The following is a 344,857-nucleotide window of genomic DNA, read 5'->3' as shown; positions in this document are numbered from 1 at the left end:
GGTACACGCCCACCCCGTACTGCGGGCCGTGGCCGCAGCCGCAGTGGGGCAACGGACCGTCCAGCCCGCCGCCCACCAGCCCGGCGCCGACCACGGCAGCGCCGACGACGGCCCCGCCGACCACCGCACCCCCACCCCCGAACGCCTCTCCACCTCCCCCGGGAAGAAGGTGTCCGTCCACCATGTCCAGACTCCGTACCGGAATCGTCGCGGTGCTCGCCGCGGTCGGCCTGGTCGTCACCGCGGCCCCCGCCCCACCGGCCCTCGCCGCCGGCGGCCCGAACCTCGCCGCCGGGCGCACCGCCACCGCCAGCAGCGTCAACGGCCCCTACGTCGCGGCCAACCTGACCGACGGCAACCAGGGCAGCTACTGGGAGAGCAGCGGCGCGCTGCCCCAGTGGGCCCAGGTCGACCTCGGCACCAGCCGCGCCGTCGACCAGGTCGTGCTGAAGCTCCCTGCCGCCTGGGAGGCCCGCAACCAGACGCTGTCCGTGCAGGCCAGCGCCGACGGCAGCGGCTTCACCACTGTCGTCGCGTCCGCCGCCCGGACGTTCAGCCCGGCCGCCGCCAACACCGTGACGCTCGGCTTCACCGCCACCGACGCCCGCTACCTGCGGGTCGTGATCACCGCGAACACCGGCTGGGCCGCCGCTCAGCTCGCCGAGCTGGAGGTGTACGGCGCGGCCACCTCCTCGACCAACCTCGCGCTCGGCCGGACCATGACCGAGAGCGGTCACGCCGACGTGTACGGCGCGGGCAACGCCAACGACGGCAACGCGGCCACGTACTGGGAGAGCCCGAACAACGCGTTCCCGCAGTGGATCCAGGCCGACCTGGGCGCCGCCACGAGCGTCAACCGGCTGGTGCTGCGGCTGCCGTCCGGCTGGGGCGCACGCACCCAGACGATAACCGTGCAGGGCAGCACGAACGGCTCCACCTTCGGCACGCTCGTCGGCTCCGCCGCGTACGCGTTCGACCCGGGCGGCGGCAACACCGTGACGGTCACCGTGCCCACCGCCTCGACGCGGTACGTGCGGCTGCTGTTCACCGCGAACAGCGCCTGGCCCGCCGGGCAGCTCGGCGAGCTGGAGGTCTACGGCCCGGTCACCGGCGACACCCAGGCGCCGAGCGCGCCCGGCAACCTCGCGTTCACCGAGCCCGCCACCGACCAGGTGCGGCTGACCTGGACCGCGTCCACCGACAACGTGGGCGTCACCGGCTACGACGTGTACGCCAACGGCGTGCTGCGCACCACCGTCGGCGGCACCACGCTGACGTACACCGACACCCAGCCCGCCGGGACCACCGTCTCCTACTACGTGCGGGCGCGCGACGCGGCCGGAAACGTGTCGGCGAACAGCACCACGGTCACCCGCACCGGCAACACCGGGGACACCGTCGCGCCCACCGCGCCCGGCAACCTGGCCTACACCCAGCCGGCGAGCGGGCAGATCCGGCTGACCTGGACCGCGTCCACGGACAACGTGGGCGTCACCGGCTACGAGGTGTACGCCAACGGCACGCTGCGCACCACGGTCAGCGGATCCACGCTCACCTACACGGACAGCCAGCCGGACAGCGCGACCGTCTCGTACCACGTGCGGGCCCGCGACGCCGCCGGGAACGTGTCGGCGAACAGCAACACCGTCACCCGTACCGGCAGCAGCACCGGCGGCACGAACCTGGCGGTCGGCAAGCCCGCCACCGCGTCGTCGATGGTGCACGTGTTCGCCGCCGCCAACGCCGTCGACAACGACGTCACCACGTACTGGGAGGGCGCGCCCGGCGCGTACCCGAGCACGCTCACCGTCGCGCTCGGCGCCAACGCCGCGATCAGCGCCGTCGTCGTGAAGCTCAACCCGGACCCGGCGTGGGGCGCGCGCACCCAGACGTTCCAGGTGCTCGGGCGGGAGCAGTCCGCGTCCGGGTTCACCAGCCTGGTCGGCTCCGCCACGTACTCCTTCAACCCGAACAGCGCCAACACGGTGACCGTCCCGGTCTCCGCGACCGCAGCCGACGTCCGGCTCCAGTTCACCGCGAACTCCGGCTCCGCCAACGGCCAGGTCGCCGAACTCCAGGTCATCGGCGTCCCGGCGCCGAACCCGGACCTCACCGTCACGGCCGTCACCGCCGCGCCGTCCGCGCCGGTGGAGACCGACGCGATCACGCTGTCCGCCACCGTGCGCAACGCCGGCACCGCGGCCTCCGCCGCCACCGACGTCAACCTCTACCTGGGTACGACGAAGGTCGGCACCGCCGCCGTCGGCGCGCTCGCCGCGGGCGCGTCGAGCACCGTCTCGGCCACCATCGGCGTACGCGACGCCGGCAGCTACCAGCTCACCGCGAAGGTCGACGAGTCGAACGCGGTGATCGAGCAGAACGAGGCGAACAACTCCCACACCAGCCCGACCCCGCTGACCGTCAGCCCGGTCGCCAGCTCCGACCTGGTCGCCTCCGCCGTCACCTGGTCACCCGGCACGCCGAGCGCCGGCGCCACCGTCTCCTTCGCGGTGACGCTGCGCAACCAGGGCACCATCGCGTCGGCGAGCGGCGCGCACGGCATCACGCTGACAGTGCGCGACCAGTCCGGGGCGGTGGTCCGTACGCTCACCGGCTCGTACAGCGGCACGATCGCGGCCGGTGCCACCGCCGGACCGGTGTCGCTCGGCACGTGGACCGCCGCCAACGGCCGGTACACGGTGCGGGTGGTGCTCGCCGACGACGGCAACGAGCTGCCGGTAAAGCGGCAGAACAACACCAGCGACCGGGCGCTGTTCGTCGGCCGCGGGGCGAACCTGCCGTACGACGCGTACGAGGCCGAGGACGGCACGACCGGAGGCGGCGCGCAGGTGATCGGCCCGAACCGCACCATCGGCGACCTCGCCGGGGAGGCGTCCGGCCGCCGCGCGGTCACGCTCAACACCACCGGCGCGTACGTCGAGTGGACCACCCGCTCGGCCGCGAACGCCCTGGTGGCCCGCTACTCCATCCCGGACGCGCCGGGCGGCGGCGGGATCGACTCGACCATCAACGTCTACGTCAACGGTGTGCTGCACAAGCCGATGAGCCTCACCTCGAAGCACATCTGGCTCTACGGCGCCGAGGCCGGTCCCAGCGACTCGCCGAGCGCGGGCGCGCCCCGGCACCTGTACGACGAGGCGAACGTGCTGCTCGACACCACGGTCCCGGCGGGCAGCCGGATCCGGCTCCAGAAGGACCCGGCGAACAGCACCACGTACGCGATCGACTTCGTCAACACCGAACTGGTGGCGCCGCGCGCCAACCCCGACCCGGCCCGCTACAAGGTTCCGACCGGGTTCAGCCACGCCGACGTGCAGAACGCGCTCGACGCGGTACGGATGGACACCACCGGCACGCTGGTCGGCGTCTACCTGCCCGCCGGCACGTACGAGACGGCGCAGAAGTTCCAGGTGTACGGCAAGGCGGTGCAGGTCGTCGGCGCCGGCATGTGGTTCACCCGGTTCCAGACGCCGCGCAACCAGCAGAACACCGACGCCGGTTTCCGGGTCGAGTCCTCGGCCAGCGGCTCGACCTTCGCCCACCTGGCGTTCTTCGGCAACTACACCAACCGGATCGACGGTCCCGGCAAGGTGTGGGGCGAACTGAAGGACGTGGACGACCTGACGCTGGACAGCGTCTGGGTGGAGCACACCGTCTGCGCGTACTGGGGGGTGAGCGTGGACGGGCTGACCATCCGGGACAGCCGGTTCCGCAACACCTTCGCCGACGCCGTGAACATGACCAACGGCAGCACGAACAACCTGGTCACCAACTCGGAGGGCCGGTCCAACGGTGACGACGCGTTCGCGTTGTTCTCCGCCACCGACCAGGGTGGCTCAGGCGGCAACCACGGCAACGTGTTCGAGAACCTGACCGCCACGCTGACCTGGCGGGCAGCCGGGCTGGCGGTGTACGGCGGCTACGACAACGTGTTCCGCAACCTGTACATCGCCGACCAGCTCACGTACTCGGGCATCACGATCAGCTCGCTGGACTTCGGCTACCCGTTCGTCGGGTTCGGTGCCAGCCCACCCACCCGGTTCGAGAACATCTCGCTGATCCGTTCCGGCGGGCACTTCTGGGGCGCGCAGACGTTCCCGGCGATGTGGTTGTTCTCCGCGTCGAAGGAGTTCCGTGGCATCCGGGTGAGCGACGTGGACATCGTCGATCCGACGTACTCGGGGATCATGTTCCAGACCAAGTACAACGGCAGCCAGCCGGAGAACCCGATCACCGACACGGTGCTGACGAACGTGTCGATCTCCGGCGCGCGGCGCAGCGGTGACGCGTTCGACGCGAAGTCCGGCTTCGGCATCTGGGTCAACGAGATGCCCGAGGCAGGTCAGGGCCCTGCTGTCGGCGCGGCGACGTTCACCAACCTCCGCCTGACCGACAACGCCCAGGACATCAAGAACACCACAAGTACGTTCACGATCACCCGCAACTAACCTCGCGGCCTCTCCCACCCCCGCGATCTTGCACTCTCGGCCCCGGTGATGCCGGATTACTCCTGGTATCAGGGGGCGCGAACTGCAAGATCGCGGGGGCTGCGGGGCGGCGCGTCGAGGGCGGCACGGCGATCTTGGAGTTGTGGCGCCTCTGATAGTGGGGCGAAGCCGACAAGCTGTGGCACCACAAGTCCAAGATCGACGGGGGAGGTAGGTCTGCCGGTCAGTGGGAGAGGGCGGTGGAGAGGCGGTGGATTGCCTCGTCCATCTGCTCGGGTGGGGCGGCGGCGTACGTGAGGCGCAGGTGCGGGGCGGGGGGTTCGGCGGCGTACCAGGGGCGGCCGGGGAAGACTGTCACCCCCGCTGCCGCGGCAGCCGTGGTCACCGCTACGTCGTCGGTGTTGTCGGGCAGGCGTACCCACAGGTGCAGGCCGCCGCGCGGGACGTCGCGCGGCGCCAGCTGCGGCAGGTGGCGGTTCAGTGCGGCGAGCAGCGCCTCCCGGCGGGCCCGCAGTTGTCCGCGCAGGCTGCGGCGGTGCCGGTCCCAGGCGGGCGCGGTCAGGAACTCCAGCGCTGCCTGTTGCAGCGGCCCGGCGACGAACAGGTCGTCGAGCAGGCGGGCGGCGCGCAGCCGGGCTCCGGCCGGTCCGCGCGCCCCGAGCGCGGCGATGCGCAGGCCGGGCGCTGCCGGTTTGGTCAGTGAGCGCAGGTAGACGACGTGTCCGTCGGGGTCTTCGGCGGCCAGCGGCGGCGGTGCCTCGCCGTCGATGGTGAGGTCGCGGGCGTAGTCGTCCTCGACCAGGAACGCCCCGGCCTCGCGCACCGCCTCCGCCACCTCGCCACGCCGGGCGGCGGACAGGGTCGCGCCGTGCGGGTTGGCGTACAAGGGCTGGCAGTAGAAGAGGCGGGCGCCGGTACGGGCGAACGCGGCGGCGAGCTGGTCGGGGCGTACCCCGTCGGTGTCGGCGGGCACCGGCACCACCCGCAGTCCGGCGGCGCGCGCGGCGGCGAGCGCGCCCAGGTAGGTGGGGGATTCGACGAGCAGCGTGTCGCCGGGTGTGGTGAGCGCCCGCAGCGTGGTGGAGAGCGCGGCCTGCCCGCCCGGGCAGATCACCACGTCCTCGGCGCGCAGGCCCCCGCCGGCCGCTCGGGCGAACCAGGCGCGCAGGTCGGCGCGTCCCTCGACCGGGCCGCGCTGCCACGCCGCCGGTTGCCGGGCGGCGCGGGCGAGCGCCGCACCGAGCGCGGCGGCCGGCTGGAGGTCCGGGTCCAGGTAGCCGCCGGTCAGCGGGATCGCGCCCGACGGCGGTAGCGCCAGCAGCGCCTGCATCTCCTCCTCGCCGTCGCGCCGCGAGCCCAGCGCGACGGTCTGCCACGACAGGTCCGGCCGTGGTGGGTCGGCGCGCCGGTTCGCCACGTACGCGCCACGTCCCGGCCGTGTCTCGATCAGGCCGTCGGCGACGAGCCGCCGGGTCGCCTCGGCGACGGTGACGGGGGAGACGTGATGGTGGGCGGTCAGCTCCCGTACCGACGGCAGTCGCGTGCCGGGGACGGCGTCCGCCGCCAGCGCACCCAGATGCCGGACGACACGCTCGATAGCGCTACCATCATTCATGACAGCACAGAGTAGCGCTACTGCACCAACGACGGTAACGGTGGGAGCGGGCGGCGGGGTTGCCCTCGGCGCGCTGGGCGTGCTGGCCTTCAGCATGTCGCTGCCGGCCACCCGCGTCGCGGTGCACACACTCGACCCCTGGTTCGTCGCGTTCGGACGGGCGGTCGGCGCGGCGCTGCTCGCGTGGGCCTACCTGCGGTTCACCGGCGCCCCACGCCCCACCCGGGACCAGTGGCGACGGCTGTCGATCGTCGCGCTCGGCGTCGTGGTCGGCTTCCCGCTGTTCACCTCGCTGGCGCTCACCACACAGACATCGGCGCACGGCGCGGTGGTGGTCACCGTGCTGCCCGCCATGACGGCGGTGTTCGCGGTGCTGCGGGCCGGGGAACGGCCGCCGCCGCTGTTCTGGATCGCCAGCATCGCCGGACTGGCGCTGGTGCTCGCGTTCCTCGCCGCCGGCGGCTCGATCCGCGGGGCGCTGGCGCCCGCCGACCTGTACCTGCTCGCCGCCGTGGTGCTCTGCGGACTCGGGTACGCCGAGGGCGGCCGGCTCGCCCGCGAACTCGGCGGCGCCCGCACGATCTGCTGGGCGTTGCTGCTGTCACTCCCGGTCACCGCGCCGGTCACGGCGGTTGCCGCGTTCGTCCACCCGCCGCACGGCGGCATCGCCGCGTGGGCCGGGTTCGGCTACCTCACAGTGGTGTCGATGTTCCTCGGCTTCTTCGCCTGGTACGCCGGGCTGGCCCGGGGCGGCATCGCCAAGGTCGGCCAGATCCAGCTCGTCCAGCCGGTGCTCACGCTGATCTGGTCGGCACTGCTGCTCGGCGAGGCGGTCACGCCCGGCGCGCTCGTGGTGGCGGGCGCGGTGCTCGCCTGCGTCGTGCTCATCCAGCGCACCCGGGGCGGCGCGACACCGTCGCGCGCCCCGGGCCGGTCGCCCTCAGCAGGGCGCGATGGTGCCGGTCACGCTGGAGACGTACGCGTGGCTGACGAAGTGTCCTGACGCGAGGCGGTTCCACTGGGTGGTGGTCCGGTACGGGCCGCTCACCGACTGGCCGCTGACCGAGCACTCGATCGGCACGTCGGCGTACGTGGCGGCCAGCCCGACGACCGGGTTGCTCGTGCTGGGACCGGAGCGGATGTTGAGCGGCCCGCTGCCGATGCGACCGCGCGTGCCGGTGCCGGTCCAGAGGTAGGCGACGTCGACCCAGGCGTTGTCGGTCAGCAGCAGGCCGTCCCAGAACGTGCCGTCGGCGAGGTCGATGCCGGCCGGGCTGCCCACCACCCGTCCGAACTGGTCCCGCCCGCCGTTGTAGCCGCTCTGGTACGCCGCCTGCGCCTCGGGCCGGCCCTGCGGCAGGTCCTTCCACATCTCCCGGGTGCTGCTGGGGTTCCAGTAGTCGTCCTTGGTGTTCCACGGTCCGACGTCCCAGACCGGCGCGTACTCGCAGCGGCTGCGGGTGGTGGTGCAGACCCGCACGGTGTAGTCGCCGGTGTTCTTCGGCGCGAGTCCGCGGAACGAGGGCAGCGCGACGAAGTGGTCCCGGGAGACGATCACGTGCCCGTTGGCGGTGGTGCCGCCGACCAGGCCCTCGCGGGTGGCGTACACCCGGTAGGTGAGGCCGGGCGTGGCGGCCGTGACGGCGGCGACCGAGTCGGCGGTGAGCCGGACCGTGCGCAGGCTGGGCGCGGCGGACGGCCGGTCGGCGGTGAGGACCACCCGGATCTGCACCCGGGTGACCGGCTGGTCGAAGACGGCGGCGCCGGTCACGGCCCGCCATTCGGTCCACGCGCCCGATCGCCAGCCGCGCGCCGCCACCTCGACGGCGCCGTCGCGGGCGGGGACTGCGACGACGTCGGCCCGGACCCGGTTGGCCGGTGCGGCGAGTGAATGCGGCGCGACGAGCAGCGTGCCCTCGGCCGCGATGCCGCGCCGGGCCGCGGGCCGGTACGCCGGGTCGGCGAGGCGCAGTTCCGTGCCGGTCCAGCGGACGTTGACGTCGTCGGAGTCGATTCCGGCCAGGTCGGCGCTCCAGGTGTTGCCGGTGGCCGGTGCCGCCAGGGGCGCGGCGGGGGCCGGGGAGGCGGCCAGGACGGCGGCGACCGCGCCGGCGACGACCGCCGGGGTGCGGGTCCTGCGGGATCGGGACATGGCGCTCCTCGTGGGGGCGGAGTTAGACAGATGTCGATGTGAGGGTGAGGTGCAGGCAACCATCGATCTCGCCGCCCGTCAAGGTGGCGTCCCCGGCGTCCGGCCGCCCTGAGCAGTGCAAAAAACCTGCAAACGCTACCTCTTGCCCTGAGCGAAAGCGCTTTCATACGATCGCGTTACATCGATGTTTCGTTTGCGGCCCGGGCATCGCAGATGAACGACATCCGCCGGCGACGCGCCTGATCGCGTCGCGGCTCCGCACTATTCCCATTCGGTTGCTGCCGCGGCTCGGCGGCAATTCCCGCGTGCTCGAAAAAGGAATGAGGCGACATGAGAAGACCAGTCGCGCTGCGACTCCACGCGGCACTGGCCACGGCGGTCGTCGGTATCGCCGTCGCCGTGGCGCTGCCGTCCCCGCAGGCGTCGGCGGCGGCCGGCAGCGCCACCGGCTACGCCACCCAGAACGGCGGCACGACCGGCGGCGCGGGCGGGCAGACCGTACGCGCCACCACCGGCACCGCCATCCACGCCGCGCTCTGCGGCCGGGCCAGCAGCAGCACCCCGATCATCATCGAGGTGACCGGGACCATCAACCATGGCAACACCAGCAAGGTCTCCGGATCGAGCTGCAACACCGCCGACGGCGCGATCGAGCTGAAGCAGATCAGCAACGTCACGATCATCGGGGTGGGCAGCGGCGCCGTATTCGACCAGCTCGGCATCCACATCCGCGACTCCCGCAACATCATCATCCGCAACGTGACGGTGCGCAACGTCAAGAAGTCCGGCTCGCCCACCTCCAACGGTGGTGACGCGATCGGCATGGAGAGCAGCGTCCGCAACGTCTGGGTCGACCACGTGACGCTGGAGGCGTCCGGCGGGGAGTCGGAGGGCTACGACGGCCTGTTCGACATGAAGGACGACACCCAGTACGTGACGCTGTCGTACAGCATCCTGCGCAACTCCGGCCGCGGTGGCCTCATCGGATCGAGTGAGAGCGACCGCGGCAACGGCTACATCACGTTCGAGCACAACCTGTACGAGAACATCGACTCCCGTACGCCGTTGCTGCGCGGCGGGATCGCCCACATGTTCAACAACCACTACAACGGGCTGCACGAGTCGGGCATCAACTCCCGGGCCGGCGCACGGGCCAAGGTGGACAACAACTACTTCCGCAACTCCAAGGACGTGCTCGGCACGTTCTACACCAGCGAGCGCGGCACCTGGCAGGTCAGTGGCAACATCTTCGACAACGTGACCTGGTCCTCGCCGGGCAGCGACAACTACCCGGCGGGTCCGAACGTGACCTCGACGACCACCGTGAGCGTCCCGTACTCGTACCGGCTCGACGCGGCGAGCTGTGTGCCGGACATCGTGCGGCAGACGGCGGGCGCGAACACCGGCCTGCGGGTGTCCGACGGCAACTGCACGCCGCAGTCCCCGGCGCCGACGACGCCGGGGCCGACCACGCCCGCACCGACCACGCCGCCGCCCGGGACGACCACCCCGCCGCCGTCCGGCGGGACCAACCTGAGCCTCGTCTCCGGCGCCGGCGCGGACGGGTCCAGCAAGGCCGACGGCACCAGCTACGGCAACGTGCGCGACGGCAACCTGAGCACCTACTGGTCGCCGTCGGGGTCGACCGGCACCGTCTCGATCAAGTGGGGCTCGGCCACCACCGTCTCCCGCGTGGTCATCCGCGAGCCGTCCGGCACCTCGGGCTCGATCGGGTCCTGGCAGCTCGTCAACAACGACACCGGCGCGGTGCTGGCCTCCGGCAACGGGGCCGGTCAGATCACCTTCGGCGCGACCTCGCTGAAGAAGATCAACTTCAAGATCAACAGCTCCAACGGTACGCCGAGAGTCGGCGAGTTCGAGACGTACGCCAGCTAGCACGTCACACACGAGCGGGGGCGGCCGATCCGGCCGCCCCCGCCCTTGTTGCGTGTCCCCGGTCAGAGGGTGAGCACGACGGTGGAGATGCTCCGCGCGCCGACGTTCACGGTGACCTGGTTGCCGTTCACGCCGACCGGCTGGCTCGCCGCGCTCGCGTTCTGCGACGTGGCCACGTACTCCGCCCGGCTGACGTTCTGCGGCGCCTGGATGATCGCGTTGTTCACCGCGCTGGTGGACCGGTTGAGGATCACCAGCGTGACCTTCCCGTCGCCGGAATAGGCGGTCACCTCCAGCGGCGACGCCTTGGAACTCTTGGTAAGGGCGACCCGCTGGTAGCCGGGACGCACGTACTTCGCGTACTGCGAGAACGCGTACCCGCGCTTGAGCGGCGCGCCCGCCACGGTGCCGTACGCGGACTCGCCGTCACCGATGAACGAGTAGTAGCGCTTGCCGTACCACCAGACGTACGCGCTCCAGTTCGACTCCATCGACTTGTGCACGGTGCGCATGATGTCGTCGAGCGTCTCGTTCCAGGCCGCGGCGTTGGCCGGGTTGCCCCAGATGTTGGAGCCGCCGCCGTCGGCCTCGTGCAGGTTCCACTCGGTCATCCACACCGGCTTGTTGTACTGCTGCGCCAGCGTGTACGGCTTCAGCCGGCCGGACGCCTCGGTGCCGTAGAGGTGCCCGCCGATGTAGCCGATGTTGTTGCGGGCGGCCGCGTCGTTGAGCGTCGGGTCGGTGTAGCCGTAGTTCAGGTTCACCGCCTCGGCGACCATCAGCTTGGTGTTCTGAACCTTGGCGCCCTGCTCCCGCACGAAGGTCTGGAGTTCGGTGCCGCTCCAGTCCATCGAGTCGTAGTCAGGGTGCCAGTCCGGCTCGTTCTGCACGGACGTGACGTCGATCGTCACACCCTGGTTGCGCATGTACTGGACGTAGCTGTTGAGGTGGTTGGCGTAGTCGTCGTAGTAGTCGGTGCGCAGCTTGCCACCGTTGATCCGGCTGTTGTTCGTCTTCCAGGCCGCCGGGGCGGTCCACGGCGACGCCATGATCTTCACGTTCGACCCGTACGACTTCGCCGTGCGCAGCGCGCTGACCTGGGTGCCCCACTCGCCGGACACCGGCGAGATGCCGGTACGCACGATGGACAGGCCGAGCTGGTTGGGGCCGAGCCCGACGAGCGTCTGCGTCTCGGCCGTCGACCAGGCGCCGCCCCAGATCGACACGGCGGCGCCGAACCCGTCGATCGTCTGGTAGCGGCTGGCGGTGTTGACGGTGATGTCCGCCGCCCCGGTCGGCGGCGGGGTGCTGGGCGAGGTGGTCGGCGAACTCGTCGGTGACGTGGACGGCGAGGTGGACGGCGACGTGGGCGTCGTGCCGCCGGTGCAGGTCACCCCGTTGAGCGCGAAGCTCGTCGGCGCGGGGTTGCTGCTGGTCCAGGCTCCGTTGAACCCGAACGACGTGCTGCCGTTCGTGGGGATGGACCCGTTGTAGTCGACGTTGCGGGCGGTCACCGCCGCTCCGCTCTGGGTAACTGTGGCGTTCCACGCCTGGGTGACGGTCTGGCCGGCGGCGTAGGACCAGGTGAGCGTCCAGCCGTTGACCGGGTCACCGAGGTTGGTGACCGTCACGTTCGCGCCGAAGCCGCCCTGCCACTGCGACGACACGGCGTAGGTGACCGCGCATCCGGCGGCCGCCGCTCCGGCCGGCAGCGCCGCGGCCATCGCGGTGGACGCCAGCAGGACCGCGCCGGCCGACAACACCGCGGTACGGGTCGTTCTGTGCCTTCTCATGCGACCTTTCTTCCTGGACGGTCCGGCTCAGCGCTGGAGGGTGAGCAGTCCGGGGCGGTAGGGCAGGAGGCCGTAGTCGCCGCCGGAGTTGGGGGAGCGGCCCTGGTAGAGCAGTTGGAGGTTGCAGGGGTCGACGGTGAAGGTCTGGTCCGCGGTGGTGCGGATCAGCTCACCGTGGCTGATGTCGTTGGTCCAGGTGGCGCCGCTGTTGGCCTTGCCGGCGAACGGGTTGGACTCGGTGGCGGCCTGCGGGGTCCAGGAGCCGTTCAGGCTGGTGGCGGTGAACGAGCGGAAGTAGCGGCCCTGGGAGCCGATGGCCTCGACGATCATCAGGTAGCGGGTCTGGCCCTGCAGCTTGTAGACCTGCACGGCCTCGAACAGGTTGTTCGTGCTGTCGGACATGATCGTGGTGTAGTTCGAGCCGAAGCTGCCGGGGAAGTTTCCGATCGGCATGCTGGAGCGGTAGATCTTGCCGTTGTCACCGGCGAAGAACAGGTACATGTTCTGGTCGTCGGCGATCAGCGTCTGGTCGATCGGGCCGGTGCCGGAGCCGGAGATGCTGCCGGTGAACAGCGGCTGCGCCGACGACCACCCGTTGGGGTTGGTGGGGTCGTTGGAGGTGCGGTAGGAGAACGCGGTCGGTCCCCACTGGTATGCGAGGACCCAGATGTTGCGCGGCGCGAAGTAGAACAACGTCGGCGCCACGGTCCCCGACGACATCGCGTTCTGGCTGGCCGACGCCATCTGCGACCAGTTCGAGAACAGACCGAAGTTCATCGACCCCCACCTCGTGCCGGTGTCGTGGGTGGTGGCGTAGACCAGGTGCTGCCCGTTGTAGGGCACCACCGTGAAGTCCTTCAACGACACCCAGCCCGACCGCGGCTGCGCCAACGCGCCCGTCGAGGACCACCGGTACGACGACGGGAGACTGCAGGTGTTGCCCGGCGGCGGCGTCGTGGGTGGCGCCGTGGTCGGCGGTGCCGTGGTGGGTGGCGCGGTGGTGGGTGAGCCGGTCGGGCCGCCGGTCGGCGTGGTGCCGCCGGTGCAGGTCACGCCGTTGAGCGCGAAGCTGGTCGGCACCGGGTTGCTGCTGGTCCAGGAGCCGTTGAAGCCGAACGACGTGTTGCCGTTCGTCGGGATCGACCCGTTGTAGTCGACGTTGCGCGCGGTGACCGCGGACCCGCTCTGGGTCAGGCTCGTGTTCCACGACTGGGTCACCGTCTGCCCGGCGCCGAACGACCACGTCAGCGTCCAGCTCGACACCGGGTCGCCGAGGTTCGTGATGGTGACGTTGGCGCCGAAGCCGCCCTGCCACTGCGACGAGATCGCGTAGTTCACGGAGCAGCCCGCGGCGGCGGCCCCGGCGGGCAGCTGCGCCACGGCGACCGACGCCGACGCGAGCAGCGCGGCGCCGGCCGACGCCAATATGGCATTGACTGACCTGGATCTGGACATGAATTGACCTCCTGCGGGGGCGGCGGCTCTGGCATTGGCGGTGGCGATTGTTTTGTGAGCGTTAACAGCCGCGTCAGGGATGTTACGGGAGCGCTCCCATGCGCTCAACAACCCATTTCCGCACCCACCGAATCAGCGCGGCCCCCACCCGCCCGCCCCGGACGCGACGATCATGAAGTTGACCGCGTCCAATGCGGACAAATTCGCGGCCTAACTTCATGATCAACGGGGTGGAAGGGAGGGGAGAGGGGTGGGGGCGTCAGGCGGGGGTGCAGGGGGTGTTGTCGGCGGTGCACGCGACGGGGGCGTCGTGCTGGGGGTCCGGGTCGCGTACGTCGAAGCGGATGGTGGCGGAATCGCCGCCCGGCAACGCGCCCCCGGTGAAGGTGACCACGGTGCCGTCCTGGGTGGCCTCGGCTCCGCTGACACTGCCCACAGTGGCGCCCTCGTGCAGCGTCACGGTGACCGTCCAGCCCGGACGCGGTGACGGGCCGGGATTGCGCAGCACCACCTCGCCCCGGTAGCCGAAGATCCGGTCGTTCACCGTCTCGTAGGTGGCGCTCAGCGGCGTCGCCGCCACCCTCGAGGGCGTCGCGCTCGGCGTACGGCTGGGGGTGGGTGACGGCGTCGGCGAGGGTGACTCGCTGCGGCGGCTGGCGCTGGGCGTGGGCCGCGCGGTCGTGGGGCGCGCGGAGGGCGTCGCGGTGGACGGCATGACGAGTGACGTCGTGGGGGCCGGCGCGGCCGGGGCGGGCGGCTCGTCGCCGGTGGTCCATACCGTTGCTCCGGCTGCCGCAGCCAGCAGCGTGACCGCGCCCGCCGCGAGCAGCGCCCGGCGCCGTCCGGGCCGGCGGGGTTCGTCGCCGAGCAGCCGGACCACAGGCAGTTCGGCGGTCAGTCCGCCCTCGGCCCGGCGCAGGTCCACGTTCTGGAACGCCAGCCAGTCCAGAATGGCCGGCAGCCGTCCGGTGACCGCCTGCTCGTGCTGCTCGGCGCGGGCGTCGGCGTCCCAGTCGCCCTCTTCGAGCACCTCGCGTACGGACAGCCGGGTGCCGTGTGCGGTGGGGGCCAGGTCGCAGGCCAGGCGGGTGGCCCGGTCGGCCTCCCGGCAGCGGACGACCAGCCGGTGCGGCGCGCGCAGCTCGACGGTCTCGACCTCGGTGTCGGTGTCGTAGCCGGGCAGCGCGGCGGTGGCGAGGATCCACCGGTCGGACCCGGGCGCGCTGTCGGTGAACCACTTGGCCAGCAGCGCGCGTTCCGTCAACGCCCGCCAGGTCCGGGCGGGCGGGTGGAACAGGTCGACCTCGGTGACGATCTCGATCACGCGGAGACTCTAGGGCCTGTGTCAAGGTCGGTGCGGGGCGCTGTCGCCGCCGTCGTGCCAGCGGGCCCGCCAGGCGGCCTCGCTCTCCTCGGCGCTCGACTTCTCCTCGTGCATGAGCCGGCGCAACGCGATCCGGGAATCGGCGAAGATCACCAGCTCGGCCGCCACGAGCGCCACGCAGATCGCGGTGAGCAGACCCAGCGCGCCGAGCGCCGGCAGGTGCCGCCCGACCGGCAGCGCCACGGCGAGCAGAACCACGGCGCCGACCCGGGTCCAGGACAGCGTCCGCAGCGCGCGCCACTGGAACGCCATGTTCGCGGCGAAGTAGACGAGCACGCCGCCGAAGAGCAGCGGCACCGCCGGGCCGTGGCCGCGCTCCATCGGGCCGCCGGCCGGGTCGGTGACGATGCGGACCAGTTCCTCGGCGCCGATCGCGAACAGGATCACCCCGGCGATCATGGGCAGGTAGAGGTAGGCGTACGCGTCGCGGGCAAGCGCCACCCGCGCGTGACCCTGGGTGGCGTGCAGCGCGATCCGGGCGGCCGGGCCGATCATGTCGAAGTGCGCCCACCAGAGCGCGGCGGTGAACAGGATGCCGAAGATCGCCGCCGGGATCGCCGGCCAGGTCACCGGCTGGCCGAGCAGGTTGCCGCCCACGCCGACCGAGATGACCGACTCGCCGAGCGCGATGATCAGGATCAGGTCGTACCGCTCGGTCCAGTGCTCGGCCGAGGTGATCTTCCAGCCGTCGGTGCCGGCCAGCAGACCACTGCTGTACTGGATGGCCACCACGGCGATCCACAGTCCGTCGCGCAGCCACGGGCCGACCTCCGGGGACACTCGCGGCGGCAGCAGCGCCGCCACCAGCAGCAGGGTGGCGGTGACCAGCGCCTCGGGCAGGAACAGCCGCAGCTTGTGCCGGGCCGGCGGGTCGTCGCGCGTGGCGTACCAGTACAGCGCGGTGTGCACGGCCCGGATCACCACATAGCTGATCGTGACCAGGATCGGCCCGGCGCTGCCCTGTTGCAGGTCGCCGAACGTCTGCGGCAACGCGAGCGCGAACGTGAACAGCGCGATCATGCCGACCACCATGAGGATCGGCACGAAGCCCTCGCCGAGGCGCAGCCGGGCGGCCACCGCGCTGTGCACCACCCAGCACCACCACAGCACGGCGAGCACCAGCAGCGCGTGCAGCAGTTCCCCGGGGGTCACGTTGGCGGCGGTGGCCCGCGTGATGATGAAGAAGGACACCACGAAGACGAGGTCGAAGAAGATCTCGAACCGGTCGACCCGGGTGGCGGGGGCGACGCCGGTCGCCGGCCCGAGCCCCTTGCGCCACCGGTCGCCACCCACCGGGCGAGTCTGTCAGCCCAGGTCAGGCAGGGTGCCGCTTTCGCCGGCCATTCCACCGGTCCGACCGGGCGGCGGGCGGGGGAGTGCTCAGCCGGCAGCCGGGGCGGCTAGGGCGAGCACGTCGCGCAGCACGTCGCGCAACGGGCGCCCGGGGCGCTCCAGCCACTCGTGGGCGGCGATCCGCAGGGACGCGAGGAACGTCGCGGCGATGATCCGGGCCCGCAACGCCGCGTCCGGTCCGGTCACCCGGCGGGCCAGCTCCGCGGCCATCTCGCGCTCCAGCGCCGCGTACGCGGCGACCTGGTGGGCGGCCAGGCTCGGGTGACCGTGCAGTCGCCGGCGCCGGTTGAGCCAGGGCTCGGCCGGGTCGTCGTAACCGTCCTCGGCCTGGGCCAGGGCGGCCCGGGTCAGCGCGGCCCACGGTGGCAGCTGCGGCGGTTGTTGCGCGACCAGCGCGAGGAGCCGGCGCAGCCGCAGCGTGTCGCCGTGGAAGAGGGCCTCCTCCTTGCCGCTGAAGTAGTTGGAGAACGTGCGCCGGGAGACGTTCGCGGCGTCGGCGATCGCCTCGACGGTGATCCGGTCGGGGCCGTGCTCGACGGCGAGCGACAGCGCCGCCTCGTGCAGCGCCTGCCGCGTGGCCGCCTTCTTCCGCTCGCGCAGCCCGGTGCACTCCTCCATGCGACAAGCCTAGGTGACCCATTTCTCAATGGGCAAAGTTGCCCGACGGGCAAGGTTTAGTGTTGATTGCTTGAGGCAACGAAGCGGCCAACCCGCATCGACACATCTGGAGGACGCGCGCATGAGCGCACCCACCGTGACGGCTGAGGCCGCCCCGATGAGCAAGCGGAAGACGCTGGAGGCGCTCAGCGGTCTGCTGCTCGTGCTCTTCGTGGCCATGCTGAGCAGCACCGTGGTCTCGACGGCCCTGCCGAAGATCATCGGAGCGCTCAACGGCTCGCAGACGCAGTACACCTGGGTGGTCACCGCCACCCTGCTCACCGCCACCGCGACCACCCCGATCTGGGGCAAGCTGGCCGACCTGTTCAACAAGAAGCTGCTGATCCAGATCGCCATCGTGGTGTTCCTGGTCGGGTCGATCGCGGCCGGCTTCGCGCAGAGCGCCGGGCAGCTCATCGCCGCCCGCGCGTTCCAGGGCATCGGCGTCGGCGGTCTCCAGGCGCTGGTCCAGGTCGCCATCGCGGCCATGATCCCGCCGCGTGAGCGGGGCCGCTACAACGGCTACCTGGGCGGCGTCATGGCGCTGGCCACCGTCGGCGGCCCGCTGCTGGGCGGCCTGATCGTGGACACCTCCTGGCTCGGCTGGCGCTGGTGCTTCTTCGTCGGCGTACCGGTCGCGGTGGTCGCGCTGTTCCTGCTCCAGGTCACCCTGAACCTGCCCACCGTGCGCCGGAAGAACGTCAAGATCGACTATCTGGGCGCCACGCTCATCGCCGCCGGCGTCAGCGTGCTGCTGATCTGGATCTCGTTCGTCGACGACTCGTTCGCCTGGGCCTCCTGGCAGACCGGGGCCATGGTCGGCGGCGCGGTGCTGCTGCTCGCGCTCGCGGTCTGGGTGGAGGCGCGAGCCGCCGAGCCGGTGGTGCCGCTGCACATCGTCCGGGAGCGCACCACCGCCCTGGCGATCCTGGGCAGCCTCGCGGTCGGCATGGCGATGTTCGGCGGCGCGGTCTTCCTCGGCCAGTACTTCCAGATCGGCCGCGGCTACAGCCCGACCGAGGCCGGTCTGCTGACCATCCCGATGATGGTCGGCGTGTTGATCTCCTCGATCGTGGCCGGCCGGATGATCACGGCCACCGGGAAGATCAAGCCGTACATCGTGTTCGGCGCGGTCGTGCTGGTCGTCGGGTTCGCCATGCTCGGCACCATCGACCACGAGACCTCGCTGGTCTTCGTCGGCCTCGCCATGTTCATCGTCGGCGTCGGCGTCGGCATGACCATGCAGAACCTGGTGCTCGCGGTGCAGAACACCGTCGCGCTCAAGGACATCGGCGCGGCCAGCGCCAGCGTCGCGTTCTTCCGCTCGCTCGGCGGCACCATCGGCGTGTCGGTGCTCGGCGCGGTGCTGGCCCGCCGGGTCACCGACCGGATCACTCACGACCTCGCCGCGGCCGGCATCCCCGCCTCCGGCGGAGGCGGCGGCAGCACGCTCAACCTCGACGCGCTGCCCGAGCCGGTCCGGCAGATCGTGCGGGCCGCGTACGGGGACGCAACGGGGCACATCTTCCTGATCTCGGCCGCCATCGCGGTGGTGGGTATCGTGGCGGCGCTGCTGCTGCGCCCGGTCACCCTGCGTTCCAGCCTCGACCTGCCGGACACCGGCCGGTCGGTGGCGGTGGGAGCGGACGCCGTCGACGGCGCGCCCGCCTTCGACGAGGTGAGCGTGGACTCGGCCGGGCGGGAGGAACGCGCCCGCCGCTGAGCCCGTACCCCCAGGGCCGTCGCCGACCCCGGCGGCGGCCCTGATCCGTGCCGGGAGGCACCGAAGGAGGAGTCGTGGACATCACGCGGGCCGCGCCGCCGCGCCTGGCCGCATGGCGGCGGGCCGCGCGTGAGCTGGCGCTCGTCGCCGTGCTCTTCCTCGCCTACAAGGCGGGCCGGCAGGTGGTGGCCGACCACGCCGAGGTGGCGCTCGCCAACGGCGAGTGGATCTGGCGGCTGGAGCGGCTGCTGCGCCTGCCCGCCGAGGCGGCGGTGCAGGGGCCGCTGCTGTCGCACGAGATCCTGATGCGGCTGGCGAACAGCTACTACGCCTTCGTCCACTTCCCGGCCACCGTGCTCTGCCTGGTCTGGCTCTGGCTGCGCCGCCCGGCCCACTACCTGCGGCTGCGGCGCGCCCTGGCGGCGCTGACCGCGGTGGCGCTGGTGCTGCACGTGTGCGTCCCGCTCGCGCCGCCCCGGCTGACCGAGCTCACCGGTCTGGTCGACACCGGCACCCGGTTCGGCCCGAGCGTCTACGGACCGCCCGACACCGACCAGCTCAGCAACCAGTACGCGGCCATGCCGTCGCTGCACGTGGGCTGGGCGCTGGCGATCGCGCTGGCGCTGATGGCGGTCACCACCGGACGCCTCCGCTGGCTCTGGCTGCTCCACCCCCTGGCGACAGCGCTCGTGGTGGTGGTCACCGGCAACCACTACTGGCTCGACGGGCTCGTCTCGGTCGCGCTGCTCGTGGCGATCCTGGCCGTGCTGCCCCGGCCCGCGCCGGACCGGCCCGCGCTCGTCGAGGCAGCCGGACCGGTGCGCCCGCACGTGGTGCCGGCGCCGCGCCGCGCCGGCCACCACCGGAACCCGCGGGTCCCGGCGGCGGCCGACGCGCGGCTGCGCCCTCCCGGGCGGGGCTGAGGGCCGGTCAGCGCAGCGTGCAGACCGTCCCGTTGAGGCGGAACGCGCCCGGCGGCACGTTCGGCCCGCTGTACGCGCCGACGAACCCGACGGTCGTGCTCCCGCCGTCGGCGGCGAGCCGCCGGTTGTCGGCGGTGGGCGTCACCCGGACGTTGCGGCCCTGCTGGTCCCAGGTGGCGCTCCACCCGCTGCTCACCTGCTGCCAGTCGGTCGGCCAGGTCCAGGTCAGCGTCCAGCCGTCGATGGCCTTCGCGCCGGTGTTGATCACCTCGACGTTCGCCACGTACCCGTTGCCCCAGTCGTTGTCGTCGTTGAACCGCACCGCGCAGGAGCTCTCGGCGGGGCTGCCGGTGGCGAAGGTCAGCGGCGGGGACGACCAGGAGACCCGCCCGGCGGTGTCCCGGGCGAGCACGTTGACCGTGTAGCGGGCGCCCGGTTCGAGGTTGCCCACCGTCAGCGACGTGCCGGCGGTCTCGCCGAGCTGCTCGCTCACCGCGCCGTACTGCCGGTGCACCTCGTACTTGGCGATCGGGGACGCGCCCGGCGTGGCCGCCGGCCAGGAGATGGTCGCCGCACGGTCGGTCACCGCGCCCGCCGTCGGCCGGCCCGGGGCGCCGGGCCGCCCGGCCGAGCTGCCGGCCGGTCGCAGCACGAGCGTGGTCAGCGAGTACGGCGGCAGCGTGCGCACGGTGGCGCTGCCCGAGCGGCCGGTGCTGATCCCGGTCGCGCCGTTGGCGAGCGTGTGCACTGTCGGCGCCTCGTCGGCCGGGGTGAAACCGGCGTAGTCGAGCGCCACCGGGTGGGCGTTGTCCGGGTCCTTGTTGAGCAGCAGGACCGCGACGCTGCCGTCCGGCCGCCGGACCGCGTGCGCGGCGACCAGCGGCTCGTCGGTCCCGGCGCGGACGAGCTGGTCACCGGGCCGGGCGAACAGGTTCATCATGGACAGCGCGTGGTACGGCGCGAACGGGGTGTTGAACGCCGGCTGACACACCTCACCGTCGCTGGTGCAGTTGCCGCTGGACAGCATCCCGAAGTCGCCGTAGTCGGTCTGCCCGGCCACCTCGGAGACGGTGCCGATGCCGTTGTGCACGTTCCACCACTGCACCGTGAAGACGCCCTGCTCCAGCAGGCCGCTGTAGGCGTCGGCCAGGAACAGCGCGCCGGGCGCGGTGGTGCGGCCGGCGTCCACGTTCAGCTCGGTGAAGCTGATCCCGATCCGGTCCGCGCCGGGACCGGCGTACCTGGCGATCTGCTGGCGCAGCAGCCAGGCCGCGTCGGGCAGGTGGTTGGTCCGGGCCAGCGAGTCGGCGGCGTTGCCGCCCGGGTACCAGTGCACGTCCACGAAGTCGATCTTCGGGCCGGCGAGGGAGAGCACGGTCTGGTTCCACGGGCCCAGGTCGGAGCCGGCGGTGATCCCGTCCGGCCAGTTGCCGGGCATGGTGAGCACCGCGCCGACCTTGATGCTCGGGTCGACCGCCTTCATCGCGTCGGCGTACTCGATCACCAGCCGCGCGTACTGGGCGGCGCTCTTGTCCGGGTGGTCGTCGGCCTCCCAGGCCGAGCCGTAGTGGCCGTTGCCGTAGTTCTCGTTCCCGACGGTCCACCACTTGGCGCCGTAGCCCTTTGTGACGTTGGCGTACCGGACCCAGGCGGCGGCCTCGGCGGGCGTGCCGGTGCCGTAGTTCGCGATGATCATCGGCTGGGCGCCGACGCGGCGGGCGCCGGCCATGAACGTGTCGAAGTCGGTGTTCGGCGCGACGTAGCCGCCGGGCGCGGTGTGCGTCTCCCAGTGGTAGATGTCGGCGTACGAGCCGCCGGGGTAGCGCAGCATCTTCACACCCGCGGCCTTGAGCAGGTCGGACGTCTCGGCGCTGCCGAGCTGCGAGTCCCAGATGGCGTGGTTGACGCCGAGCGCGGTCTCCGGGACCGTGGCCAGCCCGGCGCGGGTGTTCACGGTGACGGTGACCGGGTCGGTGGGGTCGGCGGCGGCGACCGGTCCGCCGACGGTGCTGAGCGCGGTGGCGAGCAGGAGCAGGCTGGCCGCGAACGCGGTGGTTCTCCTCATGCGGGGGTGTCCTCCGGGGAGTGGGACGACGAGGCGATGCCCGGTCTGCGTCGTCCTCCCGGACGCCTGGCGGCGGCGGGATGCCCAGGAACGACGATCGGCTCCGCGCGGCGAGCCATCGACGAGGATCATACGCCCGGCGTCGGGGAGTGCAGGGCTTAATTTATAGACAGGAGTCTTTACTGTTAACAATGTTTAATTTATGTTCGGGGCACCTTCCGTTCCCCCTGAAGGAGTTGCCACCATGCGTCGAAGAATCACCCTCCCGCTGCTTACCGCAGGAGCCGTGACCGGCACGCTGGCGCTCGCCGCGCCCGCGCAGGCCCACGGCTACGTCTCCTCGCCGCCCAGCCGCCAGGCGCTGTGCGCGCAGAACCGGGTGCCCGACTGCGGCCAGATCAAGTACGAGCCGCAGAGCGTCGAGGGCCCCAAGGGCCTGCGCAGCTGCCACGCCGGCATCGCCCAGTTCGCGGTCCTCAACGACGACAGCCGCAACTGGCCGGCCACCTCGGTCGGCAGCACCGTCACGTTCACCTGGGTCAACACCGCCCGCCACGCCACCGCCAACTGGGAGTACTGGATCGGTGGCACCCGGGTCGCCGTGGTCGACGGCGGTGGCCGTCAGCCCGGCGCGACCGTGTCGCACACGGTCAACCTGGGCGGCTTCTCCGGCCGGCAGAAACTGCTCGCCATCTGGAACATCTCCGACACCGCCAACGCCTTCTACTCCTGCGTCGACCTGCAGATCGGCGGCGGTGGCGGCAACCCGACCCCGTCGCCCACGCCGACGGCGGCGCCGACCACCCCCGCGCCCTCGCCCACGCCCACCCGGACCAGCACGCCGGCGCCGGGCGGCACGTGGACGGCCGGACGGGCGTACCAGGTCGGCGACACGGTGACCTACGACGGCCGCACCTACCGCTGCCGCCAGGCGCACACCGCCATCGCCGGCTGGGAGCCGCCGAACGTGCCGGCGCTGTGGCAGCAGATCTGAGCCCGCGTACCCGCGCGGCGGAGCCGGCCGGTCCCCGGCTCCGCCGCGCGTCCGCGGCGCTGCTCGGCGTGATGCTGACCCTGGCCGGTTGCGGCGGCCCGCCCGCGGCCGATCGGTTCCCGCCGGTCCCGTCCGCCACGGACTCGATCCCGGCCGGCGCGGACGCCACGGTGAGCGGGATCGACGCGCTGTTCCTGGCCATGATGGTGGCCCACACCGAGCAGACGCTGGAGATCGTGCGGCTCGGTCTCGACCGCGCCACCGATACGCGGATCCGCACGCTGATCGCCGCCGTGCGGGCCACCGAGACCGACGAACTGGCCACCATGCGCGAATGGCTGCGCGACGCCGGGCCGTCGGCCGCCGCCGCGGCCGCCCGGCACGACCACTCCGGGCACAGCGACGCTGCCGCCGGACTGGCCCGGCTGCGCGCCGCCGCGCCCGCCGACGCCGACCGCGTGCTGGTCGACGTGCTGAGCCGGCACCAGCGCACCGCGGCCGACCTGGCCCGCGCCCAGGTCGCCGCCGGCACCAGCGAGCGGGTACGCGAGCTGGCCCGCCGGATCGAGCGCTCCCGGACCGCGGAGATCGAACTGATGGGCCGGATGGGCTGAAACGGTGCGCCCGCACGCCCCGGAGCTGCCCGGACGCGCCATGACCTTCGTCACGTCGACGTCGCGCCCACCGGCCCGCCGAGGTTCACGAATCGGCGCGCAACCGCCCTTTTCCGTGAGCCGCCGGCCCGCCGTACGGCCGTGCGCAGGCCCGGGACGCCTCGTCCGTCGGCAAAATCCGCCCCGGTCTGTCGCCGGTCGTGGTTAGGCTTCCCGCCGGACGTCGCCCCGCCGCGCGTTCCGCCCGCGCCCGGACGGTGCGTGGCGACCCCCACCGCCTTCGGCAGCCGAACCGGATCCAGGAGACCGTTAGTGACCCAGCAACCCGTCGCGACGTCGACAAAGCTCGACGCCGCGGTGCTCAAGGTGGCCGGCGTCGTCGTGCTCGGCGCGATCATGTCGATCCTCGACGTGACAGTCGTCAGCGTGGCGCTCCCGACGTTCCAGAGCGAGTTCGACGCCTCGTACGCGCGCGTCGCGTGGACCATGACGGGCTACACGCTTGCGCTGGCCACGGTGATCCCGCTCAGCGGCTGGGCCGCCGACCGGTTCGGCACGAAACGCCTCTACATGGTGGCGCTGGCGCTGTTCACCATCGGCTCCGGGCTCTGCGCCACCGCCGACTCGATCGGCGAGCTGATCGCCTGGCGTGTGGTCCAGGGCCTCGGCGGCGGCATGCTCATGCCGCTCGGCATGACCATCATGACCCGGGCCGCCGGCCCGCACCGCATCGGCCGCCTGATGGCAGTGCTCGGCATCCCGATGCTGCTCGGCCCGATCACCGGCCCGATCCTCGGCGGCTGGCTGATCGACGTCGCCAGCTGGCACTGGATCTTCCTGATCAACCTGCCGATCGGCGTGGTCGCGCTGATCTACGCCCAGCTCGCGCTGCCGAAGGACAACGCCGAGCCGTCCCAGGCGTTCGACTTCCTCGGCATGCTGATGCTGTCGCCGGGTCTGGCCCTGTTCCTGTACGGCATCTCCACGCTGCCCGAGACCGGCACGATCGCCGACACCAAGGTCTGGCTGCCGATGCTGGCCGGCGGCGCGCTCGTGGTCGCCTTCGTGGCCTACTCGTTCCGGCCCCGCCATCCGCTGCTCGACCTGCGGCTGTTCCGCAACCGCAACCTCACCATCGCCTCGATCACCATGTTCGTGTTCATCATCGCGTTCATGGGCGCGGGCCTGCTGTTCCCGAGCTACTTCCTGCAGGTGCGGGGTGAGACGACGCTCGCCGCGGGCCTGCTGATCGCGCCGCAGGGCATCGGCGCCATGCTGACCATGCCGATCGCGGGCACGCTCGCCGACCGGGTGCCCGTCGGCCGGACGGTGCCCTTCGCGCTGGTGCTCATCGCGGCCGGTTTCTTCACCTTCACGCAGCTCGGCACCGACACCTCGTACTGGCTGCTCTGCGGCTCGCTGTTCGTGATGGGCCTCGGCATGGGCGGCACGATGATGCCGATCATGACCTCGGCGCTGAAGACGCTCAGCGCCGCCGAGGTGGCGCGCGGCTCCACGCTGGTCAACATCCTCCAGCAGATCGGCGGATCGATCGGCGCCGCGATCATGTCGGTCATCCTCACCAGCGAGCTGAACGGCTCGCGGCCCATCCCCGGCGTGACCGACCCGGGCACCGGCGCCCCGCTGACCGAATCCCAGCTCGCCATCGCCGCACAGCAGCGGCCCGAGCTGATCCAGCAGTTCCCGGTGCCGCCGTCGCTCATCGAGCGAGGGCTCGACTACGCCGCGGGCGCCTTCTCGACCACGTTCTGGGTCGCGTTCGGTCTGGTGCTGCTCACCTTCGTCCCGGCCGCCTTCCTGCCGCGCCGGCGTGAGCCGTCGCACCTGCTCGACGGCGAGACGGGCGAGGACAAGCAGCCGATGGCGCTGCCGATCCACTGACCGCCGCCGTGACCGGGGCCGGACGCCTGAGCGTCCGGCCCCGCGCCACATCGGTGCGGTGCCGCCCGCCGTGCCGGGTGGGCGCGTTGTCGGCCACCCGCCGGTGTCCTCGCGCTGTCGGCCTGCCCGGCCGTGTCGGCGTGGCTTTCGCCGCCGGGACCGTGCCGGCGGGGCCAACCCGCCACCGCGGCCGTGACGAGCGCCTACGATCGGCACAGGGAGCCGGGGAGAGGCGGGCAGCGTGAGCGCGGACGACGCGCAGCGGTCGGCGCGACGGCGTAACCGCATGCTGCTGGCGGGCCTGCTCGCCGTCGTCGGGCTCATCCTGCTGCTGCTCGGGCTCACCGTCGCCAGCGGCACCGTCGCCGGCGTCGAGGTGGTGCTGGCGCTGCTGCTCCTGGTCAGCAGCTACGCGATCCAGCGGCTGGCCCGCCGCGAGACCGTCTACCGCGACGAGCGGCGCTGACCGGCGGAGCGGTCCGGCCGGGCTAGGCTGCCAGTGTGGATCACGAAGACCGGATCGCGCTGTTCCTCGACTACGAGAACCTGGCCCTGGGCGTACGCGACCACCACGGTGGTGGTGCGTTCGACTTCCGGCCGATCGCCGACGCGCTCGCCGAGCGGGGGCGGGTGGTGGTGCGCCGGGCGTACGCGGACTGGTCGTACTTCGACGAGGACCGGCGGATGCTCACCCGGTCGCACGTCGAGCTGATCGAGATCCCGCAGCGCATGGGCGCCTCCCGCAAGAACGCCGCGGACATCAAGATGGCGGTGGACGCGGTCGAGCTGGCGTTCGAGCGCGGCTACATCTCCACGTTCGTGATCTGCACGGGCGACAGCGACTTCACTCCGCTGGTCCACAAGCTGCGCGAACTCAACAAGCGGGTGATCGGTGTGGGGGTGGAGAAGTCCACCTCGGCGTTGCTGCCGCCGGCCTGCGACGAGTTCCTCTACTACGACCGCCTCGAAGGCGTCGACGTGCCGCCGCCGTCCGCCCGCCGGTCGCGTCCGGCCCGGACGGCGCCGCCCGGGCCGGTGGCGGAACCGGTGGCGGAGGTCGCGCCGGAAGCCGCTCCGGCCGAGGAAGGGCGGGCCCGGGACGTCGACACGCTCGCCGTCCAGCTCGTGCAGACGGTGGCCGGCATGCAGGGCAGCTCCAGCGGTGACGTGACCGCGTCCGCGCTCAAGCGCGCGCTGTTGCGCAAGGACCCGACGTTCAGCGAGTCCGACTACGGCTTCCGTACCTTCGGCGAGCTGCTGCGCCACCTCGCCGCGCGCAACGTGGTGGAGCTGGCGGCGGGGCCGGCGAAGGGCGACCCGGAGGTGTCGCTTCCGGAACAGGGTGACCGGGACGTCGCGTTCGGGCTGCTGCGATCAGTGGTGGTGGACCTGGCCGGCGAGGGCGGCGCGGTGGCGCTGTCCGGGCTGAAGGACCAGCTCCGGCGCGCCCGGCCCGACTTCAGCGAGAAGAAGCTCGGATATCGCAGCTTCCTGCAGTTCTGCAAGGCGGCCGCGACGGGCGGCGCGGTGGAGCTGCGCTGGAGCCCAGAAGACGGCGACTACCTCCTGACCCCCCATACCTCCTGACCCCCCCACCCCACCCGCCCCTCGCCCTCCCCGGCCCCTCACCCCCGCGATCTTGCACTTGTGGCCCGCTCAAAGCGGGGCGAAGCCGGCATCTTCGGGGCGTTAAGTGCAAGATCGACGAGGGCGAGGGCGCGATCACCGCGAGGGTGGGCGTGGCGACGCCGAGGGAAGGGCGGCGGGGAAGCGGGAGAGCGGCGAGCGTGGGGCGGGGTCAGGGGAGGGTTGCGTCTTGCTGGGCTGTTGCGTCGGAACTGACGGCCAGGCCGAGGTGCAGGCCAGGTCCAGGATGCTCGGCTCGGCGGATGCGGCGGACGGGCTCGGCTCGGTTGTCGGATCGGGCTCGCCGGTCGGAACCGGATCAGCCGTCGGGCTCACGCTCGGCGCCGGTGTCACCTGGCCTGCGGGTGGGCCGGACGATTCGACGGTCACGGGCGTACGGCCGCTCACGTGCGTCGACGGGGATCCGGCGGCAGGTGGCGCGGTGGTGGGGACCCGATCACCCGAACCGGCGGCCGGAGGCCGCGGCGCGGGCCGGGGCGGCCGGGACGCGGGGGGAGACGACGGGTTGACCGGGGTCGCCACGGGCGGCACTGACGAAACGGCCGGTGGGGGTGCGGTCGCCGGGTGCGTCGCGGTTCGGGCTGCCGGGTCGGTCTGCCCGGCGGTCGCGGTCCAGGTGCCGGCGGAGGTGACGCCCAGCAGTACGGCCATCGCTGCGACGCCCGCCGCGGCCAGCCGCTGGGGGAGCGCCCGTTCGGCGGGGGCGTCCCACGGCCCGAGTGGCCGGGGCGGGCGGGGCCGGGCGGCCCGGTGGGCGGACCACAGCGCGTCGATGTCCTCCACCACAGCGGTGCGCGTACCGGTGGCGTCGGCGTGGGCGAGGGTGAGGTAGAACCGGGCGTTCGCCGCGCCCGGCGCCGGCACGCGCAGGCCCGCCGGTGCGCCGCCGTCCGTACCGTGCAGCAGGGTGACCGGACGGCCGGGGTGGTGCCCGAGTCCGCGCAGAGTCGGCAGGGGCCACTCCCGGCCGACGCCGGGCCCGGTGAAGGCGACCCGCCGGTCGGTCACCACGGCGGCGCCGCTGGCGATCACGCGCAGCCCGGCCGGTAGCGGGCCCTCGGCCGGGTCGAGACATCCGGCGAGCGTGCCGCCCGGCACCGGCAGTCCGGGCAGGTGCCGGGCCGCGGCCTCGACGAGGTCGACGGTGGGCAGGATGCGGTAGACGACCTCTCCGTCGTCCAGTGGCACCGGTAGCGGGGCGCCGGCCAGGACGCACCCGTGGAAGCCGGCCGCCTCGATCCGCAGCCGGTCGAGGTGCTCCGCGCGCCGCCGCCAGGCCCGCGCCGCCGTCTCGTACGCCTGGCGCCGGCGCTCGTTCTCGCGCCGCGCCCAGGCCAGCCGCCGCCGGGGATGAGCCCCGATCGCGTCGGGTCGCCTCGCCGTCACACCTGGTACAACGCCCTGCGTAAGCCGCGGATACGTGAGCGCGGCTATCGTCCGTTTTGGCGGTGGTATGCCCGCGATTACACTTCGGGGCATGCCGCGGATCGTCCAGTTGCTGGCCTCGCCCGTGCACCGGTACGTGGGCCGCCCCGCGGACGGGCCCGCCCCCGCACCGCCCGGTGAACTGGTCGAGCGGGTCGAGGTGCGCGCCGGGCTCGGCATCGTCGGTGACCGCTACTTCGGCCGCCCGGCGCACCGGCAGGCGAGCGTCACGCTGATCGCGCGGGAGTCGCTGCCGCCCGGGGCGGACCTCACCCAGTTGCGACGTAACGTGCTGACCGACGGCATCCCGGTGGACGAGCTGGTCGGCCGGGTGCTCACGCTCGACTCCGGCGACGGTCCGGTCCGCCTGCGGGTGCACCGGGCCGCGCCGCCGTGCGCCTGGCTCGACGTGGTGGTCGCGCCCGGCACCTGGAAGGCACTGCGCCGCCGGGGCGGCGTGCGCTGCGCGCCGCTCACCGACGGCGTCCTGCGGGTCGGGCCGGTCACCGTCTCCGTCGACGACGACTGACCCGGTTCGGGAACTTTTCCCGCCCGCCGGCCGACCAACCGGAGGTCGCCGACAGTCAGGCCCGGTGGCAGGAGGGACGCCAGGGATGAACCGAGCGGGCAGCGGATCCGTACCGTCGGGCATGACGATGTCGGGCCCGCGGGCCGGCCGAGGATGAGCCCGGACGCCGACGACGAGCAGGTGACCGGGTGGGCCCGGAGCGCCGCCCGTGGTGACCGGCTGGCCGCTGCCGCGTTCGTCCGTGCCCTCCAGGCGCCGGTGTGGCGGTTCCTCGCCCACCTGGCCGGGCCGGCCGAGGCCGACGACCTGGCCCAGGAGACGTTCCTGCGCGCGCTGCGCAGCCTGCCCGGCTTCGCGGGCCGGTCGTCGGCGCGTACCTGGGTCTTCACCATCGCCCGCCGGGTCGCGGTGGACCACGTGCGGGCGGCGACCGCGCGGCCCCGCACGGCCGCGCTGGCGGACTGGCAGGCCGCCGCCGAGGCGGCCGGGGCGGTGACCCGCGGCGGGGACGACGGGGTGGTGTTGCGCGGGCTCATCGCGGCGCTCGCCCCGGACCGCCGGGAGGCGTTCGTGGCCACCCAGGTGCTGGGCCTGTCCTACGCCGAGGCCGCCGAGGTGTGCGGCTGCCCGGTCGGCACGATCCGGTCCCGGGTCGCCCGCGCCCGGGAGGACCTGGCCGCCGCCTGGTCCGGCGACGTCCGTGACCGCCGCGCCCGCTGACACCCGCGGGCCCCGGCCGTCCGGCGGTTCAGGCCGCGCGCCGGTTGCGGGCCTGTGCGGGGTACGGGCCCGGCTGCACCAGCCGCAGCGGCGCCGGCGCGGCCGGTTCCTCGGTGCGCAGCGCCCACCGCGATCCGCTCGACCGGCCCCGCCCGGGCGGCGTGTCGCCGGGGCGCCAGCCCGGCCGGGACAGCACCAGCATCACGGCCCAGCCGACCAGCAGGAAGCCGTGGCTGACCAGCCGGGTCATCGCGACCTGACCGGTGATCAGGTCGTTCACCGACAGCAGCACCAGCGTGGCGACGAACGCGCTGAGCATCGGCAGCAGGCCGGACGGCGTGGTCCGGCGTGCCGCCACGTAGAGGAACCCGGCGCCGACTGCTACGTTCCACGCCGCCGACTCGTGCCACAGGTGCTGGCCGGAGGTGTGGGCGTGCGCGACGACCGCCTCCCGGCCGATCTGGGCCAGCCCGAGTACGAGCTGCACCGCGCCGAGCAACCCGAGCGCCCCGCGTAGTCCGAGCGCGATCCGCTGGCGGCGGCTCGGCCGGGGCGGCGGCGCGGCGGCGAGCACCGCGTCGACCAGGTCGGGTACGCGCGGGGCGAGCTGCGTACGGGCCCGCCGGGTGACCGCCGCGGCCGAGTCGAACCAGCCCCGGCAGCCGGCGCAGCCGGTCAGGTGCGCCTCGGCCGCCTCGATCTCCGAGCTGGACGCCTCACCGTCCAGCTGTGCCGACAGGATTTCCCGCCACTGCTCACACGCCATACAGGGATAGTCGTCCGGACCGGCGCGCTGGTTCCCGGCGGGGTGCCGGTCACGCCGCCGCGGCCGCTGACCGTTCCGCCCACGCGTGCAGCGCGTCCCGGTCGCCCGCCGAGTCCAGGTTCAGCGCAGCCTCGATCAGTGCCAGATGGGTGAACGCTTGCGGGAAGTTGCCCAGCGCCGTGCCGTCGGGCGCGCGTTCCTCCGGATGCAGGCCGAGCGGCCCGGCCCGGCCGGCCAGCCGGTCGAAGATGTCCCGCGCCTCGCCGTGCCGGCCGGCCAGTACCAGCGCCGAGACCAGCTCGAAGGAGCAGAGCAGGAACGCCCCCTCGGTGCCGGGCAGCCCGTCGTCGGCCCGGTAGCGCCGGATCAGGTCGGGCGCGACGGCGAGGTCGGCGCGGATCCGTTCGACGGTGGCGACCACCCGGGCGTCTTCGCCGGGCAGGAACCCGACGAGCGGCATCCGCAGCAGCGAGGCGTCCGGCTCGGTCCCGCCGTACGCCATGACGAAACTGCCGGCGCGCTCGTCGTACCCGCGGTCGAGCACCTCGGCGTGCAGCGCGTCACGTTCCCGGCGCCACCGGTCCACCGGCGCGGCGCCGTCGCCGAGCAGCCCGGCGAGGCGGATGCCCCGGTCCAGGCAGACCCAGGTCATCACCTTCGAGTAGACGTAGTGCCGGCACGGGCCGCGGATCTCCCACACCCCGTGGTCCGGTTCCCGCCAGCGCTCCGCCATGGTCTCGACGTGCCGCCGCAGCAGCGCCCACTGCGGGCCGGTCAGCTCGCCGGTGAGCAGCTGGTAGGCAAGCGCCGCGTCGAGGATGTGCCCGTACGTGTCGAACTGGATCTGGTTCGCCGCCTCGTTGCCGACCCGCACCGGCGCCGAGCCGGCGTAGCCGGACAGGTGCGGCAGCTCACGCTCCTCGGTGGCGTGGCCGTGGATGCCGACGAGCGGCGCGAGCGGATGCTGCCGCGCGCAGATGCCGAGCAGGAACCGCAGATAGCGGCGGCCCTCCTCGGCGTGGCCCAGGCGGAACAGCGCGAGCAGCAGCAGCGCCGCGTCCCGGTGCCAGGTGAAGCGGTAGTCCCAGTTGCGGACCCCGCCGATCTCCTCGGGCAGCGATGTGGTCGGGGCGGCCAGCAGCGCGCCGGTCTCGTCGTAGGACAGGCCGCGCAGCACCAGGGCGCTGTGCCGGACCGCGCCGGCCGCGAAGCCCGTGTAGTCGCCGCGCGCCGACCACGCCCGCCAGCTGTCGGCGGTCCGCTCGGTCAGCTCCTCGGCGTCGGCGAGGGCGGGCACCGGGTCGGCGTACCCGAGAAGCAGCGTGGCGTCCTGCCCGGCGCGCAGCTCCGCCTCGGCGACGAGCGTGCCGCCCTCGACGGTGACCGGCAGGTCGGTGCGCAGCCGCAGCGGCGTGCCGTCGGCGTGCCAGCCGGTACCGTCGCGCCGCCAGCGCACCGGGCGTGCCCCGTACCCGGGGCGGGGCGTCAGCTCGGCGCGGACCCGCAGCACACCGTCGGTGACCCGCAGCCGGCGCACCAGCACCCGCTCGGCGTGGATCGGCCGGTCGGCGGCGCCGGGCCGGACCGCGAGCAGGTCCTCGCCGGCCGCCGCGCCGGACGGGGCGGCCCAGTCGTTCTCCAGCACCAGCGTGTCCGGCCGGTAGCGGCGCCGCGGCGCCGGGCAGCCGGCGACGGTGAGCGTGAACCGGCCGCCGGTGTCCCGGTCGAGCAGCCGGGCCGCGACCGCGTCGCCCGCCGCGTCCGGTACGCAGAACCACTCGACCGCCCCGTCCGGTGCGACGAGCGCCGTGGTGTGCGTGTCGGACAGGAACGCGTACGCGTCGATCGGCGGGAACGACAGCGGCGGCTCGGACACGGCGGTGACTACCCGGCGCGGGCACGGGTAAGCGGGCCGGGGAGGGGCCGCTGTGACACGCGAGTTCGTGAACTGGTCCGGCAGTCTCCGCTTTACACCGGCGGACCGGGCCGAGCCGGCCGACGAGGCCGAGGTGTGCGACCTGGTGCGCCGTGCCCGGGCCACGCGCGCGACCGTCCGGCCGGTCGGCTCGGGGCACTCGTCCAGCCCGCTGGTGCGTACCGACGGGATCCTGCTGAGCCTGGACCGGATGGCCGGGGTGATCTCCGACGACGGGCGGGTCGCGACCGCGTGGGCCGGCACGAAGCTGCGGGCGCTGGGCGAAGGGCTCTACGACGCCGGGCTGGCCATGGACAACCTGGGCGACGTCGACTACCAGTCGATCGCTGGGGCGACCGCCACCGGCACCCACGGCACCGGCATCGGATTTGGGAACCTGAGCACCCAGGTCACCGGCGTGCGCCTGGTCACCGGCACCGGCGACGTGCTGGACGTCGACGCGCGGCGCAACCCGGAGCTGCTGCCGGCGGTGCGCCTCTCCCTCGGCGCGCTCGGCGTGGTCACCCAGGTCACGCTCGACGTGCAGCCGACCTACCAACTGCACCGCCGCTCCTGGTGCGCGCACCTGGACTGGACCCTGGACCACCTCGCCGTGCTGCAGCACACCAACCGCAACATGGACTTCTACTGGTACCCGCGCAGCGACCAGACGCAGATCCGGGTGATCAACCGCACCGACACGGACGCCGCGCCGGACCGGGCACAGCCCCGGCTGCCGGACGGCGAGCCGCGGCAGAGCCAGGTCGGGCCCACCCACCGCACCATTCCCCGGCACCGGGAGCTGCGCTTCGAGGAGATCGAGTACATGCTGCCGTCGGAGGCGTTCCCGGCCTGCTTCGCCGAGGTGCGCCGCCGGGTGCGCGACCGGCACCGCCGGGTGGCCGCCTGGCGGGTCCTGGTCCGCACCATCGCCGCCGACGACATCTGGCTCAGCAACGCCTACGGCCGCCCCACCACCACGATCGCCTGCCTGCAGAACACCTCGCTGCCGTACGACGAGTACTTCCGGGACATGGAGGCGGTGTTCCGGCACTACGGCGGACGCCCGCACTGGGGCAAGAAGCACTGGCTCGGCGCGCGGGAGCTGCGTCCCCTCTATCCCCGCTGGGACGACTTCCAGGCGGTGCGCCGCCGGCTCGACCCGGACGGGGTGTTCCTCACCCCGGACCTGGCCCGGCTGCTGGAGGAGTCGTGAGCGCGCCGGTCGGCGCCCGGGTCTGGGTGGTGCCGGGCGGGCACGTGCCGTTCCCCGCGCACGGCCCGGAACCGGCGTTCACCGCCTTCGACCAGCTCTGCGTGCTCAACGCCGCCGACGAGGACGCCGAGCTGGAGCTGGACTTCTACTACCAGGACGTCGAACCGGTCGGACCGTACCGGCTACTGGTCGGCGCCCGCCGGATCCGGCACGTACGGGTGAACGACCTGATCGACCCGGAGGCGGTGCGACTGGACCGCCCGTACGGCTGCGTGCTGCGTTCCCCGGTCCCGGTGGTGGTGCAGTTCCTGCGCCAGGACACCCGGCTGCCCGGCGTGGTGGCGCTGACCGGCACGATGGCGTACCCCGGGTGAGGTTCGGGCGGGCGACCGCGGGTACCCGGCCGCATGCGGGATGCCGTCGACCGGGTACGCGACGCCGGGCGGTCCAGCCGCCGGCGACTGGGCACGTACTTCATCGTGGCGGTCCAGGCCGGCCTCGCGGCCACGCTGGCCTGGACGGTGGCCCGCGAGGTGCTCGGCAACCCCGACCCGACGTTCGCGCCGGCCGCGGCGGTCAGCGTCATCGCCGCCTCGCTCGGCAACCGCACCCGGCGGACCGTGGAGCTGGTGGTCGGGGTGGTCCTCGGCATCGTCGTCGGTGACCTGCTGGTGCATCTGTTCGGCACCGGGCCGTGGCAGACCGGCGTGATCGTGTTCCTGGCGGTCTCCGCGGCGGTGCTCGTACGCGGTACCGGCGCGCTCGTCACCCAGGCCGGCGGTACGGCGGTGCTGGTCGCCACGCTGACCCCGGTGTCGCCCGACCTGGAGCTGCCCCGGACCCTCAACGCGCTCGTCGGCGGCGCCGTCGGCCTGCTCGTGGTGCTGGTGATCGCGCCGCTGAACCCGCTGCGCGCGGTCCGCCGCGTGGCAGACCCGGCGCTCGACACGTTCGCCAGTCAGATGACCGCGTCGGCGGAGGCGCTTGCACACGCCGACGTGCGCGCGGCCGACGAGGTGCTGGCCCGGATGCGCGCCGCCGAGACGGAACTGGACCGGATCGACGAGATGGTCGGCGCCGCCGACGAGGTGGTCCGGTTCTCCCCGGTGCGCTGGCGGCGACGACGCGCCCTGGCCGCGTATCGGCACGGCGCCGAGCACCTGGACCGGGCGTTCCGCAACAGCCGGGGCATGGTGCGCCGCATCGGCACCGCGTTACGGGACCGGGAGCCGGTGCCGCCGCACCTGCCCGCCGCGCTGGAGCACTTCAGCGAGGCGATCCGGCTGCTGCACCGGGCGTTCCTGGCCGCCGAGGAGCCGGCCGCCGCCCGGGAGCGGGTGCTGCGCGCGGTCCGCGACGCGGGCGAGGCGTGCCGGCAGGAGATCGGCTTCTCCGGCACCATCGTGGTCTCGCAGTTGCGGACCGTCGCCAACGACCTGCTGCGTGCCACAGGCGTGCCGGCGGACGAGGCCCGCCGTCAGGTCCGCCGCGCGGCAGCGGCCCGCTGAGAGGGCCGCTCACGCCTCGGTCAGCAGGGTCTTCTGCACCTTGCCCATCGCGTTGCGGGGCAGCGCGCCGACCAGCCGTACCTGCCGGGGGCGCTTGTGCGCGGACAGGTGCCGCGCCACGAAGTCGATCAGCTCGGCCTCGGCCACGCCGTCGCCGACCACGTACGCGGTCACCTGCTGCCCCAGGTCGGGGTGGGGCGTGCCGACCACCGCCGCCTCCCGCACACCCGGGTGGGCCAGCAGCGCGTCCTCCACCTCGCCGGCCCCGATCCGGTACCCGCCGCTTTTGATCAGGTCGGTGGCGGCCCGGCCGACGATGCGGTGGACGCCGTCCGGGTCGACCGTGGCGACGTCGCCGGTGCGGAACCAGCCGTCGGCGGTGCGACCGGCTGCGTCGGCGTCCGGCCGGTTCAGGTAACCGTCGAACAGCGTGCCGCCGCGTACCTGCAGCTCACCCATGGCCGCGCCGTCCGCCGGCAGCGGGTCGCCGTGCTCGTCCCGCACCCGCGTGTGCACGCCGGGCAGCGGCACACCCACGGTGCCGGGCCGCCGGGGACCGTCCGCGCGGGCGCTCACCGTCACGAGCGTCTCGGTCATGCCGTACCGCTCCAGCGGCCGGTGCCCGGTCAGCCCGGCCAGCGCCGCGAAGACCGGATCGGGCAGCGCCGCGCTGCCGGACACGAGCAGCCGGGCGCCGCGCAGCGCCCGCGCCGCCGCGGGTTGCGCCGCGATCCGCGACCAGATCGTGGGTACGCCGGAGTACAGCGAGCCGCCCGCCGCCGCGTACCGTTCGGGGTGGGGACGGCCGACGTGGCGCAGGCGGCTGCCGACGCGCAGCGGGCCGAGCACGCCCAGCACCAGCCCGTGCACGTGGAACAGCGGCAGCCCGTGGACCAGCAGGTCGTCCGGTGTCCAGGCCCAGGCGTCGGCGAGCCCGTCCAGGCAGGCGGCGACCGCGCGGCGGGACAGCATCGCGCCCTTGGGCGCGCCGGTGGTGCCGCTGGTGTAGAGGATCAGCGCGGTCGCCGCCGGGTCGGGCTCGGGATGGCTGGTGTCCGAGCGCCGAGCCAGGTCCAGCGGCACGAGCGGCGGCGAATGGGCTTTCCGTGTGCCCGGCGCCGCCAGCAGCACCTCCGCGCCGGAGTCACGCAGGATGTGGTCGCGTTCCATCGGTCCGGCGTCGGGCGGCACCGGCACCACCGCCGCACCGGCGAGCAGCCCGCCGACCACGCCGACCACCGTCTCCAGGCTCGCCGTCGCGGGCACCGCCACCCGGGCCGCGCCGCGCAGGTCGTCGGCGACCGCGGTGGCCGCCCGGCGCAGCTCCACCCAGGACAGCGAGCGGTCCTGCACCCGGATTGCGCCCGGGCGCTCGTCGGTGGCCTCGGCGAGCCGGCTGAGCAGCGGCACGGGCACCCCTTTCCGGTACGTCCCTGACGTGACCGTAGCCGGACGGCCCACCCCGGCCGGGTGGGCCGTCAGGAATGTGTCATCGTGGTCGGCGGCGAGAGAGGGGTCGGCATGTCGGGTCCGTTGCACGGGGTGCTGGTCGCCGACTTCTCCCGGATCCTCGCCGGGCCGTACGCGACGATGCTCCTGGCGGACCTCGGCGCGGACGTGGTCAAGGTGGAGTCGCCGGGCGGCGACGACACACGTGGCTGGCGGCCCCCGGTCCGTGACGACGTCTCCACCTACTACCTGGCGGTCAACCGCAACAAGCGCTCACTGGTGCTCGACCTGACCGACCCCGGCGACCTGACGCTGGCGCACCGGCTGGCCGACCGGGCCGACGTGCTGATCCAGAACTTCCGTCCGGGCGCGCTGCGCCGCTTCGGCCTCGACCACGACACGGTCACCGCCCGCAACGCCCGCCTGGTGTACGCCTCGATCAGCGGCTTCGGCGCCGCCGGGGGTGCCGACCTGCCCGGGTACGACCTCATGGTGCAGGCCGCCGCCGGGCTGATGAGCCTCACCGGGGACGCCGACGGCCCGCCCTACAAGGCCGGTGTCGCGGTGTTCGACGTGATCGCCGGGCTGCACGCGGCGGTCGGGATCCTGGCCGCGCTGCGGCACCGCGAGGAGACCGGGCGCGGGCAGCACGTCACAGTGGACCTGCTCTCCTCGGCGCTGTCCGGGCTGGTCAACCACACCAGCGCGCACGTGGCCGGGGCCGCGCAGCCGCACCGGATGGGCAACGCGCACCCGAGCATCGTGCCGTACGAGCCGCTGCCCACCGCCGACGACGAACTGGTGGTGATCGCCGGGAACGACGCCCAGTTCCGTACCCTCTGCCGGGTGCTCGGCGTGCCGGAGCTGGCCGGCGACGCGCGGTTCCGGCGCAACGCCGACCGCGTCGCGCACCGCGACGAGCTGCGGCCGCTGCTGGTGGCGGCGCTGTCCCGGCGCGGCAGCGCGGAGTGGTTCGCCGAGCTGCGCGCGGCGGGCGTGCCGTGCAGCCCGATCAACTCTGTGGCCGACGGGGTGGCGCTGGCGCAGGGGCTGGGCCTGGAGCCGGTGGTGACGACCGGCGGGGTGCCGGGGATCCGGAATCCAATCGGCCTGTCCGACACCCCGCCGCGCTACGAGCTGCCGCCCCCGGAGCTGGACGAGCACGGCGACCAGCTGCGCGCCTGGCTCGCCGCCCCCTGAGCCGGGCGCGCGGTCAGAGCGTCTCGACCAGGCGGAAGCGTTCCAGCACGGCCATGGTGTCGTCGTCGACGGTGAACGTGGGGTCGCCGAGCCAGCCGCGGTAGTCCTCGCCGTGCCAGAACCGCTCGTGGCCGGCCCGCCAGGCGGCGACCGACTCGTAGCCCTCGCCCTCGTCCCGCGCGTGGTCGAGATCGACGTCGCCGAGGCGGGCGACGCGGACCTCGACCAGCTCGATCACCGCCACGGGCCGGCCGTCGGAGTCGATCACCGCCGAGCGGGTACCGACGGCCGGCAGTGGCTCGCCGTCGATCTCGTAGTCCTGGACCAGCGCGGTAGTGGTGCTCTTGCTCCCGTCGAGCACCGCGGCGACGAGCCGGTCGCGCAGCGGGCCGGGGAAGGCGAACTCGAACGTGGGCAGCGCGGCATCCATGCCCGGCAGGCTAGCCGTCGGCGGCGGCGCGGCGCGCGGAGAATTGGATCCGGAACCGGCAGCCCGCTCAGCCGGCCGGCGGCAGCAGGCGGTCCAGCCAGCCCAACAGCACCCGCTCGTACTGCGGGCTGACGCTGTCCAGGTCCTCACCCTCGCCGAGCGTGGGCGCGTGGTCGCACCCCGCCAGCCGGGCCACCGTCAGCTCGGCGTCGCGGGCCGCCCGCCGCCACACCTCGAGGCTGTCCTCGATCGGGATCCAGGCGTCCGTCTCGCCCCAGCAGAGCAGCACCGGGCAGGTCAGCCGCGCCAGCACCGGCGCCGGGTCGTAGTCCATGTCGGTCCACGTGCCGGGCGTGGCGGGCAGTTCCTCGGGCAGGGACGCCAGTGGGAACCAGGGGTGGCGCACGGCGACGTCCAGCTCCGCCTGCGCCACCGTGCGTGGCACGTCGCCGCGCAGGTAGTCCTCGGCGAGCGCGCGCAGCCGGGTCAGCTCAACCACGTCGGCCGGCCCGTACCCGTGCCGGCGCAACTGCTCAGCGGTGCCGTAGCGCATCTGCCTCGCGGGGCTCACCCCGCTGCACCCGACCAGGACCAGGAAGTCGACCGGGTGCCGGGTGGCGGTCAGCGCCGCCGCCCACGCGCCCTGGCTGAACCCCCACAACCCGACCGGGACCGCCCCGACGTGCCGGCGCAGCTCGGTGAGCGCGGCGGAGGCGTCGTCGGCCTGGTCGGCCAGCGGCACGTCGTGCCCGTCGACGCGGGGGCGGCGGTCGTAGCGCAGCACCGCGATCCCGGCCCTGGGCAGCAGCCGGGCCAGGTGCGTGTACAGGAAATGGGAACGCTGCCCGGCGTGCGAGCCGTGCAGCACCACCAGGCCTCCCCGTACCGGCGCGGCCGGCAGGTCGAGGACCGCGGGCAGGCCCGCCGTGCCGATCGTCGTCTCCATGCCGGGCAGTGAACCATCAGCCGTCCTGCCCCGTGGTCCCGGCCGCCGCCCGCGACGCCCGCGTGCGTACGCTGACCAGGTACGCAGCCGCGACCGTGGAGAACCGCCATGACCAGCCCCGCATCCCGCACCGTCCGGGTCGCCCGCTCCGGCGACGTGGCCGCCCTCGTCGAACTGATCGAGTCGGCGTACCGGGGTGAGCGCAGCCGGCAGGGCTGGACCCACGAGGCGGACCTGCTGGCCGGGCAGCGCACCGACCCGGACATGGTCGCCTCGGCGGTCACCGCCCCGGACGGCGTGGTGCTGGTCGCCGAGCAGGACGGTGACCTGCTCGCCTGCTGCCAGCTGGAACGCCGCGACGACCACGTCTACTTCGGGATGTTCGCGGTGGCCCCCGGCCGGCAGGGCGGCGGCCTGGGCCGGGAGCTGCTGGCCGAGGCCGAGCGGTACGCGACGCAGCAGTGGCACGCCGGTGAGATGCGGATGACCGTGATCGTCCAGCGCGACGACCTGATCGCCTGGTACGAGCGGCGCGGCTACGTCCGCACCGGCGAGCTGAGCCCGTTCCCGTACGGCGACGAGCGCTTCGGCGTGCCGCTGCGGCCGGACCTGGCGTTCGAGACGCTGCGCAAGAAGCTCGGCTGATTCAGCCGGGCCGGTCGACCAGCGCCACGAGCTTCTTCGGGGCCAGCACGCAGTAGCTCTCGGTGAGCAGCTCGGCGACCTCGGTCCAGTCCGTGTCCGCGTCGAGCCGCAGGCCGACCACGTCGGCGGCCCAGTCCGGCTTGAAGAAGTGCGGCCCGGCCGCGAGCAGCCCGGCGATCTCGTCGCCGGGGGAGCGGAACGTCATCACGCACACCGGCTCGTCGGTCGCCGCCGCCCGCGCGTACGCGGCCTGGTGGCCGGGGTCGACGGTGAGCACGTGGGCGAACGTGCGGCCGCGCACGCGCCACCGCACACCCACCCAGGCCGGCTCCTCGTAGGCGTCGGGCAGGCCGAGGCAGACCGGGCGCAGGCGGTCGAGGTGCTCGGGCGGAACGTCTCCGGGACCGGTCATGCCCGCACGCTAGCCGCAGCCCCCGACATTCCCGCCGTACCGGCGTGGCGCCCGGTCGCCGCGCGTCCGGCGGAGAAATGTCAAGCCTGGGAGTACCACGACGATGAGTTTCGGCGAGGCCCGCGGTCAGTGCAGGGAAGACACCTGGATGGAGGACGAGACATGAGCGGCGCACGGGTACTTGTCGGCACGCGCAAGGGCGCGTTCATTCTGACGTCGGACGGCAAGCGCGACAACTGGACCGTCGACGGACCGCACTTCGGCGGATGGGAGATCTACCACCTCACAGGTTCACCCGTCGAACCGGACCGGCTCTACGCGTCCCAGTCCGGCGGCTGGTTCGGGCAGCTGATCCAGCGTTCGGACGACGGCGGCCGGAACTGGACGACAGTCGGCAACGACTTCGCCTACAGCGGCGAGGTCGGGCAGCACCTCTGGTACGACGGCACCCCGCGCCCGTGGGAGTTCAAGCGGATCTGGCACCTGGAGCCGTCCCGCCACGACCCCGACACCGTGTACGCGGGCGGTGAGGACGCCGCGCTCTACCTGTCCACCGACGGCGGCCAGAAGTGGTCCGAGCTGACCGCGCTGCGGCAGCACCCGACCGGCCCGTCCTGGCAGCCCGGCGCGGGCGGGATGTGCCTGCACACGATCATCCTCGACGCGGCCGACCGGGACCGGATCTACGTCGCGATCTCGGCGGCGGGCGCGTTCCGCAGCGACGACGGCGGCGCGAGCTGGCTGCCGATCAACAAGGGACTGCGCTCGGGCGAGATCCCGGACACCGACTCCGAGGTGGGGCACTGCGTGCACCGTCTCGCCCAGCACCCGTCCCGGCCGGACACGCTGTTCATGCAGAAGCACTGGGACGTCATGCGCACCGACGACGCCGGCGGCAACTGGCGGGAGATCAGCGGCGACCTGCCGACGGACTTCGGCTTCCCGATCGCGGTGCACGCGCACGAGCCGGAGACGGTCTACGTGGTGCCGATCACCAGCGACTCGCTGCACTACCCGCCGGAGGGCAAGCTGCGCGTCTACCGCAGCCGTACCGGCGGTGAGCACTGGGAGCCGCTGACCGAAGGGCTGCCGCAGTCGCACTGCTACGTCAACGTGCTGCGCGACGCGATGGCCGTCGACACGCTCGACCCCTGCGGGATCTACTTCGGCACCACCGGCGGTCAGGTCTATCACTCGGCCGACGGCGGTGACACGTGGGCGCCGATCGTGCGCGACCTGCCGGCCGTGCTCTCGGTCGAGGTCCAGGTGCTGCCGTGATCCGGGTGGTGCTGCCGGCGCACCTGAAGAACCTGGCGCACGTCACCGGCGAGGTACGCGTCGAGGTGGCCGGGCCGCCGACCCAGCGGGAGGTGCTCGACGCGCTGGAGGCCGCGTACCCGATGCTGCTCGGCACGATCCGCGACCGGCACAGCGGGAAGCGCCGGCCGTTCGTCCGCTTCTACGCCTGTGAGCTGGACCTGTCGAACGAGTCGCCGGACGATCCGCTGCCCGAGGAGGTCGTCAAGGGCAAGGAGCCGTTCATCGTGCTCGGCGCGATGGCCGGCGGCTGAGCGCGTTCGGCCGGGAACCGTGCTCGCCGCGGCCACGTCTGACGGCCCATGACCTTTCGCAGATTCCGGACGATCGGATGGACGCTGGCCGCCGCGCTGGCCCTCGGTGGCTGCACCGCGTCACCGTCGGCCGATCCGCCGCCCACCGGCCGGCCCGTTCCGGCCGGTGGGTTGCGGCTCGTCGCGTTCGACTCCTGCGACGAGGCGCTACGGCAGATCCGGGCGGCCGCTCGGGCGGCGGTGGGACCGTGGGGTCTCGGGCCGGGCCGCGACCTGCTCCGGTTCGGCGCGGAGGCCGGGGCCGACAGCGGCGCCCAGAAGGCGGCCGGGCCGGCGTCCACTCCGGACTTCTCCGGGACGAACGTGCACGAGGCCGGCGTGGACGAGCCGGACCTGGTCAAGACCGACGGCCGGCGCATCGTCACGTACGGCCGGGGCGTGCTGACGGTCGTCGACCCGGCGACCCGCCGGCAGACCGGCCGGCTGGCGCTCGATCCGGCCGACGACCGGTTCTCCGGGCAGGAGGGCAGCCTGCTGCTGCACGGGGACCGCGCGCTCGTGCTGCTGCGCGCCGGAAGGGTCCCCGAGTCCACGGTGCCCGGTCGGCGTCCCGCACCCGGCGTGGTCGGGCAGGCCCGGCTGGTCCTGGTCGACCTCGCCGCAGCGCCGCGCGTCGTCGGCGAGTACCGGATCGACGGCCGGATGGTCGACGCACGGCAGGTCGGCGCGACCGCCCGCATCGTGATCAGTTCCGGTCACCGGCTCGAGTTTCCGCAGCAGCCGGGGGAGCGTACCGACGCGCAGCGGATCGCGGCGAACCGCGGGGTCATCGACAAGGCCACGCTCGACGACTGGCTGCCCCGGTACGAGGTCCGCGACGGCGTCCGCACTGTCGGCAGCGGTCGGGTCGGCTGCGACCGGGTGAGTCGGCCGGCCGGCTTCTCCGCCGCCTCGACGCTCACCGTGCTCAGCTTCGACCTGGGCGCGTCCGCGCTCGGCGCCGGTGACCCGGTCACCGTGTTCGCGGACGGCGACACGGTGTACAGCAACGGTCGACGCCTCTACGTCGCCGCCGACCAGCGCTGGCGGACGTGGCGCGCCGCGTCACCGGAGGCGCGCGACGTCAGCACCGAGATCTATCAGTTCGACACCGCCGCGGGCACGCCGCGCTTCGTCGCCGCCGGGTCGGTGCCCGGCTGGCTGATCAACCAGTACGCGCTGTCCGAGTGGGACGGTCACCTGCGGGTCGCCACCACCACCGGCGACACGTGGAGGCGGGAGAGGTCCTCCCAGTCCGGCGTCTACGTGCTGCGCGCCGACGGTCCCACGCTCAAGCGGGTCGGCGCGGTCACCGGCCTCGGCAAGGGCGAGCGGATCTTCGCGGTGCGGTTCGTCGGCGGTACCGGATACGTGGTCACGTTCCGGCAGACCGACCCGCTGTACGGCGTGGACCTGCGCGACCCGGCCGCGCCCCGGGTGACCGGCGAGCTGAAGATCAACGGGTATTCGGCGTACCTGCACCCGGCCGGCGACGGCCGCCTGATCGGCGTCGGCCAGGACGCCACTGACGAGGGGCAGGTGACGGGCACCCAGGTGTCGCTGTTCGACGTCGCCGACCCGGCCCGGCCCACCCGGATCGCCCAGCACCACGTCGCCCGTGGCTGGTCGGAGGCGGAGCACGACCCGCACGCGTTTCTCTACTGGCCGCCGGAGCGGCTGGTGGTGATCCCGGTACAGCAGTCGGGCGTGGTCACCGACGGGGCCGACGGCACGAAGCGCCCGCCGTCCGGCGGCGTGCTGGCGCTGCGGGTCGGCGACAAGGGCTTCACGGTGGCCGGCGCGGTGGACCATCCGGGGAGCCTGGCCGACGGCGGCGAGCGGACGCCGATCCGCCGCTCGCTGATGATCGACGGTGTGCTCTGGACGGTCTCCGACGCCGGTCTCAAGGCGACCGCCCTGGCCGGCATGACCAGCCTGGCCTGGGTGCCGCTGACCTGACATCGGCCGGGCCTCGCCGCGCGGTAGGCGTGCGACGAGGCCCGGCGCGTCACTGTTCCAGCGCCGCCTCGGCCGCCGCGACCTGCGGGCCGACCCGCAGCGCGTAGGCGACGACGCCGCCGAGGAGGAACGTCGTGGCGGTGACCGCGGCGATTCGGTTGCCCGGCTCCTGCGCCATCCACAGCGCCGCCTGCCGCCATTCCGGCCCGCCCGGCGCGGCCATGAAGGACGCCATGGCGGCCCAGGCGGTCGGCGCCTGCCAGGCGGCCCGGGCGCCGGCCAGCGCCGCGCCGAGGCCGACCAGCCCGATCAGCCCGGCCGTGTTGCGGGCCAGCACGTCCAGCGGCCCGAAGTCGGCGCCGAGAACGCGGGCGGCGGCCAGCAGACCGACCACCACCACGCCGTACCCGAGCAGGTGCCCGGCCCGGCGCGGCGCCCACTGCCACGCGGCGGTGCGCTCCAGCGCCGGGTCGTTGCCGGCGAGCGTCGGCCCGAGCGGCGCCACCGCCAGCGCGGTGGTGAGCACGGCGAGGCCGGCGGGCACCTCGGGGCGTTCGGTGAAGCCGGACCAGGCGACGGCCATCACGGCGACGGCGATAGCGGATCCGGCCAGGGCGGCGGGTAGCCGGCGGGACCGCACGTACAGCGGCAGCCAGCGGGTCACGGCGCGGCCCGTCCGGTGAGCGCCGGCATCAGGTCCGGCTCGCAGCGCGCGGCTGCGTCCCGCAGCGCGGTGATGCGCCGCAGCTGCTCCGGCTCGGGCAGCGCGCGCAGTTGCCGCACCCCGTCCCGGATCTCCTCCTGCTTCTCGTCGGCGTACCGGTAGCCGGTCCAGGAGTCCCACAGCCGCACGGTCTCGGCGTCGAGCAGCCAGGCCGCGGCGATCGCCGGGGCGATGTCGTCGCCGCTGCGCCCGCAGCCGTACCACATGGTGCCGCCGCCCAGTGCGATGCGCTCGGCCACGTCGGCGGCCCGGCCGGTGTCCGGGTCGACCTCCAGGAGGAACTGCACGGTGCCGGGTGCCGGCTTGGGCCGGTGCCACTGCTCGCTGTCGTTGCTGCCGACGGTGTCCAGCCGCACTTCCACCGCGCGGGCCGGCGCGTCCGGCAGCTTTGCCAGCGCCTTGAGCCCTCGGCGGGCCTCGGGAGTGATCTCGGGCAGCAGGTGCGCGTTGACGGCGGTGACGCACACCTGCGGCGTGCCGTCGGCGCAGACGAAGCGGCGTGCGTCCGGATCGAGCTGCCAGATCCCGGTCGGGCCGGGCACGCCGATCAGCAGGAGACCCGCCACGCCCCCGGCGAGGCTCGCGAGCGCCCCGGCCCGGACCGGCCACGACCGGCCCGCCGCCAGCAGCAGCCCGGCGAGGACCAGCCCGACGCCCAGCGCGAGGCGGCTGAGCAGCAGCCGGTCGGACAGCGTCTCCCACGGCGTGTCCGGCGGCCAGGAGATCATCAGGGAGGCGTTCGACAGCCGGCTGGTGCTGCCCGGACCGCCGAGCATGGCAGTGCCCTCCTGCGCGACCAGGCCGGCGGCGGCCAGCAGCGGCGGCAGCAGCGGCGAGGACCACAGCCGGCCGACGGCCACCCCCACCCAGGCCGCGCCCACCAGCACCAGCACGTCGGTCAGGGGCCCGGCGAGTCCGCGTACGCCGAGGTAGGCGCCGTCGAAGGTGACCACCGCGCCGGCGCCGGCGAGCACGAGCAGGTGCGCGGCCGCGACGGCGACGCCGAGCGCGGTCATCGCGGGCAGCGCGCGCTGCCAGCGGGGCCGGCCGGTGCTGTTCATCAGCTCGTCGGCGCGGGTACGCCGGTCCCGGCGGCCCAGTACCGCGCCGCCGGCCAGCGACAGGGGCATCAGGAGGAACATGCCGGAGGAGTGGACGTAGCCCAACCGCAGCCACTGTCCCTGCCAGAAGCTGTACATGCTGGCGGCGCCGAGGATCCCGATGATCAGGAGCAGGACCGCCATGGTCGGCGCGTTGGAGCGGCGCAGTTCGACGCGTACCTGTCGGATCATCAGGCGCTCCGGTGCTGCTGGAGAAGGTACGAGTAGCCGCGCTCGGCGGCGCTGTCGCCGACGCCGCCGGTCTCGCCGTGGCGGACCAGGTCGGCGGGCAGGCCCTGGAACACGCGGGTGCCCTGGTCCATCAGGATGACGTCGGAGCAGGCCGCCACCACGTCCTCCACCAGGTGGGTGGAGACCAGCACGCAGGCGTCCGCGCCGAGTTCGCGGATCAGCTCACGGAACTCGACCCGCTGTTCCGGGTCCAGGCCGACTGTCGGTTCGTCGAGCAGCAGCAGGTCCGGTTCGTTCACGATCGCCTGGGCGATGCCGGCCCGGCGCAGCATGCCGCCGGACAGCGACTTGAGCTTGGCGTCGGCCCGGTCGGTGAGGCGTACCCGGTCGATGGCCCGCTGGGTCGCGCCCGGCACCGCCGAGGCCGGCATCTCCCGCAGCCAGGCCACGTACTCGACGTACTCCCGGACGGTGAACCGCGGGTAGTAGCCGAACTGCTGCGGCAGGTAGCCGAGCCGGCGGCGCACCGGCCGCAGCTCGCGGGACGCGGTGGCGTCCGCGCCGAGCAGCCGGAGCACCCCGCCGTGCGGTTTGACCACTGTGGCGAGCGCGCGCATCAGGGTGCTCTTGCCGGCGCCGTTGGGGCCGAGCAGCCCGTGCACACCGGTGCCGAGCGTCAGGCCGAGGTTGTCGACGGCCAGGTGCCGTCCGGCCTTCACCGACAGTCCCACCGCCTCGATCCGCCAGGCGTGCCGGGTCGGCGCCACCTCGTCGGCGCTCACTGCGCGTACCAATGTCGTCTCCTTCTCGGGGCAGGGTCGTCCGCGGCGCCGGCGGGGCGCCGTGGCGTGGTTCCGGGGGGCCGGCGTCAGCCGGCGGGCCGCCGCAGGTGGTCGGCGCGCAGCACGGTCAGCGCGGTGAGCACGGCGGCGGCCGCCGCCCAGGCGGGCATGGTGGTGGGCCGGAGCAGGGCTTCGGTGACGGCGGCGGCGCGGGCCGCGTCGGCGTCGCCGGTGAACGACGCGGCCGCGACCGCGGTGAGCCAGCCGCCGCCGAGGACGGCGGCGGCCAGCGGCACGCCGACGCGGCTGCCGAGCAGCAGCGTCGCCGCGGTGAACGTCAGGCAGGGCAGCAGCCACAGCGCGGGGTTGCGGCCGACCGCCAGCCCGGCCACCGCGAGCACGGGCGCGACCAGGAGCAGAACCGCGAGGGTACGGCGAAGCAGCAGTTCCAGCCCGGCGCGGGCGGTGCCGGCGACCACCTCCCAGTTCGGGTTGGCGCGTCGGGACCAGGCCACCGCGAGCCCGGCCAGCGGCGCGACCGGCGCGAGCAGCAGCACCGTCGAGGGCTGCTCGGGGTAGTTGCGGTCCAGCAGCACCGCGGCGAGGATCGCCGTGCACGTCATCGCCGCCCAGGCCAGCAGCGACCAGTCGGTCCAGCGCAGCCACCACCGTCGCAGCGGTCGCCGGGGCACCGGTCGCGGCCCGGTGCGGGCCTGTGCCAGGATCGCCTCCCGGGCGTCGCCGAGCAGCGCCCGCAGTGGCGGTGCGGCCAGGTCTCCGAGCCGGTCGCGGCACTCGGCGCAGCCCTCCAGGTGCACCTCGATCGTCCAGGCGGCGGCGTCGTCGGGGCTGCCCGCCGCGTACGCGACCAGTGCCTGCGGGGGTACGTGAGCTGTCATGCCAGCGCCTCCCGTAGCGCGTTGCGGGCACGCCGCGCCCGGCTCTTCACGGTGCCCTCCGGCACCCCCAGCAGGACCGAGGTCTCCCGGACGGTCAGCCCGTCCAGGACCATCGCGGCCAGCACCGCCCGCAGTTCCGGGGCCAGCGCGTCCAGCGCGGCTCCTACCTCCGAGCCGAACGACCCGGCGAGCGCCTCGTCCTCGGCGGCCGGCGCGCTGCGTACCGGAAGCACGTCGGTGGGCACCTCCTGGACGCGGGCGCGGCGGCGCAGCGCGTCGACCAGGCGCCGGGCCGCGATGGTCCAGATCCAGCCGGCGGCCGAACCGCCCGGCGCGTCCGATCCACCGGAGCGCCGGATGCCGGAGAACGAGCCGGCGGCCCGCCACACCGTCAGGTACGTGTCCTGGAGGACCTCGGCGACGATGCCGTCGTCCGCGCAGCGCCGCCGCAGCCGGATCGCGAGCCACGGCGACGTACGCCGGTACAGCTCGTCGAACGCGTCGAGGTCGCCGCGTGCGACCCGCCGCAGCAGCCGCTCCTCGTCCTGTTTGCTTCCTCCCACGCCTAGATGGTCGTTCACGGCCCCTCCGACGGATCACGGCGCGGCGTGACCTGGGTCACACCGCGCCGCGGGTGGGTGTCCGTCACTGCGCGGCGGCGAACGGTCCCTTCGGTCCGAACGCCAGCGCGGCGAACCGCTCGCCGATGCGGCGGTCGGCGGCCGGGTCGGGGTGCAGCTCGTCGGGCAGCGGCAGCTCCGCGTAGTCGGCCTCGCCGTACAGCTCCAGCCCGTCGAGGTAGTGCAGGTTCGGGTCCGCGCCGGCCCGGGACGCCACGATCCGGGCCAGCTCGGCGCGGATGACGCGCAGCGTGAGCCGGCCGGATGCCACCTCGGCCGGGTCGCCGGTGGCCCGGAACCGCACCTTCCCGTCGACGAACTCGACAGCGCCCGGGCCGGGCGTGTCCTCCTGGATCGGGCACAGGATCGACGACACGACAAGCAGCGGCGTGTGCGGGTGCCCCTCCCGGATGGTGTCCAGGAAGCCGTGCACGGCCGGGCCGAACGCGCGCAGCCGCATCAGGTCGGCGTTCACCACGTTGATGCCGATCTTGACGCTGATCAGGTCGGCCGGGGTGTCGCGCATCGCGCGGGCGGTGAACGGGTCGAGCAGCGCGCTGCCGCTGAACCCCAGGTTGACCAGCTCCACGCCGGCCAGCGTGGCGGCCACCGCCGGCCAGGTGCCGGTGGGGCTCTCCGCGTCCGAGCCGTGGCTGATCGAGCTGCCGTGGTGCAGCCACACCCGGCGGTCACCCGTGTCGACCGGCTCGACCGGCGCGTCCGTGCGCAGCGCCACCAGCTCGGTGATCTCCCGCTGCGGCAGCCAGATCACCACCTCCTTGTCGGTGGCGGGCAGGTCGGTGAAGCGCACCGTGCCGACCGGCCCGGGCTCGATGCTGGACGTGCCGGTGGCCAGGTCGATGGTGAGCACCTTGCCGCCACCGGCGGTGGCCTGACCGGCGAGGCGGCCGTCCACGACCAGGTCGTAGCGGCCGTCGGGACGTGGCCCGGTGCCCCGGTAGACCATCTTCATCGGCAGCACGTCCAGCTCGACTGTGGTGGCGCGGGTGCGGAACACCAGCCGTACGCCCGAGGGCATCGCCTCCGCCGTCGTCAGCTGCGGGTCGATGTTCTGCGCCCGGGCCCACGCGGGCAGCCGGTGCGGCAGCACCCCGTCGGCGGTCTGTTCCAGGTCGAGCGCGCCGCGCAGCAGGTCGGAGGTGATCGGAGTGGTGAGGTGCGGGGATGCCATGATCCCGATCCTGCCCCCGGATCCGGGGGACCGGCCACCTGATTTATCCGACAGGCCGGACTCGTGACACTGAGTCAGTCGGTGAGCACCAGATCGGTGTACCGGGCGGTCATGGTGGCGAGCACCTGGTCCGGGTCGGTGGCCCACACCTCGGCGTTGAAGATCTCCACCTCGACGTCGCCCGAGTATCCGGCGGCCTCCACCGCGCGGCGCAGCGGCGGGAAGTCGATGTGCCCGTCGCCCATCATGCCGCGCCCCAGCAGCACGTCGGCCGGGAGCGGGGTGAGGAAGTCGCAGATCTGGAAGCTCGCGATCCGCGTCCCGGCGCGGGCGATCTGCCGCCACACGTCCGGATCCCACCAGACGTGGAACGTGTCCACCACGACGCCGACCTGCTCGGCCGGGAACGCCTCGGCCAGATCGAGGGCCTGCCCGAGCGTGGACAGCACGGCCCGGTCGGCGCAGTACATCGGGTGCAGTGGCTCCAGCGCGAGGCGTACCCCGCGCGCAGCCGCGTACGGGGCCAGCTCGGCCAGCGCGTCGGCGACCCGCTGCCGGGCGCCCGCCAGGTCACGGGAGCCGGGCGGCAGCCCGCCGACGACGAGCACCAGGCAGGCGGCGCGCAGCGCGGCGGCCTCGTCGATCGCGCGCCGGTTGTCCGCCAGGGCCGCGGCCCGTCCGGCGTCGTCGGCGGCGGTGAGGAACCCGCCCCGGCACAGCGACGACACCCGCAGCCCGGCGTCGGTGACGAGCCGCGCCGCGGCCGGTACGCCGATCTCGGCCACCGGCTCGCGCCACAGCCCGATCGCCGGGATGCCGGCGCGCACACAGCCGTCGACCGCCTGCGCCACCGACCAGCGTTGCGTGGTGCGCTGGTTGAGCGACAGCCGGGCCAGCCGGGGATCGGCGCTCATCCGGGCACGCCCGCCACGTCCAGGTACGCGCGCATCCGCCGGGCCGCCAGCTCGGGGTCGAGCAGCAGCCCGGCGGCGTCGGCCAGCCGGAACGCCTCGACCAGGTGCGGGACGCCGCGCCCGCCGTGCAGGCCGCCGACCATGGTGAAGCCGGGCTGTCGGCCGTTGAGCCAGGACAGGAACGCGATGCCGGTCTTGTAGTACGGCGTCGGCGGGGCGAACAGGTGCCGGGCCAGCGGCACCGTCGGGTCGAGGATCGCCCGGAACCCGGCCCTGTCGTCCGCGTCGAGCCGGGCCAGCGCGGCCGACGCGGCCGGGGCGATCGCCGCGAACGCGCCGAGCAGCGCGTGGCTGAACCGTTTCCCGTCGCCCTCGATCAGCTCCGGGTAGTGGTAGTCGTCGCCGGTGTAGACCTTCACCGTCGGCGGCAGCAGTTCTCGCAGCCGCACCTCCCGCCCGGCGTCGAGCAGCGACACCTTCACGCCGTCGACCAGGTCGGCGTGGGCGTGCACCAGCGCGGCGAACGTGGCGGTGGCCTCGTCCAGGTCGGTCGAGCCCCAGTAGCCGGACAGCGCCGGGTCGAACATGTCGCCGAGCCAGTGCAGCACAACCGGCGCGCCGGCCTCCCGCAGCACCCGCTCGTAGACGCGCAGGTAGTCCTCCGGGCCGGTGGCGAGCGCGGCGAGGTGCCGGCTGGCCATCAGCACCGGCGTGGCGCCGTACCCCTGCACGACCGCGAGCTGCTCGGCGTACGCGGCGACGACCTCGTCGAGCGTGCGCGGGACGCCGGTGAGCTGGTCGGTGCCCACCCCGGCGACGATCGGCCCGCCGCAGGAGGCGGCCTCGGCGGCGCTGCGCCGGATCAGCTCGCGGGTGGCCGTCCAGTCCAGCCCCATCCCGCGCTGCGCGGTGTCCATCGCCTCGGCCACACCGAGCCCCCACGACCACAGGTCGCGCCGCACCGCGAGCGTCGCGTCCCAGTCCAGGCCCGCCGGGCGGCCGGGGGAGTTGTCGGCGTACGGGTCGGCGACGACGTGCGCGGCCGCGTACGCGATCCGGCTGGCCGGCTGCGCGGACGGCCGCTGCCAGGCGGCCGGTTCCCGCAGCGTGAGCCGCTCGGTGCCGCCGTCCGGCGCCGGCAGCGTGATGCGCGTGCTCACCGCGGGATCTCCTCGATCTGCACCCGCCGCCCCTCGCGGGCCGAGCGCAGCCCGGCCTCGGCCAGTTGCACGCCGCGCGCGCCGGCCAGGAAGTCCCACGGGAACGGCTCGTCGTCGACGACGTGCCGCAGGAACGCCTCCCACTGCACCTTGAACGCGTTGTCGTGCTCGCCGTTGTCCGGCACTGTCTGCCACTGCGCGCGGAACGGCTCGGTGACCGGCAGGTCCGGGTTCCACACCGGCATCGGGGTGGTGCCCCGGTGCTGGATGCGGCAGTCGCGCAGCCCGGCGACAGCGCTGCCGTGCGTGCCGTCGACCTGGAACTCGACCAGCTCGTCGCGGTGCACACGGACCGCCCAGGAGGAGTTGATCTGCGCGACGATGCCGCCGGCGAGTTCGAAGATGCCGTACGCGGCGTCGTCGGCGGTGGCGCGGTAGTGGCCGCCGTTCTCGTCGACGCGCTCGGGGATGTGCGTGGCGGTGACGGCGGTGACGGCGGTGACCGGGGCGATGATCTGCTCCAGCACGTAGTGCCAGTGCGGGAACATGTCCAGCGTGATGCCGCCGCCGTCCTCGGCGCGGTAGTTCCAGCTCGGACGTTGCGCGGCCTGCCAGTCGCCTTCGAACACCCAGTAGCCGAACTCGCCGCGCACCGACAGGATCCGGCCGAAGAAGCCGCCGTCGACCAGCCGCTTGAGCTTGCGCAGGCCGGGCAGGAACAGCTTGTCCTGTACGACACCGTTGCGGACGCCCTTCGCGGCGGCGAGCCGGGCCAGCTCCAGCGAGGCGAGGAAGTCCTCGGCGAGCGGCTTCTCGGTGTAGACGTGCTTGCCGGCCTCGATCGCCGCCCGGATCGCCTTCTCCCGCGCGGCGGTCACCTGGGCGTCGAAGTAGATCTGGTGGGCGTCGTCGGCGAGCGCCGCGTCCAGGTCGGTCGTGTACGCCGACAGCCCGTGCCGCTCGGCGATCTCGGCCAGGCGGCCCGCGTCGCGGCCCACGAGCGTCAGCTCGGGCCAGATCCGGCTGCCGTCGCGCGCGGGCACGCCGCCCTGGTCGCGGATGGCCAGCAGGGACCGGACGAGGTGCTGCCGGTAGCCCATCCGCCCGGTGACGCCGTTGAGGATGATCCCGACGGGTGTGCGCTCCACTGTGCCCCTCCCAGCGGTGAATGCGCTTTCAGTAAGCGCTTTCAGGGTGCTACCGTAGCCACGCCGGAACACCGGGTCAAGACGTTCCGCAGGGAGACTCATCGATGCCGCACGTGACGCTGGAAGACGTGGCCAGAGCGGCCGACGTCTCACTGGCCACCGCCTCCCGGGCGCTCAACGGGCGGCGGGTCACCCCGCACCTGCACGACCGCGTCCTGGCCGCCGCCGCGCGGCTCGCGTACACCCCGAACGCCCACGCCCGCGCGCTGGCCGGCGCGTCGCACCGCAGCGTCGGCGTGATCTGCCACGACGTCACCGACCCCTACTTCGCCGCCGTCGCCGGCGGCGTCATGCGGGTCGCCGCCGACAACGACCTGCTGGTCATGCTCGCCAGCACGTTCCGCGACCCGGAACGCGAAATCGCGTACGTGTCGATGCTGCGCGCCGAACGCGCCCCGGCCATCCTGCTCATCGGCTCCGGCTTCGAGGACCCGCGCTGGGATCGCGCGCTGGCCGCCGAGCTGACGCCCTACCTCGACGGCGGCGGCCGGGTCGCCGTGGTCAGCCGGCACCGCAACCTGAAGGTCGACAGCGTCCTGCCGGAGAACCGGGCCGGGGCCGCCGCGCTGGCCCGCGCGCTGCTCGGCCTCGGGCACCGCCGCTTCGCCGTGCTCTCCGGCCCGTCCGAGCTCACCACCGTCGCCGACCGGTTCGGCGGGTTCCGCGACGAGCTGGCCGCCGCCGGCGTGACGCTGTCCCCGGCGGCGGTGGCCGAGGCGGAGTTCACCCGTGACGGCGGCTACCAGGCGATGACCGAGCTGCTCGGCCGTGGCCTCGACGCCACCTGCGTGTTCGCGCTCACCGACGTGATGGCCGTCGGCGCGTACGCGGCGCTGCGCGACCACGGGCTGTCCGTGCCCGGCGACATCTCGGTGGCCGGCTTCGACGACATCCCGATCGTCCGCGACCTCACCCCACCGCTGACCACAGTGGCGCTGCCGCTGCGCCAGCTCGGCGAGAAGGCGATGGAGCTGGCGCTCACCGAGAACCCGGGCCGCCGCCGGCGGATCACCCGCCTGCCCGCAGAGGTGGTGCTGCGGGCCAGCACCGCGCCGGCCCGCGCCTGAACCCGGCCGGTAGGGTGCCGTCATGATCGAGGACGCCCCGTGCCGCTGACGAACCCCTGGCTGACCGGGCCGGCGCCGACGAGGAAGCTGGACCGGGACCGCCTCGCCGAACGCATCCTCAACCTGCTGTCGTCGCAGAACATGTGCGTGCTCGCCACAGTCGGGCCGGACGGCCCGCTGGCCACGCCGGTGCGCTACTACCCGCTGGGCTTCACGCTGATGTTCACCGCCGCGCCGCGCTCGCCGAAGATGCGCAACATCGCCGCCGACCCGCGCGTGTCGGTAGGCGTCTTCGCGCCGCTGGTCGGCCTGGCCAGCAGCCGCGGCGCGCAGGTGTTCGGCACCGCCCGGGTGCTCGGCCCGGAGCATCCGGACCGGGCCCACCACTGGGCCGCGTTCCGCTGGGAGAGCGAACACGCCGAGCGCGGCCGGTCACTGGCCGAGCCGCCCGAGGACCCGCTCGTCGTGATCGAGGCCGACCGGATCGTCTACACCGAACACTGGCTGCGCCGCGAGGGCTACGCCCCACGTCAGCACTGGCACCGCTGACTCCGCCCGCCGGACCGGTCCCGCTACGGACCGACGGGGGAGCGGGTGGCGCGCAGCAGATTGCCGGCCAGCCGCAGGTCCGCGCCCTCGACCCGGGCCAGCACGTCGATCCGCTCCACCGTGACAGGTGACCACAGTGGCTCCGGGAACGCCGCGCGCAGGGCGTCGGCGTCCAGACCCCAGCCCTGGCCCGCCTCCGGCGACACCGCCAGCACGAACACCGCCCCGCCGGGCGCGGTCAGGCGCGGCAGCAGCGCCAGGTAGTCGCGTACGGCGGCGCCCCGCCGGTCCAGCGAGTGCAGCAGCCCGGAGTCGAACACCGAGTCGTACGGCACCGGCGGCACCGGGATCGCCGTGGCGTCGCACACCTCGAAACGCGCCGGCAGTCCCGCCGCGGCGGCCTTGGACCGGGCCTGGCCGATCGCCACCGGCGAGATGTCGACGCCTGTCACGTCGAGGCCGCGGCGGGCCAGCGCGAGCGCCAACTCCCCGGTGCCGCAGCCGACGTCGAGCACGCGCGGCCCGCGTACCCCGGTGTCGAGGACCGCGGCGAGCGCCGGCTGCGGACCGCCGATCTCCCACGGCGGCCGTTCGGTGTCCCGGTAGAGGCGGTCGTAGTGGACGTCGTCCGGCTCGTCGGTCATCGCGTACCCCCTCGGTCGGCGCGGCCACCCCCGAGCGTGTCACGCCCGGCGGCCGTCCGTGCCCCGCCGGGGGTCAGAACCGCAGGCGGCGCAGGTAGCGGTAGCCGACCTCAGCGGTCCGTTGCGGCGTCACGTCCGGCGTGTCGTTCTCCACGATGTACTCCAGCACCTGGTGCCCACGGAAGATCCGGGCGAAGTCGATCATCCCGGTGCCCAGGTCGGCCATGTCGCCGGTGGCCGGGTCGCGGTCCTTGACGTGGTACTGCAGGACCCGCTGCGGCGCCGAGCGGATCACGTCGAGCGTGAAGCCCTCCGGGTCGGCGACGCCCTCGCCGGAGGTGATGCCGCCGGTGACCGCCCAGTAGATGTCGATCTCCAGGTGCACCAGTCGCGGGTCGAGTTCCTCGGTCAGCACGTCCCACGGCCGCCGGCCGTTGCCGAAGTCGATGGTGAACTCGTGCGCGTGGTTGTGGTAGCCGTACCGCAGGCCCGCCTTGCGCGCCGCGGCGGCCTCGACGTTCATCTGCTCCGCCCAGCGCTTCCAGTCGTCCTCGCGGTCGGAGTTCAGGTACGGCACCACCATGAACCGCTGGCCCAGCGTACGGGCGTTCGCGATCTTCTGGTCCAGCGCGGCGGCGTCGGCGGCGATGCCGTCGTGGCTGGAGCTGGCCTTGATGCCGATGCCGTCCAGGAAGCGGCGCAACTCCCGGGCGGTACGGCCGAAGTAGCCGAGCGCCAGCTCGACCCGGGGGTAGCCGATGCGGGCCAGGTGCGCCAGCGTCGCGTCGTAGCCGGGGGAGCCGTTGAGCGCGTCGCGGACCGTCCAGAGCTGGAGGCTGATCAACTCCTTCGGCACCGGGCGCCGGCCGTGGTGGTGTCCGCCGGCCTGGGCGGCCGTCGCGCCGAGCCCGGTGGCGAGCCCGATCCCGGCGAGCGCCGCCAGGGAGCCGCGCAGCAGGCCACGCCGGTCAAGTGACTGTTGCAGCGCGGCGTGTCCGTCATGTCCGTAGCACATGGTCGCACTCCTTCGTCGCCTGTGCGCTGACGCTACAAAAGCTATGTCGATATGTCTATGGCTTTTGGTGCTCTGAATCGAACTTTCGGTCGATGCTGCAGAAAGTGGGGGGCTGCGTGTCGCCGGTGCCGCGTGGCAGGCTCGGGGAGTGGCCGCATACGACGTCGCCCTCGTCCTGCTCGTCGACCGGACCGGCGCGATCCTCATGCAGCACCGCGACGGCAACGCGCCGGTGTCTCCGTACCAGTGGAGCCTGCCCGGTGGCAGCATCGAACCCGGCGAGACACCGGAGCAGGCCGCCCGGCGCGAGCTACTGGAGGAGACCGGGCTGACCGCCGGGGAGCTGCACCTGCTGTGGAGCGGTCCCCGCCCGCACGAGGACGGCTTTGCCCACACGGTCACCGTGTACGTCTTCCGTGGCACCACCGACGCGCGCCAGGAGGACGTGGTGCTCGGCGAGGGACAGGCGATGGTCTTCGTGCCCCGCGACGAGGTGCTCGACCGCGACCTGGCGGTGAGCGCGGCGAAGGTGCTGCCGCTGCACCTCGCGGAGACCGCCTAACGCCCGGTCAGCGCCCCGGCCAGCACGCCGGCGAACCGGGGGAGCAGCTCGTCGTCCGGCAGATGGTGCGGGTTGATCTCGGTGACCGACAACCCGGCGAACTTCGGGCTCGCCACCAGCTCCGCCAGCGTCGCCGCCGCCTCGCCCAGGCTCAGCCCGGACGGCTCCGGCACGTCCGCCAGCGGCGCGTCCACGAAACGCAGCACGTCCACGTCGAAGTGCACCACGAACGTCTCGGCCGCGCCCTCGGCCACCGCCCGGGCCCGGCGCGCCGCCGCCCGCGCGTCGGCGTGCACCTCGTCGGCGGGCACGTACGCCAGCCCCAGTTCCGCCACCAGATCCCGCTCGTGGTCACCCCGGGGCAGCGAGTCCCCGTACACCACCACCCGCTGCGGGGACAGCAGCGGTGCCACCGGCCCGACGCCCGCCACCTCGGGCAGTGTCCCCGGCAGGCCCAGCATGTGCGCCAGCCCCATCGCATCCAGGTTGCCGTTCGCGCGGGTCTCCGGCGTGTAGAGATCCGGGCCGCCGTCCACGTACACCAGCGCGGGCGACAGCCCGGCCCGCGCGCACCCGGCGACCAGGCCGACAGTCACGGTGCAGTCGCCGCCGAGCACCAGCGGCACGCGGCCCCGGCCCAGCGCGCCCGCGACCCGGTCGGCCACCGCCGACGCGACGGCGGCCACCGCGCCCGCGTTCTGCCCCCTCGGGTACGCCGGATCGGGCCGCCACCGGAAGCCCGGCACGTCACCGCAGTCCTCGACGTCCGCCCCGTCGCGCAGCAGGTCGAGCAGGCCGGCGGCGCGCAGGGCGGCCGGGGCGCGCTCGACACCCGGGGTGTGCGCGCCGGCGCTCGACGGCGCGCCGACGACCGTCCACTGACGATGATCCATCGCTCCACCCTAACCGCGTGTTTCAGCGCAGCACGAGCAGATCGAGGGCGTCGACGACCGGACCGTCGACCGTCCTTGCTGCCTCGCGTAGCCGCTGGATGCCGGCGGCGTACTCCGCATCGGTGATGAGCTGAAGCGGCGTGTGCGCCTCCCGGCGCAGGCCGGCCGCCGCCTCCCGCAGCGAGGGTGCGGTGACCTGCGGGACCGCCTCGACCGCCGCGGTGGCGAAGCCGGCGGCGGCGAAGGCGGCCCCGACGTCGGCGATGCTCGGGTACGTGTCCAGCACGCGGACCGCCTCCGGGAAGTAGTCGAACAGCGTGATCGCCTCGTGCCTACCGGCGAACGCGGACCGGATGAGCACCGGGGCGCCGGGACGCAGCACCCGGCGCAGCTCGCGTGCCGTCGCGGCCAGGTCGGGCACGTGGTGGATGACCGTGGACAGCCAGGCGCCGTCGACACTGCCGCCGGCCAGAGGGAGGTGCCCGGCGTCGCCTGCGACGAGCGGCGCGAACACACAGCGGGCGCGCATCGCCGCCGACGGCTCGACGGCGACCACCTCGACGCCGGGAAACCAGTCGATGAACGCGCGTGCCCAGCTACCCGTCCCGGCACCCAGGTCGAGCAGTCGCATCCCGGAGCGCGGGGTGAGATGCCGGGCGACGGCGGCCCGCCAGGCCGTGAGACCGTCGTCGGTGAGGTGCCGGGTCTCGGCGAACGCCTCGGCGTCAGCGTCGTGGTACGCAATGCGGGCCATACTCGACAGCCAACTCCCCGGCGGGCCGCCGAGGCAAGACACTGTGACGGATCGGGCTCGGCTTCGGAGAGGGGCAGGGGTGCGATATCGGATCCACTTCGAGGCCGAGCTGCCGGCGGACGCCCTCCGCCGGTTCCTGCTGACGGAGTACGGCGTCGCGCCGGAGAGCGTGTACGTCGGTCGGGTCGAGGACCGCGCCGTCGACGACCCGCGCCCGGTGGCGATGCTCACCCCGCCCGACGCGGACGAGCGATTCGGCTGGATCCTCACCGGCGATACCGAACTGGCCGCCGCCACCGGCCACGGCGAGCGTGATCTCGCGGTCACCCTCGCCCGCGAGTTCGGCGTACGGGCGCTCGTCGACGACGGCGGTATCCACCCCGACCGGTGGCTGCTGGTCAGCACCGACGGCAGCAGCGGCCGGGTGCTGACCGACTCCGACGCCGCCGCCGACGGGGACCTGCGGATGGTGCACGCGCTCGAACCGATCAGCGGGGAGCCGCAGCTCGCCGTCGTACCGCCGCCGGACTGGGCCCGCGACTGGTGACCCGGCGGGTCCACCGTCCGGTCGCGTACGCGATGCCACCCGTGCGGCGCCGCCGCCTGGCGCCAGTCCTGGCGACGACCGGCGCGGGCACCGCCGTCCACTGGACGGGCAGGCCGTGGCCGGGTGACGGATCGGGTTGCGGGGGACGGATGGTGCCGTGTTCCTCGGCGAGCCGGACGGCGTTGTCGAGGAGTTGCCCGGCCGAGGTGAGCCGGCCGTAGTGAGCCGCGGCGAGCGCGAGTGTGACCGCGTCGCCGACGCGCCGGCACGGCGGGCAGGCGATGTGGACGACGCACCGGCGAAGCGGAAGCGCGCGCTCGTGCAGGGCAGCGGGGAGCAGGCTCAGGGCGTGGCGGAACTCGTCGGGTCGCATCGTTCCTCCTGGGTGGTCGATGGCGCGGCGGCAGGCAGGGGTGACCGGCCCGGAGGGTGCGCGGTGCGCCGGGCGGTCGGATCCGGAAGCGGTGCCGGTCAGGCGGGTGGGATGGCGACGACCTCGACGTCGACGCCCTCCGTGCGCAGCGTCTTCACCGCCTGGTAGAGCGCGACCTGCGCGAACGTGAACAGCGATTCCGCGGTGACGGTGCGGCCGGCACTCAGGGCGATGGCGTAGACCACGGTGCGCGGGCGGAAGTCCTCGGGCAGGTCCGGCCCGCCCGGCTGCGCGCGCACCAGGTCGCGGAACCGGTTACGCGCCTGGTTGTCGTAGCGCAACGCGTCGAACGACGTGACACCCTGCGCGAAGAGGTGACTGAGCGGCGAGCTGCCCGACGCCCGCTTGACGTGGATCAGCTCACCGTTCGGTCCGAGCAGGTCGCAGGCCTCGATGCCATGCGGGTGCTGCCGGGTGCGGAGGAGCTTCTTGTCCAGCAGCACCAGGCCCGGGTGCTTCTTTGCTGCCTCTCGGTTGTAGCAGTCCTCGTTCGCCAGCTCCTCCGTCCACGGCGGCAACACGACGCTGGACGGCCGATTCAGGATGCGAGCCACCTCCTGGCGCAGGAACTCGCGGTGGCGGTCGCCGATCTCGTACCACTGGCCCTCGTGCAGCAGCATGTGGCTGCCGCCGACGGCGACCTCGGCGGTTATCCACCGGGACACCGGCGTCGATGCCATCTCCTCGGTACCGGCGGCGTCGGCGTAGAGCGTCAGCGTCCCGTTGCGCAGCCCGGGCCACCGGTCACCGTCCAGGGCCCGGGCGGTGTGCGACAGGATGGTCGACAGGTCCAGGTCCGTGGTCAAGGTCGGGCGTTGCCCGGATCGGGGCACGCGAACCCGGTACGAAGCGACGTGCTCGACGTCGGCCACCAGGCTGCCCGGCACCGCGACGCCGAGATCCGGAGGGTCGGGCAGGCCCAGCCGTCGGTCGAGAACCTCGGTCAGCGCCGGGTGCCGCGGATCGTTGGGGCGCAGCGGCCGGATCTGCTCGATGAACTCCAGGTCGGCGAGCGGCGACTCCTGCCGGCACACCCGGTCGATCTCCCGCAGATCGGCGAGCAGCCGCTCGGGGGAGACGCCGAGAGGGATGCGCAGCGCATCGCTGCCCTCGACCTTCACCGCACCGCCTGCCCGCTGGCACGCCGTCAGGTTCGGGTTGTCGACGCGGCCGGACACCTGGCCGACGATCTCCCCCCACTTGTCGATGCCGTACCTCCAGATGGGCTGGCCACCCGGAACCAGGCTCCGGTCCACCCGGCCGCTGGCACCCACCACCCGGCGGCGAACGTGGCGGATGCCGCTGGGGTGCAGCGTTCGCACGGCGAAGGAGACACCGAACGTCGGGTCTGTCTTCTCCAGCTCGATCATGAACCGGCCCAGGGTGCCGAAGGTCAGGGCGTACGCCCGGTCGTCCACCCCAAGCAGCAGGGCGCCGCCACCGCTGCTGTAGCCGATGGTTACGTCCGCCCCGACCAGGCCGGACAGGACGCCGCACCACTCGGCCCGGTCGCGGGGCGCGCTGCCGTGCACCAGCAGCGCCGGTGCGTCGAGGACCCGGTGCGGGGTGGGCTCGAAGCCGTGCCTCCGCAGGTAGTCCACATTGAGCGCGGAACGTATGCCGTCTTCGGTGGCCGGAACGGTGAGCCGGTAGACAGTCGTCGGGTAGATGCCGGACAGCGGCTGCCCGTCGTCGGCCAGGGGTGACTCGTCCGGGTTGTTCGCACTGCGCATGTCGATCTCCTCGCGTAGAGAATCGGGCTGGCGGTGGTGCGGCGGAGTGGCGCCGGGGGGCGGGGTTCGCGGATCCCGCCCCGGCCGGCGCTGGTCAGGTCAGCTCAGGGAGACGGCCACGCCGCCGGAGAACGGCGAGTCGTGCAGCTCGAGCTTGGCGAGCTTGACGTCCTTCGGAATGTCGAAGACGACCACGCCGGTGACCTGGTTGCCGGGGTTGATGTCGTTGAGGAACGTCTCGGCGTTCTTGTTGGCGTAGATGGCGGCCGAGCCGTCGGCGGAGTACTCGGTGCCGTTGGCGGCGTACGCCTTCTGGCTGCTGCCGTCGAACATCTGCGACTCCTTGCCGATGTTCTTCACGTTGAGCGTGACCAGGCAGAACTGGCCCTGGGCCTTGGCGCCGAACGTCGACGAGCCGACCTTGCTGACGCCGCACTTGGCGGACTTGACGGTGAACTCGAACTTGCCGTCGCGGGCCGGCTGGCCGATCTTCGCGGTCTTCGGCTTGTCGTCGCTCTTGCCGGCGTCCGCCTTGCCGCCGTCGGTGTCGCCGGCGGCCGCCTCGGTGCCGGCCTCCGCCTTGCTGCCGGTGGTGTCCTCGGTGGTGCCGGCACCGCAGCCCAGGGCGACGAGGGCGCCGGCGATCAGGGCGAGCGTGGTGGTCTTGCGCATTGTTTTCCTCCTGCTGTGAACGTGGCGGCGTCAATGAGAGCATCATCTGTGAACGCTGTCAACAAGCATCATGCTTGACAGGTGTGACACACTCCGAACGTGCAGGAGACACCGACAATCACCGCAGCGGAGATCGCCCGGCTCGCCGGTGTCGGCCGGGCCGCCGTCAGCAACTGGCGCAAACGGCACGGGGACTTCCCCGAGCCGGTCGGCGGCGGCGCCACCAGTCCCGAGTTCGACCTCGCCCAGGTCGAGCGTTGGCTGCACGCCCAGGGCAAACTCCCGGAACTCACCACCGCCGACCGGCTCTGGCGACACCTCGCCGCAGCCGGCGCCTCACCGGCCGCCGGGCTCGCCGCCGTCGGCGCCCGGCTTCTCACCCGGCAACGCGGCCAACGCCCTGCCCGTCCCGCAGACCCGCAGCTGAAGGCGCTGGCACCGGACATCGACGCGCTCGCCGACGAACTCGGCCCACAAGGCGCTTTCGACGCGCTCTGGCAGCGCTTCTCCGCCCCCGGCCCGGCCCGCCCGCACGCCACCCCCGACGACATCGCCGACCTGATGGCCGGGCTCGCCGCCGTAGCCGGCGGCTCCGTCCTCGACCCCGCCGCCGGCACCGGCGCCACACTGCGCGCCGCCGTCCGCGCCGGCTGCACCTCCGCGTACGGGCAGGAACTCGATCCCGATCTCGCCCGGCTGGCCGGGCTGTGGCTGGCGCTGCGCGATGTGCCGGGCGAGGTGACCACCGGCGACTCGCTGCGCGCCGACGACTACTCCGGACGCACGTTTGACGCGGTCGTCTGCCACCCGCCCTTCGGCGCCAGCAACTGGGGCGACGAGGAGCTCGGCCACGACCCCCGCTGGATCGTCGGCACCACCCCACGTACCGAACCGGAGCTGGCCTGGGTCCAGCACGCGCTGGCCCACCTGCGGCCCGGCGGCCACGCCGTACTCCTGATGCCGCCCGCCGTGGCCGGCCGTCGCCCCGGCCGCCGCATCCGCGCCGAACTGCTGCGTCGCGGCGTGCTGCGCGCCGTCATCGCGCTGCCGCCGGGGGCGGCCGCGCCGCACGGCGTACCCCTGCACCTGTGGGTGCTGCGCCGCCCACCGGCCGACGCGCCCCCACCGGCGCGGACGCTGCTCGTCGATGCCGCCACCGGCGACCACACTCGGATCCTCGACACCTGGCGGTTCTTCGCCAACGACGGCGAGATCGACGAGCCCGGCTACGCCCGCGCCGTCCCGGTCATCGAACTGCTCGACGAGGAGATCGACCTCACCCCCGCGCGTCGCCAGCCCGCCGTCGCGGGCGAGGCGACAGGCGAACATCTGGTACGCACACGCGAGCGCCTCGCCGCCGTCGTCGCCGACCTGCCCACACTGATGCCGCAGGTCACGCCCGTAGCCGACGAGGGTCAGGGAGAGTACCTCACGGTCGGCGAGCTGGTCCGGGCCGGCGCGTTGCAGCTCCTCGGGGCGATCCGGGGTGCTTCCGGCGATGACGGTGAGCTTGCCGGTGACGGTCGGCCGGTGCTGACCGTGTCGGACGTGTTGGGCGGCGGTGAGCCGTCGGGGCGCGACGACGGGCGGCTCGGGCAGGAGATCGCCCTGGCCGTGGGGGATGTGGTGGTGCCGATGATCGCGCGGCACCTCACCGCGCGGGTGGTGACGGCGGAGGGTGCCCTGTTGGGGCGCAACCTGTATCTGCTGCGGCCGAATCCCGCGGCGTTGGATTCGTGGTACCTTGCGGGCCAACTTCGGACGTCGACGAATGAGCGGCAGGCGTCGAGCCTGTCGGGGACGCTGCGGTTCGACGTGCGGCGGGCGCAGGTGCGGCGGGTGTCGCGGGAGGAACAGGAGCGGTACGGGGAGGCGTTCCGGCGGCTGCACGCCTTCGAGTCGGCAATCCGACAGGCCGCCTCGCTGGGCGCGGAACTCGCCCAGTTGACCGCGGACGGACTGGCCCAGGGCGGGCTCGCACCGGCGGCACGACGTCCGTACCAGCGGAAATCGCCGAAGGGGCACTAGCTCCTTGATCGAACAACGATGTACGGTCGTGCGTCCGCCGGGCTCCGACCCGACGGGTGGCAGTTCGGTTGGGTGTCATCGTGAGGGGGCGGGATGACGCTGGGCACCATCGGCGGCTTCGAGTTGGTCAAGCCGCTGGGCTCGGGCGGGATGGGTGAGGTGTTCTTCGCCGTGTCCCCGACCGCCGACCGCGTCGCGCTCAAGGTGATCCGGAAGCACCTGATCGAGGAGCCGACGATCCGGGACCGATTCGCCGCCGAAGTCGACAGCCTCAAGCTGGTGTTCGGCTCGCGGATCGCCCGCCTGGAGAACGCCGACCCCTACGGCGACCCGGCGTGGCTGGCCGTGGAGTACGTGCCCGGAGCGACGTTGCGGCAGCACGTCGACGCCCACGGACCGCTTCCGTTGCCGCTTGCCGCCATGGTCGGCGCGATGCTCGCCGACGGGCTGGGCAAGGTGCACCAGGCCGGCCTGCTCCACCGCGACCTCAAGCCGCAGAACATCATCCTCGGTCCCGACGGCCCGAAGCTCATCGACTTCGGGCTGGCGATCCTGATCGATCGCAGCGACTACCTGACCGAGCCGGGTGCCCTGGTCGGCACGCCCGCCTACATGTCGCCGGAGCAGGTACGCGGTGAGCGGGAGCTGACCGCGGCGGTGGACGTCTACGGGCTGGCGGCGACGCTGGTGTTCGCCCTGACCGGTCACGGCCTCTACCCGCCGACCAACTCGTGGAACCTGCTGCTGCGCATCACAGAGCCCAGCGACCTGCCCGACCTGTCGGGCGTGCCCGCCGAGCTGACGCCGTTGCTCGGCGCGATGCTGGCCCACGACCCCGACGCCCGGCCCGGCCTGGACGACGCCGGCGCCCGCCTGCTTGCCGTCGCCACAGCGAGTAGCGGCAAGACAGCGTCCGGCCTGCGCCAGGAGGTCGCCGGCCTGACCTATGACGGGGACACTGAACTGCTCGTAACAGCGGATCTGCAGGATCCCCAGCGGGACCCGGAGGACACCTCGGTCGAGCCCGAGGACGACACAGTGCCGGTGCCGGACCCGAAGCCCACCGTGGTCGACCCGGAGCGACAGACCGATTCCGGCCCCGACGTCACATGGCTGGTCGAGAGGATCCGCCGCCAGTACGCCCGACGCTCGACCCTGTAGGAAGGCTCCACCGATGACCACCTCCCAGGACGCCACCTTCGCCCCGGGCTCCCGCATCGTCGTCCGGGACGAGGAGTGGCTTGTCCGAGGCGTCAAGACCGGCACCGCCGACGGCACCATGATCAAGGCTGTCGGGGTGTCGGAATTCGTCCAGGACGTCGAGGCGACATTCTTCACCGGCCTCGAGGACATCAGACCGCTGGTTCCCGAACAGACGGAACTCGTCGTGGACACCTCGTCGCGGTTCCGGCAGAGCCGGCTGTTCCTGGAGGCCGTGCTGCGGCGTACGCCACTGCCGCGCACCGAACGCGGCCTCGCCCTCGCCGACCGGTTCCTGCTCGATCCGCTCACCTACCAGCAGCGCCCGGTCGAGCTGGCGCTGTCCGGCCTGCGACCGCGCATCCTGCTCGCCGACGTGGTCGGCCTCGGCAAGACCCTGGAGATCGGGCTGATCCTCGCCGAGTTGATCCGCCGGGGCCGAGGTGACCGGATCCTGGTGGTGTCACCGCAGCAGGTGCTGGAACAGTTCCAACGCGAGCTGTGGACCCGCTTCGCGATTCCCCTGGTGCGACTCGACTCGACCGGAATCCAGCGCATCCAGCAGGAGATTCCGGCCGGGCGGAATCCGTTCACCTACTTCAAGCGCGCCATCATCTCCGTCGACACGCTCAAGGACGCCGGCCAGTTCGGCCACCACCTCGACGCCACCACCTGGGACGTCGTGGTCATCGACGAGTCGCACAACCTGATCAACAAGGGCACCAAGCGCAATGAGCTGGCCCGCCGACTCGCCGCGAAGACCGACGCGCTGCTGCTCGCAAGTGCCACTCCCCACAACGGTGACAAGGAGTCGTTCGCTCAGCTCATCTCGCTGCTCGACCCGGCCGCGATCGCGAACGAGAAGCAGTACGAGGCCAAGGACATCGCCCACCTCTACCTCCGTCGCACGAAGGTCAGCCCGGAGGTGCGGGACCAGATCGGCGACCGCTGGGCCGACCGGGGCCCCTCCCAGGCGGTGTACTGCACGGCCGGCCAGATCGAGGAGCAGGTCTTCGACGAGCTGACCGACGTGTGGCTGGCCGGCAAGTGGAGCGACGAGGCAGTCACCGGGCAGCACCGGCTCTTCCCGTACACGTTGTTGAAGTCTTTCCTCTCCTCGCACCGGGCGCTGCACGAGACGGTGACCAACCGGCGCAAGAAGGCCACCGGCACCGAGCGTATGGCGCTGGACCGGCTCGCGGAGCTGACCTCGGCGATGACCGACCATGACTCCAGCAAGCTCGTAAAGCTTGTCGAGGAGTTGAAGAAGATCGGCGTGGGCAGGGGCAGCGACACCAGGGCGGTGGTGTTCTCCGAGCGCGTTCCCACCATCAAGTGGCTGGCCGAGACGGTCCCGGGCATGCTCGGCCTCAAGCCGAACGCCGTGCGGGTGCTGCACGGCGGCGTCGCCGACCAGGACGAGCAGCGCATCCTCCAGGAGTTCGAGCTGGCCGGCAGCGAGGTGCGGCTGCTGTTCACCGGCGACGTCGCCTCCGAGGGCGTCAACCTGCATCAGCAGTGCCATCACCTGATCCACTACGACATCCCGTGGAGCCTGATCCGGATCGAGCAGCGCAACGGCCGCATCGACAGGTACGGGCAGAAGCACCAGCCGCAGTTCCGGGCGCTCATCCTCACCTCGGAGCGGGACGACGCCAAGGACGACCGGACGGTCTCCGAGAAGCTGCTCGACCGGGAAGCGGTGGCCCATCGCAGCCTGGGCAGCGTCGAAGCCGCAACTGGTCTCTACGACGCCAAGGCCGAGGAGGACCGGCTGGTCCGCGACCTGCTGGCCGGCAAGAGCGTCGACGAGTCCTACGAGGCGGCCCACGCCGAGATCGACGTGATGGCCGACCTCTTCGGAGATGTCGGCACCGCCCCCGTCATGACGGACGTTGCCGTGGCCCGGGTGCCGAAGCTCTTCGACTCCACCGAGGACTTCGTCGACGCGGCACTGCGGGAGATCTACGAGGACCGGCCCGAGGACCACATCGACCTGCGCCGGGAGGACGAGTTGCTCACGTTCCTCGCCCCCGACGACCTGGTGCACCGGCTCACCGACCTGCCCCGCTCCTACCTGCGCGCCCACCGTGAGGGCGAGGACCTTCGGCTGAAGGTCACCTTCGACCGCACACTCGCCCAGCGCAAGCTCGACCAGGCCCGGCAGAGCAAGACCCCGATGTGGCCGGAGATCGCCTTCCTCAGCGACGTCCACCCGATGGTCGACTGGCTTGTCGACAAGGTGCTCATCCGGCTCGGCCGCCAGCAGGCCCCGGTGTTAACCGCCGACGTGACCAAGCCGACCTACCTGATCCAGGGCGTCTACGCCAACCGCCTCGGCCAGCCCACAGTGGTGCAGTGGATGGCCGTCTCCGGCCTGCCCGCCGCGCCAGAGATCCGGCCGATGGACGAGGTGCTGCGCGAGGCCAACGTCGGCCCGGCCATGGTCAACCGCGCGGAGGCCCTGGCGCTCGACCCGTTCCGTCAGCTCCTGCCGCAGGCCGTCGCGGCAGCCCGCCGGCACCTTGAGGCCGAACGCGCCGAGTGGGACGCGGCGAACGCCGAACCGTTGGAGCACTACCGGCGGCGGCTGCAGACCTTCGAGCAGGCCAGCATCTTCGACGAACTGCCCGCCTCGCACCGTGCGAAGCGCCGTGAGCGGGCGCGGAACACCGTCGCCGAGCAGCACGATCTGCTCGACCGTCTGGAAACCGCTGGTGATCCGTTGCTGCGGGTCCTCGCCGTCCTCGTCCCGTCCCCGGAGAGTGCCGCATGAGCTTCGAAGCGCTGACCAACCGCGGCGAGTACCTTTCCGCCCACTACCTCGCCGAGATCCTGCCCACCACCCTGAAGGGTGGCCTGCTCAAGCAGTGGGCCGAGCGGGAGAAGGCGGGCGACCAGACGCCGCGCACCGGGCTGCGGGGCCTGCGCCGCCCCTACTTCGACGCGAAGACGGAGCTGGCCGACGACGACTTCTTCGACCCCGAGCGGCTGCGCAAGCTGCATCAGGAGCTGCTGAAAGCGCTCGGCTTCGAGCCGCAGCCGCAGACCATCACCGTCGAGCGCGCCGGCCAGGAGCATCAGATCACTGTCGCGCACGCGGAACTCACCTCCGCGCACGGCATCGTCGCGCTCGACTGCGGCTGGGCCGTCGACGCCGAGGCCGCGCAAGACCCGGACGACGCCGGCCGCCTGCTCGCCCCGGTCACCCTGAGCGGCACCGAGACGATTGACACCGGTGCGAAGCTCGCGTCGTGGCTCTTCGCCGCCGACGACCCGAAACCCCGGTACGTCCTGATCCTCAGCGGCGGCGTGGTGACCCTCGCCGACCGCACCGCCTGGGGTGAGGGCCGCTACCTGGCCGTCAGCCTGGACACCGCCTACGCCCGCAACGACGACCGGGAGTACGACGTCGTCGCCGCGCTGTTCGGCGCCGACTCGCTGCGCCCGCCCGCCGAGGGCGGCACCGAACCCCTCGCCGACCTGGTCGCCGGCTCCCGCCAGCACGCTGTCGGCGTCTCCGGTGAACTCCGCGAAGGTCTCAAGGTCTCCGTCGAACTCATCGCCAACGAGGTGCTCGACCGCATCCGGCAGGCCGGCTACCAGCCGCAGGACGTGATGGAGCTCGACGAACTGGCCAGGGCACTCGGGCGGGAGGCGTTGCGCTACCTCTACCGGATCCTGTTCCTGCTCTACGCCGAAGCCCGGCCCGAACTGGGCGTCCTGCCGGTCAACGACCGCGAGTACGTCGAGGGCTACAGCCTGGCCCGCATTGGCGACCTCGTCTCCCGCAAGCTCGCCCCCTCGGCCGAGGGCGGCTTCCACCTGTACGAGTCGCTCGACCTGCTGTTCCGTATGGTCAACGACGGCCACCGGCCGCGTGCCGGTGCAGAGGTCGACGACAAGGCCAGCGAGGGCGAGGGCCTGCGCTTCGAGCCGATGAAGTCGGACCTGTTCCTGCGGGAGAAGACCAAGCTCATCGGCCGACTCCTTGCGCCGGACAGCGACGACGAGGACGACCCGGACGCGGCGACCATCGACACGCGGCTACGTAACAAGGTCCTCTACCAGGTGCTGCGTCGGCTGATGCTCACCAAGGGCGCGAAGAGGCGCCGGGGTGGCTTCATCTCGTACGCCCAGCTCGGCATCAACCAGCTCGGTGCCGTGTACGAGGGCCTGATGTCCTACACCGGTTTCGTCGCCACCGAGCAGCTCTACGAGGTCGCCAAGAACGGCGACCCGAAGGACGGCTCGTGGATGATCCCCGCCTCCAAGGCCGACGAGTACGACGACAACGTCTTCGTCTACAAGGAGGACCCGTACACGGGCGTACGGAGCCGGGTCAGCTACGCCCCCGGCGCATTCGTCTACCGTCTCGCCGGCCGGGACCGGCAGACCAGCGCCTCCTACTACACCCCGCAGTCGCTGACCGAGGTCACCGTCCAGCTCGCCCTGAAGTACCGCCTCGACCAGGACGGCACGGTCACGCCGGCGCGGGAGCTGCTGGACTGGACGATCTGCGAGCCGGCGCTCGGCTCCGGCGCGTTCCTCAACGAGGCGATCAACCAGGTCGCCGCCGAATACCTGCGCCGCCGCGCCCGCGAGCTGAAGGTCGACCTGGACCCGGAGCAGTACCACCTCGAACTCCAGCGGGTGAAGGCGTACATCGCGCTGCACAACAGCTACGGCGTCGACCTCAACCGCACCGCCGTCGAGCTGGCCGAAGTCTCACTCTGGCTGAACGTCATGCACGCCGGCCTCCAGGCGCCCTGGTTCGGTCTGCACCTGCAACGCGGCAACTCGCTCATCGGCTGCGGACGCAAGGCCTACGAACCGAAGCAGCTCGCCGACAAGTCCTGGCTCACCACCGCCCCGGCGGAGAAGCCGTTCCGGGACGGACCGATCGACGAGGGCGCCATCCACCACTTCCTGCTCCCCGCCGACGGCTGGGGTGCGGTCGCGGGGGAGAAGGAGGCCCGCGAGCTGGCGCCGGCCGAGACCGCCAAGCTCAAAGCCTGGCGTACGGCGATGAAGCGCGTGCCGTCCGCCAAGGGGAAGAACTCGCAGGTCAAACGCTTGCAGGCGCTGGCCCGGCGGGTCGAGTTCCTGTGGGGGCTGGTGCAGCAGCGGCTCGCCATCTCCGAGCGGGAGATCCGCCGCGACATCGAAATCTGGGGAGCGGACGACCTCCCGCCGGTGACCGAGGCGGTGGCCCGGGACAAGATCCTCGCCGACCTGACCGCGCCGGGCACGCCGTACTGGCGGCTCAAAACGCTGATGGACGCCTGGTGCGCGCTGTGGTTCTGGCCCCTGGACAAGGTCGGCCTGCTCGACGGCTCGGACCCTGCGGCCTACCCGGCCGAGTCCGTCCAGGTGTCGCACGTCAAGGACGTTCCGGAGTACGAGGAACAGGTGGTCTACGAGACGCCGGACATCTTCGGCAACGTGGAGCCGCGGCAGATGACGCTGCCGACCAAGGCGACCGGCACCCGGCGGATGACCGTGGCCGAACAGCTCCGCAAGCAGGTCCCGCTGACCAACCTGGACGACTGGCTGACGTTCGCGGAGGCGCTGGTCGGGCGCAGCGACGTGGACGAGAACACCGAACGCTTCTACGGCCGCAAGCTCGACAGCCTAACCGAGATGAGCGAGCTTGAGCAGAAGCTCGACGGGGTGATCGGTGTCGACTCCCCGTGGATGCTGGCCGACCGATTCCCGTGGCTGCTGGCCGCCGAGCGGATCGCCGAGCAGCAGGGCTTCTTCCACTGGGAGTTGACGTTCGCCCAGGCGTTCGCCAAGGGCGGCTTCGACCTCCAGGTGGGAAACCCCCCTTGGGTCCGACCTATTTGGCAGGAAGACGTCGTACTCGGTGACCGTGACCCGTGGTTCTCGCTCGTGGGCAGGCAAAACACGGAGGAGTGGCAGCTGCGGAAGACCGAGTTGCTTCGCAGCGGTCGGGAACGACGTGACCACTTGCGGGAATTCAGTGCCACCGTTGGACGTGCAGGCACGCTCGGTGCCGCTGCTATTTATCCGCTCCTAACCGGAACGCAGCCGGATCTGTATCGGGCCTTTATGTGTCAGACGTGGCGCAATATCACTCAATCAGGTGTGAGTGGTCTTATACACCCCGATACTCATTTTTCTGGTGCCAGGGAAGGGCGCCTCCGTGCTGCGGCATATGCGCATCTGCGCTTGCATGGTCACTTTTCGAACCGCAGAGGAGTATTTCCTGAGGTTCACGCCAACACCGAGTTCGGGATTCACATCTACGGCCGATCGAGTCCAGTAAATTTCACGCATGTAAGTTGGCTGTTCGATCCTGGAACCCTTTCCGCGTCCTTGGTGCACGATGGAGAAGGTGAGGCGCCCGGCATCAAGCACAATGGTCGGTGGGAGCTCCGTCCTCATCGGCGCCGCCTAGTTCAGGTTACTAAGTGCCTGCTTGATCAATGGCAGCAACTGTCTAGTGCTGAGGTTCCAAGCCTCGAAGCGAGTCTGCTCTATCCGGTCACGCTGGATGAACAAGGTGCTATCTCCGCCCTAGCTAAAGTGAAGCACCGGCTTGGGGAGCGGCGGCTGCAGGTGAGCTCTGGTTACCATGAGGCGAACAGCAAGGCCGACGGCCTAATTCGTTGGCGAACAGGCGAACCCGACACCATTGAGGAAGTTATTCTGCAGGGCCCTCATCTGGGTATTGCAAATCCCTTCAATAAGGAGCCGAATTACCCCTGCAGGACAAATCGAGACTGGTCCTCGCGAAGCCTTTTGTTGCTGCCCGAGTCGGCAATACATCGTACCAACTACGTCCGGTCGTGCGAACGCGATCGGTACTTGCGGTCGCAATCGCAGTGGAATGGGCGACCGTTTAGTGCACGTTATCGGTTAGCGTGGCGTAAGATGATCGCTTTCGATACTGAGAGGAGCCTCTTTGCGGCGCTAATTCCGCCTGGGCCAGCTCATGTTCATGCTGTCTACTCGCTCGCGCTTGAAACGGATCGCGAGACTGCCCTGGCGGCTGGGTTTTTCTCGGCGCTACCACTCGATTACCTGCTGCGTATTACCGGTCGTTCTGATTTGCAGGTTGCGGAGGCGCAGCGAATGCCTGCGGCAGACGTAAGTCACCCCCTCGCGGCGCCTCTTCTCCTCCGAGTGCTTCGCCTGAACTGTCTCACAAGAGCCTACGCTGCTCTCTGGTCGGGACTGTTCGTTGATTCGTGGCAGAAGGAAGCGTGGGCGGTGGGGTGGCAGGGGTTCGCGCCGCTGGGCGATGTCGACGCTAGCTGGCATTGGTCGAGTCCACTTCGTGCCGAGCGGGAGCGACGGGCCGCACTGGTGGAGATAGATGCCCTTGTAGCGGCCTGGCTCGGCATCTCAGCGGATCAGCTCGTTGCGGTCTATCGAGCTCGGTACCCGATCCTGAGAGATTACGAGGAGGCTACGTGGTTTGATGCCCTCGGACGGAAGATCGCGCGTAGCCACAACTCATATGGCTTCGGTCAGACGAAGGAGCACCACGAGCAGTTGATTGCGTACCTCGAGAACCCGGAGCGGAATCCGGTGCCTGAGGGGTACACGGCACCCTTCTACAAAGCGGATCGGGAGAACGAGTACCGGCAGGCGCACGCCGTGTTCAGTAAGCGGCTTCAGGATGCGATCGACGCAGGCTGGCAATCGTCGTAGCCCGACACCTCACCCCCGTAGGAGAACAGATGGCTCCGAGCAACCATCAGAAGCACCAAGCTGGGCGGCACCTCGCAGTGGCCGAAGCCCTGTTGCAGGGCTATTCGGCGAGCCTTGAGGGTCCGCAGACGTTCGTCAAGATCAACGGCAGGCGGGCGGCGGTTCAGGTCGCTGCCCAGGGCGCATGGATGATTGCAGACGTGTACAAGGCTACGGCTGCCTCGATTGACTTCTACGTGCTGGTAGATGTGACCGATGGGCGGCGGAACTTCTACGTCGTGCCCGGAGACGACCTGCGCAGTGGCATCGATGAGCGGCACCAGGAGTTCATGTCGAGAGTCGGCGGCGTACGCCCGCGTAACCCTGACAGTCGCCACACGGCGATCTACCCAGCCCAGGTGGAGGCGTGGCGGAACCGCTGGTCGCTGTTTGACCGGGCGGCCCAGCATGCGGGTGGAGACGCAAGCGCCTGAGCAACAGCGCGACGGGAGCGCCTCCGGCAACTCTGCCAGTTGCGCTCCCGTCTGACAGTGGTTCAGTGCCTGATCTTGGCAGCCCGGACGAAGCTGACCCAGGCGTCAGGCGAGAAGCTGAGGACAGGCCCGGCCGGGTCCTTGCTGTCGCGTACGGCGACGACGCCGGACAGGTTGTCGGCGATCTCGACGCAGTTTCCGTTGTTGTCGCCGCTGCGGGTGCTCTTGCGCCAGTGTGCGCCGAGCAGGTCGTCAGCCATGATGGACCTCTTCCTTGATCTTGCCGATCATCCTTCTTGATTGTTCCTCATCGAGCGAGAGGCTGACGAGGCTTGCCCAGACCTTCTCGTAGACCGCGAACTCTTCCGGCCTGTCGAGGTAGAGCGCACCGGTCACTGACTCGCTGTAGACGACGGACGGATCAGGGACGATTCGGTTGCCGAGTGGGAAGTCGAGCATGACGAAGGCGCCGGCCAGCGCACCATAATGGGCACCCGCCGACAGAGGGAGAACGCGGATCGACACGTTCGGCAGGGTCGTGCGTTCAAGGAGACGGTCGAGTTGCTCGGCCATGACTGCGGGGCTACCGACGCATCGAAGCAGCACCGCTTCCGACAAGACCCACTCAAGCTGCGGTGCCTTTGGGAGTCGCCGAACCAGGATCTCCTGACGCCGTCGGCGGACTTCCAAGACCTCCTCCAGTTCCTCGGGCGGCATGTTTGGGCGGTTCTGGTAGACGCCTCGCGTGTAGCCCGGAGTCTGGAGAAGCCCAGGGACCAGGGTGTCGTCATGTTCGCGGAGGCGGGCGGCGGCGGATTCGAGGCCGACGTACAGCTCGAACCAGTCGGGGATGGCGTCGCCGTACGAGTGCCACCAGCCCTTGGCCTTGGTCTCGTTGGCGAGGGCGACGAGGGCGGTGGTCAGCTCGGGGGTGGCGGCGTACAGCTCGCACATGGCCTTGACGTCGACGGCGCGGGTGGGGCCGAGGCCGGTCTCGATGCGCCACATCTTCTGGCGGCTGCACTGCATGGCCTCGGCCGCGCCGTCGAGGGTCATGCGGGCTTCGGTGCGCAGGTCGCGTAGCGCTCGCCCGAGCTGTCTCCTGGGGACTGTCGAGCCCATGTCGTCGGCCATCGGCCACCCCTTTCCGTGTTGCGTTTTGTTACATCCGTACGCCATCGGTGAAACGTGGAACGATTAGCTGAGAAGTGCTTGTCTTGCGCTTCGTGCTGACGAAGCGACTCACGCGTCTGACCATACAAGACGCCCCCGACAACAGCCATCACCGCGCAATTACCACGGGCGGCTGACTCTTCCGTTGCGCAACACTGCCAGGCCTTCCCGTGGAACGTCTCGCGGCTGCGGAAAAGAAAATCGGCGCAGACCGGGGAAAGTGTGGCCGCAAATGTTGCTCATTCACGGGGAACTGTCCCAGGATGGCCAGTGCGGCGGCCGAGAAACCCCCGGATCGGCCGCCGCACTCTCCAGGCAACCCCTCGCCGGCCAGCCCGGATGCCGTACCCGCTGAGCGAAGCTGCGGCGTTCGGGCGGGGTGGGTCCGCCCGTGCGGGGAGGGCGGGTGGACCCACCCATCCACGACCAGGAAGGCAGGCACCGATGAGCGTCCGCAACCAGAGGCCGTTCCCCGAGGGCGCCGGGACGACGTACCGCTCCCGCGCGTACCCCGGCCTGCTGCCGTGGCAGGTGCGTGAGCGCCGCTTCCCGCCCGCCCGGCTCGGGCGCCGCGGCCTCAACCCTGATGAGGTGTACGCCTTCCTCGACCGGGTCGCCGTCGACATGGCTGCCGTCTACGACGCGCTGGCGCAGAGCCGGCGGGAGACGCTGCGGATCAAGGTCGCGCTGCGTCGGTGGCAGTCCGAGCAGGCCGAGGGTGGTCGGCGGTGAGCGGGCGGTACGTGATCCACCTGCCCGTTGTCGCCGCCGACCTGCCGGCCGCTCAGCGCCTGGCCCGGGTCGTCGGCCGGTGGATCACCGTGCTGCCGATGATGGACCCGGGGGAGATGACCGTCTCGGAGGAGGACGAGCAGTTCCTGCGGCACCGGGTCTTCTGCGATCTGCGGATGCCGGGCGGGCGGCGCTGCGTGCTCCGCGACGGCCACGACGGCGAGTGCTCCCGCCGCCTGCGCCGCTGACCTGCAAAGGTAACGCGACTGTGTCGTGAAAATTGAGCAGCCATGAAGGCACGAGAAGCCAAGCCGCCGCCGCAACGCCTATCCGCTGACATGACTATTCTTCGCAACCGCGACCGCAACACAATTGCGACACCTGACCCTGCAAGACCACGTCGCGCTAGTCGCGCTCGTGCAATTCCCATGCCGGGGCCGTGAAGACGACGTACTTCCGAAAACCGCGAATGCGCACCCGTATATTTTCTGACAGTCATTCCGGCCGGGCGTGGTGATGATTGTCAGATGCCGAAGTGCCGCGCGCGGTGCCAGGACAACACCCTCTGCAAGAACCGTGTACGGATCGCGGGGATTCGTTGCCACAAGCACCCCGGGATGCCGGAGGCGGGCCCACGGCATCCCAAAGAGAGGAAGACTCGGGGTAGTGCCCGCGCGTCACACCCGAGGCGGCGGGTCACCGGCATGAGCGCAGCGCCCCGAGGAGTCGGCGGCGGTGCCAGGCAACGTCGCGAGCAGGAGCGGGTCCAGAAGGCCGCCGACTTCTGCGCCTCCGTCCTCACCGACGGGTGGGTCGAGGTCGTGTCGGACCGCGCCACGGATTACGTGACCGAGGAGACCTGGAAGCGACTCTTCAGCCGCCGACGGCGGAGGCGGTGCAAGCTGCTGGCACGCATGGCCGGGGCGATCCTGGCGGGCAAGAAGAAGCTGCACGACCTGGTCGGAGCGGTCGCCGCTTGGCTCGCCTCACTTCTGGGCGGCGACCGGGTCGTGCAGTCGTTCGCCCGCGAACTCGCGTCCCGCATCCCGCTGCCCCCGGACGCCAAGATGGTCGCTACGGCCCGCGGGCTCCAGGTGGCCGGGGTGCTGTTGTGCGTGGTGAACGGGGACGACCTGACGAGATGCCAGTGCTTCATCGATCTCGCGCTTGAGGAAGCCAAGACTCAGGTCAAGAAGATCCTCGTCGCCGCGCTGGAGGACTGGACCGACCTGGCGCAGTTTCCGGCCAAGCCCTCCGTTGCCGAGCGAGGCGCGTACGGGACGGCCGGTGGCTGACGGCAGCGCGTACCCCCGTTATGGCCACGACGGCGGGGGCGGGCCGAACGCGCGGCGGCTGGCCTTCACCGCGAGGGTGGCCATAGCGGCGTTGGCGCCGCCACCGATCAACGCGCCGATCCCGAACGGCGCCACCCGCCCGAGAACGATGATTCCCTGCTTGGTTCCGTACTTCGTGATGAAGTTCTTGCCCAGGATCTTGTTGATCTGCCGCAACGTCTCCAGCGGCACCTTCGCGACGACCTGGCGGCCCCAGTGTTGCCCGGTGCGCTCCGCAACCTTGGTGATGGTGGCGGAGCCGGATCCACCGAGCATGATGCCCATGACGATGGTGCGGCGGCGTTCGATTTCGTCGATGCCGACTCCATGGACTTCGGCGATCGAGAGCGCGAAGAGGGCGCTCAGTTCGAGGGAGGAGAGCACCTCGCCGGCCGACAGCGCCAGGGCGATGCCCGTTCCGACGCCGGGCGCGGCAGCAGCGCCACCGACCGCGGCGCCCGTACCGGTCAACGCGCTGACGTACATCCGCTCCAGGTTGCGGATCACCTCTTCAGGTGTCGCCTCCGGGTTCCGCTGGCGGGCCCGGGCGATGTTCTTGCGTACCAGCGGGCTCTGGACGGCGATGGCCTTGTCCAACAGGTCGAGGACCCGCTGCCCGGGTACGGCTGCTTCCGAAACCGATCCGTCGGGGGCATCCGAGGTCATGCCGGGAACTCCTTGGGGTCGAGGCGCGTGGGGGTGGGCGGTCTGAGCCACGTCGCGCTCGGCCGCAGTGGGTCAGGCTACGCGGGCGCACGTGGCCGCCGATAGATCAGAAGCGTCCGTCCACTCGGTACGAAAGGCCACTCGGCGACCACGTCATGTTCATCCGCTCCCACCGATGTCACCTTGACCCCATCGGTCGTCGCGCCGGGCCGCTGTATCGGCTCGGCGCAACGGTTCGGCGGCTGATCTGAACGGTTGGCGTTGTCAGGAACAACGGCACGACCCGAGTGGTGAAGGCACGACGCCACACGCAAAGCAGGCGTCGGGGCGCGGAGTCCGCACGGTCCGAAGCGGGGGCGGAACCTGGATCCTTCGGGGTGGTGGCGTGGGCGCGGGTGGGCTCGGGGGGAGAGACTTCCGAACGGCTTTGACCTGCCTTTCGGTGGCCTTCGGCCAGCCAGACGCTCTGACCTCCTGGGTCAACCTCCTGGTGTTTAGGCCAGGGCGGCTCACCAGGACGGCACGGACCACATCTGCCAGGGTGCGTCGCTCGCGACGGCTGGATGTGTCGGTCTTCGCCGGCTTTCGGGTGGCGGTAGGGGGAGAGACCGCATCGATGGTTCCTCGGGCCTTCGTCTTCGGCGGAAAGTTGGTAGGCGGGTGGATCACCGTGACGGTTCCGCCGTCCATCGTTCTCGTCTTCGCCGGCTTCGGGTTCGCGCTCGGCGGGGTGGTCGCCGTCGTGGCCCCACGTGACTGCGAGCTCGGCCGGGCCGGGTGCGCACGCAGCGCCTTGCGTACCTGTTCTTCGGAAACGTCGAGCCAGCCGCGCTGCCGGAGGTGCCGGACGAGCGTCTTGTCCTTGATGCCGGGCATCCGGCGCTGGAGCTCGCGGGCGGCATCCGCCAAACCGCGTTGGGTGGGCACTGTGCCACGAAGGCCGCCCCGCGAGGTGGAGGCGGAACGGCGCGAAGGGCGGACAGCCGCCGGCCGCTCCGACGGCTTCAACCGGTCGAGCCAGGAGTCGGGAGTGCGGTCAGGCCGGTCGTCATTGTCCCAGTCACGCCGGAAGTCGGCCGAATCGCGGCCCTCCGCGTTGGCATACCAGTCGCCGATGGTGCGCCGCATGACCACGGTGGCCTCCGATGTCGTCGGGTGCGTGACCACGTATGTGAGGCTGTCGACACTATGGCGGACGTGCTGCGGCGGGAATTCACCGAACGTTCTGGCCGGCTGACGAACGGCTCCTTCGTTCGTACGGCGATCTGACTGATCCGCGTGATTGGTCGATCACGATCAACGGGCGTCAACCTTTTGCGTACGGTTGTAGGTTGTTCCGCATCTCGGATGCTGGCTTTGCGCGCCGGTGAAGTGGTCTCAACGAGATGTGGGTAGAAGGTGTATGGCATCGGGCGGCCGGGACGGACATCGCGAAATGACCTACCCGCGGTTTAGCACGAAACCGGTTCGTCGGGGGGGCGGCCGCCCTGATCAGTGCCTCTCTGCGCGTCGCACGGCGAGGACCGTGCCATCGCGGCCGACCGACAGCACCCCGCCGTTCAGCGGGGTTCGCGCCCACTGGCGAAAGGTTTGCGGTGCGGCGCGGAAATACGCGCCGAGCTGACCGTCCGCGAGCTGCCGGTAGAGGCTGCTCTCCACACCGCGGAAGACCTCCAGAATCTCGCCGTCCGGCAGGGGTGCTCGGTAGCGGGTGCCCTCCGCTCGCAGACCGTTGGGCAGCCGGAGCGTACGCGCAGTGCTCGACGCCCACGGCAGGTCGATCTTGAACAACGTCTGCTGGCCGAGATCGGGCTGTTCGTCACGCTGACGAGGTGTCGCGTACGCACGCGCGGTGCCGTTGTCCCCGGCAAAGAGGAGTGCCGTCGCCGCTGCGGCGCGGGTCAGGATCTGGGTGAACCAGCCACGCCGGTCAGCGGGAATGTCGAACACGTCGGGGCGACCGGGGGGCAGATCCTCAGCAGGGGAGACGTCCGAAGCCTCGGCCCGGAGATCGGCGTCGGCCGGCACCTCCCAGGTGCGGCCCTCGTCGGGCGGTGCGGGTTGCGGCCTCCAGTCCTGGTCGCCGGGTGCACCACCCAGCAGCTCGTCCAGCTCGTCGTCCGCGCCCGACCACAGCTCGTCGTCCCCCGGCGGGTCAAGCACGTACGAGGTGATCCGTGTCCGGGACAGGTAGGAGGCCACCATGAGTGACGGCTGGCTGCGCCCGCCCACCCGCAGCGCGTTCACCTGGACGGCCGCGCGGGCGAGCTGTCCGTGCGCGAAGCCCGGGGACTGGTGGGTGCCCTTGCACTCCAGCACGACGATCTTCATGCCGTTGCGTCGGCCGGAGCGGTGGTGCCCCAGCAGGATGTAGTCCGGTCGTTTCGTGGTCCTCGGCATGGTGGCGACCTCGCCCACGCCGTCGAGGAAGCCGGCCTTCAACGCGACCTCCGCGTCGACGGCGTGGAAGTCCCAGCGCGGATGCTGCCGTCGCAGCACCTCCTTCGCCACTACCAGGGCCAAGCCGATGCCCAACTGCTCCGACTGGGCCACCTTGTGGTGATGAACGACGTTGCCAGCATGCTGGGACAACGCGAGATGACCATCGCGTACGTCCAGCGTCGCGCAGTAGCGCACATGAGCCCAGTGTCGGGCCACCTGCGCCAGCGGCGACGCGGTCAGGAGCGTGGTGGCCACGCCCAGTTCGTGCAGCACCTGTGCCGGACTGGTGCGAATCGCGGCACCGATGCGGATCGGTATCGGCGGTTTGCCGTAGCGGTAGGCATCGTTGTCCCGGGCGCGTTCCTTGGCGTACGCGAGCACGTCGCTGACGAGTTGCTCGGAGGACTCGGCCGCGAGCGTCGACTCGGCACCGAGAGAGCGCACCAGTGATTCGATCTTCACGCTTACCCCCAGGGTGAGGCACAGCGTTCGTCTCGGACACCCAGGGTTGCCGATCAAGTGCTCACTGTCAATGTGGTCGGCCTGCCGCGCGGAGGGTTCCCGTTGAGTCCGGGCATCCCTGGGCGATGGCAGCCGACGTCAGGAGCAACGGCACGATCCCAGCTGGAAGGGTGCCAAAGCTGCAGGCGAGGCAGGCGTCGGGACGCTACGGAGGGGGAAGCGGCTACCCGTATCGGCGCTCGTGGCGATTTCGGCGACGAGGTCGAACAGCCGATATTCCTACAGTCTCATTGACACCATCCGGAATGGACCGGTAGCAGTACTGGGCACGGCTTCCGCGCCCGCGCGGCTGAGCTGCATCGTCCCCGGGGAGATTACTTGAAGGCGAACGAGACGACCGTCCGAAACCTGCTGCAAGGCGAGAAGCAGTATGTCGTACCGCTCTACCAGCGCCGCTACAGCTGGAAGCGCAAAGATCTCGCACAGGTTTGGGCTGACGTGATGCGGGTGACGGAGGTGAGTGACAACGCCACACACTTCCTCGGTTCGGTGGTCCTCGCGCCGAGTCCGGCTAACACGCCGACCGGCGTGCAGAGCTGGCTCGTCGTGGACGGGCAACAACGGTTGACGACACTGAGTATTCTGCTGTGTGCGATTCGGGATCACGTTCAAGAGTCCGATGCGCAGCTAGCGGCCAAGATCGACGACATGTACCTGTTCAACAAGTATGCGTCGGGGATGGAGCGATACACGCTTCTACCCACGAAGGCCGACCGAGCGGCGTGGTTGGCGCTCGTGGAAAGGGACCCTGGTGCTGGTGGTGAGGATCGGATCGGCGAGGCCTATCGCTTTTTTCGGGCCGCGCTCGTCCAAGCCGACGACCCGGACGATGACCATGATCTGATTCGGATCGAGCAGGCGGTAGCGGCGAGGTTGAGCCTCGTGGAAATCGCCGCGCACCCGGATGACAACGTCCACCGCATCTTCGAGTCACTCAACTACACCGGCCAGCCGCTAACCCAGGCAGACCTGCTGCGAAACTACCTCTTCATGCGCCTGCCCGCTCGGGGTGACCACGTCTACGAACGGCATTGGCTGCCGCTTCAGGAGTTGCTCACGGATAAGCAGCTTGAGGACCTGGTCTGGCTGGACCTGGTGCTCCGTGGGGACGACCGCGCCACCCAGGAGGCGATTTACCAGTCGCAGCAGCTGCGCCTCGGCCAATTGTCCGGTGAGGCTGCGATCGAGGAGTGGATCATCGATCTCCACCACAAAGCGCGCCTGTTCCGCAAGATTCTGAAGCCGGGCGAAGTCGCAGATCCGATCCTGCGGCGGGCGTTGGACCGGCTCGACCGCTGGGGTGCGGCAGTGGTCCACCCCATCGCTCTCTATGTCCTGCTGGCGCACGAGGCGCGCCGCCTCAGCTCGGCCGAAGCCGCTGATGCACTACGGGTCGTCGAGAGCTACCTGGTCCGTCGCATGATCGCGGGCATCGCCAGTGCCAACACCAATCGAATCTTGATGTCGCTGGTCAAGGACCTGGGAGAACAGGTCCCCTCGGCCAAAGCGATCACGCGGGCGCTTTCAGGGGTCCGGAAGAAGTTCCCCACCGACCAGTACATCCGCGAAGCCGTGCTGGTGAACAGCTTCTACTGGCTGGGGCGCGGTCCGCAGCGCAGCTACGTGCTGCGCTGCATTGAGGAGGACTTCGAGCACAAGGAGCCCATCAACTTCGACACCGCGAAGGTCACCATCGAGCACGTGTTGCCGCAGTCCCTGACGGACGAGTGGCGGGAGATGCTGGCTCCCGACCTGGAGGCCGACGAGACGGTCGAGGAACTACACAGCTCTCTGGTGCACACTCTCGGGAATCTCAGCCTGACCGCGTACAACCCCAAGCTGGCCAACGACGGATTCGAGGCCAAGAAGAAGATCCTCCGCGACAGCGGACTCGCGATGAATCGTGAAATCGCTGACTCGCCCCGGTGGGGTCGAACGGAGATCCTCGCGCGTGGCCGAGCCCTCGCTGACCGAGTCCTGCTCATTTGGCCGGGCCCCGACGAATCGGCCGCGGTGACTCCACCCAGCCCACGCTGGTCCCTGATGAACCAGGCGCTTGCCAGCATTCCTGCCGGCCGCTGGACCAGCTACTCGGACATCGCGGAGGTGATCGGCGTATTCCACCGCGCGGTTGCCGGACGCCTCGCCAGTGTCCAGGTTCCGAACGCCCATCGAGTCTTGAAGATCGACGGCGCCATCTCGGCAGACTTCCGCTGGCCCGACCCTCAACGCCGAGACGACCCACGGACCGTGTTGGAGGCCGAGGGTGTGCGCTTCGACCATGCGGGTCGGGCGGCAGCTGACCAGCGGATGACCGCCACCGAACTAGCACGCGAGGTTGGTCTCGACACCAGCGAAGACGGGGAAGGCGAGGAGCCGGCAGCCGCATAACGAGCCTGCCCGCGCGTCGAGGTGATCGATGCTGGCGGGCAGGAATGCGAAGATGCGCTCCCGACTACTGCCTGTCGCGAATCTGACTTGTGCGTGGTTCAGCCCATCCGGCAGGTCAGAGCCCGGTAAGGGGTGAAGTAGCATGCGGCGGTGATCCGCTCATGAGACCGACGATCGCCGCCGACACCCTGCGCCAGACCCTCACCCAGTACCTGACCACGACCTTCGGTCTGACCGAGGACGGCGTACGCCAAGGCCTGGAAGGCTTCCTTTCTCACCAGCAGCAGGGCATCTTCCGCGGGCCGTACCTGCGGATCCGCACCCCCTTCCGCCCGGCGGTGGGTGACTGGCGCGCGTGCCTCGACTGGGCGCCGGCCGACTTCACTCCCTACCTGCACCAGGCGAAGGCCTTCGCCCGGCTCTCGACCCGGGGCAAGGCGGCCGAGCCGACCCTGATCACCACCGGCACCGGCTCGGGAAAGACGGAGTCGTTTCTGATCCCGGTGCTCGACCACTGTCGTCGGCAGCGCCAGCAGGGGCGGGCCGGTGTCAAGGCGATCCTGCTCTACCCGATGAACGCCCTGGCGACCGACCAGACGCAGCGCATCAACGATCTGCTGACCGATCCAGCGCTGGCGGGGATCACGGCCGGCCTCTACATCGGGGACGTCGCGGCCATCGAGTACCGCCACGTGATGACGAGGCGGTCGGAGATGCGGCGGACCCCGCCGGACATTCTGATCACCAACTACAAGATGCTGGACCTGCTGCTCCAGCGCGGTGACGACCTGCCGCTGTGGGAGGGCGCGGAACCGGCATACGTAGTGCTGGACGAGTTCCACACCTACGACGGCGCCCAGGGTACGGACGTGGCGATGCTGCTGCGCCGGCTCGGTGCCGCGCTCGGGCTGGCCGAGGCGGACCGTCCGCTGGGTGGCATCTGCCCGGTTGCCACCTCCGCCACCCTGGGTGAGGGTGGTGGCCGGGACGGCCGTACGGCCATCCGGGAGGTCGCCGAGCAGGTGTTCGGCGTGGCCTTCGACGCCGATTCACTCGTCGGTGAGGACCGCTACGAGCCCGGCGAATTCATGGACCACCAGGACTTCGGGCTGCCCCTGCCCACCCCGGAACAGCTCGCCGCAGTCGACGACCGGAACCCGGGGCTCATGGCCGAGGTCGCCGAGCTGGTGGTCGGCCAGCGCTGCGCCGACGATCCGGCGCGCCTGGGGGAGCTGCTGCGCCGGCATCCGCTCACCAAGGCGGTGCTCGACTCGCTCCAGGCCCGGCCTTGCACGCTCGAAGAGATCATCGACGTGCTGCCCCGGAAGAACGCCACCGGCTGGGGCAGCGCCATGAAGACGCGGCCGGAGGTGACCGCCAAGGCAATCGCCCGGTTCGTGGGCCTGCTGTCGCTCGCTGAGAACCCGGAGGTACCGGGTCGTCCGCTGCTCAACATCGAGACGCACCTGTGGGTGCGGTCCGTCTCGCGGCTGCTGCGCGGCACGTCCCGTCAGCCTGCCTTCGGCTGGTACGGCGAGCCGCCCCGGGAAATCGACCCGTACGTGCCGGACGCCGACGTCGTCATCGCCGACAACCGCTACCCGCGCCTGCCGGCTGTCTACTGCCGGCACTGCGGACGGTCCGGCTGGATGGCGCTGTCGCCGGAGAAGGACCCGCAGGAACTGGAGACCGATCCGGACAAGATTTACCGAGCCAGTGTCGGACGGGACAAGCGCCGGGTCCGCGCGCTGATCGCCGCCACCGACGACGAGATCCAGCAGCGCACCGGAGGGCTGCTGGTGCTGGAGTACGGCCGGCGGGTCCGCCCGTTCGACGAGCAGCGCGACCGGGTGCGGTCCGCCGACGCGCTGGTCGTGCTCGGCGACCTCGGTGCGATCGACGCAGCGGAGAAGGATCGTTGCCCGTCCTGCTCGATGGACCACGGCATCCGCTTCCTCGGCGCCGGGCTGGCCACGCTCGCCTCGGTGGCCATCACCCAGCTGTTCACCGGCGGGGAGCTCGACGAGCACGAGAAGAAGACGCTGCTGTTCAACGACTCGGTGCAGGACGCCGCGCACCGGGCCGGGTTCGTCGCCAACCGGTCGTACGCCTTCTCCCTGCGCTCGCTGCTCGCCAGCCGCCTGCGGCCCGGACAGTCGGTGGGGCTGGACGACCTCTTCGTCGAGATGATCGAGAAGGCCGCCGAACCGGAGATCCTTTCCACTGTCGTACCACCCGACCTGCACGATCGGCCGGACGTCGACAGCCTGCTCGCCGGTGAGCACAACGGCACCCGAGAGACCTGGTCGCTGATCAGCGAGCGGCTCGTCTTCGCCACCGTGATGGAGACCGGTCTGCGTTCCCGTCAGGGCCGCACCCTGGAGCTGACCCGCAGCGTCGCCGTCGAGGTGGCCCTCGACGATCCCGCGAAGGCCACCGGGATCTGTCGCGACGTGCAGAGGACCGCCCCGGGGCAGCTCGGTGGCACGCCTGCGGACGATGCCCGCTACCTCGCCTTCCTCCGCGGCCTGCTGGAGCGGCTGCGCACCCGTGGCGCGATCTACCACGAGTGGCTGGTGCCATACCTCAAGCGGGGCGGCACCCGGTGGCAGGTGTGGGGCGGCCGGCCTGCCGGCATGCCCGCCTTCCCGCGCGGCGTGTCCGCGCCCGCCTTCCTGCTCGCGACGCCGAAGTCGAAGTCCGAGTTCGACGCGATCACCGCTCGGGGCAACTGGTATCAGGACTGGACCTCGCGATGCCTCGGCATGGATCTCGCCGCGGCAGCCGCCTACCTGTCCAGCCTGATGCCGGCGTTGGCCGCCGCCGGCATCGTCGCGGTCGGCGACACCGAGGACGGCAACCAGGTGTACGGCCTGACGCCCGGCCACCTGCGCGTCACCCGGCTTGATGACGACGCCGCCAAACAGGCGGGGGTCGCCTGCGACACCTGCCACTGGCAGCAGACGGAACACCCGGACCGGGTGGCCGGATGGGTCGGCCAGCCCTGCCGGCAGTACCGCTGCCGCGGCCTGCTGCGGGCCGCCCACGACGACACCGCGCCGGACGACTACTACCGGCGGCTCTACCTGGAGAGCTCGGTCTTCCGGGTCGTCACCGGCGAGCACACCGGCATGCTCACCCGCGCCCAGCGGGAGAACGTGGAGAAGCAGTTCCGCGACGGCAGGCGGTACACCGACCCGAACGTCCTGTCCTGCACGCCCACCCTGGAAATGGGCATCGACATCGGGGCCCTGTCCGCGGTGGTGCTCGCGTCGCTCCCGCACGGACCGGCGAACTACGTACAGCGGGCCGGCCGGGCCGGCCGGAAGAGCGGCAACGCTCTCGTGCTCACGCTCGTCGGCCGCAGTGAGCGGGACCGCTACTACCTGACCGAGCCGAGAGACATGATCGCCGGGCAGATCGTGCCGCCCGGCTGCTTCCTGTCCGCCGTGGAGATCCTGCGCCGGCAGTACCTGGCGCACCTGATCGACCTGGCGGCGCGCGGCCGGCTGCCCGGAGTGCTGCCCATGCCACGCCGCGCGCACGTACTCTTCGGCCCGAGCGGTTGGCTCGCCAACCTCGCGGAAGCGGCCCGGCGCGACGGCGTCGACCTGGTTACGGGCTTCCTGGCGCTCTTCGGCAACAAGATCATGACCTCCGCCGTCGAGGAACTGCGGGAGTTCGCCGTCGACGGGATCGTCCACCGGGTCAAGGAGGCGGACGAGACCTGGGAGCTCCGGTTGGCGGACCTGCGACGTCGGCTCCGGGAGATCGCCAAGGCCCGTGCCACGCTCGTACCCAGCGACCCCGATCACGCCCGCGAGATCCGGATGCTGAAGGCGGAGGAAGCCGCTGTCCGCCGTCGGCTGCGCGATGTGAGCGCCGCTGCCGCCCACGGCACGCTGGTCGAGTTCGGGCTGCTCCCGAACTACGCGCTCATCGACAGCCGTACCGATCTCGAAGCGACATTGACCTGGGAGGAGCAGGTCGACGGTGACCGCCGGTTCCACAGCGAGCTGCGCGAGTACGCACGCCCGGCCCGTCCGGCCCTCGTCGAGATCGCCCCCGGCAACAGCTACTACGTCCGGGGCTACAAGCACGAGATCTCCGGGCTCGACGTCGGCCCGCCCGACCGGCCGACATACGAACAGTGGCGGATCTGCGCGCAGTGCGGGTACGTGCGTACCCACCTGGCCAAGGAGGACACCAGCGCATGCCCGCGCTGCGCGGACCGGGGCATCGCCGATCACGGCCGGTTGTTCCACGTGCTGCAGCCGAAACGGGTCTACAGCCGGGACAAGCGCGACGACGCCCGCATCCGGGACGACAGCGACGACCGGGACCGCCGCTTCTACGCCACCACCGTCGCCGTCGACATCGACCCGGCCAAGGTGGGATCGTCCTGGCGGCACGCGCACGACACCTTCGGCGTCGACTACAGCCGCCACGCGGTGATCCGCCACTTCAACCTCGGGGCCCAGCGCTACGACCGGGCTGCCGAACTATTCGCCGGCGAGGAGGTGCGGATCAACAGGTTCCACACCTGCACGTCCTGTGGCGGCACCACCGTTGACGGAGCTCCGGTGACCGGCCAGCAGCTCGCCGCGCAGGCCTCAGGTGCCACGGTCATCCAAGGGGCTGAACACCACCGACCCTGGTGCCCGTACCGGCGGTCCGCCGCCGGGCCGGACACGCACGTCGACCTGGTCCTGGCGCACGAACTGGAGACCGAGGCGCTGCGCATCCTGATCCCGGCAGCGACCGCGATGGTGCAGGAGCGGTTGCTGTCCTTCGCGGCGGCGGTCCGGCTCGGCATCGCGGCCCAGTACGGCGGCGAGCCCGCCCACCTGCAGACCGTCTCTGCCACTATGCCGGACGGCCAGAGCGACGGCACCCGCAACTTCGTTGTCGTCTACGACACCCAGCCGCAGGGCACCGGCTACCTGCACCGCCTTGCCGAGCCCGAAGAGTTCCGGGCCGTCCTGCGTCTGGCCCGCCGGCAGATCGCCGACTGCGAGTGCCGCAACGAGGCGAAGCCGGTATGTCACAGGTGCCTGCTGCGCTACGCCCGCAACGAGCACTTCGCGCTGATGAGCCGCGACGAGGCGCTCGGTATGCTCGACAAGCTGCTCGACAGCTGGGGTGTCGAGGAGGGCACCCGCACCGACGAGATCTCGCTGATCCATCAGGTGGAGAGCGAGCTGGAGTTGCAGTTCCTCACCAAGCTGCTGGCCCTCGGCGAGACACCGGGCTCGGGGTTGCGCATCGACCGGCGGCGGGATCACGACGGCGCCCGGATCGCCGACCTGCGATTCGTCAGTGACGGCGGGCAGAGCGTCACACACTGGCAGATGAAGCTGCAGAACACCGTCCGCGGCACCCGGCCGGACGTGCACTTCACGCGCCTGGACGCGCCGTCCCCAGAAGTGGCGGTCTACCTCGACGGGTTCAAGTACCACGCCTCGCCGCAGTACAACAGACTGGCCGACGACGCTGACAAGCGCGCGCGCCTGCGTGCCCACGGCTATCTCGTCTTCGCCGCCACCTGGGACGACGTCAAGACGTGGGGAAGCGGTGACGGGTCGGGCCGGTGGACGCCGTACGGCGGCGTCTCCAAGCAGACCGCCCGCGAGCGGTACCGGCAGTTCCTGCCCGGGGCCGACCCGGACGAGTTGGAACAGACCATCTGGACCAATCCGATCGAACAGCTGATGCGGTTCCTCGCCGAGCCTGACCTCATCCGGTGGCAGCGGCGCGCGGAAGCTGTTCTGACGGGCCTGTTGAAGCAGGCTCGGGACAAGTCCACCACCGACTCCAGTGGTGTCGCGCAACGAGTGGTCGCTTCCCTCCGGGACGAGCCCCTGCCCGCTGCCGCTGCGGCACGGCACATCATGGTGGCCCGTGCGCAGGACAGCGCCGGCTGCCCGATGACCGTGGTGATGGATGCCCGCACCAAGCCGCTGCCTACGTGGTCAGCGCTCGCCCTGGTGAACGATCTACCGGGCGCGATAACCGACGGCGCACACAAGGCCCGCTGGGCCGCATGGCTCACCTGGGGCAACGTCATCCAGTTCCTCACGCCCGCCGGGGGTGACGCGGGACAGCTCGCGGTCTCCGCGCTCGATTCGTTCGACCCGATGTCGCTGGCCGTTACCGAGGGCACCGGGCTTGTGTCGGCGCAGCGGGCTCTGCCACTGGACGACGAGACCGCCACCTGGTTGGGTACCGCGCCGCAGCCGCCGAGCACCGTGACGGAACCGGTCGAGGACGAGTCGCCGTGGCAGGACGTCCTGCGCTACATGGACCGCGAGGAGAGCACGCTGGAATTGCTGGTGCAGCAGTTGGCGCGGCAGAACCTGCCCGTCCCGGTCGTCGGCTACGAGCTGGGTGATCAGGCATGGCCGGCCGAGCTGGCCTGGCCGGAGCGGCGGATCGCCGTCGTACTGACCGGCGCGCCCGACGACCCGGAGACGGAGGACCGCGACCGGGCGTACACGGAAGCGGGCTGGCATGCGCGTACCGCGCGGGAATGGTCGGCCGAGGAACTGGCGGCGCAGCTCGCGGCGACGAGTGGGGGAGAGGTCTGATGAGCACCGGAGCGATGCTGCGCATCCTGGACCGCGCGGACAAGGAGGTCATGAAGTTGACCCGCGCCGACATCGGCGCGGTGTACGAGTTCATGCACAAGTTCCGCAACAACCCGGACAATCCCGGGCTGAAGCTGAAGTCGCTCAACGGTGACTCGCGACTGATGTCCGCCCGGGTCAACCGTGACTACCGGGCGCTCCTGCTGCACATCGCCGACCGGGACTATCTGCTCGTCGCGGTCAAGCACCGGGGCGAGGTGTACGACGACCTGTCGCGCTACGCGTACCGGATCAACCGGGTGACCGGTGGCATCGAAGTCGTCGACCTGGCACCGGTGGGAGACAGCATCGTCGGCCGGGTCGTCCCGCCGGAAGCCGAACCGACGCCGACGCAGAAGCCGCTCTTCGACGCCTACAGCGACGCCCAGCTCCTGGAACTGGGCGTGTCCGAGCCGCTGCTGCCGCAGATCCGGGAACTCACCACCGAGGCCGAGTTGCTCGAACTGCTCGATCGTGCGCCGCAGCTCACGACAGATGTCCTCTTCGCGCTCTTCGACGGCAAGCCCTACGAGGAGGTGCTCCAGCAGGTCACCGAGCCGGTACGCGCGGACGAGCCGGTGGACCTGGAGGACTTCGCGGCGGCCGTGCAGCGCCCCGCGACGCAGGTGACGTCAGACGACGAGGCCCTGCAAGCGATCATCGGGGAGGCATTCGAGCGCTGGCAGATCTTCCTGCACCCGACGCAGCGGAAGCTTGTCGAACGCAGGTACAACGGCCCGGCCCGCGTCGGTGGGGGCCCGGGCACCGGCAAGACCATCGTCGCGCTGCACCGGGTGGCCCATCTTGCCCGGCACTTGCCGCCGGGGACCGACAAACCGATCCTGCTGACCACCTTCAACCGCAACCTCGCCGCCGATCTCAGGACCCGTCTTCTGGCACTCGGCGGTCAGGAACTGGTGGCCCGGGTGGACATCACCAACATCGACCGGCTGGCCAGCCGCGTCGTTACCGAGGCCAAGGCGGGCGCGAACCGTAACGTCGTCAGCGACAATCAGGTGCCCGACCTCTGGGGTGAGTTCCTGCTTGAGACCAGCGCCTCCGGCTGGGACGCGGACTTTCTCGCCGCCGAGTGGACACAGGTGATCCTCGGGCAGGTGCTGAATTCGCGCGCGGAGTACTTCAAAGCGCGCCGGCCCAACCGGGGCCGCAGCCTCACCCGGATGGAACGGGATCAGATCTGGCAGCTGACTGAGCGGTTCACCTCCTGGTTGGAGGCCCGCGGTGTCTGGACCTGGCGCCAGGTGGCTCAGCGGGCAGCGCGTCTGGAGATGGACCGGGCGGCGGAGTCCGGCGAGTCGTCCGGTGGGTTCCGGCGCCCTCGCTACCGCCATGTCGTGGTGGACGAGGCTCAGGACCTCAGCGCGGCGCACTGGAAGATGCTGCGAGCCATGGTGCCCCCTGGCCCCGATGACCTCTTCCTCACGGGTGACACCCATCAGCGCATCTATGACAACCACGTCACGCTCGGCAGCCTCGGCATCAACATCCGCGGCCGGTCGTCCCGTCTCACGCTGAGCTATCGCACCACCAGGCAGATCCTCGCCGACGCGCTCCAGATCATGACCGGGGAGGTATACGACGACTTGGACGGAGGCGAGGAGGACCTGGCGGGCTACCGTTCCCTTCTGCGGGGTGCCCGGCCGGTGTTCCACGGTGCCGCGACCTGGACGCAGGAGCAGGACTTGATCGTCACGCACCTGCGATCCTGGGGCAACCCGGTCGACGGATCGCTGGCCATCTGCGTCCCCACCCGGGAACTGGCGGCCGACGTGCTGAGCCGGGTGGAAGCCGAAGGCCTGCCCGCTGTCGAGATCGGCCCGGATGGCCCGAAGCAGCCGGACGGCATCCACGTCGGCACCATGCACAGGTTCAAGGGACTCGAATACCAGCGCATGATCATCGCCGGGGTCAGTGACGGTCTGGTGCCCCGGCAGGTGATCAGCCGGTACCGGGACAGCGATCCGAAGCGGTACCAGCGGGAACGCCAGCGCGACCGGTCCCTTCTCTTCGTCGCCGCTACCCGACCCCGCGACGAGTTGGCGGTGTTCTGGCACGGCACTCCGAGCCCGTTCCTCACCTCTCGTCTCGTGCAACGAGAGGCGACGTGACAGTCTGCCGGTGGTGAGGCCGGGGCCGACGTACGACTAGAGAGAGGCGGCACGTGCAGGCGGGGGACCGTATCGCTGATCGCTACGAGCTGACGTATCCGATCGGTCGTGGGGGAATGGGCCAGGTCTGGGCCGGCTACGACGAGCGTCTCGACCGGCCGGTCGCGGTCAAGTTCCTTCGGACGAGCGAAGTGCCCGAGGACGAGCGCGAGGTCGCGGTCAAGCGGTTCAGGCGGGAGGCACGGGTGACCGCCCGTCTCGACCATCCAGGCGTGCCGGTCATCCATGACCTCGGCCGACACCACGACGACCTTTACATCGCCATGCAGCTCGTCCGTGGTTACCAGCTGGCGGATCTCGTGGCGGAGCGCGACCGGCTGCCGGTGGCAGAGGCCGCATCGATCGCCGCGCAGGTCACCTCTGTGCTGGAGACCGCTCATGCCGCGTCACTCGTACACCGCGACCTGAAGCCGCAGAATCTAATGATCACGCCCTCGGGGGTGGTCAAGGTCCTGGACTTCGGGGTCGCCGCGCTACTCGGGCCGGCCGAGCAGTCCCGGTTGACCGCCACCGGTCAAACCCTCGGCACTCCCGCCTACATCGCACCTGAGCAGGCCGCGGGTGCGCCGGTGGGCCCGGCAGCAGACCTCTACGCGCTCGGGTGCATCCTGTTCGAGATGCTCACCGGTGTGCCGCCGTTCGAGGCCGGCAGCTCGTTGGAGATGCTGCACAGGCACATGCGATCGCCGATCCCGATCGTCACCGAGTACCGGGCGGACGTCCCGGACGACCTGGCTCATCTCCTGTTCTGCCTCCTGGCCAAGGACCCGTCCGACCGGCCGGCCTCTGCCGGGGAAGTCGGGCAGCTTCTTGTTCCCTTCGCAGGCGAGGGCCGAGTCGCTTTGCTGGACGCCTGCGGCATCGAGCCGGTCGCCGCTGCTTCCGCGGGATCCGTGGTGGCGCAGCCATCCACGAGGACGCTCGCGGATGTGCGGTCGCAGATCGGGGAGCTGGCCGAGCAGGAGCGGTTCGTGCAGGCGGCAGAACTCATCAAGGGGGTTCTCGCCGCCGGAACGGCGGTTGAGGAGCAGGTTCCATTGCGGTACGACCTCGCCAACCTGCACCTGCTGGCCGGCGACTACCGGCAGGCGCGGCAGGCATTCGAGGATCTCGCGGAGGATCTGAACCGCGTGGGCGGGTACCCCGACCTACTTGAGGACTGCCGGAACAACGCGGCCGTATGCCGGGCTGAGCTGGGCGAATCCACCACGTCCTGACGATACCCACGGTGAGCACACGCTGATGATGCTTACGTAGGGCGTGGCAGCGACAGCCTCAAGCGGCCGCCGCTCGTCGCATCACGGGCCGATCTGCGCGGTGCCGTTGCGACGCCCGGCAACGCCACCGCGCTCGGACGTCCGGTCACACGGACGTCTACAGTCTCAGCCGTGGAACAGCCGGAATTGGTGATGGTGCGTGAGCCCGACCGGCCTGACGAGCCGGTCCGGATCGGTACGGTTCTGTCGAAGGAGGGCAGCCTCTTTCGCGTTCGCTGGGACGACGGGTCCGAGGAAAGCGTCCGGCTTGGTGGCCGGATCGCCGGGGCACCCCAAGGCTCACTCCGCCTTGCGTTCCTCCGCGACCGAGCGTCGGCGGTCGCCGCGTTCGAGGCAAACCCGTTCGACGCGGTGACGCGGCTGCTGCAGGAGAACGAGAAGGGACTCACCCGCAAGCAGATCAGGGAAAAGCTGACCGATCTGGGCCTCGACATCGGCAGCGGCAGCCCGCGCTGGAGGCGCATCGAGCAGGCGCTCACGAGTAGCGACGAGATCTCGGTGAGCGGCAAGGGCGTAGCCGCCATATTCCAGTCGAAGCTAAAGGCTGAAAGGGCGAGATCCAGGTCAGGACTGACCAGAATCCTGCCCGAAGCTGATCAGCACGCACCGGTACCGGCAGCCGAAGCGATCGGGGGAACGGCGAAGCCGGAAGCATCATCTACTTCCTCCGTACCGGCGGAAGCGATCGATGGCAGCACGACGGCATCCAGCACAGCACCGGCATCGCTGGCGGCGAGGCTTGCACAGATGATGGGCGAGGACGAGTCCCAACCTTTGCGGCACTACCTGTCGAAGCCGCTAGCAGTCGGTGCACGCTTGCAGAAGCTGACCGGCGAGGAGCTCGAAGCCCTGCTCGAATCGCTCACTCGCGAAGACGCTGCTGCTCTTGAACTGTTACTGCTCGTAACGTCCCGATCTTCGTCCGCCGCCGATCGTTCCCTCGATGGCGGCAGGATGACAGATCTGCTGGCGGCAGCTGCTGCTGAGGTCGGAGCGCAGGCAGTGCTGGATCCCGACCTCTCCGTGACCGCAGAAGCCCTGCTGCGGCGTGCCTCTGACGGCGTCGATCTGCCGACCGCCGCGATTCCCTCGCTAGCCACTATCGGGCATGCCGTCGCGCTCGGGCGCGGGTCCGAAGCACGGCAGGTGCTCGAAGCGGTAGCACTGGTTCTGAGCCAACTCTTGAGGAGCCTGTCCCGTGACGAGCGAGTCAGCATTGACCTCGAAGGTCTAGCACCGCTCGTGGCGCCGCTTCCATTCACCCGCGATGGAGGCCGCGCCGCGCTTATTGCCACCGTGAGTAAGGTGCACAGCAAGAGTGTGCTGAGTGACGCGTGGTGGAGCGGCGCCAGCCTCGACGAACTCGTCGCCTGTGCGAGCGGGCCACTCGGCGCCGTCACCTCACGACCGGAGGTATGCGCTGAATTCCTGTGGCCGCTGATGCTGCGAGAACTGTCTCTAGTCGAGTCGCGCGGGCGGCTTGCGTTCCTGATGGGCGTGCCCAGCGAGTTCTTGGCTGGCGTTTCCGGCGAGGTGCTGGCCGCCGCGCTCCGCCGGGTCGCGGCGATCGACCGCATCGTTGCCGGTTGGGCTGCGGCGCTGACGCAGGAGCAGCGGATACAGGCCCTGCGCCACGACGTCGAGCAGGCACAGGCAGCCGCCCAAGCGGCGGAAGAGCGGGCCCGAGCGGCCGAAAACCGTACTACTGCCCTCGCCGACCGATGCGCCCAACTGGAGGAGACACTCCGAGCGGAGCACCGCGAGAGCGCCTCCCTACGAACTGCACAGGACCGGCAGATTCAGATCGATGTTGTTCGTTCGTTGGCGACCCTGGCAGCCGAGGTCGAGGAGTTGGCCGCAGGGGAAACCGAGCCAGGAGTTCTTGTCGAACGTGTGCGCGCCCTGGCAATGGCGCAAGCGCTAGAGCCGATCGGGCAGGTCGGTTTCGAAGTGTCCTTTGATCCGACTGCGCATGACCCCATCGTCGGTGTTCCCCAGGATGGAACCGAGGTTAAGGTCATCCGGCCCGGCTACCGCTGGCGGCCGCTGGGTGAAGACGTGCTTATCGACAAGGCGCTGGTGACGACTTAGGAGTGCGCATGGGGGGAGCCCACGGCCACGCCGTCGGGGTGGATTTCGGCACGTCTACTTCGCTGGTGGCGACGCGAGCCGGCCGTCGGCCGGTTCAGATCGCACCGTTGGGCCACAGCACAAGATGGTTCCCCTCGGTCGCCGGCTATCGCGGCGACACGCTGGTAGTGGGTGAGGATGCCGATGCACTGCCCAGCGACCAGGTAATCCGATCCATCAAACGGGCCATCACTCGAAACGAGGACAGGGTGGCCGTTTTCGGGCCGGCCGGAACCCTGGAGATCTCGGCAGACGAGGTCATGATCGCCCTCCTCGCGGAGATCGGTGTCCGTGCGGCCCGTGCCGGCGAGCCGCTGGATCAGGATCGCGAATTCCGGCTGGGCTGCCCCGCCATGTGGGACGGGGCGCAACGGAATCGGCTGCTGGAACTGGCGGAGAAGGCTGGGCTGCCGACAGACGGTTCGGTCTTGGTCGACGAGCCTATCGCCGCGGGCATCGCCTGGGTCAGCCATCGTTACCTCGCCTATGGCGAGCAGCCGGAGGGCCGGTTACTCGTGTTCGACATGGGTGGCGGCACGTTGGACATTGCTGTCCTTGACGTCGTGGGCGGTCCTCACCCCGAGATCTCCGTACTGACCGCACTCGGCGCGGAGTACGCCGGCGACATGCTGGACCATGCGATCGCGCGAGATCTGTACGAAGATCTCACTGCCAAGGGGTACGACCTCACGGCGAGTCGGCATCCCGAGCTGCTCGACGCTTTGGTGATGCGCGCAGCCCGCGAAGCAAAGGTGAACTTGTCCCGACTGGCAGAGCACCGTGTCGTTCTGCCGTCCCGTCAGCTTGGCGCTGTTCCCGTCCTGACCTACACGCGAGAGCAGCTCGAAGAGGCCTTTCGTCCACAGATGGACGAGGCCGAACGCCTCGTGTGGGCAGCCCTGCGCGCCGCACGGCTGACCGAACGTGAAATTGGCTCTCCCGATCAGTTACGCGCATTGGGCCCGGCAGAACTGATCCGCGACGTCGACTACGTACTGCTCGCGGGAGGTATGAGCCGGATTCCTTACGTGGAGCGTCGGGTCGGCGCACTTTTCCCCCACGCGCAGGTCTTCGACGAGGCGGGCGTCCAAGCCGATGAGGCGATCGTTGCCGGTCTGGCCGACACTTCTGGGTACGACCGGCTCAATCTGCACCGCCCTGGATTCGACTTCATCGTGGAGTGGGACGAGAACGGCCAGACCTGCCAGGAAACCCTGTACGCCGCTCACACACCTTTCTATGAGGCTTGGCAGGTGCTGTCTGGCCAGGCCAACCTCGGCTACGAGCGACACGACCGTGCCTTCCCCGGCCCGAAGCACGGCAGAGGCCGGCTACGCGTGCGTGCAACGACCGGCGAGTCACTCGGGCTGAAGTTCGACGACCAGGTTATGGACGGCATCGGCCTGACATTCGGGCGCAGTATGAGCTTCAAGCTCTACTGTGATGGCCGGATCCTGCTCCGGGACGGTTCGGGTAAGCGACTCGACATGAAAGTCGACCGGTGGCCCGTGATGCGTGGCCGCGACCACGCTCAGCTTATCCTGCGGAGCGCACAGCGGAACTCCCCGACTCCCCCCACGCCTTGGTACATGGAAAAGGAGTGGGCACCGCCTACTCGATGAGTACGACGGCCACCGCCGAGAGTGAAACGGCGAGTTCCCGGTGAGCCGCCAACTCGTGACGGATCTCGTCCTTGCGTGTCCTGAGCTTGCGTAGTCGGCCTTCATGCAGCCGGATGATGCTCGCGCCGCGACCGTCGCGACGCAGTCCCGCTACCAGTTCCTCGGTCTTGCTGATCGCGAGGTCCACTGATCCCTGTTGCGCTCGGATGCGGCCCTGCACCAGAGCTGTATTCTCCTGCCTTCGGATGCTTTCCACCTCTCGGTGCCGCAGCGCCAGGTGCTGTTGCGCCTGCTCCCAGAGCCTTTGGAGGTTGGGCGGCGGTGCGGCCGTTGCATCCTCCAGACGGCCCTCAGCAAGCGCGGTCAGCAGCAGGTTGCCGACCTCGTCACGTAGCTCGCCGGTGTCGACATCGATCGCGGTGGCCCACAACTCCACCTGCTTGTGGAGGCCGGTTGTCTCGGCCAAGTCCAGCGTGACGAGGTACCGGCGGCCCTTCGGGATGTCCGGTACCCGGACCGCGCCGAAGCGGGGGAGTGCCAGGGTCTCTCCGCTGAGGATCTCCTGGGCCAGTTTCACCAGCGGATGCCGTGCCGACAGGAGTTCCGCGTCGGACTTGCTGGCGACGTCGGGCCGTAATGTGCAGGGCAGCGGCGTTCCGTTCTGCAGCAGTGCTGCCAGTCCGTGACGCGTGTGCTTACCGCCGTCCTCACTGACCCTGCTGGACCGCAATCGCTCGGCGAGCCGAGCTGTACCGATGACCTTGAAGACCCCGTTCTTGTCTGGCTTGGTGCGGCGGCCACCCGTGCGCTTGAAGAGCTCATCCAGCATGCGCTGGATTTCCGCCGCGCCAATGAACCGGCCGTTGTCTGGGCCATCCTCGGTCAGGCCCTCGACCAGCAGGCCGTCCAGACCGGCCAAGTGCGCCTGCGCGGCGCGTAGATCGTCGGTGTCCTGCGCGCGTAGGCGCAGTGCGACACCAACACGCTCCGCCTCCCGTTGCCGCTGCTCCGCGCTCAACCGCGGATCCAGGAGCCGTTTGGTGATGCCACCCAGCTCGTCGCGAAGGATGGGCTCGAGCTCGCCGATGGATCGTTCGAAGACACCGATCCGGTCGTAGAGCCGCTGAAAGATGTCCGTCTCGATCGTGCCGGGAACGTTCATGTTGAAGATGAAGATCTTCTCGTGCTCTTGGCCGAAGCGGTCGAGTCGCCCGATGCGCTGTTCAACGCGCATCGGGTTCCACGGCAGGTCGTAGTTGACCAGCACGTTGCAGAACTCGAAGTCGAGACCCTCGGAACCCACCTCGCTCAGTAGCAGGATCTCGAACTTCCCCCGTCGAAACTCATCCATGATCCGCTCCCGGTCGGCCATCGCGACGCCGCCGTGCATGACGCGAACGGTGAAGTGCTCGCTCAGGCGCCGCGCGAGATACGCGAGCGTCCGCCGGAAGAAGGAGAAGATCATGACCTGCTGCAGGCCCGCTTCACGAACGTCCAGCAGCCTTGCCTGGAGTTCGTCGTACTTGGTGTCGACCCGCACCGGTATCGCCAGCGTTGGAAGCTGGAGGAGGTCGGCGACGTCCGCTGCGACATCCTCGTCGGCGTCGTCGATCTCCTGGCTGAACAAGTTTGGATTCCGCTCCCGCATCAACTCCTGCGAGGCGGGGATGCAGCTTGCCGCTTGGCGCAATGGCATCTGCATGGCGAAGCCTGGAGGTGTGTTCATCTGCAAGGCCCGGGCCATGTACCAGGCGTAGACGGACTCGTAGTACCTGCGTTCTTGATCTGTCCAGCTCACATTGATGGCTTGCGGCACGCGGATCGCCTTCCGGTCCGGGATATCCGCCTTGCGGGTGCGGGTGAGTACGCGCCCCAACATATTTAGATCAGCGAGCAGCCGACGTGCACGGGCGATCTCTGCGTGACTGAGCGGCCGTTCGACATCGAGCAGTTGCCGCAGGAACCCATAGTCGGGCCGATCGGTGACGGATGAGCCGAACTCCATCGCATCTAGGGTGTTCAGCTGGCTCAGCAGCTTCCGCGGTTCCCGCCGCCCATCATCCAACAGGGAGCGCGCGACCGCGTTGAGGACCTGGTTTGGTTCGAGCTGGCGCTCGAAGGTAGCTGGGTCAGCGAAGTTGACTTCGTCGAGGAGATTTATCAGGTTGAAGAGATCGTTGTTGCCCAGGTTCAGAGGCGTGGCGGACAAGAAGATCAGATAGTCCGACCAGTCGGCCAGGAGCCGGCCCAGCGCGTGCGACTTGCTTCCGCTGTTGCGGAGGTAGTGTGCTTCATCGACGATGACGAGGTCGAAGCGCGGATGCAGCTCGGTGAGTCGTTCCAGTAGATCGCTTGCCGCCCGCAGGGATTCCAGGGAGATGATGCCGCGTAATGGTGGATCCTCACCTCCGGCCAGCCGCTCGGCGAAGTCACTCAGATCCCGCGGCTGCACGATGTCGAGCGACCTGTCGAATCGCCGACGCAACTCGGACTTCCACTTGAGCGTGAGCACGGCGGGTGCGACGATGAGGACGCGGTCGAGCCGTGACCGTTGCTCCAACTCATTCCAGACCAAACCGGCCTCGATCGTCTTGCCCAGTCCAACTTCGTCGGCGATCAGTAGCCGGCCGGAAGACGTGGAGACCACTTTGAGGACCGGCTTGAACTGATACGCCCGGAAAATAGTCTTGCTCGACGCGAACGAATACAGGGTGTCGGTCAGAGGATGTCGTAGCTTCGTCCAGGTCAGCGTCAGCGCCAGTCCCTCTGCACCGGCTGGCGTCTGTGCCAGCCAGAAGCTGGGCTCGCGCGGATCGCCCTCCTCCAGGACGAGAGCTTCTTCGCTGAACCGTTTGATGTCGCCCCGTATGTCGATCTGGTACTGGTAGCTGCCGGCTACCGGGGTGATGCCCTTGACCCGTCCCAAGACTCCCGCTGCGCCCTCGGCCCGCACTATGTCGCCTACCTGGAACAGTGCGCGCCCGGCAAATGCGCCCGCGCCCGGCCAGAGCGCCGTGTACAGAAAGGTCGCTGCGAGAAGATGGCAGTCATCCTCAAGGTAGCGACGCCTTCCACTCGCGGGGGCGGTTGGTCCTTTGCCGCTGCCCACCACTACCGCGTGCCAGGTGCCGGCGCGTTGGAAGGCGTAGGTGCCACGGTGGACGAGTTGATCAAACTGGCCGGAGCCGATGGCACGCGTCTCCGGCGCCAAGCCGAGAATGTCGTCCCGGACATCGTCCGCCACATTCCCGACCACCAAGCATGAGGCCGGGCCGATTGCGGTCAGCCAGTCAAAGCGCTGCTCCGGCGGCTCGTAGCGAAGGTCGTCCAGCATGCCTGCCCCCTGTGCTGTCCACGTCGACCCGTCCGATCTTGTCCCTTGACGCCGTTTCCGTATAGGCCCTATTCGTTTCGACAGGACCGGCTGCAGGTACGCCAGCGGCAACCCGGCCGGATGAGCTGCCTTGACTTGGTGGAGAGCAGGCGTGCCGAATGGCGTCTGACGCGCTGCTCAGGTGACCAGGCCGGTGCGGTACGCGTACACCACCGCCTGCACCCGGTCCCGCAGATCCAGCTTCGTCAGGATCCGCGACACGTACGTCTTCACCGTCTCCTGACTGATCACCAGCCGCGCCGCAATCTCACCGTTCGACAGCCCGTCGGCGATCAGCCGCAGCACCTCCAGCTCACGCGGCGTCAGCCCCACGTCCGCCGGCGCGCCCTCGGCCGGGCGGATCCGCGCCGCGTACCGGCCGACGAGCTGCCGCGTCACCTCCGGCGCCAGCAGCGCGGCGCCGGAGGCGACGGTGCGGATGCCGTGCAGCAGTTGCGCCGGTGGGGCGTCCTTGAGCAGGAATCCGCTCGCGCCGGCGCGCAGCGCCTCGTAGACGTACTCGTCGAGGTTGAACGTCGTCACCACCAGCACCTTGACCGGCTGGGCGATGCCCGCGCCGGCCAGCAGGCGGGTGGCCTTGATGCCGTCGAGCACCGGCATGCGTACGTCCATCACCACCACGTCGGGCCGCAGGCGGCCGGCGAGGTCGACCGCGGCGCGGCCGTCGCCGCACTCGCCCACCGCGGCCATGTCCGGCTGCGCGTCGATGATGGTGGTGAATCCGGTACGGATCAGCGCCTGGTCGTCGCAGACCAGCACCCGGATCGGCCCGGTCACGACGCGCTCCCGGTGGGGATGCGCGCCCGGACGACGAAGCCGTTGCCCGCCCGTCGCCCCGCGTCGAACTCGCCGCCGAGCATCGAGACGCGCTCGCGCAGCCCGGCCAGGCCGCGTCCGCTTCCGCCCGGACCCGCGGCGCGCGGGCCCGGGCCGTCCGTGCTGATCTCCACCGTGATCTCCCGGTCTCCATGGTGTACGTGCACAGCGGTGGGGCGGCCGTGCGCGTGTTTGAGGGCATTGGTGAGCGCCTCCTGCACCACCCGGTACGCGGCCATCTCCGCGCCGCCGGTCACCTCCGCCGGGGTGCCCTGCTGCGTGAACTCCACCGGCTGCCCGGCCTGCCGGGTCTGCTCCACCAGGGCGTGCAGCTCGCCGACCGACGGGGCGCGTGGCTCCGTACCGTGGTCGGGGTTGAGCACGTCGAGCAGCAGCCGCAGGTCGCCGATGGCACGGCGACCGGTGTCGGTGATGGCGGTCAGGGTGGTGTCGAGGCGGTCGGGCGCGGCGGTCAGGTAGCGGGCCGCCTCGGCCTGCACCACCATCGCCGTCACATGGTGGGTGACCACGTCGTGGAGTTCACCGGCGATGCGGGCGCGTTCGGAGGCGCGGGCGGTTTCCGCGACGTGCCGGCGGCGTTCGGCCTCGGCGAGGCGGTCCTGCCGCAGCCACGACCCGGTGCCCCAGGCGAGCGCCAGCAGCAGGTAGAACGTGGTGAACCCGACCACGCCCTCGGTCGACCCCTGTCGATCCAGCACGACCGCCAGACCGATGTACGCGAGGGAGCCGGCGAGCACCGTGGTGCGGCGGCCTCGGTCCAGGTGGGCGCCCGCGCTCACCAGCGCGATGGCGAGCGCGGTGCCCGCGAAGGTGTGGTAGGCGCGTACCTGATCGAGCGCGAAGCCGAGTGACACCAGGGCGAGGGACAGCGCCGGGCGGCTGCGGCGCAGCGCCAGCGGAAGGCACTCCAGCGCGATCACCACCACGGTCAGCGCGTCGAACGGCCGCGCGGGCAGGTCGCCGAGCTGCGTACCGATGCCGCGCAGCGGTGGGGTCACTGCTGCGAGCGCGATCACCAGCGCGAGCGGGAGATCCCGGACCGTGACGGGCCAGCGCCGCCACGAGTCGGGGAACATCCGTCGGGTGATCATCAGGAGACCGTAACGCTCTCCGCCGGGACCTCGGCCGTGCGGTGGCGCCGAGTCACGATGTGGCCGCGGCGGTGCGCCAGCCAGAGGAAGACCACAGTCAGCGCCGCCCCGGCGGCCACCGTGTAGAGGCTGCCTTCCGGTCCGAAGTCGCCGCCGCTGAGCAGTGTCGAACCCGACGTGGTGGCATCGAGCAGCCCCGCCGACTCGCCGTTGCCGGACACGACGACGCCGAAGATGCCGCCGGCCGCGAAGTTCCAGCCGAAGTGCAGGCCGATCGGCACCCACAGGTTGCGGGTCGCGGCGTAGCAGGCCGCGAGCATGAACCCGGCCTCGATCGCGATGGCGGTGGCACCCCAGAGGCTGGCGTCCGGGTTCAGCAGGTGCATCAGGCCGAACAGTACGCCGGTCAGCAGCAGCGAGAGCCACGTGCCGAGCCGTTCCTCGGCCAGGCGGAACAGCAGGCCGCGGAACATCAGTTCCTCGGTCACCGCCGCGGCGGCCATGAACCCGACCATGCCCACCGCGCCGGACACCGAGCCGATGCCGTGTACGTGGTAGCCGCCCATGAGGGCGATGTTGCCGATGACCGCCGCGAACATGGCGAACCCGATCAGCACCCCGCGGTTGAGCCGGGCGGCCGCGCCGTTCCGGGCCAGTTCGGTGACCTCGCGGCGTTCGGTGCGGCGCACCACCCACCCGTACACCACGATCGCGGCCGCGGTGGTCGCGACGCCGAGGATCAGGCTGAGCCCGGCGTTGTCCTGTGCCGCGACGAGCGCCAGGCTGCCGACGACACTGACCGCGACGACGGCCAGGAACTGCTTCACCACACGCATGACGATTCCTTCGAGAGGTCCGCGGCCGGAGCGCCGCGGTTCACCTGGAACGCTATGGATTCGCAGGCTCGGAATCGTCACCGTGCGGTGGACACTTGCGGGTAGCTCGCACGGGGGACAAGCACTTCGGGGGCGTGCCCTCAGCAGAACGGCTGGCCTCGGGGCTGGCGCGGCGGGCAGGCTGCCGGCATGGCGACGGGCTTCGGCGGTGAGGTGGCGACCTACTACGCGCGGCATCGGCGCGGCTATCCGCCCCCAGTGCTCGACGCCGTGGCGGCAGCCTTCCAGCTCGGCGCCGACGACACGGTGGTCGACCTCGGCTGCGGTACCGGTCAGTTGAGCCTCCCGCTCGCCGACCGGGTGGGCGCGGTCATCGGCGTGGACCCGGAGCCGGACATGCTGGCGATAGCCCGGCGTACCGCCCTCGACCAGGGCACGACCAACGCCACGTGGGTGCTCGGCGGTGACGGCGACGTGCCCGCGTTGTCCCGGCTGCTCGGCGAGGGAAGTGTCGGTGCGCTGACCGTCGCCGTCGCCATCCACTTCATGGACCGCGACGCCCTCTTCGAGGCGGCGCGGCCGTTGTTGCGCTCCGGCGGTGGAATCGCCGTCGTCACTAACGGCGAACCCCTGTGGATGCAGGACACCGAGTGGTCGATCGCGCTGCGGGGATGCCTGGAGCGGATGGTCGGCCACCCGGTCACCGGAAGATGTCAGACCGACGAGGATGGGCGTCGCCGCAACCGGGAGGCGCTCGTGGGGGCCGGATATCGGTACGAGGAGACGTCGGTGCGGTACGACGCCCCGCTCACTGTCGACGACATGGTCGGCGGTGTCTTCTCCGCCATGTCCGCGGAACGGCTGCCTACTTTGCATCAACGCGCGGAGTTCGCCGCCGACGTACGCGACGCTCTCGGCGGGGTGGATGTGGTGACCGAGCGGGTCATCGTCAGGTTGCAGTACGGGATCCTCGGCTCGTAGCCGATTCCCGACGGGATTCAGCTATGTCACGAGGCGGTAGTTGGGGATGCCCCTGGTGCGGTCCTCGATCGGCGCGGCAGTGGACAGGGCCGTCACTCCGGCGGGAACCGGAGCCCGGGAGACGTGGATGCCCTCCAGGCAGGTGTCACACCAGAAGGAGGCGTAGCCGTAGCCGGCCCCTGGGGGCCCGGTGAACACCATCCGGAGGGTTCGGTGACCGCAGTTCGGGCACTGGTGGTCGGACTCGGCGGGCAGGGCGCGGTAGACGACCTCGTAGACGTCCAGCCACTCGTCGAATGAAGCCACTAGGGGGTTCCTCCGGTCTGAGTGGTTGGTTTCTCAGCTAGCTCGCGACGAGCATGCGTTCCGGGAAGTCGCCCCGGTCGCGCCAGGCATTGACGATCTTGGCGGTGATGGCGCTGGCAGCGGCGTTGAAGTCGTCGTCCTCGACTCGTGCCTGCAACGTCTGCGGGTCGATGACGAGGATGCGATCGAACCTGTCCTCAAAACCAAACGCATACCGCACCTCGTCCGCCGGAGCCTCGATCCGACGGGCGGCCACCATCATTCCCATGTCGCCCTTTCCGACCATCCTTACTCCGCGGGCAAGCTGTGAGTCGCGGCGACGAGTTCTCGGAGATGTGCCACCACAACAGATTTCTGGGCTGTCTCCGGCAGATGCTGTTCACCCGCCACGACCAGACCCTCGCGCAAATGGGCGACGACCTCGCGCTGGGCTTCCGGCGACAGGTCATCCAACCGGAATGAACCGAGGTTGTTGTCGACGATCTCTTGAAGATGCGCTGCGGCGTCTCTGTCAGTGAGCCGAGCGATCAGGAACTCCACGGTCCAGTCGAATAACCCTCCGGTCGCTGTCCAGTCGACCCCGGGCCGCAGAACGACGAGGCCGGCCACTACTGTGCTGCCGACTGTCCGTCGCCACCCGTGGTGTCGACCTTCTGGATCTTGTCCGGCGTCAGGGCCAGAGCACTGAGGGGCCGGCCGTCCTGATCGGCGAACTCCACCTCATAGGCGAGGTCGGGGCGGTGGAACACGTGCACGATGGCACCGACCGCTCCGGCGGGGAGATTCTCCTCAGGCACGGCATCCCTGAGTTCTACCAGCTCGTACGGGTCCACGATCAGTGGCGGAGACGGGCGAGATACTCCTGCCAGGCGTCCCGATCGACCGCGTCCGGTGACGTCCCCGAGGGAAACCAGGTGGACCCGAGATCCGGATCCCAGGCGGCGATCAGCGTGTCGAGACCCGCCACCAGCACAGCCGGCCACAGCCGCGCCGCGGAGAGCTGCTCGAAGACGCGGCGGGCTTCACGCAGTTGGACATCCCGGTCTCTGCCCGTGTACCCGAAATCCCAGAGGATCTCATAGGCGTCCAGGAGCGACTGCTCGTCCGGAACGTCGGAGGGATAGGCGAGATAGTTGCGGGCTACCTCGCCGCCGACCTCCCCGCCTGGGCCGCACTGCGCGGGACGGCTCAAATAAATGCCTCCCTCAGGACCGATCGAAGCTCGCAACCCGATCGCCGAGGCAATCCTGTCGGCCACCGCTTTCGGCTCCTCCGCAGCGTGGAGAAAAATGTGTTCCAAAGTCGACATGTGCGACACCAGACTAGTCGGGAAGCGTGATTATTCGGTTGTCGCCGAGGATGATGCGGACCTGGCCGGGCATGGCGCTGCCGTGCTGTCTGTGCTGACCCAGCGCTCGCGCGAAACCCCGCCGGGCCTCCTCCTCGCTCAGGTTTACCGGGCGTCCGTCGATGACCGCGTTGCCGCCGCCGGTCTGGTCGACCTGCTTACCGGCGGCCATGATGTTACGGCGTACGGCTTCGCTGCTGGAGCGGTCGAGGGTCTTGAATTCGGTCACCACGCCGGGATCGTCTGGACCAGACCGCACCATCGAGTCCGGATTCTTGAGCTTGTACAGGCTGTCGTCACGTTCCCGTGGATGGACCATGTCCCCTTCCTCGGCGAGGCGGTCACCGACCGCTCTTTCCTTGTCGTCGAACAAGCCGCGAGGGTCATTCACCTCGGGCCGGAAGTCGGCGCCGAGGGGACCATGCTGCTTGCCCGGGTCGAACTCCGGGGGCCTCGTCGGGTGACCGTTATGGCGCCCGGGGCCACCGCTGCCAGGGGTCTTCTCCGGTCCGGCGGACGAGAGGCGGCTCAGCGCCTCCTTCAGCTTGCCGATCAGCTCACCCAGCCGCCGCATCTCCGGCATCAGCCGCCGCAGACTCGCCAGCAACCCCCGCAGCAACCGCCCGATCCGCGCCGCCCACGACGCCACTGTCGTCGTCACCTGCTCCACCACCAGCGGCGTCGCCAGCCCCGCCGTGGCGACCAGTTCGGCCGCGTACACGATCAGGCGGGACACGCAGGCGGCGATCGCGTCGCGGACCAGCAGCCGCACTGCAGCGACCAGGCCGGCGGCGCCTTCGGTGATCGCGGCCATCGCCTCGGCGCCCTGCGCGAGCCCGGTGATGGCCTGCTGCTGTTCGCCCGCCCAGCGGCGGTAGCCGGTGGCGGCGGCGCCGGTCCAGCCGGCGACCTCGGTGCGTACGGCGTGGGCCAGATCGGCGGCGTCCTCGCGCAGGGACGCGGCGACGTTACGCCAGGTCTGCGCGTGCGCGGTGATCTCGGCGGGGTCGCCGGCGAGCCAGTCGAGGGCTTCGCTGAGCGGCTTGACGTGTTCGATGAGCCAGGCGATGCCGTACTGGAGGAGCGCTCCGGCCGGGTCGGACACGAGCGCGAGCGCGTCGAGGCCGGCGCTGACCACGCCGAGGCTGCCGTCGATCCAGCTGCCGGTGCGGACGCCCTGGGCGATGAGTTCGATGTCCTCGCAGATCCACACGCCGGCCCAGGGACTCGGACCGGAGTCCGCCGCGGCGGCGACCAGTGGGTTCGTGGTCACCGCCGCTGCCGTATCCGGTCGAGCAGGTCGGCGGCGTGCGCGTCGGAGGCGCGGTAGCGCTCGGCGCTCGACCGCAGCTTCCCGGCGGTGTCCCGGACCGACGTGGCGGCGATGCCGATGCCGTCGGTGAGCGTCCGCTGGAGACCGTCGAGCAGGACCGGCATGATCGCGCAGAGCTGCCCGTACGCGTCGGCGCCCAGCCTGACGTGCTGGCCGGCCTGCCGGGCGGTGTCGATGCTGTCGGCGCGGCGGCCGAGGTGTGCGGCGTGTGCGGTCAGGTCGTCCGGGTCGACCTGGAGGCCGTCACCGGGCGGCATCCGGCGTGCCCGGGTCGGGGCCGAGCCGCCGCTGGTGGGACTCGACGATCGCCTGCCCGGCCGGGTCGTCCGCGCCGAGTGCCGCGGTGGTGGCCTCGGTGAGCCGTCGCAGCAGGTCGGCGCGGGCGTCCCGGGTGACCGCAAGGATCTGCCGGGCGGTGTGTGCGGCGGAGTGCTGCCGGACGCGTTCGTCCAGCCGCAGGTCGGCGAGCAGCCCGGACGAGTCGACGGTGACCTCGACCAGACCGTCGGCGCTGCGCGCGATGCCGGTCAGCGTCTGGGCGCGGGCGGACAGGTCGCGGGCCCGTGCCGCCCGGTCGGCCAGGGACGACTCCCATTCGTCGAGCCGGCGTGCCGCCGCATCCAGCGCGGCCTCGTCCGCCCACATGTCGACCCTCCTCAGAGGACAGTATGAGCGTCACGCTACCAACCGATCGCGCTGCGTGTGTGCCCCGCTGAGGCATGTGAAGCGGTTCGGCCAGGCAACTGCCGCCGCGGCCGGTAACCGTCCTCAGTGAACCATGTCGCCGCCGTCCCGGTGGGCCACCCGGATGAGGGCCGCCACCGACCGGTCCACGTCCGCCTCCGTCGTGGTCGCGTTCGACACCGAGATCCGCATCAGCCGCCGCCCCCGCCACGTCGTCCCGCCCACCCAGCACGTCCCGTCGACCTGCGCGGCGGCCACCACCCGGTCGGTGCGCGCGTCGTCGCCGAACCCGACGAGCACCTGGTTGAGCACCACGTCGTTCACCACCTCGAACCCGGCTCCGGCGAGCCCGTCGGCGAACCGGCGCGCCAGCGCGCAGCACCGCTCGACCAGCGCGCCGACGCCGTCGCGGCCCAGCTCCCGCAGGCCCGCCCAGACCGCGAAACCCCGGGCGCGGCGGGAGGACTCCGCGGTCAGGTCCGCGCCCGCGGGCACACCACCGGAACCCACGAGGTACGCGGCCGCGAGCGACATGGCCGCCGCGTGCGCGTCGGGCCGGGCGCAGAACACGAACGCGCTGTCGTACGGCAGGTTCAGCCACTTGTGGCCGTCGCAGGCCCACGAGTCGGCGTTCTCCAGTCCGTCGACCAGGTGCCGGGTCGACGGGCTGGCAGCCGCCCACAGCCCGAAGGCGCCGTCCACGTGCGCCCAGCCGCCGTACCGGTGGACCAGGTCGCAGGCCCGGCGCAGGTCGTCGCACGCGCCGGTGTTCACGTTGCCCGCTTGGAGGCAGACGATGGTCGGGCCGGGACCGGCGTCGCGCAGCGCGGCTTCCAGGGCGTCCGGGTCGACTGCGCCCTGCGGGCCGGTCGGCACCGCGTGCAGCGCGTCGGTGCCGAGGCCGAGCAGGCGCAGCGACCTGTCGATGGTGGCGTGCCGTTCGGCCCCGGCGAACACGCGTACCGCAGGTGCGCCGGACAGGCCGCGCCGCTCCACGTCCCAGCCGGTGTCGGCGAGCACCTGGTGGCGGGCGGCGGCGAGGCCGGCGGTGTTCGCCGCCTGCGCGCCGGTGACGAAGCCGACGGACGCGGTCGCCGGGATGCCCAGCAGGTCCTTCAGCCAGCCGCCGGCGGCCGTCTCGGCGGCCACGGCGGCGGGGGAGGTGACCGCGTTGAACGCGATCTGGTCCCAGCCGGCGGCCAGCATGTCGGCGGCGGTGGCGGCGGGCGAGGCGCCGCCGACGACGAAGCCGAAGTAGCGGGGGCCGGCGGTGGCGACCAGGCCGGGTTCGGCCGCGGCCACCAGGTCGGCGAGGACCTGCCCGGGCGGGGTGGGCGCGTCCGGCAACGGACCGGCGAACGCCTCGGTCAGCGCGGCCTGGTCCACGGGTACGCCGACCGGCCGGTCCGGCAGCGACAGCCGGTAGTCAGCCGCATGGTCGGCGGCGCGCCGCAACAGGTGCCTCAGCTCGTCCATCGCCGCACCCTAGCCCCGGTCGCCGCTCCCTTCGAGGGCGGCGTCGAGGCGGTCCAGGTGTGCGGCCACCGGCCCGACGGTGAGCAGACCGCTGCCCGCCCCGGCCACCTCGCCCGCCGCCGGGACGAGCGCGTCGCGCGCCCGGAGCGTCGCGTCCCGGTCCCCGAGCGCCACAGCGGCGCGGCCGGTGAGGCACCACAGCGCCTCCTGCAGCAGTTCACGCGGCGGCGCCGGGGTGCGGCGCAACGCCCTGGCTGCCTCGTCGCGCCGGTCGGCGGCGAGCAGCAGCAGCGGGCGCGTCCAGGGCGCGTACGGGCCCCAGTCGGTGTCGGCCGGGAAGTCGGCGGGCCGGTCGTGCCACACCCGCAGGCACAGCAGCGCCAGCGGCAGCAGCCCGCGTTCCACGCCGGGCATCCCGCAGCCGGCCAGCCCGGTCGCCCACGACCGGTACGCCGCCTCCGCATCCGGGTACGCGGCGCCGGTGGCGGCGGTCCGCATGGCCCGGTAGCCACCGGTGAACACACCGACGAGGGGGCTCTCGTGCCGGGCGGCGAGCCGGTCCGCCGCGTCGGCGTGCGCGTCGGCGGTGGTGAAGTCGGCGAGCGCGCTGCGCGCCTGCACGCGGATCAGGTGCCCGAGGATCTCCACTGTGGCCAGGCCGTGCCGGGCGGCGAGCGCGACCAGTTCGACGCCGACCGCGTCCCGCTGCGGGGCGAGCCCGGCCCGCTGGAACGTCTGCATGTAGACGCCGTTGAGCGCCTGGGCCAGCAGCGCCGGGTCGGCCACCCGCCGGGCGATCGCCTCCGCTTCCCGCGCGGACTGCGCCGGGCCGGGTGACGCCGTACCTCGGGACTCGATCGCGACGGTGGCCAGCAGCCGGGCGCGGGTCGCCTCCGGCGCGTCCGGGCCCAGCCCGGCGAGCGCCCGCTGTGCCGCCGCGACGACCCGGGCCGCCTGCGCCGGGTCGTCCGAGCGGGTCCAGATCGCGGGTACGTCGTACCCGCCGATGACCCGCGCCGTGAACTCCGGGTCGCCCAGTTGCTCGGCGGCGCTGATAGCCGCTTCGCGGTGGTCCCGGGCGGCCTCCAGTCCGCCCGGCCCGGTCACCGCGAGGCTGCGCAGCAGCCCGACAGTGGACTCCAGCCGGGCCCGCGCGCCGGGCACCACACTGCGCTCGTACGCCGCGGCGGTCTCGGCCCAGACGCGCGCCGCGCCGGTCGGTTCGGGTTCGGTCTGGCGCAGCAGGTCGGTCTCCAGCCGCCGCAGCCGGGGTCCGGGGTCCAGCCCGAGCTGGTCGCGCAGCAGCTCCCGGGCGCGGCGCAGCACGGCGAGCGCGTCGGCCTGCCGTCCGGCCCGGTAGAGCGCCGACGCCAGCAGCGCCCACCCGTCCTCCCGCCACGGGTACGCGGCGACGTGCGCGTCGAGATCGGGTACGGCGTCGGCGGCCCGGTCCAGCGCCAGCAGCGCCTCGGCCCGCCGCTCCACGGCGGTGAGCCGGATCTGGTCGAGCCGGGACCGTTCGGCGTGAGCCCACGGCTGGTCGAAGTCGGCGTACGCGGGTCCGCGCCACCAGCCCAGCGCCGCGTCGAGCCGGTCGAGCGCGGCCCGGGGCAGCGCGTCGGCCGCCGCGGTCACGGTGTCCTCGAACCGCCAGGCGTCGACGGCGCCCGGGTCGGCGCGCAGCGCGTACCCCGGTCCCTCGGTGACCAGCAGCCGGGCCGGCTCGCGTGGCGGACGGCGCGGCTCGAGGCGGCGGCGCAGCGCCGCGACGAATGTGCGGACCGCGCCCACCGCGCCGGCCGGCGGGTCGTCCCACAGGTCGTTGACGATCTGCCCGACCGGCACCACCCGGCCCCGGGCGGCGACCAGCCGGGCCAGCACGGCCCGGTGCCGGGGCCCCTTCAGGTCGACCGGCTCACCCGCGTCGTCCCAGGCCGTGACCGGACCGAGCACACCGAAACCGACAGGCACCGACCCCTCCTCGACCCGGGCCACCGTATCGCGCTCATCGGTTGCTCATCGGGCGCCGCCACGCTGGTCGGGTACGACGAGACGAAAGAAGGATCGAGATGAGCACCACCATCGCGGGATTCGACTACCAGCGCGTTCCGGTCGCCGAGGGCGTGACGCTGAACGTGGCGGTCGGCGGCTCCGGCAGCCCGGTCGTGCTGCTGCACGGCTTCCCGCAGACCCACCTGATGTGGCGGCACGTCGCCGCCGACCTGGCCGGCGAGCACACGGTGATCTGCCCGGACCTGCGCGGCTACGGCGCCAGCGACAAGCCGGCCGCTGCCAGCGAGGACACGTACAGCAAGCGGACCATGGCCGCCGACGTGGTGGCGGCGGCCCGCGCGCTCGGACACGAGCGGTTCGCGCTCGCCGGGCACGACCGGGGCGCCCTGGTGGCGGTCCGGGCCGGCCTGGACCACCCGGACGCGGTCACCCACCTGGCGTCGCTTGACGTGCTGCCGACACTCGACATGTGGGACGTGCTGCACGGCGCGTCCGCCTCGGTGGCGTTCCACCTCTACCTGATGGCGCAGCCGCCCGGCCTGCCCGAGCAGATGATCGCGGGCAGCGCGGACGCGTTCTTCGGGCACTTCCTGGACGCCTGGGCCGGTGACCCGGCGGCCATGCCGGCGCAGGTGCGCGCCGAGTACCTGCGGGCCTCCCGCGAGGCGGTCGACTCGATCGTGGCCGACTACCGGGCCTCGGCCGGGATCGACGTGACGCACGACCGGGCGGACCGGGACGCCGGGCGGCGGCTGACCATGCCGGTCACCGTCATCCAGCAGGACTGGGGCGCCGCGCTCGGTTACGACGCGGCGGCGGTGTGGCGGGCCTGGGCGCCGGACCTGGAGCATCGCACCACCACGGCCGGGCATTTCATGGCCGAGGAGGCGCCGGGCGAGATCGCCGAGGCGCTGCGCGCGCTGCTCAAGCGCTAGGTACGGCGGTCCGGGCGCGCGCCACGCGCCCGGACCGTCCGCCCCCGTCCGCTCAGCCGGCCCGTCTCCGGACGTGCCACAGGCCGAGCGCCGCCAGCAGACCGGCCGCGCCGAGGTGCAGCGCCAGCTCGATCCACTGGAACGTCCAGAACCGGTGGTTCGGCTGGTAGGCCAGGTCCACGTGCAGGTCGAGCTTGCCGAGACAGGCCGCGGTGTCGCCGAACGTGCCGGTGGCGCCGGTACGCGGCGGGTCGCGGAAACAGGTGCCGAACACGGAGTCGGAGAGCTGCCGTCCGTCGGCGGTACGCAGCGGGCTGATGTCGGTGACCCAGGCGCCCGGCACGTCCAGTCCGCCGACGACCGGCGAGCCGGTGATGCTGCCGAGGTTGCGGGCCCGGTTGACAGTGTCGGCGGTCATCGGCACGGTGACCCGCTCCGGCGGCAAGTAGTGCGGGCGCAGCAGGTTCGGCACCGCGAGCTGCGCCAGCACCACGGCCAGGAACACCACTGCCATGGCTGGGAGGGTGCGGCGCAGCAGCAGCCCGGCGACGACGCCGAGGACGAGGCCGAACACGGCGTACCCGACCGGTGCGACGCCGCGCGCGCCGAACAGCACGGTGCTGAACCGGTCGCCCGCGACCCGGTCGACGGGCGAGGCCGCCCAGGTCAGCAGCGCGCCGAGCAGCCCGGCGACGAGCGCGGCGGCGGCCGACAGCACGGCGAGCTTGACCGCCAGCCAGCGGCGGCGCGGCACGCTCTGGTTCCACACCAGCCGGTGCGTGCCCTGCTCCAGTTCCCGTGCGACCAGCGGCGCGCCCCAGAACGCGCCGATCAGTGCGGGCAGCAGCGCGAACCCACCGGCGAGGAACAGCATGGTCTGCGCGTACCGGTCGGGCAGCCGGGCCGGGTCGGGCACGGCCCGGATGTCCGCGCCGAGGCGCAGCAGGTAGGCCCCGGCCAGCACCAGCAGGACCGCGCCGGCGAGCGCCGGGAGGCGGAACTGCCGCAGCGTCATCCGGATCATCCGGTCACCACCGGGTGGGCGGCGGCCCGGGACAGGTACGCCAGCACCAGCTCCTCCAGCGTGACCGGCGCGTCGTCGCGTACCGCCGGGCCCCGGACCACGACGCGGCCGGGCTCGGCCCAGACCACCTCGGCCCCGACGGGCGCGGCGGCGGTCCGGTGGTGGGTGGCGAGCAGGTCCGTGACCGGCCCGGCCACCTGGACCCGGGCGGCGCAGAGCACGACCAGGTGGTCGCAGACCTGCGCCACGTCGCCGAGCAGGTGCGAGGAGAGCACCGCGCCGGCGCCGAGTTCCCGCACGAAGCCGGCCAGGCCGTGCATGAACTCGCGGCGGGCCAGCGGGTCCAGCGCGGCGGCCGGCTCGTCGAGAATGAGCAGGTCGGGGCGCTTCGCGGCGGCCAGCGCCAACGCCAGTTGCGCCCGCTGGCCGCCGGAGAGCCGGCCCGCCTTCTGCGCCGGATCGAGGCCGACCTCGTCGATCCGCCGCCGGGCCAGCGCCGCGTCCCAGGACGGGTTGAGCCACGCGCCCATCCGCAGGTGCTCGGCGACGGTGAGGGAGGCGTAGACCGGTGTGTCCTGGGCGACGAATCCGACCCGGGCCAGGTGCGCGGCGTCGGCGGCCGGTAGTGCGCCGAGCACCGTCAACGTGCCGGAGGTGGGCGCGATCAGCCCGCAGGCGAGTTGCAGCAGTGTGGACTTGCCGGCGCCGTTGGGGCCGACCAGGCCGACCACGTGGCCGCGCGGCACGCTCAGGTCGCAGTCGGCAAGCGCGGTGCGGCGGCCGTACCGTTTGGTCAGCCGCTCGGCGTGCAGGGCGAGTGGTGGATGCATGCGGCTCATCCTGGGCACGGCGGGACCGGCGGGCATCGGTCCGGAGCACGGTCCGGCGCGCGGCCGACCCTACTTTCGGCCGGTTCGCGGCGGCCCGCGATCTCCTAGCGTGCTGGGCATGGCTGGTGAACGGATCACCCGGGTGGCGGCGACGGCGGGACTCGCCGTGGTGCTGCTCGCCGCGATCGGCGTCCAGGCGGTCGCGATCGCCGCGAGCTGGGGCCTGCGGTACTGGCTCGTGGGCGGCGCGGCCGCCGTCGTGGTCGGCGTGCTGGCTCTGGTACGCGACAGGCAGCGCGTCGTCACGGCCACTGCCGGGCTCGTCGTCGCGGCGTCGGCCGTTGCCGCCGCCCGGCTGTTCGACCTGCCCACCGAGCCGGGGCCCACGCTGGCGCTGGCGTCGGCGGTCCTGGTCGGATCGGCGGTACGCGCGTTGCCGCCGCTGCCCGCCGGCCTGATCGCCGCCGGTGGTCTCGTGGTGGCGGCCGGGGCGTGGGCGGTGGCCCGACCGGGCGCGGGCGGGTCCGGGGTGGTGGCGCTCAGCTGCCTGTGCTGGCTCGGCGGGGTCGCCACCGGGCTGAGCCTGCGGCTGCTCGACGAGCGGGCCCGCGCCACCGCCGAGCGGGTACGCCGCGACGAGCGACTGGAGCTGGCCCGGGAGCTGCACGACGTGGTGGCCCACCACGTCACCGGCATCGTGGTGCAGGCGCAGGCCGCCCACCTGGTCGGACGGCGGGATCCGGCGCGCGTCACGGAGTCGCTGGCCGGGATCGAGGAGGCCGGCGGCGAGGCGCTGCGGGCCATGCGCCGCGTGGTGGGGGTGCTGCGCGACACCGATGACGCGCCGCCGGCCTCGGCCGGTACCGAGCAGATCGAGGAGCTGGTCGAGCGGTTCCGCCGGCAGGGCCCGCCGGTGCGGCTGCGCCTACCGGGGGAGACGGCCTGGCCGCCGGAGGTCACCAGCACCGTGCACCGGATCGTCCGGGAGGCCCTGACGAACGTGGCCCGTCACGCCCCGCACGCCGGGCAGGTCACTGTGGACGTGGCGCGGGAGCCGGACGCGGTGGTGGTCGAGGTGACCGACGACGCGCCCGGCGGGCCCGCCGAACACCGGGGCGGATACGGCCTGGTCGGCCTGCGTGAGCGCGTCGAGGCCCTCGGCGGGACGCTGCGCGCCGGTCCCCGCCCCGACGGCGGATGGTCGGTGCGGGCCTCCGTGCCGTGCGGGAGGCCGTGATGGCGATCCGGGTGCTGCTCGCCGACGACCAGGCGATGGTCCGCGGCGGGTTGCGGCTCATCCTGGAGGACCAGCCCGACATCACAGTGGTCGCCGAGGCGTCTGACGGCGTCGACGCGGTCGCCCAGGCCCGCCGGCTGCGCCCGGACGTCTGCCTGGTGGACATCCGGATGCCGCGGCTCGACGGCCTCCAGGTGACCCGGGCGCTCGCCGGGCCCGAGGTGGCCGATCCGCTGCGGGTCGTCGTGGTCACCACGTTCGACCTGGACGAGTACGTCTACGGCGCGCTGCGCGGGGGAGCGGCCGGGTTCCTGCTCAAGGACGCCGGTCCGGCGCTGCTGGTGGAGGCGGTGCGGGCGGCGCACCAGGGCGACGCGCTCGTGTCCCCGTCGGTGACGGTTCGGCTGCTGCGGCACCTGGCCCCGCCCGCCCCGCCCCGCGACGAGCGCCGCCCAGCGCTGTCCGAGCGGGAGATCGAGGTGGTACGCGAGATCGCCCGGGGCCGTACGAACCTGGAGATCGGCGCGGAGCTGTTCATCTCGCTGAGCACCGTAAAGAGCCACGTCTCGGCCGTGCAGACCAAGCTCGGCCTGCGCAACCGTACCGAGATCGCGGTCTGGGCGTGGGAGCACCGCGTGGTCGACTGAATCCGTTGGCGGACGGATTACCGTACGTTGTACGGTAGTGGCCGTCGTCAACGGAGGGGGACAGACGTGGAACACGCGATCCTCGCGGAGGGCCTGCGCAAGCGGTACGGGGGCAACGTTGCGCTGGACGGATTCGACCTGCGCGTGCCACCGGGCACCGTGTGCGGGCTGCTCGGCCCGAACGGCGCGGGCAAGACCACAGCCGTACGCATCCTGGCCACGCTGCTGCGCCTCGACGCCGGGCGGGCCGAGGTCGCCGGCTACGACGTGGCCGGGCAGGCCGACCGGGTACGCCACCGCATCGGCCTGGTCGGCCAGCATCCGGCGGTGGACGAGGCGCTGAGCGGCCGGGAGAACCTGGTCATCTTCGGCCGCCTGTTCCACCTGGGCCGGGCCGGGGCGCGGCGGCGGGCGATCGAACTGCTCGACCGGTTCGGGCTCGCCGACGCCGCCGATCGGCCGGTACGCACGTACTCCGGTGGCATGCGCCGCCGCCTCGACCTGGCCGCCGGCATGATCCTCGCGCCGTCGGTGCTGTTCCTCGACGAGCCGACCACGGCGCTGGACCCGCGCGGGCGCAACGAGGTGTGGGAGGCGGTACGGGACCTGGTGCGCGGCGGCACCACGGTGCTGCTGACCACGCAGTACCTGGACGAGGCCGACCAGCTCGCCGACCGCGTCTGCGTGCTCGACGCCGGCCGGGTGATCGCCGAGGGCACCCCCGACGCGCTCAAGTCCCGGCTCGGCGGCGACCGGATCGAACTGGTCGTCCGCGACGCCGCCGACCTCGCCACCGCCGCGCGCCGGCTGCGCGCGGTGGCCCGCTCCGAACCGGCTGTCGACCCGGACCGGCGGGCGGTCAGCGCCCAGGTCGGCGAGCGGGCCGGTGCGCTGACCGAGGTGCTGCGCGCACTCGACGCCGACGGCGTGGGCGTGGCCGACGTGGCGCTGCGGCGGCCCACACTGGACGAGGTGTTCCTCCAGCTCACCGCCACGTCCTCCGCCGCCCGCACCGGCGTGGAGGTGACCGCGTGACCGCGACGGTGAACCCCGCCCGCCGTGCGTCGCTGGCCGGTGACGGCCTGACGTTGACCGGGCGCGCGCTGGCGCACTGGCGGCGCGAGCCCGGCCCGCTGATCGGCTCGCTGGGCTTCGACATCCTGATGGTGCTGATGTTCGCGTACCTGTTCGGCGGCGCGCTCCAGGTGCCAGGTGGCGGCAGCTACCGCGAGTTCCTGATGCCCGGGATGTTCGCCATGACCATGGTCTTCGGCATCAGCATGACCACCATGGCGGTCGCGGCGGACCTGGAGCGCGGTGTCACCGACCGGCTGCGGTCCATGCCGGTGTCGCGGCTGGCGCCGCTGCTCGGCCGCGCTGTCGCCGACCTGATGTTCGCCGTGGTGACGCTCGCCGTCATGCTGCTCGTCGGCCTGGCCGTCGGGTGGCGGGCACGCGGCGACCTCGGCGACACGCTCACCGCGTTCGGGCTGATCCTGCTGCTGCGGTTCGCGCTGGTCTGGGTGGGCGTCTTCCTCGGCCTGACCGTGCAGGGACAGAGCGCGGTCACGGCCGTGCAGACGCTGGAGTTCCCGCTCGGTTTCCTGTCCAGCGCGTTCGTGGCGCCGTCCACCATGCCCGCCTGGCTGGGCGCGGTCGCCGAGTGGAACCCGCTGTCCGCCACCGTCGGCGCCACCCGGGAGCTGTTCGGCAACCCCGGCTGGGGCGGCGACTCGTGGGTGGCCGCGTATCACCCGCTGCTGGCGGTGCTCTGGCCGCTGGCGCTGATCGCCGTGTTCCTGCCGCTGTCGCTGCGCCGCTACCGGGCGCTCAGCCGCTGAGCCGGCCCCGGGGGCGCCACGCGCCGCCCCCGGGGCACGGGTCACGGCCCAGTGAGCACGACCAGCTCGCCGGTGGCCCGGGTCATCGCGACGTACCGGTCCACCGCGCCGGAGATCCCGTCGCCGAACGACTCCGGGTCGACCAGCACCACCAGGTCGAACTCCAGCCCCTTCGCCAGCTCCGGCGTCAGCGACCGGACCCGGTCGGTCGCCGGGAACCCGGGATCGCCGATGACGCACGCGACGCCCTCGGGATGGGCGGCGAGCCAGCCGTCCACCACCGCGCGCAGCTCGGCGCGGTCGCCGTACCGCACGGGGGCGCCGTCGCGGATGGACGTGGGCACGTTGGCGTCCGGGAGCACGGCCCGGATCACGGGCTCGGCCGCCGCCATCACCTGCGCCGGGGTGCGGTAGTTGACGGTCAGCGTCGCCACCTCGACCCGGTCGAACCCGGCCCGCGCCAGCCGCTGCGGCCACGACTCGGTGAACCCGTGCCGCGCCTGCGCCCGGTCGCCGACCACTGTGAAGCTGCGCGACGGGCAGCGCGCCAGCAGCATCTGCCACTGCGCGTCGGTCAGCTCCTGCGCCTCGTCCACCACCACGTGCGCGAACGGCCCGGCCAGCAGGTCCGGATCGGCCACGCTCAACGCGCTGGAGTCGACCAGGCTGGTGCGCATGTCCTCGCCGTACAGCATGGTCATCAGACCTTCGCCGTCGTCGTAGGCGTGCGACGCGATCAGCGCGTCGACCACCGTGTCCATCTCGGCGCGCTGCGCCGCCAGCACCGCTTCGTCGCGGCGCCGCCGCAGCGACGCCTCCGGGTCGCCGACCCGCCGCCGGGCCGCGTCCAGCCACGGCAGGTCCGCGGCCGTCCAGGCCCGAGCGTCGGCCCGCCGCAGCGTACGGATCTCCTCGACGCTCAGCCAGGGCGCGCACCGGCGCAGGTAGGCCGGCACCGACCACAGGTCGGCCACCACGTCGAGCGGGTCGAGCAGCGGCCACGCCCGGCCGAACGCGGTCACCAGTTCCCGGTCGCGCTCCAGTGCCCGGCGGACCGCCTCCTCCGGCTCGTCCCCGCGGTACTTCTCCACCAGGATCGTGACCAGTTCCTCCCACACGTCGTCGCGGGCCTCGTTGTGCCCGACGCCCGGGCCGGCCGCCTCGAACGCCGTCGCCCAGTCGTCGGCGGTCAGCCGCAGCTCGGCGTCCCCGACACCGACTGTCATCCCGGTCGCGGGCGGCTCCTCGTAGAACCGGACCGCGGCGTCGACAGCCCGCACGACGTCCGCCGATGCCTTCAACCGGGCCACCTCCGGGTCGGTCTCCGGCGCCGCCGCCGCGCCCTCCGGCACCAGGTCGGCCAGGGTGCAGATCTGCACGTCCTCCTCGCCCAGGCTGGGCAGCACGTCGGAGACGTAGTTCAGGTACGGCTGGTGCGGCCCGACGACGAGGACCCCGCCGCGGCGCTCGCCGAGGCGCGGGTCGGCGTGCAGCAGGTACGCGGTGCGGTGCAGCGCCACCACCGTCTTGCCGGTGCCGGGACCGCCGTCGACCACCAGCGCGCCCCGGGAACCGGCCCGGATGATCGCGTCCTGGTCGGCCTGGATGGTGCCGAGCACGTCACGCATCCGCGCCGACCGGGTCGCGCCCAGGCTGGCGATGAACGCCGACTGGTCGTCCAGCGCGGCGTGCCCGGCCAGAGCGTCGGCGGTGAACACCTCGTCCCAGTAGTCGGTGATCCGCCCTCGGCTCCACCGGTACCGGCGGCGGCTGACCAGGCCCATCGGGTCGGCGTGGGTGGCGCCGAAGAACGGCTCGGCGGCGGGGGAGCGCCAGTCCAGCAGCAGTCGGCCGCCCGCGCCGTCGGTCAGGCCGAGCCGGCCCACGTACACCGGTTCGCCGCCGTCCGCGCCGACCATCCGGCCCAGGCACAGGTCCAGGCCGTAACGGCGCAGCGTACGCAGGCGCGCGCTCAGCCGCCGGACCTCCTGGTCCCGGTCGACGGCCTGCCGGCCCCGGCCGCCGGCGGACCGGCGCGTCGCGTCGAGCCGGTCGGTCAACTCGGCGATCGAGCGGCGCAGGCTGTCGGCGATGACGGCGAAGTGCCGCTCGTCGGCGGCGATCAGATCCGGGTCGGCCTTGGCCGACAGACGCTCGGGAAGATCGAAAACGCTGGTGGCAGGCAGATTCAACTCGTCTCCGATCACGGGCACGGCCGAGCCTCCGCTCTTCGCGGCTTTTCGAATGCCTCGGCAATGGGTTACGGCCGGCAATTCTGCGCCACCACCCGGGGCTTGCCGCAAGACCGGGGGTGCGCTATATGTTGGTAGTGGCGGGAGAACCCGCCATTCTTTTTGCCCGAACAATTCTCGTGGCTTTTGCCCGGCGTCCCGCCGACGGGCCGCGACCGGCGTGGCCGGTAGGATGACGGCACCATGTCGAAGGAGCGCCGGCGCAAGGCCGATCCCGCCCGCAGCCTGGCCCTTCTGTGGCGCACCCGGGAGCCGGCCAGCCGTGGCGCCGGTCCCGGTCTCAGCGTCGACCGGATCGTGCGCGCCGCGATCGAGATCGCCGACGCCGAGGGCATCGACGCGCTCACCATGCGCCGGGTCAGCGAGGCGCTCGGCGTGGGCACCATGTCCGTCTACACGTACGTGCCGGGAAAGGCGGAACTGCTCGACGTCATGGTGGACGCCGTTCTCGGTGACCTCCCGCGCCCGGCCGACGTGCCGGGTGGCTGGCGGGGCCGGCTGGAACGGATCGCGCGGGACAATCTGGCGCTCTACCGGTCCCACCCGTGGCTGCTGCGCGCCGAGACGACCCGGCCGGTGCTCGGCCCGAACGTGCTCGCGAAGTACGACTACGAGCTGCGCGCCGTCGCGGACATCGGGCTCGACGACGTGGAGATGGACGCGGTGCTCACGCTCGTGCTGGGGCACGCCAAGAGCGCGGCGCGGGTCGCGCTGGACGTGGCCGAGCTGGAACGTGAGACCGGGATGACCGACGACCAGTGGTGGCAGACGCACGGGCCCTGGCTGGAGAAGTTCATGACCGTCGGCAGTTTCCCGCTCGCCGCGCGGGTCGGCACGGCCGCGGGCATGGCGCACGGCGCGGCGTACGGGCCGGACCACGCCTTCGAGTTCGGTCTGCAGCGGGTGCTCGACGGCATCTCGGTGGTGGTCGCCGAACGTGCCGCGGGTGAGCCGGGGCGCGGGAAGACCTTGTAATCCTACTGGTTAAGTAGGAAACTCTCCGTGGGGTCGATGAGCCCTCGGCTGCCCTCCCTCGCCCGCGCGTACCCGTAGGAGCCCTCCATGAGCAACGCGCCCACGCCACCCGAACCGCCCACCGCAGGCACGTCCCGGCTCGCCTTCAGCGAGGACTGGGCCGCCACTGTCCTCGGCCTCGCGCTGCTGCTCCTGGTGCTGGTCGGCGTCATCCCCGCCGGGCTGGTGCCGTGATGGCCGCCGCACCGGAGCCCGCCGTTCGCAGCACCGCCGCCGGGCCGTCCGCGGCCTCCACCGCGGACACCCCAGCCGCCGCGACCTCAGTGGACCGACCGGACGGTACGCCCGCGGACGCGCCGCCCCCGGCCGACCTGCGCTCCGGCGCGTTCTGGGCCTGGACCGCCGTGGGTCTGCTGGTGGTGCTCGGGCTGGCCGCGCTCACCCGCTACCTGGAACAGAACGTGCCGGTCTGGGCCGAGGGCAGCGCGGTCGAGGAGGTGGCCGCCGCGATCGAGTACCCGGTCTATGCGATCCTGCTCGGCCTGCTCGGCAACCTGGTGGTCACCGTGACCGGCCTGCGCGACCGAATCTCCGCCGCGTTCCGGACCGAGTTCTTCATCAAGACCGGCCTGGTGCTGCTCGGCGCCTCGATCAACCTGGCAGTCATCGCGAGCGCCGCCGGTCCCGCCATCGCCCAGGCGCTGCTGCTGATCAGCGGCGTGTTCCTGTTCACCTGGTGGCTGGCCGGGCGCTTCGGCCTGGACGACAAACTGCGGGCGCTGCTCGCCTCGGCCGTGTCGATCTGCGGCGTCAGCGCCGCGATCGCCGCCGCCGGCGCGGTCCGGGCACGCCGGGAACAGCTCGCGTACACGGCCAGCCTGGTCATCGCGTTCGCGTTGCCGTCGATCTTCCTGCTGCCGTGGCTGGCCGACGTGCTCGGCCTCTCCGACGCGGTCGCCGGCGCCTGGATCGGCGGCAACATCGACACCACCGCCGCCGTCACCGCGGCGGGCGCGCTCGCCGGTGAGGACGCGCTCCAGATCGCCAGCATCGTCAAGGTCACCCAGAACGCGCTGATGGGCGTGGTCGCGGTGGCCCTCACCGCGTACTTCGCGCTGCGCGTGGAGCGCCGTCCGGACACCCCGCGGCCGGGGCTCGGCGAGCTGTGGCGGCGGTTCCCGAAGTTCGTCCTCGGGTTCGTCGCCGCCTCGGTGATCGCCACCTGGTACCTCGACGTCGCCGGGGCGGACGGCAAGGCCACCATGGCGATCGTCACCGACCTGCGGGTCTGGTTCCTCATCCTGGCCTTCGTCAGCATCGGCCTGGAGGTCCGCGTGTCGTCGCTGCGCGAGGCCGGCTGGCGGCCGGTCACCGTGTTCGGCGCGGCCACCGTGTTCAACCTGGTGCTCGCGCTCGGACTGGCGTCGGTGCTGTTCCACGGCTTCACGGTCTGACCGGCTGGACCTGGGCTCGTCGAGCCGGCCGGTGGTGTCCCGGGCCCGGCACGTCGCGGTGCACCTGCTCGGGCACGGCCGGCACGAGGTGGCCCGGAGGTTCGCCGCCAGCGGGATCGACAGGTTCGCCGAGCCGACCCGCTGGCGGCCCGGCCCGGAAGGGGCGCCGGTCCCCGACGACACACTGGCCTGGCTGCTGTGCCGGGTGGTGGACCGGGTCGTCGTCGGGGACCACGCCGTCGTGCTGGCCGAGCCGGAGCTGCTGCGGCACGCCGACGTCGGGTCGCCGCTGCTCTACCACCGGGGCCGGTACGCGGACCTGGCCGACACGACCGACCCCGGCGACCGCCGCTGCGCCGCCTGACCGACCGTCGCTATCGTGGCCGCGTGATCACCTGCGTCGTGCACTACACGATCGACCCCGCACAGATCGAGGCGTTCGAGCGCTTCGCCCGCACCTGGATGCGGCTGGTGGCACGGCACGGCGGCGTGCACCACGGCTACTTCCTGCCCGCCGAGGGCGCCAGCGACCGGGCCGAGGCGCTGTTCAGCTTTGAGAGCCTGGCGGCGTACGAGCAGTACCGGGCCCGGTTCGGAGTGGACCCCGAGTTCGTCGCCGCCGACCGGATCCGCGACGAGTCGGGCTGCGTCCTGCGGTACGAGCGCACGTTCATGCGCCCCCTCCTGCCCACCGACTGACACCCCGGCCGGCCCGGCTACCGAGGCGGGTTCGGGCCCTCCGCTGCTGCGGCGTAGCGGCGGGCCAGGCGGGCGAACGCCTCCCGCAACTCGGGCGGCCCGACCACCTCGATGTCGGCGTCGTAGCGGCCGAGCAGGGCGGCCAGCCCGGCCCACGACCAGCCGCCCTGGGTCAGACGGCAGCGATCGGGCCCCAGCTCCTCGACGATGCCGTCGCGGGTCCACGCGGAGAGCGTCCGGGCGGGCAGGTCGAGGATCACCTCGCCCCGGCAGGGCCAGTCACCCGGCCCGGTGGCGCCCTTGAACCGGCCGGCGATGTACGCCGCGACGTCCCCGCCGGGCAGCTCGCGGGGCGTGAACCGGGGGCCGGTGGGCGTACGCGGGCTGATCCGGTCAACCCGGAACGTGCGCCAGTCGTCGCGGTCCAGGTCCCAGGCCACGAGATACCAGCGCCCGCCCCAGGTGACCAGGTGGTGGGGCTGCGCGCGGCGCGGCGGCGCGTCGGGAGCGGACGCCGACACCGAGTCGTAGTCGAAGCGCAGCTCCTCCCGGGCGTGCACGGCGGCGCTGAGTGTCATCAGCAGTCCCGGCTCCACGCGGGCCGCGGCGGGCGTGCCGGCCCGTTCCACGGCGATCACCCGCAGCGCGTCGACCCGGTGGCGCAGCCGGGGCGGCATCACCTGCCGGACCGTGGTCAGCGCCCGCGCGGCGGCCTCCTCGATGCCGGTCACGCCGGTGGCGGCGGTCTGCAACGCCACGGTCAGCGCGACCGCCTGCTCGTCGTCGAAGAGCAGCGGCGGCAGCGCCGAGCCGGCGCCGAGACGGTAGCCGCCCTCCGGGCCCTTGGTGCTCTCGATCGGATAGCCCAGCTCGCGGAGCCGGTCGACGTCGCGGCGCACGGTACGCGCGCTGACCCGTAACCGTTCGGCGAGCAGCGCGCCCGGCCAGTCCCGGCGGGCCTGAAGCAGGGACAGCAGGGAGAGCAGTCGCGCGGAAGTCGTCGGCACGACATGCATTCTGCCCGCAGAAGAGGACACATCCTGACCGCTATGCCTGCGAGTGTGGGCCCGTACCCGATCAGGACCGGAAGGAACCGATGACGATGACCGGCACCACCACGACCCCCACCACCCTCGACGCCGAGCGGACCGACCTGCTGGCCGAGCTCGCCGAGGCCCGAAACATGCTGACCAACACGGTGCGCGGCCTGACCGACGAGCAGGCCGGGCAGAAGCCGACGGTCAGCGCGCTCTGCCTGGGCGGCCTGATCAAGCATGTCGCGTCCACCGAGGAGGCGTGGCTGCGGTTCGTGGTCGAAGGCCCGTCGGCGATGTCCTTCGCCATGCCCGAGGGCGTCACCTGGGAGAACTTCATGTCCGGGCAGGCCCGCGAGCTGCCGCAGTGGGCGATCGAGCGGGGACGGGACTTCCAGATGCTGCCCGAGGACACGCTGCCGGCCATCCTGGACCGCTACGCCCGCATCGCCGCCCGTACCGAGGAGATCGTCGCCGGCGTCGAGGACCTGTCGGCGACCTGGCCGGTGCCGGACGCGCCGTGGAACGAGCCCGGCTCGGTCCGCAGCATCCGGCGGGTGCTGATCCACGTCATCGCCGAGACCACCCAGCACGCCGGGCACGCGGACATCCTGCGCGAGAGCATCGACGGGCAGACCACCACCTGAGCCGGCCGGGGCACCGGCGCCGCGGGGCGCCGGTGCCGGCCCGGCCGTCAGCCGGTCGCCGCCCGGCCCATCCGGGTCACCGCCTCGGTGAGCACGGCGGGGGAGGTGGCGAAGTTGAGCCGGACGAATCCGGCGCCGCCGGCGCCGAAGACGTGCCCGGAGCTGAGCGCCACCCGGGCCCGGTCGAGGAACATCCGCGCCGGCCCGTCCAGATCGCTGGCCACCCCCGGGCCGTCGCCCGCCTCGGTGGGCACGCCGAGGCCACGGCAGTCCAGCCAGGCCAGGAACGTGCCCTCCGGCGGCTGCCACGACACCGCCGGCAGGTGCTCGGCCAGCAGCGACCCGAGCAGCGCCCGGTTCGCGTCCAGGCCGTCGAGCAGCCGGTCCAGCCACGGCCCGCCGGCCCGGAACGCGGCGGTGTGCGCGAGCACGCCGAAGTGGCTCGGGCCGTGGCTCACCTCCTCCGGCATCCGGGCCAGGTCGTCGGCGGCGTCCGGCCCGGCAACGGCCAGCGCCGCCTTGAGCCCGGCGAGGTTCCACGCCTTCGAGGCCGACAGCAGCGCGAACGCGTTCTGGGCGCCGGGCACCGTCAGGTACGGGGTGAACCGCGCACCGGGTAGCGCCAGCGGCGAGTGGATCTCGTCGGAGACCACCCGGACGCCGTGCCGGGCGGCCAGCTCGGCGACGGTGGCCAGCTCGTCGGGCCGGTGCACCACGCCGGTCGGGTTGTGCGGGTTGCAGAGCAGGAACGCCAGCCGCTCGCCGATCGCACGAGCGCGCCGGAACGCCTCTTCCAGCGCGGCCGGGTCGAGCCGCAGGTCCGCGCCGAGCGGCGCCTCGAGCACCTGCCGGTCGGCGTGCCTGACGAACGCGTAGAACGGCGGGTAGACCGGGGGAGTGACCACCACCGCGTCGCCCGGCCCGGTGACCAGGCGCAGCACCTCGACCGTGCCCATCATGACGTCGGGCACCAGCGTGGTCCGGCCGACCGGGAAGTCGGCCCAGCCCCACCGCTGCGCGGCGAACCCGCCGACCGCCTCGGCGTACCCGGTGCCGTACGCGTAGCCGGTGTCGCCCAGGTCGACCGCCCGGCGCAGCGCCTCGGCCACCGGCGGCGCCAGCGGCACGTCCTGCTCGGCGACCCACAGCGGCAGCACGTCCGGCGGGTACAGCCGCCACTTCACGCTGGTGCGTGCCCGGAGCTGGTCGAGTGTGAGCTGGGTGAGCGGGTTGCCGTCGTCGGCGGAAACGACCATGCGGCCCACCCTAGGCGCGTCCTACCATCGCCCGATGGCCCACCCGGCGTACCCGCTGCGCACGCCCCGGCTGCTGCTGCGCCCGGTGACGCTCGACGACCTCGACGACGTGCACGCCTGGCAGCGCCGCCCGGACGTGGTCCGCTGGATGGCGGGCGCCGCCCCGCGTACCCGGGCGGAGTCCCTGGCGTCGGTGACCGCGATGGCCGGCGAGGACGCGCTGCGCGCGGAGGGCGACTGCCTGACGCTCGCCGTGGTGCGCGACGGGCGGGTGATCGGCGCGGTCGAGCTGGTGGCGCAGCGCCGCGGACCGCACCGCCGAACTGGGGTACGTGTTCCACCCCGACCACGGCGGCCGGGGGCTGGCCACGGAGGCGGCCGGGGCGCTGCTGGACTGGGGTTTCGGCGAGTTCGGGCTGCACCGGGTGGTGGCCCGCTGCCACGCGGACAACGAGCCGTCGGCGCGCCTGATGGCCCGGCTCGGGATGCGGCGGGAGGCGCGGCACGTGCGCAGCTACCGGTTCCGGGGCGGGTGGGCCGACCAGCTCGTCCACGCGATCCTGGCCGACGAGTGGCGTGGCCGCTGAGCGGCCGGATCAGGAGACGGTGACGGGATCGCCGACGCGGATCTCGCCGGTGGTCACCGGTACCAGCCGGATGCCGAACCAGGTCTTGCCGTCGTGGCGCCGGTGCCGGGCCAGCGTGCGGATGGGTTCCTTCCCGCTGGCGAGGGTCTGCGGGTCGATGAGCGTCACCGAACAGCGGTCGCAGCGTTCGGAGACCCGGAAGTCGACGGCGCCGATGCGCACCCGTGTCCAGCCGTCCTCGGCGAACGGCTCGAACGGCCCGTCGAGCACCACAGTGGGCCGGAACCGGGCCATCGCCAGCGGCTCCGGGGCCGGTTCGCCGCGTTCCAGCGCGCCCTCGACGATCCAGTCCCGCAGCCGCCGCAGCGACGGCGCCGTGGCGACCAGCAGCGGTCCGGCGTCGGAGAGGTTCAGCGGGTCACCGGGCCGGCCGCCGTGCTCGGCCGACATCGGGCGGCGGCGCGGGTCGTCCAGCCAGGCCAGCCGCACCGGACGGCCCAGCCGCGCGGAGAGCCAGTCGTGAGCCTCGTCGGCGGCGAGCCGGACCGTGTCCAGCCGGGACACGTCCGTCGGGACGAGCGGCCCGTCCACCGGCTCGGCGACTGTCAGCGACGACCCGTCGCGGGCGGTGAGCGTGAGCGACCCGGGCCCGGGCGCGGCGGTCAGGCCGAGCAGCGCCGGCAGGGCGGTCGAGCCCACCTTGCCGCCGTCGGGGCGCAGCACCACCCAGCGGCGGTCGTGACGCAACCCCCACGGCTCGACCACGGCCCGGTCGACGTCGACGCCGCCGAGGGACTTGACCGGATACAGGTGGGTCGAGACCAGGCGCGTCATCGCCCGCTCAGCCGATCTTCGGGGTGGCGCGGTCGATGATCGCTGCGAGGTCCAGTCCGCCGGGTAGCGTCCCGTACGCTTGGCCGTGGTCGCCGCCGAGCCGGGACGCGCAGAACGCGTCGGCGACCGCGGGGTGGCCGTGGCGTACCAGCAGCGCGCCCTGCAGCACCAGCGCCAGCCGCTCCACCACGCGCCGGGCGCGCAGCTCCAGGTCGGTGTGGTCGGCCAGCTCGTCGCGCACCCGGCGCACCGCGGCGTCCAGTCGCGCGTCCGCGCCGGCCGCGGCGGCCACCTCCGCCTCGTACGCGGCGAGGACCTGCGGTTCCCGGGTGAGCGCGCGCAGCACGTCCAGCGCGGCGACGTTGCCGGAGCCCTCCCAGATCGAGTTCAGCGGCGACTCGCGGAACAGCCGCGGCATGCCGGACTCCTCCACGTAGCCGTTGCCGCCCAGGCATTCCAGCGCCTCGGCGGCGTGCCCCGGCCAGCGTTTGCACACCCAGTACTTGCCGACTGCGAGGGCGAGGCGCTTGAACGCGGTCTCGCCGTCGTCGCCGCGCGCCGACCGGTCGGTCGCCCCGGCCAGCCGGATCATCAGCAGGGTCGCGGCCTCGGACTCCACGGCCAGGTCGGCCAGCACGTTGCGCATCAGCGGCTGGTCGAGCAGGTAGCTGCCGAACGCCCGCCGGTGGGTTGCGTGGTGCACCGCGGTGGTCACGCCGTGACGCATCCCGGCCGCCGCGCCGATCACGCAGTCGAGCCGGGTCAGGTTGACCATGTCGATGATGGTGCGCACGCCCCGGCCCTCGTCGCCGACGCGCCACGCCACCGCGTGCTCGTACTCGACCTCGGCGGAGGCGTTGGAGCGGTTGCCGAGCTTGTCCTTGAGCCGCATCAGCCGCATCGGGTTGCGGGCGCCGTCGGGCAGCACGCGGGGGACCAGGAAGCAGGTGAGGCCGCCGGGTGCCTGGGCGAGCGTGAGGAACAGGTCGCACATGGGCGCGGAGGTGAACCACTTGTGCCCGACGAGCCGGTAGCTGCCGTCCGGCTCAGGGCGGGCGGTGGTGGTGTTGGCGCGTACGTCCGAGCCGCCCTGCTTCTCGGTCATCGACATGCCGGCGAGCAGCCCGCGCTTGGTCTGCGGCGGGCGCAGCCCGAAGTCGTACTCGCGGGTGGTGAGCAGCGGCTCGTAGCGGTCGGCCAGCTCCGGGCTGTGCCGCAGCGCGGGCACCGCCGCGTAGGTCATCGAGATCGGGCAGCCGTGCCCGGCGTCGGGCCGCCACAGGTAGAAGCCGGCCGCGCGGGCCACGTGCGCGCCGGGCCGGTCGTCGGCCCACGGCGCGGCGTGCAGGCCGTGCCCGACGGCGGTACGCATCAGCTCGTGCCAGGACGGGTGGAACTCCACCTCGTCGATCCGGTTGCCGTACCGGTCGTGGGTGCGCAGCACCGGCGGGTGCTCGTTGGCGAGCCGCCCGTGTTCGGCTGCCTCCTCACCACCGGCGAGACGGCCCAGCTCGTGCAGGCCGGGCAGCGCCCATTCGGCGCCCTCCCGGGTCACGCCGTCGCGCAGTGCCGGGTCGTCGGCGGTGTCGTGGCCGACCATCGGGGGGACCTGGTTGACGACCTCGTGTGTGGTCACGGCGGCAACTCCCAGCGCGGTGGCGGATCGGGTCGGGGCCCGGATTGAACCACCGTTCACTCCGCACCGGCAACACCGATCGACCAGTCATTTTGGCTGGATTCGTTTGACATCATCCGGCTCGGAGACAAGACTCGCCGAAACTTTCTTTTGTCCGGGAAGTGGCAAGGGGGGCCTGTGTCCAGGAACAAGCTCGGCGCGTTCGGCGCCGCACTCATCCTCACCGTCGGCGTCCTGTCCGGATGCACCGGCGGCGAGGCGGTCGACGTCGGCGGCGGGGGGAACGCCGGCGGCGAAGGCGGAATCCTCAACGCCGCGATCGGCGGCGAACCCGACCAGCTCGACCCGCACAAGACCTCGGCCTACTACAGCTTCCAGGTGCTGGAGAACGTCTACGACACGCTCGTCGAGCCGGACGCCGACCTGAAGATGGTGCCGTCGCTGGCGACCAAGTGGACCACCAGCGACGACCAGCTCACCTGGACGTTCACGTTGCGTGAGGGCGTGAAGTTCTCCGACGGGTCGCCGCTGACCTCCGAGGACGTCGTCTACTCCTTCGAGCGGATCATCAAGGAGAAGCTGAACAACGCGTACAAGTTCGCCACCGTCAAGTCGGTCACCGGGCCCGACCCCGCGACGGTGGTGGTGACGCTCAGCGCGCCCACGCCGAACCTGCTCGCCAACCTCGGTGGGTTCAAGGGCGTCGCGATCGTGGAGAAGTCCAACGTGGAGTCCGGCAAGGTGAAGACCGCGCCGGTGGGCAGCGGCCCGTTCACGGTGGCCGGCTACACCTCCGGCGACAGCATCAAGCTGGTGCGCAACGACGCCTACTGGGGTGAGAAGCCGAAGCTCGACGGCGTCACGTTCACCTTCGTCAAGGACCCCACCGTGGCGCTGCAGAACCTGCGCAGCGGCCAGGTGCAGTGGACCGACAACCTGCCGCCGCAGCAGGTCAAGTCGCTGCAGGACGGCGACGACCCGGTGGTGAAGTCGGCGGCCTCCACCGACTACTGGTACGTGGCGCTCAACGAGGCCCGCAAGCCGTTCGACAACCCAGAGGTGCGGCGCGCCATCGGGTACGCCCTGGACCGGGAGGCGATCACCAAGGCGGCGAAGTTCGGCCTGGCCACCGTGAACCAGACCGCCATCCCGAAGGACAGCGCGTTCTACTACGACTACGCGCCCTACAGCCACGACCCGGGCAAGGCCAAGCAGATGCTCGGCCAGGCGGGCGTGAGCAACCTGACCATGGACCTGATGGTCACCAGCGAGTACCCGGAGACGGTCAGCGCCGCCCAGGTCATCGCCGCGCAGCTCAAGGATGTCGGCATCACCGTGAAGATCCGTACGCTGGACTTCGCCCAGTGGCTCGACGAGCAGGCCAAGGGCAACTTCGACGGGTTCATGCTGGGCTGGCTCGGCAACATCGACCCGGACGAGTTCTACTACGCCCAGCATCACAGCGGCGGCACGTTCAACTTCCACAAGTACAAGAACCCGGCGGTGGACAAGCTGCTGGACGACGCGCGCACCCAGACCGACCAGGGCGCCCGCAAGCAGGCGTACGAGCAGGCGGCGAAGCAGATCGTCGACGACGCCAGCTACCTCTACCTCTACAACCCGGACGTGGTGCAGGGCTGGTCGAAGAAGGTCTCCGGCTACGAGGTGCGCACCGACCGGGCGATCCGGTTCCGGTCGGTCGCCCTGGCCAAGTGATGGCCCGCTTCGTCCTGCGGCGGGCACTCCAGTCGGCGGTCGTGCTGATCGGCGTGACCCTTGTGGTGTTCCTGCTGCTGCAACTCGTGCCGGGCGACCCGGTCCGGGTGGCGCTCGGCACCCGGTTCGACCAGGAGACGTACGACGCGTTGCGGGAACGGGCCGGCCTCGACCAGCCGCTGCCGGTGCAGTACGCCAGCTACCTCGGGCACGCGCTCACCGGTGACCTGGGGGTCAGCTTCCGCACCGGCCAGCCGGTGAGCCAGATCGTGCTGGAACGGCTGCCCGCCACGCTGTCCCTGGCCGTCACCGCGGTGCTGTTCGCGCTGCTGGTGGCGTTCCCGCTGGGCATCGTCGCGGCGGTACGCAGCGGCTCCGCCGTGGACCACGCCGCCCGCGTGTTCAGCCAGTTCGGCGTCTCGGTGCCGGACTTCTGGATGGGCATCATGGGCATCCTGCTGTTCGCCGGGGTGCTCGGCTGGCTGCCACCGTCGGGTTACGTGGCGCTGACCGAGGACCCCGGCCGGTGGGCCACCCACGTGGCGCTGCCGGCGGTCACCGTCGGCCTGGTCACCGCCTCCATCCTCACCCGGTTCATCCGCTCCTCGGTGCTGGAGGTGCTCTCCGCCGACTACGTGCGGACCGCCGAGGCGAAGGGGCTGCGCAACCGGGTGGTGATCGTGCGGCACGTGCTGCGCAACGCGCTGATCCCGGTGGTGACTGTGGTCGCCGTGCAACTGGCGAGCCTGCTCGGCGGCGTCATCGTCATCGAGGTGCTGTTCGCCTGGCCGGGCATCGGCCGGCTCACCTTCGACGCCGTGCAGGCTCGCGACTATCCCGTCCTGCAGGGCGCGGTGCTGCTGGTGGCCGCCCTGTTCCTGCTGGTCAACCTGCTGGTGGACATCCTCTACGCCCGCCTCGACCCGAGGATCACGGTCAAGTGAGCGCCACGACCGAGAGCACCGGGCGCCGCGTCCTGGACGCGCTGCGCCGCGACCCGCTCGCCGTCGGCGGCACCATCGTGCTCGTGCTGCTCGTCGTGGTCGGTGTGGCCGGCCCGTGGCTGGCCCCGGCCGGCGTCAACGACGTCGACGTGGACCAGATGTTGCGCCCGCCCAGCGGCGCGCACCCGTTCGGCACCGACGAGCTGGGCCGCGACGTGCTCAGCCGGGTGCTCGTCGCCGCCCGCGTGTCACTGCAGGTCGGCGCCGTGAGCGTCGGCATCGCGCTGGTAGCGGGCGTGACGCTCGGGCTGCTCGCCGGTTACTACCGGGGCTGGCTGGACAGCGTCCTCATGCGCTGCATGGACGTGCTGTTCGCGTTCCCGGTGCTGCTGCTGGCGGTGGCCATCGTGGCGGTGCTCGGCCCCGGCCTGCTCACCGCCATGGTCGCCATCGGCGTGGTCTACACGCCCATCTTCGCCCGGATCACCCGCGCCGGCGTGCTGTCCGTACGCGAGCAGGTGTTCGTCCGGGCCGCCGTGTCCATCGGCGCGTCCGATCTGCGCATCATGCGCCGGCACGTGCTGCCGAACATCGCCGCGCCGCTGATTGTGCAGACGTCGCTGTCGCTGGCGTTCGCGATCCTCTCCGAGGCCGCGTTGTCCTTCCTCGGCCTGGGCATCCAGCCGCCCGCGCCGGCCTGGGGCCGGATGCTGTTCGACGGGCGCGGCTTCGTCACCGACGCCTGGTGGCTGGGCGTGTTCCCGGGCGCGGCGATCTTCCTCACCGTGCTGGCGTTCAACCTGGTCGGCGACGCGCTGCGGGACGTGCTCGACCCGCGCCAGCTCACCCTCGCCGAGGCCCGCCGGAGCACCCCATGAGCGAGCGCACCGAACGCATGCCGAGCCAGCGCCAGCGGCCCAGGACCGACTCGACGGTGCTGTCCGTGGACGACCTCACCGTCACCATCGGCACCCGCCGTGGCCCGGCCCGCGCCGTGGCCGGCGTGTCCTGGCAGGTACGGCAGGGGGAGACGTTCGCGCTGGTCGGCGAGTCCGGCAGCGGCAAGAGCATGACCCTGCTCGCGGCCACCGGCCTGGCCCCGCGCGCCGCGACGGTCACCGGCCGGGTGCGGCTGCTCGACCACGAGCTGACCGCGCTGCCCGACGACCGCCGCCGCAGGCTGCGCGGCCGGCACGTCGGGTTCGTCTTCCAGGACCCGATGACCTCGCTCAACCCGGTGCTGCCGGTGGGCCGGCAGGTCACCGAGGCGGCCGAGGAGCACCTCGGGCTGACCCGCCGCGCCGCCCGCGACCGGGCGGTGGAGCTGCTGGAGCTGGTCGGCATCCCGTCGGCCGCGCGGCGCGTCGACGCGTACCCGCACCAGTTCTCCGGCGGCATGCGCCAGCGCGTCGCCATCGCCATGGCGCTGGCGTGCGAGCCGGACCTGCTGATCGCCGACGAGCCGACCACCGCGCTGGACGTCACCACCCAGGCGCAGATCATCGAGCTGGTCGCCGACCTGCAGGCGCGGCTGGGCACCGCAGTCGTCTGGGTCACCCACGACCTGGGCGTGGTCGCCGGCATCGCCGACACCGTCGCGGTCATGTACGGGGGACGCATCGTCGAGCAGGGTCCGGTCGACGCGGTGTTCGACACGCCCACGCACCCGTACACCCGGGCGCTGCTGGCGGCGCGGCCCGACCCGTCCCGGCGCGGCGAGGACCTGGTCGCCATCCCCGGCGCGCCGCCGAGCCCGCTGGACCTGCCGGCCGGCTGCGCGTTCTGGCCGCGCTGCCCGGTTCGCGCGGACCCGCGCTGCGAGCACGAGCTGCCACCGCTGACGCCGGTCGGCGACGGGCACACGGTCCGCACCTTCTACCGTGGAGAGGCCGGATGAGCGACGACACCCCCGACGTGATCGCCGAGCTGGACGACCTCGCGGTGCACTTCCCGACCCCGGCCGGAACGGTCCGCGCCGTCGACGGCGTCACGCTCGCCGTGCACCGGGGCGAGACGCTCGGGCTGGTCGGCGAGTCGGGCAGCGGCAAGTCCACCGCCGGGCTGGCGCTGCTGCGGCTGGTCGACCCGAGTGCCGGGCGGGTCTGGGTGGCGGGCGCGGACGTGACCCGCTGGTCCCGGCGCCGCCTGCGCGCGACGCGCCGCCACGTGGCGATGGTGTTCCAGGACCCGCAGGCGTCGCTGGACCCGCGCCGCACCGTCGGCGACAGCATCGCCGAACCTCTTGTCGTGCACCGGCTCGCCGCGTCCCGCACCGCCCGGCGGGAGCGGGTGGCCGAACTGCTGGACCTGGTCGGCCTGCGCGCCGACACGGCCGGCCGGCATCCGCACGAGCTGTCCGGCGGCCAGCGCCAGCGCGTCGGCGTGGCGCGGGCGCTGGCCGGCGAGCCGGATCTGATCGTCCTGGACGAGCCGATCGCCTCGCTGGACCTGAGCGTCCAGGCGCAGATCATGAACCTGCTGCGGCGCCTGCAACGCGACCTCGGGCTGACCTACCTGTTCATCGCGCACGACCTGGCCGCCGTGGAGCACATGAGCGACCGGATCGCGGTCATGTACCTGGGCCGCATCGTGGAGACCGGCCCACCGGAGCGGATCTACCGACGTCCGGCGCACCCCTACACGGCGGCGTTGCTGTCGGCGGTGCCGGTGGCCGATCCCCGGGTCGAGCGGCAGCGCCGCCGCATCGTGCTCACCGGCGACATCCCCAGCCCGGTGGACCCGCCGAGCGGCTGCCGCTTCCGTACCCGATGCCCCCAGGCCCGCCCCGCGTGCGCCGAGACCGATCCGGCGTTGGCCGAGGTGGGTCCGGGCCACGAGGCCGCGTGCCTGTTCCCGCTAGACGGCGAGCGCGACGGCAGCCCGGGGGAGGAGGGCGGCGCGACGGACCGCGCCGACGTCGCCGGCACGGCGTAGGCTCACCGCCGATGACGTTCACCACCCGGCCGACGTTGCGCGGCACGTTCGGCATGGTCTCGTCCACGCACTGGCTGGCCAGCCAGTCCGCGATGGGCGTGCTGGAGCGCGGCGGCAACGCGTTCGACGCCGCCGTCGCGGCCGGGTTCGTGCTGCACGTCGTGGAGCCGCACCTCAACGGCCCGGCCGGCGAGGTGCCGGCGATCCTCGCCACCGCCGCCGACCCGGCGCCGCGGGTGCTGTGCGGCCAAGGTCCGGCCCCGGCCGCCGCCACCGTCGCGCACTTCCGGTCGCTGGGCCTGGACCTCGTGCCCGGCGCCGGCCCGCTCGCCGCCGTGGTGCCCGGCGCTGTCGACGCGTGGCTGCTGTTGCTGCGCGACCACGGCACCCGCACGCTCGCCGAGGTGCTGGAACCGGCGATCGGCTACGCCGCCGCCGGCCACCCGCTGGTCGGCGCCGCCGGGCAGACAGTCGCGCGGGTCCGGTCGCTGTTCACCGACCACTGGCCGACGTCCGCGCGGCTCTGGCTGCGCGACGGCCGCCCACCCGCGCCGGGGGAGATGATCACCAACCCGGCGTACGCGGACACGCTGCGCCGCCTCGTCCACGCCGGACGGGCCGCCGGTGCGGACCGGGAGGCGCAGATCGAGGCGGCCCGGCGCGCCTGGCGGGAGGGTTTCGTCGCCGAGGCGATCGACCGTTTCAGCCGGCTGCCGTTCCGCGACTCCAGCGGGCGCGCCCACGCCGGGCTGGTCACCGGCGACGACCTGGCCGGGTTCTCGGCCACCTGGGAGGCGCCGGTCACGCTGGACTGGCGCGGGCACACGATCGCCAAGACCGGCTTCTGGGGGCAGGGCCCGGTGCTGCTGCAGACCCTGGCCGTCCTGGACGCGCTCGACGACCCGGCGGTCTACGATCCGTCCAGCTTGGACGGCATCCACGCGCAGGCCGAGGCGCTGAAGCTCGCCTTCGCCGACCGGGAGGCGTGGTACGGCGACACCGACGTGCCGGGTTCCGCGCTGCTGTCGGCCGGCTACGCCCGTTCGCGGGCCGCGCTGATCGGCGACCGCGCCGACACGTCGCTGCGTCCCGGCAGCCCGGCGGGCAGCCCGCCCCGGCTGCCGTCGCACCTGCGGGCCGACGCGGACCGGCGGGCCGTCCCGCAGGACCCGAGCACCGGCGAACCGACGGTACGCGCCGACGGCGTGACCCGCGGCGACACCTGCCACGTCGACGTGGTGGACCGGTGGGGAAACATCATCTCCGCCACGCCCAGCGGCGGCTGGCTGCAGAGTTCACCCACCATTCCGGAGCTGGGTTTCCCGCTGGGCAGCCGGTTGCAGATGTGCTGGCTGGAGGAGGGGCTCGCCTCGACGCTGCGGCCGGGGCGGCGTCCGCGTACCACGCTCAGCCCGACGCTCGTGCTGCGCGACGGCGAGCCGGTGATGGCCTGCGGGACGCCCGGTGGCGACCAGCAGGACCAGTGGCAGCTGCTGTTCCTGCTGCGGCACCTGGCCGGCGGGCAGGACCTGCAGGAGGCGATCGACGCCCCCACCTGGCACACGACGAGCTTCCCGGCGTCGTTCTACCCGCGCGAGGTCGAGCCCGGCGTGCTGGTGCTGGAGGACCGGATCGACCCGGACGTCCTGTCCGGCCTGCGCGAGCGCGGTCACACAGTCCGCCTGTCCGACCCGTGGAGCCTGGGCCGCATGTGCGCCGTGACCCGTGACCCGAGCACCGGAGTCCTCTCCGCGGCGGCGAACCCCCGAGGCGCCCAGGGCTACGCCGCAGGCCGCTGACCCCTCCCGCGCCCCTCCCTTCCTCGTCGATCTTGCACTTGCGGCCCGGGCACAGCGGTCATAACGGGCGCTCCCGGGGCAGCAAGTGCAAGATCAACGGGGTGGAGGGCGGGGCAGCAGGGGTCAGTCGTTGATCCGGGTTATGTTGCGGATCTTGTTGGCGGCGTCCAGGGCGGCCACCTTGTACGCCTCGGCGAGGGTCGGGTAGTTGAACACCGCGTCCAGCAGGTAGTCGACGGTGCCGCCGCAGCCCATCACCGCCTGCCCGATGTGGACGATCTCGGTGGCGCCGGTGCCGAACACGTGCACGCCGAGCAGCCGTCCGTCCTCGGGTGAGACGAGCAGTTTCAGCATCCCGTACGAGTCGCCGACGATCTGTCCCCGGGCCAGTTCCCGGTAGCGGGCGATGCCCACCTCGAACGGGGTGGACGCCTCGGTCAGCTCCTCCTCGGTCTTCCCGACGAAGCTGATCTCCGGAATGGTGTAGATGCCGATCGGCTGCAGGTCGGACATGCCGCGGGCCGGTTCGCCGCAGGCGTGCTGGGCGGCCAGCCGGCCCTGCTCCATCGACGTGGACGCCAGCGCGGGGAAGCCGATCACGTCGCCCACCGCGTAGATGTTCTCGACGGCGGTGCGGTAGTTCGCGTCGACCGCGATCCGGCCGCGGTGATCCGCGGTGAGCCCGGCCGCGTCCAGCGCGAGGTCGTCGGTCTGTCCCTGCCGCCCGGCCGAGTACATCACCGTGTCCGCGACGATCTTCTTGCCGCTGCGCAGGACGCAGAGCGCTGCGGTGCGGTGTTTTTCCACGGCGGCCACCTCCTCGCCGAAGCGGAAGGTCACCGACAGGTCCCGCAGGTGGTACTTCAGCGACTCGACGATCTCCTCGTCGCAGAAGTCGAGCATCCGGGGGCGGCGCTCGACCACCGTCACCTTGGTGCCGAGCGCGGCGAACAGCGAGGCGTACTCCATGCCGATCACCCCGGCGCCGACCACGACCATGCTTCGCGGGACGGCCTGCAGGTTGATCACGCCGTCGGAGTCGACGATGGTCCGGTCGTCGAAGTCGACGCTGTCCGGTCGGGCCGGGCGGGTGCCGGCGGCGACGACCGCCTTGTCGAAGCTGATCCGGGTCTCCCGGCCGGAGCCGGCGTCCACCCAGACGGAGTGGGCGTCGGCGAACCGGCCGGTGCCGGTGATCAGCGCGACCTTGTTGCGGGCCAGCTGGTCGCGGATCACGTCGGTCTGCCGGGTGATCACGTGCTGGGTGCGGGCGGCCAGGTCGGCGACGGTGATGTCCTCCTTGACCCGGTAGCTGCTGCCGTAGAGGTCGCGCTGGCTCAGCCCGGTCAGGTAGAGGACCGCTTCACGCAGCGTCTTCGAGGGCACGGTGCCGGTGTTGATGCACACTCCGCCGAGCATGTCGCGGCGATCGACGATGGCGACGCGGCGGCCCAGCTTGGCAGCGGCGATCGCCGCCTTCTGTCCACTCGGTCCGGAGCCCAGCACCAGCAGGTCGTAGTCATACACGAGCGCCAGCCTCGCAGGGTCTCGCAACCCGCGCCAGCGGCAGGGCTCCGCGCCGGGGGTGGAACGCGGAGCCCCACCGGGTCAGCGGCCCTGCAGGGAGCGGACGTTGTCGCCGAACGTCCAGCCCTTCGATCCGTCCCAGTTCACCGACCAGGTCATCAGGCCCTTCAGCCGGCCCTGGTAGGTGTTCCACGCCTGGGCCACCAGCGCCGGGCTCATGTACCCGCCGCCGGCGCCGACCTGCGCGGGCAGCCCGGGGACCTGCCGGTCCAGCGGTACGCGGATGGTGGTGCCCTGGATGACCAGGCCGGCGTCGAGGCAGTTGGTCTGCGCGACGAAACCGGCGACGGTGCCGGCCGGGTACGAGTCACCGGCGCAGCCGTACATCGAGCCGTTGTAGTACTGCATGTTCAGCCACCAGAGCCGCCCGTTGTCGGCGTACTTCTTGACGATCGGCAGGTACGCGCCCCAGATCGAGCCGTAGGTGACGCTGCCGCCGGTGACGTACGCGGTCTCCGGCGCCATGGTGAGCCCGAACCCGGCCGGCATCTGGGCCAGCACCCCGTCGATGATCCGGATCAGGTTGGCCTGCGAGGGGGAGAGCTGGTTGATGTTCCCGCTGCCGGTGAGGCCGGTCTCGATGTCGATGTCGATGCCGTCGAAGTTGTGCCGCTTGAGGATCGGCACGACGGTGGCGACGAACCGGTCGGCGACGGCGCTGGAGCTGAGGTCGATGCCGGCGGTGGCGCCGCCGATGGACAGCAGCACGGTGAGTCCGGCGGCCTTGGCCTGGCACACCTGGGCCGGGGTGGGCACCTTGACGCCGGCGTCCATGCCGTCCTCCCAGAGCACGGTGCCGTCGGCGCGGATGACCGGGAACGCGGCGGTCACCACGTTGTAGCCGTGTCCGGTGATCCGGGAGTCGGTGATCGGGATCCAGCCGAGGCCGGGGTGTACGCCGTTGGCGGCGCCGTCCCAGTTCTCCCAGTAGCCCTGCAGCACCTTCCCGGACGGCCGGGACCGCAGCGCGCAGGTGTCCCCGCCCGGGGTGGTCGGGCTGGACGACACCGTGGGCGTGGGGGTAGGCGTCCGGGTCGGGGAAGGGGAGGTGGAGGCGGAAGGGGAAGGCGACGGCGGGCGGGTGGTGGGGCTCGGCGACGGCGTGCCGCCGGTGCAGGCGCCGAGGTCGGTCCAGAGCGCCGGTACGGCGGCCGGGTTCCAGCCCGCGCCGGCCGGCGGGGTGTGTGTGACGAGCGCCTGGTACAGCCGGCCGCCGTAGGTCGCCCGGCTGCCGGCGGTCCAGGTGACGCCCTCGGCCCAGGCCGGCGCGTCGCACGCGACGAGCGCGCCGACGGCGCCGGTCGTGGTGGCGGCGGTGGCGGGCAGGGCGGCGGTGGCGGCGAGCAGCGCGACGCCACCGAGCAGTGCGGTCATCCCGCGTCCGAGTCGCATTGACATACCTCCTCATCGATGCGCCGGAGGTTATCAGTTAACTTTGTTAAGTGTAAATGCGCAGTACGCTGTCACCGCTTGGTTCACGGCGTGAACGCAGATGAACGCAGGTCGCCGTGGGCGGCCGGGAAGGGACGGCGGCGGACGTGGACGCCAGACGCACCACGGTGCGCGACATGCGCCGGGCCAACCGGTCGGTGCTGCTGACCCGGATCTGGCTGGACGGCCCGCTCAGCCGGCACGAGCTGGGCCAGTCCACAGCGCTCAGCCTGGCCAGCGTCAGCAACCTGGTCGGCGAAATGATCAACGAGGGCCTGGTCGAGGAGGCCGGCTCGGTCGAGTCCGACGGCGGCCGTCCCCGCGTGCTGCTGCGCGTCGCCCCCGGCTACGGCTACCTGGTCGGCGCCGACGTCGGCGAAACCCGCGTCCAGGTCGAGCTGTTCGACCTGAGCATGACCGCGCTGGCCAAGGCCGAGTACCCGATCGCCGCGACCGGGCCCGACCCCGAGCGGGTCGCCGCCCACCTGCGGCACGGCCTCGCCGCGGTGACCGAACAGGCGGGCGTCGACCCGGCCGCGGTGCTCGGCTTCGGCGTCGCCGTCGCCGGCACGGTCGAGCGCACCGCCGACGCCGTGGTGCACGCCCAGACACTCGGCTGGGACGGCGTCCCGCTCGGCGCGATGCTGCGCGCCGACGTGCCGGTGCACGTGGACAACGGCGCGAAGACGCTCGGCCAGGCCGAGATGTGGTTCGGCGCCGGCCGCGGCGTCCGGCACGCGGTGGTCGCGCTGGTCGGCTCCGGCGTCGGCGCGAGCGTGGTCGCCGACGGCGTCGGCTACCGCGGCGCGCACAGCAGCGCCGGGGAGTGGGGCCACACCACCATCGTGTACGGGGGCCGCCGCTGCCGCTGCGGCAACCTCGGCTGCCTGGAGGCGTACGTCGGCGCGGAGGCGGTGCTGGACCGGTTCCGCCAGGCCAACCGGGGCCGCCCGGCGCCGGGCGCGGACGAGGAGACCGCCTTCGGTGAGCTGCTCCGGTCAACCAGCGGCACCGCCGCGAAGGTGATCGACGAGACGGTCGGCTACCTGGGCGCCGGGGTGGCGAACCTGGTGAACCTGTTCAACCCGGAGCGGGTGGTGCTCGGCGGCTGGGCCGGGCTGGCCCTGGGCGAGCGGCACCTGCCCGCGATCCGCGAGGCCACCGCGCGGCACGCGCTGCGCCAGCCGTACGCGCAGACCTCGATCGAGCTGTGCCGGCTCGGACCGGACGCGGTCGCGATGGGCGCGGCCACCCTGCCGATGACCCGGCTGCTGCGCGACGGCGGCGTGCCCCGCGACCCGGCCGCCCGCCCGTCCCCGGCGTGGGGGCCGGCCCGCCGTCACTGACCGGCCCGGCCCCCACGCCGGCGTCAGCGCCGGCCGCGTACCCGCCGCACGGTGTCCCGGTACCACAGCGCGCTGCGCTTGGGGATGCGGCGCTGCGTGTCGTAGTCGACCCGGACGATGCCGAACCGCTTGTCGTAGCCGTACGCCCACTCGAAGTTGTCCAGCAGCGACCAGGCGAAGTAGCCGCGCACGTCGGCCCCGGCCGCCCGGGCCCGGGCCACCGCCCGCAGGTGCTCGGCGAGGTAGCCGACCCGGTCGTCGTCGGCGACGAACCCGTCTGCGTCCGGCTCGTCGTCGAACGCCGCGCCGTTCTCGGTGATCACCATGGGCGTGCCCGGGTAGTCGCGGTGCAGCCGCACCAGCAGGTCGGTGAAGGACTCCGGCACGATCTCCCAGTCCATCGCGGTACGCGGCAGGTCACGCCGGACCACCCGGCGTACCGGCTTGCCGTCGTCGTCGCGGTCGCGGCCCTGCTCGTCCACGCCGGAGTGCAGCTGCCCGAAGTAGAAGTTCACGCCGAGCACGTCGATCGGGGTGGCGATGACGTCCAGGTCGCCGTCCTCCACCGGAATCCGCACGCCCTCGGCGGCCAGGTCCGCGATCACGTCCTGCGGGTACTCCCCGCGCAGCACCGGGTCCAGGTAGAGCCGGTTGCCCAGCCCGTCGGCGGCCCGCGCCGCGTCCCGGTCGGCGGCGCTGTCGGTCGCCGGGTCGGCGGTGGCCAGGTTCAGCGTGAGGCCCAGCTCGATCGGCGCCGAGGCCGCCTCGCGCAGCCGCCGCGTCGCCAGCCCGTGCCCGAGCAGCAGGTGGTGCGCCGCGGCGATGCCGTCACCCAGGTTCCGCCGGCCGGGGGCATGGTCGCCGTAGGCGTACCCGAGCATCGCCGAGCACCACGGCTCGTTGAGCGTGGTCCAGGTGCGGACCCGGTCGCCGAGCGCGGCGAAGACCAGCTCGGCGTAGTCGGCGAACCGGTACGCGGTGTCCCGGTTCGGCCAGCCGCCCGCGTCCTCCAGCTCCTGCGGCAGGTCCCAGTGGTACAGCGTCACCCACGGCTCGACGTCGCGGCCGAGCAGCTCGTCCACCAGCCGGTCGTAGAAGGCCAGCCCGGCCACGTTCGCCGGGCCGCGCCCGCCCGGCTGCACCCGCGGCCAGGCCACCGAGAACCGGTACGTGTCCAGCCCCAGGTCGGCGATGAGCGCGACGTCCTGCGGCATCCGGTGGTAGTGGTCGCAGGCCACGTCGCCGTTGTCGCCGTTCGCCACCGCGCCCGGCACCCGGCAGAACGTGTCCCAGATGGACGGCGTGCGGCCGTCGGAGGCCACCGCGCCCTCGATCTGGTACGACGACGTCGCCACCCCCCACCGGAAGGTCGGCGGCAGCGTGTCGATCGGATCCGGACCGGCGACTGACGACGGGCGGGTGAGGTCGGTGTCCATGGCTCTCCTCGCGGGTAGCGGGTGGTGGTGTCGGGCGGGTCAGCGGGACAGGGGCGCGACGGCCGGGTGCAGCCGGCACGCGACGGCCCGCGCCGGGTCGTCGACGTACGGCGCGCCGAGCACCGGCACCTGCTCGTCGCACCCGTCGAACGCCTTCGGGCAGCGGGGGTGGAACGCGCAGCCGGACGGCATGGCGCGCAGGTCCGGCGGGGAGCCGGGGATGCCGGTCAGCTCCCGGCGCGGACCGTGCAGCGCCGGGAACGAGTGCAGCAACCCCTCGGTGTACGGGTGCAGCGGCTCGACGTACAGCCGGGCGGCGGGCGCCTCCTCGACGATCCGGCCGCCGTACATGATCGCGATCCGGTCGGAGAACTCGACAAGCAGCGACAGGTCGTGGGTGATGAACAGCACCGCGAAGCCGAGGCGTTCGCGCAGCTCGGCGAGCTGGCCGAGGATCTGCCGCTGCATCACCACGTCCAGCGCGGTGGTCGGCTCGTCCATGATGACCACCTGCGGCTCCAGCGCCAGCGCCATCGCGATCATGACGCGTTGCCGCATGCCGCCGGAGAGCTGGTGCGGGTAGCTGTCCAGCCGGTCGGCGGAGATGCCGACCAGGCGCAGCAGCTCCTTCGCCCGGGCCAGCCGGCTCGCCGCCGTGCTCTTCGGCTCGTGGGCCCGGATCACGTCGAGCAGCTGGGTGGAGACCTTGTGCACCGGGTTCAGCGAGTTCATCGCGCCCTGGAACACGATCGACGTCTCCGCCCAGCGGAACTCGCGCAGCTTCGCCGGGCTGAGCGTGAGCACGTCGACCGGCGGGCCGTCGGCCGGGTGGTAGATGACCTGGCCGCCGCTGACCACGCCGGGCGGGGGCAGCAGCCGAGTCAGCCCGTAGGCCAGGGTGGACTTGCCGCTGCCGCTCTCCCCGGCCAGCCCGAGCACCTCGCCGCGGTGCAGTGTCAGGTCGACGTCGCGGACCGCGCGGACCGCGTCCGCGCCGACGCCGTAGTCGACGCACAGCCCGCGGATCTGGAGCACCTGGTCGCTCATGAGGTCGCGTCCTCTCGGGTGGGGTCCGCCGGCCGCTGCATCGGGACCGGCGCCGGGTTCGGCGCGAGCACCGGGGTGAACCCGACGCGCATCGCGACGGTCCGGCCGTCGGCGGTCCGGATCCGGGTCCGGCCGCCGGTGCGCAGCCGGGGACTGACGAACTCGTCGATCCCGAAGTTGATCAGCGCGAGCGCGGTGCCGAGCAGCGCGATGGCCAGCCCGGCCGGCACGAACCACCACCAGGCGCCCTGCGCGAGGGCCTGCTGTCCCTGCGCCCAGAACAGGATCGTGCCCCAGTTCCACGACGAGACCGACGAGACGCCGATGAACGCCAGGGTGATCTCCGACATGACCGCGAAGATGACGGTGCCGACGAAGCCGGAGGCGATGATCGCGGTCAGATTGGGCAGGATCTCGAAGCCGATGATCCGCCAGGTCCGCTCGCCGGTGGCCCGCGCCGCCTCGACGTAGTCGCGGCGGCGCAACGACAGCGTCTGGGCGCGCAGCACCCGGGCGCCCCAGGCCCACGACGTGAGGCCGATGATGAGCGCCACGAGCGTGTCGCTGGCCTGGTCGACAAGGGACGTGACGATGATGATCAGCGGCAGCGCCGGGATCACCAGGAACACGTTCGACACCGCCGACAGGCCCTCGTCGGCCGCGCCGCCCAGGTAACCGGCGGTCACGCCGATCAGGATGGACAGGATCGTGGCGAGCACGCCGGCGGTCAGGCCCACCACCATCACGCTGCGCGCGCCGACCAGGATCTGGCTGAAGATGTCCTGCCCGAGGTGGGTGGTGCCGAACCAGTGCCGGGCCGAGGGGGCCTGCAGCACGTCGGCGCTGCGCGCGTCCGGGTCGTACGGCGCGATCCACGGTCCGATCACCGCCAGGAGCACGTACACCCCGAGGACGGCCAGGCCGGTCGCGGCCTTGCCGTTGGCGACGAAGCGGAACCGGCGGCGGCGGGCCCGGGCCGAGGGCTGCGCCATCGCGCCCTGGCCGGGGATGACCTGCTCGATGCTGGACGGGGAGAGTGTCATCGCTCAGCTCTTTCGGGTCCGCGGGTCGAGGAGCAGGTACGCCACGTCGGCGAGCAGGTTCGCCACCAGCACCGAGATCGTGATGATCAGGAAGATGCCCTGCATGAGCGGGTAGTCCTTCGACCCGACGGCCTGGAAGAGCTGGAACCCCAGACCCGGGTACGAGAAGACGATCTCCACGAGCAGCGTGCCGCCGACGATGAAACCGAGCGACAACGCGAACCCGGACACGTTCGGCAGCAGCGCGTTGCGGGCGGCGTAGCTGAGCGCCACCCGGCGCTCGGACAGCCCCTTGGCGTGCGCCACGGTGATGTAGTCCTCGCTGGCGACAGTCACCATCATGTTGCGCATGCTGAGGATCCAGCCGCTCATCGACGACACCAGGATGGTCGCCGCGGGCAGGATGCTGTGCTGCAGCGCGCTCGGGATGAAGTACGCGTCGAACGCCGGCACCAGGCCCGGCTCGTAGCCGCCGGAGGACGGGAAGAAGCTGCCCGGCCCGGCGAACAACGCGATCGCGACCAGGCCCAGCCAGAAGTACGGGATCGAGGACAGGAACGTGGTGGCCGGCAGCAGTCCGTCGATCCAGGAGCCGCGCCGCCAGCCCGCGCCGACGCCGAGCGCGGTGCCGAGCAGGAAGCTGACGATCGTGGTGACGCCGACCAGGCCCACCGTCCACGGCAGGCTGCTGCCGATCACCTCCGACACCGGCGCGGGGAAGAACGTGAACGACAGTCCCAGGTCGCCGCGCAGCAGCTGTCCCCAGTAGGCGACGTACTGCTCCCACAGCGAGCGGTCGGAGTCCAGCCCGAACAGCACCCGCAGCGACGCGATCGCGTCGGCGCTGATCCGGCCCTGGTTGCGGGAGATCAGCGACTGGACCGGGTCGCCCGGCACCATCCGCGGGATGAAGAAGTTCAGCGTGATCGCCGCCCAGGCGGTGAACAGGTAGAAGGCCACCCGTTGCAGCAGGAACCTCACCGGGCCGTCTCCGTTCCGGCCTGCTCCGCGTTCTCCGCGTTCTCCGCCTTCTCCGCCGTGACGGTCTCGGCGTCGAACAGCCAGCACGCGGCCCAGTGCCCGGGCGCGTCGTCGACCGGGATCGGCGGCGGCAGGTCGGTGGCGCAGCGCGGCATGGCAGCCGGGCAGCGCGGGTGGAACCGGCAGCCGGCCGGCGGGCGGATCAGGCTCGGCGGCTCGCCGTGGCCCCGCTCGCCCGCCGCCGCGCCGTCGCCGCCCGCGCCGGTGATCCGCTCCGGGTCCGGCGCCGATTCGATCAGCAACCGGGTGTACGGGTGCGCCGGCCGCTGGGTGACCGTCTCGCTGTCGCCGCCCTCGACCATCCGCCCGGCGTACATGACGATCGTCTCGTCGGCGAAGTAGCGGGCCGAGGCGATGTCGTGGGTGATGTAGAGGATCGCCAGGTCGAGCCGGTCCTTGAGGTCCTGCAGCAGGTTGAGCACGCCCAGGCGGATCGACACGTCCAGCATCGACACCGGCTCGTCGGCGAGCAGCACCTCCGGGTCCGCGCCGAGCGCCCGCGCGATCGCGACGCGCTGGCGCTGCCCGCCGGACAGCTCGTGCGGGAACGCGTCGAGGTAGCGCTCCGGCGGGGTCAGGCTGACCCGGGTCAGCAGGTCGGCCAGCGCCTTGTCCAGCCCGTCCGGCCCGGTCCCGGCGTTGCCGTGGATGCGCAGCGACCGGGTCAGGTGGTAGCGGACCGTGTGCACCGGGTTCAGCGAGGCGAACGGGTCCTGCAGGATCAGCTGCACCCGCCGCACGTACGCCCGGAACCGGCGTCCGCCGCGTACCCGGGTCGAGCGGCCGTGCAGCCGGATGTCGCCGCCGGTGCGCGGGTAGAGCTGGGCCAGCAGCCGGGCGACTGTGGACTTGCCGGAGCCGGACTCGCCGACCAGCGCGGTCACCCGGCCACGGCGCAACTCGATCGATACGTCGTCGACGGCGTGCACCACCGCCGGGGTCCGGGAGAGAAGGTCACGCAGCCGCCGGCGGACGGGGAAGTGCTTGGTCAGGCCGACGGCCTCCAGCACCACCTCGTCGGCCGGCGCCGGTGCGCTCTCGGTCAACGTCATGCCGAATTCCTGTCTGGGGTTGCCGGTAGCGAGGGGCGGGCGCCGCCGGCCCGGCCGGGCGATCGGGGCCGGGCCGGCGGCGCCGGGTCAGCCGTTGGCCGGCTTGAGGTGCAGCACCACGTCCACCGCGTTGGGCTGGGTGGGCTGGAGCGCGCCGTACGGGTTCGAGTCGTCCGGCCAGCCGACCCAGTTCTTCGTGCTGTACGCGCCGCCGATGTTGTCCGCGCCGACCGGGATCATCGGCATCTGCTCGACGAAGATCTTCTGCAGCGTGGCCAGCGCGGTGGCGCGGGTGGCGTCGTCGGTGGCGTTGGCGTACGACACCAGCGCGTCGGTGGCCTCCTTGCTGTCGAACCGGCCGAAGTTGCCCGCCGGGGAGGCGGTGCCGATCGGCTTGAGCACGCGGCCGTCCATGATGGTCCGGTAGATGTCGTACGGCGTGGCGCCGCTCTCGGTCCACCGGAACGTGGCCTCGAAGTTGCCCTGCTCGACGTTGCGGAACCAGGCGTCCTGGTTGGCCTTGTCGATGGTCGCCGCGATGCCGATCTTCGCCAGGTTGCCCTTCACGATCTCCAGGCTGGTCTGGTAGTCCGACCAGCCGGCCGGGTCGGTCAGCCGGATCGTGACGGCCTTGCCGCTGCGGTCCTTCAGCGTGTTGCCGTCCAGCTTGTAGCCGGCGCCGGTGAGCAGCGCCTTGGCGCCCTCGACGTCGACCTTGTGCTCCTGGCCCTTGTACTCGGGCGCGATGAACGAGTCACCGGCCGGGCTGGGCAGGCCGGTCACGCTCTTGACCTCGGGGTGGAAGTAGCCGGCCTCGGCGGTGGTGAAGATGTCCGCCCGGTCGATCACCATGTTCATGGCCTTGCGCAGCGTCGGGTCGTCGAACGGCTTCTTCGTGGTGTTCAGGTAGAGACCGTGGATGCCGAGCACCGGGGGCGCCCACATCTTGTGGTTCTTCTGGTCCTTGGCCACGAACACGGTCTGGTAGTTCGGGATGAAGACGAAGCTCCACTCCGCCTCGCCGTTGGCCAGCGCGGTGGTCTGCGCGCTGTTGTCGGTGTACGAGGTGTACCGCAACTCCTTCACCTTCGGCAGGTCCTGCCAGTAGCCGCTCTCGCGTACCGCCAGCGTCATGCTCGCCGGGGTGAACGACTTGAGCGTGTACGGGCCGCTGCCGACCGGCTGCTTCACCGGGTCGCTGGCCGGGTCGGCGATCTTCTCCCACAGGTGCTTGGGCACGATCGGCACCCGCCACAGCACCTTCTGCTGGTTGACGAACTGCGGGCTGGCCATCGAGATGGTGACCTCGTTGCCGCTGGCGACGGCGTCGGTGTACGGCACGCCCTGGTCGTTGATGGCGGGGAACTTCTTCACCAGGTTGTAGGTGAACGCGACGTCCTCGGCGGTGACCTTCTGCCCGTCCGACCAGGTCGCGTTCTCGCGGATGGTCACCTTCACCGACTTGTAGTCCGACGACCACTCGGCCTTGGTGGCCAGCCACGGCTTGAACGGCTCGGCCGGCTTCACCGGGTTCCACATCATCAGCGGCTCGTAGATCTGCCACCGGTAACCAAGCGAGGCGGCGGCCGAGGTGGTGAGGAACGGGTTGTTGTTCTCGGCCTGCGGGCCGTTGGGCATGCCGACGCTCAGCACCGTCGCGGCCTGGCCGCTCTTCTTGTTCGCGTTCGGGCTGTCGCCGCACGCGGCGGCGGTGGTGACCATCGCGCCGGCCAGCGCGAGGGCGAGGAGTTGCCGTCTTCTCATGGAGGTCTCCCTCGGTGGTCCCGCATTCCTCGGGCGGGATGTGGTGGATGGAGGGTGTGCGGTGGAGCCACCGGCGGGCGGGCCCGCCGGCGTGGTCGCCGGGTACGGCGGGGTGGGTCAGGTGACGCCGGTCGAGTCGCGGGTGGTGAAGCCGGTGGGGATGACGGTCGGGCCCTCCGGCAGCGGGGTGCCGGCGAGGTGGGCGATGAGCAGCCGGGCGGCGGCCGTACCCATCTCCCGCAGCGGTTGGCGCACGGAGCTCAGCGGCGGGTGGGTGTGCCCGGCCAGCGGCAGGTCGTCGAAGCCGACCACCGCGACGTCCTGCGGGACGCGCCGCCCGGCGTCGCGCAGCGCCTGCAGCGCGCCGGCGGCCGACAGGTCGTTGTGGGCGAAGACGGCGTCGAAGGGTACGCCGTCGGCGAGCAGCCGCCGCACCGCCGCGCGCCCGCACTCGAACGTGAAGTCACCCTCGACCACCCGGCCCGGGTCGATCGCCAGGCCGGCTTCGGCGTACGCGCCGGCGAACCCGGCGAGCCGTTCCCGGGTGCAGCCGAACCGGCGCAGGCCGGTGACGACGAGCGGCCGCCGCCGTCCGAGCGCCAGCAGGTGCGTCGCGGCGGCCCGCGCCCCCGCTTCGTTCGTGGTGCGCACGGACGGGAAGCCGGGCTGGTGTCCCCGGTCGTCGATGAGGATGACCGGCAGGCCGCGCCGGTGCAGCTCGGTGATGTAGTCGAGCGTCCCCTCGGGTTCGACCACGAGCAGTCCGTCGAACGACTTGGCCGACACCTGGGAGGCGAAGCGGCGCATCGACTCGTCGCCGTGGGTGCAGGTGAACAGCAGCATGCCGTAGCCGGCGGCTTCGACCACGTCGGCCGCGCCCTGGAGCACCTCGCCCATCCAGGGCCAGGTCAGCGCCGGCACCAGCATGCCGACCACCCGGGTACGCCCCCGGGCCAGCCCGACCGCGCGGGCGCTCGGCACGTAGCCGAGGTCGTTGATCACGGCGCGGACCCGGTCGGCGGTGCGCAGGTGCACCTCGCCCTTGCCGTTCAGGACCCGGGACACCGTCGTCTTGCTCACCCCGGCGCGGGCGGCGACGTCGGCGATCGTGATCGGCACGTGGCGCTCCCGGGTCGAAGGGATGAGCGGGATGTTTCGGAACCGGTTGCGGAAGCGGTTCCGTGGCAGTCAACCCAAGTGGCGCGGGTCACGTCAATCACAGATGGGTAACGATGTACAGCTAAGTTCGAGCCGTGAAAAAAGTGCCGGGGCAGCGCCTGCACCGATTCGCGCGATGAGCAGGGTCGATACCTTCCGGCCCGTCCGTCGCCGGTCCGAAGTGGAGGTTCAGGGGCGGGCGTACACGTCGCCGGAGTTGGCCTCGTCCGGCAGCGTCCCCAGGTACGCGGCCACCTCGGCGGCCGGCCGCCAGCCCGGCAGCGCGAACGTCGTCTCGTCGCCGATCGCCGCGGTGAAGCGGGTGAAGCCCAGCGCGGTGAGCCGGTCCAGGCAGCGTGCCGCCGCCACCCGGGCGATGGTGGTGAACTCGAACGACAACGCCGGGACCGGCCGGCTCAGCCCGGCCAGCACGGCGTCCTCGAAACCCTCCACGTCGATCTTCACGAACGCCGGCACGCCGTACGCGGCCATCAGCGCGTCGAGCGTGGTGCCGGGCACCTCGATCTGTGCGTCCCAGGTCTCGCCCGCCCAGCCGGGCGCGCCGTCGGCGGCGCGGACGAACCCGGGGGAGGCGGTGGAGACCGTCGGGTTGGCCGAGTTCACGTGCAGTCGCACCGGCCCGGCGGTACGCCCGCACGCCGCCTCGACCACAGTCACCGCGCCGTCGTCCGCGTACAGCTCGCGCAGCGCCCGCGCGCACAGCGGCTGCGGCTCGACGGCCACCACCGTCGCGCCGAGCCGGCGGAAGCTGCCGAGCCGGTCGCCCACGTGCGCGCCGACGTCGAAGACCAGGTCACCGGCGTGCACGAGCGGGGCGTAGAACCGGTCGAGCGCGGCGTCGCGCGCCGGGTCGCCGTGGTAGAAGTCCAGCGACCGGCGCAGTCCCGACATCGCCGGGTCCGCCTTCAGCGTCTCGATCACCCCGTCCCGCACGCCTTCGACGCTAGCCAGCGAGGCGTTGGTGCGAGCCGCATTCGCATCCTTCCTGCGGCCAGCGCCCGCCAACACCCCATCCTCCTAGGATGCTGTAGGGATGGTGAGGCCGGCCGCTCACCGCGAACGGGGAGCTGGCCGCTGCGGCGCGCCTTCGGCGCTCGCGTTCGTTACCTGCGAGATCTTGGTACGAAACGGCCCTCGGAGGGGCGACTCCGTACCAAGATCTCCAACCCGTCCCTTGGTGCGGGACACCGATCTCGGTTGCCGAGAACGTTGCGGCCGTCCTCGGGTGCGAACGTCAACTCGCCGCGTAACCGTCGCAGAGTGGAACGCCATGGGTGTCAAACAGGGCCGGAGACACCCATGGCGTTCCAGTGGCGGGTGGACCCGCGTGGCGAGGAGGGGTTACGGGTTTTCGACGACCTCCTGGCCGAGCGGCCACAGCGCCGCCGGGACCAGCTTGAAGTTCGCCACGCCGAACGGGATACCGATGATCGTCACGCAGAGCGCGACGCCGGCGAGAATGTGGGACAGGGCGAGCCACCAGCCGGCCAGCACCACCCAGAGCACGTTGGCCAGGCCGGAGGGAAGCCCGGCGCCCGGCTTGCGCACGATCGTGCGCCCGAACGGCCACAGCGAGTACGAGGCGAGGCGCAGTGAGGCGACGCCGAAGGGGATGGTGACGACCAGGACGAAGCAGATCAGGGCGGCGACGCCGTAGCCGAGGGCCAGGACGAAGCCGCCGCCGAAGACGAGCCACAGCAGGTTCAGCAGAAAGCGGATCACCACTCCATGGTCGCTCGTGCCCGCAAGCGCGCGCATATCGGCGCGAGCGGCGGGTAGAGGAGGGCGTGATCGAGCCCGAGCCGTCGTGCCTGTGACCCCTGTCGCTCCGGCGGCGCGCCGGGAGTTCCGGGAGTCGTACGAGCGGCTGCGCCGGTACTTCATCGTGGCGCTGCTGCACCGCGACTTCCTGGCCGGTCGCCTGCCGGACATCGCGCGGGCCCGGGCGCGGGAGGCCGCCGAGCAGGCCGGCCGGGCCCGGGCGGCGGGCCTCGGCTTCGAGCATCAACCGGACTCCCGCGCTGGCCCAAACGACCGTTAAGCTTCGGTTGTGGGAACCGACGATCTGTACCCGGCCGGGCGACTCGCCGAGGCCCAGCGCGCCGCCGCAGCGGCGGGCCTGGATGCGCTGCTGCTCACCCCGGGCTCGGACCTGCGCTACCTGACCGGCTACGACGCCCGCGAGGGGGAGCGGCTGACCTGCCTGGTGCTGCCCGCCGAGGGTGAGCCGACGCTGATCGTGCCGGTGCTGGAGCGGCCGGACGCCGAGGCCGCGCCCGGCACCGGGTACCGGATCGTCGACCACGCCGACGGCACCGACCCGTGGCCGCTGGTGCGCGCGGCGCTCCCCGGCCCGGTCCGTGCCGTCGGGCTGGCCGACCGGATGTGGGCACAGCAGGTCCTCGCGCTGCGCGACGCGCTGCCCGGCGCGGCCCAGCGGCTCGCCTCCGACGTGCTGCGCGAGATGCGGATCCGCAAGTCGCCGGCCGAGGTGGCGGCGCTGGCCGAGGCGGGCGCCGCGATCGACGCGGTGCACCGGCGGATGGCCGAGTGGCTGCGTCCCGGCCGCACCGAGCGGGAGGTCGCCGCCGACCTGGCCGCCGCGATCCGGGCCGCCGGGCACGCCACTGTCGACTTCGTCATCGTCGCCGCCGGCCCGAACGGCGCGAGCCCGCACCACGGTGTCTCGGACCGCCCGATCGGCGTCGGCGAGCCGGTGGTGGTCGACATCGGCGGCACCATGCCGTCGGGCTACCGCTCCGACTGCACCCGCACGTACGTGGCCGGTGGCCCGGCCCCGGCCGAGTTCACCGACTACTACGCGGTGTTGTGGGAGGCGCAGCGCGCCGCCGTGGCCGCCGTCGCGCCGGGCGTGACCGCCGAGGCCCTCGACGCGGTCGCCCGCGACGTCATCACCGCCGCCGGTTTCGGCGACGCCTTCCTGCACCGCACCGGCCACGGCATCGGCCTCGACGGCCACGAGGAGCCGTACGTGGTGACCGGCAACCCCCGGCCCCTCGAGGCCGGCATGGCTTTCTCGGTCGAACCCGGGATCTACCTCGCCGGGCGGCACGGCGCCCGGATCGAGGACATCGTCGTCTGCACGACGGACGGCGGGCAACGGCTCAACACCACCCCCACGGAGCTCATCGCGCTATGAACGTCGACCGGATCCTGCCCACCGACGAGGCCCACGACCTGCTGGACCTCGCCACCGAACTCGCCGACCGGGAGCTGGCCCCGGCCGCCGCCGGTTTCGAGACCCGCGCCGAGTTCCCCCGGGAGGTGCTGCGCACGCTGGGCCGCGCCGGGCTGCTCGGCCTGCCGTACGCCGAGGAGCACGGCGGCGCCGCCCAGCCGTACGAGGTGTACCTGCAGGTGCTGGAGATCCTCGCCAGCCGGTGGCTGGCGGTGGCCGAGGCGGTCAGCGTGCACACGCTGTCCTGCTATCCGGTGGCCCAGTTCGGCACCGACGAGCAGCGCAAACTGCTGCCGGACATGATCGGTGGGGAACTGCTCGGGGCGTACTGTCTCTCCGAGCCGCAGGGTGGTTCGGACGCGGCGGCCCTGACCACGCGGGCGGTGCGCGACGGCGACGAGTACGTGGTCACCGGCACCAAGGCGTGGATCACGCACGCCCGGGTCGCCGACTTCTACAACATCTTCTGCCGCACCGGCGGTCCCGGCCCGAAGGGCATCTCCTGCCTGCTGGCCGACCGGGCCACGCCGGGCATCCACCCACAGGCCGCCGAGCGCACCATGGGTCTGCACGCCTCGCCGATCGCGCAGATCGCGTTCGACGACGCCCGGGTGCCGGCGGAGCGGCTGATCGGCGGCGAGGGCGCCGGGTTCACCATCGCCATGTCGGCGCTGGACTCCGGCCGGCTGGGCATCGCCGCGTGCGCGGTGGGCCTGGCCCAGGGCGCGCTGGACTACGCGGTCGGCTACGCCCGGGAGCGCCGCCAGTTCGGCCGCGCGATCATCGACTTCCAGGGGCTCGGGTTCAACCTGGCCGACGCGGCCACCCAGATCTCCGCCGCGCGGGCGCTCACGCTTGCGGCCGCGCGGCTGCGCGACGCGGGCCGCCCGTACTCGATCGAGGCGGCGAAGGCGAAGCTGTTCGCCACCGACGTGGCGATGCGGGTGACCACCGACGCGGTGCAGGTGCTCGGCGGCGCCGGGTACGTCGCCGACCACCCGGTCGAGCGGTACATGCGTGAGGCGAAGGTGCTGCAGATCGTGGAGGGCACCAACCAGATCCAGCGGCTGGTGATCTCGCGCGCGCTGGCCAAGGGCTAGCCTGTCGCGGTGACCTTCCCCCGGATCACCGCCGACCCCGACGTCATGGGGGGTGCGCCCTGCGTGCGGCAGTCGCGCATCCCCGTGGCCACCCTGCTGGCCATGATGGCCGAGGGCATGTCCGTCACGGACATCCTCACCGACCTGCCGTTCCTGGACGAGGAGGACATGGCGGAGGTGCTGAACTACGCCGCGGACGCGGTGCGCGACCGGACGGCGCGCTGAGCGTCACCACGGCGGGCCGGGTGCGGCGGGAGAGCGTTTTACCGGCTACTGTGCAGCGCGTGGAGGAGATCGACCGCGCCATTGTCGCCGCGCTGACCGGGGACGGTCGGCTGTCGTACACGGACCTGGCCGAGCGGGTGGGCCTGTCGGTGTCGGCCGTGCACCAGCGGGTCCGCCGGCTGGAGCAGCGCGGGGTGATCAAGGGGTACGCCGCGCGGGTGTCGTTCGAGGCGCTGGACCTGCCGCTGACCGCGTTCGTGGCGATCCGGCCGTTCGACCCGTCGCAGCCGGACGACGCGCCGGAGCGGCTGGCGCACCTGCCCGAGATCGACTCGTGCTACTCGGTGGCGGGGGAGGACTTCTATCTCCTGCTGGTGCGGGTGGCCGGCCCGGCCGACCTGGAGCGGGTGCTGCAGGAGATCCGCACCTCGGCGAACGTCACCACGCGCACCACTGTGGTGCTGTCGACGCCGTACGAGAACAGGCCGCCGAAGATCAGTGGCGAGCTGACCGGCCGGGGTCGTCCGCGCCCGTCGGCGGAGCCGGCAGGTTCCACCGCCTGATCACCCGCCGGCCGTGCTCGTGCCCGAGCACGCTGAGCGTGGCGGTGTCCAGCCGCAGCAGTCCGCCGGCCGACGGCGGGAGCCCGATCCAGCGTGCCCCGAGCACCCGCAGGCTGTGGCCGTGCCCGACCAGCGCCACGTCGCCCTGCGCCAGCAGCGGCGCGACCCGGTCCAGCACGCGGTCCAGGCGGGCGCCCACCTGTTCCGGTGACTCCCCGCCGGGGCCGCCGTCGGTCCAGATCGACCAGCCGGGCCGCTCGGTCTGGATGTCCGCGCTGGTGCGTCCCTCGTACTCGCCGTAGTGCCATTCGGTGAGGTCGGGCTCGATCGCGTCGACGGCGAGCCCGGCCAGGGTGGCGGTGCGGGTGGCGCGCTGCCGGGGGCTGGACAGCACGCGGGCGAAGCGCCGGCCGGCGAGCAGGGGAGCCAGCGCGCGGGCCTGCCGCTCGCCGTCGGGGGTCAGCTCCAGGTCGGTGTACGAGGTGTGCCGGTGGGCGGCGCTCCAGGTCGTCTCGCCGTGCCGGATCAGCAGGATCTCGTTCACCGGCCCAGTCAACCACGGTGGGTCGGCGTCGGCCGGGCGTCCAGCCTTCAACCTATTGTCCTAGGACGCATTACGCGACGTGCGCAGCACAACGGCGTTTCACCCGACAGTCACCGGGGACGCGACAAGGGCAACGCTCAGCCGGAACGAGGAGGGCGACATGAGCTTCACCGACAAGGCGAAGAACAAGGCCCAGGAGATGAGCGGAATGGCCAAGGAGCGGATCGGCGACGTGACCGACAACGAGCGGTTGCGGGCCGAGGGCGCCTCCGAGCAGAGCGCGGCCCGGGCCCGGCAGGCCGGGGAGCACGCCAAGCAGGCGGGCCGCGACGTCAAGGACGCCTTCAACAAGTGAGTACGCGGAACGGCGGGCCACCTCATCGCAGAGGTGGCCCGCCGTTCGGGTGTCCGGGGTCAGTCGTCGCGGTGGGCGAGCCACCAGGCCTGGCCGGCCTCGGGCAGCGTGTCGATCGGGTCGTAGTAGGCGTAGCGCTTGTTCAGCGCCTCCAGGTCGGCCGACTCGATCGAGGTGCGGTAGTTCTTCGTCCAGTACGAGATGCCGCGCTCACGGTCGTAGTCGGTGAGCATGTGCACCCACCGCTTGCCGACGAACGGCACGTCGCAGACGATCCGCGGGGTGGCGTAGCCGGGCAGGTAGCCCATGATGTCGTGCTGGAGCTGCTGGGCGTGCCACACCGGGACCCGCCAGTGCTCGGCGTTGGGGATCATGTCGCACATGTAGAAGTAGTACGGCAGGATGCCCGCCTCGCCCTGCAGCGCGAAGCACAGGTCGAGCAGGTCGGCGCTGGTGGCGTTGACGCCGCGCATGAGCACGCCCTGGTTGCGCACGTCGCGTACGCCGACGTCGAGCGCGGTCTGGGCGGCCTTGGCGACCAGCGGGGTCAGCGACTGGGCGTGGTTGACGTGGGTGTGGATGGCCAGGTTGACGCCGCGGCGGGCGGCGGTGCGGGCGACCCGTTCCAGGCCCTCGACCACGTCGGGCTGGAGCCAGTGCTGGGGCAGGCCCATGAGCGCCTTGGTGGCGAGCCGGATGTCGCGGATCGTCTCGATCTCCAGCAGGCGCATCAGGTACGACTCGAGGTTGCGCCACGGCACGTTGGCGACGTCGCCGCCGGAGACGACCACGTCGCGTACCCCGGGGTGGGCCTTGAGGTAGGTGATGTGGGCGTCGTAGCGGTCGACGGGCTTGAGGGTGAGCTTGAGCTTGTCGACGGCGGGGGTGGAGTTGCCGACGAGGTCCATGCGGGTGCAGTGGCCGCAGTACTGCGGGCAGGTGGAGAGCAGTTCGGCGAGGACCTTGGTGGGGTAGCGGTGGGTGAGGCCCTCGGCGACCCACATGTCGTGTTCGTGGAGGCTGTCGCGGCTGGCGTACGGGTGCGACGGCCAGTCGGTGCGGCGGTCGGAGGCGACCGGGATCATGTAGCGGCGGATCGGGTCGGCGAGCAGCGCCTCGGTGCTCATCGGCTCAAACGGCACCATGGTGTTGAGCATCTGCGGCGGCACCAGCATGGACATGGTGGCCAGCGCCTTCTGGTCGGCCTCCAGGTCGGCGTAGAAGGTCTCGTCGACGGTGTCGCCGAGGACGGCGCGCAGCTGCTTGATGTTCTTGACGCAGTTGACCCGCTGCCACTGGGCGCTCTCCCACTGGTCGCGGGTGACGTGGCGCCAGCCGGGGAACCGGGTCCAGTCGGGTTCGACGAGGGGCGCGCGGCGGTATTCGTAGGGCTGTCCGGCGGCCGGGACGGCGACCGGCGCGTGGCGGGGCGTCGGGATGGTCTCCACCGGTTGGGTCTGGGTCACGGCCCCTCCTCGTCAGTGTGCGGGTTGATCAACGGATGCGTAGGCTACTGGAAAATCTGCGGTGAAGAAATTAGTCTGCCGTAAGTTTTCCCGCGATGCGAGTCCTGACCAGGGGTTCGGGCGGCTGGACATAGGGGGTCGGCGTGACGTCACCGGTGGGACTGCACCGAGTCGTGGAACCGGCGGGGGTGCTCCCGCAGGCGGCCTGGCGGCTGGACCCGGACCCGCGGATCGCGGCGAACGAGGTGCGGATCCGGGTCGAGCGGCTGAACCTGGACGCGGCGAGCTTCCGGCAGTTGGCGGAGAAGCACGGCGGCGACGGGGAGAAGGTCCGCGCCGAGGTGCTGGAGATCGTGTCGACCCGGGGGAAGATGCAGAACCCGGTGACCGGTTCCGGCGGGATGCTGATCGGCACCGTCGAGGAGGCGGGCCGCCGGTCGCCGCTGGGGCTGAAGCCGGGCGACCGGGTGGCGACGCTCGTGTCGCTGACGCTGACGCCGCTGACGATCACCGACGGGCTGGCCCGCTGGGACGGGCGCAGCGAGCAGGTGCCGTGCGACGGGTACGCGATCCTGTTCGCGCGGTCGATCGCGGCGGTGCTGCCGGCGGACCTGCACCCCGAGTTGTCCCTCGCCGTGCTGGACGTGTGCGGGGCGCCGGCGCTCACCGCGCGGGTGGTGGCCGAGCAGGTGGCGCGGCGCTCACGTGAGGGTGATCCGCGTCCGGTGTCGGTGGCGGTGATCGGCGGGGCCGGCAAGAGCGGGTCGCTGTCGCTGGCGGCGGCGCGGCGGGCGGGCGCCGCCCGTACCGTCGGGGTGGTTCCGGTGGCCGCGGAGCGGGACGAGCTGACGGCGGCCGGGCTGGCCGACGTGGTGGCGCTGGCCGACGCGCGGGATCCGGTGGGGCTGTCGACGGCGGTGACGACGGCGCTGGGGGTGCCGGCGGACGTGACTGTGGTGTGCGTGGACGTGCCGGGGTGTGAGCACGGCGCGGTGCTGGCCACGGCGGACGGCGGTACGGTGATCTTCTTCTCGATGGCGACGAGCTTCGCGGCGGCGGCGCTTGGTGCGGAGGGCCTGGCGGCGGACGTGACGATGCTGGTGGGCAACGGGTACGTGCCGGGGCACGCGGCGCTGGCGCTGGATTTGTTGCGGACCGAGCCGGGGGTGCGCGGTCTGTTCGAGGCGCGTCTGGCGGCAGACTGAGACCATGACGAACCCCTCGACGCTGTATCGCGGCGGAGTGCTGCACTGTCCGGCCGACCCGAGCGCGACGGCGCTGCTGGTGCGGGACGGGCGGATCGCCTGGTTGGGCACGGACGCGGAGGCGCCGCGGGCGGACCGGGTGGTGGAGCTGGGCGGTGCGCTGGTGACGCCGGCGTTCGTGGACGCGCACGTGCACGCGACTGATACCGGGTTGGCGTTGTCGGGGCTTGATCTGTCGGCGGTGCGGTCGGCGGGTGGGCTGCTGGAGGCGGTGTCGGCGTTCGCGGCGGGTCTGCCGGGTGACGCGGTGGTGCTGGGGCACGGCTGGGACGAGTCGGGCTGGGCGGATCCGGCGTTGCCGGATGCGGCGGCGCTGGACCGTGCTGCGGGTGGGCGGCGGGTGTATCTGTCGCAGGCGTCGATCCATTCGGCGCTGGTGTCGGCGGCGTTGCTGGCGGCGTGCCCGGAGGTGGTGTCGGCGGCCGGGTACGAGGCGTCGGGGTGGTTGCGGCGCGACGCGCACCATGTGGTGCGGGCGGCGGCGTTCGCGTCGGTTTCGCGGGCGCAGCGGGTGGCGGCGCAGCGGCGGGCCCTGGCGCACGCGGCGTCGCTGGGTGTCGCGGCGGTGCACGAGTGCGGTGGACCGGACATTTCCGACGAGGAGGACTTCACCGGGCTGTTGGCGATCTCGGGGGCCGGGGTGCCGGAGGTGTACGGGTACTGGGGTGAGCTGCTGGGTGCGGCGAAGGCCCGGGAGCTGGGCGCGGTGGGCGCGGGTGGTGACCTGTTCGCCGACGGGGCGCTGGGTTCGCGGACGGCGCACGTTTCGGCGGCGTACCTGGACGGTGAGGCGGGGGCGTGCGGGCACGGGTACGTGTCGGCGGAGCAGGTCCGTGATCATCTGCTGGATTGTGCGGCGCACGGGTTGCAGGGCGGGTTCCACGCGATCGGGGACGCGGCGATCGGCACGGTGCTGGAGGGCTTCGGCATGGCGGCGCGGTCGGTGGGTGTGGACCGGTTGCGGGCGGCGCGGCACCGGGTGGAGCACGCCGAGATCATGAGCAAGGCGTTGATCGCCGGGTTCGTGGAGTACGGGATCGTGGCGTCGATGCAGCCGGCGTTCGACAGGTTGTGGGGCGGCGCGGGCCGGATGTACGAGTCGCGGCTGGGGTTGGCGCGGTCGCTGGAGTCGAATCCGATGGGCGCGATGCACGGTGTCGGGGTGGCGTTGGCGTTCGGGTCGGACTCGCCGGTGACGCCGCTGGATCCGTGGGGGTCGGTGCGGGCGGCGGCGGCGCACCACAACCCGGCGCAGCGGATGAGTGTGCGGGCGGCGTTCGCGGCGCACACGCGCGGCGGGTGGCGGGCGGTGCACCTGGACAACGAGGGTGTGCTGGCGTTGGGGGCGCCGGCGACGTTCGCGGTGTGGGACACCCCGGCGGGCGTGGAGCGGGGGCTGCCGGTGGTGCTGGCCGAGGATCCGGAGTTGCGGGGGCCGGAGGATCCGACGCCGCTGCCGGTGTGCCGGGCCACTGTGTTGCGCGGTGACGTGATCTATCAGGAAGGGTCTTCGTGACAGGCAAGCTTGGGCTGGATCCGGCGTTGGTGGCGCGGGCGCGGGAGTTGGCGCGCCGGGCCGGGCAGCCGGTGGTGGATCTGGCGCGTAGCCACACCACGGTGTCGGTGGAGCGGGCGGTGCTGCGGCTGGCCGGGGTGACCGGCGCGGACCCGGACGGCATTCCGTGGGTGAACCGGCTGGTCGACGCGGTGGTCGCGGACGTCGGGCTGGGGCACGGGGTGGCGGCGCCGGTGTTCGACGCGCTGGCGCGTGAGGGCATCGCCGATGTGACGTTGCTGGCGCAGAAGGCGGCGGCCGGGTCGGTGCGGTTCGCGCAGCCGTCGGGGAAGGCGGCGACGGCGGCGCGGCGGGCGTCGCGTAAGGCGGTCGCGGCGGGGATCCGCAGCATCGACCGGCGGCGTGCGGAGCGGGACCGCTTGGTGAAGCGGTTCGGGGATCCGGCGCGTCGGCCGTGGATCTACCTGATCGTGGCCACGGGTGACATCTACGAGGACATTCCGCAGGCGCAGGCGGCGGCGCGGGCCGGCGCCGATGTGATCGCGGTGATCCGGTCGACGGGGCAGTCGCTGCTGGACTACGTGCCGGAGGGGGCGACCCGGGAGGGGTTCGCGGGCACGTACGCGACGCAGGAGAACTTCCGGCTGATGCGGGCGGCGCTGGACGAGACGTCGAAGGAGCTGGGCCGGTACGTGCGGTTGACGAACTACGCGTCGGGTCTGTGCATGCCGGAGATGGCGACGCTGGCCGGGCTGGAGCGGCTGGACATGATGCTCAACGACTCGATGTACGGGATTCTGTTCCGCGACATCAACCCGATCCGCACGTTCGTGGACCAGCGGTTCTCGCGGCAGGTGCACGCGCGGGCGGGGATCATCATCAACACCGGTGAGGACAACTACCTGACCACCGCGGACGCGGTGGACGAGGCGCACACGGTGACGGTGTCGCAGTTGCTGAACGAGTTCTTCGCGCACGAGGCGGGGCTGGCGGACTGGCAGCTGGGGCTGGGGCACGCGTTCGAGATCAACCCGGATGTGCCGGAGTCGTTCCGGTTGGAGTTGGCGCACGCGCTGCTGGCGCGGGAGTTGTTCCCGGACGCGCCGTTGAAGTGGATGCCGCCGACGAAGCACATGACCGGTGACGTGTTCCGGGGCAACCTGCTGGACGGGTTCTTCAACCTGGTGGGCACGATGACCGGGCAGGGGATTCTGCTGGTGGGGATGATGACCGAGGCGGTGGTGACGCCGTGGCTGTCGGACCGGGACATCGCGCTGCAGAACGTGCGGTACGTGCTGGGCGCGGCGGGCGGGTTGCACGAGGACTTCGTGCCGGCGCCGGGCGGGTTCATCCAGGCGCGGGCGCACCGGGTGCTCGGTGAGGCGGTGGATCTGCTGGAGCGCATCGGGGACCAGTCGTTGCTGACGGCGATCGCCGAGGGCACGTTCGGGATCATGAAGCGGCCGGCGGACCGCGGGAAGGGCCTGGACGGCGTGGCCCGGCACGAGGCGGACTACTACAACCCGGCCACGGAGATCCTGGAGCAGCCCCATGAGTGAGAAGACGGTTGTGCGGCCGTACGGGGACACGACCGGTGACGGCATGGTGCAGGTGTCGTTCACGTTGCCGGTGCCGCACGACAAGCGGGCCGAGGGCGCGGCGGTGCAGCTGGCGAACAAGATGGGCATGGACCCGGCGATGCTGGTGCACGCCAAACCGATCGGTGACGGGTTCACGTTCTTCGTGGTGTACGGGCGGGTGAACCACCTGGTGGACCTGGCGAAGGTGCAGGTGGTGGAGCGTGACTATCCGCTGCTGTCGGCCAAGGAGGTCAACGCGGTGGTGAAGCGGCAGTTGCGCCGCAAGCTGTCGGTGGTGGGCGCCTGCATCGGCACGGACGCGCACACCGTGGGCATCGACGCGATCCTCAACGTCAAGGGCATCGCCGGGGAGAAGGGCCTGGAGTACTACCGGGAGTTGAAGGTCACGAACCTGGGCGCGCAGGTGAGCGTGCCGGAGCTGGTCGAGGCGGCCCGGCGGGAGCGCGCCGACGCGGTGCTGGTGTCGCAGGTGGTGACGCAGCGCGACGCGCATCTGCACAACACGCGGGAGATGTCGGCGGCGTTCCGGGAGGCGATGCCGGCCGGGCGCCGGCCGCTGCTGATCGTCGGCGGGCCGCGGTTCGACGAGACGATGACCGGCGAGCTGGGCGTGGACCGGATCTTCGGCCGTGGCACCACTCCGGGCGAGGTGGCCAGTTACCTCGTCCACGCTTTGATCACCTCCAGGAAGGCGAACGTCGCATGAGCGATCCGCGTGTCGGTCTGACAGTCACCCACCGCCGGTACGTGCCGTACTCCCACGCCCACTACGCGGGGAACCTGGTCGACGGGGCGTACGCGCTGGGGTTGTTCGGGGACGTGGCGACCGAGGTGTGCATCCGCACCGACGGTGACGAGGGGTTGTTCGCCTCGTACGCGGATGTGCAGTTCCGGGCGCCGATGAAGGCCGGTGACGTGCTGGAGGTGACGGCGACGGTGACCCGGGTGGGTACCCGCAGCCGCACGATCGACTTCGCCGCGACGGTGGTGTGCCGGGGCCGCCCGGACAAGGGCGAGTCGGCCGCCGAGGTGCTCGACGAGCCGATCGTGGCGGTCACCGCGACCGGCACGGTGGTCGTGCCACAACGGCCGTGAGCGCCGTCGTCTGCGCCGACGTGGGGTCGACGTACACGAAGGCCGCGGTGGTGGACCTCGACGGCGGCCGGCTGGTCGCGGCGGCGTCGGCGCCCACCACTGTGGGCACTGATGTGCTGCACGGCCTGGACGCCGCGGTCGGCGCGGCCACCGCGTCGGCCGGGGTCGCTGAGGCGCCCTGGTACGTGTGTTCGTCGGCCGGGGGTGGGCTGCGCCTGGCGGTGGTGGGTTACGAGCCCCTCGTCACCGCTCAGGCGGGCCGGCGGGTCGGTCTGTCGGCGGGCGCGAACGTGGTGCACGTGGCGGCGGGACGGTTGTCCGGGGCGGACGTGGCGGCGTTGCGGGCGGCCCGCCCGGACGTGGTGCTGCTCGTCGGCGGCACCGACGGCGGCGATGCCGAGACGGTGACGCACAACGCGACGCGGCTGGCGAAGGCGCGCTTGCGGGTGCCGGTGGTCCTGGCGGGCAACGCCGACGTGCGCGACGAGCTGCACGCGCTGCTGGCCGGCGCGGGGGTGCCGGTGACGGTGGCGGACAACGTGCTGCCGCGCATCGGGGTGCTGGAGCCGTCGTCGGCGCGGGCGGCGATCCGGGAGGTGTTCCTGCGGCACGTCATCGGCGGCAAGAAGCTGTCCCGGGGTACGCGGTTCGCGCGGCTGGTCCGCGCCGCCACCCCCGACGCGGTGCTGACCGGCGTGGAGGTCCTCGCCGGGACGCTCGGCGGTGACCTCGCGGTGGTGGACGTGGGTGGCGCGACCACCGACGTGTACTCGGTGCTCACCCCCGACGAGCGGGACAGCGGCCCGAGCCAGGAGGTGGCGGGGACGCTGTGGCGGGCCCGCACCGTGGAGGGTGACCTGGGCATGCGGTGGAGCGCGCCGGGTGTGGTGCGTGCCGCGGTCGAGGAGCGGCTGCTCGACGCGGCCGGCGAGGCGGATCTGGCGGCCGCGGCGGCGGTCCGGGCCGCCGACCCGGGGTTCCTGCCCGCCGGTGACGCCGACCGGGCCGTGGACCGGCGCATCGCGGCCCTCGCGGCGACGGTGGCGCTGCGGCGGCACGCGCGTGGGGCGGCGACGGGGGAGCGGGCCGGGCGGGACCTGCGGGAGGTGAAGCTGCTCGTCGGCTCCGGCGGGGTGCTGCGGCACGCCGACCCGGGTGACGCGGCGGCGGTGCTCGACGCGGTGCTCACCGACCACGCCGGCGGGTGGGCGTTGCCGCGGGCGGCCCGCCCGGTCGTCGACGTGGACTACGTGCTGGCCGCCGCCGGGTTGCTCGCCGACGATCATCCGGGTGCGGCGGCGGCGATGCTGCGGCACCACCTCGGCGCCTGAAGCAGGCTCAGGAATCGAGACGCGCCGACGCGACACGCCGTGTCGCAACACACGACAGGCCCGGGTGGGTTGACAGCGGCGGGGGTCTACGCCGTACCGTCTTTGAGTCCTACCACGGGAAGCGGCTGTTGTTCGCTTCGTCCCTTCGTCCGCTGGCCGAGCGACCGGAAGGTTGCGGCGGCCAGGTCCAGCGGGCGGGGGTCGGCGGGGCGGCGCGAACCGGCCGCGGTTACCGGTGTACGGGCAAGGTGAGAGGCACGGCCAGTAGACAACGGCCAGGCGGGGGCAGCCAGTCCACGTCGGGTCGGTCCGAAGGTCGGCGCTGATCGTCTTCGCCCCACCGGCCGGGAAGGGCCTGGGAGCATCGGGGCGCGGCTTCGGCCGCGCCCCGATTTCATCCCCCCGATGCTCCCCGTGTCAGCGGCCGAGCCGCCGGTAGCGGCGCACCGCCGCCGGCGCGGCCACCGCGATCAGCGCCAGCGGCCAGGCGACCGCCAGTTCCAGCGCGTGCCGGGCCGGCCACGAGTCCCCGCTCAGGCCCGGGTTGCCGAACAGGTCCCGGGCCGCCGCCACCGTCGCCGACAGCGGGTTCCACGCGGCGATCGCGCCCAGCCAGTCCGGCATCAGCTCCGGCGCCACGAACACGTTGGACAGGGCGGTCAGTGGGAACGCCAGCGGGAACACCACCACCGCGACCGTGTCCGGGTTCGGGACGAGCAGCCCGAACAGGATGCCCACCCAGGTCATCGCGACGCGCAGCAGCAGGATCAGCGCCACCGCCGTCAGGGCCGGGCCGACTCCGTCGCGCCACTGCCAGCCCACCAGCAGCCCGCACACCACCAGCGTGGTCATCTCCAGGCACGCGCGTACCAGGTCGGCGCCGGCGCGGCCGGACAGCAGCGCCGAGCGGGCCATCGGCAGTGACCGGAACCGGTCCACCACGCCCCGGCCGGCGTCCGCCGCGATCGCCGACGCGGTCGCGCCGAGCCCGTAGAGCATCGTCATCACGAACACGCCGGGCAGCAGGAACTCCCGGTAGTTGCCGCCGCCCGGCACGGACATGCCGCTGCCGAACACGTAGCCGAACACCAGCACGAACATGATCGGCAGGCTGAAGTAGATGATGATCTCCTCCGGGGCGCGGACCACGTGCCGCATGTTCCGCCCGGCCATCAGCCACCCGTCGGTCAGCGCCCTCACGACGCCACCTCCATCCGCTGCGCGTCGGCCCGGCCGCCGGTCAGGTGCAGGAACGCCTCGTCCAGCGTCGGCCGGCGCACCAGCACGTCCTCCACCGCCACCCCGGCGTCCTCCAGGGTCCGCAGCACTGTCATGAGCACGGCGATCCGGTCGGCCACCGGCGCGTCCACGCGCCGCAGCTCCGCGTCCACCGTCACCGCCGCGCCGGTGGCGCGTTCCACCACCGCCGCCGCCGTGGGCAGGTCCGCCGCGTCGCGGACCATCAGCTCCAGCCGGTCCGCGCCGATGCGGGCCTTCAACCGCTCCGGGGTGCCCTCGGCCACGACCCGGCCGGAGTCGATGACGCACACCCGGTCGGCGAGGTGGTCGGCCTCCTGCAGGTACTGGGTGGTCAACAGCACGGTCGTGCCGTCGGCGACCAGTTCCCGCACCGCCGACCACAGACCGTTGCGGCTGCGCGGGTCCAGGCCGGTGGTCGGCTCGTCGAGGAACAGCACCCGCGGCGGCACCACCAGGCTGGCCGCCAGATCCAGGCGGCGGCGCATCCCACCGGAGTAGCCGCCTGCCGACCGGTCCGCCGCCTCGGTCAACCCGAACCGGTCCAGCAGCTCCTCGGCGCGGTCGCGGGCCCGCCGCGCGGACAGCCGCCGCAGCCGCCCGAACAGCACCAGGTTCTGCCGCCCGCTGAGCACCTCGTCGACCGCCGCGTACTGCCCGGTCAGGCTGATCGCCGCACGCACCCGGTCCGGGTCGGAGGCCACGTCGTACCCGGCCACCCGGGCCCGGCCGGCGTCGAACCGCAGCAGCGTGGTGAGGATCCGCACCGCGGTGGTCTTGCCCGCCCCGTTCGGGCCCAGCACCCCGTACACGGTGCCGGCCGGCACGGCCAGGTCGAAGCCGTCCAGCGCGGTGGTGCGTCCGTACCGTTTTCGTATCCCGTCGGCCAGCACGGCCGTCGTGTCGTCGCTCATGCCGGCAAGCGTCACCGGTGCCGCTGACCGGGCGCGCACCGCGCGCGCACCGGGCCGGTCATCGCCCGTCGACCAGCGCCAGCGCCCGCTGCCGGGGCAGGTCCGCGCCCCGGGCGTACGCGGTGGCGAACGCCGCCTCACCCAGGTGTTTCCGCAGCTCGACGGCGGTGGGTGTGCCGGCCGGGGCGTCGGCCGCGCCGGTGCCCGCGAGCAGCGCCGCCGCCGCGCCCAGCAGGCGGGCCGCCGACTCGGGGTCGCCGTCGCGCAGCAGCGGCCCGGCCAGCCCGTCCGCGGCGGCGGCCACCACCGGCACGTCCCACACACCGACGCCGGCCGTGAGGACCTGCCGGTAGTGGGCGCGGGCCGTAGCCGGGTCGCCGGTGGCGTCGGCGAGCTGCCCGAGCGTCACCAGCGCCGCGAGCCGCACCACATCGGCGCCGAACCAGCCCGACGGGCACTGCGCGACCGCCCGTTCGCACAACGCCCGCGCCCGCCGCGGGTCGCCGTCGCGGCGGGCGATCTCACCGAGCCCCAGGTACGCGGCGGCGACCAGCTCCGGCGCGCCGGCCGGCCCGGCGATGCGCCGCACCCGCCGGAAGTCCTCGGCCGCGCCGGTCAGGTCACCGGCGGCGAGCCGCCCGTCGGCGCGGGTCCGCAGCAGCTCCGCCAGGTCCAGGGTGGAGCCGAGCTGCTCGGCCAGCTCCAGCGCCTCGGCCATCGGCGCGGCCGCCGACGCGACGTCACCGGTGCGGTAGGCCGCCTCGGCGCGGGTGGACAGCGTCACGATCATGCCCCAGCGGTCGTCGAGCGCCCGGAAACCGGCCAGCGCGCCGTCCAGGTCGGCGTGGGCCTGGGCGTGACGGCCGTGCAGCAGACCGACCATCGCGGTGCCCAGGCGGCCCAGCGCCCGGCTCCACGGGTCGGCGCCGAGCAGCCGGTCCCGGACGGCCCGCTCGTGCAGCGCCGCCGCGTCCTCCGGTGACGGCGGGCCGCTGGCCATGCCGGACAGGTAGAGCAGGAACGGATGCCGGGGCGGCCGGGCCATGGTCCACAGGATCCGCGACGCGGCGTCGACCTCGCTGCGTTCGCCGCCGCCGGCGAGCGTGGCGATCAGCAGGGCCAGCGCGTACTCCTCGGCCAGGCCGTCGGGCGGGCCGCCGAGCCGGTCGACAAGCCGCCGGGCCGGCGCCGCGCCCTCCCCGCGCAGGCCCCGCAGCCACCAGTAGAACGCCAGCGCCGCGACCAGCCGCAGGCCGGTCGCGGTGTCCGCGTGGCGCAGCGCCGCGTGCAGGTCGTCGCGGGCGGCGTCGAGGCGGCGCAGCCACCGCTCCTGGCCGCCGCCGCGCAGGCCCGCGTCGCCGGCCTGCGCCAGACCCAGGAAGTACGCGGCGTGCGCGTCGCGGATCCGCCCGGTCTCGCCGTGCTCGGCCAGCCGGGCGGCGGTGAACTCGCGGATCGTCTCCAGCATCCGGTAGCGCCCGCCGGCCGCCTCCACCAGCGACTTGTCCACCAGGCCGGTGAGGGTGTCCAGGACGTCGCCGGCGTCCGGGCCGCACACCGCCTGCACGGCGGCCAGGTCGGCGGCGCCGGCGAACACGCTCATCCGGGCGGCCAGCCGCCGCTCCGGGGCGTCGAGCAGGTCCCAGCTCCACCCCACCACCGCCTCCAGCGTGCGGTGGCGGGGCGCGGCGGCGCGGTCGCCGCGGCGCAGCAGCCGGAACCGGTCGTCCAGCCGGGCCGCGACCTGCGCCACCGGCAGGGCCCGCAGCCGCGCCGCGGCCAGCTCCAGGGCCAGCGGCAGCCCGTCGAGGGTACGGCAGATCCGCAGCACCGCCGGGGTGGTGTCGGCGTCGAGGGTGAACCCGGGCGCCACGTCGGCGGCCCGGTCGGCGAACAGCCGCACCGCCGGGTACGCGGCCGCCGTCTCCGGTGCGCTCGGCGCGTCCGGGACGGCCAGGCCGCCGACCGGGCACAACGCCTCACCGGTGAGGCCCAGCGGCTCCCGGCTGGTGGCCAGCACCCGCAGCCCGGGCGCGGCGGCGAGCAGCCGGGCGGCCAGCCGGGCCGCGTCGTCGATCACGTGCTCGCAGTTGTCCAGCACCAGCAGCAGACGCCGGCCGGCCAGCGCCGCCACCAGCCGGTCGGTGAGGTCCCGGGGCCCGCCCGGGGCCCGCAGCCCGGCGTCGCGCAGGTCCAGCGCGGTCAGCACCGCCGGCGCCACAGGCGAGCCGGGCGCGACAGCGGCCAGCTCCACCAGGCACACCGGCCCGTCGTGCCGGGACGCCGCGGTGGTGGCCAGCCGGGTCTTCCCGGCGCCGCCGGGGCCGTGCAACGTCACCAGCCGCGCCGAGGCCAGCAGCTCCTCGACGCGCCGCAACTCCCGTTCCCGGCCGACGAAGCTGGTCAGCGGGGCGGGCAGCCGCGCCGGCGGCGCGGGGTCGTCGCGCAGCAGCGTGGCGTGCAACGCGACCAGCTCCGCCGACGGGTCGGCGCCCAGCTCCTCGGCCAGCACGCGGCGCGCGTCGGCGTACGCGGCGAGGGCCTCGGCGCGGCTGCCCGCGCCGTGCAGGGCGCGCATCAGCAGCCCGTGCAGCCGCTCCCGCAGCGGATGCGCCGCCACCAGGGCCCGCAGCTCGGCGATCAGCGGCGCCCCGGACGGCGCGAGCGCCAGGTCCGCCTCGACCCGGTCCTCGATCGCCGCCAGGCGCAGCTCGCGCAGCCGGGCCGCCTCGACGTCGGCGAACGGCGCCCCGGCGACATCCGCGAGGGGTTCACCGCGCCACAGGTCCAGCGCGTCGCGCAGCAGCGCCACCGCGCCGCGCGGATCACCGTCGGCCAGCGCCGCCCGTCCCGCCCCGGCCAGCCGGATGAACCGGTGCACATCCACCCGCTGCGGGTCGACGGCCAGCCGGTAACCGGCCGGACCGAACTCGATGCGCGCCCCGGGCAGCAGCCGCCGCAGCCGCGACACCTGCGACTGCAGCGCGTTCGCGGCCTGCTCCGGCGGCCGGTCGCCGTAGACGCCGTCGATGAGCCGCCGCGGCGGCACCGTGCGGTCGGCGTCGAGCAGCAGCAGCACCAGCAGGGCACGCAGCCGCTCCCCGGCGACCGGGAGCGCGCTGCCGTCGGCCGCGTACGCCTGGGTCGCGCCGAGCACACCGAACCGCATGGGCCCGATTGTCGCCTGTCGCCGGTACCGCCCACACTCCCCACCCGCCGGTCACAGGTGACGCCGGCGCCATTCGGACTGCTCCCGCTCGGCGGCGACCTGCTCGTCCAACGCGGTCCGGCGCACCTGACGACGCCACGGGTCACCCGCGCGCAGACCGAACAGCACCAGGAAGACGCTGACCGCCGCCAGGATCGCCAGAGCGGCCACCACCGGCAGCCGGCCCGCCCACGGCAGCCCCACCGCCAGCACGAGCACCACACAGGTGGCGACCGCCGGAATCCGTTGGGTCGCCCGCACCGCCAGCGCCAGCAGTCCCAACATGTAGATGACCACCCCGGCGAACAGCACCCGGCTGTCCAGCTCGGCGGCGTGTTCCCACCAGGGATCGCCGTGCGGGTGGGAGATGACGGTGAGGTAGCGCTTGAGCCCGAGGGCGAACAGGATGATCCCGGTGATCAGCGGCAGGTGCAGGTAGGCGTAGGCGTCGCGGGCGAGCGCCGCCCGTGCCCGGACGTCGCGGGTGCGATGCAGCCGCTGCTCCAGCGCGGGTGCCAGAGTGTCGAAGTACAGCCACCACAGGGACGCGATGATGGTGACGCCGAGCACCGACGCCACGATCACCGGCCACGTGGCCGGCAAGCCGGCGCTCAGCTTCGGTCCCAGCCCGAGCGAAATGATCGACTCGCCGAGCGCGATGAGCAGGATCAGCGCGTATCGCTCGGCCCAGTGGGCGGCGGACACGACTGTCAGCCCGGCGCTGGGGGCGAGGCCCCCGGAGGTGTACTCGATGCAGACCGCGGCCAGCCACAGCGCCAGCGGCAGCCACCTCCCCCAGGGCTGCTGGGGTGACTCGGGCAGTGCCTTGGTGGCGAGGATCAACGCCACGCTGGTCAGCGGTGGGAGACCGAGGCGCAGGGCGGTCCGTCCGCGGCGGCTGCTGCGGGCCAGGAACACCAGCACCTGGGCCGCCCGGATGATGAGGTAGCAGCAGGCGAACAAGACCAGACCGGGCGGACCGGACTGCTGCTGCGCCTGCTCCTCGGCGAACGCCGACGGTGTGCTCAGCGTCAGCACGAACAGCGCGGCCACCGTGACCGAGCCGACAAGCGGCATCACCCCCTGGTCGGTGCGGACGACGTTGCCCAGGGCGGCGAAGGACACCCAGCACCACCACAGCAGCAACAGCAACAGCAGTCCCGCCAGCAACGACCTGCCGCTCAGGGTTTCGGAGAGGACGTTCGTGACGTTCAGGAACGCGAACACGAACACCAGGTCGTAGAACAACTCCACCCGGGTGACGCGCGAGCCGGGCGCGGTCGGCAGGACACGACCCCGTCCCCGCTCAGCGTTCATGCTGCCGAGCATGGCAGCGGGCCCCGCCCACCGAGGCGCAGTTGCCCGATCGGTGGCGCAGGGGCGCGGGCCGACGGCCGGTACGGGCGGGTAGCCTTCGGCCCGTGATCGTGGGGAGAAGCCGGTGACGACGCTGGAGCAGGAGCAGTCGCGCACCGTCGCCGACGGGGCGCGTCCCCTGCCGCTGACGCTGGCCGTGCCGGCCGCCGTGCTGGCCGGGGTGGCGCTGCTGCTGGCGTTCCCGCCGTACGGGATGTGGCCCCTCGCCCCGGTCGGGGTGGCGTTGCTGGCGGCCGCCGCGCACCGGCGGCGGTTGCGGGCCGGCGCCGGGCTGGGCTTCCTCACCGGGGTGGCGCTGTTCGCGCCGCTGCTGGAATGGACGAACCTGCACACCGGCTACCTGCCGTGGGCGCTGCTGTCGCTGCTGCAGGCCGCCTACCTGGCGCTGCTGGGCGCCGCCACCGCCTGGGTGTCGCCGCTGGCCGACCGGCACCGGGCGGCATGGCCGCTGCTCACCGGCGTGCTGTGGGTGGGGCAGGAGGCGCTGCGTGACCGCACCCCGTTCGGCGGGTTCCCGTGGGGGCGGCTGGCGTTCAGCCAGGACACGTCGCCGATGCTGCGGCTGGCCGCGCTCGGCGGCGCGCCGCTGGTCACGTTCGCGGTAGCGGTCGCCGGTGGGATCCTCGTCGCGGTGGCGTGGCGGGACTGGCGTCGCGCGCCCGGTCAGTGGCGGCCGGTGGCCGGGCTCACCGCCGGGCTGGTCGCGCTGCTCGCCGCCGGCCCGGCCGTGCCCGCCGAGGTACGCGGCGCGGACGGCACCGTCACCGTCGCGATCGTGCAGGGCAACGTGCCGCGCCTCGGGCTGGACTTCAACGCGCAGCGGCAGGCGGTGCTCAACAACCACGTCGACGCCACGCTGGAACTGGCCGAACGGGTCACCGAGGGCGGGCAGCCCCGCCCCGACCTGGTGGTGTGGCCGGAGAACTCCAGCGACATCGACCCGCTGCGCAACCCGGCCGCGGGGGAACGGATCGGGCAGGCCGCCGACGCGATCGGCGCGCCGATCCTGGTCGGCGCGGTGCTCGCCGGCCCGGAGGCGGGGCAGGTGCGCAACGTGGGGCTGCTGTGGCGGCCCGGCACGGGCGTCGACCTGGACCAGACGTACGTCAAGCGGCATCCGGTGCCGTTCGCCGAGTACGTGCCGCTGCGATCCCTCGCCCGCATGGTCAGCTCGCAGGTCGACCGGGTCAGCTCCGACTTCGTCCCCGGTGACCGGCCCGGCGTGGTCGACGCCGGCGCGGCGGTCCTCGGCGACGTGATCTGCTTCGAGGTCGCCTACGACGGGATCGTCCGGGACACCGTGACCGGCGGCGCGCAGCTGCTGGTGGTGCAGACCAACAACGCCACGTTCGACGTGGCCGAGGCCCGCCAGCAGCTGGCCATGGTGCGGTTGCGGGCGGTGGAGCACGGCCGGGCCGCGTTGATGGCCTCCACGGTCGGAGTGTCCGGGTTCGTTACCCCCGACGGGCGGGTAGACGGTGCGACCGGGTTCAACACCGCCGCGGTGGTGGTGCGGCAGATGGAACTCGGCAACGGGCGTACCCCGGCGACCACGGCCGGGGTGTGGCCGGAGGTGGCGCTCACGGCGCTGGCGGTCGCGGCCCTGGCCGGCGCGGCCGTGCTGCGCCGGCGCCGGGAGGTCGCTCCCGGCTGAGCCGACGAGCGGGAGGCGGTGCGACGGTGGCGGTGACAGCCGACAGGCGGACGGCCGGCCACCCCGGGGTGGGGCGGGTCCTGGTGGTCATCCCCACCTACAACGAGGCCGACAACGTCGAACGGATCGTCGCCCGGGTACGCGCGGCGGCGCCGGGGGTGGACGTGCTCGTCGCCGACGACAACAGCCCAGACGGCACCGGCGCGATCGCGAACCGGCTCTCCGGGGACGACTCGCGGGTGCACGTGCTGCACCGCGAAGGCAAGGAAGGGCTCGGCGCGGCCTACCTGGCCGGTTTCGCCTGGGCCCGCGCACGCGGCTACGACGCCGTGGTGGAGATGGACGCCGACGGCTCGCACGCGCCGGAGGACCTGCCGGCGCTGCTGGACGCCGCCCGCGACGCCGACGTGGTGATCGGCTCCCGGTGGACGCGCGGCGCGCGGGTGCTGAACTGGCCGTGGCAGCGGCTGCTGCTGTCGCGGGTCGGCAACCTGTACGCGCGGCTCGCGCTGGGCATGCCGGTCAGCGACGCCACCGGCGGCTACCGGGTGTACCGGCGCAGCGCGCTGGACGCCATCGACCTGGACTCGGTGCGCTCCCAGGGGTACGCCTTCCAGGTCGAGCTGTCCCGGCTGGCGCACCGCGCCGGGGTACGCATCGTGGAGGTGCCGATCACGTTCGCCGAGCGGGAACACGGCGACAGCAAGATGAGCCCGCTGATCGTGGCCGAGGCGCTGTGGCGGGTCACCCGGTGGGGAGTGCGGGACCGTTTGGCGACCGCGTCCGCCCGCCCGGACGCGCTCGCCCGCTGGCCTTGAGCCGAGGCGTGTCATGCTTGAGGGGCGTGATGACCCCGGGCGGATGAGGTGAGATGCGCCGAGGACTGAAGTACGTACCCCCGGCCCTGCTGCTGTTGGCGCTGCTGGAGCTGACCGTTTTCGTGCTGGTCGGCCGGGCTGTCGGGTTCGGCGTGGCGGTGCTGCTGGTGTTCGGCGCGTCCCTGCTGGGCCTGGTGCTGCTGCGCCGCGAGGGCATGCGGGCGTGGCGCGGATTCCGCGCGGCGGCGCAGGCCGGCCGCCCACCGGGCCCCGAGGTGACAGACGGGCTGGTCGGGCTGCTGGGTGCGCTGCTGCTGGCGATGCCGGGCCTGGTCAGCGGCGTGGTGGGCCTGCTGTTGCTGCTGCCGCCGATGCGCCGGCTGGCCGGTGGCGGGGTGCGCCGGGCCACCGAGCGGCGGGTGTCGTCGATGGTCGCCGGTGACCTGTTCGGGCCACGGCGGGTACGGGTGTACCGGGGCGCGCCGCAGCCGACCCCGCAGCCCACACCGTCACCGTCGCCGGGTCCCGCGCCGACGCCCCAGCCGGTCACCGACCCGGGCAAGGCCATTGAGGGCGAGATCGTAGACCGCTGACGCGCTGCGCTGCGCCCACGCGGTGCCACGCCATCGGCCTTGATCGACTCCACTTCGCCGGGGTGGTGGCATCAGACCGCGCCCGACCCCGCCACCACCCCGAAGTGGCGGCCGCGCCCCGCCCGGGCAACGGAAACGCCCCCGGGTGATCCCGGGGGCGTTTTCGGTCATGCGGGAGATGCTCAGGCGCGACCGCGACGGGTCCGGACCTCCTGGAGCCGCTCGGCGAGGATGTCCTCCAGCTCGGCGATCGAGCGCCGCTCCAGCAGCATGTCCCAGTGGGTACGCGGCGGCTTGGCCTTCTTCTGCTCCGGCTCGGTGCCGTCGACCAGGCGGGCGACGCTGCCGTCGAACTTGCACTCCCAGGTCGTCGGGACCTCGGCGTCGACGGCGAACGGCACCTCGAACTGGTGGCCCTTGGCGCAGAGGTACTCGCGGGTCTGGCGCGGCGCGAGCTCCGTGTTGCGGTCGGATTCGTAGCTGACCGCGCCCAGCCGGCTACCGCGCAGCATGCGCTCGCCCATGATCGACTTCCCCTCGTCCGTGGTGCTGGTCTTCAGGTGTAACGGCCGGTCACCGTTCGCCCATTCCCCACCCACGTCGGCAGGGCCGTACGCGGGTCGGAAGAACCAAGGGTAACCGGCCATGACAGCTGCCCGGCGGGGTCGTCCCCGGCCGGGCCGAATCGGTGGAGTGTTTCGCCTGTCAATGGGGATGTTACCCACCTGTTTGCGTGCCGGAGGTGACGATGAGCAGTGACGCGCCGGTCGGGGCCCGGCCACCCGCGGGCAAGACCTTCTTCGGTCATCCCCGTGCGCTGTCCACGCTCTTCCTCACCGAGATGTGGGAGCGGTTCAGCTTCTACGGCATGCGGGCGATCCTGGTGCTGTACCTGACCGCCGCGGTCGCCGACGGTGGGCTCGACATCGGTGAGTCCAGCGCCAACGCCGTGTACGGCACCTACAACGCCATGGTCTACCTGATGGCCCTGCCCGGTGGCTGGGTGGCGGACCGGCTGATCGGCGCGCGGCGCAGCGTCCTGTGGGGCGGCGTGGTGATCGCCGCCGGCCACTACGTGATGGCGATCCCGACCGGGTGGAGCGTGTTCGCCGGCATGGCGCTGATCGTGCTCGGCACCGGCCTGCTCAAACCGAACATCTCCACCATGGTCGGTGACCTGTACGAGCGGGACTCGCCGCGCCGCGACGCCGGGTTCTCGATCTTCTACATGGGCATCAACCTGGGCGCGTTCATCGCGCCGCTGATCACCGGCTTCCTCGGCGAGAAGATCAACTGGCACCTGGGGTTCGGCGCGGCAGCGGTCGGCATGACCTTCGGCGTACTCCAGTACGTGCTGGGCCGGCGCAACCTCGGCGACGCCGGTGCCCGCCCGGCGGACCCACTGCTCGGCGCGGACCGGCGACGCGCGCTGACCCGCATCGGCGTGGCCACAGGGATTCTGCTCGCGGTGCTGCTGGTGCTGCTGCTGGCCGGCTGGTTCACCGTCGACACCGTGGTCAACCTGCTCACCGTGGTGACGGTGCTGGTGACAGTCGGCTACTTCGCGCGGATCCTCACCGACCGGGAGATCAGCGGCACCGAACGCAGCCGGATGAAGGCGTACGTGTGGCTGTTCGTGTTCGCCGCCTCCTTCTGGCTCATCTACGACCAGGCCGGATCGGTGCTGAACATCTTCGCCGCCGACCAGACCGACCGCTCGGTGGGCGGGTTCACGTTCCCGGCGTCCTGGCTGCAGTCGGTGAACCCGATCCTGATCATCATCGGCGCGCCACTGGCCGCCGCGCTGTGGCTCAAGCTCGGGCACCGGGTGTCCACGCCCACGAAGTTCGCGGTCGGCCTGGTGCTCAACGGTCTGTCGTTCGTGCTGATGGCCGCCGCCGCGCGGGCCGCCGTCGGCGGCGACCTGGTCTCACCGCTGTGGCTGGTCGCGGTGTACGCGATCCAGGTGGCCGGCGAGCTGTCGCTGAGCCCGGTCGGCCTGTCCGCCACCACCAAACTGGCCCCGGTCAAGTACGCCAGTCAGATGCTGGGCCTGTGGTTCCTCGCCACCGCCGTCGGCGACGCGATCGGCGGCCAGGTGGCCCGGCTGGCCGGCGCCTGGTCGCAGCCGGTGTACTTCCTGACCTTCGGGCTGGCCTCGGTGGTGCTGGGCCTGGCCGCGGTGATGTTCACCCGCCAGATCCGGACCCTGATGGCCGGCATCCACTGACCTGGCTCACACCGACGGAGTGGGCGGCAGTGGCAGCGGCAGGCCGGGCAGCCCGTCGATGCTGGTGGCGACGTGGTCCTTGCCGGCGAAGTACGCGCTCAGCGACGTGTCGTCCTCCCGCGCGAACCGGCGTTCGTGCAGGTCGCGGTCGGCGTCGTAGGTCATGAACGGCACCGCGTAGCCGCACGTGTCGCGGATCAGCTCGGCGTGCGCCACGATGATCGCCCGCAGGCCGTGCGGGCCGGGGTCGATGTCGGGGAAGTGCCGCAGCAGGCCGGGCCAGCGCGGGTCGTCACGGAACACCGGTTCGCCGCGCCCGTGCACCCGCACGATGTTCGGCGGGCCGGCGAACGCGCACCACATCAGCGTGATCCGGCCGTTCTCCCGCAGGTGGGCGATGGTCTCGGCGTTGCTGCCGGCGAAGTCCAGATACGCCACCGTGTGCTCGTCGAGCACCGCGAAGCAGCCGCGCAGCCCTTTCGGGGACAGGTTGACGGTGCCGTCACCGGACAGCGGGGCGGTGGCGACGAAGAACATCGGCTGCGCCTCGATGAAGTCCCGCAGCCGGCCGTCGATGCGCTCGTATGTCTTTCCCATGCCCCGATCCTCGCCGCCGGCACGGGTCCGGCGCTGCCCCCTTCCCAGCCCGTGGCGGTCAGCCGGTGCGGGTGCCGAGCCGCGCCAGCGCCGTCGCCAGGTCACTGACCTGGTCGGCGAGCTGCCCGGCGCGCCGCTGCGCGGCGTCCCGGTCCGCCTCGATCACGGCCGTGCGCGCGGCCAGGTCGGCCGCCCGCGCCTCGGCGGCGCTCGCGGCACGCCGCACGTCGGCCAGCTCCGCGGCGAGCGCGTCCCGCTCGGCGGTACGGGCCGCGGCCTGCTCCACCGCGGCGGCCACGTCGGCACGGAACCGCTCGACGGCAGCGGCAGCCTCGGCGCGGACCGCCTCGATCGCCGCGCTCGCCTCGGCGCGGGCCCGCTCCAGCGCCGCCTCGGCGTCGGCACGTACCGCGTCGGCCCGGTCCCGCTCGGCGCGCGCCCGGTCGGCGTCGGCGCGGGACTGTTCGGCCCGGTCCAGGGCCTCGGCGGCGGACCGGGTGGCCCGCTCGGCGTCGGCGCGGGCGGTGTCCCGTTCGGTGGTCAGCTCGGCGACGCGGCGGCGTTCGGCGTCGCGTTCGGCGCGTACCGTGCGCAGGTCGTGCCGGGCGGCGTCGCGGTCGCGTTCGGCCTGCACCCGCAGCGCCTGCGCCGCGCCCGCCTCGGCGCGGGCCGCGTCGCGGGCGTCCTCTGCGGCGGCGACCCGCTCGGCGGCCGTCGCGGCCGCCGCCTCTGCCCGCTCGGCCCGGTCGGCGGCGGCGTCGCGTTCGGCGTACGCGGCGCGGGCCTGCTGCCGTTCGCGGGCCGCTGCCGCGGTCGCGTCCTCGGTTTCGCGGCGGGCCTCGTCGCGTTCGGCGTGCGCGGCCGCCACCTGCGCGGACGTCTCCGCGCGCAGCTCGGCGAGCTGCCGTTCCACACCCGCCGGGGACAGCTCGGCGTGCAGCGCCTCGGTGAGGGTCTCGACGATCTGGTCGAGCCGGTCCACCGCCTCCCAGGTGCGCGCCACCTGCCCGGGCAGGCCGGGGGAGTTGCGGTGACGCATCCGCGAGTTGCGCGCGGCCCGCTGGCAGGCGCCGTCGTTGTCCCGGCAGTAGCGGAACGGGCGGCCCGCGCCGACGCGCTGCGGCACGTCGCGTCCGCAGTGGGCGCAGGGTCGGGTGTCGGTGGCGGGCTCGGCGTCCATCGGGGGCGAAGTCTATCCGGCGGCGTCGGCGCGGGCCGCGCCGTCGAGGGTGTAGCGGCGCTGCAACAGCACCGCTACCACCATCACGGCGGCGGGCAGCAGCCCGAAGCCGTAGCGCAGCGCGTCCAGCGCGGCCGGGGACTGGGTCACGGTCTGCCCGGCGGTCGAGGCCACGAACCCGCCGGCGGCCAGGCACAGCGCGTACGCGTACGGGCCCAGCGCCGCGCCGGTGGCCTCGGTGGCGGTCCACACCCCGGTGTACGTGCCGGCCCGCTCGGCGCCGCCGCCCGCGCGGATCACGTCGGGCAGCATCGAGAACGGCAGCAACTGCATGCCGGCGAACGCCACCCCGAGCACCGCCACGGCGGCCACCAGCACCGGCAGTCCGGCGGGACGGCCGATCGCCAGCACCAGCGACCCGGCGGCGAACGCGGCCTGCGCGGCGAGCAGGGCGCGTTGCTTGCCGATCCGCCGCGCCAGCGTCAGCCAGACCGGGGTCACCAGCAGCGCGGGCGCGACGAACGCGGCCACGAGCACTGTGGTGAGTCCGGGGCGGCCCAGCTCGTACTCGGCGTAGTAGGGCACGCCGGCCAGCACGAGGTGGGTGGTGGTGGACATGGCCAGGTACGCGCCGACCAGCCAGCGGAACTGCCGGTCCCGCAGGCTCGCGGCCAGCGCCCGCCACCCGCCCGGACCGTGCGGCGGGGCCGTGTCGGCGGCGGTACGGCGCAGCCGGCCGATCCCGGCGACGCCGACCAGCATCGCGGCGAGCATCCCGGCCGCCAGCACCACGCCCATCAGCAGGTAACCGTCGCGGGTGGCGTCGTCGCCGCCGGCCAGCAGCGGCGCGAGCAGCCCGGAGACCAGGATGCCGAGCGTCAGCACCACCATCCGGAACGCCATCAGCCGGGTCCGCTCGTGGTAGCCGATCCGCAGATCGGCAGGGGTGGCCAGGTAGGGCACCTGGTACGCGGCGAACAGCAGGTTGCCGGCGACGAAGAACACCGCCACCCAGCCGGCCGCGGCGGCGCCGGTGAGGCCGCCGGGCACCGCGAACAGCGCGGCGAACGCCAGCGGCAGCGCGCACCCGGCCAGCAGCAGCCGTCGGCGGTGACCCCGGCGGGCCTGCTCGACGTCGCAGAGGTGCCCGATCCACGGGTGCAGCAGCACGTCGGCGATCTTCGGCAGCAGCAGGGTGAGCCCGGCCAGCCACGGGGCGACCGCCAGCACGTCGGTCAGGAAGTAGAGCAGCAGCAGCCCGGGCACTGTCACCCAGACGCCCATGCCGAGTGAGCCGGTGGCGAACCCGGCGAGCGGGCCGCGTGGCAGGGTGAGCGCGTCGGAGCGCTGATCCAGCCCGGTCATCGCGGCCTCCTGTCCTCGGGGCACGCCGCCCCCAATCCAACGGTTGCTGGATTGTAGGGGGAACAATGGCCGGATGACCATGCCTCGCCGCCGGCCCGGTCGGCCCCGCCGCGACGACCAGCGCCCGACCCGTGACCTGGTGCTCGCCGCCGCCACCGCGTTGTTCGCCGAGCGGGGCTTCGACGCGGTCAGCGTCCGCGACGTCGCCGCCGCGGCCGGGGTGGACGCCGCCACCGTGGTGCACCACACCGGCACCAAGGCGCAGCTCTACGACGCCTGCTTCGCCCGGGTGTTCAGCGCCGAGCGGGAGGTCATCGAGGCAGCCGGGGAGCGCGCCCGGGCGGCCCTGTCCGCCGGGCCGCACGACGCGCTGCGCGCGCTGCACGACCTGCTGGACGTGTTCGTCGACTTCCTGGAGGACCGGCCGGAGACCACCGCGTTGTGGCTGCGCCGCTGGCTGGAGCCGCAGCGGCACGGCGAGCTGGACCGCCGCTACGCCGCGCCGCTGTACGGGCTGGTCGAGGAGCTGCTCGTCGCGGCGGCCGAGGCGGGCGCGCTGACCGAGCCGACGCCGCACGTGACGGTGCGTTCCCTGGTCTGGACGGTGCACGGGCACGTGGTGGCCCTGGCCGCCGGGACCGGCTCGGGCGCGCGCGAGCGGCGGGAGTTCCGGGCGTTCGTGCACCGCTTCCTCGACGCGCTGTACGGCGGCGCCCGGCCTTGACGCCGGCCCGCACTCCGGGGATTATCCATCGGTCGTTGGATTAAGGAGGCGGGTATGGCCACACCGAGGGTCGCTGTCGTCGGCGCCGGAGCCGCCGGGCTGGCCACGCTCAAGGCGCTCGCCGACGCCGGCATCCCGGCCGTCGCGTTCGAGGCGGCCGACACGCTCGGCGGCCTCTGGGTGTACGGCGCACCCGGCTCGCCCGCGTACCGGACGCTGCACCTGAACACCAGCAAGGGGCGCACCGAGTTCGCCGACCACCCGATGCCCGCCGACTGGCCCGACTACCCCGACCACACCCGCGTCGCCGGCTACCTCGCCGACTACGCCGACCGGTTCGGGCTGCGCGAGGCGGTACGGCTGCGCCACACCGTCGAGCGGGTCACCCGCAGCGGCGACGGCTGGCGGGTGCGGGCCACCGGCCCGGACGGCCCGGTCGCTGTCGACGTCGAGGCGGTGGTGGTCGCCAACGGGCACAACCGGGTGCCGAAGCGGCCCGAGCCGTACCCCGGCGAGTGCGCCGCCGAGCAGATGCACAGCCACGACTACCGAGGGCCGGAACAGCTCGCCGGCCGACGGGTCCTGGTGGTCGGTGGCGGCAACTCCGCCATGGACATCGCCGTCGACGCCTCGTACGCCGCCGCGCGCACGCTGCTGTCGCTGCGCCGCGGCGTCTGGGTGGTGCCGAAGTACCTGCTCGGCCGCCCGTCGGACACGCTCAACGGCGCGCTGGCCCGCCGGCTGCCGTGGCGGCTGCGGCAGCGCATCAGCCAGACCATGATCACCACTGCGGTCGGCCCGCCCACCCGGTACGGGCTGCCCGCACCGGCGCACGGCTTCCTCCAGGACCACCCGACGCTGTCCGACGCGCTGCTGTCCCGCCTCACCCACGGCGACATCCAGGCCCGGCCCGGTATCGCCCGCTTCGACGGCAACCGGGTCGAGTTCACCGACGGCCGCCACGACGAGATCGACCTGGTCGTCTGGTGCACCGGCTACCGCGTCGAGATGCCGTTCCTCGACCCGGCGCTGCTCGGCGACGGCCCCGACCGGCTTCCGCTGTACCGGCACGTCTTCCACCTGGACGCCCCCGGGCTGGCGTTCGTCGGGCTGATGCAGTCCACCGGCGCCGCGTTCCCCCTGGTCGAGGCGCAGGCCCGGCTGGTAGCCGCGCGCCTGGCCGGCACCTGGACGCCCCCGGACGCGGCCCGGCAGGCCGCCGCCTGCCGCGACGAGCTGCGCGCCGCCACCGCCCGGTGGGGGCAACGCCGCCCGCACATGCGCGTCGACTTCGACGTCTACCTGGCCGAACTGGGCCGCGAACTGGCCGCCGGCCGGCGCCGCGCCGGAGCGGCACGATGAACGCCCCGGGACGGCCCCCGGCCGAGGACGCGCAGCGGACCGGATCCGGCGCGGCAGGCCGAGGCTCGGCCGCCGGATCCGGCACGCCGGGCCGCAGCGCCCTGGCCGGACGACGCGTGCTGGTCACCGGCGCGCGCGGCACGTTCGGGCAGCACCTGGGCGCGGCGCTCACCGCCGCCGGCGCGCACGTGGTCGGGCTGGACCTGCACGCCGACCCCGACGCCACCCCTGCGGTGCTCGGCGTCGACCTGACCGACCCGGCCGCGACGCCACCGGCCGTGGCCGCCGCGATCGACCGGCTCGGCGGACTCGACCTGCTCATCAACAACGCCGGGGTGGGCGGGCCCGCGCCCGCCGAGCTGCCGCCGGACGAGGTGGTACGCCGCCAGATCGAGGTGAACCTGCTCGCCGCCTGGCGTACCACCGCCGCCGCGATGTCCGCCCTGGAGGCCGCACGCGGCCGGGTGATCTTCGTGGCCAGCCGGATGGCCGTGCTGCCGCTGCCCCTCGCAGCCGCGTACGGGGTCAGCAAGCGGGCGCTCGTCGCGTACGCCGACGCGCTGCGCCACGAAGTAGGCACCCACGTCGGCGTCACCGTGGTCTACCCGAGCATGGTCGCCTCCCCGATCCACGACAGCACTGTGGCGGCCGGGCTGTCGCTGAGCGGAGTGTCCCGCCCGGAACCCGTGGAGGGAGTGGTGGCGGCGATCCTGCGCGCCGCGACCGCCCGGCGCGCACCACGGGACGTGGCCACCACCCGGCGCGGCCGGATCGAACTGGCGCTGGCCCGGCACGCCCCGGCCCTCGCGGACCGGATCGTGCGCCGTACCGTCGCCGGAAGGCTGGCCGCCGGTGACCTGGACGGTGCGGCGCTGGCCGAGGGCATGGTCCGGCGGCACCGGCAGGCCGGCGGGTAGCGTGCGCGCATGGCCGTCTCGCCCTACATCGCCCGGCTGCGCCGCCACATCGGCCACGACCTGCTCATGCTGTACGGCGTCAGCGGCGTGGTCACCGACGACGCGGGACGGGTGCTGCTGGCCCGCCGGGGCGACAACGGCCGCTGGTCGATCCCGGCCGGCACCGTCGACCCGGGCGAGCAACCAGCCGACGCGCTGGTGCGCGAGGTCCACGAGGAAACCGGCGTCAAGGTGGCTATCGACCGGCTCGCCGGTGTCGCCACCCACCCGGTGGTCTACCCCAACGGGGACGCCTGCGAATACCTGAACGTCTGGTTCCGCTGCCGGGCGATCGGCGGCGCGCCGACGGCCGACGGCGACGAGTCGCTGGCGGTGGCCTGGTTCGCCCCGGACGCGCTACCCGAACTGGACGACTGGGCGCGGCTGCGGATCGGCACCGCGCTCACCGACGACGCCCCACCCTGGTACGCCGCGCCGGGCGAGAGCCACCCGGCGCTGCGCCAGCCCGACAACCTCTAGCCGAACACCACCTCGCACGGCTGGTCCGGCGCCAGATCCACCGCACGGCGGTCCCCGGGTGCGTGCACCACCACGCGCTGCGCCACCGGCGACACCAGCCGGGCCCGGACTCGGCCCGGCGCCCAGGTCAGCTCCTCGACGGTGACCCGGCCCCGGCAGGTGACGCCGCGCAGCGTCCCGGCGGGCAGATCGGGTAGCGGCGCGGGCAGCAGCCGCAGCACCCCGGGGCGGGACTGCACCAGCGACTCGATCAGCACCGCCGGCAGCGTGTGCGCGGCGTCGGCGTTGTACGTGGTCCGGCCCGGGTTGTGCGCGCTCATCAGCGACCGGAAGAACATGTCCGTGCCGAGGATCTTGCCCAGGTTCGCCGCGACCAGGTCGCCGTCGCGCAGCCGCGCCGCCGCCAGCGCACGGTGCAGGCTGCCGTGCGCGGAACCGTCCTCGTCGCCGCGCAGCGTCAGCGCCCGGTGCGCGGCGGCGGCCAGTTCCGGGGTGTCGTCCGGGTTGATCTCGTCGAGCGGCCACACCGGATACAGGTGGCTGACGTGCCTGTGGTTCTCGTCGCCGGTGCTGCCGGTCCACGCCCACTCGGCGAGCGCGCCGCGCCCGTCCACCAGGTAGCCGGGCGGCCGTACCCCGGCCCACCGGTCCTCGCCGGTCACCTCGGCGGCCAGCCGCAGCGCGTGCCGGGCCGCGGCGACGTCCATGGTGGCGTTGATCGCGACCGGCGCGGTCCGGCCGGTGTCGTCGTACGGGCCGGTCTCCGGCGAGTACGACGGCACCAGCGCCGGCTGCCCGTCCACATCGGTCAGCACGTCGGCGAAGAAGTCCGCCACCTCGGCCAGCCAGCCGGCCACCTCGCCCAGCGGCTCACCGGTGACCAGATGATGCTCGTGCAGCGGGTGCAGCAGCCAGTCCGCGCCGGCGAGCCACGCGGTGAACGGCCAGTCGGGGTGGACGTGGAACAGGTGCCCGTGCTCGCCGTCGGTGCGGCTGGGCGCGAGCAGCCCGCGCGCGCCGTACACGGCTCGGGCGTTGGCGCGCCAGTCGGCCACCTGCGCGGCGACCAGCCGGGCGTGCGCCGCTGTCACCTCCGGCAGCGCGCCCACGTTCGCCCCGGCGAGCTGGAGGTTCAGATTCGCGTCGGTGGTGAAGTCACCGGCCCACGCCGCGTCCCAGGAGCCCAGCCACAGCCCGGTCAGCCGGGGCGGCAGCACCCCGCTGGCGCTGAACAGCAGGTACCGGCCGGAGTGGAACAGCCGCTCCAGCAGCGCCGGGTCCAGCCGGTGCGGCGCGGCGGCCTGCCGGGCCAGCAGCTCACCCACCGGCAGCGCCCGGTCGGCGGCGGGCACGCCGAGGTCCAGGCCGACCCGGGTGTACGGCCCGCGATGGCGCGGCGCGTGCCGGGCCAGCAGCGCGTCGTAGTCCCCGGCCAGCGCGGCGAGCCGCCCCTCCGAGTCCCGGGTACGCCACGGCGGCGCGTCGGGCCGGTCGACGAGCATGGTGAGCAGGGCCGGTCCGCGTACCCGCACCCGGTCGCCGTCGACGCTCACGTCGCCGCGCAGCAGCGTCAACCCCTCGAACCCGTACGCGCCGCCGGCGTGCGGGTAGCGGGCGCGTACCCGCAGGAACACCAGCCCCTCGCGGCGGTACGCGGCCTGCTCGTACACCACGTCGGCGGGCCGGCCGGGCAGCTCACCGGTCGCACCGACCACGCAGTCGCCCTGGTCGAGGTGGAGCACCGCCACGCCGTCGGCGCGGGAGGCGAAGCAGCGCCGCCGCCCGCCCGACCACTCGACTGTCACCTCCCCGGTGGTGAAGTCGGTGTCGCGCCGGTAGCCGCGTACCGGTCCCGGCGGCGCGTCGACGGTGAGCGCGTACCCGGGGTGGAACGACTGGGTCCACTCCAGCTCCCGGCCGCCGGTCAGCAGCCGGGCGGCCTCGGCACGGCGCCCGGCGAGCACCAGCGCGCGGATGTGCGGCATCCGGCCGGCCAGCTCGGGCGCGCGGGCGTCCCGGGTGCCGTTCGGCAGGACGAGCCGGTGGTGGTTCACCACGATCCGCTCCGCGTACGGCTGCCCGTGGACCATGAGTCCCAGCTCGCCGTTGCCGGTGAGGAACGCGTCAGTCCAGTCGGCGGCCGGCGCGGTGTCGTGGACGCGGTGCACGGTCACCGGCGGGCGCTGGTGTCCCGCACGGTGAGGTGCGGTTCCAGCAACGTCACCTCCGGCACTCCCTCGCCGCTCAGCCGCCGCATCAGCAACGCCACCGCCTGCCGGCCCACCTCCTCGGCGGGCACCGGTACGCAGGTGAGCCCGGACTGCTCGGCCAGCTCGTCCGGGCAGATCGCGACCACCGACACGTCGCGCGGCACCCGGCGGCCGAGCAGCGGCAGCGTGGCCAGCACCGGCCCGACCGCCGACTCGTTCTGCACCACCAGGCCGGTGACGTCCGGGTGGTCGGCGAGCAGCGCCTCCAGGTCGCGGCGTACCGCAGCCGGTCCCTCCTCGCAGGGCCGGGTCACCGCGTCGACGCCGAGCCGCCCGGCGGCGGCGCGTACCCCGGCGCGGGTGCGGTGGGCGAACCCGGTGCCCCGGTCGTAGACCGCGGCGGGCGCGCCGAGCAGCGCGATCCGCCGGTGCCCGGCGGCGGCCAGGTGTTCCACGCACAGCTCACCGGCGCGCCGGAAGTCCAGGTCCACGCAGGCCAGCCCGGTGCTGTCGGCGGGGTGCCCGATCAGGACACCCGGCAGCGCCAGTTCCCGCAGCAGCGGCACCCGGGAGTCCTCCAGCTCGACGTCCATCAGCAGCACGCCGTCGACGAGCGCGCTGCCGGCGATGCGGTGCAGCCCGGCCGGGCCCTCGTCGGCGGTGACCAGCAGCACGTCGTGGTCGTAGCGGCGGGCGGTGGTGACCACTGCGGTGGCGAAGCGCATCACCACCGGCACCTGCATGCCGGTACGCAGCGGCAGCACCAGCGCGATCACGTTGGCGCGGCGACTGGCCAGGGCGCGCGCCCCGGCGTGCGGGTGGTAGCCCAGCGCGCGGACGCTGTCGAGGACCCGTCCCCGGGTGGTGGCCGAGATGGTGCGTTTGCCGCTGAGCACGTACGAGACGGTGCTGGCGGCCACTCCGGCGTGCCGGGCCACGTCGGCGATGGTGACCTGCTCGCCGGGGACGCGCCCGCTCACCGGGCGGCTCCACAGCTGCGGTCGGCCGGGGCGACCGTCGTGGCGTCTCCGGTCACGGCGAGCGCGCCGACGAGCCGGATGTCGCGAGCGGACCGGCCCACCAGCACCGAGTGGACGGCGTCCTCCACCACCATCGCCGCGCGGGTCTCGTCCCACCAGGCCAGATCGGCGGTACGCAGGCGTATCGTCACCCGGGCCGCACAGCCCGGATCGAGCGTGACGCGGGCGAAGTCGCGCAGCTGCCGCAGCGGCTGCTTGACCCGGGAACGCCGCTGCCGGGTGTAGAGCTGCACCACTTCGGTGCCCGGGCGGCGGCCCGTGTTGGTGACCTCGACGCTCACCTCCACCTCCTCGCCGGCACGTGCCGTGGCGGTGCTCAACCGTAGGTCAGCGTAGTCGAACTCGGCGTAGCTGAGCCCGTGCCCGAACGGGTACAGCGGCTCACCCCGGTGGTAGAGGTAGGTGCTGTCCGCGCCGATGATGTCGTAGTCGAGCAGGTCGGGCAGTTCGGCCGTGTCGGCGTACCAGGTCTGGGTGAGCCGCCCGCCCGGGTCGGCGGCGCCGAGCAGCACGTCGGCGAGCCCGTTGCCGTGCTCCTGTCCACCGTGGGCGCTCCACAGCACCGCCGGCAGGTGCGCCTGCGCCCAGCCCACCGCGTACGGGTAGCTGCTGGTCAGCGCCAGCACGGTACGCGGGTTCGCGGCGTGCACCGCGCGCAGCAGCTCCTCCTGGCCGGTGGGCAGCGTCAGGTCGGCCCGGTCCTCGGTCTCCCGGCCGTTGACCATCGGGTGGTTGCCGAGCACCACCACCGCCACGTCGGCGGCGGCGGCGAGCGCGGCGGCGTCGGCGGCCCCGTCGGCGCGCAGCGTCACGGTGAACGCGGCCGGGTCGCCGGTGGCCACGCTCAGCCGCCCGTCAGGTGCGACGCCGACGTGCCGTCCGGTGGCGAGGTGACGCAGCAGCGCCGTGCCGTCGGGCCGGTGGTCCAGGCGGAACGTCTCGCGTACCACCCAGCCGCCCGGTCCGTCGCGGTCGGCCACCAGGGCCCCGGCGTCGTCGGCGCCGACGTACCGGCCGGTGTCCACGGCGCGTAGCGCCACCACGTCCCGTCCCCAGTCGACCACCTCGAACTCGGCCGCGGTGTCGCCGAGCGCCAGCGGGCCGTCGCCGTCGAGGCGTACCGCCCGGTCGCCGACGTGCAGCGTGACCCGGTCCGTGCCGGGGTGGGTGGTCACCTCCGGCAGCCGTCCGAGCAGCCCCGCGTACGCGCTGATCGTGTACGGCGGGGTGCCGCTGTACCAGTCGGTGAGCACGGTGTCGGCGAGCGGTCCGAGCACCGCGACGCGGGTGCCGGGGCGCAGCGGCAGCAGGCCGTCGTTGCGCAGCAGCACGACCGACTGGCGGGCGGCCTCGCGGGCGAGTTCCCGGTGGGCGAGGCTGTCGAGCGTGTGGGGCGGCACGTCGTCGTGGGGGTCCGGGTCCAGGTCGCCCAGGCGCGACCGGACGGACAGGATCCGCCGTACCGCCCGGTCCACGTGGGAGGGCTCGATGAGGCCGCGGGCCAGCGCCTCGGTGAGGCGTTCCACCGTGGGGGCGCTGTCCTCGTCGTCCTCGGTGAAGCTGTCGATCCCGGCGCGCAGCGCGGCGGCGAACCCGGCGACGTGGTCGGGCAGGTACTCCTGCACGCCGGCGATGTTGCCGACCGCCCCGGCGTCGCCGACCACCATGATGTCGTCGTCGGCGTAGCCGCGCAGCTCGCCCTCGATGAGCGGGCTCAGGTGCGCCGGTACGCCGTCGACCAGGTTGTACGACGCCATCACCGCGACCGCCGCGCCAGCGGCGAGCGGGGCGCGGAACGCCGGTAGCTCGTATTCGTGCAGCACCCGGGGTGGCAGGTCGCTGGACGTGGTGGCCCGGTCGGTCTCGTTGTTGTAGCCGAGGAAGTGCTTGAGCGTCGGCGCGGTGCGCAGCCGGATCGGGTGGTCGCCGCGCAGCCCCAGCGCGTACGCGGTGGCCAGCTTGCCGGTCAGCCACGGGTCCTCGGACCAGCCCTCCTCGTTGCGTCCCCAGCGGGGGTCGCGCAGCGGGTTGACCACCGGCGCCCACACCTTGAGGCCGACCCGGACCGGGTCGGCGCGGTGCTTGACCCGTACCTCGTCGCCGACGGCGGCCCCGACCGCCCGGATCAGGTCCGGGTTCCAGCTCGCGGCCAGGCCGATCGCCTGCGGGAAGACGGTGGCGGTGCCGAGCCACGCGACGCCGTGCAGCGCCTCGGTGCCGGTGCGGAACGCGCGCAGGCCGAGCCGGGGCACCGGCGCCTGCCACTGGTGCAGCAGGCCGAGCTTCTCCGGCAGCGTGAGCCGGGCCAGCAGGTCGTCGAGACGGTGGGGGACGGGGTCGGTCATGGTGGGCGCCTCCGGTCGGCGTACGGGCCGTCGCCCAGCCGTCGAAGCGCTTCGACGACCGTGCCGGTGACGGGGCGGCGCGTACGCGAAAAAGGGTGGTGGTCGGTATCGGCAGGGTCGGCCCGGAGCGGTGGTGAAGCGCTTCGACAACCGCCGAAAAACACGCCGCTTTCGCAGGTTGCCCGGTCCCGGAACGCGGCGCTACCGAGGTTGACACCTTCCGGCCGGTGCGGTCAAGGGGTCACCCGGCGGGCAGGCGTCCCGCCTCCACTGTGGCCAGCGCCGCGGTGGCCCCGCCCAGCGCGCCGGCCGCGGACCCGAGCGTGCTGGCCTCCAGCCGCACGCCGGGCGGGACCGGTGTACGGGCGGCGAGTTCGGCGTGGGCGGCCGGCAGCAGCCACGGCGAGAGCGCCGCCAGGTGCCCGCCGACCACCACCACGTCCGGGTCGAGCAGCCCGGCCAGCACCGACACCGCCTGGCCGAGCAGCCGGCCGATCTCGGTGAGCCCGGTGCGTACCGGCTCGTCCCCGGCGCGGGCGAGCGCCTGGATCCGTTCGATCTCCGGCAGGTGATCGGTGACCGGGCCGGCGTCCGGCAGCAGCCGGCCGATCACCGCGTCCACGCCGAGCAGCGCGGTCAGGCAGCCGCGCCGCCCGCACGCGCAGGGCGGGCCGTCGGCGGCCAGTGGCAGGTGCCCGATGTCGCCGGCGAAGCCCCTGCCGCCGCGCAGCAGCCGCCCGCCGCTGATCAGGCCCGCGCCGATCACCGGGCCGCCGGTGAGGTGCACCAGGTCGGCCGTGCCGGCGTACGGGCCGTGCCGCTGCTCGGCCAGGACGGCGAGGTTGGCCTCGCTGTCGACGGTGACGGGGAAACCCGGATCACGCAGCGCGCGGCGCAACGCGGCGGCGAGCGGTACGCCGCGCCAGCCGAGCGCCGGTGCGGCCGGCACGTCGCCGTCGGCGTCGACCAGCCCGGGCACGGCCACGGTGAGGCCGAGCACGGTGCGCTCGGCGCCGGTGACGCGGGTGACGGCGCGGCGGGTCAGCGCCGCGAGCGCCTTCACCGTCTCCTCGGGGCCGGCGGTGGCGGCGGGGAACGCGCGCCGCCACGTGAGCACCGGGTCGCCGCCCAGTCCGGCGGCCACCGCGACCAGCTCGTCCGCGCCGACGCGCAGCCCGAGCCCGACGTAGCGGGCGCCGTCGAGGACGAGCATGGTGGCGGGGCGGCCCACCCGGTTCTCGGTCAGCCCGGTCTCGCGCAGCAGCCCGTGTTCGATCAGCTCGCCGACCAGGCTGGAGACGGTGGCCTTGTTCAGTCCGGTGCGTGCGGCGACGTCGGCCCGGGAGCAGGGGGCGTGCCGCCGGACGTGCCGGAGCACAACGGCCCGGTTCGTCACCCGCACGTCGCCGAGGTCGGCCGTCGGCCGGTCGATGCTGATCACGTACTGCCCGCCTCCTGCGCCCGGCCCTGGGTTCGGCTAAAGCTTAAACTAAATAGGCGCGATCCCGGCCGGGTGGGCCCGGCCGGGGAACCACGGCACGAACGGCGTCACCGGGACCGGCTCGCCGTCGAGCACCACCCGGCGCGGCGGGTCCGTGCCGACCACGCTGACCTGCCGCACGTCCAGCGGCCCGTCGACGCGTACCCGCAGCGTGTCGCCGTCGCGCACGGCGGTGACCGTGGTGTCGCCGTCGGGGTCGCGCACCACGCTCACGCCGTCCACGCCGCCCCAGGCCACCACCGTGACGTCCCGGAACGGGCCGGTTCCGACCGTCGTCGCGGGCGCCACCGTGGGAATCAGGGCGCCGTGCCGCACGTACAGCGGCAGGCGGTCCAGCGGCACGCTCACCCGCAGGTGCCGTCCGCCGGTGTGCCGCTGCCCGGTGTACGCGTCCAGCCAGTCGTCGCCGGTCGGCAGGTAGACGGTGCGCTCGCCGGACCTGTCGAGCACCGGCGCCACCAGCAGGTCCGGGCCGAGGCGGTACTGGAGGTCGGCGGTCCAGGCGGCCGGGTCCTCCGGGGTGTCGACGAGCAGCGCGCGCATCATCGGGCTGCCGGTGCGGGCGCTGTCCACTGCCGACGACCAGAGGTACGGCAGCAGCCGGTAGCGCAGGCGCAGCGCGTCCACCGCGTGCCGTTGCGCCTCGGGCGGGAACTCCCACGGCAGCCGGCTGGTGGTGCCGTGCAGCCGTACCAGTGGTGAGAGCGCGCCGAACTGGGTCCAGCGCACGTACAGGTCCGGTTCGGGGGTGCCGTGGAAGCCGCCGGTGTCGTGGCTCCAGAACGGCACCCCGGACAGCCCGTGGGACAGACCGCCGCGCAGCGTGCTGGCCATGCCGGGCCAGGTGGCGTTGACGTCGCCGCTCCACTGGGCGCTGTGCCGCTGGCCGCCCAGGTACGACGAGCGCGCCCACACGGTGCGGTGCCCGGCCACCTCCTCGGTGACGTCGGCGACCGCGTCGTTGAACAGCAGCGCGTACACGTTGTGCAGCTCGACGCCGGTCATGCCGTTGTGGGCGACGGCGTCGGCGGGCACGCCCTCGGCGAAGTCGGTCTTGAACACGGCGACGCCCTGGGCGAGCAGCGGGCGCAGCAGGTCCTGGAACCAGCTCACCGCGGCCGGGTTGGTGAGGTCCACGATCGCGCAGACCGGGTAGCTGCCGTGCCACGTGTCGGCGACGTACGTGCTTCCGTCCGGGCGGCGCAGGAAGTAGCCGGCGGCCTCGGCCTCGGCGTAGAGCGGGCTGCCGGTCATCAGGTACGGGTTCATCCACAGGCACACCCGGAAGCCCTGCTCGGTGAGGTCCTTGAGCATGCCGTCCGGGTCGGGGAAGGCGTCGGTGTCCCAGCGCAGGTCCGACCAGTGTCCGGCGACCTGCCAGTAGCAGTCCAGGTGCAGCACGTCGCAGGGGATGTCGTCCGCGCGGATGCGCCGGGCCCGTTCCAGCACGCGCTGCTGGCTGTCCGGGAAGAAGCCGGAGGAGATCCACGCGCCGAACGCCCACCGCGGCGGCAGGTACGGCCGGCCGGTCAGCGTGTCGAGCCGGTCGAGCACCTGCGCCGGGGTGGGTCCGGCGAGCACGTAGTAGTCGAGCAGGTCGTCCGGGACGAGGATCTGCACGCTGCTGTGCGTGCTGGCGCACATGTCGAACTGCACCGGCAGCCCGCTGTCGACGAGTATGCCGTAGCCGCGGTCGGACAGGTAGAACGGCACGTTCTTGTGCGACCGGTCGGACTCGCCGCCGAAGGCGTCGAAGTTCCACATCAGCGGCCGCTGGCCGCGCTTGTCCAGTGGGGTGAACTTCTCGCCGAAGCCGACGAACCGCTCGTCGCCCGGCGCGACGAAGCTCTCGTGCCAGGCCACCGGCTCCCCGTCGACAGTGGAGCGGCCCAGCGGCAGCGTGCGGCGGCGGCCGCTGATGTCGCGGGTGCCGGCGTCGGAGGCCAGCAGCAGCTGTCCGTCCGGAGTGTGGAACCGCAGCCCCCACGGGTCCAGGCTCAGCTCGGCGACCATGCCACCGGCCGCCACCCGGACCTGCCCGTCGGCGACGGTCACGGTGGCCGGGTGGGGCTGCGGGTGGACCAGTGTCAGCGCCGGTGCGGACCGGCTGCGTACCGAGGGGTCGTCGGCGAGGCGTACCCGGATGATCCCGTCCCCGGCGGCCTCGACGCGCGTGACCAGCGTGCGGCCGGACGCGCAGGTCGCGGTGAGCGTGACCCCGTGCGCGTCGGTCGCGGCGACCTCGGCCTGCAGCACGTCGTCGGCGCCCTCCTCGCCGGGGGCGCGGACCGGCAGGTCGGGCGGGTCGGCCACGAAGGTCTCGTACGGGACCAGCGGCGGGCGGTACGGCATGGGCGTCTCCTCGCGGCGTCCACGGGCGGTCCCGCCAGTTTCTTTGGAAGCCCAACTAACTGTCAATGATCGACGCCATTGACTTTCCGTCTCACCTGTTCCTATTTTGGCCGGGATGACAACTAAAGTGCCGTGGAGCGACGGGCGGCTCTGCTACGGCGGCGACTGGAACCCGGAACAGTGGCCGCCGGAGGTGTGGCGCGAGGACGTCGCCCTGATGCGCGCCGCCGGGGTCGACCTGGTCACCGTCGGCGTGTTCGCCTGGTCCCGGCTGGAACCCGAACCCGGCCGCCACACGTTCGACTGGCTCGACCGCGTCCTGGACCTGCTGCACGCGAACGGCATCCGGGCCGCCCTGGCCACCCCCACCGCGTCGCCGCCGCCGTGGTTCTCGCTGCGGCACCCGGACGCGCTGCCGGTCACCGCCGACGGCGTCCGCCTGACCCACGGCAGCCGCGACACCTACTGCGCCGCCGCGCCCGCGTACCGCGACGCCGCCCGCAGCATCGCCGAGGTGCTGGCCGCCCGGTACGCGCACCACCCGGCGCTCGCGCTGTGGCACGTGCACAACGAGTACGGCACCACCTGCCACTGCCCGCACACCGAGGCGGCGTTCCGCCGCTGGCTCACCGGCCGGTACGGCGACCTCGACGCGCTGAACGACGCCTGGGTGACCAGCTTCTGGAGCCAGCACTACTCCGACTGGGCGCAGGTCGGCACGCCCCGCGCCACGCAATATCTCGCGAACCCCGGCCAGCTGCTCGACTTCCGCCGATTCTGGTCCGACACGCTGCTGTCCGCGTACACCGAGCAGCGTGACCTGCTACGCGCGGCGAACCCTTCTGTGCCGGTCACCACCAATTACGTGCTCGGCGACTGGGTGCCGGTGGACCACGCCCGCTGGGCGCACGAGGTCGACGTGGTCGCGATCGACCACTACCCGTCCGCGGTCGGCGCGGGCGCGCAGGAGCAGACCGCGTTCGCCGCCGACGTGGCCCGCGGCTGGGCCCGCCACGGCACCGGGCGGCCGTGGCTGCTGATGGAGAGCGCCCCCAACCAGATCCACGTCGCCGGGCGGATGCACACCAAGGAGCCCGGCCGGATGACCCGGCACAGCCTCGCCCACGTGGCACGCGGCTCGGCCGGGGTGATGTTCTTCCAGTGGCGCGCCCCGGCCGGCGGCGCGGAACGGTTCCACTCCGCGGTGGTGTCGCACGCCGGGGCGGACACCCGCGTGTTCCGCGAGGCCGCCGACCTGGGCGCCGCGCTGGGCCGGCTCGCCGGGACCGCGCCGGGCCGCGTCGAGGCGGGCGTGGCCATCGCGTACGACGCGGCGAGCGGCTGGGCGCTGCGGCACCCGGGAATGCCCCGCGCCGGACTCGACCACCCCGGCGAGGCGGCTGCCGCGCACCGGGCGCTGTGGCACGCGGGGGTCACCGCCGACGTGGTGCCGCCCGGCGCCCCGCTCGACGATCACCGGCTGCTCGTTCTCCCGGCCCTCTACCTGGCCTCGGACGCCACAGTCGACTGGGTACGCCGGCACGTCGACACCGGCGGGCACCTGCTGGTGACCTGGCTCAGCGGTGTCGCCGACGAGCACGCCCGGGTACGCCTCGGCGGCTACCCGGGCGCGTACCGGGACCTGCTCGGCGTACGGGTGGAGGAGTTCCACCCGCTCGCCGACGACGAACACGTGCCGCTGACCGGCGGCGGGACCGGCCGGATCTGGTCCGAGACGGTGCACCCGGCCGGCGCGGAGACGATCAGCGCGTACGCCGGGGGAGTGCTTGACGGCCGTCCCGCGATCACCCGGCACCGGATCGGTGACGCGTACGCCTGGTACGTCTCCACCCGCCCCGACGACGACACCTATCGGCGGTTGCTCACCGAGGCAGCAGGGCTCGCCGGTGTGACCCCGACCTGTCCCGGAGCGCCCGAGGGTGTCGAGGCGGTACGCCGCCACGACGGCCTGCTCTACCTGCTCAACCACACCGACCGGCCGCAGCGGGTGCCGGTCACCGGGCTCGACCTGCTGACCGGCGCGACGGCCGACGGCTCGTTGACGGTGCCGCCGGGTGGTGTTGCGGTCGTGCGCGAGGAGCCGTCGTGACGTCGCCCCGGCGGCATGCGTTCGTGACGGACGGCTTGGGTGCGCGTACCCCGGTCAGGGGGTGGCGACGGCGGCGCGGGAGCGGTCCGCGGCGATCCGCACCGCGAGCGCGGCAAGCACCGTGCCCATCACCCACCGCTGCAGGCGCGCCCAGCCCGGCCGCCGGGTGAGGAACGCCGACACCGAACCGGCGCTCAGCACGATCAGCGCGTTCACGGTGAGCGCCACGACGATCTGGGTCAGGCCGAGCAGCAGGCTCTGCACCGCCACGTGCCCGCGCGCCGGGTCGACGAACTGCGGCAGCAGCGACACGTACAGGATGGCGATCTTGGGGTTGAGCAGGTTGGTGACCAGGCCCATGGTGAACAGGCGCCGGGGCCGGTCCGGCGGCAACGGCGTCGGGGTGAACGCCGACGTGCCGCCCGGGCGCAGCGTGCGCCAGGCCAGCCACAGCAGGTACGCCGCGCCGGCCAGCTTCACCGCCGTGTACAGCGGCGGGACCAGCACGAACACGGTGGCGATGCCGGCCACCGCGGCGGCCAGGTAGACCAGGAACCCGGCTGCCACCCCGAGCAGCGACACCAGTCCGGCCCGCCGCCCCTGGGTCACCGAGCGGGACACCAGGTAGACCATGTTCGGCCCGGGCGTGAGCACCAGACCGAGCGCCACCAGGGCGATCCCCATCACCGCGCCGACTGTAACCATGTCGCCTCCCCGTTGCCGACCGTGAACCGGACCCTACGCCCACCCGCCGACACCCACCGCCCCGCCGCGCCCTCACCCCTGCTCCCACTCCGGCGATCATGAGGTTGACGGCGACAAATCGGTCACCGACGGCCGCCAACTTCATGATCGCCGGAGTCGGGGGTCAGCGCGGGGCGGGGGCGGTGGGGATACTTGTCGCATGTCGATCGTGCTGTCCGCGCCGGCGACCGCGACCGCGCCCGGTCTGCTGCTGCGCCCGTGGCGCGACGGTGACGCCGACGCGCTGATCGAGGCGTACCGGGATCCGGTGCTGCGCGCCTGGACCAGACATCCGGTGACCGGACCGGCGCAGGCGCGGGTGTTCCTGCGCCGCAGCCACCAGGGCTGGGCCGCCGGGCACCGGTTCATGTTCGCGGTGCTGGAGGAGGAGCAGGTGGCGGCCTGCGTGGTGCTCAAGGACGTCCGCCCGGGCCGCCCGGCCGCCGAGGTCGGCTACTGGACGGCCGCGCCGGCACGGGGCCGGGGCGTCGCGCCACGCGCGGTGGAGGCGGTCACCGGATGGGCGTTCGCCCGGTTCGCCGCCACCGGGCTGACCCACCTGGAGCTGCTGCACCAGGTCGACAACCCGGCGTCCTGCCGCGTGGCGGAAAAGAGCGGGTACGCGTTCGCCGAGGTCCTGCCGGCCCGCGCGCCGTTTCCCCGCGACGGCCACCGCCACGTCCGCCACCTGCCCTGACTGTCCGGCCCGCCGCTGCTCTCATGAGCCGAGCAGGCGCAGCAGCACCGCCCAGCTCCCGACCAGGCAGGCCGTCGCCACAGCGAGGTCGATGAGCCAGTCGCGCACGCCGGCGCCCCCTCACCCCGGGGGCACGCTACGCGGCGGTCCGCGCGGGAACAGCTCGGCCCCGCGCAACGCTGACTCTTGTCGGACGGCGGCGGCTACCGTGGGTACGGGAGGTGACGGCGGTGACGACAGCCTGGGAGGCCGCGGTCGAGGCGCAGATCCGCTCGGCCCAGGAACGCGGCGAGTTCGACAACCTGCCGGGCGCCGGCAAGCCCATCCCGGGGCGCGACACGCCCTACGACGAGGGCTGGTGGATCCGCAGCTTCAAGGAGCGCGAGCAGATCCCGTCCGACCTGCTGCTGCCCACGCCGCTGCAGCTGCGCCGCCGCATCGAACAGCTTCCGGTCGAGCTGCGTGACCTGCCCACCGAGGAAGCCGTCCGGTCGTACGTGGCGGCGCTCAACACCGAGGTGGTGGCCTGGCTGCGTACCCCGACCGGGCCACGTGTGGTGGTCCGCCCGGTGAACGTCGAGGACGCGGTGCGCGGCTGGCGTGCCGATCGGGAACGGGCCGCGCCGGTCGTCACGACGTCGGAGCCACCCCGTGCCGCGTCGGCCCGCCCGCGCCGTCGTTGGCGCTGGTGGCGCCGCTGAGCGTTCAGGGGCGCGCCGCCTGCCAGGTCCACGAGGTGCGTCGTGGCCGGTCGCCGAGCGGCGCGCGGCCGGTCAGCCACAGCAGCACCGGCGCCGGCCTGCCGTCGGGCGCATCCGGGAACAACCGGCTCACCACCCGGGCGCACAGCTCGGCGGGTGGCGACCAGTCCAGGCCGAGCCCTCGGGTCAGGTCGTGTGTGTGCAGCAGGATCTCGGCCACGCCCATCGCGGCGAAGCCGCCCGGATCGCAGGGGCCGAAGTGCCACGCCCGGTCGTTCGGGCTCGCGGCGTCGACAGTGGCGGCCAGGATCCCGGCCGCGGCCGCCGCGACGGTGAGCACCTCGGCGGGCGCGGCGTCCGCGTGTACCCGCAGGTCGTACGGGAGGTAGCCGCCGTCGGGCCGGCCGGACACCTGACCGGCGTACGCGATCAGGTCGTGCGCGATGTGCGCGGCCGTGGTCCAGCAGGACCAGTCCAGGTCTCCCGCGCGTACCGTCCAGTCCCGGTCGGCGGCGGGCCGCAGCACGGCGGTCGTCGCCGCGGCGGCGGCGCGGAGGTCCGCGCCGTTCACAATCGCCGCACGCGCAGCACACAGGTGAGCATCGGCAGCGTGAACTCGCCGTCGGCGGTCTCCGGCCGGCTCGCCAGGTACGCGCGGATACGGTCGAGCGTCTCCGTGCGCTCCCGCTCCGGCATGACCAGCATCCCGGCCCTGGTGGCGAGCGTCGCCACGAGCGAGTCGGCGGTCCGGCGCTGCCCGTGCGGGAACTCCGCCTGCTCGGGCGAGCCGAACCGGGCCTCGCCGGTCTTCGGCAGGTGCATGGTCGCCGTGGCGTCGCGCCAGCTCGCGGGCGTGTCCCGGGGGCCGATGGCGGCGCTTCCGCTGACCGCCGCGAGCCCGGCCACCCAGTCGACCCGGTCGTCCACGGCGTTCCACAGTCCGGCCAGGACACCGCCGGGGGAGAGGACGCGGGCGATCTCCGGCCCGGCCACTGCCATGTCGAACCAGTGCATGGCGTTGCCGGCGACCACGGCGTCGACGGAGGCGTGCGGCAGCGGGATCGCCTCGGCGCTGCCGGACAGCGCCCGTACCCCAGGCAGGGTGCGGCGGAGTTCGGCGAGCATCGCCGGGTCCGGCTCGACGGCCGTGACGTCGTCGCTCACCTCGGCCAGCGTGGCGGTGAGCTTGCCGGTGCCCGCGCCGAGGTCGAGCACCCGCGCACCGGGTGCGGGTTCGAGCGCCCACCGCAGGGAGGCCCGCGCGTAGTCCGGGCGGTGTTCGGCGTACGCGGTGGCCGCTGCGCCGAACGACGAGGAGTGCCGGCGTCGTGCGTCTTCGTCCATCGGGTCACCCTATCGACGGGCGCCTTCGGCTGCGGCCCTCGCGGCGCCGTTCGGACAGCCACCAGCGCGAGAACGGGCGCACTACCATCTGCGCATGGACTCCAGCGGGACGTCTGTCGAGGCCATCTTCTTCGGCACCACGACCGTCTGGCTGTCCGACGGGACGTCCGGCATCCTGATCGACGGCTTCCTGAGCAGGCCCTCGCTGCTCCGCGTCGCGTTCGGTCGCGTCGCTCCCGACCTCGGGCGGATCACCGGCGCTCTCGCCCGGGCCGGGGTGACCCGTCTCGACGCGCTCTTCGTCGCCCACTCCCACTACGACCACGTCATGGATGCCCCCGAGGTCGTCAAGCATCTCGGGGGCAGGCTCTTCGGTTCCGAGTCGACCCTGAACGTGGGGCGTGGCGCGGGCCTCGCCGAGGAGTCGATGACACGCATCGCGGACGGCGACGAGCACACAGTCGGCGCGTTCACCGTGCGCGTACTCGCCGGCGTCCACAGCCCCGGCAACAGGTTCCCGGGCACGATCGACGAACCACTCGTCCCGCCAGTCCGGGCAGGCAGCTACCGCGACGGTGGATGCTTCTCCTTCTTCGTCACCCATCCCGGCGGTTCGCTGCTGATCCACCCGAGCGCCAACTTCGTACCCGGCAAGTTCGACGGACTCGACGTCGACGTCCTCTACCTCGCGACAGGCGCTCTGGGTGTTCAGCCGCGGCGGTTCCAGGACGACTACTGGCGGCACGTAGTGGAAGCGACACGGCCCGGCCTCATCGTGCCGATCCACTGGGACAACTTCTTCGTGTCGCTGGACCGCAGGCTCCGCCCGCTGCCGCCCGTCTTCGACAGGTTCGCCGCGACGAAGGCGTTCCTCGACCGCAGGAGTGCGGAGGCCCGGATCCCCGTACGGTTCCCCGAGCCCTTCGAGGTGACCAGGCCGTTCGCGAGGTAGGGCGTCAGCGGAACCGGTCGACGGTGACGGGAAGCATCCCCTGCTCGCGCATCCGGGTCGTCAGGCCGTGCAGCAGCACACCGACGGCCTCATCGCGGTCGCCGAGAAGGTCGCAGGTCACGTCCAGTCCCCAGGCGGCACCCGCGGCGACGCGGCGCAGATCCCAGCGGAAGGCGTCGCCGCGGACCTGTCGGCGCGCCGATCCCAGGACACGCGTGCCGGGATCCGCCGGGTCGTCGGTGATCGGCATCTGCCACGCCTCGCTGAGTGCCGTGAGATCGTCCGGGCTCAGTTCGCCGGCGAACAGGATCCGGTAGACGCGCGTCTCACGGAACCCCGGCCGGGGTCCGGAGTCGCCCAGCCACAAAGGGGAGGGCGGCTGAGCCGCAGGGGCACCGAAGCACTCCCTGAGGGTGTCCTCGTCCGGCAGGTCCGCGCCGCAGAGATCTCGATAGAGCGCCGCCGCCGCGTCGCGGTCGACGGGCGTCACCCGCTCGCGTAACCCGGCGTCCGCACGTAGCCGCCGGCTGGTGGCCGACGCCTCGTGCCAACGCCCCTCGGACCGGATCCAACCACCGCTCACCAGCCCGGCGGAGGAGTAGTCCGGCGCGAGCAGGAACTCCTCGGCCAACAGTCCTTCCGGCGCGCCGGCGGCGTCGTACAGCACGTAGTAGTGCAGTGCGGGAGGTGAGCCGGCCATCTGGCGCGCGGGGGATGTCGTCGTCACCCGTGGATTGTCGAGCAGGCCGGGAGCCGACGGTGTTCGGCTCGCCGAACACTTTCGGTGCCGCGACTATTATCGGATTACCGGTAACAGTAATCGACCTACCTGGCCGGTCAAATAGGACGAATCGGCGCTACACCATAATGACAGTTATGTGCGGGCGAGTTCAGAGGGCCGCTGTCGGCGTACGATCACGCCACCGCAGCCGATCCCAGGGAGCAGGCGATGGTGTTCGACGCGACGCTGACCCGGATCAACGACGGCGTACAGATGCACCACCAGCACGGCCGACGGGAGGACGCCCGCGACCTGTTCGCCCGGATCTGGGACGAGATCGGCGGGGAACAGGGCGACCCCCTGCACGTCTGCGTCCTCGCCCACGCGATGGCCGACGTGCAGGACGACGTACGCCAGGAACTGGCCTGGGACCGGCGGGCGCTCGCGGCGGCCGACCTGCTCACCGACGAGCGGGTCGCGCAGGCCGGGGTGCCGATGTCGGTCGCCGGGCTGCACCCGTCGCTGCATCTGAACCTGGCGGAGTGCCACCGCAAGCTCGGTGAGTTCGACCAGGCCCGGGACCACCTCCGGCGGGCCCGGGAGGGGATCGGCGCGCTCGGCGACGACGGCTACGGAAAGCTGATAAGGGCTGGGCTCGATCGGCTGTCGCAGGAACTGGCCGCAGGATAGACCGCAGACGACTGGCTAGCCGCTGGTGCGCGCTGACGGGGTGACGGCGGCGACGACCAGGTCGACGATCCCATCGGCGTAGTCGTCGGTCAGCGGGCCGTTGCGCAGCAGCCAGCGGTGGTACAGCGGGCCGAACAGCAGCTCCACCACCAGGTCCAGGGCAGCGTCGGGGCGTACCTGGCCGGCCTCGCGGGCGGCCTCCAGCCGGGCGCGGACCGCGTTCAACTGAGGACGGAGCAGCCGGTCGCGCGCCTGGGCGGCCAGGTCCTCGTCGGCGAGCGTCTCGATGGTGATGGCACGGGTGGTGGCGGACAGCCGGGGATCGGCGAACTCGGCGACTGTGGCCCGGAGAACCGCACGCAGATCAGCCCGCAGGTCACCGGTGTCGGGCAGCGCGATCACCTCCGGCATGTCGTCGGCGAGCGCGTCCAGGATGACCGCGCCCTTGCCGCGCCACCAGCGGTAGATGGTCTGCTTGCCGACCCCGGCGCGGGCGGCGATCGCCTCGACGGTCAGGGCCGAATAGCCGGTCTCGGTCAGCAGCTCCAGGGCGGCGGCGAGGATCGCGCGACGGGACTGCTCATTGCGGCGGCTGGGCTGCGGAGTCACACCGGCAGCCTACCGCGAGACGAGACGTATCGTCTTGACGGAGGTGGTCGTGCCGTGCTCTGCTGGGCAAGCGAGACGGGACGTCTCGTCTCAGCAGAGATCAGGAGAACACTTGCCGCACATCGCCATGGTCAGCATCCCGTTCCACGGCCACGTCAACCCGAGCTTGGAGATCATCCGTACCCTGGTGCGGCGCGGCCACCGGGTCACGTACGCCAACGACCCCGCCTTCACCGAGGTCGTCCGCGCCACCGGCGCCGAGCTGAAGCCGTACACCTCGACGCTGCCCGCCGACGGCGGCGCCGGCATCGACGACCCGATCGCGCAGCTCACGCTCTTCCTCGACGACGCGATCGCCATGCTGCCGCAGCTGCGGGCCGCCTACGCCGACGACCGGCCGGACCTGTTCCTCTACGACATCGCCGGCGCGCCGGCCCGGCTGCTCGGCGAGCAGTGGGGGATTCCGGCCGTTCAACTGTCCTCGACGTTCGTGGCCTGGGACGGCTACGAGCAGGAGATGGCATCCGCTGTGGAGGCGATGCGGGCCGATCCGCGCGGCGCCGACTACTACCGGCGGTTCACCGCATGGCTGACCGCCGAGGGTTCCTCGGTCACCGACAGCATGGCGTTCCAGGGGCGGCCGCCCCGCAGCCTCGTCCTGCCGCCGGAGGCGCTCCAGCCGAACGCCGACCGCGTAGACCGGTCGGTCTACAGCTTCGTCGGCCCGGTGCTGGGCGACCGCGCCGAGCAGGGTTCCTGGGTACGACCGGAGCACGCCGGGAAGGTGCTGCTCGTCTCGCTCGGCTCCGCCTTCACCAGGCAGCCCGAGTTCTACCGCCGCTGCGTCGCCGCGTTCGGCGACCTGCCCGGCTGGCACACCGTCCTGCAGATCGGCGAGCACGTCGACCGGGCCGAACTCGGTCCCGTCCCGGACAGCGTCGAGGTCCACCGGTGGGTGCCGCAGCTGGCCGTCCTGGAGCAGGCGGATGCCTTCGTCACCCACGCCGGCATGGGCGGCAGCAGCGAAGGTCTCTACTGCGGGACGCCGATGATCGCCGTACCGCAGGCGGCCGACCAGTTCGCGAACGCCGAGCAGCTGGCCGCGCTCGGCGTCGCCCGGGTCGTCGACTCGGGCACCGTCACCGCCGCGGAGCTGCGCGAGACGTTGCTCGCCCTCACGTCGGACCCGGCCGTGGTGGCCCGCAGCGCCGAGCTGAAGCGGCAGGCCCGCGCCGCCGGGGGCGCCGACCGGGCCGCCGACCTGATCGAGGCCGAACTCGCCGTCGCGCTCGGCGGGTAGAGCCGTGGTCAGTCCTCCGCCAGCACCGTGAAGGTGAATGCGGTGCTCGTCGGACGGTTCAGCGGGATGTCGCACTTGACCCGGCGCAGCACCTCGGACCGGGTGAGGCCGAACCGGTGGGCGATGAGCCGGTCCGGGCGTACCGGCACCGGGTCGTCGAACGTGACGTTTACCTGCACCGGCCACCCGTCGAGCGGTACGACCGGCGCGTCCAGGCGCCACGCTCCGGTCCAGTCGAGGGTGAAGTGGCAGCGCCGGGCGAACGCCGGGTCCAGCAGTGTGGCCGCCACCAGGTCGGGATCGTTGAGTTGGTGGCCGTGCAGATCGGTGGGATCGAACGAGCTGACCGCCGCCCGCTCACGGACGGTGAGCTTGCTGGTCCGGCCGCAGGACACGCAGTGCACCAGCAGCCAGACGTCCAGCAGCTTGCCGTTGGCGTTGACGCGGAACCGGCCCCGGGCGGCGGTGGCCGTCTCCGCCCGGCAGATGACGCAGCGCAGCGACAGCAGCGGAAGGCGGGTCCGGCGTACGACCCAGGGCAGCACGATATGAGGTTGGGATGACATGGAGACCTGATCTCTGAAGACCTGACGCGAGGCCGATTACGCGCGGCCTCGGACGCTGTGGCCGGGCGCGCGAGGGCAGCCCGGGGAGCCGTCGCGCAGGCGACGGCTACAGGCGTGGGAACGTGTCAGGTTCTAGAGAGCAGGAGGGGTCACGCGGAATCGTCCTTCTTCGCTGCGACAGGAGTGCGGGAACCGTACGGGACGTGCGGAACCGCTCTCAACCCGTTTTCCGGCACCGCTGCGTCACGCATCACTTCACTGACTAAAAGTTTGCAGTCGCTGCAAGATCGCTCGTAGGGTCGTGGCGTGACCACGGATCAGAGCCGCCCCGGCCTGCGCGACCGCAAGAAGCGGCAGACCCGCGCCGCCCTCAGCGCCGCCGCGCTTCGGCTGGTCGCCGAGCGTGGCCTGGACCAGGTGACGGTGGAGGAGATCAGCGAGGCCGCCGACGTGTCGGCCCGCACCTTCTTCAACTACTTCCCCAGCAAGGACGAGGCGCTGCTCGGCGACCAGCCGACCGACCGCGAGGTGCTTGCCGCCCACATCGTCGCCGCGCCGCCGGAGATGTCCGCGTTCGACGCGCTGCGGCTGGCCTTCGGCGACGTCGTCGAAGCCGTCGAGGCCGACCGGGAGGTGTGGCTGCTGCGGCTGCGGGTCATCGCGGCAAACCCGTCGCTTCTTCCGCGTCTGATCAGCGGCAACGCCGAGACCGAACAGGTGATCGTCGCGGCGGTGGCCGCCCGGCTGGGCCTCGACCCGTGCCACGGCCACCCGACGCTCGTCACCGCTGTCGCCGGCGCGGTCTTCCGCACGGCCCTCATGCAGTGGGTCGAGCGACCCGACACGACGACGCTGCGCGAGCTGACCGCCGAGGCGTTCGCCGCCGTCGCCGCCGGCCTGCCCGATCCGTCCTGACCCCTCCCATCCGTACCGGCCGCCGCCGTCGCGCGGCCGCTCGCACGTGCACACCGACAAGGAGTTCGATGACCACCGCCACTGTTCCACCCGCCGAGACGGGTACGCGGATGTCACGCCGGGAGGTTCTCCAGGCGTTGTCCGGCCTGATGGTCGGCATGTTCGTGGCGATCCTCGCCTCGACGGTGGTGGCGAACGCGCTGCCCCGGATCATCGCCGACCTCAACGGCAGCCAGACCGTCTACACCTGGATCGTCACCAGCGAGCTGCTGGCGATGACCGCGACGGTCCCGCTGTGGGGCAAGATGGCCGACCTCTACAGCAAGAAGCTGCTGATCCAGTTGTCCCTCGGCCTTTTCGTGGTCGGCTCGCTGGTCGCCGGATTCACCCCGAACGTCGAGGTGCTGCTGCTCAGCCGGGTCATCCAGGGCATCGGCGCGGGCGGCATGACCGCGCTCGCCACGATCGTCATGGCGGCCATGATCCCGCCGCGTGAGCTGGGCCGGTACGCCGGCATCTTCGGCGCGGTCTTCGGTGTCGGCACCATCGCCGGCCCGCTGATCGGCGGCGTCCTGGTCGACACGTCCTGGCTCGGCTGGCGCTGGTGCTTCCTGATCGGTGTGCCGTTCAGCCTGCTGTCCATCGCGCTGCTGCAGAAGACGCTGCACCTTCCGGTGGTCCGCCGCAGGGTCCGCATCGACTGGCTCGGCGCCCTGCTGATCACCTCGGGTGTGTCCACGCTGCTGATCTGGTCGTCGCTGGCCGGGAACAAGTTCGACTGGGCGTCCGGCTGGACCGCGCTGCTGGTCGGCGGCGGGCTGGCGCTGCTCGCGCTCGCCGTGTTCGTCGAGTCCCGCACCGAGGAACCGATCATCCCGCTCGGCATCTTCCGCAACCGCACCGTCAGCCTCACCACGATCGCGAGCATTCTGGTGGGCGTGGCGATGTTCGGCGGCACCGTGTTCCTGTCGCAGTACTTCCAGACCTCGCTCGGCAAGTCGCCGACGGTGGCCGGCCTGATGAGCCTGCCGATGGTCCTCGGCCTGCTGGTCTCCTCGACCGTGGCGGGTCAGCTGATCACCAAGTACGGCCGGTGGAAGATGTTCCTGGTCGCCGGCGCCGCGGTGATGACCGTCGGCATGCTGCTGCTGAGCACCATCGACGCGAACACGAGCGTGCCGATGCTCTCGGTGTACATGGCGGTGCTGGGCGTCGGTGTGGGCATGCTGCTGCAGAACCTGGTGCTGGCCGCGCAGAACGACGTGCCCGCCGCCGAGCTGGGCGCGGCGACCTCGGTGCTGACGTTCTTCCGCAGCATGGGCGGCGCGGTCGGGGTCAGCGCGCTCGGCGCCGTCCTGGCCAACCGGGTCACGTCGCTGACCACCGAGAAGCTCGGGCCGCTGGCCACCGGCGGCGGATCGGCCGAGGTGCCGGACCTGTCGGCCCTGCCGGAGCCGGTGCTGCGGATCGTGCAGGAGGTCTACGGCACCGCGACGTCGGAGATGTTCCTCATCGGCGCGCCGTTCGCGCTGCTCGCCCTGGTCGTCGTGCTGTTCATCAAGGAGAAGCCGCTGAACACGCTCAGCGGTGACGAGCGCCGGGCCCGTGAGGAGGCGGCGGCCGCCGGGATGCACTGATCCCGCACGGTCGAGCGTGGGGCCGCCCCCGGGAGTCACCGGGGGCGGCCCCTTGTGCGATACCGGTCAGCGCTCCGTACGGTCGTTGATCTCGGTGCCGGACTCGCCGGGCATGGCGCCGATCGACTCCTCGGCGGCCCGGCCGCCGGTGCTCTCGTCGCCCTGCTTCAGCGAACTGCGGGGCAGCCCGGCCAGGTGAGCCGGGTCCTCGATCGGCTGGGGCGGCCACTGGTCCTGCGTACCGTCGGTCACCCCGGCGCGGCGCAGCGCCTCGACCAGTTGGTCCGGCGACAGGCGGTCGACCTCCTGTATCCCGGCCCCGCGCGCAATCGCCTGCAGTGTCTTCAGGTCTTCGCTCACGAATGTCTCGGCCATGCCCGAGCCTTCCCGCCCCTCAAGACAAGGAAACCGGCGGGCCTGCCACCGCCAGGTCGATCATGAAGTTGTACCGGACAAACCGGGCGCCGGACACCGTCAACCTCATGATCGACGCAAAATGGGAGGTTCGGTCAGCGGCGGGCGGGTTTGCGGGCGGGGCGCGGGCGGTCCCGGTCCGGGTCGATCCCCACCTGGACGGCGAACGCCGGGTCCACGGCCAGCAGGGGGCGGGGGCCGAACAGCGCCATTCCGGTGAGCAGCGTGTCGGTGTCGCGGCCCTGCCAGACCGGGCGGCGCTCGGGGTCGAGGTCGGCGTGCTCGCGGCGCAGCCGCCGCAGCAGGCGCCGGGCGGCGGACCCGGTCTCCGGCACCTCGGTCAGCCACCAGCCGCCGAGCGCGGTGGCCAGGCAGCACAGCAGGAGTCCGGCGACCGAGGCGGGACCACCGGCGGAGCGCCCCTCGACGGCGCTGTCCACGAGCCGGGTCAGCCCGACTACGGCGACCGCGAACAGCGGCACCGTGCCCAGCGCGATCCGCCGCCGCTGCGCGCGGGTGAGCAGCCAGCCGTCGCGGACCAGCCGCCCGACCGTACGGCGCAGCGCCCGGCCCACCTCCGGGTCGGCGAGCACCGCGGCCCAGGTCTGCGGGCGGCGCAGCGCGCTGTGCAGGGCGCGCACCAGCGCGGGCGAACCGGCCGGGGGACGCCCCTGCGCGTGCAGGGTGGCCAGCTCGCCGATCTCGACGCCACCGGCGCGGCGCAGCGCGGCCACCCCGAGCTGGCAGGCCAGCAGCGCCCGATCGGTCAGGTACGCCAGCTCGACCCGGTCGGGCGTCGCGCCCCGGGCACGGCGGCCGGTCAGTTCGCGTACCGCGATCGCGATCGCGACGGCCACGGCGACCGCGCCGAGGTAGTCGAGGAGGAAGATCGACCCGCTGACTCCCCAGAGCATGGCGGCAAGTATGTCAGGAGCCGTGCCGTACCTCGGAGTCCCAGATCTGCGACCACTGGCGGCGCAGCCCTCGGGCGACGAAGATCGGCTCGCCGTTCTCGTCGTTGTCGACGTCGACCCGCTGGTCGACCCGGCCGACCTCGGTGACCTCGGTGAACCAGGCGCGCAACCGGTCCGGGCGGGACCAGCCGACGACGATCACCACGTCGGCGTCGTCGGGCGGCCGGCCGAACGTGGCCATGCTGTTGTGCCCCGAGTACGCGCGGGGCAGTCCCCGCTGCGGCCCGTACCGAGCCAGCGCGCCGGCCTCGCCGTAGTTGCCGGTCAGCACCACCGCCCGGTCCCGCTCGGGCGGGGGCAGGGCGCGGTGCACGGCGGCGACCGAGTCGGCGAACTCGGGCCAGCCGATGGTCTCGCCCGCGTCGTAGTTCGCCGCGACCACGAACCCGGGCAGCCGGTCGGCGGGCAGCGTGGGCAGCAGCAGCACCGCGCTGCTCGCGGCCATCAGCACGGCGGCGGTGACCAGCAGCGCCTGCCGGATCCGGGGCGCGCCCCGCCGCGCCCATTCGACGGCCGGCACCACCCCGGCGGCGGTGAGCACCAGCAGCAGCGGCGCGTCATAGTAGCCCTTGCCGCCGGCCACCAGCACGATCGTGACCACCACCAGCCAGGCCCAGGCAAGCGACCGGTACGCCGCCCAGGACGGCCGGCGCAGCAGCGCGGCCAGCCCGGCCACCCACACCGGAACCGCGAACGGGCTGATGATCAGGAACTGGAGCACCACCGCGTCGATCCGGCCGCTGTAGGAGCTGTCGCCGCCTGCGATCGACGCGGCGACGTCGAGCTGCGGGAAGCCGTGCGCGGCCTGCCACGCCGCGTACGGCACGGCGAGCAGCACGGCGACGCCCGTGCCGGCGAGCACCCACCGGTCGCTCAGTAGCCGGCGTGGCCCGGCGATCAGCACCCCGGCGACCAGGCCGACGCCGAGCAGGGCGGGCAGCGGCTTGTTGAGCAGGCCGACGCCGAGCGCGAGCCCGGCGCCGAGCGCCCACCGGGTGTCGCCGGTGCGCAGCATCCGCACCACGCACAGCGCCGCGGCCAGCCACACCAGCAGGTCGACGCTCGTGGTGCTGAGCAGGTGGCCGCCGGCCAGCACGATGCCCGAGGCGGCGGCGAGCACCGCCGCGGCCGTCTGGGTGACGCGGTCGGCGCCGAACTGCCGGGCGATCGCGGCGACCAGCACCACCGCCGCGCCGCCGATGAACGCCGACGGGGTACGCAGCACGACCAGGTTGCCCGGCGCGATCGTGTCGGCCAGCCGCGCCAGCGCCGGCACGAGCGGCCCCTGGTCGACGTAGCCCCAGTCGAGGTGCCGGCCGCACAGCAGGAAGTACAGCTCGTCGCGGTGGTAGCCGTAGCGGCCGGCGAGCGACAGCAGTACGGCGGTGAGGACCGCGCCCACCACCATGGGCGCTGCGGTACGCGGACCGGCGGGCGGCGGGCCACCGGGCGCGGCGGCCTGGCTCCGATCGACGTCGGCGACTGATTCGGCCACCTGCCCATGATGGACCGCACCGGTGGGCCGTCGATGCCCCGTGACCCTCGGCCGGGTGGACGGAAACCGGTGGCCGGACGGCCGGGGCGACGGTTAGCGTGCCCGGCGATGAGGATTCGTGACTACGCCGACGCCGACTGGGACCAGGTCTGGCCGATCTTCGCCGACGTCGTGACCGCCGCCGACACGTTCGCGTACGACCCGGAATGGTCGCCGGGGACGGCGCGCGAGGTGTGGGTGGAGCGGCCGCCGGGGCGTACCTCGGTCGCGGTGGACCACGACGGCGCGGTGCGCGGCACCGCGAAGATGGGCCCGAACCGGCCCGGGCCGGGGTCGCACGTGGCGACCGCGAGCTTCATGGTGGCGGCGCACGCGCGCGGACGGGGCGTGGGCCGTGCGCTGTGCGAGGACGCGTTGGACTGGGCGCGGCGGCAGGGCTTCGCCGCGATGCAGTTCAACGCCGTGGTGGAGACCAACACGGCGGCGGTGGAGCTGTACCGGCGGCTGGGCTTCACGGTGATCGGCACCGTGCCGGAGTCGTTCGCCCACCCGACGCTGGGCCGGGTCGGGCTGCACGTCATGCACCGGCGGCTGTGACATCGGCGGCCGGAAAACGCCTGGCCGGACCGGGTGGGTTGCTGACAGGCTGCCCGTCATGACCGCTCATGCCCTCGCCGGGGCGCTCGCCGACGAGCGCCGCCGGACCGTGTTCGCCGCGATCGTGCTCGGCGCCCGGGACCTGTCTGCCGTGGTGGCCCTCACCGGGCTGCCGGCCCGCGACGCCGCGGTGGCCGTACGCCGTCTCACCGACACCGGTGTGCTCGCCGATGACGGGGGCGGGCTGCGGGTCGACGCCGAGCGGCTGCGCGAGTTCGCCCGGGCCGGGGCGGCGTCTCCGGCGGCCCCGGCGGCGAACCCGCGCGAGACGATCCTGCGCACGTTCCTGCGTGACGGCACGCTGACCCGGCTGCCCGCGCAGCGCGGACGCCGCCGCGTGCTGCTGGAACACATCACCGAACGCACCTTCGAGCCGGGACGTCGTTATCCGGAGCGGGAGGTGGACGACGCGCTGCGCCGGTGGTGCGAGGGCGGCGAGGCCGACCACGTGACGCTGCGCCGCTACCTGATCGACGACATGCTGCTCACCCGTGAGCAGGGCGTCTACTGGCGGACCGGGCCGTGAGCGGCTGGAGCACGCACGTCGCGCGTCCGGAGGAGCCGGACGCGACGCTGGTGCTGCGCGAGTACATGGCGGAGATGGTGCGCCGCTGGTACGGGCGTCCGGAGCGGCCCGGTGAGGTGGACGCCGCGCTGGCCGAGGACCCGAGCGACGACCTGGTCGCGCCGAGCGGGCTGCTGGTGCTGGCCCGCCGCGACGGTCGCCTCGCCGGGTGCGCCGGGCTGCGGTGGCAGCCGGACTGGGCCGAGCTGACCCGGGTGTACGTGCGCACGGAGCACCGTGGCGCCGGTGGTGGAGCGGCGCTGCTCGCCGCGGTCGAGGCGTACGCCGTCGGTGGCGGGGCGACGCGGATCCGGCTGGACACCCGCTCCGACCTGGTCGAGGCGCGGGCCCTGTACGCCCGGCACGGCTACCGGGAGATCCCCGCCTTCACCAGCGGCCCGTACGCGCAGCACTGGTTCGAGAAGTCACTGCCGGCGCGAGTTGACGACGCGGCGCGGGCGCGTTAAAACAGAACCAGGAACTTGAGTCACCAAGACTCAACTTGAGACCTTGGGCCAGGAGAACCGAGGAGGCAAGAGCCATGTTGATGCGTACCGACCCGTTCCGCGAGATCGACCGGATCGCCGAGCAGTTCTTCGGCACCGCCGCCCGGCCCGCCGTGATGCACCTGGACGCCTACCGCGACGGTGACCACTTCTACGCGGCGTTCGACCTGCCCGGCGTCGACCCGGACAGCATCGACTGCACCGTCGAGCGCAACGTGCTGACCGTCCGCGCCGAGCGCCGTCGCCCCAGCGGCGAGAACGTCGAGCTGGTCGCCGCCGAGCGTCCGATGGGCACGTTCACCCGGCAGCTGTTCCTGGGCGACACGCTCGACACCGACCGGCTGGAGGCCGGCTACGAGAACGGCGTGCTGACGCTGCGCATCCCGATCGCCGAGCGCGCCAAGCCGCGCCGGATCACCGTGGCCACGCCCGCCGAGGGCAACGGCCGCCGCCAGCTCACCACCGCCTGACCGTCCACACCGACGCGGGGGAGGCCGGAGCGCCGGCCGACCCCGCGTTGTCGTACCAGCGCGCCTGATCGCCAAACCATCCGCGGGCTGAGAGCCTTTCTCACATGCTTCGCCCCGAGGTGCTGCCGCGCGCCCGCACCGCCGCCCTGCCCGCCGGCCCGGCCGACGTCACCGAGGCGTGGCTGCGCAACCGGCGGCTGTCCGAGCACACCCGTGACGCGTACCGCCGTGACGTCACCGGCTGGCTGACCTGGTGCGCCGAGCGGGGGCTCGACCCGCTGCGGGCCACCTTCCTCGACGTCAACGCCTACGGCCGGGAGTTGGAGTCCACGCCGCGCGGGCGCGACGGCCGGACGCTCACGCCGGCCACCGTGGCGCGCCGGTTGTCCGCGTTGTCGAGCTGGTACGACTTCCTCGCCAAGCTGGGCGCGGTGACCGCCAACCCGGTGTCGGCGGCGGACCGGCCGCGGGTGGACCGGGACCACTCCGCCACCGTCGGCCTGACGCCGGAGGAGGTCGACGCGTTGATCGCCGCCGCCGAGACGGACACCGGCCCGACCGCCGCCCGCAACCGGGCCGCCGTCGCGCTCCTGGCCGACCTGGGGCTGCGGGTGGGGGAACTGGTCGCGCTGGACGTGTCCGACCTGGGCACCGAGCGCGGTCACCGCAGCGTCCGCTTCGTCGGCAAGGGCGGCAAGGTACGCCGGCGCGCGCTCACCCCGGGCACCGCGTACGCCCTCGACGCCTACCTGACCGCGCGGGCCGAGGCGCAGGGCGTGACGGTGCCGGAGCTGACCGGTCCGCTGCTGGTCACCGCGACCGGCGGCCGGCTGGACCGGCATGCCGTGTTCCGGCTGGTGCGCCGCCTCGCGCAGCGCGCCGGGATAGCCGCCTGGGCGAAACTGTCGCCGCACTCGCTGCGCCACGCGTTCGCCACCACGGCCCGCTCGGAGGGAGTGCCGCTGGAGGACGTGCAGGACGCGATGGGGCACGCCGATCCGCGTACCACCCGCCGCTACGACCGGGACCGGCACAACCTGGACCGCGATCCGGCGTACGCGATCTGGGCGGCCCGCGCCCGCCGTCGCGGCTGAGCCGTCGCGCGGACCGGTCAGCCCTGCGGGCGGGGGCAGAGGCAGAACGGCTGCCCGATCGGGCGTACCGGCAGTCTGCCGCCGCCCCCTGACATCTTCGGCCCGTCACGGGCGCGCGGCGCAACCGCCTGCGCGGCGCGTTCCGGTTGCCTACCGTCGACGGTGATGGGCAGGCAGCAGGAGTGGCACCACACGGCCCGGCGGCGCCGGCCGCTACGCGCGGGCGTGCTGATCGCCGGTCTCGGCGTGGGCACCTGCCTGATCGGGGTGGCCGGGCTGGCGGTGTGGAACGCGCAGGTGGTGCTCCAGTCCGACGGGCCGGTCCGGGAGACCGCCGACGGGTTCTTCCGCGACGTCGCCGCCGGGGACACCGACGCGGCGTACGAGCGGCTGTGCGCCGAGGCCCGGGGCAGGTGGAGCAAGGCCGGCTTCGGCAGTTGGGTGCGTACGCCGCCGCAGGTCAGCGGCTACGAGATCGTCGACGTGTCGGTGGCGACCCGCTCCGGCAAGCCGACCGGGACGGTGATCGTGCGGATCAACCGTGACGGCGGCGGCAGCGAGGAACGTGAGTTGCCGATCGTGTCGGAGGGCGGGTCGTGGCGGGTGTGCGGGGACCCGTTCTGAGGCTCAGGCGCGGGGGCCGAGGTCCCCGGAGCGGTAGTGCCGCCGGCACAACACCTGGTAGCGCACGTCGGCGGTGTCCACGGTGTCGCCGATGACGACCTGGGCGCCCTCGCGGACCACCGCGCCCTGCACGACCCGGGCGTTGAGCAGCCCTTCCCGCCCACACCAGCACAGCACCTCGACCTGGATCCGGGCCACCTCGTCGGCAAGTTCGAACAGCCGCTGCGCGGCCGGGAACAGGCAGGAGCGGAAGTCGGTGGCCAGCCCGAAGGCGTAGACGTCGACGTCGAACCGGTCGACCAGTTCGGCCATCTGCTCGACGTGTTCGAGGTTGTAGAACGACGCCTCGTCGCAGATCAGGTAGTCCACCCGTACCCCTTCGGCCCAGGCGTCGCGGACCAGGTCGCGCAGGTCCAGGTCGTCGGTGACCTCGACGGCCTCGTGGGCCAGGCCGATGCGGGTGGTGACCTGCGGGCCCAGCGAGCGGTCGATGCGGGTGGTGACCAGGCCGCGGCGGCCCTGGCGGGCGTGGTTGTGGTTCATCTGCAACGCCATGGTGGACTTGCCGCAGTCCATCGGCCCCCAGAAGAACTTCAGGGCGGCGGCGTGCAGCGGCCGGCCGTCGACGCCGCGGGCGGCGGCGCAGCCGGCGGCTCGGTCGTCGCCCGGCCCCGGCAGGGGACGGGCCAGGCAGGTCGGGGCGGCGTCGTCGGTCACGTCGGGGCAGCCTAGTCCATCGACGCCGCCGGATCCGGTCCGCGATGATCGACCCGTCAGAGCACCCGGGGCGGGGTGTTGCCGGCGGCGATGATGGCCCGGCGCATCGGCACGGCGGCGAGCAGCGCGAAGCCGACCACGAAGAAGATCAACAGCGACACCAGGCCCACCCGGTACGACGAGGTCAGCTGGAACACCAGGCCGAACGCCAGCGGGCCGAGCCAGCTGGTGCCCTTGTCGCTGATCTCGTAGAAGCCGTAGTACTCGCCTTCCTTGCCGGCCGGGATGAGCTGGCTGAACAGCGACCGGCTCAGCGCCTGGCTGCCGCCGAGGACCAGGCCGATGCAGCCGCCGAGGATCATGAACGGCACGGGCGCCTCGGCCGGCAGCCGGAACGCGGCGATGATCACACCGGTCCAGAGCACCAGCGACAGCAGCACCGTCTTCCAGGCGCCGATGCGCTTGGCGAGCGCGCCGAGGGCGAGCGCGCCGCCGAACGCGAGGAACTGCACCAGCAGGATGGTGACGATCAGCGTGCTCTGGTCCAGTCGCAGCTCCTCGGTGCCGTACTGGCTGGCCAGGGTGATGACGGTCTGGATGCCGTCGTTGAAGACCAGGAACGCGAGCAGGAAGAACAGCGTCAGCGGGTACGTCTTGAGTTCGCGCAGGGTGCGCCCGAGCTGCCGGAACCCGTCGGTGAGCACATTGCCGCCCGCCTGCAACGCGGCGGCGGTGGGGTGCTCGCGCAGCCAGCGCAGCGGGACCAGGGTGAACGCCGCCCACCACACGCCGGCGGACACGATCGACCAGCGGGCCAGGTCCAGCGTGCGCTGGGCGTTGCCCTCCTCGCTGAGCATGGTGACGGCGACGAGGTTCAGCGCGAGCAGCAGACCGCCGCCGAGGTAGCCGATGGCCCAGCCGCGGCTGGAGATGCCGTCGCGCTCGTCCGGGCCGCCGAGTTGCGGCAGGAACGAGTTGTAGACGACCACGGCGGCGCCGAAGGAGATGTTCGCGACCAGGAACAGCGCGCCGCCGAGCAGGTAGCGCTCGCCGGTGACGAACGCGAACGCGATGGTCGCGCCGGCGCCGGTGAAGGCCGCCGCGGCGAGCAGCCGTTTCTTGTGCGCCGACCGGTCGGCGATCGCGCCGATCACCGGCAGCACGAACACGGTGAGGAAGACCGACAGCGAGATCAGGTACGGGTAGAACGAGCCGGCGGCGACCTTGACGCCCAGCGGGTACACCGCGCCGTCGCAGCTGTCCGCGCCCAGTTCGCAGCCGGCGGCCAGCTCGGTGACGGTGGTCAGGAACGGCCCGAGGAAGACCGTGATGACCGTGGTCTGGAACGCGGAGTTCGCCCAGTCGTAGAAGTACCAGCCGGTGCGCTCGCGGCGGGTGCTGCCCGGTCCGGCGGGGTCGGCGACGGCGGGGGTGACCGTATCGGCCATCGGGGGTCGTCCTCGGGGGGTCAGGCGGCCCAGTGGCCGCGGCTGCGGTAGACGTCGCGGAGCACGCTGACGTGATCGGTCATGATGCCATCCACACCAAGATCAAGTAAGTGGTGCATCTGGGCGGGTTCGTCGATCGTCCAGACGTGCACGTGCAACCCGATCCGGCGGCAGTACGCGAGGAACCGCCGGTCCACCACCGGCACCCGCCCGAAGGAGACCGGGACCTGCGCGGCGACCACGGACGGGGGCAGCCGCACCGGTCGCCCGTGCAGCGAGGCCAGCCGCAGCCGGGCCACGCCGCGCATGCCGAGGCTGGTGGCGACGCTCGGGCCGGCCAGCGCGCGCAGCCGCGACAGCCGGGCGTCGCTGAACGAGGCGAGCAGCACCCGGTCACCCGCGCCGGCCCGGGTGACGGTGGCGACCGTGGGCGCCACGCCGCCGTCGGACTTGACGTCGATGTTGAACCGCACCTGCGGCCAGGCGTTCAGCACGTCGTCCAGCCGGGGCACCAGGGCGGCCCCGCCGACGCGCACCGAGGTCAGGTCTGCCCAGCGCAGGTCCGCGATGCGACCGGGCTCGCCGGTGACCCGGCGCAGCGTCGGGTCGTGGAAGACCACGGGTACGCCGTCGGCGGTGGCGTGCACGTCGGTCTCCACGTACCGGTAGCCCAGGGCGACGGCACGGGCGAACACGGCGGCGGTGTTCTCGTCGCCGTCGGCCGCGCCGCCGCGGTGGGCGAACGCCAGCGGCGCGGGCGCGTCGAGGTAGCCGTGACGGGGCTGCACGCGGGCAGTATGCCCGGCCCGGGTGGCGCGCACATGGCCGGGCGATGAAATTACCTATCGTTCCCTATCGTGACTAAGATAGGGTGCGATGAGTAACGACATGTATTCGGTTGAGCAGGTCGCTGACCTGCTCGGGCTGCACGTGCGCACCGTGCGCGGCTACATCCGGTCCGGTCGGCTGCGGGCCACCCGGATCGGCAAGCAGTACCGGATCGCGCGTGCGGACCTGGACGCGCTGACCGGCCGGCCGGCCGTCGCGGCCACCGGACCGGCGGCGGAGGTGTCGAGCGTCCTGCGGCTCGACGGCGTCGACCGGACCGCCGCCGACCGGCTCGCGACGCTGGTGCTGGCCGGCGTGAACACCCACCACGACCCGGACCGTCCGCTGCGGGTGCAGACGGTCCACGACGAGGAGCGGCAACGCATGACCATCATGATCCTGGGCGACCTCACCGCCACCGCCGACCTGCTGCGCCTGGTCGACGGGGTGCTGGGCGGCGGCAACGACCTGCTCGGCGGCGGCCGTGACTGACCTGATGCAGGAGCGCGCCGGCGTGGCGGTGCTGGTCTGCGACCCGGACGGCCCGCCGATCGCCACCGAGCGCGACGCGCTGGACCTGATCGGCGCGGCGTTCCTCGGCGCGACTGTGGTGGCGGTGCCGGCCGAGCGGCTCGACCCCGGCTTCTTCACGCTCGGCACCCGCTTCGCGGGCGAGGTGATGCAGAAGTTCGTCAACTACCGGCTGCGCCTGGCGATTGTCGGCGACATCTCCGCGCACCTGGAGCGCAGTGGCGCGCTGCGGGCGCTGGTGGCCGAGTCGAACCGGCACGACCAGGTGTGGTTCGTGCCCGACCTGACCGCCCTCGACGCCCGCCTGCGCGCCACCGGCTGACCTTCGCCCCGCCTCGCTGATCTTGCACTTGCGGCCCTCGTCGGGGGCGATTGGCCCGGTTTGCCGGGGCACCAACCGCAAGATCGGCGGAGCAATGGGGCGCGGGAGTGGCGGGTCAGCTGCCTGCGTCGCGGGTTCCCGGCGGCGGGTAGGGCTGCTCCGCGAGCAGCCGGGCCAGGTGGGCGCTGTTGAGCGCCAGCGCGGCGGTGGTGCGGCCGGTCGTGTCGGGTTTGGGGCGGGCGTCGACGTAGTCGGTCTTGTGCAGCGCCTCGCCGACCCAGTAGGTGGCCCCGGCGGCCGGGCAGGTGAACCCCACCTCGTTGAGGGCCTGCTGCACCTCGGCGATGGTGTGGTGCGCGCCGTCCTCGTTGCCGACCACTGCCACCCCGCCGACTTTGCCGTAGGTTCGCAGGCGGCCCTGGTCGTCGGTCTCGGACAGTTCGGCGTCCAACCGTTCCAGGACCATCTTGGTGACCGACGAGGGCTGACCGAGCCAGATCGGCGTGGCGATGATCAGGATCTGGGCGGCGAGCAGCTTGGCGCGGATGGCGGGCCAGCCGTCGCCGGCACCCTCGTCCACGGAGACCCCGAAGCGCACGTCGTGGTCGACCACGCGGACGATCTCGCCGTCGACACCCTGATCGGCCAGCGCGTCGAGCACCTCCTGACCGAGCACCTGGGAACTGGACGTCGCCGGTGAGCGCTTCAGGGTGCAGTTGAGGACGAGTGCTCGAACAGCGGTCATGGCCGGATCCTCTCCGCCTCGGGATTGCGGGACTTGATACCCGCCTCCGGGGCCGGGATGCGTCAGCCGGGGCGGTGGCGGCGGTGGGCGCGGGCGGTGTCGACCGGCCGGCCCGGGTCGACGTGGCGCGGCAGGTCCGGCTCGTCGGGGCGCAGCGGGACCAGGTCGTCGGTGATCGCGTCGATGATCCGGTCGGTGGCGTGCCGGGCCGCGCCGGGAGAGCCCGACCGCAGGTCGTCGATCGGCACCGGAGCGCCGAAGTGCACCCGGATGGCGGGCCGGCGAACGAGCGCGCGGGCCACCCCACGCAGCATCCCCTTCGGCGCGCGGTACGGCAGTACCTCGTGCGAACCCCACTGCGCCACCGGTACGACGGCGGCGCCGCTGGCGAACGCGAGCCGGGCCGTGCCGGTCTTGCCCCGCTCGGGCCACATGCCCGGGTCGAGCCCGATGCGTCCCTCCGGGTAGACGAGCACCACCGAGCCGCCGGCCACGGCCTGGGCGGCGACCTCCAGCGAGCGGTGCACGGCGGCGGTGCCGCGGTCGACGCGGATGTGCCCGGCGCGGCGCATCAGCGCCCCGATCACCGGGGTGCGGAACAGGCCGCCGGTGGCCATGATCCGTGGCGCGACGTCGCGGACCCGGCAGGCGGCGGCGAGCACGACCGGGTCGAACGGGCTGATGTGGTTGGCGGCCAGGATCAGCGGGCCGCGGCGCAGCGCGTCGGGCACGTCGCCGGTGACCTCCAGCCGGCCGACCAGCCCGACGGCGGCGCGGGCGAGCGTCTGCGCGCCCCGCCACAGCAGCGGCGCGCGCCAGAGGGTGCTGTTCATCAGTGCTGGATGGTCGCACGCGCAGGGGTGGCGGTGGGAGCCGGTGGGGGTCCTCCGGCAAGGGTGATCAGGGTCATTGGTCCCGGGCCGGGTGGGGCCCTGCGGCCCTGCTGCTTTCGCTACGACGCCGAGTAGTATCTACTACGTCTCGTAGTATGCACAGCTGGGGGTTTTCTGGTGGACGCGTTGGACGTCGCCCGCTGGCAGTTCGGTGTCACCACCGTCTACCACTTCTTGTTCGTGCCGTTGACCATCGGCCTGTCCGTGCTGGTGGCGATCCTCCAGACCATGTGGCACCGCACCGGCAACGAGCGGTACCTCAAACTCACCAAGTTCTACGGCAAGCTCTTCCTGATCAACTTTGCGATGGGTGTGGTCACCGGCATCGTGCAGGAGTTCCAGTTCGGCATGAACTGGAGTGACTACTCCCGCTTCGTCGGTGACATCTTCGGCGCGCCGCTGGCCATCGAGGCCCTTGTCGCGTTCTTCCTGGAGTCCACGTTCATCGGCCTGTGGATCTTCGGCTGGGACCGGCTGCCCAAACGCCTGCACCTGGCCGCGATCTGGGCCGCCGCGATCGGCACCAACCTGTCGGCGTACTTCATCCTCGCCGCCAACTCGTTCATGCAGAACCCGGTCGGCTTCCGGATCAACCCGGAGAGCGGCCGCGCCGAGCTGACCGACTTCGTCGCCGTGCTCACCAACAAGGTCGCCCTGGTCACCTTCCCGCACACGCTGGCCGGCTCGTTCCTGGTCGCCGGGTCGCTGATGGTCACCGTCGGCCTGTGGCACGTGATGCGCAACCGCGACAGCGCCGACACCGGCGCGTACCGCTTCGCCACCAAGCTCGGCTCCTGGGTCGTCCTGATCTCCTCGGCGCTGGTGATCCTCACCGGCGACATCCAGGGCAAGATCATGACTGAGGTGCAGCCGATGAAGATGGCCGCCGCGGAGGGCCTCTACACCACCGAGAGCCCCGCCTCGTTCTCCGTGCTCACCGTCGGCAGCCTCGACGGCAGCCGCGAGATCTTCGCTCTCAAGATCCCGTACCTGCTGTCGTTCCTCGGCACCGGCGACCCCAACGGCACCGTGCAGGGCATCAACGACCTCCAGGCCCAGTACGCCAGCCAGTACGGCCCCGGCAACTACGCCCCGATCATCCCGGTCACCTACTGGAGCTTCCGCTTCATGATCGGCTTCGGGCTGGCCGCCGCCGCGATCGCGCTGCTGGTGCTCTGGAGCCAGCGCAAGGGCCGCACCCCCACCAGCAAGTGGCTGCTGCGCGCCGGCCTGGTCATGCCCGTGCTGCCGCTGCTCGCCAACTCCTTCGGCTGGATCTTCACCGAGATGGGCCGCCAGCCGTGGATCGTCTTCGGCGAGATGCTCACCCGTGACGGCGTGTCCCGCAGCGTCTCCCTGACCGAGGTCCTCACCTCCTTCACCGCGTTCACGCTCATCTACGCCGTCCTCGCGGTGGTCGAGTTCAAGCTGCTGGTCCGCTATGCCCGCGCCGGCGTCCCGGACGTCACCCCGCAGACCGACGACGACGACACCGACGACGCCGAGCGCCCGCTGGCGTTCGCCTACTGACACCCCGGAGCCCAACCGTGGAACTGACGACCGTCTGGTTTCTCCTCGTAGCAGTGCTCTTCACCGGCTACTTCATCCTCGAAGGCTTCGACTTCGGCGTCGGGATGCTGCTGCCGGTGCTCGGCCGCGACGACCGGCAGCGCCGCGTCCTGATCAACACCATCGGCCCGGTCTGGGACGGCAACGAGGTGTGGCTGATCACCGCCGGCGGCGCCATGTTCGCCGCCTTCCCCGAGTGGTACGCCACCCTGTTCTCCGGCTTCTACCTGCCGCTGCTGCTCATCCTGCTGGCCCTGATCGCCCGCGGCGTCGCCTTCGAGTACCGCCACAAGCGGCCCGAGGCGTCCTGGAAGCGCCGCTGGGACCAGGCCATCTTCTGGGGCTCGGCGATCCCGGCCGTGCTGTGGGGCGTGGCGTTCGCCAACATCTTCCGCGGCGTGCCGCTGGACGCCGACCACGAGTACGTCGGCGGGCTGCTCGACCTGCTCAACCCGTACGCGCTGCTCGGCGGCCTGACCACGCTGGGGCTGTTCCTCACCCACGGCGCGGTGTTCCTGGCGCTCAAGACCACCGGCGACATCCGCGAGCGCGCCGGCGCCCTCGCCGTCAAGCTCGGCGTCGGCACCGCCGTGGCCGCGGTGGCGTTCCTGAGCTGGTCGCTGACCATCCGCTCCAGCGCCGCCGCCGTCGTGCTCGCCGTCGGCGCCGCCCTCGCCCTGCTCGGCGGTCTGGCCGCGGCCAAGGTACGCCGGGAGGGCTGGGCGTTCACCGGCACCGCCGTGGCGATCGCGCTGGCCGTGGCGACGCTGTTCGCGGCGCTGTTCCCGAACGTGATGCCGTCCACGCTCGACGCGGCCGGCACGCTCACCGCCACAAACGCCGCGTCCACCCCGTACACCCTGAAGATCATGACCTGGGTGGCGGTGATCTTCACGCCGATCGTGCTGGCGTACCAGGGTTGGACGTACTGGGTGTTCCGCCGCCGGATCGGGGTACAGAACATTCCGCAACACTGATCGACCTGTGGGCGCAGGGGCGCGGGGCCGGTGCGAGGGGGTCGCACCGGCCCCGCGGGGCGTTCAGCGCGCCTCGCGCAGCTCCGCCAGCCGCGCCTCGATCTCGGCCAGCTCGGCGCGCAGCTTCTCCGCCTGCTGCTCCGCCTCGGCCCGCTCGGCGGCGAGGATCTGCTCCACCGCCTCCTGCACCCCCGGCACGTCCACCAGCGCCACCATCCGCAGCGCCTCGGCCGGCTTCACCACGTACGGCCGGGCCAGCGCCTTCGTGCCCTGCTGCGCGGCCACCGTCCACTCGCCCTCGGCGTACGCCAGCGTCACCGTCAACCCCGGCGGGGTCTTCGGCTTCGCGGCCTTCACCGCCCGCTTCGCCGGCTTCGGCTCCGCCTGCGGCGCCTCGGTCTTCGGCTCCTCCCGTCGTGGCGCCGGCACCCGCGGCGTGTCCAGCACGAACTCCGGCTCCGGCGCGGCCGGCGGCTGCTCCGGTTCCGGCTTCGCCTCGGCGGCCGGACGCCGCCCGGCGCCCTTCGGCGCGACCGCCACGTCGGCGGGGGAGAACGGCAGCTCGTCGCGGCCGAACCGCACCACCACGAACTCCTCCGACGCCTCCGGGTCGGTCAGCTCCACCACCTGCCCGATCTGCCCGGCGATCTGCCCGGCCGCCTCGGTGAACACCACCCGGGGCTTGCGGCCCGCCGCGAGCGCCTCCCGGATCCCCTGAACCTCGTCAGTGGACAAACCCTGACCCGCCATCACGCCCTCTTCCGTACACCTGTTTGACGCAGCCTTGATACCAGCCGGCTGCGACACCACGATGATCAGCCCCCGAGGGCCCGCAACGCCGCGTCGGCGTGCTCGCTCATGCTCAGCTCGCTGCGCACCACGGCGAGGACCCGCCGGTCCGTGCCGATCACGAACGTCATCCGCCGCGTGCTCAGCGGCCCCAGCGGCAGCCGCCGCCGCACCCCGAACGCGTCCGCCACCGCGCCGTCGACGTCGGAGAGCAGCGGATAGTCGAACCCGTGCCGGCGGGAGAACTCCGCCTGCCGCTGCACCGGATCACGGCTGATCCCCACCCGCTGCGCGCCCACCGCCGCGAACTCCGCCGCCAGATCCCGGAAGTGACAGCTCTCCGCCGTGCAGCCCCGCGTCATCGCCGCCGGATAGAAGAACAACACCACCGGCCCGGCGGCCAGGAACTCCGACAGGCGACGCGGCGTCCCCGTCTCGTCCGGCAGCGTGAAATCCTCGACCAGGTCACCGACACCCAACGCGTTACTCATGACGCGAGGATATGTAGACATCGGCGATCCGGCTCCGTCGTCCCCGGCGAGCGGCGGGGAGGCACCGCCGCACGACGCGAAGGACCGACAGTGAAGTACGTCATCATGATCCACTCCAACCCGGAGCCGTGGGGCCACCCCACCTCCGAGTATCTGGCCTCCTACCAGGAGCTGCCCGCCGAGGTACGGGACCGGCTCAACGCCGACTTCGAGCAGGTGCTGACCGAGCTGCACGCCAACGGTGAGCTCGTCGTCGGTGAGGCGCTCGCCGACCCCGCCACCGCACGGCTGTACCGGTGGAGCGACGGCGCGCCGCTGGTAACCGACGGCCCGTACTCCGAAGCCAAGGAACACCTCGCCGGGTTCTTCCTGATCGACGTGGAGGACCAGGCCCGCGCCGAGGCCGTCGCGGCGAAGTTCGCCGGCCCGGGGGAGACCGTCGAGCTGCGGCCCCTGATGTGGCCGGGCGGCTCCGATCAGTAACGCCACAGCGCTGGCGGACGTGTGGCGCCGGGAGGCGCCGCACGTCCGCGCCGCGCTGCTGCGCCGCTACGGGCACCCCGACGCCTGCGAGGACGCCCTGCAGGACGCGGCGGAGGCGGCCGCCGCCAACTGGCCGCGCACCGGCGTCCCCGACGACCCCCGCGCCTGGCTGATCCGGGTCGCCGCGCGGCGGCTGATCGACCGGATCCGCGCCGACGCGGCCCGTACCCGCCGCGAGCGGCTCGACGCGGCCCGGCAACCCGACGCCGGCCTCGTACCGCCCGTCGACGACACGCCGGTGACCGGCGCCGACGACACGATGCGGCTGCTGTTCCTGTGCTGCCACCCGGCGCTGAGCCGCCCCTCACAGGTCGCGCTGACCCTGCGCGCGGTGGCCGGCCTGCGCGTCGAGCAGATCGCCGCCGCCTACCTGGTGCCGGCCCGGACCATGACGCAGCGGCTGAGCCGGGCCCGCGCGACGCTACGCGAGGCGGGCGCCCGGTTCACCATGCCGCCGCCGCACGCGCTGCCCGCCCGGGTGGCCGCCGTGCTCGACGTGTGCCACCTGGTGTTCAGCGAGGGCTACACCCGCACCTCCGGTGACCAGCTGCTGGACGTCGCACTCGCCGAGGAGGCGATCCGGCTCACCCGCCAGGTCCACACCGCACTGCCCGAGCACCACGAGGTGACCGGCGCGCTGGCGCTGATGCTGCTCACCCACGCCCGGTCGCCCGCCCGCACCGACGCCGCCGGTGACCTCGTGCCGCTCGCCGACCAGGACCGCTCCCGCTGGCGCGGCGACCTGATCGACGAGGGCGTCACGCTGCTCGGCCGGGCCCTGCCCCACGGCCCGGTGGGCCGCTACCAGCTCCAGGCGGCCATCGCCGCCGTCCACGCCGAGGCCCCGACGTTCGACCGCACCGACTGGCTGCAGATCAGCGTCCTCTACGACATGCTGAGCCGGGTCGCCCCCAGCCCGTTCGTCACACTCAACCAGGCCGTCGCCGTTGGCATGGCGCACGGCCCCGACGTCGGGCTGGCGCTGCTCGGCCCGCTGCTGACCGACCCGGCCATGCGCGGCCACCACCGGCTGCACGCCGTCCGCGCCCACCTGCTGGAGCTGCACGGCGACCCGCAGGCCGCCGCCGAGCACTACCGGCTGGCCGCCCGGCTCACCGGCAGCCTGCCCGAACAGCGCTACCTCAACCGGCGGCTGGCGCGCCTGACCAGCGACTCCTGATCGCGGTCACCGCCACACCCCGGCCACCTCGGCGGCCACCGTGTCGGCCTGGGCGAACCCGGCCCGCGCCGACGCGGCCCGCCGCGCCGGATCCAGCACGTTACGGCCGATCGCCGTGCGCGCCGCCCGGTCCGGCGACACCACCGCCACCCGCGCGCCCGCCGCCCGCAGCGCCGTCACCTGCGCCGACAGCCGCGGCATCGGTCCGACCGCCGCACGGGTCGGCGCCAGCACCACCACCCGCTCGCACCCGGCCGCCAGGTCCGCGTTCACCGGCGACCGGACGCCGCCGTCGACGAAACGCCGGTCACCGATCGTCACCGGCGGCCAGACCCCCGGCACCGCGCAACTGGCCCCGACCGCGTCCACCAGCGACGCCCCGCTGTCCGCGTCGAACACCACGAACTCGCCGGAGGCCGCGTCGACGGCGGTGACCAGCAGCCGCGCCGCCGGCCAGTCCGACGACGGCAGCCGCGCCGCGATCACCGCCCGCCGCGACTGCTCCGACGGGGTACGCGCCGACAACGCCATCGCGCCGATACGCGCCCGGGCCCGCGCCGCGTCCCGGCCCCGCCCACCGGCCCACGCCCAGCGCAACAGCACCCCCGTCCCGAGGCGCGCCGGCACCTCCTCGCGGGGCGGCCGCAGCTGCGCCTCGTACAACTGCGTCACCGGCGTACCCGAACGCACCTGCGCCCCGACCACCGACCCGGCCGACGTGCCCACCACCAGCTCCGCCTCGTCCAACCGCAGGCCGTGCCCGGCCAGCCCGGCCAGCAGACCCAGCTCCCAGGCCACCCCGGTGACCCCGCCGCCACCCAGCACCAACGCGCGCCCCATGTGACAGTCCTCTCCACCCCGGATGGTCCCGCCCACGGTAACGTCGCCCCCACCGCAAGGCAGGGGAGAAGTGCATTGACCTCCGTCACCATCGTCACCGGGGGAGGACGCGGCATCGGCGCGGCCACCGCCCGGCGGCTCGCCGCCGAGGGCCACGACCTGGTCATCGGCTACCGCGCCGACCACACCGCCGCCGAATCCGTGGCCGCCGACGTCCGCGCGGCCGGCCGCCGCGCGGTCACCGTCGCCGCCGACACCACCGACCCGGACCAGGTACGCCGCATCTTCGACGCCGCCGACCGGCTCGGCCCGCTCACCGGCCTGGTCAACAACGCCGGCGTCACCAGCCCGATCGGCCCGTTCACCGACCTGCGCGTCGACGACCTGCGCGAGGTCGTCGACGTCAACCTCATCGGGTACGTGCTCTGCGCCCAGCAGGCGGCCCGGCGGCTCACCCGCGGCGGCGCCATCGTCAACGTCTCCTCCGTCGCCGCCACGCTCGGCTCACCCGGCGAATACGTCCACTACGCCGCCGTCAAGGCCGCCACCGACACCCTCACCGTCGGGCTCGCCAAGGAACTCGCGCCGCACGGCATCCGCGTCAACGCCGTCGCCCCCGGCATCATCCGCACCACCATCCACGCCCGCTCCGGCGTGCCCGACCGACCCGACTCCGCCGCCGGGCGGATCCCGATGGGCCGCGCCGGGGAACCCGAGGAGGTCGCCGGCGCGATCGCCCACCTGCTCGGCCCGGACGCCTCGTACACCACGGGCGCGGTCCTGCGCGTCGGCGGCGGGCTCTGACACGACGGCGGCCCGGGGTGTCCGCCCCGGGCCGCCGCCTCGCCTTCTGCGCTACTGGGTGAACAGCTTCGCCGCCGTGATCACCGTCTGCACCACCCCGTAGCCCAGCAGCACCGACACCACCAGCCACGACACCACCAGGCGGGTCCGCTGCCCGCCACCGCTGTGCTCGTTCACGATCCGCTCCTCTCCGTCGGCCCCTGCGCTGTCCCGTCCCGTCCCGACGCCGGCTCGTGGTAGCGCTCCGGCACCGGCCGCACCAGCAGGTTCGCCACCAGGCCGACGGCCAGCACGCCGACCATCGTGAACAGCGCCGGCCGGTACGCCGCCGCGGTCAACGTGCCCGGCTCGCCCTGCGCGTCGAGGAACCCGTTGACGATCAGCGGCCCGGCCACCCCGGCCGCCGACCACGCGGTCAGCAGCCGGCCGTGGATCGCGCCCACCTCGAACGTGCCGAACAGGTCCCGCAGGTACGCCGGAATGGTCGCGAACCCGCCGCCGTAGAACGACAGGATCACGGACGCCAGCAGCACGAACAACGCCGTCGAGGTCTGCCCCACCAGCGCCAGCAGCAGGTACAGCACCATGCCCACACCCAGGTACACCACGTAGATCGGCTTACGGCCGATCACATCCGACGTGGACGACCACACGAACCGGCCCGCCATGTTGAACAGCGACAGCACTCCCACGAACCCGCCGGCCGCCGCCACCGACACCGCCGAGGTCCCGTTGTCGCGGAAGAAGTCCTGGATCATCGGGCTGGCCTGCTCCAGGATGCCGATACCCGCCGTCACGTTGCAGAACAGCACCACCCACAGCAACCAGAACGACCGCGTCTTCAGCGCGTTGGCCGCCGACACGTTCGCCGTGGTCACCAGCGGCTTCTCCGCCACCGTCGACGGGTCGAAACCGGCCGGCCGCCAGTGCGGCGCCGGCACCCGCACGTTGAACACCCCGAACATCATGATCACGAAGTAGCCGATGCCGAGCGTCACGAACAGCCACACCAGCGCCGAGCCCGACGCGGTGGAACCGCTGTCCGACGGGTCGTACCCGGCGTCGTAGAACGACAGCAGCTGCCGGGACAGGGGAGAGGCCACCATCGCCCCGCCACCGAACCCCATGATCGCCAGCCCGGTCGCCAGCCCCGGCCGGTCCGGGAACCACTTGATCAACGTGGAGACGGGGGAGATGTACCCGATCCCCAGACCGATCCCGCCCAGCACCCCGTACCCCAGGTACAGCAGCCACAGCTGCCCGGTCGCGATGCCCAGCGCCCCGACCAGGAAACCCGCCGCCCAGAAACACGCCGACACGAACATGGCCTTACGCGGCCCGTTCGCCTCCACCCACGTACCGGCGACCGCGGCCGACAACCCCAGCATCACGATCGCGATGCTGAAGATCACCCCGATCGCCGTCTGACTTGTGTCGAAATGCGCGATCAGGGAGTTCTTGTACACGCTCGTCGCGTACACCTGCCCGATGCACAGATGGATCGCCAGCGCCGCCGGGGGGATCAGCCAGCGGCTGTACCCCGGCGGCGCGACGGTGTGCCGACGATCGAGTGCGGAAAGCATCGTTGCTTCCTCCGTCCAGAAGGCGAGAACAGCCCGTTCATGCCCCCACCGCACGCTGCGCCCAAACCCGCCCCGCGCCCGGCGGTCGAAACCCTGAGCCGAACGGTCACCGCGGTCCCGGCCCGTCATCACCCCACCACGGGCCGTCAGCCCTCGCCGGGGATGCGACCATGAGCAGGTGAAGATCCTGTCCATCCAGTCGTCGGTCGCCTACGGCCACGTCGGCAACTCCGCCGCCGTGTTCCCGCTGCAACGCCTCCGACACGAGGTCTGGCCGGTCCTGACCGTGCACTTCTCCAACCACACCGGCTACGGCGCCTGGCGCGGCCCCCTGCTCGCCCCCACCGACGTCGCCGACGTCATCGCCGGCATCGCCGACCGCGGGGTGCTCGGCACCGCCGACGCCGTCCTGTCCGGCTACCAGGGCGACCCCGCCGTCGGCGCGGTCATCCTCGACGCCGTCGCCCAGGTCAAAGCGGCGAACCCGGCCGCCCTCTACTGCTGCGACCCGGTCATGGGCGACGTCGGCCGCGGCATGTTCGTCCGCCCCGGCATCCCCGAGTACCTCCGCGACACCGTCGTCCCCCGCGCCGACATCGTCACCCCCAACCAGTTCGAGCTGGAGTTCCTCGCCGGCCGCACCACCGACACCCTCGACGACCTGCTCGCCGCCGTCGACACCGTCCGCGCCACCGGCCCCCGGCACGTCCTGGTCACCAGCGTCCTGCACGGCGACCTGCCCGCCGGGCACCTGGAAGTCGTCGCCGTGTCCGACGAGGGCGCCTGGGCCGTCACCACCCCGCTGCTGCCGATCGCCCCCAACGGCGGCGGCGACGTCACCGCCGCCCTCTACCTGGCGCACCTGGCCACCACCGGCTCACCGCAGACCGCGCTGGAACGCACCACAAACTCGATCTACGCGGTACTCGAGGCGACCCTCGACGCCGGCACCCGGGAACTGCAACTCGTCGCCGCCCAGGACGCCATCGCCGAGCCGCCCACCCGGTTCACCGCCCGCCGGCTGCGCTGACCGCCGCCCGGGTGCACCAGCCGCCCAGGTGCACCCGGGCGGCGACTCGCCGCTCGAACAGGTGGACGACACCACCGCCCAGCAGGCAGGATGCGGACGTGTCACCGCACCAGGGCACCGACGACCCCGCGTTCGCCCAACGGCTGCGCGACCTGACCCGGCTGCGCCGCGTCCGCGACCGCATCGACCGCGAGTACGCCAGCCCCCTCGACGTCGAAGCCCTCGCCCGCGGCGAGCACATGTCCGCCGGCCACCTCAGCCGCCAGTTCCGCCAGACCTACGGCGAGTCCCCGTACTCGTACCTCATGACCCGCCGCATCGAACGCGCGATGGCCCTGCTGCGCCGTGGTGACCTCAGCGTCACCGATGTCTGCTTCGCCGTCGGCTGTCAGTCCCTGGGCACCTTCAGCACCCGGTTCACCGAACTCGTCGGTGAACCGCCCAGCGCCTACCGCGCCCGTCACGCCCCCGACACCGCCGAGCCGCCCCCGTGCCTGACCAAACAGGCGACCCGACCGATCAGGAATCGAGAAGCCCGCACCGGCCGGCCACCGTTAGCGTGACCACCATGACGATCACCATTCACTACACGTTCCTGCCGCACACCGACGCCGACGCCGCCATCGCCTTCTACCGCGACACCCTCGGCTTCGAACTGCGCAACGACGTCGGCCAGGGCGACACCATGCGCTGGCTCACCGTCGGCCCACCGAACCAGCCCGAGACCGGCATCGTCCTGCACCCGCCGGCCGTCGACCCCGGCATCAGCGACGACGAGCGCCGCACCATCCTCGAACTCATCGCCAAGGGCAGCTACGGCGCGCTCACCCTCGCCACCGACGACCTCGACGGCCTGTTCGACCGGCTGGCGGCCAGCGGCGCCGACGTGGTCCAGGAACCCACCGAACAGCCCTACGGCGTGCGCGACTGCGCGTTCCGCGACCCCACCGGCAACCTCATCCGCATCAACGAGCGGCGCTGACGGCGCCCGCGGCGGACGCTGGCTCGACCGGAACACCCGACCCGGACGGAGAGACCATGAGCGAGGCCACCACCGGCCTGCACCGCGCCGACAGCCACGACGTCATCCGCGTCCTCGGCGCCCGCGAGAACAACCTGCGCGACGTCCACGTCGAACTGCCCAAACGCCGCCTCACGGTGTTCACCGGCGTGTCCGGCTCCGGCAAGAGCTCACTGGTCTTCGGCACCATCGCCGCCGAGTCCCAGCGCCTGATCAACGAGACCTACAGCGCCTTCGTCCAGGGGTTCATGCCCACCCTGTCCCGGCCCGAGGTCGACGTCCTGGAGGGCCTCACCACCGCCATCATCGTCGACCAGGAACGCATGGGCGCGGACCCACGCTCCACCGTCGGCACCGCCACCGACGTCAACGCGATGCTGCGCATCCTGTTCAGCCGCCTCGGTGACCCCCACATCGGCCCGCCCAACGCCTACTCGTTCAACGTCCCTTCCGTACGCGCCGCCGGCGCGATCACCGTCGAGCGGGGCCCCGGCAAGACCCAGACCAGGAAGGGCACCTTCAACCGCCTCGGCGGCATGTGCCCCCGCTGCGAGGGCCGCGGCGCGGTCACCGACTTCGACCTGACCGTCCTCTACGACGAGAAGCTGTCCCTCAACGAGGGCGCCATCACCATTCCCGGCTACAGCATGGACGGCTGGTACGGCCGCATCTTCCGCTCCAGCGGCCTGTTCGACCCGGACAAGCCGATCCGCGACTACACCAAGCGGGAACTGAGCGACCTGCTCCACAAGGAACCCACCAAGATCAAGGTCGACGGCATCAACGTCACCTACACCGGCCTGATCCCCGCCATCAGCAAGTCGATGCTCGCCAAGGACGTCGACGCCATGCAGCCGCACATCCGCGCCTTCGTCGAACGCGCCATCACGTTCACCACCTGCCCCGACTGCGACGGCACCCGCCTGGCCCCCGAGGCCCGCTCCTCGAAGATCAACGGCGTCAGCATCGCCGACGTCTGCGCCATGCAGATCAGCGACCTCGCCACCTGGGTACGCGACCTGCGCGAACCCTCCGTCGCCCCGCTGCTCAAGGCGCTGGGGGACACCCTCGACTCGTTCGTCGAGATCGGCCTGGGCTACCTCAGCCTCGACCGGCCCGCCGGCACCCTCTCCGGCGGCGAGGCCCAGCGCACCAAGATGATCCGCCACCTCGGCTCGTCCCTCACCGACGTCACCTACGTCTTCGACGAACCCACCATCGGGCTGCACCCGCACGACATCGCCCGCATGAACAACCTACTGCTGCAACTGCGCGACAAGGGCAACACCGTCCTCGTCGTCGAACACAAACCCGAAACCATCGCCATCGCCGACCACGTCGTCGACCTCGGCCCCGGCGCCGGCACCGCCGGCGGCACCATCTGCTACGAGGGCACCGTCGCCGGCCTGCGCGCCAGCGGCACCACCACCGGCCGCCACCTCGACGACCGCGCAACCCTCAAGGACAAGCCGCGTACGCCCACCGGCGCGCTGCCGATCCGCGGCGCCCGTACCCACAACCTGCGCGACGTCGACGTGGACATCCCCCTCGGTGTCCTGGTCGTGGTCACCGGCGTCGCCGGTTCCGGCAAGAGCAGCCTCATCCACGGCTCCCTGGCCAGACGCGACGACGTCGTCAGCGTCGACCAGACCGCCATCCGCGGCTCCCGCCGCAGCAACCCGGCCACCTACACCGGTCTGCTCGACCCCATCCGCAAGGCGTTCGCCAAGGCCAACGGCGTCAAACCCGCCCTGTTCAGCGCCAACTCCGAAGGCGCCTGCCCGACCTGCAACGGCGCCGGCGTCATCTACACCGACCTCGGCATGATGGCCGGCGTCGCCAGCACCTGCGAGGACTGCGAAGGCAAACGGTTCCAGCCCGCCGTGCTCGACTACCACCTCGGCGGCCGCGACATCAGCCAGGTCCTCGCCATGTCCGTCGACGAGGCCGAGATCTTCTTCAGCGACGGTGAGGCCCGCACCCCGGCCGCCCACACCATCCTCGACCGGCTCGCCGACGTCGGCCTCGGCTACCTCACGCTCGGCCAGCCGCTGACCACGCTGTCCGGCGGGGAACGCCAGCGCCTCAAGCTCGCCACCCGGATGGGGGACAAGGGCGGCGTGTACGTCCTGGACGAACCCACCACCGGCCTGCACCTGGCCGACGTCGCCCAGCTGCTCGGCCTGCTCGACCGGCTCGTCGACGCGGGCAAGTCCGTCATCGTGATCGAGCACCACCAGGCGGTCATGGCGCACGCCGACTGGATCATCGACCTCGGCCCGGGCGCCGGTCACGACGGCGGCCGGATCGTCTTCGAGGGCACCCCGGCGGATCTGGTGGCCGCCCGGTCCACGCTCACCGGCGAACACCTCGCCGACTACGTCGGCGCCTGACCGCCGTTCCCCGCTGAGACCCCCGGCCGCGCCGCGGACCTCAGCGGGACAGACCGGCCATCCGGGCCGGCGGCGCCGTGCCGGGCTCCACCAGGCCGCACTGGTACGCGGCCACCACCGCGTGCGTCCGATCCCGCAGCCCCAGCTTCGTCAGCACCCGGCTGACGTGCGTCTTGACAGTCGCGTCGCCCAGCACCAGATGCTCGGCGATCTCCCGGTTCGACATCCCGTACGCCATCAGCACCAGCACCTCCCGTTCCCGCGGGGTGAGCCGGCGCATCTGCACCGGGGTGGGCAGTCCCGGGTCGGGCCGGGCGGCGAGGTCGTCGAGCAGCCGCCGGGCCACCGCCGGATCCAGCCACGCCTCGCCGTCGGCCACCGCCCGGATCGCCGACACCAGCTCGGCGGGCGCGGCGTCCTTGAGCACGAAACCGGACGCGCCCGCCCGCAACGCGGCGTGCACCGCCTCGTCCACGTGGTACGTGGTCAGCATGATGATCCGTACCGGCTGCTGCGGGTCGTCGATGAGCTGCTCGTCGGCCATCAGCCTGGTCGCGGCCAACCCGTCGGTGCCGGGCATCCGCACGTCCATCAGCACCACGTCCGGGCGCAGCCGCCGACTGACCTCCACGGCCTGCGCCCCGTCGTCGGCCTCGGCGACGACCTCGATGTCAGGTTCGTTGGTGAGCAGCATCGCGAGTCCCGCCCGTACGAGCGGCTGGTCGTCGGCGAGCAGCACCCGGATCATGAAGGCTCCCGTCGTCGGCGGCCGGGACAGTGGCCCCACCACATGATCATCGACGCCGGCGGCGGCGGCCACCCTGATGTCGCACAGCGGACACGCCGTTCACCCGACAGCCGGCGCCCCGCCGTCACCGGAGGCCGCCACCAGGTCGCCGTGCTGCGCGACCGGCAGCGTCGCGCTCACCCGGAACCCGCCCTCGGCACGCGGCCCGGCGACCAGACGACCGCCGACACGCTCCAGCCGCTCGGCGAGGCTGGCCAGCCCGTTACCGGTCGACAGTCCCGCCGCCGCGCCCGCCTCGCGGCCCGAGCCGTCGTCGTCGACGCGCAGCAACAGCACCCGCTCCTGCCACCCGAAATGAACAGTCGCGCAGGCCCGCCGGCCGACGTGCTTGAGCGTGTTCGTCAGGCTCTCCTGCACCGTCCGGTACGCCGCCAGCTCGATACTCGGATCCAGCGGCCGAGGGCTGCCGGACACCGACATCGTCACCGTCAGCCCCGCGCACCGCATCGACGTCAGCAGCACCTCGATGTCGTCCAGCCGCGGCTGCGGACCCGGCTCACCGTCGCCCACCGGCCCCGACTCGGCCCGCATGACCGCCAGCAGCCGCCGCAACTCCGCCATCGCCTGCTGCCCGGCCTGCTGGATGTGCAGCAGCGCCTCCCGGGTCCGCTCCGGATCGGACGCGCTGATCCGCGCCGCGCCGGCGGCCTGCAACACCATCACCGTCACCGAGTGGGACACCACGTCGTGCAGCTCCGCGGCGATCCGGCGACGCTCCAACGCCACCGCCTCCGCCCGCGCCACACGCCGCTCCCGCTCCAACTGGGCCACCCGCCGCCGGTGCCGCCGCACCACCGACCCGGCCGCCCACGCAGCCGCGTAGATGAGCGCGAACATCAACGCGGTCACCACGAACTCCCCGGCCCGCGCGCCCGCACTCGGCTCCACCCGGAACGAGTCGAACGCGCTGAGCAGGCTCCGCGCGCACGCCGCCGCGTACGCCGCCGCCGACACCACCAGCGGCCGCAACGCCGCCACCGTGTACAACGCCACGATCAGGCCCGCCCACGGCCGGTAGTCGTGCAGCAGGAACCACATCGCCACGCCGTGCACGCACTCGAACGCGAACACCGCGACCGGCGCGCGGGCCCGCCACCACAGGGCGCCGACCGACAACACCGCGGCGAGCACCTGCAGCCACTGCCGGGCCGGGCCGACCGGCTCGCTCTGGATCACCACGGACGACGCCGTGAACAGGTCGAGCAGGCCCAGCACCGGCAGCAGCAGAAGATCGTGACGCCACCATCTCGCCGCCCGCGCCGGGGCGGACGGCGCCACCGCACCGGTCACCGACGTCATCGTCGGATCAGGAGTTTTCCGTAGGGCAGCCGATGCCGAACAACCGGCACGTCCAAGACAGCGGCGAGCCGTCGCCGTCACCGCCGCCGTCACCGTCCGGCGACGGCGTGGCCGCGCCCACCCGGTGCGTGGTCACCGGCACCGCCGTCCGGCCCGGCGCACCCGCCCGGCCCGCCCCCACCAGCACGACCGGCGCCACGACGTCGGCCGCCGCGTCCGCGGCCACCCGCCACCGCCCGTCCGCGTCGTCGGCGAGCATCGCCAACACCCGCCGCACCGCCAAGGCATCAGTGCCGTGCCCACCGGGAACCGTCGCACCGGCCAGCGACACCATCACCAGGTCCGCCCCGTCACGGTGCAACACCGACACCTCGGCGACAGCGAGCGACCGCGCGTCCCCGCCGGCCACCCCCACCAGACGCACCGCGTCGCCGGAACGCGCCCGGCCCGCACCCACCGTCCTCAGCAGACACCGCCGTCCGTCCAACGGCACCCCACGCGCGACGGTCACCCACCCCGCCGGCCGCTGCGCCTGCAGGAACACCACCACCGGCGGCGACTGAACCTCGGTCCTCATCACAGACCTCCACAGAAGGAAATGCGGGCGAACAGCCCGCGTACGCGAGAAATTCTGGTCCACACCGGCCCGCCGGACGTCCCCGTACCGGGTGACATCCGGTGTCACCTTCCAGACGGACCCCCGACGCCCACCACCGGGCCGCGACGGACCCCGAACCTCGCCCCACGGCCGGACGCCAGGACCGGCCGGCTACCACCACGATGGAACCAGTCCAGGCGACAACGGCAACACACCGAACCGCCCCGGACACCCAACCCATTCGTCACGGCCGCGAGGTTTGCCATGCCCACGCCCGGAGCGTTCCTGATCGCCGACCCGGTCCACGTCGACTCACCGGCGTACGTCGCCGACACGGCGAGCCGGTTCCCGCTGGCCGACCAGACCCCGCCCGACGGCTGGCGCGTCGCCGAACACGGCGGCTGGATCATGTGGCACCCGCCGCAGGCGCAGCTGCCCCAGCAGGGCTGGAAAGTCCACGTGTCGGTGAACCTCGACGACGCCGCCGACGTCCTCGACCTGGTACGCGAACACTGCGTGACCCACCGGGTCGCCTTCAAGTTCCAACGCAGCCGCCGCCTCGCCCTGGTCAACAACGAGAAGTACGCCCACCGCGCCGGCAGCGGCAAACTCGCCGCCCTCTACCCGGCCGACGACGCCGCCCTGCGCCGCGTCCTCGACGACCTCGGCGCCCGCCTCGCCGGCTACCGCGGCCCCTACGTCCTCAGCGACCTGCGCTGGCACGACGGACCCCTCTACCTGCGCTACGGCGGATTCGCCGAACTCTGGTGCGTCGACGGCGACCAGCCCGTCCCCGCCGTCGCACGCCCCGACGGAACCCTCGTCCCCGACCGCCGCGAACCCGTCTTCACCGTGCCCGACTGGGCCCCCGTGCCCGACTTCGTCGCCGAACACATCGCCGCCGTCGCCGCTGTCGACGCGCAGACGGACGACGAACCGCCCTACCGCATCGAGGAAGCCCTGCACCACTCCAACGCCGGCGGCGTCTACCGCGCCACCGACCTGCGCGACGGCCGCACCGTCGTCCTGCGCGAAGCCCGCCCGCACGCCGGACTCGACGGCGCCGGAACCGACGCGCTCACCCGCCTGCGCCGCGAAGAGACCATGCTGCGGCGCCTCGCCGGCCTCGACTGCGTCCCCCAACTACTCGACTGCCTCACCTGGTGGGAACACCAGTTCCTGGTCGAGGAGCACGTCGACGGCGACACCCTCCAACACCACCTCGCCATGCGGCACCCACTCATCCACCCCGACCCCACCGAGCAGGACCTTACCGACTACACCACCTGGGCACTCGACGTCATCGACCAGGTCCAGGCAGCCCTGGCCCGGATACACGCCAGGGGAGTGGTCTTCGGCGACCTGCACACCGCCAACATCATGATCCGCCCCGACGGCCGGATCGTGCTCGTCGACTTCGAACAGGCGTACCTCGCCGACGAGGACTTCACCCCCTCACTGGGCGACCCCGGCTTCGCCACCCCCCGCATCCGCCGAGGCACCGCCGTCGACACCTACGCCCTCGCCTGCCTGCGCCTCGCCGTCTTCGTACCACTGACACCACTCGCCGCCCTGAGCGACGACAAGTTCGACGACCTCCTCACGATCGCCCGGCGCTTCCCGCTACCACCCGGATACCTCGACCGCATCCGCGACGACCTGCGCACCGCACTGCACCCACCCACGCCCGGCCGCCGCCGCGTCACCCGCCACCAGTGGTCCGCCGACCCGCGCCAGCTGATCGAATCCCTGGCCGCCGGCATCCGCGCCACCGCCACACCACACCGCACCGACCGGCTCTTCCCCGGCGACCCCGGCCAGTTCCCGCACGGCGGCGCCACCCTCGCGCACGGCGCCGCCGGCATCATCTGGGCACTCGTCACCACCGGCGTCGACTACCCCGAACGCGACGAACACCTCGACTGGCTCACCCGCGCCGCCCACCGCCTACCCGCCGCCCACCTCGGCCTCTACGACGGCCTCGCCGGCATCGCCGCCCTCCTCGACCGCACCGGACGCCACGACGACGCCGACGAACTGCTCGACCGATGTCGCACCGGCCTGCACCACCGCTACGGCCCCGGCCTGCACAGCGGCCTCGCCGGCATCGGACTCGCCCTGCTGCGCCCCGGCCGACCCGCCCCCGACGACGCCCTGCACATCGGCGACCGACTCGCCCGCACCCTCACCGGCGACACCACGCAACCCGTACCCGAACCCACCCGCCCCGGCCTGCTCCACGGCTGGTCCGGCCCCGCGACCTTCCTCACCCGCCTGCACGAAGCCACCGGCGACCCCGCCTGGCTCCGCGCCGCCCGCACCGCCCTGCGCCGCGACCTGCAACACACCGTCCGCGACGACAACGGCAACCTCCACGTACGCGACGGCGCACGACGGCTGTTCTACCTCGACGAAGGCAGCGCCGGCATCGCCGTCGCCGCCCACACACTGCTCCGCCACGGCGAACGCCAGTGGCTGCGCGACATCGTCACCACCGTCCGCCGCACCATCGACGTCGAATTCGTCCTGCTGCCCGGCCTCTTCCACGGCCGCGCCGGACTCCTCGCCACCGCCGCCCTGCTCACCGACGACCCACCGCGCCGCGCCACCCCGCACGGCCCCGTCGGACTCGTCCGCGACGACGCGCCCCACCACGTCCCCGCGCACCTGACCCGCCTCGCCTGGCACGCCTACGCCCTCGACGGCCACCTCGCGTTCCCCGGCGACACCCTGCTGCGCATCTCCACCGACCTCGCCGCCGGCGGCGCCGGAATCCTGTCCGCCATGCACGCCGCGCTGCACCGCACCGCCGTGACGCTGCCCTTCCTCGACGCGCCCACACACGTCGCACCCACCGGCCACCTCCTCGCCGCGAGCTGAACCCCGCCCGGCGCCCACAGACCCCGTCGGAACCACCGACGGTCAACCCACCACACCCGAGAAGGAGGTGAACCCCCATGACGAAGCTCCTCAACCTGCAGGCCATGGCCACGCAGAACGGCACCCGCCACGCGGTCCCGCCGCAGTCCAGCAGCATCAGCATCGCCTGCTGCAACGGCTGAGACGGCAGTGGCGAACGGGCCACCAGCCCCAGCCACACCTGATCCGCCTGGCGACCCGGGCGGGCGGCCACCGCCCGCCCGGGTCCGTCGTCAACCCGGCCCGGTGAAGCCGGCATCCCGCCCGCCACCACGCACACGGAGCCCCCATGCCGCCCACCGGCCTACGACACAACCGCGACTTCCTCCTCATCACCGTCGCCCGCACCGCGTCGAAACTCGGCACCCAGGTCACCGCCGTCGCCACGCCGCTGCTCGTCCTGCTGACCACCGGCTCCGCCACCGACGCCGGCCTCGTCGCCTTCGCCGAAGGCATCGCCCTGGTCCTCGTACTCCTGCCCGCCGGCCTGCTCGCCGACCGCCGCGACCGGCGCATCCTCATGCTCTGCTGCGACGCCGGCGCGCTGCTCGCCGTCACCGGCGTCACCGTGCTCGCCCTCGTCGGACACGCGCCAGTCCTGCTCATCGCCGTCCTCGCCGCCGCCACCGCCGGCCTCGGCGCCGCGCTGCAACCCGCCGCCGCGGCCGCCACCCGCGCCGTCGTCCCAGCCCGGGACCTGCGTACCGCCACCGTGTTCAACGAGACCCGCAACGGCGTCGTCCACCTCGCCGGCCCGCCGCTCGGCGGCTTCCTGTTCGGCCTCGCCCCGGCACTGCCGTTCCTCGTCGACGCGCTCTCGTACGCCGTCTCCCTGGTCGCCGTGGCCCTGCTGCGCGGCCCACTCGGCCGGTCGGCGACCACGCCGGGGGAGTCCCTGCCCCGGCAGGCCGTAGCCGGGGTCCGTTTCCTGTGGCGGCAACCGTCGCTGCGGTTCACGCTGCTCTGCGGCGCCGTCCTGAACTTCGCGTTCGCGGGCGTCCTGCTGGCGATCATCGTCGTGCCGGTCCGCAACGGCGCCTCCGGCCTGTCCGCCGGAACCGTCATGGCATGCGTCGGCCTCGGCGCCGTCGCCGGATCACTCGTCGCGTCCTGGCTGACCGCCCGGGTACCCACCCGCTGGCTGGTCCTCGCCGTCGTCTGGGCCTGCGCCGTGCTGACCGCCGCGATGGCCACCACCGACAACGGACTGGTCCTGGGCGCGCTGGCCGGCGCCTGCGTCCTGGTCGTACCGGCCGCCAACATCAGCATGCTGACCCTCCAGACCCTGCTCACCCCCGGCGACCTGCAGGGGAGAGCGAACGCCGCGACCAGCTTCATCGCGCTGATCGTGGCGCCGTTCGGCCCGGCCCTGTCCGGCCTGCTGATCGACCGCGTACCGGCGCCGGTGGTGTTCGGCAGCTTCGCGGCCGTCATGCTGGCGCTCGCCGTCGGCGCGGCCGTCGCGCCCGCCGTACGCGCCATGCCCGACCTGCGGGCCGTCGAGGATGCCCCGGAGCCCGGCGAGGCCGAGCGCCGCGACCCGCAGCCGGTCTGAGCTGATCTTCGTACCGGCAGGCAGGGGAGAGGTGCTGGTCTTTCCGGGGACGTTCGGATGATCACGAGAGCGCCTCGCCCGTGCCACCATGTAGGGCCCCTCCCAGGACAGGCCACAAGGGACGAGGTGCCGGCATGGAGCTGCGTAGGAGCCGAGAGAAGCTGTGGAGGGGCCTCACGGTCTTCGGAGTCGGCGCGCTCCCGCTGCTGTACCACACTTCCGCGTCGACCGGACGATGGATCCTTCTCGGCCTCTGGCTGGTGTCGGCCGGCCTGTTCGTCGCCTACCAGCTCAGGCCGTTCCGGTTCCGCATCGGAGCCGACGGACTGGATCTGCGGGTCGCCGGGCTCAACCGGCTCGTGGCATGGGCCGAGATCGACGCTGTCGTGCTCGACCAGCCGCTACCGTCCCGTGGCCGGAACCAGAGAGCCGCAAAGGTGCTGCTGGTGCCGGCCACCGCAGCGACGATCGACCGTCCGCTCACCAGCCGGAGCCCGCTCACCAGCCGGAGCCCGGTCGACGGGCGGCCGGCCCTGAAGCTGCTCGACCTCGATCAGGTGCGGCAGCCGGCGGACGACGTGGCGGACGCCCTGGCCCGGTTCGGGGCAGGGCGATTCGCAGACGTCCGGCAGCAGGCCCCGGAACTGTCCGACGACGCGGATACGCCGGACACGGAGGCCCTGACGTTGTTGGCCGACCTGACACCGCGAGTCCAGAAGGCGCTCGACTCGGGGCAGGTGTCGCAGCGGCAGGCGGTCAAGGCAGAGGTGGACGCGGCACTCGCGAGACTGCAGGCCGGAGGTCACCAGCCACGGCTGGCCGCGCTTCTGAAGGTCATGTCGGACACCCTCGGCGAAGACGTAAAGCCCTCCTGAGCCGCGATTCGATAATGCACATTATGTCAAGTAGAGCTCCGGCGCGCCTCCCCGGACGTCCTCGCGAGGCGGCTGACCTTCCGGGGCTTGGAGGTCCGGCCGGCTGCCCCGTCGCACCGCACACCTAGGCGCGGCCCGCCGACGCCGCACTCTCAACCCATCCACCGCTCCGGCGATCATGAGGTTGACCGCGAATGCTGTCCCATTTGTCGCCGCCAACCTCATGATCGCCGGAGCAGAGAGGGCGCCGGCCCTCTTTCGCCCGCTCTCCCTGGCGCCGACCGAGTGTCGACGGGCGTCACTGCCGCCACTTCGCCGAGGTGGCAGCATCGGAGCGCCTGGTTGCCGCCACTTCGGCGAAGTGGAGTTGATCATCGACCGATCGACCTCGCTCCCCCCGGGGAAAGCCTCCTGGCGGGAACCTGGCGGGAACGCGAGAATCATGCATAATATCCCTTATGCATGACAAACCGGACGAAACGGTAGGCGCTCTGATCGAGGAGTTCCTGACCGCCCGGGCCACCCGCAAGCCCTCCCCCCACACCCTGGCCGCGTACCGGCGGGATCTGACCGCGGTGGCCGAGCTGATCGCCGCCGACGGCGACGCCACTCCCCTCCCCCTGGACCGGGTCGCGGTCAGCTCCCTCTCCCCCAGGGTGATGCGCGCGGCGTTCGCGCGGTTCGCCGCTCCCCGCGCCGCCGCGTCGGTCCATCGTGCCTGGTCGACGTGGAACAGTTTCTTCACGTTCCTGGTGGCCGAGGGCGTCGTACCGGGCAATCCGATGCCGGCGGTGGGGCGACCCCGTACGCCGCTCCCCCGGCCCAAACCGCTGCGGGGCGAGGACACCCCGGAGGAGCTGCTGGCGGCGGTGGCCCGGGCGGAGGGCCGGCAGCGTGACCCGTGGCCGGAGCGCGACCTGGCGGTGCTGGCGCTGGCGTTGTGCGCCGGGTTGCGCCTGTCGGAACTGCTGGCGCTGCGGGTGTCGTCGGTGGCGGGTCGCGACGGCGAGCGGCGGGTGGACGTGACGGGCAAGGGCGGGCGGCCGCGTACGGTGCCGATCGAGGATGCCGTGGACCGGGTGCTCACGGGTTATCTGGACAGCCGGCGGCTCCGGTTCGGGGCGCGCAGTGTGCGGCTGGACGCTGCGTTCCTGGTGGACCGCCAGGGTGAGGCGTTGCGGCGGGGTGGGCTGCAGTACCTGGTGGAGTCGTGTTACCGGCGGGCGGGCATCGGTGACCGCGTGCCCCGGGGCGCGCGGTTGCACGCGCTGCGGCACACGTTCGCGACGCGGTTGGCGGAGGACGGGGCGAGCGCGGCGGAGATCATGCGGTTGCTGGGGCATGCGTCGTTGGCGTCGTCGCAGACATACATCGAGGTGACGGCGGGTCAGCAGCGGGCGGCGGTGGCGGCGAACCGCACCAATCGGGCGTTGTCGGGGTTGGCGCCGCCGCGGTGAGGGCCGCGCGGCGGTCTGCCGGGCTGGCAGGATCGGGCGGATGCGGGTGGGTGCGGCGCGGGCGGTGGCGGCCGGGTGGGTACGGGAGCGGATGCGCGTCGATCCGGCGATCGAGGGGGCGTTCTTCAGCGGGTCGACTGTGGGGTTGCCGGACGAAGCGTTGTTGCCGCCGTGGTCGGACGTGGACGTGTTGCTGGTGCGCCAGGAGCCCGGTGTGAAGGTGGGCAAGTTCGTGCATCGGGGGGTGCTGCTGGAGGTCAGCACGATCACGTGGGCGGAGTTGGGCGGCCCGGAGGATGTGCTGGGGTCGTGGGTGTTCGCGCCGATGTTGCGTACCGATGGGGTGATCGCGGATCCGTCGGGCCGGTTGGGCGCGGTGCGGGAGCGGGTGGCAGCGGGGTTCGCGGATCCGGTGTGGGTGCGGGCGCGGTGTGCGGGTGTGCGGCGGCGGATCGAGGCCGGGTTGCGGGCGGTCGACGCCGAGCTGCCAACCGCGGAGCAGGTGTTGGCGTGGGTGTTCCCGACGTCGTTGCTGGCGGTGTGGCCGGCGGTGGCGGGGCTGGTGGATCCGACGGTGCGGCGGCGGTACGTGCGGGCGGAGCGGGTGTTGTCGCGGTTCGGGTTCGCCGGTCGGTATCCGGGGTTGCTGGACACGCTCGACGGCGGCGGGGTGGGGTTGGGTCCGGCGCGGGTGCGGGCGCATCTGGCCGGGTTGGCGGTGGTGTTCGAGGAGGTGGCGCGGTTGCCGCGGGAGGGGTTCGCGTTCGGGGCGGATCTGGGTGCGGCGGGGCGTCCGGTGGTGTTCGACGGTGCGGTTGAGCTGATCGAGGCGGGCCAGCATCGGGAGGCGATGTTCTGGGTGCTGGTGACGTACGCGCGGTGTCATGTGGTGTTGGGCACGGTGGCACCGGAGCGGGAGCGGGCGTTGCGGCCGGCGTTCCAGGCGGTGCTGGCGGATCTGGGTGTGGCGTCGGCGGCGGATCGGCGGCGGCGGGCGGACGGTCTGCTGGCGGCGTTGCCGGGGTGGCAGGTGGTGGTGGATGCGGTGGCGGCGGAGGCTGTGGCAGGCTGAGGGGGAACGCGACTGGCGGCACGGGGATGGGTGAACCATCGGGGAGCTCGTCGTGGGGGTCGACCGCCTGGGCCCCTGCGGGCGAGGTGTCGTATGTCTTCTGCGCGGTTGTTGCCGGGTGCTCCGGTGGCGGAGCGGGTGTTGTCGGAGGTCGCCGCGTCGGTGGCCGAGTTGCGTGCGGCGGGGGTGACGCCGGCGCTGGCGACGGTGCTGGTGGGTGACGACGACGCGAGCGCGGGTTATATCCGGATCAAGCAACGCCAGGCGGCGGAGTTGGGTTTCGTGTCGCCGCACGTGCATCTGCCGGCGTCGGCGTCGCAGGCGGATCTGCATGCGGTGCTGGCGGATTTCAACGCGGACGCCACGGTCCACGGGGTGCTGGTGCAGTATCCGATCCCGGGTCATCTGGACTACGACCGGGCGTTGGCGGTGCTGGATCCGGACAAGGACGTGGACGGGATGCATCCGGTGAACATGGGCCGGCTGGCGTTGGGGTTGCCGGGTCCGTTGCCGTGTACCCCGGCGGGGATCGAGGCGTTGCTGGCGTTCCACGGTGTGCCGGTGGCGGGCCGGGAGGTGGTGATCCTGGGCCGGGGTGCGACGTTGGGTCGGCCGCTTGCGATGTTGCTGGCGCAGAAGCGGCCGACGGCGAACGCTGCGGTGACTGTGGTGCACACGGGGGTGGCGGACTGGCCGCGGTACACGCGGCGGGCGGAGATCCTGATCGCGGCGGCGGGGGTGCCGGGGATCGTGCGGCCGGAGCATGTGCGTCCGGGTGCGGTGGTGGTCGGTGGTGGGGTGCGGTACGAGGGGCGGCGGTTGTTGCCGGACGTGGACGAGTCGTGTGCCGAGGTGGCGGGTGCGATCACGCCGCGTGTGGGCGGGGTGGGTCCGACGACTGTGGCGATGTTGTTCCGTAACGCGGTGGACGCGGCGCGGCGGCAGGCCGGGCTGGGTTGAGCGTCAGCCGAGGTCGACGACGAGGGGCCGGTGGTCGGAGATGGTGGCCAGCGGTGTGTGGACGGCGGTGACGGGTGGGAGCCGGTCGAGTGCGTGCCGGTCGGCGAGGATGTGGTCGAGTTGGACGCGGGGTTGCCCGGCCGGGTAGGTGGGGCGGCGGGCGAGGGGTCGCCAGCGGGTGAGCGCGGCGGCGGGTCCGGCGGGCAGGTTGAGGTCGCCGAGCAGGATCCGGGGTGCGGGCAGGGCGCGCAGGGCGCGGATGACGCGGCGTAGTTGCCAGACGTTCCAGCCGGGGACGAAGGACAGGTGGGTGGCGGCGACGGTGAGGGGGCCGTGGGGGGTGTCGAGGACGGCGGCGAGCACGACGCGGGGTTCGTCGCGGAGCAGGATGAGGCCGCCGCCGGGTCCGGGTGCGTAGATGGGTGAGCGGACGGGGGCGGCACGTAGGCGGGTGACCTGCCAGGAGCGGACGGGGTGGCGGCTGATCAGGCCGATGCCGTAGAGGGGTTCGCCGTGGCCGTCGTCGTCGTGGGTGAGGGGGCGGAACTGTTCTCCGGGGGTGCCGACGACGGCGGCGGCGAAGCGGTGGTGGTCGGCGTGCAGGGCGCGGGCGGCCAGGGCGGTGAGGTCGAGTTTGCCGCTGCGGGTCTGGTCGCGGTCGACTTCCTGGAGGGCGAGGACGTCGGCGTCGAGGGCGGTGACGGCGGCGGTGAGCCGGTCGGGGTCGACGAGTCCGTCGGTGAGGGATCGGCCGTGCAGCAGGTTGAAGGTGGCCAGGCGCACCTGGACACCCTACGTCGTCGTGGCAGTCTTGCCGGGTGCTGAGACTGTTGTGCTGTTCGATGCTGGTGTTCGTGGCGGTGGGGTCGGTGGGGGTGTGGTTGCGGCGTCGTCGGGGCCGGTGAGGCTTGCCACAGGTGGCGTTGTCGCTGGTGGCGGGGTGGGCAGAATGCGGCGGTGGATGCCCTGTCGTTGACGACGTTGCTGACCGCTGCCCTTGTCGCGGGGTGGGTGGACGCGGTGGTGGGTGGCGGTGGTCTGTTGTTGTTGCCGGCGTTGCTGGTGGCGGCGCCGGGTGTGCCGGTGGCGACGGCGTTGGGCACGAACAAGCTGGCGGCGATTTTCGGTACGTCGACGGCGGCGGTGACGTATGCGCGGCGGACGAAGCTGGACTGGGGTGTGGCGGGTCCGGCGGCGGGGTTGGCGGTGCTGACGGCGGGGTTGGGTGCGGCGCTTGCGGGTGCGGTGCCGGGTGGCGCGTACCGGCCGGTGGTGCTTGTGGTGCTGGTGGCGGTGGCGGTGTTCGTGATGGCGCGGCCGTCGCTGGGTGTGGTGTCGTCGCCGCGGCGCACGCCGGGGCGGGTGGTGGTGGCGGTGGCGGTGGCCGGGTTGGGCATCGCCCTGTACGACGGGTTGATCGGTCCGGGTACGGGCACGTTTCTGGTGTTGGCGTTCACGGCGATTTTGGGTTCGGATTTCGTGCACGCGTCGGCGATGGCGAAGGTGGTGAACGCGGGTACGAATCTGGGTGCGCTTGTGGTGTTCGGGTTGACGGGGCACGTGTGGTGGGCGTTGGGTGCGGCGATGGCGGTGTGCAACGTGGTGGGGGCGGCGGTGGGCGCGCGGATGGCGTTGCGGCGGGGTGCGGGGTTCGTGCGGGTGGTGCTGCTGGTGGTGGTGCTGGCGTTGGTGGCCCGGTTGGGTTACGACCAGTGGTTGGCGGGCTGATCGCGGTGGCGGTGCGGGCGGAGCACGATCGGGCGGTGCTGGCGGGTCTGCTGGGCCGGGATCCGGTGTTGCAAGTTGGGTGATCTGGACGATTTCTTCTGGCCGTACACGTCGTGGTTCCGGCGTGGCGACCAGGTGGTGTTGCTGTATCACGGGGTGGAGTTGCCGACGTTGCTGGCGTTCGCGGCGCCGGATCGGGTGCCGGAGTTGGCGGGGTTGCTGGCGGAGGCGGCGCCGGTGTTGCCGGCGCGGATGTGGGCGCACCTGTCCCCCGGTCTGGAGGCGGTGGTGGGCCGCTGGTTCGTGGTGTCGGAGGCGGCGGCGCATCACCGGATGGCGTTGACGGATCCGGGTCGGTTGGCGGCGGTGCCGGCGGTGGGTGAGCCGTTGGGGCCGGCGGACGCGGCGGAGCTTTCCGGGTTGTACGCGGTGGCGTATCCGGGGAACTGGTTCGATCCGCGGATGCTGGACACGGGCCAGTACGTGGGTGCGCGGGAGCGGGGCCGGCTGGTGGCGGTGGCGGGGGTGCACGTGTTCTCGCCGCGCTGGCGGGTGGCGGCGCTGGGGAACGTGACGACGCATCCGGACGTGCGGGGTCGGGGTCTGGGCGCGGGGGTGGTGGCGGCGTTGTGCGCGCGGCTGCGCACGTCGGTGGATCACGTGACGCTCAACGTGCGGGCGGACAACGCGGCGGCGGTGCGGCTGTACGAGCGGTTGGGGTTCTCCCGGGTTGCCGGGTTCACCGAGTGCGCGTTGACGTCAGCGGCCGCGGCTGGGTGAGTCGAACCGGCCGGCGCGGATCTCGCGCAGGGCCCGGCGGCGGGTGTCGCCGCGCAGGGTGTCGACGTAGAGGCGTCCGCGCAGGTGGTCGGTCTCGTGTTGCAGGGCGCGGGCGAGGAAGCCGCTGCCGGTGATGGTGAGGGGTTCGCCGTGCTGGTCGTAGCCGTGGGCGGTGGCGTGCAGGGCGCGGGGGGTCGGGAAGTACAGGCCGGGGATGGACAGGCAGCCCTCGTCGTCGTCCTGGAGTTCGTCGGACAGTTCCAACGTGGGGTTGATCATGTGGCCGCGCCGGCCGTCGGCGTCGTAGACGAACACCTGGGCGTTGACGCCGATCTGGGGCGCGGCGACGCCGGCGCGTCCGGGTGCGCCGAGCAGCGTGTCCATCAGGTCGGTGACGAGGGCGCGCAGTTCGGCGTCGAAGCTGGTGACGGGTTCGCTGGGGGTGCGCAGCACGGGGTCGCCGATGATCCGGATCGGGCGCATAGTCATGTCCGGAAGGCTATCCGTTGCTTACCGCGCGGTGGGGGGCACCCGCCGGGGCGGCGACGCTCGTAGGGTGTGCGGACACCGACGCTGGGAGGCCGCCGCATGTATCCGCCGATCGAGCCGTACGCCCACGGGATGCTGGACGTCGGGGACGGGCAGCGCGTGTACTGGGAGACGTGCGGTAATCCGGACGGCCGGCCGGCGCTTGTGGTGCACGGCGGCCCGGGTTCGGGCGCGGGCGCGGGGTGGCGGCGGCTGTTCGACCCGGCCGCATACCGGGTCGTGTTGTTCGACCAGCGTGGCTGTGGGCGCAGCACTCCCCTGGCGTCGGATCCGGCCACGGACCTGTCGGTGAACACCACCGGGCATCTGCTGGCCGACATGGAGGTGCTGCGCGCGCACCTGGGGATCGACAGGTGGCTGCTGTGCGGCGCGTCGTGGGGGTCGTCGCTGGCGCTGGCGTACGCGCAGCGGCACCCGCAGCGGGTCAGCGCGCTGGTGCTGTTCAGCGTGGTCGCCAACACCAGCCGGGAGATCGAGTGGTTGACCCGGGACATGGGCCGGGTGTTCCCACAGGAGTGGGCGCGGTTCCGTGACGGGGTGCCGGAGGCCGACCGGGACGGTGACCTGTCGGCGGCGTACGCGCGGCTGCTCGACGACCCGGACCCGGCGGTGCGGGAGCGGGCGGCGCGGGACTGGTGCGACTGGGAGGACGTGCACGTGTCCCTCGCGGGCGGGTACGCGCCGGATCCGCGGTTCGCCGATCCGGTGTTCCGGTACGGGTTCGCCCGGCTGGTGACGCACTACTTCGCGAACCGGGGTTTCCAGCCGGACGGGCAGGTGCTGCGCGACGCGGGCCGCCTGGCGGGGATTCCGGGGGTGCTGGTGCAGGGCCGGCTGGATGTCAGCGGCCCGCCGGACATCGCCTGGCTGCTGACCCGGGACTGGCCTGATGCGCGGCTGGAGATCGTGGAGTCCGGCGGGCACGGCGGCGGGCACGGCATCAGCGAGCGGGTGGTCGCCGCCCTGGACGCGTTCGCCGCCGGCTGAGCCGCCGCGCACGGCCGCTACCGGCCGGCGAGCAGGGCGCGGATCGGGGCGGCCTTGGCGGCGGCCTCGGCGACCTCGGCGGCCGGGTCGCTGTCCCAGGTGATGCCGCCGCCGGCCCACAGGTGCAGCAGGTCGCCGTCGGCGGCGGCGGTGCGGATGGTCAGGCCCAGGTCGAGGCGGTCGCGTCCGACCCAGCCGAGCGCGCCCATGCTCGCGCCGCGTCCGACCGGCTCCAGCGCGGCGATCTGCGCCAGCGCGGCGCGTTTGGGCGCGCCGGTGACCGAGCCGCCGGGGCAGACCGCGCGCAGCAGGTCGGCCAGGCCGAGGCCGTCGGCGGGCGCCGCGGACACCGTGGACTCCGCCTGCCACAGGTCACACCAGCGGCGTACGGCGAACAGCTCGTCGACGCGCACCGAGCCGGTGCGGGCGACGCGGGCCAGGTCGTTGCGTTCCAGGTCGACGATCATGACGTGTTCGGCGCGTTCCTTGGCGGAGGCGAGCAGCTCGCGGCGGCCGGCGGGGGTGGCCGGGCGGGTGCCCTTGATGGGGCGGGTGACCAGGCGGCCGTGTTCGACGGCGATGAGGGTTTCCGGGGAGGCGCAGCCGAGCGCCCAGCCGGGGCCGTGCAGGGTGCCGCCGTAGCGGGCGCCGGGTAGCGCGGCGAGGCGGGCCAGCGCCGGCCGGGGGTCGCCGGTGTACGGGGCGGCGGCGTGGCCGACGAGGTTGGTCTGGTAGACGTCGCCGCGGGCGATGGCGGCGCGGACCGCGTCGACGGCGGCGGCGTGCGCGGCCGGGGTCCAGCTGTCGCGCCACGGTCCGAGCCGCCACCCGCCGGCGTGGGCCGGTGGCGGGGTCGGCGGGGGCCGATCGGTGTGGTGGTAGACGACCACGACCAGGTCGGGCAGCGTCGGCGCGGGGCTCGGCGCGCCGGGCGACACGCCGAGGGTGTACGCGCCGGCGGCGGCGGACAGGTAGAGCGCCGCGCCGCAGACCGCGTCGTCGGGGTCGTGGCGGCCGGGGCGGGTGAGGTCGTCGCGGGTGACGCCGTGCGCGGCGAGGAAGCGTTGTGCCAGGTCAGCGGGGTCGCCGCCGTCGGTGGCGGACCAGTGCAGGCGGGCCGTCTCGACCAGTCGGCGACGGCATCCGGGCGGGGCGCCGGGGGTATCGACCTCCACCTGTGGGAGCGCTTCCACAACGTCTGGCCCGTTACGGGTCATCCGTTCAGCCCATTCTCGGTGAACAAGACGCATCCTTGCTCGTTGCCGCTCAGTTTTCCTTGGTACTGTGCGTCACTGGTCATGTGAACCATGACACAGTGCCCCCACAGTCCGGAGAACCCGATGTGTCAGCACCAGCCCACCTGCCCCTCCGCCGACGCGACCGACCGCGAGGCCGCCCGCGTCCTCGCCTGCTTCCCTGAGCAGGGCTGGAGCCTGCTCTGCAACGGTGTCATCGTCTTCGAGGACACCGGTGAGCTGCTCCCCGACGGACGCACCATCGCCCCGCACCGGGGTCCGGCCCGTCACGCTCTCGTGGCCTGAGCCATCACGCAGCGTCAGTGAGCGTACGCGCCGGTCATGACCGGCCGGCGCGCCGGCCGGGGCGGCGAGAGCCCACCGCCCCGGCGTTCGCCGCTCAGTCCTCGAACGCCTCCGGCGCGGGACACGAGCAGACCAGGTTCCGGTCGCCGTACGCGCCGTCGACGCGCCGCACCGGAGGCCAGTAGCGGCCCGCCCGGTCCACGCCCGCCGGGTAGGCGCCCACCGACCGCGGGTACGGGTGCGGCCACTCGTCGGCCGACACCATCGCCGCGGTGTGCGGCGCGTTGGACAGCGGGTTGTCCCCCGCCGGCCACTCCCCCGAGCCGACCTTGTCGATCTCCGCCCGGATCGCGATCATCGCGTCGCAGAACCGGTCCAGCTCGGCCAGGTCCTCACTCTCGGTCGGCTCCACCATCAGCGTCCCGGCCACCGGGAACGACATCGTCGGCGCGTGGAAGCCGTAGTCGATCAGCCGCTTCGCCACGTCGTCGACGCTCACCCCGGTGGCCTTGGTCAGCGGACGCAGGTCCAGGATGCACTCGTGCGCGACCAGGCCCTTGTTGCCGGCGTACAGCACCGGGAAGTGGTTACGCAGCCGAGCCGCCACGTAGTTCGCGGCCAGGACGGCCACGCCGGTGGCGCGGGCCAGCCCGTCGGCGCCCATCATCCGCAGGTACGCCCACGGGATCGGCAGGATCCCCGCCGACCCGTGGTTGGCCGCCGAGATCGCCGGCCGCCCGTCGGCGCGGGCGCCGAGGGGGTCGCCGGGCAGGAACGGCGCCAGGTGCGAACGCACCGCCACCGGCCCGACGCCGGGGCCGCCGCCGCCGTGCGGAATGCAGAACGTCTTGTGCAGGTTCAGGTGCGACACGTCCGCGCCGAACCGGCCCGGCTTGGCGAACCCGACCAGCGCGTTGAGGTTCGCGCCGTCGACGTACACCTGACCGCCGGCGTCGTGGACCTTCGCGCACAACTGCGCGATGCCGGTCTCGTACACGCCGTGCGTCGACGGGTACGTCACCATGATCGCGGCGAGCGCGTCCCGGTGCTTGTCGATCTTCGCGTCGAGATCGACCAGGTCGACGTTGCCGTCGGCGTCGCAGCCGACCACCACGACCCGCATGCCGGCCATCACGGCGGACGCGGCGTTGGTGCCGTGCGCCGACGACGGGATCAGGCACACGTCGCGGTGGGCCTCGCCGCGCTCGCGGTGGTAGCCGCAGATCGCCAGCAGCCCGGCCAGCTCACCCTGCGACCCGGCGTTGGGCTGCACGCTGACCGCGTCGTAGCCGGTGACCTCGGCCAGCCAGCCCTCCAGCTGCGCGATCAGCTCCCGGTACCCGGTGGTCTGCGCGTGCGGCGCGAACGGGTGCAGGTGCGCGAACTCCGGCCAGGTGATCGGTTCCATCTCGGTGGTGGCGTTGAGCTTCATCGTGCACGACCCCAGCGGGATCATGCCGCGGTCCAGCGCGTAGTCGAAGTCGGCCAGGCGGCGCAGGTAGCGCAGCATCGCCGTCTCCGAGTGGTGGCTGTGGAACACCGGGTGGGTGAGGAACTCCGACGTGCGGGCCAGCCCGCCGGGCAGGGCCGCGTCCACCTCGCCGTCGAACCCGTCGACGCCGAACGCCGCCCACACCGCCTGCAGGTGCGCGGGCGTGGTGGTCTCGTCGCAGGAGATGCCGACCCGGTCGGCGTCGACCAGCCGCAGGTTCACGTTGCGCGCCGCCGCGGCGGCCACCACGTCGGCGGCCCGGCCCGGCACGGTCGCGGTGACGGTGTCGAAGAACGCGACGTCCGCGACCCGCACGCCGCCGGCGCGCAGCCCGGCCGCGAGCCGCGCCGCCGCCTCGTGGGTACGCCGGGCGATGGCGCGCAGCCCGTCCGGGCCGTGGTAGACGGCGTACATGCCGGCCATCACGGCGAGGAGCACCTGCGCGGTGCAGATGTTGCTGGTCGCCTTCTCCCGCCGGATGTGCTGCTCGCGGGTCTGCAACGCCAGCCGGTACGCCGGGTTGCCGTCGACGTCGCGGGACACCCCGACCAGGCGGCCCGGCAGCATCCGCTCCAGCCCGGAGCGCACCGCCAGGTAGCCGGCGTGCGGCCCGCCGAAGCCCATCGGCACACCGAAGCGCTGGGTGGTGCCGGCGGCGATGTCGGCGCCGATCTCGCCCGGCGGGCGCAGCAGCGTCAACGCCAGCAGATCCGCGGCGACCGTCACCAGCGCGCCCACGCCGTGCGCCGCGTCGACCAGCGCCCGGTCGTCGCGGACCGCGCCGGACGCGCCCGGGTACTGCAGGTGCAGGCCGAAGAACTCCGCCGGCAGCTCGTCGCGCTCCACGTCGATCACCCGCACGTCGATGCCGAGGGGCTCGGCGCGGCTGGTGATCACCGCGACGGTCTGCGGCAGCGCGTCGGCGTCGACCACGTACACCGGGCTCTTGCTCTTGGACGCGCGGCGCGCGAGGGTCATCGCCTCGGCCGCGGCGGTGCCCTCGTCGAGCATCGAGGCGTTCGCGGTGGCCAGACCGGTCAGGTCGGTGACCATGGTCTGGAAGTTCAGCAGCGCCTCCAGCCGGCCCTGGCTGATCTCCGGCTGGTACGGCGTGTACGCGGTGTACCAGGCGGGGTTCTCCAGCACGTTGCGGCGGATCACCGCCGGGGTGTGCGTGCCGTGGTAACCCAGACCGATCATGGACACGGCGACGGTGTTGCGGGACGCGAGGGCGCGCAGCTCGGCGATCGCCTCCCGCTCGCTGGCCGGGGCGGGCAGGTCCAGGGTGCCGTGCCAGCGGATCACCTCGGGGATCGCGGCGTCCATCAGCTCGTCGACGGAGCCGTAACCGACGGCCTCCAGCATCCGGCGCTCGTCGGCCGGGCCGGGGCCGATGTGCCGGTCGGCGAACTGCTCTGCGGTCATGCGCTGCGCTCCTTGGGGGGCGAGGTCGACGGGTCGGCCTCCCCCTGAGTCGCGCTGACGCGCTCCACAGCGCCTGCCCACGTGGTCCTTTTGCCTGAGAGGTTCCGGGGAGAATCTGCCCCTTCGGCGCCGCCGGGATCGGCGGTCTCTCCCACGTGGGTGGTACCGGCACCCCCAACGCTACCAGCGGGCGTGTTTCCGGCTCATGTCCCGGGGTTGTCGATCACACCGGCGCCGGGGCCGCCGCGCACCGGTCCGCCAGCGCGCGCAGGGTGGCGCCCAGCGGCGCGTCCAGGCGCAGCGCCGCGTAGGTGTCGCCGCGGGTGACGCCCTGGTTGACGATCGCCACCGGGATGCCGTGGCGGGCCGCGCGCAGCACGAACCGCCGCCCCGACATCACCGTCAACGACGACCCCAGCACCAGCAGCGCCCGGGCCCCCTCCACCAGGGCGAAACAGTCGGCCACCCGCGACGCGGGCACCGTCTCGCCGAAGAACACCACGTCCGGTTTCAGCATGCCGGTGCCGCACAGCGCGCAGTCGACCGTGCGGAACCCGGCCACCGCCTCGTCCGGCAAGTCCACGTCGCCGTCGGGGTTGACGTGCGCCACCCGCGCGTCGAAACCCGGGTTCGCCTCCGACAGGCGCCGGTGCAGCTCCTCGCGGCCGGTGGCGTTGCCGCAGTCCAGGCACGTCACCTCGTCGAGGCGGCCGTGCAACTCGATCACGCCGGTGGCGCCGGCGGCGGTGTGCAACCCGTCGACGTTCTGCGTGATGATGCCGCCGAGCAGCCCGGCCGCCTGCAGCCGCGCCACCGCCCGGTGCCCCTCGTTCGGCGCCGCCCGCGCGATGGTCTGCCAGCCCAGGTGGCTGCGCGCCCAGTACCGCCGCCGCGCCAGCGGATCCCGGGTGAACTCCTGGTACGTCATCGGGGTGTGCCGGCGGGACGCGCCGCTGGGCCCCCGGTAGTCCGGAATGCCCGACTCGGTGGACAGGCCCGCGCCGCTGAGCACCACCACGTCCCCGGCGGCCACCAGCCGCGCCAACGCCTCGAACGCCTCACTCACCCGTCCATGGTCCCTCGCCGGACCCGCACCTCCCACCCGGACGCCCGGCGGGGCGCGCCCGGCCGGGCTACGTTGATCGCATGCGCGTCGTCATCGCCGGAGGGCACGGCAAAATCGCCAAACTGCTGGAGCGGGAACTGGCCGGACGCGCAGACACCGCGCTCGGGCTCATCCGCAACCCCGACCACGCCGCCGCGCTACGTGCCGCCGGCGCCGAACCGGTCCTCTGCGACCTGGAACACACCGACGTCGACACCCTCGCCGCCCACCTGGCCGGCGCCGACGCCGTCGTGTTCGCCGCCGGCGCCGGACCGGGCAGCGGCGCCGCCCGCAAGGACACCGTCGACCGCGGCGCCGCAGTGCTGCTCGCCGACGCCGCCGCACAAGCCGGCGTACGCCGCTACCTGCTGGTCTCCTCCATGGGCGTGGACGACGCACCCGCCGACGGCACCGACGACGTGTGGGCGGCGTACCTGCGGGCCAAGAAAGCCGCCGAGGACGACATCACCGGCCGGGACCTCGACGTGACGGTGCTGCGGCCCGGCCGGCTCACCGACGACGAACCCGAAGGCCGCATCACGCTGGCCCGGCACGTCACCGGCGGCGCGATCAGCCGCGCCGACGTCGCCCGGGTCCTGCTGGCCCTGCTCTACGCCCCCGGCACCGCCGGGCACACCCTCGAACTGGTCGGCGGCGACACCCCCATCGCCGAAGCGATCACCGCCGTCACCACCTGAGCCGTGCCGCCCGGCCCGCCGCACCGCAGGCCGGGCGGTACGGTCACCGCTGATGCCGGGGCAACGCCGGCTGCGGCGCGCCGCCACCCGCCGCCGGCAACTCCCGGGAGATCCGCTCCATCGTGCGCGCCAACTGCTCACTACCGTCGTCGAGATGCCGCGCCGCCGCCTGCATGTGGGAGATCATCATCTCGCCGAAGATCCGCAACGCCTCCCGCGTCGCCACCGAGTCGTCGAAGCTGCCCCCGGCGGCGCTGCGGTACTCCGCCACCGCCCGCTCGGCCTCCTGCTTCGCCTCCTCCGCCGCCGCCCGCATGTAACTCTCGTACTGGGTACGGGCGTACTCGGCCACCCGGCGCGCGTAGTCGTGCGCCTGCGCGATGATCTGCTCGGCCTCCCGCTGCGCCGCCGACAGCAGGTTGACCTCCTTCGCCGCCGGCGCCGCCGGCGCCTTCTCCGCGCTCGGGATCACCCCGTGCCGGTGCAGCTCCAGATGGTCGTTGAGCCGCTCGTTCTCCGCCCGCAGGTCCCCCACCTGCGCCGCCAGCAGATCCAGCTCGTCGGCCACCTGCAACCGGAACCGGTCCACGTCCGCCGGGTCGTACCCGCGCCGGGTGAACGCCGCCGACCCGAACTCCCACCGACGCACCCGGTCCGCGGTCAGCCGCACCTGCACCGGACCCGACACGTGCTGCGAGTCATAGCTGCTGATCGGGCTCGCGCTCACCGGATCACCTCTGTTCGCGACTGCGGGGCTCGCAACCCCGGCTCACTCCTCGCGCTCACCGGATCACCTCTGCTCCCTCGGAACCGGCCACCGTCCGCCAGGACGGGCCGTACCAGTGCTTGCCGAAACCCTCGTGGTGCAGCTGGCCCGGCTGGTAACCCGCCGCGGTCAGCGCCGCCACCGAATCACCGACCATCTCGTCGGACCCGCACACATACACGTGCCTCGACCGCCAGTCCCCGTCGGCCAGCACCCGGTCGGCCAGCCGCACCATCTCCCCCGGCCGCTGCGGATCCGATCCGGCCACGTACGACACCCGCAACCACGGATGCGTCGCCGCCAACTTGTCGATCGCCTCACTGTCGTAGAACTCCGTACGCGAACGGGCCCCCACATACAGGTCGACCCGCCGCCCGGAACCCTCCGCCGCCACCTGCTCCACCAGCGCCTTCACCGGCGCCCAGCCGGTCCCGGCGGCCAACAGCAGCAGATCCGACGACCCGGCCTGCCACAACGTCAACCGCTCCCCCACCGGCGACGCCAGATGGATCTGATCACCCGCCGCGCACCCGTACACCAGACGCGACGACACCACGCCACCCGGCGCGGCCCGCACGTGCAACTCCACCGTGCCGTCCGAACGCGGCGCGTTCGCCGGCGAGTAGTACCGCCACGACCGCACCGCCGGATGCGACACCCCGATCGACTGCCCCGGCCTGAACGGCAGCAGATACTGCGGGCGCACCGTCAGCACCGCCACGTCGAACGTGCGCTGCTCGTGCGACAGCACCTCCGCCACCCACCACGGCGGCGACTGCGACTCCGCCGCCTGCGCCCCGTCGGTCATCACCTGCGCCACCAGGCCGTACGCCGCGGTCCAGTCGGCCGCCAGCTCGTCGGTCCACGCCTCACCGCAGAAATGCCGCAACGTCGCCAGCAGCGCCTCACCGACCGCCGGATAGTGCTCCGCGCGCACCGCGAACTTCCGGTGATCCGCGCCCAGGTCCCGCAGGAACCCGACCAGCTGATCCACCTGGTCCACGTGGGACACCACATGCCCCAGGGCCGCCACCAGACGATCCCGCTGCCCGGCCATGTTCGTCGGGAACATCTGCCGGGTCTCCGGATGCGCCAGGAACAGCGTCGAATAGAAGTAGAGCGGCACCTGGTCGCCGTGCGCGGCGACCAGGGACCAGCTCTGCTTCAGCCGTGCCGCGTCCACGCTCAGGCATCCCCCGCCGACACGACCTGATCGCGGACCTGCCCGAGCACGACCTGCACGTCGGCGATCACGTCGGCCGGCACGCCCAACTCCACCAGCGTCGCCGTCAGGTGCTCACCGACCTTCGCGTAGTGCTCACCCGGAATGTTCAACGGCTGGTGCGCCTCGGCCAGCCCACGGCCGGCGTACTCGTTCGGCCCACCGAGCACCACCGCCAGCATGAGCGCCAGGTGCCGCCGCTGCTCCACCATGTCCACCCCGGTGAAGTAGCCCGCGAGATCCGCATCGGCCAGCACCTTGTCGTAGAACAACTCCACAGCGGCCTTCACCGCCGCCGCGCCGCCGATGCGCTCGTAATGGGAGATCGGGGTGGTCTCGCTCGTCACCGTCATGCTCGGTCCTTCCACCAGGGGTCCGCGGGCAGCGCCGCGTCAGGGGCTCACCGTCCGGCGCGCGAAGTCACACAGCGTTCCACCGTGACGTCGACGCCGACGATCGGAACGGACGATAGCGCGCCCCCCACCACGCTTCACGCCGCCCCTGTCCCGATCCCGAGAACCGTCAACTACGGACAGTCAACAACAGCCGCGAATACGATGAACACACCGCAGTCAGCCGAGCACCCCCGGTCAACCCACAGCGCGTACCGTCCCTTTCGGACATTGCGCACCGACCAGCCGCGACCTGCGGATACACCGACCGGGCCGCGCCCGACCACCGGACCGGGCCCGCCCGGGCCCCGCACAGCACACCCCGTCACCAAAACACGAATCGCGCCGCACCCTTTTCGGGCGCGGCGCGATCCCGTCAACGAGACGCGACGCAGGTCACCCGGCCCGGCGCCGCGCCCGACGCGCCGCCAGCTCGTCACCCACCGCGTCCGCCTCCGGCTCCACCGCCGGAGCAGCCGGCTCCTGCCCACCCACCGGCTCCGCCGGCAGATGCGACAACGAACCCTGGATCTCCTTGAACGCCCCACCGATCGCGATGCCGAACACGCCCTGGCCGCCCTGCAACAGGTCGACCACCTCCTCCGGCGACCGGCACTCATACACAGTCGTCCCGTCGGAAATCAACGTGATGCCCGCCAGATCATCCACCCCACGCGACCGCAACGCCTCGATCGCCTTCCGAATGTTCTGCAACGACACCCCGGCGTCCAGCAGCCGCTTCACGACCTTCAACACCACCAGGTCGCGGAACGAGTACAACCTCGACGTCCCCGAACCCGAAGCATCACGCACACTCGGCACCACAAGCGCCGTACGCGCCCAGTAGTCCAACTGCCGGTAACTGATGCCCACCGCCGAACACGCGGTCACACCCCGGTAGCCGACCTCACCGTCACCGACCGACTCAGGCCCCACACCCGCCTGCTGCTCCGCACCCGGACCAGGATCCCGCGGCTCGTGCATCCGGACCAACCTCCCCGCGTCCGTGGCGGTGCCGCGCCGACTCCCCGTCACGCGCACCCCTCGACACGGCAACCCTATCGCCGCCGCCCGCACTTCACCCGCAGGAGACACCGCGACACGCCGCGCGACCGCCCGGCACCAACGACACACGGCGGCCAGCCATCACCCACAGTGACAACCACCGCCGCGCCGACCCCGGCCACCCGGCCGGGCACACCTCAACCCGCGAAGTCCTCCGGACGCACCTGATCCAGGAACTCCCGGAACTTCTCCACCTCGTCCTCCTGCTCGTCCGGAATCACGATCCCCGCCTCGCCGAGGACCTGCTCCGCACAACGAATCGGAGCGCCGACCCGCAACGCCAACGCGATCGAGTCACTCGGCCGCGCCGACACCCGCACCCCGTCACCCAGCAGCAGATCCGCGTAAAAAACGTTGTCCTTCAACTCGGTGATCTCCACCGCCCGCAACGGCGCCTGCAACGCCGCCAGCACATCCCGCAGAAGATCATGCGTCAACGGCCGGGCCGGCTTGACCCCCTGCTGCTCGTAAGCGATCGCCGTCGCCTCGACCGCGCCGATCCAGATCGGCAGATAGCGGTCCCCCTCGACCTCCCGCAGCAGGACGATCGGCTGGTTGCTCGGCAACTCCACCCGAACTCCGACCACGCTCAGCTCGCGCACCGCCGCCTCCGTGTCGTCGTCACCTTGCACCGCGCCCCTCCCTGCACGGTACACGGACCAGGACACAGGAGTCCCACACGCTACGTGCACCACGCCTCGCCGGAGGGGCTTACCCCGGCAAGCCTACGACACGCTCCCCCGACCAGATCTTTCCGCGCCACCCCACGACGAAGGGCCGGGCGTCCACGACACCCGGCCCTCCACCGACAACCTCACCGGCCCAACGTCGACCGCAGCCCCACCCGCACCAACGCCGCGTGCAACCGCTGCGACAACGCCACCAGCTCCCGCGCCGTCTCCGCCGCACGAGCCCGCGCCGCCGGATCACTCTGCCGCGCCAACGGCGCCACAAGCTGCGCGAACAAACCAACCTCACGATCCGCCGCCGACCGGTACGCCCGCAGATGCCGAGGCTCCAACCCGTACGCCGCCAGACCCGCCACCGCACTCGCGATGATCAAAGCGTCCGCGTCGTACCACCCCGGCGGATCCGACACCAGCACACCGAGCCGCTCCAACTCCGCAAGCGTCGACTCGTCCACGCCGCTACGCGAGATCAGCCCCGCCCGGTCCAGCCGCACCTCCGACGACTCGACCGAATCCACCGGCTCCCGGCCCGGCACCTCACCACCCGGACCCACAGCCACCAGATTCGGCCGCCCCCGCCCCGGCGACGGACCAGAACCGTCCCACTCGGCCAACTGCTCCCGGATCACCCGCAACGGCAGATACTGATCCCGCTGCGCGGTCAACACGAACCGCAGCCGCGCCACATCGTCCCAGCCGTACTTGCGATAACCCGCCGGCGTCCGCTGCGGCTCCACCAGGCCCTCGGCCTCCAGGAACCGCAACTTCGAGATCGTGACGTCCGGAAACTCCGGCCGCAACTGAGCCAGCACCTCGCCGATACTCATCAGCGCAGGCGCCCGCCCAGCCCCGGACGGCGTCGAAGCCGCAGGCTCGTTCACCCCCGGCCGGCCTCACCCTCCGGGCGCGGACCGGCGATGAACACCACCCGGAACTTACCGATCTGCACCTCGTCACCGTTGCTCAACGTCGCCGCCTCGACCCGCTCACGATTCACGTACGTGCCGTTCAGGCTGCCCACATCCCGCACCGTGAACGTCCCACCGTCCCGGTGGAACTCCGCGTGCCGACGCGACACCGTCACGTCGTCCAGGAAGATGTCACTGTCCGGGTGCCGCCCACTCGTCGTCACGTCGTGGTCCAACAGGAACCGGGCGCCCGCGTTCGGACCCCGGCGAACCACCAGCAACGCCATACCCGGCGGCAAAGAACCGGACATCCGGCTCGGCACCACATCGGTGTCCGGCCCCTCCAGCACTTCGTCGAGCGAACCGAGATTGAGCGTCGAAGTGACGTCGAGCGGGGGGAACTCGTCGTCTGGGCGCGTCATGGGACCACCTCACGGATCTGTTCGGTCGGCGTCAGGAAATGGCGGGTCTGGCCGCCGGGCAACACCACACCCGGCGGCTGGCTCCCCGTGCCCGGGAAGGCGCATTCCGCAACGCTCAAACTATTGGTTCTCGGTCGACTGGGCGAGCCTAGCCAGCGCCGAAATGCAGGGCAACCGGACGCGCGGAACCACGCCGCCGCCCGGAACAGCACGAACTCAGCTCTCGGTGAGCTCGCGGTACGCATCAGCGGTCAACAACCCCTCGACCGCCGCCGGATCATCCGGAGTGATCTCCACCAACCACCCCGCACCGTACGGATCCGTGTTGATCACCTCAGGGGTGTCGGCAAGCGCCTCGTTGCGCGCCGCCACCGTGCCGCTCAACGGCGCGTAGATCTCCGACACGCTCTTCGTCGACTCGATCTCGCCCAGCGACTCGCCCGCCGCCACCACCGAACCGGAATCCGGCAGCTGCACGAACACGATGTCACCCAGAGCGTCCTGCGCGAAGTGCGTGATACCGACGCGGACGACACCACCGTCACCACCGACCACCCACTCGTGCTCGGCGGTGTACCGCAGATCCTCAGGAATCACCAACTGCGTCCTTCGTCATCGGTGCACCGGAAAAACCGGCGCGGCCGCGCCCGGTCAGGAAACCGGCCGCGCGTGGTCCAGCTTGATCGGCGCGTGCAGCTGCGAAACCTCCACAACCTCACGATCCTCGGAGGTCACGTTACCGCCGCCGTCCCGCACCGATGCGACCACCCCGCCAGGAATGTTCAACGCCGTACGCATCGTCGCTGGATCCCCGATCACCATGATCGTAAACGGACCCGTCAACCGCCGCCCGTCCACCACCAGAACACCATCGGCCCCGTCCACGAAATACGTCGACGCGATGATCCGCACCGCCGAACCATCAGCGCCCTGGATCTGCATCGCCTCCGCGCCCGCACCCCGCAGCTCCTGCACCGCGTCCAGGATCCGCGTCGACGACACCGCCTTCGCCGGCCCCGAGAACCGCACCTCCAGCCCCGGACCCACCGCCGGCAACGTACCCGCCAGGATGCCCAGCTCGTCCGCCCGCCGCGTCGCCTCCTCCAGCGCCGCCTGCCGGCCCTGCTCACCCGAGCGCAACTGCCGCTGACTCTCCTCCAGGGCGTCGATGTCCTGACGCAGCCGCCGCTCCCGCGAATCCAGATCCGACGAGATCCGCACCAGATCCTCCTCCCGCGTCGCCGCGAGCGTCGGATCCGTCGACGTCGTCTTCAACTGCACCACGAGCGTGAAACCCAGCAACGCCAGCAGCACCGCGATCATCAGACCCGCCGAGGAGAACCGCCGCGACCGCGACGGCCGCGCCACCGCACCCGGCTCCGGCTCGGACTCCGGCACCGCCTCCCGCTCCGCCGGCTCCGACGACTCATCCGGCGCCGGCTCCACCGGCGCCAACGGGCTCAACTCGTCCGGATCGGGCGCGTCCGGGCGCGGATCCGGCTCACCCGCCGGACCCGACGGCCGCTCCGGCTCCACCGGACGCGGCCACCCCGTCCCCGTCTCCCTGTGTTCCTCACTCATCGCCACAAACCTACGCCCGGAACAGGTGCCGACGGATCGCCGCCACATTTCCGAAGATGCGCACCCCGAGCACGACCACCACACCCGTGGACAACTGACCACCCACGCCCAACTGGTCACCCAGGTACACGATCAGCCCCGCCACCAGCACGTTCGAGATGAACGACACCACGAACTGCTTGTCGTCGAAGATCCGGTCCAGCTTCGCCCGCACCCCACCGAACACCGCGTCCAACGCGGCCACCACCGCGATCGGCAGATACGGCTGCAACGCCGCCGGCACCGTGGGGTCCAGATACACCCCGAGCACCACACCGGCGAGCAACGCCAGCACCGCGATCATCGGCCACCTCCCGAGGGGCTGGAAGAACCACCCGGGCCGGACGACCCGGGACTCGACGAACCGGCGGCCCCCGAACCCGACGGACGCGGACTCGGACTGACCGAAGGCTCGGCGTAGCGTAGCCGCGGCTGCGGCGCCGCCGGCAAGGTGAGGTCGTCGACCCGCTTCACCCCGAACGACAGCCCCGTCGTCCGCGCCACCTCACGCATGAGCGCCGCCGCCCGGCTCTCGTTGAACCGGTCCCGCATCGACCGCGGCCCGATCGCCTGCACCTCGTACGGGCCCGTCACCGGCCGGTAGTCCACCAGGATCGCCTCACCCGCCGACCGGATTGTCGACGTCGCGGTCAACCGCTGGCCGTTCACCGCCACCGCCTCGGCGCCCGCCGCCCACAACGCGTTGGCCACCTTCTGCAGATCCGAGTACAGCACCCGGGACGGGCCCGCGTCCCCGCTGGTCACGCCGTCCTGGTCCGCCGTCGCGTCGGCCAGCCGCACCACCACGCCGTCACCGCGCACCCGAGCCAGACCGGTGCCCGCCTCCAGCGTGCGCAACCGGGACGCCTGCGAACCGCTCAGCGCCGCGTCCCGCTGCCGGCCGACCTCCTCGCGCAACTGCTCGGCCCGCTCGGTCAACCGGTCGGTCGCCGCCTCACGCCCCTTGATCTCGGCGATCAGCCCCGCCCGCGCCGTCGCCCGGCTCGGCTCCTCCGCCATCGTCTCCCGGTACGCCACCGCGAACAGGAACCCGATCACCGCCAGGACGAGCAGGCTCACCGGGCGGCCCAGCACCTGCCGCACCCGCGACATGCCACCCGCCGCCCGGCGCGCCGCCGCGTCCCCGTACCCCGGGTCCAGCGGATTGCGGAACAGCTCGGTCAGGAAGTCCGGCGCGTACACCCGGCTCGACGGGTCGCGCTCCTTCTCCGCGTCGCCGGACGCCGGCCCGGTCACGCCGCCACCTCCGCGCGCCGCGCCCGCATCTGCCGTACGAGACGGCTCGCCTGCACCACGTACATCGCGCCGGCCACCCAGTAGAGGACCAGACCCCACCAGCCCAGGCCCCAGCCGATCGCGCCGGCCGCGGTGCCGATGTCCGGCACGGCGTCGGCCAGCAGCAGGATCGGGAACGCCGCCAGCAGCAGGAAGGTGGCGGTCTTGCCCACGTAGTGCACCGGCGGCGGGCCGTAGCCGTAGCGGCGCAGCACCCCGAGAGAGACCAGCAGCAGCAACTCGCGGGCCAGCAGCGCCCCGGTGAACTGCCAGGGCACCACCTCCCGCGCGGTGAAGGCCAGCAGCGTGGCCAGGATGTAGAGCCGGTCGGCCAGCGGGTCGAGCAGTTCGCCGAGCCGGCTCACCTGCCCCAGCCGGCGGGCGATCCAGCCGTCCACCCAGTCGCTGGTGCCGCCCACGGCGAGCACCACGATGGCCGCGACGTCGGCGCGGACCACGAGGAACAGGTAGAGGAAGATCGGCACGCCGACGAGCCGGACGAAGCTGATCAGGTTGGGCAGCGTGAGGACGCGGTCTCCCACGACCGTGGCGTCCCCGGAATCCGGGTGCTCCGCTGGAGCCGGCCGACGCGACACCGAACCCTCCCTTCGCAGCACGGTCCGGCAGCCGGACGAGCGGCCGCTGGAGGGACGTGCGCGTTGCCGGCCGGTCAGACGCCGGCGCCCTCTGTGATCCCGGGCTGGGACCTCCCCCGACGCGGCCGGTGATCACCGGCCGCTCAGTTGCGCTGCCACTATATCGGGCTCCCCCGCTCCGGCCGGTGGCCGCGCTGCGCCGTTGCTCAGTGTTGTGAGGGTGGGGACCGTCACAACCGCTATGGCATCCTAGGACACTAGCTGACCATCACGGCCGTTGGTCAGGATCAGCGCCGGGGTGGGACTCAGGCGGTGCGGGCGGTGGAGTCGGAGCCCGCCTGCGGCGCGACCGCCGCGGCGGCCTGACTGAACGCCACGAGCGCCAGCAGCAGCTCGTGCTGCGCACGGTTGGGCATCCGGTCGAGCACCGCCTGGACCGCACGGTGCCGGCGCTGCTGCAGGTCGCGCAGCAGCGTGTCCGCCGCCGCGGTCGGGATCAGCCGCACCTCTCGCCTGTCACGCGGGTCGGCCACCCGGCGCAGCAGGCCGACGGCCTCCAGGCGGTCACAGAGCCGGCTCGCCGACGACGGGACCACGTCCAGCAGCTCGGCCAGCCGGTTCACGTTGGTGTCGGGATGGGACACGATCAGCGACAGCACCCGCAGCTGGGTCGGCGAGACGCTGACGGTGTGCCGTGAGGTCGCGGAGTCGAGCACACCGATGAGCGCCTCGGCAGCCGACTCGATGGCCGCGGCAAGATTCGGAGGTCGCTCCACCCGCTGTCCCCTGCGATCGTCCCGCTCGTGTTCGCTCCGCCGCCCCGATCACTGCCCCGTGACGTCGTCGGACCGGCCGGAACCGCGCCAGTCCAGGCAGACGACGACCGCGTCGTCACGGAGATCCGCGTCGGCGTGGTACGCATGCAGTTCGCGCATCACCGTACCAACTGCCTCGGTCGCCGGCTGCAGCCGAGTAGCCCGCATCGCGCGCGCCATGGCCCGGACGCCGTACGGCTCCTGCCCGTCGGGCTCCGCCGCGTACACCCCGTCGCTGACCACGAAGAGACGATCGCCCGGCTCCAGAGTGAACTCCTGCACGTCGTACCGGGTCTCGGCGAACATGCCCAACGGCAGTTGCTGCTCCAACGCGATCGGGGTGACCCGCCTCCCCCGCAGCCGCAGCAGTTGCGGGGAACCGGCGTCCACCGCCCGCACCACGCCCCGGCGGCTGTCCAGCTCCAGCAGCAGCGTGGCCACGTGCCGGCCGCCCCGGTGCTGGTAGTAGATGGTGTCCGAGGCCAGCTCCGCCTGCTCGACCAAGCTGCCGCCGGAACGCCGGGCGTTGCGCATGGCGTTCACCGTCATCGCCGTGAGCAGCGACGCGGCCAGCCCGCTGCCGGTGCCGTTGAGCACGGTGAGGGTGAGCCGCTCACAGTCCACCGACCAGTCGAAGTGGTCACCGCCCACCGTGTACGCCGGTTCGAGCTGCCCGGCCAGCAACGCGTCGCCGTGGCGCACGCTGCGCCCCGGCAACAGGTCCCACTGCATCTCCGCAGCCATGCTCAGCCGTTCCCGCCGCCGGGCGCGGCGGTACCTGTCGGTCTCCCGGTCGGCCGCGCGGATGGCCACGGCCAGCTCGCCGGCGGCGTCCCGCGCCGCCTCCACTGTGGCCGCGTCCGGGTCACCGGGCAGCTCGACCATCAGGACGCCGAGCCGCTCCCCCCACACCGACAGCGGCAGGTAGGCCCGGCAGCGGCCGTCGTCGATGATGTCCAGGACCGGCTCCTGGCTGCTGAAGCAGCGTTGCGCCACGGTGTGTGCCGGCAACGGGCCACCGTCGGGCACGTCCGGGTCGAGCACCGGCCAGAGGCCGCTGGCGCGGTAGTCGGCGACGAACACCTCCGCCCGCGCGGCCCCGAGCGTCTGGCGCAGCACCGCGTCCGCGGTCTCCACCAGCTGGTCGGGTGGCGCCGTGCGCAGGGCACGTGACACCGATCCGGACGCCTCCGGCATGCTCATCCTCCGATGACGACTATTGCTACAGAGCAAACATCATACGAAGGACCCCCGACCGCCGAACGGCCCGCCTCGACCGGCGCGGCTCAGTCCGCCGGCCGCAGCGCCAACGCGCCGTAGAACGCGTCCGGCACCGGCTCCGGCTCACCCTCGGGCCGCCACCGGGCCACCGGCACGACGCCCTCGTCGGTGGGACGCCAGCGGCCCAGCAGCGGCGCGAACCGCTCGGGCGCGCGCATCCGGAACGCCGGGCCCATCATGGCCAGCGCCTGCGGATGCCCGGCCAGCTCCTCGCTGTCGAAGTCGATCGCCAGCCGGCTGCCCGGCGCGACCGCCCGGTACAACTCGTCCAGCGTACGGGCGAGCGTGTCGTCGTCCAGGAACGCGGCCAGCCCGAGGAACACCACTCCGACCGGCCGTCTCCCCCACCCCGGCACGAAACGGTGCAGCTGCGCCCGGTCGACGGTGCCGATGTCGGTGGCGTCGCCGTAGCCGTAACCGGCGCGGTCACTGCCGGCGAGCAGGCGCTGGCCGAGCCGGACCGTCTCCGGGTCGACGTCGGTGTAGAGGACCGTCGCCTCCGGTGCGACCTCGTGCACGTTTCCGCAGGTGGGCACGCCCGCACCGAAGACCAGGAAGCCGTCCACACCGTCGCCGGCCATGGCGCGAACGGTCCGGCCCAGGAAACCGCGCAGCGAGCGGAAGATCGCCGCGCAGGGCCCGTACGCCGCCTCGAACGCGGCGGCCGCGGCGACGTCGACCGGACGGTGGTGCCGGCCGCCGAGCCAGTAGTCGATCATGCGGGCGGTGCTCGGTCCGTCCGGCTGATCCATCGACGGGCCTCCCTCCCTGGGCGCTGTCCGCCAGCGTACCGACCGGGCGACCGGCGCGGTATCGCCCCGGGCCGGTCCCGCCGGCCGCGATACTGGCCGCGGGAGCGCCGGCCACGAGGAGGTACCTGGTGAACTCCGCTGACGGTGCGGCCGTGGTGGTCGGGGTGGACGGCTCCGAGCCGGCGACCCGGGCCGTGCTCCTGGCCGCCCGGGAGGCCACCCGCCGCAACCGGCCGCTGCGGGTGGTCCACGGATTCATCTGGCCGCTGCTGGGCGTACCGGTGGCCGCTCCGGCCGGGGCGCCGCCGCACGCCGGCCTGCGTCACCAGGCCGAGCAACTGGTCGCCGACGCGGTCAACGCGGCCCAGGCGCAGGAGCGCGGGCTGCGCATCACCGGCGAGATCATCGACGGGGAGGCGGCCGCCGTGCTGATCGGCGAGTCCCCCACCGCCGCGCTGATCGTGCTCGGCGACCGGGGTCTCGGCGGGTTCGCCTCGCTGGTGATCGGCTCGGTCGCGCTGCAGGTCACCGCGTACGCCGACTGCCCGGTGCTGGTGGCCCGGGGCGCCGCCCGCGACACCGGCCCGGTGGTGGCCGGGGTGGACGGCTCCGCGCTGTCCCGCGCCGCCGTCGAGTTCGCCGCCGAAACGGCGTCCCACCGCGGCGCCCCGCTGCGTGTGCTGCACGCCCACCCGGGCGGCCGGTCGGCGCAGGCCGACGAGCAGGAGCGGGTCCTGGCCGAGTCGGTCGCCGGCGTCGCCGAGCGCTGGCCGGACGTGCCGATCAACCGGGAGGCGGTGCGGGCCCGCCCGGTCACAGCGCTGACCGAGGCGTCCCGGGACGCCCAACTGGTCGTGGTGGGCCGGCAAGGCCGCGGTGAGCTCAGCGGCTTGCTGCTCGGCTCGGTGAGCCAGGGGATCCTGCACCGCGCCGCGTGCCCGGTCGCTGTCGTCCGCGCCCCGGCCTGAGCGCACGGTTGGCCCCGGCCCGGGCGGGTAGACGGGTTCGTCAGCCGACGGCGACCCGAGGAGGCAGTGATGGCAGGACCCCGTCCGGGCAGCAACGCGTACGACAAGCAACGGGCACGGCTGCGCGACCTCGTCGAGCAGTCCGGGCGCGCCACCGACAAGGAGGCCAACCAGGTCGCCAACCGGATCCTGCAGGACGACCGTGGGCAACGCGGCGTGGTCCGGGGCGAACGGACCTACGGCCCCAAGGGCAACCGGGAACCGGGTGACCCGAAGTGAGAGCGGCATCCGCCGTCGACGGCGCCATCGCGGGCGCCGTCGGCAGCGCCGTGCTCAACGCGGTCTCCTACCTCGACATGGCGCTGCGGGCGCGGCCGGCGAGCAGCACCCCGGAGTCGGTGGCCGGACGGCTGGCCGACGTCACGCACGTCGACCTGGGCCCCGGCGACGAGGCGGCGAACCGCCGTTCCGGTCTGGGGCCACTGCTCGGGTACGCCACAGGCATCGCCGCGGGGGCCGCGTTCGGTCTGCTCGCCGGACAACGGCGGATCCCGTTGCCGCTGGCCACGGTGCTGCTCGGCGGTGGGGTGATGGCCACCTCGGACGGCTCGATGACGGTGCTGGGCGTGACCGACCCGCGTACCTGGCGGCGCGCCGACTGGGTCTCCGACCTGATCCCGCACCTGGCGTACGGGCTGTCGGCCGCAGCCACCTGGCGGCGGCTGCGGCCGGCGTCGGCTCGCGGTTAGCTCTCGTCGTCGGCAACCGGCTCACCGGCCGGACCGTACGGCGACACCTGACCCTTCGGAACGGGCCGTCCCGCGTCGGCGTTCGACGTGCCCCGGCTCCGCGAACGGCCGCCCGCCTGGGTGGCCGTCTTGCGGCTGTCCTGGCTGGTGGCGCCGAGATCGTTCCGGCGCAGTTCCTCCTGCTGCGGCTTGACCACGGCTCTCTCCTTCCCGGTGGGGCGCACGGCCGTCGGCCGCGCACCAGACAGGCGTACCCGTCGCCGCCCGGCGCATTCCGGATCGGCGCGGGGGTCTGGCCGGGGCCGGGACGGGTAAGCCGGATGGATGCCAGACGATCGCAACGTCGCGCGCGCCCTGCTGGACCGGCAGTCCCGCACGTACGCGGAGGAGGCGGGGATCACCCTCGCCGACCGGCCCGGCCCGCTCTACCAGCTGCTGGTGCTCACCACGCTGCTGAGCACCCGGATCCGGGCGTCGGTGGCGGTGGCCGCCGCCCGGGAGCTGTTCGCCGCCGGTTACCGCACCCCGCAGACGATGGAGGCGGCGAGCTGGCAGGACCGGGTCGACGCGCTGGGCCGGGGCCACTACCGGCGCTACGACGAGCGGACCGCGACCATGCTCGGCACCGGCGCCCGGCTCTGCCTGGACCGCTGGCACGGCGACCTGCGCCGGCTGCACCAGGAAGCCGGCGCCGACCGGGCCGCGCTGCGCCGGTTTCTCACCGAGTTCCCCGGCATCGGCCCCACCGGGGCGGACATCTTCCTGCGCGAGGCGCAGTCGGTGTGGCCGGACGTGCGCCCGTACGCCGACCGGCGCACGCTGGCCGGGGCGAAACGGCTGGGCCTGCCGGCGAGCCCCGGCGACCTGGTCGGGCTGGTCGGCGAGGCCGACTTCGGACGGCTGGCGTCGGCGCTGGTGCGGGTGGCGCTGGGCGAGGAGTCGGCCGGCGAGGTGAGCCGCAGCGCCGCCACTGCCCGTTGAGAGTGCTACTTGGCCGGCCCGGGCTTGGTCAGGTTCCAGGCCAGCAGCGAGGCGAGCAGCGCGAGCAGCACCACACCGCCGGAGACGCCGCCCTCCCCGCCGCTGTCGCGGCTGCCCGAGAAGCCGAAGTAGATCACGGCCAGTCCGGCCAGCACGGTGATGAACGTACGCAGTCCCCTGTCCTTCACGCCCGCACCGTACGACCGGCGGCGCCGCCCGGGGCGGGGATCGGGCGGCCGTCCCCCGTCCGGGTGTCAGTCCGTCTCCAGGTCGTCCAGGGAGATCGCGTGGGTCATCAGCCAGCGGGCCAGCGCGGCCATCCCGAACAGCCACAGCGGCGCCGACTCGGTGGGGCCGTTCGTGGCGTAGATGGCGAACCTCAGGTCCGGTGCGCGGTACGCCTCGATCCGCCACTTGTGGTTCTTGTCCCGCCAGACCGCGGAAGGGTCCATGGCGTCACGGTAGGTGACCGGAGCGGGCGGGCGACGCCTGTTGCGTCAGCCCGGCGGGCGGAGCACCTCGCGGGCGTCGTCGGGCAGCCGCCGGGTGGCGCCGCGCCGGTCCAGCAACTCCAGCAGCGGCACCGCCACCCGGCGGGTGGTGCCGAGCGCCTGCCGGGCGGCGCTGAGCGTGAACGGCTGCGGCAGCCCGGCCAGCACGCGTACCGCGTCGTCCGGGGCGCCGGGGAGCAGCACCACGTTCTCGGCGAGCTTCAGCAGCGCGCCGGCCCGGACGGCGGCGCCGATCTCGCGGGGGCCGAGCCCGAGGTCGGCCAGGTGGTGCGCCTCGGGCGCCTGGAACGGTCGGTCGCCGTACTCGGCCCGGACCCGGTCCACCGCCCGCGCCACCGGATCGGGCAGCGTGTGCTGCCCGGCGGCGGTGACCAGGCCGTCGCGCAGCCGCAGCGGCGGGCGCAGCAGCGCCGTCACCAGCGCGCGGTCGGGCAGGTCGAGCCGGTGCCGCAGCACGTCGACCGGTACGCCCGCGGCGAGCGGATGCTCGGCGGTGTACCGGGTCACCTCCTCGGTGAGGCGGCGGCCCAGGTCCCGCCAGTGCTCCGGGTCGGCCAGCCACTGCCCGGCCACCGGCGTCGCGGTCGGCGGCACGCCCATCCGGGTCAGGTCCCCGGCCCGGATCAGCAGCCGCCGGCGCAGCTCCCCGGCCAGGTCCGGGCCCCCGTCCAGCCCGGCGAGCACGGCCGCGCGGGCCGCTGCCGCGCCCCGGCGGCGCAGCGGCGGCGGGTCCACGTCCAGCACCGTGACGCCACCGCAGACGTGGTGCCGGCCGGGGTCGCGCAGCAGCGCCCGGTCCCCGATCAGCAGCGGCAGCGGCCGGGCCAGGCGCAGCCGGACCGTGTCCGGGCCCAGCGGCCGGACCCGGGCGGGCACCGCCGCCGAGCCGGCGTGCAGCATGAGCGTGGCCGGCAGGTCGGCGGCCGGGTCGCCGGACAGGCGCACGTCGAGCAGGTCGGTACGCCCGAACCGGCCGGGTGTGAGCAGCGCGTCGCCGCGCCCGACGCGGTCCCGGGGCAGGCCGCGCAGGTTCACCGCGACCCGGGCCACCGCCTCGACGGCGGTGTGCGCGGCGCCGAGGGAGTGCAGTCCGCGTACCCGCACCGCCTCGCCGGTGCCGGCCAGTTCCAGTTCGTCGCCGACGCGCAGCCGGCCGCCGCCGAGCGTGCCGGTGACCACGGTGCCGCTGCCGCGTACCGTGAACGCCCGGTCCACCCAGAGCCGCACCGGCGCGTCAGCGGCCGGGTCGGGCAGCCGGGCGGTCAGGCGGTCCAGCGCGGCGCGCAGCTCGGGCAGTCCGGCGCCGGTGACCGCGGAGACCGGCACCGCCTCCACCTCGCCCAGCGACGTCGCGGCGATCTCCGTGCGGGCCCGCGCCGTCGCCGGCCCTGGGTCGGCGAGGTCCGCGCGGGTCACCGCGAGCAGCCCGTACGACACACCCAGCGCGTCCAGCGCGGCCAGGTGCTCGGCGGACTGCGGCATCCAGCCCTCGTCGGCGGCCACCACGATCAGCGCGGCCGGGACCGGGCCGACACCGGCGAGCATGTTCGGCACGAACCGCTCGTGCCCGGGTACGTCGACGAAGGCGACGGTGCCGCCGGAGGGCAGCGTGGTCCAGGCGAAGCCGAGGTCGATGGTCATGCCCCGGCGGCGTTCCTCCGCCCACCGGTCCGGTTCCATCCCGGTCAGCGCCCGCACCAGCGTCGACTTGCCGTGGTCGACGTGCCCGGCGGTGGCCACCACCCACATGCCGGTCAGTCCTCCACGCTCAGCACGGCCACGCGGACCCGGTCGTCGGCGCCCTCCGGCACGGCGCGCAGGTCCAGCAGGAGCCGGCCCTGCAGCACCCGTCCGAGGACCGCCGGGTCGCCGGCGCGCAGCGGCTCGGCGTACCGCTCGGGCAGGCTCAGCGCCCACGAGTCCAGCTCCACGCCGGGCGCCCCGCCGCCGCCGACGACTGCCGCGCTGGGCACCACCTCGGCCTTGCAGCCGTCCGCACCGAGCCGGTCACGCAGCCGCTCCACCCGCTCCCGCAGCCGGGCCGGGTCGGCGTGCAGCGCGTCGCGGGTGGGCGTGGTCGGGGCGTACAGGGTGGCGGCGAGCGCGGCGAGGGTGAGCTTGTCGACCCGCAGCGCCCGCGCGAGCGGGTGCCGGCGCAGCCGGTGCACCAGGTCGGCGTCGCCGAGCAGCAGACCGGCCTGCGGGCCGCCGAGCAGCTTGTCGCCGCTGGCGGTGACCAGGTGCGCGCCCGCGCGCAGCGTGGTGGCGGCGTCCGGCTCGTCGGGCAGCAGCGGGTCGGGCGCGAGCAGGCCCGACCCGATGTCGACCACCACCGGTACGCCGAGCGTGGCCAGCTCGGCGACCGGCACCGCCGAGGTGAAGCCGGTGACCACGAAGTTCGACGGGTGCACCTTCAGCACGAACCCGGTGTGCTCGCCGATCGCGGCTTCGTAGTCGGCGCGCGTGGTGCGGTTGGTGGTGCCCACCTCGCGCAGCCGCGCGCCGGTACTGGCCAGGAGGTCGGGCAGGCGGAACCCGTCGCCGATCTCGACCAGCTCACCGCGGCTGACCACGATCTCCCGGCCGGCGGCGAGCGCGGTCGCGGCCAGCGCCAGCGCGGCGGCGCCGTTGTTCACCACGTGCACCGCCCCGGCGTCGGGCACGGCGGCGGCGAGCGCGTCCAGCGCCTCCCGGCCGCGCCGCGCCCGCCGTCCGGTACGCAGGTCCAGCTCCACGTCGGTGTGCCCGGCGGCGGCCACGAGCGCGTCCACGGCGGACGGGGCGAGCGGGGCACGGCCCAGGTTGGTGTGCAGCACGACGCCGGTGGCGTTGAGCACGGCGCGTGGCGTACGGCCGGGCAGGTCGGCGAGCGCCGCGTCGCGTACCTGATCGGGGGTCAGCTCGCCGCGGCGGGCGCGGGCCTGCGCGCTGACGATCGCGGCCTTGACCCGGTCGCGGCCCAGCGTCACGGCGGCGGCGGCCAGCGCGGGATCGGCGAGCAGCGCGTCGGTGCGCGGCACCCGCCGTCGCGGGTCGACCTCACGCATCGCGCACTCCCGGGAACGGTTTGGCGGAGACGGACGGGAATCGAACCCGCCTGGCCCGGGTCCCGGACCACACCGGTTTTGAAGACCGGGAGGGGCACCAGCCGCCTGAACGCCTCCACGCAGCAGTCAACCACAGCGGACGGGAGGCCGCCCGGGGAGGTGTCAGACCTGGTCGGCGGCCCGCCGGTCGGCGCGTTCGCGCTGCGGCACCACCGTGTACCGCGGATCGCGTGCCGAGGCGACGCCGCCGTGGAAGATCCCGAACCGGGTGCACACCGACGCGGCGATCAGCGCGCCGCCGGACAGCGCGGACAGCACCCGGCTGCGGCGACCGACCAGCGCGCCGACCACACCGGCGGCGGTCAGCGCGCGGCCCGCGCGCAGCAGCTTGCCGGGTGTGCCCTGCGTGTAGGGCTCGCTGAGCAGCCCGAGCCGGTTCTCCACCCGGTGCGAACCCCACAGCTCCATCGCCGCGCCCGCGACCGCGAGGCGCCGCGCCGGACCGGCCTGGGCGCAGGGCGCGGCCACCAGCCCGACACCGGCGCCGCTGGCCAGCGCGCTGCCCGCGAAGATGGCCGGCAGTTCCGGGTACGCCTCGTGCCACGACGGCACCGCCGTGTCCGCCAGCAGCACCCCGGTGTACGTGGCCAGCGCGGGCGCGGTGACGGCGGCGACCACACCGGCGGTGTGCCCGGCCGGGGGTAGCAGCCGGCGGCCGAGCCCCAGCACGCCGCGCTCGGGCAGCAGCGGCGCCGCCTCGGCGATCGCGGCGAGCCCGGCGGCCGGGCCGAACACGCTGAGGATCCAGGTGCCCACCGACATCGGCGAGGTCACCTTCGCCACCCGCAGCATGTGGTGGAACCGGGACGGCCGGCCCAGGTCGTGGACCAGGAAGTACGTGCTCGCGCCCACCGCCGCCAGGGCGGTGACCCGGCCGGCGCGGCGCAGCGCCGGGCGGCCGGTGAGCTGCCCGCCCGCGGCCAGCAGCGACGAGCCGGCGGCCAGCCCGCCGGTGAACAGGTACGCGGCGATGTCCCACCGCCACACCGGCGGCTTGAGGACGGGCCGGCCGTAGTAGGAGGTGAACTCGGCCGGCGGCACGTTGAGCTGCTCACCACCACCCTTGCCGCGCCGGCGCGGGGCCGCGTCGCGGGGCGGGTGCGGGGCCAGCCGCGCGTCGCGGGAACCCGCGTCGGTGCGTCCCACGCCGGGACCGGCCGCGGTGGCCCGGCTGCCGTTCTCCCGCTCGGCGGCGCCGCGGTCCTCCGGTCCCGTGGACAGGCGCTCGCGGAAGCGGCGGAACAGGTCACCGACCGGGCGGTCCGGGCTCACGACGATCCTCCGACGAACGCGGCGACGGCAGCCGCCGCCATGGCCAGCGCGGCGAACCCGGCCCGCTTCCACATCTTCGGCAGGTCCCGGGTGGTGACCACCGGGTCCGGCGGCAGCCCGTACACCTCCGGCTCGTCGAGCAGCAGGAAGAACGCGCCGTCGCCGCCCACGCCGTCGGTCGGGTCGTGGCCGTACAGCCGCGCCTCCGGCACGCCCCGCTCGTGCAGCGCGGCGACCCGCGTGGCGGCCCGTTCCCGCAGCTCGTCGAGCGGGCCGTACTGGATCGACTCGGTCGGGCACGCCTGCGCGCAGGCGGGCGTCATGCCCGCGCCGATCCGGTCGTAGCACAGCGTGCACTTCCACGCCCGGCCGTCGCCCTTGCGCTGGTCGATCACGCCGTACGGGCAGGCGGAGATGCAGTAGCCGCAGCCGTTGCAGATGTCCTCCTGCACCACCACCGTGCCGAACTCGGTGCGGAACAGCGACCCGGTCGGGCACACGTCCAGGCAGGCCGCGTGCGTGCAGTGCTTGCACACGTCGGACATCATCAGCCAGCGGAAGTCGGTGCGGGTCTCCGCGCCGCTGTCCCGCCCGGGCGGCTGCGCGCCGGGCATGCCGAGGAACTCCGGACCGGCCGCCATCCGCGCCGCCGCCTCCGGCCGCCCCGGCGGCAGACCGGGATTCGTGCCGGTCTCGGGGGCCGTGCCCGCGCCGACCGCCGCGGACGCGGGGCTGGTCGCCGGGCCGGTCGGGTCACCGGCGAACGCCGGCGTACGGTGCCCGGCCGGCCGGGGCTGCTCGATGAACGCCACGTGCCGCCACGAGTTCGCGGTCAGCGCGCCGGTGTTGTCGTACGACATGCCGAGCAGGTCGAACCCGGAGTCCGGGACGCCGTTCCACTCCTTGCAGGCCACCTCGCACGCCTTGCAGCCGATGCAGACGCTGGTGTCGGTGAAGAAGCCCATCCGGGGCGGCGCTTCGACCCAGCCCGCGTCGGGGGCCGGGTCCAGCGGACCGTACAGGCTGTTGGCGTCAGGCATCCGGCTCCCCGTCCTGGTGCGCGGCGGGCGACTGCTCGTCGGTGCTGCCGGCGGCGTCGTCCCCGCCGGCCGCGTCGGTGGTCACCAGCGGGATCTTCCGGTCCGGCGTCATCCCGGCCCGCCGCTGGTAGTCGCCGACCAGGTCCAGCAGCGGCGGACCGGTGGGACGACGGCCGGGCCGGATGTCGCAGGTGCCGACCTTGCTCTCCTGGATGAGCACGTTCGGGTCCAGCGTGATGCCGAACAGGTCGTTCGCCGAGTCGCCGGTGACCAGACCCTCGGTGCCGAAGTGGTACGGCAGCCACACCTGGTGGATGATCCGCCCGTCCACCCGCAGCGGAGTGAGCCGATCGGTGACCAGCACCCGCGCCTCGATCACCGCGCGGCCGCTGATCAGGTGCGCCCAGCCCAGGTGCGCCAGCCCGACCTCGCCGGCCAGTTCCGGGGACACCTCGACGAACATCTCCGGCTGCAGCTCGGCCAGGCGCGGCACGGTACGGCTCATCCCACCGGCGGTGTGGTGCTCGGTGAGGCGGCTGACCGTGAACACGTACGGGAAGACCTGGCTGTGCGGCTCCGGCGGACTCGGGTTCATCCGGTTGATCGGGTGCTCGTAGATCTTGCGGGTCGGGTTGGCCTGCTGACCGTAGAGCGGGTTGCGCATCGGCGACTCGGCCGGCTCGTAGTGCGTCGGCAGCGGGCCGTCCAGGACGCCGCTCGGCGCGTACAGCCACGCCTTGCCGTCGCCCTGCATGACGAACGGGTCGTCACCGGCGAGCGCGGCCGGCCCGGAGGCGCCCTCCGGCGGCCGGTACGACGGCGGCTTCGTCTTCTCGAAGTCCGGCACGTCGTAGCCGGTCCACTCGCCGGCATCCGGGTCCCACCAGACGTACTTCTTGCGCTCGCTCCACGGCCGGCCCTCGGGGTCGGCGGAGGCGCGGTTGTAGAGCGTGCGGCGGTTCGCCGGCCACGCCCAGCCCCACTCGGCGGCCACCCAGTCCTGCTCGTGGCGGGACCGGCGGCGGGCCGCCTGGTTCACCCCGTCGGCGTAGACGCCGGAGTAGATCCAGCAGCCGATCGCCGTCGAGCCGTCGTCGCGGGCCTCGCCGAACGCGTGCAGCGGGCGGCCGGTCGCCACCTCGTACCCGTTGATCTCCTTGAGCACCGCCTCGGCGCTCGGCTCCGCGTGCGGACCGTGCGTGGGGTAGTCCCAGGCCAGGTCCAGCAGCGCCCGGTCGCGGCGCTCGGTGGAGCCGGCCAGCTTCTCCCGCAGCACGCGGCCGAGGTGGTAGAAGAACCACAGCTCGGAGCGGGCGTCGCCCGGCGGGTCGACGGCCTTCTCCCGCCACTGCAGCAGCCGCTGCGTCTGGGTGAACGTGCCCTCCTTCTCCACGTGCGAGGCCGCCGGCAGGAAGAACACCTCGGTACGGCACTCCTCCGGCACGATCTCACCGGTGGCGACCTCCGGGCCGTTCTTCCAGAACGTGGCGCTCTCGATCATGAACAGGTCGCGGACCACGAGCCAGTCGAGGTTGGCCATGCCGAGGCGCTGGGCGCGGCCGTGCGCCGAGCCGACCGCCGGGTTCTGGCCGAGCAGGAAATAGCCCTTCACCTTGCCGTCGATCATGTTCAGGACCTGCTGGTACGTGCCGTGGTCGCCGGTCATCCGGGGCATGTAGCCGTAGCAGAAGTCGTTCTCCGGCGTCGCCGCGTCACCCCAGTACGCCTTGAGCAGGCTCGCCGCGAACGCCCGCGAGTTGCCCCAGAAGCCCTTCTGGCCCGGGTGCCGGATGCTGTCCACCCACCTGTCGAACGTCGGGTGGTCGGCGTGGTGCGGCATCGGCAGGTAGCCGGGCAGCAGGTTGAACAGCGTCGGGATGTCGGTGGAGCCCTGGATGCTGGCGTGACCGCGCAGCGCCAGGATGCCACCGCCCGGACGGCCCATGTTGCCCAGCAGCGTCTGAATGATCGAGCCGGTGCGGATGTACTGCACGCCCACGCTGTGCTGCGTCCAGCCGACCGAGTAGACGAGCGCGCCGGTGCGCTCGCGCCCCGAGTTCTCCGTCCAGGCACGCGCCAGTTCGAGGAACTTCTCCTCCGGGATGCCGCACACCCGGGCCACCATCTCCGGCGTGTAGCGGGAGAAGTGCCGCTTCAGGATCTGGTAGACGCAGCGCGGATGCTGCAACGTCTCGTCCCGCGGGGCCTGCGCCGGCACCGGCTCGCCGTGCGACTCGTGCTCCAGCCCGGAAGCCGAGTCACGCTCCTTGCCCGTACCCCGGATCTTGGCGTTGTCCTCCTGGCCCTCGTACTGCCAGCTGGCGTGGTCGTAGGAGCCGGTGTCCGGGTTGTAGCCGGAGAACAGGCCGTCCAGGTCCTCGGTGTCGGCGAACCGCTCGCTGACGATGTTGGCCGCGTTGGTGTACGCCAGCACGTACTCCCGGAAGTCCAGCTCGTTGTCCAGGATGTAGCGCACCACGCCGCCGAGCAGCGCGATGTCCGTGCCCGCCCGGATCGGCAGGTACGTGTCGGCGAGCGCGCTGGTGCGCGTGAACCGCGGGTCGACGTGGAAGACCTTCGCGCCGCGCTTCTTCGCCTCCATCACCCACTGGAAACCCACCGGGTGGGCCTCGGCCATGTTCGAGCCCTGGATGATGATGACGTCAGCGTTGGCGAGATCCTGCTGGAAGTCCGTGGCGCCGCCGCGACCGAAGCTGGTCCCCAGACCGGGGACGGTGGCGGAGTGTCAAATACGGGCCTGGTTCTCGATCTGGAGTGCCCCCATCGCGGTGAACAGCTTCTTGATGAGGTAGTTCTCCTCGTTGTCCAGCGTCGCGCCGCCGAGGCTGGAGATGCCGAGCGTCCGGTTCAGCGGACGACCCTCGTCGTCGACGTCCTCCCAGGTCTCCGCGCGGGCGGCGAGGATCCGGTCGGCGATCATGTCGAGCGCGACGTCGAGGTCCAGGTCTTCCCACTCGGTCGCGTACGGCCGACGGTAGCGGACCTTCGTCTGGCGCAGCGGGCTGGTCACCAGGCTCTTGCTGGCCGAGCCCTTCGGGCAGAGCCGCCCGCGCGAGATCGGGCTGTCCGGGTCGCCCTCGATCTGGGTGACCTTGCCGTCGGAGTGGAAGACGCGCTGCCCGCAGCCGACCGCGCAGTACGGGCAGACCGAGCGGGCCATGCCGTCGGCGGTCTCGGTGCGGGCGGTCAGCGCGGCGGAGCGCGCCGACTGGGCGGCGGCACCGCGACCGAGCGGATCGGTGCCGGTGAGTTGCCGGTAGACCGGCCACCCCTGGATGAAGGTCTTCAGACCCACCCGGGCACCCCCTCCGCGTCGAGAACGGCTCTCACCTCTTCCTTCTCACCCTAGGCCAGCCGCCGGAGGCGTGCGAGTCGAGCCCACAGACAGAGCCGCCCCGGCCATTCGGCCGGGGCGGCTCTGGGCGTCGGTGTGCATGTCGCCTCTCGGCGAGTGGCGCGACGCGGCTCCAGCCGAACGGTATTCCGCGAAGGCAATTTAGGTGAGGCCCGGGGACACTGGACACACCGACGCTCTGCACAACGGTACCGGGGTCACGGTTCTTCCGCTCGTTCCTCGTGACCCCGGTCACCGCCGGGTCAGCTGTTCCAGTGCTCGGCGACCAGGTCGGCGGCCTGCTGCTCCCACTGGGCGTAGTGGTCGGGGTACGCGCTGACCTGGACGGTCTGGGCGGCCTTGGTCAGGGGCATGTCGCGCCAGCCGTCGACCTGCTTCAGACCCTTCAGGAACGCCATGGTCGAGTATTCGGGGTCGGTGATCTGCTCGACCGTGCCCCACCCGCTGGAGGGGCGCTGCTGGAACAGGCCCTGCGAGTCGTGGTCGTTGCGGTCACCGAGGTGGCCGAGGTTCTCCAGCTTCGACTCCTGCAGGGCGGTGGCGATGGACACGACGGCGGCGCGTTCGTCCATGCCGGCCTTCTTGGTGGCGGCGATGATGGCCTTGACGTTGGCGGTCTGCTCGTCATTGAGGTCGATGCGGGACTGGGTGCCCTGCACGCCGTGCGGGATCAGCGCGGCGCTGTCGAGCTTCGCGGCCTGCGTGGTGGTGACCGCGGCGTTGCGGGTGGTGGGGGTGCTGGTGTCGTGGTTGAGGGGGCCGGCGGCGAGGCCACCGGCGACGGTCAGACCGGCGATACCGAGGATGCTCTTGCGCAGGATCGTGTTCATGAGGGGGCTCCATTCGGGGGTCGACGCACCCGGGGGCGAGTGCGTGGGCACCGTCAGGCGCTCAAGAAGTCTTCGGGGGGATCCGGCTCGCTGCCCGTGGCTGCCGCCCCGGGATCATTCCGGGGTGCCGGGGGATGCTGCTGCGGTCGTTCACCAGGTATAACGCCCCGGCCCCGCAGGCGATTCCGCCGTGCGGGTGTCCCCGACCACCCCGAAATCAGACACCCGACGCAGACGGACACGCCCTCCCCGACACGCCCCGCTCTCCCCACTCCGGCCGTCGCAGCCCGCCGACCGCTCGGCCCGCGTACGCCAACGCCCGGGCGTCCCTGCCGCGTCGATCATGAGGTTGGCGGCACCTCGTGTCCGTTTTGTCACCGTCAACCTCATGATCAACTGGGAGGTCGGGCCGCCGACGGCAGACCCGGCGGCACAGCGGGGTCCGCGAGAGATCTTGGACGAACGGCCCCCATAAAGATCTCCCGGCAGGGCGGACGTCAACACGTGCACGCGCCACCGTGGGAGATCTTGGAAGGAAATGGCTGCCATAGGTGCCCAAATCTTCCAAGATCTCCGGCCCTGAGCGCTGCCGGCGACAAACCGGACGCCCCACGCCGTCAACTTCATGATCGACGCGGTGTGGGCGAGGAGGGTGGGAAGGGAGAGGCGCGGAAGGGAGGGGGGTGATGGGCCGGGTTGGGGTTACCCTGATGCCATGTCGGCCACCGCGCACGCGTACCTCGCCCGGCCCGGGCGACCCGCCGTGGTGGCGCGCACCCTGGACGAGCTGACCGGCCCCACCACCGGCATCGTCGAACTGCCGGTACGCCTCATGTGGAGCAGCGAGCGCGCGTTCGACCTGGCCGACCCGGACGAACTGCTCTGGATGTACGAGAACGTGCTGCGCGAGACGACCCGGGTGGAGGATCTGCGCGAGCTGATCCACGGGGGCACGTTGCGCCGGTTGTGGCCGCTGTTGAACCTGCCCCGGGGCGTACGCCTGGCCTGGGAGGGCCGGCACCGGAGCCTGCGCCCGGCGTGACCCATCCGCACGACTTCTACCGGGAGGTGGCCCGGGTGGCGCTCGCCGCCGCCGGCCCGCACCGCTTCGTGCTCGGCGGCGGTGTCGCCTGGGCCGCGCACGGCCTGGTCACCCGCCCCACCGAGGACGTCGACCTGTTCGCCGACGTGGAGGGCGCCGCCGCGGCCGCGGCCGACGGGGTACGCGCGGCGCTGGAACGGGCCGGCTACCGGGTGGCCGAGGCGGATCCGGGCGGCCTGGGCGAGGTGTTCGACGGCTTCGACCGGGACCTGCGGGACTTCGTGGTGAGCCGGGACGGCCGGCAGATCCGCCTCAGCCTGGCCCGCCTGGACCGGCACCGCAGCCCGGTGGTGATGGACTTCGGCCCGGTGATGGACGTGCGGGACCTGATCGCCAACAAGACCGCCGCGCTGGTGAACCGGCGGGAGGTACGCGACTACATCGACGTCTCCGCCGCCCTGGACCGGTACAGCGTGGCGGAACTGCTGGAGCTGGCCCGGCAGGTGGACCCGGCGCTGGACGACGAGGACGTGCGCGCCGCCGGCCGCTACCTGGACGGGCTGGCCGACCGGCGGTTCACCCGCTACGGCCTGGACGCGCCGCGCATCGCCGAGGTGCGCCGCCGGATGGCCGTCTGGCCCCGCTGAGCAACGGAACCAGACGACCCCGCCGCGCCGCGCCGGACCGACAGACGCCCGAGTCGCGCCGGACCAGACGACCGAGCCGGGACAAGCCGGACCGGCCGGATGGGCGAGCCGGGACCAGAGACGCAGCCGGACCGGACACTCACTTCGTCGGGCGGCCGCCCGTGACGCCGAGGATCTCGCCGGTGACGTAGCTGGACTCCTGGGAGGCGAAGTAGACGTACGCGGGCGCCAGCTCGGCCGGCTGACCGGGACGGCCCAGCGGCGTGTCGGTGCCGAACTGCTTCACCTTCTCCTCCGGCATGGTGGCCGGGATCAGCGGCGTCCAGATCGGACCGGGCGCGACCGCGTTGACCCGGATGCCCCGCTCGGCGAGGTTCTGCGCGAGCGCCTTGGTGAAGTTCGCGATGGCGGCCTTGGTGGTGGCGTAGTCGAGCAGCTGCGGCGACGGGTCGAACGCCTGGATCGACGACGTGTTGATGATCGTCGAGCCTTCCTTCATGTGCGGCACGGCGAACTTGCAGAGCCAGAACATGGCGTACACGTTGGTCTTGAACACCCGGTCGAACTGCTCGGTGGTGATGTCGAGCAGGCCGTTGTCCTGCGACATCTGGTACGCCGCGTTGTTGACCAGGATGTCGACGCCGCCGAGGTCGCGCATCGCCTGGTCGACGAGGGCACGGCAGTTGGCCTCCTCGCGCAGGTCGCACCGGACCGCGACGCCGGTGCGCCCGGCCTGCTCGATCAGGGCGACCGTCTCCCGGGCGTCCTTCTCCTCCTCGTCGGCGAGGTAGGTGACGAGCACGTCGGCGCCCTCGCGGGCGAAGGCGATCGCCACGGCCCGCCCGATGCCGGAGTCGCCGCCGGTGATGATCGCGCGCTTGCCGGTGAGCCGGTCGCTGCCCCGGTACGACTGCTCGCCGTGGTCGGGCTTCGGCACCATCTGCTGTTCGCTGCCGGGCGGCGTCTGCTGTTGCGACGGCTGTCCCTCACGCTGTCCGTACTGCTCGGCCGGGTGCTGCTGGGTGAACTGGTCCTCGCTCATGTCTGCGCCCCTACCCCGGTGACCGGAGGGGAAACAGCAGCACCGTGACCGTAGGGGAAACAAAACGGGCCGGTGTGGCGCACGCGACATGTGGTGGTTATGGTGCGCAACGGCGCCCACGAGGCGCGTACCCCCATTGGAAAGGCACCTCATGACTTCCTCCTCCGGCGCCTCCCGGCGCCAGGTGCTGGCCGTCGCGGCCGCCGCCGCGACCGCTCCCCTGCTGGCCGGCGCGCCCGCCGAGGCGAAGCCGAAGCAGCCGAAGACCTGGGACCTGACGATCCTCGGCACGTCCGACACCCACGGCAACGTCTACAACTGGGACTACTACAAGGACGCGGAGTTCGACGACAGCAAGCAGAACGACGTCGGCGTCGCGAAGCTCGCCACCCTGGTCAACCAGATCCGCGCCGAGCGCAAGGGCAGAGCGACGCTGGTCCTCGACGCCGGCGACACCATCCAGGGCACGCCGCTTGCCACGTACTACGCCAAGCAGGAGCCGATCACCAGCACCGGTGAGACGCACCCGATGGCCCGAGCCATGAACATCCTCAAGTACGACGCGGTGACGCTCGGCAACCACGAGTTCAACTACGGCCTGCCGCTGCTGGCCACCTGGATCGAGCAGCTCGGCTTCCCGGCCCTGGCCGCGAACGCGCTCAACGCGAAGACCGGCAAGCCGGCGTTCCTCCCGTACGTGATCAAGGAGGTCAAGCTCGGCGGGCACGGCGCGCCGAAGCTGCGCGTGGGCGTCCTCGGCCTGACCAACCCCGGCGTGGCCATCTGGGACAAGGGCAACGTCGAGGGCCGCCTCGTCTTCGCCGACATGGTCGCCACCGCCGCGAAGTGGGTGCCGGAGATGCGCCGCCGCGGCGCCGACCTGGTCGTCATCTCGGCGCACGGCGGCGACAGCGGCACCTCCAGCTACGGCCCGGAGCTGCCGAACGAGAACCCGACCGCGCTGATCGCCGAGCAGGTCCCCGGCATCGACGCGATCCTGTTCGGCCACGCGCACAACGAGGTGCCGGAGAAGTTCGTCACCAACCTCACCACCGGCGAGCGGGTCCTCACCTCGGAGCCGTCGAAGTGGGGCCAGCGGCTGACCCGGATGGACTTCACGCTGACCCGGGAGAAGGGCCGCTGGACGGTCACCGCCAAGTCGGCCACCACGCTCAACACCAACACGGTGGTCGAGGACCCGGCGGTGCTCGCGGCCGTGCGCGGCCAGCACACCAAGACCGTCGAGTACGTCAACCGCGTCGTCGCGCAGTCCAGCGTGGAGCTGTCGGCCGCCGAGTCGCGGTACAAGGACACCCCGATCCTGGACTTCATCAACCACGTCCAGACCGAGGTCGTCACCGAGGCGCTCGCGGGCGGCGAGTACGCGGGCCTGCCGGTGCTGTCCATCGCCGCGCCGTTCAGCCGTACCGCGGTGTTCCCGCAGGGCGACGTGCGCATCCGCGACGTGGCGGGCCTCTACGTGTACGACAACACGCTGGAGGCGGTCGTGCTGACCGGCGCCGAGGTGAAGGCGTACCTGGAGTACTCGGCGAAGTACTTCGTCACGCTGCCGGCGGGCGCGCCGGTGAACCCGGAGACGATCAGCGACCCGGCGGTGCCGGACTACAACTACGACGTGTTCTCCGGCGTCGACTACGACATCGACATCGCCAAGCCGGTCGGCCAGCGGATCACCCGGCTGGTGCTGGCCGGCACCGACACCCCGGTCGCGGCGGACGCCCGGTTCGTGGTGGCGGTGAACAACTACCGGCGCAGCGGCGGCGGCAACTTCCCGGGCATCGTGAAGACCCAGGTCTACAACGCCCAGCAGGAGATCCGTCAGCTGCTCATCGACTGGGCGCAGGCCAAGGGCGTCATCGACCCGGCCGACTTCTTCGTACCCAACTGGAAGCTGGTCCGCGACGGCGTGCCGCTCTTCTGACCGTGCGGCGGCGGGGTCCGGGCCGGTGGCCCGGACCCCGTCAGCCGCCCGCGCGCAGGTGCCACTCCGACTCCCCGCCGACCGGGTCCGGCCGGTCCGGCGGGGTCTCGGTCTCCACGGACCCCGTGAGGTCCTCCGGGCGTACCCGGACCGGCAGTTCGCCGAAGCGGACGTGCCGCAGGAACGCGTACTCCTCGTCGGTGAACGACTCGGCCGGCTCACTCATGACCGCATTGTGCGCCCGCCCGTCCCGCCGGCGCATCAACCACCACGGCAGGGGTATGCCGCCGCGACGACCGTCGGCGACGAGGTGGAGGAGACATGCGCGCAGTACGGATGACCGCACCCGGGGTGCTGGAGCACACGGAGGTGCCCACGCCCGACGCCGGCCCCGGTGAGGTGCTGCTGCGCGTCGGCGCGGTCGGCGCCTGCCACTCCGACCTGCACATCCTCGACGCGCCTGCGGGCGTGTTCCCGATCCCGATGACGCTCGGCCACGAGATCGCCGGCACCGTCGACACGGTCGGCGCGGGGGTGACGGGCTGGTCGCCCGGCGACCGGGCCGCGGTCTACGGGATCATCGGCTGCGGCCGGTGCCGTGCCTGCCTGCGGGGCGAGGAGAACCGGTGCCGCGTCACCCCGGTCGGCGGCGTCGGGCTCAGCCGCGACGGCGGGCTCGCCGAGTACGTCGTGGTTCCCGCGTCCCGGCTGCTGCCGGTCGGCGACATGGACCTGACCCAGGCCGCGCCGCTCACCGACGCCGGGCTGACGCCGTACCACGCGGTGGAGCTGGCCCGGCCCCGGCTGCGGCCCGGCACCACCTGCGTGGTGATCGGCATCGGCGGGCTGGGGCACATGGGGTTGCAGATCCTGCTCGCCACCACAGCGGTACGGATCGTCGCGGTGGACACCAGCGCCGCGGCGCTGGACCTGGCCGGCCGGCTCGGCGCGCACCACGTGGTGCAGGCCGGCCCGGACGCGGTGGAGAAGATCCGTGAGCTGGTCGGGCCGGCCCCGGACGGCGCGGACGTGGTGCTCGACTTCGTCGGCGCGCAGGCGACCCTGGACACCGCCCGGCAGGTCGTCGCCACCGGCGGTCAGCTGCTGCTGGTCGGCCTGGCCGGCGGCACGCTGCCGGTCCGGCCGGTCGCCGACGAGCCGCCGCCCGTGCCGTTCGAGGCCGCTGTGGCGGTGCCGTTCTGGGGCACCCGGGCCGAACTGCACGAGGTGATCGCGCTGGCCCGCGACGGCCGGCTGCACGCCGACGTGCAGACGTTCCCGCTCGCGGAGGCGCCGCAGGCGTACGAGGCGCTGCGCCGGGGCGACGTGCACGGGCGGGCGGTCATCGTCCCCTGACCGGGGGCGTTCAGCCGTGCTGGAAGACCGGGGCGAGCACCTCGGCCAGGCGTGCCTTGACCGCGTCGCGGTGCGGCTGCGGCAGCGCCGGGGCGTCCCGGCTCGGCCCGATGCCGGTGTCCAGCAGCACGTACAGCGCCCGTAGCGTCCGCATGCTGTTCGAGGCGTGCGCGGGTGTGGTGCCTCGGGGCAGCGCGGCGTAGCTCGCCGCGACCGGGTCCAGCCAGGCGAGCGCGTCGGCGCCTGATAGGCCGGGCCGGGCCAGCACCAGCGCGATCGCGCGGGCCAACCGGTCGTCCTCCTGCTGCGCGAAAAGGTGGCCGGTCGGCGCGACGAGGCGGGCCGCGGCCAGGTCGAGCATGCTCGCCGGGTCGACAGACGGGTGGCGGCCGAACGTGGCCAGCAGGTCGGCGCCGTGGGCCACCGCGTGCAGCCAGCCGAGCGTCGCGTCGTACCCGCGCAGGTCGGTCTCGGCCGGGTACCAGGCACTGAACGCGGCCGGCCAGGCCGGGTCGAGGTCACCCCGGCTGACGATCATGTCCAGCACCAGCGGCGCGAACGTGCGGGCCTGGATCTCCGGGTCGGTGAACCGCTCGGCCATGATCGCGCCCAGCTTCGCCCGGCGGCCGGCGTCGATCACGTCCCGGGCGATCCAGGTGCGCAGCACCACGTAGGGCGCGCCGTCCCGGACCGCCGGGTCGGGGTCGCGCAGCGCGGCGGCGAGTTCGGCGACGAGGTCGTCCAGGTCGCGGCCGTCCGGCACCGCGAAGTCGCGTTCGCAGACGAGATCCCAGTCGGTCACCGCGCCAGGTTAACCGGCCACGGCCCGCGCCCTCGCGGGCAGGCGGTCGAGCACCGCGAGCCCGGCGCGTACCGGCCGCCGGTCGAGCATCTCGGCGAAGCTCGCCCGGCCCTGGCAGAACCGGACGAACATCCGCCAGCCGGGCGGGCTGGCGAGCATCGCGTGGAACACGTCGGGCCGCCGCTCGAACGTCTCCAGCAGCCGGTGCCCGGCGCGCATCTCCGGCGTCAGCCGCCGGTCGACCTCCCGGGCGTACGCGCCGAGGTCACCGGCGGCCACCGCTTCCCCGGCCAGCCGGCCGGAGCGCAGCGCGTAGCTGATCCCCTCCCGGCTCCACGGCTCCAGCAGCCCGGCCGCGTCGCCTGCGACCAGCACCCGCCCGTGGCGCAGCGGCGAGTCGTCGGCGCGGCAGCGGGTGAGGTGACCGGAGTCGTGCTCCGGCGTCACCCCGGACAGTCCGAGCCGGTCGGTGAAGTCGCGCAGGTAGGCGCGGGTGCGGTCGCCGTCGCCCCGGGCCGAGATGACGCCCACGGTGAGCCGGTCGCCCTTGGGGAACACCCACGCGTAGGAGCCGGGCAGCGGCCCCCAGTCGAGCAGCACCCGGCCGCGCCAGCGTTCCCGTTCGGCACCGTCCACCGGCAGTTCCAGTTCCAGGCCGAGGTCGACCTGGCGGAAACGGACACCGACGTGGCGTGCCGTGACGCCGGAGGAGCCGTCCGCGCCGATGACGGCACGGGCGCGCACCACCTCGCCGTCGGCCAGACGCAGGCGTACCTCGTCGGGGTCCTGCTCGACCGCGCGGACCGCGACGCCCTCGCGGACCTGAGCCCCGGCGGCGACGGCGGCGGCGCGCAGCCGGTCGTCGAACTCCTCCCGGCGGATCATCGTGACCAGCGGCGACGGGTGCCGGCGGGTGAACGCGCGCCGCCCGTCGCGGGTGAACGTGATCCGGTCGACCCGGTCGTGGGCGGGCACCTCGAGGCGGTCGGCGACCTCGGCCAGCGAGGTGCCGATCAGGCCGCCGCCGCAGGTCTTGTACCGGGGGTGGGTGGCCCGCTCGACCACGAGCGTGCGGACGCCGGAGCGGGCCGCGGCATGCGCGGCGGAGAGTCCGGCGGGCCCACCGCCGACCACGACGAGATCCCAGATGATCACTGGTGCAGCCTAGGGCACCGCCGTGCCGCCCCGCCCGGCACGACAGTCGAACGGGTGAGCATCATCGCGGCCCGTCCGGGTAACCGCCGGTCGCCGGCCGTCCGCGGGTCGGACGGTCCACGCCGAGGAGGGAAGCGATGCCTCAGGTCCAGCTGTCTGCGGTCGAGGAACGGGTGTACCAGGCGGTGTCCGCGCTGGAGGTGCAGGGACACGTCCCCTACCCGGACCTGATCGCCCAGGAGACCGGGATGACCGAGGAGGAACTGCGCGAGCCGCTGCACTCGCTCACCGAGCGAGGGCTGCTGCACCGCGAGGACTCCCCGATGTCCGGCCTGGACTTCGGGCCGCGGTGGTGCGCGCGCCAGGTGGCGTGATCGGATCGTGCCGGACACCGGGTACGACGATCGGCGTCGCTGGCGCGCGCTGAGCGTCGGCCTGATCGCGGCGTTCATGACGCTGCTGGACGTCAGCATCGTCAACGTCGCGGTGCCGTCGATCGACCGGGCGCTGCACGCCACACCGAGCGACCTGCAGTGGGTGCTGTCCGGGTACGCGCTGACGTTCGGCCTGGTGCTGGTGCCGGCCGGGCGGTTCGGCGACGCGCGCGGGCGGCGTACCGCGTTCGTGGTCGGGGTGGGCCTGTTCACGCTGACCAGCGCGCTGGCCGGGCTGGCCCGCTCGCCGGAGTGGCTGGTGGTGGCCCGGCTCGTCCAGGGCGCCGCCGCCGGTGTGGTGAACCCTCAGGTCAGCGGCATGATCCAGGAGCTGTTCCGGGGCGCCGACCGGGGTCGCGCGTTCGGCCTGCTGGGCGCGACGATCGGTATCTCCACCGCCGTGGGGCCGCTGCTCGGCGGCCTGCTCATCCAGTTGGGCGGCGCGGAGCACGGCTGGCGGTGGGTGTTCTTCGTGAACATCCCGGTCGGGATCGTGGCGATGCTGCTCGGCTGGCGGCTGATGCCGACCCGGGCGACGAACCCCGCCGGACGGGGCCGCCTCGACCCGATCGGCGTGCTGCTGCTCGGCGCCGGGGTGACGGTGATCCTGCTGCCGCTGGTGCAGCGGGAGCAGTGGCGGGGCCCGGGCAAGTGGCTGCTGATCCCCGTCGGCCTGCTGCTGCTCGCCGGGTTCGCGCTCTGGGAGCACCGGTACGCCCGGCGCGCCCAGCCGCTGTTCGACCTGCGGCTGTTCACGGTGCGCTCGTACACGCTGGGCGCGCTGATCGGCCTGATCTACTTCGCCGGGTTCACCGCGATCTTCTTCATCTTCACGCTCTACCTGCAGATGGGGCTCGGCTACAGCGCGCTCGTGGCCGGTCTGGCGATCACGCCGTTCGCGCTCGGTTCGGCGCTCGCCTCCGCGCTCGGCGGCCGGGTGGTCACCCGGTACGGCCGTCCGCTCGTCGCGATCGGGCTGCTGGCGGTGGTGGCCGGGCTGATCGCGACCGACCTGGTGCTGGCGGGCGGGCCGCACGACAACGTGCCGCTGCGGACCGCGCTGCCGCTGCTCGTCGCGGGGCTGGGCAGCGGCCTGGTGATCGCGCCGAACCAGACGCTCACGCTGTCCGAGGTGCCGGTGCCGATGGCCGGCAGCGGCGCGGGCATGCTGCAGACCGGGCAGCGCATCGGCTCGGCCGCCGGCATCGCCGCGGTGGGCGCGCTGTTCTTCTCCACGATCGCCGACGACCACGGCGACTGGGGTACGGCGTTCCGCCACTCACTGCTGCTCGCCGCCGGGATCATCGTGCTGGCGCTGGGTGCCGCCGTGGCGGACATCGTGGCCGGTCACCGGCGCTCGGCGGGCCGCTCCTGATCGGCGCCGGGCAGCAGCACGGTGGTGAGCAGCCGCCGGGTGCGGCCGGGCCCGGGGCCGAGCGCGGCGTACTCGGCGAACAGCTCGCGGAACCGGGTGACGAACTCGGCGGTCTCGGCGTCGGTGGCGTGGAACGCGTTCTGCCGGTAGCCGGCCATGTCGCGGGCCAGGTCGGGGTCGCCGCGGTCGAGGTAGCCGTCGAAGTCGGCGAGCAGGCCCGCGACGAAGGTGAGGAATGCCTGGCGGTGCCGTTGCGGGCTCATGGCCCGGGCCTCGTCCGGGTCCACCGACGCGGCGGCCTCGTGGAGCCGGTAGCTGCGCTCGACCGCGCCGCGGGCCCGCCGCTCCCCGACCGTGTGCAGCACGCCGTTCTCGGCGAGCGTGGCGACCTGCCGGTAGAGCGTGGCCGGCGGCACGTCGCTCAGCTCGCTGCGCAGGTCGGCGGTGGTCAGCGTGCGGCCCCCCAGGAACGCCTGGACGATGCGCAGCCGGACCGGGTGCATCAGCAGCTCCACGGTGTCGAGTGCCACAGTCGCTCCCCTTTTTTATCGCATCCGGTAATGTTCTCACCGACGATAACAGAACCGAGGAGCGCGCCGATGGCCACCATCGACATCACCCCCGACCGCATCGACGTCCGGCTCACCACCGCCGAGAAGATCTGGGCCCTGCGCGGCGACCTGTCGTTCCCCCGCTCCGCCGTCGCGGGCGCCGTCGTCGTGCCCGACGGGGCGCGCGCCACCCGCGGCATCCGGGCGCCCGGCCTCGGCGTGCCCCGCACGCGCAACGTCGGCACCTGGCGCGGCAGGGCCGGCAAGGAGTTCGTCAGCGTCCGCGGCGGCCAGCCGGCCGTCCGCATCACCCTCACCGGCCAGGCGTACGACTCCCTGCTCATCGGCGCCGACGACGCCTCCGCCCTGGCCGCGGCGGTGCTGCCGTGACGATCGACCGTCCGCTCCTCGTCGACTCGGGCGAGCAGCGGCTGTCCGGCACGCTCACGCTGCCCGACGGCGCCGGAGGGCACCCGGTGGCGCTGCTGCTGCCCGGCTCCGGGCCGATCAACCGCGACGGCGACCACCGCCGCCTGCCCCTGGGCATCCAGCGGCACCTGGCCGCAGCGCTCGCCGGGGCCGGGATCGCGGTCGCCCGGTACGACCGGCGGGGCGTCGGCGAGAGCACCGGCGAGTTCCTGCGTACCGGCTTCTTCGACAACGTCGACGACGCGGCCGCCGTGTTCGCGGCGCTGCGCGACGACCCGGCCGTGGACGCCGGACGGATGTTCCTGGTCGGGCACAGCGAGGGCGCGCTCACCGCTGTCGCGCTCGCCGCGCGCGGCGTACCGGTGGCCGGCCTGGTCCTGCTGTCCGCGCCCGGGCGCACCGGCGCCGAGGTGCTGCGCTGGCAGGCCGGACGGCTGCTGCCCACGCTGCCCGCGCCGGTACGCCTGGTGCTCCGGCTCACCTGCACCGACCTGGTGGCGAAGGTGGCCCGCAACCACGAGAAGATCCTCGCCACCGACAAGGACGTGGCGTGGGTCGGCGGGCAGCGGCTCAACGCCCGCTGGTTCCGGGAGTTCCTGCGCTACGACCCGCGGCCGGACCTGGCCCGCGTCGATGCCCCGATCCTCGCGCTCACCGGCGACAAGGACCTCCAGACCGACCCGGCCGACCTGCCGGTCATCGCCGCCCACGCGGGCGGGCCCGTGCAGACCGGCGTGCTGCCGGATGTCACCCACGTGCTGCGGCGCCAGCCCGGTCCGCCGTCGCTGCGGGCGTACCGGGACGAGGCGAAGCAGCCGCTGGACCCGTCGGTGGTCGAGCCGGTGCTGTCGTGGCTCGCCGCGCACAGCGGCTGAGGGCACGCGAAAGGCCGGCACCCGGATCGGGTACCGGCCTTTCGTCGGGTCTTACTTGTGCCAGTGCTCGGCGACGATCTCGGCGGCCTGCTTCTCCCACTGCGCGTACGCGTCGGGGTAGGCGCTGACCTGCACGGTCTGCGCGGCCTCGGTCAGCGGCATGTCCTGCCAGCCGTCGACCTGCTTGAGGCCCTTGAGGAACGCCAGCGTCGAGTACTCGGGGTCGGTGATCTGCTCCGGCGTACCCCAGCCGCTGGACGGCCGCTGCTGGAACAGGCCCAGCGAGTCGTGGTCGTTGCGGTCACCCAGGTGACCCAGGTTCTCCAGCTTCGACTCCTGCAGCGCGGTGGCGATCGAGACGACCGCGGCCCGCTCGGGCAGGCCCGCCTTCTTGGTGGCCGCGATGATGGCCTTGGCGTTGGCGATCTGCTCGTCGTTCAGGTCCACGTGCGACTGCTCGCCCTGCGGGCTGACGCCCTGAACCGCTGCCGCGGCCGGCGTGGCGGTCTCCGCCGCGTGGGCGGCGACCGGACCGGCGAACACGCCACCGGTGAAGGCGAGACCGGCGATACCGAGGATGCTCTTGCGCAGGATCGTGTTCATGGTGGGCTCCGTTCGGGGGTCGACGCATCGGGGGGATGCGTGGGCACCGTCAGGCGCTCGAAGTTCTCGGGGGGATCCGGCAGCGCGGGGCGTGCCGGGTGCATCTGCAACGACCGACGCCCCGGGCTTGTTCCCCGGGGGCGCTCGCCGGCGCCACCCCGGTCGCGCACCGGCTTACAACGCCCCCCGCCCCGCCCCCACCCCGCCCCGCCGATCTTGGAGTTGTGGCGCCCAGGATGTCCGGTATCCGAGGTATGCGAGGCACCACAATTCCAAGATCGGCGAGAACGGCCGACCCCGGAGGGCCGGCCGTTCGCTACGGGTGGGTCACCAGACCTGCTGGACGATGTCCGCCGCCTGCTCCTCCCACTGCGCGTACGCGTACGGGTAGGCGGACACCTGGACCGTCTGCGCGGCGGTGGTCAGCGGCAGCTCGTGCCAGCCGCCGACGTTCTTCAGCGCGTTGAAGAACGCCTTGCTGGAGTACTCCGGGTCGGTGATCTGCTCGGACGTGCCCCAACCGGACGACGGGCGCTGCTGGAACAGGCCCTCGGAGTCGTGGTCGTTGTACGCGCCGAGGTGACCCAGGTTGTACAGCTTCGACTCCTGCAGCGAGGTGGCGACGCCGATCACGGCGCCCCGCTCCCCCACGCCGGTCTCCTTGGCCGCCTCGACGATGGCCTTGGCGTTGGCGAGCTGCGCGTCGTCGAGCGGGATGCGCGACTGCGCGCCCTCGACGCCGTGCGGCACGAGCTTCTCCTTGGCCGGCCGGTCGGCCCTGGTCGGCAGCTTGTCCAGGCCGGTGGTCTGGCCGGGCTTGACCGCCTCGGTCGAGGTCTGCTTGCCGGTGGCCAGGTCGATGGCGGCCTTGGCGCCGGCGTGCGGGCCACTGGTCACGGGCGCGGCCACGGCGGTGGGGCCGACGGCCAGCCCGCCCAGGACGGCCACGCCCGCCACGCTCAGCACGGCGCGGCGGTTCTTGGCGACGGCGACGGTCTTCGCGACGGCGGTCTTCGCCACGGCGGTCTTCGCGATGGCGGGGAGCCATCGAGTGAAGTGCTGCTTCACGATGGTTGCCCTTTCGATCGTTACGACGCGCTCCGGGATGAGCGCCCCTCGGGGGACTACCGCCGGGTAGGTGTTTGGGTTCCGACGGTATGGGGGACACAACGAGCCCGCAGTGTCGGTCATTCCGGAAATGCCGGGCAGCGCCGAGGCTGCGGTCCAGGTCACCCGCGATTCCGGGCACCCGGTCCGCATCCTGGGTAAGGGCGAGGAACGGGACGATCAGGGCGAGACGCCGCACCGGACCAGCGCGTGCCGGAGCTGCTTGAGGTGCTGCAGCGTCACCGCGGCCGGTCCCCGGTCCGTCACGTACCACCGACGGACGCGGCGGCGCGGCCGATCACCTCGGCGTGCAGCTGCTGTCCCCGGGCGGGCGAACCCGGCGTGCACTCGAGCGGCGGGATGTCAGGCCCGCGTAACTCGGCGTCCACCGGCAGCACGAAGCCGGGTGGAAGCGCAGCGCCACGCGGCGATCCCCTCCGGGACGCCCACACGGTTTTCCGGATCCGTCCGAAGCGGACGGACATCCGGCGGTGCCCGGGCGCGGACGGGCCGGAAGACGCCGCACGCGGGCCCGGACCGGACTGCTCCGGCCGGACCCGCGCGGGTGTGTGGTCCTCAGTGGCCCCGGGCGATCCACTCGTCCAGGTGCGGCGCCTCGGCCCCGATCGTGGTGTCGTCGCCGTGCCCGGTGTGCACCACCGTCTCCAGCGGCAGCGTGAGCAGACGGGTACGGATCGACTCGACGATGGTGCCGAAGTCGCTGTACGACCGGCCGGTGGCGCCCGGTCCCCCGGAGAACAGGGTGTCGCCGGTGAAGACCGCGCCCAGGTCGGGCGCGTACAGGCTGCACGCGCCGGGGCTGTGGCCGGGGGTGTGCAGCACCCGCAGCGTGGTCCCGCCGACGGTGATGGTCTGCCCGTCGGTCAGCTCGCCGTCCGGGGCGGTGCCCGGGTGCACCATGTCCCACAGCACCCGGTCGGCCGGGTGCAGCAGCACCGGCGCGCCGGTGGCCCGGGCCAGCTCGGGCGCGACCCGGACGTGGTCGTCATGGGCGTGCGTGGCCACGATCGCCACCACCCGCCGGTCGCCGATCACCTGGCGGATGGCCGCGACGTCGTGCGGCGCGTCGAGGACGAGGCACTCGGCGTCGTCACCGATCACCCAGACGTTGTTGTCGACGTCGAACGTCTGGCCGTCCAGGGAGAACGTGCCGGACGTGACGGCGTGGTCGACGCGGGCGGTCACGGGAAGACCACCACCGAGCGCAGCACGTCGCCGTGGTGCATCCGGCTGAACGCCTCCTCGACCTGGTCGAGGGCGATCTCCTCGGTGACGAACGCGTCCAGGTCCAGCCGGCCCTGCCGGTACAGCTCGGTCAGCATCGGGAAGTCGCGGCTGGGCAGGCAGTCGCCGTACCAGCTGGACTTGAGCGCGCCGCCGCGACCGAACACGTCCAGCAGCGGCAGGTCGACAGTCATCTCCGGCGTCGGCACGCCGACCAGCACGACCGTGCCGGCCAGGTCACGGGCGTAGAACGCCTGCTTCCAGGTCTCCGGGCGGCCGACCGCGTCGATCACCACGTCGGCGCCGAAGCCGCCGGTGGCGGCGCGAATGGCTTCCACCGCGTCGTCCTCGGAGGCGTTGACGGTGTGGGTGGCGCCGAACTTGCGCGCCCAGTCGAGCTTGCGGGAGTCGGTGTCCACCGCGATGATCGTGGTCGCGCCGGCCAGGGCCGCGCCGGCCACCGCCGCGTCGCCGACGCCGCCGCAGCCGATCACCGCGACCGAGTCGCCCCGGGTCACGTTGCCGGTGTTCATGGCCGCGCCGAGGCCGGCCATCACGCCGCAGCCGAGCAGGCCGACGGCCGCCGGCCGGGCCGACGGGTCGACCTTGGTGCACTGCCCGGCGTGCACGAGCGTCTTCTCGGCGAACGCGCCGATGCCGAGCGCGGGGGTCAGCTCGGTGCCGTCGGTGAGCGTCATCTTCTGCGTCGCGTTGTGGGTGGCGAAGCAGTACCACGGGCGGCCGCGGCGGCAGGCCCGGCACTGCCCGCAGACCGCGCGCCAGTTCAGCACCACGAAGTCGCCGGGTGCCACGTCGGTGACGCCGTCGCCGACCTGCTCGACGATGCCGGCGGCCTCGTGGCCCAGCAGGAACGGGTAGTCGTCGTTGATGCCGCCCTCACGGTAGTGCAGGTCGGTGTGGCAGACGCCGCACGACTGGATGCGGACCACCGCCTCGCCCGGTCCCGGGTCGGGCACCACGATGGTGGTGACCTCCACGGGCGCGCCCTTGCGCCGCGACACGACTCCCCGGACTTCCTGGCTCACAGTGCCTCCCTTGTTGCGTGCTTCTGCACCCCGAACCTACCGCTGATCATGACCCGCGAACCAATGAAGCCCGCCGGATTGTCCTGGTCATGACCGGGTACCCGGTGTGCCGGTTCTACCAGGTGGGACGGGAGTGATCATGAGGCTGTCGCATGCGCCGCTGCGGGTCGCCATCGGCGCGTACATCTTGAACTCCGGGCTGGGCAAGCGGGGCCTGGAGGGTGAGGCTGCCGCGGGCATGCACGGCATGGCGGCCGGCGCGATGCCGCAGCTGCGGCAGATCCCGCCGGACCGGTTCGCCGTGCTGCTGTCCCGGGGCGAGACGGCGCTCGGCGCGGCGCTGCTCGCCCCGTTCGTGCCGTCGTTGCTGGCCGGGGCCGCGCTCACCGCGTTCGGCGCGGGGCTGGTGCAGCTCTACCTGAAGACGCCCGGCATGCGGGAGGGCAGCAGCCTGCGGCCGAGCCAGGAGGGCATCGGGCTGGCCAAGGACGTGTGGCTGGTCGGCGCCGGGCTGACGCTGATGCTCGACTCGCTGGTGCGACACCGGCGCTGAGCCGCCCGCGCCGAAGCCGCTCCGGGCCGGCCGCGTACTCAGACGGGGGCCGCGGCCGTCGCGGCGGCCCGGTCGGCGGCGATCCGGCGGGCGGCGTTGCGGTAGCGCAGCACCTGCGCCGCGCCGAGCGCCCAGAGCAGGAACTGCACGGCGAACGCCCAGCGGAACGCGGACAGCGGCGGCGCGTCGTGCCCGGCCGGGGTGGCCAGGTCGAGCACCAGGCCGACGGCCAGGATCAGCACGATCGAGGCGGCGAAACCGCCGACGTTGACGATGCCGGTGGCGCTGCCGATGCGGTGCACCGGGTTGAACGAGCGGGCGTAGTCGAATCCGATCATCGAACCGGGACCGTTGACCGCGAGCACCACCACGAGCGCCACCAGCAGCGCGTGCGGCGCCCGGCCCGGCCACGCCAGCACCACCGCCCATATGCCGGCGGTGCCGGCGGTGATGGCGAAGACCAACACCGAGCGGTGGAACGGGAAGCGGGCGCACAGATGCGCGAGCACCGGCCCGCACACGAGCGTCACCATCGTCATCAGGGTGAGCAGCCCGGCCGCCGCCGTGGGCGAGAAGCCCTGGCCCTGCACCAGGAACGGGTACCCCCACAGCAGCGCGAACACCGAGCCGGAGAACTGCGTGACGAAGTGCGTCCACAGGCCCAGCCGGGTGCCCGGCTCGGCCCACGCCTCGGCGAGCTGGCGGCGCACGGTCGCCAGGTCGGGCGCGAGCGCGGTGGCGTGCTCGGCGTGCGGGGTGTCGCGTACCGCGACGAGGATCATCAGCACCACCGTCGCGCCGAGCGCCGCGGCGGTCAGGAACGCCGGGGTCCAGCCCGCGCGGTGCAGCAGCAGCACCAGGGGTACGGCGCCGAGCACCGCGCCGAGCTGGCCGACGGTGCCGGTGAGCTGCACCAGCAGCGGGTTGCGGCGGCCGGGGAACCAGAACGCGACGATGCGCAGCACGCTGATGAAGGTCATGGCGTCACCGAGGCCGACCAGCACCCGCGCGGCGACGGCGGCCGGCACGTCGGTGGCGACCGCGAAGACGATCTGCCCGGCCACCATCAGCGCGCCGCCGGCCAGCAGCAGCCGGCGCGAGCCGTAGCGGTCCAGCAGCACCCCGACCGGGACCTGCATGGCGGCGTAGACGGCGAGCTGGGCCACGGAGAACGTGGCGAGCGCGGAGGCGTTGATGTGGAACCGATCCGCCGCGTCGACCCCGGTGACGCCGAGTGAGCTGCGGTGGAACACGGCGGTCAGGTACGCGGTCAGCGCCACCGCGTACACCAGGGCCGCGGGCCGGCGGGACACGCTCACCGCAGCGTCCCGAGCATCCGCGCGGCGGTGTCGATGTGCCCGGCGACCGCGTCGCGCCACGCCTGCGGGTCGTCGCCGTCGAGCGCGGCGAGCTGGCCGGCGTGCTCGGCCAGGGCGACCTCGGCCCAGCCGGGTGAGAGCCGGAAGCTCGCCTCGCCCATGCGCAGCTGCCGGTCGCGCAGGCGGTGGTACAGCTCGGCCAGGATCTCGTTGCCGGCCGCCTCGACCACGGCGGCGTGGAACGAGCGGTCGGCGCCCATCAGCGCGCTGATGTCACCGGCGGCGTGCGCGCGTCGCATCTCCTCCAGCCGGCGGGCCAGGTCTGCGCGCAACTCGGCGCGGCGGTCCCAGACCCGCTCGGCGGCGTGCAGCTCGACCAGCCGGCGGGCCTCGATGACGTCGGCGATCTCCCGGGCCGACACCGGCCGGATCAGCGCGCCGCGCTTCGGGTAGAGCTTGACCAGACCCTCGGTCTCCAGCCGCAGCAGCGCCTCCCGGACCGGAGTGCGGGACACGCCGGTCGCGTCGGCGATCTCGCCCTCGCTCACGAGCTGGCCGCCCGGGTAGACCTGTTCCAGGATGGCCTGCTTGAGGTGCCGGTACGCCCGCTCGGCGGCGGACGGCGCGGTCCGACTGGGATGCGTCATGTATCTAAGCTTGCTCCGCGGCTGGTCGCGCCGATCCGGCGCGGGTCCGGGCAGTGGCGCAGGCCACCGCGGGTCAGGCCCACAACTCCCGCAGCAGCGCCTCCACCTCGGCGGTCCGCTCGATCTGCGGCATGTGCCCGGTGTCGCGGAACAGATGGCGGCGCGCGTGCGGCAGCCGGCTGCCGGCGTACGCCAGGTGCGTGGCGGGCAGGATCAGGTCACGGTCGCCCCAGACGAGCAGCGTGGGCAGGTCGAGCGCGGCCACCGCGTCGAGCAGTTCGGCGCGCCACCGCGGCTTCACCCCGCGCCAGGTGCCCAGGTCGCGGACCAGCTCCAACATCACCCGGGCGGCGTGCGGCTGCCCGGCGACGGCGAGCGCGGTGGCGATCCGCTCCTCGGTGACGTACGCCGGGTCGAAGAAGATGGCCCGCTCGCTGCGGCGGGCGATCCCCGGATGCGGGCGCAGCAGCAGCGGCGCCAGGGGGCGGATCGCGAGCAGCCGCAGCGCCACCGTCACCTCCCGGCCGAAGCCGGCGCTGTTGAGCAGCGCCAGGCTGGCCGCCCGCTGCGGCGCGTCGACCGCTAGGCGCATCGCCACCGCCCCGCCGAGGGAGCTGCCGACCAGGTGCGCCGGGCCGGTCACCCCGGCCACGTCGAGGAACCCGGCGACCGCGCCGGCCAGGGCGGGCAGCGTGTGCGGCCCGTCCAGCGGCGCGGAACCGCCGTGCCCGGGCAGGTCCACCGCGAGCACCAGGTGGTCGCGGGCCAGCGCGGCGTGCAGGGCGGTGAAGTCGTCGAGGGTACGGCCGATGCCGTGCAGTAGCACCACGGGCGGCCCGTCGCCGCTGATCCGGCAGCGCACGCGCCGGCCGTCGACGGTGCGCTCGTCGGCCGGCGGGAGGGCCACCGTCACGCCGTGCGTCCGGGTTCCCGCGCGGCCTCCTCGCCGGGCGTCTCGGCCCGCGGCGCCGGCGCCCCGGCGACGGCCGCCGCCGGGCGGGACGGGCGCATGCCCAGGGCGAGCACCCGGCCGTACCCGGCGGGGGCCACCCGGGCCAGCAGGTCGGGCAGCTTCGCCGACCAGCCGATCAGCACCCGGCCGCGACGCCGCTTCGCGCCGCGCAGGATCGCCTCGGCGGCCTTCGCCGGGTCGATGGTGAGCAGCTTCTCGAACTGCCTGAGCCCGGTCTCGTACTCAGCCCGGTCAACGCCGCTGCCGACCCGGGCGCTGGCGGCGATCCGGGTGCGGATGCCGCCCGGGTGCACCGACGTGACGCCGACGCCGTCGTCGACGAGTTCGTGCCGCAGCGCCTCGGTGAAGCCACGGACGGCGAACTTGCTCGCCGCGTACGCGGCCTGCCCGGCGGGCGCGATGATGCCGAACAGGCTGGAGACGTTGACCAGGTGCGCGCCGGGTTCGGCCTTGAGCGCGGGCAGCAGCGCGTGGGTCAGGCGCACCACCGCCCGGAAGTTGATCTCGACGACCCAGAGGAACTCCTCCACTGTGACCTGGTCGAAACGCCCGCCCAGCGCCACCCCGGCGTTGTTGATCAGCAGCCGGATGCGGGGATGCGCGCGGTGGATCTCGGCGGCGATCCGCTCGGTGGCCTCGGCGTCGGCGAGGTCGACCACGTGCGTCTCGACCCGGAGGTCCGGGTGCGCCGCCGAGATCGCGGCGGCGACCGAGGTCAGGCCGTCGGCGTCGCGGTCGAGCAGGACCAGGTCGGCGCCGCGCCGGGCCAGGCCGTGGGCCAGCGCCGCGCCGATGCCGCTCGCCGCGCCGGTGAGCACCGCGGTGCCGCCGGGAAAGACGAGGTCACGCATCGGTTCCTCCCGAGGTGGCGGCGGCGGGCACACCGGCGCGGGCGAAGCGTACGCCGTCGGTGAGCGGGCCGTGCCGCATCAGGCGTACGTCGCGGGGGTAGTTCTGGTGCAGCCGCCACGGCGCGCGCGGCCCCTGCTTGGGCAGCTGGTCGACGGCGCGCAGCACGTAGCCGGACTGCAGGTCGATGATCGGCGCCAGGTCGTCGGTGTCCGGGGCGAGCGGTGTGACGATCTGCTGGCCGGTCTCGTCGAGGTGGCGCAGCAGCCGGCAGACGTAGGTGGCGACGAGGTCGGCCTTGAGCGTCCACGAGGCGTTCGTGTAGCCGATCGTCATGGCGAAGTTCGGCACGCCGGACAGCATCATGCCCTTGTAGGCCACCGTCGAGGCGAGGTCGACGTCGGCGCCGTCGACCGCCAGGGTCATGCCGCCGAGCGCGAGCAGGTTCAGGCCGGTGGCGGTGACCACGATGTCGGCGGGCAGCTCCTCGCCGGAGGCGAGCCGGAGCCCGTGCTCGGTGAACGTGTCGATGGTGTCGGTGACCACCGACGCGCGTCCCTCGCGCAGCACGGTGAACAGGTCGCCGTCCGGCACCACGCACAGGCGCTGGTCCCACGGGTCGTACCGGGGCGAGAAGTGCCGCTCGACGTCGTACCCGGCGGGCAGCCGGCCCTTCGCGGCCCGGCGCAGGAACCGCTTCACCACGCCGGGGGCACGCCGGCTGAGCTGGAAGTTTGCCACACCGAGCGCGACGTTCTTCCACCGCGCCACCGTGTACGCGGCCTTCGGGGGCAGCCAGCGCCGCGCGGCGTCGGCGAACGGGTCGCGCGAGGGCAGCGCGATCACGTACGTGGGTGAGCGCTGGAGCATGGTGACGTGGGCGGCCCGCTCGGCCATCGCCGGCACGAGGGTGACGGCTGTGGCGCCGCTGCCGATCACCACGACCCGCTTGCCGGTGTAGTCCAGGTCGTCGGGCCAGTGCTGCGGGTGCACGAGCGTGCCGGCGTACCGCTCGACGCCGGGGAAACGCGGCGTGTAGCCGGAGTCGTAGCGGTAGTAGCCGGAGTTGGTGAACAGGAACCCGCAGGTGATGGTGACGTCCTCGCCGGTGTCGTCGCGGCGGGCGTGGACCGTCCAGCGGGCGGTGGCGCTGTCCCATTCCGCGCGCACGGCCCGGTGGTGGAAGCGGATGTGCTGCTCGACGTCGTACTCGCGGGCGGTCTGGCGCACGTACGCCCGGATGGAGTCGCCGTCGGCGATGGCCTTCGGGTCGGTCCACGGCTTGAACGAGTAGCCGAGGGTGTACATGTCGGAGTCGGAGCGGATGCCCGGGTAGCGGAACAGGTCCCAGGTGCCGCCGATGGCGCCCCGGGCCTCCAGCACCGCGTAGGTCTTGCCGGGGCACTCGCGTCCGAGGTGGACGGCGGCGCCGATGCCGGACAGGCCGGCCCCGACGATGAGGACGTCGACGTGGTCTGCGGCCATCGGTTTCTCCCGTTCGCACCGGCGGTGGACCGGACACTATCCATCGCCGTCGAGCGCAGTCAACACCGTGTCGAGCTTAATCGACAGGGTGTTGAGCGGGTGTAACATCAGCCGACATGACCACCGCCCGTACGCCGGCCGGCGCCGCGCCCAGCCGCGGGCGGCGGACCGGCCGCTCCACCGGCGACGAGCGGGAGACCGCGATCCTGGCAACCGCCGAGCGGCTGCTGCGGCAGCGCGCGTTCGGCGACATCTCCATCGACGACCTGGCGCGCGGCGCGGGCATCTCCCGTCCCACGTTCTACTTCTACTTCCCGTCCAAGGACGCGGTGCTGCTCACGCTGCTGGACCGGGTCACCGAGGAGGCCGACGCGGCGGCCGGCGGCGTGTTCGACCGGCTCGCCGAGGACCCGCGCGCCCACTGGCGGGAGCTGATCGCCCGGTTCCACGCCACGTTCGGCGGGCACCGGGACGTGGTGCTGGCCTGCGCCCAGGTACGCGGCACCAACGCCGAGGTGCGGCGGCTCTGGGCCGAGGTGCTGGAACGCTGGGTCCGCGCGGTGCAGGCCGCGATCGAGACCGAACGCGCACGCGGCGCGGCCCCGGACGGGCTGCCCGCCCGGGACCTCTCGATCGCGCTGAACTCGATGAACGAACGGGTCTGGTACGCCACGTTCGCCGGGGACGGCCCGGCGGTGGCCGAGCGGGACGTGGTCGACGTGCTGCTCGACGTCTGGCTGACCGCGATCTACCGGACCACCACCCCGCCGGTCATGCCGTCCGCCGGAACTCCATGACCCAGTTGGTCTCCCAGGCGTGCCCGCCGTCGGTGGAGAACGCCTGCTCCCAGCGGCAGGAGACCGGGGTGATCGCCGACCAGAGGAACCGGCAGCGCACCGGGCGGCCCTCGTCGGTGTCGTCGGCGTGGAACTCACCGACACCGCCGGTGAACCGGCCCACCACCGGCGGCTGCTCCAGCACGCCCCGCGCGCTGTGCATCCAGTAGATCGACCACAGCCCGGTCGCCGGGTTCAGGACGCGCACGCTGGAGCCGGAGAAGCCCCGGCTGGGGCAGCGCATCTCGTCGAAGCTGCCCGCGCCGTCGAAGAACGAGCGGGCCTCGCTGACCCCGGTGAACTCGTCCCAGTCGTCGCAGCCGACGTGCCGCTGCCGCAGACGCCGGTTGGTCACGTCCCAGGTGCCGACGAGGAAGTCGAAGTCGCCCATCAGAACCCCACCGGCCCCTCGGGCCGGGCGTCGGCCAGGTAGCCGGCCAGGTCCGGCTCGTCCGGCGCGAGCACGTGCCGGATCCAGGCGGCGCGCTCGTGCTCCAGCACACCCAGCTCCCAGACGCAGCCCACCCCGGGACGCTCCAGGTCCACGAAGCGCGCCGGATCGTCGTCCGGGCAGTCGAGGGCGGACTGTCCGGCGATCGCGATGCGGCACTCGACCACGTTGTCGAAGAACCAGGTGTACGCCAGCAGGTACGCGCCGCTGTCCGCGCCCCGGTGCAGCACCACCCAGCTCGCCGGCGGGGTGCCGCCGTCGGGACCGGGCAGCAGCTTGGGAAGGTACGCGTACGCGGCCTCGACCACACGTGGTTCGAGGCGGCGGTCCGGCTGGTCGATGTGGTAGCGCTTGACGTGCCGGCCGGCGACCTCGATCGTCCCCGGCACCGTCAGCTCCTTGTCGTGGAAAGCCATGATCGGGACGGTAGGGGCGGTCCCCTGACAGCTAGTGTCAGCGGAATGCGTGCGAGTCGACTCCTGTCCATCCTGCTGCTCCTGCAGGCGCACGGCCGGCTCACCGCCGCCGACCTGGCCACCCGCCTCCAGGTCTCGGTACGCACCATCTACCGGGACGTCGAGGCGCTGCACACCGCCGGCATCCCGCTGTACGGCGAGGCCGGACACGACGGCGGCTACCGGCTCGTGGAGGGCTGGCGGACCCGGCTGACCGGGCTGACCGCCGAGGAGGTCGACCGGCTGCTCTTCGCCGGGCTGCCCGGACCGGCCGCCGAACTGGGCTACCAGTCGGTCGTCGCCGCCGTACAGCTCAAGCTGCGGGCCGCGCTACCAGCGCCGCTGGCCGACCGGGCCGCCCGGCTGGAACAGCGGTTCCACCTGGACACGCCGGGCTGGTACTCCGACGGCGACCCGTCGCCATACCTCGCCGAGGCGGCCGAGGCGGTGTGGCGGGAGCACCGGATCCGGGTGCGCTACCGGGGCTGGCGCGGCGAGACAACCCGGGTGCTCGAACCGTACGGGCTGGTGCTCAAGGGCGGGCGCTGGTATCTCGTGGCCGCCCGCCCGGACCGCGCCGGACCGGCCACCTACCGGGTCAACCAGATCCTCGACCTGGCCCCGCTGGACGAGACGTTCGAGCGGCCTGAGTTCGACCTGCCGGCCTGGTGGCGCGCCCACGTGGTGGAGTTCCGGGCCGGGCTGCACCGCGACGAGGCGCACATCCGGCTGTCGCCGCGCGGGTTCGCCCGGCTGCGCGAGATCGGCAGCGACGTGGTGGTCGCCGCCGCCGAGGCGAGCGCCGGCCCGCCCGACGACAGCGGCTGGGTGCGCGCGGTCATCCCGATCGAGTCGCTCACCCACGCCCACGGCGACCTGCTGCGGCTCGGCGCCGACGTGGAGGTCCTGTCCCCGGCGACGCTGCGCGCCCGTCTGGCCGAAACCGCCACCGCCCTGGCCGCCCTCTACCCCCCACCTCTCCCTCGTTGATCAAGGAAGGGCGTGGAGGGCATCGGCCACCGTGGACAGGGCGCGGTCGATCTCCGACGGCGGGGTGGCCGCGTACCCGAGGACCAGGCCCGGCGGCTGCGGACGCTGGCCGTGCCAGGACAGCGGGTGGACCTTGACGCCCCGGCGCAGCGCCGCCGCCGCGAGCGCCAGGTCGTCCACGTCGCCGGGCAGCGTGACCGTCAGGTGCAGCCCGGCGGCGGCGCCGTGCACCACCGCCCCCGGCAGGTACGCGCGGACCGCCCGGATCATCGCGTCGCGGCGGCGTACGTGCCGGTGGCGCAGCAGCCGCAGGTGCCGCTCCAGCGCTCCCGACTCCATCAGCTCGGCCAGCACGAGCTGCGGCAGCGCCGCGTTGCCCAGATCCGCCGTCCGCTTCGCGTCCACCACGTCGGCGTGCAGCGACGGCGGCACCAGCGTCCACCCGATCCGCAGGGCCGGGGCGAGCAGCTTGGAGATGCTGCCGGTGTAGCAGACCCGGTCGGGGGCCATGCCGCGCAGCGCCGGCACGGGCGGGCGGTCGTAGCGGTGCTCGGCGTCGTAGTCGTCCTCCAGCACCAGGCCGCCGTCGCGCGCCCACCTCAGCAGCCGGCGACGCCGCTCACCGTCGAGCACCACCCCGGTCGGGAACTGGTGCGCCGGGGTGAGCAGCACGGCCGGCGCGCCGGACCGCTCCAGCTCGTCGACGCGCAGGCCCCTGTCGTCCACCGGCACCGGCGGCGTCGCCATCCCGGCGTACGTGAGGTGCTGCCGCACGCCGAGCGAGCCGGGGTCCTCCACCGCGACGGTGCGCGTACCCCGCTCGTGCAGCACCCGCGCGAGCAGGCCGAGCGCCTGGGACACCCCGGCCACGACCACCACCTCGGCCGGGTCGGCGCGGATGCCCCGGTTGCGGGCCAGCCAGTTCGCGACGGCCCGCCGCAGCGCGGGCGTGCCGGTCGGGTCGCCGTAGCCGAGCGCGGCGGGCGTGGCCCGGTGCAGCACGGCCCGCTCGGCCCGCAGCCAGGCCGCGCGGGGAAATGCCGCCAGATCGGGTACGCCGGGCGTCAGGTCCACCCTCGCGGGGGCGGCGCGCAGCGCTTCGAAGACGTCGAGGCCGGGCCGGCCGGTGAACACCTCCGGTGCTCTCCTCGGCTCGGGTGGCCGGGCGCGCACGGCGGCCGGGGTGGCCACCACGACGGTGCCGGCCCGGCCGCGCCCGGCGACCTGGCCGTCCTCGCCCAGCCGCTGGTACGCCTCGGTCACCACGCCGCGCGAGACGCCCAGCTCGGCGGCGAGCACCCGGCTGGGTGGCAGGCGGCTACCTACTGGCGCGCGGCCGTCGGCGATCGCCGAGCGCAGCCGGGCGGCCAGCCAGTCCGCGCGGCCGCCGGGCGGGGCCTCGCCCACATCGAGCTGGAGGAAGTCCGCGCCGACCGATTTGGACCTGTCGGAAACGACGGCTTTGGCCCTGTCCACCGGACCATTATGGCCAGAGGCTGGACGGGTGACCATCGCCTTCCTGCTGACGGCACTCGTCGTCGCCGTCACTCCGGGCACCGGGGTGACGCACACGCTCGCCACCGCCGTGACCGCCGGACGCCGCGCCGGGCTGGCCGCCGCGGCCGGTGCCACGCTCAGCCTCGTCCCGCACGTGATCGCCGCGGTGACCGGCCTGGCCGCGCTGCTGCGCGCCGGCACCCCGGCATTCCGGGTGGTGACCTGGCTGGGCGTGGCGTACCTGCTCTGGATGGCCTGGTCGGCGTGGCGCGACCGGGGCGCGTTCACCGTCGACGCGGACCGGCCGCCGCGCCCGGCGTCGGCGGTGTTCCGCGACGGAGTGTTGCTGAACCTGCTGAACCCGAAGGTGACGGTGTTCTTCGTGGCGTTCCTGCCGCAGTTCGTACCCCCGGGCACGCCCGCCGCTCCCGTCCGCATGCTCGCCTGCGGCCTGGTGTTCATGCTGGTCACGCTGCTGGTGTTCGCCGGGTACGCGGTGCTCGCCGGCGCGTTGCGCCGCCGCGTGCTGGCCCGGCCCCGGCTGAGGGCGCTGCTGCGGCACGCCGTGGCCGGCAGCTTCCTCGCCCTGGGCCTCGGCCTCGCGTTCACCGCCTAGAAGGAGTTCATCAGTGCGTTTCCGGCACTCCCCCGAGATCTGGTCGTCCTTCCCCGAGCTGACCTGCGGCGTCCTGCACGCCACCGGGATCACGCCCGACGCCGACGTCACGCCGCGCCTCGCCGGTCACCTCGGCGTCGCCCGGGACCGGCTCGCCGCCGCACCGGAGGGCGGCTTCCCGGAGATCCAGGCGTGGCGGCGCGCGTTCACCCGGATGGGCTGCCCGCCGACGCGCTACCGCTGCGCGGCCGAGTCACTGCTGCGCCGGTTGCGCCGCGACGGCGACCTGCCCCGGCTGCACCCGCTGGTGGACCTCGGCAACGCGCTCTCCGTCGGGTACGCGGTCCCGGTCGCCGTGCTCGACCTGGCCGGGATCGACGGCGACCTGACCGTGCGCCCGGCCGACGGCACCGAGTCGTATCTCGGCCTCGGTGGGGAGTCCGAGCAGCCCGCGCCCGGCGAGGTGATCTTCGCCGACGAGGGCGGGCAGGCGCACGCCCGGCGCTGGTGCCACCGGCAGAGCGGCGCCTCGGCGGTACGTGCCGACACCGTCGAGGTCCTCGTGGTCATCGAGGCGATGCACGCCGGGGCGGCGCCGACCGTACGCCGGATGCTGGACGAACTGGCGGCGGCGCTGGCCGAGCAGTGGCGCGTGCCGTCACGGACGGCGTTGCTCACCTCGCAGGCCCCGGAGTTCGCCGTGCCCGTCCGGACCGCCTGACGCCGGCTCGGACGGCTCGCTGTGCAGCTCGCGCAGGGCGTCGGCGAGCCGGTCGTCGGCGGTGCCCCACCACTGCCGGGCCAGCTCGACAGTGCGGCCGAGCGAGTCGTCGCCCGCCCGCTCGGCGTGCAGCTCGGCGCTCATCATGCGCAGGAAGCGAACGGTCACGGCATCGGACTCATCGGCTATCACGTCCGTACCCTAGCCACCGCCTCCGACGAAACCGGCGGCCGAGTCGAGGTCGTCCGCCCGGTTGAGGTCGCGGCGCGCGGGTAGTGCTCGGTCATGCCCCAGCGATACGGGCACTACGACCGGGGTCGCGATCGTCACCGGCGCGGACTCCGGCATCGGCGGCCGGGGGCGACCGTGCCCGGCTCAGGGCAGTCAGGCTTGGTCCCTGCTCCGGGCAGGGTCGTCCCCGACCCCGTCGTGGGTCAGGTGCGTTCGTTGCTGCCGGGTTCGCCGGTCGGCACGCCGACCGGTCCGCTCTCCGGGTAGTGGCAGGCGGTGAGCTGCCCGCCGTCGTCCCGGGTGGTCAGGGCGGGTTCTTCGGTGGCGCAGTGGTCGGTGGCTTTCCAGCAGCGGGTGCGGAAGCGGCAGCCCGATGGCGGGTTCAACGGGGTGGGGACGTCGCCGGTGAGGCGGATCCGTCCGGCGGGCCCGAGCGTGGAGACGTCCGGAATCGCCGACAGCAGGGCCCTGGTGTAGGGGTGCTGGGGCCGGGTGTAGATATCGTCGCGGTCGCCGATCTCGACGATCTTGCCGAGATACATGACGGCGACGCGGTGGCAGAAGTGACGGATGACGGCGAGGTCGTGGGCGATGAACACGAACGCCAGGTCCAGGTCGCGTTGCAGGTCGCGTAGCAGGTTGATGACCTGCGCCTGGATCGACACGTCCAGCGCCGAGACGGGTTCGTCGGCGACGATCAGTTTCGGTTTCAGCGCGAGGGCGCGGGCGATGCCGATGCGCTGGCGTTGCCCGCCGGAGAACTCGTGCGGGTACCTGTTGTAGTGCTCCGGATTCAGCCCGACCAGTTCCAGCAACTCCTGGACCCGTTTCTTCACGCCGCCGGGCGGGTTGATGCCGTTGACCTGCAACGGCATCGCCACGATCCGCCCGACCGTGTGGCGGGGGTTCAGTGAGGCGTACGGGTCCTGGAAGATGATCTGCAGGTCCTGCCGCAGCGCGCGCAGCTCACGGCGTCCGCCGTGGGTGATGTCCCGCCCCGCGAACATGATGCTGCCCGAGGTGGGTTCCAGCAGGCGGACCAGCATCCGCCCGGTCGTGGTCTTCCCACACCCCGACTCCCCCACCAGGCCGAGCGTCTCACCCGGCCGCACATCGAAGTCCAACCCGTCGACCGCCCGCACCGCACCCGTGCTACGCAGGCCCTGCCGGACGGGGAAATGCTTGGTCAGCCCTCGCACCGACAGCAGCGGCTCGCCCGCGAGCCGGCCGGCGTCGCCCGCCACCGCCGCCTGCCCGTTCGTCACACCGTTCATCGAGCCACCCCCACCTGCGCGACCTCGTCCCGGTAGATCCGCTCCCGCGCGGCGACCGGCAGATGACACGCCACCAGATGACCCGGCGCACCAGCAGGGCCCAGCTCCGGGATCTCGGTGCGGGACCGGTCGCCGTTCACGCCAGCCCACCGGCAGCGCGGATGGAACGCACACCCCGACGGCAGATTGATCAGCGACGGCGGGTTACCCGGGATCGGCACCAGGTCCGCATCCGCGTCACCGTGCAACGACGGCACACTCGACAACAACCCCCACGTGTACGGATGCTGCGGCGCCCGCAACACCCGCTCCACACTCCCGTGCTCCACCGCCCGACCCGCATACATCACCAACACGTCATCAGCCACCTGAGACACCACACCCAGGTCATGCGTGATCAGAATGATCGCCGACCGGAACTCCGCCTGCAGATCCGCCAGCAGGTCCAGGATCTGCGCCTGCACCGTCACATCAAGCGCCGTCGTCGGCTCATCCGCGATCAACAGATCCGGATCGTTCACCAGCGCCATCGCGATCATCGCCCGCTGCCGCATCCCACCCGAGAACTCATGCGGAAACTGATCGAACCGCTTCGCCGGCTGCGGAATCCCCACCCGGCCCAGCATGTCCACCGCCCGCGCCCGGGCCTCCCGCCGCCCGGCCCTCGGATGATGCACCCGATACGCCTCCGCGATCTGCCGACCCACCGAGTAGTACGGATGCAACGCCGACAACGGATCCTGAAAGATCATCGCCATGTCCCGGCCCCGCAACCGACGAATCTCCTCCTCACCCAGACCCACCAACTGACGACCACCGACCGAGATCTCCCCCGAGATGGTCGTCCGCTTCACGTTGTGCAGACCCAGGATCGCCAGCGACGTCACGCTCTTACCGGAACCGGACTCCCCCACGATCCCCAACGTCCGACCCCGCTCGACAGCGAACGACACCCCGTCCACGGCCTTGACGACACCGTCCTCGGTGTCGAACCGCACCCGCAGATCCGTGACCCGCAGGTACGGGTCCTCGCCGCGTCGCGGCGTCGGAAGCTCCACCATGTCCGTCTCCTCCTTCCTCAGCCCAGCCGGACCCGTGGGTCGATCACCGCGTACAGCACGTCGACGACGATGTTGGCGACCACGATGAACACGGCCGCCAGCAGCACCGTCGCCATCACCACCGGCAGGTTGAGGAACTGCACCGCCTCCACTGTCGCCTTGCCGAGGCCCTGGAGGCCGAAGATGGTCTCGGTGATGAACGTGCCGCCGAGGCTGGTGCCGATGTCCAGCCCGGCGATGGTGACGATCGGCGTGATCGCCGCGCGCAGCGCGTGCCGGGTGTGCACCTGCCGCGCGGGCAGCCCTTTCGCCCGGGCGGTGCGGATGAAGTCCTCCGACAGGGTCTCCAGCATCTGCGCCCGGGACAGCCGGGCGTACAGCGCCGAGTTGAGGAAACCCAGCGTCATCCAGGGCAGCAGCAGCCCGGCCGCCCACCGGGCCGGGCTCTCGGTCAGCGGCGTGTAGCTGGGGAACGGCAGCAGCCCGGTGGAGTAGACGAGCAGGTAGAGCAGGATCAGACCGAAGAAGTAGACCTGCATGGACGCGCCGGCCAGGGTGACGCCGATGGCGGCGCGGTCGAACGGCGTACCCCGGCGCAGCGCCGACACCATGCCCAGGGAGATGCCGAGGCCGAGCCAGAGCACGGCGCCGCCGAGGACGATGCTGAACGTCACCGGGGCGCGCTGCGCGACGATCTCGGTGACCGGCTGGTTGTTGCGGAACGAGTAACCCAGGCAGGGCGCCGGGCAGTCCTGCCGGAAGTCCCCCTCGCCGTAGGTACGGCCGGCGAAGACGCCCCCGACGAAGTCCGCGTACTGCCGGGGCAGCGGCTGGTCGATGCCGAGGCGGCGCTCGACCTGGGCGATGTCCTCGGCCGTGCAGTTCTTGCCGCACATCACCTTCGCCGGGCTGCTCGGCACCGCGAAGAAGAGACCGAATGTGACGAGGCTGATGACGACCAGGGTCAGGGCGGCGACGAGCAGCCGCCGGACGACGAAACGGAGCAACGGGAGCACCTCCCCCGGGTGGGGCGCGGGGACGGCCGCCGTGGCAGCCGTCCCCGCGCGGCTGTCACTTCTTCACGTAGATGCCGTTGAGCGAGATGATCCCGAACGCGTCGCTGAGGAAGGCGTTGCCGACCTTCGAGCCGTGCAGCTCGTAGGTGGCGTCGTAGTAGCAGGGCACCACCGGCGCGTACTTCTCCATGATCATGCGGTCGAGCGCCATCCAGCCGGCGTCCTGCTCCGCGGCGGGCAGGGCGCGGACCCGGTCGATCTCCGCGCCGACCGACGCCTCGTTGAGGTACGACAGGTTCTGGTTGCCCTCGGCCACGATCTCCCGTCCGTCGTAGACCGGCGGGATGACTGTGGAGCCGGTGGGCCAGTCCGAGCCCCAGCCGGTGAGGTACAGGTCGTAGGGGTTGTCCTTGCGGCCCACCTCGTCGTAGTAGCTGCTGTTGTCGATCGGCTTCATGACGATGTCGAAGCCCATGTCGGTGAGGTTCTTGCGCAGCGCCTCGGCCTGCTGGGTACGCAGTTCCAGGCTGGAGTGGGCGAGCACCAGCTTCGGCCGCTTTCCGGCGAGCAGCTCGGCGGTCTTCGCCTTGTCGCCGGTCACCGGGGCGTTGAACACGTCGTACGGCACGAAGCCGGCGGTGGTGGGTGACATCAGCGTGGTCGCGGGTGTCCCGGCGGCCTGGCCGCCGAGGACCTTGAGCAGGGCGTCCTTGTCGACCGCGTAGTTCAGCGCGCGCCGTACGTTCAGGTCGGTGACCCGCTGGGTGTTGATGCTCAGCACCCAGTTGTACTGCGTCGGGCCGCGGACGACCCGATCGGCGACGCCGGCGCCGGTAGTGCGGGGCAGCACCGACGGCGGCACGTCCGACCAGCTCAGCGCCGCCTGGTCGGCCGGTCCGTCGGCGACCAGCCGCTCGGCGATCTGGGCCTGCTCCAGGCCGAACGTCATCCGGACCGTGTCCGGGTACGCGTTGCGGATCGGGTCGGTCGCCGGATCCCAGTTCGGGTTGCGTTCCAGCTCCAGCGACACGTCGCGCTGGTAGGACTTGACCCGGTACGGGCCGGACGAGAACGGCCGCAGATCGTAGTTGGCGCGGGTGTCCTTGGCGGCGGGCACCGGCGCGCTGGTGGGCAGCGCCGCCGCGTACGGCATGTCGCAGTGCGGCTGCGGGAACGTGAACCGGATGGTCCGGTCGTCGGGGGTGGTGACGCCGTCGGGCACCGGCTTGCCGCCGTCGTACGGTCCCTTGTAGGTGGCGTTGTACGCCCCGCCCGGGTAGAGCCACTGCTGGATGTAGTGCGGGCCCTCGTTGAGGTTCGCCGCGAACGAGCGGGCGATGCCGTGGGCGACGTCCTTGCTGCTCACCGGCGTGCCGTCCTCGTAGCGCACGCCGTCGCGCAGCGTGAACTCCCAGACCTTGCAGTCGCCGTCGACGTCCTTGCCGGGGTTGGTGGCCAGGTCGCCGACGAGCAGCAGCTTGCCGGTGCCGTCCTCCTTGTAGCCGTTGAGCGGGCGGTAGAGCATGCCGCCGGCGACCTGCTGCACGTTGACGTAGTTGCGGGCCGGGTCGAGGTGTTCGAAGTCGGCCGGCTGCATGACGGTGAGGGTGCCGCCCCGGGACGCGCCGTCGACGGGCTTCGCCGGGCCCTGGTTGTCGGCGGCCTCGTACGAGATCGAGCCGCTCTGGGTCTTGGTCTTCTGGTCGTCGCCGCCGCTGTCGTCGGGCGTGGGGTTGCAGCCGGCGGCGGCCAGCGCCGCCGCGGCGAGGACACCTGTCAGTGTCCGGGTTCGTGCGCGCACGGTGTGCTCCCTTCGTGCCCGGCGGCCCCCGCCGGCCGGGCGTGTGATGGCCGTGGGGACTACCGGGTGGAGCGGGGATCCAGCGAGTCGCGCAGCGCGTCGCCGAGCAGGTTGAACGCCAGGACCAGCAGGAAGATCGTCAACCCGGGGAACAGGGTGTACCAGGGGTCGCTCGCGACGTAGCCGATGCTGTTGAAGATCATGCGGCCCAGGTCGGGCGTGGGTTCGGTGACGCCGATGTTGACGAACGCCAGCGCCGCCTCGATGGCGATGAACTGGGGCACCATCAGCGAGACGGTGACCAGGATCGGCGCCCAGATGTTCGGCAGCAGCTGCCGCAGCAGGATGTGCGCGGTGCCGGCGCCGGCCGCCCGGGCCGCGTCGACGAACTCCCGCTCCCGCAGCGAGATCACCTGCCCGCGGACCAGCCGCGCGGTGTACGTCCAGCTGAACAGGCCGAAGGTGGCGACGATCAGCGCCACCCGGAAGGCCGGCGACGGCGCCTCCCGGTCGGAGTAGAAGCGGTCCTGCAGGATCGGGATGACCGCGAGGGCGAAGATGAGGAACGGGAACGCCAGCGTGAGGTCGATCAGCCAGTTGACGAGACTGTCCAGCCAGCCTCTGGCCCATCCGGCCAGCACACCGACCGCGACGCCGATGCACGAGGCCAGCAGCGCCGAGGTGAACGCGATGAACAGCGACGTTCGAAGACCGTAGACCAGTTGCATCAGGATGTCCCGGCCACTGCCCGGCTCAAGGCCCAGCCAATGATCGGAACTGATCCCGCCGGCATACCCGATCGGCATTCCGAAATCGTTCAACCGGTCGACGAACTTGTCGGTCGGGTCGATTCCGGTGAGCCGCCCCAGCAGCGGCGCGCCGAGCGCCACCACCGCGGCCACGAGGAGCGTCAGGGCGCTGACTCGGGCCGTACGGTCCCGCTTGAGCCGCAGCCAGGCGAGCTGGTTCGGTGACCGGCCGACGAACTCCGCGGTCCGGCCGACAGGTTCGGAGTCGGCCTGGATCTCGGGGCCGGGAATGGTCGCTTCGGCGGCCGTGGTCCGGGGCGGCGGGTGTGAGAGATCGCTCATGACAGTCCCTCCGACGGGGGCGAAAACGCCCTGCCACCCGACGGTAAAGGGATACGGAGCACCGGAAAGAATCGTTACGGTAACGGCCGTTCCGGTTGTCATCCATTGACAACGATCCGGCGTACGGAATGCATCGGCGCAATAACGGGCCGATTCGGTTGTCAGCCTTTCAGGCAGGCGTCACGCTTATTCGGAATGCGTTTGCGCGAGGCGCGGAAGCGGTTGTCAGCCGTTTGGGCATTCCCGTACGCCGATGTCACACCGAACGTGCGACGCGGTCGGCTGGTGTAACACTTCGTGACTCTTCGCGTTCACACCGTCCACCTAGGGTTCTCGGCGGCCCGGTTCGCACGACGGACCGGGCCACCCATCGGCCCCGCACCCCGGGGCCCCGACGGAAGGACCACCCATGCCCTTCGCCCGACGTACCGCCGCACTGGCCCTGGTCGCCGCGCTCGGCGCGCCGGCCTCCCCCGCGCAGGCCGCGCCGCGCCCCGGCCCGCAGACCCCCTCGGTGCTGCTGCTCACCGTCGACGACGGCGCCGGCGTACGCGCCACGGTGCTGACCTGCGGGCCGACCGGCGGTCTGCACCCCGACCCGATCACCGCCTGCCGGCTCGTCGCCCGCGTCGACGGCGACCTGGACGCGCTCGACGTGGACGGCGCGCCGTGCACCTCCCAGTACGCCCCGGTCGTCGCCCGCGCCGCAGGCTTCTGGCAGAACCGCCCGGTCTCCTACACCCGCACGTTCGCCAACCCCTGCCTGATGCAGCGCACCACCGCCTCCCTCTTCACCTTCTGACCCTCCCCTCTCGTTCTGGTTGATCATGAGGTTGGCGGCGGTTGCCGTCCGTTTTGTCGCCGTCAACCTCATGATCGACGGGGTGGGTGGGGTGGGGGTGGGGTGGGTGCGGAGAATGGTGCGGGTGGACGGGGGTGCTGTGGAGGCGCGCACGGTCGGTGGCGGGCGGGAGCTGCGGGCGGACTGTTCGCGCTGCGCCGGGGTCTGCTGCGTCGCGCCGGCGTTCACCGCGTCCGCCGACTTCGCCATCGACAAGCCCGCCGGACGGCCCTGCCCGAACCTGGGCGCCGACTTCCGCTGCGGCATCCACACCGAGCTGCGGCAACGCGGCTTCCCCGGATGCACCGTGTTCGACTGCTTCGGCGCCGGCCAGCACCTCACCCGGCACACGTTCGCCGGCCGCGACTGGCGCGCCGACCCGGCCACCGCAGCGCGGATGTTCGACACCTTCGCGGTGTTGCGGCCCCTGCACGAGTTGCTCTGGTATCTGACCGAGGCGGTACGCCTGACCCCGCCCGGCCCGCTGCGCGACGAGCTGACCGCCGCGCTCGACGAGACCGGCCGGCTCGCCGACGGCACCCCTGACGAGCTGCTCGCACTCGACGTCGACGCGCACCGGGACCGGGCCAACCGGCTCCTGTCCCGCGCCGCCTCACAGGCCCGCGCCGGGCGGGCCGGCCCGGACCGCCGGGGCGCGATGCTGATCGCTGTGGACCTGCGCCGTACGCCGCTGGCCGGGGCGAACCTGCGCGGCGCCTGCCTGATCGGCGCGGACCTGCGGGGCGTACGGCTCGGCGCGGCCGACCTGACCGGCGCGGACCTGCGCGGAGCCGACCTGCGCGGCGCAGACCTGAGCGAGTGCCTGTTCACGCACCAGTCGCAGCTCGACGCCGCGCGCGGCGACCACCGCACGGTCCTGCCGCCGGGGCTGCGCCGCCCGGCTCACTGGTCCCTGACGCTGACCCCGGCCCGCCCGCGGCCACGCCCCCGCCGCCGCTGACCCGCCCGGCCCACCGGTCCGGACACTGGGCGACGATCAAGGAGTTTGTGGCTGGTTCGGGGCCGGATCGGGACACAAACTCCTTGATCAACGGGGCGAAGGGGGCCGGAGGGCGGAGGGGGCGGGGTTTGGTGGGGATGGGGTGGGGTAGGCGTCGCGGACGACTGTTGGTCGACGGGAGGGGCACCGGTGGGATATCGGGCACGCGACGGTGAGGAGCCGGTCGATCCGGCGCACGCCGAGGACGAGGCCGGGCAGGTTCCGCTGGTGCAGACGGCCGCGGACACCGACGTGCCGGCGCCCGCACCCGGCGCGCCGAAACCGGACGAGGTGACCGAGGACGACGGCTCCGGCATGGCGGGCGGCGCCTCCGGCAGCAGCTCGGGCGGCTCCTCGATGCCGACCCACCCGGACGCGGCCCGCGGACGGGACGCCGCCGGCTGAGCAGGCGCGAGCACCGGCCGGACACCAGGCCACCCGAACGTTTGCCGTCACCCGCTGCGGGCAGGAGTGCGACATGACCAGTGAAGAGGCCTTCGGCCGCGCGGCCGGCGACGAACCCGACGGCGTGACCGCGTACGAGGCGTCCCTGCGCCCGCCCGGCGAGTCCCTGCACACCACTGACGACACCGGTGACGACTTCGCCGACCTGCCCGCCGAGGACCGCCGGTCCGCGCGGGAGGTCAGCCGCGCCGGCTACGACGTCGACGCGGTCTCCGGAACCGGCGACCCGTCCGAGGAGCCGGAGGAGATCGAGGAGGGCCGGCCGCTGCGCTGACGCGTGCGCGGGGCGGCGGCCGTGCCGCTCCGCGCCTCGGTCATGCCCCGGTTCGCCAGCGCGTCCGCGCGTTCGTTCTCCGGGTGCCCGTTGTGGCCCTTCACCCACAGCCACGTCACGTCGTGCCGGGCACAGGCCGCCTCCAGCGCCTGCCACAGGTCGGCGTTCTTCACCGGCTGCTTCGCGGCGGTCAGCCAGCCGTTGCGCTTCCAGGCGTTCAGCCAGCCGGTGATGCCGTTGCGTACATAGGTGCTGTCGGTGTGCAGCCGTACCGTGACCGGGCGGGTCAGGCTCTCCAGCGCCCGGATCGCGGCGGTCAGCTCCATCCGGTTGTTGGTGGTCGGGGTGGCCTCGCCGCCGCACAGCTCCCGCTCGTGCCCGCCCCAGCGCAGCACCGCGCCCCACCCGCCGGGCCCGGGATTGCCGCTGCACGCGCCGTCGGTCCAGATCTCCACGACCCGGCCGGTCTCCGCCTCCGCCATGCCCGGCAACCTACCGGGTACGCGAGCACGCGGGACCACCCGACCCGCCGCGCGCGGCTACCGTGCCGGTATGACCGCTCCCCCGGACTTCGCCACCCTCTGCAACTTCCGTGACCTCGGCGGCTGGCGGACCGGCGACGGCCGCACCGTCGCCCGGGGCCGCCTCTACCGCTCCGACTCGCTGGCCAAGCTCGCCGGTGACGACCTGCAGCAGTTCGCGGCGCTCGGCGTCCGCACCGTGATCGACCTGCGCTACCCGTGGGAGATCGCCGACCGCGGCCGGGCCCCGGAGAGCCTCGGCGTGACCTGGCACAACCTGAGCATCGAGCACCGGCCGTACGTGCAGGCCGACATCGATCCCGACGTGGACCCGTGGCGCTACCTGGCCGACCGGTACGCCGAGGTGGCCGAGGACGGCGTGGCCGAGCTGCGCCGGGCGGTCGAGGTGATCGCGGACGGCGAGCATCCGCTGGTGTTCCACTGCGCGTCCGGCAAGGACCGTACCGGCCTGCTCGCCGCACTGGTGCTGTCCCTGCTGGGGGTGGACGACGACCAGATCGCCGCGGACTTCGCGCTCACCGAGCACGCCACCGACCGGCTGGTCGCCGAGTGGCGGGACCGCAACGGCGGCGCGACGCCGGGCTGGCCCGCGTACGGGCGGGCGCCGGCCGAGGTCATCCGGCTGGTGCTGGCCGACCTGAGGGCCGCACACGGTTCCGTGCACGGGTACGTGACCGGCCGGCTCGGTGTCGACGCGCAGACGATCGACGCGCTGCGCGCCCGGCTGCTCACCGGCGACACGGACCCGCTGCCGACCCAGGGCACCACCGGCGCCACGCCGACGACACTCGCCCGCTGAGCGCCGCCGCCCGGCCGAGCACGCAGCGACGGAGAACCGGCGGCCGAAAAGCGAGCGACGGCGGCGCGGCGGTCTGGCACGCTGCGAGATCGTGGACACGCGGTGGGACGGCCTGCGGGCCGAGGTACGGGACACGATCGACGAGCTGGTCTCCTCCGGCCGGGAGGCCGGTGTGCAGGTGGCCGCGTACCTGGACGGGGTGGCGATCGTCTCCGAACACGCGGGGCTCGCCGACACCACCACCGGACGGCCGATTACCGCCGACACGCCCGTGCACGCGGTCTCCACCGGCAAGGGCCTCACCGCCACCGTCGTGCACGTGCTCGCCGAGCGGGGACGGCTCGACTACGACCTGCCGCTCGCCGCGGTGTGGCCGGAGTTCGCCCGGCACGGCAAGGACGCCATCACGCTGCGGCACGTGCTCACCCACACCGCCGGCCTGCCCGCGCTGCCCGCCGACGTCACGCCGGAGGACTTCACCGACTGGACGCGCATGTGCGAGCTGCTCGCAGACGCGCGGCCGCTGTGGGCGCCCGGCGAGCGGCTCGCGTACCACGCCTGGACGTGGGGGTGGCTGCTCGGCGAAGTGGTCCGGCGGGTCACCGGCGCGCCGGTGTCGCGGGTGCTCGCCGACGAGATGGCCGGGCCGCTCGGCGTGGACCGGGAACTGTTCCTCGCCGTACCGGAGGCGGACCTGGCCCGGCTGGCCCGGCTGGAGGACGCCGGCCTGTCCGCGCTGATGACCTGGGCCGGGGCGAACCTGCCGCACTTCGACGCGGTCGCCCCGCCAGCGGTACGCCCCGACACCGTCATCGGTTCCCGCCCCGACGTGCTGCGCGCCGACGTGCCGTCGGTCGGCACGATGAGCGCCCGCGCGGTGGCCCGGATGTACGCGGCGCTACTCGGCCCGGTCGACGGGGTACGGCTGATCTCCGCCGCACGGATGCGGGAGGTGTCCGCCCCGGCGGTACGCGCCCAGGAGTGGGTGTTCGGCCAGGAGAGCACGTTCGGGCTCGGGTACGCGGTCGAGGACGACGGATCGTTCGGCACCGCCGGTAGCGGCGGCAGCCTCGCGTTCGCGTACCCGGATCTGGGGTTGACGGTGGCGGCGGTGCGCAACCGGCTCGGCGCGGGCGACGGCGACCCGATGGAGCAGCTGCGGGTGCTGGTGCGCGACCGCGTCGCCGAGGCGACCGGCCACCGGTAGCGCCGAGAAGGCAGACGCCGGCCACGACCCGGGCAGGCGAGCAGACTAGCGGCGCAGGCGGGCCCGCAGCCGGCCGGCCGCGTCGCCGAGCACCGCGCCGGTCATCGGCAGCAGCGGGCTGGACCGCATCACCGCCAGGTCCTCGGCCGGGCTGGTCACGCCGTCGAGGAACCGCAGCACCCGCTCCGCCGGGTTGCGGTCGAACAGCCGCTCGAAGAACTCCACCCCGCCGACGTGCCCCCGGTCCAGCGCGCGCAGCGCCACCGCGTCCATCCACAGGTGCCGCCCCGGGTACGCGGGCGCGGGCACCGGCGGACGGCCGGCGGCGAGCGCCCGGGCCACCTGGTCGGCCTGGCGCAGCATCGCGGAGAACGTGAAGCCGGTGGACGGGCGGGTCGCCCCACCGGCGGTGCCCAGCCGCACCACGCGTGGGCTCGGGCGGGACTCGAACGGGCCGTCGGTCATCGGGATCACGCCGTCCTCGACCTCCCGCACCCGCAGCGCGGTCAGGTCCAGCCCGAGCAGGTCGGCGTAGCCGCGCAGCGCCGTGTCGTAGCCCGCGTCGTCGAGCAGGGCCGGGCCGAACTCGGTGTACTCGACCAGCGCGAACCGGTCGTCGACAGGCAGCACGTACCCGAAGGAGACGCCGCGCTGCGGCTGTGGGGTGCGGAAGTCCATCAGAACGGCCCGCTGCGGATCGAACGTCGGCCGGTCGGCGGCCAGCCACCAGCCCCGGAAGTGCTGCAACCAACTGGTCCGCCCCGGTCGTTTCGGCCGCCGTGGCCGCGAGTCGAGCACCCACCCGGCCCGCACCAGCTCACGCCCCTCGGGGTCGCAGACAGTGACCCGCTCACCGTCGTCGTGCAGCTCCCCCGCCGGAGCGCTGATCCGGACCGCGTCCAGCCGCCGCTCGGCCGCGGCAGCCCGGTCGTAGACCGGGGCGGAGCGCAGCATGGCGTACCGCAGCGGGTCGAGCGTGAGGACGCGGCGGCCGGCGCGCGTGACCACGTCGACCTGCGACCAGCTCGCGCTCAGCAGCGGGTCGAGGTCGTCACCGGGCAGGCCCCAGAACGCCCACGTGCGGTCCTGGCCGCGTTTGTGCACCGGGTCGACCACCGCGACCCGCAGCCCGGTCACGTCGTAGCGGTCCAGCGCGGCCAGGACCAGGGACGCGGCGCCGCCGCCGCCGACCAGCGCGAGGTCGACGTCGACCGCTGAGGATGCCTGCACCCGACCACGCTGTCACATCGGCGGGCGCGGCCCTCGGCCGACCCGCGCTCAGGCCACCGGGGCGGGCTCCTGCGGGGCCGGCTGGGCGTAGGCGGCGGCCACCGTCGCCCGGTCGAAGACCCGCCACGTCGCGGCGATCACCGCGACCGCCACCACGAAACCCACCCAGTACGGCGCGGTGATGCCGAACCGGGCCGCCACCACACCGCCCAGCAGCGCGCCGACGCAGTTTCCGCCCGCCGCGACGAACAACGTGGTGCTGCCGACCCGGCCCATCAACGCGGGCGGGGTGAGCCGCTGCCGCAGCGAGTTCGCCACGATGTTCCACAGCGCGCTGTGCGCCCCGAACGCGAACAGCGCGAACCCGACCACGGCGGCGCTGCGGGACGCGGCCAGCGCCAGGTGCAGTCCCGCCTCGACCAGCAGCCCGGTCCGCACCGTCCAGGTGGGCGTGATCGCGGCGATCAGCCGGTCCCCCACCACCGAGCCGAGCACGCCGCCCACTGCCATGCAGGTGAACAACGCGCCGTAGCCGACCGAGCCGAGACCCAGCCGTTCGGTGGCGAGCAGCACCAGCACCGCCACGGCGGCGGTGAGCGTGACGTTGAGCAGGCCGATCAGCACGGTCATGGTGCGCAGCAGCCGCTGCCCCCACAACCAGCGGAACCCCTCCGCGACCTCCGCCCGCGCCGAACGCCGCCCGTCCGGCGCCGGCCCGGCCCGGTACGTCCCGGCGAGCAGCCCGACCAGCACGGCGCTGAGCGCGTACGTGCCGGCGTTCAGGGCGAACGGCAGCGACGCCGCCAGCACGAACAGGAACCCGCCGAGCGGGCCGGCGATCATGTTCTGCATCACCTGGGTGCCGCCGCCCAGCCACCCGTTGGCGCGTTCCAGCAGCGAGCGCGGCACCACCGCCGGCAGCACCGCCTGCGCGGCGGTACGGAACACCACCTCGCCGGTGTTCACCACGAACAGCACCGCGTACAGCAGCGCGATCCCGGCCCGGTCGGCGAGCATCGCCGCCGCGAGCACGGCGAGCGCGCCGACGCGTACCCAGTCGATGAGCACCATCAGCCGCCGCCGGTCCACCCGGTCGGCCAGCACGCCGCCGGGCAGCGCGAACAGCAGCCACGGCAGCCACGACACCGCCGCCCCGGCCGACACCACCAGCGGATCGTCGGTGAGCGACGCCACGTACAGCGGCGCGGCCACAGTCGCCGTCCCGCTGCCCAGCGCGGACAGCGTGCTCGCCGTCCACAGTCGGGCGAAGCGCCCGCCGAGCCGTTCCCCCGTCACGGCGAGGCAACCTACCAGCGGCGACGAACCCTGCCGACCGGTTTATCCGGGGCGGTGGGAGTTGAGGCGGGCCGCCTGCCGGTTGAGGTGGTCGCGTTCGGCCAGGCTGGCCGCGCGACGGGCCGCGTCGGCGTACAGGCCGGCCGCCCGGTCCGGGTCGCCGTCGCGTTCGTGCAGGTACGCGGCCACCGCCGTGTACCGGGGCAGCGTGTCGTCAAGCGCCGCGAGCGCCGCCAGCCCGGCGCGCGGGCCGTCCGCCTCGCCGACCGCGACCGCCCGGTTGAGCCGGGCGATCGGGTTCCCGGTCAGGCGCACCAGCTCGTCGTACCACTCGACGATCTGCACCCAGTCGGTCTCCGCGGCGGTGGGCGCGTCCGCGTGCAGTGCCGCGATCGCGGCCTGGGCCTGGAACTCGCCGAGCCGGTCGCGAGACAGCGCGGTCTGCAGGATGCCCACGCCCTCGGCGATCAGCGCGGTGTCCCACCGGCCACGGTCCTGCTCGGCCAGCGGCACCAGGCTGCCGTCGGGCGCGGTCCGGCCGGCCCGGCGGGCGTGGTGCAGCAGCATGAGCGCGAGCAGCCCGGCCACCTCCGGGTGGTCGATCGCGGCGGCGAGCTGCCGGGTGAGCCGGATCGCCTCGGCGGCCAGGTCCACGTCGCCGGAGTAGCCCTCGTTGAACACCAGGTACAGCACGCGCAGCACGGTGGCGACGTCACCGGGCTGGTCGAAGCGAACCCCGGAGACGGTGCGCTTGGCCCGGCTGATCCGCTGCGCCATGGTGGCCTCCGGCACCAGGTACGCCTGCGCGATCTGCCGGGTGGTGAGCCCGCCGACGGCGCGCAGCGTCAACGCGACGGCCGACGACGGGCTCAGCGACGGATGCGCGCAGAGGAAGTAGAGCCGCAGCGTGTCGTCCACGGCGGGCACCGGGCCGGGCGGCGGCTCCTCCTCGATCAGGTCCTCCCGTCGGCGCCGGGCGGCGTCGGCGCGGACCGCGTCCAGGAACCGGCGCCACGCCACTGTGACCAGCCAGCCCAACGGGTCGCGGGGCGGGTCGGCCGGCCAGACACGCAGCGCCTCGATCAGCGCGTCCTGCACCGCGTCCTCGGCCGCCGCGAAGTCTGCTCCGCGGCGGACGAGGACACCGAGCACGCCCGGGATGAGGCTGCGGAGCGCGACCTCGTCCATCGGACGGATCACTCGGTGATGGTCGGCGGCGCGGTGAGGAACGGACGCAGCTCCAGCCACTCGTGGATCGGCTTGCCGCCCTGCCCGGGCGCGGCCGACAGCTCGGCGGCGAGTTCGAGGGCACGCTCGTAGCTGTCCACGTCGATCACCATCCAGCCGGCGATCAGGTCCTTCGTCTCGGCGAACGGGCCGTCGGTGACCGGCGGGCGTCCCTCGCCGTCGTAGCGGACGAACGTGCCCTCCGGGGCGAGCGCCTGGCCGTCGACGTACTCGCCGCTCTCCTGCAGCCGGGCGGCGAACTCCTGCATGTAGTTCACGTGCGCGGAGATCTCCTCCGGCGTCCACTTGTCGATCATCGGCATGTCGGTGACCGGGGTCGGGCCGCCGCGGTAGTGCTTCAGGAGCAGGTACTTCATCTGTGTCTCCTCGTGGAGGGTGCGACCCATTCTGGCCGCGTTCACTCCGGGGACGAAGCCGCCTGCCCGTTCTCGACATCGGTGGCGGAGGAATTTCGAGCGTCACATCGCGTAGGGCATCCTAGGAGGCTAGTTCTGGAGGCCGGGCCGCCTGCCCCCGTCGCGGCGGCCCGGCCCGTCAGGCGGCGGCGCGGCGCAGGCCGGTGATCAGCACCGTGCCCGCGACCAGGTGAAACGCCACCAGTGTCAGCGTCGCCGCGCCCCCCACTCCCCCGCTTAGCGGACCGAGCAGCGACACCAGCAGCACCAGGCCCGCGACCACCGTCCAGACGGTCCGGGCGCGGGCGGTGAGCCGCTCCAGCAGGGCCAGCAGCGCCCAGCCGGACAGTCCGGCGAGCAGCGTGCTCACCGCCACCGCCACCGGCGTCACCCGCTGCACGTCCGAACCGGTGCGCGCGGTCAGCTCCACCCCGGCCAGCGGCACCGCGACCACCCAGCCCAGCAGCGTGGCCACGGTGGCGGCGAGCACCGTCAGCAGCCGCACCCGGCGGCGGGTCGGGCGGGTGGCGGCGGTCGGAATCGTGGTTTCCATCGGTAGCTCCTCGGCATCGGGACGACTGCCGCAGACGCTAGGTCCGGCGGGCCGCCCCGCGGATCGCGCCGCGGAGCGGTTTCCGGCTCCGTCGCCGGACCGATCACCCGCCCGGATCTCGGTCTGGCGACCGATGAGAAGCGGTGCGCCCGCGGCCTAGCATCCGGACATGAGGTGCGCGTCCCGGTCCCGGTTCCTGCTGCTGCTCGACGGCGGCATCGCCACCGTGAGCCTCGCCGTGTGCCTGCTCGCGCTGCTGGCCTCCGACGCCGGCCCGGACACGAGCGGCGCGACCGCCGTCGCGGTCGGCCTCGCCGTCGCGCAGGCCGGCTGTCTGCTGTGGATCCGGCGCCACCCGGGGTACGCCCTCGGCGTCGCCGCGCTCGCCGGCGTCGGTCTCGAGGCGCTCTGCCCGCAGCTCGGCTGGCTCGGCCTGGTCGCGGTGCCGATGGCGTACGTGGCCCGGCTGCGCCCGCCCCGGTACTCGCTCGTCGCGCTCGGGCTGCTGCTGGCGCCCACGCCGTGGAAGCTGGTCACCGGCGGCTGGCGGGACCTGCTGCTGGCGGTGACCGCGCTGGGCCTGAGCTGGACGCTCGGCGAACTGCAACGGGGCCAGGCGCAACGGCGCGGCGAGCGCGAACGGCAGGTACGCGCCGCCGAACGGGAGCGGATCTCCCGGGAGCTGCACGACGTGGTGGCGCACCACGTCGCGGTCATCGCGGTGCAGGCCGCCGCCGCCGAGGACGTGTTCGACGAGCAGCCGGAGCAGGCCCGCGCCGCGCTCGCCGCGATCGACACGGCGGCCCGGTCGGCGCTGACCGAACTGCGGGCCATGCTGCACGCGCTCGCCCTCGACGACGGGTCCGAACCGGACCGACCGCAGCCGGGACTGGCGCAGCTCGACGCGCTCGCCGACGCGGTACGGGCGGTGGGCCTGCGGGTGACGCTGCGGCGCGACGGCGACGGCGAGGCGCTGCCCGGCGGGGTGCAGCTGTCGGCGTACCGGATCGTGCAGGAGTCGCTGACGAACGCGCTGCGCCACGGGCATGCCACCCGCGCCGACGTGGACGTCGATTACCGCGACGGCGTACTGCGGCTGGAGGTCGTCAACGACGGCCCGGCGCCCGCCCGCCGCCCCGGCACGACCACCGGGCGCGGCATCGTCGGCATGCGGGAACGGGCCCGGCTGCTCGGCGGCACACTGGACGCCGGCCCGCTGCCGGCCGGCGGATTCCGGGTCCACGCCCGGCTGCCGGTGGAGGCGGCCCGATGACGGTACGGGTGGTCATCGCCGACGACCAGGAGCTGATCCGCGCCGGGCTGCGCACAGTCCTCGACGCGCGGCCCGACCTGAGCGTGGTGGGCGAGGCCGCCGACGGCGTCGAGGCGGTCGCGGTGGCGACGCGTACGCGGCCGGACGTGGTGCTGATGGACGTGCGGATGCCCCGCCGCGACGGCATCGCCGCCACCCGCGACCTGGTGGCCGCCGGCAACCCGGCCAAGGTGGTCATGCTGACCACGTTCGACCTGGACGAACACGTCTACGCCGCGCTGCGCGCCGGGGCCAGCGCGTTCCTGCTCAAGGACACCCGCCCGGCCGACCTCGCCGAGGCGGTACGCGTGGTGGCCCGGGGCGAGGCGCTGCTCGCGCCGACGGTGACCCGGCGGCTGCTGGACCGGTACGCCGACCGGCTGCCCGCGCCCACGCCCACCGGTGACGCCCTCGCCGTGCTGACCGCCCGCGAACGGGAGGTGCTGACGCTCACCGCGCGGGCACTGTCCAATGCGGAGATCGCCGCCCGGCTGCACCTGAGCACCGCCACCGTGAAGACACACGTCTCGGCGATCCTCACCAAGCTGGGCCTGCGCGACCGGATCCAGGCGGTGGTGCTCGCGTACGACACCGGGCTGGTCCGGCCGGAACCGCCCGTCCGGTAGGCGCGAAACGGACAGCGGACCCAGACACGGCGAAGCGGGACGGCTCGCCGTCCGGCCTGGCCCGGCATGTCCACCCTCCGACGGCGGCAGGGAGCACACCGGACGGCAACGAAGATTTCTCAATTACCCCCAGTGACCGCCGCAACCCTCCTAGTGTTGGCCACACCGGTGCTCGTCACGGAGTTGGCCACCCGAACGACGTCCCACGCCTACAGCGGACGAAAAGTGAGGGAAGACGCGGATGAAGGCACAGTCATTTCTCGGATCGGCGGCGTTCGGCGTGGGCCTCGGCGCACTGCTGCTCCCGGCCGCCGCGCTGGCGGACACCAGAGTCTCACCCGCCGCCACCCCGGTCGGCGGCACCGTCGTGCTGACCACCACGTGCAACCCGAACGCCGGTGACGCGATCTTCCGGGTCACCGGCCCGGACCGGGACCAGAACGTCCGGTCCACCACTGCGGCCGCGGGCGGTGGCCTGAGCGCCGAGCTGTTCACCGCCGGGTTCACGCTCGGCACGTACACCGTCGCCACCACGTGCGGCGACGGCAGCGACGGCGGCAGCGCCACGTTCACCGTCACCCCGATCGGCGGCGCGCAGGCCGGTGGCGGCGGGCGCGACGGCGACACCGGGGTGCTGGTCGCCGGGGGCGTGCTGGCCGCCGGGGCGCTCGCCGGTGGCGCGTACGCGGTCATCCGCCGACGCCGCGCGGGCGCCGTCGCCTGACCGGATCGTCGAGCGGTCCGCCCGCGCCGGAGCACCCGGCGCGGGCGGCACGTCCCTGTCGGACGGAGGTGGGATGCTGTCGGAGTCGCAGCGCCGGTCGCGGTTGCGCACCGCCGTCGTGGTCACCGCCGTCACCGTCGCCGCCGCCACCGGCACCGGACTGGTCTCGGCCGGGCTCGGCACCACGTCGACGCCACCGCCACAGCCCGGCGTCTCCGCCGCGCCCGCCACCGAACGACCGGGTACGGCAGGTCCGGCGCTCCCCCGCGCCACACCGGTGCGGGTGACCATCCCGCGCATCGGCGTGGACGCCGAGATCGTGCCGGTGGCCACCGACGCCGACGGCGCGCTGGAGGTGCCGCCGCTGGAACGCCCGGAGGTCACCGGCTGGTACCACCCCGGTCCCGCCCCCGGCCAGGCCGGCAACGCGGTGCTGGTCGGGCACGTCGACTCGCAGCACGGCCCGGCGGTCTTCTTCGACCTCGGCCGGCTGCGCCCCGGCGACACGATCCGGGTGCTGCGCGCCGACGGCCGGACGGCGGCGTTCACCGTGGACGGCGTCGGGGCGTACCCGAAGGAGCGCTTCCCCACCGCGCGGGTCTACGGCGGCGACGCGGCTGCGCGGCTGCGTTTGATCACGTGCGGCGGGCGGTTCGACCCGCGGACCGGCAGCTACCCGGACAACATCGTGGTCTTCGCCACCGCTACCCGCTGACGCTCAGCCTTCCAGGTCGGCCAGTTCCGCGTCGAGCAGCTTCGCCAGCAGCGCCACCCGGCCCGGGTCGTTGTCGGCGGTGATGTTCCGGCTGGGCATCTCGACGGTCATCAGCAGGTAGAGGTACAGCCGGTACAACCCGAGCCGCCGCCGCGCCCCGGCGTCGAGCGGGAACGGCGCCGCCGCCCGGTAGGCGCGCACCAGCGGGTCGTCCGGCTCGTCCTCGGCGCGGCGGAACAGCAGCGGCGACACCAGGTCCATCAGCGGATCGCCCCACAGGTAGCGTTCGCCGTCGACCAGGCCGGTGAGCCGGGGTGTGCCGTCCGGCCCGTCCACGGCGAGCACGTTGCCGGCCCAGCCGTCGAAGTGCAGCAGCGCCGGGCGTCGTACCGTGTCGAGCACCGCCGCGTGCCGCGCCACCAGCTCCCGGATCCGGGACGCCGGCACCGGCAGCGGCACCGCCCAGTCGGCGGCGTCGGCGAGCATGTCGTCCACCATCGCCGTGTACGCGTCCCGCCAGGTAGCCCCGTGCGCCCGGTCGCCGTCGTAGCCGTACCGCTCGCCGGTGACGGCGTGCAGCGCGGCGAGCGCGCGGCCGAACTCCTCGCGTAGCGGCCCGACGTCCGCGCCGGCCTGGCTCAGGTCCCAGAGGGTACGACCTGGTAGCCGCGCCATGATCAGCCAGTCGCCCAACTCGGGGTCGGTTCCGTGGTGCAGCAGCGCCGGCGTCGGCACCCCCGGTGCGCGGTCGGCGACCAGGCGCAGGTAGTGCGCCTCCGCGCCGACCATGTCCCGCTCGTAGCGCAGCAGCGGCACGTGCGGCGGCGGACCGACCTTGAGCACCACGTCCCGGCCGTCGGTGAGGCGTACCTGCCAGACGGCGGCGAAGCCGCCACCGGTCAGCGGGCCGCAGTCGGCCACCTCGACGCCGGGCCCGAGCGAGGCGGTGAGGTATCGGCGGACCTGATCGGGGTCGAGGACACGCTGAGTCGGACTCACGCTCATGGTCCGGGAAGCCTACTGGGTTGAGGTGTAAGGAGGGGCCCCCTGTTAACGCCTCCGGTAGAGGAAGGGCCCCTTGTTAACACCTCTCCGAGGCTTGGGAGAATCGCGGCATGGCGAGACGGGGTGAACGGACGGCGGCATGCCCGTGCGGCACCGGCCGGCCGTACGCGGACTGCTGCGCCCCGGTCCACCGGGGCGAGGCGACGGCGGCGACCGCGGAGGCGCTGATGCGGTCCCGGTTCAGCGCGTTCGCGCTCGGCGACGCCGCCTACCTGCGGCACAGCTGGCACCCCAGCACCCGGCCCGACCGGCTGGAGCTGGACCCGGGCACGCGCTGGACCCGGCTGGAGATCGTGGAGACCGGTCAGGGCGGCCTGTTCGACAGCGCCGGCACGGTCCGGTTCCGGGCGCACTACCGCGAGGGTGGCCGGGCGGGCGTGCTGGCCGAGCACAGCCGCTTCGCCCGCGAGGACGGCCGCTGGGTCTACCTGGACGCGCTGCCCGAGTGACGCCTCCCCGGCGCCGACGCGCGCAGCCTGCGGCGGCGGGTGTTAACAAGGGGCCCTTCCTCTACCGGAGGCGTTAACAAGGGGCCCTTCCTTTCGCCTAGGCCGGGCGCGGGGCGGGCTGGGCCAGCTCGGCGATCTCGCGCGGCAGCTGGGACAGCGCCCGGTTGAACTGGGCGGGCCCGACCACCCGGTGCAGCGCCTGCAGCACCGCACGGGCGCCCCGTTCGGCGTCGGACGGTGTCACGCCGGAGCGTTCGGCGACCCGGCGCAGGAACTCGTCGTACCCGAAGACCTCCGGGTCCTCGACCCGGGCGCGCGCCAGCAACGGACGCAGCTCGTGCGCGACGTGCGCGGACAGGTCGTCGGCCTCGCCGCCGCTGATCCGTTCGGCGAGCGTGCGCAGCGTCGCCTCGGTCAGCGCGCGGGCCGTCTCGACCGGTACGCCGGCGCGGGCGGACACCCGCGCGTAGAACTCCGGTTCGGCCATCGTCTGTCCTCCCGTCGCAACGGCAGCGTGGCTACCCGCCGCCGGCCTCGGCAAACACCGCCGCTGACCTGGCCCCGGCGACCAGGCGTTCAGGCCAGGGCCCGCGCCGCCGAGACGATCGCGCCGACGCCGATGCCGGCCCGGTCGAACTGCTGGGCGGGGGTGCCGGAGCCGGGCAGCCCGCGTACCGCCAGGTGGTTGACCCGGGACGGTTCGCCCAGGTCGGCGAGCGCCTCCAGCACCGCTGAGCCCAGCCCGCCCTCCGGGTAGTGGTCCTCGACCACCACCAGCCGCCCGCCGGTCTCCACCACGGTCTCGGCGAGGCGCTGCCGGTCCACCGGCTTGATCGAGTACATGTCGATCACGCGCGCGTCGATGCCCTCGCGGGTCAGTTCCTCGGCGGCGGTGAGGCAGAGGTGCACCGTTACGCCGGTGCCGAGCAGCGCCACGTCGCCGCCGTCGCGCACCATTCGGCTGCCGCCGATCGGGAACGGCTCGCCGTCGTCGTAGAGCACCGGGTACTTGCCGCGCGTGGTGCGCAGGTAGGTGATGCCCGGGTGGTCGGCCACCTGGGCGACCAGCGCCGCGCAGGAGACCGCGTCGGCCGGGCTGAGCACCGTGGAGCCGGGCACCGCGCGAAGCGCCGCGATGTCCTCCAGCCCCATCTGGGACGGGCCGTCCGGGCCGATCTCGACCCCGGCGTGCGAGCCGACCAGCGCGATGTCGGCCCGGGACACCCCGGCCATCCGGATGAAGTCGTACGCCCGGGACCAGAACGCGGCGAACGTCGCCGCGAACGGCCGGTAGCCGCGTACCGCCAGGCCCACCGCCGCGGCGGCGAGCTGCTGCTCGGCGATGAACATCTGGAAGAACCGATCGGGGTACGCGGCGGCGAAGCTCTCCGCCCGGGTGGAGTCGCTGACCTCTCCGTCGAGCGCGACCACGTCGGGCCGGGCGGCGCCGAGGGCGCGCAGCGCGTCGCCGTACGCGTTCCGGGTGGCCACCTTCGTCCCGCGCTCGTACCGGGGCAGCTCCGGCTGCCGGTGCTCGGCGGCGGCGGTGCGCGGCGCGGCGGGGGGTTTCGGCCCGGCGACCCGCATCCGGCGGGGGCCGCCGAGCGCCCGTACGGCCCGGTCGGCCAGTTCCGGGTCGAACGCCTTGCCGTGCCAGGCCGGGTCGTTCTCCACCTCCGGCACGCCCTTGCCCTTGACCGTGCGGGCCAGCACCACTGTCGGCCCGGTGGCCTCGCGTGCCTGCCCGTACGCCTCGTCGATCGCGCCGAGGTCGTGGCCGTCGACGACGATCGCCCGGCAGCCGAACGCCTCGACACGACGCCGGTAGGTGTCCAGGTCCCACTCCAGCTCGGTGGGGCCGCGCTGGCCGAACCGGTTGACGTCCACGATCGTGGTGAGGTTGCGCAGCCCGTAGTGCCCGGCCTTGTCCAGCGCCTCCCACACCGATCCCTCGGCGGTCTCGCTGTCGCCGCAGAGCACCCAGACGTGCGCGGGTGACCGGTCGAGGTACTGGGCGGCGAGCGCCACCCCGACGCCGACCGGCAGCCCCTGCCCGAGCGAGCCGGTGGCGACGTCGACCCAGGGCAGCACCGGCGTGGGGTGGCCCTGCAGGCGCGACCCGGCCTGCCGGTACGTCTCCAGCAGCTCCTGCTCGCTGATCGCGCCGGTGGCCCGGAACACCGCGTACAGCAGCGGCGAGGCGTGCCCCTTGGAGAGGATCAGGTGGTCGTTGCCGGGGTTGCCCGGGTAGGACCAGTCGTAGCGCAGGTGCCGGGCGACCAGCACGGCGAGCAGGTCGGCGGCGGAGAGACTCGATGTCGGGTGCCCGGAGCCGGCCATCGTGCTGCACCGGATGGCGTCCACCCGGAGTTGGGCGGCCAGCTCCGCCAGCCCGGTCAGGTCCTCGTCGCGCAGTGTGCGCTCTGCTTCCAACGTCACCGCGATCGTCTCCCCGGGGTCGCCGATTTTCCGGACCCACGCTAGGCCGCGAACGCGACCATTGGTCCCTTTTCTGGCGATTCATGCTCGACCGGTGAACAGCCACAGCGCCACCAGCAGGTACGGCAGCACCGCGACCGCGAAGGCAGCCGGGTTGCCGACCGCGCCGGCGAGCAGCCCGTACCCGGCGTAGAAGGCGACGATGGTCAGGTCGGTGGCCATCCCGGCCAGCGACGTGACGGTGGCCCGCGCCGACCCGGCGATCCGGGCCTGCAGCCGCACGTCGGCGAGCACCGTGGCGAGCTGGAACGCGGCGAACGCGGCGGCCAGCAGCACGAACCCCGCCGGGTGCCGCAGCAGCGCCCCGGCCGCCGTCGCGCCCGCCGCGAACACCAGCAGGCCCGCGTACCCCCGGTGGGACAGCCGCTCGCCCAGCGGCGCGAGCAGCCCACCCACAGTCATCCCGGCCCAGACCAGCAGGAGCAGCAGCGGTACGCCCACCTCGGCCATGCCGGTGTCGGCGGCCAGCAGCCCTGTGTACTCGTCCAGCCCACCCCAGATCGCTGTCACCGCCGCGACCAGCAGCACGGCGGCCCGGACGCGGCGGTCGGCGCGCACCTCGCGCAGGCCCAGGCACAGGCTGTTAAGCCAGCCGGGCTCGTCGTCACCCGGCGCGGCACTCGCGCGCGGCCCGTCCGGCTCGCCACCTGGAACCGGCGCGGACGATCGTGGGCGGTGTTCCGGGAAGCGGGCCGCGACGGCTGCCGCCAGCAGGCAGGTCGCCACGCTGGCCGCGCCGACCGCGAGGTAGCCGCCGAGCGCGTACGCCGGCCCGGCGAGCACCCCGGACCCGACGGCGCCGAGCACCTCGGCGGTGCGGGCCCGGCCGATCAGCCGGGCGTACCTGTCGGCCGCACCGAGACGTTCCAGCTCGGTGAAGACCAGTGCCTCCAGCGCGCCCGAGCGCAGCGCACCACCGGCGCCCCACAGCAGGAAACCCACGGCGAACGCCGGGTAGGACGGCAGCAGCACCCAGAGCGCGAAACCGGCGGCGGCGAGCAGCGGCGCCAGGCACAGCAGCAGCCGGCGCGACACCGTGTCGGCCCACACCCCGGAGGGCACCTCCAGCACGATGCCGGCGGCCGCCCAGAGCACGAACAGCGAGGAGATCTGCCCGACCGACAACCCGGTGTCGGCGAACAGCAGCACGTAGAGCGGGTAGAGCAGGACGAGGTCGGTGAGGAACGCGTACCCGTAGAGCGTCGCCGCCAGGCGGCGGGTCGCGGATACGCGGGCAGGAGCGACGAGCATGGGACCTTCCCACGGGACGTGACGGACACCGGCCGGAATGCACGGCGTCCGCGGCGGCCCGCGGCCTCGTCGCTCAGTAGGGCATCAACATCGCCAGGTCATGCCGGGATCCTATCCGCCGCGAGGCGCCCCGGTGGTCCCCCGGCGGGCACGAGATCGGGGCGGGACCGTGCGGTCCCGCCCCGAGTGTCACTGCCGCCAGGTCAGCGGCGGAACTTCTCCACGTCGGCCTGCGGGATGACCATGGTGGCCTCGCTGTCCGCGGCCTGCTCGGCGGTCGGCTGACGCGGCGTGGCCGGCTGGGTGCGGTCGGAGTCCGCGTACGCCGGAATGTGCTGCGTGGCCTCCGCCGGCACCGGCTCGGTGGCGTCCGCACCGGCGGCGGCCGGGGTGGCCGGGTACGCGGGGACGGGCTGCGTACGGTCCGCCTCGGCGTCCCGGCTCACCGGCTGGGTCAGCTCGGAGTCCGCGTACGGGCCGGTGGCGGCCAGACGGGCCTCGACGTCGCGGCGCCCGGCCTGGTACGCGCGGGCGTGCGTGGCGATGGTGCGCGACTCCTCCTCGGCCCGGGTCAGCCAGTTCTCCCAGCGGCTCTGCATCGGCCGGACCAGGCCGCCGCCGACGCCGACGACCAGGATGCCGCCCACGGTGGCGAGCACCGCGATCAGCACCGGAGTGGTGACAGTGGTGGCGACGCCGATCTGGTTGAGCGCGGCGATGACGCCGAGGCCCAGGATGAACACCGAGGCGAGGTTCGCCAGCACCCGGCCGTAGGAGAGGCCGCCGAGCGCGCTGGAGATGATGTCCTTCACCGCACGGGCGATGGCTGCGGCGACCACCACGATGACGATGGCGACGAACGCCCGGGGCAGCCAGGCGATCACACCGGCGATCAGGTCGGAGATCGGGTTGGGGCCCCAGATGCCGAACGCGAGCTGGAGCGTGACCAGCAGCACGCCGTAGTAGGCGAGCTTGGCGACGATGTCGCTGGCGTCGTACTTGGAGCGGGCCAGCGCGGTCTTGATGCCGCCGCGCTCGACGGCCCGGTCGAAGTGGACCCGCTCCAGCACCTTGTCCACGAGCTTCAGCACGGCCTTGGCGATCAGCCAGCCGGCGATCAGGATCGCGACGAACGCGACCGCCTTGGGCAGGAACAGCATCACCGAACGGAACGCGTCGCCCACCGCGTCCCCGAAGTTGTCTCTCATCGAAGGGCCTCCACGTACGTGGTCCAGGTTTGTTCGGGTGGGGCTACCCGGACCCGCGCGCGGGGAAACGCGGTCAGCCGCCGGGACAGCGGTATCTGACGCGGGTGCCGGCCTGCATCGGCGCCGGTTCGATGATGTTGACGGTGGCCGTGCCGACTGTCGTGCCCACTCCGGAGAACGTCCACTCCAGGGTGAGGGTCGCGGTGTGCTGCCCGCTGCCGACCCGCTCGGTGAGCACCGCGCCGGGCGGGCCGTCCGAGCGGAACCACTGGTAGCGGATCGTTCCGGCGCGCCCGTTGGTCCGTACCGTGGCCACCACGTCCACCGTCACGTCGCACGCGACACCGGCCGGCCGGTTCGCCGCCACCGACACCTGCTCGACCTCCATCGGGCGCAGCCGCTGCCACAGGTACAGGCCGACAGTGAGCAGCAGCGCGGCGGTGAGCAGCGTGGACAGCACCGAGACGACACGCCGCCAGACCGGTCGCGGCCGGATCGGGGGCGCGGTCGGCCAGGGCGGCGCGGGCGGCGGCGTCACCGGTACGCCCGGCCCGAAGCGCAACTCGCCGCCGGGCGCGGGCGCCGGGACGCCGCTGGGCGCCCGCGCGCCCACGGTCCGATCCGGGTACGCCCCGGCGCCCGTTGCCGCCGGCGGCCCGCCGGCCTGGTGCCCATGCGGTACGCCGGTGGGCTGCCACGAGACGGTCGGCTCCACGCCCGGGCCCCTGGCCGGCGGCGCCGGCCGCGGACGCACTGTCGCCTGCCCGGTCACGGTGCCCGGGGCCGGAATCGGAGCCGTTGCCGGAGCCGGAGCCGGACTCAGGTGGACGGTCGGCTCGGCATCTGGCGAGCGGTCCACCTCCGGCCGGGCGAGTGGCACAGTGGGTTCCGCGCCGTCCACGGCCAGCGGCACCGTCGGCTCGCCGTTCACCGCAGACAGAGAAACGGTCGGCTCCGCCTCGGCGGCGGCGCGGGGCGCGACGAGGTGGACTGTCGGCTCGGCGGCATCGGCGTCCCCGGGCGGGGTCACCGGCAGGGCGCGGGTCGGCAGCGCCTCGGTGGGCTCGTCGGGCCGGGTCACGCCGGACGTCCCCGGAACGGGATGCGGTGCTGGGCAGCGGGCACTGTCGTACTCCTAGCCGGGGGTGCAGTCGTGGTAGAGCGTCACGTACACCGGTGACGCCGAGGTGGTCGTGTTGCCGGCGGCGTCGGCGGCGGTGACCCGGATCGGGATGCGGGCGCTGCGCTTGGGCGTGGACAGCGGGCCGAGCGTGCCGGTGAACACGCCGCGGCCGGCGGTGGCCATCCGGACCGTTCCGGTGGCGCCGTCGAGGGTGTAGCCGAAGGTGACGGTCAGCGCGGCCGGGGAGCTGCGGTCGTCGGTGACGGTGGCGGTGACGGTGCTGCTCTTCGCGCCGTAGGGGCAGCCCTTCGGGTCCAGCTCGCCGGGGTCGGCGCTTACCCCGTCCACGACCGGCGCGGTCACGTCCGGCGGTGGCGGGGTGGTGCTGCGCGACGCGCTGGGGGTGGGCGTGCCGGCGCGGGTCGGCGACCCGGTCCGGTCCGGGGTGGCGGACGGCGCGGGCGGTGGTGACGCGGTGGGCGGGGTGGGTGTCGGCGACGGGCTCGGCGTCCCGGCGGCGGTCGGGTCCGGTGTGGGCGCGGTCGTGGTGGCCGGGGCGGCGCTCGCCGGGCCGGTGGGGGCGGCGGCGTCGGTGCCGTCGTTGGCGGCGTAGCTGTAGCCGGCGCCGCCGGCCACGACGGCGGCGGCCAGGGCTCCGGCGGTGAGTGCGGTACGGGTGCGGCCCTTGCGGAACAGTCCGCGCCGGCCGGAGCGCGCGCCGAGCGCCGTGTCCGCCACCTCGGTGTGGGCGACGGCGGTGGCCCCCTCGGCCCGCTCGGGGAACGGCCACAGCGCGGCCAGCAGCGCCGCCCGGCGGCCCAGCTCGCGCAGCCCGCGTTCCTCCCACTGCGGGCCGTAGCCGGCGCCGGCCACCTGTTCCAGCAGGCCGAGGAACGCCTCGGCGGACTCGGGTCGCTCGTCGGGGCGCTTGGCCATGCCGTGGCGCAGCAGCTCGTGCACCGGCGGGGGCGCCGCCTCGGCGGGGATCGGCGCCAAGGCGTGCTGGTCGCGCAGCGAGAGCAGGTCCGGTCCCTGGTACGGGGGCCGGCCGGTGAGGCATTCGAAGAACGTGGCGGTGGCGGCGTAGACGTCGCACGTCGGGGCGGCGGGGGCGCCGGTCCACTGCTCGGGGGCCATGTAGCGGGGCGTGCCGGAGACAGTCGTGTCGGAGCCCTGGCCGACCGGCATGGCGATGCCGAAGTCGGCGAGTTTGCTCAGCCCGGCGCCGGTGATGAGCACGTTCTCCGGTTTGTAGTCGCGGTGCACGACACCGTGGGCGTGGGCGGCGGCCAGGCCGGCGAGTGAGCCCTTGAGGACGCAGAGCGCGGCCTCGGGCGTGGTCGGACCGTGCGCGCGCAGCATCTGGCGCAGCGACACGCCGTCGACCAGTTCCATCACGATGGCCGCGCCGTGCGGGCTCTCCACGTACTCGTAGAGGCGGCTGACGTGCGGGTCGTCGATCTCGCCGAGCAGCCGGGCCTCGGCGCGGAACGCGGTCCGGAACGACGAGTCCTCGCCCAGGTCGCGGACCAGGTACTTGATGGCGACCGGGGTGCCGGTCCGGTCGTGGGTGGCGAGCACGACGCTGCCGGACGCGCCGGCGCCGAGCCGGCGGACCGGCGTGTAGCCGGACAGTTCCCAGCCGCTCATGCGACAGACTCCACCGCGTCCCACGGGCGGGTGTCGGATGCCGCCTCGCTGGTCATTCTCACCGGGCCGGGGCGGCCGGCCATCGGCGCAACGGCTGCTTCCGGTCGCCGGTCGGCGGCCGGGCGCCCGCGCGGCACGGCGCGGCGCGGTAGGTGGTCGGTTTCGGACACACCGCCACGAGTACCAGATCCCGGCAACCACCCTCACCTCGTTGATCATGAGGTTGGCGTGGACAAAAGGGACCGACATCGCCGTCAACTTCATGATCGACGGAACAGGCGGAGGGTGGCGGTCAGAAGCGGCGGGGTGGGGGGATGCCTGCGGGCGGAGGGGTGCGGAGCAGCCAGATCGGGTTGCTGGCGCCCACGATCTCGCCCTCGCGGTCGCGTACCTGGGTGCGCACGTACGTGCCGGCGCCGACGCGCACCGGCTGGTCGTGCCAGCCCGCCCGCAACTGCCGCCACGGGACCCGCCCGACCCGGACCGCCGGAGTCGGGTCCGCGACACCGGCCCGGTCGACCTCGCCGGTGACCACCTCCAGTGTGGCCCCGGCGGGCAGGTCGGTGGCGCGCAGCCGCACCGTGACGGTGTCCTCGGCGAGCACGGCGAGCGCGCCCATGCCGCTGCGGCCACCGAGTTCCAGGTCCAGCGCGCCCCGGTAACCGGCCAGGTCGGCGAACCACGCCTGCCCGGCGCGCAGCGCCGCGACCAGGTCGTCACGGCCGGTCGAGGCCGCCCAGACGGAGGTGACGTTCCGGTCCCGGCCGGCCCGCCAGTCGGTGCCGTCGTGGTCGTCGGTGACGCCCACGGCGGTCAGCGGGATCGCGTTGCGGGCCGCCACGTCGTACGCCCAGAGGTAGTCCTCGACCGGCCGGCGCCCGATCTCGATCAGGTCGACGCCGAGCGCGTTGCGGCTGACCAGCAGCCGGGCCAGTGACTCGCGGCGTTCGGTGTCCAGCGGATGGTTCCAGCACACCACCCCGCCGTGCGAGTGCAGGAACCGCACCATCTTCTCGGTGGCCTCGACGTCGTTGTCCCGGTACGGCGGGGACGGGAAGCTCGGCAGCGTGCCGTCGCCGCCGAACCAGTTGAGGTGCCGCACCATCGACACCTCGTACGCGCGGTGGTGGGTCACGCCCGGGTACGCCCCGTCGTAGCCGCGCAGCACCTCGGCGCGCATCTCCTCGCCGGCCTGCCCGGCGCGGCGGGCGCGGTCGAAGACGAGCCGGTCCACCAGGTACGCGCCGCGCGCGCCTCCTGCCACCGTGACGCCGAGGCGCAGCCCGCGCAGCGAGTTGTCGCCCGCCACCAGGCCGGGCCAGAGCCGCCGCACGTCGGCGAGCAGCTCGAACGTGTGCCGCTGCCAGGCGCCGGCCGGGGCGGGCCGCTCCACGGTGCCGAAACGGCCGTCGACCGAGTGCCGGACCGTGTCGACGCCGCCGAGGCGGTAGCGCAGCACGAGCTGCCCGGCGGGGCGGCCGGGTCCGGCGGGGTGGTGCGACAGCGCGATCTCCACGGTGAGCGTGGCGTCCCGGCCGGCGGCTTCGGGGCGTACGTCGAGGTGCAGCGTGGTGTCGGAGATGTTGGAGGTGTGCGTCCAGTTCCACGCCTTGCCCGCGTACCAGTGGGCGCCGGTCCCGGCGGCGACCAGGCGCAGCGCGCGGCCGGGACCGTCAGGGGCGTCGGGGACGTCCACGAAGTCGGCGGCCGACGCGGTGAGCCGCCCCTCGGTGGCCGGCTGCCACGTCCAGGCCAGCCCGCCCTCGCGTTCCTCCGGGCCGTCGAAGTGGACGACCCGGCGGTGGTCGTGGGCGGCGACCCGGAAGTCGTGGTCGGTCCACCAGAGCACGTCGACGGCGTTGCGGCGGGCCTGGTCGAGGTGGGCGGCGTAGCTGGCCACGCCCTCGCTGAACGAGGCGTGCAGGTGCATCGCCATGCTGATCGGCCGCCGTCCGCGCGGCGCGGGCGGCGGTGGCCGGTCGTTCGTGGCGGCCAGCCCGACCGGCACGCCGATCCCGGCCACCGCGAGTCCGCCCGCCGCGACGAGCACGCTGCGCCGGTCCAGCCGTGCGCGACCTGCCATGCCCCTCCCCCATCCGCCGGGGCCAGCGTACGGGCGGACGGTCAGCGTGGGGGCGCCGCCACCCGGCCGGCCAGCGGCCGCCCGGTCAGACGGCGGATCGTCAGGTACGCCTCGCAGCCGAGGCAGAGCCCGAACGCGGCGTTGAGAAAGGCGGCGGCGAGCGCCGCGCCGGTGGCGGCCAGGCCGAGCGCGGGCAGTCCGGCGAGCCAGCCGGCCGCGCCGACGACGCTGAAGACCAGGCCGACGAGCTGGGCGAAGCGCACCGGGGCGACCGGCTCCAGCTCCGCCGGCGGGTCCAGCCGGGGCGCCACCAGGGCGCGGAACAGCAGGCCGTACGGGCCGAGGCGCGGGTTGAGCGCGGTGAGCGCGAACACGACGGCCTGGGCGAGCAGGAGCAGCCCGGAGCCGGTGACGAGGACGATGGCGAGGACGACTGTGGTGAGGACGGCGGCGAAGCGCGGTCCCCGGGGGTCGAGCAGCATGGGGTGGGTCCGTTCGTGCGGGGGCGGTCGGTCAGGCGGGACGGACCGGCGCACAGAGGCTCGCGGCGAGCCGCCCGTGGTCCACCACCCGGCGGCGGGTCAGCCGTACGCCGGTCATCGGGCCGCCCCGGCGGTGAGCGCGGCGATCAGCTCGTCGCGGTCGGGCACGCCCGCGGCCCGGCGCACGACGCGGCCGGCGCCGTCCACCACCAGCACGGTCGGGGTACGCCACACGTCCAGTTCCCGGGCCGCGTCGAGGTGCTCGTCCACGCCGACCTCCAGCACCGTGACCCCGTCGAGGCGGGCGGCGACGTCGGCGAGGACCCGGCGGGCGGCCCGGCAGGGCGCGCAGACCGGGGCGGAGAACTGCACCAGCGTGCGCTCGCCGGGGCGTACCCCGAGGGCGGTGAGGGTGGCCCGGTGCGGCGCGGCGGCGTCCGATGGGCGCTTCCGGACGGCGCGCAGCCGCCCGTCGTGGCGGCGGCGCCACCAGCCGAACGCGGTGGCGGCCGCGAGCACCGCGACGAGCACGAGAATCCCGGCCGGGCTGGGCGACTGCACGGGTCCAGGCTGCCACGGCCGATCACGACGCGACATGGTCCGTCCCGGTCAGCGGACGTGAGATCGCCTACTCCGGCGGTAGGAGCGGCCCGGCGAACGTCGCTTTTGTCCTCTGGCGCGCCGCGCCGCCTTGGCAATATTCTCCACCTCGCGCGCAGCCGTTGGAGTTCCTTTACATCACCCGGCCCCGGCCGGGCCATCGAGGAGGCGGAATGCACTTCGACCACCCCGAGCTGGACCGCCGTACGCTGCTGCGGGCCGGCCTCGGCGCCGCCGCGGTCGCGGTCGTCGGGAGCGAGCTCGTCCGGCCGGCCGCCGCGCACGCCGCGCCGGGCGCGGACCTCGACTGGATCATCGGTTGCGACGAGTGGGCCGCCCGCCCGCCGGCCGATCCGCTGTCGGTGAGCGCGACCCCCACCAACAAGATCATCGTGCACCACATGGCGTTCCCGAACGTCACGGACTACTCCGAGGAGCACGCCAAGCAGCTCGCCCGCGACTGCCAGGACCTGCACATGGACGGCAACGGCTGGTCCGACACCGGGCAGCACTTCACCGTCAGCCGCGGCGGCCACGTCCTGGAGGGACGGCACGGCAGCCTGGACCGGCTGCGCGCCGGCGACCGGCAGATGATCGCCGCGCACTGCCCGGGCGAGAACGGGCGGGCCATCGGCATCGAGAACGAGGGCACGTACGTCACCGAGACGCCGCCGGAGGAACTGCTCGACTCCCTCGCCCGGCTGTGCGCCGCGATCTGCCGGCAGTACGGGCTGCACGCCCACGACATCTTCGGCCACTGGGACTTCCGGGCCACGCTCTGCCCGGGCGCGATGTTCTACCGGGAGTTCCCGGCGCTGCGCCGCGCGGTGTTCAAGCAGCTCGGCACCAGGCTCGGCGACGTGCCGGCCCGCCGCTGGCCGGACATCTGGCGCTTCGTCGGCGGCCCGGTGGTCCAGGTCGCCCAGCGCCTGCTGACGTTCCGCGGCTACACCGTGCCGGTCACCGGCGTGTTCGACGCGGCCACCGTCGCCGCCGTGCAGGACTGGCAGGCACGCAACGGCATCCCGGTCGACGTCGACGCCACGCTGACCGCGCCGACCTGGGAGACCCTCGCCCCGGAGCTGGACCAGAAGTCCACCGGCGTCCCGGTGGCCGCGGCGCAGTTCATGCTCGCCGCCAAGGGCTACGCCGAGGTGATCGAGACCGGCGAGTACGACCACGCCACCCGCACGGCGGTGAAGGACCTCCAGCGCCTGCACGGACTACCGCCCAACGGCAAGATCAGCACCACCACCTGGTGCGCGCTGGTGGGGGGTGTGGTGCGCCAGTCGTTCCACAAGCACTGACGGCGCACCGGCGGGGAGAGCGGTGGGGGTGGCAACGGTGCCACCCCCACCGCGTCGTTACGGCCGGGATCGCGGCGAAACGTCGGCATTGACGACTGGTGAACGACGGCTATCCCGGACGGCGGTGGTGCCCCGATCATTGCCCGCAGATAGATATGAGTCATTCTCACCTCCGGGCAGGACGCCCGGGCGCGGAGGCCGAGACGCCGTCAGCCGGGCGTACCGAACGGCCCTACTCCGCGTCCCCCGGAGGATCGCCATGCCATTACCCGCCATCCGTGCCCGCCTCGCGGCGCTCACCACCGCCGCCCTCACCGCGAGCGTCCTGACGGTCATCGCGCCGTCACCGGCGCTCGCCGCCACCACGTTCACCCCCGACGACTACTGCCTCGGCCAGTGCGCCGACATCCTGCCGCCCGGGCAGAACGGCAACGCCACGCTCGTGGCGATCCTCGCCCACCAGACGCTCGGCACCCGGCCCGCGCACTCCAGCGACCAGCTCGACGAGTACGCCAACCTGGTCTACAACTACGCCGGGCTGACCGACGAGCAGATCGCCCACTTCTACAACGACGCCTCGTTCGGCGTCCCCGACGCGCAGGTCGAGAGCAGGATCTCGCCACGCTCGGACGTCACCATCGTGCGGGACAAGGCCACCGGCGTCCCGCACATCACCGGCACCACCCGCGGCGGCACCATGTTCGGCGCCGGGTACGCCGGGGCCCAGGACCGGCTCTGGGTGATGGACCTGCTGCGGCACGTCGGCCGCGGCAACGTCAGCTCGTTCGCCGGTGGCGCCCCCGGCAACCGCGAGCTGGAGCAGAGCGTCTGGGCCAACTCGCCCTACACCGAGGCGGACCTCCAGGCCCAGGTGGACGCGCTGCGCCTCAAGGGCACCCGGGGCCAGCAGCTCTACACCGACGTGGCCGACTACATCGCCGGCATCAACGCCTACATCGACAAGTCGATCGCCGACGACAACTACCCCGGCGAGTACGTGCTCACCGGCGCCGGGAAGCCCAAGCACTTCACCATGACCGACCTGATCGCCACCGCCGGCGTCATCGGCGGGCTGTTCGGCGGAGGCGGCGGCAGCGAGGTCCGGTCCGCGCTGGTCCGGGTGGCCGCCCGCGCCAAGTACGGCCCGACCGAGGGCGACCGGGTCTGGGCGGCGTTCCGCTCGCAGAACGACCCGGAGACCGTGCTGACGCTGCACGACGGGCAGAGCTTCCCGTACGGCGCGACACCGCCCGGCGCCACCAGCGCGGTGCTGCCGGACGCGGGCACCGTGGTCGCCGAGCCGCTCGCGTACGACGCCACCGGCGGGGCCGCTGCCCGCACCGGCAGCAGCGCCGCCACCAAGGACCTGCTCGGCGGCCTGTCCACCCTGCGCACGCACGGCATGTCCAACGCGGTGGTGGTCTCCGGCCGGCACACCACCACCGGCAACCCGGTGGCCGTGTTCGGCCCGCAGACCGGCTACTTCGCCCCGCAGCTGCTCATGCTCCAGGAACTGCAGGGGCCGGGGATCAGCGCGCGCGGCGCCGCGTTCGCCGGGCTGAACCTCTACGTGCTGCTCGGCCGCGGGCAGGACTACGCGTGGAGCGCCACCTCCGCCTCCCAGGACCTGACCGACACGTACGCGGTGCCGCTGTGCACCACCGACGGCACCGCGCCGACGCTGCGTTCCAACCGCTACCTCTACCGCGGGCAGTGCGTGGCCATGGAGGTGCTGGAGAAGCGCAACTCGTGGTCGCCGACGCTCGCCGACTCCACCCCGGCCGGCGCGTACACGCTGCGCGCGCTGCGCACCAAGTACGGGCTGGTCGCCTACCGGGGCATGGTGAACGGGCAGCCGACCGCGTTCACGAAGCTGCGCTCCACCTACCGGCACGAGGCCGACTCGGCGATCGGCTTCCAGGCGTTCAACGACCCGGCGGCGATGGGCAGCGCGGCGGCGTTCCAGGCGTCCGCCGCGAACGTCGGGTACGCGTTCAACTGGTTCTACGTCAACTCGACCGAGGCGGCGTACTACAACTCCGGCGCGAACCCGGTCCGCCCGGCCACGCTCGACCCGAACCTGCCGGCCAAGGCCGAGCCGGCGTACGAGTGGGTCGGCTGGAACCCGGACACCAACGACGCCACCTACGCACCGGCGTCGGCCCACCCGCAGTCGGTCAACCAGGACTACTACGTCAGCTGGAACAACAAGCAGGCGCGGGACTTCGGCGCGGCCGACGGCAACTTCAGCTACGGCGCGGTGCACCGCGGTCAACTGCTCGACGGCCCGGTGAAGGCCGCCATCGCCCAGCGCAAGCTCAGCCGCGCCGACGTCGTCCGGATCACCGCCGAGGCGGGAGTCACCGACCTGCGTGGCCAGCAGGTCCTCGGCGAACTGCTGCGGGTGCTGGACAGCACGCCGGTCACCGACCCGGCGCTCGCCGCCGCGGTGACCAAGCTGCGGGCCTGGCAGCAGGCCGGGTCCCGCCGGGTGGAGACGTCACCAGGCTCGAAGGTCTACCAGCACGCCGACGCCATCCGGATCTTCGACGCCTGGTGGCCGCTGCTGGCGGCGGCGCAGTTCCGGCCCGGCCTCGGCCCCGACCTGTACGGCGCGCTGGTCGACGCGCTGCAGGTCAACGAGTCGCCCTCGGGCGGGCAGAACGCGGCGCGCGACGGCAGCGTGAGCTGGGCGTCGCAGGGCCAGGCGCACAAGGGCTCGGCGTTCCAGTACGGCTGGTGGGGCTACGTCGACAAGGACCTGCGCGCGGTGCTCGGCGACCCGGTGGCCGGCGGGCTCGGGCGCACGTACTGCGGCAACGGCAACCTGGGCGCGTGCCGGCAGGCGCTGCTGGACACGCTCGGCCAGGCCACCGCCGCCCCGGCGGCCACCGTCTACCCGGGTGACTCGTCCTGCGGTGCCGGGGACCAGTGGTGCGCCGACGCGATCGCCCAGTCCGGGCTCGGCGGCATCACCCACCCGTTGATCGGCTGGCAGAACCGGCCCACGTACCAGCAGGTCGTGTCGTTCCCGGCGCGCCGGGGCGACACGGTGACCAACCTGGCGCAGGGCCGTACCGCCACCGCGTCCAGCACGCAGTTCCTGACCAGCAACACCCCGGCCAAGGCGGTCGACGGCAGCCTCGGCACCCGGTGGGCCAGCAGCTACAACGACAACCAGTGGCTGCGGGTCGACCTCGGCTCGGCCCGGACGATCAGCCGGGCGGTGCTGCGGTGGGAGGCCGCGTACGCCACCGGCTACCGGATCGAGGTCTCCGCTGACGGCAACTCCTGGCAGCCGGTGTTCAGCACCACCACCGGCAACGGCGGCGTCGACAACGTGACGTTCGCCCCGGTCAGCGCCCGCTACGTGCGGATGTACGGCGTCACCCGGGCGACCTCGTACGGCTTCTCGCTCTACGAGTTCGAGGTCTACGGACGGTGAGGCGCACGCGGCCGGCCGGCGGGAGCCATCCGCCGGCCGGTCGCGTGCGTCCGGGCAGGTCAGCCGTACCTGTTCGAACATGTGTGCGAGGATGGCGGGGTGTCGAGCGAGGCCACCATCCTGCACGCCGACCTGGACGCGTTCTACGCCTCGGTCGAGCAGCGCGACGACCCCCGGCTGCGCGGCCGGCCGGTGATCGTCGGCGGCGGCGTGGTGCTCGCGTGCAGCTACGAGGCCAAGGCCCGGGGCGTGCGCAGCGCCATGGGCGGCCGGCAGGCGCGGCGGCTCTGCCCGGACGCGATCGTGGTGCCGCCCCGGATGGCCGCGTACACGGCCGCCAGCCGGGCGGTGTTCGAGATCTTCCGGGACACCACCCCGCTGGTCGAAGGGCTCAGCATCGACGAGGCGTTCCTCGACGTGGGCGGGCTGCGGCGGCTCGCCGGAACGCCGGCCGCCGTCGCGGCCACGCTGCGGGAGCGGGTACGCCGCGAGGTCGGCCTGCCGATCACCGTCGGCGTGGCCCGGACGAAGTTCCTGGCGAAGGTCGCCAGCGGCGTGGCCAAGCCGGACGGGCTGCTGGTGGTCGAGCCGGAGCGGGAACTGGCGTTCCTGCACCCGCTGCCGGTGGAGCGGCTGTGGGGCGTCGGCCCGGTCACCGCCGCCCGGCTGCGCGAACGCGGCATCCGTACCGTCGGGCAGGTGGCACGGCTGGACGAGCCGGCGCTGGTGTCGCTGCTCGGCGCGGGCGCCGGCCGGCACCTGCACGCCCTGGCGCACAACCGCGACCCCCGGGCGGTGCAGGTGGGCCGCCGCCGCTCCTCGATGGGCGCGCAGCACGCGCTGGGGCGCGGCCCGCACTCCCCCGCCGAGCTGGACGCGGTGCTGGCCGGTCTGGTCGACCGGGTGACCGGGCGGATGCGCGCGGCCCGGCGCACCGGCCGCACGGTGACGCTGCGGCTGCGTTTCGCCGACTACACGCGGGTCACCCGGTCGCACACGCTCGACGAGCCGACCGCGCAGACCGCGCCGCTGCGCGACGCCGCCCGTGACCTGCTGGGCGCCGCGCTGCCGCAGATCGCGCTGCGCGGCGTCACGCTGCTCGGCGTCTCGGTGGCAAACCTCGGCGGCGGGCACACCCAGCTGGCCCTGCCGTTCACCGCCGACCCGGGTCCGGCGCTGGACGCCGCCGTCGACGCGGTACGCGACCGCTTCGGATCACGGGCGCTGACCCGTGGGGTGCTGCTCGGCCGCGACCCGGGCGTCGAGATGCCCCGGCTGCCGGACTGACCGCTCCGCCTCCTCCCCCGGTAGGAGGCGCGCTCCGACCCGGGGTCACGGACGCGGCCTGCGGACGGGCGCGCGGGTCCCGGTCCGCCACCAGCATCTACAGGCATGACTACCGTGCGGAACCGGGCGGCCGGATGGCACCGCCCCCTGATGCTCCTCGTGTCCGCGATGGCGGTGCTCACCGTCGTCGCCGCGGTCGGCGTCGCTGCCGACCCGCGCGTGCTGACCGGCGCGCCCATCTGGGCCAAGCCGCTGAAGTTCGCGATCTCGTTCGTGCTCTACGGCGTCACGCTGGCCTGGATGCTGTCCCTGCTGCCGTGCCGCAGCCGGGCCGCCGAGCGGGCGGCCACACTCATCGTGGCCATGGCGGTGCTGGAGATGACGATCATCGTGGGCCAGGTGCTGCGCGGCACCGCGAGCCACTTCAACGGCGCCACGACACTGGACGCGATGCTGTACAGCGTCATGGGCGCGGCGATCACCGTGCTGTTCGCCGCCCAGCTCGTGCTGGCGGTCGTGCTGTCCCGCCGGTCGCTCGCGGACCGCGCCGGCGGATACGCGGTACGGCTCGGCCTCGCCGTGTCCCTGCTCGGCATGGTCGTCGCGTTCCCGATGGTCATGCGGCAGCCCGCCGGAGCGCCGGCCGGGATCAGCGGCGCGCACAGCGTCGGGGTGCCCGACGGCGGTCCCGGGCTGCCGCTGCTCGGCTGGAGCACCACCGGCGGCGACCTGCGCGTCGGGCACTTCGTCGGGATGCACGCGCTGCAGGCGCTGCCGCTGCTGGCGATCCTGCTCGACCGGTTCCTCGGCCGGCGGCTGGACGGGCTGACCCGGGCCCGGCTGGTGCTCGTCGGCGGGGCCGCGTACGCGGGACTCACGCTGCTGGTGACCGCCCAGGCCCTGCGCGGGCAGCCGCTGCTCGCCCCGGACGCGCTCACGCTCGCCGCGGCGGGAGTGCTGGTGGCGGCCACGGCAACCGCCTCCGCGCTGGTGCTGGCGCGCCGGGCCCGCCGCGCCGGGGTGGTGCTCGTCGGATGACCGGGATCCTGTTCGACCTGACGTTCCTGCTCGCCGCCCCGTTCTGGACGCTGATGATCCTCGCGCCGCGCTGGTCCTGGACCGCCCGGATCGTCGGCTCACCGCTGATCGTCGCGCCGGTGCTGCTGGTCTACGCCGTCCTCGTGCTCCCGTCGCTCGGAACGGTGCTGCCGGTGGTGACAGCGCCCACCCTCGACGGTCTGCGGGACCTGCTCGGCACCGCAGACGGCGCGGCGGCGGCCTGGGCCCACATGATCGCCTTCGACCTGTTCGTCGGCCGGTGGATCTGGCAGGACGCGCGGGAGCGCGGGCTGCCGGCCCTGCTCACCGCTCCGGTGCTGCTGCTCACCGTCCTGCTCGGCCCGCTCGGGCTGGCCGTCCATCTCGGACTGCGCGCCGTCCGGCGGCGGCGAGCCAACGCGGTGGCCCCGGCCGCGCCGGTTGCCTAGGCTGACGCGGTGGGCTGGGTCGGTCGGCTGTTCGACGCACGCGACACGCTCGCGCGGATCCTGCTGCTGGATCTCAGCGGCATCGGCTACCTGGTCGTCGGCGTGCACGGACGCCCCGGGCCCACCGGAACGCAGTGGGCGCTGGCGGTCCCGGCGTTTCTCCTGGCGCTGTTGTGCCACCGCCGGCCGCTGCTGAACCTGCTCCTCCAGTCGGCGCTGCTCGCGGCGGCGTTCCCGCTGGTCGACGACGTGATGATCAACCAGGTCGGCGCGAGCTGGGCGCTGCTGGAGCTGACCATGCGGGCCACCCGGCCGCGCACGATCTGGCTCGGCGCCGGGCTGCTCGCCGCCGTCGACCTGACCAATTTGATCGGCGAACCGGTCCGCACAGCGCTGACCGGGCTGTTCGGGCTCGCCGTCACCGTCTGCCTGCCCCTGCTGCTCGGGCTGGTCGTGCGGACCACGAGGGAGCTGAGCCGGCAGGCCGAGGAGCGGGCCGAGGCGGACCGGCGCCGGCGCGAGTCGGAGAGCCGGGCGGCCCGCGCCGACGAGCGCGGCGCCATCGCCCGGGAACTGCACGACGTGCTCGCGCACCACGTCGCGTCGATGGTGCTGCGGGTCGGGGTGGCCCGGCACGTGCTGCCCGACCTGGACCCCCGGGTCGGCGCTGTGTTCGACGACGTGCACGCCACCGGCACGGCGGCGCTGACCGACCTGCGGCGGCTGGTGGCGGTGCTGCGTGACCCGGACGGCGTACGCGGCGACGCCGCCCTGACCGCGATCGAGCCGTCGGCGCTTCCGGCGGCGCTCGGCGCGGCGGTGGACCGGGCCCGGCAGGCGGGCGTCGTGGTGGAGGCCGACGTCGACCCGGCTGTCGGCGCGCTCGACGCGGTACGCGGCCAGGCGGTGCTGCGACTGACCCAGGAGGCGTTGACGAACGTGGCGAAACACGCGGGCGCGGCGGCGCGGGCGCAGCTGACCGTGTCGGTCGAGGACGGCGCGGTGCACTGGGCGGTGTCCGACGACGGGCGGGGCGCGGCGCCGGCCGGGGTGCCCTCCGGCGGCGGCCACGGCATCGTCGGCATGCGGGAACGGGTGGAGGTGCTCGGCGGTCGGCTGGAGGCCGGGCCCACCGGGTCCGGCTGGCGGGTACGGACCGTGCTGCCGGCGGCCGGGCCCGCCCCCGACACGCCCCGCCCCCGCGCGGGCACGCCGGAGCCGGCGTGATCCGGGTGCTGCTGGTCGACGACCAGCACCTCATCCGGGCCGGTCTGCGGATGCTCTGCGACGCCCAGCCCGACCTCGACGTGGTCGGCGAGGCCGACAACGGCCGGGACGCGATCGCCCTCGCCGCCCGGCTGCGGCCCGACGTGGTGGTGATGGACCTGCGGATGCCCGGCGTCGACGGCATCACCGCGACCAGCCGGATCCTCGCCGACCGGCCCGCCACCCGGATCATGGTGCTCACCACGTTCGGCGACGACGACCACCTCTACCCGGCGCTGACCGCCGGCGCCTGCGGCTTCCTGCTCAAGGACGCGCCCCCGGCCGACCTGCTGGACGGCATCCGCCGCGCCGCCGCCGGGGACAGCCCGTTCAGCCCGGAGATCCTGCGCCGGCTGGTCGAACGCGCGGTGCACGCCCGCGCCGGCGCGCCCCGGCGCGCGGCCGAGCTGACCGCCCGCGAGCGGGACGTGCTGGACCTGGTGGCCGACGGACTGTCGAACACCGAGATCGCCGACCGGCTGCACATCGGCGTGACCACGGTGAAGACGCACATCACCAGCCTGATGACGAAGACCGGCAGCCCCAACCGGGTACGCCTGGCGCTGTGGGCGCGCGGCGGCTGAGCGGCTCACTCCTCGATCGCGCCGCCCACGGCGCGCAGGTGCGCCCGGAACGTCAGCGCCGGGTCGGCCGCGCGGGCCGTCAGGTAGGCGGCGAAGCCGACCTGCGACCGCAGCGACTCGCCGGCCCGGATCCGGTCGGCCTGCCGCCGCTCGGTGTCCCGGATGGACTCGGCCAGGTCGAACAGGTCCCCGGCCCGGTCGGCGGGCACGAACAGCACGCCGTCGTCGTCGGCCAGGGCCAGGTCCCGCGGGCCGACGGTGAACGACCCGACCCGGGCGTGCTCCAGCGCCCCGTCCGGGCGCGGGTCCAGCTCCAGCGGCCCGCTCGGGGTGGCGCCGAGGCTGAACACCGGCAGCCCGACCGCCACCAGGTCGGCGGTGTCGCGGTGCGCGCCCCACACCACCAGGCCGGCCAGCCTGGCGGCCCGCGCCTCCAGCACCACCAGGTCGCCGACGCAGGCCCGGTCGGTGCGCCCTCCGTCGTCGATGACGAGCACGTCCCCCTCGGCGGCCCGCTCGATCGCCTCGAGGAAGACGTCCACGCTGCCGACGTGCCGGGCCGGGCGGACCGGCCCGGCGAGCCGCCGCCCGGGCAGCACCGGGCGTACGGCGGCCGGAGCGCACCGGACCTCGACGCCGGCGCGCAGGCAGGCGTCGGCGACGTGAGCGGTGGTCAGCGCGGCGAACCGCGCGACCAGGGCGGCGTGACGGGTGTCCATGGGCCGACGCTAACGAGCCGGACCGGCCGGGGCAGGTGCCAGTTGCCGCCCGGTGGCCTTCGGCGGCGCTCAGCCGACGCGGGTCGGCGGGCGGAACATGTCCGGGCGCCGACCGGGCACGCCCCGCCCGGCCACCCGGCGCCGGACCGGCCGGCTCATCCGG

The 344,857-nt window shown here is 72.9% G+C and carries 322 protein-coding genes, 1 tRNA gene, 2 pseudogenes and 1 riboswitch (1 of these 326 running past the window's edge); of the genes and pseudogenes, 149 read left to right on the top strand and 176 right to left on the bottom strand.

Going from position 1 to position 344,857, the window contains the following annotated elements:
- A partial coding sequence (locus KBX43_RS04025) for a hypothetical protein (RefSeq protein WP_210883257.1) occupies positions 1 to 184 on the bottom strand: 184 nt, incomplete at its 3' end.
- On the opposite strand from KBX43_RS04025, the gene KBX43_RS04020 reads away from it, so the two are divergent.
- Positions 183 to 4,469 carry a discoidin domain-containing protein gene (locus KBX43_RS04020; protein WP_210883255.1) on the top strand — a complete coding sequence of 1,429 codons (4,287 nt, stop codon included), beginning with the start codon at positions 183 to 185 and terminating at the stop codon, positions 4,467 to 4,469. The two genes, KBX43_RS04025 and KBX43_RS04020, sit on opposite strands and share 2 nt — an antisense overlap.
- 223 nt (positions 4,470 to 4,692) lie before the next feature.
- Here KBX43_RS04020 and KBX43_RS04015 read toward each other — a convergent pair whose 3' ends face one another.
- Positions 4,693 to 6,084 (bottom strand): PLP-dependent aminotransferase family protein, encoded by a 1,392-nt coding sequence (locus tag KBX43_RS04015; protein WP_210883248.1) that lies wholly within the window; start codon positions 6,082 to 6,084, stop codon positions 4,693 to 4,695.
- A gap of 40 nt (positions 6,085 to 6,124) precedes the next feature.
- Between KBX43_RS04015 and KBX43_RS04010 the strand changes: the two genes are divergently transcribed.
- The gene (locus KBX43_RS04010) at positions 6,125 to 7,087 is read left to right on the top strand and encodes a DMT family transporter (protein ID WP_210883246.1); all 963 of its coding nucleotides are present in this window, start codon (positions 6,125 to 6,127) and stop codon (positions 7,085 to 7,087) included.
- Here KBX43_RS04010 and KBX43_RS04005 read toward each other — a convergent pair.
- Positions 7,025 to 8,236, bottom strand: coding sequence for a hypothetical protein (locus KBX43_RS04005; protein ID WP_210883244.1), 1,212 nt, complete (start codon positions 8,234 to 8,236; stop codon positions 7,025 to 7,027). The genes KBX43_RS04010 and KBX43_RS04005 overlap by 63 nt on opposite strands.
- A 330-nt stretch (positions 8,237 to 8,566) precedes the next feature.
- Between KBX43_RS04005 and KBX43_RS04000 the strand changes: the two genes are divergently transcribed.
- Entirely contained in the window at positions 8,567 to 10,132 is a 1,566-nt protein-coding gene (locus tag KBX43_RS04000; RefSeq protein WP_210883237.1) for a polysaccharide lyase family 1 protein, read from the top strand.
- Positions 10,133 to 10,194: 62 nt separating this feature from the next.
- Here KBX43_RS04000 and KBX43_RS03995 read toward each other — a convergent pair whose 3' ends face one another.
- From KBX43_RS03995 to KBX43_RS03975, 5 genes are all read right to left on the bottom strand, one after another.
- The gene (locus KBX43_RS03995) at positions 10,195 to 11,925 is read right to left on the bottom strand and encodes a cellulose binding domain-containing protein (protein ID WP_043324291.1); all 1,731 of its coding nucleotides are present in this window, start codon (positions 11,923 to 11,925) and stop codon (positions 10,195 to 10,197) included.
- A 27-nt stretch (positions 11,926 to 11,952) separates the two neighbouring features.
- Positions 11,953 to 13,380, bottom strand: coding sequence for a non-reducing end alpha-L-arabinofuranosidase family hydrolase (locus KBX43_RS03990; protein ID WP_069089767.1), 1,428 nt, complete (start codon positions 13,378 to 13,380; stop codon positions 11,953 to 11,955).
- 259 nt (positions 13,381 to 13,639) lie between these two features.
- Positions 13,640 to 14,704 (bottom strand): SRPBCC domain-containing protein, encoded by a 1,065-nt coding sequence (locus KBX43_RS03985; protein WP_210883235.1) that lies wholly within the window; start codon positions 14,702 to 14,704, stop codon positions 13,640 to 13,642.
- 21 nt (positions 14,705 to 14,725) lie between these two features.
- Positions 14,726 to 16,057 carry a low temperature requirement protein A gene (locus KBX43_RS03980; protein WP_210883226.1) on the bottom strand — a complete coding sequence of 444 codons (1,332 nt, stop codon included), beginning with the start codon at positions 16,055 to 16,057 and terminating at the stop codon, positions 14,726 to 14,728.
- Between the two features lie 87 nt (positions 16,058 to 16,144).
- On the bottom strand, positions 16,145 to 16,735 hold the full coding sequence (locus tag KBX43_RS03975; protein ID WP_069089765.1) for a TetR/AcrR family transcriptional regulator: 591 nt from the start codon (positions 16,733 to 16,735) through the stop codon (positions 16,145 to 16,147).
- Between the two features lie 121 nt (positions 16,736 to 16,856).
- Between KBX43_RS03975 and KBX43_RS03970 the strand changes: the two genes are divergently transcribed.
- Positions 16,857 to 18,497 carry an MDR family MFS transporter gene (locus tag KBX43_RS03970; RefSeq protein WP_069089764.1) on the top strand — a complete coding sequence of 547 codons (1,641 nt, stop codon included), beginning with the start codon at positions 16,857 to 16,859 and terminating at the stop codon, positions 18,495 to 18,497.
- 74 nt (positions 18,498 to 18,571) lie between these two features.
- Positions 18,572 to 19,420 carry a phosphatase PAP2 family protein gene (locus KBX43_RS03965; RefSeq protein ID WP_064446065.1) on the top strand — a complete coding sequence of 283 codons (849 nt, stop codon included), beginning with the start codon at positions 18,572 to 18,574 and terminating at the stop codon, positions 19,418 to 19,420.
- A gap of 7 nt (positions 19,421 to 19,427) precedes the next feature.
- Here KBX43_RS03965 and KBX43_RS03960 read toward each other — a convergent pair whose 3' ends face one another.
- Positions 19,428 to 21,485 carry a cellulose binding domain-containing protein gene (locus tag KBX43_RS03960; RefSeq protein ID WP_210883218.1) on the bottom strand — a complete coding sequence of 686 codons (2,058 nt, stop codon included), beginning with the start codon at positions 21,483 to 21,485 and terminating at the stop codon, positions 19,428 to 19,430.
- 244 nt (positions 21,486 to 21,729) lie between these two features.
- Between KBX43_RS03960 and KBX43_RS03955 the strand changes: the two genes are divergently transcribed.
- The 5 genes from KBX43_RS03955 to KBX43_RS03935 all read left to right on the top strand — a co-directional run bounded on the left by KBX43_RS03955 (position 21,730) and on the right by KBX43_RS03935 (position 26,582).
- On the top strand, positions 21,730 to 22,479 hold the full coding sequence (locus KBX43_RS03955; protein WP_113973967.1) for a lytic polysaccharide monooxygenase: 750 nt from the start codon (positions 21,730 to 21,732) through the stop codon (positions 22,477 to 22,479).
- Positions 22,464 to 23,093, top strand: a complete 630-nt coding sequence (locus KBX43_RS03950) for a DUF305 domain-containing protein (RefSeq protein ID WP_210883210.1) — start codon at positions 22,464 to 22,466, stop codon at positions 23,091 to 23,093. Before KBX43_RS03955 ends, KBX43_RS03950 begins: the two co-directional genes overlap by 16 nt.
- A gap of 312 nt (positions 23,094 to 23,405) precedes the next feature.
- On the top strand, positions 23,406 to 24,995 hold the full coding sequence (locus KBX43_RS03945; RefSeq protein WP_043324274.1) for a DHA2 family efflux MFS transporter permease subunit: 1,590 nt from the start codon (positions 23,406 to 23,408) through the stop codon (positions 24,993 to 24,995).
- Between the two features lie 241 nt (positions 24,996 to 25,236).
- Entirely contained in the window at positions 25,237 to 25,461 is a 225-nt protein-coding gene (locus KBX43_RS03940; RefSeq protein WP_064446063.1) for a DUF3040 domain-containing protein, read from the top strand.
- 35 nt (positions 25,462 to 25,496) lie between these two features.
- Positions 25,497 to 26,582 (top strand): PIN domain-containing protein, encoded by a 1,086-nt coding sequence (locus KBX43_RS03935; protein ID WP_210883203.1) that lies wholly within the window; start codon positions 25,497 to 25,499, stop codon positions 26,580 to 26,582.
- A gap of 135 nt (positions 26,583 to 26,717) precedes the next feature.
- Here the strand turns inward: KBX43_RS03935 and KBX43_RS03930 are convergent, their stop codons facing one another.
- Positions 26,718 to 28,028, bottom strand: coding sequence for a hypothetical protein (locus KBX43_RS03930; RefSeq protein WP_247677090.1), 1,311 nt, complete (start codon positions 28,026 to 28,028; stop codon positions 26,718 to 26,720).
- A gap of 91 nt (positions 28,029 to 28,119) precedes the next feature.
- Here KBX43_RS03930 and KBX43_RS03925 point away from each other — a divergent pair, with 91 nt between their 5' ends.
- Positions 28,120 to 28,596 carry a molybdenum cofactor biosysynthesis protein gene (locus KBX43_RS03925; protein ID WP_187693027.1) on the top strand — a complete coding sequence of 159 codons (477 nt, stop codon included), beginning with the start codon at positions 28,120 to 28,122 and terminating at the stop codon, positions 28,594 to 28,596.
- Positions 28,597 to 28,749: 153 nt separating this feature from the next.
- Entirely contained in the window at positions 28,750 to 29,316 is a 567-nt protein-coding gene (locus KBX43_RS03920) for a sigma-70 family RNA polymerase sigma factor (protein ID WP_043324268.1), read from the top strand.
- Between the two features lie 28 nt (positions 29,317 to 29,344).
- Here KBX43_RS03920 and KBX43_RS03915 read toward each other — a convergent pair whose 3' ends face one another.
- Complete coding sequence (locus tag KBX43_RS03915) at positions 29,345 to 30,082, bottom strand: zf-HC2 domain-containing protein (RefSeq protein ID WP_166456239.1); 738 nt, start codon at positions 30,080 to 30,082, stop codon at positions 29,345 to 29,347.
- A gap of 49 nt (positions 30,083 to 30,131) precedes the next feature.
- Complete coding sequence (locus tag KBX43_RS03910) at positions 30,132 to 31,958, bottom strand: glycoside hydrolase family 15 protein (RefSeq protein WP_210883200.1); 1,827 nt, start codon at positions 31,956 to 31,958, stop codon at positions 30,132 to 30,134.
- A 52-nt stretch (positions 31,959 to 32,010) separates the two neighbouring features.
- On the opposite strand from KBX43_RS03910, the gene KBX43_RS32020 reads away from it, so the two are divergent.
- From KBX43_RS32020 to KBX43_RS03895, 3 genes are read left to right on the top strand one after another with little or no spacing between them, the layout of a single operon-like run.
- Positions 32,011 to 33,213, top strand: a complete 1,203-nt coding sequence (locus KBX43_RS32020; RefSeq protein ID WP_030502307.1) for a D-arabinono-1,4-lactone oxidase — start codon at positions 32,011 to 32,013, stop codon at positions 33,211 to 33,213.
- Positions 33,210 to 33,587: a sensory rhodopsin transducer gene (locus KBX43_RS03900; protein ID WP_030502308.1), complete on the top strand. Its 378-nt coding sequence runs from the start codon at positions 33,210 to 33,212 to the stop codon at positions 33,585 to 33,587. The genes KBX43_RS32020 and KBX43_RS03900 overlap by 4 nt, the downstream gene beginning before the upstream one ends.
- 33 nt (positions 33,588 to 33,620) lie before the next feature.
- Positions 33,621 to 34,721: an aromatic acid exporter family protein gene (locus KBX43_RS03895; protein WP_030502309.1), complete on the top strand. Its 1,101-nt coding sequence runs from the start codon at positions 33,621 to 33,623 to the stop codon at positions 34,719 to 34,721.
- A 9-nt stretch (positions 34,722 to 34,730) separates the two neighbouring features.
- Here KBX43_RS03895 and KBX43_RS03890 read toward each other — a convergent pair whose 3' ends face one another.
- Positions 34,731 to 36,131, bottom strand: a complete 1,401-nt coding sequence (locus KBX43_RS03890) for an acyl-CoA synthetase (RefSeq protein WP_210883193.1) — start codon at positions 36,129 to 36,131, stop codon at positions 34,731 to 34,733.
- Positions 36,132 to 36,242: 111 nt separating this feature from the next.
- Here KBX43_RS03890 and KBX43_RS03885 point away from each other — a divergent pair, with 111 nt between their 5' ends.
- Entirely contained in the window at positions 36,243 to 37,370 is a 1,128-nt protein-coding gene (locus KBX43_RS03885) for a CaiB/BaiF CoA-transferase family protein (RefSeq protein ID WP_210883185.1), read from the top strand.
- A 13-nt stretch (positions 37,371 to 37,383) separates the two neighbouring features.
- Here KBX43_RS03885 and KBX43_RS03880 read toward each other — a convergent pair whose 3' ends face one another.
- Positions 37,384 to 37,800: an ASCH domain-containing protein gene (locus KBX43_RS03880; RefSeq protein WP_210883183.1), complete on the bottom strand. Its 417-nt coding sequence runs from the start codon at positions 37,798 to 37,800 to the stop codon at positions 37,384 to 37,386.
- A 67-nt stretch (positions 37,801 to 37,867) separates the two neighbouring features.
- Positions 37,868 to 38,746 carry a S9 family peptidase gene (locus KBX43_RS03875; RefSeq protein WP_210883181.1) on the bottom strand — a complete coding sequence of 293 codons (879 nt, stop codon included), beginning with the start codon at positions 38,744 to 38,746 and terminating at the stop codon, positions 37,868 to 37,870.
- A gap of 108 nt (positions 38,747 to 38,854) precedes the next feature.
- On the opposite strand from KBX43_RS03875, the gene KBX43_RS03870 reads away from it, so the two are divergent.
- A complete protein-coding gene (locus KBX43_RS03870) occupies positions 38,855 to 39,391 on the top strand; it encodes a GNAT family N-acetyltransferase (RefSeq protein WP_210883179.1) in 537 nt (178 codons plus the stop codon).
- Position 39,392: 1 nt separating this feature from the next.
- On the opposite strand, the gene KBX43_RS03865 is transcribed toward KBX43_RS03870, so the two are convergent.
- A complete protein-coding gene (locus KBX43_RS03865; RefSeq protein ID WP_043324249.1) occupies positions 39,393 to 39,803 on the bottom strand; it encodes an MmcQ/YjbR family DNA-binding protein in 411 nt (136 codons plus the stop codon).
- A gap of 162 nt (positions 39,804 to 39,965) precedes the next feature.
- On the opposite strand from KBX43_RS03865, the gene KBX43_RS03860 reads away from it, so the two are divergent.
- The 3 genes from KBX43_RS03860 to KBX43_RS03850 are packed head-to-tail and all read left to right on the top strand — an operon-like array spanning position 39,966 to position 43,372.
- Positions 39,966 to 41,081: an exo-alpha-sialidase gene (locus KBX43_RS03860; protein ID WP_210883172.1), complete on the top strand. Its 1,116-nt coding sequence runs from the start codon at positions 39,966 to 39,968 to the stop codon at positions 41,079 to 41,081.
- Positions 41,078 to 41,374 (top strand): MoaD/ThiS family protein, encoded by a 297-nt coding sequence (locus KBX43_RS03855; RefSeq protein ID WP_064446057.1) that lies wholly within the window; start codon positions 41,078 to 41,080, stop codon positions 41,372 to 41,374. The genes KBX43_RS03860 and KBX43_RS03855 overlap by 4 nt, the downstream gene beginning before the upstream one ends.
- Positions 41,375 to 41,422: 48 nt before the next feature.
- Positions 41,423 to 43,372 (top strand): beta-propeller domain-containing protein, encoded by a 1,950-nt coding sequence (locus KBX43_RS03850; protein WP_247677089.1) that lies wholly within the window; start codon positions 41,423 to 41,425, stop codon positions 43,370 to 43,372.
- Positions 43,373 to 43,421: 49 nt separating this feature from the next.
- Here the strand turns inward: KBX43_RS03850 and KBX43_RS03845 are convergent, their stop codons facing one another.
- The 9 genes from KBX43_RS03845 to KBX43_RS03805 all read right to left on the bottom strand — a co-directional run bounded on the left by KBX43_RS03845 (position 43,422) and on the right by KBX43_RS03805 (position 52,103).
- Positions 43,422 to 44,036, bottom strand: coding sequence for a hypothetical protein (locus tag KBX43_RS03845; protein WP_210883170.1), 615 nt, complete (start codon positions 44,034 to 44,036; stop codon positions 43,422 to 43,424).
- A complete protein-coding gene (locus KBX43_RS03840; RefSeq protein ID WP_210883169.1) occupies positions 44,033 to 45,388 on the bottom strand; it encodes a hypothetical protein in 1,356 nt (451 codons plus the stop codon). Before KBX43_RS03840 ends, KBX43_RS03845 begins: the two co-directional genes overlap by 4 nt.
- A complete protein-coding gene (locus tag KBX43_RS03835) occupies positions 45,388 to 46,182 on the bottom strand; it encodes an ATP-binding cassette domain-containing protein (protein ID WP_069089751.1) in 795 nt (264 codons plus the stop codon). Before KBX43_RS03835 ends, KBX43_RS03840 begins: the two co-directional genes overlap by 1 nt.
- Positions 46,183 to 46,256: 74 nt before the next feature.
- Positions 46,257 to 47,069 carry a zf-HC2 domain-containing protein gene (locus tag KBX43_RS03830; RefSeq protein WP_210883167.1) on the bottom strand — a complete coding sequence of 271 codons (813 nt, stop codon included), beginning with the start codon at positions 47,067 to 47,069 and terminating at the stop codon, positions 46,257 to 46,259.
- Positions 47,066 to 47,650, bottom strand: a complete 585-nt coding sequence (locus KBX43_RS03825; RefSeq protein WP_104113132.1) for an RNA polymerase sigma factor — start codon at positions 47,648 to 47,650, stop codon at positions 47,066 to 47,068. The genes KBX43_RS03830 and KBX43_RS03825 overlap by 4 nt, the downstream gene beginning before the upstream one ends.
- A 64-nt stretch (positions 47,651 to 47,714) precedes the next feature.
- The gene (locus tag KBX43_RS03820; RefSeq protein ID WP_210883165.1) at positions 47,715 to 48,881 is read right to left on the bottom strand and encodes an SGNH/GDSL hydrolase family protein; all 1,167 of its coding nucleotides are present in this window, start codon (positions 48,879 to 48,881) and stop codon (positions 47,715 to 47,717) included.
- Between the two features lie 74 nt (positions 48,882 to 48,955).
- Positions 48,956 to 49,795 carry a sugar phosphate isomerase/epimerase gene (locus tag KBX43_RS03815; protein WP_210883163.1) on the bottom strand — a complete coding sequence of 280 codons (840 nt, stop codon included), beginning with the start codon at positions 49,793 to 49,795 and terminating at the stop codon, positions 48,956 to 48,958.
- Positions 49,792 to 50,955, bottom strand: coding sequence for a dihydrodipicolinate synthase family protein (locus KBX43_RS03810; RefSeq protein WP_210883160.1), 1,164 nt, complete (start codon positions 50,953 to 50,955; stop codon positions 49,792 to 49,794). Before KBX43_RS03810 ends, KBX43_RS03815 begins: the two co-directional genes overlap by 4 nt.
- Positions 50,952 to 52,103: a Gfo/Idh/MocA family protein gene (locus KBX43_RS03805; RefSeq protein WP_043324235.1), complete on the bottom strand. Its 1,152-nt coding sequence runs from the start codon at positions 52,101 to 52,103 to the stop codon at positions 50,952 to 50,954. The genes KBX43_RS03810 and KBX43_RS03805 overlap by 4 nt, the downstream gene beginning before the upstream one ends.
- Positions 52,104 to 52,207: 104 nt before the next feature.
- Between KBX43_RS03805 and KBX43_RS03800 the strand changes: the two genes are divergently transcribed.
- Together KBX43_RS03800 and KBX43_RS03795 are read left to right on the top strand one after the other, a co-directional pair.
- Entirely contained in the window at positions 52,208 to 53,230 is a 1,023-nt protein-coding gene (locus KBX43_RS03800; protein WP_064446046.1) for a LacI family DNA-binding transcriptional regulator, read from the top strand.
- Positions 53,231 to 53,269: 39 nt separating this feature from the next.
- The gene (locus tag KBX43_RS03795; protein ID WP_209961761.1) at positions 53,270 to 53,779 is read left to right on the top strand and encodes a pyridoxamine 5'-phosphate oxidase family protein; all 510 of its coding nucleotides are present in this window, start codon (positions 53,270 to 53,272) and stop codon (positions 53,777 to 53,779) included.
- 23 nt (positions 53,780 to 53,802) lie between these two features.
- Here KBX43_RS03795 and KBX43_RS03790 read toward each other — a convergent pair whose 3' ends face one another.
- The gene (locus tag KBX43_RS03790; RefSeq protein ID WP_209961763.1) at positions 53,803 to 54,423 is read right to left on the bottom strand and encodes a class I SAM-dependent methyltransferase; all 621 of its coding nucleotides are present in this window, start codon (positions 54,421 to 54,423) and stop codon (positions 53,803 to 53,805) included.
- Between the two features lie 73 nt (positions 54,424 to 54,496).
- Positions 54,497 to 55,438: a sugar phosphate isomerase/epimerase gene (locus tag KBX43_RS03785; RefSeq protein WP_209961765.1), complete on the bottom strand. Its 942-nt coding sequence runs from the start codon at positions 55,436 to 55,438 to the stop codon at positions 54,497 to 54,499.
- A 148-nt stretch (positions 55,439 to 55,586) separates the two neighbouring features.
- Here KBX43_RS03785 and KBX43_RS03780 point away from each other — a divergent pair, with 148 nt between their 5' ends.
- Positions 55,587 to 56,000: an NUDIX domain-containing protein gene (locus KBX43_RS03780; RefSeq protein WP_043324225.1), complete on the top strand. Its 414-nt coding sequence runs from the start codon at positions 55,587 to 55,589 to the stop codon at positions 55,998 to 56,000.
- Here KBX43_RS03780 and KBX43_RS03775 read toward each other — a convergent pair.
- Together KBX43_RS03775 and KBX43_RS03770 are read right to left on the bottom strand one after the other, a co-directional pair.
- Positions 55,997 to 56,893 (bottom strand): arginase family protein, encoded by an 897-nt coding sequence (locus KBX43_RS03775; protein WP_210883158.1) that lies wholly within the window; start codon positions 56,891 to 56,893, stop codon positions 55,997 to 55,999. The genes KBX43_RS03780 and KBX43_RS03775 overlap by 4 nt on opposite strands.
- Before the next feature lie 22 nt (positions 56,894 to 56,915).
- The gene (locus tag KBX43_RS03770) at positions 56,916 to 57,647 is read right to left on the bottom strand and encodes a class I SAM-dependent methyltransferase (RefSeq protein ID WP_209961770.1); all 732 of its coding nucleotides are present in this window, start codon (positions 57,645 to 57,647) and stop codon (positions 56,916 to 56,918) included.
- A 79-nt stretch (positions 57,648 to 57,726) separates the two neighbouring features.
- Here KBX43_RS03770 and KBX43_RS03765 point away from each other — a divergent pair, with 79 nt between their 5' ends.
- Positions 57,727 to 58,194: a hypothetical protein gene (locus KBX43_RS03765; RefSeq protein WP_307851462.1), complete on the top strand. Its 468-nt coding sequence runs from the start codon at positions 57,727 to 57,729 to the stop codon at positions 58,192 to 58,194.
- Here the strand turns inward: KBX43_RS03765 and KBX43_RS03760 are convergent.
- From KBX43_RS03760 to KBX43_RS03750, 3 genes are all read right to left on the bottom strand, one after another.
- A complete protein-coding gene (locus KBX43_RS03760) occupies positions 58,136 to 58,567 on the bottom strand; it encodes a hypothetical protein (RefSeq protein WP_210883156.1) in 432 nt (143 codons plus the stop codon). The two genes, KBX43_RS03765 and KBX43_RS03760, sit on opposite strands and share 59 nt — an antisense overlap.
- Before the next feature lie 98 nt (positions 58,568 to 58,665).
- Entirely contained in the window at positions 58,666 to 60,360 is a 1,695-nt protein-coding gene (locus KBX43_RS03755) for a DUF6119 family protein (protein WP_210883154.1), read from the bottom strand.
- A gap of 99 nt (positions 60,361 to 60,459) precedes the next feature.
- Complete coding sequence (locus tag KBX43_RS03750; RefSeq protein WP_210883152.1) at positions 60,460 to 61,032, bottom strand: DUF4352 domain-containing protein; 573 nt, start codon at positions 61,030 to 61,032, stop codon at positions 60,460 to 60,462.
- Between the two features lie 99 nt (positions 61,033 to 61,131).
- Here KBX43_RS03750 and KBX43_RS03745 point away from each other — a divergent pair, with 99 nt between their 5' ends.
- The 5 genes from KBX43_RS03745 to KBX43_RS03725 all read left to right on the top strand — a co-directional run bounded on the left by KBX43_RS03745 (position 61,132) and on the right by KBX43_RS03725 (position 72,416).
- On the top strand, positions 61,132 to 63,060 hold the full coding sequence (locus KBX43_RS03745) for an N-6 DNA methylase (protein ID WP_210883150.1): 1,929 nt from the start codon (positions 61,132 to 61,134) through the stop codon (positions 63,058 to 63,060).
- Between the two features lie 93 nt (positions 63,061 to 63,153).
- On the top strand, positions 63,154 to 64,221 hold the full coding sequence (locus tag KBX43_RS03740; RefSeq protein WP_210883131.1) for a serine/threonine-protein kinase: 1,068 nt from the start codon (positions 63,154 to 63,156) through the stop codon (positions 64,219 to 64,221).
- Positions 64,222 to 64,234: 13 nt separating this feature from the next.
- Positions 64,235 to 67,036 carry a helicase-related protein gene (locus KBX43_RS03735; RefSeq protein ID WP_210883123.1) on the top strand — a complete coding sequence of 934 codons (2,802 nt, stop codon included), beginning with the start codon at positions 64,235 to 64,237 and terminating at the stop codon, positions 67,034 to 67,036.
- Positions 67,033 to 71,943, top strand: a complete 4,911-nt coding sequence (locus KBX43_RS03730) for a class I SAM-dependent DNA methyltransferase (RefSeq protein WP_210883121.1) — start codon at positions 67,033 to 67,035, stop codon at positions 71,941 to 71,943. Before KBX43_RS03735 ends, KBX43_RS03730 begins: the two co-directional genes overlap by 4 nt.
- 29 nt (positions 71,944 to 71,972) lie before the next feature.
- Positions 71,973 to 72,416: a hypothetical protein gene (locus KBX43_RS03725; RefSeq protein WP_210883119.1), complete on the top strand. Its 444-nt coding sequence runs from the start codon at positions 71,973 to 71,975 to the stop codon at positions 72,414 to 72,416.
- A gap of 62 nt (positions 72,417 to 72,478) precedes the next feature.
- Here the strand turns inward: KBX43_RS03725 and KBX43_RS03720 are convergent, their stop codons facing one another.
- On the bottom strand, positions 72,479 to 72,676 hold the full coding sequence (locus tag KBX43_RS03720) for a DUF397 domain-containing protein (RefSeq protein ID WP_210883117.1): 198 nt from the start codon (positions 72,674 to 72,676) through the stop codon (positions 72,479 to 72,481).
- Positions 72,669 to 73,550 (bottom strand): helix-turn-helix transcriptional regulator, encoded by an 882-nt coding sequence (locus tag KBX43_RS03715; protein WP_210883109.1) that lies wholly within the window; start codon positions 73,548 to 73,550, stop codon positions 72,669 to 72,671. Before KBX43_RS03715 ends, KBX43_RS03720 begins: the two co-directional genes overlap by 8 nt.
- A 483-nt stretch (positions 73,551 to 74,033) precedes the next feature.
- Between KBX43_RS03715 and KBX43_RS03710 the strand changes: the two genes are divergently transcribed.
- The 3 genes from KBX43_RS03710 (at position 74,034) to KBX43_RS03700 (ending at position 75,616) form a co-directional block, all read left to right on the top strand.
- A complete protein-coding gene (locus KBX43_RS03710) occupies positions 74,034 to 74,321 on the top strand; it encodes a DivIVA domain-containing protein (protein ID WP_210883106.1) in 288 nt (95 codons plus the stop codon).
- A complete protein-coding gene (locus tag KBX43_RS03705; RefSeq protein ID WP_123111931.1) occupies positions 74,318 to 74,569 on the top strand; it encodes a hypothetical protein in 252 nt (83 codons plus the stop codon). The genes KBX43_RS03710 and KBX43_RS03705 overlap by 4 nt, the downstream gene beginning before the upstream one ends.
- 456 nt (positions 74,570 to 75,025) lie before the next feature.
- The gene (locus KBX43_RS03700) at positions 75,026 to 75,616 is read left to right on the top strand and encodes a hypothetical protein (RefSeq protein WP_210883105.1); all 591 of its coding nucleotides are present in this window, start codon (positions 75,026 to 75,028) and stop codon (positions 75,614 to 75,616) included.
- A gap of 18 nt (positions 75,617 to 75,634) precedes the next feature.
- Here KBX43_RS03700 and KBX43_RS03695 read toward each other — a convergent pair whose 3' ends face one another.
- Both KBX43_RS03695 and KBX43_RS03690 read right to left on the bottom strand, forming a co-directional pair.
- Complete coding sequence (locus KBX43_RS03695) at positions 75,635 to 76,321, bottom strand: hypothetical protein (protein WP_069089729.1); 687 nt, start codon at positions 76,319 to 76,321, stop codon at positions 75,635 to 75,637.
- Between the two features lie 1,491 nt (positions 76,322 to 77,812).
- On the bottom strand, positions 77,813 to 79,225 hold the full coding sequence (locus KBX43_RS03690) for a hypothetical protein (protein WP_209961794.1): 1,413 nt from the start codon (positions 79,223 to 79,225) through the stop codon (positions 77,813 to 77,815).
- Between the two features lie 378 nt (positions 79,226 to 79,603).
- Between KBX43_RS03690 and KBX43_RS03685 the strand changes: the two genes are divergently transcribed.
- From KBX43_RS03685 to KBX43_RS03660, 6 genes are all read left to right on the top strand, one after another.
- Positions 79,604 to 81,676 (top strand): DUF262 domain-containing protein, encoded by a 2,073-nt coding sequence (locus tag KBX43_RS03685; RefSeq protein WP_069089725.1) that lies wholly within the window; start codon positions 79,604 to 79,606, stop codon positions 81,674 to 81,676.
- A gap of 161 nt (positions 81,677 to 81,837) precedes the next feature.
- Positions 81,838 to 88,263, top strand: coding sequence for a DEAD/DEAH box helicase (locus KBX43_RS03680; RefSeq protein WP_210883102.1), 6,426 nt, complete (start codon positions 81,838 to 81,840; stop codon positions 88,261 to 88,263).
- Positions 88,263 to 90,431, top strand: a complete 2,169-nt coding sequence (locus KBX43_RS03675; protein WP_210883088.1) for a UvrD-helicase domain-containing protein — start codon at positions 88,263 to 88,265, stop codon at positions 90,429 to 90,431. The genes KBX43_RS03680 and KBX43_RS03675 overlap by 1 nt, the downstream gene beginning before the upstream one ends.
- Before the next feature lie 53 nt (positions 90,432 to 90,484).
- On the top strand, positions 90,485 to 91,708 hold the full coding sequence (locus KBX43_RS03670; RefSeq protein ID WP_210883086.1) for a serine/threonine-protein kinase: 1,224 nt from the start codon (positions 90,485 to 90,487) through the stop codon (positions 91,706 to 91,708).
- A gap of 171 nt (positions 91,709 to 91,879) precedes the next feature.
- On the top strand, positions 91,880 to 93,859 hold the full coding sequence (locus KBX43_RS03665; protein WP_210883084.1) for a hypothetical protein: 1,980 nt from the start codon (positions 91,880 to 91,882) through the stop codon (positions 93,857 to 93,859).
- 8 nt (positions 93,860 to 93,867) lie between these two features.
- Entirely contained in the window at positions 93,868 to 95,520 is a 1,653-nt protein-coding gene (locus tag KBX43_RS03660) for an Hsp70 family protein (protein WP_210883082.1), read from the top strand.
- On the opposite strand, the gene KBX43_RS03655 is transcribed toward KBX43_RS03660, so the two are convergent.
- The 4 genes from KBX43_RS03655 to KBX43_RS03640 all read right to left on the bottom strand — a co-directional run bounded on the left by KBX43_RS03655 (position 95,510) and on the right by KBX43_RS03640 (position 101,678).
- Positions 95,510 to 98,854, bottom strand: a complete 3,345-nt coding sequence (locus tag KBX43_RS03655; RefSeq protein WP_210883080.1) for a helicase-related protein — start codon at positions 98,852 to 98,854, stop codon at positions 95,510 to 95,512. The genes KBX43_RS03660 and KBX43_RS03655 overlap by 11 nt on opposite strands.
- Before the next feature lie 177 nt (positions 98,855 to 99,031).
- Complete coding sequence (locus KBX43_RS03650; protein ID WP_210883078.1) at positions 99,032 to 99,691, bottom strand: response regulator transcription factor; 660 nt, start codon at positions 99,689 to 99,691, stop codon at positions 99,032 to 99,034.
- Positions 99,688 to 100,842, bottom strand: a complete 1,155-nt coding sequence (locus tag KBX43_RS03645) for a sensor histidine kinase (protein ID WP_210883076.1) — start codon at positions 100,840 to 100,842, stop codon at positions 99,688 to 99,690. Before KBX43_RS03645 ends, KBX43_RS03650 begins: the two co-directional genes overlap by 4 nt.
- Positions 100,842 to 101,678 carry a CPBP family intramembrane glutamic endopeptidase gene (locus KBX43_RS03640; protein ID WP_210883074.1) on the bottom strand — a complete coding sequence of 279 codons (837 nt, stop codon included), beginning with the start codon at positions 101,676 to 101,678 and terminating at the stop codon, positions 100,842 to 100,844. Before KBX43_RS03640 ends, KBX43_RS03645 begins: the two co-directional genes overlap by 1 nt.
- A gap of 189 nt (positions 101,679 to 101,867) precedes the next feature.
- Here KBX43_RS03640 and KBX43_RS03635 point away from each other — a divergent pair, with 189 nt between their 5' ends.
- On the top strand, positions 101,868 to 102,659 hold the full coding sequence (locus KBX43_RS03635) for a class I SAM-dependent methyltransferase (protein WP_210883072.1): 792 nt from the start codon (positions 101,868 to 101,870) through the stop codon (positions 102,657 to 102,659).
- Between the two features lie 21 nt (positions 102,660 to 102,680).
- Here KBX43_RS03635 and KBX43_RS03630 read toward each other — a convergent pair whose 3' ends face one another.
- From KBX43_RS03630 to KBX43_RS03585, 10 genes are all read right to left on the bottom strand, one after another.
- The gene (locus KBX43_RS03630) at positions 102,681 to 102,965 is read right to left on the bottom strand and encodes a hypothetical protein (protein ID WP_210883070.1); all 285 of its coding nucleotides are present in this window, start codon (positions 102,963 to 102,965) and stop codon (positions 102,681 to 102,683) included.
- Between the two features lie 37 nt (positions 102,966 to 103,002).
- Complete coding sequence (locus KBX43_RS03625) at positions 103,003 to 103,251, bottom strand: hypothetical protein (RefSeq protein ID WP_240638222.1); 249 nt, start codon at positions 103,249 to 103,251, stop codon at positions 103,003 to 103,005.
- A gap of 2 nt (positions 103,252 to 103,253) precedes the next feature.
- A complete protein-coding gene (locus KBX43_RS03620; protein ID WP_247677088.1) occupies positions 103,254 to 103,505 on the bottom strand; it encodes a hypothetical protein in 252 nt (83 codons plus the stop codon).
- A 68-nt stretch (positions 103,506 to 103,573) separates the two neighbouring features.
- Entirely contained in the window at positions 103,574 to 103,798 is a 225-nt protein-coding gene (locus KBX43_RS03615; protein ID WP_210883055.1) for a DUF4926 domain-containing protein, read from the bottom strand.
- A gap of 2 nt (positions 103,799 to 103,800) precedes the next feature.
- A complete protein-coding gene (locus tag KBX43_RS03610; RefSeq protein WP_158560004.1) occupies positions 103,801 to 104,274 on the bottom strand; it encodes a hypothetical protein in 474 nt (157 codons plus the stop codon).
- A 13-nt stretch (positions 104,275 to 104,287) separates the two neighbouring features.
- The gene (locus KBX43_RS31325) at positions 104,288 to 105,586 is read right to left on the bottom strand and encodes a hypothetical protein (protein WP_307851461.1); all 1,299 of its coding nucleotides are present in this window, start codon (positions 105,584 to 105,586) and stop codon (positions 104,288 to 104,290) included.
- Positions 105,583 to 105,903, bottom strand: coding sequence for a type VII secretion target (locus KBX43_RS03600; protein WP_187692916.1), 321 nt, complete (start codon positions 105,901 to 105,903; stop codon positions 105,583 to 105,585). The genes KBX43_RS31325 and KBX43_RS03600 overlap by 4 nt, the downstream gene beginning before the upstream one ends.
- Positions 105,890 to 106,291 (bottom strand): YbaB/EbfC family nucleoid-associated protein, encoded by a 402-nt coding sequence (locus KBX43_RS03595; RefSeq protein WP_187692915.1) that lies wholly within the window; start codon positions 106,289 to 106,291, stop codon positions 105,890 to 105,892. The genes KBX43_RS03600 and KBX43_RS03595 overlap by 14 nt, the downstream gene beginning before the upstream one ends.
- Positions 106,292 to 106,414: 123 nt before the next feature.
- Positions 106,415 to 107,806, bottom strand: a complete 1,392-nt coding sequence (locus KBX43_RS03590) for a pyridoxal-dependent decarboxylase (RefSeq protein ID WP_210883053.1) — start codon at positions 107,804 to 107,806, stop codon at positions 106,415 to 106,417.
- Positions 107,807 to 107,815: 9 nt separating this feature from the next.
- Entirely contained in the window at positions 107,816 to 109,777 is a 1,962-nt protein-coding gene (locus KBX43_RS03585; protein ID WP_210883045.1) for a BTAD domain-containing putative transcriptional regulator, read from the bottom strand.
- 98 nt (positions 109,778 to 109,875) lie between these two features.
- Here KBX43_RS03585 and KBX43_RS03580 point away from each other — a divergent pair, with 98 nt between their 5' ends.
- A complete protein-coding gene (locus KBX43_RS03580) occupies positions 109,876 to 110,754 on the top strand; it encodes an alpha/beta fold hydrolase (RefSeq protein WP_210883038.1) in 879 nt (292 codons plus the stop codon).
- A gap of 52 nt (positions 110,755 to 110,806) precedes the next feature.
- Here KBX43_RS03580 and KBX43_RS03575 read toward each other — a convergent pair whose 3' ends face one another.
- Complete coding sequence (locus KBX43_RS03575) at positions 110,807 to 111,778, bottom strand: ABC transporter permease subunit (protein ID WP_210883036.1); 972 nt, start codon at positions 111,776 to 111,778, stop codon at positions 110,807 to 110,809.
- A complete protein-coding gene (locus KBX43_RS03570; RefSeq protein ID WP_210883034.1) occupies positions 111,775 to 112,608 on the bottom strand; it encodes an ABC transporter ATP-binding protein in 834 nt (277 codons plus the stop codon). Before KBX43_RS03570 ends, KBX43_RS03575 begins: the two co-directional genes overlap by 4 nt.
- 118 nt (positions 112,609 to 112,726) lie before the next feature.
- On the opposite strand from KBX43_RS03570, the gene KBX43_RS03565 reads away from it, so the two are divergent.
- From KBX43_RS03565 to KBX43_RS03550, 4 genes are all read left to right on the top strand, one after another.
- Positions 112,727 to 113,845 carry a sensor histidine kinase gene (locus tag KBX43_RS03565; RefSeq protein WP_210869183.1) on the top strand — a complete coding sequence of 373 codons (1,119 nt, stop codon included), beginning with the start codon at positions 112,727 to 112,729 and terminating at the stop codon, positions 113,843 to 113,845.
- Positions 113,845 to 114,492, top strand: coding sequence for a response regulator transcription factor (locus tag KBX43_RS03560; protein WP_064446501.1), 648 nt, complete (start codon positions 113,845 to 113,847; stop codon positions 114,490 to 114,492). The genes KBX43_RS03565 and KBX43_RS03560 overlap by 1 nt, the downstream gene beginning before the upstream one ends.
- Before the next feature lie 66 nt (positions 114,493 to 114,558).
- On the top strand, positions 114,559 to 115,527 hold the full coding sequence (locus KBX43_RS03555) for an ATP-binding cassette domain-containing protein (RefSeq protein WP_210883032.1): 969 nt from the start codon (positions 114,559 to 114,561) through the stop codon (positions 115,525 to 115,527).
- Positions 115,524 to 116,333 carry an ABC transporter permease gene (locus tag KBX43_RS03550; RefSeq protein WP_210883030.1) on the top strand — a complete coding sequence of 270 codons (810 nt, stop codon included), beginning with the start codon at positions 115,524 to 115,526 and terminating at the stop codon, positions 116,331 to 116,333. Before KBX43_RS03555 ends, KBX43_RS03550 begins: the two co-directional genes overlap by 4 nt.
- A 41-nt stretch (positions 116,334 to 116,374) precedes the next feature.
- On the opposite strand, the gene helR is transcribed toward KBX43_RS03550, so the two are convergent.
- Positions 116,375 to 118,546, bottom strand: coding sequence for an RNA polymerase recycling motor ATPase HelR (gene helR, locus KBX43_RS03545; protein ID WP_210883029.1), 2,172 nt, complete (start codon positions 118,544 to 118,546; stop codon positions 116,375 to 116,377).
- A gap of 222 nt (positions 118,547 to 118,768) precedes the next feature.
- On the opposite strand from helR, the gene KBX43_RS03540 reads away from it, so the two are divergent.
- From KBX43_RS03540 to KBX43_RS03520, 5 genes and pseudogenes are all read left to right on the top strand, one after another.
- A complete protein-coding gene (locus KBX43_RS03540; RefSeq protein ID WP_210883021.1) occupies positions 118,769 to 119,560 on the top strand; it encodes a TetR/AcrR family transcriptional regulator in 792 nt (263 codons plus the stop codon).
- A gap of 87 nt (positions 119,561 to 119,647) precedes the next feature.
- Positions 119,648 to 119,794: a hypothetical protein gene (locus KBX43_RS03535; RefSeq protein WP_176722891.1), complete on the top strand. Its 147-nt coding sequence runs from the start codon at positions 119,648 to 119,650 to the stop codon at positions 119,792 to 119,794.
- The gene (locus KBX43_RS03530; RefSeq protein WP_210883019.1) at positions 119,794 to 121,014 is read left to right on the top strand and encodes a YeiH family protein; all 1,221 of its coding nucleotides are present in this window, start codon (positions 119,794 to 119,796) and stop codon (positions 121,012 to 121,014) included. Before KBX43_RS03535 ends, KBX43_RS03530 begins: the two co-directional genes overlap by 1 nt.
- A pseudogene (locus KBX43_RS03525) lies at positions 120,986 to 121,378 on the top strand (flavin reductase family protein); the annotation flags it as partial. The gene KBX43_RS03530 and the pseudogene KBX43_RS03525, both read left to right, overlap by 29 nt.
- Positions 121,379 to 121,401: 23 nt before the next feature.
- The gene (locus tag KBX43_RS03520; protein WP_043324181.1) at positions 121,402 to 121,713 is read left to right on the top strand and encodes an NIPSNAP family protein; all 312 of its coding nucleotides are present in this window, start codon (positions 121,402 to 121,404) and stop codon (positions 121,711 to 121,713) included.
- 17 nt (positions 121,714 to 121,730) lie between these two features.
- On the opposite strand, the gene KBX43_RS03515 is transcribed toward KBX43_RS03520, so the two are convergent.
- Positions 121,731 to 122,729, bottom strand: coding sequence for a YafY family protein (locus tag KBX43_RS03515; protein ID WP_210883017.1), 999 nt, complete (start codon positions 122,727 to 122,729; stop codon positions 121,731 to 121,733).
- Positions 122,730 to 122,815: 86 nt separating this feature from the next.
- Here KBX43_RS03515 and KBX43_RS03510 point away from each other — a divergent pair, with 86 nt between their 5' ends.
- Positions 122,816 to 123,394, top strand: coding sequence for a DinB family protein (locus KBX43_RS03510; RefSeq protein ID WP_210883008.1), 579 nt, complete (start codon positions 122,816 to 122,818; stop codon positions 123,392 to 123,394).
- A gap of 47 nt (positions 123,395 to 123,441) precedes the next feature.
- Here the strand turns inward: KBX43_RS03510 and KBX43_RS03505 are convergent, their stop codons facing one another.
- Entirely contained in the window at positions 123,442 to 124,650 is a 1,209-nt protein-coding gene (locus KBX43_RS03505; protein ID WP_210883006.1) for a MalY/PatB family protein, read from the bottom strand.
- Between KBX43_RS03505 and KBX43_RS32205 the strand changes: the two are divergent.
- Positions 124,649 to 125,237, top strand: a pseudogene (locus tag KBX43_RS32205) (GNAT family N-acetyltransferase). The gene KBX43_RS03505 and the pseudogene KBX43_RS32205 overlap by 2 nt on opposite strands.
- Positions 125,238 to 125,246: 9 nt before the next feature.
- Here the strand turns inward: KBX43_RS32205 and KBX43_RS03495 are convergent.
- The gene (locus KBX43_RS03495; RefSeq protein ID WP_210882998.1) at positions 125,247 to 126,071 is read right to left on the bottom strand and encodes an MOSC domain-containing protein; all 825 of its coding nucleotides are present in this window, start codon (positions 126,069 to 126,071) and stop codon (positions 125,247 to 125,249) included.
- A gap of 7 nt (positions 126,072 to 126,078) precedes the next feature.
- A complete protein-coding gene (locus tag KBX43_RS03490; protein ID WP_210882997.1) occupies positions 126,079 to 127,707 on the bottom strand; it encodes an acyl-CoA dehydrogenase family protein in 1,629 nt (542 codons plus the stop codon).
- A gap of 177 nt (positions 127,708 to 127,884) precedes the next feature.
- Between KBX43_RS03490 and KBX43_RS03485 the strand changes: the two genes are divergently transcribed.
- From KBX43_RS03485 to KBX43_RS03460, 6 genes are read left to right on the top strand one after another with little or no spacing between them, the layout of a single operon-like run.
- The gene (locus KBX43_RS03485) at positions 127,885 to 129,423 is read left to right on the top strand and encodes an ABC transporter substrate-binding protein (protein WP_043324168.1); all 1,539 of its coding nucleotides are present in this window, start codon (positions 127,885 to 127,887) and stop codon (positions 129,421 to 129,423) included.
- Complete coding sequence (locus KBX43_RS03480) at positions 129,423 to 130,367, top strand: ABC transporter permease (protein ID WP_030502381.1); 945 nt, start codon at positions 129,423 to 129,425, stop codon at positions 130,365 to 130,367. Before KBX43_RS03485 ends, KBX43_RS03480 begins: the two co-directional genes overlap by 1 nt.
- Entirely contained in the window at positions 130,364 to 131,245 is an 882-nt protein-coding gene (locus KBX43_RS03475) for an ABC transporter permease (protein WP_210882995.1), read from the top strand. The genes KBX43_RS03480 and KBX43_RS03475 overlap by 4 nt, the downstream gene beginning before the upstream one ends.
- Entirely contained in the window at positions 131,242 to 132,264 is a 1,023-nt protein-coding gene (locus KBX43_RS03470; protein WP_069089707.1) for an ABC transporter ATP-binding protein, read from the top strand. Before KBX43_RS03475 ends, KBX43_RS03470 begins: the two co-directional genes overlap by 4 nt.
- Positions 132,261 to 133,301: an ABC transporter ATP-binding protein gene (locus KBX43_RS03465; RefSeq protein WP_210882993.1), complete on the top strand. Its 1,041-nt coding sequence runs from the start codon at positions 132,261 to 132,263 to the stop codon at positions 133,299 to 133,301. Before KBX43_RS03470 ends, KBX43_RS03465 begins: the two co-directional genes overlap by 4 nt.
- Positions 133,302 to 133,312: 11 nt before the next feature.
- On the top strand, positions 133,313 to 135,100 hold the full coding sequence (locus tag KBX43_RS03460) for a gamma-glutamyltransferase family protein (protein ID WP_210882985.1): 1,788 nt from the start codon (positions 133,313 to 133,315) through the stop codon (positions 135,098 to 135,100).
- Between the two features lie 123 nt (positions 135,101 to 135,223).
- Here the strand turns inward: KBX43_RS03460 and sthA are convergent, their stop codons facing one another.
- Together sthA and KBX43_RS03450 are read right to left on the bottom strand one after the other, a co-directional pair.
- The gene (sthA, locus tag KBX43_RS03455) at positions 135,224 to 136,627 is read right to left on the bottom strand and encodes a Si-specific NAD(P)(+) transhydrogenase (protein WP_209961855.1); all 1,404 of its coding nucleotides are present in this window, start codon (positions 136,625 to 136,627) and stop codon (positions 135,224 to 135,226) included.
- A gap of 81 nt (positions 136,628 to 136,708) precedes the next feature.
- Entirely contained in the window at positions 136,709 to 138,079 is a 1,371-nt protein-coding gene (locus tag KBX43_RS03450) for a glycosyl hydrolase family 18 protein (RefSeq protein WP_210882983.1), read from the bottom strand.
- Positions 138,080 to 138,225: 146 nt separating this feature from the next.
- On the opposite strand from KBX43_RS03450, the gene KBX43_RS03445 reads away from it, so the two are divergent.
- Complete coding sequence (locus KBX43_RS03445; protein WP_104115733.1) at positions 138,226 to 139,464, top strand: ROK family transcriptional regulator; 1,239 nt, start codon at positions 138,226 to 138,228, stop codon at positions 139,462 to 139,464.
- 23 nt (positions 139,465 to 139,487) lie between these two features.
- On the opposite strand, the gene KBX43_RS03440 is transcribed toward KBX43_RS03445, so the two are convergent.
- The 9 genes from KBX43_RS03440 to KBX43_RS03400 form a co-directional block, all read right to left on the bottom strand.
- The gene (locus KBX43_RS03440; protein ID WP_210882982.1) at positions 139,488 to 140,900 is read right to left on the bottom strand and encodes a GH1 family beta-glucosidase; all 1,413 of its coding nucleotides are present in this window, start codon (positions 140,898 to 140,900) and stop codon (positions 139,488 to 139,490) included.
- A gap of 39 nt (positions 140,901 to 140,939) precedes the next feature.
- The gene (locus KBX43_RS03435) at positions 140,940 to 141,947 is read right to left on the bottom strand and encodes an ABC transporter ATP-binding protein (protein ID WP_210882980.1); all 1,008 of its coding nucleotides are present in this window, start codon (positions 141,945 to 141,947) and stop codon (positions 140,940 to 140,942) included.
- Positions 141,944 to 142,990, bottom strand: a complete 1,047-nt coding sequence (locus tag KBX43_RS03430; protein ID WP_209961859.1) for an ABC transporter permease — start codon at positions 142,988 to 142,990, stop codon at positions 141,944 to 141,946. The genes KBX43_RS03435 and KBX43_RS03430 overlap by 4 nt, the downstream gene beginning before the upstream one ends.
- A 3-nt stretch (positions 142,991 to 142,993) precedes the next feature.
- Complete coding sequence (locus KBX43_RS03425; protein WP_104115736.1) at positions 142,994 to 143,971, bottom strand: ABC transporter permease; 978 nt, start codon at positions 143,969 to 143,971, stop codon at positions 142,994 to 142,996.
- Entirely contained in the window at positions 143,968 to 145,083 is a 1,116-nt protein-coding gene (locus KBX43_RS03420; protein WP_210882978.1) for an ABC transporter ATP-binding protein, read from the bottom strand. The genes KBX43_RS03425 and KBX43_RS03420 overlap by 4 nt, the downstream gene beginning before the upstream one ends.
- A gap of 87 nt (positions 145,084 to 145,170) precedes the next feature.
- Positions 145,171 to 146,847 carry an ABC transporter substrate-binding protein gene (locus KBX43_RS03415; RefSeq protein ID WP_104115738.1) on the bottom strand — a complete coding sequence of 559 codons (1,677 nt, stop codon included), beginning with the start codon at positions 146,845 to 146,847 and terminating at the stop codon, positions 145,171 to 145,173.
- Positions 146,848 to 146,964: 117 nt separating this feature from the next.
- Positions 146,965 to 147,966, bottom strand: coding sequence for a LacI family DNA-binding transcriptional regulator (locus tag KBX43_RS03410; protein WP_043324146.1), 1,002 nt, complete (start codon positions 147,964 to 147,966; stop codon positions 146,965 to 146,967).
- A 228-nt stretch (positions 147,967 to 148,194) separates the two neighbouring features.
- Complete coding sequence (locus KBX43_RS03405) at positions 148,195 to 148,917, bottom strand: FkbM family methyltransferase (RefSeq protein ID WP_210883278.1); 723 nt, start codon at positions 148,915 to 148,917, stop codon at positions 148,195 to 148,197.
- Positions 148,918 to 149,367: 450 nt separating this feature from the next.
- A complete protein-coding gene (locus KBX43_RS03400; RefSeq protein WP_073829995.1) occupies positions 149,368 to 149,748 on the bottom strand; it encodes a YccF domain-containing protein in 381 nt (126 codons plus the stop codon).
- 85 nt (positions 149,749 to 149,833) lie between these two features.
- Between KBX43_RS03400 and KBX43_RS03395 the strand changes: the two genes are divergently transcribed.
- Genes KBX43_RS03395 through KBX43_RS03375 form a run of 5 tightly spaced genes read left to right on the top strand, consistent with a single transcriptional unit; the run spans position 149,834 to position 153,113 of the window.
- The gene (locus KBX43_RS03395; protein ID WP_124778860.1) at positions 149,834 to 150,067 is read left to right on the top strand and encodes a hypothetical protein; all 234 of its coding nucleotides are present in this window, start codon (positions 149,834 to 149,836) and stop codon (positions 150,065 to 150,067) included.
- Between the two features lie 9 nt (positions 150,068 to 150,076).
- Positions 150,077 to 151,186 (top strand): Xaa-Pro peptidase family protein, encoded by a 1,110-nt coding sequence (locus KBX43_RS03390; RefSeq protein WP_210882975.1) that lies wholly within the window; start codon positions 150,077 to 150,079, stop codon positions 151,184 to 151,186.
- A complete protein-coding gene (locus KBX43_RS03385; protein WP_043324138.1) occupies positions 151,183 to 152,325 on the top strand; it encodes an acyl-CoA dehydrogenase family protein in 1,143 nt (380 codons plus the stop codon). Before KBX43_RS03390 ends, KBX43_RS03385 begins: the two co-directional genes overlap by 4 nt.
- 9 nt (positions 152,326 to 152,334) lie before the next feature.
- Positions 152,335 to 152,550: a DUF433 domain-containing protein gene (locus KBX43_RS03380; RefSeq protein ID WP_030502405.1), complete on the top strand. Its 216-nt coding sequence runs from the start codon at positions 152,335 to 152,337 to the stop codon at positions 152,548 to 152,550.
- A gap of 59 nt (positions 152,551 to 152,609) precedes the next feature.
- Entirely contained in the window at positions 152,610 to 153,113 is a 504-nt protein-coding gene (locus tag KBX43_RS03375) for an Lrp/AsnC family transcriptional regulator (protein WP_043330145.1), read from the top strand.
- Here KBX43_RS03375 and KBX43_RS03370 read toward each other — a convergent pair.
- Positions 153,046 to 153,657 carry a histidine phosphatase family protein gene (locus KBX43_RS03370; protein WP_210882973.1) on the bottom strand — a complete coding sequence of 204 codons (612 nt, stop codon included), beginning with the start codon at positions 153,655 to 153,657 and terminating at the stop codon, positions 153,046 to 153,048. The genes KBX43_RS03375 and KBX43_RS03370 overlap by 68 nt on opposite strands.
- A 160-nt stretch (positions 153,658 to 153,817) precedes the next feature.
- On the opposite strand from KBX43_RS03370, the gene KBX43_RS03365 reads away from it, so the two are divergent.
- Positions 153,818 to 154,012, top strand: a complete 195-nt coding sequence (locus tag KBX43_RS03365; protein WP_043324133.1) for a CsbD family protein — start codon at positions 153,818 to 153,820, stop codon at positions 154,010 to 154,012.
- 59 nt (positions 154,013 to 154,071) lie between these two features.
- On the opposite strand, the gene KBX43_RS03360 is transcribed toward KBX43_RS03365, so the two are convergent.
- Positions 154,072 to 155,478: a KamA family radical SAM protein gene (locus tag KBX43_RS03360; protein WP_043324131.1), complete on the bottom strand. Its 1,407-nt coding sequence runs from the start codon at positions 155,476 to 155,478 to the stop codon at positions 154,072 to 154,074.
- Between the two features lie 143 nt (positions 155,479 to 155,621).
- Here KBX43_RS03360 and KBX43_RS03355 point away from each other — a divergent pair, with 143 nt between their 5' ends.
- The 6 genes from KBX43_RS03355 to KBX43_RS03330 are packed head-to-tail and all read left to right on the top strand — an operon-like array spanning position 155,622 to position 162,286.
- On the top strand, positions 155,622 to 156,683 hold the full coding sequence (locus KBX43_RS03355) for a zinc-binding alcohol dehydrogenase (protein ID WP_307851459.1): 1,062 nt from the start codon (positions 155,622 to 155,624) through the stop codon (positions 156,681 to 156,683).
- A gap of 4 nt (positions 156,684 to 156,687) precedes the next feature.
- Complete coding sequence (locus tag KBX43_RS03350; protein ID WP_210882971.1) at positions 156,688 to 158,259, top strand: amidohydrolase; 1,572 nt, start codon at positions 156,688 to 156,690, stop codon at positions 158,257 to 158,259.
- Positions 158,256 to 159,818, top strand: a complete 1,563-nt coding sequence (locus KBX43_RS03345) for a lysine 5,6-aminomutase subunit alpha (RefSeq protein WP_043324125.1) — start codon at positions 158,256 to 158,258, stop codon at positions 159,816 to 159,818. The genes KBX43_RS03350 and KBX43_RS03345 overlap by 4 nt, the downstream gene beginning before the upstream one ends.
- Positions 159,811 to 160,566 (top strand): OAM dimerization domain-containing protein, encoded by a 756-nt coding sequence (locus tag KBX43_RS03340; protein ID WP_030502414.1) that lies wholly within the window; start codon positions 159,811 to 159,813, stop codon positions 160,564 to 160,566. Before KBX43_RS03345 ends, KBX43_RS03340 begins: the two co-directional genes overlap by 8 nt.
- Positions 160,563 to 160,955 carry a hotdog domain-containing protein gene (locus KBX43_RS03335; protein WP_030502415.1) on the top strand — a complete coding sequence of 131 codons (393 nt, stop codon included), beginning with the start codon at positions 160,563 to 160,565 and terminating at the stop codon, positions 160,953 to 160,955. The genes KBX43_RS03340 and KBX43_RS03335 overlap by 4 nt, the downstream gene beginning before the upstream one ends.
- Positions 160,952 to 162,286, top strand: coding sequence for a glutamate mutase L (locus tag KBX43_RS03330; protein ID WP_210882969.1), 1,335 nt, complete (start codon positions 160,952 to 160,954; stop codon positions 162,284 to 162,286). Before KBX43_RS03335 ends, KBX43_RS03330 begins: the two co-directional genes overlap by 4 nt.
- Before the next feature lie 417 nt (positions 162,287 to 162,703).
- Here KBX43_RS03330 and KBX43_RS03325 read toward each other — a convergent pair whose 3' ends face one another.
- From KBX43_RS03325 to KBX43_RS03310, 4 genes are read right to left on the bottom strand one after another with little or no spacing between them, the layout of a single operon-like run.
- Positions 162,704 to 163,486: an ABC transporter permease gene (locus tag KBX43_RS03325; protein WP_113974069.1), complete on the bottom strand. Its 783-nt coding sequence runs from the start codon at positions 163,484 to 163,486 to the stop codon at positions 162,704 to 162,706.
- Positions 163,483 to 164,457, bottom strand: coding sequence for an ATP-binding cassette domain-containing protein (locus tag KBX43_RS03320; RefSeq protein WP_210882967.1), 975 nt, complete (start codon positions 164,455 to 164,457; stop codon positions 163,483 to 163,485). The genes KBX43_RS03325 and KBX43_RS03320 overlap by 4 nt, the downstream gene beginning before the upstream one ends.
- A 58-nt stretch (positions 164,458 to 164,515) precedes the next feature.
- Positions 164,516 to 167,626, bottom strand: a complete 3,111-nt coding sequence (locus KBX43_RS03315) for a BTAD domain-containing putative transcriptional regulator (RefSeq protein WP_210882959.1) — start codon at positions 167,624 to 167,626, stop codon at positions 164,516 to 164,518.
- 51 nt (positions 167,627 to 167,677) lie between these two features.
- A complete protein-coding gene (locus tag KBX43_RS03310) occupies positions 167,678 to 168,994 on the bottom strand; it encodes a low temperature requirement protein A (RefSeq protein ID WP_210873351.1) in 1,317 nt (438 codons plus the stop codon).
- A gap of 112 nt (positions 168,995 to 169,106) precedes the next feature.
- Here KBX43_RS03310 and lnt point away from each other — a divergent pair, with 112 nt between their 5' ends.
- From lnt to KBX43_RS03295, 3 genes are read left to right on the top strand one after another with little or no spacing between them, the layout of a single operon-like run.
- Positions 169,107 to 170,696, top strand: coding sequence for an apolipoprotein N-acyltransferase (lnt, locus tag KBX43_RS03305; RefSeq protein ID WP_043324109.1), 1,590 nt, complete (start codon positions 169,107 to 169,109; stop codon positions 170,694 to 170,696).
- 26 nt (positions 170,697 to 170,722) lie between these two features.
- Positions 170,723 to 171,514 (top strand): polyprenol monophosphomannose synthase, encoded by a 792-nt coding sequence (locus KBX43_RS03300; RefSeq protein ID WP_210882957.1) that lies wholly within the window; start codon positions 170,723 to 170,725, stop codon positions 171,512 to 171,514.
- A 53-nt stretch (positions 171,515 to 171,567) separates the two neighbouring features.
- The gene (locus KBX43_RS03295; RefSeq protein ID WP_210872552.1) at positions 171,568 to 172,107 is read left to right on the top strand and encodes an FxsA family protein; all 540 of its coding nucleotides are present in this window, start codon (positions 171,568 to 171,570) and stop codon (positions 172,105 to 172,107) included.
- A 182-nt stretch (positions 172,108 to 172,289) separates the two neighbouring features.
- Here the strand turns inward: KBX43_RS03295 and KBX43_RS03290 are convergent, their stop codons facing one another.
- The gene (locus KBX43_RS03290) at positions 172,290 to 172,631 is read right to left on the bottom strand and encodes an RNA polymerase-binding protein RbpA (RefSeq protein ID WP_007070998.1); all 342 of its coding nucleotides are present in this window, start codon (positions 172,629 to 172,631) and stop codon (positions 172,290 to 172,292) included.
- A 224-nt stretch (positions 172,632 to 172,855) separates the two neighbouring features.
- Between KBX43_RS03290 and KBX43_RS03285 the strand changes: the two genes are divergently transcribed.
- Positions 172,856 to 174,337 carry a peptide MFS transporter gene (locus tag KBX43_RS03285; protein ID WP_043330143.1) on the top strand — a complete coding sequence of 494 codons (1,482 nt, stop codon included), beginning with the start codon at positions 172,856 to 172,858 and terminating at the stop codon, positions 174,335 to 174,337.
- A gap of 6 nt (positions 174,338 to 174,343) precedes the next feature.
- On the opposite strand, the gene KBX43_RS03280 is transcribed toward KBX43_RS03285, so the two are convergent.
- Genes KBX43_RS03280 through KBX43_RS03270 form a run of 3 tightly spaced genes read right to left on the bottom strand, consistent with a single transcriptional unit; the run spans position 174,344 to position 177,479 of the window.
- Positions 174,344 to 174,934, bottom strand: coding sequence for a pyridoxamine 5'-phosphate oxidase family protein (locus tag KBX43_RS03280; protein ID WP_043324102.1), 591 nt, complete (start codon positions 174,932 to 174,934; stop codon positions 174,344 to 174,346).
- Positions 174,935 to 174,992: 58 nt separating this feature from the next.
- Positions 174,993 to 176,114: a hypothetical protein gene (locus tag KBX43_RS03275; RefSeq protein WP_210882955.1), complete on the bottom strand. Its 1,122-nt coding sequence runs from the start codon at positions 176,112 to 176,114 to the stop codon at positions 174,993 to 174,995.
- 12 nt (positions 176,115 to 176,126) lie between these two features.
- Positions 176,127 to 177,479: an MFS transporter gene (locus KBX43_RS03270; RefSeq protein WP_210882949.1), complete on the bottom strand. Its 1,353-nt coding sequence runs from the start codon at positions 177,477 to 177,479 to the stop codon at positions 176,127 to 176,129.
- 73 nt (positions 177,480 to 177,552) lie between these two features.
- Between KBX43_RS03270 and KBX43_RS03265 the strand changes: the two genes are divergently transcribed.
- Genes KBX43_RS03265 through KBX43_RS03250 form a run of 4 tightly spaced genes read left to right on the top strand, consistent with a single transcriptional unit; the run spans position 177,553 to position 181,001 of the window.
- Positions 177,553 to 178,203 carry a TetR/AcrR family transcriptional regulator gene (locus KBX43_RS03265; protein ID WP_227457361.1) on the top strand — a complete coding sequence of 217 codons (651 nt, stop codon included), beginning with the start codon at positions 177,553 to 177,555 and terminating at the stop codon, positions 178,201 to 178,203.
- 54 nt (positions 178,204 to 178,257) lie between these two features.
- Complete coding sequence (locus KBX43_RS03260; protein ID WP_210882947.1) at positions 178,258 to 179,565, top strand: NAD(P)/FAD-dependent oxidoreductase; 1,308 nt, start codon at positions 178,258 to 178,260, stop codon at positions 179,563 to 179,565.
- On the top strand, positions 179,562 to 180,482 hold the full coding sequence (locus KBX43_RS03255; protein WP_247677084.1) for an SDR family oxidoreductase: 921 nt from the start codon (positions 179,562 to 179,564) through the stop codon (positions 180,480 to 180,482). The genes KBX43_RS03260 and KBX43_RS03255 overlap by 4 nt, the downstream gene beginning before the upstream one ends.
- A 9-nt stretch (positions 180,483 to 180,491) precedes the next feature.
- Positions 180,492 to 181,001 carry an NUDIX domain-containing protein gene (locus tag KBX43_RS03250; protein WP_210882945.1) on the top strand — a complete coding sequence of 170 codons (510 nt, stop codon included), beginning with the start codon at positions 180,492 to 180,494 and terminating at the stop codon, positions 180,999 to 181,001.
- On the opposite strand, the gene KBX43_RS03245 is transcribed toward KBX43_RS03250, so the two are convergent.
- From KBX43_RS03245 to KBX43_RS03225, 5 genes are all read right to left on the bottom strand, one after another.
- Positions 180,998 to 183,175 (bottom strand): glycoside hydrolase N-terminal domain-containing protein, encoded by a 2,178-nt coding sequence (locus tag KBX43_RS03245; RefSeq protein WP_210882936.1) that lies wholly within the window; start codon positions 183,173 to 183,175, stop codon positions 180,998 to 181,000. The two genes, KBX43_RS03250 and KBX43_RS03245, sit on opposite strands and share 4 nt — an antisense overlap.
- The gene (locus KBX43_RS03240) at positions 183,172 to 184,191 is read right to left on the bottom strand and encodes a LacI family DNA-binding transcriptional regulator (RefSeq protein WP_113974081.1); all 1,020 of its coding nucleotides are present in this window, start codon (positions 184,189 to 184,191) and stop codon (positions 183,172 to 183,174) included. The genes KBX43_RS03245 and KBX43_RS03240 overlap by 4 nt, the downstream gene beginning before the upstream one ends.
- On the bottom strand, positions 184,188 to 186,596 hold the full coding sequence (locus KBX43_RS03235) for a beta-glucosidase (RefSeq protein ID WP_210882935.1): 2,409 nt from the start codon (positions 186,594 to 186,596) through the stop codon (positions 184,188 to 184,190). The genes KBX43_RS03240 and KBX43_RS03235 overlap by 4 nt, the downstream gene beginning before the upstream one ends.
- A 241-nt stretch (positions 186,597 to 186,837) precedes the next feature.
- Positions 186,838 to 188,037 (bottom strand): ROK family transcriptional regulator, encoded by a 1,200-nt coding sequence (locus KBX43_RS03230; RefSeq protein WP_210882933.1) that lies wholly within the window; start codon positions 188,035 to 188,037, stop codon positions 186,838 to 186,840.
- A gap of 48 nt (positions 188,038 to 188,085) precedes the next feature.
- Complete coding sequence (locus KBX43_RS03225; RefSeq protein ID WP_210882930.1) at positions 188,086 to 190,449, bottom strand: TIM-barrel domain-containing protein; 2,364 nt, start codon at positions 190,447 to 190,449, stop codon at positions 188,086 to 188,088.
- A 115-nt stretch (positions 190,450 to 190,564) separates the two neighbouring features.
- Here KBX43_RS03225 and KBX43_RS03220 point away from each other — a divergent pair, with 115 nt between their 5' ends.
- Positions 190,565 to 192,559 (top strand): beta-galactosidase, encoded by a 1,995-nt coding sequence (locus tag KBX43_RS03220; RefSeq protein WP_210882928.1) that lies wholly within the window; start codon positions 190,565 to 190,567, stop codon positions 192,557 to 192,559.
- A 54-nt stretch (positions 192,560 to 192,613) separates the two neighbouring features.
- Here KBX43_RS03220 and KBX43_RS03215 read toward each other — a convergent pair whose 3' ends face one another.
- Complete coding sequence (locus KBX43_RS03215) at positions 192,614 to 193,264, bottom strand: LysE family translocator (RefSeq protein WP_043324080.1); 651 nt, start codon at positions 193,262 to 193,264, stop codon at positions 192,614 to 192,616.
- A gap of 199 nt (positions 193,265 to 193,463) precedes the next feature.
- Between KBX43_RS03215 and KBX43_RS03210 the strand changes: the two genes are divergently transcribed.
- Both KBX43_RS03210 and KBX43_RS03205 read left to right on the top strand, forming a co-directional pair.
- Positions 193,464 to 194,000, top strand: coding sequence for a GNAT family N-acetyltransferase (locus tag KBX43_RS03210; RefSeq protein ID WP_209961894.1), 537 nt, complete (start codon positions 193,464 to 193,466; stop codon positions 193,998 to 194,000).
- Between the two features lie 230 nt (positions 194,001 to 194,230).
- On the top strand, positions 194,231 to 194,701 hold the full coding sequence (locus KBX43_RS03205) for a DUF1992 domain-containing protein (RefSeq protein WP_210882926.1): 471 nt from the start codon (positions 194,231 to 194,233) through the stop codon (positions 194,699 to 194,701).
- A 4-nt stretch (positions 194,702 to 194,705) separates the two neighbouring features.
- Here the strand turns inward: KBX43_RS03205 and KBX43_RS03200 are convergent, their stop codons facing one another.
- Complete coding sequence (locus KBX43_RS03200; protein WP_210882917.1) at positions 194,706 to 195,272, bottom strand: DinB family protein; 567 nt, start codon at positions 195,270 to 195,272, stop codon at positions 194,706 to 194,708.
- Positions 195,269 to 196,045 carry a class I SAM-dependent methyltransferase gene (locus KBX43_RS03195; protein WP_210882915.1) on the bottom strand — a complete coding sequence of 259 codons (777 nt, stop codon included), beginning with the start codon at positions 196,043 to 196,045 and terminating at the stop codon, positions 195,269 to 195,271. The genes KBX43_RS03200 and KBX43_RS03195 overlap by 4 nt, the downstream gene beginning before the upstream one ends.
- Before the next feature lie 94 nt (positions 196,046 to 196,139).
- Between KBX43_RS03195 and KBX43_RS03190 the strand changes: the two genes are divergently transcribed.
- Entirely contained in the window at positions 196,140 to 196,997 is an 858-nt protein-coding gene (locus KBX43_RS03190) for an MBL fold metallo-hydrolase (protein ID WP_210882913.1), read from the top strand.
- Between the two features lie 4 nt (positions 196,998 to 197,001).
- Here KBX43_RS03190 and KBX43_RS03185 read toward each other — a convergent pair whose 3' ends face one another.
- Positions 197,002 to 197,664 (bottom strand): hypothetical protein, encoded by a 663-nt coding sequence (locus KBX43_RS03185; RefSeq protein ID WP_307851458.1) that lies wholly within the window; start codon positions 197,662 to 197,664, stop codon positions 197,002 to 197,004.
- A 282-nt stretch (positions 197,665 to 197,946) separates the two neighbouring features.
- Between KBX43_RS03185 and KBX43_RS03180 the strand changes: the two genes are divergently transcribed.
- Complete coding sequence (locus KBX43_RS03180; protein WP_043324070.1) at positions 197,947 to 198,408, top strand: tetratricopeptide repeat protein; 462 nt, start codon at positions 197,947 to 197,949, stop codon at positions 198,406 to 198,408.
- Positions 198,409 to 198,423: 15 nt separating this feature from the next.
- Here KBX43_RS03180 and KBX43_RS03175 read toward each other — a convergent pair whose 3' ends face one another.
- A complete protein-coding gene (locus tag KBX43_RS03175; protein ID WP_210882906.1) occupies positions 198,424 to 199,017 on the bottom strand; it encodes a TetR/AcrR family transcriptional regulator in 594 nt (197 codons plus the stop codon).
- 127 nt (positions 199,018 to 199,144) lie between these two features.
- Between KBX43_RS03175 and KBX43_RS03170 the strand changes: the two genes are divergently transcribed.
- Positions 199,145 to 200,317, top strand: a complete 1,173-nt coding sequence (locus KBX43_RS03170) for a macrolide family glycosyltransferase (RefSeq protein ID WP_374225977.1) — start codon at positions 199,145 to 199,147, stop codon at positions 200,315 to 200,317.
- An 8-nt stretch (positions 200,318 to 200,325) separates the two neighbouring features.
- Here the strand turns inward: KBX43_RS03170 and KBX43_RS03165 are convergent, their stop codons facing one another.
- A complete protein-coding gene (locus tag KBX43_RS03165; RefSeq protein WP_231915439.1) occupies positions 200,326 to 200,862 on the bottom strand; it encodes a DUF1062 domain-containing protein in 537 nt (178 codons plus the stop codon).
- A gap of 327 nt (positions 200,863 to 201,189) precedes the next feature.
- Here KBX43_RS03165 and KBX43_RS03160 point away from each other — a divergent pair, with 327 nt between their 5' ends.
- Complete coding sequence (locus KBX43_RS03160; protein WP_210869848.1) at positions 201,190 to 201,798, top strand: TetR family transcriptional regulator; 609 nt, start codon at positions 201,190 to 201,192, stop codon at positions 201,796 to 201,798.
- 68 nt (positions 201,799 to 201,866) lie between these two features.
- Positions 201,867 to 203,435 (top strand): MDR family MFS transporter, encoded by a 1,569-nt coding sequence (locus tag KBX43_RS03155; RefSeq protein ID WP_210882897.1) that lies wholly within the window; start codon positions 201,867 to 201,869, stop codon positions 203,433 to 203,435.
- A gap of 66 nt (positions 203,436 to 203,501) precedes the next feature.
- On the opposite strand, the gene KBX43_RS03150 is transcribed toward KBX43_RS03155, so the two are convergent.
- The 3 genes from KBX43_RS03150 to KBX43_RS03140 form a co-directional block, all read right to left on the bottom strand.
- Positions 203,502 to 203,810, bottom strand: a complete 309-nt coding sequence (locus KBX43_RS03150; protein ID WP_013286318.1) for a hypothetical protein — start codon at positions 203,808 to 203,810, stop codon at positions 203,502 to 203,504.
- Between the two features lie 134 nt (positions 203,811 to 203,944).
- On the bottom strand, positions 203,945 to 204,763 hold the full coding sequence (locus KBX43_RS03145) for a TIGR04222 domain-containing membrane protein (protein WP_210882895.1): 819 nt from the start codon (positions 204,761 to 204,763) through the stop codon (positions 203,945 to 203,947).
- 13 nt (positions 204,764 to 204,776) lie between these two features.
- Positions 204,777 to 206,318 (bottom strand): glycosyltransferase family 39 protein, encoded by a 1,542-nt coding sequence (locus KBX43_RS03140; protein WP_210882893.1) that lies wholly within the window; start codon positions 206,316 to 206,318, stop codon positions 204,777 to 204,779.
- Between the two features lie 108 nt (positions 206,319 to 206,426).
- On the opposite strand from KBX43_RS03140, the gene KBX43_RS03135 reads away from it, so the two are divergent.
- The 6 genes from KBX43_RS03135 to KBX43_RS03110 all read left to right on the top strand — a co-directional run bounded on the left by KBX43_RS03135 (position 206,427) and on the right by KBX43_RS03110 (position 210,234).
- Entirely contained in the window at positions 206,427 to 206,915 is a 489-nt protein-coding gene (locus tag KBX43_RS03135) for a GNAT family N-acetyltransferase (RefSeq protein ID WP_210882891.1), read from the top strand.
- 58 nt (positions 206,916 to 206,973) lie between these two features.
- Entirely contained in the window at positions 206,974 to 207,501 is a 528-nt protein-coding gene (locus KBX43_RS03130; protein WP_210882889.1) for a DUF2087 domain-containing protein, read from the top strand.
- Positions 207,498 to 208,007, top strand: a complete 510-nt coding sequence (locus tag KBX43_RS03125) for a GNAT family N-acetyltransferase (RefSeq protein WP_307851457.1) — start codon at positions 207,498 to 207,500, stop codon at positions 208,005 to 208,007. The genes KBX43_RS03130 and KBX43_RS03125 overlap by 4 nt, the downstream gene beginning before the upstream one ends.
- A gap of 74 nt (positions 208,008 to 208,081) precedes the next feature.
- Complete coding sequence (locus tag KBX43_RS03120) at positions 208,082 to 208,516, top strand: Hsp20/alpha crystallin family protein (RefSeq protein ID WP_030504676.1); 435 nt, start codon at positions 208,082 to 208,084, stop codon at positions 208,514 to 208,516.
- A 104-nt stretch (positions 208,517 to 208,620) separates the two neighbouring features.
- Positions 208,621 to 209,610, top strand: a complete 990-nt coding sequence (locus tag KBX43_RS03115) for a tyrosine-type recombinase/integrase (RefSeq protein ID WP_069089657.1) — start codon at positions 208,621 to 208,623, stop codon at positions 209,608 to 209,610.
- Between the two features lie 165 nt (positions 209,611 to 209,775).
- A complete protein-coding gene (locus KBX43_RS03110; protein WP_064445967.1) occupies positions 209,776 to 210,234 on the top strand; it encodes a hypothetical protein in 459 nt (152 codons plus the stop codon).
- A gap of 3 nt (positions 210,235 to 210,237) precedes the next feature.
- Here KBX43_RS03110 and KBX43_RS03105 read toward each other — a convergent pair whose 3' ends face one another.
- The 3 genes from KBX43_RS03105 to KBX43_RS03095 all read right to left on the bottom strand — a co-directional run bounded on the left by KBX43_RS03105 (position 210,238) and on the right by KBX43_RS03095 (position 213,187).
- A complete protein-coding gene (locus tag KBX43_RS03105; RefSeq protein WP_369799353.1) occupies positions 210,238 to 210,924 on the bottom strand; it encodes a thymidine kinase in 687 nt (228 codons plus the stop codon).
- Positions 210,925 to 211,007: 83 nt separating this feature from the next.
- Complete coding sequence (locus KBX43_RS03100; RefSeq protein ID WP_043324045.1) at positions 211,008 to 212,399, bottom strand: MFS transporter; 1,392 nt, start codon at positions 212,397 to 212,399, stop codon at positions 211,008 to 211,010.
- Positions 212,400 to 212,419: 20 nt separating this feature from the next.
- Positions 212,420 to 213,187 carry a glycerophosphodiester phosphodiesterase gene (locus tag KBX43_RS03095; protein WP_210882887.1) on the bottom strand — a complete coding sequence of 256 codons (768 nt, stop codon included), beginning with the start codon at positions 213,185 to 213,187 and terminating at the stop codon, positions 212,420 to 212,422.
- Positions 213,188 to 213,275: 88 nt separating this feature from the next.
- Between KBX43_RS03095 and KBX43_RS03090 the strand changes: the two genes are divergently transcribed.
- Positions 213,276 to 213,719, top strand: coding sequence for a helix-turn-helix domain-containing protein (locus tag KBX43_RS03090; protein WP_223201060.1), 444 nt, complete (start codon positions 213,276 to 213,278; stop codon positions 213,717 to 213,719).
- Positions 213,712 to 214,080, top strand: a complete 369-nt coding sequence (locus KBX43_RS03085; protein WP_166457442.1) for a DUF4180 domain-containing protein — start codon at positions 213,712 to 213,714, stop codon at positions 214,078 to 214,080. The genes KBX43_RS03090 and KBX43_RS03085 overlap by 8 nt, the downstream gene beginning before the upstream one ends.
- Positions 214,081 to 214,195: 115 nt before the next feature.
- Here the strand turns inward: KBX43_RS03085 and KBX43_RS03080 are convergent, their stop codons facing one another.
- Positions 214,196 to 214,825 carry a flavodoxin family protein gene (locus KBX43_RS03080; protein ID WP_166457441.1) on the bottom strand — a complete coding sequence of 210 codons (630 nt, stop codon included), beginning with the start codon at positions 214,823 to 214,825 and terminating at the stop codon, positions 214,196 to 214,198.
- A 62-nt stretch (positions 214,826 to 214,887) separates the two neighbouring features.
- A complete protein-coding gene (locus KBX43_RS03075; protein WP_064445965.1) occupies positions 214,888 to 215,658 on the bottom strand; it encodes a 1-acyl-sn-glycerol-3-phosphate acyltransferase in 771 nt (256 codons plus the stop codon).
- Between the two features lie 177 nt (positions 215,659 to 215,835).
- Between KBX43_RS03075 and KBX43_RS03070 the strand changes: the two genes are divergently transcribed.
- Positions 215,836 to 217,248: a cytochrome ubiquinol oxidase subunit I gene (locus KBX43_RS03070; RefSeq protein WP_043324038.1), complete on the top strand. Its 1,413-nt coding sequence runs from the start codon at positions 215,836 to 215,838 to the stop codon at positions 217,246 to 217,248.
- Positions 217,249 to 217,265: 17 nt separating this feature from the next.
- Positions 217,266 to 218,264 carry a cytochrome d ubiquinol oxidase subunit II gene (gene cydB, locus KBX43_RS03065; protein ID WP_069089654.1) on the top strand — a complete coding sequence of 333 codons (999 nt, stop codon included), beginning with the start codon at positions 217,266 to 217,268 and terminating at the stop codon, positions 218,262 to 218,264.
- A gap of 63 nt (positions 218,265 to 218,327) precedes the next feature.
- On the opposite strand, the gene KBX43_RS03060 is transcribed toward cydB, so the two are convergent.
- Both KBX43_RS03060 and KBX43_RS03055 read right to left on the bottom strand, forming a co-directional pair.
- Positions 218,328 to 219,014, bottom strand: a complete 687-nt coding sequence (locus KBX43_RS03060; RefSeq protein WP_064446491.1) for a hypothetical protein — start codon at positions 219,012 to 219,014, stop codon at positions 218,328 to 218,330.
- Positions 219,015 to 219,079: 65 nt separating this feature from the next.
- Positions 219,080 to 219,544 carry a peroxiredoxin gene (locus KBX43_RS03055; RefSeq protein ID WP_274478456.1) on the bottom strand — a complete coding sequence of 155 codons (465 nt, stop codon included), beginning with the start codon at positions 219,542 to 219,544 and terminating at the stop codon, positions 219,080 to 219,082.
- Between the two features lie 90 nt (positions 219,545 to 219,634).
- Here KBX43_RS03055 and KBX43_RS03050 point away from each other — a divergent pair, with 90 nt between their 5' ends.
- Complete coding sequence (locus KBX43_RS03050; RefSeq protein ID WP_043324033.1) at positions 219,635 to 220,027, top strand: YciI family protein; 393 nt, start codon at positions 219,635 to 219,637, stop codon at positions 220,025 to 220,027.
- 19 nt (positions 220,028 to 220,046) lie between these two features.
- Positions 220,047 to 221,267, top strand: coding sequence for an RNA polymerase sigma factor (locus KBX43_RS03045; protein ID WP_210882885.1), 1,221 nt, complete (start codon positions 220,047 to 220,049; stop codon positions 221,265 to 221,267).
- A gap of 6 nt (positions 221,268 to 221,273) precedes the next feature.
- Here KBX43_RS03045 and KBX43_RS03040 read toward each other — a convergent pair whose 3' ends face one another.
- On the bottom strand, positions 221,274 to 222,107 hold the full coding sequence (locus KBX43_RS03040; protein ID WP_069089649.1) for a patatin-like phospholipase family protein: 834 nt from the start codon (positions 222,105 to 222,107) through the stop codon (positions 221,274 to 221,276).
- 75 nt (positions 222,108 to 222,182) lie between these two features.
- Here KBX43_RS03040 and KBX43_RS03035 point away from each other — a divergent pair, with 75 nt between their 5' ends.
- Positions 222,183 to 222,911 carry an SDR family NAD(P)-dependent oxidoreductase gene (locus tag KBX43_RS03035; protein WP_069089648.1) on the top strand — a complete coding sequence of 243 codons (729 nt, stop codon included), beginning with the start codon at positions 222,183 to 222,185 and terminating at the stop codon, positions 222,909 to 222,911.
- Between the two features lie 51 nt (positions 222,912 to 222,962).
- Here the strand turns inward: KBX43_RS03035 and KBX43_RS31800 are convergent, their stop codons facing one another.
- The gene (locus tag KBX43_RS31800; RefSeq protein ID WP_255361250.1) at positions 222,963 to 223,088 is read right to left on the bottom strand and encodes a hypothetical protein; all 126 of its coding nucleotides are present in this window, start codon (positions 223,086 to 223,088) and stop codon (positions 222,963 to 222,965) included.
- Complete coding sequence (locus KBX43_RS03030) at positions 223,085 to 224,494, bottom strand: OFA family MFS transporter (RefSeq protein WP_064445960.1); 1,410 nt, start codon at positions 224,492 to 224,494, stop codon at positions 223,085 to 223,087. Before KBX43_RS03030 ends, KBX43_RS31800 begins: the two co-directional genes overlap by 4 nt.
- Before the next feature lie 178 nt (positions 224,495 to 224,672).
- Between KBX43_RS03030 and pdxY the strand changes: the two genes are divergently transcribed.
- The 4 genes from pdxY to KBX43_RS03010 all read left to right on the top strand — a co-directional run bounded on the left by pdxY (position 224,673) and on the right by KBX43_RS03010 (position 228,938).
- Positions 224,673 to 225,524 carry a pyridoxal kinase PdxY gene (pdxY, locus tag KBX43_RS03025; protein ID WP_043324020.1) on the top strand — a complete coding sequence of 284 codons (852 nt, stop codon included), beginning with the start codon at positions 224,673 to 224,675 and terminating at the stop codon, positions 225,522 to 225,524.
- 98 nt (positions 225,525 to 225,622) lie between these two features.
- Positions 225,623 to 226,087: a helix-turn-helix transcriptional regulator gene (locus KBX43_RS03020; RefSeq protein ID WP_043324018.1), complete on the top strand. Its 465-nt coding sequence runs from the start codon at positions 225,623 to 225,625 to the stop codon at positions 226,085 to 226,087.
- A gap of 5 nt (positions 226,088 to 226,092) precedes the next feature.
- Positions 226,093 to 226,506, top strand: a complete 414-nt coding sequence (locus KBX43_RS03015; protein WP_043330132.1) for a VOC family protein — start codon at positions 226,093 to 226,095, stop codon at positions 226,504 to 226,506.
- Positions 226,507 to 226,562: 56 nt separating this feature from the next.
- Positions 226,563 to 228,938: an excinuclease ABC subunit UvrA gene (locus KBX43_RS03010; RefSeq protein WP_064445959.1), complete on the top strand. Its 2,376-nt coding sequence runs from the start codon at positions 226,563 to 226,565 to the stop codon at positions 228,936 to 228,938.
- Positions 228,939 to 228,978: 40 nt separating this feature from the next.
- Here the strand turns inward: KBX43_RS03010 and KBX43_RS03005 are convergent, their stop codons facing one another.
- From KBX43_RS03005 to KBX43_RS02995, 3 genes are all read right to left on the bottom strand, one after another.
- On the bottom strand, positions 228,979 to 229,686 hold the full coding sequence (locus KBX43_RS03005; protein ID WP_043324014.1) for a response regulator transcription factor: 708 nt from the start codon (positions 229,684 to 229,686) through the stop codon (positions 228,979 to 228,981).
- A 99-nt stretch (positions 229,687 to 229,785) separates the two neighbouring features.
- Positions 229,786 to 231,036 carry a sensor histidine kinase gene (locus KBX43_RS32015; protein WP_210882883.1) on the bottom strand — a complete coding sequence of 417 codons (1,251 nt, stop codon included), beginning with the start codon at positions 231,034 to 231,036 and terminating at the stop codon, positions 229,786 to 229,788.
- Between the two features lie 16 nt (positions 231,037 to 231,052).
- Positions 231,053 to 231,622 carry a hypothetical protein gene (locus KBX43_RS02995; RefSeq protein ID WP_210882881.1) on the bottom strand — a complete coding sequence of 190 codons (570 nt, stop codon included), beginning with the start codon at positions 231,620 to 231,622 and terminating at the stop codon, positions 231,053 to 231,055.
- Between the two features lie 285 nt (positions 231,623 to 231,907).
- Between KBX43_RS02995 and lanKC the strand changes: the two genes are divergently transcribed.
- From lanKC to KBX43_RS02965, 6 genes are all read left to right on the top strand, one after another.
- A complete protein-coding gene (gene lanKC, locus KBX43_RS02990) occupies positions 231,908 to 234,523 on the top strand; it encodes a class III lanthionine synthetase LanKC (RefSeq protein ID WP_210882873.1) in 2,616 nt (871 codons plus the stop codon).
- A gap of 328 nt (positions 234,524 to 234,851) precedes the next feature.
- Entirely contained in the window at positions 234,852 to 236,117 is a 1,266-nt protein-coding gene (locus KBX43_RS02985) for an MFS transporter (RefSeq protein ID WP_210882871.1), read from the top strand.
- A 134-nt stretch (positions 236,118 to 236,251) separates the two neighbouring features.
- The gene (locus tag KBX43_RS02980; RefSeq protein WP_210882869.1) at positions 236,252 to 236,992 is read left to right on the top strand and encodes a hypothetical protein; all 741 of its coding nucleotides are present in this window, start codon (positions 236,252 to 236,254) and stop codon (positions 236,990 to 236,992) included.
- Positions 236,993 to 237,450: 458 nt separating this feature from the next.
- Positions 237,451 to 238,449, top strand: a complete 999-nt coding sequence (locus KBX43_RS02975; protein WP_210882867.1) for a tyrosine-type recombinase/integrase — start codon at positions 237,451 to 237,453, stop codon at positions 238,447 to 238,449.
- Between the two features lie 40 nt (positions 238,450 to 238,489).
- Positions 238,490 to 239,521, top strand: a complete 1,032-nt coding sequence (locus tag KBX43_RS02970) for a hypothetical protein (protein ID WP_210882865.1) — start codon at positions 238,490 to 238,492, stop codon at positions 239,519 to 239,521.
- Positions 239,522 to 239,614: 93 nt separating this feature from the next.
- On the top strand, positions 239,615 to 240,481 hold the full coding sequence (locus KBX43_RS02965; protein WP_064445951.1) for a bifunctional 5,10-methylenetetrahydrofolate dehydrogenase/5,10-methenyltetrahydrofolate cyclohydrolase: 867 nt from the start codon (positions 239,615 to 239,617) through the stop codon (positions 240,479 to 240,481).
- 3 nt (positions 240,482 to 240,484) lie between these two features.
- Here the strand turns inward: KBX43_RS02965 and KBX43_RS02960 are convergent, their stop codons facing one another.
- Complete coding sequence (locus tag KBX43_RS02960; protein ID WP_210882863.1) at positions 240,485 to 241,264, bottom strand: endonuclease/exonuclease/phosphatase family protein; 780 nt, start codon at positions 241,262 to 241,264, stop codon at positions 240,485 to 240,487.
- Between the two features lie 174 nt (positions 241,265 to 241,438).
- Here KBX43_RS02960 and KBX43_RS02955 point away from each other — a divergent pair, with 174 nt between their 5' ends.
- Positions 241,439 to 242,209, top strand: coding sequence for a TSUP family transporter (locus KBX43_RS02955; RefSeq protein ID WP_176722890.1), 771 nt, complete (start codon positions 241,439 to 241,441; stop codon positions 242,207 to 242,209).
- Between the two features lie 75 nt (positions 242,210 to 242,284).
- Entirely contained in the window at positions 242,285 to 242,989 is a 705-nt protein-coding gene (locus KBX43_RS02950; protein ID WP_247677083.1) for a GNAT family N-acetyltransferase, read from the top strand.
- On the opposite strand, the gene def is transcribed toward KBX43_RS02950, so the two are convergent.
- Positions 242,969 to 243,478, bottom strand: coding sequence for a peptide deformylase (def, locus tag KBX43_RS02945; protein WP_064445948.1), 510 nt, complete (start codon positions 243,476 to 243,478; stop codon positions 242,969 to 242,971). The two genes, KBX43_RS02950 and def, sit on opposite strands and share 21 nt — an antisense overlap.
- Before the next feature lie 99 nt (positions 243,479 to 243,577).
- Here def and pip point away from each other — a divergent pair, with 99 nt between their 5' ends.
- Positions 243,578 to 244,525 (top strand): prolyl aminopeptidase, encoded by a 948-nt coding sequence (pip, locus tag KBX43_RS02940; RefSeq protein ID WP_210882855.1) that lies wholly within the window; start codon positions 243,578 to 243,580, stop codon positions 244,523 to 244,525.
- Between the two features lie 17 nt (positions 244,526 to 244,542).
- Here pip and KBX43_RS02935 read toward each other — a convergent pair whose 3' ends face one another.
- Positions 244,543 to 245,742: a chorismate-binding protein gene (locus tag KBX43_RS02935; protein WP_210882853.1), complete on the bottom strand. Its 1,200-nt coding sequence runs from the start codon at positions 245,740 to 245,742 to the stop codon at positions 244,543 to 244,545.
- Positions 245,743 to 245,865: 123 nt separating this feature from the next.
- Between KBX43_RS02935 and KBX43_RS02930 the strand changes: the two genes are divergently transcribed.
- Positions 245,866 to 246,066 carry a DUF5999 family protein gene (locus tag KBX43_RS02930; RefSeq protein WP_013286363.1) on the top strand — a complete coding sequence of 67 codons (201 nt, stop codon included), beginning with the start codon at positions 245,866 to 245,868 and terminating at the stop codon, positions 246,064 to 246,066.
- 94 nt (positions 246,067 to 246,160) lie between these two features.
- On the opposite strand, the gene gcvP is transcribed toward KBX43_RS02930, so the two are convergent.
- Both gcvP and KBX43_RS02920 read right to left on the bottom strand, forming a co-directional pair.
- On the bottom strand, positions 246,161 to 248,983 hold the full coding sequence (gcvP, locus tag KBX43_RS02925) for an aminomethyl-transferring glycine dehydrogenase (RefSeq protein WP_210882851.1): 2,823 nt from the start codon (positions 248,981 to 248,983) through the stop codon (positions 246,161 to 246,163).
- Positions 248,984 to 249,055: 72 nt separating this feature from the next.
- A riboswitch (glycine riboswitch) is annotated at positions 249,056 to 249,147 on the bottom strand.
- Positions 249,148 to 249,206: 59 nt separating this feature from the next.
- Entirely contained in the window at positions 249,207 to 250,049 is an 843-nt protein-coding gene (locus KBX43_RS02920; protein WP_064445944.1) for an NAD-dependent protein deacetylase, read from the bottom strand.
- Between the two features lie 80 nt (positions 250,050 to 250,129).
- Between KBX43_RS02920 and KBX43_RS02915 the strand changes: the two genes are divergently transcribed.
- Positions 250,130 to 250,786, top strand: a complete 657-nt coding sequence (locus tag KBX43_RS02915) for an NAD(P)H-binding protein (RefSeq protein WP_069089634.1) — start codon at positions 250,130 to 250,132, stop codon at positions 250,784 to 250,786.
- Positions 250,787 to 250,829: 43 nt separating this feature from the next.
- On the opposite strand, the gene KBX43_RS31795 is transcribed toward KBX43_RS02915, so the two are convergent.
- The 15 genes from KBX43_RS31795 to KBX43_RS02840 form a co-directional block, all read right to left on the bottom strand.
- Positions 250,830 to 251,513, bottom strand: a complete 684-nt coding sequence (locus KBX43_RS31795) for a DivIVA domain-containing protein (protein WP_064445943.1) — start codon at positions 251,511 to 251,513, stop codon at positions 250,830 to 250,832.
- 55 nt (positions 251,514 to 251,568) lie between these two features.
- On the bottom strand, positions 251,569 to 252,735 hold the full coding sequence (locus KBX43_RS02905) for a globin domain-containing protein (RefSeq protein WP_210882843.1): 1,167 nt from the start codon (positions 252,733 to 252,735) through the stop codon (positions 251,569 to 251,571).
- Positions 252,736 to 252,737: 2 nt separating this feature from the next.
- Positions 252,738 to 253,127, bottom strand: coding sequence for a group 1 truncated hemoglobin (locus KBX43_RS02900; RefSeq protein WP_069089632.1), 390 nt, complete (start codon positions 253,125 to 253,127; stop codon positions 252,738 to 252,740).
- Positions 253,128 to 253,562: 435 nt separating this feature from the next.
- Positions 253,563 to 254,150 carry a MerR family transcriptional regulator gene (locus KBX43_RS02895; RefSeq protein ID WP_064446489.1) on the bottom strand — a complete coding sequence of 196 codons (588 nt, stop codon included), beginning with the start codon at positions 254,148 to 254,150 and terminating at the stop codon, positions 253,563 to 253,565.
- A 218-nt stretch (positions 254,151 to 254,368) separates the two neighbouring features.
- Positions 254,369 to 254,833: a bifunctional nuclease family protein gene (locus KBX43_RS02890; protein WP_043330120.1), complete on the bottom strand. Its 465-nt coding sequence runs from the start codon at positions 254,831 to 254,833 to the stop codon at positions 254,369 to 254,371.
- A 212-nt stretch (positions 254,834 to 255,045) separates the two neighbouring features.
- Entirely contained in the window at positions 255,046 to 255,747 is a 702-nt protein-coding gene (locus tag KBX43_RS02885; RefSeq protein ID WP_176722889.1) for a MerR family transcriptional regulator, read from the bottom strand.
- Between the two features lie 50 nt (positions 255,748 to 255,797).
- Positions 255,798 to 256,250 (bottom strand): FHA domain-containing protein, encoded by a 453-nt coding sequence (locus KBX43_RS02880; protein ID WP_030503922.1) that lies wholly within the window; start codon positions 256,248 to 256,250, stop codon positions 255,798 to 255,800.
- Positions 256,251 to 256,466: 216 nt separating this feature from the next.
- Positions 256,467 to 256,847, bottom strand: coding sequence for a glycine cleavage system protein GcvH (gcvH, locus tag KBX43_RS02875; RefSeq protein ID WP_043330119.1), 381 nt, complete (start codon positions 256,845 to 256,847; stop codon positions 256,467 to 256,469).
- A gap of 54 nt (positions 256,848 to 256,901) precedes the next feature.
- Entirely contained in the window at positions 256,902 to 257,831 is a 930-nt protein-coding gene (locus KBX43_RS02870) for a DUF881 domain-containing protein (RefSeq protein ID WP_043323991.1), read from the bottom strand.
- Positions 257,832 to 257,841: 10 nt separating this feature from the next.
- A complete protein-coding gene (locus KBX43_RS02865) occupies positions 257,842 to 258,174 on the bottom strand; it encodes a small basic family protein (RefSeq protein WP_007071104.1) in 333 nt (110 codons plus the stop codon).
- Positions 258,171 to 259,127: a DUF881 domain-containing protein gene (locus KBX43_RS02860; protein ID WP_043323986.1), complete on the bottom strand. Its 957-nt coding sequence runs from the start codon at positions 259,125 to 259,127 to the stop codon at positions 258,171 to 258,173. Before KBX43_RS02860 ends, KBX43_RS02865 begins: the two co-directional genes overlap by 4 nt.
- A complete protein-coding gene (locus KBX43_RS02855; RefSeq protein WP_043323984.1) occupies positions 259,124 to 259,762 on the bottom strand; it encodes a CDP-alcohol phosphatidyltransferase family protein in 639 nt (212 codons plus the stop codon). Before KBX43_RS02855 ends, KBX43_RS02860 begins: the two co-directional genes overlap by 4 nt.
- Before the next feature lie 305 nt (positions 259,763 to 260,067).
- Positions 260,068 to 260,538: a MarR family transcriptional regulator gene (locus KBX43_RS02850; RefSeq protein ID WP_043323983.1), complete on the bottom strand. Its 471-nt coding sequence runs from the start codon at positions 260,536 to 260,538 to the stop codon at positions 260,068 to 260,070.
- Between the two features lie 48 nt (positions 260,539 to 260,586).
- The gene (locus KBX43_RS02845; protein WP_043323981.1) at positions 260,587 to 261,774 is read right to left on the bottom strand and encodes a PP2C family protein-serine/threonine phosphatase; all 1,188 of its coding nucleotides are present in this window, start codon (positions 261,772 to 261,774) and stop codon (positions 260,587 to 260,589) included.
- A gap of 89 nt (positions 261,775 to 261,863) precedes the next feature.
- Positions 261,864 to 262,610 (bottom strand): SAM-dependent methyltransferase, encoded by a 747-nt coding sequence (locus KBX43_RS02840; RefSeq protein ID WP_064445939.1) that lies wholly within the window; start codon positions 262,608 to 262,610, stop codon positions 261,864 to 261,866.
- Between the two features lie 128 nt (positions 262,611 to 262,738).
- Between KBX43_RS02840 and KBX43_RS02835 the strand changes: the two genes are divergently transcribed.
- The 3 genes from KBX43_RS02835 to KBX43_RS02825 all read left to right on the top strand — a co-directional run bounded on the left by KBX43_RS02835 (position 262,739) and on the right by KBX43_RS02825 (position 264,327).
- Entirely contained in the window at positions 262,739 to 263,578 is an 840-nt protein-coding gene (locus KBX43_RS02835) for a universal stress protein (protein WP_064445938.1), read from the top strand.
- Positions 263,579 to 263,647: 69 nt separating this feature from the next.
- The gene (locus KBX43_RS02830; protein WP_030503913.1) at positions 263,648 to 263,857 is read left to right on the top strand and encodes a hypothetical protein; all 210 of its coding nucleotides are present in this window, start codon (positions 263,648 to 263,650) and stop codon (positions 263,855 to 263,857) included.
- A complete protein-coding gene (locus tag KBX43_RS02825) occupies positions 263,854 to 264,327 on the top strand; it encodes a hypothetical protein (RefSeq protein WP_043323975.1) in 474 nt (157 codons plus the stop codon). The genes KBX43_RS02830 and KBX43_RS02825 overlap by 4 nt, the downstream gene beginning before the upstream one ends.
- On the opposite strand, the gene KBX43_RS02820 is transcribed toward KBX43_RS02825, so the two are convergent.
- The gene (locus KBX43_RS02820) at positions 264,324 to 264,524 is read right to left on the bottom strand and encodes a hypothetical protein (RefSeq protein WP_043323973.1); all 201 of its coding nucleotides are present in this window, start codon (positions 264,522 to 264,524) and stop codon (positions 264,324 to 264,326) included. The two genes, KBX43_RS02825 and KBX43_RS02820, sit on opposite strands and share 4 nt — an antisense overlap.
- Before the next feature lie 127 nt (positions 264,525 to 264,651).
- On the opposite strand from KBX43_RS02820, the gene KBX43_RS02815 reads away from it, so the two are divergent.
- Positions 264,652 to 265,308 carry a hypothetical protein gene (locus KBX43_RS02815; RefSeq protein ID WP_043323971.1) on the top strand — a complete coding sequence of 219 codons (657 nt, stop codon included), beginning with the start codon at positions 264,652 to 264,654 and terminating at the stop codon, positions 265,306 to 265,308.
- Between the two features lie 5 nt (positions 265,309 to 265,313).
- On the opposite strand, the gene KBX43_RS02810 is transcribed toward KBX43_RS02815, so the two are convergent.
- The 9 genes from KBX43_RS02810 to KBX43_RS02765 all read right to left on the bottom strand — a co-directional run bounded on the left by KBX43_RS02810 (position 265,314) and on the right by KBX43_RS02765 (position 275,445).
- Positions 265,314 to 265,496, bottom strand: a complete 183-nt coding sequence (locus KBX43_RS02810) for a hypothetical protein (protein WP_064445937.1) — start codon at positions 265,494 to 265,496, stop codon at positions 265,314 to 265,316.
- A gap of 66 nt (positions 265,497 to 265,562) precedes the next feature.
- Positions 265,563 to 265,760 carry a hypothetical protein gene (locus KBX43_RS02805; RefSeq protein WP_030503909.1) on the bottom strand — a complete coding sequence of 66 codons (198 nt, stop codon included), beginning with the start codon at positions 265,758 to 265,760 and terminating at the stop codon, positions 265,563 to 265,565.
- A 45-nt stretch (positions 265,761 to 265,805) separates the two neighbouring features.
- Positions 265,806 to 267,569, bottom strand: a complete 1,764-nt coding sequence (gene selB / locus KBX43_RS02800) for a selenocysteine-specific translation elongation factor (protein WP_210882841.1) — start codon at positions 267,567 to 267,569, stop codon at positions 265,806 to 265,808.
- Between the two features lie 5 nt (positions 267,570 to 267,574).
- Complete coding sequence (gene selA, locus KBX43_RS02795) at positions 267,575 to 268,867, bottom strand: L-seryl-tRNA(Sec) selenium transferase (RefSeq protein ID WP_210882839.1); 1,293 nt, start codon at positions 268,865 to 268,867, stop codon at positions 267,575 to 267,577.
- 21 nt (positions 268,868 to 268,888) lie between these two features.
- A tRNA-Sec gene (locus KBX43_RS02790) sits at positions 268,889 to 268,984 on the bottom strand.
- A 45-nt stretch (positions 268,985 to 269,029) separates the two neighbouring features.
- Positions 269,030 to 270,199 (bottom strand): NrfD/PsrC family molybdoenzyme membrane anchor subunit, encoded by a 1,170-nt coding sequence (gene nrfD, locus KBX43_RS02785; protein ID WP_113974173.1) that lies wholly within the window; start codon positions 270,197 to 270,199, stop codon positions 269,030 to 269,032.
- On the bottom strand, positions 270,196 to 271,239 hold the full coding sequence (locus KBX43_RS02780; RefSeq protein ID WP_210882837.1) for a 4Fe-4S dicluster domain-containing protein: 1,044 nt from the start codon (positions 271,237 to 271,239) through the stop codon (positions 270,196 to 270,198). The genes nrfD and KBX43_RS02780 overlap by 4 nt, the downstream gene beginning before the upstream one ends.
- Positions 271,232 to 274,555 carry a formate dehydrogenase gene (gene fdh, locus KBX43_RS02775; protein WP_307851456.1) on the bottom strand — a complete coding sequence of 1,108 codons (3,324 nt, stop codon included), beginning with the start codon at positions 274,553 to 274,555 and terminating at the stop codon, positions 271,232 to 271,234. The genes KBX43_RS02780 and fdh overlap by 8 nt, the downstream gene beginning before the upstream one ends.
- Positions 274,556 to 274,857: 302 nt before the next feature.
- Positions 274,858 to 275,445, bottom strand: coding sequence for a hypothetical protein (locus KBX43_RS02765; protein WP_210882833.1), 588 nt, complete (start codon positions 275,443 to 275,445; stop codon positions 274,858 to 274,860).
- A gap of 715 nt (positions 275,446 to 276,160) precedes the next feature.
- Here KBX43_RS02765 and KBX43_RS02760 point away from each other — a divergent pair.
- On the top strand, positions 276,161 to 276,487 hold the full coding sequence (locus tag KBX43_RS02760) for a hypothetical protein (RefSeq protein WP_043323958.1): 327 nt from the start codon (positions 276,161 to 276,163) through the stop codon (positions 276,485 to 276,487).
- The gene (locus tag KBX43_RS02755; RefSeq protein WP_166457416.1) at positions 276,484 to 277,134 is read left to right on the top strand and encodes a nucleotidyl transferase AbiEii/AbiGii toxin family protein; all 651 of its coding nucleotides are present in this window, start codon (positions 276,484 to 276,486) and stop codon (positions 277,132 to 277,134) included. Before KBX43_RS02760 ends, KBX43_RS02755 begins: the two co-directional genes overlap by 4 nt.
- Positions 277,135 to 277,273: 139 nt before the next feature.
- On the opposite strand, the gene KBX43_RS02750 is transcribed toward KBX43_RS02755, so the two are convergent.
- Positions 277,274 to 278,176: an SDR family oxidoreductase gene (locus KBX43_RS02750; RefSeq protein ID WP_210882831.1), complete on the bottom strand. Its 903-nt coding sequence runs from the start codon at positions 278,174 to 278,176 to the stop codon at positions 277,274 to 277,276.
- A gap of 151 nt (positions 278,177 to 278,327) precedes the next feature.
- Here KBX43_RS02750 and KBX43_RS02745 point away from each other — a divergent pair, with 151 nt between their 5' ends.
- Positions 278,328 to 280,118: a bifunctional UDP-sugar hydrolase/5'-nucleotidase gene (locus KBX43_RS02745; protein ID WP_210882829.1), complete on the top strand. Its 1,791-nt coding sequence runs from the start codon at positions 278,328 to 278,330 to the stop codon at positions 280,116 to 280,118.
- A gap of 40 nt (positions 280,119 to 280,158) precedes the next feature.
- Here KBX43_RS02745 and KBX43_RS02740 read toward each other — a convergent pair whose 3' ends face one another.
- Positions 280,159 to 280,344: a hypothetical protein gene (locus tag KBX43_RS02740; protein ID WP_247677082.1), complete on the bottom strand. Its 186-nt coding sequence runs from the start codon at positions 280,342 to 280,344 to the stop codon at positions 280,159 to 280,161.
- Positions 280,345 to 280,439: 95 nt separating this feature from the next.
- On the opposite strand from KBX43_RS02740, the gene KBX43_RS02735 reads away from it, so the two are divergent.
- A complete protein-coding gene (locus KBX43_RS02735) occupies positions 280,440 to 281,474 on the top strand; it encodes an NAD(P)-dependent alcohol dehydrogenase (protein ID WP_210882819.1) in 1,035 nt (344 codons plus the stop codon).
- Positions 281,475 to 281,484: 10 nt separating this feature from the next.
- On the opposite strand, the gene KBX43_RS02730 is transcribed toward KBX43_RS02735, so the two are convergent.
- Together KBX43_RS02730 and KBX43_RS02725 are read right to left on the bottom strand one after the other, a co-directional pair.
- Entirely contained in the window at positions 281,485 to 282,276 is a 792-nt protein-coding gene (locus tag KBX43_RS02730; protein ID WP_210882806.1) for a DUF2785 domain-containing protein, read from the bottom strand.
- A gap of 9 nt (positions 282,277 to 282,285) precedes the next feature.
- Positions 282,286 to 283,431, bottom strand: coding sequence for a geranylgeranyl reductase family protein (locus KBX43_RS02725; protein WP_210882798.1), 1,146 nt, complete (start codon positions 283,429 to 283,431; stop codon positions 282,286 to 282,288).
- Between the two features lie 137 nt (positions 283,432 to 283,568).
- On the opposite strand from KBX43_RS02725, the gene KBX43_RS02720 reads away from it, so the two are divergent.
- Together KBX43_RS02720 and KBX43_RS02715 are read left to right on the top strand one after the other, a co-directional pair.
- Positions 283,569 to 283,805, top strand: coding sequence for a hypothetical protein (locus tag KBX43_RS02720; RefSeq protein ID WP_043323944.1), 237 nt, complete (start codon positions 283,569 to 283,571; stop codon positions 283,803 to 283,805).
- 7 nt (positions 283,806 to 283,812) lie between these two features.
- Entirely contained in the window at positions 283,813 to 285,240 is a 1,428-nt protein-coding gene (locus tag KBX43_RS02715; protein ID WP_307851455.1) for an MFS transporter, read from the top strand.
- Here KBX43_RS02715 and KBX43_RS02710 read toward each other — a convergent pair.
- Entirely contained in the window at positions 285,213 to 285,770 is a 558-nt protein-coding gene (locus KBX43_RS02710; protein ID WP_187694207.1) for a helix-turn-helix domain-containing protein, read from the bottom strand. The genes KBX43_RS02715 and KBX43_RS02710 overlap by 28 nt on opposite strands.
- A gap of 69 nt (positions 285,771 to 285,839) precedes the next feature.
- On the opposite strand from KBX43_RS02710, the gene KBX43_RS02705 reads away from it, so the two are divergent.
- Complete coding sequence (locus KBX43_RS02705) at positions 285,840 to 286,181, top strand: hypothetical protein (RefSeq protein WP_043323938.1); 342 nt, start codon at positions 285,840 to 285,842, stop codon at positions 286,179 to 286,181.
- Positions 286,178 to 287,095, top strand: a complete 918-nt coding sequence (locus tag KBX43_RS02700) for an alpha/beta fold hydrolase (protein ID WP_187694208.1) — start codon at positions 286,178 to 286,180, stop codon at positions 287,093 to 287,095. Before KBX43_RS02705 ends, KBX43_RS02700 begins: the two co-directional genes overlap by 4 nt.
- 51 nt (positions 287,096 to 287,146) lie before the next feature.
- Here the strand turns inward: KBX43_RS02700 and KBX43_RS02695 are convergent, their stop codons facing one another.
- From KBX43_RS02695 to KBX43_RS02680, 4 genes are all read right to left on the bottom strand, one after another.
- A complete protein-coding gene (locus tag KBX43_RS02695; protein WP_210882796.1) occupies positions 287,147 to 287,698 on the bottom strand; it encodes a hypothetical protein in 552 nt (183 codons plus the stop codon).
- Positions 287,699 to 288,025: 327 nt separating this feature from the next.
- Positions 288,026 to 288,766 (bottom strand): hypothetical protein, encoded by a 741-nt coding sequence (locus KBX43_RS02690; RefSeq protein WP_176722887.1) that lies wholly within the window; start codon positions 288,764 to 288,766, stop codon positions 288,026 to 288,028.
- 615 nt (positions 288,767 to 289,381) lie between these two features.
- Entirely contained in the window at positions 289,382 to 290,011 is a 630-nt protein-coding gene (locus tag KBX43_RS02685) for an MBL fold metallo-hydrolase (protein WP_210882794.1), read from the bottom strand.
- On the bottom strand, positions 290,008 to 291,096 hold the full coding sequence (locus KBX43_RS02680; RefSeq protein ID WP_043323928.1) for an S-(hydroxymethyl)mycothiol dehydrogenase: 1,089 nt from the start codon (positions 291,094 to 291,096) through the stop codon (positions 290,008 to 290,010). The genes KBX43_RS02685 and KBX43_RS02680 overlap by 4 nt, the downstream gene beginning before the upstream one ends.
- 139 nt (positions 291,097 to 291,235) lie before the next feature.
- Between KBX43_RS02680 and KBX43_RS02675 the strand changes: the two genes are divergently transcribed.
- Positions 291,236 to 291,649 (top strand): hypothetical protein, encoded by a 414-nt coding sequence (locus tag KBX43_RS02675; protein WP_030504610.1) that lies wholly within the window; start codon positions 291,236 to 291,238, stop codon positions 291,647 to 291,649.
- Between the two features lie 38 nt (positions 291,650 to 291,687).
- Here the strand turns inward: KBX43_RS02675 and KBX43_RS02670 are convergent, their stop codons facing one another.
- The 5 genes from KBX43_RS02670 to KBX43_RS02650 all read right to left on the bottom strand — a co-directional run bounded on the left by KBX43_RS02670 (position 291,688) and on the right by KBX43_RS02650 (position 296,922).
- Complete coding sequence (locus KBX43_RS02670; RefSeq protein ID WP_210882792.1) at positions 291,688 to 292,968, bottom strand: nitrate/nitrite transporter; 1,281 nt, start codon at positions 292,966 to 292,968, stop codon at positions 291,688 to 291,690.
- Complete coding sequence (locus KBX43_RS02665; protein ID WP_043323924.1) at positions 292,965 to 293,615, bottom strand: GntR family transcriptional regulator; 651 nt, start codon at positions 293,613 to 293,615, stop codon at positions 292,965 to 292,967. The genes KBX43_RS02670 and KBX43_RS02665 overlap by 4 nt, the downstream gene beginning before the upstream one ends.
- A gap of 73 nt (positions 293,616 to 293,688) precedes the next feature.
- Positions 293,689 to 294,528, bottom strand: a complete 840-nt coding sequence (locus KBX43_RS02660; RefSeq protein ID WP_210882784.1) for an alpha/beta fold hydrolase — start codon at positions 294,526 to 294,528, stop codon at positions 293,689 to 293,691.
- The gene (locus KBX43_RS02655; RefSeq protein WP_210882776.1) at positions 294,525 to 295,439 is read right to left on the bottom strand and encodes an SDR family oxidoreductase; all 915 of its coding nucleotides are present in this window, start codon (positions 295,437 to 295,439) and stop codon (positions 294,525 to 294,527) included. Before KBX43_RS02655 ends, KBX43_RS02660 begins: the two co-directional genes overlap by 4 nt.
- Positions 295,432 to 296,922: an NAD(P)/FAD-dependent oxidoreductase gene (locus KBX43_RS02650; RefSeq protein ID WP_210882768.1), complete on the bottom strand. Its 1,491-nt coding sequence runs from the start codon at positions 296,920 to 296,922 to the stop codon at positions 295,432 to 295,434. The genes KBX43_RS02655 and KBX43_RS02650 overlap by 8 nt, the downstream gene beginning before the upstream one ends.
- Positions 296,923 to 297,038: 116 nt before the next feature.
- Here KBX43_RS02650 and KBX43_RS02645 point away from each other — a divergent pair, with 116 nt between their 5' ends.
- Complete coding sequence (locus KBX43_RS02645; protein ID WP_043323920.1) at positions 297,039 to 297,719, top strand: TetR/AcrR family transcriptional regulator; 681 nt, start codon at positions 297,039 to 297,041, stop codon at positions 297,717 to 297,719.
- On the opposite strand, the gene KBX43_RS02640 is transcribed toward KBX43_RS02645, so the two are convergent.
- Together KBX43_RS02640 and KBX43_RS02635 are read right to left on the bottom strand one after the other, a co-directional pair.
- Complete coding sequence (locus KBX43_RS02640; RefSeq protein WP_043323918.1) at positions 297,694 to 298,149, bottom strand: hypothetical protein; 456 nt, start codon at positions 298,147 to 298,149, stop codon at positions 297,694 to 297,696. The two genes, KBX43_RS02645 and KBX43_RS02640, sit on opposite strands and share 26 nt — an antisense overlap.
- On the bottom strand, positions 298,149 to 298,625 hold the full coding sequence (locus KBX43_RS02635) for a hypothetical protein (RefSeq protein ID WP_043323916.1): 477 nt from the start codon (positions 298,623 to 298,625) through the stop codon (positions 298,149 to 298,151). The genes KBX43_RS02640 and KBX43_RS02635 overlap by 1 nt, the downstream gene beginning before the upstream one ends.
- Before the next feature lie 45 nt (positions 298,626 to 298,670).
- On the opposite strand from KBX43_RS02635, the gene KBX43_RS02630 reads away from it, so the two are divergent.
- A complete protein-coding gene (locus tag KBX43_RS02630; protein WP_210882766.1) occupies positions 298,671 to 299,654 on the top strand; it encodes a YafY family protein in 984 nt (327 codons plus the stop codon).
- On the opposite strand, the gene KBX43_RS02625 is transcribed toward KBX43_RS02630, so the two are convergent.
- A complete protein-coding gene (locus tag KBX43_RS02625) occupies positions 299,655 to 301,130 on the bottom strand; it encodes a PLP-dependent aminotransferase family protein (protein ID WP_210882764.1) in 1,476 nt (491 codons plus the stop codon). It abuts the gene before it with no gap.
- A 28-nt stretch (positions 301,131 to 301,158) separates the two neighbouring features.
- Here KBX43_RS02625 and KBX43_RS02620 point away from each other — a divergent pair, with 28 nt between their 5' ends.
- Both KBX43_RS02620 and KBX43_RS02615 read left to right on the top strand, forming a co-directional pair.
- On the top strand, positions 301,159 to 301,767 hold the full coding sequence (locus KBX43_RS02620; protein WP_069089604.1) for a LysE family translocator: 609 nt from the start codon (positions 301,159 to 301,161) through the stop codon (positions 301,765 to 301,767).
- 13 nt (positions 301,768 to 301,780) lie between these two features.
- The gene (locus KBX43_RS02615; protein ID WP_069089603.1) at positions 301,781 to 302,488 is read left to right on the top strand and encodes a B3/4 domain-containing protein; all 708 of its coding nucleotides are present in this window, start codon (positions 301,781 to 301,783) and stop codon (positions 302,486 to 302,488) included.
- Here KBX43_RS02615 and KBX43_RS02610 read toward each other — a convergent pair.
- The 6 genes from KBX43_RS02610 to KBX43_RS02585 form a co-directional block, all read right to left on the bottom strand.
- Positions 302,426 to 302,656: a hypothetical protein gene (locus KBX43_RS02610; protein WP_247677080.1), complete on the bottom strand. Its 231-nt coding sequence runs from the start codon at positions 302,654 to 302,656 to the stop codon at positions 302,426 to 302,428. The genes KBX43_RS02615 and KBX43_RS02610 overlap by 63 nt on opposite strands.
- A 266-nt stretch (positions 302,657 to 302,922) precedes the next feature.
- Positions 302,923 to 303,993 carry an ABC transporter ATP-binding protein gene (locus KBX43_RS02605; RefSeq protein WP_210882762.1) on the bottom strand — a complete coding sequence of 357 codons (1,071 nt, stop codon included), beginning with the start codon at positions 303,991 to 303,993 and terminating at the stop codon, positions 302,923 to 302,925.
- Complete coding sequence (locus tag KBX43_RS02600) at positions 303,990 to 305,054, bottom strand: ABC transporter ATP-binding protein (RefSeq protein ID WP_210882760.1); 1,065 nt, start codon at positions 305,052 to 305,054, stop codon at positions 303,990 to 303,992. The genes KBX43_RS02605 and KBX43_RS02600 overlap by 4 nt, the downstream gene beginning before the upstream one ends.
- Positions 305,055 to 305,071: 17 nt before the next feature.
- Positions 305,072 to 306,061 (bottom strand): ABC transporter permease, encoded by a 990-nt coding sequence (locus KBX43_RS02595; RefSeq protein ID WP_210882758.1) that lies wholly within the window; start codon positions 306,059 to 306,061, stop codon positions 305,072 to 305,074.
- A 64-nt stretch (positions 306,062 to 306,125) separates the two neighbouring features.
- The gene (locus KBX43_RS02590) at positions 306,126 to 307,871 is read right to left on the bottom strand and encodes an ABC transporter substrate-binding protein (protein WP_210882757.1); all 1,746 of its coding nucleotides are present in this window, start codon (positions 307,869 to 307,871) and stop codon (positions 306,126 to 306,128) included.
- A gap of 59 nt (positions 307,872 to 307,930) precedes the next feature.
- On the bottom strand, positions 307,931 to 308,962 hold the full coding sequence (locus KBX43_RS02585; protein ID WP_210882755.1) for an ABC transporter permease: 1,032 nt from the start codon (positions 308,960 to 308,962) through the stop codon (positions 307,931 to 307,933).
- Positions 308,963 to 309,371: 409 nt separating this feature from the next.
- Between KBX43_RS02585 and KBX43_RS02580 the strand changes: the two genes are divergently transcribed.
- The 4 genes from KBX43_RS02580 to KBX43_RS02565 all read left to right on the top strand — a co-directional run bounded on the left by KBX43_RS02580 (position 309,372) and on the right by KBX43_RS02565 (position 311,542).
- Positions 309,372 to 309,764, top strand: coding sequence for an SSI family serine proteinase inhibitor (locus KBX43_RS02580; protein WP_210869644.1), 393 nt, complete (start codon positions 309,372 to 309,374; stop codon positions 309,762 to 309,764).
- Positions 309,765 to 309,888: 124 nt separating this feature from the next.
- Positions 309,889 to 310,764, top strand: a complete 876-nt coding sequence (locus tag KBX43_RS02575) for a pentapeptide repeat-containing protein (protein ID WP_374225973.1) — start codon at positions 309,889 to 309,891, stop codon at positions 310,762 to 310,764.
- Positions 310,765 to 310,953: 189 nt separating this feature from the next.
- On the top strand, positions 310,954 to 311,208 hold the full coding sequence (locus tag KBX43_RS02570) for a preprotein translocase YidC (RefSeq protein WP_104115932.1): 255 nt from the start codon (positions 310,954 to 310,956) through the stop codon (positions 311,206 to 311,208).
- Positions 311,209 to 311,281: 73 nt separating this feature from the next.
- Complete coding sequence (locus KBX43_RS02565; protein WP_210882753.1) at positions 311,282 to 311,542, top strand: hypothetical protein; 261 nt, start codon at positions 311,282 to 311,284, stop codon at positions 311,540 to 311,542.
- On the opposite strand, the gene rnhA is transcribed toward KBX43_RS02565, so the two are convergent.
- On the bottom strand, positions 311,461 to 312,024 hold the full coding sequence (gene rnhA, locus KBX43_RS02560; protein ID WP_043323891.1) for a ribonuclease HI: 564 nt from the start codon (positions 312,022 to 312,024) through the stop codon (positions 311,461 to 311,463). The two genes, KBX43_RS02565 and rnhA, sit on opposite strands and share 82 nt — an antisense overlap.
- Before the next feature lie 70 nt (positions 312,025 to 312,094).
- Here rnhA and KBX43_RS02555 point away from each other — a divergent pair, with 70 nt between their 5' ends.
- Complete coding sequence (locus KBX43_RS02555; RefSeq protein WP_113972751.1) at positions 312,095 to 312,883, top strand: tyrosine-protein phosphatase; 789 nt, start codon at positions 312,095 to 312,097, stop codon at positions 312,881 to 312,883.
- A 91-nt stretch (positions 312,884 to 312,974) separates the two neighbouring features.
- On the top strand, positions 312,975 to 314,090 hold the full coding sequence (locus KBX43_RS02550) for a serine hydrolase (RefSeq protein WP_210882751.1): 1,116 nt from the start codon (positions 312,975 to 312,977) through the stop codon (positions 314,088 to 314,090).
- 45 nt (positions 314,091 to 314,135) lie between these two features.
- On the opposite strand, the gene KBX43_RS02545 is transcribed toward KBX43_RS02550, so the two are convergent.
- From KBX43_RS02545 to KBX43_RS02525, 5 genes are all read right to left on the bottom strand, one after another.
- Positions 314,136 to 315,320: a lycopene cyclase family protein gene (locus KBX43_RS02545; protein ID WP_210882749.1), complete on the bottom strand. Its 1,185-nt coding sequence runs from the start codon at positions 315,318 to 315,320 to the stop codon at positions 314,136 to 314,138.
- Between the two features lie 48 nt (positions 315,321 to 315,368).
- Complete coding sequence (locus KBX43_RS02540; protein ID WP_043323888.1) at positions 315,369 to 316,616, bottom strand: MFS transporter; 1,248 nt, start codon at positions 316,614 to 316,616, stop codon at positions 315,369 to 315,371.
- Positions 316,617 to 316,658: 42 nt separating this feature from the next.
- Entirely contained in the window at positions 316,659 to 317,804 is a 1,146-nt protein-coding gene (locus tag KBX43_RS02535) for an RNA polymerase sigma factor (RefSeq protein ID WP_210883259.1), read from the bottom strand.
- Between the two features lie 8 nt (positions 317,805 to 317,812).
- Positions 317,813 to 318,220: a YciI family protein gene (locus tag KBX43_RS02530; protein ID WP_043323886.1), complete on the bottom strand. Its 408-nt coding sequence runs from the start codon at positions 318,218 to 318,220 to the stop codon at positions 317,813 to 317,815.
- Positions 318,221 to 318,398: 178 nt separating this feature from the next.
- Positions 318,399 to 318,812: a DUF6069 family protein gene (locus KBX43_RS02525; protein WP_104115936.1), complete on the bottom strand. Its 414-nt coding sequence runs from the start codon at positions 318,810 to 318,812 to the stop codon at positions 318,399 to 318,401.
- 169 nt (positions 318,813 to 318,981) lie between these two features.
- Between KBX43_RS02525 and KBX43_RS02520 the strand changes: the two genes are divergently transcribed.
- The 4 genes from KBX43_RS02520 (at position 318,982) to KBX43_RS02505 (ending at position 322,189) form a co-directional block, all read left to right on the top strand.
- The gene (locus KBX43_RS02520; RefSeq protein ID WP_210882747.1) at positions 318,982 to 320,085 is read left to right on the top strand and encodes a sensor histidine kinase; all 1,104 of its coding nucleotides are present in this window, start codon (positions 318,982 to 318,984) and stop codon (positions 320,083 to 320,085) included.
- Entirely contained in the window at positions 320,082 to 320,750 is a 669-nt protein-coding gene (locus tag KBX43_RS02515; RefSeq protein ID WP_069088645.1) for a response regulator transcription factor, read from the top strand. The genes KBX43_RS02520 and KBX43_RS02515 overlap by 4 nt, the downstream gene beginning before the upstream one ends.
- 241 nt (positions 320,751 to 320,991) lie before the next feature.
- Positions 320,992 to 321,474 (top strand): hypothetical protein, encoded by a 483-nt coding sequence (locus KBX43_RS02510; protein WP_043323881.1) that lies wholly within the window; start codon positions 320,992 to 320,994, stop codon positions 321,472 to 321,474.
- Between the two features lie 73 nt (positions 321,475 to 321,547).
- Entirely contained in the window at positions 321,548 to 322,189 is a 642-nt protein-coding gene (locus KBX43_RS02505) for a class F sortase (protein ID WP_069088694.1), read from the top strand.
- 3 nt (positions 322,190 to 322,192) lie between these two features.
- Here KBX43_RS02505 and KBX43_RS02500 read toward each other — a convergent pair whose 3' ends face one another.
- Positions 322,193 to 323,194 carry a phosphotransferase family protein gene (locus tag KBX43_RS02500; RefSeq protein ID WP_187693818.1) on the bottom strand — a complete coding sequence of 334 codons (1,002 nt, stop codon included), beginning with the start codon at positions 323,192 to 323,194 and terminating at the stop codon, positions 322,193 to 322,195.
- Positions 323,195 to 323,304: 110 nt separating this feature from the next.
- Here KBX43_RS02500 and KBX43_RS02495 point away from each other — a divergent pair, with 110 nt between their 5' ends.
- Positions 323,305 to 323,703 (top strand): YchJ family protein, encoded by a 399-nt coding sequence (locus KBX43_RS02495; RefSeq protein WP_043323878.1) that lies wholly within the window; start codon positions 323,305 to 323,307, stop codon positions 323,701 to 323,703.
- A gap of 97 nt (positions 323,704 to 323,800) precedes the next feature.
- Here KBX43_RS02495 and KBX43_RS02490 read toward each other — a convergent pair whose 3' ends face one another.
- From KBX43_RS02490 to KBX43_RS02450, 9 genes are all read right to left on the bottom strand, one after another.
- On the bottom strand, positions 323,801 to 324,190 hold the full coding sequence (locus KBX43_RS02490) for a DUF2267 domain-containing protein (protein ID WP_187693817.1): 390 nt from the start codon (positions 324,188 to 324,190) through the stop codon (positions 323,801 to 323,803).
- 89 nt (positions 324,191 to 324,279) lie between these two features.
- Positions 324,280 to 326,142, bottom strand: a complete 1,863-nt coding sequence (locus KBX43_RS02485; protein WP_210882745.1) for a transketolase — start codon at positions 326,140 to 326,142, stop codon at positions 324,280 to 324,282.
- 81 nt (positions 326,143 to 326,223) lie between these two features.
- Positions 326,224 to 327,453 carry an MFS transporter gene (locus KBX43_RS02480; protein ID WP_166457623.1) on the bottom strand — a complete coding sequence of 410 codons (1,230 nt, stop codon included), beginning with the start codon at positions 327,451 to 327,453 and terminating at the stop codon, positions 326,224 to 326,226.
- 203 nt (positions 327,454 to 327,656) lie between these two features.
- Positions 327,657 to 328,661 (bottom strand): hypothetical protein, encoded by a 1,005-nt coding sequence (locus KBX43_RS02475; RefSeq protein WP_043323872.1) that lies wholly within the window; start codon positions 328,659 to 328,661, stop codon positions 327,657 to 327,659.
- Positions 328,662 to 328,734: 73 nt separating this feature from the next.
- A complete protein-coding gene (locus tag KBX43_RS02470) occupies positions 328,735 to 329,742 on the bottom strand; it encodes a hypothetical protein (RefSeq protein WP_166457624.1) in 1,008 nt (335 codons plus the stop codon).
- A 54-nt stretch (positions 329,743 to 329,796) separates the two neighbouring features.
- Positions 329,797 to 331,434: a serine/threonine-protein kinase gene (locus KBX43_RS02465; RefSeq protein WP_210882743.1), complete on the bottom strand. Its 1,638-nt coding sequence runs from the start codon at positions 331,432 to 331,434 to the stop codon at positions 329,797 to 329,799.
- Positions 331,435 to 331,726: 292 nt separating this feature from the next.
- Positions 331,727 to 333,517, bottom strand: a complete 1,791-nt coding sequence (locus KBX43_RS02460; protein WP_210882741.1) for a hypothetical protein — start codon at positions 333,515 to 333,517, stop codon at positions 331,727 to 331,729.
- Between the two features lie 41 nt (positions 333,518 to 333,558).
- On the bottom strand, positions 333,559 to 333,999 hold the full coding sequence (locus tag KBX43_RS02455) for a DUF4395 domain-containing protein (protein ID WP_210882739.1): 441 nt from the start codon (positions 333,997 to 333,999) through the stop codon (positions 333,559 to 333,561).
- 114 nt (positions 334,000 to 334,113) lie between these two features.
- Positions 334,114 to 334,560: a thioredoxin family protein gene (locus KBX43_RS02450; protein WP_233607907.1), complete on the bottom strand. Its 447-nt coding sequence runs from the start codon at positions 334,558 to 334,560 to the stop codon at positions 334,114 to 334,116.
- A gap of 212 nt (positions 334,561 to 334,772) precedes the next feature.
- Between KBX43_RS02450 and KBX43_RS02445 the strand changes: the two genes are divergently transcribed.
- From KBX43_RS02445 to KBX43_RS02415, 7 genes are all read left to right on the top strand, one after another.
- Positions 334,773 to 335,906, top strand: coding sequence for an N-acetylmuramoyl-L-alanine amidase (locus KBX43_RS02445; protein ID WP_104114171.1), 1,134 nt, complete (start codon positions 334,773 to 334,775; stop codon positions 335,904 to 335,906).
- A gap of 259 nt (positions 335,907 to 336,165) precedes the next feature.
- A complete protein-coding gene (locus KBX43_RS02440) occupies positions 336,166 to 339,351 on the top strand; it encodes a penicillin acylase family protein (RefSeq protein WP_210882737.1) in 3,186 nt (1,061 codons plus the stop codon).
- A 99-nt stretch (positions 339,352 to 339,450) separates the two neighbouring features.
- Entirely contained in the window at positions 339,451 to 340,638 is a 1,188-nt protein-coding gene (dinB, locus tag KBX43_RS02435) for a DNA polymerase IV (RefSeq protein WP_187694226.1), read from the top strand.
- A gap of 105 nt (positions 340,639 to 340,743) precedes the next feature.
- Entirely contained in the window at positions 340,744 to 341,676 is a 933-nt protein-coding gene (locus tag KBX43_RS02430) for a hypothetical protein (protein ID WP_210882727.1), read from the top strand.
- Positions 341,673 to 342,125 (top strand): ABA4-like family protein, encoded by a 453-nt coding sequence (locus KBX43_RS02425; RefSeq protein WP_210882725.1) that lies wholly within the window; start codon positions 341,673 to 341,675, stop codon positions 342,123 to 342,125. The genes KBX43_RS02430 and KBX43_RS02425 overlap by 4 nt, the downstream gene beginning before the upstream one ends.
- A 9-nt stretch (positions 342,126 to 342,134) precedes the next feature.
- Positions 342,135 to 343,352, top strand: a complete 1,218-nt coding sequence (locus tag KBX43_RS02420; RefSeq protein ID WP_210882723.1) for a sensor histidine kinase — start codon at positions 342,135 to 342,137, stop codon at positions 343,350 to 343,352.
- Positions 343,349 to 343,975, top strand: a complete 627-nt coding sequence (locus KBX43_RS02415) for a response regulator transcription factor (protein WP_043323860.1) — start codon at positions 343,349 to 343,351, stop codon at positions 343,973 to 343,975. The genes KBX43_RS02420 and KBX43_RS02415 overlap by 4 nt, the downstream gene beginning before the upstream one ends.
- A gap of 5 nt (positions 343,976 to 343,980) precedes the next feature.
- On the opposite strand, the gene KBX43_RS02410 is transcribed toward KBX43_RS02415, so the two are convergent.
- Together KBX43_RS02410 and KBX43_RS02405 are read right to left on the bottom strand one after the other, a co-directional pair.
- Positions 343,981 to 344,694, bottom strand: a complete 714-nt coding sequence (locus tag KBX43_RS02410) for an RraA family protein (protein ID WP_210882721.1) — start codon at positions 344,692 to 344,694, stop codon at positions 343,981 to 343,983.
- 69 nt (positions 344,695 to 344,763) lie between these two features.
- Positions 344,764 to 344,857, bottom strand: partial view of an aromatic acid exporter family protein gene (locus tag KBX43_RS02405; RefSeq protein ID WP_064445874.1) — the end only. The gene runs 1,205 nt beyond the window's last position; 94 of the gene's 1,299 nt are visible here — the last part of the coding sequence; the start codon falls outside the window, past its right edge — the gene reads right to left on this strand; the stop codon is at positions 344,764 to 344,766.

Origin of the sequence: Micromonospora sp. C41 (genome assembly GCF_018070485.1) — a bacterium.
Lineage (GTDB): Bacteria > Actinomycetota > Actinomycetes > Mycobacteriales > Micromonosporaceae > Micromonospora > Micromonospora chalcea.
Note: the sequence above shows the minus strand (reverse complement) of the source record. Positions and strands in the feature narration are given on the sequence as shown.

Excerpts from the sequence above, each read along its gene's own strand:
- KBX43_RS03645 (WP_210883076.1), bottom strand. The coding sequence starts at position 100,842 with ATGATCACCCGACGGATGTTCCCCGACTCGTGGCGGCGCTGGCCCGTC.
- KBX43_RS02410 (WP_210882721.1), bottom strand. The coding sequence starts at position 344,694 with ATGGACACCCGTCACGCCGCCCTGGTCGCGCGGTTCGCCGCGCTGACC.
- KBX43_RS02745 (WP_210882829.1), top strand. The coding sequence starts at position 278,328 with ATGACTTCCTCCTCCGGCGCCTCCCGGCGCCAGGTGCTGGCCGTCGCG.
- KBX43_RS03250 (WP_210882945.1), top strand. The coding sequence starts at position 180,492 with ATGGCCGTCTCGCCCTACATCGCCCGGCTGCGCCGCCACATCGGCCAC.
- KBX43_RS03460 (WP_210882985.1), top strand. The coding sequence starts at position 133,313 with ATGACGTTCACCACCCGGCCGACGTTGCGCGGCACGTTCGGCATGGTC.
- KBX43_RS03130 (WP_210882889.1), top strand. The coding sequence starts at position 206,974 with ATGACCGCTCATGCCCTCGCCGGGGCGCTCGCCGACGAGCGCCGCCGG.
- KBX43_RS03320 (WP_210882967.1), bottom strand. The coding sequence starts at position 164,457 with ATGAGCGACGACACGACGGCCGTGCTGGCCGACGGGATACGAAAACGG.
- pip (WP_210882855.1), top strand. The coding sequence starts at position 243,578 with ATGTATCCGCCGATCGAGCCGTACGCCCACGGGATGCTGGACGTCGGG.
- KBX43_RS03430 (WP_209961859.1), bottom strand. The coding sequence starts at position 142,990 with ATGACACTCTCCCCGTCCAGCATCGAGCAGGTCATCCCCGGCCAGGGC.
- KBX43_RS03210 (WP_209961894.1), top strand. The coding sequence starts at position 193,464 with ATGTCGATCGTGCTGTCCGCGCCGGCGACCGCGACCGCGCCCGGTCTG.
- KBX43_RS02980 (WP_210882869.1), top strand. The coding sequence starts at position 236,252 with ATGGAGCTGCGTAGGAGCCGAGAGAAGCTGTGGAGGGGCCTCACGGTC.
- KBX43_RS03450 (WP_210882983.1), bottom strand. The coding sequence starts at position 138,079 with ATGCGACTCGGACGCGGGATGACCGCACTGCTCGGTGGCGTCGCGCTG.
- KBX43_RS02515 (WP_069088645.1), top strand. The coding sequence starts at position 320,082 with ATGACGGTACGGGTGGTCATCGCCGACGACCAGGAGCTGATCCGCGCC.
- KBX43_RS02600 (WP_210882760.1), bottom strand. The coding sequence starts at position 305,054 with ATGGTGGAGCTTCCGACGCCGCGACGCGGCGAGGACCCGTACCTGCGG.
- KBX43_RS03315 (WP_210882959.1), bottom strand. The coding sequence starts at position 167,626 with ATGCGGTTCGGTGTGCTCGGCGCGACCCAGGCGTACGCGGCCGACGGC.
- KBX43_RS04000 (WP_210883237.1), top strand. The coding sequence starts at position 8,567 with ATGAGAAGACCAGTCGCGCTGCGACTCCACGCGGCACTGGCCACGGCG.
- KBX43_RS02975 (WP_210882867.1), top strand. The coding sequence starts at position 237,451 with ATGCATGACAAACCGGACGAAACGGTAGGCGCTCTGATCGAGGAGTTC.
- KBX43_RS03575 (WP_210883036.1), bottom strand. The coding sequence starts at position 111,778 with ATGATCCGGATGACGCTGCGGCAGTTCCGCCTCCCGGCGCTCGCCGGC.
- KBX43_RS03470 (WP_069089707.1), top strand. The coding sequence starts at position 131,242 with ATGAGCGAGCGCACCGAACGCATGCCGAGCCAGCGCCAGCGGCCCAGG.
- KBX43_RS02440 (WP_210882737.1), top strand. The coding sequence starts at position 336,166 with ATGCCATTACCCGCCATCCGTGCCCGCCTCGCGGCGCTCACCACCGCC.
- KBX43_RS03735 (WP_210883123.1), top strand. The coding sequence starts at position 64,235 with ATGACCACCTCCCAGGACGCCACCTTCGCCCCGGGCTCCCGCATCGTC.
- KBX43_RS03495 (WP_210882998.1), bottom strand. The coding sequence starts at position 126,071 with ATGACGCGCCTGGTCTCGACCCACCTGTATCCGGTCAAGTCCCTCGGC.
- KBX43_RS03975 (WP_069089765.1), bottom strand. The coding sequence starts at position 16,735 with ATGGAGGAGTGCACCGGGCTGCGCGAGCGGAAGAAGGCGGCCACGCGG.
- KBX43_RS03135 (WP_210882891.1), top strand. The coding sequence starts at position 206,427 with ATGAGGATTCGTGACTACGCCGACGCCGACTGGGACCAGGTCTGGCCG.
- KBX43_RS02815 (WP_043323971.1), top strand. The coding sequence starts at position 264,652 with ATGCCAGACGATCGCAACGTCGCGCGCGCCCTGCTGGACCGGCAGTCC.
- KBX43_RS03145 (WP_210882895.1), bottom strand. The coding sequence starts at position 204,763 with ATGCTCTGGGGAGTCAGCGGGTCGATCTTCCTCCTCGACTACCTCGGC.
- KBX43_RS02520 (WP_210882747.1), top strand. The coding sequence starts at position 318,982 with ATGAGGTGCGCGTCCCGGTCCCGGTTCCTGCTGCTGCTCGACGGCGGC.
- KBX43_RS03720 (WP_210883117.1), bottom strand. The coding sequence starts at position 72,676 with ATGGCTGACGACCTGCTCGGCGCACACTGGCGCAAGAGCACCCGCAGC.
- KBX43_RS02585 (WP_210882755.1), bottom strand. The coding sequence starts at position 308,962 with ATGAGCGATCTCTCACACCCGCCGCCCCGGACCACGGCCGCCGAAGCG.
- KBX43_RS02500 (WP_187693818.1), bottom strand. The coding sequence starts at position 323,194 with ATGAGCGTGAGTCCGACTCAGCGTGTCCTCGACCCCGATCAGGTCCGC.
- KBX43_RS02705 (WP_043323938.1), top strand. The coding sequence starts at position 285,840 with ATGGCCACCATCGACATCACCCCCGACCGCATCGACGTCCGGCTCACC.
- KBX43_RS03235 (WP_210882935.1), bottom strand. The coding sequence starts at position 186,596 with ATGACCGACCCCGTCCCCCACCGTCTCGACGACCTGCTGGCCCGGCTC.
- KBX43_RS03860 (WP_210883172.1), top strand. The coding sequence starts at position 39,966 with ATGAGCGGCGCACGGGTACTTGTCGGCACGCGCAAGGGCGCGTTCATT.
- KBX43_RS02845 (WP_043323981.1), bottom strand. The coding sequence starts at position 261,774 with ATGCCGGAGGCGTCCGGATCGGTGTCACGTGCCCTGCGCACGGCGCCA.
- KBX43_RS02495 (WP_043323878.1), top strand. The coding sequence starts at position 323,305 with ATGGCGAGACGGGGTGAACGGACGGCGGCATGCCCGTGCGGCACCGGC.
- lanKC (WP_210882873.1), top strand. The coding sequence starts at position 231,908 with ATGCCCACGCCCGGAGCGTTCCTGATCGCCGACCCGGTCCACGTCGAC.
- KBX43_RS02970 (WP_210882865.1), top strand. The coding sequence starts at position 238,490 with ATGCGGGTGGGTGCGGCGCGGGCGGTGGCGGCCGGGTGGGTACGGGAG.
- KBX43_RS02475 (WP_043323872.1), bottom strand. The coding sequence starts at position 328,661 with ATGAGAGACAACTTCGGGGACGCGGTGGGCGACGCGTTCCGTTCGGTG.
- KBX43_RS03435 (WP_210882980.1), bottom strand. The coding sequence starts at position 141,947 with ATGAGCGACCAGGTGCTCCAGATCCGCGGGCTGTGCGTCGACTACGGC.
- KBX43_RS02900 (WP_069089632.1), bottom strand. The coding sequence starts at position 253,127 with ATGACGGTGACGAGCGAGACCACCCCGATCTCCCATTACGAGCGCATC.
- KBX43_RS03785 (WP_209961765.1), bottom strand. The coding sequence starts at position 55,438 with ATGTGCTACGGACATGACGGACACGCCGCGCTGCAACAGTCACTTGAC.
- KBX43_RS03335 (WP_030502415.1), top strand. The coding sequence starts at position 160,563 with ATGAGCGATCCGCGTGTCGGTCTGACAGTCACCCACCGCCGGTACGTG.
- KBX43_RS02460 (WP_210882741.1), bottom strand. The coding sequence starts at position 333,517 with ATGGCAGGTCGCGCACGGCTGGACCGGCGCAGCGTGCTCGTCGCGGCG.
- KBX43_RS03725 (WP_210883119.1), top strand. The coding sequence starts at position 71,973 with ATGGCTCCGAGCAACCATCAGAAGCACCAAGCTGGGCGGCACCTCGCA.
- KBX43_RS03660 (WP_210883082.1), top strand. The coding sequence starts at position 93,868 with ATGGGGGGAGCCCACGGCCACGCCGTCGGGGTGGATTTCGGCACGTCT.
- KBX43_RS03875 (WP_210883181.1), bottom strand. The coding sequence starts at position 38,746 with ATGGAGACGACGATCGGCACGGCGGGCCTGCCCGCGGTCCTCGACCTG.
- KBX43_RS03515 (WP_210883017.1), bottom strand. The coding sequence starts at position 122,729 with ATGCATGTCGTGCCGACGACTTCCGCGCGACTGCTCTCCCTGCTGTCC.
- KBX43_RS03510 (WP_210883008.1), top strand. The coding sequence starts at position 122,816 with ATGACCGGCACCACCACGACCCCCACCACCCTCGACGCCGAGCGGACC.
- KBX43_RS03270 (WP_210882949.1), bottom strand. The coding sequence starts at position 177,479 with ATGACCGGGCTGGATCAGCGCTCCGACGCGCTCACCCTGCCACGCGGC.
- KBX43_RS03580 (WP_210883038.1), top strand. The coding sequence starts at position 109,876 with ATGAGCACCACCATCGCGGGATTCGACTACCAGCGCGTTCCGGTCGCC.
- KBX43_RS03700 (WP_210883105.1), top strand. The coding sequence starts at position 75,026 with ATGAGCGCAGCGCCCCGAGGAGTCGGCGGCGGTGCCAGGCAACGTCGC.
- KBX43_RS03150 (WP_013286318.1), bottom strand. The coding sequence starts at position 203,810 with ATGGCCGAGACATTCGTGAGCGAAGACCTGAAGACACTGCAGGCGATT.
- KBX43_RS03925 (WP_187693027.1), top strand. The coding sequence starts at position 28,120 with ATGCCGCGGATCGTCCAGTTGCTGGCCTCGCCCGTGCACCGGTACGTG.
- KBX43_RS03880 (WP_210883183.1), bottom strand. The coding sequence starts at position 37,800 with ATGGATGCCGCGCTGCCCACGTTCGAGTTCGCCTTCCCCGGCCCGCTG.
- KBX43_RS03170 (WP_374225977.1), top strand. The coding sequence starts at position 199,145 with ATGGTCAGCATCCCGTTCCACGGCCACGTCAACCCGAGCTTGGAGATC.
- KBX43_RS02805 (WP_030503909.1), bottom strand. The coding sequence starts at position 265,760 with ATGGACCCTTCCGCGGTCTGGCGGGACAAGAACCACAAGTGGCGGATC.
- KBX43_RS03915 (WP_166456239.1), bottom strand. The coding sequence starts at position 30,082 with ATGGCGTGTGAGCAGTGGCGGGAAATCCTGTCGGCACAGCTGGACGGT.
- KBX43_RS02985 (WP_210882871.1), top strand. The coding sequence starts at position 234,852 with ATGCCGCCCACCGGCCTACGACACAACCGCGACTTCCTCCTCATCACC.
- KBX43_RS03275 (WP_210882955.1), bottom strand. The coding sequence starts at position 176,114 with ATGGACGCCGAGCCCGCCACCGACACCCGACCCTGCGCCCACTGCGGA.
- KBX43_RS03530 (WP_210883019.1), top strand. The coding sequence starts at position 119,794 with ATGGCCGCCGCACCGGAGCCCGCCGTTCGCAGCACCGCCGCCGGGCCG.
- KBX43_RS03680 (WP_210883102.1), top strand. The coding sequence starts at position 81,838 with ATGAGACCGACGATCGCCGCCGACACCCTGCGCCAGACCCTCACCCAG.
- KBX43_RS03215 (WP_043324080.1), bottom strand. The coding sequence starts at position 193,264 with ATGGTTACAGTCGGCGCGGTGATGGGGATCGCCCTGGTGGCGCTCGGT.
- KBX43_RS03840 (WP_210883169.1), bottom strand. The coding sequence starts at position 45,388 with ATGATCCGACAGGTACGCGTCGAACTGCGCCGCTCCAACGCGCCGACC.
- KBX43_RS03005 (WP_043324014.1), bottom strand. The coding sequence starts at position 229,686 with ATGATCCGGGTGCTGCTCGCCGACGACCAGCCGCTCGTACGGGCGGGA.
- KBX43_RS02655 (WP_210882776.1), bottom strand. The coding sequence starts at position 295,439 with ATGCGTGACCTCGTCTTTCCCGGCGGCACCGCGGTGCTCACCGGCGCG.
- KBX43_RS02580 (WP_210869644.1), top strand. The coding sequence starts at position 309,372 with ATGCCCTTCGCCCGACGTACCGCCGCACTGGCCCTGGTCGCCGCGCTC.
- KBX43_RS02740 (WP_247677082.1), bottom strand. The coding sequence starts at position 280,344 with ATGAGTGAGCCGGCCGAGTCGTTCACCGACGAGGAGTACGCGTTCCTG.
- KBX43_RS03870 (WP_210883179.1), top strand. The coding sequence starts at position 38,855 with ATGACCAGCCCCGCATCCCGCACCGTCCGGGTCGCCCGCTCCGGCGAC.
- KBX43_RS03535 (WP_176722891.1), top strand. The coding sequence starts at position 119,648 with ATGAGCAACGCGCCCACGCCACCCGAACCGCCCACCGCAGGCACGTCC.
- KBX43_RS03675 (WP_210883088.1), top strand. The coding sequence starts at position 88,263 with ATGAGCACCGGAGCGATGCTGCGCATCCTGGACCGCGCGGACAAGGAG.
- KBX43_RS02555 (WP_113972751.1), top strand. The coding sequence starts at position 312,095 with ATGACCGCTCCCCCGGACTTCGCCACCCTCTGCAACTTCCGTGACCTC.
- KBX43_RS03265 (WP_227457361.1), top strand. The coding sequence starts at position 177,553 with ATGACCATGCCTCGCCGCCGGCCCGGTCGGCCCCGCCGCGACGACCAG.
- KBX43_RS03595 (WP_187692915.1), bottom strand. The coding sequence starts at position 106,291 with ATGTGGGCGGACGAGGCCGCGCTGGATGCGGCGGCACGCCGGCTCGAC.
- KBX43_RS02645 (WP_043323920.1), top strand. The coding sequence starts at position 297,039 with ATGACCACCGCCCGTACGCCGGCCGGCGCCGCGCCCAGCCGCGGGCGG.
- KBX43_RS02650 (WP_210882768.1), bottom strand. The coding sequence starts at position 296,922 with ATGGCCGCAGACCACGTCGACGTCCTCATCGTCGGGGCCGGCCTGTCC.
- KBX43_RS04020 (WP_210883255.1), top strand. The coding sequence starts at position 183 with ATGTCCAGACTCCGTACCGGAATCGTCGCGGTGCTCGCCGCGGTCGGC.
- KBX43_RS03260 (WP_210882947.1), top strand. The coding sequence starts at position 178,258 with ATGGCCACACCGAGGGTCGCTGTCGTCGGCGCCGGAGCCGCCGGGCTG.
- KBX43_RS03815 (WP_210883163.1), bottom strand. The coding sequence starts at position 49,795 with ATGAGCGCCGATCCCCGGCTGGCCCGGCTGTCGCTCAACCAGCGCACC.
- KBX43_RS03800 (WP_064446046.1), top strand. The coding sequence starts at position 52,208 with ATGCCGCACGTGACGCTGGAAGACGTGGCCAGAGCGGCCGACGTCTCA.
- KBX43_RS03850 (WP_247677089.1), top strand. The coding sequence starts at position 41,423 with ATGACCTTTCGCAGATTCCGGACGATCGGATGGACGCTGGCCGCCGCG.
- KBX43_RS03570 (WP_210883034.1), bottom strand. The coding sequence starts at position 112,608 with ATGCATCCACCACTCGCCCTGCACGCCGAGCGGCTGACCAAACGGTAC.
- KBX43_RS02930 (WP_013286363.1), top strand. The coding sequence starts at position 245,866 with ATGTGTCAGCACCAGCCCACCTGCCCCTCCGCCGACGCGACCGACCGC.
- KBX43_RS03055 (WP_274478456.1), bottom strand. The coding sequence starts at position 219,544 with ATGAGTAACGCGTTGGGTGTCGGTGACCTGGTCGAGGATTTCACGCTG.
- KBX43_RS02720 (WP_043323944.1), top strand. The coding sequence starts at position 283,569 with ATGCCTCAGGTCCAGCTGTCTGCGGTCGAGGAACGGGTGTACCAGGCG.
- KBX43_RS03560 (WP_064446501.1), top strand. The coding sequence starts at position 113,845 with ATGGCGATCCGGGTGCTGCTCGCCGACGACCAGGCGATGGTCCGCGGC.
- KBX43_RS02430 (WP_210882727.1), top strand. The coding sequence starts at position 340,744 with ATGACTACCGTGCGGAACCGGGCGGCCGGATGGCACCGCCCCCTGATG.
- KBX43_RS03995 (WP_043324291.1), bottom strand. The coding sequence starts at position 11,925 with ATGAGAAGGCACAGAACGACCCGTACCGCGGTGTTGTCGGCCGGCGCG.
- KBX43_RS03655 (WP_210883080.1), bottom strand. The coding sequence starts at position 98,854 with ATGCTGGACGACCTTCGCTACGAGCCGCCGGAGCAGCGCTTTGACTGG.
- KBX43_RS02865 (WP_007071104.1), bottom strand. The coding sequence starts at position 258,174 with ATGATCGCGGTGCTGGCGTTGCTCGCCGGTGTGGTGCTCGGGGTGTAT.
- KBX43_RS03180 (WP_043324070.1), top strand. The coding sequence starts at position 197,947 with ATGGTGTTCGACGCGACGCTGACCCGGATCAACGACGGCGTACAGATG.
- KBX43_RS03790 (WP_209961763.1), bottom strand. The coding sequence starts at position 54,423 with ATGACCGACGAGCCGGACGACGTCCACTACGACCGCCTCTACCGGGAC.
- KBX43_RS03610 (WP_158560004.1), bottom strand. The coding sequence starts at position 104,274 with ATGTCGACTTTGGAACACATTTTTCTCCACGCTGCGGAGGAGCCGAAA.
- KBX43_RS03110 (WP_064445967.1), top strand. The coding sequence starts at position 209,776 with ATGGGCAGGCAGCAGGAGTGGCACCACACGGCCCGGCGGCGCCGGCCG.
- KBX43_RS02455 (WP_210882739.1), bottom strand. The coding sequence starts at position 333,999 with ATGCTGCTCGACCCCCGGGGACCGCGCTTCGCCGCCGTCCTCACCACA.
- KBX43_RS03695 (WP_069089729.1), bottom strand. The coding sequence starts at position 76,321 with ATGACCTCGGATGCCCCCGACGGATCGGTTTCGGAAGCAGCCGTACCC.
- KBX43_RS03885 (WP_210883185.1), top strand. The coding sequence starts at position 36,243 with ATGTCGGGTCCGTTGCACGGGGTGCTGGTCGCCGACTTCTCCCGGATC.
- KBX43_RS03385 (WP_043324138.1), top strand. The coding sequence starts at position 151,183 with ATGAACGTCGACCGGATCCTGCCCACCGACGAGGCCCACGACCTGCTG.
- KBX43_RS03280 (WP_043324102.1), bottom strand. The coding sequence starts at position 174,934 with ATGGGAAAGACATACGAGCGCATCGACGGCCGGCTGCGGGACTTCATC.
- KBX43_RS03625 (WP_240638222.1), bottom strand. The coding sequence starts at position 103,251 with ATGGTCGGAAAGGGCGACATGGGAATGATGGTGGCCGCCCGTCGGATC.
- KBX43_RS02425 (WP_210882725.1), top strand. The coding sequence starts at position 341,673 with ATGACCGGGATCCTGTTCGACCTGACGTTCCTGCTCGCCGCCCCGTTC.
- KBX43_RS02530 (WP_043323886.1), bottom strand. The coding sequence starts at position 318,220 with ATGAAGTACCTGCTCCTGAAGCACTACCGCGGCGGCCCGACCCCGGTC.
- KBX43_RS03010 (WP_064445959.1), top strand. The coding sequence starts at position 226,563 with ATGAGCGAGGCCACCACCGGCCTGCACCGCGCCGACAGCCACGACGTC.
- KBX43_RS02665 (WP_043323924.1), bottom strand. The coding sequence starts at position 293,615 with ATGACGCATCCCAGTCGGACCGCGCCGTCCGCCGCCGAGCGGGCGTAC.
- KBX43_RS03990 (WP_069089767.1), bottom strand. The coding sequence starts at position 13,380 with ATGTCCAGATCCAGGTCAGTCAATGCCATATTGGCGTCGGCCGGCGCC.
- KBX43_RS02870 (WP_043323991.1), bottom strand. The coding sequence starts at position 257,831 with ATGAGTGAGGAACACAGGGAGACGGGGACGGGGTGGCCGCGTCCGGTG.
- KBX43_RS03405 (WP_210883278.1), bottom strand. The coding sequence starts at position 148,917 with ATGTCGGGACTGCGCCGGTCGCTGGACTTCTACCACGGCGACCCGGCG.
- KBX43_RS02915 (WP_069089634.1), top strand. The coding sequence starts at position 250,130 with ATGCGCGTCGTCATCGCCGGAGGGCACGGCAAAATCGCCAAACTGCTG.
- KBX43_RS03760 (WP_210883156.1), bottom strand. The coding sequence starts at position 58,567 with ATGCGACCCGACGAGTTCCGCCACGCCCTGAGCCTGCTCCCCGCTGCC.
- KBX43_RS02895 (WP_064446489.1), bottom strand. The coding sequence starts at position 254,150 with ATGCACGAGCCGCGGGATCCTGGTCCGGGTGCGGAGCAGCAGGCGGGT.
- KBX43_RS03060 (WP_064446491.1), bottom strand. The coding sequence starts at position 219,014 with ATGGCGGGTCAGGGTTTGTCCACTGACGAGGTTCAGGGGATCCGGGAG.
- KBX43_RS03600 (WP_187692916.1), bottom strand. The coding sequence starts at position 105,903 with ATGCCGCCCGGTGACGGCCTCCAGGTCGACCCGGACGACCTGACCGCA.
- def (WP_064445948.1), bottom strand. The coding sequence starts at position 243,478 with ATGACTATGCGCCCGATCCGGATCATCGGCGACCCCGTGCTGCGCACC.
- KBX43_RS03255 (WP_247677084.1), top strand. The coding sequence starts at position 179,562 with ATGAACGCCCCGGGACGGCCCCCGGCCGAGGACGCGCAGCGGACCGGA.
- KBX43_RS03195 (WP_210882915.1), bottom strand. The coding sequence starts at position 196,045 with ATGGACGAAGACGCACGACGCCGGCACTCCTCGTCGTTCGGCGCAGCG.
- KBX43_RS02490 (WP_187693817.1), bottom strand. The coding sequence starts at position 324,190 with ATGGCCGAACCGGAGTTCTACGCGCGGGTGTCCGCCCGCGCCGGCGTA.
- KBX43_RS03730 (WP_210883121.1), top strand. The coding sequence starts at position 67,033 with ATGAGCTTCGAAGCGCTGACCAACCGCGGCGAGTACCTTTCCGCCCAC.
- KBX43_RS03635 (WP_210883072.1), top strand. The coding sequence starts at position 101,868 with ATGGCGACGGGCTTCGGCGGTGAGGTGGCGACCTACTACGCGCGGCAT.
- KBX43_RS03465 (WP_210882993.1), top strand. The coding sequence starts at position 132,261 with ATGAGCGACGACACCCCCGACGTGATCGCCGAGCTGGACGACCTCGCG.
- rnhA (WP_043323891.1), bottom strand. The coding sequence starts at position 312,024 with ATGGCGGAGGCGGAGACCGGCCGGGTCGTGGAGATCTGGACCGACGGC.
- KBX43_RS02935 (WP_210882853.1), bottom strand. The coding sequence starts at position 245,742 with ATGACCCGTAACGGGCCAGACGTTGTGGAAGCGCTCCCACAGGTGGAG.
- KBX43_RS03505 (WP_210883006.1), bottom strand. The coding sequence starts at position 124,650 with ATGGTCGTTTCCGCCGACGACGGCAACCCGCTCACCCAGCTCACACTC.
- KBX43_RS03865 (WP_043324249.1), bottom strand. The coding sequence starts at position 39,803 with ATGACCGGTCCCGGAGACGTTCCGCCCGAGCACCTCGACCGCCTGCGC.
- KBX43_RS03970 (WP_069089764.1), top strand. The coding sequence starts at position 16,857 with ATGAGCGCACCCACCGTGACGGCTGAGGCCGCCCCGATGAGCAAGCGG.
- KBX43_RS02605 (WP_210882762.1), bottom strand. The coding sequence starts at position 303,993 with ATGAACGGTGTGACGAACGGGCAGGCGGCGGTGGCGGGCGACGCCGGC.
- KBX43_RS03770 (WP_209961770.1), bottom strand. The coding sequence starts at position 57,647 with ATGGCCCGCATTGCGTACCACGACGCTGACGCCGAGGCGTTCGCCGAG.
- KBX43_RS02565 (WP_210882753.1), top strand. The coding sequence starts at position 311,282 with ATGACCAGTGAAGAGGCCTTCGGCCGCGCGGCCGGCGACGAACCCGAC.
- KBX43_RS02695 (WP_210882796.1), bottom strand. The coding sequence starts at position 287,698 with ATGAACACGATCCTGCGCAAGAGCATCCTCGGTATCGCCGGTCTCGCC.
- KBX43_RS02630 (WP_210882766.1), top strand. The coding sequence starts at position 298,671 with ATGCGTGCGAGTCGACTCCTGTCCATCCTGCTGCTCCTGCAGGCGCAC.
- KBX43_RS03955 (WP_113973967.1), top strand. The coding sequence starts at position 21,730 with ATGCGTCGAAGAATCACCCTCCCGCTGCTTACCGCAGGAGCCGTGACC.
- KBX43_RS03285 (WP_043330143.1), top strand. The coding sequence starts at position 172,856 with ATGAGCAGTGACGCGCCGGTCGGGGCCCGGCCACCCGCGGGCAAGACC.
- KBX43_RS02760 (WP_043323958.1), top strand. The coding sequence starts at position 276,161 with ATGTCGGCCACCGCGCACGCGTACCTCGCCCGGCCCGGGCGACCCGCC.
- KBX43_RS02735 (WP_210882819.1), top strand. The coding sequence starts at position 280,440 with ATGCGCGCAGTACGGATGACCGCACCCGGGGTGCTGGAGCACACGGAG.
- KBX43_RS02640 (WP_043323918.1), bottom strand. The coding sequence starts at position 298,149 with ATGGGCGACTTCGACTTCCTCGTCGGCACCTGGGACGTGACCAACCGG.
- KBX43_RS02510 (WP_043323881.1), top strand. The coding sequence starts at position 320,992 with ATGAAGGCACAGTCATTTCTCGGATCGGCGGCGTTCGGCGTGGGCCTC.
- KBX43_RS03075 (WP_064445965.1), bottom strand. The coding sequence starts at position 215,658 with ATGAACAGCACCCTCTGGCGCGCGCCGCTGCTGTGGCGGGGCGCGCAG.
- KBX43_RS03290 (WP_007070998.1), bottom strand. The coding sequence starts at position 172,631 with ATGGGCGAGCGCATGCTGCGCGGTAGCCGGCTGGGCGCGGTCAGCTAC.
- KBX43_RS02480 (WP_166457623.1), bottom strand. The coding sequence starts at position 327,453 with ATGCTCGTCGCTCCTGCCCGCGTATCCGCGACCCGCCGCCTGGCGGCG.
- KBX43_RS02830 (WP_030503913.1), top strand. The coding sequence starts at position 263,648 with ATGGCAGGACCCCGTCCGGGCAGCAACGCGTACGACAAGCAACGGGCA.
- KBX43_RS02505 (WP_069088694.1), top strand. The coding sequence starts at position 321,548 with ATGCTGTCGGAGTCGCAGCGCCGGTCGCGGTTGCGCACCGCCGTCGTG.
- KBX43_RS03750 (WP_210883152.1), bottom strand. The coding sequence starts at position 61,032 with ATGCGCAAGACCACCACGCTCGCCCTGATCGCCGGCGCCCTCGTCGCC.
- KBX43_RS03565 (WP_210869183.1), top strand. The coding sequence starts at position 112,727 with ATGGCTGGTGAACGGATCACCCGGGTGGCGGCGACGGCGGGACTCGCC.
- KBX43_RS03540 (WP_210883021.1), top strand. The coding sequence starts at position 118,769 with ATGTCGAAGGAGCGCCGGCGCAAGGCCGATCCCGCCCGCAGCCTGGCC.
- KBX43_RS03015 (WP_043330132.1), top strand. The coding sequence starts at position 226,093 with ATGACGATCACCATTCACTACACGTTCCTGCCGCACACCGACGCCGAC.
- KBX43_RS03415 (WP_104115738.1), bottom strand. The coding sequence starts at position 146,847 with ATGAGAAGACGGCAACTCCTCGCCCTCGCGCTGGCCGGCGCGATGGTC.
- KBX43_RS03115 (WP_069089657.1), top strand. The coding sequence starts at position 208,621 with ATGCTTCGCCCCGAGGTGCTGCCGCGCGCCCGCACCGCCGCCCTGCCC.
- KBX43_RS03715 (WP_210883109.1), bottom strand. The coding sequence starts at position 73,550 with ATGGCCGACGACATGGGCTCGACAGTCCCCAGGAGACAGCTCGGGCGA.
- KBX43_RS04015 (WP_210883248.1), bottom strand. The coding sequence starts at position 6,084 with ATGAATGATGGTAGCGCTATCGAGCGTGTCGTCCGGCATCTGGGTGCG.
- KBX43_RS03830 (WP_210883167.1), bottom strand. The coding sequence starts at position 47,069 with ATGACAGCTCACGTACCCCCGCAGGCACTGGTCGCGTACGCGGCGGGC.
- gcvP (WP_210882851.1), bottom strand. The coding sequence starts at position 248,983 with ATGACCGCAGAGCAGTTCGCCGACCGGCACATCGGCCCCGGCCCGGCC.
- KBX43_RS03155 (WP_210882897.1), top strand. The coding sequence starts at position 201,867 with ATGACCACCGCCACTGTTCCACCCGCCGAGACGGGTACGCGGATGTCA.
- KBX43_RS02535 (WP_210883259.1), bottom strand. The coding sequence starts at position 317,804 with ATGGACGAGGTCGCGCTCCGCAGCCTCATCCCGGGCGTGCTCGGTGTC.
- KBX43_RS03225 (WP_210882930.1), bottom strand. The coding sequence starts at position 190,449 with ATGCCGTACCGCCCGCCGCTGGTCCCGTACGAGACCTTCGTGGCCGAC.
- KBX43_RS03480 (WP_030502381.1), top strand. The coding sequence starts at position 129,423 with ATGGCCCGCTTCGTCCTGCGGCGGGCACTCCAGTCGGCGGTCGTGCTG.
- KBX43_RS03440 (WP_210882982.1), bottom strand. The coding sequence starts at position 140,900 with ATGGACACCGACCTCACCCGCCCGTCGTCAGTCGCCGGTCCGGATCCG.
- KBX43_RS03100 (WP_043324045.1), bottom strand. The coding sequence starts at position 212,399 with ATGGCCGATACGGTCACCCCCGCCGTCGCCGACCCCGCCGGACCGGGC.
- KBX43_RS02840 (WP_064445939.1), bottom strand. The coding sequence starts at position 262,610 with ATGGATCAGCCGGACGGACCGAGCACCGCCCGCATGATCGACTACTGG.
- KBX43_RS02445 (WP_104114171.1), top strand. The coding sequence starts at position 334,773 with ATGCACTTCGACCACCCCGAGCTGGACCGCCGTACGCTGCTGCGGGCC.
- KBX43_RS03895 (WP_030502309.1), top strand. The coding sequence starts at position 33,621 with ATGCGGGATGCCGTCGACCGGGTACGCGACGCCGGGCGGTCCAGCCGC.
- KBX43_RS03220 (WP_210882928.1), top strand. The coding sequence starts at position 190,565 with ATGACAACTAAAGTGCCGTGGAGCGACGGGCGGCTCTGCTACGGCGGC.
- KBX43_RS02675 (WP_030504610.1), top strand. The coding sequence starts at position 291,236 with ATGAGGCTGTCGCATGCGCCGCTGCGGGTCGCCATCGGCGCGTACATC.
- KBX43_RS03365 (WP_043324133.1), top strand. The coding sequence starts at position 153,818 with ATGAGCTTCACCGACAAGGCGAAGAACAAGGCCCAGGAGATGAGCGGA.
- selA (WP_210882839.1), bottom strand. The coding sequence starts at position 268,867 with ATGCGTGAGGTCGACCCGCGACGGCGGGTGCCGCGCACCGACGCGCTG.
- KBX43_RS03820 (WP_210883165.1), bottom strand. The coding sequence starts at position 48,881 with ATGGCATCCCCGCACCTCACCACTCCGATCACCTCCGACCTGCTGCGC.
- KBX43_RS02750 (WP_210882831.1), bottom strand. The coding sequence starts at position 278,176 with ATGAGCGAGGACCAGTTCACCCAGCAGCACCCGGCCGAGCAGTACGGA.
- KBX43_RS03090 (WP_223201060.1), top strand. The coding sequence starts at position 213,276 with ATGAGTAACGACATGTATTCGGTTGAGCAGGTCGCTGACCTGCTCGGG.
- KBX43_RS03755 (WP_210883154.1), bottom strand. The coding sequence starts at position 60,360 with ATGCGCAGTGCGAACAACCCGGACGAGTCACCCCTGGCCGACGACGGG.
- KBX43_RS03775 (WP_210883158.1), bottom strand. The coding sequence starts at position 56,893 with ATGGATCATCGTCAGTGGACGGTCGTCGGCGCGCCGTCGAGCGCCGGC.
- KBX43_RS03640 (WP_210883074.1), bottom strand. The coding sequence starts at position 101,678 with ATGCGTGTGGTGAAGCAGTTCCTGGCCGTCGTCGCGGTCAGTGTCGTC.
- KBX43_RS03080 (WP_166457441.1), bottom strand. The coding sequence starts at position 214,825 with ATGACCGCTGTTCGAGCACTCGTCCTCAACTGCACCCTGAAGCGCTCA.
- KBX43_RS03710 (WP_210883106.1), top strand. The coding sequence starts at position 74,034 with ATGAGCGTCCGCAACCAGAGGCCGTTCCCCGAGGGCGCCGGGACGACG.
- KBX43_RS03920 (WP_043324268.1), top strand. The coding sequence starts at position 28,750 with ATGAGCCCGGACGCCGACGACGAGCAGGTGACCGGGTGGGCCCGGAGC.
- KBX43_RS02765 (WP_210882833.1), bottom strand. The coding sequence starts at position 275,445 with ATGAACACGATCCTGCGCAAGAGCATCCTCGGTATCGCCGGTCTGACC.
- KBX43_RS02880 (WP_030503922.1), bottom strand. The coding sequence starts at position 256,250 with ATGACGCGCCCAGACGACGAGTTCCCCCCGCTCGACGTCACTTCGACG.
- KBX43_RS02780 (WP_210882837.1), bottom strand. The coding sequence starts at position 271,239 with ATGCCTGACGCCAACAGCCTGTACGGTCCGCTGGACCCGGCCCCCGAC.
- KBX43_RS03740 (WP_210883131.1), top strand. The coding sequence starts at position 63,154 with ATGACGCTGGGCACCATCGGCGGCTTCGAGTTGGTCAAGCCGCTGGGC.
- KBX43_RS03190 (WP_210882913.1), top strand. The coding sequence starts at position 196,140 with ATGGACTCCAGCGGGACGTCTGTCGAGGCCATCTTCTTCGGCACCACG.
- selB (WP_210882841.1), bottom strand. The coding sequence starts at position 267,569 with ATGTGGGTGGTGGCCACCGCCGGGCACGTCGACCACGGCAAGTCGACG.
- KBX43_RS03310 (WP_210873351.1), bottom strand. The coding sequence starts at position 168,994 with ATGCTCGGCAGCATGAACGCTGAGCGGGGACGGGGTCGTGTCCTGCCG.
- KBX43_RS03960 (WP_210883218.1), bottom strand. The coding sequence starts at position 21,485 with ATGAGGAGAACCACCGCGTTCGCGGCCAGCCTGCTCCTGCTCGCCACC.
- KBX43_RS02885 (WP_176722889.1), bottom strand. The coding sequence starts at position 255,747 with ATGAGTATCGGCGAGGTGCTGGCTCAGTTGCGGCCGGAGTTTCCGGAC.
- KBX43_RS03340 (WP_030502414.1), top strand. The coding sequence starts at position 159,811 with ATGAGTGAGAAGACGGTTGTGCGGCCGTACGGGGACACGACCGGTGAC.
- KBX43_RS02965 (WP_064445951.1), top strand. The coding sequence starts at position 239,615 with ATGTCTTCTGCGCGGTTGTTGCCGGGTGCTCCGGTGGCGGAGCGGGTG.
- KBX43_RS04005 (WP_210883244.1), bottom strand. The coding sequence starts at position 8,236 with ATGTCCCGATCCCGCAGGACCCGCACCCCGGCGGTCGTCGCCGGCGCG.
- KBX43_RS02635 (WP_043323916.1), bottom strand. The coding sequence starts at position 298,625 with ATGGCTTTCCACGACAAGGAGCTGACGGTGCCGGGGACGATCGAGGTC.
- KBX43_RS03350 (WP_210882971.1), top strand. The coding sequence starts at position 156,688 with ATGACGAACCCCTCGACGCTGTATCGCGGCGGAGTGCTGCACTGTCCG.
- KBX43_RS02525 (WP_104115936.1), bottom strand. The coding sequence starts at position 318,812 with ATGGAAACCACGATTCCGACCGCCGCCACCCGCCCGACCCGCCGCCGG.
- KBX43_RS03590 (WP_210883053.1), bottom strand. The coding sequence starts at position 107,806 with ATGGACGAGCTGAGGCACCTGTTGCGGCGCGCCGCCGACCATGCGGCT.
- KBX43_RS03040 (WP_069089649.1), bottom strand. The coding sequence starts at position 222,107 with ATGGGGCGCGCGTTGGTGCTGGGTGGCGGCGGGGTCACCGGGGTGGCC.
- KBX43_RS02995 (WP_210882881.1), bottom strand. The coding sequence starts at position 231,622 with ATGAGGACCGAGGTTCAGTCGCCGCCGGTGGTGGTGTTCCTGCAGGCG.
- KBX43_RS03295 (WP_210872552.1), top strand. The coding sequence starts at position 171,568 with ATGCGCCGAGGACTGAAGTACGTACCCCCGGCCCTGCTGCTGTTGGCG.
- KBX43_RS03030 (WP_064445960.1), bottom strand. The coding sequence starts at position 224,494 with ATGCTTTCCGCACTCGATCGTCGGCACACCGTCGCGCCGCCGGGGTAC.
- KBX43_RS03120 (WP_030504676.1), top strand. The coding sequence starts at position 208,082 with ATGTTGATGCGTACCGACCCGTTCCGCGAGATCGACCGGATCGCCGAG.
- KBX43_RS03420 (WP_210882978.1), bottom strand. The coding sequence starts at position 145,083 with ATGACGTTGACCGAGAGCGCACCGGCGCCGGCCGACGAGGTGGTGCTG.
- KBX43_RS02465 (WP_210882743.1), bottom strand. The coding sequence starts at position 331,434 with ATGAGCGGCTGGGAACTGTCCGGCTACACGCCGGTCCGCCGGCTCGGC.